Source organism: Ensifer canadensis (assembly GCF_017488845.2).
In the GTDB taxonomy this organism is placed as follows: domain Bacteria; phylum Pseudomonadota; class Alphaproteobacteria; order Rhizobiales; family Rhizobiaceae; genus Ensifer; species Ensifer canadensis.
In genome coordinates this window covers 1,128,442-1,576,798 of the sequence record NZ_CP083370.1, presented here as the reverse complement: position 1 = coordinate 1,576,798, position 448,357 = coordinate 1,128,442, and the positions used below count along the sequence as shown (strand labels likewise).

Annotated in this window: 443 protein-coding genes, 12 tRNA genes, 7 pseudogenes and 1 riboswitch (2 of these 463 running past the window's edge); of the genes and pseudogenes, 200 read left to right on the top strand and 262 right to left on the bottom strand. The window is 60.5% G+C overall.

Annotation, left to right across the window (positions count from 1 at the left end; translation table 11 throughout):
- The 4 genes from J3R84_RS07755 to purC all read right to left on the bottom strand — a co-directional run.
- Positions 1 to 13, bottom strand: the 5' portion of a protein-coding gene (locus tag J3R84_RS07755) for a hypothetical protein (protein WP_025427154.1). 395 nt of this gene lie to the left of the window's left edge; only the first 13 of its 408 coding nucleotides appear in the window; the start codon lies at positions 11 to 13; the stop codon falls past the left edge of the window.
- Between the two features lie 55 nt (positions 14 to 68).
- Positions 69 to 740 (bottom strand): phosphoribosylformylglycinamidine synthase subunit PurQ, encoded by a 672-nt coding sequence (purQ, locus tag J3R84_RS07750; protein ID WP_025427153.1) that lies wholly within the window; start codon positions 738 to 740, stop codon positions 69 to 71.
- Between the two features lie 269 nt (positions 741 to 1,009).
- Positions 1,010 to 1,252 (bottom strand): phosphoribosylformylglycinamidine synthase subunit PurS, encoded by a 243-nt coding sequence (gene purS / locus J3R84_RS07745; RefSeq protein WP_025427152.1) that lies wholly within the window; start codon positions 1,250 to 1,252, stop codon positions 1,010 to 1,012.
- A gap of 32 nt (positions 1,253 to 1,284) precedes the next feature.
- A complete protein-coding gene (purC, locus tag J3R84_RS07740) occupies positions 1,285 to 2,049 on the bottom strand; it encodes a phosphoribosylaminoimidazolesuccinocarboxamide synthase (protein ID WP_025427151.1) in 765 nt (254 codons plus the stop codon).
- A 335-nt stretch (positions 2,050 to 2,384) separates the two neighbouring features.
- On the opposite strand from purC, the gene J3R84_RS07735 reads away from it, so the two are divergent.
- Positions 2,385 to 2,699, top strand: a complete 315-nt coding sequence (locus J3R84_RS07735; protein WP_025427150.1) for a DUF1476 domain-containing protein — start codon at positions 2,385 to 2,387, stop codon at positions 2,697 to 2,699.
- 57 nt (positions 2,700 to 2,756) lie between these two features.
- Here J3R84_RS07735 and J3R84_RS07730 read toward each other — a convergent pair whose 3' ends face one another.
- On the bottom strand, positions 2,757 to 5,309 hold the full coding sequence (locus J3R84_RS07730; RefSeq protein ID WP_051509167.1) for a sensor domain-containing protein: 2,553 nt from the start codon (positions 5,307 to 5,309) through the stop codon (positions 2,757 to 2,759).
- Between the two features lie 91 nt (positions 5,310 to 5,400).
- Positions 5,401 to 5,955, bottom strand: a complete 555-nt coding sequence (locus J3R84_RS07725; protein ID WP_025427148.1) for an RBBP9/YdeN family alpha/beta hydrolase — start codon at positions 5,953 to 5,955, stop codon at positions 5,401 to 5,403.
- A gap of 161 nt (positions 5,956 to 6,116) precedes the next feature.
- On the opposite strand from J3R84_RS07725, the gene J3R84_RS07720 reads away from it, so the two are divergent.
- On the top strand, positions 6,117 to 6,935 hold the full coding sequence (locus tag J3R84_RS07720) for a DUF2189 domain-containing protein (RefSeq protein WP_057208670.1): 819 nt from the start codon (positions 6,117 to 6,119) through the stop codon (positions 6,933 to 6,935).
- A 58-nt stretch (positions 6,936 to 6,993) separates the two neighbouring features.
- On the opposite strand, the gene J3R84_RS07715 is transcribed toward J3R84_RS07720, so the two are convergent.
- The 7 genes from J3R84_RS07715 to J3R84_RS07685 all read right to left on the bottom strand — a co-directional run bounded on the left by J3R84_RS07715 (position 6,994) and on the right by J3R84_RS07685 (position 13,035).
- The gene (locus J3R84_RS07715) at positions 6,994 to 7,299 is read right to left on the bottom strand and encodes a PilZ domain-containing protein (RefSeq protein ID WP_025427146.1); all 306 of its coding nucleotides are present in this window, start codon (positions 7,297 to 7,299) and stop codon (positions 6,994 to 6,996) included.
- A gap of 229 nt (positions 7,300 to 7,528) precedes the next feature.
- Complete coding sequence (gene purB / locus J3R84_RS07710; RefSeq protein ID WP_025427145.1) at positions 7,529 to 8,830, bottom strand: adenylosuccinate lyase; 1,302 nt, start codon at positions 8,828 to 8,830, stop codon at positions 7,529 to 7,531.
- Between the two features lie 69 nt (positions 8,831 to 8,899).
- Positions 8,900 to 9,454: a hypothetical protein gene (locus J3R84_RS07705; protein WP_051509166.1), complete on the bottom strand. Its 555-nt coding sequence runs from the start codon at positions 9,452 to 9,454 to the stop codon at positions 8,900 to 8,902.
- Positions 9,451 to 10,194 (bottom strand): DUF2259 domain-containing protein, encoded by a 744-nt coding sequence (locus J3R84_RS07700; protein WP_025427143.1) that lies wholly within the window; start codon positions 10,192 to 10,194, stop codon positions 9,451 to 9,453. The genes J3R84_RS07705 and J3R84_RS07700 overlap by 4 nt, the downstream gene beginning before the upstream one ends.
- On the bottom strand, positions 10,194 to 10,868 hold the full coding sequence (rpe, locus tag J3R84_RS07695) for a ribulose-phosphate 3-epimerase (protein WP_025427142.1): 675 nt from the start codon (positions 10,866 to 10,868) through the stop codon (positions 10,194 to 10,196). The genes J3R84_RS07700 and rpe overlap by 1 nt, the downstream gene beginning before the upstream one ends.
- A 74-nt stretch (positions 10,869 to 10,942) precedes the next feature.
- Entirely contained in the window at positions 10,943 to 11,950 is a 1,008-nt protein-coding gene (locus J3R84_RS07690) for a P1 family peptidase (RefSeq protein ID WP_084814276.1), read from the bottom strand.
- Positions 11,947 to 13,035 carry a branched-chain amino acid ABC transporter substrate-binding protein gene (locus J3R84_RS07685; protein ID WP_057208667.1) on the bottom strand — a complete coding sequence of 363 codons (1,089 nt, stop codon included), beginning with the start codon at positions 13,033 to 13,035 and terminating at the stop codon, positions 11,947 to 11,949. The genes J3R84_RS07690 and J3R84_RS07685 overlap by 4 nt, the downstream gene beginning before the upstream one ends.
- 339 nt (positions 13,036 to 13,374) lie before the next feature.
- Here J3R84_RS07685 and J3R84_RS07680 point away from each other — a divergent pair, with 339 nt between their 5' ends.
- From J3R84_RS07680 to J3R84_RS07650, 7 genes are all read left to right on the top strand, one after another.
- Positions 13,375 to 13,824 (top strand): flavin reductase family protein, encoded by a 450-nt coding sequence (locus J3R84_RS07680; protein WP_082523666.1) that lies wholly within the window; start codon positions 13,375 to 13,377, stop codon positions 13,822 to 13,824.
- A 122-nt stretch (positions 13,825 to 13,946) separates the two neighbouring features.
- Positions 13,947 to 14,876, top strand: a complete 930-nt coding sequence (locus tag J3R84_RS07675; RefSeq protein ID WP_057208662.1) for an AAA family ATPase — start codon at positions 13,947 to 13,949, stop codon at positions 14,874 to 14,876.
- Between the two features lie 2 nt (positions 14,877 to 14,878).
- Positions 14,879 to 16,156, top strand: coding sequence for a vWA domain-containing protein (locus tag J3R84_RS07670; RefSeq protein WP_057208659.1), 1,278 nt, complete (start codon positions 14,879 to 14,881; stop codon positions 16,154 to 16,156).
- 1 nt (position 16,157) lies between these two features.
- Positions 16,158 to 16,490 carry an XdhC family protein gene (locus J3R84_RS07665; RefSeq protein WP_057208657.1) on the top strand — a complete coding sequence of 111 codons (333 nt, stop codon included), beginning with the start codon at positions 16,158 to 16,160 and terminating at the stop codon, positions 16,488 to 16,490.
- A 3-nt stretch (positions 16,491 to 16,493) separates the two neighbouring features.
- On the top strand, positions 16,494 to 17,201 hold the full coding sequence (locus J3R84_RS07660; RefSeq protein ID WP_057208654.1) for an XdhC family protein: 708 nt from the start codon (positions 16,494 to 16,496) through the stop codon (positions 17,199 to 17,201).
- Positions 17,198 to 18,814 carry an NTP transferase domain-containing protein gene (locus tag J3R84_RS07655; RefSeq protein ID WP_057208650.1) on the top strand — a complete coding sequence of 539 codons (1,617 nt, stop codon included), beginning with the start codon at positions 17,198 to 17,200 and terminating at the stop codon, positions 18,812 to 18,814. The genes J3R84_RS07660 and J3R84_RS07655 overlap by 4 nt, the downstream gene beginning before the upstream one ends.
- 4 nt (positions 18,815 to 18,818) lie before the next feature.
- Entirely contained in the window at positions 18,819 to 19,136 is a 318-nt protein-coding gene (locus tag J3R84_RS07650; RefSeq protein WP_025427133.1) for a TfoX/Sxy family protein, read from the top strand.
- Positions 19,137 to 19,151: 15 nt separating this feature from the next.
- On the opposite strand, the gene J3R84_RS07645 is transcribed toward J3R84_RS07650, so the two are convergent.
- The 5 genes from J3R84_RS07645 to J3R84_RS07625 form a co-directional block, all read right to left on the bottom strand.
- A complete protein-coding gene (locus tag J3R84_RS07645; RefSeq protein ID WP_025427132.1) occupies positions 19,152 to 19,589 on the bottom strand; it encodes an NUDIX hydrolase in 438 nt (145 codons plus the stop codon).
- Between the two features lie 8 nt (positions 19,590 to 19,597).
- Entirely contained in the window at positions 19,598 to 21,109 is a 1,512-nt protein-coding gene (locus J3R84_RS07640) for a DEAD/DEAH box helicase (RefSeq protein ID WP_025427131.1), read from the bottom strand.
- 198 nt (positions 21,110 to 21,307) lie between these two features.
- Complete coding sequence (locus J3R84_RS07635; protein WP_025427130.1) at positions 21,308 to 22,639, bottom strand: M23 family metallopeptidase; 1,332 nt, start codon at positions 22,637 to 22,639, stop codon at positions 21,308 to 21,310.
- Between the two features lie 48 nt (positions 22,640 to 22,687).
- Positions 22,688 to 23,557: a ferritin-like domain-containing protein gene (locus J3R84_RS07630; protein ID WP_057208648.1), complete on the bottom strand. Its 870-nt coding sequence runs from the start codon at positions 23,555 to 23,557 to the stop codon at positions 22,688 to 22,690.
- A 20-nt stretch (positions 23,558 to 23,577) separates the two neighbouring features.
- Positions 23,578 to 24,045, bottom strand: coding sequence for a peroxiredoxin (locus J3R84_RS07625; protein ID WP_025427128.1), 468 nt, complete (start codon positions 24,043 to 24,045; stop codon positions 23,578 to 23,580).
- A gap of 320 nt (positions 24,046 to 24,365) precedes the next feature.
- Here J3R84_RS07625 and J3R84_RS07620 point away from each other — a divergent pair, with 320 nt between their 5' ends.
- On the top strand, positions 24,366 to 27,761 hold the full coding sequence (locus tag J3R84_RS07620; protein ID WP_084814275.1) for a YhdP family protein: 3,396 nt from the start codon (positions 24,366 to 24,368) through the stop codon (positions 27,759 to 27,761).
- Between the two features lie 50 nt (positions 27,762 to 27,811).
- Here J3R84_RS07620 and tyrS read toward each other — a convergent pair whose 3' ends face one another.
- On the bottom strand, positions 27,812 to 29,065 hold the full coding sequence (gene tyrS / locus J3R84_RS07615) for a tyrosine--tRNA ligase (protein ID WP_057208646.1): 1,254 nt from the start codon (positions 29,063 to 29,065) through the stop codon (positions 27,812 to 27,814).
- A 124-nt stretch (positions 29,066 to 29,189) separates the two neighbouring features.
- Here tyrS and J3R84_RS07610 point away from each other — a divergent pair, with 124 nt between their 5' ends.
- Together J3R84_RS07610 and J3R84_RS07605 are read left to right on the top strand one after the other, a co-directional pair.
- Positions 29,190 to 30,326, top strand: coding sequence for an anhydro-N-acetylmuramic acid kinase (locus J3R84_RS07610; RefSeq protein ID WP_057208644.1), 1,137 nt, complete (start codon positions 29,190 to 29,192; stop codon positions 30,324 to 30,326).
- A gap of 137 nt (positions 30,327 to 30,463) precedes the next feature.
- On the top strand, positions 30,464 to 31,663 hold the full coding sequence (locus J3R84_RS07605; RefSeq protein WP_057208642.1) for a GGDEF domain-containing protein: 1,200 nt from the start codon (positions 30,464 to 30,466) through the stop codon (positions 31,661 to 31,663).
- A gap of 18 nt (positions 31,664 to 31,681) precedes the next feature.
- Here J3R84_RS07605 and J3R84_RS07600 read toward each other — a convergent pair whose 3' ends face one another.
- Positions 31,682 to 32,359: an alpha/beta hydrolase gene (locus J3R84_RS07600; protein ID WP_025427123.1), complete on the bottom strand. Its 678-nt coding sequence runs from the start codon at positions 32,357 to 32,359 to the stop codon at positions 31,682 to 31,684.
- A 224-nt stretch (positions 32,360 to 32,583) separates the two neighbouring features.
- Between J3R84_RS07600 and J3R84_RS07595 the strand changes: the two genes are divergently transcribed.
- The 9 genes from J3R84_RS07595 (at position 32,584) to J3R84_RS07555 (ending at position 41,754) form a co-directional block, all read left to right on the top strand.
- Positions 32,584 to 33,750 carry a cysteine desulfurase family protein gene (locus tag J3R84_RS07595; RefSeq protein ID WP_025427122.1) on the top strand — a complete coding sequence of 389 codons (1,167 nt, stop codon included), beginning with the start codon at positions 32,584 to 32,586 and terminating at the stop codon, positions 33,748 to 33,750.
- A gap of 152 nt (positions 33,751 to 33,902) precedes the next feature.
- Entirely contained in the window at positions 33,903 to 35,372 is a 1,470-nt protein-coding gene (gene sufB, locus J3R84_RS07590; RefSeq protein WP_025427121.1) for a Fe-S cluster assembly protein SufB, read from the top strand.
- A 77-nt stretch (positions 35,373 to 35,449) separates the two neighbouring features.
- Entirely contained in the window at positions 35,450 to 36,205 is a 756-nt protein-coding gene (sufC, locus tag J3R84_RS07585; RefSeq protein ID WP_025427120.1) for a Fe-S cluster assembly ATPase SufC, read from the top strand.
- Between the two features lie 22 nt (positions 36,206 to 36,227).
- Positions 36,228 to 37,505, top strand: coding sequence for a Fe-S cluster assembly protein SufD (gene sufD, locus J3R84_RS07580; protein WP_025427119.1), 1,278 nt, complete (start codon positions 36,228 to 36,230; stop codon positions 37,503 to 37,505).
- 27 nt (positions 37,506 to 37,532) lie between these two features.
- On the top strand, positions 37,533 to 38,774 hold the full coding sequence (locus J3R84_RS07575; RefSeq protein ID WP_057208634.1) for a cysteine desulfurase: 1,242 nt from the start codon (positions 37,533 to 37,535) through the stop codon (positions 38,772 to 38,774).
- Between the two features lie 71 nt (positions 38,775 to 38,845).
- Positions 38,846 to 39,226: an SUF system Fe-S cluster assembly protein gene (locus J3R84_RS07570; RefSeq protein WP_025427117.1), complete on the top strand. Its 381-nt coding sequence runs from the start codon at positions 38,846 to 38,848 to the stop codon at positions 39,224 to 39,226.
- A gap of 98 nt (positions 39,227 to 39,324) precedes the next feature.
- Positions 39,325 to 39,717 carry a Fe-S cluster assembly scaffold SufA gene (sufA, locus tag J3R84_RS07565; protein WP_025427116.1) on the top strand — a complete coding sequence of 131 codons (393 nt, stop codon included), beginning with the start codon at positions 39,325 to 39,327 and terminating at the stop codon, positions 39,715 to 39,717.
- 92 nt (positions 39,718 to 39,809) lie between these two features.
- On the top strand, positions 39,810 to 41,315 hold the full coding sequence (locus tag J3R84_RS07560) for a sensor histidine kinase (RefSeq protein WP_158071672.1): 1,506 nt from the start codon (positions 39,810 to 39,812) through the stop codon (positions 41,313 to 41,315).
- Between the two features lie 10 nt (positions 41,316 to 41,325).
- Positions 41,326 to 41,754: a response regulator gene (locus J3R84_RS07555; protein ID WP_025427114.1), complete on the top strand. Its 429-nt coding sequence runs from the start codon at positions 41,326 to 41,328 to the stop codon at positions 41,752 to 41,754.
- A gap of 46 nt (positions 41,755 to 41,800) precedes the next feature.
- On the opposite strand, the gene gcvP is transcribed toward J3R84_RS07555, so the two are convergent.
- Genes gcvP through gcvT form a run of 3 tightly spaced genes read right to left on the bottom strand, consistent with a single transcriptional unit; the run spans position 41,801 to position 46,183 of the window.
- Positions 41,801 to 44,665 (bottom strand): aminomethyl-transferring glycine dehydrogenase, encoded by a 2,865-nt coding sequence (gene gcvP / locus J3R84_RS07550; RefSeq protein ID WP_025427113.1) that lies wholly within the window; start codon positions 44,663 to 44,665, stop codon positions 41,801 to 41,803.
- Positions 44,665 to 45,027 carry a glycine cleavage system protein GcvH gene (gene gcvH, locus J3R84_RS07545; protein ID WP_025427112.1) on the bottom strand — a complete coding sequence of 121 codons (363 nt, stop codon included), beginning with the start codon at positions 45,025 to 45,027 and terminating at the stop codon, positions 44,665 to 44,667. Before gcvH ends, gcvP begins: the two co-directional genes overlap by 1 nt.
- Before the next feature lie 16 nt (positions 45,028 to 45,043).
- Positions 45,044 to 46,183 (bottom strand): glycine cleavage system aminomethyltransferase GcvT, encoded by a 1,140-nt coding sequence (gene gcvT / locus J3R84_RS07540; protein WP_203528607.1) that lies wholly within the window; start codon positions 46,181 to 46,183, stop codon positions 45,044 to 45,046.
- A 146-nt stretch (positions 46,184 to 46,329) separates the two neighbouring features.
- A riboswitch (glycine riboswitch) is annotated at positions 46,330 to 46,417 on the bottom strand.
- Positions 46,418 to 46,578: 161 nt separating this feature from the next.
- Between gcvT and J3R84_RS07535 the strand changes: the two genes are divergently transcribed.
- A complete protein-coding gene (locus tag J3R84_RS07535; RefSeq protein WP_057208627.1) occupies positions 46,579 to 46,962 on the top strand; it encodes a hypothetical protein in 384 nt (127 codons plus the stop codon).
- Between the two features lie 95 nt (positions 46,963 to 47,057).
- Complete coding sequence (locus J3R84_RS07530) at positions 47,058 to 48,044, top strand: copper chaperone PCu(A)C domain-containing protein (protein ID WP_025427109.1); 987 nt, start codon at positions 47,058 to 47,060, stop codon at positions 48,042 to 48,044.
- A gap of 28 nt (positions 48,045 to 48,072) precedes the next feature.
- Here J3R84_RS07530 and J3R84_RS07525 read toward each other — a convergent pair whose 3' ends face one another.
- Complete coding sequence (locus tag J3R84_RS07525) at positions 48,073 to 48,429, bottom strand: hypothetical protein (RefSeq protein WP_025427108.1); 357 nt, start codon at positions 48,427 to 48,429, stop codon at positions 48,073 to 48,075.
- Between the two features lie 432 nt (positions 48,430 to 48,861).
- Here J3R84_RS07525 and J3R84_RS07520 point away from each other — a divergent pair, with 432 nt between their 5' ends.
- A complete protein-coding gene (locus J3R84_RS07520) occupies positions 48,862 to 49,329 on the top strand; it encodes a nuclear transport factor 2 family protein (RefSeq protein ID WP_025427107.1) in 468 nt (155 codons plus the stop codon).
- Here the strand turns inward: J3R84_RS07520 and J3R84_RS07515 are convergent.
- A complete protein-coding gene (locus tag J3R84_RS07515) occupies positions 49,293 to 49,607 on the bottom strand; it encodes a chaperone modulator CbpM (protein ID WP_057208621.1) in 315 nt (104 codons plus the stop codon). The two genes, J3R84_RS07520 and J3R84_RS07515, sit on opposite strands and share 37 nt — an antisense overlap.
- Positions 49,604 to 50,524, bottom strand: coding sequence for a DnaJ C-terminal domain-containing protein (locus tag J3R84_RS07510; RefSeq protein ID WP_025427106.1), 921 nt, complete (start codon positions 50,522 to 50,524; stop codon positions 49,604 to 49,606). Before J3R84_RS07510 ends, J3R84_RS07515 begins: the two co-directional genes overlap by 4 nt.
- A 253-nt stretch (positions 50,525 to 50,777) precedes the next feature.
- Between J3R84_RS07510 and J3R84_RS07505 the strand changes: the two genes are divergently transcribed.
- Both J3R84_RS07505 and J3R84_RS38465 read left to right on the top strand, forming a co-directional pair.
- A complete protein-coding gene (locus tag J3R84_RS07505; RefSeq protein WP_025427105.1) occupies positions 50,778 to 51,020 on the top strand; it encodes a hypothetical protein in 243 nt (80 codons plus the stop codon).
- A gap of 393 nt (positions 51,021 to 51,413) precedes the next feature.
- Positions 51,414 to 51,542, top strand: coding sequence for a hypothetical protein (locus tag J3R84_RS38465; RefSeq protein WP_255569869.1), 129 nt, complete (start codon positions 51,414 to 51,416; stop codon positions 51,540 to 51,542).
- 225 nt (positions 51,543 to 51,767) lie between these two features.
- On the opposite strand, the gene J3R84_RS07500 is transcribed toward J3R84_RS38465, so the two are convergent.
- The 5 genes from J3R84_RS07500 to uvrA form a co-directional block, all read right to left on the bottom strand.
- The gene (locus J3R84_RS07500) at positions 51,768 to 52,202 is read right to left on the bottom strand and encodes a GNAT family N-acetyltransferase (RefSeq protein ID WP_025427104.1); all 435 of its coding nucleotides are present in this window, start codon (positions 52,200 to 52,202) and stop codon (positions 51,768 to 51,770) included.
- A gap of 716 nt (positions 52,203 to 52,918) precedes the next feature.
- Entirely contained in the window at positions 52,919 to 56,722 is a 3,804-nt protein-coding gene (locus J3R84_RS07495) for a vitamin B12-dependent ribonucleotide reductase (RefSeq protein ID WP_203528608.1), read from the bottom strand.
- A gap of 684 nt (positions 56,723 to 57,406) precedes the next feature.
- The gene (locus J3R84_RS07490; RefSeq protein ID WP_025427102.1) at positions 57,407 to 58,210 is read right to left on the bottom strand and encodes a DUF72 domain-containing protein; all 804 of its coding nucleotides are present in this window, start codon (positions 58,208 to 58,210) and stop codon (positions 57,407 to 57,409) included.
- Between the two features lie 35 nt (positions 58,211 to 58,245).
- Positions 58,246 to 58,719 carry a GNAT family N-acetyltransferase gene (locus tag J3R84_RS07485; RefSeq protein WP_057208748.1) on the bottom strand — a complete coding sequence of 158 codons (474 nt, stop codon included), beginning with the start codon at positions 58,717 to 58,719 and terminating at the stop codon, positions 58,246 to 58,248.
- A 44-nt stretch (positions 58,720 to 58,763) separates the two neighbouring features.
- Positions 58,764 to 61,685 carry an excinuclease ABC subunit UvrA gene (uvrA, locus tag J3R84_RS07480; protein ID WP_203528609.1) on the bottom strand — a complete coding sequence of 974 codons (2,922 nt, stop codon included), beginning with the start codon at positions 61,683 to 61,685 and terminating at the stop codon, positions 58,764 to 58,766.
- A gap of 280 nt (positions 61,686 to 61,965) precedes the next feature.
- Here uvrA and J3R84_RS07475 point away from each other — a divergent pair, with 280 nt between their 5' ends.
- On the top strand, positions 61,966 to 62,514 hold the full coding sequence (locus J3R84_RS07475; protein ID WP_025427099.1) for a single-stranded DNA-binding protein: 549 nt from the start codon (positions 61,966 to 61,968) through the stop codon (positions 62,512 to 62,514).
- Between the two features lie 264 nt (positions 62,515 to 62,778).
- Here J3R84_RS07475 and J3R84_RS07470 read toward each other — a convergent pair whose 3' ends face one another.
- The gene (locus J3R84_RS07470) at positions 62,779 to 63,408 is read right to left on the bottom strand and encodes a MarC family protein (protein WP_025427098.1); all 630 of its coding nucleotides are present in this window, start codon (positions 63,406 to 63,408) and stop codon (positions 62,779 to 62,781) included.
- A 334-nt stretch (positions 63,409 to 63,742) separates the two neighbouring features.
- On the opposite strand from J3R84_RS07470, the gene gyrA reads away from it, so the two are divergent.
- Positions 63,743 to 66,517, top strand: coding sequence for a DNA gyrase subunit A (gyrA, locus tag J3R84_RS07465; protein ID WP_025427097.1), 2,775 nt, complete (start codon positions 63,743 to 63,745; stop codon positions 66,515 to 66,517).
- A gap of 46 nt (positions 66,518 to 66,563) precedes the next feature.
- On the opposite strand, the gene J3R84_RS07460 is transcribed toward gyrA, so the two are convergent.
- Positions 66,564 to 67,478: a LysR family transcriptional regulator gene (locus tag J3R84_RS07460; RefSeq protein ID WP_025427096.1), complete on the bottom strand. Its 915-nt coding sequence runs from the start codon at positions 67,476 to 67,478 to the stop codon at positions 66,564 to 66,566.
- Positions 67,479 to 67,572: 94 nt separating this feature from the next.
- Here J3R84_RS07460 and J3R84_RS07455 point away from each other — a divergent pair, with 94 nt between their 5' ends.
- Complete coding sequence (locus J3R84_RS07455) at positions 67,573 to 68,607, top strand: NAD-dependent epimerase/dehydratase family protein (RefSeq protein ID WP_025427095.1); 1,035 nt, start codon at positions 67,573 to 67,575, stop codon at positions 68,605 to 68,607.
- Here the strand turns inward: J3R84_RS07455 and J3R84_RS07450 are convergent.
- Both J3R84_RS07450 and J3R84_RS07445 read right to left on the bottom strand, forming a co-directional pair.
- On the bottom strand, positions 68,597 to 69,478 hold the full coding sequence (locus J3R84_RS07450) for a lytic transglycosylase domain-containing protein (protein ID WP_225906374.1): 882 nt from the start codon (positions 69,476 to 69,478) through the stop codon (positions 68,597 to 68,599). The two genes, J3R84_RS07455 and J3R84_RS07450, sit on opposite strands and share 11 nt — an antisense overlap.
- A gap of 151 nt (positions 69,479 to 69,629) precedes the next feature.
- A complete protein-coding gene (locus tag J3R84_RS07445) occupies positions 69,630 to 70,139 on the bottom strand; it encodes a GNAT family N-acetyltransferase (RefSeq protein WP_025427093.1) in 510 nt (169 codons plus the stop codon).
- A gap of 36 nt (positions 70,140 to 70,175) precedes the next feature.
- Between J3R84_RS07445 and J3R84_RS07440 the strand changes: the two genes are divergently transcribed.
- A complete protein-coding gene (locus tag J3R84_RS07440; protein WP_025427092.1) occupies positions 70,176 to 70,745 on the top strand; it encodes a helix-turn-helix domain-containing protein in 570 nt (189 codons plus the stop codon).
- Between the two features lie 2 nt (positions 70,746 to 70,747).
- Here the strand turns inward: J3R84_RS07440 and J3R84_RS07435 are convergent, their stop codons facing one another.
- The 5 genes from J3R84_RS07435 to trxB form a co-directional block, all read right to left on the bottom strand.
- Positions 70,748 to 71,548 (bottom strand): aminoglycoside phosphotransferase family protein, encoded by an 801-nt coding sequence (locus J3R84_RS07435; RefSeq protein WP_203528611.1) that lies wholly within the window; start codon positions 71,546 to 71,548, stop codon positions 70,748 to 70,750.
- Positions 71,549 to 71,615: 67 nt separating this feature from the next.
- A complete protein-coding gene (locus J3R84_RS07430) occupies positions 71,616 to 72,737 on the bottom strand; it encodes an alkene reductase (protein ID WP_025427090.1) in 1,122 nt (373 codons plus the stop codon).
- Positions 72,738 to 72,778: 41 nt separating this feature from the next.
- Positions 72,779 to 73,069: an ArsR/SmtB family transcription factor gene (locus J3R84_RS07425; protein ID WP_025427089.1), complete on the bottom strand. Its 291-nt coding sequence runs from the start codon at positions 73,067 to 73,069 to the stop codon at positions 72,779 to 72,781.
- Positions 73,070 to 73,684: 615 nt separating this feature from the next.
- Positions 73,685 to 74,581 (bottom strand): LysR family transcriptional regulator VtlR, encoded by an 897-nt coding sequence (locus tag J3R84_RS07420; RefSeq protein WP_038577011.1) that lies wholly within the window; start codon positions 74,579 to 74,581, stop codon positions 73,685 to 73,687.
- A 115-nt stretch (positions 74,582 to 74,696) separates the two neighbouring features.
- The gene (gene trxB / locus J3R84_RS07415) at positions 74,697 to 75,671 is read right to left on the bottom strand and encodes a thioredoxin-disulfide reductase (RefSeq protein WP_203528612.1); all 975 of its coding nucleotides are present in this window, start codon (positions 75,669 to 75,671) and stop codon (positions 74,697 to 74,699) included.
- An 847-nt stretch (positions 75,672 to 76,518) separates the two neighbouring features.
- Between trxB and J3R84_RS07410 the strand changes: the two genes are divergently transcribed.
- The 4 genes from J3R84_RS07410 to J3R84_RS07395 all read left to right on the top strand — a co-directional run bounded on the left by J3R84_RS07410 (position 76,519) and on the right by J3R84_RS07395 (position 79,951).
- Positions 76,519 to 76,989 (top strand): Lrp/AsnC family transcriptional regulator, encoded by a 471-nt coding sequence (locus J3R84_RS07410; protein ID WP_025427086.1) that lies wholly within the window; start codon positions 76,519 to 76,521, stop codon positions 76,987 to 76,989.
- 83 nt (positions 76,990 to 77,072) lie between these two features.
- Entirely contained in the window at positions 77,073 to 77,882 is an 810-nt protein-coding gene (locus tag J3R84_RS07405) for a glycosyltransferase family 2 protein (RefSeq protein ID WP_025427085.1), read from the top strand.
- A gap of 18 nt (positions 77,883 to 77,900) precedes the next feature.
- Complete coding sequence (locus J3R84_RS07400; RefSeq protein WP_025427084.1) at positions 77,901 to 78,932, top strand: glycosyltransferase; 1,032 nt, start codon at positions 77,901 to 77,903, stop codon at positions 78,930 to 78,932.
- Positions 78,929 to 79,951, top strand: coding sequence for a glycosyltransferase (locus tag J3R84_RS07395; RefSeq protein WP_057214353.1), 1,023 nt, complete (start codon positions 78,929 to 78,931; stop codon positions 79,949 to 79,951). Before J3R84_RS07400 ends, J3R84_RS07395 begins: the two co-directional genes overlap by 4 nt.
- Before the next feature lie 23 nt (positions 79,952 to 79,974).
- Here the strand turns inward: J3R84_RS07395 and J3R84_RS07390 are convergent, their stop codons facing one another.
- Together J3R84_RS07390 and greA are read right to left on the bottom strand one after the other, a co-directional pair.
- On the bottom strand, positions 79,975 to 81,030 hold the full coding sequence (locus J3R84_RS07390; protein WP_025427082.1) for a glycosyltransferase family 4 protein: 1,056 nt from the start codon (positions 81,028 to 81,030) through the stop codon (positions 79,975 to 79,977).
- A gap of 87 nt (positions 81,031 to 81,117) precedes the next feature.
- Positions 81,118 to 81,594: a transcription elongation factor GreA gene (gene greA, locus J3R84_RS07385; protein ID WP_025427081.1), complete on the bottom strand. Its 477-nt coding sequence runs from the start codon at positions 81,592 to 81,594 to the stop codon at positions 81,118 to 81,120.
- Between the two features lie 295 nt (positions 81,595 to 81,889).
- Here greA and J3R84_RS07380 point away from each other — a divergent pair, with 295 nt between their 5' ends.
- A complete protein-coding gene (locus tag J3R84_RS07380; protein ID WP_025427080.1) occupies positions 81,890 to 83,380 on the top strand; it encodes an MFS transporter in 1,491 nt (496 codons plus the stop codon).
- On the opposite strand, the gene J3R84_RS07375 is transcribed toward J3R84_RS07380, so the two are convergent.
- The 3 genes from J3R84_RS07375 to J3R84_RS07365 form a co-directional block, all read right to left on the bottom strand.
- On the bottom strand, positions 83,381 to 83,701 hold the full coding sequence (locus J3R84_RS07375) for a DUF6894 family protein (protein ID WP_038576103.1): 321 nt from the start codon (positions 83,699 to 83,701) through the stop codon (positions 83,381 to 83,383). It abuts the gene before it with no gap.
- A 209-nt stretch (positions 83,702 to 83,910) separates the two neighbouring features.
- Positions 83,911 to 87,402 carry a carbamoyl-phosphate synthase large subunit gene (carB, locus tag J3R84_RS07370; protein ID WP_025427078.1) on the bottom strand — a complete coding sequence of 1,164 codons (3,492 nt, stop codon included), beginning with the start codon at positions 87,400 to 87,402 and terminating at the stop codon, positions 83,911 to 83,913.
- A gap of 521 nt (positions 87,403 to 87,923) precedes the next feature.
- Positions 87,924 to 88,787 carry a LytTR family DNA-binding domain-containing protein gene (locus tag J3R84_RS07365; RefSeq protein WP_203528614.1) on the bottom strand — a complete coding sequence of 288 codons (864 nt, stop codon included), beginning with the start codon at positions 88,785 to 88,787 and terminating at the stop codon, positions 87,924 to 87,926.
- 90 nt (positions 88,788 to 88,877) lie between these two features.
- On the opposite strand from J3R84_RS07365, the gene J3R84_RS07360 reads away from it, so the two are divergent.
- Together J3R84_RS07360 and ypfJ are read left to right on the top strand one after the other, a co-directional pair.
- Complete coding sequence (locus J3R84_RS07360; protein WP_057208611.1) at positions 88,878 to 89,399, top strand: DUF2306 domain-containing protein; 522 nt, start codon at positions 88,878 to 88,880, stop codon at positions 89,397 to 89,399.
- Positions 89,400 to 89,501: 102 nt separating this feature from the next.
- Positions 89,502 to 90,449, top strand: a complete 948-nt coding sequence (ypfJ, locus tag J3R84_RS07355; protein WP_203528616.1) for a KPN_02809 family neutral zinc metallopeptidase — start codon at positions 89,502 to 89,504, stop codon at positions 90,447 to 90,449.
- A gap of 221 nt (positions 90,450 to 90,670) precedes the next feature.
- Here the strand turns inward: ypfJ and J3R84_RS07350 are convergent, their stop codons facing one another.
- Positions 90,671 to 91,666: an aldo/keto reductase gene (locus J3R84_RS07350; protein WP_025427074.1), complete on the bottom strand. Its 996-nt coding sequence runs from the start codon at positions 91,664 to 91,666 to the stop codon at positions 90,671 to 90,673.
- A gap of 115 nt (positions 91,667 to 91,781) precedes the next feature.
- On the opposite strand from J3R84_RS07350, the pseudogene J3R84_RS07345 reads away from it, so the two are divergent.
- The 3 genes and pseudogenes from J3R84_RS07345 to J3R84_RS07335 all read left to right on the top strand — a co-directional run bounded on the left by J3R84_RS07345 (position 91,782) and on the right by J3R84_RS07335 (position 95,698).
- Positions 91,782 to 92,691: pseudogene (locus tag J3R84_RS07345) on the top strand (LysR family transcriptional regulator).
- A gap of 167 nt (positions 92,692 to 92,858) precedes the next feature.
- Positions 92,859 to 94,151: a TCR/Tet family MFS transporter gene (locus tag J3R84_RS07340; protein WP_025427073.1), complete on the top strand. Its 1,293-nt coding sequence runs from the start codon at positions 92,859 to 92,861 to the stop codon at positions 94,149 to 94,151.
- 149 nt (positions 94,152 to 94,300) lie between these two features.
- The gene (locus tag J3R84_RS07335; protein ID WP_025427072.1) at positions 94,301 to 95,698 is read left to right on the top strand and encodes an MATE family efflux transporter; all 1,398 of its coding nucleotides are present in this window, start codon (positions 94,301 to 94,303) and stop codon (positions 95,696 to 95,698) included.
- 122 nt (positions 95,699 to 95,820) lie between these two features.
- On the opposite strand, the gene J3R84_RS38460 is transcribed toward J3R84_RS07335, so the two are convergent.
- A complete protein-coding gene (locus tag J3R84_RS38460; protein WP_255569870.1) occupies positions 95,821 to 95,949 on the bottom strand; it encodes a hypothetical protein in 129 nt (42 codons plus the stop codon).
- 362 nt (positions 95,950 to 96,311) lie between these two features.
- Here J3R84_RS38460 and coaD point away from each other — a divergent pair, with 362 nt between their 5' ends.
- From coaD to tgt, 5 genes are all read left to right on the top strand, one after another.
- Positions 96,312 to 96,806, top strand: coding sequence for a pantetheine-phosphate adenylyltransferase (gene coaD, locus J3R84_RS07330; RefSeq protein WP_025427070.1), 495 nt, complete (start codon positions 96,312 to 96,314; stop codon positions 96,804 to 96,806).
- 35 nt (positions 96,807 to 96,841) lie between these two features.
- Positions 96,842 to 97,414 (top strand): peptidylprolyl isomerase, encoded by a 573-nt coding sequence (locus J3R84_RS07325; RefSeq protein WP_025427069.1) that lies wholly within the window; start codon positions 96,842 to 96,844, stop codon positions 97,412 to 97,414.
- Positions 97,415 to 97,436: 22 nt separating this feature from the next.
- Positions 97,437 to 97,946: a peptidylprolyl isomerase gene (locus tag J3R84_RS07320; protein ID WP_025427068.1), complete on the top strand. Its 510-nt coding sequence runs from the start codon at positions 97,437 to 97,439 to the stop codon at positions 97,944 to 97,946.
- Between the two features lie 78 nt (positions 97,947 to 98,024).
- Positions 98,025 to 99,107 carry a tRNA preQ1(34) S-adenosylmethionine ribosyltransferase-isomerase QueA gene (gene queA, locus J3R84_RS07315; RefSeq protein ID WP_025427067.1) on the top strand — a complete coding sequence of 361 codons (1,083 nt, stop codon included), beginning with the start codon at positions 98,025 to 98,027 and terminating at the stop codon, positions 99,105 to 99,107.
- The gene (gene tgt, locus J3R84_RS07310; protein ID WP_025427066.1) at positions 99,108 to 100,238 is read left to right on the top strand and encodes a tRNA guanosine(34) transglycosylase Tgt; all 1,131 of its coding nucleotides are present in this window, start codon (positions 99,108 to 99,110) and stop codon (positions 100,236 to 100,238) included. It begins immediately after the preceding gene.
- 13 nt (positions 100,239 to 100,251) lie between these two features.
- Here tgt and J3R84_RS07305 read toward each other — a convergent pair whose 3' ends face one another.
- Both J3R84_RS07305 and J3R84_RS07300 read right to left on the bottom strand, forming a co-directional pair.
- Positions 100,252 to 100,674: a DUF4864 domain-containing protein gene (locus tag J3R84_RS07305; RefSeq protein WP_057208602.1), complete on the bottom strand. Its 423-nt coding sequence runs from the start codon at positions 100,672 to 100,674 to the stop codon at positions 100,252 to 100,254.
- Positions 100,675 to 100,875: 201 nt separating this feature from the next.
- Positions 100,876 to 101,434, bottom strand: a pseudogene (locus tag J3R84_RS07300) (IS30 family transposase); the annotation flags it as partial.
- A 338-nt stretch (positions 101,435 to 101,772) separates the two neighbouring features.
- On the opposite strand from J3R84_RS07300, the gene J3R84_RS07295 reads away from it, so the two are divergent.
- Positions 101,773 to 102,510 carry a hypothetical protein gene (locus tag J3R84_RS07295; RefSeq protein ID WP_207932893.1) on the top strand — a complete coding sequence of 246 codons (738 nt, stop codon included), beginning with the start codon at positions 101,773 to 101,775 and terminating at the stop codon, positions 102,508 to 102,510.
- On the opposite strand, the pseudogene J3R84_RS07290 reads toward J3R84_RS07295, so the two are convergent.
- Positions 102,497 to 103,462 (bottom strand): annotated as a pseudogene (locus J3R84_RS07290) (ISNCY family transposase); the annotation flags it as partial. The gene J3R84_RS07295 and the pseudogene J3R84_RS07290 overlap by 14 nt on opposite strands.
- Before the next feature lie 109 nt (positions 103,463 to 103,571).
- Between J3R84_RS07290 and J3R84_RS07285 the strand changes: the two are divergent.
- Positions 103,572 to 104,603: an IS110 family RNA-guided transposase gene (locus tag J3R84_RS07285; RefSeq protein ID WP_113569836.1), complete on the top strand. Its 1,032-nt coding sequence runs from the start codon at positions 103,572 to 103,574 to the stop codon at positions 104,601 to 104,603.
- Between the two features lie 298 nt (positions 104,604 to 104,901).
- Here the strand turns inward: J3R84_RS07285 and J3R84_RS07280 are convergent.
- Both J3R84_RS07280 and J3R84_RS07275 read right to left on the bottom strand, forming a co-directional pair.
- Positions 104,902 to 105,390, bottom strand: a pseudogene (locus J3R84_RS07280) (helix-turn-helix domain-containing protein); the annotation flags it as partial.
- Positions 105,391 to 105,515: 125 nt separating this feature from the next.
- A complete protein-coding gene (locus J3R84_RS07275) occupies positions 105,516 to 106,517 on the bottom strand; it encodes an IS30 family transposase (protein WP_025428792.1) in 1,002 nt (333 codons plus the stop codon).
- Between the two features lie 231 nt (positions 106,518 to 106,748).
- On the opposite strand from J3R84_RS07275, the gene J3R84_RS07270 reads away from it, so the two are divergent.
- A complete protein-coding gene (locus J3R84_RS07270; RefSeq protein WP_025427063.1) occupies positions 106,749 to 107,696 on the top strand; it encodes a phosphoribosylaminoimidazolesuccinocarboxamide synthase in 948 nt (315 codons plus the stop codon).
- Between the two features lie 33 nt (positions 107,697 to 107,729).
- Here J3R84_RS07270 and J3R84_RS07265 read toward each other — a convergent pair whose 3' ends face one another.
- Genes J3R84_RS07265 through metG form a run of 3 tightly spaced genes read right to left on the bottom strand, consistent with a single transcriptional unit; the run spans position 107,730 to position 110,913 of the window.
- Positions 107,730 to 108,566, bottom strand: coding sequence for an MBL fold metallo-hydrolase (locus J3R84_RS07265; protein WP_057210388.1), 837 nt, complete (start codon positions 108,564 to 108,566; stop codon positions 107,730 to 107,732).
- Between the two features lies 1 nt (position 108,567).
- A complete protein-coding gene (locus J3R84_RS07260; protein WP_025427061.1) occupies positions 108,568 to 109,347 on the bottom strand; it encodes a TatD family hydrolase in 780 nt (259 codons plus the stop codon).
- A gap of 15 nt (positions 109,348 to 109,362) precedes the next feature.
- Positions 109,363 to 110,913 carry a methionine--tRNA ligase gene (gene metG, locus J3R84_RS07255; protein ID WP_025427060.1) on the bottom strand — a complete coding sequence of 517 codons (1,551 nt, stop codon included), beginning with the start codon at positions 110,911 to 110,913 and terminating at the stop codon, positions 109,363 to 109,365.
- 179 nt (positions 110,914 to 111,092) lie between these two features.
- Here metG and J3R84_RS07250 point away from each other — a divergent pair, with 179 nt between their 5' ends.
- Complete coding sequence (locus J3R84_RS07250) at positions 111,093 to 111,398, top strand: pyrophosphohydrolase domain-containing protein (protein ID WP_057214155.1); 306 nt, start codon at positions 111,093 to 111,095, stop codon at positions 111,396 to 111,398.
- On the opposite strand, the gene J3R84_RS07245 is transcribed toward J3R84_RS07250, so the two are convergent.
- The 4 genes from J3R84_RS07245 to J3R84_RS07230 all read right to left on the bottom strand — a co-directional run bounded on the left by J3R84_RS07245 (position 111,393) and on the right by J3R84_RS07230 (position 115,434).
- Complete coding sequence (locus J3R84_RS07245; protein WP_025427058.1) at positions 111,393 to 112,424, bottom strand: DNA polymerase III subunit delta'; 1,032 nt, start codon at positions 112,422 to 112,424, stop codon at positions 111,393 to 111,395. The two genes, J3R84_RS07250 and J3R84_RS07245, sit on opposite strands and share 6 nt — an antisense overlap.
- Positions 112,421 to 113,101 (bottom strand): dTMP kinase, encoded by a 681-nt coding sequence (gene tmk / locus J3R84_RS07240; RefSeq protein ID WP_038576098.1) that lies wholly within the window; start codon positions 113,099 to 113,101, stop codon positions 112,421 to 112,423. The genes J3R84_RS07245 and tmk overlap by 4 nt, the downstream gene beginning before the upstream one ends.
- Before the next feature lie 80 nt (positions 113,102 to 113,181).
- The gene (locus tag J3R84_RS07235) at positions 113,182 to 114,342 is read right to left on the bottom strand and encodes a D-alanyl-D-alanine carboxypeptidase family protein (protein WP_025427057.1); all 1,161 of its coding nucleotides are present in this window, start codon (positions 114,340 to 114,342) and stop codon (positions 113,182 to 113,184) included.
- A 60-nt stretch (positions 114,343 to 114,402) separates the two neighbouring features.
- Entirely contained in the window at positions 114,403 to 115,434 is a 1,032-nt protein-coding gene (locus J3R84_RS07230; protein ID WP_025427056.1) for a septal ring lytic transglycosylase RlpA family protein, read from the bottom strand.
- Positions 115,435 to 115,710: 276 nt separating this feature from the next.
- Between J3R84_RS07230 and J3R84_RS07225 the strand changes: the two genes are divergently transcribed.
- The 5 genes from J3R84_RS07225 (at position 115,711) to J3R84_RS07205 (ending at position 119,336) form a co-directional block, all read left to right on the top strand.
- Positions 115,711 to 115,800: transfer RNA gene (locus J3R84_RS07225), tRNA-Ser, on the top strand.
- Positions 115,801 to 116,473: 673 nt separating this feature from the next.
- Positions 116,474 to 116,764, top strand: a complete 291-nt coding sequence (locus J3R84_RS07220) for a DUF4242 domain-containing protein (RefSeq protein ID WP_025427055.1) — start codon at positions 116,474 to 116,476, stop codon at positions 116,762 to 116,764.
- A 306-nt stretch (positions 116,765 to 117,070) separates the two neighbouring features.
- Positions 117,071 to 118,138 (top strand): IS110 family RNA-guided transposase, encoded by a 1,068-nt coding sequence (locus J3R84_RS07215; protein WP_025428410.1) that lies wholly within the window; start codon positions 117,071 to 117,073, stop codon positions 118,136 to 118,138.
- A gap of 269 nt (positions 118,139 to 118,407) precedes the next feature.
- Positions 118,408 to 118,551, top strand: coding sequence for a hypothetical protein (locus tag J3R84_RS07210; protein ID WP_164474927.1), 144 nt, complete (start codon positions 118,408 to 118,410; stop codon positions 118,549 to 118,551).
- A gap of 497 nt (positions 118,552 to 119,048) precedes the next feature.
- Positions 119,049 to 119,336, top strand: coding sequence for a hypothetical protein (locus J3R84_RS07205; protein WP_025427054.1), 288 nt, complete (start codon positions 119,049 to 119,051; stop codon positions 119,334 to 119,336).
- Positions 119,337 to 119,394: 58 nt separating this feature from the next.
- Here J3R84_RS07205 and J3R84_RS07200 read toward each other — a convergent pair whose 3' ends face one another.
- Complete coding sequence (locus J3R84_RS07200) at positions 119,395 to 119,634, bottom strand: hypothetical protein (RefSeq protein WP_025427053.1); 240 nt, start codon at positions 119,632 to 119,634, stop codon at positions 119,395 to 119,397.
- A gap of 180 nt (positions 119,635 to 119,814) precedes the next feature.
- Here J3R84_RS07200 and lexA point away from each other — a divergent pair, with 180 nt between their 5' ends.
- On the top strand, positions 119,815 to 120,531 hold the full coding sequence (gene lexA, locus J3R84_RS07195; protein ID WP_025427052.1) for a transcriptional repressor LexA: 717 nt from the start codon (positions 119,815 to 119,817) through the stop codon (positions 120,529 to 120,531).
- Between the two features lie 219 nt (positions 120,532 to 120,750).
- On the opposite strand, the gene J3R84_RS07190 is transcribed toward lexA, so the two are convergent.
- On the bottom strand, positions 120,751 to 121,083 hold the full coding sequence (locus J3R84_RS07190) for a hypothetical protein (RefSeq protein ID WP_025427051.1): 333 nt from the start codon (positions 121,081 to 121,083) through the stop codon (positions 120,751 to 120,753).
- A gap of 642 nt (positions 121,084 to 121,725) precedes the next feature.
- Positions 121,726 to 121,872 carry a hypothetical protein gene (locus tag J3R84_RS07185; RefSeq protein ID WP_025427050.1) on the bottom strand — a complete coding sequence of 49 codons (147 nt, stop codon included), beginning with the start codon at positions 121,870 to 121,872 and terminating at the stop codon, positions 121,726 to 121,728.
- A gap of 435 nt (positions 121,873 to 122,307) precedes the next feature.
- On the opposite strand from J3R84_RS07185, the gene J3R84_RS07180 reads away from it, so the two are divergent.
- A complete protein-coding gene (locus J3R84_RS07180) occupies positions 122,308 to 122,739 on the top strand; it encodes a GFA family protein (protein WP_025427049.1) in 432 nt (143 codons plus the stop codon).
- 301 nt (positions 122,740 to 123,040) lie between these two features.
- Here the strand turns inward: J3R84_RS07180 and J3R84_RS07175 are convergent.
- The 3 genes from J3R84_RS07175 to J3R84_RS07165 all read right to left on the bottom strand — a co-directional run bounded on the left by J3R84_RS07175 (position 123,041) and on the right by J3R84_RS07165 (position 125,021).
- Positions 123,041 to 123,114: transfer RNA gene (locus J3R84_RS07175), tRNA-Cys, on the bottom strand.
- Positions 123,115 to 123,784: 670 nt separating this feature from the next.
- Positions 123,785 to 124,486, bottom strand: coding sequence for a thermonuclease family protein (locus J3R84_RS07170; protein ID WP_025427047.1), 702 nt, complete (start codon positions 124,484 to 124,486; stop codon positions 123,785 to 123,787).
- A 241-nt stretch (positions 124,487 to 124,727) separates the two neighbouring features.
- Positions 124,728 to 125,021 (bottom strand): hypothetical protein, encoded by a 294-nt coding sequence (locus tag J3R84_RS07165; protein ID WP_025427046.1) that lies wholly within the window; start codon positions 125,019 to 125,021, stop codon positions 124,728 to 124,730.
- Between the two features lie 150 nt (positions 125,022 to 125,171).
- Between J3R84_RS07165 and J3R84_RS07160 the strand changes: the two genes are divergently transcribed.
- From J3R84_RS07160 to J3R84_RS07140, 5 genes are all read left to right on the top strand, one after another.
- Positions 125,172 to 125,246 (top strand) — tRNA-Asn (locus J3R84_RS07160).
- Between the two features lie 101 nt (positions 125,247 to 125,347).
- Positions 125,348 to 126,790, top strand: a complete 1,443-nt coding sequence (locus J3R84_RS07155; protein WP_025427045.1) for a cryptochrome/photolyase family protein — start codon at positions 125,348 to 125,350, stop codon at positions 126,788 to 126,790.
- A gap of 106 nt (positions 126,791 to 126,896) precedes the next feature.
- Positions 126,897 to 128,150, top strand: coding sequence for an SAM-dependent methyltransferase (locus tag J3R84_RS07150; protein ID WP_203530070.1), 1,254 nt, complete (start codon positions 126,897 to 126,899; stop codon positions 128,148 to 128,150).
- Between the two features lie 184 nt (positions 128,151 to 128,334).
- Entirely contained in the window at positions 128,335 to 128,706 is a 372-nt protein-coding gene (locus J3R84_RS07145; protein WP_203530071.1) for an SMR family transporter, read from the top strand.
- Positions 128,693 to 129,019 (top strand): SMR family transporter, encoded by a 327-nt coding sequence (locus J3R84_RS07140; RefSeq protein ID WP_025427042.1) that lies wholly within the window; start codon positions 128,693 to 128,695, stop codon positions 129,017 to 129,019. Before J3R84_RS07145 ends, J3R84_RS07140 begins: the two co-directional genes overlap by 14 nt.
- Here J3R84_RS07140 and J3R84_RS07135 read toward each other — a convergent pair.
- Positions 129,007 to 129,849, bottom strand: coding sequence for an SDR family NAD(P)-dependent oxidoreductase (locus tag J3R84_RS07135; protein WP_025427041.1), 843 nt, complete (start codon positions 129,847 to 129,849; stop codon positions 129,007 to 129,009). The genes J3R84_RS07140 and J3R84_RS07135 overlap by 13 nt on opposite strands.
- A gap of 324 nt (positions 129,850 to 130,173) precedes the next feature.
- Between J3R84_RS07135 and J3R84_RS07130 the strand changes: the two genes are divergently transcribed.
- From J3R84_RS07130 to J3R84_RS07110, 5 genes are all read left to right on the top strand, one after another.
- Positions 130,174 to 131,214 (top strand): cysteine synthase A, encoded by a 1,041-nt coding sequence (locus J3R84_RS07130; protein ID WP_025427040.1) that lies wholly within the window; start codon positions 130,174 to 130,176, stop codon positions 131,212 to 131,214.
- 8 nt (positions 131,215 to 131,222) lie between these two features.
- Positions 131,223 to 131,972 (top strand): alanyl-tRNA editing protein, encoded by a 750-nt coding sequence (locus J3R84_RS07125; protein WP_025427039.1) that lies wholly within the window; start codon positions 131,223 to 131,225, stop codon positions 131,970 to 131,972.
- 15 nt (positions 131,973 to 131,987) lie between these two features.
- Positions 131,988 to 132,842 (top strand): 3-mercaptopyruvate sulfurtransferase, encoded by an 855-nt coding sequence (gene sseA, locus J3R84_RS07120; RefSeq protein WP_025427038.1) that lies wholly within the window; start codon positions 131,988 to 131,990, stop codon positions 132,840 to 132,842.
- Between the two features lie 4 nt (positions 132,843 to 132,846).
- Positions 132,847 to 133,410: a GNAT family N-acetyltransferase gene (locus tag J3R84_RS07115; RefSeq protein WP_025427037.1), complete on the top strand. Its 564-nt coding sequence runs from the start codon at positions 132,847 to 132,849 to the stop codon at positions 133,408 to 133,410.
- 91 nt (positions 133,411 to 133,501) lie between these two features.
- The gene (locus J3R84_RS07110; protein ID WP_025427036.1) at positions 133,502 to 133,969 is read left to right on the top strand and encodes a DUF1203 domain-containing protein; all 468 of its coding nucleotides are present in this window, start codon (positions 133,502 to 133,504) and stop codon (positions 133,967 to 133,969) included.
- Positions 133,970 to 134,009: 40 nt separating this feature from the next.
- Here J3R84_RS07110 and ald read toward each other — a convergent pair whose 3' ends face one another.
- Positions 134,010 to 135,128 (bottom strand): alanine dehydrogenase, encoded by a 1,119-nt coding sequence (ald, locus tag J3R84_RS07105; protein ID WP_025427035.1) that lies wholly within the window; start codon positions 135,126 to 135,128, stop codon positions 134,010 to 134,012.
- Between the two features lie 155 nt (positions 135,129 to 135,283).
- Between ald and J3R84_RS07100 the strand changes: the two genes are divergently transcribed.
- Positions 135,284 to 135,745, top strand: coding sequence for an Lrp/AsnC family transcriptional regulator (locus J3R84_RS07100; protein ID WP_025427034.1), 462 nt, complete (start codon positions 135,284 to 135,286; stop codon positions 135,743 to 135,745).
- 15 nt (positions 135,746 to 135,760) lie between these two features.
- Here J3R84_RS07100 and J3R84_RS07095 read toward each other — a convergent pair whose 3' ends face one another.
- Complete coding sequence (locus J3R84_RS07095) at positions 135,761 to 136,384, bottom strand: GGDEF domain-containing protein (protein ID WP_207932892.1); 624 nt, start codon at positions 136,382 to 136,384, stop codon at positions 135,761 to 135,763.
- A 74-nt stretch (positions 136,385 to 136,458) separates the two neighbouring features.
- Here J3R84_RS07095 and J3R84_RS07090 point away from each other — a divergent pair, with 74 nt between their 5' ends.
- Positions 136,459 to 137,637, top strand: a complete 1,179-nt coding sequence (locus tag J3R84_RS07090) for an IS110 family RNA-guided transposase (protein ID WP_025429639.1) — start codon at positions 136,459 to 136,461, stop codon at positions 137,635 to 137,637.
- 314 nt (positions 137,638 to 137,951) lie between these two features.
- On the opposite strand, the pseudogene J3R84_RS07085 reads toward J3R84_RS07090, so the two are convergent.
- Positions 137,952 to 138,578 (bottom strand): annotated as a pseudogene (locus tag J3R84_RS07085) (GGDEF domain-containing protein); the annotation flags it as partial.
- A 221-nt stretch (positions 138,579 to 138,799) separates the two neighbouring features.
- Between J3R84_RS07085 and J3R84_RS07080 the strand changes: the two are divergent.
- Positions 138,800 to 140,782: a bifunctional 2',3'-cyclic-nucleotide 2'-phosphodiesterase/3'-nucleotidase gene (locus J3R84_RS07080; protein ID WP_025427032.1), complete on the top strand. Its 1,983-nt coding sequence runs from the start codon at positions 138,800 to 138,802 to the stop codon at positions 140,780 to 140,782.
- Positions 140,783 to 140,994: 212 nt separating this feature from the next.
- Here the strand turns inward: J3R84_RS07080 and J3R84_RS07075 are convergent, their stop codons facing one another.
- Positions 140,995 to 141,315: an HlyU family transcriptional regulator gene (locus tag J3R84_RS07075; protein ID WP_025427031.1), complete on the bottom strand. Its 321-nt coding sequence runs from the start codon at positions 141,313 to 141,315 to the stop codon at positions 140,995 to 140,997.
- Between the two features lie 87 nt (positions 141,316 to 141,402).
- Positions 141,403 to 142,617, bottom strand: coding sequence for a threonine ammonia-lyase (gene ilvA, locus J3R84_RS07070; RefSeq protein ID WP_107028030.1), 1,215 nt, complete (start codon positions 142,615 to 142,617; stop codon positions 141,403 to 141,405).
- A gap of 189 nt (positions 142,618 to 142,806) precedes the next feature.
- Here ilvA and J3R84_RS07065 point away from each other — a divergent pair, with 189 nt between their 5' ends.
- The 10 genes from J3R84_RS07065 to J3R84_RS07025 all read left to right on the top strand — a co-directional run bounded on the left by J3R84_RS07065 (position 142,807) and on the right by J3R84_RS07025 (position 149,516).
- Positions 142,807 to 144,261, top strand: a complete 1,455-nt coding sequence (locus J3R84_RS07065; protein WP_025427029.1) for a TrkH family potassium uptake protein — start codon at positions 142,807 to 142,809, stop codon at positions 144,259 to 144,261.
- An 80-nt stretch (positions 144,262 to 144,341) separates the two neighbouring features.
- Positions 144,342 to 144,932, top strand: a complete 591-nt coding sequence (locus J3R84_RS07060; RefSeq protein WP_025427028.1) for a hypothetical protein — start codon at positions 144,342 to 144,344, stop codon at positions 144,930 to 144,932.
- 4 nt (positions 144,933 to 144,936) lie between these two features.
- Positions 144,937 to 145,671 (top strand): HAD family hydrolase, encoded by a 735-nt coding sequence (locus J3R84_RS07055; protein ID WP_057210396.1) that lies wholly within the window; start codon positions 144,937 to 144,939, stop codon positions 145,669 to 145,671.
- 228 nt (positions 145,672 to 145,899) lie between these two features.
- A complete protein-coding gene (locus tag J3R84_RS07050) occupies positions 145,900 to 146,157 on the top strand; it encodes a hypothetical protein (protein ID WP_025427026.1) in 258 nt (85 codons plus the stop codon).
- A gap of 209 nt (positions 146,158 to 146,366) precedes the next feature.
- Entirely contained in the window at positions 146,367 to 146,612 is a 246-nt protein-coding gene (locus J3R84_RS07045) for a DUF982 domain-containing protein (RefSeq protein WP_025427025.1), read from the top strand.
- A gap of 299 nt (positions 146,613 to 146,911) precedes the next feature.
- The gene (locus tag J3R84_RS07040; protein ID WP_128090372.1) at positions 146,912 to 147,115 is read left to right on the top strand and encodes a hypothetical protein; all 204 of its coding nucleotides are present in this window, start codon (positions 146,912 to 146,914) and stop codon (positions 147,113 to 147,115) included.
- A 48-nt stretch (positions 147,116 to 147,163) separates the two neighbouring features.
- Entirely contained in the window at positions 147,164 to 147,286 is a 123-nt protein-coding gene (locus J3R84_RS38455; protein WP_255569942.1) for a hypothetical protein, read from the top strand.
- A gap of 322 nt (positions 147,287 to 147,608) precedes the next feature.
- Entirely contained in the window at positions 147,609 to 148,676 is a 1,068-nt protein-coding gene (locus J3R84_RS07035) for an IS110 family RNA-guided transposase (protein WP_025428410.1), read from the top strand.
- Positions 148,677 to 148,946: 270 nt separating this feature from the next.
- Positions 148,947 to 149,189, top strand: coding sequence for a hypothetical protein (locus J3R84_RS07030; RefSeq protein ID WP_025427023.1), 243 nt, complete (start codon positions 148,947 to 148,949; stop codon positions 149,187 to 149,189).
- A 242-nt stretch (positions 149,190 to 149,431) separates the two neighbouring features.
- Positions 149,432 to 149,516, top strand: a tRNA-Leu gene (locus tag J3R84_RS07025).
- Positions 149,517 to 149,611: 95 nt separating this feature from the next.
- Here J3R84_RS07025 and J3R84_RS07020 read toward each other — a convergent pair.
- The 3 genes from J3R84_RS07020 to wrbA form a co-directional block, all read right to left on the bottom strand.
- Positions 149,612 to 149,830: a hypothetical protein gene (locus J3R84_RS07020; RefSeq protein ID WP_025427022.1), complete on the bottom strand. Its 219-nt coding sequence runs from the start codon at positions 149,828 to 149,830 to the stop codon at positions 149,612 to 149,614.
- A 90-nt stretch (positions 149,831 to 149,920) separates the two neighbouring features.
- The gene (locus J3R84_RS07015) at positions 149,921 to 150,163 is read right to left on the bottom strand and encodes a DUF2188 domain-containing protein (protein WP_025427021.1); all 243 of its coding nucleotides are present in this window, start codon (positions 150,161 to 150,163) and stop codon (positions 149,921 to 149,923) included.
- A gap of 232 nt (positions 150,164 to 150,395) precedes the next feature.
- Entirely contained in the window at positions 150,396 to 150,995 is a 600-nt protein-coding gene (gene wrbA / locus J3R84_RS07010) for an NAD(P)H:quinone oxidoreductase (RefSeq protein WP_025427020.1), read from the bottom strand.
- Between the two features lie 164 nt (positions 150,996 to 151,159).
- Here wrbA and J3R84_RS07005 point away from each other — a divergent pair, with 164 nt between their 5' ends.
- Positions 151,160 to 151,915 carry a competence/damage-inducible protein A gene (locus J3R84_RS07005; protein ID WP_025427019.1) on the top strand — a complete coding sequence of 252 codons (756 nt, stop codon included), beginning with the start codon at positions 151,160 to 151,162 and terminating at the stop codon, positions 151,913 to 151,915.
- Between the two features lie 163 nt (positions 151,916 to 152,078).
- Positions 152,079 to 152,576 (top strand): xanthine phosphoribosyltransferase, encoded by a 498-nt coding sequence (gpt, locus tag J3R84_RS07000; protein WP_025427018.1) that lies wholly within the window; start codon positions 152,079 to 152,081, stop codon positions 152,574 to 152,576.
- A gap of 76 nt (positions 152,577 to 152,652) precedes the next feature.
- Here gpt and J3R84_RS06995 read toward each other — a convergent pair whose 3' ends face one another.
- A complete protein-coding gene (locus tag J3R84_RS06995) occupies positions 152,653 to 154,131 on the bottom strand; it encodes an NAD(P)H-hydrate dehydratase (RefSeq protein ID WP_203527188.1) in 1,479 nt (492 codons plus the stop codon).
- A 343-nt stretch (positions 154,132 to 154,474) separates the two neighbouring features.
- On the opposite strand from J3R84_RS06995, the gene J3R84_RS06990 reads away from it, so the two are divergent.
- The 3 genes from J3R84_RS06990 (at position 154,475) to hspQ (ending at position 156,830) form a co-directional block, all read left to right on the top strand.
- Entirely contained in the window at positions 154,475 to 154,813 is a 339-nt protein-coding gene (locus J3R84_RS06990) for a P-II family nitrogen regulator (protein WP_025427016.1), read from the top strand.
- Between the two features lie 65 nt (positions 154,814 to 154,878).
- Complete coding sequence (glnA, locus tag J3R84_RS06985) at positions 154,879 to 156,288, top strand: type I glutamate--ammonia ligase (protein ID WP_025427015.1); 1,410 nt, start codon at positions 154,879 to 154,881, stop codon at positions 156,286 to 156,288.
- A gap of 212 nt (positions 156,289 to 156,500) precedes the next feature.
- Positions 156,501 to 156,830, top strand: coding sequence for a heat shock protein HspQ (hspQ, locus tag J3R84_RS06980; protein ID WP_025427014.1), 330 nt, complete (start codon positions 156,501 to 156,503; stop codon positions 156,828 to 156,830).
- An 84-nt stretch (positions 156,831 to 156,914) separates the two neighbouring features.
- Here the strand turns inward: hspQ and J3R84_RS06975 are convergent, their stop codons facing one another.
- Positions 156,915 to 157,544: an invasion associated locus B family protein gene (locus J3R84_RS06975; RefSeq protein WP_203527190.1), complete on the bottom strand. Its 630-nt coding sequence runs from the start codon at positions 157,542 to 157,544 to the stop codon at positions 156,915 to 156,917.
- 271 nt (positions 157,545 to 157,815) lie between these two features.
- Between J3R84_RS06975 and J3R84_RS06970 the strand changes: the two genes are divergently transcribed.
- Both J3R84_RS06970 and J3R84_RS06965 read left to right on the top strand, forming a co-directional pair.
- Positions 157,816 to 159,630 (top strand): extracellular solute-binding protein, encoded by a 1,815-nt coding sequence (locus J3R84_RS06970; protein ID WP_025427012.1) that lies wholly within the window; start codon positions 157,816 to 157,818, stop codon positions 159,628 to 159,630.
- A 194-nt stretch (positions 159,631 to 159,824) separates the two neighbouring features.
- Entirely contained in the window at positions 159,825 to 160,481 is a 657-nt protein-coding gene (locus J3R84_RS06965; protein ID WP_025427011.1) for a DsbA family oxidoreductase, read from the top strand.
- Positions 160,482 to 160,578: 97 nt separating this feature from the next.
- Here J3R84_RS06965 and mfd read toward each other — a convergent pair whose 3' ends face one another.
- Complete coding sequence (gene mfd / locus J3R84_RS06960; RefSeq protein ID WP_203527192.1) at positions 160,579 to 164,088, bottom strand: transcription-repair coupling factor; 3,510 nt, start codon at positions 164,086 to 164,088, stop codon at positions 160,579 to 160,581.
- Positions 164,089 to 164,092: 4 nt separating this feature from the next.
- Positions 164,093 to 164,398 carry an FAD assembly factor SdhE gene (locus J3R84_RS06955; protein WP_025427009.1) on the bottom strand — a complete coding sequence of 102 codons (306 nt, stop codon included), beginning with the start codon at positions 164,396 to 164,398 and terminating at the stop codon, positions 164,093 to 164,095.
- A gap of 117 nt (positions 164,399 to 164,515) precedes the next feature.
- On the opposite strand from J3R84_RS06955, the gene recG reads away from it, so the two are divergent.
- Entirely contained in the window at positions 164,516 to 166,621 is a 2,106-nt protein-coding gene (gene recG, locus J3R84_RS06950) for an ATP-dependent DNA helicase RecG (protein ID WP_025427008.1), read from the top strand.
- A 4-nt stretch (positions 166,622 to 166,625) separates the two neighbouring features.
- On the opposite strand, the gene J3R84_RS06945 is transcribed toward recG, so the two are convergent.
- From J3R84_RS06945 to glmU, 4 genes are all read right to left on the bottom strand, one after another.
- Positions 166,626 to 167,318 (bottom strand): DUF502 domain-containing protein, encoded by a 693-nt coding sequence (locus J3R84_RS06945; protein ID WP_025427007.1) that lies wholly within the window; start codon positions 167,316 to 167,318, stop codon positions 166,626 to 166,628.
- A gap of 18 nt (positions 167,319 to 167,336) precedes the next feature.
- On the bottom strand, positions 167,337 to 167,834 hold the full coding sequence (locus tag J3R84_RS06940) for a GNAT family N-acetyltransferase (protein ID WP_025427006.1): 498 nt from the start codon (positions 167,832 to 167,834) through the stop codon (positions 167,337 to 167,339).
- Positions 167,834 to 169,660 carry a glutamine--fructose-6-phosphate transaminase (isomerizing) gene (gene glmS / locus J3R84_RS06935; protein WP_025427005.1) on the bottom strand — a complete coding sequence of 609 codons (1,827 nt, stop codon included), beginning with the start codon at positions 169,658 to 169,660 and terminating at the stop codon, positions 167,834 to 167,836. Before glmS ends, J3R84_RS06940 begins: the two co-directional genes overlap by 1 nt.
- Positions 169,661 to 169,806: 146 nt before the next feature.
- Entirely contained in the window at positions 169,807 to 171,177 is a 1,371-nt protein-coding gene (gene glmU / locus J3R84_RS06930) for a bifunctional UDP-N-acetylglucosamine diphosphorylase/glucosamine-1-phosphate N-acetyltransferase GlmU (protein WP_025427004.1), read from the bottom strand.
- A gap of 205 nt (positions 171,178 to 171,382) precedes the next feature.
- Between glmU and J3R84_RS06925 the strand changes: the two genes are divergently transcribed.
- On the top strand, positions 171,383 to 173,146 hold the full coding sequence (locus tag J3R84_RS06925) for a hypothetical protein (protein WP_025427003.1): 1,764 nt from the start codon (positions 171,383 to 171,385) through the stop codon (positions 173,144 to 173,146).
- Between the two features lie 3 nt (positions 173,147 to 173,149).
- Here J3R84_RS06925 and J3R84_RS06920 read toward each other — a convergent pair whose 3' ends face one another.
- The gene (locus J3R84_RS06920; RefSeq protein WP_203527194.1) at positions 173,150 to 174,796 is read right to left on the bottom strand and encodes a Na/Pi cotransporter family protein; all 1,647 of its coding nucleotides are present in this window, start codon (positions 174,794 to 174,796) and stop codon (positions 173,150 to 173,152) included.
- A gap of 23 nt (positions 174,797 to 174,819) precedes the next feature.
- On the opposite strand from J3R84_RS06920, the gene J3R84_RS06915 reads away from it, so the two are divergent.
- The 6 genes from J3R84_RS06915 to J3R84_RS06890 are packed head-to-tail and all read left to right on the top strand — an operon-like array spanning position 174,820 to position 180,648.
- The gene (locus tag J3R84_RS06915; RefSeq protein WP_057209401.1) at positions 174,820 to 175,116 is read left to right on the top strand and encodes a hypothetical protein; all 297 of its coding nucleotides are present in this window, start codon (positions 174,820 to 174,822) and stop codon (positions 175,114 to 175,116) included.
- Positions 175,117 to 175,169: 53 nt separating this feature from the next.
- Positions 175,170 to 177,062 carry a peptidylprolyl isomerase gene (locus tag J3R84_RS06910; RefSeq protein ID WP_025427000.1) on the top strand — a complete coding sequence of 631 codons (1,893 nt, stop codon included), beginning with the start codon at positions 175,170 to 175,172 and terminating at the stop codon, positions 177,060 to 177,062.
- A 19-nt stretch (positions 177,063 to 177,081) separates the two neighbouring features.
- The gene (gene trpD / locus J3R84_RS06905) at positions 177,082 to 178,095 is read left to right on the top strand and encodes an anthranilate phosphoribosyltransferase (protein WP_025426999.1); all 1,014 of its coding nucleotides are present in this window, start codon (positions 177,082 to 177,084) and stop codon (positions 178,093 to 178,095) included.
- A gap of 31 nt (positions 178,096 to 178,126) precedes the next feature.
- Positions 178,127 to 178,942 carry an indole-3-glycerol phosphate synthase TrpC gene (gene trpC, locus J3R84_RS06900; protein ID WP_203527196.1) on the top strand — a complete coding sequence of 272 codons (816 nt, stop codon included), beginning with the start codon at positions 178,127 to 178,129 and terminating at the stop codon, positions 178,940 to 178,942.
- Positions 178,942 to 179,430: a cyclic pyranopterin monophosphate synthase MoaC gene (gene moaC, locus J3R84_RS06895; protein ID WP_025426997.1), complete on the top strand. Its 489-nt coding sequence runs from the start codon at positions 178,942 to 178,944 to the stop codon at positions 179,428 to 179,430. The genes trpC and moaC overlap by 1 nt, the downstream gene beginning before the upstream one ends.
- Positions 179,431 to 179,436: 6 nt before the next feature.
- A complete protein-coding gene (locus J3R84_RS06890) occupies positions 179,437 to 180,648 on the top strand; it encodes a molybdopterin molybdotransferase MoeA (RefSeq protein WP_057209404.1) in 1,212 nt (403 codons plus the stop codon).
- 428 nt (positions 180,649 to 181,076) lie between these two features.
- Here the strand turns inward: J3R84_RS06890 and J3R84_RS06885 are convergent, their stop codons facing one another.
- From J3R84_RS06885 to pcsA, 8 genes are all read right to left on the bottom strand, one after another.
- Complete coding sequence (locus tag J3R84_RS06885; RefSeq protein WP_025426996.1) at positions 181,077 to 182,369, bottom strand: hemolysin family protein; 1,293 nt, start codon at positions 182,367 to 182,369, stop codon at positions 181,077 to 181,079.
- A gap of 177 nt (positions 182,370 to 182,546) precedes the next feature.
- The gene (locus tag J3R84_RS06880) at positions 182,547 to 183,293 is read right to left on the bottom strand and encodes a FadR/GntR family transcriptional regulator (RefSeq protein WP_025426995.1); all 747 of its coding nucleotides are present in this window, start codon (positions 183,291 to 183,293) and stop codon (positions 182,547 to 182,549) included.
- Between the two features lie 318 nt (positions 183,294 to 183,611).
- Positions 183,612 to 184,682: a BMP family ABC transporter substrate-binding protein gene (locus J3R84_RS06875; RefSeq protein WP_203527198.1), complete on the bottom strand. Its 1,071-nt coding sequence runs from the start codon at positions 184,680 to 184,682 to the stop codon at positions 183,612 to 183,614.
- A gap of 48 nt (positions 184,683 to 184,730) precedes the next feature.
- Positions 184,731 to 185,651 (bottom strand): ABC transporter permease, encoded by a 921-nt coding sequence (locus J3R84_RS06870; protein ID WP_025426993.1) that lies wholly within the window; start codon positions 185,649 to 185,651, stop codon positions 184,731 to 184,733.
- Positions 185,651 to 186,745, bottom strand: coding sequence for an ABC transporter permease (locus J3R84_RS06865; RefSeq protein WP_057209407.1), 1,095 nt, complete (start codon positions 186,743 to 186,745; stop codon positions 185,651 to 185,653). The genes J3R84_RS06870 and J3R84_RS06865 overlap by 1 nt, the downstream gene beginning before the upstream one ends.
- Positions 186,735 to 188,309: an ABC transporter ATP-binding protein gene (locus tag J3R84_RS06860; protein WP_057209410.1), complete on the bottom strand. Its 1,575-nt coding sequence runs from the start codon at positions 188,307 to 188,309 to the stop codon at positions 186,735 to 186,737. Before J3R84_RS06860 ends, J3R84_RS06865 begins: the two co-directional genes overlap by 11 nt.
- Positions 188,310 to 188,358: 49 nt before the next feature.
- The gene (locus J3R84_RS06855) at positions 188,359 to 189,336 is read right to left on the bottom strand and encodes a quinone oxidoreductase family protein (protein ID WP_025426990.1); all 978 of its coding nucleotides are present in this window, start codon (positions 189,334 to 189,336) and stop codon (positions 188,359 to 188,361) included.
- Positions 189,337 to 189,346: 10 nt separating this feature from the next.
- The gene (pcsA, locus tag J3R84_RS06850; protein WP_025426989.1) at positions 189,347 to 190,072 is read right to left on the bottom strand and encodes a phosphatidylcholine synthase; all 726 of its coding nucleotides are present in this window, start codon (positions 190,070 to 190,072) and stop codon (positions 189,347 to 189,349) included.
- A gap of 279 nt (positions 190,073 to 190,351) precedes the next feature.
- Here pcsA and J3R84_RS06845 point away from each other — a divergent pair, with 279 nt between their 5' ends.
- Complete coding sequence (locus J3R84_RS06845) at positions 190,352 to 191,563, top strand: UbiH/UbiF family hydroxylase (protein WP_025426988.1); 1,212 nt, start codon at positions 190,352 to 190,354, stop codon at positions 191,561 to 191,563.
- Here J3R84_RS06845 and J3R84_RS06840 read toward each other — a convergent pair.
- Together J3R84_RS06840 and J3R84_RS06835 are read right to left on the bottom strand one after the other, a co-directional pair.
- Positions 191,531 to 192,493, bottom strand: coding sequence for an AEC family transporter (locus J3R84_RS06840; protein WP_025426987.1), 963 nt, complete (start codon positions 192,491 to 192,493; stop codon positions 191,531 to 191,533). The genes J3R84_RS06845 and J3R84_RS06840 overlap by 33 nt on opposite strands.
- Before the next feature lie 213 nt (positions 192,494 to 192,706).
- Complete coding sequence (locus J3R84_RS06835; RefSeq protein ID WP_025426986.1) at positions 192,707 to 193,453, bottom strand: cytochrome c biogenesis CcdA family protein; 747 nt, start codon at positions 193,451 to 193,453, stop codon at positions 192,707 to 192,709.
- 191 nt (positions 193,454 to 193,644) lie between these two features.
- On the opposite strand from J3R84_RS06835, the gene J3R84_RS06830 reads away from it, so the two are divergent.
- Together J3R84_RS06830 and J3R84_RS06825 are read left to right on the top strand one after the other, a co-directional pair.
- Positions 193,645 to 193,720, top strand: a tRNA-Lys gene (locus J3R84_RS06830).
- A gap of 500 nt (positions 193,721 to 194,220) precedes the next feature.
- Positions 194,221 to 194,475 carry a YMGG-like glycine zipper-containing protein gene (locus J3R84_RS06825; RefSeq protein WP_025426985.1) on the top strand — a complete coding sequence of 85 codons (255 nt, stop codon included), beginning with the start codon at positions 194,221 to 194,223 and terminating at the stop codon, positions 194,473 to 194,475.
- A gap of 75 nt (positions 194,476 to 194,550) precedes the next feature.
- Here J3R84_RS06825 and J3R84_RS06820 read toward each other — a convergent pair whose 3' ends face one another.
- A complete protein-coding gene (locus J3R84_RS06820) occupies positions 194,551 to 195,555 on the bottom strand; it encodes a GlxA family transcriptional regulator (RefSeq protein ID WP_025426984.1) in 1,005 nt (334 codons plus the stop codon).
- A 280-nt stretch (positions 195,556 to 195,835) separates the two neighbouring features.
- Positions 195,836 to 197,017 (bottom strand): GGDEF domain-containing protein, encoded by a 1,182-nt coding sequence (locus J3R84_RS06815; RefSeq protein WP_057209414.1) that lies wholly within the window; start codon positions 197,015 to 197,017, stop codon positions 195,836 to 195,838.
- Between the two features lie 219 nt (positions 197,018 to 197,236).
- Between J3R84_RS06815 and J3R84_RS06810 the strand changes: the two genes are divergently transcribed.
- From J3R84_RS06810 to J3R84_RS06705, 22 genes are all read left to right on the top strand, one after another.
- Positions 197,237 to 197,313: transfer RNA gene (locus J3R84_RS06810), tRNA-Pro, on the top strand.
- Positions 197,314 to 197,415: 102 nt separating this feature from the next.
- Entirely contained in the window at positions 197,416 to 199,014 is a 1,599-nt protein-coding gene (locus J3R84_RS06805) for a site-specific integrase (RefSeq protein ID WP_203527200.1), read from the top strand.
- A 92-nt stretch (positions 199,015 to 199,106) separates the two neighbouring features.
- Complete coding sequence (locus J3R84_RS06800) at positions 199,107 to 200,336, top strand: phage portal protein (RefSeq protein WP_203527202.1); 1,230 nt, start codon at positions 199,107 to 199,109, stop codon at positions 200,334 to 200,336.
- On the top strand, positions 200,333 to 200,629 hold the full coding sequence (locus J3R84_RS06795) for a hypothetical protein (protein WP_203527204.1): 297 nt from the start codon (positions 200,333 to 200,335) through the stop codon (positions 200,627 to 200,629). The genes J3R84_RS06800 and J3R84_RS06795 overlap by 4 nt, the downstream gene beginning before the upstream one ends.
- Positions 200,626 to 200,964 (top strand): gene transfer agent family protein, encoded by a 339-nt coding sequence (locus J3R84_RS06790; RefSeq protein WP_203527206.1) that lies wholly within the window; start codon positions 200,626 to 200,628, stop codon positions 200,962 to 200,964. Before J3R84_RS06795 ends, J3R84_RS06790 begins: the two co-directional genes overlap by 4 nt.
- Positions 200,961 to 202,490 (top strand): phage major capsid protein, encoded by a 1,530-nt coding sequence (locus J3R84_RS06785; protein WP_203527208.1) that lies wholly within the window; start codon positions 200,961 to 200,963, stop codon positions 202,488 to 202,490. The genes J3R84_RS06790 and J3R84_RS06785 overlap by 4 nt, the downstream gene beginning before the upstream one ends.
- Positions 202,491 to 202,493: 3 nt before the next feature.
- Entirely contained in the window at positions 202,494 to 203,120 is a 627-nt protein-coding gene (locus J3R84_RS06780; RefSeq protein WP_203527210.1) for a hypothetical protein, read from the top strand.
- Complete coding sequence (locus tag J3R84_RS06775) at positions 203,117 to 203,470, top strand: HNH endonuclease signature motif containing protein (protein ID WP_203527212.1); 354 nt, start codon at positions 203,117 to 203,119, stop codon at positions 203,468 to 203,470. Before J3R84_RS06780 ends, J3R84_RS06775 begins: the two co-directional genes overlap by 4 nt.
- Positions 203,467 to 203,919, top strand: a complete 453-nt coding sequence (locus tag J3R84_RS06770) for a hypothetical protein (protein ID WP_203527214.1) — start codon at positions 203,467 to 203,469, stop codon at positions 203,917 to 203,919. The genes J3R84_RS06775 and J3R84_RS06770 overlap by 4 nt, the downstream gene beginning before the upstream one ends.
- Entirely contained in the window at positions 203,916 to 204,221 is a 306-nt protein-coding gene (locus tag J3R84_RS06765; RefSeq protein ID WP_203527216.1) for a head-tail connector protein, read from the top strand. The genes J3R84_RS06770 and J3R84_RS06765 overlap by 4 nt, the downstream gene beginning before the upstream one ends.
- Positions 204,208 to 204,645 carry an HK97-gp10 family putative phage morphogenesis protein gene (locus J3R84_RS06760; protein ID WP_203527218.1) on the top strand — a complete coding sequence of 146 codons (438 nt, stop codon included), beginning with the start codon at positions 204,208 to 204,210 and terminating at the stop codon, positions 204,643 to 204,645. The genes J3R84_RS06765 and J3R84_RS06760 overlap by 14 nt, the downstream gene beginning before the upstream one ends.
- Complete coding sequence (locus J3R84_RS06755; protein WP_203527220.1) at positions 204,638 to 205,057, top strand: DUF3168 domain-containing protein; 420 nt, start codon at positions 204,638 to 204,640, stop codon at positions 205,055 to 205,057. The genes J3R84_RS06760 and J3R84_RS06755 overlap by 8 nt, the downstream gene beginning before the upstream one ends.
- Positions 205,057 to 205,371 (top strand): phage head closure protein, encoded by a 315-nt coding sequence (locus tag J3R84_RS06750; RefSeq protein WP_203527221.1) that lies wholly within the window; start codon positions 205,057 to 205,059, stop codon positions 205,369 to 205,371. The genes J3R84_RS06755 and J3R84_RS06750 overlap by 1 nt, the downstream gene beginning before the upstream one ends.
- Positions 205,368 to 205,754, top strand: coding sequence for a P27 family phage terminase small subunit (locus J3R84_RS06745; protein WP_203527222.1), 387 nt, complete (start codon positions 205,368 to 205,370; stop codon positions 205,752 to 205,754). The genes J3R84_RS06750 and J3R84_RS06745 overlap by 4 nt, the downstream gene beginning before the upstream one ends.
- The gene (locus tag J3R84_RS06740) at positions 205,754 to 207,391 is read left to right on the top strand and encodes a terminase large subunit (RefSeq protein ID WP_203527223.1); all 1,638 of its coding nucleotides are present in this window, start codon (positions 205,754 to 205,756) and stop codon (positions 207,389 to 207,391) included. Before J3R84_RS06745 ends, J3R84_RS06740 begins: the two co-directional genes overlap by 1 nt.
- 10 nt (positions 207,392 to 207,401) lie before the next feature.
- Positions 207,402 to 210,062, top strand: a complete 2,661-nt coding sequence (locus tag J3R84_RS06735) for a phage tail tape measure protein (RefSeq protein ID WP_203527224.1) — start codon at positions 207,402 to 207,404, stop codon at positions 210,060 to 210,062.
- A 763-nt stretch (positions 210,063 to 210,825) separates the two neighbouring features.
- Positions 210,826 to 211,299 carry a hypothetical protein gene (locus J3R84_RS06730; RefSeq protein WP_203527225.1) on the top strand — a complete coding sequence of 158 codons (474 nt, stop codon included), beginning with the start codon at positions 210,826 to 210,828 and terminating at the stop codon, positions 211,297 to 211,299.
- Between the two features lie 259 nt (positions 211,300 to 211,558).
- A complete protein-coding gene (locus tag J3R84_RS06725) occupies positions 211,559 to 211,744 on the top strand; it encodes a hypothetical protein (RefSeq protein WP_203527227.1) in 186 nt (61 codons plus the stop codon).
- Positions 211,744 to 211,932, top strand: coding sequence for a hypothetical protein (locus J3R84_RS06720; RefSeq protein ID WP_203527229.1), 189 nt, complete (start codon positions 211,744 to 211,746; stop codon positions 211,930 to 211,932). The genes J3R84_RS06725 and J3R84_RS06720 overlap by 1 nt, the downstream gene beginning before the upstream one ends.
- Positions 211,933 to 211,980: 48 nt before the next feature.
- A complete protein-coding gene (locus J3R84_RS06715; protein ID WP_203527231.1) occupies positions 211,981 to 212,187 on the top strand; it encodes a hypothetical protein in 207 nt (68 codons plus the stop codon).
- Positions 212,184 to 212,507 (top strand): DUF2293 domain-containing protein, encoded by a 324-nt coding sequence (locus J3R84_RS06710; RefSeq protein ID WP_239637569.1) that lies wholly within the window; start codon positions 212,184 to 212,186, stop codon positions 212,505 to 212,507. The genes J3R84_RS06715 and J3R84_RS06710 overlap by 4 nt, the downstream gene beginning before the upstream one ends.
- A 22-nt stretch (positions 212,508 to 212,529) precedes the next feature.
- A complete protein-coding gene (locus J3R84_RS06705; protein ID WP_203527235.1) occupies positions 212,530 to 213,324 on the top strand; it encodes a hypothetical protein in 795 nt (264 codons plus the stop codon).
- 80 nt (positions 213,325 to 213,404) lie between these two features.
- On the opposite strand, the gene J3R84_RS06700 is transcribed toward J3R84_RS06705, so the two are convergent.
- Both J3R84_RS06700 and J3R84_RS06695 read right to left on the bottom strand, forming a co-directional pair.
- Entirely contained in the window at positions 213,405 to 213,851 is a 447-nt protein-coding gene (locus tag J3R84_RS06700) for a hypothetical protein (RefSeq protein ID WP_203527237.1), read from the bottom strand.
- Positions 213,852 to 213,879: 28 nt separating this feature from the next.
- On the bottom strand, positions 213,880 to 214,056 hold the full coding sequence (locus J3R84_RS06695) for a hypothetical protein (protein WP_203527239.1): 177 nt from the start codon (positions 214,054 to 214,056) through the stop codon (positions 213,880 to 213,882).
- A gap of 127 nt (positions 214,057 to 214,183) precedes the next feature.
- Here J3R84_RS06695 and J3R84_RS06690 point away from each other — a divergent pair, with 127 nt between their 5' ends.
- The 4 genes and pseudogenes from J3R84_RS06690 to J3R84_RS06675 form a co-directional block, all read left to right on the top strand.
- Positions 214,184 to 215,071, top strand: a complete 888-nt coding sequence (locus tag J3R84_RS06690; RefSeq protein WP_203527241.1) for an Abi-alpha family protein — start codon at positions 214,184 to 214,186, stop codon at positions 215,069 to 215,071.
- A 386-nt stretch (positions 215,072 to 215,457) separates the two neighbouring features.
- Positions 215,458 to 215,763 (top strand): ETC complex I subunit, encoded by a 306-nt coding sequence (locus J3R84_RS06685; protein WP_025426983.1) that lies wholly within the window; start codon positions 215,458 to 215,460, stop codon positions 215,761 to 215,763.
- A 34-nt stretch (positions 215,764 to 215,797) separates the two neighbouring features.
- Positions 215,798 to 215,874: transfer RNA gene (locus J3R84_RS06680), tRNA-Arg, on the top strand.
- Positions 215,875 to 216,029: 155 nt separating this feature from the next.
- A pseudogene (locus J3R84_RS06675) lies at positions 216,030 to 216,113 on the top strand (flavin-dependent oxidoreductase); the annotation flags it as partial.
- 40 nt (positions 216,114 to 216,153) lie between these two features.
- Here the strand turns inward: J3R84_RS06675 and J3R84_RS06670 are convergent.
- From J3R84_RS06670 to J3R84_RS06655, 4 genes are all read right to left on the bottom strand, one after another.
- Complete coding sequence (locus J3R84_RS06670; protein WP_025426897.1) at positions 216,154 to 216,450, bottom strand: hypothetical protein; 297 nt, start codon at positions 216,448 to 216,450, stop codon at positions 216,154 to 216,156.
- A gap of 404 nt (positions 216,451 to 216,854) precedes the next feature.
- Positions 216,855 to 218,063 (bottom strand): arsenite efflux MFS transporter ArsK, encoded by a 1,209-nt coding sequence (arsK, locus tag J3R84_RS06665; protein WP_057204995.1) that lies wholly within the window; start codon positions 218,061 to 218,063, stop codon positions 216,855 to 216,857.
- 2 nt (positions 218,064 to 218,065) lie between these two features.
- Positions 218,066 to 219,463 (bottom strand): FAD-dependent oxidoreductase, encoded by a 1,398-nt coding sequence (locus J3R84_RS06660; RefSeq protein ID WP_025426895.1) that lies wholly within the window; start codon positions 219,461 to 219,463, stop codon positions 218,066 to 218,068.
- A 56-nt stretch (positions 219,464 to 219,519) separates the two neighbouring features.
- Positions 219,520 to 219,840, bottom strand: coding sequence for an ArsR/SmtB family transcription factor (locus J3R84_RS06655; protein ID WP_025426894.1), 321 nt, complete (start codon positions 219,838 to 219,840; stop codon positions 219,520 to 219,522).
- Between the two features lie 190 nt (positions 219,841 to 220,030).
- Here J3R84_RS06655 and J3R84_RS06650 point away from each other — a divergent pair, with 190 nt between their 5' ends.
- Positions 220,031 to 220,255 carry a GDCCVxC domain-containing (seleno)protein gene (locus J3R84_RS06650; RefSeq protein WP_239637575.1) on the top strand — a complete coding sequence of 75 codons (225 nt, stop codon included), beginning with the start codon at positions 220,031 to 220,033 and terminating at the stop codon, positions 220,253 to 220,255.
- A 42-nt stretch (positions 220,256 to 220,297) separates the two neighbouring features.
- Here J3R84_RS06650 and arsH read toward each other — a convergent pair whose 3' ends face one another.
- From arsH to J3R84_RS06625, 5 genes are read right to left on the bottom strand one after another with little or no spacing between them, the layout of a single operon-like run.
- On the bottom strand, positions 220,298 to 221,026 hold the full coding sequence (gene arsH / locus J3R84_RS06645) for an arsenical resistance protein ArsH (protein ID WP_025426893.1): 729 nt from the start codon (positions 221,024 to 221,026) through the stop codon (positions 220,298 to 220,300).
- Positions 221,001 to 221,429: an arsenate reductase (glutaredoxin) gene (gene arsC, locus J3R84_RS06640; protein ID WP_225906175.1), complete on the bottom strand. Its 429-nt coding sequence runs from the start codon at positions 221,427 to 221,429 to the stop codon at positions 221,001 to 221,003. Before arsC ends, arsH begins: the two co-directional genes overlap by 26 nt.
- Positions 221,426 to 222,499 carry an ACR3 family arsenite efflux transporter gene (gene arsB, locus J3R84_RS06635; protein ID WP_057205006.1) on the bottom strand — a complete coding sequence of 358 codons (1,074 nt, stop codon included), beginning with the start codon at positions 222,497 to 222,499 and terminating at the stop codon, positions 221,426 to 221,428. The genes arsC and arsB overlap by 4 nt, the downstream gene beginning before the upstream one ends.
- The gene (locus J3R84_RS06630) at positions 222,499 to 223,026 is read right to left on the bottom strand and encodes an arsenate reductase ArsC (RefSeq protein WP_025426890.1); all 528 of its coding nucleotides are present in this window, start codon (positions 223,024 to 223,026) and stop codon (positions 222,499 to 222,501) included. Before J3R84_RS06630 ends, arsB begins: the two co-directional genes overlap by 1 nt.
- A 49-nt stretch (positions 223,027 to 223,075) precedes the next feature.
- Positions 223,076 to 223,429 (bottom strand): ArsR/SmtB family transcription factor, encoded by a 354-nt coding sequence (locus J3R84_RS06625; RefSeq protein ID WP_025426889.1) that lies wholly within the window; start codon positions 223,427 to 223,429, stop codon positions 223,076 to 223,078.
- Positions 223,430 to 223,964: 535 nt separating this feature from the next.
- On the opposite strand from J3R84_RS06625, the gene J3R84_RS06620 reads away from it, so the two are divergent.
- Positions 223,965 to 224,591 carry a DUF1062 domain-containing protein gene (locus J3R84_RS06620; protein WP_057205010.1) on the top strand — a complete coding sequence of 209 codons (627 nt, stop codon included), beginning with the start codon at positions 223,965 to 223,967 and terminating at the stop codon, positions 224,589 to 224,591.
- 106 nt (positions 224,592 to 224,697) lie between these two features.
- Here J3R84_RS06620 and J3R84_RS06615 read toward each other — a convergent pair whose 3' ends face one another.
- The 3 genes from J3R84_RS06615 to J3R84_RS06605 form a co-directional block, all read right to left on the bottom strand.
- On the bottom strand, positions 224,698 to 225,345 hold the full coding sequence (locus J3R84_RS06615) for an outer membrane protein (RefSeq protein WP_025426887.1): 648 nt from the start codon (positions 225,343 to 225,345) through the stop codon (positions 224,698 to 224,700).
- A gap of 159 nt (positions 225,346 to 225,504) precedes the next feature.
- Positions 225,505 to 225,987, bottom strand: a complete 483-nt coding sequence (locus J3R84_RS06610) for a DUF192 domain-containing protein (protein ID WP_025426886.1) — start codon at positions 225,985 to 225,987, stop codon at positions 225,505 to 225,507.
- On the bottom strand, positions 225,987 to 226,565 hold the full coding sequence (locus J3R84_RS06605; protein ID WP_025426885.1) for a cold-shock protein: 579 nt from the start codon (positions 226,563 to 226,565) through the stop codon (positions 225,987 to 225,989). Before J3R84_RS06605 ends, J3R84_RS06610 begins: the two co-directional genes overlap by 1 nt.
- A 197-nt stretch (positions 226,566 to 226,762) precedes the next feature.
- Here J3R84_RS06605 and J3R84_RS06600 point away from each other — a divergent pair, with 197 nt between their 5' ends.
- The 5 genes from J3R84_RS06600 (at position 226,763) to J3R84_RS06580 (ending at position 229,774) form a co-directional block, all read left to right on the top strand.
- The gene (locus J3R84_RS06600) at positions 226,763 to 227,203 is read left to right on the top strand and encodes a VOC family protein (protein WP_025426884.1); all 441 of its coding nucleotides are present in this window, start codon (positions 226,763 to 226,765) and stop codon (positions 227,201 to 227,203) included.
- Between the two features lie 400 nt (positions 227,204 to 227,603).
- The gene (locus J3R84_RS06595) at positions 227,604 to 229,007 is read left to right on the top strand and encodes a YcbK family protein (protein WP_057205016.1); all 1,404 of its coding nucleotides are present in this window, start codon (positions 227,604 to 227,606) and stop codon (positions 229,005 to 229,007) included.
- Between the two features lie 136 nt (positions 229,008 to 229,143).
- Positions 229,144 to 229,218: transfer RNA gene (locus tag J3R84_RS06590), tRNA-Glu, on the top strand.
- A gap of 209 nt (positions 229,219 to 229,427) precedes the next feature.
- Positions 229,428 to 229,502 (top strand) — tRNA-Glu (locus J3R84_RS06585).
- Positions 229,503 to 229,699: 197 nt separating this feature from the next.
- Positions 229,700 to 229,774, top strand: a tRNA-Glu gene (locus tag J3R84_RS06580).
- A gap of 207 nt (positions 229,775 to 229,981) precedes the next feature.
- Here J3R84_RS06580 and recJ read toward each other — a convergent pair.
- The 4 genes from recJ to J3R84_RS06560 all read right to left on the bottom strand — a co-directional run bounded on the left by recJ (position 229,982) and on the right by J3R84_RS06560 (position 234,967).
- Positions 229,982 to 231,784 carry a single-stranded-DNA-specific exonuclease RecJ gene (gene recJ, locus J3R84_RS06575; RefSeq protein ID WP_057205021.1) on the bottom strand — a complete coding sequence of 601 codons (1,803 nt, stop codon included), beginning with the start codon at positions 231,782 to 231,784 and terminating at the stop codon, positions 229,982 to 229,984.
- A gap of 126 nt (positions 231,785 to 231,910) precedes the next feature.
- Positions 231,911 to 233,233, bottom strand: a complete 1,323-nt coding sequence (locus J3R84_RS06570) for a homoserine dehydrogenase (protein ID WP_025426881.1) — start codon at positions 233,231 to 233,233, stop codon at positions 231,911 to 231,913.
- 83 nt (positions 233,234 to 233,316) lie between these two features.
- Positions 233,317 to 234,534, bottom strand: a complete 1,218-nt coding sequence (locus J3R84_RS06565; protein WP_025426880.1) for an LL-diaminopimelate aminotransferase — start codon at positions 234,532 to 234,534, stop codon at positions 233,317 to 233,319.
- 124 nt (positions 234,535 to 234,658) lie between these two features.
- The gene (locus tag J3R84_RS06560) at positions 234,659 to 234,967 is read right to left on the bottom strand and encodes a hypothetical protein (RefSeq protein WP_025426879.1); all 309 of its coding nucleotides are present in this window, start codon (positions 234,965 to 234,967) and stop codon (positions 234,659 to 234,661) included.
- A 109-nt stretch (positions 234,968 to 235,076) separates the two neighbouring features.
- On the opposite strand from J3R84_RS06560, the gene phaC reads away from it, so the two are divergent.
- The 4 genes from phaC (at position 235,077) to radC (ending at position 239,525) form a co-directional block, all read left to right on the top strand.
- Positions 235,077 to 236,918: a poly(3-hydroxyalkanoate) polymerase subunit PhaC gene (gene phaC / locus J3R84_RS06555; protein WP_203527242.1), complete on the top strand. Its 1,842-nt coding sequence runs from the start codon at positions 235,077 to 235,079 to the stop codon at positions 236,916 to 236,918.
- Positions 236,919 to 236,936: 18 nt separating this feature from the next.
- A complete protein-coding gene (sfsA, locus tag J3R84_RS06550) occupies positions 236,937 to 237,668 on the top strand; it encodes a DNA/RNA nuclease SfsA (protein ID WP_025426877.1) in 732 nt (243 codons plus the stop codon).
- 229 nt (positions 237,669 to 237,897) lie between these two features.
- The gene (map, locus tag J3R84_RS06545; RefSeq protein ID WP_057205024.1) at positions 237,898 to 238,737 is read left to right on the top strand and encodes a type I methionyl aminopeptidase; all 840 of its coding nucleotides are present in this window, start codon (positions 237,898 to 237,900) and stop codon (positions 238,735 to 238,737) included.
- Positions 238,734 to 239,525, top strand: coding sequence for a RadC family protein (gene radC / locus J3R84_RS06540; protein ID WP_203527243.1), 792 nt, complete (start codon positions 238,734 to 238,736; stop codon positions 239,523 to 239,525). The genes map and radC overlap by 4 nt, the downstream gene beginning before the upstream one ends.
- Before the next feature lie 107 nt (positions 239,526 to 239,632).
- Here radC and J3R84_RS06535 read toward each other — a convergent pair whose 3' ends face one another.
- Complete coding sequence (locus J3R84_RS06535) at positions 239,633 to 240,661, bottom strand: magnesium and cobalt transport protein CorA (protein WP_038576918.1); 1,029 nt, start codon at positions 240,659 to 240,661, stop codon at positions 239,633 to 239,635.
- A gap of 217 nt (positions 240,662 to 240,878) precedes the next feature.
- Between J3R84_RS06535 and sthA the strand changes: the two genes are divergently transcribed.
- Together sthA and J3R84_RS06525 are read left to right on the top strand one after the other, a co-directional pair.
- Positions 240,879 to 242,285, top strand: a complete 1,407-nt coding sequence (gene sthA / locus J3R84_RS06530; protein WP_025426873.1) for a Si-specific NAD(P)(+) transhydrogenase — start codon at positions 240,879 to 240,881, stop codon at positions 242,283 to 242,285.
- 186 nt (positions 242,286 to 242,471) lie between these two features.
- On the top strand, positions 242,472 to 243,281 hold the full coding sequence (locus tag J3R84_RS06525; protein WP_203527244.1) for an endonuclease/exonuclease/phosphatase family protein: 810 nt from the start codon (positions 242,472 to 242,474) through the stop codon (positions 243,279 to 243,281).
- Between the two features lie 106 nt (positions 243,282 to 243,387).
- On the opposite strand, the gene tig is transcribed toward J3R84_RS06525, so the two are convergent.
- The 4 genes from tig to J3R84_RS06505 all read right to left on the bottom strand — a co-directional run bounded on the left by tig (position 243,388) and on the right by J3R84_RS06505 (position 247,016).
- Positions 243,388 to 244,866 (bottom strand): trigger factor, encoded by a 1,479-nt coding sequence (gene tig, locus J3R84_RS06520; protein ID WP_025426871.1) that lies wholly within the window; start codon positions 244,864 to 244,866, stop codon positions 243,388 to 243,390.
- A gap of 179 nt (positions 244,867 to 245,045) precedes the next feature.
- A tRNA-Leu gene (locus J3R84_RS06515) sits at positions 245,046 to 245,130 on the bottom strand.
- Between the two features lie 186 nt (positions 245,131 to 245,316).
- Positions 245,317 to 245,910 (bottom strand): GDYXXLXY domain-containing protein, encoded by a 594-nt coding sequence (locus J3R84_RS06510; RefSeq protein WP_025426870.1) that lies wholly within the window; start codon positions 245,908 to 245,910, stop codon positions 245,317 to 245,319.
- Positions 245,907 to 247,016 (bottom strand): DUF2157 domain-containing protein, encoded by a 1,110-nt coding sequence (locus J3R84_RS06505; RefSeq protein WP_057205027.1) that lies wholly within the window; start codon positions 247,014 to 247,016, stop codon positions 245,907 to 245,909. Before J3R84_RS06505 ends, J3R84_RS06510 begins: the two co-directional genes overlap by 4 nt.
- 940 nt (positions 247,017 to 247,956) lie before the next feature.
- Here J3R84_RS06505 and J3R84_RS06500 point away from each other — a divergent pair.
- The 3 genes from J3R84_RS06500 (at position 247,957) to trmFO (ending at position 250,214) form a co-directional block, all read left to right on the top strand.
- Entirely contained in the window at positions 247,957 to 248,100 is a 144-nt protein-coding gene (locus J3R84_RS06500; RefSeq protein WP_203527245.1) for a DUF1127 domain-containing protein, read from the top strand.
- A 442-nt stretch (positions 248,101 to 248,542) separates the two neighbouring features.
- Positions 248,543 to 248,686 carry a DUF1127 domain-containing protein gene (locus tag J3R84_RS38690; protein WP_065781539.1) on the top strand — a complete coding sequence of 48 codons (144 nt, stop codon included), beginning with the start codon at positions 248,543 to 248,545 and terminating at the stop codon, positions 248,684 to 248,686.
- Between the two features lie 109 nt (positions 248,687 to 248,795).
- On the top strand, positions 248,796 to 250,214 hold the full coding sequence (gene trmFO, locus J3R84_RS06490; protein WP_025426868.1) for a methylenetetrahydrofolate--tRNA-(uracil(54)-C(5))-methyltransferase (FADH(2)-oxidizing) TrmFO: 1,419 nt from the start codon (positions 248,796 to 248,798) through the stop codon (positions 250,212 to 250,214).
- Positions 250,215 to 250,325: 111 nt separating this feature from the next.
- Here the strand turns inward: trmFO and J3R84_RS06485 are convergent, their stop codons facing one another.
- The 5 genes from J3R84_RS06485 to yajC form a co-directional block, all read right to left on the bottom strand.
- Complete coding sequence (locus tag J3R84_RS06485) at positions 250,326 to 250,793, bottom strand: hypothetical protein (protein WP_025426867.1); 468 nt, start codon at positions 250,791 to 250,793, stop codon at positions 250,326 to 250,328.
- A gap of 230 nt (positions 250,794 to 251,023) precedes the next feature.
- The gene (locus tag J3R84_RS06480; protein WP_025426866.1) at positions 251,024 to 251,866 is read right to left on the bottom strand and encodes a phytoene/squalene synthase family protein; all 843 of its coding nucleotides are present in this window, start codon (positions 251,864 to 251,866) and stop codon (positions 251,024 to 251,026) included.
- 22 nt (positions 251,867 to 251,888) lie between these two features.
- The gene (locus J3R84_RS06475) at positions 251,889 to 252,275 is read right to left on the bottom strand and encodes an Mth938-like domain-containing protein (RefSeq protein ID WP_025426865.1); all 387 of its coding nucleotides are present in this window, start codon (positions 252,273 to 252,275) and stop codon (positions 251,889 to 251,891) included.
- Position 252,276: 1 nt separating this feature from the next.
- Positions 252,277 to 254,847 carry a protein translocase subunit SecDF gene (gene secDF / locus J3R84_RS06470; protein WP_057214180.1) on the bottom strand — a complete coding sequence of 857 codons (2,571 nt, stop codon included), beginning with the start codon at positions 254,845 to 254,847 and terminating at the stop codon, positions 252,277 to 252,279.
- 50 nt (positions 254,848 to 254,897) lie between these two features.
- Positions 254,898 to 255,233, bottom strand: a complete 336-nt coding sequence (gene yajC, locus J3R84_RS06465; RefSeq protein WP_025426863.1) for a preprotein translocase subunit YajC — start codon at positions 255,231 to 255,233, stop codon at positions 254,898 to 254,900.
- Between the two features lie 239 nt (positions 255,234 to 255,472).
- Between yajC and J3R84_RS06460 the strand changes: the two genes are divergently transcribed.
- Positions 255,473 to 256,342, top strand: coding sequence for an ATP-binding protein (locus tag J3R84_RS06460; protein ID WP_025426862.1), 870 nt, complete (start codon positions 255,473 to 255,475; stop codon positions 256,340 to 256,342).
- Between the two features lie 5 nt (positions 256,343 to 256,347).
- Here the strand turns inward: J3R84_RS06460 and J3R84_RS06455 are convergent, their stop codons facing one another.
- The 15 genes from J3R84_RS06455 to J3R84_RS06385 all read right to left on the bottom strand — a co-directional run bounded on the left by J3R84_RS06455 (position 256,348) and on the right by J3R84_RS06385 (position 273,993).
- Positions 256,348 to 257,895: a peptidoglycan DD-metalloendopeptidase family protein gene (locus tag J3R84_RS06455; RefSeq protein ID WP_025426861.1), complete on the bottom strand. Its 1,548-nt coding sequence runs from the start codon at positions 257,893 to 257,895 to the stop codon at positions 256,348 to 256,350.
- 151 nt (positions 257,896 to 258,046) lie between these two features.
- Positions 258,047 to 258,691 (bottom strand): hypothetical protein, encoded by a 645-nt coding sequence (locus tag J3R84_RS06450; RefSeq protein WP_025426860.1) that lies wholly within the window; start codon positions 258,689 to 258,691, stop codon positions 258,047 to 258,049.
- A gap of 474 nt (positions 258,692 to 259,165) precedes the next feature.
- Entirely contained in the window at positions 259,166 to 259,780 is a 615-nt protein-coding gene (locus J3R84_RS06445) for a protein-L-isoaspartate(D-aspartate) O-methyltransferase (RefSeq protein ID WP_435526089.1), read from the bottom strand.
- 35 nt (positions 259,781 to 259,815) lie between these two features.
- Positions 259,816 to 260,586: a 5'/3'-nucleotidase SurE gene (gene surE, locus J3R84_RS06440; protein WP_057205034.1), complete on the bottom strand. Its 771-nt coding sequence runs from the start codon at positions 260,584 to 260,586 to the stop codon at positions 259,816 to 259,818.
- 16 nt (positions 260,587 to 260,602) lie between these two features.
- A complete protein-coding gene (gene serS, locus J3R84_RS06435; protein WP_025426857.1) occupies positions 260,603 to 261,886 on the bottom strand; it encodes a serine--tRNA ligase in 1,284 nt (427 codons plus the stop codon).
- A 47-nt stretch (positions 261,887 to 261,933) separates the two neighbouring features.
- Positions 261,934 to 262,776: a twin-arginine translocase subunit TatC gene (gene tatC / locus J3R84_RS06430; protein ID WP_025426856.1), complete on the bottom strand. Its 843-nt coding sequence runs from the start codon at positions 262,774 to 262,776 to the stop codon at positions 261,934 to 261,936.
- Entirely contained in the window at positions 262,773 to 263,432 is a 660-nt protein-coding gene (gene tatB, locus J3R84_RS06425) for a Sec-independent protein translocase protein TatB (protein WP_025426855.1), read from the bottom strand. The genes tatC and tatB overlap by 4 nt, the downstream gene beginning before the upstream one ends.
- Before the next feature lie 74 nt (positions 263,433 to 263,506).
- Positions 263,507 to 263,713 (bottom strand): twin-arginine translocase TatA/TatE family subunit, encoded by a 207-nt coding sequence (locus tag J3R84_RS06420; protein ID WP_025426854.1) that lies wholly within the window; start codon positions 263,711 to 263,713, stop codon positions 263,507 to 263,509.
- Positions 263,714 to 263,807: 94 nt separating this feature from the next.
- Positions 263,808 to 264,920, bottom strand: a complete 1,113-nt coding sequence (locus J3R84_RS06415; RefSeq protein WP_203527247.1) for an ABC transporter ATP-binding protein — start codon at positions 264,918 to 264,920, stop codon at positions 263,808 to 263,810.
- A gap of 88 nt (positions 264,921 to 265,008) precedes the next feature.
- On the bottom strand, positions 265,009 to 265,737 hold the full coding sequence (gene scpB, locus J3R84_RS06410) for an SMC-Scp complex subunit ScpB (RefSeq protein WP_025426852.1): 729 nt from the start codon (positions 265,735 to 265,737) through the stop codon (positions 265,009 to 265,011).
- Complete coding sequence (locus J3R84_RS06405; RefSeq protein ID WP_051509162.1) at positions 265,730 to 266,548, bottom strand: segregation and condensation protein A; 819 nt, start codon at positions 266,546 to 266,548, stop codon at positions 265,730 to 265,732. The genes scpB and J3R84_RS06405 overlap by 8 nt, the downstream gene beginning before the upstream one ends.
- A gap of 84 nt (positions 266,549 to 266,632) precedes the next feature.
- Complete coding sequence (nagZ, locus tag J3R84_RS06400) at positions 266,633 to 267,649, bottom strand: beta-N-acetylhexosaminidase (protein ID WP_025426850.1); 1,017 nt, start codon at positions 267,647 to 267,649, stop codon at positions 266,633 to 266,635.
- A gap of 141 nt (positions 267,650 to 267,790) precedes the next feature.
- Positions 267,791 to 270,856: an SPOR domain-containing protein gene (locus J3R84_RS06395; RefSeq protein ID WP_203527248.1), complete on the bottom strand. Its 3,066-nt coding sequence runs from the start codon at positions 270,854 to 270,856 to the stop codon at positions 267,791 to 267,793.
- A 63-nt stretch (positions 270,857 to 270,919) separates the two neighbouring features.
- Entirely contained in the window at positions 270,920 to 272,680 is a 1,761-nt protein-coding gene (gene argS, locus J3R84_RS06390; protein ID WP_057205041.1) for an arginine--tRNA ligase, read from the bottom strand.
- 95 nt (positions 272,681 to 272,775) lie between these two features.
- On the bottom strand, positions 272,776 to 273,993 hold the full coding sequence (locus J3R84_RS06385; protein ID WP_057205045.1) for a deoxyguanosinetriphosphate triphosphohydrolase: 1,218 nt from the start codon (positions 273,991 to 273,993) through the stop codon (positions 272,776 to 272,778).
- A 213-nt stretch (positions 273,994 to 274,206) separates the two neighbouring features.
- Here J3R84_RS06385 and erpA point away from each other — a divergent pair, with 213 nt between their 5' ends.
- Positions 274,207 to 274,539: an iron-sulfur cluster insertion protein ErpA gene (gene erpA / locus J3R84_RS06380; protein ID WP_025426846.1), complete on the top strand. Its 333-nt coding sequence runs from the start codon at positions 274,207 to 274,209 to the stop codon at positions 274,537 to 274,539.
- Between the two features lie 34 nt (positions 274,540 to 274,573).
- On the opposite strand, the gene J3R84_RS06375 is transcribed toward erpA, so the two are convergent.
- Positions 274,574 to 276,037 carry a phospholipase D-like domain-containing protein gene (locus J3R84_RS06375; protein ID WP_025426845.1) on the bottom strand — a complete coding sequence of 488 codons (1,464 nt, stop codon included), beginning with the start codon at positions 276,035 to 276,037 and terminating at the stop codon, positions 274,574 to 274,576.
- Positions 276,038 to 276,242: 205 nt separating this feature from the next.
- Between J3R84_RS06375 and xth the strand changes: the two genes are divergently transcribed.
- Positions 276,243 to 277,037: an exodeoxyribonuclease III gene (xth, locus tag J3R84_RS06370; protein ID WP_025426844.1), complete on the top strand. Its 795-nt coding sequence runs from the start codon at positions 276,243 to 276,245 to the stop codon at positions 277,035 to 277,037.
- Between the two features lie 26 nt (positions 277,038 to 277,063).
- Here xth and exoR read toward each other — a convergent pair whose 3' ends face one another.
- The 9 genes from exoR to J3R84_RS06325 all read right to left on the bottom strand — a co-directional run bounded on the left by exoR (position 277,064) and on the right by J3R84_RS06325 (position 290,718).
- A complete protein-coding gene (exoR, locus tag J3R84_RS06365) occupies positions 277,064 to 277,870 on the bottom strand; it encodes an exopolysaccharide production regulator ExoR (RefSeq protein WP_025426843.1) in 807 nt (268 codons plus the stop codon).
- Between the two features lie 457 nt (positions 277,871 to 278,327).
- Entirely contained in the window at positions 278,328 to 279,608 is a 1,281-nt protein-coding gene (locus tag J3R84_RS06360; protein WP_203527249.1) for an OmpP1/FadL family transporter, read from the bottom strand.
- A 453-nt stretch (positions 279,609 to 280,061) separates the two neighbouring features.
- Positions 280,062 to 282,902, bottom strand: a complete 2,841-nt coding sequence (locus J3R84_RS06355; protein WP_057205048.1) for a valine--tRNA ligase — start codon at positions 282,900 to 282,902, stop codon at positions 280,062 to 280,064.
- 122 nt (positions 282,903 to 283,024) lie between these two features.
- Entirely contained in the window at positions 283,025 to 283,843 is an 819-nt protein-coding gene (locus tag J3R84_RS06350) for a PopZ family protein (protein ID WP_025426840.1), read from the bottom strand.
- Between the two features lie 184 nt (positions 283,844 to 284,027).
- Positions 284,028 to 285,398, bottom strand: a complete 1,371-nt coding sequence (tolC, locus tag J3R84_RS06345) for an outer membrane channel protein TolC (protein ID WP_203527251.1) — start codon at positions 285,396 to 285,398, stop codon at positions 284,028 to 284,030.
- 287 nt (positions 285,399 to 285,685) lie between these two features.
- Positions 285,686 to 286,351: a protein-L-isoaspartate O-methyltransferase family protein gene (locus J3R84_RS06340; protein WP_025426838.1), complete on the bottom strand. Its 666-nt coding sequence runs from the start codon at positions 286,349 to 286,351 to the stop codon at positions 285,686 to 285,688.
- A 234-nt stretch (positions 286,352 to 286,585) separates the two neighbouring features.
- Positions 286,586 to 287,011: a TonB system transport protein ExbD gene (gene exbD / locus J3R84_RS06335; RefSeq protein ID WP_025426837.1), complete on the bottom strand. Its 426-nt coding sequence runs from the start codon at positions 287,009 to 287,011 to the stop codon at positions 286,586 to 286,588.
- 3 nt (positions 287,012 to 287,014) lie between these two features.
- Positions 287,015 to 288,064, bottom strand: a complete 1,050-nt coding sequence (gene exbB / locus J3R84_RS06330; RefSeq protein WP_057205051.1) for a tonB-system energizer ExbB — start codon at positions 288,062 to 288,064, stop codon at positions 287,015 to 287,017.
- A gap of 173 nt (positions 288,065 to 288,237) precedes the next feature.
- Entirely contained in the window at positions 288,238 to 290,718 is a 2,481-nt protein-coding gene (locus J3R84_RS06325; RefSeq protein ID WP_203527253.1) for a ComEC/Rec2 family competence protein, read from the bottom strand.
- Between the two features lie 317 nt (positions 290,719 to 291,035).
- Here J3R84_RS06325 and gltA point away from each other — a divergent pair, with 317 nt between their 5' ends.
- On the top strand, positions 291,036 to 292,325 hold the full coding sequence (gltA, locus tag J3R84_RS06320) for a citrate synthase (RefSeq protein WP_025426831.1): 1,290 nt from the start codon (positions 291,036 to 291,038) through the stop codon (positions 292,323 to 292,325).
- A gap of 35 nt (positions 292,326 to 292,360) precedes the next feature.
- On the opposite strand, the gene lpxB is transcribed toward gltA, so the two are convergent.
- The 14 genes from lpxB to J3R84_RS06250 all read right to left on the bottom strand — a co-directional run bounded on the left by lpxB (position 292,361) and on the right by J3R84_RS06250 (position 306,659).
- Positions 292,361 to 293,545 (bottom strand): lipid-A-disaccharide synthase, encoded by a 1,185-nt coding sequence (gene lpxB / locus J3R84_RS06315; protein WP_057205058.1) that lies wholly within the window; start codon positions 293,543 to 293,545, stop codon positions 292,361 to 292,363.
- Complete coding sequence (locus J3R84_RS06310; protein WP_025426829.1) at positions 293,542 to 294,429, bottom strand: LpxI family protein; 888 nt, start codon at positions 294,427 to 294,429, stop codon at positions 293,542 to 293,544. The genes lpxB and J3R84_RS06310 overlap by 4 nt, the downstream gene beginning before the upstream one ends.
- A gap of 5 nt (positions 294,430 to 294,434) precedes the next feature.
- Positions 294,435 to 295,244 carry an acyl-ACP--UDP-N-acetylglucosamine O-acyltransferase gene (gene lpxA / locus J3R84_RS06305; RefSeq protein WP_025426828.1) on the bottom strand — a complete coding sequence of 270 codons (810 nt, stop codon included), beginning with the start codon at positions 295,242 to 295,244 and terminating at the stop codon, positions 294,435 to 294,437.
- Between the two features lie 2 nt (positions 295,245 to 295,246).
- Positions 295,247 to 295,711 carry a 3-hydroxyacyl-ACP dehydratase FabZ gene (gene fabZ / locus J3R84_RS06300; RefSeq protein WP_025426827.1) on the bottom strand — a complete coding sequence of 155 codons (465 nt, stop codon included), beginning with the start codon at positions 295,709 to 295,711 and terminating at the stop codon, positions 295,247 to 295,249.
- Positions 295,704 to 296,768 (bottom strand): UDP-3-O-(3-hydroxymyristoyl)glucosamine N-acyltransferase, encoded by a 1,065-nt coding sequence (gene lpxD / locus J3R84_RS06295; RefSeq protein ID WP_025426826.1) that lies wholly within the window; start codon positions 296,766 to 296,768, stop codon positions 295,704 to 295,706. Before lpxD ends, fabZ begins: the two co-directional genes overlap by 8 nt.
- A gap of 48 nt (positions 296,769 to 296,816) precedes the next feature.
- On the bottom strand, positions 296,817 to 299,150 hold the full coding sequence (gene bamA, locus J3R84_RS06290) for an outer membrane protein assembly factor BamA (protein WP_025426825.1): 2,334 nt from the start codon (positions 299,148 to 299,150) through the stop codon (positions 296,817 to 296,819).
- Between the two features lie 250 nt (positions 299,151 to 299,400).
- On the bottom strand, positions 299,401 to 300,534 hold the full coding sequence (gene rseP, locus J3R84_RS06285) for an RIP metalloprotease RseP (RefSeq protein WP_203527255.1): 1,134 nt from the start codon (positions 300,532 to 300,534) through the stop codon (positions 299,401 to 299,403).
- Positions 300,535 to 300,561: 27 nt separating this feature from the next.
- Positions 300,562 to 301,395: a phosphatidate cytidylyltransferase gene (locus J3R84_RS06280; RefSeq protein WP_025426823.1), complete on the bottom strand. Its 834-nt coding sequence runs from the start codon at positions 301,393 to 301,395 to the stop codon at positions 300,562 to 300,564.
- Positions 301,396 to 302,139: an isoprenyl transferase gene (locus tag J3R84_RS06275; RefSeq protein WP_025426822.1), complete on the bottom strand. Its 744-nt coding sequence runs from the start codon at positions 302,137 to 302,139 to the stop codon at positions 301,396 to 301,398.
- Between the two features lie 37 nt (positions 302,140 to 302,176).
- Positions 302,177 to 302,737: a ribosome recycling factor gene (frr, locus tag J3R84_RS06270; RefSeq protein WP_025426821.1), complete on the bottom strand. Its 561-nt coding sequence runs from the start codon at positions 302,735 to 302,737 to the stop codon at positions 302,177 to 302,179.
- A 52-nt stretch (positions 302,738 to 302,789) separates the two neighbouring features.
- Positions 302,790 to 303,512, bottom strand: a complete 723-nt coding sequence (pyrH, locus tag J3R84_RS06265; RefSeq protein ID WP_025426820.1) for a UMP kinase — start codon at positions 303,510 to 303,512, stop codon at positions 302,790 to 302,792.
- A 191-nt stretch (positions 303,513 to 303,703) separates the two neighbouring features.
- Positions 303,704 to 304,627: a translation elongation factor Ts gene (gene tsf / locus J3R84_RS06260; protein ID WP_025426819.1), complete on the bottom strand. Its 924-nt coding sequence runs from the start codon at positions 304,625 to 304,627 to the stop codon at positions 303,704 to 303,706.
- A gap of 256 nt (positions 304,628 to 304,883) precedes the next feature.
- Complete coding sequence (rpsB, locus tag J3R84_RS06255) at positions 304,884 to 305,651, bottom strand: 30S ribosomal protein S2 (protein ID WP_038576045.1); 768 nt, start codon at positions 305,649 to 305,651, stop codon at positions 304,884 to 304,886.
- Between the two features lie 180 nt (positions 305,652 to 305,831).
- Complete coding sequence (locus J3R84_RS06250) at positions 305,832 to 306,659, bottom strand: cell envelope integrity EipB family protein (RefSeq protein WP_025426817.1); 828 nt, start codon at positions 306,657 to 306,659, stop codon at positions 305,832 to 305,834.
- 144 nt (positions 306,660 to 306,803) lie between these two features.
- On the opposite strand from J3R84_RS06250, the gene J3R84_RS06245 reads away from it, so the two are divergent.
- The 4 genes from J3R84_RS06245 to J3R84_RS06230 are packed head-to-tail and all read left to right on the top strand — an operon-like array spanning position 306,804 to position 309,665.
- Complete coding sequence (locus J3R84_RS06245; protein ID WP_025426816.1) at positions 306,804 to 307,271, top strand: RidA family protein; 468 nt, start codon at positions 306,804 to 306,806, stop codon at positions 307,269 to 307,271.
- Between the two features lie 13 nt (positions 307,272 to 307,284).
- Positions 307,285 to 308,010: a glycerophosphodiester phosphodiesterase gene (locus tag J3R84_RS06240; protein WP_057205061.1), complete on the top strand. Its 726-nt coding sequence runs from the start codon at positions 307,285 to 307,287 to the stop codon at positions 308,008 to 308,010.
- 4 nt (positions 308,011 to 308,014) lie between these two features.
- Positions 308,015 to 309,202: a GNAT family N-acetyltransferase gene (locus J3R84_RS06235; RefSeq protein ID WP_057205064.1), complete on the top strand. Its 1,188-nt coding sequence runs from the start codon at positions 308,015 to 308,017 to the stop codon at positions 309,200 to 309,202.
- 43 nt (positions 309,203 to 309,245) lie between these two features.
- Positions 309,246 to 309,665 (top strand): HIT family protein, encoded by a 420-nt coding sequence (locus tag J3R84_RS06230; protein WP_025426813.1) that lies wholly within the window; start codon positions 309,246 to 309,248, stop codon positions 309,663 to 309,665.
- A gap of 156 nt (positions 309,666 to 309,821) precedes the next feature.
- On the opposite strand, the gene J3R84_RS06225 is transcribed toward J3R84_RS06230, so the two are convergent.
- The 8 genes from J3R84_RS06225 to J3R84_RS06190 all read right to left on the bottom strand — a co-directional run bounded on the left by J3R84_RS06225 (position 309,822) and on the right by J3R84_RS06190 (position 316,712).
- Positions 309,822 to 310,166, bottom strand: coding sequence for an AzlD domain-containing protein (locus J3R84_RS06225; protein WP_038576042.1), 345 nt, complete (start codon positions 310,164 to 310,166; stop codon positions 309,822 to 309,824).
- Positions 310,163 to 310,900 (bottom strand): AzlC family ABC transporter permease, encoded by a 738-nt coding sequence (locus J3R84_RS06220; protein WP_025426811.1) that lies wholly within the window; start codon positions 310,898 to 310,900, stop codon positions 310,163 to 310,165. The genes J3R84_RS06225 and J3R84_RS06220 overlap by 4 nt, the downstream gene beginning before the upstream one ends.
- 83 nt (positions 310,901 to 310,983) lie before the next feature.
- A complete protein-coding gene (gene clpA / locus J3R84_RS06215; RefSeq protein WP_025426810.1) occupies positions 310,984 to 313,503 on the bottom strand; it encodes an ATP-dependent Clp protease ATP-binding subunit ClpA in 2,520 nt (839 codons plus the stop codon).
- A gap of 9 nt (positions 313,504 to 313,512) precedes the next feature.
- A complete protein-coding gene (clpS, locus tag J3R84_RS06210) occupies positions 313,513 to 313,866 on the bottom strand; it encodes an ATP-dependent Clp protease adapter ClpS (protein ID WP_025426809.1) in 354 nt (117 codons plus the stop codon).
- 241 nt (positions 313,867 to 314,107) lie between these two features.
- Positions 314,108 to 314,461 carry a phasin family protein gene (locus tag J3R84_RS06205; RefSeq protein WP_025426808.1) on the bottom strand — a complete coding sequence of 118 codons (354 nt, stop codon included), beginning with the start codon at positions 314,459 to 314,461 and terminating at the stop codon, positions 314,108 to 314,110.
- 233 nt (positions 314,462 to 314,694) lie between these two features.
- Positions 314,695 to 314,898: a DUF3126 family protein gene (locus J3R84_RS06200; protein WP_003535016.1), complete on the bottom strand. Its 204-nt coding sequence runs from the start codon at positions 314,896 to 314,898 to the stop codon at positions 314,695 to 314,697.
- Between the two features lie 100 nt (positions 314,899 to 314,998).
- Entirely contained in the window at positions 314,999 to 315,826 is an 828-nt protein-coding gene (cysE, locus tag J3R84_RS06195) for a serine O-acetyltransferase (RefSeq protein WP_025426807.1), read from the bottom strand.
- Between the two features lie 100 nt (positions 315,827 to 315,926).
- Positions 315,927 to 316,712 carry an alpha/beta fold hydrolase gene (locus J3R84_RS06190; protein WP_025426806.1) on the bottom strand — a complete coding sequence of 262 codons (786 nt, stop codon included), beginning with the start codon at positions 316,710 to 316,712 and terminating at the stop codon, positions 315,927 to 315,929.
- Positions 316,713 to 316,891: 179 nt separating this feature from the next.
- On the opposite strand from J3R84_RS06190, the gene J3R84_RS06185 reads away from it, so the two are divergent.
- Together J3R84_RS06185 and J3R84_RS06180 are read left to right on the top strand one after the other, a co-directional pair.
- Positions 316,892 to 317,137: a zinc-finger domain-containing protein gene (locus tag J3R84_RS06185; protein WP_025426805.1), complete on the top strand. Its 246-nt coding sequence runs from the start codon at positions 316,892 to 316,894 to the stop codon at positions 317,135 to 317,137.
- Between the two features lie 11 nt (positions 317,138 to 317,148).
- On the top strand, positions 317,149 to 318,315 hold the full coding sequence (locus tag J3R84_RS06180; RefSeq protein WP_025426804.1) for an FAD-dependent monooxygenase: 1,167 nt from the start codon (positions 317,149 to 317,151) through the stop codon (positions 318,313 to 318,315).
- Positions 318,316 to 318,321: 6 nt separating this feature from the next.
- Here the strand turns inward: J3R84_RS06180 and J3R84_RS06175 are convergent, their stop codons facing one another.
- Positions 318,322 to 319,512 (bottom strand): cystathionine beta-lyase, encoded by a 1,191-nt coding sequence (locus J3R84_RS06175; RefSeq protein WP_025426803.1) that lies wholly within the window; start codon positions 319,510 to 319,512, stop codon positions 318,322 to 318,324.
- A 340-nt stretch (positions 319,513 to 319,852) separates the two neighbouring features.
- Between J3R84_RS06175 and J3R84_RS06170 the strand changes: the two genes are divergently transcribed.
- The 4 genes from J3R84_RS06170 to J3R84_RS06155 all read left to right on the top strand — a co-directional run bounded on the left by J3R84_RS06170 (position 319,853) and on the right by J3R84_RS06155 (position 324,118).
- A complete protein-coding gene (locus J3R84_RS06170) occupies positions 319,853 to 320,878 on the top strand; it encodes an amino acid ABC transporter substrate-binding protein (RefSeq protein WP_025426802.1) in 1,026 nt (341 codons plus the stop codon).
- A gap of 93 nt (positions 320,879 to 320,971) precedes the next feature.
- Positions 320,972 to 322,165, top strand: a complete 1,194-nt coding sequence (locus tag J3R84_RS06165) for an amino acid ABC transporter permease (protein WP_025426801.1) — start codon at positions 320,972 to 320,974, stop codon at positions 322,163 to 322,165.
- A 4-nt stretch (positions 322,166 to 322,169) separates the two neighbouring features.
- Positions 322,170 to 323,327, top strand: a complete 1,158-nt coding sequence (locus tag J3R84_RS06160) for an amino acid ABC transporter permease (RefSeq protein WP_203527257.1) — start codon at positions 322,170 to 322,172, stop codon at positions 323,325 to 323,327.
- Between the two features lie 14 nt (positions 323,328 to 323,341).
- A complete protein-coding gene (locus J3R84_RS06155) occupies positions 323,342 to 324,118 on the top strand; it encodes an amino acid ABC transporter ATP-binding protein (protein WP_025426799.1) in 777 nt (258 codons plus the stop codon).
- A gap of 77 nt (positions 324,119 to 324,195) precedes the next feature.
- Here the strand turns inward: J3R84_RS06155 and J3R84_RS06150 are convergent, their stop codons facing one another.
- Genes J3R84_RS06150 through J3R84_RS06130 form a run of 5 tightly spaced genes read right to left on the bottom strand, consistent with a single transcriptional unit; the run spans position 324,196 to position 332,703 of the window.
- Positions 324,196 to 325,716, bottom strand: coding sequence for a caspase family protein (locus tag J3R84_RS06150; RefSeq protein WP_203527259.1), 1,521 nt, complete (start codon positions 325,714 to 325,716; stop codon positions 324,196 to 324,198).
- Positions 325,713 to 327,266 (bottom strand): caspase family protein, encoded by a 1,554-nt coding sequence (locus J3R84_RS06145; protein ID WP_025426797.1) that lies wholly within the window; start codon positions 327,264 to 327,266, stop codon positions 325,713 to 325,715. The genes J3R84_RS06150 and J3R84_RS06145 overlap by 4 nt, the downstream gene beginning before the upstream one ends.
- 3 nt (positions 327,267 to 327,269) lie before the next feature.
- A complete protein-coding gene (locus J3R84_RS06140; protein ID WP_158071682.1) occupies positions 327,270 to 328,160 on the bottom strand; it encodes an OmpA family protein in 891 nt (296 codons plus the stop codon).
- A gap of 22 nt (positions 328,161 to 328,182) precedes the next feature.
- Positions 328,183 to 331,410, bottom strand: coding sequence for a c-type cytochrome (locus J3R84_RS06135; RefSeq protein ID WP_203527261.1), 3,228 nt, complete (start codon positions 331,408 to 331,410; stop codon positions 328,183 to 328,185).
- Positions 331,411 to 331,449: 39 nt separating this feature from the next.
- Positions 331,450 to 332,703, bottom strand: a complete 1,254-nt coding sequence (locus J3R84_RS06130) for a ferredoxin reductase family protein (RefSeq protein ID WP_025426794.1) — start codon at positions 332,701 to 332,703, stop codon at positions 331,450 to 331,452.
- Positions 332,704 to 332,964: 261 nt separating this feature from the next.
- Between J3R84_RS06130 and J3R84_RS06125 the strand changes: the two genes are divergently transcribed.
- Positions 332,965 to 333,582: a GntR family transcriptional regulator gene (locus J3R84_RS06125; RefSeq protein WP_025426793.1), complete on the top strand. Its 618-nt coding sequence runs from the start codon at positions 332,965 to 332,967 to the stop codon at positions 333,580 to 333,582.
- Between the two features lie 4 nt (positions 333,583 to 333,586).
- Here J3R84_RS06125 and scpC read toward each other — a convergent pair whose 3' ends face one another.
- From scpC to cysG, 6 genes are all read right to left on the bottom strand, one after another.
- Complete coding sequence (gene scpC / locus J3R84_RS06120) at positions 333,587 to 335,089, bottom strand: succinyl-CoA:acetate CoA-transferase ScpC (RefSeq protein ID WP_025426792.1); 1,503 nt, start codon at positions 335,087 to 335,089, stop codon at positions 333,587 to 333,589.
- 275 nt (positions 335,090 to 335,364) lie between these two features.
- A complete protein-coding gene (locus J3R84_RS06115; protein WP_025426791.1) occupies positions 335,365 to 336,177 on the bottom strand; it encodes a ferredoxin--NADP reductase in 813 nt (270 codons plus the stop codon).
- Between the two features lie 147 nt (positions 336,178 to 336,324).
- The gene (locus tag J3R84_RS06110; RefSeq protein WP_025426790.1) at positions 336,325 to 336,825 is read right to left on the bottom strand and encodes a DUF934 domain-containing protein; all 501 of its coding nucleotides are present in this window, start codon (positions 336,823 to 336,825) and stop codon (positions 336,325 to 336,327) included.
- A 16-nt stretch (positions 336,826 to 336,841) separates the two neighbouring features.
- Positions 336,842 to 338,515, bottom strand: coding sequence for a nitrite/sulfite reductase (locus J3R84_RS06105; protein WP_025426789.1), 1,674 nt, complete (start codon positions 338,513 to 338,515; stop codon positions 336,842 to 336,844).
- Positions 338,516 to 338,529: 14 nt separating this feature from the next.
- Positions 338,530 to 338,844 (bottom strand): DUF2849 domain-containing protein, encoded by a 315-nt coding sequence (locus J3R84_RS06100; RefSeq protein ID WP_025426788.1) that lies wholly within the window; start codon positions 338,842 to 338,844, stop codon positions 338,530 to 338,532.
- 10 nt (positions 338,845 to 338,854) lie between these two features.
- Complete coding sequence (gene cysG, locus J3R84_RS06095; RefSeq protein ID WP_025426787.1) at positions 338,855 to 340,312, bottom strand: siroheme synthase CysG; 1,458 nt, start codon at positions 340,310 to 340,312, stop codon at positions 338,855 to 338,857.
- 231 nt (positions 340,313 to 340,543) lie between these two features.
- On the opposite strand from cysG, the gene J3R84_RS06090 reads away from it, so the two are divergent.
- Positions 340,544 to 341,131 carry a nucleoside deaminase gene (locus J3R84_RS06090; protein WP_025426786.1) on the top strand — a complete coding sequence of 196 codons (588 nt, stop codon included), beginning with the start codon at positions 340,544 to 340,546 and terminating at the stop codon, positions 341,129 to 341,131.
- Positions 341,132 to 341,135: 4 nt separating this feature from the next.
- Entirely contained in the window at positions 341,136 to 341,969 is an 834-nt protein-coding gene (gene mazG, locus J3R84_RS06085) for a nucleoside triphosphate pyrophosphohydrolase (protein WP_025426785.1), read from the top strand.
- A gap of 26 nt (positions 341,970 to 341,995) precedes the next feature.
- On the opposite strand, the gene hflX is transcribed toward mazG, so the two are convergent.
- From hflX to dusB, 9 genes are all read right to left on the bottom strand, one after another.
- On the bottom strand, positions 341,996 to 343,321 hold the full coding sequence (gene hflX, locus J3R84_RS06080; protein WP_057205085.1) for a GTPase HflX: 1,326 nt from the start codon (positions 343,319 to 343,321) through the stop codon (positions 341,996 to 341,998).
- A 78-nt stretch (positions 343,322 to 343,399) separates the two neighbouring features.
- A complete protein-coding gene (hfq, locus tag J3R84_RS06075; RefSeq protein ID WP_003535434.1) occupies positions 343,400 to 343,642 on the bottom strand; it encodes an RNA chaperone Hfq in 243 nt (80 codons plus the stop codon).
- Between the two features lie 110 nt (positions 343,643 to 343,752).
- Positions 343,753 to 344,616, bottom strand: coding sequence for a D-amino-acid transaminase (locus J3R84_RS06070; RefSeq protein ID WP_025426783.1), 864 nt, complete (start codon positions 344,614 to 344,616; stop codon positions 343,753 to 343,755).
- Positions 344,617 to 344,631: 15 nt separating this feature from the next.
- Positions 344,632 to 346,008 (bottom strand): Trk system potassium transporter TrkA, encoded by a 1,377-nt coding sequence (gene trkA, locus J3R84_RS06065; RefSeq protein ID WP_025426782.1) that lies wholly within the window; start codon positions 346,006 to 346,008, stop codon positions 344,632 to 344,634.
- 52 nt (positions 346,009 to 346,060) lie between these two features.
- Positions 346,061 to 347,425 carry a two-component system response regulator NtrX gene (gene ntrX, locus J3R84_RS06060; protein ID WP_025426781.1) on the bottom strand — a complete coding sequence of 455 codons (1,365 nt, stop codon included), beginning with the start codon at positions 347,423 to 347,425 and terminating at the stop codon, positions 346,061 to 346,063.
- Positions 347,415 to 349,685: a sensor histidine kinase NtrY-like gene (locus J3R84_RS06055; protein ID WP_203527263.1), complete on the bottom strand. Its 2,271-nt coding sequence runs from the start codon at positions 349,683 to 349,685 to the stop codon at positions 347,415 to 347,417. The genes ntrX and J3R84_RS06055 overlap by 11 nt, the downstream gene beginning before the upstream one ends.
- Before the next feature lie 212 nt (positions 349,686 to 349,897).
- Entirely contained in the window at positions 349,898 to 351,352 is a 1,455-nt protein-coding gene (ntrC, locus tag J3R84_RS06050) for a nitrogen regulation protein NR(I) (RefSeq protein WP_025426779.1), read from the bottom strand.
- Entirely contained in the window at positions 351,349 to 352,503 is a 1,155-nt protein-coding gene (locus J3R84_RS06045) for a two-component system sensor histidine kinase NtrB (RefSeq protein WP_025426778.1), read from the bottom strand. The genes ntrC and J3R84_RS06045 overlap by 4 nt, the downstream gene beginning before the upstream one ends.
- Positions 352,500 to 353,528 carry a tRNA dihydrouridine synthase DusB gene (gene dusB / locus J3R84_RS06040; protein WP_025426777.1) on the bottom strand — a complete coding sequence of 343 codons (1,029 nt, stop codon included), beginning with the start codon at positions 353,526 to 353,528 and terminating at the stop codon, positions 352,500 to 352,502. Before dusB ends, J3R84_RS06045 begins: the two co-directional genes overlap by 4 nt.
- A 149-nt stretch (positions 353,529 to 353,677) precedes the next feature.
- Here dusB and J3R84_RS06035 point away from each other — a divergent pair, with 149 nt between their 5' ends.
- Entirely contained in the window at positions 353,678 to 354,901 is a 1,224-nt protein-coding gene (locus J3R84_RS06035; RefSeq protein ID WP_107027692.1) for a bifunctional 2-C-methyl-D-erythritol 4-phosphate cytidylyltransferase/2-C-methyl-D-erythritol 2,4-cyclodiphosphate synthase, read from the top strand.
- On the top strand, positions 354,888 to 355,385 hold the full coding sequence (locus J3R84_RS06030) for a CinA family protein (protein WP_203527301.1): 498 nt from the start codon (positions 354,888 to 354,890) through the stop codon (positions 355,383 to 355,385). Before J3R84_RS06035 ends, J3R84_RS06030 begins: the two co-directional genes overlap by 14 nt.
- On the opposite strand, the gene J3R84_RS06025 is transcribed toward J3R84_RS06030, so the two are convergent.
- The 14 genes from J3R84_RS06025 to J3R84_RS05960 form a co-directional block, all read right to left on the bottom strand.
- Complete coding sequence (locus J3R84_RS06025) at positions 355,373 to 355,822, bottom strand: type II toxin-antitoxin system RatA family toxin (RefSeq protein WP_025426774.1); 450 nt, start codon at positions 355,820 to 355,822, stop codon at positions 355,373 to 355,375. The genes J3R84_RS06030 and J3R84_RS06025 overlap by 13 nt on opposite strands.
- Before the next feature lie 9 nt (positions 355,823 to 355,831).
- Entirely contained in the window at positions 355,832 to 356,422 is a 591-nt protein-coding gene (locus J3R84_RS06020) for a P-loop NTPase family protein (RefSeq protein ID WP_025426773.1), read from the bottom strand.
- A gap of 316 nt (positions 356,423 to 356,738) precedes the next feature.
- Positions 356,739 to 357,710, bottom strand: coding sequence for a lipoyl synthase (lipA, locus tag J3R84_RS06015; RefSeq protein ID WP_203527265.1), 972 nt, complete (start codon positions 357,708 to 357,710; stop codon positions 356,739 to 356,741).
- Between the two features lie 134 nt (positions 357,711 to 357,844).
- On the bottom strand, positions 357,845 to 358,096 hold the full coding sequence (locus J3R84_RS06010; RefSeq protein WP_025426771.1) for a GlsB/YeaQ/YmgE family stress response membrane protein: 252 nt from the start codon (positions 358,094 to 358,096) through the stop codon (positions 357,845 to 357,847).
- Positions 358,097 to 358,174: 78 nt separating this feature from the next.
- On the bottom strand, positions 358,175 to 359,620 hold the full coding sequence (gene lpdA, locus J3R84_RS06005; protein ID WP_025426770.1) for a dihydrolipoyl dehydrogenase: 1,446 nt from the start codon (positions 359,618 to 359,620) through the stop codon (positions 358,175 to 358,177).
- A gap of 18 nt (positions 359,621 to 359,638) precedes the next feature.
- Positions 359,639 to 360,220, bottom strand: a complete 582-nt coding sequence (locus J3R84_RS06000) for a GNAT family N-acetyltransferase (RefSeq protein ID WP_025426769.1) — start codon at positions 360,218 to 360,220, stop codon at positions 359,639 to 359,641.
- A gap of 1 nt (position 360,221) precedes the next feature.
- Positions 360,222 to 360,863 (bottom strand): SGNH/GDSL hydrolase family protein, encoded by a 642-nt coding sequence (locus J3R84_RS05995; RefSeq protein ID WP_025426768.1) that lies wholly within the window; start codon positions 360,861 to 360,863, stop codon positions 360,222 to 360,224.
- A 67-nt stretch (positions 360,864 to 360,930) separates the two neighbouring features.
- The gene (locus J3R84_RS05990; RefSeq protein ID WP_025426767.1) at positions 360,931 to 362,271 is read right to left on the bottom strand and encodes a pyruvate dehydrogenase complex dihydrolipoamide acetyltransferase; all 1,341 of its coding nucleotides are present in this window, start codon (positions 362,269 to 362,271) and stop codon (positions 360,931 to 360,933) included.
- Positions 362,272 to 362,286: 15 nt separating this feature from the next.
- A complete protein-coding gene (locus tag J3R84_RS05985; protein WP_025426766.1) occupies positions 362,287 to 363,660 on the bottom strand; it encodes a pyruvate dehydrogenase complex E1 component subunit beta in 1,374 nt (457 codons plus the stop codon).
- A 17-nt stretch (positions 363,661 to 363,677) separates the two neighbouring features.
- A complete protein-coding gene (gene pdhA, locus J3R84_RS05980) occupies positions 363,678 to 364,724 on the bottom strand; it encodes a pyruvate dehydrogenase (acetyl-transferring) E1 component subunit alpha (RefSeq protein ID WP_025426765.1) in 1,047 nt (348 codons plus the stop codon).
- Between the two features lie 136 nt (positions 364,725 to 364,860).
- Complete coding sequence (locus tag J3R84_RS05975) at positions 364,861 to 365,181, bottom strand: FtsB family cell division protein (RefSeq protein ID WP_025426764.1); 321 nt, start codon at positions 365,179 to 365,181, stop codon at positions 364,861 to 364,863.
- Positions 365,182 to 365,324: 143 nt separating this feature from the next.
- Entirely contained in the window at positions 365,325 to 366,599 is a 1,275-nt protein-coding gene (eno, locus tag J3R84_RS05970) for a phosphopyruvate hydratase (protein ID WP_203527266.1), read from the bottom strand.
- 129 nt (positions 366,600 to 366,728) lie between these two features.
- The gene (gene kdsA, locus J3R84_RS05965) at positions 366,729 to 367,571 is read right to left on the bottom strand and encodes a 3-deoxy-8-phosphooctulonate synthase (RefSeq protein ID WP_025426762.1); all 843 of its coding nucleotides are present in this window, start codon (positions 367,569 to 367,571) and stop codon (positions 366,729 to 366,731) included.
- Positions 367,571 to 368,461, bottom strand: a complete 891-nt coding sequence (locus J3R84_RS05960; protein WP_025426761.1) for a VOC family protein — start codon at positions 368,459 to 368,461, stop codon at positions 367,571 to 367,573. Before J3R84_RS05960 ends, kdsA begins: the two co-directional genes overlap by 1 nt.
- A gap of 990 nt (positions 368,462 to 369,451) precedes the next feature.
- Between J3R84_RS05960 and J3R84_RS05955 the strand changes: the two genes are divergently transcribed.
- The 5 genes from J3R84_RS05955 to J3R84_RS05935 all read left to right on the top strand — a co-directional run bounded on the left by J3R84_RS05955 (position 369,452) and on the right by J3R84_RS05935 (position 373,560).
- Complete coding sequence (locus J3R84_RS05955) at positions 369,452 to 370,099, top strand: lysophospholipid acyltransferase family protein (RefSeq protein WP_207207487.1); 648 nt, start codon at positions 369,452 to 369,454, stop codon at positions 370,097 to 370,099.
- Positions 370,096 to 371,046, top strand: coding sequence for a phosphatidate cytidylyltransferase (locus J3R84_RS05950; RefSeq protein ID WP_025426759.1), 951 nt, complete (start codon positions 370,096 to 370,098; stop codon positions 371,044 to 371,046). The genes J3R84_RS05955 and J3R84_RS05950 overlap by 4 nt, the downstream gene beginning before the upstream one ends.
- Positions 371,043 to 371,429, top strand: a complete 387-nt coding sequence (locus J3R84_RS05945) for a hypothetical protein (RefSeq protein WP_025426758.1) — start codon at positions 371,043 to 371,045, stop codon at positions 371,427 to 371,429. Before J3R84_RS05950 ends, J3R84_RS05945 begins: the two co-directional genes overlap by 4 nt.
- Positions 371,430 to 371,432: 3 nt before the next feature.
- The gene (locus J3R84_RS05940) at positions 371,433 to 372,086 is read left to right on the top strand and encodes a CDP-alcohol phosphatidyltransferase family protein (protein WP_025426757.1); all 654 of its coding nucleotides are present in this window, start codon (positions 371,433 to 371,435) and stop codon (positions 372,084 to 372,086) included.
- Between the two features lie 280 nt (positions 372,087 to 372,366).
- Entirely contained in the window at positions 372,367 to 373,560 is a 1,194-nt protein-coding gene (locus J3R84_RS05935; protein WP_225906176.1) for a DUF418 domain-containing protein, read from the top strand.
- A gap of 141 nt (positions 373,561 to 373,701) precedes the next feature.
- On the opposite strand, the gene pyrG is transcribed toward J3R84_RS05935, so the two are convergent.
- From pyrG to J3R84_RS05910, 5 genes are all read right to left on the bottom strand, one after another.
- Positions 373,702 to 375,330, bottom strand: a complete 1,629-nt coding sequence (pyrG, locus tag J3R84_RS05930) for a CTP synthase (protein ID WP_025426755.1) — start codon at positions 375,328 to 375,330, stop codon at positions 373,702 to 373,704.
- Positions 375,331 to 375,479: 149 nt separating this feature from the next.
- The gene (gene secG, locus J3R84_RS05925) at positions 375,480 to 375,950 is read right to left on the bottom strand and encodes a preprotein translocase subunit SecG (RefSeq protein WP_025426754.1); all 471 of its coding nucleotides are present in this window, start codon (positions 375,948 to 375,950) and stop codon (positions 375,480 to 375,482) included.
- A gap of 134 nt (positions 375,951 to 376,084) precedes the next feature.
- Positions 376,085 to 376,855, bottom strand: a complete 771-nt coding sequence (tpiA, locus tag J3R84_RS05920; RefSeq protein ID WP_025426753.1) for a triose-phosphate isomerase — start codon at positions 376,853 to 376,855, stop codon at positions 376,085 to 376,087.
- A gap of 225 nt (positions 376,856 to 377,080) precedes the next feature.
- Positions 377,081 to 377,563 (bottom strand): GNAT family N-acetyltransferase, encoded by a 483-nt coding sequence (locus J3R84_RS05915; protein ID WP_025426752.1) that lies wholly within the window; start codon positions 377,561 to 377,563, stop codon positions 377,081 to 377,083.
- A 59-nt stretch (positions 377,564 to 377,622) separates the two neighbouring features.
- A complete protein-coding gene (locus J3R84_RS05910) occupies positions 377,623 to 378,114 on the bottom strand; it encodes a GNAT family N-acetyltransferase (protein WP_057214222.1) in 492 nt (163 codons plus the stop codon).
- A gap of 155 nt (positions 378,115 to 378,269) precedes the next feature.
- Here J3R84_RS05910 and J3R84_RS05905 point away from each other — a divergent pair, with 155 nt between their 5' ends.
- Entirely contained in the window at positions 378,270 to 378,881 is a 612-nt protein-coding gene (locus J3R84_RS05905) for a TetR family transcriptional regulator C-terminal domain-containing protein (protein ID WP_025426750.1), read from the top strand.
- 271 nt (positions 378,882 to 379,152) lie between these two features.
- Here J3R84_RS05905 and J3R84_RS05900 read toward each other — a convergent pair whose 3' ends face one another.
- On the bottom strand, positions 379,153 to 379,533 hold the full coding sequence (locus J3R84_RS05900; protein WP_025426749.1) for a hypothetical protein: 381 nt from the start codon (positions 379,531 to 379,533) through the stop codon (positions 379,153 to 379,155).
- Between the two features lie 264 nt (positions 379,534 to 379,797).
- On the opposite strand from J3R84_RS05900, the gene J3R84_RS05895 reads away from it, so the two are divergent.
- The gene (locus tag J3R84_RS05895) at positions 379,798 to 380,412 is read left to right on the top strand and encodes a cytochrome b (RefSeq protein WP_025426748.1); all 615 of its coding nucleotides are present in this window, start codon (positions 379,798 to 379,800) and stop codon (positions 380,410 to 380,412) included.
- Between the two features lie 3 nt (positions 380,413 to 380,415).
- Positions 380,416 to 381,018 carry a YceI family protein gene (locus tag J3R84_RS05890; RefSeq protein ID WP_025426747.1) on the top strand — a complete coding sequence of 201 codons (603 nt, stop codon included), beginning with the start codon at positions 380,416 to 380,418 and terminating at the stop codon, positions 381,016 to 381,018.
- A gap of 34 nt (positions 381,019 to 381,052) precedes the next feature.
- On the opposite strand, the gene J3R84_RS05885 is transcribed toward J3R84_RS05890, so the two are convergent.
- The 6 genes from J3R84_RS05885 to J3R84_RS05860 all read right to left on the bottom strand — a co-directional run bounded on the left by J3R84_RS05885 (position 381,053) and on the right by J3R84_RS05860 (position 387,883).
- Complete coding sequence (locus J3R84_RS05885) at positions 381,053 to 382,507, bottom strand: aspartate aminotransferase family protein (protein WP_373688495.1); 1,455 nt, start codon at positions 382,505 to 382,507, stop codon at positions 381,053 to 381,055.
- 11 nt (positions 382,508 to 382,518) lie between these two features.
- Entirely contained in the window at positions 382,519 to 383,529 is a 1,011-nt protein-coding gene (locus J3R84_RS05880) for an NAD-dependent epimerase/dehydratase family protein (RefSeq protein ID WP_025426745.1), read from the bottom strand.
- A complete protein-coding gene (locus tag J3R84_RS05875; RefSeq protein WP_025426744.1) occupies positions 383,526 to 383,966 on the bottom strand; it encodes an EamA family transporter in 441 nt (146 codons plus the stop codon). The genes J3R84_RS05880 and J3R84_RS05875 overlap by 4 nt, the downstream gene beginning before the upstream one ends.
- A 93-nt stretch (positions 383,967 to 384,059) precedes the next feature.
- Positions 384,060 to 385,382, bottom strand: coding sequence for an FAD-binding oxidoreductase (locus tag J3R84_RS05870; protein WP_025426743.1), 1,323 nt, complete (start codon positions 385,380 to 385,382; stop codon positions 384,060 to 384,062).
- Entirely contained in the window at positions 385,379 to 386,821 is a 1,443-nt protein-coding gene (locus J3R84_RS05865) for a UbiA family prenyltransferase (protein ID WP_025426742.1), read from the bottom strand. The genes J3R84_RS05870 and J3R84_RS05865 overlap by 4 nt, the downstream gene beginning before the upstream one ends.
- A 129-nt stretch (positions 386,822 to 386,950) precedes the next feature.
- Positions 386,951 to 387,883, bottom strand: coding sequence for an alpha/beta hydrolase (locus tag J3R84_RS05860; RefSeq protein WP_051509160.1), 933 nt, complete (start codon positions 387,881 to 387,883; stop codon positions 386,951 to 386,953).
- Between the two features lie 210 nt (positions 387,884 to 388,093).
- Here J3R84_RS05860 and parE point away from each other — a divergent pair, with 210 nt between their 5' ends.
- Positions 388,094 to 390,157, top strand: coding sequence for a DNA topoisomerase IV subunit B (gene parE / locus J3R84_RS05855; protein WP_025426740.1), 2,064 nt, complete (start codon positions 388,094 to 388,096; stop codon positions 390,155 to 390,157).
- Between the two features lie 127 nt (positions 390,158 to 390,284).
- Here parE and J3R84_RS05850 read toward each other — a convergent pair whose 3' ends face one another.
- The gene (locus J3R84_RS05850) at positions 390,285 to 390,767 is read right to left on the bottom strand and encodes a GNAT family N-acetyltransferase (RefSeq protein WP_057214225.1); all 483 of its coding nucleotides are present in this window, start codon (positions 390,765 to 390,767) and stop codon (positions 390,285 to 390,287) included.
- A gap of 227 nt (positions 390,768 to 390,994) precedes the next feature.
- Here J3R84_RS05850 and J3R84_RS05845 point away from each other — a divergent pair, with 227 nt between their 5' ends.
- Positions 390,995 to 391,411 (top strand): hypothetical protein, encoded by a 417-nt coding sequence (locus tag J3R84_RS05845; protein ID WP_025426738.1) that lies wholly within the window; start codon positions 390,995 to 390,997, stop codon positions 391,409 to 391,411.
- Between the two features lie 86 nt (positions 391,412 to 391,497).
- Here the strand turns inward: J3R84_RS05845 and J3R84_RS05840 are convergent, their stop codons facing one another.
- The gene (locus J3R84_RS05840; protein WP_057205100.1) at positions 391,498 to 392,637 is read right to left on the bottom strand and encodes a DUF2336 domain-containing protein; all 1,140 of its coding nucleotides are present in this window, start codon (positions 392,635 to 392,637) and stop codon (positions 391,498 to 391,500) included.
- Between the two features lie 73 nt (positions 392,638 to 392,710).
- On the opposite strand from J3R84_RS05840, the gene J3R84_RS05835 reads away from it, so the two are divergent.
- A complete protein-coding gene (locus J3R84_RS05835) occupies positions 392,711 to 393,415 on the top strand; it encodes an aldolase/citrate lyase family protein (RefSeq protein ID WP_025426736.1) in 705 nt (234 codons plus the stop codon).
- A 23-nt stretch (positions 393,416 to 393,438) separates the two neighbouring features.
- Here the strand turns inward: J3R84_RS05835 and J3R84_RS05830 are convergent, their stop codons facing one another.
- Positions 393,439 to 394,041 (bottom strand): flavin reductase family protein, encoded by a 603-nt coding sequence (locus tag J3R84_RS05830; RefSeq protein WP_025426735.1) that lies wholly within the window; start codon positions 394,039 to 394,041, stop codon positions 393,439 to 393,441.
- Positions 394,041 to 394,625, bottom strand: coding sequence for a nitroreductase family protein (locus J3R84_RS05825; protein ID WP_025426734.1), 585 nt, complete (start codon positions 394,623 to 394,625; stop codon positions 394,041 to 394,043). Before J3R84_RS05825 ends, J3R84_RS05830 begins: the two co-directional genes overlap by 1 nt.
- A 99-nt stretch (positions 394,626 to 394,724) precedes the next feature.
- On the opposite strand from J3R84_RS05825, the gene J3R84_RS05820 reads away from it, so the two are divergent.
- On the top strand, positions 394,725 to 395,729 hold the full coding sequence (locus tag J3R84_RS05820; protein WP_057205104.1) for an RgsD C-terminal domain-containing protein: 1,005 nt from the start codon (positions 394,725 to 394,727) through the stop codon (positions 395,727 to 395,729).
- A 47-nt stretch (positions 395,730 to 395,776) separates the two neighbouring features.
- On the opposite strand, the gene J3R84_RS05815 is transcribed toward J3R84_RS05820, so the two are convergent.
- From J3R84_RS05815 to J3R84_RS05790, 6 genes are all read right to left on the bottom strand, one after another.
- Complete coding sequence (locus J3R84_RS05815) at positions 395,777 to 396,616, bottom strand: lysophospholipid acyltransferase family protein (RefSeq protein WP_025426732.1); 840 nt, start codon at positions 396,614 to 396,616, stop codon at positions 395,777 to 395,779.
- Between the two features lie 183 nt (positions 396,617 to 396,799).
- Positions 396,800 to 398,782 (bottom strand): threonine--tRNA ligase, encoded by a 1,983-nt coding sequence (thrS, locus tag J3R84_RS05810; RefSeq protein WP_025426731.1) that lies wholly within the window; start codon positions 398,780 to 398,782, stop codon positions 396,800 to 396,802.
- A 216-nt stretch (positions 398,783 to 398,998) separates the two neighbouring features.
- Positions 398,999 to 399,553, bottom strand: a complete 555-nt coding sequence (locus tag J3R84_RS05805; RefSeq protein ID WP_057205107.1) for a DUF1697 domain-containing protein — start codon at positions 399,551 to 399,553, stop codon at positions 398,999 to 399,001.
- Positions 399,554 to 399,570: 17 nt separating this feature from the next.
- Entirely contained in the window at positions 399,571 to 399,999 is a 429-nt protein-coding gene (locus tag J3R84_RS05800; RefSeq protein ID WP_025426729.1) for a DUF2267 domain-containing protein, read from the bottom strand.
- Positions 399,996 to 400,370 carry a membrane protein insertion efficiency factor YidD gene (gene yidD / locus J3R84_RS05795; protein WP_025426728.1) on the bottom strand — a complete coding sequence of 125 codons (375 nt, stop codon included), beginning with the start codon at positions 400,368 to 400,370 and terminating at the stop codon, positions 399,996 to 399,998. Before yidD ends, J3R84_RS05800 begins: the two co-directional genes overlap by 4 nt.
- Before the next feature lie 3 nt (positions 400,371 to 400,373).
- A complete protein-coding gene (locus J3R84_RS05790) occupies positions 400,374 to 400,820 on the bottom strand; it encodes an iron-sulfur cluster assembly scaffold protein (protein WP_025426727.1) in 447 nt (148 codons plus the stop codon).
- Between the two features lie 343 nt (positions 400,821 to 401,163).
- On the opposite strand from J3R84_RS05790, the gene folE reads away from it, so the two are divergent.
- The 4 genes from folE (at position 401,164) to J3R84_RS05770 (ending at position 403,628) form a co-directional block, all read left to right on the top strand.
- Positions 401,164 to 401,781 carry a GTP cyclohydrolase I FolE gene (gene folE, locus J3R84_RS05785; protein ID WP_025426726.1) on the top strand — a complete coding sequence of 206 codons (618 nt, stop codon included), beginning with the start codon at positions 401,164 to 401,166 and terminating at the stop codon, positions 401,779 to 401,781.
- 23 nt (positions 401,782 to 401,804) lie between these two features.
- Positions 401,805 to 402,257, top strand: coding sequence for a phosphoribosyl-AMP cyclohydrolase (hisI, locus tag J3R84_RS05780; RefSeq protein ID WP_025426725.1), 453 nt, complete (start codon positions 401,805 to 401,807; stop codon positions 402,255 to 402,257).
- Between the two features lie 134 nt (positions 402,258 to 402,391).
- Complete coding sequence (locus J3R84_RS05775; protein ID WP_146160899.1) at positions 402,392 to 402,616, top strand: hypothetical protein; 225 nt, start codon at positions 402,392 to 402,394, stop codon at positions 402,614 to 402,616.
- A 46-nt stretch (positions 402,617 to 402,662) separates the two neighbouring features.
- Positions 402,663 to 403,628, top strand: a complete 966-nt coding sequence (locus tag J3R84_RS05770) for a patatin-like phospholipase family protein (RefSeq protein ID WP_025426724.1) — start codon at positions 402,663 to 402,665, stop codon at positions 403,626 to 403,628.
- Between the two features lie 158 nt (positions 403,629 to 403,786).
- On the opposite strand, the gene J3R84_RS05765 is transcribed toward J3R84_RS05770, so the two are convergent.
- Together J3R84_RS05765 and J3R84_RS05760 are read right to left on the bottom strand one after the other, a co-directional pair.
- Positions 403,787 to 404,215: a CBS domain-containing protein gene (locus J3R84_RS05765; protein ID WP_025426723.1), complete on the bottom strand. Its 429-nt coding sequence runs from the start codon at positions 404,213 to 404,215 to the stop codon at positions 403,787 to 403,789.
- Between the two features lie 265 nt (positions 404,216 to 404,480).
- A complete protein-coding gene (locus tag J3R84_RS05760; RefSeq protein ID WP_025426722.1) occupies positions 404,481 to 405,212 on the bottom strand; it encodes a rhomboid family intramembrane serine protease in 732 nt (243 codons plus the stop codon).
- A 344-nt stretch (positions 405,213 to 405,556) separates the two neighbouring features.
- Between J3R84_RS05760 and J3R84_RS05755 the strand changes: the two genes are divergently transcribed.
- From J3R84_RS05755 to J3R84_RS05730, 6 genes are all read left to right on the top strand, one after another.
- On the top strand, positions 405,557 to 406,165 hold the full coding sequence (locus tag J3R84_RS05755; RefSeq protein WP_051509159.1) for a PAS domain-containing protein: 609 nt from the start codon (positions 405,557 to 405,559) through the stop codon (positions 406,163 to 406,165).
- Positions 406,166 to 406,271: 106 nt separating this feature from the next.
- Positions 406,272 to 406,880: a PilZ domain-containing protein gene (locus tag J3R84_RS05750; protein WP_025426720.1), complete on the top strand. Its 609-nt coding sequence runs from the start codon at positions 406,272 to 406,274 to the stop codon at positions 406,878 to 406,880.
- Positions 406,881 to 407,717: 837 nt separating this feature from the next.
- Positions 407,718 to 408,326, top strand: a complete 609-nt coding sequence (locus tag J3R84_RS05745) for a transglutaminase-like cysteine peptidase (protein ID WP_203527270.1) — start codon at positions 407,718 to 407,720, stop codon at positions 408,324 to 408,326.
- 325 nt (positions 408,327 to 408,651) lie between these two features.
- Positions 408,652 to 409,386: a hypothetical protein gene (locus J3R84_RS05740; RefSeq protein WP_025426718.1), complete on the top strand. Its 735-nt coding sequence runs from the start codon at positions 408,652 to 408,654 to the stop codon at positions 409,384 to 409,386.
- Between the two features lie 184 nt (positions 409,387 to 409,570).
- On the top strand, positions 409,571 to 411,088 hold the full coding sequence (locus tag J3R84_RS05735; RefSeq protein ID WP_057205111.1) for a D-alanyl-D-alanine carboxypeptidase: 1,518 nt from the start codon (positions 409,571 to 409,573) through the stop codon (positions 411,086 to 411,088).
- A gap of 75 nt (positions 411,089 to 411,163) precedes the next feature.
- On the top strand, positions 411,164 to 411,433 hold the full coding sequence (locus tag J3R84_RS05730; protein WP_025426716.1) for a hypothetical protein: 270 nt from the start codon (positions 411,164 to 411,166) through the stop codon (positions 411,431 to 411,433).
- A gap of 250 nt (positions 411,434 to 411,683) precedes the next feature.
- Here J3R84_RS05730 and J3R84_RS05725 read toward each other — a convergent pair whose 3' ends face one another.
- Both J3R84_RS05725 and J3R84_RS05720 read right to left on the bottom strand, forming a co-directional pair.
- The gene (locus tag J3R84_RS05725) at positions 411,684 to 412,121 is read right to left on the bottom strand and encodes a DUF1489 family protein (RefSeq protein WP_025426715.1); all 438 of its coding nucleotides are present in this window, start codon (positions 412,119 to 412,121) and stop codon (positions 411,684 to 411,686) included.
- A gap of 77 nt (positions 412,122 to 412,198) precedes the next feature.
- Entirely contained in the window at positions 412,199 to 413,599 is a 1,401-nt protein-coding gene (locus J3R84_RS05720; RefSeq protein ID WP_203527272.1) for an L-serine ammonia-lyase, read from the bottom strand.
- Between the two features lie 692 nt (positions 413,600 to 414,291).
- On the opposite strand from J3R84_RS05720, the gene J3R84_RS05715 reads away from it, so the two are divergent.
- From J3R84_RS05715 to J3R84_RS05705, 3 genes are all read left to right on the top strand, one after another.
- Entirely contained in the window at positions 414,292 to 414,984 is a 693-nt protein-coding gene (locus tag J3R84_RS05715) for a DUF599 domain-containing protein (RefSeq protein ID WP_025426713.1), read from the top strand.
- A gap of 132 nt (positions 414,985 to 415,116) precedes the next feature.
- Positions 415,117 to 416,124: an acetyltransferase domain-containing protein gene (locus J3R84_RS05710; RefSeq protein ID WP_057205114.1), complete on the top strand. Its 1,008-nt coding sequence runs from the start codon at positions 415,117 to 415,119 to the stop codon at positions 416,122 to 416,124.
- Positions 416,125 to 416,127: 3 nt separating this feature from the next.
- Entirely contained in the window at positions 416,128 to 416,601 is a 474-nt protein-coding gene (locus J3R84_RS05705) for a methyltransferase family protein (RefSeq protein ID WP_025426711.1), read from the top strand.
- 73 nt (positions 416,602 to 416,674) lie between these two features.
- Here J3R84_RS05705 and J3R84_RS05700 read toward each other — a convergent pair whose 3' ends face one another.
- On the bottom strand, positions 416,675 to 417,061 hold the full coding sequence (locus J3R84_RS05700) for a MerR family transcriptional regulator (RefSeq protein WP_025426710.1): 387 nt from the start codon (positions 417,059 to 417,061) through the stop codon (positions 416,675 to 416,677).
- A 70-nt stretch (positions 417,062 to 417,131) separates the two neighbouring features.
- Positions 417,132 to 418,553, bottom strand: coding sequence for a magnesium transporter (gene mgtE, locus J3R84_RS05695; protein WP_025426709.1), 1,422 nt, complete (start codon positions 418,551 to 418,553; stop codon positions 417,132 to 417,134).
- A gap of 288 nt (positions 418,554 to 418,841) precedes the next feature.
- Here mgtE and J3R84_RS05690 point away from each other — a divergent pair.
- The 4 genes and pseudogenes from J3R84_RS05690 to J3R84_RS05675 all read left to right on the top strand — a co-directional run.
- Positions 418,842 to 419,324, top strand: a pseudogene (locus J3R84_RS05690) (peptide deformylase); the annotation flags it as partial.
- 148 nt (positions 419,325 to 419,472) lie between these two features.
- A complete protein-coding gene (locus tag J3R84_RS05685) occupies positions 419,473 to 419,733 on the top strand; it encodes a hypothetical protein (protein ID WP_025426707.1) in 261 nt (86 codons plus the stop codon).
- 160 nt (positions 419,734 to 419,893) lie between these two features.
- Positions 419,894 to 420,256 carry a hypothetical protein gene (locus J3R84_RS05680; protein ID WP_025426706.1) on the top strand — a complete coding sequence of 121 codons (363 nt, stop codon included), beginning with the start codon at positions 419,894 to 419,896 and terminating at the stop codon, positions 420,254 to 420,256.
- A 448-nt stretch (positions 420,257 to 420,704) separates the two neighbouring features.
- Complete coding sequence (locus J3R84_RS05675; RefSeq protein ID WP_025426705.1) at positions 420,705 to 421,475, top strand: adenylate/guanylate cyclase domain-containing protein; 771 nt, start codon at positions 420,705 to 420,707, stop codon at positions 421,473 to 421,475.
- A gap of 97 nt (positions 421,476 to 421,572) precedes the next feature.
- Here J3R84_RS05675 and J3R84_RS05670 read toward each other — a convergent pair whose 3' ends face one another.
- Positions 421,573 to 421,779, bottom strand: coding sequence for a hypothetical protein (locus J3R84_RS05670; protein WP_057205117.1), 207 nt, complete (start codon positions 421,777 to 421,779; stop codon positions 421,573 to 421,575).
- Positions 421,780 to 421,905: 126 nt separating this feature from the next.
- Between J3R84_RS05670 and J3R84_RS05665 the strand changes: the two genes are divergently transcribed.
- Positions 421,906 to 422,487, top strand: a complete 582-nt coding sequence (locus tag J3R84_RS05665; RefSeq protein WP_025426703.1) for a cation efflux transmembrane domain-containing protein — start codon at positions 421,906 to 421,908, stop codon at positions 422,485 to 422,487.
- A 137-nt stretch (positions 422,488 to 422,624) separates the two neighbouring features.
- Here J3R84_RS05665 and J3R84_RS05660 read toward each other — a convergent pair.
- Positions 422,625 to 422,709 (bottom strand) — tRNA-Leu (locus tag J3R84_RS05660).
- 194 nt (positions 422,710 to 422,903) lie between these two features.
- Between J3R84_RS05660 and lipB the strand changes: the two genes are divergently transcribed.
- Positions 422,904 to 423,623 (top strand): lipoyl(octanoyl) transferase LipB, encoded by a 720-nt coding sequence (gene lipB, locus J3R84_RS05655; protein ID WP_038576894.1) that lies wholly within the window; start codon positions 422,904 to 422,906, stop codon positions 423,621 to 423,623.
- Between the two features lie 28 nt (positions 423,624 to 423,651).
- Here lipB and J3R84_RS05650 read toward each other — a convergent pair whose 3' ends face one another.
- Positions 423,652 to 424,596, bottom strand: a complete 945-nt coding sequence (locus J3R84_RS05650) for a DMT family transporter (protein ID WP_082523756.1) — start codon at positions 424,594 to 424,596, stop codon at positions 423,652 to 423,654.
- A 250-nt stretch (positions 424,597 to 424,846) separates the two neighbouring features.
- Here J3R84_RS05650 and J3R84_RS05645 point away from each other — a divergent pair, with 250 nt between their 5' ends.
- The 9 genes from J3R84_RS05645 to J3R84_RS05605 all read left to right on the top strand — a co-directional run bounded on the left by J3R84_RS05645 (position 424,847) and on the right by J3R84_RS05605 (position 431,398).
- Complete coding sequence (locus tag J3R84_RS05645; RefSeq protein ID WP_025426701.1) at positions 424,847 to 425,245, top strand: helix-turn-helix domain-containing protein; 399 nt, start codon at positions 424,847 to 424,849, stop codon at positions 425,243 to 425,245.
- A gap of 80 nt (positions 425,246 to 425,325) precedes the next feature.
- Entirely contained in the window at positions 425,326 to 426,453 is a 1,128-nt protein-coding gene (locus J3R84_RS05640; RefSeq protein WP_025426700.1) for an S-(hydroxymethyl)glutathione dehydrogenase/class III alcohol dehydrogenase, read from the top strand.
- Positions 426,454 to 426,533: 80 nt separating this feature from the next.
- On the top strand, positions 426,534 to 426,974 hold the full coding sequence (locus tag J3R84_RS05635) for a YaiI/YqxD family protein (RefSeq protein ID WP_025426699.1): 441 nt from the start codon (positions 426,534 to 426,536) through the stop codon (positions 426,972 to 426,974).
- Between the two features lie 40 nt (positions 426,975 to 427,014).
- The gene (locus J3R84_RS05630) at positions 427,015 to 427,662 is read left to right on the top strand and encodes a DUF1345 domain-containing protein (protein WP_025426698.1); all 648 of its coding nucleotides are present in this window, start codon (positions 427,015 to 427,017) and stop codon (positions 427,660 to 427,662) included.
- Positions 427,663 to 427,687: 25 nt separating this feature from the next.
- Positions 427,688 to 428,521, top strand: coding sequence for an S-formylglutathione hydrolase (gene fghA, locus J3R84_RS05625; RefSeq protein WP_025426697.1), 834 nt, complete (start codon positions 427,688 to 427,690; stop codon positions 428,519 to 428,521).
- 26 nt (positions 428,522 to 428,547) lie between these two features.
- Positions 428,548 to 428,925, top strand: a complete 378-nt coding sequence (gene crcB, locus J3R84_RS05620; RefSeq protein ID WP_057210904.1) for a fluoride efflux transporter CrcB — start codon at positions 428,548 to 428,550, stop codon at positions 428,923 to 428,925.
- A 37-nt stretch (positions 428,926 to 428,962) separates the two neighbouring features.
- Positions 428,963 to 429,955 (top strand): RluA family pseudouridine synthase, encoded by a 993-nt coding sequence (locus J3R84_RS05615; protein ID WP_025426695.1) that lies wholly within the window; start codon positions 428,963 to 428,965, stop codon positions 429,953 to 429,955.
- Positions 429,955 to 430,620: an HAD-IA family hydrolase gene (locus J3R84_RS05610; protein WP_025426694.1), complete on the top strand. Its 666-nt coding sequence runs from the start codon at positions 429,955 to 429,957 to the stop codon at positions 430,618 to 430,620. Before J3R84_RS05615 ends, J3R84_RS05610 begins: the two co-directional genes overlap by 1 nt.
- A complete protein-coding gene (locus J3R84_RS05605) occupies positions 430,613 to 431,398 on the top strand; it encodes an ATP12 family chaperone protein (RefSeq protein WP_057210902.1) in 786 nt (261 codons plus the stop codon). The genes J3R84_RS05610 and J3R84_RS05605 overlap by 8 nt, the downstream gene beginning before the upstream one ends.
- A gap of 60 nt (positions 431,399 to 431,458) precedes the next feature.
- Here J3R84_RS05605 and sugE read toward each other — a convergent pair whose 3' ends face one another.
- The 3 genes from sugE to J3R84_RS05590 form a co-directional block, all read right to left on the bottom strand.
- The gene (sugE, locus tag J3R84_RS05600) at positions 431,459 to 431,773 is read right to left on the bottom strand and encodes a quaternary ammonium compound efflux SMR transporter SugE (protein ID WP_025426692.1); all 315 of its coding nucleotides are present in this window, start codon (positions 431,771 to 431,773) and stop codon (positions 431,459 to 431,461) included.
- A 227-nt stretch (positions 431,774 to 432,000) separates the two neighbouring features.
- Entirely contained in the window at positions 432,001 to 433,308 is a 1,308-nt protein-coding gene (locus tag J3R84_RS05595) for a replication-associated recombination protein A (protein WP_057210900.1), read from the bottom strand.
- The gene (locus tag J3R84_RS05590) at positions 433,305 to 434,702 is read right to left on the bottom strand and encodes a DegQ family serine endoprotease (RefSeq protein ID WP_025426690.1); all 1,398 of its coding nucleotides are present in this window, start codon (positions 434,700 to 434,702) and stop codon (positions 433,305 to 433,307) included. Before J3R84_RS05590 ends, J3R84_RS05595 begins: the two co-directional genes overlap by 4 nt.
- Positions 434,703 to 434,900: 198 nt before the next feature.
- Here J3R84_RS05590 and msrP point away from each other — a divergent pair, with 198 nt between their 5' ends.
- Complete coding sequence (gene msrP / locus J3R84_RS05585) at positions 434,901 to 435,848, top strand: protein-methionine-sulfoxide reductase catalytic subunit MsrP (RefSeq protein ID WP_025426689.1); 948 nt, start codon at positions 434,901 to 434,903, stop codon at positions 435,846 to 435,848.
- Between the two features lie 2 nt (positions 435,849 to 435,850).
- The gene (msrQ, locus tag J3R84_RS05580; protein ID WP_025426688.1) at positions 435,851 to 436,513 is read left to right on the top strand and encodes a protein-methionine-sulfoxide reductase heme-binding subunit MsrQ; all 663 of its coding nucleotides are present in this window, start codon (positions 435,851 to 435,853) and stop codon (positions 436,511 to 436,513) included.
- A 40-nt stretch (positions 436,514 to 436,553) separates the two neighbouring features.
- On the opposite strand, the gene rplQ is transcribed toward msrQ, so the two are convergent.
- The 23 genes from rplQ to rplB all read right to left on the bottom strand — a co-directional run.
- The gene (gene rplQ / locus J3R84_RS05575; protein WP_025426687.1) at positions 436,554 to 436,979 is read right to left on the bottom strand and encodes a 50S ribosomal protein L17; all 426 of its coding nucleotides are present in this window, start codon (positions 436,977 to 436,979) and stop codon (positions 436,554 to 436,556) included.
- Positions 436,980 to 437,023: 44 nt separating this feature from the next.
- The gene (locus J3R84_RS05570) at positions 437,024 to 438,034 is read right to left on the bottom strand and encodes a DNA-directed RNA polymerase subunit alpha (RefSeq protein ID WP_203527274.1); all 1,011 of its coding nucleotides are present in this window, start codon (positions 438,032 to 438,034) and stop codon (positions 437,024 to 437,026) included.
- Between the two features lie 103 nt (positions 438,035 to 438,137).
- Complete coding sequence (gene rpsK / locus J3R84_RS05565; protein ID WP_003536496.1) at positions 438,138 to 438,527, bottom strand: 30S ribosomal protein S11; 390 nt, start codon at positions 438,525 to 438,527, stop codon at positions 438,138 to 438,140.
- 228 nt (positions 438,528 to 438,755) lie between these two features.
- Positions 438,756 to 439,124 carry a 30S ribosomal protein S13 gene (rpsM, locus tag J3R84_RS05560; RefSeq protein ID WP_025426685.1) on the bottom strand — a complete coding sequence of 123 codons (369 nt, stop codon included), beginning with the start codon at positions 439,122 to 439,124 and terminating at the stop codon, positions 438,756 to 438,758.
- A gap of 231 nt (positions 439,125 to 439,355) precedes the next feature.
- Complete coding sequence (locus tag J3R84_RS05555) at positions 439,356 to 439,934, bottom strand: adenylate kinase (RefSeq protein WP_025426684.1); 579 nt, start codon at positions 439,932 to 439,934, stop codon at positions 439,356 to 439,358.
- Entirely contained in the window at positions 439,931 to 441,271 is a 1,341-nt protein-coding gene (secY, locus tag J3R84_RS05550; RefSeq protein WP_025426683.1) for a preprotein translocase subunit SecY, read from the bottom strand. The genes J3R84_RS05555 and secY overlap by 4 nt, the downstream gene beginning before the upstream one ends.
- A 233-nt stretch (positions 441,272 to 441,504) precedes the next feature.
- On the bottom strand, positions 441,505 to 441,975 hold the full coding sequence (gene rplO, locus J3R84_RS05545) for a 50S ribosomal protein L15 (protein ID WP_025426682.1): 471 nt from the start codon (positions 441,973 to 441,975) through the stop codon (positions 441,505 to 441,507).
- Positions 441,976 to 441,988: 13 nt separating this feature from the next.
- The gene (rpmD, locus tag J3R84_RS05540; RefSeq protein ID WP_025426681.1) at positions 441,989 to 442,192 is read right to left on the bottom strand and encodes a 50S ribosomal protein L30; all 204 of its coding nucleotides are present in this window, start codon (positions 442,190 to 442,192) and stop codon (positions 441,989 to 441,991) included.
- Between the two features lie 12 nt (positions 442,193 to 442,204).
- Positions 442,205 to 442,774, bottom strand: coding sequence for a 30S ribosomal protein S5 (gene rpsE, locus J3R84_RS05535; protein WP_025426680.1), 570 nt, complete (start codon positions 442,772 to 442,774; stop codon positions 442,205 to 442,207).
- 128 nt (positions 442,775 to 442,902) lie between these two features.
- Positions 442,903 to 443,265 carry a 50S ribosomal protein L18 gene (gene rplR / locus J3R84_RS05530; RefSeq protein ID WP_025426679.1) on the bottom strand — a complete coding sequence of 121 codons (363 nt, stop codon included), beginning with the start codon at positions 443,263 to 443,265 and terminating at the stop codon, positions 442,903 to 442,905.
- A gap of 12 nt (positions 443,266 to 443,277) precedes the next feature.
- Positions 443,278 to 443,811 (bottom strand): 50S ribosomal protein L6, encoded by a 534-nt coding sequence (rplF, locus tag J3R84_RS05525; protein WP_025426678.1) that lies wholly within the window; start codon positions 443,809 to 443,811, stop codon positions 443,278 to 443,280.
- A gap of 40 nt (positions 443,812 to 443,851) precedes the next feature.
- On the bottom strand, positions 443,852 to 444,250 hold the full coding sequence (gene rpsH / locus J3R84_RS05520) for a 30S ribosomal protein S8 (protein WP_025426677.1): 399 nt from the start codon (positions 444,248 to 444,250) through the stop codon (positions 443,852 to 443,854).
- A 12-nt stretch (positions 444,251 to 444,262) separates the two neighbouring features.
- A complete protein-coding gene (rpsN, locus tag J3R84_RS05515) occupies positions 444,263 to 444,568 on the bottom strand; it encodes a 30S ribosomal protein S14 (RefSeq protein WP_025426676.1) in 306 nt (101 codons plus the stop codon).
- Positions 444,569 to 444,602: 34 nt separating this feature from the next.
- A complete protein-coding gene (gene rplE, locus J3R84_RS05510) occupies positions 444,603 to 445,160 on the bottom strand; it encodes a 50S ribosomal protein L5 (protein WP_025426675.1) in 558 nt (185 codons plus the stop codon).
- Entirely contained in the window at positions 445,153 to 445,464 is a 312-nt protein-coding gene (gene rplX / locus J3R84_RS05505) for a 50S ribosomal protein L24 (RefSeq protein WP_025426674.1), read from the bottom strand. Before rplX ends, rplE begins: the two co-directional genes overlap by 8 nt.
- Positions 445,465 to 445,478: 14 nt before the next feature.
- Positions 445,479 to 445,847, bottom strand: coding sequence for a 50S ribosomal protein L14 (gene rplN / locus J3R84_RS05500; protein ID WP_003536525.1), 369 nt, complete (start codon positions 445,845 to 445,847; stop codon positions 445,479 to 445,481).
- 178 nt (positions 445,848 to 446,025) lie between these two features.
- A complete protein-coding gene (gene rpsQ, locus J3R84_RS05495; RefSeq protein WP_025426673.1) occupies positions 446,026 to 446,262 on the bottom strand; it encodes a 30S ribosomal protein S17 in 237 nt (78 codons plus the stop codon).
- A 12-nt stretch (positions 446,263 to 446,274) separates the two neighbouring features.
- A complete protein-coding gene (gene rpmC, locus J3R84_RS05490; RefSeq protein ID WP_025426672.1) occupies positions 446,275 to 446,475 on the bottom strand; it encodes a 50S ribosomal protein L29 in 201 nt (66 codons plus the stop codon).
- Between the two features lie 12 nt (positions 446,476 to 446,487).
- Entirely contained in the window at positions 446,488 to 446,901 is a 414-nt protein-coding gene (gene rplP / locus J3R84_RS05485) for a 50S ribosomal protein L16 (protein WP_025426671.1), read from the bottom strand.
- Positions 446,902 to 446,939: 38 nt separating this feature from the next.
- Positions 446,940 to 447,653, bottom strand: a complete 714-nt coding sequence (gene rpsC / locus J3R84_RS05480; RefSeq protein ID WP_025426670.1) for a 30S ribosomal protein S3 — start codon at positions 447,651 to 447,653, stop codon at positions 446,940 to 446,942.
- Positions 447,653 to 448,042, bottom strand: coding sequence for a 50S ribosomal protein L22 (gene rplV / locus J3R84_RS05475; RefSeq protein ID WP_025426669.1), 390 nt, complete (start codon positions 448,040 to 448,042; stop codon positions 447,653 to 447,655). The genes rpsC and rplV overlap by 1 nt, the downstream gene beginning before the upstream one ends.
- A 2-nt stretch (positions 448,043 to 448,044) precedes the next feature.
- On the bottom strand, positions 448,045 to 448,323 hold the full coding sequence (gene rpsS, locus J3R84_RS05470) for a 30S ribosomal protein S19 (RefSeq protein ID WP_025426668.1): 279 nt from the start codon (positions 448,321 to 448,323) through the stop codon (positions 448,045 to 448,047).
- Positions 448,324 to 448,338: 15 nt separating this feature from the next.
- Positions 448,339 to 448,357, bottom strand: partial view of a 50S ribosomal protein L2 gene (rplB, locus tag J3R84_RS05465; RefSeq protein WP_025426667.1) — the 3' portion only. 821 nt of this gene lie beyond the right edge of the window; the window shows 19 of its 840 coding nt (coding positions 822–840); its start codon lies beyond the right edge, outside the window; its stop codon occupies positions 448,339 to 448,341.

Here is a 448,357-nt window from a genome sequence, read left to right as displayed (position 1 = left end):
ACATGGAAGGCATCGACGGTCTCGCTTGCGTTACGGGGATGGTCGGATGCCTTCTATCAGCGCGACGGTTAAGCGGCGATTACTTCGAGAGCCGAAGCGAAGATGCCGCGACCATCGGCGCCGCCATGAGCCGCCTCGATCAGGTTTTCCGGATGCGGCATCATGCCGAGCACGTTGCCGGCCGTGTTCATCACGCCGGCAATATCGCCCATCGAGCCATTCGGATTGGTGCCTTCGGCGTAGCGGAACACGACCTGGCCGTTGCCTTCGATCGTCTTCAGGGTCTCCGCGTCGGCGAAGTAGTTGCCGTCGTGGTGCGCAACCGGGCTGCGGATGATCTGTCCCTTGGAATAGGCGCGGGTAAAGTCGGTGTCGGCGTTGACGACTTCGAGCTTGACCTCGCGGCAGACGAACTTGAGCGATGCGTTGCGCATCAGCGCGCCCGGGAGCAGACCGGCCTCGACCAGGATCTGGAAACCGTTGCAGACGCCGAGGACCTTCACGCCCTTTTCGGCCTTCGCCTTGATCGCCTGCATGACCGGCATGCGCGCGGCAATCGCGCCGCAGCGCAGATAGTCACCGTAGGAGAAACCGCCGGGGATGACGATCAGGTCGACATCAGGGATCTCCGTTTCGGTCTGCCAGACGGTTACGGGCGCCTTGCCGGAGATCTTGGTGAGGGCAGCGATCATGTCGCGATCGCGGTTGAGGCCTGGAAGCTGGACGACGGCTGACTTCATGGTGCGGTTCAAACCCTGCCTGCGCCTCTTGAAGCTCATGCAATTCGAGGCGGTTTCCGATGCGGCCGAAGCGCAATTTGACGCGCTCGGGCCGATATTGGATGCACTGCGCATCCTGCTATTTCGAAACCATCGAGCCGCGGACAGTATGCCCCTTCGATGTCGTTTCGGCTGATCTGCGTGAGGATGGCCCATGTCAGATGGGCCTCCTCATTATTTCCAGATCACGCCGGCCTTCACGTCAGGCCATCCGCGGCACTCCGCCGCCATCAGGCGAGGGAGATGGTGTAGTTTTCAATCACTGTGTTGGCGAGCAGCTTTTCGCACATCGCCTTGAGGTCGGCCTCGGCCTTGGCTTTGTCGCCGGTTTCGATCTGTAGATCGAAGACCTTGCCCTGGCGGACCTGGCCGATGCCGTCGAAGCCGAGTGCGCCGAGCGCACCTTCAATTGCCTTGCCCTGCGGATCGAGAACGCCATTCTTCAGCGTCACGGTTACACGTGCCTTGATCACTTTCACTTTCCCCGAACTAACTTGACCAGAAATTACTTGACCAGAACGGGGCCGGTGCCGCGCACAGGCTCGTTCTCGTTCATGATGCCGAGACGGCGAGCCACTTCCTGATAGGCCTCGACCAGCCCGCCCAAATCACGGCGGAAGCGGTCCTTGTCGAGCTTTTCCTTGGTCTCGATGTCCCACAGACGGCAGCTATCCGGCGAAATCTCGTCCGCCAGGATGATGCGCATCATGTCGCCTTCGAACAGGCGGCCACACTCGATCTTGAAATCGACGAGCTGGATGCCGACGCCGAGGAACAGGCCGGTCAGGAAGTCGTTGATGCGGATGGCAAGCGCCATGACGTCATCGAGTTCCTGCGGGCTTGCCCAACCGAATGCGGTGATGTGCTCTTCGGAGACCATCGGGTCATCAAGAGCATCGGCCTTGTAGTAGAATTCGATGATCGAGCGGGGGAGGACGGTGCCTTCCTCGATGCCGAGGCGCTTTGCCAGCGAGCCGGCAGCAACGTTGCGCACTACGATCTCAAGGGGGATGATCTCGACTTCCTTGATCAACTGCTCGCGCATGTTCAGGCGGCGAATGAAGTGCGTCGGAATGCCGATACGGTTCAGATGCGTGAAGATATACTCGGAAATCCGGTTGTTCAGCACACCCTTGCCGTCGATGACGTCATGCTTTTTCTTGTTGAAGGCGGTCGCGTCGTCCTTGAAAAACTGGATCAGCGTGCCCGGCTCGGGACCCTCATAGAGGATCTTTGCCTTGCCCTCGTAGATACGGCGGCGACGATTCATGGATATTGTCTCTGTGGTTGTTGGCGCACTTGGGTCGCGCTAGTGGAGTCTTCTCACGGCGTCCATAGCTGAAAAGAACGCGTTTCACAATCGGCGTATCTTCCCTTCCCCTGATTTACCTAAAGCGTGTCGCAACCTTTCAGATTCGCTCCTTGCGCATCCGTTCTTTGGTTTTTCGCATGCCGTTGTCGCAAAACCGCTGCGCACTTTTGCGCGACATGCTTACGGTACCACGAAAGTCACGAAACGAGAAAACTTCGCATTGCACTTTGACCACTGTTTTGGTTTATGGCCATAACTATTTCCGGCATGGAATTCTCACGGGAGATCAATTGATGACGACGATGCAGGATCGCGAAAAGGCCTTCGAAGCAAAGTTTGCGCTGGACGAGGAACTGAGGTTCAAGTCTGAGGCGCGCCGCAACAAGCTTCTTGGTCTCTGGGCTGCCGGCTTGCTCGGCAAGAGCGACCCAGAGGCCTATGCGAAGGAAGTCGTTGTGGCCGATTTCGAAGAGGCCGGCCACGAGGACGTTGTGCGCAAGATCAAGGCCGATTTCGACGCTGCCGGCGTTGCCCAGAGCGAAGAGCAGATCCGTGTGCGCATGCTCGAGCTTCTCGGCGTCGCCATCGAGCAAGTCCAGAGCAGCTGATCTTCGAGGCTATCATACGCCCATGATATCGCCGCTCGGCCTCAGGTCGGGCGGTTTTTATTTGACCGCCTTGTAGCGACGCCCTTTTTCCGGCGGCGCATCCGCGTTCGGTGACAGTTTCCAGCCGCTCTTGATGCGCTGTTCGAAATCGAGGCGGCTCATCGGCTTTGCCAGGGCGTAGCCCTGCAGAATATCACAGCCAAGCTCCCTCAGTATCGCCGCGTGCTCCCACGTTTCCACACCTTCGGCCACCACCTTGATATTGAGCGAATGCCCGATGTCGATGATGGCACGAACGAGCTTTGCCTGCTTGGCGCTTTCGTTGATCGGCCCCACCAGCGCCCGGTCGATCTTCAGGCGGGCCGGGTTCAGGTTGAGCAGGCCGATAATCGAGGCATGGCCGGTGCCGAAGTCGTCAATTTCGATCTCGATACCGAGCGTGTTGAGCGCGGCGATCGTCGCGGCAATCTCGTCTTCGAGATCGTCAAGAAAGATGGATTCCAAGAGCTCGAAAGACATGACACCAGGCGGGATGTTCATGGCGCGAAGGTCTGAAATCAGGCTCGGGTCCCGCAGTCTGCGCGAGGAGACATTGACCGAGATCTTGGGGACGGTCAGACCGGCACGCCCCCAGGCCGCAAAATCGGCATAGGCCATCTCGACGATGTTCCTGTCGATCGCGGGCAGGGCGTTGATCTCTTCAGCTACCTTCAGAAAGTGGCTCGGAGGAAGAATTCCGCGTTCCGGGTGGTCCCATCGCACCAGAGTTTCGACGCCGGTGAGCTCCAGCGAGTGGGCGTCGAACTGCGGCTGATAGTAGGGCACGAACTGGCCTTCTTCGATCGCCTGACGGATATCGTCGCCGGTGCGTTTGGCGCTGAGGATCTGGTTCTGGATCTGCTCGGAAAACACCTCGAAGCGATCGCGGCCGAGGCTCTTGGCCCGGTAGAGCGCGATATCTGCATTCATCAGCAGTTGCTTGGGATCCGTCTCGACCTCGCCCCTCCAGGCAATGCCGATGCTGGCCCCGAGCCGGCAAAGCTGGCCGTCATAGGGAATGGGCCGGCGGAAGGCATGGACGATGCGGGCGGCCAGATCTCCAAGCTCGTCCATCCCGCGGCCGCGCCGACAGAGAATCACGAATTCGTCGCCGCCGATGCGGGCGATGAAATCGTCCTGGTCGGCATGAGACCGCAGGATTGCGGCTGCATGGGTCAGCATCGCATCGCCGGCCTGATGCCCGAGCGTGTCGTTGATCTGCTTGAAGCGATCAAGATCGAGGTGGAGGATAGCGTTGAGCGTCGGATCGTCCGCCAGTATCTGGTCGAGATAGCGCCTGTTCGGCAGGTCCGTCAGGTAGTCGTGCAACGCGTTGTATTCGATACGGATGCGCGCTTCCTCAAGCTCGCGGTTGCGGGCCTCGGTTGCGGCCTTGGCCTTGCGCAGTTCCTCCTGCAGCGCGATGTCTTCGGTTACGTCCCAGTTCGCGCCGATCAGTTTGCGGGTGCCATCGCGGTCGACATAGAACGCCGTGTTGGCGCGAATGTGCCGGATTTCTCCATTCGCCAGGACGATGCGGAACGCATTGGTGAAGGGTGCACCCGCGGCGACGCCGTCATTGACGCGGGCGATCGCCTTTTCGCGGTCGTCGGGGTGGAGCATATCTTCCCAACTGCGGCCGCTGGGCGCGCCGGCTTTGGGGTCAAGCCCATAAATACCGAGGATACGTTCGTCCCAAAGCGTCTCCTGGGTTTCAAGGTTATGGTCGAAGACCCCGATCTTCGATACGTCGAGGGCAAGTCTCAGGCGCCGCGAGATTTCCTCCAGCCGCGCCTCGGCCTCCTTGCGCGGCGTAATGTCGGTGTCGGTGCCGATGATGCGAGTGGGCTTGCCGTCCGGCCCATAGGCGACGGATGCGCCGCGGCTTTCGATCCAGACCCAGTGTCCGTCCGCATGGCGTTCGCGGTACTGGAAGGTGTTGTACGTGACCTCTCCAGAATCCTGGCGTCCGATCGAGGCCATGACATGCGCGCGGTCGTCCGGATGCACATTCTCGATCCAGCGATCGAGCGCGCCATCGACCTCGGCGTCATCAGCCAGACCACGCAGGCGCTTCCAGGTGGCGGAATAGAAGAGGTTTCCGGTCGAAAAATCGTGATCCCAGACGCCTTCAAGTGCGCTTTCCAGCGCATACTTCCACCGCGTCTCGTCGTTGCGAAGCCCCGCGATCTCGGCGATCAAGTGGTCGACCGGCAGCATCAGCAGCATGCGACCGTCCGCCATTGCATAGGAAGTGCAGACCACCGAAACGATATCGGCTGCTCCATGCAAGCGGATCGTCTGGGCGGACGCGGAAGATCGCACCGTCCCGGTCGGCCTCAGCAGGTGATGGTCGTCGGGGTGAACAAGGTCACGAAGAGAACGGTTGAGCAACTCTGCCGGCGGAAGACGCAGAAGCTCGCTGGCATAGGGGTTTACCGAAACGATTGACGCTTGTTCATTGAAAACGAGCGCCGCCACCGGCAGCTGGTCCAGCGCCGCTTGCGTCACGATATTCAGCTTCGCCGGCGCGCGGCGTTCGCTCCTGATGGGATCTTTCGGTCCGGTCACGTATCCCACGATCCAGCATTTGTTGCCGGCAGATGATGATCGCGGACCATGAACTTCGGATTAATGCCGAGTCGTCTTATTCGCAGTGCGATCAGGGTTGGAGGCGGCTGAGGAACTGCGCAAAGACCATCGTGCCTTCCGGCCAGGGGCCATGCCCGGACTCGGTGTTGAGGTGGCCGGATTCCCCCGCATCCACCAACAGCGAGCCCCAGGACTTGGCGATTTCGTCGGCATGCTCATAGGAGCCGAACGGATCGTTGCGGCTTGCGATCAACAGCGACGGGAACGGCAGCGGATCGCGGGGATAGGGGCCGAATGTCATGAGATGCTTCGGACGGATCGCGGCATTGGCCACGTCAGGCGGAGCCACCAGGAAGGCGCCGGCGATCTTCTTTTCGATGTGGGGCAGGGCATGGACCGCGGTCGCGACGCCGAGGGAGTGGGCGACGATGACCACCGGCTTTTCAGCGGCATTGACCTCCTCGACCATGCGCGCCACCCAATCCTCGCGCACGGGCTTGGCCCATTCGGCCTGCTCCACGCGGCGGGCGGTGGACATTTTTCTCTCCCAGCGTGACTGCCAATGGTCAGGGCCGGAGTTGGTGTAGCCGGGAACGATGAGGATATGGGCGTCGGAAAGTTTCATAATGGCCGCGATGTGGCGTCGAAAATCGTCGAAGTCAAGGCGTAGGCGACAGAGGCATCATTTTATGTATAATCGACACTGCAGGTCGCGGTCGATGCGGCTCGAGTTTTGCCGTTGTCGCTGGTCCGGGACCGCTCTGTAGTGGTTGAGGAGTGTGAGCCATGACAACATTCCATGTTCTGTCGGGACCGGACGCCAGCGTCGCCCATCCCGGAATAAAAAAGATCGGCCTGGCTGACGTGATGGACGCGTTGCGCCTCGGGTTCAACGACTTTCGCGAAAAGCCGTCTCACTATGTTTTTCTCTGCTTGATCTACCCCATCGCCGGTGCCGTGCTCATGACGTGGAGCGCGGGCGCCAACATGCTGCCGCTGCTCTATCCGCTCGCGTCCGGCTTTGCCCTTATCGGGCCGGTCGCCGCCATCGGACTCTATGAAATCAGCAGGCGCCGCGAACTTGGCATGGACACGTCCTGGCCTCACGCCTTCCGCCTGCATCGATCTCCGGCACTGCCCTCGATCGTGGCTGTCGCAGCGATGCTATTCGTCATCTTCATTGCCTGGCTCCTGGTGGCACAGGCGCTCTATATCAGGATCTTCGGCGCCGAACCGCCGGCATCGATCGCCGCCTTCTGGAACGGCATCGTCAACACGGAGCAGGGCTGGAACCTGATCCTGGTCGGCAACGCCGTCGGGTTCGTCTTCGCCGCGATCGTGCTGTCGATCAGCGTAGTGTCGTTCCCGTTGCTGATCGATCGTGACGTCGGTGCTGTGGCTGCCGTCGAAACCTCGATACGCGCAACTCTCGTCAATCCCATCCCGGTTGCCTTCTGGGGGCTGATCGTTGCGGCCGGCCTGCTGATCGGGTCGATCCCGGTCTTCGTCGGCCTTGCCGTCATCATGCCGATCCTCGGTCACGCGACATGGCACATGTATCGCAAGATGGTTGAGCCCGGTGCTCGCAGCAGCCGTATGCGATAACGACAAAACGGCCAGCCTCCCGGAGGCTGGCCGCTTCCTCCTGTGAGGATCGTCCGACCTACTTGAAAAATTTGTAGTAGGACGAAATCTGGGCGGCGGTGTTGGACGAAAGATTGAGCTTGATGCCGATCTTGTCACCGCGATACCAGCGGACCATGCCGGTCAGAAATCCGAGTTCTTCGCTGCGGATCGTCACTTCCTGTCCGGTGCGTGCATTGATGTCGAAATAGAGCTGAAAGCAGATGCCTTCTGCGGAAAGATCCGTAACGATGCCGTTGCTCGCACCCGTCTTGCAGGTCACCGTTCCGGTAATCTTCGTCTGCGTGCGCGCTGCCGTGCGCTGAACACTGTCCTTGTAGGCCATGTGAACCCTCGATCTGAATTGATCAGCCTCGATCATCTCACGCAAAGATTGAATTCCTCGCTAACAAAAATGCCCGCATTCGAGCAAACTGCATCAAATGCGGGCATAATAGCGCAATACCACAGAAACGTGCTTCGCTCTGACACGAACCGGGCGGCTATCGCGCCCGGCCCTTATTGCTTGCGCATGTCGTTATCGCAAAAGCGCTACGCACTTTTGCGCGGCGGCGTCAGCCAAAGACCCGGCCGAAAATCGTGTCGACGTGCTTGGTGTGGTAGCCGAGATCGAACTTTTCGCGGATGTCAGCTTCCGACAGGGCCGCGCGAACCTCCGTGTCGGCAAGCAACTCCTCAAGGAAGTCCTTGCCCTCTTCCCAGACCTTCATCGCATTGCGCTGAACGAGGCGATAGGCGTCCTCACGCGAAACACCGGCCTGCGTCAGAGCGAGCAGGACACGCTGCGAGTGAACGAGACCGCGGAACTTGTTCATGTTCTTGGTCATGTTGTCGGGATAGACGAGCAACTTGTCGATCACGTTGGTCAGGCGGGCAAGCGCGAAGTCGAGCGTCACCGTCGCATCAGGGCCGATCATGCGCTCGACCGAGGAATGCGAGATATCGCGCTCGTGCCAGAGGGCTACGTTCTCCATCGCCGGAATGGCGAAGGCGCGAACCATGCGGGCAAGACCCGTGAGGTTCTCCGTCAGCACCGGGTTGCGCTTGTGCGGCATGGCCGACGAGCCCTTCTGTCCCGGCGAGAAGTATTCTTCCGCTTCCAGGACTTCGGTGCGCTGTAGGTGGCGGATTTCGGTTGCCAGCCGCTCGATCGACGAGGCGACGACGCCAAGAGTGGCGAAATACATCGCATGGCGGTCGCGCGGAATGACCTGGGTGGAAACCGGCTCCGGCTTCAGGCCAAGCGCCTTGGCGACGTGTTCCTCGACGCGCGGGTCGATATTGGCGAAGGTGCCGACGGCGCCGGAGATGGCGCAGGTCGCGACTTCTTCACGGGCCGCGATAAGGCGCTGCTTGCAGCGATCGAACTCGGCATAGGCAAGCGCCAGCTTGACGCCGAAGGTCGTCGGTTCGGCATGAATGCCGTGCGAGCGGCCGATCGTCACCGTATCCTTGTGCTCAAAGGCGCGGCGCTTCAGTGCTTCGAGCAGCTTGTCGATATCAGCAAGCAAAAGGTCGGTTGCGCGCACGAGCTGTACGTTGAAGCAGGTGTCGAGCACGTCGGAGGATGTCATGCCCTGGTGGATGAAGCGGCTGTCGGGGCCGACGAACTCTGCCAGATGCGTCAGGAACGCGATGACGTCATGCTTTGTGACGGCCTCGATTTCGTCGATCCGGTCGACGTCGAATTTGGCGGCGCCGCCTTTTTCCCAGATCGTCTTTGCGGCATCCTTCGGGATCACGCCGATTTCGGCCAGCGCATCGCAGGCATGGGCCTCGATCTCGAACCAGATGCGGAACTTGGTTTCCGGCGACCAGATGGCCACCATTTCCGGTCGGGAATAACGGGGGATCATGGGCTCTCAGCTTTCGTCATCAGTGGAGGATGGCTGTGCCTCTAGCAAAGATGCCCGACAAGCTCAACGTTATTGACGGCCTCGCGAACCTGCAAGCCACAGGCTGGCGGCCAGAAGTGCGGCGCCGCCAACCGGAAGATAGAGCCGAACGCCCAGCACAAGGAACTGGTAGAAGGCGACAAGCGAGGTAAAGGCGAACTGGTAGAACCAGGTCCGGGTACCGGTATTGGCATGCCAGCGGGCGTAAAAGACGCGATAGTCGAGTGCGAAGAGCATTGCCGTCACGGCGATCGTGCCGAGCGAAAGGCAGAGCAGATAGGCCGCAAACCGCGTCTCGGCAGGGCGGCCAAGCGTAGAAAACCGTGCGAGGAACAGGGCAGCTGGCCAGGCCAGCATGCCGCCCAGACCATACATCACCAGCAGTTCCACCAGGTGGAAGGTCAGGGCGCCCTCGCGCAGCCAGAGCGCGACCCAGGCGGAAGCGACCATCACCAGCCCCCAGGCTGGCGTGCCGAAGACAAGTTCCGCCGCGGACGGAAACGCCCGCAGGAATCGCGAGCGCTTGAGGGAGGGCGCGGAAGCATATGCTGATTTCACTTCCGCCCCGGCGCCCGTTTCGTTCATTTTGCGATCCGCGTCGGAACCGCAATCCATCGTCCGTCAGTCGTGCCCTCGAACCCGAGCGATTTGACGAGCACCATCACAACGTGGGTTTGCGTGCCGTCGTCATTCATGTGCGTTACCGCACCGCCGATGCGATAGCCCGTCGGGCAACGGCGGCTTTCCGGCACACGGGTATCGTCCTGCAGCACGTCGCTTGCAGGCTTGCCCGCCTTCATCGTCATCGACAGGCGGAAGCCTTTGACCTCCTTCAGGAAGTCCTTGCAGAGCCCACCTGGTTCGAAGCTCTTTTCTTCGAGCGTCAGGCCGTAGGTCTGGCGGAAGGCATCGTCGGCGGCAAAGGCATCGTAAGTGAGGGCCAATGGCGTTGCATTGGCTTCGGTAATCGGATTGTAGGCCGCCAGCAATCCCGGCGCCTCGGCAAGCCTGTAGGCGTCGATCAGCGGAGCGGCGCGCCGATGCGCCTCATGTCTCATCCGGTGCAGGGGGGCGCCATCTTCGCGACCGACTGCGCGCACCGGCGCACCCGGCAGAAAAGTGTCGTTGCGGGTATCGATGACGTAGATCGTGGAATAGGGAAAACCCGAGCCGTCCTGGACACCGTATTCCTCGAACGCAAAGACATATCCATCGGAGGAAAAGCCGATCGGCTGGAATGCGGCATAGTCACCCGCCGATGCCTGCGAGGCGACAAATGTCACCGCCAGGAGGAGGAGCCCTGGCGCTGCCGGGCGCGAGATCATCAGCGGGCCTGTTCGGCAGGCGCTCGGATCGCCTGGATGGCGGAGCGATAGGCATCGACCCAACCACCCTTGAAGATCGCCGAACCGGCGACCAGCACGTTTGCGCCGGCGCCGGCTGCAATCGCCGCCGTTTCAGGCGCAATGCCGCCGTCGACTTCGATCTCGATCGGCCGGTCGCCGATCATCGCCTTGATCCGGCGGATCTTTTCCGCGGTCGCGTCGATGAACTTCTGGCCGCCGAAGCCCGGGTTGACCGTCATCACCAGCACCAGATCGACGGTGTCGAGCACATATTCGATGGCGCTTTCGGGTGTTGCCGGGTTGAGCGAGACGCCGGCCTTCTTGCCGAGCGACCGGACAGTCTGCAGCGAGCGGTGCAGGTGCGGCCCGGCTTCGGCGTGAACCGTCAGGATATCGCAGCCGGCCTTTGCGAAGGCTTCGAGAAAGCCGTCGGCGGGCGAGATCATCAGATGGCAGTCGAAGGTCGCTTCGGTGTAGGGGCGCAGCGACTTGATCACGTCGGGCCCAAACGTGATGTTCGGGACGAAATGGCCGTCCATGACATCGAGATGGATCCAATCCGCGCCGGCATCGACGACATCGCGGACTTCCTGTCCGAGCTTCGAGAAATCGGCCGCCAGGATCGACGGGGCAATGCGGATGGGATGGGTCATGAGAGGCTCCGGCTGTTTCCCGCGCAATAGCACTCCGCAGCCGCGCAAACAACATGCGCGGTGCTAATCGCGCTTTAGTCGCGGCTCGACCATGACGGCACGGGATCGTTTTCGGCAGGTGTGGCGTCGTGGACGCCGCGGGCGATCGCGCGCGCCATCGTCGCGGCGGCGGCAGCACCCAGCTCGAGGAAGTCTGCGAGCTCCAGCGTCCGGCCGCTTGCGCCGGTGGCAAGGGCGAAAATGAGGTCGCCGTCGAGCGGCGTGTGCGCCGGCCATATTGCCCGCGAGAAGCCATCATGCGCGGCGATCGCCAGGCGCTTGGCCTCGGCCTTGGTCAACACCGCATCTGTGGCGATGACCGCAATCGTGGTGTTGGCGGCGGCCGACAAGTTTGCGCCCATTTTCGTGCGGACCTCGGATGCATTCGCCGGCATGGGGTGGGGAAGGCCGAGCCCACCGAACTCGTCCTGTTTCTCGTGAGGGGCGGCCCAGAAGTGCCGGGTGCTGCCGACAGTCGCAGAACCCAAAGCATTGACGGCCACGAGCGCGCCGACGGTAATGCCGTTCGGCAGCACGATTGAGGCGGAGCCAAGGCCACCCTTGAAGGTCGCGGTCAAGGCGCCAGTGCCGGCACCGACCGAGCCGGTGGCAAAATCAGCGTCAGCCTTTTGTACAGCCTCATACCCAAGTTCGCGGTAGGGCGGAAACTGCCCCCAATCCTTGTCGCCGCCATTGATCAGGTCGAACAGGATGGCGGTCGGGACGATCGGCACACGGTGCGGGCCGATCACAAACCCACGTCCCATTTCCCTGAGCGCCGCCTGCGCCCCGGAGGCGGCATCCAGCCCAAACGCTGACCCGCCGGACAGAATGATACCATCGACTGTCTGCACGGTGTTGTGCGGTTCGAGAAGATCCGTTTCGCGCGTGCCGGGCGCGCCGCCGAGCACCTGGACGGCGGCCGTTGCCGGCGGATCGCAGACGATGGCAGTCACGCCCGATTTCAAGCGATGATCTTCGGCATTGCCGACGGAAAGGCCGGCGACGTCGGTGATAAGGTTGCGTGGACCAGGCAGCATCATTGCACTCCGGCGGCGTCGGCAACCGGCACGAAGCGGCCGCTCTGCCATTGCATCAAGCGATAGGGGTTGTCGGCGCGTTCATGCCCCGCATTGAAAGCAATCGGCCCAAGAACCGTCTGGTATGGCCCCTTGAGCAGGGCCTCTGTCAACGGCTTTTCATCCTTCTCGGCCTGGTCCTTGGCCTGCTCGAGAACAGACATGGCGCCGAAGGCCTGAAGCACATAGCCATCGGGCTCGATGCCGGCGGCACGCATCGCCTCGGCTATGGGCTTTCCTTCGGGCGACCGCGCCGCATCGGGCAACGTCAGCGCCAGGACACCATCGGTGAGCGGCTCGGCCACGTCGGCTGCATTCAGCGTGTCACCGCCGAGCAAGGTGAGGTTCGCGCCTTCCTCCTGCGCGTCGCGCGCGATCACGGCAGTATCCTGCCGGTCGCCGCCGGTGAAAACGTGGGTGGCGCCGCTCTTGACGAGCCGCCGTACAAGATTGATCTGCTGTTCCTGGGCCGGCCGATAGGTGTCGGTAAAGACCGGGGTCAATCCGATTTCGCCGAGCGCTGCGCGCACGCTCTCGACCAGTTCGCGGCTATGGATCGTGCCGTCGTCGATCAAGGCGATCGGCTTGTCCTTCCAACGCGCGGTGATCGCAGCAACGACGGCTGCCGATTCGGCCTTGCCACTCGGCGCCAGGCGGAACAGCGGCCAATGCTTCTTGAGTACGTCTTCCATCAGGATGTCGGACCGTACGCTCAACGTCACCGCCGGTATATTGGCCTCGGCGAGGGCGGGCAGTGTCGCGTCGAGGCTCTCGACGCAGAGGAAGCCGATGGCCGCCTCTGCAGCTGCTGCCACAAGCGCCTTGGTCAGCGCTTCTGCACCGGCCGCGTCGCATGTTTCCGGGATGACGACGATTTCGCTGCCGCGATCGCCGGCCTGGAAAGAGGCGCCATCGATGATCTGTTTGCCGAGAAGGGCAAATGGCCCTTCAACGGGGGCAACGACCGCGACCTTGACGCCGGCAGCGGCGGCAGGTGCGGCTTGCGCCATTCCCGCTACGATGAGGCTCAAAACGATCGATCGAAGCATGCAATTCCCCGCTACTGCATAATTCCCAAGCTCGGATTGGTTTCAAGGAAAGATTATGCAGCGAGTCCAAAAATGCTACCGCAATCCTTGGCATGAACTCAATCACCCGCAGCGCTGTAGTGGCCGCATGTTTTAAGGATGTGGCCACCGGCGTCAAAGGAAAAGATGCGAGTGGAAACAACGGGCATCCGATCCGCGCCATGGCCATGTCGCGGATCTGCAAGAATCTCCAGCCGGCGGGTTTCATAATTTACGCCAGCGTCTATATGTGCCTGACCTCGCCCGGAGAGAGATGTGTTGGAGAGAACCCGACTGGACCCGATAAGTTATCGCGACGCCATGAGCCGCCTGGCCGGCCACGTGCAGCTCATCACCGCTGCCAGTGGCGGCGAGCGCCGCGGCGTCACGGTCACTGCTTCCTGCTCGGTTTCCGACAGTCCGCCGACCGTTCTCGTTTGCCTGAACGGCGCCAACCCGCGCAACGACATCTTCGTGCGCGGCGACAGCTTTGCGCTGAACCTGCTCGGTGACGAACACCGTGCGCTCGCCCACGCCTTTTCCGGCCGTGACCAGCTCGACATGGATCGTCGCTTTGCGCTTGGCCAATGGAGGCAGCTGGCAACCGGTTCGCCGATCCTCGTCAATGCGACGGCCGCGTTCGATTGCCGGCTGATCGAGGTCAAGACCATTGCGACCCATCTGGTGCTGTTCGGCGAGGTCGTGGACGTCGCGCTTGGCCCGCCGCGCCCGCCGCTCATTTATGTAGACCGCGGATATCACTCGCTGTAGGTTTTCACGAGGCGTAATTCACTCTCTGCGCTTGATTGAGAAAACGCCTGCAACTTGCTGATATAAAGGCATTACTTCAACCGAAATAGCTTACAACTGAAACTGGCCGTGGCGGAGGATGCATGACGGCACCGGCGACAGGCGTATTGCCCCAATCCATCGATGAAACGATGGCGATGCTGGAGGCACAGGATTATCTCGCCGGCACGGCGCTTGCGACCGTGCTGTTTCTCGCGTTGCGGATGAAACGCCCGCTCTTTCTCGAGGGCGAGGCCGGTGTCGGCAAGACCGAGATTGCCAAGGTGCTGGCTCGTGCCCTCGATCGGCCTTTGATCCGCCTGCAGTGCTACGAGGGGCTCGACGTCGCCTCCGCCGTCTATGAGTGGAACTACCCTGCGCAGATGCTGGAGATCCGGTTGTCGGAAGCGGCCGGAGCGGTCGACCGACGCAGGGTCGAAAGCGACATCTTCTCCGAACGATTTCTCATTCGACGCCCGGTACTTCAGGCGATTTCCGCTGAGAACGGGCGGGCGCCGGTGTTCCTGATCGACGAACTCGATCGCACGGATGAAGCCTTCGAAGCGTTCCTGCTCGAAGTCCTCTCGGATTTCCAGGTCACCATTCCTGAACTCGGCACCATCCGTGCCATTGAGCCGCCTATCGTCATCATCACCACCAATCGCACGCGCGAGATCCACGACGCCTTGAAGCGGCGCTGCCTCTATCATTGGGTCGACTATCCGAAGGCAACACAGGAACTCGAAATCATCCGCCGCAAGGTTCCGGGCTGCAACGCCGCCCTGTCGCGCGAAATCATCGCCTATGTGCAGCGGCTTCGCACCATCGCTCTCTTCAAGAACCCGGGTGTCGCCGAGACGATTGACTGGGCAACGGCCCTGACCGAGCTCGACCGGCTCGCGCTCGACCCCGAAACGATCGCCGATACGCTCGGCACCTTGCTCAAATACCAGGACGACATCGCCAGGATCGACGGAGCCGAGGGGCGCAAGCTGCTCGCCGAGGTCAAGGCCGAATTGCTGGCGGCCGGTTGACGATGGAGCCGGGAGAACATTCGCCTGACGGTGCCATTCTCCCGCCGATCCCGCCCGGTGACGGAAAGCTCGCCGACAACATCGTGTACTTTGCCCGCGCCCTGCGACGCGCCGGGATAAAGATCGGACCCGGGGCGGTGGCCGACGCCATCGACGCGGTGACCCTGATCGGCATCGGCGCCCGCGAGGAATTCTACGCCGCCCTTCAGTGCATCTTCGTCAAGCGCCACGAGGACCAGCCCGTGTTCGACGAGGCGTTTCGCCTGTTCTGGCGCTCGCGCGGCCTCGTCGAGAAAATGATTGCGATGATGTCTCCGCTCGCGCCGCAACGCGAGAGCGAGCGCCAGCGCCGACAGGCCGGCGAGACGCGCGTCAGCGACGCACTGATGTCCGGCCACGATGACACCCGGCCGCCACGTGACGAACCCGAGATCGAGGTCGATGCGCGCTATACGGTTTCGGGGCGGGAGCTGTTCCGCAAAGCCGATTTCGCCCAGATGACGGCTGCCGAGATTACCGAAGCAAGGCGGGCGCTATCGTCTTTGGTGCTGCCGCTCGATCGGGTTCGTACGCGTCGGTACCGCGCTTCGGCGCGGCAAATCCGGATCGACCCGCGCGCGACGATGCGCGATGCGATGCGCTTCGGCGGCGAACTGATCTTGCCGCGCTTTCGCGAACGGCGTCTCGTTCATCCGCCGCTGGTCGTGCTTGCCGATATTTCCGGCTCGATGAGCCAATACACCCGCATCTTCCTACACTTTCTCCATGCCCTGAGCGAAAAGCGCCAGCGCGTTCACACCTTCCTCTTCGGCACGCGGCTGACCAATGTTTCGCGACCGATGCGAAACCGCGACCCGGATGTCGCGCTCGACGAATGCATCTCCGCGGTCAAGGACTGGTCGGGTGGCACGCGCATCGGCGAAACCCTGCATGAGTTCAACCGACGCTGGTCGCGGCGCGTCCTGGGGCAGGGCGCCATCGTGCTCTTGATTACTGACGGGCTCGAGCGGGACGATACAACTGAGCTTGAGCAGGAGATCGATCGCCTGCATCGATCCTGCCGTCGGTTGATCTGGCTTAATCCGCTGTTGCGGTTCGACGGCTTCGAGGCGCGGGCGCGCGGCGTCAAGGCGATGCTGCCGCATGTTGACGAATTCCGTGCCGTGCACAATCTTGAGTCCGTGGGCGAGCTGGTCAGATCGCTGTCGGGTCAAAGGTCCGGAGAGGCCGACCCTCGACGGTTCATGAGCGAGCATCGCGCCTTGCTGGGAGGCAAGTAAAATGCAGGTATCAGCTGACGTCCTCGATCCGCTCGCCGTCGCCGAAGTCTGGGCTGGCGAGGGCCGCCAAGTAGCGATTGCAACGGTGATCGAAACCTGGGGGTCTGCGCCGCGGCCGGTCGGCAGTCATCTGGTGATTGACGGTGCCGGCAATTTCGAAGGTTCCGTTTCCGGCGGATGCGTCGAAGGTGCTGTCATCAGCGAAGCCGCTGATATCATTGAGACGGGAAATCCGAGGATCCTGGAATTCGGCGTAGCCGACGAGACGGCATGGCGTGTCGGTCTTTCCTGTGGCGGCCGGATCCGGGTGCTTGTCGAGCGGGTTGACGGCTGAGCCATGGACCTCACAACCCTTCAGGCATTGAATGCAGCCCGGACGCGGCGGCAAGCGGCTGTTGTCTTCAGCGATCTCGAGACCGGCCAAAGCGTGCTCTGCGTCGCAGGCGAGCGCTGTCCGGCCGAATGGACCGAGGCGATGGCGGCAGCACTTCGCTCCGGCAAGCCCGGAATGATCGTCGTAGGTGAGCGGTCCTTTTTCCTCAATGTCTACCTGCCGCCACCGCGCATCCTGGTTGTCGGCGCCGTCCATATCTCCCAGGCGCTCGCGCGCATGGCGCCCATCGCAGGCTTCGACCTTACTATCATCGATCCACGCACGGCCTTTGCGACGGCCGAGCGCTTTGCTGGCGTAGAGCTGATAGCGGAGTGGCCCGAAGATGTTCTCAACGTCCGGCCGCTTGATCGGTTCACGGCCATGGTCGCCCTCACGCATGATCCGAAGATCGATGACGAACCGATCCGGGCGGCCCTTGATGCCGGCTGTTTCTATGTCGGTGCGCTTGGCAGCAGAAAGACCCATGCAGGCCGCGTCGAACGCCTGCGTCGCCTGGGGCTAACCGACGATGCGATCGCGCGGATCAGGGCGCCAATCGGCCTCGACATCGGCGCGGCGAGCCCAGCGGAGATCGCCCTTGCTATCCTTGCCGAAATCATCGAAGCGCTCAGGCGCCGGGATATCATGCCCGGCAGCGAGGAGCATCGATGAGATTTGGGAGCCTCAGTGTTTCAGCGGCCGAAGGCACCGTGCTTGCGCACGCGGTCAAGATTGGCGATCTTCGATTGCCGAAGGGGCACGTCCTGACCTCAGCCGATATTGCTGCATTGGTTCAGGCGGGCACCGACGAAGTTATCGTCGCCCAGCCGGATCGGGGCGATCTGCTGGAGGATGAAGCGGCGGCCCGGATCGCTGCGGCGATCGCGCCCGACCATCTGCGGTTCTCGGCAGCGGCAACCGGCCGCGTAAACATCTATTCCCGCGTACACGGACTGTTCGTCGCCACCCGCGACACCGTCGACCGGTTGAACCGCATCGACCCGGCCATCACGCTCGCCTGTCTTGCAGATCATGTGCCGGTGCAGCCCGGCGACATGGTGGCGACGATCAAGATCATCCCGCTTGCGGTGGCAGGCTCGCTCGTGGCGAAGGCGGAAACGCTGCTACGCCAACACACAACCTTCGAGGTCAAACCCTTCGCCCCGCGCGACGCGGCACTAATAGCAACCGAGTTGCCATCGCTGAAGCGCCAGGTCATGGACAAGACCCATGCCGTGCTGGCTGCGCGCCTGCGGCAATCCGCAAGCCGGCTAACGACCGAGCGGCGCGTCGCCCATACGGAAGACGCCGTGGCTGCAGCCATCGGCGATTTGAAGGCAGACCACGACCTCATCGTCGTCTTCGGCGCGTCGGCGGTTGCCGATTCGGATGATGTCATTCCGGCCGCCATCCGCCTTGCGGGCGGCACTGTCGATCATGTCGGCATGCCCGTTGATCCCGGCAATCTCATCGTGCTCGGCCGCGTCGGCACGGTGCCGGTGGTCGGAGCGCCCGGCTGTGCGCGGAGCCCGCGTGAAAACGGCTTCGATTGGGTGCTCGATCGCATCCTCGCCGGCGAATGGCCAAGCCCGCATGACATTACCGGGCTCGGCGTCGGCGGCCTGCTGAAGGAGATACCCACCCGCCCGCAGCCGCGAGAGCCCGTTGCCTCCAAAGCTCTGGGCCCGGTGGAAACCGTCGTGCTGGCAGCGGGTCGTGCAAGCCGCATGGGGCCGGAGGGCGGCCACAAGCTGCTCGCGACCTTCGGTGGCGTGCCCCTCATCCGTCGCACCGTCGTCAGCGCGCTTGCAGCCGATATCGGCCGGGTGATCGTTGTCACCGGCCATCGGGAGGCCGAAATCCGCGCTGCACTCGGCGATTTGCCGGTGACGCTCGTTTCCAATCCCGATTACATGTCCGGTATGGCATCGTCGCTGACATCAGGGCTTTCGGCACTCGATCAAGGAGCGGGCGGCATGCTGGTGATGCTCGCCGACATGCCCGGGATAACGGCAGGCGATCTGCGCCGGCTCGTCGATACATTTACCGCTGAAGGCGGGCGGGCAGTGATTCGAGCAACGGCCGATGGCCAGCGCGGCAACCCGGTTATCCTGCCGCGCCAGACATTTGCTGCCATCAGCCAGCTGGTTGGCGATGTCGGCGCAAGGCATATCGTCGAGAGATGTGGCCTGCCGGTGGTCGACGTCGAGCTTGGAGCAGCTGCGCGTCTCGACCTCGACACACCGGAGCAGATCATCGCTGCCGGCGGCATATTGGAGGAGTGACAGCATGGACAATGCGGCAATCGAAGAGATGTTCGAAACGCTTGGGGCCGTGACCATCAAACGCATGTTCGGCGGCAAGGGCGTCTATTTCGAAGGCATCATCTTCGCGCTTGAAGTCGATGGCGAAATATTGCTGAAGGGCGACGACAGGACAGGCCCGACCTTCGAAGCGGCCGGATCCAGACAATGGGCCTATGACGGCAAGGGGAAAACGGTGAAGATGCCCTATTGGAGCATCCCGGAAGAAGCGTACGACGATCCGGACGAAATGGCGCGGTGGGTCAGGCTTGCCTATGAGGCGTCGCTGCGGGCCAAAAAATAGAATCGACGACGGAGTTTAATTGGCGTCAACCAGCGCCTTCGTCTGCACGCGAATGGCACGGACGGCGTCGGCGGCAAACCGCGAAAGCGGCTGGGGCAGGGCATCGAGATCGTACCAGCCGATGTCGGAAAGCTTGTCCGGTTCGGTCAGTTGCGGTTCGCCCGAAAAGTCGTCGGTCACGTAGATCATCGAGATCCAGTGCTGACGATCTGCTTCGATCAGTTGTTCGCTGAGGCAGAGAAAGCGGGTCGAGCGGATAGACAGGCCGCTTTCCTCTTCCGCCTCACGGCGCGCAGCAAGCTCGCTGCGCTCCATGTGATCGACCTTGCCGCCCACGATATTCCAGTGGCCGGCCTCGGGCGCCTTCAAACGCTTGCACAACAACAGCTTGCCATCGCGCATGATCGCTAGTCCGCAACCGAAGCCCGGAAAGTCGATGCCTGGCCGACCCATTGATAGGATCAGGCCTTGCCGGCGATCAGCATGAATGCGGGGATTTCGTCGCCGAAACCGACAGGTGTCGGGCCGTCGTCGTGATCGCGACGGTGGCGGCTGCGGCGATCGCGGTTGTCGTCATTGGCAGGGTTTGCCGCGCGGACCGGACGTTCCGGACGGTGGCCGTTGCTCTGCTTCGTCTCTGCGTTGCGTGCCGGTTTCACCGATTCTACCCTTTCCACGACTGCTTCAATTTCGGCCTCACTATCGGCACGAACCGTATCGGTTTTGTGATCGGAACGGCCACGTGGCGCCCGGTCCCCATCTTTTTTATTACGGTCCCTGCGACCGTCACGACCGCGTTCACGGCGACCGGTGTCGTGGCTTTCCATCGGCTCGGGAAGGTTCGACAGATCACCGTTCAGCCACTCGACCTTCTGGCCGATCAGCTTCTCGATGGCGTCGGAGAACTTCGTGTCGCGCTTGGTCACCAGCGTGAAGGACGCGCCGGAGCGGCCAGCACGGCCGGTACGGCCGATGCGGTGAACATAGTCTTCCGCATGGATCGGCACGTCGAAATTGAAGACATGGCTGACATCGGGGATGTCGAGGCCGCGGGCAGCAACATCGGATGCGACCAGCAATGTGATGTTGTTGTCCTTGAAGCCGGCAAGCATGGCCATGCGCGAGCGCTGGTCCATGTCGCCATGCAGAGCACCAACCGAGAAGCCATGACGCTCGAGCGACCGGAAGAGGTCGGCGACATCCTTCTTGCGATTGCAAAAGATGATGGCGTTCTTCAGCTCGTCCTGGGCGCGGATCAGATCGCGCAGCACGGCGCGCTTCTCGTAATCCTTCGCGTGCGTCGCGACGAAGCGCTGCGTCACCGTCTGTGCCGTCGATGCCGGACGGGCAACTTCGACCCGTTCCGGGTTCTGCAGGAAGCGGTCGGCAAGCTTCTGGATCTCCGGCGGCATGGTTGCCGAGAAGAACAGCGTCTGGCGCGTGAACGGGATCATCTTGGCGATGCGCTCGATATCAGGAATGAAGCCCATGTCGAGCATGCGGTCAGCTTCGTCGATGACCAGGATTTCGACGCCGCTCATCAAAAGCTTGCCACGCTCGAAATGGTCGAGCAGGCGGCCGGGCGTGCAGATCAGCACATCGGCGCCGCGCTCCAGCTTGCGGTCCTGTTCGTCGAACGAGACGCCGCCGATCAGAAGTGCGATGTTGAGCTTGTGGTTCTTGCCGTACTTGTCGAAGTTCTCTGCAACCTGGGCCGCCAGTTCGCGCGTCGGCTCCAGAATCAGCGTGCGCGGCATGCGCGCACGTGCACGACCCTTTTCGAGCAGGGTCAGCATCGGCAACACGAAGGATGCCGTCTTGCCTGTTCCCGTCTGCGCGATGCCGAGGATATCACGGCGCTGCAGTGCCGGGGGAATGGCACCAGCCTGGATCGGGGTCGGGATTGTGTAGCCCGCATCGGTAACTGCGGAGAGAACTTTTTGGCTAAGGCCAAGGTCAGCAAAATTGGTCAAAGGGAAATCTGTTTCCGTTCCGGTTCGGGAAGAACACTGCTCGATCGGTGGAAAACACACCACCGCGTGGCCGGGCTCTTAAGCCGAATGCCGTCGAAAGTCAAGAAATCCAGCACGTTGAAGCTGGAAAAGGTTGATGGCAACGAATCTGTTGCGTTTCTTGTCAAGTAGCACGGGCCGAGCGGGTCGGCATGATGCTCATTTCATGTAGCTCGCGAGCTTGCTGCTGGCGTTGAGAAACCGCATGGGGTCGACTGCCTGACCGTTCAGCCTGACCTCATAGTGCAGGTGCGGGCCTGTCGAACGACCGGTGTTGCCGGACTTGGCAACGACATCACCGGCCTTGATCCGGTCGCCGACCTTGACGAGCACCGTCGAGAGATGGGCATAGCGACTGGAAACGCCATTGCCATGATCGATCTCGACCATGTTTCCATAGCCACCCGTCAGCCCGGCAGTCGTCACGGTGCCCGGAGCCGTCGCGCGGATGCGGGTGCCGACGGTGGCGCGAAAGTCTATGCCCGCATGCAGCGCCAACCGCCCGAGAAAGGGATCGAGCCTGTTGCCGAAGTCGCTGGTGATATCACTTGCGGGCGACGGGTTGCCGAATGGCAACTCCCGGACCTGTGCGCGCGTCCGCTCGAGCTCGACAAGCGCCGAGTCAAGCGCGGCAAGCGATCGACCGAAGCCATCGTCATTGACGGGCTCTACGAAAGGTCCGCCGATCGCGCTATCTATGGAACCGGTGGTTTCATCTGAGGGCGGCAATTCGGCGACGTCATTTTCTGGTAGGGCAACACCTGTGCGACCGACGATCTTGCGGATCGCCTCGGACGTTTTGGCGGCTCCGTCGGTCAGTTGCTCAAGCCGCAACATCTGGTCGCGCTCAACATCCTTCAGCGAGAGCGTCACTTTCGAAAAAAGCCGATCGGCGCGATCGGAGGTGCTTTCAACCGTGGCAGGCCGGGCATAGGCGAGGGCCGCAACTCGGGCGGGCGCGGCACCCTGTGTGCCGCTCAGCCCCATCAGTTTTTCGATTGCCTGCACACCGCCCGTGGCATCGGCACGTTCTTCGTAGGCGAGGGGTTCGACCGGTGCAGGTTGGGTGAAATCGGTCGACAGACCAGAATTTTCAGCCCGTTCGATCAGCGCGCCGAGTTTGCCGTTTCGAGAAGAAAGCGCCTGCTGCTGCTGAAGCAGCTTTTCGACTTTCTCTTCGACCACCTGTTGATCGAGTAACTGCCGGCTCGTAACGCGATCGACCTGCGCTCGCAACGCGGTGATTCGATCTTCGTATTCGTGCTGCATGCGCGCTTGGCGGGCGATCGTGCCACCGATGAGGTCGTCGCGAAGAACAAGGTAGGATGTGGCGGCGAGGTAACCGATGCTGAACACACCGGCTGCAGAAACGGCAAGGGCCGCCATCCAAGGACGCACGGTCATGTGACGAACCTTGTCGCCGCTCGCCAGGATCAGGACGTGATTCTGCGCGCGATTTCCGAAGGTGCGATTTGCCGAACGTTCAGACACTCCACCGCTCCCGCCATGTGCGAATTGTCTCGCATTGCTTGACGGGCATTACACTTCGTTAGGGTTAATATTTGGTTGAGTGCTCGCGCTACGAGAGGTTGTGGAAGCCGTCATCGAGCGATAGAACGATGGCGTCAACCCGGCTTCGGCGCGGGCGATATCGTTGAATGGCGCCTTGAGGGGACCTCGAAAATTGGCGCGAACGAGCTGCTGGAAAGTCGCTGCCGGATCTTTCCGCTCCCGCGCGCACAGGAAACGAAACCATTTGGCACCGACGGCCACATGGCCTTTCTCGTCTTCGTAGATGACGTCGAGTACCGCGGCAGTCTCGAAGTCTCCGGTCTCGCGCATGCGCGCCTGCAGCGCCGGCGTCACGTCGAGCCCGCGCGCCTCGAGGATAAGCGGGACGACGGCCAGCCTGGCGGTCAGATCGTTGCGGGTGTCGTGCGCCGCCTGCCAGAGCCCGTCATGCGCGGGCAGGTCGCCATAGTCGGCGCCAAGGTCGTTCAGGCGCTGCCGAACCATGCGGAAATGCTTGGCCTCCTCGAATGCAACCTTCATCCAGCCGTCGAAAAACGAATTCGGCACCGATTCGGACGCAAAGCGGGCGACGATATCGAGCGCGAGATCGACGGCGTTGAGTTCGATATGGGCGATCGAATGCAAGAGCGCGATCCGGCCCTTGAGCGAGCCGAGCGAGCGCTTCTTCACCTGCGTGGGTGGCGTCAGAACAGGCCTTTCCGGCCGACCCGGACGCAGAGGAACGGGGCGATCCAGCGGCGAACGCAGCGACAGCGCACGGCGCTGCCAGCGCCGTGCCGCTTCCTGGGCCAGTTCCGTCTTGACGGTCAGGTCGGCAGCACTGATCGCCTCAACGGCAGCGCCGCGTAGACTGTGAAAGTTGGGAAGCGTCTTCATTGCGGCCTCGTCGTTTTGACTTAGAGCGCCTTGGCGGCCTCGAGCACTTCATTGGCGTGGCCATTGACCTTGACCTTCTCCCAAACGCGCGCAATCCGGCCGTCGGCGGCAATCAGGAAGGTGGTGCGTTCGACGCCCATATATTTGCGCCCGTAGAGGCTCTTTTCCACCCATAGACCATAGGCGTTGACGACGGATCTTTCCTCGTCGGCAGCAAGCGTGACTGCCAGATCATATTTCTTCGCAAAGCGATCGTGACGTTTCACCGAATCGGGCGAGAGCCCGATCAACTCAACGCCTGCAGCGGCAAACTCGGAGGCGAGTTCGGTGAAGGAAATCGCTTCCAAGGTGCAACTTTTCGTGTCGTCCTTGGGGTAGAAGAACAAGACGACCGGACGCCCGCGCAAGGCAGAAAGCGAAATCGTGCCGCCGCCGTCACGGGGAAGCGTGAAGTCGGGAGCGAGATCTCCGGGGGTGAGGCTTGCCATGAATAAACCTTCCTTGCGCCAAGTTTTGTGAACAATCGCCGGCTAGGGCATATCGAGAATCGGCGACCGCAGTCCAGCGGATTTGTGCTAGATTTGACAGGTTCCGGACGGGTTGCGTCGATAAGACCCTTTGCCCGGCATTCGCGCACACGAAACCCACGGATGTGTGAATGCTTTCCACAGCATGGTCGGCCAGACGTGATGACACCGTCCGGCCAGATGTGGTCTACGTGACGGCAATGATCCGTCGACCCGCTGCCGCATGATGCGTCGACGGGAGAGGCGGGCTTTCCCGTATGAACTGGAGGGCGTCCGCGCCGATGAGTGAGATCCGCGGCGAAAAAGTCGGCTTTCGCAAGAAAGACATCGTCGCGTTGCATGCGTTGCCCTCGGCGCAGGCACACGAACCCGTCATCGTGCATGCCCCGCACAAACGCGGGCTCTTGCGCTTTCTCAGCAAGATTGCCCTTTGCGGCTTACTGCTCGCCTTCATCACTGCGGCCAGCCTCATCGCCGTCGTCGAGAGCGGGGCGATCGACAGCACACTGAACGCGCGCGCCCGCACGGCGCTGAACGCGGCACTCGGCGGCGCCTATCGCGCTGAGGTCGGTAGCACCGTCGTTCGCATGACCTCGAACGGCGCGCTGGCGCTCAAGGCGCGGGAAGTGGCGCTGAGCGAAGCCACGTCCGGCCAACCTGTCGCAAAGTTGAGTTCGATATCCATTGCCCTCGACCCTCTGGCGCTGTTGACGGGCAGGATTTCGGTTTCACGTCTTGAAGCCGAAGGTGGCGACTTCGACACCGGCCTCCTGCCACGCGGCGAGCCGGTCGATCTGACGAAGATCAAGATCGCCGATGTCGGCGACGCACTGGAGCAGCTTTTTGCCCATGTCGACCGCATGTCGAAGATGGCGGCAGGGCGTGGCGACCAGACGGTGTTGCTTTCCAACTTTTCTTTCACAGTCGCCGGTGCACGTAACCGTGTCGTGCCGGTCGATGCCAAGGAGCTGGAGTTCAATCGTGATGCCGATGGCTCCATGCACGTCAAAGGCAGCGTGACCGTCGATGGAGTCGATGTCGATCTCAGCGCCAACGCTCTTGGTGCAAAGGGTCATATGTCCGGCTTCGAAGCGGCAATCTCGAACATTCCGCTGAAGCCCTTCTTCTATCACGGCCCCTTCGGCAAGGAGGCCGCCTTCGGCATCGATGCGACCGCGGGGCTGACCCTCACGGCGACACGCGCCGCCGAAGGCGCCAAGCCCGACCTTCGCGTGGCCGTCAGGACGTCGGAAGGTGCATTCCACGCCGGTGGGCTGGTTTCGACGATCAATCCCTCCCAGATGGATATCGCCTATGACTTTGAGCGGGCTGCCGTCGAGGTGCTGCCGTCGACGGTCAATATCGGTCGCTCGATCTTCCCGTTTACTGGTGCAGTGAAAGACCTCGACAGAACAGCAGGCGCAACCGATCAGGGTTTTGCCATCGATCTTTTGTTCAGGAATGCAAGTTCCGCGCCGGAGGACATTACCGAACGTCCCTTGATCTTCGATGCGAAGGCAAGCGGCCGCTTCACCTCGGATGCGCGCCACCGCCTGATCTTCGATCAGCTCGCCGTTTCCAGCCCGCTCGGCTCGATGTTCGGTTCGCTTTCGGTCGCCTTCGGCAAGACTTCGCCGCAGGTCAGCTTTGCCGCCGTCAGCGACCAGATGCAACCGACGGCCGTCAAGCAGCTTTGGCCCTGGTGGATCGCCAAGGGCGCGCGCCGCTGGGCGATCCGCAATCTCTTCGGCGGCACGGTCACTGATGCGCGCATCGAGGTTTCGGTGGCAGAGGGGCGGATCGCCCAGAACGAAGGCGAGCTGAAGCTCGACGAGAAAGAACTGAACATCACGTTCAACATCGACGAAACGCGGATCAACATTGCTGGTGAGATACCGCCGTTGCGCGACACATCGGGCACGTTCAAGCTGAGCGGCCAGCGCATGGAAGTGGGCGTAAAGCAGGGGGCGGCCTTTTTTCCCTCCGGCCGGTCCGTCGCGCTCAATGGCGGCGATTTCATCATTCCCGATGTCTACACCAAGCCGTTGATCGCGGAAATGAAGATCGAAGTTGGCGGCGAGGCAGACGCGATCGCCGAGCTCGTCACCTACAAGCCGATTCAGGCGCTGCAAAAGACACCGTTTGTCCCAGGCGACTTTACCGGCCCGCTAACCGCACAGGTCGGAGCGCGGTTTGGCCTTGTCACCGACCAGCACCCGCCACCGCCGCTCTGGCAAGTGGAGATGCAGCTTGAGGACGTCACCGTCACGCGCCCGATCGCCGGACGCGGCGTCTCCAATCTTTCCGGCACGTTCCGGGTCGACAACGAGCAAGCGGTTCTCGATGCCGATGCGGTTGTTGAAGGCGCAAAGGTCAAGATCGCGCTCACCGAACCGGTCGACAGCAAATCGAAGGTCAAACGCAAACGCGAAATCAGCGGCACACTCGATGCGGCAGCCCGGGAGAAGCTGACCCCCGGCCTGTCGAAGATCATCTTCGGGCCGATGGACGTCGATCTGGTGATCGACGAGGCTGATGTTCAGCACGTTACCGTCGATCTGACCAAGGCCAGGCTCTCGCTTCCCTGGATCGGCTGGAACAAAGGTGCAGGCATACCAGCCGAGGTGCGCTTCACATCCGACATCAACGACAGCGTTACAACCATCAAGGACTTTGCAATCGCCGGTGACGGTTTCGGCGCACGCGGTAATCTGCAGGTCGATGGCGCCGGCATCGTTAATGCAAAGCTCAGCAATGTCCGTCTGGCGCAGGGCGACGATTTCAACGTTGCCATCGATCGCCGCAAAGGCATCCATGTCGTGACGCTGAGCGGTGCCGCGGCAGACATTCGTCCGATCCTTGCCCAGATGAAGAGCGGCTCGAACGGCGACGGTGGCGCCGGTGACGACATCACCATCCAGGGTCAGCTCGGTCGCGTCGCCGGCTTCAACGGCGAAGTGCTTTCGAATGTGAACCTGGTCTATTCGGAGCGTGGCCAACAGATCGAAGACATCAATCTGTCGGCAGTCACCGGAAGCGGCCAGGCAGTAGTGGCGCGGCTCGCCAAATCCGGTGCCGACAACATTCTTGAACTGACCACCGGCGACGCCGGCTCGCTTGCTCGGTTCGCCGACATCTATAGCAACATGCGCGGTGGTCTGTTGAACATGAAGTTGCGTGATCGTGGCGGCCGGTCATGGCGCGGCTCGATCGACATCCGCAAGTTCCAGCTGGTCGGCGAGCAACGGCTGCAGTCGATGGTGTCGACGCCGGCTGGACAGGACGGACGGAGCCTCAACCAGGCGGTAAAGCGCGACATCGATGTCAGCACGGCGCGATTCGAGCGCGGTTTTGCCCAGCTTGCCCTCGACCGCAGCGCCATTCGGGTCGATGGCGGCGTCCTCAGGGGAACCGATGTCGGCGCGACTTTCCAGGGAACAGTGCGTGACGGCAACGGCATCATGGATATGACGGGTACCTTCATGCCCGCCTACGGTTTGAACCGAATTTTTGGCGAACTGCCGTTGATCGGCGTCTTGCTCGGCAATGGCCGCGACCGTGGCCTGCTCGGTATCACCTTCAAACTCAATGGCCCATTCAACCAGCCGAAGCTGACGATCAACCCGCTTTCGATCATCGCGCCCGGCGTCTTCCGCAGCATCTTCGAGTTTCAATAATAAGGCCGGCACAATGGCCGGCCTTCGAGATTCTCTAGGAGTGCACCGGCTTATGCGGGGCGAACGAGGATATGCTTCTTCTTGCCGAGCGACAGCTTGACGATGCCATCCGAGGTCACATCGCCACTGCCGATCAGGCGGCGCTCATCGCTGACGGCCTCGTCATTGATGCGCACGGCGCCGCCCTGAACGTGACGGCGGGCTTCGCCGTTGGACGAGGCAAGCCCCGCACGTACGACAAGCGTCAGCAGGCCGATGCCGGCTTCGAGTTCCGACGCAGGCACGTCGACCGACGGCAGGTTTTCGGAGACTGCCCCTTCCTCGAAGGTCTTGCGGGCGGTCTCAGCAGCTTCCTCCGCTGCCTGCCGTCCGTGCAAGATTGCGGTCACTTCCGTTGCCAGAATCTTCTTGGCATCGTTGATCTCCGATCCGCCTAAGGCAGCGAGACGATTTATTTCGGCCATGGGAAGAGTGGTGAACAATTTCATGAAGCGGATGACATCGGCATCCTCGGTATTGCGCCAATACTGCCAGAAGTCATAGATCGGCAGCAGGTCCTTGTTGAGCCAAACAGCGCCATTGACCGACTTGCCCATCTTCGCACCGGACGACGTCGTCAGAAGCGGCGAGGTGAGGGCGTAAAGCTGGGTCGTTCCCATGCGGTGGCCCAGGTCGATACCATTGATGATGTTGCCCCACTGATCCGAGCCGCCCATCTGCAATCGGCAGCCGGTGCGCTTGTGCAGTTCGACGAAGTCGTAGGCCTGCAGGATCATGTAGTTGAACTCGAGAAACGACAGCGACTGCTCGCGATCAAGCCGGGTCTTGACGCTGTCGAACGACAGCATGCGGTTGACCGAGAAATGGCGGCCAACGTCACGCAGGAATTCAAGGTAGTTAAGCCCGCGCAACCACTCAGCATTGTTGATCATCAGTGCCGGGGTCTCGGACTTGTCGTAGTCGAGGTAGTTGGCGAAGACATGCTTGAGAGAGGCAATATTGTCCTCAATTATCTCAACGGTCATCAGCTTGCGCGCCTCTTCCTTAAAGGAAGGGTCGCCAACCATGCCTGTACCGCCGCCCATCAGCGAAATCGGCTGATGGCCGGTTGCCTGGAACCAGTGCAGCAACATGATCTGTGTCAGGTGGCCAACATGCAGGCTCGAAGCGGTCGGATCGTAGCCGATATAGGCAGTCACGGTTTCCTTGCGCAGCAGTTCGTCCAAACCAGATTCGTCGGAAATCTGATGAATGAAACCGCGCTCGCTGAGGGTGTGGAGGAAATCGGACTTGAACTCGGACATGACCTGTCTCTTTCGGCTGGGTAGAACGTCTGCGCGCGGCGTTTAGCACTGTTTGGGCAAAAGTGCACGTCTTTGCTTGGCCGATGTTTTTGCTATGTAGATGGGCAACGCCTTGGAGGAATGCATGGGCAAGATCATGACCGCGATCGGCTTGATGAGCGGGACAAGCATGGACGGGATCGACGTGGCGCTGCTGCGCACCGACGGCGATGCGATCGTCGAGCAGGGACCTTCGGCGGGATACGCCTATGAGGCACGCTTCCGCGACCGGCTGAAACAGGGTCTCGAAGACGCAAAGTCGATCGCCAGCCGCGAGCAACGGCCAGGAATTTTGGCCGATCTCGAGCGGGAACTGACGCTCAGGCATGTCGAAGCGGTTCAGGCATTTCTCCGGCAGAACAACATCTTGCGCGAAAGTGTTGATGTTATCGGGTTTCACGGCCAGACCGTGCTTCACCGGCCAGACGATGCCCTGACCGTCCAGATCGGCGACGGGGCGCTGCTTGCCCGCGAAACGGGCATCGATGTCGTCTATGACATGCGCGCCAACGACATGGAGCATGGTGGCCAGGGCGCACCGCTCATTCCGGCCTATCATGCAGCACTCGCCCGGAACGCCGCAGCGAATGGCGAACTGGTTCAGCCGGTCGTTTTCGTCAACATCGGCGGCATCTCCAATCTGACATTCATCGGCGCCGACGTCGGACTGGTTGCCTACGACAGCGGGCCCGGCAACACGCTGATCGATCAATGGGTGGAGGCACATGCCGGCATTCCCTTTGACCAGGGCGGCATGATTGCCAGCGAAGGCAGCGTGCTGCCGGATCTTGCCGAACGCTATCTGCTCAATCCCTTCTTCTCCTCGGACAGGCGCCGTTCGCTCGATCGCAACGATTTCGCACCGCCAAAGGGAAAGGACGCCAATCTCGAAGACGGAGCGCGAACGCTCGCCTATGTGACGGCGGCTGCGATCATCAAATCGGCCAGTCATCTGCCAGCAGCGCCCCGAACCTACATCGTGTGCGGCGGCGGCCGGCTCAATCCGGTGATCATGCGGGATCTGGCATCGGAGGCGACAGCCCATGGTGCAAACGTGCTTGCGGCCGAAGCGGTCGGCTTCAACGGTGATTCGATGGAGGCAGAGGCCTGGGCCTATCTCGCGGTGCGTGCGCAGCGGGGGTTGCCGCTCACCTATCCCGGCACAACCGGGGTGCGCCAACCGGTCACCGGCGGCAAATTCGCATCCCGCACCGCAGGCTGACGGCAGGTACCGCCTGCCGCGATTCCCTTTGCCCGATTAATCAAATTTTCGCCTGCCACCGATAGTATCGTCCGGTGCTGCCACATGAGGTGGCACAAAGCGGCCCTGCCGTGGCAACAGACAATTCGGGTTCGTCGATGGGTGGTGCGATTTCTCTGCTGGCTGTGAACTTCGTTATCGCCCAGATATTCACTGCAGCATTTCTTGTCATTGCCGCCAAGAGCCGGTCCAGAAGGGCCGCGCTCTTTTGCGCCGGCGGCTTTGCCGTTGCCTCGCTCGCGGCGGTATTCGAAACCGTCGTGCCCTTCACATCCTTTCCCCGTTTTTTTGCCATCGGTGCATTTGCGAGCGTGCTTGCCGGTTTCTGTCTGCTGCGCTTCGGCCTTGGTCTGTTCTATCGCGTGCCAGCCAACTGGCAGGTGCTTGTCGCCTTCTTCCTGGCCTCGGTGACGCTCGACCTCGCGATCTATGATCTTCCTAGGGGAACGCTGCAGCATGCCGCCCCCTACCAGTTGCCATTCTTTGTCATCCAGGCGTGGTCGGCCTCCGTCGTCATCCGCTCCAAACGGCGCTCGGCGGCGGACTGGATCCTGCTCTCGCTGCTGGTACTGACCTCTGGCTACTATCTCCTGAAAATCTACGCGGCCGTCGCGGCCGGTTCCGGGGCAACCGCGCAGGATTATGTATCGAGCCCGTTCGCGCTGATTTCCCAGGCGCTTGGCGCCGTGCTGATCGTCAGCACCGGTCTTGCGATGCTCGGCGTCATGGTCAAGGAGATCGTCGATGATGCCCGCGCACGCTCGGAAATAGACCTCTTGTCCGGGCTCTATAACAGGCGTGGCTTCACCGAACGCGTCATCCCTATGCTCCAGCTGCGCGAGGGCCGTCAGCCGGGCACCTTGATTCTGGCCGACCTCGACCGTTTCAAACTGGTGAATGACAGCTACGGACACCACACAGGTGACGAGGTGATCCGCCAGTTTGCGCGCGTCCTGAAAGATGTCATGCCCAACCGCGCAGTTGCCGGTCGTCTTGGCGGCGAGGAGTTTGTGGTTTTCCTGCCCTCCACAGATCTGGAGGAGGCGCGGGTGGTGGCGCACGGAATGCGCGCTGCGATGATGTCGCAAAAGATCGACGGTCTTGCGGAGCAGGCGAGAGTGACGTCAAGCTTCGGCGTTGCGGCGATTGCCAAGGGTGAACCGCTCGAACAGGCGATGCAGCGGGCCGACAAGGCTCTCTATGCGGCAAAAGAAAACGGGCGCAATCGTGTGGAATGCGCCGAGGCGCTACAAAATGTGGTCAACCCATTGCCCCCACAATGGATCGGGCGGCCTTAAGAGCCGCCCGCATCGGTATCAGCGGATGCGCTTGGCAGCCGGCTCCGGCGTCAGTTCGCCGTTGAGGCGGCGGTCGAGATAATCCTCGCATTCCGCCATCAGGCCTTCGACCTGGCCGTTGAAGAAGTGGTTGGCTCCCGGCACGGTCTTGTGGGTGATGAGAATACCCTTCTGCGCCTTCAGCTTTTCGACAAGTCCGTTCACGTCCTTCTCGGGTGCCACCTTGTCCGAATCACCATTGATGATGAGGCCGGAGGACGGGCAGGGCGCCAGGAACGAGAAGTCATAGGTGTTCGGCTGCGGGGCGACGGCCATGAAGCCTTCGATTTCCGGACGGCGCATCAGGAGCTGCATGCCGATCCAGGCGCCGAAGGAATAACCGGCAACCCAACAGCTCTTCGAATCGGGATGCAGGCTCTGCACCCAGTCGAGCGCAGATGCGGCATCCGAAAGCTCGCCGGCGCCATGGTCGAACTCGCCCTGGCTACGGCCGATGCCCCGGAAGTTGAAACGCAGCGTCGTAAAGCCGCGCTTCTGGAACATGTAGAAAAGCTGGTAGACGATCTGGTTGTTCATCGTGCCGCCGAACTGTGGGTGCGGGTGCAGGATGATGGCGATCGGGGCGCTCTTCTGCTTCGAAGGCTGATAGCGGCCTTCGAGGCGGCCGGCAGGTCCGTTGAAGATAATTTCGGGCATTGGCTCTCCGGGGGTGTTCCTGGTTCGAATCTTGGTTTCGGATCGCGATGAGTCTTGACGAAAGCACTCAGCTTTTCTAAAACCTAGTTTAGAACCGTTCAAAACTTCTGTGCGGGCATTCCGCCGTGTGCTTCGTCTCATAAGGCAAGCGGTGCGGAAAATTCAAGGAAAATGCATCGTCGGTGGTTGTCGGCGGTGAGCCTATTGTTCTAGCGAAGGAAATTATGTCGACCTCGCGCATCTATATGGACTGGAACGCCACGGCGCCGCTTCTTGCCGAAGCGCGCGACGCGTGCCTGTCTGCGCTCGATCTGGTCGGCAATCCTTCCTCCGTCCATGGCGAGGGCCGGACGATCCGCACGCTGATCGAAAATGCCCGCCGCGACGTGGGCGCGCTTTGCGGCGCCAAGGCGGCAAGCGTGATCTTCACCAGCGGCGCGACCGAAGCGGCCAACATGGTGCTGACGCCCGATTTCCGCATGGGCCGCACGCCGCTGAAGATTGGCCGACTCTATGCCTCGGCGATCGAGCATCCTGCATTGCGCGAAGGCGGGCGGTTTGCGCGCGAGAACGTTTCGGAAATCCCGGTGACGACCGCCGGTGTCGTCGATCTCGAGGCCCTGCGTGCGCTTCTCGACACCCACGACCGCGAAAGCGGCCTGCCGATGGTCGCGGTGATGCTGGTCAACAACGAAACCGGCATCATTCAGCCGATCTCCGAGATTGCCGCGATCGTTCGCACCCATGGCGGTATTCTCCTCGTCGACGCCGTACAGGCGGCCGGTCGGCTGCCGCTATCTATCGAAGAACTGGGTGCGGATTTTCTCATCATCTCCTCGCACAAGATCGGCGGCCCCAAGGGCGCTGGCGCGCTTGTCGCCCGGGGTGAGATCATGATGCCGGCACCGTTGATCCGGGGCGGCGGCCAGGAAAAGGGCCATCGCTCAGGTACCGAGAACGCGGTTGCGATCGCAGGCTTTGCTGCAGCGGCGCGCAAGGCTGCCGACAACCTCGATGATCGCATGGCATCGGTCGCAGCGCTTCGCGATCGGCTGGAACAGGATATGCAGACCTCGGCGCCGGATGTGGTGATCCATGGCCGCGACGTTTCGCGCGTTGGCAACACCATCTTCTTCACGCTTCCTGGCATGAAAGCGGAAACCGGACAGATCGCCTTCGACCTCGAGGGTGTCGCACTTTCGGCGGGTTCCGCCTGCTCATCCGGCAAGGTCGGTCAGAGCCACGTGCTGACTGCAATGGGTTACGACCCCCGTCAGGGGGCACTGCGCATCTCGATCGGCCCGGCCACCACGGAGGCCGAGATCGAGCGTTGCGCGGCGGTGTTCGCCAAGGTCGCCGCAAGGCGCCGAACGACAGGTCAGGCCGCGTGAGAACGCGCGGTTGAACGAAATTGCGGAAAAGCAATTTTCCGCTTGGCAAACGGGGTGAAAAGCGCCTTTTAGCCATTACATAAGCGGTGCGCCAAGTTCGCATCGTGTTGACAAGCTACCGGACCTTGGATCCGGCAAGATTGGAGAACGACATGCCTGCCGTGCAGGAGACCATTGATCAGGTCCGTCAGATCGACGTGGACCAGTACAAATACGGGTTTGAAACCACCATCGAAGTCGAAAAGGCGCCGAAGGGCCTTTCCGAAGATATCATCCGTTTCATCTCTGCCAAGAAGAGCGAGCCGGAATGGATGCTGGAATGGCGTCTTGAGGCCTATCGCCGTTGGCTGACGATGGACGAGCCGACTTGGGCGCGCGTCAACTATCCGAAAATCGACTTCAACGACATCTATTACTACGCCGCGCCGAAGGGCACGACGGGTCCGAAGTCGCTCGACGAAGTCGACCCGGAAATTCTGAAGGTTTACGAAAAGCTCGGCATCCCGCTGAAGGAACAGGAAATCCTCGCCGGCGTGCAGAAGTCCAAGATCGCCGTCGACGCCGTCTTTGACAGCGTTTCGGTGGTGACGACCTTCAAGGAAGAGCTGAAGAAGGCCGGCGTGATCTTCATGTCGATCTCCGAGGCGATCCGCGAGCATCCCGATCTGATCAAGAAGTATCTCGGAACTGTCGTTCCGCCGACCGACAACTACTATGCGACGCTCAACTCCGCCGTCTTCACCGATGGTTCGTTCGTCTACGTGCCGAAGGGCGTTCGCTGCCCGATGGAGCTGTCGACCTACTTCCGCATCAACGAGAAGAACACCGGCCAGTTCGAGCGCACGCTGATCATCGCCGAAGAAAGCGCCTACGTTTCCTACCTCGAAGGCTGCACGGCGCCGCAGCGCGACGAAAACCAGCTGCACGCAGCTGTCGTCGAACTCGTGGCCCTCGATGAAGCCGAGATCAAGTATTCGACGGTCCAGAACTGGTACCCTGGCGACAAGCACGGCAAGGGCGGTATCTACAACTTCGTCACCAAGCGTGGCGATTGCCGCGGCAAGAACTCCAAGATCTCCTGGACCCAGGTGGAAACCGGCTCAGCGATCACCTGGAAGTATCCATCCTGCATCCTGCGCGGCGACGGTTCGCGCGGCGAGTTCTATTCGATCGCCGTATCGAACGGCCATCAGCAGATCGACAGTGGCACCAAGATGATCCACCTCGGCAAGAACACGTCGAGCCGCATCGTCTCCAAGGGCATCGCTGCCGGCGTTTCGGAAAACACCTATCGCGGCCAGGTTTCGGCCCACCGCAAGGCCGAGAACGCCCGCAACTTCACCCAGTGCGATTCGCTTTTGATCGGCGACAAATGCGGCGCGCACACCGTGCCCTACATCGAGGCAAAGAACTCGACGGCACAGTTCGAGCACGAAGCGACGACCTCGAAGATCTCCGAGGACCAGTTGTTCTACTGCCTGCAGCGCGGCATCCCGACTGAAGCGGCGATCGCGCTGATCGTCAACGGCTTCGTCAAGGAAGTGATCCAGGAACTGCCGATGGAGTTTGCCGTCGAAGCGCAGAAGCTGATCGGCATCTCGCTCGAAGGCTCGGTCGGCTGAGGCCTTGAACTGATTATTGAATGGCGCGCATCCGCTTTGCGCGCAAACAGACGTTCGTTTCCCAAGAGGACGATATAATGCTTGAAATCAAGAACCTGCACGCCCGCATCGCCGAAGACGGCACTGAAATCATCCGTGGCCTGAACCTGACGGTGAAGGCCGGCGAAGTCGCCGCCATCATGGGGCCGAACGGCTCCGGCAAGTCGACGCTGTCCTACATCCTGTCGGGCCGCGAAGACTACGAAGTGACCGAAGGCGAGATCCTTTACAACGGCGAGAACATCCTTGAGCTGGAGGCTTCCGAGCGCGCCGCCAAGGGCATCTTCCTTGCCTTCCAGTACCCGGTCGAAATCCCGGGTGTTGCCACCATGCAGTTCCTGAAGGTGGCGATGAACGAGCAGCGCAAGTATCGCGGCGAAGACGAGCTGACGACACCGGAATTCATGCGCCGTGTCAAGGAAGCCGCTGCCGAGCTCAAGATCGCTCCGGAAATGCTGCGTCGCCCGCTCAACGTCGGCTTCTCCGGCGGTGAGAAGAAGCGCGCCGAGATCCTGCAGATGGCGTTGCTCGAGCCGAAGCTGTGCGTGCTTGATGAAACCGACTCCGGCCTCGACATCGATGCGCTGAAGATCGTCGCCGACGGCGTCAACGCACTGCGTTCGCCCGACCGCGCCGTCATCGTCATCACCCACTACCAGCGCCTGCTCGACTACATCGTTCCGGACACGGTGCACGTGCTCTACAAGGGCCAGGTCATCAAGTCGGGCGACAAGGCGCTTGCACACGAACTCGAAGCCAACGGCTACGCTGATATCATCGAGGCTGCAGCCTAGGGCCTGTTGAAGGAGTGTTCGAATGAATATGCAACAGGCAATCAAGATGACGGCAGCCGAAACGGCGCTCGTCGATGCCTATACCGCGCAGATCGGCGATCTACCCGGCGACGGCTCGGTGCTGTCGGTTCGTGACACCTTGGTGCACGAACTGCGGACATCAGGCCTGCCGACGCGCCGCGTCGAGTCCTGGCACTATACCGATCTTCGCACGCTGCTGCGTGCGGTACCTGCCGCCGACCCGACGGCTTTTGCTGATCGCGTCGAGGCGCTTGTCGCCGGCTCGACAGTACTTGCGGTGCGCAACGGCCATGCCGACCTCAAGGGCAATGCGCCCGAGGGCGTGACGATGCGCTCCTACACCGACAGCCTGCTCGACGGGTCGGCTGCTGCCGGCCTTGCGGTGCTCGGCTCGGACGACGCAATCGGCCGCATCAACGGCGGCCTCGTGCGCGGTGGTATCGAGCTTGCGATCGCAGACGGAACCGAGCTGGAAGACCCGCTTGAAATTCAGTTGGTGCAGAGCATCGGCCAGTCGCACACGCGCTTCCCGGTTTCCTTCGGTGCGAACACCAAGGCGACTGTGATCGAACGTCACCTGTCAACCGATGCCGGCGAGAGCCTGGTCTCAACGGTCAGCGACGTTGCGGTTGGCGAGGGTGCCGACATCATCTGGATCATCCTGCAGCAGCAGGGAGCCGCAGACACCCATCTCGGGCAGATGCGCTTCGATCTCGCCAAGGACGCCAAGCTGTATCTTTTCGTCATCAATGCCGGCGGCAAGCTGGTGCGACAGGAGATCCACGGCAAGACGAGCGGCGAAGGCGCTGATTTCAAGCTACGCGGCATCAACCTGCTCGGCGGCGAAAGCCACACGGACGTCACCTTCACGCTTGGCCATAACGTGCCGCACACCACATCGACGGAAATCATCCGCAACGTGGTCTTCGATCGCGCCAAAGGCGTCTTCCAGGGCAAGATCCTGGTTGCCAAGGACGCGCAGAAGACTGACGCGCGGATGGCGTGCAACACGCTGCTTCTTTCGGACGATGCCGACCTTTCGTCCAAGCCCGAGTTGGAGATCTTTGCGGACGACGTGCAGTGCGGTCACGGCGCGACGGTTACTGACATCGACCACACGCAGCTCTTCTATCTGCTTGCGCGCGGTATTCCGGAAAACAAGGCGCGGGCGATGCTCGTCAACGCCTTCGTCGCCGAAATCGTCGAGGAACTCGACGACGAGCCGCTGGTCGAGGCGCTGGAAGGCGTAATCTCGGCCTGGCTCGTGAAGCATGCCTGACAGGCGCGACTGATTGGATTGAAAGACATGGAACACACTGTGCCGGTGCCAGCCTATGACGTCGAAGCGATCCGCAAGGATTTTCCGATCCTGTCCCGGACTGTCTATGGCAAACCGCTTGTCTATCTCGACAACGGCGCATCGGCGCAGAAGCCGCAGTCAGTCATCGACGCGGTGAGCCATGCCTACGCCAACGAATACGCCAACGTGCATCGGGGCCTGCATTTCCTCTCGAATGCCGCCACCGAGGCCTATGAAGCGTCGCGCGAGAAAGTGCGCCGCTTCCTGAACGCGCCATCGGCCGACAACATCATCTTCACAAAATCCTCCACCGAGGCGATCAATACAGTCGCCTATGGCTACGGTATGCCGAAGCTTAGCGAGGGCGACGAGATCGTGCTGTCGATCATGGAGCACCACTCTAACATCGTGCCTTGGCATTTCATCCGCGAACGCCAGGGCGCCAAGCTGGTCTGGGCGCCGATCGACGACGATGGCGTGTTCCACATCGAAGATTTCGTCAAGTGCCTGACGGAGCGCACCAAGCTCATCGCCATTACCCACATGTCGAATGCTCTGGGCACCGTTGTACCGGTCAAGGAGATCTGCCGGATTGCCCGCGAGCGCGGCATTCCGGTGCTGGTCGACGGCAGCCAGGGCGCAGTCCACATGCCTGTCGACGTGCAGGACATCGACTGCGACTGGTACGTGATGACCGGCCACAAGCTCTACGGTCCCTCGGGGATCGGCGTGCTTTACGGCAAGATGGACCGCCTGAAGGAAATGCGCCCGTTCATGGGTGGCGGTGAAATGATCGAGGAAGTGACCGAAGACCGCGTCACCTACAACGATCCGCCGCATCGTTTCGAAGCCGGAACGCCGCCGATCGTCCAGGCGATCGGGCTTGGCTACGCGCTCGACTACATGGAAAAGATCGGCCGGGCGGCGATCACCAGGCACGAAGCCGACCTGACCGCCTATGCGCGCGAGCGCCTGTCGAGGATCAACTCGCTGAAAGTGTTCGGCAATGCGCCTGATAAGGGCAGCATCTTTTCCTTCGAGATCGCAGGCGTTCACGCCCATGACATCTCGACGGTGATCGACCGCGCCGGCGTCGCAGTTCGCGCGGGCACCCATTGTGCGCAGCCGCTCTTGAAACGCTTCGGCGTCACCTCCACATGCCGCGCATCCTTCGGCCTCTACAATACGCGGGCTGAAGTGGACGCATTGGCTGACGCGCTTGAGTACGCGCGCAAGTTCTTCGCCTGATCGGGTTTGGAAAATGGTTCAGAGTTTCAACTCAAGCATCTGAACTGAAAGAGAAAGTCTAGGAGGCCGACATGAGCCTGGATGCAACGGAAGACAAGATCGACGTGCGCGAGGGCATCGTGCATTCGGAAATCCCGTCCGAAGAACTGGCACGTCTGAGCGACGATATCATCAGCGCGCTGAAGACCGTCTACGACCCGGAAATCCCCGCCGACATCTTCGAGCTCGGCCTGATCTACAAGATCGACATCGAAGATGACCGCATGGTCAAGATCGACATGACGTTGACCGCGCCGGGCTGCCCCGTCGCCGGCGAGATGCCCGGCTGGGTCGAAAATGCGGTGGGCGCCGTCGAAGGCGTGTCGGGAGTCGAGGTCTCTATGACCTTCGATCCGCCGTGGACGCCTGACCGCATGTCGGAAGAGGCACAGGTGGCCATCGGTTGGTACTGACCGCAAGGCGCCATATTGATCCGTTAAGCTGCGGACACTACATTTGATTCTGGAAGGCGCCGGGCCTTTACCCCGGTGACGACAAGGAGAAAAGGCCGATGGGCTTTGCCGTGATGAGCTTGACCGATGCAGCCGCCGGGCGCGTCAAGTCGATCGTTGAAAATGCAGGTGGCGATGCCCTGGGCATCCGCGTCGGCATCAAGAAGGGCGGCTGTGCCGGCATGGAGTATGCCGTGGATCTCGTCACCGAGCCCAATCCAAAGGACGATCTGATCGAGCACGCTGGTGCCAAGGTCTGGGTTGCGCCGGAGGCGGTGCTTTACCTGCTCGGCACCCAGATGGATTTCGAGGTGACGACGCTTCGCTCCGGCTTCACCTTCCACAACCCCAACCAGACGTCAGCTTGCGGATGCGGCGAATCGGTCGAGCTGAAGCCGGCCGATCTGGCAGCGCTTGCGGAGCGCGGCGACGCCGTGGTGCGCGCGAACTGATACGCTCCTTGTGTTTCGAGAGATGGCAGGCCCGGGTTTTCGCCGGGCCTTTTTTCTGCTGATATGCGGTCGCGTAACTGGGGGAGATGGGCGTGACGGCGTTCGACGAGGAACTTGTCTTCAATGCGCTCTATGAGACCTTTCCGGATCCGGTGATCATCCTCGACGCTGAGCGCATCATTCGCTCCGCCAACCCAGCTGCACTCACGCAATTCGGCTATGCGGCCGACGCGTTCATCGGCCAACCGGCGCGCCTTATCTATGCTGACGACGACGAATACTTGAGGCGGCTGCGCAATCGCGCGGCAAGGGTCGACGAGACGATCGCGCGCACCTCGACCTACAGCTATATCCGGCGCGACGGCTCGACATTCTCGGGCCATCTGCGCACCACGCCGCTGATCGATGCCGCCGGACGGGAACTGGCCCTGATCGGCATCATCCGCGACGTCTCAGATCTCGCCAAGGCCGTGCTTGAGAGACAGCGGGCGTCCGACATGCTCGACGCAGCATTCGACGTTATGCCGGAAGGTTTCGCAATCTTCGATGCCGAGGAAAGGTTGCTGGTCTACAATCGCGCCTATGTGACGATCTGCGGCCCAGCCGGCCCCTTGCTTCACCCTGGCATGACCGCCGAAGAGATCCTTCTGCTTGCGCAGAAGGAGGGGCACTATCCCGAAGCCTTGCCCGGTAACCCGGATTGGCCCGCCTGGGTGGCGCATCGGCTGCAGGACTTTCGTCAACCGGACAACAGGGCGAAGATCTACCGCTACGCCGGCGACCGCTGGCTGAGGGTTGAAAATATCAAGACCAAGGACGGAAACACCGTCGTCCTGCGCGTCGATGTGACCGAACTGAAGCGCGCGGAACTGACGCTCGAGCGCCAGCGACAGGAGCTCGAGCACAAGAACGAGGCCCTCGATCAGTTCACGGCAACGGTCTCCCATGACCTGAAGGCACCCTTGCGGCACATTTCGATGTTCTCCGAGATGATCGAGGATGAATTGGCCGCCGGCAATCAGGATGAGGTTTCGGCCAGCGCCCGCCATCTGCGCGACAGCGCAAGGCGGATGAACCGGGTGATCGACAGCCTGCTCGATTATTCGCAGATTGCCTATCAGATCAGCACATGGTCCGATGTCGACCTCGGCGACATCGTCGCCGATACTCTGGGCGTTCTCGGCGGTCACGCGCGCGAGGCGAATGTGGCCTTCGAGATCGGTCCGCTGCCGAAGGTCCAGGGCGATCCGGAACTGTTGCGCCGGCTGGTGCAAAACCTTGTTGGCAATGCCATCAAGTATCGACATCCGGATCGCGGGCCTATCGTGCGCGTCAACGGCCGCGCCGTCGGCCAGCAGGTGGAGCTTGCGGTCGAGGACAATGGCATCGGCATCGACCCGCGATTCGCCACGCGCATCTTCGAAGTGTTCCAGCGCTTGCACCACGACGAAAGCACCTATGGCGGCACGGGCATCGGCCTTGCGCTTGCCAAGCGGATCGCCGAAAGCCACAACGGATCGATCCATCTTGACACGAGCTTCACCGAAGGCGCACGATTTGTGGTGACGCTTCCCAAGCGCATGCGGAAGACCAAGTAAGGCGACAAGATTGGCCAAGTCACCGAAGCGATTGCTTGTGGTGGAGGACAACGTGCACGACGCGCGTTTCGTCACGCGTGCCCTTTCACAGACCGACGACACGCTCGACATCGTCCATGTCACCCACGCCGACGAGGCCGTGGCGCGCCTCGGGCACGAGCACTTCGACTATGTGCTTCTGGATATCAAGATGCCCGGTGTCGACGGGATGGAACTCTTGGAGCGCATTCGCAGCAATGAGGGCACATCGGTGGTGCCGGTCATCGTGCTGACGTCGTCCACCAATCCGAGCGACGTTTTCCGGTCCTACAAGGCCGGTGCAAACGCCTATGCGGCCAAGCCGTCGTCGCTTTCGGGCTACAGGCAATTCGCCGAGGCCTTCGTCCGCTTCTGGATAGAAAACACCCTGCCGCCGCGCGGCGTCGTGCTTGATCAGTAGGGTAAGATCGGGGCGCACCATCGGGCGCGCCCCGCTTGTCATCGGTTTATTCCGCTGCTTCCGCGTAGCTTTCCAGCGGCGGGCAGGTGCAGACCAGGTTTCGGTCACCGAAGACGTTGTCGACCCGGTTGACCGGCGACCAGTACTTGTCGACCCGGAAAGCGCCTGGCGGGTAGCAGGCCTGTTCGCGCGAGTAGGGACGATCCCAATCGCCGACCAGGTCTTCGACCGTGTGCGGAGCGTTCTTCAGCGGGTTGTTGACCTTGTCCATCCGGCCTTCCTCGATGGCGCGGGCTTCCTCGCGGATTGCCAGCATTGCCTCGCAGAAGCGGTCGATCTCAGCCTTGGTCTCCGATTCCGTCGGCTCGATCATCAGCGTGCCGGCAACCGGCCAGCTCATGGTCGGAGCGTGGAAACCGCAGTCGATCAGGCGCTTGGCCACGTCGTCGACGGTCACGCCGGCGCTTTCGACCAGCGGGCGGGTGTCGATGATGCACTCATGCGCGACACGACCCTTGGACGACTTGTAGAGCACTTCGTAGGCGCCCTTCAGCCGAGCAGCGATGTAGTTGGCGCTGAGGATCGCCACCTTCGTCGCCTGGGTCAGGCCTTCTCCGCCCATCATCAGGCAGTAGCTCCAGGAGATCGGCAGGATCGAGGCCGAGCCGAAAGGAGCAGCCGAAACCGCACCGTCATTGCCATCCGTTTCCGGGTGACCCGGCAGGTAGGGTGCCAGATGCGCCTTGACGCCGATCGGGCCCATGCCAGGACCGCCGCCGCCATGCGGGATGCAGAAGGTCTTGTGCAGGTTCAGGTGGCTGACGTCGGAGCCGATGTCGCCGGGGCGGGCAAGGCCGACCATGGCGTTCATGTTTGCACCGTCCATGTAGACCTGGCCGCCGTGCTTGTGCACGATCTCGCAGACCTCACGGACGTTCTCTTCGAACACGCCGTGCGTCGAGGGATAGGTGATCATGCAGCACGAGAGGTTTTCCGCGTACTGCTCGGCTTTTGCACGGAAATCATCCATATCGATGTCGCCGTTGTCGCTCACCTTGATGACGACGACCTTCATGCCGGCCATCTGGGCGGACGCCGGGTTCGTGCCGTGCGCCGAAGTCGGGATCAGGCAGACGTCGCGATGGTCGTTGCCCTGTGCCAGGTGGTATGCGCGGATCGTCAACAGACCGGCATATTCGCCCTGTGCGCCGGAGTTCGGCTGCATGGAAATCGCGTCATAGCCAGTGACGGCGCAGAGCTTATCCGACAGGTCTTCGATCATGTGCTGGTAGCCGGCCGCCTGATCCTTCGGAACGAAAGGATGGATTTCGGCGAATTCGGGCCAGGTGATCGGCAGCATTTCCGCCGTAGCGTTGAGCTTCATCGTGCAGGAACCGAGCGGAATCATCGCCCGGTCGAGCGCCAGGTCGCGGTCCGAAAGACGGCGGATGTAACGCGTCATTTCGCTTTCGGCGCGGTTCATGTGGAAGATCGGATGCGTCAGGTATTCGCTGGTGCGCAGCAGCGGCTGCGGCAGGCGATAGCCCGGCTCGAACTCTTCTACCTTGAAGTCACCACCAAAGGCGCGCCAGACGGCTTCGAGCGTGACGGGGCGCGAGCGCTCGTCGAGGCTGATGCCGATCTTGGTTTCGCCGATCTTACGCAAGTTCACTTCCTCGGCGACGGCAGTCTTGAGGATGATGCCCTGCAGCTTGCCGACATCGACGGTGATCGTGTCGAAAAACACGTCCGGTTCGACAGTGTAGCCAAGCTTTTCGAGGCCCATGGCGAGGCGAACGGTCTTCTGGTGAACGCTCTGAGCGATCGCCTTGATGCCCTTCGGTCCATGGAAAACAGCGTACATCGAGGCCATGACGGCCAGCAGCACCTGCGCGGTGCAGATGTTCGACGTCGCCTTTTCGCGGCGGATATGCTGTTCGCGGGTCTGCAGCGAAAGGCGATAGGCGCGGTTGCCGCGTGCATCGACCGAGACGCCGACGAGACGGCCGGGCATCGAGCGCTTGTGCGCGTCCTTGACGGCCATGTAGGCAGCGTGCGGACCACCGTAGCCGACCGGAACGCCAAAGCGCTGGGTGCAGCCGATGGCGATATCGGCACCCATTTCGCCGGGCGACTTCAAGAGGGCAAGCGCCAGCGGGTCGGCCGCGACCGTCGCGATCGCGCCGGCCTGGTGCAGGCGGGCGATCAGGCCGGTAAAGTCATGCACGTGGCCGTAGGTGCCCGGATACTGGAAGATGGCGCCGAAGACGTCGACCGGATCGAGATCGGTGAACGGATTGCCGATGACGATCTGCCAGCCGAGCGGCTCGGCACGGGTCTTCAACAGAGCAATCGTCTGCGGGTGGCAGCTCTCGTCGACGAAGAAGGCCTTCGCCTTGGACTTCGACACACGTTCGGCCATCGCCATGGCTTCGGCGGCAGCCGTCGCTTCGTCAAGCAGCGAAGCGTTGGCAACGTCGAGGCCGGTCAGGTCGCAGACCATCGTCTGGTAGTTGAGCAGCGCCTCGAGACGACCCTGGCTGATTTCCGGCTGATAGGGCGTATAGGCCGTGTACCAGGCCGGATTTTCCAGGATGTTGCGCTGGATGACCGGCGGCGTGATCGTGCCGTAATAGCCCTGGCCGATTAGCGACACGAGCTTCTGGTTGCGGTTGGCCGTTTCGCGCATCTTGTCGAGCGCTTCACGCTCGGTCATCGGCGCGCCCCAGGCCAAAGGCGTCTTCTGACGGATCGACGGCGGCACGGTGTCATCGATGAGCGCGTCGAGCGACGGATAACCGACGACCTTCAGCATCTCATCCATTTCCGCCGGCGACGGGCCGATATGACGCCGGTTGGCAAAGTCATACGGCTTGTAGTCGGTAAAGGTGAAGTCCTTGGGCATGCTCATCAGGCGACGAGCTCCTTGTAGGCCGCTTCGTCGAGAAGGGCGTCGGCTGCGTTCGGATCGGCGAGTTTCAGCTTGAAGAACCAGGCAGCGCCCTGCGGATCGCTGTTGACCAGCGACGGGTCGTCGACGATCGCCTGGTTGACTTCGACGATTTCGCCATCAAGTGGACAATAGACGTCGGATGCCGCCTTGACGGATTCAACCGTTGCCGCCGTGTCGCCCTTGGCAAAGGTGGAGCCAGTTTCCGGCAGTTCCACAAAAACGAGGTCGCCGAGCTGGCCGGCCGCGTGTTCGGTGATGCCGACCGTTGCTACGCCAGCTTCGACCTTCAGCCACTCGTGTTCGTCGGTGAACTTCAACATTTGCGCTCTCTCCTGATCAGCGTTTGTAGGTTTGTTTGACAAAGGGCAGGGCGGCGACGACGACCGGCAGATATTTGCCGCGCACCTCCGCATAAACCGTCGTGCCGTTGTCGGTATGGGTGGCGTCGACATAGCCCATGGCAATCGGGCCATCGACGGTGGGGCCGAAGCCGCCCGAAGTCACCTTGCCGACGAGCGTCTTGCCCTCGGTGTCGGCAAAAAGATTGGCACCACCGCGCACGGGCGCGCGGCCCTCTGGCTTCAGGCCGACGCGACGGCGCTTGGCGCCGTCTGCGAACTGGCCAAGAATCCGGTCCGCACCGGGAAAGCCGCCCTCGCGGGCACCGCCGGCGCGCCGCGCCTTCTGCATCGCCCACTCGATCGCGCCCTCGACCGGTGTGGTCGAAGTATCGATATCGTTGCCATAGAGACAAAGTCCGGCTTCGAGACGCAGCGAATCGCGCGCGCCAAGGCCAATCGGCTTGACATCAGGGTGTTCGAGCAACCGCTGCGTGACGTCGGCGGCCGATACCGAGGGAATGGAAATCTCGAAACCGTCTTCGCCGGTATAGCCGGACCGGGAGATGATGCAGGCTACATCGTGCAGGTCGGCTTCGGCGACATCCATGAAGCGCATGGCCGAAACATCGGCCCACAATTCGCCAAGAACTGCTTCTGCGTGGGGGCCCTGCAGCGCGATCAACGCACGGTCGTCGAGCATCGTGACTTCACAGGTGTCGGCGAGGCCCTTCTTCAGGTGCTCGAAATCGGCATCCTTGCAAGCGGCGTTGACCACCAGGAAGAGGTGGTCGCCGCGGTTGGCGATCATCAGGTCGTCGAGAATGCCGCCTTCGGCATTGGTGAAGATCGCATAGCGCTGCCGGCCTTCACCAAGGCCGAGCACATCGACGGGCACCAGCTTTTCCAGCGCCAGCGCTGCGTCCTCAATCTTGCCGGACTTTGGCCGAACGATGACCTGGCCCATGTGAGAAACGTCGAACAGACCTGCCGCGGTGCGCGTATGCAGGTGCTCCTTCATCACGCCGTCAGGGTACTGGACCGGCATGTCGTAGCCGGCAAAGGGCACCATGCGGGCACCCAGCGACAGATGCAACGCATGCAGCGGCGTATGTTTCAAATGGGAAATCTCTTTCAACTCCGGCCTCCAGGTCTGGCGCGCACGCGCGCCGGCTCACACTTCCGGCGTCAAACGCCGTCAAATTCGAGCCCCCTCTGTCCCTTTGCCTGAGATTGTTATCCCTTCGGCGAGCGCAAAAAAACGCTTCTCTCCAGAGTCCTACCGGCACCTTGCTGGTCCTTTGGCCTGAGAGTTTCCGGGGCGGTTGCTCCTTCGGCACCGGAACGAACCGGTTTCTCCCAACAAGATCGCCTCCAAATAACGGCGAACCTGTGAACTTGGCAAGGGGGCGGTGTCGCGGTCAAACACATTTTTGTCGCAGCACTTCCCATCGCCGGACTGGGGGTGCGTCAATTCTGTCTTTGCATTCTCCTCCGCTTGAGGATAACTCAGGATCGATACCGGGGACGACAATGACTAGGTGTAAGGGACATTTGCGGATCGCTGTGCGCATCGTCGCCGCTTTCGCGCTTGTTTTCCTGTCCTTCGCCCACAAGCCGGCGATGGCAAAAAGCCTGACGCCTGCAGAGATCGCAGCCTATCAGCTACCCGATGGCACCATCGCCGATATCTGCTTCGGCATGGATGGCATCGACAACGGCAAATCGCCATCGATGGCGCCGGTCTGCGAGGCCTGCCGGCTTGCGGTGGCTGCCCTGCTGCCGACGCCGCCGCAACATAGCGAACGCGCCGAGACCGGCAACTGGCTTGCCGATTTGCACCGCGCGCAAGACGAAATTACCGTCCGGCATCTGCGCCTTCTGCCGCCGCCGCGCGGACCTCCCCACCAGTCGTAACGCTTCCCCACGCATTCAATTTCAATGCGCCGCGATGGCGGCATCGACCACGACAGAACCGGGCTCTGACCGGCACGTGGTCAGGAGTGTACGACATGAACAAGACCGCACTGACTATATTTTCCCTCGGCCTGGCGCTTTCAACCGCTGGCGTCGCCCACGCCCATGCGACGTTCGAAACCGACAGCGCGCAATCCGAAAAGAGCTTCAAGGCGGTGCTGCAGGTTCCGCACGGTTGCGATGGCAAGGCAACGACCGAGGTGCAGATGAAGCTGCCGGAAGGCTTCGTCTTCGCCAAGCCGCAGCCGAAACCGGGTTGGGAGCTGGAGATCATCAAGGGCGACTACCAGAAGACCTATGACAATCACGGCGAGAAGGTCTCTTCCGGCCCAATCGAGATCCGCTGGAAGGGCGGCAATCTGCCCGAAGAGTTCTACGATACCTTCGTCGTCAAAGGTAAGATCTCGGGCTTCGACAAGGAAACCGTGCTTGCCTTCCCGACGGTTCAGCTGTGCGGCACGGACGGCAAGGTGGTGTGGGACGAGGTAGCAGCCGAGGGGCAGAGCGCCCATGACCTGAAGAGCCCGGCGCCCACGGTGACGGTGACGCTTGCCGCCGGTGGCGACGAGCATGCCGGACACGGCGGGCAGATGGCCACGGACGGCCCGGTCAAGCTGGGCGACCTTGAAATCTTTGGCGGCGCGGCCAAGGCGATGCTGCCGGGCGCCAAGGTTGGCGGCGGCTTCCTGACGATCAAGAACGGCGGCAGCGCCGACGATCGCCTGGTCGCAGTCGAGAGCCCGGTCGCGGGTCGCGTCGAGATCCACGAAATGGCGATGCAAAACGACGTGATGAAGATGCGCAAGCTCGATGACGGCGTTGCCATCCCGGCCGGCGAGACCGTCGAGCTCAAGTCCGGCGGCCTGCATCTGATGTTCATGCAGGTGTCGAAGCCGTTTGCCGAGGGTGAAACCGTGCCGGTTACGCTGGTCTTCGAGAAGGCTGGCAAGGTCGATGCCACGCTTGCCGTGGGAACGGCGGCCGGCGGCGCTGCGGCAACCGGCGGGCACAAGCACCACTGAAGGACCTGATGAGACGAAGGGCTTTGCCTCAGGCGGCGCCGTTCTCATCCTCTTGGCCGGCGGGATCTTCCTGCCGGCTTTCGTTTTCGCGCCATTCTGGCATGTCCCCGTCGTCGCGCATGTATTCGAGATATCGGCGTAGCGTTTCCGCCTCGCTCTGCTGCGGCAGGCGGCCATCGGCGCTCATCAGCATCAACGACAGGGGCAGGGCGCCCTTCATCTTGGGAATAGATGCCTGGGTGATCGTCGGCTCGCTGGAACGGCGGGTCGAAAGCAAGGTGATCGCCTCATCGGCCGGGCCATCGCCGGACACGCGCGCCTTCGGCTTGACGGCTTCCGCCGCATAAGCCGCTGTGGTCGCGGATACCGTGACGACCTGTACCACCTTGTTCCCCTGCCTTCCTTGCTATTAATCCTTTCCTTTTTGCGCTGTTTCGCTTGAAGCTGGGTGAAAATTGGCGGTCGCCTTTTAGTCGAATCCTAACGATTGCTTCTAAGGGCGGTGCGGATCGGTTTTCGAAGAGTCTATGTCGGGATGCGCCCATGCGATCCATCCCTCGGGCATGAAGGCCGGACACTTCGGGCATCCCCGACGGGGGAACGCACAGGTTGAAGACCACCCTGATTGCTCTCTTTGCCTCGACGCTTGGGTCAGTCGCCCGGGCGACGGCAGGCGTTGCCACCACAGGCCAGCAAAGACGAACGCCAGGCTGAGGTTGTACTGCAGCCTTCGCATATACTTGCGACATGCCTTAAATACGCGCACACTCACCCCGGATACAAAAGGCGTGCCCAGATTTCACAAGGGAGCAATTTGATGCCAGATCGCACCGCGCTCGAGCAAACCGTGCACTCGCTCTATGCAGCGCGCGATGCCAACGACCTTGAGGCCATGCTGGCCTGTCTGCATCCAACCTTCAGCTTCCGTATCGTCGGTAGCGGCCGTCTTGGGGCCATGACCCAGAAGGTCAGCAATCCGGAAGCAGTGCGCTCCGCTTTTCGCGGCCTGGTCGACGCCTGGGATTTGAGCCAGATGAAGACGGTTCAGCTCGACGTCGACGGTAACACGGTTTACGCCCATCGGGTTGGGCCCATCCGCTTCGTTCCTTCCGACACATGGTTCGATACGGAAATCCTGGACAGGTTCAGCTTCAGCGACGACCGGATGGCTGACCTGACGGAATTCGTCGACACCTTGCTTGTTGCCGAAACCGTCGGTCTTGTCGCGATGCCGGCGATCGCGGTGGATTATTCGTCGTCCACACGAGACAGTATCAGCCTCTGAATATCCGGATCCTGGCTGCGGATTGCCGTCATCAACGCACTCAACCGGCCGCGTAGGCCGTGAATCTGATCGAGCAGTTGCATGGCGACGTCGACGCCGTCGTCGTTGACGCCCATGGGGCCAGTCAGGTCCTGGATCAGGCGGGCGCGGGCAAGATCATCGTCTTCGAATATCCAACCTCTGTCGGCATGGCGCGGCACAAGCCAGCGCTGCTCGACCCAGACCCGTAGCACCGTGACCTCGATTTCGAGGTGTTCGCAAAACTCGCTGTCGTTCATGCGTTGCCTCCCAGGTTCTTGCGTGGATCCTCCGCCTTTCCGGCTGCCCAGCCCTCGACGAAGGCGGCGAGCGCCGGATCGGCCTGCGGCGCAAGCGTGATCTTCAGCGTCACATAGGCATCGCCGTGGCCACCGCCCGGCTTGCGCATGCCCTTACCCTTCAACCGCAAGACCTTGCCGGTGTTGGAGTTCGGCGGGATCGTGACGTTGACGGCGCCATCCATGGTCGGAACGCGGATCTTGCCGCCAAGCACGGCTTCGCTCAGCGAAATCGGGATCTCATAGCGCACATCCTCACCATCCACCTGGAACAGCGGATGCGGCCGCACACGGATGTCGATCAGCGCGTCACCGGCAGCCGCGCCGTTGGAGCCGGGCTCTCCCTTGCCGCGCAGGCGCAACGTCTGGCCGTCGCGTGTGCCCGGCGGAATCGTCAGATCAAGGGCCGGCCCGCCCCCCGGCAGGCTGATCTGCTTCTTGGCACCATTGACCGCCTCGAGCAGACTGATCTCCATCGAGAAATGTGCATCGCGCCCGCGCATCGATTGTTGGCCCCGACCACGACGAGAAAAGAAGTTGGAGAAAATATCGTCCGAATCGCCGAAATCCGAAAAGCCGTGAGCGCTTTCGTAGCGACCGGCGGTGTCGTTGGCGCCGGCATAATCGCGGTAGAAGTTCCGAGGCGCCGTTTCCGCGCCGGTTTCGTCGATCTCGCCGCGATCGTATTTGCCGCGCTTCTCCTCGTCGCTTAAGAGCGCATAAGCGGCCGAAACTGACTTGAAGCGATCCTCGGCTCCCTTGTCCCCGGGGTTGAGATCGGGATGTAGTTTCTTGGCAAGCTTGCGGTAGGCGCTCTGAATATCTTTCTGCTTGGCGTCCCGGCTGACGCCCAGGGTTTCGTATGGACTGCTCGGCATGGGTCTCCCTCAAACTGAAGCGATCGGCAGTGGATCGGGCTGTGCGGTACAGCTCACATATCCCAATCCAATCGGGTGATCGGTCGCTTGACTACAAGCATAGGGCACCCGTGCGGAAACGACAGGGAGAAAACGAACCGCGGCCGGTTTGTGCTCTCATTTCGCGAGTAGGCCGTTTCTGCTACAATCGGGATTTCGGAACCATTCGAAAAAGGCAGCGTTCCCATTGGGTGGTTTTTCAACGGAGGCCGACATGTCCGTGCGCCTGCAACTTGCCATCATGGTTGGACTGATGATCAACGCCGTGCTCTTCGGCATCGGTGCGGTGATCGTGCTTTCCATCCCGGTGCTCGCCGACAACGCCAAGTATTCTCTGCCAGTCGTGGTCGTCACATGTTTCATCCTCACGCCTTTCATCGCCTGGCTGATGGCTCCACGCCTCAGGCTGCGTTACTGGCGGGAGCGCGAGCAGCCGGGCAAACACCTGTCGACGTGAACCTTCGCCTCGGCTTTTCCCAGGGGCAGGCGGCTGAGTTCTACTGCATGTTTCCTTAAATCCTATTCGTTTTAAGGATAAAAACCTGCAGCAATTCAAAGTGCTACAGCGACCTTTGCGCGTCTAAGACGCGCGGCGCTGTAGAAGCTGAAAGAAGCGTGCTGCTGTTTGCCCCGCTCACCCTTGTGAGTGCAAAAGCGCCAACGATTTGCCGCGCCCAATATGCGCGCAGACGTTGAACACATCACAGGCAAGCACAAATTAGCTTTAAACAATCAATGCCCTTGATAGATGCCCGGTTGAGTATCATAGAATTGGCGGGTCAAATCGTCATGCGTCGCTTCGGCGTAGCGCACGGCCGAAGATCAAACGACGCTGAAGGAGCAAATGCCTATGAAAACTGCGATGTTGCTACTCGTTCTCTCCACCTTGGCGGCCTGTGCGCAAACCACGGGCGGCGGTGGTGTGAATTATGTCAGCGGCGACGGCGACTATTACCAGGGCATCGTTACACCGAAATAATCCGGTGAAGGCAGCCTGAAATCCCATGGAAGTGGGCTTTTCACCAAAAAGGCTTCGGTTGCACGGTTGCGCTCTCCCACGCACCGATCAACCGAAGCAACACTCGCACCAAGAACGGCAGAACTCTTGTCGACGCGCCACAACTCTGCGGCGCTCTCCGTAACTGATCCATCCCGCATTGATCATACGCAGCGAAGCTGCATGCCACCTGTCTTTGGCTGTCGGCTAATTCTCAAACCGCTTCTTCAGGAAGTAACGCGCTATTGCGCCCGGCGCGCCCTCCAGCTGGCCGAAAACCACAAAACCCAGCTTTTCGTAAAAAGGCCGCGCCTGGAATTCGAACGTATCGAGCCATAGGCCGATGTAGCCGCGATCCCGCGCGATCTTCTCCGCCTCGGCGATCAGTCGCTGTCCCAGACCTTGGCCGCGAAGGTTTTCCGGTATGGCGAGATAGCGGATGAAAGCCCAGCCATAGCCATCGGTCGCATAGAGCCCGCCGATTGCCGCCTTCGTTTCGGGATCCCGAATGAAGACGGCAAAACCGGGCTGATCGACCATGCCGCTATGCGCATCGTTATAGGCGTCAAGCGTCGTGACGATCGCACGCAGATCATCCTTGCTCGGATCTTCGAGGGTGATGTCGATGATGGGGGCTGTCATTTGGAACGAGCCAGATAAGCGGGGCGAATGGGTAAAGACTGCGGATGCACAATTGCGACGGTCGGCGGTGCCTCTCTAGCCGCAACAGATACATAATCTGTGCTGGCTGCCAAGTGTTTCATCCCGACGGCTCTGGCGCCTTACACGGTTGCGATACGCCTTCTCGTAGGACGATCGGCGATTTGGTGCTGAGCCACTCATCGTAACTGAGATGGCGCGTCTCGTAGCCGGGTTTGGCGACACACCACCGCCAAGAGAACACGTCGTAGCCATGCACGACCAGCGCCTCAACACGCCATTCACCTTCTTATGAAAGCGTGCGATTCCTGATGCGTCCGTCTCCGTCACCTCGGCAAGTCCGCGGCGATTATGAGGATGAACAATTGTCCAAAGATGCACCTTCGCGCCCGCAATCGGGACCTCGCTGGTGTCGTGGACGGAGACACGAGCTGCCGGCTTCAGTTGCTTGCAAATCGGGTAGGCGCAGCTAGCCGGCAAGACAAGCGGCAGCAGTAGCAATAGACGGAATGCACTCATTACACCTGCCTCTCCTGTCAGAGAGAAACCAAATCCGTAACGTTTCAAATGCGGGAAGCAAGGTCAGGCAGAAATCCGGAGCCTGCCCCAACACAAAAGGCGCTCTAAGGAGCGCCTTTTGTTTCTTCAATGTCTCACTGCACGCATCTTACACCACGTGGCTTCAGTGTCGTAGCTGATCAGCTGCAGCCGCTGGTGGCGCCGCAGGTGTCGCACTTCTCGCAGGTGCCGTTGCGCACCATTGTGAAGTTCTGGCACTCGGAGCACATGTTGCCGGTGTAACCCTGCATGATCGAGCGGGCGCGGCGTTCGGCTTCGAGCTTCTTGGCGTCCGACTTGGCCGATGCCGCTTCTGCGGCCGCCTTGTCGGAGAACAGAGCCGTCACTTCCGTTACCGTCTCGAATGTTTCCTCGGGGATCTCTTCGGCAAGTTCGGCGGCGCGCTCTTCGTAGTCGCGCTTGAAGGCAACGATTTCAGAAGTTGCGATCGACGTTGTCTGTTCGATCTTGCGGACGGTGTTGCCGGCAATCGAGGTTACCGTTGCACTGGAGGAGGCGCGGGCAGGGGCTGCTGTCGCCGAACCCTTCGGCTCACTGGTGCGATCAGCCGTGCCGCCGACGATGGTCGGCTTGTAGCCGCGGGTCCAGCCGGTGGAGATCAGGTTCGTCTTGCCTTCCTGGATACCCTTGCCGAGCGCCGTGTTGCTGAAGTCGGACGTGTCGACATGGGCCAGATCGTGACGGCCGAGGTAGGACACGGCCAGTTCGCGGAAGACGTAGTCTAGGATCGACGTCGCGTTCTTGATCGCGTCGTTGCCCTGCACCATGCCGGCCGGCTCGAACTTGGTGAAGGTGAAGGCCTCCACATATTCTTCGAGCGGCACGCCATATTGTAGGCCGAGCGAGATGGCGATGGCGAAGTTGTTCATCATCGCCCGGAAGGCAGCGCCTTCCTTGTGCATGTCGATGAAGATCTCGCCGATGCGGCCATCGCCGAATTCGCCGGTGCGCAGGTAGACCTTGTGACCGCCGACGACAGCCTTCTGGGTGTAACCCTGGCGGCGGTTCGGCAGCTTTTCGCGGGCGCGGATCACCTTCTCGATGACGCGCTCGACGATCTTCTCCGTGATGGTCACGGCCTGGGCAGCGGCCGGCGCCTGGATCAGATCCTCCAGCGCATCCTCGTCATTCTCGTCTTCGATCAGCGAGGCATTGAGCGGCTGCGACAGCTTGGAACCATCGCGATAGAGCGCATTGGCCTTCAGCGCCAGCTTCCACGACAGCATGTAGGCGTTCTTGCAATCCTCGACGGTCGCCTCGTTCGGCATGTTGATCGTCTTGGAGATGGCGCCCGAGATGAACGGCTGGGCGGCAGCCATCATGCGGATGTGGCTTTCGACCGAGAGGTAACGCTTGCCGATCTTGCCGCAGGGGTTGGCGCAATCGAAGACAGGCAGGTGTTCGTTCTTGAGGAACGGCGCACCTTCGAGCGTCATCGCACCGCAGACGTGGATGTTGGCCGCTTCTATGTCCTTCTTCGAGAAGCCCATGTGCTCCAGGAGGTTGAAGTCCATCTGGGCGAGCTGCTCGTCGGTAACCTTCAGCGCACCCTTGAGGAAGTCCGCACCGAGCGTCCACTGGTTGAAGACGAACTTGATATCGAAGGCCGACTTCAGGGCAGCGTTGACGGCCTCGACCTTCTCATCGGTGAAGCCCTTGGCCTTCAGCGTCGAGGGGTTGATGGCAGGCGCCTGGTTGAGGTTGCCATGGCCGACGGCATAGGCCTCCATCTCGGCAAGCTGGCTCTCGGAGTAACCGAGCGAACGCAGAGCCTCGGGAACGGCGCGGTTGATGATCTTGAAGTAGCCGCCACCGGCGAGCTTCTTGAACTTCACCAGCGCGAAATCGGGCTCGATTCCAGTCGTGTCGCAGTCCATGACAAGACCGATCGTGCCGGTCGGCGCGATGACGGTTGCCTGGGCATTGCGGTAGCCGTGCTTCTCGCCGAGTTCCAGCGCCTTGTCCCAGGCGCTCATGGCGTGAATGACGAGGTCCTGGTCGGGGTTTTCGCCATGGATCAGCGCAACCGGGTTGACCGAGAGGCCTTCATAGCCCGTCGTCTCGCCGTAAGCGGCGCGGCGGTGGTTGCGGATGACGCGCAGCATGTTGTCGCGGTTCGGCGCGAAGCCCGGGAACGGACCGAGCTTGGCCGCCATTTCCGCCGACGTGGCGTAGGAAACGCCGGTCATGATCGCCGTCAACGCACCGGCAATGGCGCGGCCCTCGGTCGAGTCATAGGGAATGCCCGACGACATCAGAAGGCCGCCGATATTGGCATAGCCAAGGCCGAGCGTGCGGTATTCGTAGGACAGTTCGGCAATCTCGCGGGACGGGAACTGCGCCATCATCACCGAAACTTCGAGAACGACGGTCCACAGACGCACGGCGTGCTCGTAATCGGCGATGTTGATGCGCTTCGTCGCCGCGTCCTTGAACATCATCAGGTTCAGCGAGGCGAGGTTGCAGGCGGTGTCGTCGAGGAACATGTATTCCGAGCACGGGTTCGACGCGCGGATCGGACCGGCGGCGGGGCTGGTGTGCCAGTCGTTCATCGTCGTGTTGAAGTGCAGGCCCGGATCGGCCGACGCCCATGCGGCGTAGGAAATCGACTCCCAGAGGTCGCGTGCCTTCAGCGTCTTCATCACCCGGCCGTCCTTGCGGGCGGTCAGGTGCCAGTCGCCATCAGCTTCGACGGCGCGCAGGAAGTCGTCCTTGATCGAGACGGAGTTGTTCGAGTTCTGGCCCGAAACCGTGAGATAGGCTTCCGAATCCCAGTCGGTGTCGTAGGTCTTGAACTCAAGGTCCTTGTAACCCTGCTTGGCGAACTGGATGACGCGCTGGACGTAGTTTTCAGGCACCAGCGACTGCTTGGCAGCGCGGATCTCGCGCTTGAGCGCCGGGTTCTGCTTCGGGTCGTAGCAGGCGTCGTCCGTGCCGTCGCAGTTGACGCAGGCCTTCATGATCGCCTTCAGATGCTTGGCGACGACCTTCGAGCCGGTGACGAGCGCTGCAACCTTCTGCTCTTCCTTGACCTTCCAGTTGATGTATTCCTCGATATCCGGGTGATCGATATCGACAACGACCATCTTGGCGGCGCGACGGGTGGTGCCGCCCGACTTGATGGCGCCGGCTGCGCGGTCGCCGATCTTCAGGAAGGACATCAGGCCCGAGGACTTGCCGCCGCCCGAGAGCTTTTCGCCTTCGCTGCGCAGATGCGAGAAGTTGGAGCCGGTGCCGGAGCCATACTTGAACAGGCGCGCTTCACGCACCCACAGGTCCATGATGCCGCCCTCGTTGACGAGGTCGTCGGCAACCGACTGGATGAAGCAGGCGTGCGGCTGCGGGTGTTCGTAAGCCGACTTGGACTTGGTCAGCTTGCCGGTAAAGGGATCGACATAGAAGTGGCCCTGGCCGGGGCCGTCGATGCCATAGGCCCAATGCAGGCCGGTGTTGAACCATTGCGGGGAGTTCGGCGCAACGCGCTGGGTGGCGAGCATATAAGCAAGTTCGTCACGGAAGGCGGAGGCGTCTTCTTCGCTGGCGAAATAGCCGCCCTTCCAGCCCCAGTAGGCCCAGGTACCGGCCAGGCGATCGAAAACCTGACGGGCATCGGTTTCGGAACCGTACTGTTCGTCCTTCGGCAGCGCCTTCAGCGCATCCGTGTCGGGAACCGAGCGCCAGAGGAAGGAGGGGACATCATTCTCCTCGACGCGCTTCAGCTTCGCCGGCACGCCGGCCTTGCGGAAATACTTCTGGGCAAGGATATCGGCGGCAACCTGGCTGAACTGGGCCGGCACGTCGATATCGGCCAGACGGAACACGATCGAGCCGTCGGGATTCTTGATTTCACTCGTAGCCTTGCGGAATTCGATCTCCGCATAGGCGGATTGCCCAGCCTTGGTGAAACGACGTTCGATCAGCATTATCCCGTGTCCTTCGTGTTGCGAGCGCCCGCCACAGGCGCAAGTGTCCCCGCCCGACCGCGGAGGCATTCCGCAGCCAGTCTCAGCTTCCATCCATGAAGGGAAACCCAGATCTGGGTGACCCTGTATCTTGTGAGATAGGCTGCCTGCAAACACTAAATATAGTATCAACAGCTTCTTTATGCCAGCCAAAAGTTGCTCAAGCGGGCCCGAAAAAGCGCACAGGATTCCTCACTGCGGCTCAAGCGGGGAACCCGCGTTTGCCGCATGTCAGAACCGACGATTTCGTGAAATGAACCGGGCTCAAAACAATCCGGTCCGCCGCCGTCGCAACGTGAAATCCATTAACCGTGAATCGTCCCAAGGCGTCAAGGGGTGGTTTGTGACGGAAGTTTGAGCGCTAGATGTTGTGTGGATCGGCTGTGGAAAACGGGGACAGCGGCCAATGCCTTGTAAATCAGGCACTTCGGCAGGTTGCCTGTGACACTGCCGCAGCGGCAGGCGAAAAATCAAATTTTTGAAGGGTAAAAAAGCACATAAATAGCATCCCCAGGGGCAACCGCGATTGCACAACCAACGCCGATGTGAGGGGCACTACAAATTGATTCGTTTTCAGGTTTTGGGGGTGAGCAATTAGGGTCGCGTGGAGAGGCGCGGGAAGGTCCCCCGCGCCTGAACTTGACATCAATCAACGCGCTTTTGCAGCTCACGCGCGCCATTCGGCGCGTTCACCTTGCCCTCGGTGATGAAGAAGGCAAAGACATCGCGCGGCTCCTTCTTTGCCTTGCGATCGGGCGCGTTCTTGGCGAGATCACCCGGCTCCCCGCCGGCGGCAAAGGTTTTCGCGCGATCCGCCCAGAGATCAAGCTTGTCGGCGGCATAGCAGGTCTTGATATCGTCGCTGCCCTTCTGCAGGCGCAGATAGACGAAATCGGCAGTGACATCGGCGATCATCGGATAGTCCGCATGTTCTGCCAGAACGATGGCCACCTTGTATTTTTCCAGCAGGTCGACGAACTCGGGCGCCTGGAACGTTGGATTGCGCACTTCGACGACGTGGCGCAGCGGCAGACCGTCCTGCTTTTCCGGCAAAAGTTTGAGGAAGCCTTCGAAATCTTCCGGCTCGAACTTCTTCGTCGGCGCGAACTGCCACAGGATCGGCCCGAGATGGGGTCCTAATTCTGTCAGCCCCTGCGTCAGGAATTTCTGCATGGATTCACCAGCTTCGGCCAGAACCTTGCGATTGGTGACGAAGCGGCTGGCCTTCAGCGAGAAGATGAAATCATCAGGGACTTCGGCTGCCCACCTGGCGAAAGTTTCCGGCTTCTGCGATGAATAATAGGTGCCGTTGACCTCGATCGCTCGCAACTCCTTGCCGGCAAATTCGAGCTGGCGCTTCTTCGACAGGCTGTCGGGATAAAACGTGCCCTCCCAAGGCTCGAAGGTCCAACCGCCGATACCAACGCGGATCTTTCCGGATTTCGTCATCCCATCCTCCTCATGGCGGCGAATTCAAGCCGCAACTAGTTTCGTTCGGACGCCATCTGCCCCGCGGGCTTGGCCATATCCACCAGCGTCCACCCTGGCCGATAGGGGTTCGGGCGGCGACCCGTTTCTTGAAAACCATAGGCACGATAAAGCGCGATGTTTCGCTCCATCCGCGCATTGGTATAGAGCCGCACGTCTGCCACGCCGCATTCCTCCGCCTGTGCATCAACAAACCGCAACAGCTCGCTCCCTAGCCCCTGACGCTGGAAGGAGGGCGCAACGGCAATGCTGAAGATCAAAAGATGATCCGCATGCCGTTCGAAAACGGCAATCGCAGAAACCGCATCGCCATCGTCACGGATCCAGACCTCTTCGCGGGCGATGCGAGGCACGTAATCTTCGGTAACCGGCAAAGGCAGTCCACCGAGCAGGTCGGTATAAGGCGCGTAGGCGGCAACGGTGATATCCCGCACGGCGGGCAGGTCATCTAGCGTCGCCGGCCGCATCATCGCGAAGCCGGCGACGGTGTCGCTCCGCCTATTGCCCGAGACGCTCACTCGGCCGCCTCAACCTTTTTCATCGGACGACGCTCCAAAAGCTCCTTCAGGAACTGGCCGGTATAGGAACGCGGCTCCTTGACGACATCCTCCGGCGTGCCCTTGGCGATGACTTCGCCGCCGCTGTCGCCACCTTCGGGACCGAAGTCGATGACCCAATCGGCCGTCTTGATCACCTCGAGATTGTGCTCGATGACCACGACCGAATTGCCCTGGTTGACGAGTTCATGCAGAACTTCAAGAAGCTTTGCCACATCGTGGAAATGCAAGCCGGTTGTCGGTTCGTCGAGAATATAGAGCGTGCGTCCGGTGGAGCGCTTCGACAGTTCCTTGGCGAGCTTGACGCGCTGGGCTTCGCCGCCCGAGAGCGTGTTTGCCTGCTGACCGACCTTGATATAGCCAAGCCCCACCTGGTTCAGCGTCACCAGCTTGTCGCGCACTGCGGGAACGGCAGCAAAGAACTCCACGCCTTCCTCGACGGTCATGTCGAGCACATCGGCGATCGACTTGCCCTTGAAATGCACGTCCAGCGTTTCGCGGTTGTAGCGCTTGCCGTGGCAGACGTCGCAGGTGACGTAGACATCCGGCAGGAAGTGCATCTCGATCTTGATGACGCCGTCGCCCTGGCAGGCTTCGCAGCGCCCACCCTTGACGTTGAACGAGAAGCGACCGGGCTGGTAACCGCGGGCCTTGGCTTCCGGCAAACCGGCAAACCAGTCGCGGATCGGGGTGAAGGCACCGGTGTAGGTCGCCGGGTTTGAGCGCGGCGTGCGGCCAATCGGCGACTGGTCGATGTCGATCACCTTGTCGATGTGCTCGAAGCCGTCGATGCGATCGTGTTCGGCCGGGTTTTCGCGCGCGCCCATGATACGGCGGGCGGCGGCCTTGTAGAGCGTCTCGATCAGGAAGGTGGACTTGCCGCCACCGGACACGCCCGTAACCGCGGTGAAAATGCCGAGCGGAATGGACGCCGTGACGTTCTTCAGGTTGTTGGCGCGTGCACCGACGACGGTGATTTCCTTTTTCTTTTTCGCCTTGCGGCGTTCGCTCGGGACGGCAACCGACAGTTCACCGGAGAGATACTTGCCGGTCAGCGACTTCGGATTGGACATCACGTCGGCAGGCGAACCCTGGGCGATGACCTCGCCGCCATGGATGCCGGCGGCCGGGCCGATGTCGACGACATAGTCGGCCGTCAGGATAGCGTCCTCGTCATGCTCGACGACGATGACCGTGTTGCCGATGTCGCGCAAATGGCGCAGCGTCTCGAGCAGGCGGGCGTTGTCGCGCTGGTGCAGGCCGATCGACGGTTCGTCGAGCACGTAGAGCACGCCCGTCAGACCAGAGCCGATCTGCGATGCCAAGCGAATACGCTGGCTTTCACCACCCGACAGCGTGCCGGAGTTGCGCGACAGGCTGAGATATTCGAGACCGACATCGTTGAGGAACCGCAGGCGGTCGCGGATCTCCTTGAGGATGCGAACGGCGATCTCGTTCTGCTTGGTGTTGAGATGTCCCGGCAATGCCTCGAACCAGTCCCGTGCGATGCGGATCGACATCTCGGTGACCTGGCCGATATGCAGCGTGTCGATCTTGACGGCGAGCGCCTCCGGCTTCAGGCGGAAGCCAGCGCAGGCCGGGCAGGGGGCAGCCGACATATAGCGCTCGATCTCCTCGCGCGCCCAGGCGCTGTCGGTTTCCTTCCAGCGGCGCTCGAGGTTGGGCACGATGCCTTCGAAATTCTTGGTGGTGTTGTAGGAGCGAGCGCCGTCTTCATAATGAAAGACGATCTTCTCTTCGGTGCCGTGCAGGATGGCTTTCTGCGCGTCGACGGACAGTTCGCTCCAGCGATTGCCGAGCTTGAATCCGAAAACCTTGCCGAGCGCTTCCAGCGTCTGGTTGTAATAGGGCGACGACGATTTGGCCCAAGGCGCGATCGCGCCATCACGCAGCGTCCTGTTATGCTCTGGTACGATCAGCGCCTCGTCGATCTTCTGCTGGCTGCCGAGGCCATCGCAGGTCGGGCAGGCACCGAAGGGATTGTTGAATGAGAACAGGCGCGGCTCGATCTCGGAAATCGTAAAGCCGGAGACCGGGCAGGCGAACTTTTCCGAAAACAGCACGCGCTCATGGGTTTCGTTGAGCGACTTGTTGGCCGAGCCACCGGCCGCGGTTTCTTCCGGCGGCAGCGGCTTGTCGGCGAATTCGGCAACGGCGAGACCGTCGGCCAGCGTCAGGCATGTTTCCAAGCTGTCAGCAAGCCGCGAGGCGAGATCGGGCCGCACGACGACACGGTCGACGACGACGTCGATGTCATGCTTGTACTTCTTGTCGAGGGCAGGAACCTCGGCGATCTCGTAGAAGGTGCCGTCGACCTTAACGCGCTGAAAGCCCTTCTTCATCAGTTCGGCGAGTTCCTTCTTGTACTCGCCCTTACGGCCGCGCACGAGCGGCGCAAGAATATAAAGACGCGTGCCTTCGCCGAAGGCGAGCACACGGTCGACCATCTGGCTGACTGTCTGGCTTTCGATCGGCAGGCCGGTCGCCGGCGAATAGGGCACACCGACGCGCGCAAACAGCAGGCGCATGTAGTCGTAGATCTCGGTCACGGTGCCGACCGTCGAGCGCGGGTTGCGCGAGGTCGTCTTCTGCTCGATCGAGATTGCCGGCGACAGGCCGTCGATCTGGTCGACATCCGGCTTCTGCATCATCTCGAGGAACTGGCGCGCATAGGCAGACAGGCTCTCAACGTAGCGACGCTGGCCTTCGGCATAGATCGTATCGAAGGCGAGCGACGACTTGCCGGAGCCGGAAAGCCCTGTCATCACGATCAGCTTGTTGCGCGGCAGATCGAGATCGATGCCCTTGAGATTGTGCTCGCGCGCGCCACGAATGGAGATGGTCTTGAGTTCGCTCATCGGAAGCCAGCTTTTGCATGTCGGTTGAAAGCCCCCTATGTAATGACGCTAACGCCCATGTCGAGGCGCAATCGGCAAAACTGGTGGCCATTTCGATTCGGTTGACAGGATCATAGGGAAATATTAGAACAAAGAAAGAACAAACAACACGCAAATCGACTAAATCTGTTGTGGATTATGTATGATGCGGGGCGTATCCGCGGCAGCGGACCGCTAAGATACGCGTTCTTGAAATTCGAAAGCCGTGCCGGCGGCGCGGCAAAACCACGGGAAAAGCAATATGGCTGGTAGCGTCAACAAGGTGATCTTGGTCGGAAACGTCGGGGCGGACCCGGAAATCCGGCGCACGCAGGACGGCCGGCCGATCGCCAACCTGCGCATTGCCACATCGGAAACCTGGCGTGACCGCAACAGCGGCGAGCGCAAGGAAAAGACCGAATGGCACACCGTCGTCGTCTTCAACGAAGGCCTGTGCAAGGTCGTCGAGCAATACGTCAAGAAGGGCGCGAAGCTCTATATCGAAGGCGCGCTGCAGACCCGCAAATGGCAGGACCAGACGGGCAATGATCGTTACTCGACCGAAATCGTGCTGCAGGGCTTCAACTCGACGCTGACCATGCTTGATGGTCGCGGCGAGGGCGGCGGCTCCGGCGCCGGCCGTGGCGGCTCCAGCGATTTCGGTGGCGGCGCTGGCGGCGGCTACGACGACTACGATCAGCAGCCGCGCCAGTCCTCCGGCGGCGGTCGCTCCGGCGGCGGCCAGGGTGGTCAGGGCAGCCAGAGTGGCGGCAACTTCTCGCGCGATCTCGACGACGACATCCCGTTCTGAGCCACGCGAACACGGCGATTTTCAGTTGCGGACGCCCTTTGGTGAGCAGACTGGAACGGCACGGGCCTTTAATGGCAATATCGTGACATTGAAAAAGGGCCGGGAAACCGGCCCTTTTTGCGTTCGAATGAACGTTTCTGTCGGTTGGAGCATTTCCAGGAAAAGTGCGAAGCGGTTTTCCGTCCGGAAGTGCGTATGACCAGGAGACGGGACGCTTCCGCAACTCTATCCAAAGCGGAAGCGCTCAAACGTCCCGATGGCCCCTCAGACCGCCATTGCCGATTTCACGCCGTCGACGACGAACTGGACTGCAAGTGCCGCCAGGATGACCCCAAGCAGGCGCGTGAGGATTGCCCGGCCGGTGACGCCGAGAAAACGGTCGATGCGTTCGGCGATGACAAGCGCCAGGAAAAGACTGACCATCGACAGCGCGATGACGATCAACAGCTGCGTGCGCTCGACCGCCGTCGGGAACGAGCCGGCAAGCAGGATCGTCGCGGAGATCGCGCCCGGCCCGGCAATCAGCGGCAGGGCAAGCGGGAACACCGCGATATTGTGGATGTGGTCCTTGGTGGTGGCGTTTTCGCCGGTCTTTTCCTTTCGCTCCTGACGCTTCTCGAAGATCATCTCGAAGGAAATCCAGAACAGCAGCAGACCGCCGGCGATGCGGAAGGCACCGATGGATATGCCGAGCAGGCCGAGAATGCCGTTACCGAAGACGGCGAAGGCGGCAAGGATGAAGAAGGCGATCAGCGAGCCGCGTGTGGCGACCTGAAAGCGTTCCTGCCGGCTGAGGCCGACGGTGAGGCTCAGGAAGATCGGGGCGAGCCCCGGCGGATCGAGCGTGACGAGCAGGGTGGTGAGTGCGTTGACCAGGAGGTCGACATTGAACATCCGTTTCCCCTTCCGGATTGTCGCGTGCGTGCGCGCGCGCCCCGAGTTTTCCCGGTGGCAGATCGGCATTGTTAGGCAAGCGGAGGGGGCTTGGGAAGGGGTCGGTGGCCAAAGCTTGAGCAATAGCTTAATGAGGATGTGACGGAACCTTCTCACAGCCGTTCAGGCCGGGCAGCCGACTTTGTCGCCAGCACTTCCGATTTCCGCTGCAATGCCCTAGAAAAGCCTGTTCCGACGGCAAAAGACTGTTCACAACCACGGGCCAAAATTGGCGCTTCCAGGCGCATTCGGCTATAAATATCCGACTGATTCTGAACAAAGATCGTGATCACAATTGACTGAGCAAAGCACTCCCGGCGGCGGAAAGACTCCGCCAGGCATCGAGCCGATTTCCATCATCGAGGAAATGCAGCGGTCCTATCTCGATTACGCCATGAGCGTCATCGTCAGCCGCGCGCTTCCAGACGTGCGTGACGGCCTGAAACCCGTTCATCGCCGCATCCTCTACGGGATGAGCGAACTCGGCATCGACTGGAACAAGAAGTACGTCAAATGCGCCCGTGTCACCGGGGACGTGATGGGCAAATACCACCCGCACGGCAATTCGGCGATCTACGATGCGCTGGCACGTATGGCCCAGGATTGGTCGCTGCGGCTGCCGCTGATCGACGGCCAGGGCAACTTCGGCTCGGTCGACGGCGACCCGCCGGCGGCAGAACGCTACACCGAGTGCCGCCTGCAGAAGGCAGCGCACTCGCTGCTCGACGACCTCGACAAGGAAACGGTCGATTTCCGCGACAACTACGACGGCACGATGAGCGAGCCGGTGGTGGTGCCCGCGAAGTTCCCGAACCTGCTCGTCAACGGCGCCGGCGGCATCGCGGTCGGCATGGCGACCAACATTCCGCCGCACAACCTCGTCGAAGTCATCAACGGCTGTATGGCGCTGATCGACAACCCGGCGATCGAATTGCCGGAGCTGATGGAAATCATCCCGGGGCCGGACTTCCCGACCGGTGCGCTCATCCTCGGCCGCTCGGGTATCCGCTCGGCCTACGAGACCGGCCGCGGTTCGGTCATCATGCGCGGTCGTGCCCATATCGAACCGATGCGCGGTGACCGCGAGCAGATCATCATCACCGAGATTCCCTTCCAGGTGAACAAGGCGACGATGATCGAGAAGATGGCCGAACTGGTGCGCGATAAGCGCATCGAAGGCATCTCGGATCTGCGCGACGAATCGGACCGTCAGGGCTACCGCGTCGTCGTCGAACTCAAGCGCGACGCCAATGCCGACGTCATCCTGAACCAGCTTTACCGTTACACGCCGCTGCAGTCGTCTTTCGGCTGCAACATGGTGGCGCTCAACGGCGGCAAGCCGGAGCAGATGACGCTGCTCGACATGCTGCGCGCCTTCGTCTCGTTCCGCGAGGAAGTCGTTAGCCGGAGAACGAAGTACCTGCTGCGCAAGGCGCGCGACCGTGCGCATGTCCTGGTCGGTCTCGCCATCGCGGTTGCCAACATCGACGAAGTGATCAAGCTGATCCGGCATGCGCCCGATCCGCAGACCGCGCGCGAACAGTTGATGGAGCGCCGTTGGCCGGCGCATGACGTCGACAGCCTCATCCGGCTGATCGACGACCCGCGTCACCGGATCAACGAAGACAATACCTACAACCTGTCGGAAGAGCAGGCGCGCGCCATTCTCGACCTGCGCCTGCAGCGCCTGACTGCGCTTGGTCGTGACGAAATCGGCGACGAACTCAACAAGATCGGCGAGGAAATCAAGGATTACCTCGATATCCTGTCGTCGCGTCTCCGCATCATGACCATCGTCAAGGACGAACTCACCGCCGTTCGCGAGGAGTTCGGCACGCCGCGTCGCAGCGAGATCGCCGAAGGCGGTCCCGACATGGACGACGAGGACCTGATCGCCCGCGAAGACATGGTCGTGACCGTCTCGCATCTCGGCTACATCAAGCGCGTGCCGCTGACCACCTATCGCGCGCAGCGCCGCGGCGGCAAGGGCCGCTCCGGCATGGCAACCAGGGACGAGGATTTCGTTACCCGGCTATTTGTTGCCAACACTCATACGCCGGTTCTGTTCTTCTCCTCCCGTGGCATCGTCTACAAGGAGAAGGTCTGGCGCCTGCCTATCGGCACGCCGCAATCGCGCGGCAAGGCACTGATCAACATGCTGCCGCTTGAACCCGGCGAACGCATCACGACGATCATGCCGCTGCCCGAGGACGAAACGACGTGGGAAAACCTCGACGTCATGTTCTCGACGACGCGCGGCACGGTGCGCCGTAACAAACTGTCCGACTTCGTCCAGGTCAACCGCAACGGCAAGATCGCGATGAAACTGGAGGAGGATGGCGACGAGATCCTCTCGGTCGACACCTGCACCGAGCATGACGACGTCATGCTGACGACGGCGCTCGGCCAGTGCATTCGCTTCCCGGTCGACGACGTGCGCGTTTTTGCCGGCCGCAACTCGATCGGCGTCCGCGGCATCAACCTTGGTGACGGCGACCGCATCATCTCGATGGCGATCCTCGGCCATGTGGATGCTGAGCCATGGGAACGGGCGGCCTACCTGAAGCGCGCAGCCGCCGAGCGGCGCACGAACGGCGAGGAAGAAGAAATCGCTCTGGTCGGCGAGGAAGTCACCGAAGGTGGCGAACTCACCAACGAGCGCTACGAAGAGCTGAAGGCGCGCGAACAGTTCGTTCTGACGGTTTCGGAGAAGGGCTTTGGCAAACGTTCGTCGTCCTACGATTTCCGCACCTCGGGTCGTGGCGGCAAGGGCATCCGCGCCACCGACACCTCGAAGACGACGGAGATCGGCGTACTCGTCGCGGCCTTCCCAATCGAAGACAACGATCAGATCATGCTCGTTTCCGATGGCGGCCAGTTGATCCGCGTGCCGATCAATGGCGTCCGGCTTGCCAGCCGCGCCACCAAGGGCGTGACGATCTTCTCGACGGCCAAGGACGAAAAGGTCGTCTCGGTCGAGCGCATCAGCGAACCGGAAGGTGACGAAGAAGGCGAGGACCTGGTGGCAGCCGAAAACGGCGCACCGGAAACGCCGGAAGCCGAAGCCTGATAGGCGGCTCCAACCGACTGAAAAGCCCGCCGATCGGCGGGCTTTTTTATTGGGCAGCCATGATTTCCGGCGGGCGAATGTAGGTTCTCAGGCCCTTGGCCAGCGCATCGAAGACCACCCGGCAACGCGGCGCCGCCTTCAGGTTTTCGTGCATGACGAGCCATGTCTCGAGCTTCATTACGAACCCGTCCGCCAGTACCGGGAGAATATCGGGGTCGCGGGCAGCAAGCGCATTCTGACAGATACCGATGCCGAAACCGGCGCGAATGGCGGCAAGCTGCGCGAGGTTGCTGTCTGCCTTCAGCGCAAAGCGCACGTCCGGCAGGCCGGGTGTGCGGGCGATGATTGCCCGGATCGCCGCCGTCTCGCGGTCATAGCCGATCAGGCTGTGGCGGCTCAGATCGGCAAGCGTGGCCGGGGTGCCGCGCCGGTCGAGGTATCGCCGGTGGGCGTGAAAACCGAGCGGCACCGCGCCGATATGAAGCGCCACCAGCGCATCCTGACTGGGCACCGCCATGCGCACGGCGATGTCCGCCTCCTGCCGCAGGATGTCCTCGATCGCATCGGAAGCCGACAGCTCGATGGTCAGATCCGGATATTGCACATGCAGCTCGGCAAGGATCGGCGGCAACACCTCGATACCGATCACTTCGCTGGCACTGATGCGCACCGTTCCGCTGACCGTATCCTGCTGGCCGGAGGCAGCGCGAAGCAGGGCCGCTGATGTTGCTGCGAGCGCTTCGGCATAGGGTTGAAGCGCGCGGGCGGCATCGGTCGGCAACAGTCCCTGCGGCGAGCGAGTGAAGAGCGGAAAGCCGAGCATCTCCTCCATTGCATCGACATGGCGCCCGACCGTCGGTTGCGTCAGGCCGAGCTCGCGCGCCGCCGCCGACAGCGAGCCTTCTTTCAGCACCTTCAGGAAAGTCCGGTAGTAGTCCCAGCTCGGCTCGATCTTGCTCATACATAAAAGTATAGCAATGAAACAGAAAACGACAATTCCGTTTATCCCGGAATTGCACGACATTTCCTCCATCAGAACCGATGGAGCAGACGCAATGACCGACAATCTGGAAAAGGCAAGAACAGTCCTGGTATTGGGCGCGACCGGCGGCATCGGTGGTGCCGTCGCCCGCGGCCTCAGCCAGCGGGGATGGAAAGTGCGCGCACTCAATCGCAATATCGCCAAGGCCGCGCAGAAGGCGCCCGCGTACGAATGGGTGGAGGGCGATGCGATGAAGCGGCTGGACGTTCGCGCCGCCGCAGAAGGCGTCGAACTGATCGTTCATGCCGTCAATCCGCCCGGTTACCGCAACTGGGGCAAGCTGGTACTGCCGATGCTCGACAACACCATTGCCGCCGCGAAAGCGGAAGGCGCGCGCATTTTGCTGCCGGGCACGATCTACAATTTCGGTCAGGATGCCTTCCCGCTTCTGACCGAAGACAGCCCGCAGAACCCGCATACGGACAAGGGCATGATCCGCAAGGAGATGGAACTTCGATTGAAAGCTGCGTCAGACGCCGGTGTCGGCGTGATCATCCTGCGGGCTGGAGATTTCTTCGGCCCCGATGCCGCCAACAACTGGTTTTCGCAAGGGCTGGTCAAGCCGGGCAAGCCGCTGACCGCGATCAGCTATCCCGGAAAGAAGGGCGTCGCCCACCAATGGGCCTATCTGCCCGATGTGGCCGAGACGATGATCCGTCTGGTCGAGCGTGCCGAGGATCTGCCGGCCTTTGCCGTCTACCATATGGGCGGTTTCGTCGATGATGACGGCACGAAGATGATCGCCGCCATCCGGCGCGCAGCGGGACAGCAAAGGCTTCCGGCACGTGCCTTTCCATGGTGGCTGGTGACGCTGGCTTCCCCCTTCGTCCCGCTCTTTCGGGAGTTGCGCAAGATGCGCTACCTCTGGCGCCAACCGCTACGGATGCCGAACAATCGATTGCTGGACTTGCTCGGCGAGGAGCCGCGTACACCGATCGATGAAGCGGTGGCCAAAACCCTCAAGGCGCTCGGCTGCTTGCCGCAGAGTGCCGGACAAATCGGCGCCGGCGAGGGACTCACCCCAGCCAAAATGGCGATCAGTTCCTGAAGACCAAGCAAGCGCCACCATTTTTCCGAATGGTGGCGCAAAGCGCATTGGCTTCCACCTGGCTATCGCGGCCGATTCGGGCGGCATAACGAATGCGGCGGCCGAAGCTGGCATTGCGTTCGCGCAGGAGCAGGGCCTTCTCGCTACGGATCGGGGCCGGCAGACGTTTGACAGCGTTGACGAAGAGCCGCTGCGCCACCGATTTCTGAAAATGCGCCGCAAGCTGTACGCCCCAGGGCGCCCACTCCGCCTCATCGATCACGTCGATCTCGCGCAGTTGGCGGGTGCTGGCCAGCGCCACGCAGCCGTCGAGAAAATTCTTGCTCTTGTCGAGCGTCAGATCGAGTGTCTTTGGCGGATTGTCCCGCCAGTCCTCGACGCTGTAGGCGGTGATCGCCAGCACATAGCTGCGTGTCTCCGTCGGCAGCCAGTCCACTTCGAGGAAACGCTCCAGCCCATTTTCACCGGCATTGTAGGCGGCGGCGGCAAAACCGAGATTGCCGTAGCGCGACTTCAGCTCACCAAGATATTCGGCTGATTTTCCCAGAGCGGCAACGACATCGAAACTGTTGGAAAGGCCACGCATTTTCGCCGTTCCCGGCATGAACTGCGCGATGCCTTCCGCCCCTTTCGGGCTGACCGCATTCGGCCGAAACAGGCTTTCGCGCCAGATAAGGCGCGCAAAGAAGGCTGAAGGCAAGTCATTGGCGGCGGCATAATGATCGATGACGCCGCAAACATCGCGCTCGAAGCTTTCCTTGCTGATGCACAGCGATTTAACCGGGTCCGTCACCGACCGGCCGACATAGATGCACTTGGCGCGCACCGGCAGCTCGTCGATGCGAGCCTGAGCGATATCCGGCGACCCCATGCTCACGGCCATCAAAAGCGCCAGCAGCCCTCTGGCGGCAAACGCAAGACCTTTTGAGCTGCCGTTCCCCATGCCGTACCGCCCGCAATGCCTCATCGAAACAGACCGGCTTTATACATAGCATCTCGCGAGGTCAGGAAAAACAGGTCCTTCAGGCGGGTGAGCCGGTGGAGAGCACCAGTTGCATGAAGGTCAAGTCGAGCCAACGGCCGAACTTCGTTCCAACTTCGCGCATTCGACCGGTCTCTGTGAAACCCAGCCGTTGGTGAAGCCGGATCGAGGCGGCATTCTCCGACTCGATCCCCGCCACCATCACATGCTTGTTGAGACGTTCGGCCTCGGCGATCAAGGCAACCATCAGCTCGCGGCCGATGCCGCCGCCACGGCTTTTGCGGTGGACATACACGGAATGCTCGACCGTGTGCCGGTAACCGTCAAACGCACGCCAGTCGCCGAAGGAGGCATAGCCGACGATATCGCCGCTGTCTGCCACCGCGACCAGGACCGGGTATCCGGCATCGCTTCGCGCCCTGAGCCAGGCAGCTCGATTGGCGACATCGACGATCGTGTCGTTCCAGATGGCGGTCGTATTGGCCACCGCGTCGTTGTAGATGTCGCAGATGACCGGCAGGTCATCTTTCGTTGCTTGCCTGGTCAGCATGTTGCCCCGCATGTTCGTACACTATATGACTACGTCATGGATACTAAAGTGTACAGCCTTGATCAACGCATCAGTGATCGCATTCGTCTCGAGCGGGAAATCCGCGGCTGGTCACTGAGCGAGCTTGCGGAACGCTCCGGCGTCTCCCGCACGATGATCCACAAGATCGAGCGCGCAGATAGCAGTCCGACGGCAACATTGCTTGCGCGGCTTTCCGGTGCCTTCGGCCTGACCATGTCGACGCTGATCGCCCGCGCGGAAATTCAGGAGGGTCGCCTGTCGCGGCGCGAGCACCAGCCGGTCTGGCGCGATCCGCAAAGCGGATATCTCAGGCGGCATGTCTCACCGAACTCCGAGCTGCCGCTGGAACTGATCGAGGTCGAACTGCCAGCGGGTGCGGACGTGCCTATGCCGGCGGCCGCCTATGCAATGTTTCGCCAGTTGATCTGGGTGAAGCAGGGCGCCTTGACCTTCACGGAAGGCGAGGAGACGCATGCGCTGGCAGCAGGCGATTGCCTTGAGCTCGGACCACCCACGGACTGCATCTTCCGCAATGGCAACGATACGTTATGTGTCTATGCGGTGATCCTCTTAAGCAGCCGCTGACGCTACCTGTCGATTTCGGCTGCAGCGATCCGCGCGACCAGCATTTCGCCCTCGACATCGAAGTCGTCATCATCCTCCAGAAACCATGCGGCAGAGAGACCCGCATAGGCCAGAATCCAGGAAACGATACGGCGCGGCGCCAGTCGAGTCGCCTCTGCGACAATAGCGAGATGGCGTTGCAGGCGACCGGGCTCGCTCACCACAGCCAGTTCCGGATTGCAGAAGAGATTGGCATAGTCGTAACCCGGATCGCCATAGACCGGCTTCGGGTCGATCGCCAACCAGCCACGGGCACTGAAGTCGAGAATGTTGCCGTGGTGAACATCGCCATGCAGCACGACCGGCGGATGCGGATCGGAAAACAAGGCCTCGGCCGCCGCAAGCGAACGCGCCAGCACGCCGCCATGGGTTCGTGCTGCCGGCGCCAGTGCCGCAAACCATCTCTCAAGCGGGACGAGATCGGGAATGGCCGCATCGCGGGGCGCATGGAGCGCCGCCACCGTCCCGCAGATGATCCGTGTCGCCACCTCGTCGCTTCCCGTCATCGCCATATGAAACAGCGATCGCCGGCTGTCGGTACGCTCCATCACAAGCGCATCCTCGTCGTCGGCATAGACTTCGGCAGCACCCTGGCCGGCCCACCAGAGCATCGGCAACCGGCCGAGCTTCTCTTCCACCTCGTGAGCGACCTTCAGCATTGCCGGCAGGCCGCGCCAGCGCACCGGCAGCAGTTGGCTCGATCGCGTTGAGACCCGGTCACCGTCCGGCTGCAGCGACCATTTTTCGAGGTAGGGAGCAAACATACAAGGAGGGATGGTCCGTTGACGATCAAGCCCCGCCGACCGGCGGGGCTTGAGGGATGTGGTGGTATCAGGCGACCTGTTCAAGAGACGGGTAGTCGGTATAGCCCTTTGCGCCGCCGCCATAGAACGTCGCTTGATCCGGCGCATTCAACGGAGCGTTCTCCTGCAGGCGCTCGACAAGGTCAGGATTGGCAATGAACGGCTTACCGAAGGCGACCAGATCGGCCTCGCGACTTTCAACTGTCTTTGCCGCCAGATCGCGATCATATCCGTTGTTGGTCATCCAGGCAGCCTTGCCGCCGGCAGCGGCATAGACGGCGCGTAGAGCGTGGTAGTCGAACGGACGCTCGCCCTGTTGGTGATCGCGCGGACCGCCGGTCGCACCCTCGATGATGTGGAGATAGGCGAGGGGATAACGGGCCAGGTTCTTGACGACATAGCTGAACAGCGCCTGCGGCTCCGGATCGAAGGCGTCGTTGGCGGGCGTCACCGGCGAGAGACGGATGCCGACACGGCCGGCGCCGATCTCCGAGGTGATGGCATCAACTACCTGGAACAGGAAGCGGGCGCGGTTCTCGATCGAACCGCCATAGGCGTCGGTGCGCTGGTTCGAACCGGAGCGCAGGAACTGATCGATGAGATAGCCATTGGCGGCGTGGATCTCGACACCGTCGAAGCCGGCATCGATCGCGGCGCGGGCAGCCTTGCGATAGTCCTCAACGATCCCGTCGAGTTCGCTGATGTCGAGCGCACGCGGTTCGGAGGTTTCGGCAAACGAACCCGTGCCATCGGGATTGATCAGATAGGTCTTGGACTTTGCCCTTATCGCTGAAGGTGCAACCGGCTTGCCACCGTCCGGCTGCAGCGAATCATGTGAGATCCGGCCGACATGCCACATCTGTACGACAATCCGGCCACCCCTGGCATGCACGGCATCGGTGACCTTGCGCCAGCCCTCGAGGGCTTCGGATGTGTAGAGCCCGGGCACATCGGCATAACCCTGGCCCTGCTGGGTGATCGCAGTTGCCTCGGTGATCAGCAGGCCAGCCGATGCGCGCTGTTCGTAATAGGTGGCGTTGAGTGTGTTCGGCACGGCCTTCGGCGAACGATTGCGCGTCAACGGCGCCATGACGATGCGGTTCTTCAGGGTGATGTCACCAATGGTGATGGGATCGAATAGGGTAGCCATTGCAGGTCCTTTCGGTTTCAGTTTGGTCTTGGGGGGGGGTGTCAGAGACTGCCGATGTCCTTCAGGAACGCGGCAATCGTCTCTTCGTTGCGCCTGTAGAAAACCCATTGGCCGAGACGGCGGGTTGTCACCAGGCCAGCGCGCTGGAGAATGGCGAGATGGGAGGATACGGTCGATTGCGACAGGCCGCAGCGCTCGAACTGCCCCGCGCAAACGCCCATCTCAAACGGATGCTCCTGGGTCGGAAAGTGCACCTCGGGCTCCTTCAACCAAGCAAGGATGCTCACTCTTGCCGGGTGTGCCAGGGCCTTGAAGATTTCGTCTCGATCCATCGTCTATCGCCATATCGTGTTTTATCGATAGATGTATCGGCTACACTCGATATTCAAATCACAAGAGCGTGAGGAGGAAATGAGCAAAAAAAGAGGGCCGCAAGAAAACTTGGGCCCTTGTAGTTGTGAAGGTAATTAGAACCTCCAGAGGGGAACAGCTGCTGCGGTGGCGGGGAGGAGAAAGCCACCAAGAATGCATCAGCTACATTTTGATATGGGAAGCGAAGTACCAGCTTTCAATAGCCGGCTGTGAATTTCGTCACGGCTTGCCCGTGTCCACACAGTAGACAAAAAAAGAGGGCCACAAGATGACTTGGGCCCTTATAGTTGTGAAGGTAATTAAACCTCCAGAGGGGAACAGCTGCTGCGGTGGCACTGGGAGGAGAAGCCACCAAAGATGCATCAGCTGAGGGTGGTATGCTGCTTTTTTGGGCGAGCAGCAATCATTTAATATGCATGTCAGCCATGCCATGTGCGCATCACTGCTCATTTTTGCACCGCACAAACAAAATGCGGCGCACCAAATGCGCCGCACGATCTAAATACGATTATAAAACAACGAGCTAATCAGCCATCCGGCAAATGCTCACAAATCGAGCAATGGCGCCTTTGGCGTCAGAAGCTCCAGTTCCTGGCCTTGGCGACGATGTAATCGCGGAAGACCTTGAGCTTGGCAGCATTCTTCATCTCGTCGGGATAGCAGAAGTAGGTGTCGAACGACGGAATGTCGGCACTGATCGGAAGTTGTATCAGGCCTGGATCGCGGCCGACGATATAGTCAGGCAGCATCGCTATGCCGATGCCGAGCAGGCAGGCGCGCTTGATCGAGGTCTGGCTGTTGATCTGCAGATGCGAGGTCCGCGGGTTGTCGGAATCGCGGCCGGCGATTTCGAGCCAGTTGACGTCGAGCAGGTAGTTTGGCGCAGGTTCGCCGAAGGTAATGATGCGGTGGTTGTCGAGATCGTCGAGCGACTGCGGTTCGCCGTGCTTGTTGATGTAGGAGGGCGCCGCATAGACGTGCATATGCACGGTGAAGAGCTTGCGCTGGATCAGGTCGGATTGCTGCGGCTGGCGCAGGCGAATGGCGCAGTCGGCATGGCGCATGTTCACGTCGAGCTCCTCGTTATCGAGGATCAACTGTACCTGGACATCAGGGTGCAGCGACATGAACTCCTGGATCTTGTCGGTCAGCCAGCCCTGGCCAAGGCCTACGGTCGTCGTGATGCGCAGCTTGCCGCTCGGCTTGTCGGTCGTCTCGCTCAGCTGAACCTTGACGCTTTCGAGCTTCATCAGCACTTCGTGCGCAGTCCGGTAGAGGATCTCGCCCTGCTCGGTCAGGATCAGGCCGCGCGCGTGGCGGTGGAACAGCTTGATGCCGACATCCTGCTCAAGCGAGCTCACCTGACGGCTGATCGCCGACTGAGAGAGATGGAGCTTGTCTGCCGCATGCGTGAACGACCCAGCCTCGGCCGCCGCGTGAAAAATGCGCAGTTTGTCCCAATCCAGCGACATGAAGTCCCCCATATGAAACCACCCCGGGGGACGGGATCATGTCCTCCGCGTGCGGCTGATGCATCTGTTCCCATACGGGAAGGCTCCTTGCCTGGAGCTTCCCGATTCGCAGCTTCTATTCGGCTGCAATTGCGACGGGCATATGACCCGCCAGGTATTTCTCGGCCTCGAGCGCCGCCATGCATCCCATGCCTGCAGCCGTCACGGCCTGGCGGTAGATGTCGTCGGTGACGTCACCTGCGGCAAAAACGCCGGGTATATCGGTCGCCGTCGAATCAGCGGCCGTCCAGAGATAGCCATTGGACTTCTGCCGGAGCTTGCCCTTGAACAGTTCGACAGCCGGCGCATGACCGATTGCGACGAAGACGCCGTCGATCACCATGTCGCTCGTTTCGCCCGTCTTGGTGTTGCGCAGCTTCACGCCATTGACCGATGCAGGCATCGGCGGCTTGGGGGCGGCACCAAGATATTCGACGACCTCGTGGTCCCAGATGATCTTGACGTTGGGCTTGGCGAACAGGCGCTCCTGCAGGATCTTTTCGGCGCGGAACGAATCGCGGCGATGAACGACGGTGACGGTCTTTGCGAGATTGGAGAGGTAAAGAGCCTCTTCAACGGCCGAATTGCCGCCGCCGACGACGATGACGTCCTTGTTGCGATAGAAGAACCCGTCGCAGGTGGCGCAGGCCGAAACGCCGAAGCCCATGAAAGTCGGCTCGGTTTCGATGCCGAGCCACTTTGCCTTGGCGCCGGTGGCAATGATCAAGGCGTCAGCCGTCCAATCGTTGCCGCTGTCGGTCTTGACGCGGAAGGGGCGAACGGAAAGGTCAACATCCGTGACCAGATCATTGACGATCTCGGCGCCAACATGCGTCGCCTGCTTCAGCATCTGCTCCATCATCCACGGACCCTGAACCGGATCGGCATAGCCCGGATAGTTCTCCACATCGGTGGTGATCATCAACTGGCCGCCTTGTTCCATGCCGGCGATCAGGACCGGTTCCAGCATCGCGCGCGCCGTGTAGATGGCGGCGGTATAACCGGCCGGGCCGGAGCCGATGATCAGCGCTTTTACGTGGCGGGCAGTCATGGTCTTGTCCTTCGCTCACCGAATGGCCGAAGGGCCCTGTCCGGTTCCGTTACATCACAGGCAAATATTGCCATACTTTAGGTATTCCCCCCCGGGACTTTCAAGGGCGGTCGCGGTGATACACACAAGTGCTTGAGCCCAAGGCGCCGATTTGACACCAGATCAGGCATTTTTGCACCGCTTGCGTCCCCCTTCTTCACGTCACAAGCCCGTGATGACATCGCATGAGAACCGGATCCAGCGAACGGAACATGAGATACAGGGATCGAGGGCAACACGACATTGCCCCCTTACACGCCTGACGGAAGACCTAGGACGGGCGCGAAGGCGTGGATCGCCACAGGTTTTTCGACGAACGCCCCCAAAAGAATCGATGTCAACCGGGCGCGACCGCCTCTGAACGCCGGTTTTCCCGCGAATAGTCGGCGCAGATGCTTGTTGTCGGATCGGTTTGGCGATATTTCACGCGGATTCACTTTGCTGGAGAGGCATATGGGGTTGAATGCAAGCCGCGTTTGGCTCGACCGCGAACTCGCCGCGTTCGGCAATTCACGACCGGAGAGTAGCCTCGCCTTCAGTGCGGGAACCGGATCGCAAACATACGCCTCCACGCCTCCAAGATCGCCCGCCGATAACACAAGGCTCACGCGCTACGAGCGAGAACTGCACACGCAGGGTCCGTCACTACGTGCAGGTCGAACGGACGGTCGACTGTCGATCAATTCTCTATGGCCAACCTGATAAAATCGGCTCGGTGACGACAACCTACCGGGCAATCCAAGCAAAGATACTCCTCTTCGGCTTTGCCCCATGCATCAAAGTCGCTTTGTGAAAAGGACGAACCTTCATGACGAAACAAGTCGAGCTCGACGCAATCGATCTCAAGATCCTTCGCGAGCTCCAGCGTGACGGCAGGATGACCAATGTGGATCTCGCCCAGCGTGTTGGCATTTCGGCGCCCCCCTGTCTGCGACGGGTGCGCAAACTCGAGGAAACCGGCGTTATCAAGGGCTACCACGCGCTGCTGAACGCACCGGCGCTCGGCTTCGATCTGGTGGGTTTCTGCATGGTGGGTCTCAAGCGGCAGTCGGAGGCGGATCTCAAGGCATTCGCCGCGGCAACCGCGGAATGGCAGATCGTGCGCCAGGCATGGACAGTCTCGGGCGAAAGCGACTTTCTGCTTCATTGCGTCGCCGAGAACCTGACCGCGTTCCAGGATTTCGTCATCGAGGTTTTGACCGCCAACGAGCGCGTCGATACGGTTCGCACGATGTTGACCATTCGTCAGGTCAAGGATATCGGGCTGGTCCAGATCTAGGAACCGGAACACTTGCGGATCCGCAACGGCAGCGAGGCTCCCTTGGAGAACGCAGACACGACCGAAGTTGAGTGGCGTCATCCATGAGCAAACTTCCGCTTTCCGCCTTCATCATTTGCCAGAATGAAGAGGCCTACCTCGGCAACTGCATCGAGAGCCTCGAGCAGTGCGCCGAGATCGTCATCGTCGATTCGGGATCGACGGATGGCACTGCCGCGCTCGTGCAATCCTTCATCGATAATGGATGGCCGATCCGCTTCATGCACGAGCCCTGGCGGGGCTATGCGGGCCAGAAACAGTTCGCGCTGGACCAGTGCACGCAACCCTGGTGCTTCAACATCGACTCCGACGAACGCCTTGATGAACCGCTGAAGGCGCTTCTGCCGTCGCTGCTTGACGGGCCGGCCGAGACGGTCGGCTGGCGCGTGGCGCGCCGCCCCTATTTGATCGGTTACGGTTATACGCCGGTGCGCGTGCATGAGAGGCGAAATCTGCGCCTGATCCGCAAGGGCAGGGGACGCTACGACCTCAGTCAGAAAGTGCACGAGGGTATCGTACCCGATGGTCATGTTGGCGCCGCCAGCAAAGGCAGCCTGCTTCATTATCGTCCGCTTGTTATCGACGAACAGATCCTGAAGGAAAACAAGTACTCCACGCTGAAGGCGGATCAGCAGGCAGCGGCCGGAAAACCACCGCGGCCATACAAGATGCTGTTCAGCCCACCGCTTTACTTTTATCGTCTCTATTTCCGAAACGGGCTTTGGCGCTGTGGCTTTCCGGGCTTCATCGAAGCCATGACGGGCGCCGTATACGCATTCTTGACCGCCGCAAAAATCTATCAGAGGCACGCACTCAGTAAGCGTCCCAACAACGATGATGCCGCTCTGCATTGAAAGCATCCAGGTGATTTTATGAAAGTGATGCATATCCATTTTGGCAAGGACGGTGGAGCGGAACGGTTCTTCGTCAATCTCGTCAACGCATTGCATGATCGTGGTGTCGAGCAGCGCATGCTGATCAGGCCCGACAGAAGCTGGCGTCAAGAGCTGGAGCATTGCGGCAAGATCTACGAAGGCGTCTTTCGCCGAATTTCGCTCTCGCGCTTTGTCCTTCAGGCACGCATGCAGCGGATATTGCGGGAGTTCCAACCCGACGTGATCATGGCCTGGCAGCTTCGCGCAAGCCGTTTCATGCCTGTCTACAACAAGGCCTTCCGCATTTCCCGACTTGGCGATTATCCGGAGCACCTCGGTTACTACACGAATGTCGAGACGCTCGTCTGCATAACACCCGATATCGCCGATCGCGTCAGAAAGCTCGGCTGGAAGCGTGGGGTCGAAGTGATCGCCAACTTCACACGGGCAACGCCGGCGGCCGCGATAGAGCGCCGAGACCTCGAAACGCCGGAGGATGCCTTTGTCGTCGTCGGCATGGGGCGGTTCGTGCCGCGAAAGGGCTTCGATCATCTGCTGCGCGCCGTCGCCAAGGTCAATGGCGCCTATCTTTGGCTGCTGGGCGATGGTCCCGAACGCGCCAACCTCGAACGGCTTGCAGAAGAACTCGGCATAAGGGACCGTGTGCGCTTTCCTGGCTGGAAGACGAACGCCTATGGCTACCTGTCGGCGGGCGATGCCTTCGCGATCACATCATTGCATGAGCCTTTGGGCAACGTCTGCTTTGAGGGGTGGGGTGCGGGAGTAGCCACTATTGCGTCTCGCGCCGAGGGGCCGTCCTGGGTCATGACGGATGGCCAGGACGCACTGATGGTTGATTGTGCCGATGCGGAGGGTCTGGCAATCGCTATCGAACGGCTGCGCGACGACCCGGCGCTTCGCACGCGCCTCTGCGAAGGTGGGCGCGATACGCTTGCCAAGCGTTTTTCGGAGCAGGTGATCTCAGAGACCTACCTCGAGCTGTTTGCCCGGGGTTCGAAGCAAACATGAAACTCGTCCATTTTCACTTCGGCAAGGATGGTGGCGCCGAGCGTTTCTTCGTCCATCTCGTCAATGCCTTTGCCGAGCGCGGCGTTGAACAGAAGGCGATCATTCGACCGGATCGGATCTGGCGCAAGGACATCAGCCCTTCCGTCGGAATCAAAGAGAGCCATTTCCGGAACCTGTCGGTCGACCGCATCCTTCTTCCATGGAAGACAGCACGGCTCGCCAAGACGTGGAAGCCGGATGCTCTTATGGCATGGGCGCCCCGTGCCAGCGAATTGATGCCGAACTACAAGGGTTGCATCAAGATCTCGCGGCTCGGCGACTACCCGCCGCGGCTCGACTACTTCCGCAACACCGACTGCCTCGTCTGCAACACTCCTGGCATCGCCGCGCATGTGCGCGAAATCGGTTGGAAGCGCGACGTCGAGGTTATCTCCAATTTCACCAATACCGAACGCGTCGCTGCCGTCAGCCGCGCCACGCTGGATACGCCGAACGACGCGCCGGTCGTCATGTCGATGGGCCGCTTCGTTGAGCGCAAGGGCTTCCATACGCTGATCGAAGCGATCGCCAAGGTGCCGGGTGCGTATCTCTGGCTTGTCGGAGATGGGGAAGAGCGCGAAAACCTCGAAAAGCTTGCCATCGATCTCGGTGTTTCGGGCCGGGTGCGATTTGCCGGCTGGCAAAAGGACACGCGTGCGTTCCTGGCCGCCGCAGACATCTTCGTCATGGCGTCAAGCCATGAACCACTCGGCAACGTTATTCTCGAATCCTGGGCGCAGGGCACGCCAGTCGTTTCAAGCCGCTCTGAAGGACCGCAATGGTTCATGCGCGACGGTGAAAACGGCCTGATGGTCGATATCGGCGATGCCGAGGGTTTCGGCCACGCCATCGAGCGCATAGCAAACGACCGACAGATCGGGTCGCGTTTGGCAGAACGCGGCTACGAAACGCTGATGAACCAGTTTTCCAAACAGGCCATCACCAACGCCTATTTGAAGCTGTTCGCCTCGAAGAAATAGGCGGCAGTCGGCCACTAGGCCGGTCAGCGCATCAGCCGTTCGTACACTGAATTGATGGCGGCCGCTTCGCCTTCGATCGCAAACGAAGTGGCGGTGCGGACAAGGCCATTCGCACCCGCTGCTGTGCGCCGCCGGTCACCATCCATGAACGCGGCCGTCGCCTCGACCATGGCTTGAAGGTTATCGGCCGGGACGATCGTCCCGGTTTCGCCTGCACCGCTCACAACCAGTTCGGAAAATGCGCCGACATCGGTCGCCACGACGGGAACGCCCGTTGCCATGGCTTCGAGCGGTGTCAGACCGAATCCTTCCCAGCGCTGCGGCGCGACGAAAAGATCGAGCGCCCGGTACCAGTCGGGAATGTTGGTGTGTTCACCGACAAACAGGATACGCTCGGCAAGCCCGGCTTTGGCGACGCGCTCCTTGAGCTCGTTTTCAAATGCCACATGCGGACCCGTCGCCCGACCGGCAACGATCGCGCTCCAGCTTGGACGGCAGGGCAGGAGGGCGATCATGCTATCAACGAAGAGATCGGTGCCCTTCTGACGGCGGACCCGCCCGAAGCAGCCGACGAATTTCTGGGCCGGATCGACGCCAAGTGCGGCCTTCGCCTGATGCTGATCGACGGGCGGCTGGAACCGTATGGTATCGATCCCGTGCAGGATGACGTCGTTCGGCACTTCGAGATAGGCGGCTGTCTTGCCGCTTGTCGCGATCACCGCATCCATACGGCCGATCAGAAATTTACTCCAGCCCGTATGGCGGCGCTGGGATGCCGAGGTGAAGGCAATCTTCAACTTCATGCGCAGGAGATCGCGCAGGATGATCGCCGGCAACATCTCGACGTTGCGCCGAGCGTGCCAGACGCGGCAGCGCCGGCCGTCGGGCGCTTTCCAGAGATGCAGGAGATCGAGAAACCTGATCGAAGGCAGACTGTCGGGAAGACCCGGACCGAGCACCGCGATCTTCTGACCCAGCGCGCGCTGGATCGGGATGAGTTGGATGATTGTCGAGGTAACGCCCGAGAGGCGCCGCTTGAAATTGGGAGCGATCACCTCGACGTCCCGGATGTCAGCCACGGAATCGCTCTCCTTGCGCATGCGACAGTCAATGTCTTGGAGGCAGGGGGATCGGGGCGAAGCGGAACCGTCGCCCCAAAGGGGCGATCAGCCCCAGTTTACCGCGAGGATTTCGTAGGCCTTGGAACCGCCGGGTGCGTTCACTTCGATGGAATCGCCGACTTCCTTGCCGATCAGCGCGCGGGCGATCGGCGACGAGATGGAGATGCGTCCAGCCTTAACGTCCGCTTCCTGATCGCCAACGATCTGGTAGGTTTTTTCTTCCTCGGTGTCCTCGTCGACGAGCTTCACCTTGGCACCGAACTTGATCTTGGAGCCGGACATCTTCGACAGGTCGATGACTTCGGCGCGCGCGATCAGGTCTTCGAGTTCGCCGACGCGACCCTCGTTGTGGCTCTGAGCCTCTTTGGCGGCATGGTACTCGGCATTTTCCGACAAGTCGCCATGCGCGCGTGCTTCGGCGATGGCCTCGATGATTCGTGGTCGCTCTTCCTGCTGGCGCCAGCGCAGCTCCTCCTGCAGGTTGACGAATCCACCCTGTGTCATCGGCACTTTGTCGACCATTTCAATGTCCTTCATCAAGCACGAGGCGCCGCTGGGGGGCGGCGCCAACGCAAAAGAAAACGGTCTCCGGCGCGCAAGCACCGGAACCGTCCGAAATATCCGAACCGTTCTTATAGCAGAAAGGAAACTGCCAATGCCAGATTTTTCGCCATGATCCACCGCGTCCTTCACTTGGGGGGCGCAACTTGCAGACGCTCCTACCAATTTGACATCCTCGATAATGGGCTTTACCTCAACCGCGGTTGAGGTCGTAACAGTTCTGTTTCCGAAACGACGAACACACGGAAATGACAGGATGAGCACGACAAAAGACGACCGCGACGCAGGGAAAGCCGAGGGCCATTCAGAAGCGGAAGGGCGTTGGGCCGAGTTGTTGCAACCCAACCATCTGGCGGCGACCGTGACGCTTTGCCTCGGTGTCGCGCTCTTTGCCTTCAACGAGTTCTTCATCTCGACCGCGCTCCCGACGGCAGTCGAGGAATTTGGCGGTGCGGCACTGCTCTCCTGGGCCTTCACCCTCTATCTCGTCTTTGCAATCATCGGCGGGGCATTGGCTGCCAATCTCAAGGCGCGCTTCGGCGCCCGCAATGCGTTGATCGCAGCAGCGCTTGTCTTCGTCACCGGCACAGTGATTGCGACGTTGGCGACGAGCATGCCGCAGGTCCTGGTCGGAAGGCTGTTTCAAGGGCTGGGCGAGGGCATCATTGCCGCTATTTGCTATGCACTGATCCCGGAGCTTTTCCCGCCTCGGCTCGTGCCGAAGGTCTTCGGTGCAGAGGCCATCGTCTGGGCAAGTGCTGCCTTTGCCGGTCCGCTCATTTCAGGATTTCTCACCGAACACTGGTCATGGCGTGCGGCCTTCTTCGTCAACATTCCCGCCGCCGCCATCTTTATTGCGCTGGTCCTTGCCATCGTACCCAGACGGTCGGCTTCGGCGCAGATCGTGCAACCCATTCCGCTTTTTCGCCTGATCGCATTTGGCCTGGGCATACTGCTGATCTCGGTTTCGAATATGCTCCAGAACGGATTTGCCATGGCGGCGCTCGTGGTCGTAGCGATCGCCGTTCTCGTCAACACTGTGCATCTCGACCGTCGCTCCAGGCACTCAATTCTCCCGCTTGGCGCATTTTCGATCGGGCGCCCGCTCGGCACCGGCCTCTGGATCATTCTGCTGATGCCGTTGGCGCAGGCTTCCGGCTCCGTCTATCTCGTCTACGGCTTGCAACACCTCTGGAATTTCGGCCCGACGGCCGCCGGATTCTCGAGCGCGCTGATGGCGATGTCGTGGAGCTTGACCGCCATTCTGGTGGCGAGCCTGCGCTCGCATGATCTGCGTGTACGATTGATCTGGGTCGGGCCACTGCTGCTTTGCCTCGGGCTCATCGGCCTGACGGTCGCGATCGCGACAGCGGAGTTTCGGTTGGTTTTCGCAGGTCAAATTGCCATTGGTGCCGGCTTCGGCGTCTGCTGGGGCACGCTCAGCCAATTGCTGATGGATGTGTCGCCGCCCCCTGAGCGAGACAAGACTTCGGCACTGCTGCCGACGCTGCAATCCGCAGGTTACGCAGTCGGCGCAGCCGTCTTCGGGCTGACCGCCAACATACGCGGCTTCGATGAAGGCGCACGGTTGGCCGTCATGCGCGACGCGCTGTTAGCGGTGTTTGCCTTGAGTTGCGTGATCTCGGTTGCGTCGTTGTTCTTCGGCATCAGGACTGTCCGGCTTGCGCGCAGCCGAAGGCCAACACGCAGCGAGGCTCGGGCACAGCGGCCCGTGACGGTCGATTGATCACCAGGCCGTGGGCAGGGCGGCGGCGGTTTCGGTGGGGCGGCGGAATACGCCAAGGCTGCCTCGACCGATCAAAGCGTCCTGTTCACGGCCACGACCGTCTGACGGCGCAATCGTCGCCAGAATCTCGCCGCTGCCCGAGCGCACATGGACCCTCAGCGATCCATAGTCGGCATCGCGGCCAATCTTGTCGGCAATTCGCTGGCCGTAATACAGGGCGGAACCTTCGTCGAAGTGGCTGATGCCGTCCTCGTCGACAAAGCGCTCGTCGCCCCAATACAAATCGAAGAAATAGACCTGCACGATGTTGCCCCATCCCATGCGCAGTGCCGGATCTTTCCGACTTGGGAGCGCATGTGGGCATGTAAGCACCCGGCGACCGAACCTAGGCTGAACCCGGCGTTCAGGTGGCGTTCACAACAATGAGGGGGAGATTGCGCACTCGTAGAGCGATTTCGGCTGAGCATCGAGCCGCCGCTCGTCAGCGGCCCAACTGCGCGCACCCAAAGATGCGCGCAGCCGTCGTTCGATCAGGCCTTGAAGTAGCTCTGGAGCGGGCGAACCTCGAGGTTGCCGGCCTTGAGCGCCTTGATCGCGCGCGCTGCCGCCTCTGCACCTGCCATGGTGGTGTAGTAGGGCACCTTCTGCATCAATGTCGCGCGGCGAAGCGACTTGGAATCCGAGATCGCTTTGTTGCCATCCGTCGTGTTGATGACAAGCTGGACCTGCCGGTTGCGGATCGCGTCCTCGACATGCGGACGACCTTCCTGGACCTTGTTGACCTTGACGGCGGCAATGCCGTTTTCACCGAGGAAGCGGGCGGTGCCGCCGGTCGCCATCACCTTGAAGCCGATGTCGACGAGAATGCGGATCGCCGGTAGGACGCGGGTTTTGTCTTCGTCGCGGACGGATACGAACACCGTTCCGTCGCGCGGCAGATCGACGCCGGCACCGAGCTGCGACTTGGCAAAAGCAAGCGCGTAGTCGGTATCAAGGCCGATGACTTCGCCAGTCGAGCGCATTTCCGGGCCGAGCAGCGTGTCGACACCGGGGAAGCGGGCGAACGGGAACACGGCTTCCTTGACGGCGATGTGCTTCAGGTTGCGCGGGTCGGGCTTTTCGCCGTAGGCGGCGATCGCCACATCCAGCGCTTCACCGGCCATCACGCGGGCAGCGATCTTGGCGATCGGCGCACCGATGGTCTTGGCGACGAAGGGCACGGTGCGCGAGGCGCGCGGGTTGACTTCGAGCACGTAGATCGTGCCGTCCTTGATTGCGAACTGGACGTTCATCAGACCACCGACATTGAGTGCTTTGGCCAGCGCCGTCGTCTGGCGTTCCAGCTCGTCGACCATCGCGTTGTCGAGCGTGTGAACCGGCAGCGAGCAGGCACTGTCGCCGGAGTGAATGCCGGCCTCCTCGATGTGCTCCATGATACCCGAGACGAACACATCCTTGCCGTCACAGAGGCAGTCGACGTCGACTTCCGTGGCGTTGCTCAGGTAGCTGTCGAACAGCAGCGGGTTCTTGCCGAGAAGCGTGTTGATCTGGCCGGTCTTGTCGTTCGGGTAACGCTGCTTGATGTCTTCCGGAACGAGGCCCGGAACTGTATCGAGCAGATATGTCTGCAGCATGCTTTCCGAATGGATGATCTGCATGGCCCGGCCACCGAGAACGTAGGACGGACGCACGACCAGCGGGAAGCCGATTTCGGCGGCAACGAGGCGTGCCTGTTCGACCGAATAGGCGATGCCGTTGTTCGGCTGGTTGAGATCGAGCTTCATCAGCAGCTTCTGGAAGCGGTCGCGGTCTTCGGCAAGGTCGATCATGTCGGGTGCGGTGCCGAGGATCGGGATGCCGTTCTTTTCCAGTGCTTCCGCCAGCTTCAGCGGCGTCTGGCCGCCGAACTGCACGATGACGCCGACCAGTTCGCCCTTTTCCTGCTCGGCGCGCATGATCTCGATCACGTCTTCAGCGGTCAGCGACTCGAAGTAGAGCCGGTCCGACGTGTCGTAGTCGGTCGAAACGGTCTCGGGGTTGCAGTTGATCATGATCGCTTCATAGCCAGCGTCCTTCAAAGCGAAGGCGGCATGGCAGCAGCAATAGTCGAACTCGATGCCCTGGCCGATCCGGTTCGGACCACCGCCGAGGATGACGACCTTCTTGCGGTCGGAGACATCAGCCTCAGAGCGGGCCGCACCAACGAAAGGCGTCTCGTAGGTCGAGTACATGTAGGCGGTCGGCGAGGCGAATTCGGCGGCGCAGGTGTCGATGCGCTTATAGACCGGGCGGACGTTGAGCGCGTTTCGAAGTTCTGCCACTTCCTTCGGGCGCTTGCCGCCGAGCGTTGCCAGCCGGGCATCGGAGAAGCCCATGGCCTTCAGCATGCGCAGGTTCTCAGCATCCTGAGGCAGGCCGTGCTCGCGGACGCGCGCTTCCATGTCGACGATCGCCTTGAACTGGGCGATGAACCACGGGTCGATCTTGCTTGCCTCGTGAACTTCGGCCTCGCTCATGCCGAGACGCAGCGCCTGGGCAACCATGCGCAGACGGTCCGGCGTCGGCGTACCGATCGCGGCACGGATAGCGTTACGGCCATCGCCGTTCTCGTCCATGTCAGGGATTTCGATTTCATCGAGACCGGTGAGCCCGGTCTCAAGGCCACGCAGCGCTTTCTGCAGCGATTCGGCAAAGGTACGGCCGATCGCCATGACTTCACCGACCGACTTCATCGCAGTGGTCAGGACCGGCGAGGCGCCTGGGAATTTCTCGAAGGCAAAGCGCGGGATCTTGGTGACGACGTAGTCGATCGACGGCTCGAAGGATGCCGGCGTCGCGCCGCCGGTGATGTCGTTCTCGAGTTCGTCGAGCGTGTAGCCGATGGCGAGCTTGGCCGCGATCTTGGCGATCGGGAAGCCGGTTGCCTTGGAAGCGAGAGCCGAGGAGCGCGAAACGCGCGGGTTCATCTCGATGACGACGAGACGACCATCCTTGGGGTTGACGGCGAACTGCACATTCGAGCCCCCGGTCTCGACGCCGATCTCGCGCAGCACCGCGATCGAGGCGTTGCGCATGATCTGGTATTCCTTGTCCGTCAGCGTCAGCGCCGGAGCAACGGTGATCGAATCGCCGGTGTGCACGCCCATCGGGTCGATGTTTTCGATCGAGCAGATGATGATGCAGTTGTCCGCCGTGTCGCGGACGACTTCCATCTCGTATTCCTTCCAGCCGAGAACCGATTCTTCGATCAGCACTTCGGTGGTCGGCGATGCGTCGAGGCCGCTGCCGACGATGTCGAAGAATTCGGTGCGGTTATAGGCGATGCCGCCGCCGGTGCCGCCGAGTGTGAACGACGGGCGGATGATCGCCGGCAGGCCGACATCGTCGAGCGCCTGCGCGGCGATGGCCATCGCATGGTTCATGTAGCGCTGCTTGCGATCGCCTTCGCCGAGGTTCCACTGGTTTTCCAGTTCGTCGAGCGCCGTGTCGAGTTCCGGCCCGGAAAGGCGGCCCTTCAGTTCGGCGCGTTCGGCCTCATGCACCTTGCGGTCGTGGTCCTTGATGTCGGTGGCGTTCGCCAGGCGCGACTTCGGCGTCTCCAGGCCGATCTTGGCCATCGCCTCGCGGAAGAGCGCGCGGTCTTCTGCCTTGTCGATCGCGTCCGGCTTGGCGCCGATCATCTCGACATTGTAGCGGTCGAGAACGCCCATGCGGCGCAGCGACAGCGCGGTGTTGAGCGCGGTCTGGCCGCCCATGGTCGGCAGCAGTGCGTCTGGGCGCTCCTTGGCAATGATCTTGGCAACGACTTCCGGGGTGATCGGCTCGACGTATGTTGCGTCCGCCAGACCCGGGTCGGTCATGATCGTTGCCGGGTTGGAGTTGACGAGGATGACGCGGTAGCCTTCCTCCTTCAGCGCCTTGCAGGCCTGGGTGCCGGAATAGTCGAATTCGCATGCCTGACCGATGACGATCGGCCCCGCGCCGATGATGAGGATCGATTTGATATCTTGGCGCTTCGGCATGGTCGGTCATCCGTTTCTAGCTGCGCGAAAAACCGGCCAAAGTGGGAGGTCACCGGCCGGGCACGCATTGATGGTCTTTTCAGGCTAGAAGCGGCTTATAGGCAAATGTATCTGCAAGCGAAACCCCGAAAATTCCGGAATCGACAGGAAAGCCGACATATTTCGGCATGGGCTTTTGCAACGTGTCGGACGGCGGTCCCAAAGCCGCATGCGGGCCGTCAAATCACGCCCGGTACCACCAGAACCTCGACCTCGCCGGCAGCAGGCGGATGGGCAATCACGCTGGCGGCTTCATCGAGCGAAACGTGCCGCGCGATCCTCCGTGCAAGAGGTGCCTGTCGGTGCCACACGCCTCGACGCGCACCAGCAGGTCACCAGGGCCGGGAGCAGGCGTCCACCTTACGCAGGAAGTTCACTTCACCCAGGAACAGGTCGTCAATCGCCTCGAGCCGCAACGCCTTCATGACCATGCCTCCCTCCACAATTTCCCTGGTGCCAATAGGATTGTCAAAGCGGGACGGTCAAGGACGCGATCGAGGAAGGCGATAACCCCAGCGCTGCCGCACGGCCGCAGCATAGGTGCGGCTCACCGGCACTTCGGTTCCATCGCAAAGCAGGATCGTCATGCGACCGTTATCACGGACGAGGCGTGCACCATGCGCGTCCGCCACCCAATGGGAACGATGGACCTGCAGGCCCGCCACCGGGCCGAGTTCACCGAGCGCATCGGCGAAGCGCAACAGGACGAGTTCACGGCCGAGAGTGGTCGTCACTTCCGTGTAGTGATCGCTAACCGTCACGTGCAGCGGCAGGCCGCGATTGGCGGGTTTCAGGCGCAGAAGCAGCGGTACCCGGCCCGTCTCCTTGAGAAGAGCCGGGTTGCGGGACGTCTGTTGCCCGGCCTCGTCGGACGCGATTGCGGTGGTGCCGGCGTCATTCAGCTCCAAGGCGAATTCAGTGTTCATCGTCATCCAGGTCAAGGTGCAGAACAAGAGCGACAGGAACAGGCCGGTCGCGATGTCCGTCATGACGTCAGCGACTGTTGGAATGGCCGAAAAGGTCGCCGAGCCGATCGCGGTGGTCACGAGGCCGATCGGTATGCTGGCAACGGCTGCACCGATCATCATGCGAACGAAACCGGAGGCAACCTTTTCGCGCAGCAGGCCATTGGCAAGCACGGCCGAAACGATTGCGATCGCCCAGGTGACGGCGTGCAGCACGAGCCAGAACCCGAGCCGCGGCACGACAGCCAGGCGTTCGGCAGTGCCATAGGGCCCCGTGACCCAAAAGATCAGCACGACTGCAGCAAAGGTTGCCCAGAGGCGTGGCGCCTTGACGACAAGATGCAGCTCACGAAGCGTGGATTGCAGAAATGGGCGTTTCACGAAGTTTTCCGTCCGTTCCAGTCAAAGCGTTTGAGCGCAGCCCGGAGCCTGCCGCAAGTTCGGGGAAAATCAACAGCATAGAAATTTTTCATGACATTTTCACCTCTTCTCCATGCATCGTTCGCAGTGCAGCTGCACGTCGCGACCGTCATCCCGGCTGCCATCCTTGGTGCTTTCCTGCTTGCCCGTCCGAAGGGCACACGCCTGCATAGGCTGCTCGGCAAAATCTGGCTCGCACTCATGGTCGTGACCGCATTCTCCACGTTCTTCATCCATGAAATCAAGCTGGTCGGCGGTTTCAGCCCCATTCACCTGTTGTCGATCTATGTGCTCTTCGGCAGCTGGCAGACGATTGCGGCCGCCCGGCGGCACGACATCCCCGCGCATCGCGGGCATGTGGCTGGCATGTATCTCGGCGGCATTGTCGTTGCCGGCCTCTTCACACTGCTGCCCGGAAGGCTGCTGCATGCGAGCCTGTTCTCCGAGCTTTCGATCTGGCAGTCAGCGGTGATGGCGGCTCTGCTGGCTGCGCTGCTCATTTCCGCAGCCGTCCTGTCGATCCGACAGGGTCGTCTCTTCGGTCGCCGCAAGTCCTCGAAAAGATTAGCTTGATCGCAACCTTACGGGCCTGATTGCGTTTTACAACGGCATTCGGCCCGGCATATAAAAGGTCTGACCGATATTGCGTATCGATCCATGCCGGGAGGACAGATCATGGAATGGAAAGGCCGCCGCCAATCCGGAAACGTTGAGGACCAGCGCGGGGCGAGCCCCGGCGGCGGTCTGGGCGGTAATCCATTCGGCCGCGGTGGTGGCTTCCGCATGCCCGGCGGTGGCGGAGGCATGCGTGGCGCCGGCGGCGGCATGAGCTTCGGCACCATCATCTTTCTGGTCGTGCTCTATTTCTTCCTGAAGGCCTTGGGCATCGACATGCTGCAGGTGCTGAACGGCGGCGGCGGTCCGGTCGCGCAGCCGGGCTTCGAGCAGAGCGATGGCTCGCCGGTACCCCGCGGATCGGCGCAGGAAGAAGAGATGAAAGCCTTCATGTCGACGGTGCTGGCCGAAACCGAAGACACCTGGAACGGCATCTTCCAGGCGAGCGGCGAACAATATCAAGAGCCGAAGATGGTGCTGTTCAGCGGCTCCGTGCGCTCCGCCTGCGGCTTTGCCTCGGCAGCGTCCGGCCCGTTCTACTGCCCTGGTGACCGCAAGGTCTATCTCGACATGGGTTTCTTCGACGAGCTTGAGCAGAAGTTCGGCGCATCTGGCGACTTCGCGCAGGCCTATGTCGTTGCGCATGAAGTTGGCCACCATGTTCAGAACCTGATCGGCGTGCTGCCGAAGTTCAACCAGATGCGCCAGTCGATGGGTGAAGCCGAAGCCAACCAGATGTCGGTTCGCGTCGAACTGCAGGCTGATTGCTTCGCCGGCGTCTGGGGCAAGTATACCCAGCAGAAGGGCCTGTTGGAGCAGGGCGATCTGGAAGAGGCGCTGAACGCCGCCACCCAGATCGGCGACGACACGCTGCAGAAACGCATGCAGGGCTACGTCGTCCCGGAAAGCTTCAACCACGGCACATCGGAGCAGCGCATGCGCTGGTTCAAGCGCGGCTTCGACAGCGGCAAGATGGCGGCCTGCGACACCTTCTCCGGCCAGGTCTGATTCCAGACCGTCCAGGGAAAAAGCAAAGGGGCCGGCGAGAACTGTCGGCCCCTTTCGTTACCCGGGATTAGAGCGCTCTGGGTTAGACAAAGTTGCAGAGAACACTCTACAGCGCTGCGCGTCTTATTCGACGCGCAAAGATCGCTGTAGCACTTTGAATTGCTGCATGTTTTCACGCATTTCCTGACGGAAAACCGCTTCGCACTTTTCCTGGAAATGCTCTAATGGCGCTCGCTGTCCATATGGGCGAGCTGCGCCTCGGGATAGCGCGCGCCTGCGGCCGCATCCCTCGGCACCGCCCGCTCGATCGCGGCCAGATCTTCCGGTGTCAGATGTACCGCTTGCGATGCCAGCGCTTCGGCCAGCCGGTCGCGACGACGTGCACCGATGAGCGGCACGATATCCTTGCCTTGGGCTGCGACCCAGGCGATCGCAATCTGTGCCACGGTGGCGCCCTTCGCATCCGCCACGCGCTTCAGCGCGTCGACAAGGGCCAGATTTGTGTCGACATTGCCCGCCTGAAAACGTGGGCTGGCCGCGCGGAAGTCGCCACGTGCGACCGCATCCTTCTGCCAATGGCCGCTGATCAGGCCGCGCGACAGCACGCCATAGGCGGTAATGCCGATACCGAGCGCACGGCACGTGGGCAGGATATCGTCCTCGATGCCGCGCGAGATCAGCGAATATTCGATCTGCAGATCCGCGATGGGATGGACGGCCGCTGCCCTTCGGATGGTCTCGGATCCGACTTCCGAAAGCCCGATATGCCTGACATAACCTGCCTGCACCAGATCAGCGATTGCGCCCACTGTTTCTTCGATCGGCACGTCCGGGTCGAGACGGGCAGGGCGGTAGATGTCGATATGGTCGACGCCCAACCGCTGCAGGGTATAGGCGAGAAAGTTGCGCACCGCCTTCGGTCGGCAATCATAGCCCACCCAACTGCCACCAGCGTCTCTCAAGGCACCGAACTTCACGCTGAGAACGACCCGATCGCGGTCCTGGCCCTTGAGCGCTTCGCCAATCAGCATCTCGTTGTGGCCCATGCCATAGAAGTCGCCGGTATCGATGAGCGTAATTCCCGCATCGAGCGCCGCATGGAACGTGGCGATGCTTTCCGTACGATCCGACGGGCCATACATGCCCGACATGCCCATGCAGCCAAGGCCGATGTTGGAAACCATAGGGCCGACTTTTCCGAGCGAAACCTGATCCATTCTCGTTCTCCTTCGGCGGCGCGCCTTTGCGCCCTTCTTCGTCCCCATTGTTACGCCCGGTCCTATCGTGCGATAATCCCGTACAGTCAGAACAAGCCGTACGGCATTTCGCACAATGAACGATCTTCCTCTCGCCGACCTCGATGCCTTCACCGCCGTTGCGCGCGAGCGCAGCTTTCGCGCTGCCGCCGAGAAGCGGGGCGTTTCCGCTTCGTCGCTGAGCGAAGCGCTGCGGCGGCTCGAAGCCAAACTCGATGTGCGGCTCCTCAACCGCACGACCCGCAGTGTAACACCGACGGAAGCCGGCATGCGGCTACTCGAGCGCCTGCAGCCGGCACTCGGGGAGATTGCCGGCGCGCTCGACCAGGTGAGCGAATTGCGCGACAGTCCCGCAGGAACCCTGAAACTGAACGTGCCCACGGTCGTCGCGCGCGTGATCCTGCCCTCGATCATTGGGCGCTTTCTGAAGGTAAATCCTGCCATTTCGCTGGAGGTGACGGCAGACGACGGCTTCATCGACGTCCTTGCCGCCGGCTTCGACGCCGGCATCCGCTACGAAGAGCGGGTCGAGCGCGACATGATCGCCATTCCGATCGGACCGCGGCAGCAACGCTACATCACTGCCGCGTCGCCGGACTATCTCGCGCGACACGGCCTTGCCGCAACACCCGCACGATCTTCTGGAGCATGCCTGCATCCGGCATCGCTTCGCAAGCGGCGTCAGCCTAGCCTGGGAGTTCGGTGACGGAGACGCAGCAATCTCGATCGCCCCTCCGACTGTCGTCATCGCGAACTCGGTCGATCTTGAAATTGCCGCTGTAGTCGAAGGTCTCGGCGTCATCCGGACGTTCGAGGAGTTCCTGGCGCCGCATCTCAAATCCGGCGCCGTCGTGACGATCCTCGACGAATGGGTGACGCCCTTTCCAGGGCCGTTTCTCTACTATGCCAGCCGCCGCCACATGCCGGCGCCGCTTCGAGCCTTCGTCGACTTTCTCAAGGCCGAGCAATGGTCAGGGGTGCGCTGAATGGCGGCCATTTTGGGGAGCAATGGATCAACAAACGCGATTGTTCTCATAAAAAACTTTGAGATGTTCACGTATTGTTTCGACTAAAATCATGCGTTACACCTAAATTGGTAACGTCGTTCACGTTCTGTCTCCGCGCTGGCGACGGATGGCGCAGGGAGAGTTTCATGCTCGACGAAAAGTTCGTGCGGCGCGGCCTGTTCCTCGTCTTTCTCATCCTGCTTCTCGACATCATCGGCATCGCCATCATCGTGCCGGTGCTGCCCACCTATCTGGAGGAGCTGACCGGCGCCAATGTCAGCGACGCGGCGATCGACGGCGGCTGGCTGCTGCTCGTCTATGCCGCGATGCAGTTCCTGTTCGCGCCCCTCATCGGCAACCTCAGCGACCGTTTCGGACGCCGGCCGATCCTGCTTGCCTCCGTGCTCACCTTCGCCATCGACAATCTGATCTGCGCTCTCGCGACCAGCTACTGGATGCTCTTCGTCGGCCGTGTGCTCGCCGGCATCAGCGGCGCCAGCTTCGGCACCGCTTCGGCCTATATCGCCGACATCAGCCATGACGGAAACCGGGCGAAGAATTTCGGCCTGATCGGAATCGCGTTCGGATCCGGCTTTGCACTGGGGCCGGTCATTGGCGGGCTGCTTGGCGAACTGGGTCCGCGTGTGCCGTTCTATGGTGCCGCGGCACTTTCCTTCATCAACTTCCTGCTCGGCGTTTTTCTGCTGCCGGAGACATTGGACAAGGCGCATCGTCGCCGCTTCGAATGGCGGCGCGCCAATCCACTCGGCGCGCTCAGGCAGATGCGCAACTATCCCGGCATCGGCTGGGTCGGGCTGGTGTTCTTCCTGTTCTGGATGGCGCATTCGGTTTATCCGTCCGTCTGGTCGTTCGTATCGTCTTACCGGTACGGCTGGAGCGAGGGGGAAATCGGCCTGTCGCTCGGCATCTTCGGCATCGGCGGTGCCATGGTGATGGCGTTCGTACTGCCGCGCGTCGTGCCGCGGCTTGGCGAGTGGCGGACGGCCGTCCTCGGCCTGATTTTCACGGCACTCGGTGCCGCGGGCTACGCTGCTGCCTGGCAGGGCTGGATGATCTATGCCGTGATTATCGCCACCGCGCTCGAAAGCCTCGCCGATCCGCCGCTGCGCAGCATCGCCGCCGGCCATGTGCCGCCGTCGGCGCAGGGAGAGTTGCAAGGGGCGCTCACCAGTATCGGCAGCATCACGACGATCATCGGCCCGCTGATCTTCACCCAGATCTTCGGCTACTTCACGAGCCCGACGACCACGGTCTCCTTCTCAGGCGCCCCCTATGCACTCGCCAGTTGCTTCGTCGTCGGTGCGCTCGCGGTGTTCTGGCTCAAGGCACCAAAACGGCTCGCGGTCGCGGCTGAACATATCGAGCCCGCAGTGTCCATGGCCGAACCGCGCTACTCCGATCGCAGTGCCATGCACTGAAATTGATCAATATTCGTGATCTTTGGATGAAAAATTGAGCAGTCGGAGCTTTGTTACTGGTTCTTTTGCCGGCCGTGATCTATTTCGGTCATCCTTGCCTTCGTTCTGACCTGCCGCATTTCGGCCGCGTCGACATCCAGGAATCCGTCATGCTGACCGCCACTGCGAGCCCGACCCCGGTGCAAACCGACAATTCATGGCGCACTCATTATCGTGCAAGCCTCTATCTCGGGGTGCCCTTCATCGGCGCACAGCTGGCGCAGCTTGCGATCAACACAACCGACGTCTTGATGGTGGGCAAGCTTGGCGCAACGCAGCTTGCGGCAATCATCCTGGCGACGCAGATGTACTTTACCATCTACATCTTCGGCAGCGGCTTCGCCAACGCGGTCGTACCGATGGCCGCGCAAGCCCAGGGCAGGGGCGACAAGGTCTCCGTGCGTCGCTCCGTGCGCATGGGTCTCTGGGTGGTGCTGTGCTATGGCGTGCTGACGGCGCCGGTGCTCTGGCTGGCGGAACCGATCCTGCTACTTGCCGGCCAGCAGCCGGAGGTCGCGGCACTCGCGGCCGAGTATCTGCACATTGCGCAATGGGCGATCTTTCCCGGCCTCATCTTCATGGTGCTGCGGGCGTTCCTGAGCGGTCTGGAGCGGGCGGGGATCATTCTCTATGTCACACTGGCAACGCTGGTTCTCAATGCAGCGCTTTGCTACGTGCTGATCTACGGCCACTACGGCTTTCCGCAGCTGGGCATCTTCGGCGCGGCCGTCGCCGCCCTTGGCGTGGCCGTGCTCGGCACGGTGCTGACCATCGCCTATATCAAGAGCAAACCGGAACTGAACCAGTATGAGCTGTTCGTGCGTTTCTGGCGCCCGGATTGGCCCGCCTTCAGGGAAGTCGTCTATCTCGGCATACCGATCTCGCTGACCATTCTTGCCGAAGTCAGCCTGTTCACCGTCGCCTCGTTGCTGATGGGAACCATCGGCACGATCGAGCTTGCCGCACACGGCATCGCGCTGCAGTTCGCCTCGCTCGCCTTCATGATCCCGCTCGGAATTGCGCAGGCGGCAACCGTGCGCGTCGGCCTTGCCTACGGCCGTGGCGACATGCTCGGCGTCCGGCGTGCCGCGATCTCGGCACTGGTGCTCGGAGCCATCTTTGCGATCATTGGCAGCGCCATCTTCGCTCTCTTCCCGAGCCAGCTCGCCGCCCTTTATCTTGACACCAACCGGCCGGATGCCGCGCAAGTGCTCGCCTTTGCCGCTCCGCTCATCGTGATCGCCGGCGCGTTCCAGCTGGTGGACGGATTGCAGGCAATCGCCGCCGGCATGCTTCGCGGGCTCAAGGACACAAAGGTGCCGATGATCCTGGCGATGATCTCCTATTGGCCGATCGGGTTCCTTTGCGCCTGGGCCTTCGCGTTCCCGCTCAAGTTCGGCGGCATCGGCGTGTGGTTCGGCTTCGTGCTGGGACTTGCCGCTGCAGCATTGTTCCTGAACTGGCGGTTCTTCCGGATGATCCGCGACCACAAGGTGACGGCGGCTTAAGCATCGACCAAAGAAAAAGCCGGACGGGCAGGGGATGCCGTCCGGCTTACAAAAGGCGACCACATCAGGGGAGAATGTCGGTCGCTTATTCCGAAACTCCTGGAGGAAGTTTCTCAAGGTCTCTAAACGTTGAACCCGCCGGTCTCATTGGAGCCCAGTCGATCGCGCTGGAGGTCGCGTATCGTGCGGGCAAAATCGACGAGAAAGACGAAACTGATTACCGCCGCGGCGGTCATGAAGACTGTCGCCATGACATGATACCTTTAGCCGAAGATCTTACGGTTGCTTGAACGGTCACGTTGCTCACGGGACTCGTCGCGGAGTGCATGTATCGTCGCAAATATCATTGCGAAAAACATCGTCATCGAAAACAGAGCAAGTCCCATAGCCGTCATCCTTTCAGGTTCCTAAACGGCAGTATCTTCAAAAAGGTTCCGTTCTTTCTTGCTTCACATTACCGATTGCAACGTGAAACACTCTTGAACATGGCATTCATCTAGCATTCATTTCTTTGGTGCCACTGTTTCCCAGGGAACAGGCCCGCGCTCCTGCACAACTCTTGCGATCTGTCGCCGTCCATGACAAAAGGCTTCACCAAACGGAAACAGGTGCGATGACGACGGCATTCTACCCCGGCTCCTTCGATCCGATGACGAACGGGCATCTCGACGTACTTGTTCAGGCGCTGAACGTGGCGCGCAAAGTCATCGTGGCAATTGGCATCCATCCGGGCAAGGCGCCGCTTTTCTCGTTCGACGAGCGCTCGGACCTCATTCGCCAGTCGCTGCTCGAGTTTCTGCCCGAGCGTGCCGCCGACATCGACGTCGTCTCCTTCGACAATCTCGTGGTCGACGCTGCGCGGCAAAGCGGCGCAAAGCTGCTTGTGCGCGGCTTGCGCGATGGCACTGACCTCGATTACGAGATGCAGATGGCTGGCATGAACCGGCAGATGGCGCCGGATGTCCAGACCTTGTTTTTGCCGGCTGGCACGGCATCGCGGCCCATTACAGCCACATTGGTCCGCCAGATCGCGGCCATGGGCGGCGACGTCAGTGCCTTCGTGCCCAAGGCTGTTCACGCGGCGCTGCAGGCCAAACGCAAGGCCTGAGCCGCCACACTCCATTCACCACTCAGGGAGAAACCATGAAAATCCTCCACCTCGCTTTCGCCGGTGCGGTCACGCTTGCGTCCTGGACGGGAACGGCGCTTGCGCAGTCGGCCGACAACTTCCTCACAATCACGCTGAAGGATGGCCCTGTTGTCGTCGAGCTTCGCCCTGATATCGCGCCGAAGCACGTCGAGCAGATCAAGGCGCTTGCAACAGCCGGCGAATACGACAACGTCGCCTTCCACCGCGTCATCAAGGGCTTCATGGCCCAGACAGGCGACGTCCAGTACGGCGACATGGAAAACGGCTTCCAGCCCCAGGCTGCGGGCACGGGCGGTTCGTCCAAGCCGGACCTGCCGGCCGAATTTTCCGACGTACCGTTCGAGCGCGGCACGGTCGGCATGGCCCGTTCGCAGGATCCCAACAGCGCCAATTCGCAGTTCTTCATCATGTTTGCCCCGGGCGACTTCCTCAACGGCCAGTACACGGTCGTCGGCAAGGTCGTCTCCGGCATGGAGAACGTCGATAAGATCAAACTCGGTGACGACGCCAACAACGGCTCCGTCGCCGATCCCGACCGCATGATCAGCGTCAAGGTCGGCAAGTAAAGTCAACAGAAGGAGAAAACCCATGGCCGAGATCAAAGATCCGGAAAACACGATCATCATGGAGACCACCAAGGGCAAGGTCGTCATCGAGCTTATGCCGAACGTGGCTCCGGGTCATGTCGCCCGAATCAAGGAACTGGCACGCGAAGGCGCCTATGACGGCGTGGTGTTTCACCGCGTGATCGAGGACTTCATGGCACAGACCGGCGACGTCCAGTACGGCAAGACCGGCGGCGAGCACTTCAACCCGTCGCGTGCCGGCATGGGCGGCTCATCCAAGCCGGACCTGAACGCTGAATTCTCGAACGTCAGCCACATTCGTGGCACGTGCTCGATGGCGCGCAGCCAGATGCCGAACTCGGCCAATTCGCAGTTCTTCATCTGCTTCACCGATGCTCCGTGGCTGAACAAGCAGTACTCGGTCTGGGGCCAGGTCATCGAAGGCATGGACAACATCGACAAGATCAAGCGCGGCGAACCGGTGCGTGATCCCGACACCATCGTGTCCATGCGGGTTGCCGCCGACGCCTGATTTGCGCTAATGCACAAACCCGCCCCGGTCGCGCCGAAAGGCCCTGGGGCGGGTTTGCTTTTTTTTCAGAAACGATCCATGCGCGTAGACCTGTTCGACTTCGACCTTCCGGAAACCTCGATTGCGTTGCGGCCCGTAAATCCGCGCGACAGCGCCCGCATGCTCGTCGTCGACCCGCAGGCGCCGGAACTCCTGACGGATCACGGCGTGCTCGACCTGCCGTCCTTCCTGCGTCCCGGCGACGCACTGGTGTTCAACGACACCAAGGTCATTCCGGCGCAGCTCGAAGGCATTCGTCGACGCGGCGAAGAGATTACCACGCCCGTCTCGCTGACCCTGCATATGCGGGTCGCGCCGGATCGCTGGAAGGCGTTTGCCCGGCCGGCACGCCGCCTCAAGGTCGGCGACCGCATTGCCTTTGGCCACGGCGGCAACAGCTGCATGCTCGGCACACTCGACGCAACTGTCGAGGAAAAGGGCGACGCCGGTGAGGTGACGCTGCGCTTCGATCTCGCCGGACCGCTGCTCGACGAAGCGATCATGGCCGTCGGGCACATTCCATTGCCGCCATATATCGCCTCCAAACGCGCAGAGGATGCTCAGGACCGCGTCGACTACCAAACGGTCTACGCCCGTGAGGAGGGCGCCGTAGCCGCCCCTACCGCTGGCCTGCATTTCACCGAGCGGCTGTTTTCCAGGCTGAACGAACTCGGCATCGAACGTCATTTCGTCACCCTGCATGTCGGCGCCGGGACATTCCTGCCGGTCAAGGCCGATGATACCGACGACCACGTGATGCACCTGGAGATTGGCCAGGTCGATGCCGCAACCGCCGAACGCCTCAATGCCGTCAAGGCGAGGGGCGGCCGGATGGTCTGCGTCGGTACGACGTCGCTACGGCTGATCGAAAGTGCGGCGGACGAACACGGTATCATCCATCCCTGGTCAGGCCCGACCGGCATCTTCATCACGCCCGGCTACCGCTTCCGCGCCGTCGACATGCTGATGACCAATTTTCACTTGCCGAAATCGACGCTGTTCATGCTGGTTTCGGCCTTCTGTGGCCTCGAGACGATGCGCGCGGCGTATACCTACGCGATCGAGAGCGGCTACCGCTTCTATTCCTATGGCGATTCCAGCCTGCTTTTTCGGAAAGACTAGATGACCGAAACCTTCCAGTTCAAGCTGCACGCAACCGACGGCAAGGCGCGCCTCGGTGAGGTTTCCATGCCGCGCGGCACCATCCGTACGCCTGCCTTCATGCCAGTCGGAACCGTCGGCACGGTCAAGGCGATGTATCTCGATCAGGTCAAGGATCTCGGCGCCGACATCATCCTCGGCAACACCTACCATCTGATGCTGCGCCCTGGTGCTGAACGCGTGGCGCGGCTCGGCGGTCTGCACAACCTTATCCGCTGGCAGGGTCCGATCCTCACCGACAGCGGCGGCTTCCAGGTGATGTCGCTTGCCGGGCTGCGCAAGCTCGACGAGCAGGGCGTCACCTTCAAGAGCCATGTCGACGGCGCGCTGTTCCACATGTCGCCGGAACGGTCGATCGAAATTCAAGGCTTGCTCGGCAGCGATATCCAGATGCAGCTGGACGAGTGCGTGGCTTTGCCGGCCGAGCCCAAGGAGATCGAGCGGGCAATGGAAATGTCATTGCGCTGGGCGGAACGCTGCAAGGTGGCGTTTGGTGACCAACCGGGCAAGGCGATGTTCGGCATCGTCCAGGGCGGCGACATTCCGGCACTGCGCGTGCGCTCGGCGGAAGCCCTGAAGGGGCTGGATCTCAAGGGCTACGCCGTCGGTGGACTTGCGGTCGGCGAGCCGCAGGAGGTGATGCTCAGAATGCTCGACATCACATGCCCCGAGCTACCTGCCGAAAAGCCGCGCTATCTCATGGGCGTCGGCACGCCCGACGATATCCTAAGGTCGGTCGCACACGGCATCGACATGTTCGACTGCGTCATGCCGACCCGCTCCGGACGACATGGTTTGGCCTTCACCCGCCATGGCCGCATCAACCTGCGCAATGCGCGCCATGCCGAAGACCTGCGGCCGCTAGACGAACAATCCTCGTGCCCGGCGACGCGCGACTATTCGCGCGCCTATTTGCACCACCTGATCCGCTCGAATGAGTCACTCGGGGGCATGCTGCTCAGTTGGAACAACCTTGCCTATTACCAGGAACTGATGGCGGGCATTCGCCTGGCAATCGAAGAGGGCCGCTTTGCCGACTTCATGGCCGAAACCCAGGAAACCTGGCGGCGAGGGGATCTGGCGCCACTCTGAGGACCAGACCTGCTCAGATCTCCGGACCTGGGGCCGACTGGAGCATCATGACGCCGTTGATCTTGTAGCTGCCGTCGGGCTGCTTCATCAGCTGGTAGACCGCCGTCCAGTCCTTACCATCGGGAGCCGAGATCAGCACCTCCTGAATGACCTGATCGCCCACCACCTTGGAGCGGCCAAAGGCAAAATTTCCGGGCCGATAGACCGGCTGGTAGCCGCGCCTGACCATGTCGAAGAAGGCCGTCTTGTCGGGAAACTTGCCGCGTATCGCCGGCGAAGCGAAGGAGTAGGCGGCGTCCGCATCGTCATTGAGGAAAGCCGCGATCTGATCCTGGATGATCGAGCGTGCCGTATCGACCGGTTCTTCCGCCCGACAAAGGCCCGCGCCTGCGAGTTGCGCTGCGATACCGAAGGCAATGGCAAATGTCCTGATCATCACCGATCTCCACCAGACGTTTCTGCCTGCTCCTGAAAGCATAGGTCGTTTGCACGTTCTGGAAATGGCGCGGACAGCGCCGTGCGCTTCTTCACACCAAGCACATATATACAATATCGTTCATATTCAATGCCTTAAACGGAACTTCTAAATTAATCTTTCAAACATCATAACTTAGTGATATTCGCAATTGTCACCTGAGCGCACCCAATCGCATTCCCAATGGCCGAACTGTTTGCGCTCGGCGACGGTGTCGGGACGGTAGAGAATGTTGACATCCGGGCTGAACCGCCTGCCATGACGACGCCTGGCATGCCGCGGCCGACGTCTGGCGCGGTGCTCCGGCAGATGCCGCCAGAGCTTGATCGCGTGCCCATCCGCGGAATAGGCGTACTTGTAGATCGTCTCATGGCTGACAGAAACTGGATCGCGCTCCAGCCGCATGCGGCCGGCGTTCTGCTGCGGCGACCAGCCATGCATGATGCGCTCGATCACCGATTGGCGGCAGATGCGAGAAACGAGCAAGCTTGCGTAGCTTGGCTCTGCGCTCACGCGCCATGTCGTTGGCGGTGACGCAATAGTAGCCGCTAAGGTCTGGCATCTGCGGATCAACAAAAGTATTGCGCCTGAGTTCGCGGAAAATCGTCGAACGATGTCCGTGCAGTTTCTCAGCGATTACGTCAACGCTGATGCCAGCCGATCGCCAGCGGGCAATCTTGCGGCGTTCATCCATATCGATCTGGGAGTAGGTGCGTCTCATGAGCCATTCCTTGCGCGTGACAACCCATTGGTATCTATCGCAAGTCGCACTTCGAATTAGAATGTACCCGGCTACACGAGATGTGGCAGCCAAGTTGAACTGTCCACGTTGGCGCAAAGTAGAAATGTCACTTTGGGCGCGGCGTCAGCCATTTAGACATGCGACACTCGACATCTCCGCTTGCGCTGAGGCAAGCCCCCGACCGGACCGGCTGGGCCGGGTTGCAAGGGAAGGGAGGGGGCGGTAGAAGGGCACCCCTTCGGCTTTAGCTTTCTCAGTTCCAATTATTGCGTTCCTGGTAGATGTTGCAGGCAGCTGAACAGGGCCAGGATCTCGCGATGCTTCCGGAAATCAGGCTGATGGGTGACGTCGATGTCGCCGCGCTGTCGCCGCTGCTTCGCGGCATGGCCATGACTGTCTCCTACGCCGAGACCCAGGGAGGGATCGGTCTTACCACGTCGGGAGCGATGAACCGCAAGTTCGTGCACTGGGCCGCCGTTCATTTCGATTGGCCCGGGTACACGTCCGAAGACCTGTACAGGATGAATAAGGTCCTCAATGAAGCCGACATGCCGCCGCTCTGGGTGGTGCGGGATATGGTCCGACATCTAAAGCTTCTTCGCCGGAAAAAAGACGTCCTGCTGCCCACAAAACGTGGCCAGGATTTTTTGGCGAGACCGCAGGCCTTCTTCGATCTGATCGCGACGGATTACCTTTATGCTTATATCCACCACGGGCAGACGCAGGAGGCTGTCCACAATCGGATGCGTTGGTGGCATGTCTTTCTCAATCTTATCAATATGAAAGCAGAAAGAGGCTGTTCGTTCGACGAACTGGCGAACGAGCTATACCCGAGTGAATCGTACCCGGAGCCAGCAGAAATGACTGTCGAAACCTGGAAGGAAAGGTCGGCGCTCCGCTACGATATCATTCGCCCGCTGTGCTGGCTGGGATTGCTGCACGAAGAGCGCCAGGGACTGACCATTTGGCAGCACGGAACCTACCACAAGACACCCTTGTGGGCTGCCTGTTTAAAGCTGGAATCGGACATGCAGTCCGAGTTTATTCTCCATTGAACTGTGCCGGGTAGGGTTGCCCTTGCTCCAGCGCACTTTGCTGGGAAAGCGCCTGTCGCCGCCGAGCAATGACCGCAGGATCGTTCATGAAATCCTTCCGACGTCCCGGGCCGCGCGCGCGTCGAACGTAGCCGTTCTTCTCGCTGTTCGTCTTCACGGCCGGCTTCGTCTGCTGCTCCTGACGTTCCTTGATGTAGGTCAGGAGTTCACCGAGCCGCTTGTTCTCGGTGATCGCCGCATGCGTCACCCGCTGGTCCTTATCGAACACCCTGTACGGTAGGGAATGCCCCTTCCAGCGCACATCCAGCCTGCCGTCGGCAAGCGCGTAGGTCTCGACATAACGACCGACCAGCCCGCGCGTCACCTCGTTCTCTTCCAGCATGATCCGCTGGCGCTCGAACGAAAACGTCAACTGGGCACCGACATAACGCTGCTCACGTTTGCATAGCACGTCGCGCAGCCGATCCGGGGCAAGGTTCAGCGGCCGATGCAGATCATCAGATCTGGCAGGGGTAATGGCAAACTGGCGGTTATAGCGCTCCATGAACCGAGGCAGGAAAGCGTTGCCGTCGTCCATGCCGCAGACGCCCTCCAGGCGCAGATCCTTAATCAACCGGTCCTGTAGCGTCCGGTTCATCCGCTCGACGCGGCCCTTGGCCTGGCTCGAGTTTGCGCAAAGAATCTCGATGTTTAACTCGCAAAGTGCACGCCCGAACTGGGTCATGCCCTGGCCGCCCTTGGCATCCTTCTTCGCAACCCGGAACACCGAATGCTTGTCGGAATAGAAGGCGACTGGAGCACCATGCGCCTTCAGATAGAGTTCCAGCGCCTCGAAGTAGCTGAACGCACTTTCCGATCGTACAAACCGCAACTGCATCAGCTTGCCGGTCGCATCATCGATGAACACCAGTAATGAACATGGATCACCGCGATCTTCGAACATGGAGTAATCGCGGCGCGACCGTCTCTGGCTTTTTGGCTGGCGAGGGTGGTTGCCCCCGATAGGATGAAAAAACGGGCTCTCGATTGGAACCGGGCCCAAACATCGGATGGAGGCAACCATGAACCAATATATTGGGCTTGATGTTTCATTGAAAGACACCGCAATCTCGATCCGGGAAGACGGGAAGCGGATCTGGCGGGGGAAATGTCCTTCGGATCCCAATCTTCTCGCACAGATGATCCGCAAAAAAGCTCCGCGCGCCCAGCGCGTGGTATTCGAAACGGGACCGCTGTCGACGTGGTTCTATCACGCGCTGACGAGCGAGGGGTTGCCGGCGATCTGCATTGAAGCGCGACACGCGCAAAAGGTACTGAACGAGACGCTCAACAAAACTGATGCCAACGATGCGGATGGTTTAGCGCAACTCGCTGAAGCGGGCTTTTACAAAGCGGTTCGCGTCAAGTCGTTTGACGCTATGATGACCCGCACATTGGTGGCTGCCCGCGAACAACTCCTGAACATCTCGACACAACTTGGCAATCAAATCCGCGGCCTGATGAAGACCTTCGGTCTGATCATCCCGAAAACGAAGGGGCGAGTGTTTGATGGCGATGTGCGGAAGCTTTTGGATGGGAACAACGAGCTTGCGAAGATTATCTTGCCTCTTTTGGAGGCGTGGCACGATATCCGCAAGCGCGCAGCCGATCTTGGTCGCCAGTTGCTGATAGTGGCACGTGAGAGCGAAGCCACGAAGCTGTTGATGACAATCCCGGGCATCGGCGCAGTCACGGCGGTATCCTACGTTACGGCAATTGAAGACCCAGGAAACTTTCGAACGTCGCGGTCGGTTGGCGCCTGGCTTGGGTTGACAACCCGGCGCTACCAATCAGGCGAAGTCGATTGTGACGGCCATATCTCGCGAAGGGGTGACAATCGTTTACGTGGGCTGCTTTATGAAGCGGCGACAGCGCTGCTGACGAGAACCAGTGCCAGGACCGAGAGCAGTCTCAAGAGTTGGGGACTTAAGCTGCGGGAGCGACTTGGCTTCAAGCGGGCCGCTGTGGCCGTCGCCCGGAAACTCGCGGTCATCATGCACAGCATGCTCAAGACGGGAGAAGTGTTCAACGCATCGGCTGGCGCGACCATATAGGAGACGCTCAGCCTTCGTCCCTCAGCGCGCCATGTAACTTTGCGTGCTGAGCGTCCCTGCTGCGGACGTGGGCAGGATCATTCCGCTATCGCTGGCTGCAGCTCGTTGAGACTGCGTTTCGAACATTAGGAAGATCCCACCTGCGAAGACCATTGTGCGGCGACATTTGTCGACCGCGGAGACAACCCTGCTCCCAGCACTGGATAGCTCTGAAGGACATGGCCGGTGAGGGCAGTCCATTCAATCCGTTCCAGCCGTGTTGCCTCTCTCGCAAGCCGGCAAGGGAATTGCGTGCTCAAACCAGCTTGACGGATGGAGTGCGATTAGACAACCAGCGATGCTCGGAACCGTCGATCTGAACCAGCTCGCCGTAGGCCTCGCGCCGCAGCCGCGGCTGATGGAACGTCCGTCGCTGCTTGCGCGACAGCCACAGGCCGGCCTCCGACATCCATTGGCGCAAGGTCTCGCGCGACACCGTCAGACCATCACGCTCCGCAAGCTTCTCGGCCGCCAGCGTCGGACCAAAGTCCGCATAGCGCTCGCGCACGATCGCCATGGCGTAATCGCGTACGCCGTCGCAGATCCGGTTGTTCGATGGCCGGCCGATCGCCTGGTGCCGGATCGACGCCGCACCGCCAGCGCCGATCCGGTCCAACAGACGACGCACCTGGCGGGTACTCAAGCCAAGCACATGCGCCGCCGACACCAGCGTCATCCGCCCGGCAATCACTTTCGACAAGACCTCAATCCGCTGCAGGTCACGCTCGCTCATCGCAATCAATCCCATCCGCAATCTCCCAGGTCATCAAAACCCGGGGAGAGTGACATTCTTACTTTGCAGGATCAGGACACTTCAACTTTGCGGTGGAGAATCTAATCCAAGTGCAACAATGACGTGTGAAGCGTAGAGGGTTAGCCACTTTCGCGCAAATGGGCCATGAAGACTTCGGCGGGCGTGCGGTAACCAAGGCACTTCCTCGGCAGTGAATTGAGATGGTGGGCGAGGGCGACCAGTTGCGGCTGGTTGACGGCAGACAGGTCCGTATCGCTCGGCACAAAGCGACGGATGCGCTTGTTGGTGTTCTCGACCGCGCCTTTCTGCCACGGTGAATTCGGATCGCAAAACCAGCTCCTGGCGCCGAGTCCATCTTCCAAAGCCTTGAAACCGCGAAACTCGGTACCACGGTCGAAGGTGAAGCTCTGCCGGGCAAAGGCGGGTAGCGGTGAGAAGGCATCGATGATCTTGTCGATGAGCGGACGAGAGTGACGGCTGCCATTCTTGATCATCACCGTGTAGCGGCTCTTGCGCTCGACCAGCGAGGTGACATTGGCTTCACCGAGGTCGCGCCGGAAGATCAGCAGATCACCCTCCCAGTGGCCGAACTGAGACCGATCGGCAATGAAATCAGGGCGTTGGCTGATCCTGCAGTCCAACGGGATCGAGCCGTCGCGGGGTTTGCGGGAGCGGCGCGGGCGGCGCTTGCGACGGCCTTCTGGCAGATGCTGATAGAGCTCCAGCGCCTGATCTTCCTTGCCATAGATGAAGCGATAGATCGTCTCGGTGCAGACGCGGACGGCGCTCACGCCATCGGCGAACAGGCGACCGGCGATCTGTTCCGGTGACCACAGCGCCTCCAGCTGCTCGATGACCAGTGCGCGCAATTGCGGGTGCCGCATCAGCTTCCTCAAACGCCGCCGCCGCTCTTTGCGGATGTCGTCGGCAACCGTTGGGAAGTAGCCGCTGTATTCGGGCAGTTCGCGATCGTGGAATGTATTGCGCCTGATCTCGCGATAGATGGTGGAACGGTGACGACCGAGTTGGCGCGCCATTTCATTGATCGGCACCTTGCGTTCGACAAAGTGATAGAGGCGGCGGCGATCCGCCAGATTCAGCTGCGAATAGCTTCGTGACATCCCAAAATCTCCAAGGGGAAACCATTGAAATCATTGGCATGTCGCACTTGAAAATAGAATGTACCCGGCTACACGAGAAAATCAGATAAGATAGATTATGGAACATATAGATGTGCCGAAATGCCCGTTTCCGGGCGTATTGCACCTACTCTTGGCTTGACCCAGCCGTTCGCGGCTGCTTATTCGTTCGCCACGAAACCTCGTTTTGCAAGGCCCGATGCGATGAGCGAATTGCGCGTTCTTTCAGATGCTTTCATTCCAGAACTGCCAAACCGCTACAATGGCAAAGTGCGCGAAAACTATGATCTGCCCGGCGGCGAACGCATCATCATCGCGACCGACCGGCTGAGCGCCTTCGACATCATCCTGACGTCCATTCCGCACAAGGGTCACGTGCTGACGCAGACGGCGCGCTACTGGTTCGAGGAAACCGCCGACATCTGCCCGAACCATGTGATCAGTTATCCCGACCCGAATGTCGTCATCGGCAAGCGGCTCGACATCCTGCCGGTCGAAATCGTCGTCCGCGGCTATCTCGCCGGCACCACCAGCACGTCGATCCTGACGAAATATCGCAACGGCGAGCGCGACATGTATGGCATTCGTTTGCCCGACGGTCTGCGCGACAATCAAAAGCTTCCGCAAGCAATCATCACGCCCACCAGCAAGGCCTTCGACGGAGGCCATGATGAACCGCTGTCGGAAGACGAAATTCTAGAGCAAGGCCTCCTGACGAAGCAACAGCTCGATACCGTGTGGAGCTATGCGCTGGCGCTGTTTGCGCGGGGCCAGGCGCGAGCCGCCGAACGTGGCCTGATCCTTGTCGATACGAAGTACGAGTTCGGCACCGACAAGGATGGAACCATCATCCTTGCCGACGAGATCCACACGCCCGACAGCAGTCGATACTGGATCGCCGACAGCTATCAGCAGAGCTTTGAAAACGGCGAGCGGCCGAAAAGCTTCGACAAGGATTTCGTGCGCGCCTGGGTCACCGAGCGCTGCGATCCCTACAGGGATCCGGTCCCGGAAATCCCGAGAGAACTGGTCGAGCAAACGTCAGCTGTCTATATCGAAGCCTATGAGAAGATCACCGGGCGCACCTTCGTTCCGAATCTTTCGGGTGGCACCGTGCTGGAGCGCATCCGCAAGAACCTGGCGCCGTATTTTTCGAAATAGGCCTGAATATTAGATATTTCGAACACGTGAAGTTCAGGCGTCTCCGAGCACGGGGACGTCGACTTCGAATTCGAGACGCATCAGGTCATAAGCCGGCTCGACATGATCAGGCGTTTCACCTTGGACGGTGTCGTAGTCGAGCGGCACATGCATATGCGTCAGAACGGCTTTCTTCGGACGAAGCCGATCGATCCAGCCAAGTGACTGCACCAGCGACAGATGGCTCGGATGAAATTTGTACTGGAGGGTATCGAGCACCAGAAGCTCGAGACCATAAAGGTTTGCGATCGTTTCCGGCGGAAAGTCGCTGACATCGCTGCAATAGGCGAAATCGCCGACGCGAAATCCGAGCGAGTGGATATTGCCGTGAAACTGCATCAAGGGCTGGAAGGTGATCGGGCCACCTGCCCCTGTTATGATCACGGATGAAAGATCGTCGGCGATGATATGTGCGTCGACGATGGGCGGATAGCCGCTTCCGGGCGGCGATTCCAGGCAGTAATGAAACCCTTCGCGAATCCGGCCCATAGTGAAAGCGTCCGCCCAGATCGGTACTCTCTTCTTATTTTCAATGACATAGCCGCGCAAGTCATCGATGCCATGCAGATGGTCCGCATGGGCATGGGTATAGAGCACCGCGTCGATGTGGCGGACATTTGCCGCCACCATCTGGGCGCGAAAATCCGGACCGGTATCGATGACCACAGTCGTCTTGCCGCCATCCGGCGCGATCTGCTCCACCAGCAGAGCGGCGCGCATGCGGCGGTTCTTCGGATTTTTGGGATCGCAGGCGCCCCAGTCCCCGGTGATACGCGGCACGCCAGGCGACGAACCACAGCCGAGAATGGTGAAAGCGCGCCTGAATGCCACGTTAGAGCCTCGGCATCTTGGAGAAGATGCGGAAAGCGTTTTCCGTCGTATGCGTTGCAATCTCGTCCTTCGTCACACCGATCGTATCGGCCAGAACATCGGCCGTGTGCGCCACATAGGCAGGCTCGTTGCGCTTGCCGCGAAACGGCTTGGGCGCAAGATAAGGTGCGTCGGTCTCAACAATCATGCGATCATGCGGAACCGTCTTCGCGATCTCGCGCAGTTCTTCCGATTTCGGGAAGGTCAGGATGCCGGAGAACGACACGTAGCCGCCGAGCTCGACGCCAATTCGCGCCAGATCCGGACCCGACGAGAAGCAATGCAGAAGGAAGGGGAAGGCGCCCTTCCCTGTCTCTTCGGTCAGGATCGCCGCCATGTCGTCGTCTGCCGAACGGCTATGAATGACGAGCGGCAAACCGGTTTCGCGCGCCGCAGCGATATGCCGGCGCAGACCCTCGGCCTGAGCGTCGCGCGGCGCGTTGTCGTAGAAATAATCGAGACCCGCCTCGCCGATCGCCACCACCTTCGGGTGGGCCGAAAGCCGGATGAGATCGTCTGCAGTGATATCAAGCTCTTCATCCGCGTTGTGCGGATGGGTGCCGACGGAACAGAAGACGTTCGGATAAGCTTCCGCAATCGCAAGGATCGTGTCGAACCGCTTCACGCGTGTCGAGATCGTGATCATCTGGCCGACGCCTGCTGCGCGCGCGCGCTCGATGATAGCGTCGCGCTCAGCCTCGAAGTCGGGAAAATCCAGATGGCAATGCGTATCGATAAGCATGCTGATCGTGCCTTATTACGCTTCCGGGGCGACATAGCGTGGGAAGACCGGCTTCGGCGCTTCAAGCGGCGTTCCGGAGACAAGACGGCCGGTCTCGCCGAGTGCCGCAAAGTCGCGCTTGTCGGCTGGGGCTGCCACCAGGTCGAGCAGTTTTCCTGACGATTCCGGCATGAAGGGCTGCAACAGGACGGCAATCTGGCGAACGACCTCGGCGGTGACGTAGAGCACGGTTGCCATACGCGCCGGATCGGTCTTTTTCAGGGCCCAAGGCTCCTGGCCGGCGAAATAGCGATCGGTCTCCGAAACGACCGCAATGATCGCCGCAAGCGCGCGGTGGATCATCTGCTTGCCCATCTCGTCGCGGGTGATCTCGAGCAGCGCATCGGCGGCCGCCAACATCGCCTTGTCTTCGTCGGTCAACGCACCGCAGACAGGAATATGGCCATCGCAATTCTTGACGATCATCGACAACGAACGGCTCGCCAAGTTGCCGATGCCATTGGCAAGGTCGGAGTTGATGCGGGTTGCAATCCCCTCCTCGCTGTAGCTTCCGTCCTGGCCGAAGGAAACCTCGCGCAGGAAGAAGTAGCGGATCTGGTCGAGACCGAAATGCTCGACGAGATTGAACGGATCGACGACGTTGCCGAGCGACTTCGACATCTTCTCGCCCTTGTTGAGCAGGAAGCCGTGGGCGAAGACGCGCTTGGGCAGCGGCAGGCCGGCCGACATCAGGAAAGCGGGCCAGTAGACCGCGTGAAAGCGGATGATGTCCTTGCCGATGATATGGATGTTCGCCGGCCAGAATTTCGCCCGCGGTCCCTGCGGATTGTCGAGATAGCCGGTCGCGGTGATGTAGTTGGTGAGCGCGTCGACCCAGACATACATGACATGACCAGGATCGTTCGGCACCTTGATGCCCCAATCGAAGGTGGTGCGCGAAACAGACAGGTCCTTGAGGCCTGACTTCACGAAGGAGATCACTTCGTTGCGGCGCTCAGCCGGGCCGATGAAGTCAGGGTTCTCTTCGTAGTGCTTCAGCAGCTTGTCCTGATACTCCGACAGCTTGAAGAAGTAGCTCTGCTCCTCGACCCATTCGACCGGCGTGCCCTGCGGACCGTAACGCACGCCGTCGGCGCGCAGCTCGGTCTCGTTCTCCTGGTAATAGGCTTCGTCGCGCACGGAGTACCAGCCGGCGTAGGAATCCTTGTAGAGGTCGCCCGCCTCGCCCATGCGGTTCCAGATGTCCTGCGACGCCTCGTGGTGGCGCTTCTCGGTGGTGCGGATGAAGTCGTCATTCGACGCGTTCAGGAGAACCGCCATCTTCTGGAATTCCGAGGAGTTCCGGTCGGCGAGTTCCTGAGGCGTCACGCCTTCGCGGCGCGCCGTCTGCTGCATCTTCTGGCCGTGTTCGTCCGTGCCCGTCAGGAAGAATACGTCGCGTCCGTCCAGGCGCTGGTAGCGCGCCATTGCATCCGTTGCGATCAACTCATACGCGTGGCCGATATGCGGCTTGCCGTTCGGGTAGGAAATCGCGGTGGTGATGTAAAAGGGGGACGTGTCTCTCATAAGCGGATTCAATCTATCTCGGATAAAGCTACCGACGCTCTTAGCGCATACGCCGCGCGGAAGGAACCGGGAGATGGCAGAAAAGCCCGCACCGAAGCCGCTGATCGACATCCATTCCCGCTTGTGTGGACGCAAACGAAACAATAGAACAAATAGGAAACAAACGCGAAGGGATCGTCATGTTGCGCCAGCTTGAACGTCAATTCGAAGCGGCATCGGCCCACTACGCCGAAGACAACGGCATCGAGCGGGATGCAGATTGGTTCATGCTCAAGATGCAGGAGGAAATCGGCGAACTGACCCAGGCCTGGAACAAGCACACCGGCCGCGGCAGGCGGCATGGAAAATCAGAGGACGAGATCCAGACCGATATGGCGGACGAGGCCGCAGATCTGCTGGGTCACGTGCTGCTTTTCGCCCACCATCACGACCTGGATCTGGTCGCTGCGATCAAGCGCAAATGGAAGTTTCAGGTCCAGCTATAGCGCCGCCTTGACGTCGTCCAGCAGCGAAAGAATGGTTTGCTTGCGATCGAGATTATAGGCGTCGCTGATGGTGAGGCGTTCCCCGGTCGTGGCCGAAAGCCGGGCGAAACGCTCGGCGCGCATGATGTCGCCGGCAACGGCCGCATCGCGGGCTTCGCGCATCAGCCGGCCTGTCAGCAGCGACGTGAAGAAATCGAAGATCGTTTCGCTGTCCTTGGCCGAAAGCACGTCGGCAAGTTTGTGCATGTCCTTGCGGATCCCCGGCCCTTGCCCCGCGAGGATCGCCTCGAAGGTCGCGGTGATTTCCAGACCGCCGTAGTTGATGAGCTTCAGCGCCTCCGCCACGCTGCCATTGGCAGCGGCCAGAACGCGCGCGGCATTTTCGCTCTCAAGATCGAAGCCGAGATGACCGAGCGCCTGGCGCAGCGCCAAAGGCTCCAACGGCTTCAGCCGCAGCGGCAGGCAGCGCGAACGGATGGTTGGTAATAGCTTACCCGGCGCGTGGGTCAGCACCAGGAACAGCGACCGACGCGGCGGTTCCTCGAGAATTTTCAGGATGGCGTTGGCGGCGTTCCGGTTGAGATCGTCGGCCGGGTCGATGATGACGATGCGCCAGTTGCCGGTGCCGGATGTCTGCGAAAAGAACTTGCCGGCCCTTCGCACCTCGTCGACGGTGATGGCACCCTTGACCCTGCCCGTCTTCTCGTCGACCGGCCGCGTCAGATGCAGAAGATTGTGCGATGCGCCGGAGGCCAATTGCCGGCCGACGATCGAGGCCGGGTCGGGATCCTCAAGCCTTTCGGGCGCAGTCGCGGGATCCGGGTGATTGAGGATGTGGCTGGCGAAGCGAAACGCAAGCGTCGCCTTACCGATACCCTCCGGCCCTTCGATCAGAATGGCGTGGTGTCCCTTGCCCGAACGGTAGCTCTGGGCCAGAAACGCTTCCGCCTGCTCATGACCAAACAGCCGGTCGTTCTGGACCGGCGCGATTGCCCCTTCAAGTACACCTGGCGCTTCCGACGTCATGGTGCGGACCCCGCATTCGAAGGCCCGGAGACTTCAGCGTTCGCAAGCAAGCTCTCTAGCAGGCCGAGCACCTCTGCGGCAATCGCCTCGGCGGATTGCGTCGCATCGATAACCCGGCACCTGTCCGGATCCGCCCGTGCGATATCGAGGAAGGCCTCGCGGCGCTTTTCATGCGTCTCAAGCTCTTCCTTCTCGAAACGATCCGGGCTGTCATCGCCGGCGCGGCGTTGGGCGCGCTCGAGACCGATAGTCGCCGGCAGATCGAAAATCACGGTCCGGTCCGGGACTACGCCATTGATGGCAACCCGCTCCAGCGTCTCGACAAAGGCCGGCTCCAGATTGCCGGTGATGCCCTGGTAGACGCGCGACGAGTCCATGAAACGGTCGCAAAGCACGATCGTTCCCCCAGTCAGCGCCGGCCGGATGACCTCTTCGACATGATCGCTGCGCGCCGCAGCAAACAGAATGGCTTCCATTCGGACGCCGAAGGCTTCGGCCGCCCCCGAAAGCAGCACATGGCGCACCGCTTCGGCCCCGACCGATCCGCCCGGCTCGCGCGTCGTCAGCACCTTGTGGCCGAGCGCGCGCAGAGAATCGGCGAGCAGGCGCAACTGGGTCGATTTGCCGGCCCCTTCCCCGCCCTCGAATGTTACAAACAGACCTTTTGCCAGCGGCACAATGCTTTCCTATATCGGCATGCGATTTGGCTCTGTTTAGCCGATTGGCCCACCCGATGAAACCGCCAGAACCGGTTTTGTTACAGCCAGAAGAAGAAGAGTTCCTGCAGAGCGTCGAGCGCGCGGCTCGCCAGTGTCCCTTGGCCCACTGCTCCCGCCGTCTTGACCGGAACCTCGCGTAGCAGCTTTTCGCCGTTCCACAGTCGGACGACACCGACCTCGGCGCCGGCTTCCACGGGAGCGCGCAACGGCCATTTGTAGACGACACGGGCCGTCAGGCGTTCCGGGTTGTTGACCGGCAGCAGCACATCAACCGGCCCACCAGCGACAAGCGCGACATGGGAGGCCGCACCGCCGTAGATACTGGCCTCGCCGATCGCCTCGCCATCAGCAAAAATTCGCCGCTTTTCGAACGCCGTCATCGCCCAGTCAAGCACCTTGCGGCTTTCCTCCGTACGCTCCTTATCGGTATCGAGCCCGCCCATCGCGAGATAGACACGCCGGTCGCCACGCTGCATCGATGCGGCCAGCGAAAAACCGTAGCCTTCGGCAAAACCCGTGGCGACACCATCGACCCCGAGTTTGGCCGCGATCAACGGGTTCTTGTTGCGCTGAAGGATCTTGTTCCACTCGAACTCAGGCTGGGCGTAGAGCCGATAGAGATCGGGGTGCGCCTCGTGCAGATGACGGGTCAGCGTCACCAGTTCGGTCATAGTGATCCGGTTCTGGGGATCCGGCAGACCTGTGGCGTTACCGAACGTGGCGATAGGCATGCCGAGTTCGCGAGCGCGGGCCGTCATCTTTTCGGCAAAGGCGGTTTCGCTACCGGCCATCCCCTCTCCGAGGATGATGCAGGCATCATTGGCAAGCTGAACGGCCACCCCTTGCAACAGATCGGCCACGCGAATGCGCGACTTCAGCGCAGCAAACATCGTCGAAGTGCCGGATGGGGCGCCGCCCGTGCGCCACGCGTGTTCGGAAACGTCGAAGGCCGTTTCGGCCGAAAGCTCACCCTTGGCGATGGCCTCGGCCACCACTTCCATCGTCATCAACTTGGCAAGAGAGGCGGGCGGAACCGGTTCGTTCTCGGCGCGGGAAAACAGAACGGTGCCGGTTTCGGCATCCACCAGCAGGATCTGCTTTGCCTTGGTGTCAAACGCCACCGGCGGCGTCTGAGCCGCTGCCGCACTCGCGAGCAACGCCGCAAGGCCGAACGTGACCGTAAGCATCATCAAGCGCATGGGAAACTCCGGTTTCCCATTGGGCATAGCAGCGTCATCAGAATGGTACAACGCCCCAGGTTACCTGAGCGAACCGGTTCTGCCTTGGCGCTTCGCATGGGCAACGATGGATTCAGGCGTAAGCGGATTGGTCTCGACCATGATCGCTTCAAACGGCGATTCCGCATCGCTTACCCGCACTTCCACATAGGCGGCCGCATAGGCCATGTTGCCGTCAGGCATCGGAATGTATTCCGGTCGCTCGCGCGGGATCGGCCCGATTTCCGGAAGCATGACGAACTCGCTCAGCGACGGCGGTGCTGCAAATTGCGGGACAGGTGCAGCCAACGCCGTTACCGTACCGGCGGTATCAAGGGACGATTTCGGCGGAATGACCAGCGTTCCCAACTGGTTGCGCATCGGCTCATTCGAGGCGACCATCACGCCGGTTGCGATCTGGCCCTCCGGCATGACGCCCGGACTGCGGTCGCCCTTCGTGACATAGGACGCCATGAGATAGGGCATGTCGTTGCCTTCAAGCGGTGCGCGGCCGACATATTGCACCCGAACCTTGGCACTGCCCTTCTGCTTGATATCGAGCAAATCGGCTGTCTTCGACGAAACGTCGATGATGCGGCCATATTCATAGGGACCGCGATCGTTCACACGAACGATGACGGAAGTGCCGTTTTCGGTGTTGGTGACACGCGCATAGCTCGGCAGCGGAAAGGTCGGATGCGCGGCGGACAGATGAAGCTTGTCGTAGACTTCGCCATTGGCCGTCAGGCGACCATGAAAGGCCGAGCCGTACCAGGACGCGACACCGGTCTTGTTGTAACCGAAATCTTCCTTCGGCTGGTACCACTTGCCCTTGACCTGATAGGCTTTGCCGACCTGAAAGCGGCCGCCGCCCTTCGGAATATTCTTGCCGGTAGCGACACGGGGGCTCGCCTTCACGCCATAAACGGACTCAGCAAAGTATTCTTTGCTTCTCGACTTGCTCTTCTTGATACTGGACGTCGATCCGCAAGCCGCAAGCGTTGCGCAAAGCACAGGGACCGCCGCAAGGCGCAGTCCCTTGATCAGATATGCCGCATTTTTACTGGATGTCATCTGTCCCACAACATCATTCGAATAAGCCGTACTCGAAACCTTCCACTCGTGCCCCCAGCGGAAATCTCGGCGTCCCGAAACGGAACAGTCGATTAATCATGACAGCAACAAGGCAAAATTGCGAACCGACGAATGGCTGACGGCTCGAAATCTCCAGTTATGGTTTACGAATGGTTACCCGGACAAAATGGGCAGCGGATGCGCCAAGAAAATCTTTCCGCCCACGCATGTTAAATCTTGCAAAGCAGCAAGGCTTCGCGCAATAACGCCCTGCCCGGAGGAGTGGCCGAGCGGTTTAAGGCACCGGTCTTGAAAACCGGCGTGCGTGAAAGCGCACCGTGGGTTCGAATCCCACCTCCTCCGCCATGGCTGTCTCATTTTTCGCCACCCATTATTGCGCTCGGTCGCCAAGTGAATGCTTTGGCGGCGAACGCATACAAGTTTTGCGAGTATTCCCCGATCATAGCCGCAGCATTGACGGCGCTTGCAAGGCGGTGGCTCGACCCGCTTGCCATCCCAGATAATTTGAGGGAAAGTCTGATTCCGGCCCATCGAGCCCTGGGCGATCTCCCAGAACTAGAGAAAACCATGCCTCTTAAATATTTGACGACAGCCGCTTTTCTCGCGCTTCTTGCGCTTGCCGGATGCGCAAGCACCGGCGGCAGCAACACGACCTATGCGCAGTGGCAAGGTCCAACACCTGTACCCGATCCGTCTGCGGCGAGTCCCGGCGGTTTCCGGCTCAGCTACTAACTTGCGCTAGTATACGCGTGTCGGACGGAGCGCATCGCGCGCTCCCATCCCCGGCCGCGCGATTTCAGTCGCATAGAGCTATTGGCCGCGAGATATTGTGATCGCGGGGCGATACAGGCGCCCATCGTTTGATCGGACGCCAGTCCCGGTGGAGCCCCTTCCGCTGCTTGATCCTATACTTCCAGGGAAATCGTCGTGAATCGCCGCATCACCGGTGGAAAGTATTGACTTCAATTATATTAGATATTCTTGATATTCAGTCCTCCAACAACCGAGGAACTGAACGATGCCCACCTACATCATTGAACGCGACGTCCCAGGGGCCGACAAGCTCAACCAGGACGACCTTTGCGCATTATCGGCAAAATCCAATGCTGTCGTCGCCGATCTTGGCGTACCATATACATGGATCACCAGTTATGTCGCCGGCGACAAGATTTACTGCGTCCACGAGGCATCAAGCGCCGACGTCATTCGCGAACATTCGGAACGCGCCGGATTTCCGGCGAACAAGATAACCGAAGTTGCTGCCGTCATAGGGCCTGCGACAGCATCCCAGGGGCGCAACGGTAAGTGACCGAAGCGACGTTATCATCGCAGTGCCCGGACACCGGGCACGAATGCGCGACGCAACGCCGGCAAAACAGTGATCCACCGGCACCGTCATTGACTTACGGCGGTATCAATGCAGGCTGGTTTGCCGGCATTCGGCGCCCATGCAGGGTTCCCCGGCACACCTTCCAAGGAGGTGGCATGAAAGCAGCCGCGTCCCAGGAGAGAACGGACCATTGAGATGCAGGTGATGATCGAGGGACAGTCACGCTTCCGGCCTTTCGGCTTACCTTATTGGGGTTTCGAAGATCTCAACAAGGGAGTTGGAAGCATGACTGCCTCTTATGATTACCATATCGGCGTCGACTACCACAAATCCTATAGTCATCTGGTGGTGCAGGACAGCAGCGGCAAGACGCTCAGATCGGGCCGGGTGAAGAACGATCGCCAGTCGCTCGGTGGGTTTCTCGAACGCTACCGCGAGAACTCGCATGCCGTGGTCGAGGCGACGCGCAACTGGATGGTGATGTACGACTGGCTCGACGACATTTGCGATGATGTCGTTCTCGCCCATCCTTTGAAGGTCAAGGCGATTGCCGACGCCAAGATCAAGACCGACAAGATCGATGCGACGGTGCTCGCGCATCTGCTCAGGGCCGACCTGGTGCCGGAGGCCTGGGCGCCCAGCGAACGAGCAAGAGACCTGCGCGTCGCCCTGCGCGAGCGGATGTTTTACGTGCGGCTGCGCACGATGACGAAGAACCGCATTGTCACGGTGTTTGATCGCTATCCGGAGCAGACGGCACAGCTGAAGAAGCTCGGGGATCTGTTTGGCAAGGCCGGCCGCGTCCAGCTGGCGCAAGTCAACGTCTCGGAGATCGACCGCATCCAGATCGACCGTGGCCTCGCCTTCATCGGCGACATTGACGTGCGGATCAAGCAGTCGGAAGCAACGATCCGGGCGATGACCAAGGCCAATGCCAACGTCAAGCTGTTGAAGACGATCCCCGGCATCGGCGAGTTCTTCGCCCGGCTGATCGACGCGGAGATTGACGATGTATCCCGCTTTCGCAATCCGAAGAAGCTCGCCGCCTATGCCGGACTGGTGCCCTCGACCTATTCCTCCGGCGGCAAGACCTTTCACGGCAAGATCATCAAGCAGGGCAACAAGTGGCTGCGCTGGGCTTTCGTCGAAGCCGTCACCCCCGCCATCGCCAGCGATGCGCAACTTCATGACCAGTACGAGCATCTGAAGATCAGAGGAACCAACAAGGCGCGTGTGGCGATCGCGCGCAAGCTTTTGACGATCGCCTTCCAGATCCTGCGTGACCAGCGCGCTTACGAGCCGCGCGGCACCAGCACCACGGAAGGCGCGTCGACGATATCCCGGCTGTCCTGATTGTCGTCTAGCGAGCCCGGCAGGACTGGGCTGCGCTCCTCAAGGAGAATGGGAAGCCGGGAGCCGAACGCCACTCTGTGACCGAAGCCAGCACGGCATCAGGGTCACGCATTGGAGACTGGTTCAAGAACCGAACGGCAGATGCCTGTCGCGCGGAAGGAAGAGATTTAGCCGATCGGCGAAAATGCCGATCAATAACCAACCGAACCCAAGGAAAAGCCGCCAATCGAAGGCGTTTCGCCCCTTGTGTTCTTTCATTGGAGACGATCATGGCAAAAGGTCAAGTGCGAAGTAACCGCGAGGTTAGAAAGCCAAAGAAGGACAAGACTGTCAAAGCCGCCGTTGTGACGGAAGGCTCACAGGTGAAGCTGGCCGGCAGCAGTTTCTCCCTGGGCAAGAAAGACAAGAAGTAAGACGGTCGGCTTTAACCTCTCGAACTAACGACACGAGAGAGATATCCGTCAGTGGCCAGTCGAACTGGGGTGCGCAACGTCTCCGCGACATCCCGGCGCGACTGGTCGAGCACCCGCGGTCAGATGCCGGTTTCGTAGCGCGTTTGAACGTCGTATGTATTTGGCTGGAGATGCGAAGATCGCTACAGGCGGATGCCGCTGGCCACTCGCACTCCATTACGGCGTCCAACATCATCGGAAGCATTTGCGGCGGGTATTGTTGATCAGCTGCCAGCGCCACGCTTTGAGGCGGGCGCCGGAAAATCGAAAACGCCAACGCACCTCACGCCAATCTTTGTGCCTTCATTGCCACAGCTTGAGCACCAGTGCTCGCCTTTCGCAAAGAACTGTTGAACACGGCACAGTGCCCGGCATGCTTGCTGGACTTCGGAACGAAAGCACGGTTCACATCGTTAACCAAACCATCGCCGCCACCTCTGATCTAGTGGACGTTCACCGTGCTTGCAGCCTTGCTTATCGCCTCGATTATCGCATCGCCTAACATCGCCCTCAGCGCTGCCACGGTCGACGACCTGCAAGCCGACTTCGAAACGGCCGTGCCCTGCCAGCAGATAGACGGCCGGAACGTTTGGAAGGGAACGATCGCCTACTACATCCAGTCCTTCGTCTATCAAGGCGACACGCCGGTCGCGACCGAAGCGGCCGACGCTGTGCTGCCGGAGGACAACTCCGCGGAAACCGTCAAGGAATTCGAGGACGCCTGCTCCGCGACGCAGCCGGCCTGATTCAGGCCTCCTCTAGCAGATCGCCCATCGATATTTCTGCTGATCCCTTGATGGCAGGCTATTTCCACTGCGTCCCATCGGCCGCGGCGCAACCGTGCGGCGGGTGTCCGTTGCCAAATGTCAGCTTCAGCCGGTCACAACCCCATTGATTGAGCGGCCCGGGCATCGCCGCATTCAACGCGATACCAACTTCGTCAAACGGGCTCTGCTTGTTATCCACGTATTGATACCAGCGAAACCCAAGGATCGCGGTCGCGGCGACAACGATGGTCAGCAAGATTTGAATCAGCTTCGTCATTAAACCCTCATTCCATAAACGGAAGGAGGCATATCAGCCTCGCGCGGCGCGTGCAGCGACGAGTTGGTCAATCTGCGCTTGATTGAACCAACATTCACAGAATTTTAGGCACTTGCGGAACACATATGGAACAGATAGTGTCTGTTCTTGATTTGTTTCACGCCTCTGGAGCGACTTGCCATGCTGACCCGCAAGCAACAGGAATTGCTTCTTTTCATCCATGAACGAATGAAGGAGTCCGGTGTACCGCCGTCCTTCGACGAGATGAAGGATGCACTCGACCTGGCATCCAAGTCGGGCATTCACCGGCTGATCACAGCGCTCGAGGAACGCGGCTTCATACGCCGGCTTCCCAACCGCGCCCGAGCGCTCGAAGTCATCAAACTGCCGGAAGCCTATGCTGCGAGCGCGCAGCCCCGTCGCGGGTTTTCGCCGAGCGTCATCGAGGGTAGCCTTGGCAAACCGCCCGCCCCTGCCCCCGCGGCGAAAACGCTGCCGGTTGCCGACAACAGCTCCGTGTCGGTTCCAGTGATGGGCCGCATTGCCGCCGGCGTGCCGATCTCGGCGATACAGAACAACACCCACGACATTACCGTGCCGCTCGATATGATCGGCAGCGGCGAGCACTACGCCCTTGAAGTGAAGGGTGATTCGATGATCGAGGCCGGCATTTTCGATGGCGATACGGTGATCATCCGCAATGCCACCACGGCCAATCCCGGCGATATCATCGTGGCACTAGTCGATGACGAGGAAGCAACGTTGAAACGCTTCCGGCGCAAGGGCGCTTCAATTGCTCTAGAGGCCGCCAACCCGGCCTATGAGACGCGCATCTTCGGGCCTGACCGGGTCAAGATTCAGGGCAAGCTCGTCGGCTTGATCCGCCGCTACCACTAAGCCCGTCTCACGCCAGCGCAATTCGAGGAAAAGTGCGGAGCGGTTTTCCGCCAGGAAATGCGTAAAAACAAATAGATAGAGCGCCTAGTGACTCCGTTTAAACCGGAAACGCTCTAGCCGCCTTCATGCCGGCCAGCCGCTCTCTTACTTCAACGTCTCGCCACATAGGGTAGCGAGACGGAGATTTTCGGATCGAGTGTTTTTCACGCTCGACGGATTTTACTCGTGAATCGAGTACTCGCCCAACTCGCAGAGATCCTGCTTGTCTTCAGTCGTGTCGAGACCGGAACCTTCTTCGAATTCAAAGCGCATGTCGTATTTGCAGACATCACGTCCGTCGGCGATGGTAATTTCCATGCTTTCGCCCGGATTAAGCACCTGCCGCCCGAAGACGTCGTCTTCCCACTGATCAACACCGACCGGCGATGTGTAGAAGTTCGTCAAAACGGCATTCGTCTTGTTCTTAAGCTGAAAGACGAGATCCTCAGCGCTTGCGGTGGCCGTCGTTACGGCAAGAATGGCAAGAGCAGTCAGGGCGATCTTATATTTCATTTTATGTCTTTTCCTCCATTGTTGGCTTTGTTTGACACTACCTATACGGGTCGCGCTGTTGGGATATTCATTCCCAGTTCTGTCTAGAGACAATATTTTCAGCACTGACAATAGTGACCGAATCACCATTTCGGGGCGCGTCCTCGCAAGGCCATGTCGTTGGCGACTGCGGACGTTCGCAAACTGGCGGGCAAGCGCAGCCCGGTCGAATTGCGCTTTGAAAACAGTGGTTGGCTGCGATGCGGGCAGCCTCGCTGCGCGTGTTGGACGCGCCGCATTGGCCCATGTTCCTTGCCCCCCGAAAACCGTACCTGCGTGCCGGCAGCATGTCCTTTGCGCAGGCACGCACAGCGTTTCACATTCGACAATCGGGCTGCTATTGACGGAGAACCGCTTTAGCCAATCGCGCAGGCGCTGGGTGACTTGTTGCTTTCATCGTGCGAGGGGCTGAATCACGCGCTCGCCGCCCTATCTACGTCACACTTTCGTTGACGCTCGCAACGAGCACGCGGCCGCTTACGCCACCGATGGCCGGTATTTCGACCGCCTTCGGATCTGCGTTCGCCTTGAACCTCGCGTGGGGCGTCGACCGCCAGCGGCATTCGCCGCTGCCAAACCTGTTGAGCGTGTGGCCGATGGCGCTCAATTCTCCTGAACGGAAACCCCGTCCTGGCCAATCTTGATCTCTACGCCGGTCGGTTTTGTTTCCTCGCGGTAGACATAGGCGCCGAGACCAATGACGGCGACGGCGAGCATGGCAATGATCAGATAGAGCCCATTACGGTTCATTCAGCAATTCCTCGCTTGGGTACGGTATGGGTAACTAGGTTCGTACCCAAGAAAGGCAACGGTGCGACGCGGACTGTTCGCTCCTCGCGCGGATGATGCAGGACGGATGCGAACGGCCGTAGGCTTTTTCTCCGCACGATCCGTTGGCCGAGCGCTCTTGCGACGCATCGGCTCGGGCCGCGGAACGTCCCCGACGTGGAGCACGAAAGCGTGCTGGCGCACGTATCGGGCACTTGGTCTGAATATGTGCCCGATGCGCGACGAGACGCCTCGTACCCCGCGCCTGAGCCCAATCGGCTGATGGCCCTACAACGAACGGCCTCAACGGGAGTGCGGTCCTCTGGATTGAGACTGCCCCCGAATGCGCTTGAGCACAAGCAACCCACCTCATAAGAAAGCTCATCAAATGCGCTTCAAAATCAGATGGATGATTGGATGAATCTCGATGTTCAGAACCTTGACGGAGCCTGCCACTGCGGAACGGTTCGCTTCAATGTGAAACTGAAGAGCGGCCTCCGCACCGCCCGCCGTTGCACTTGCTCCTATTGCCAGTTGAAGGGCGCGGTTGCCGTCTCTGCCGCCAAGGACGGGGTCACGGTTCTCTCCGGCGGCGAGGCACTCACCAAATATCAGTTCAACACGAAGGCTGCAGAGCATTACTTCTGCTCGAAGTGCGGCATCTACACATTCCACAAGCCGCGCGCGAACCCGGATTTCTACGGCGTCAACGCCGCGTGCCTTGAAGGCATAAGCCCATTCGATTTCGAGGAGCTACCGGTGAACGACGGCATCAACCACCCGATGGACACGAAGGGATCGACCGGCCCAAGGCTCGCAGGAACGCTCAAGTTTATCCCGGCGGAGTGACGACAGGCGCGGCTGGCAGGACGCCGGCCGCAGCCGTTCAAACTGCTGCACCCTGAATGAGGGGGGCGTTCGTTGCGCCGCCAAGACGTCGAAGATCTACTCGCGGAACGCGAACGGGCGCGCTTGACGAGGCAGAGTGTTGCCAGAAGCAATGGGGATGGAATCGGCAATCTGCTGCTTGGATCGAACGTCGAAGAGGGAGATAACGGGAACCAATTGCCACACCAAGAGGAATGTGTGGCAGCAGATGAAATCCTGCAGTCCAAATAGCGAAACTAATTCAACTACTTAGGGGTGGCTTTGGAGGCCTCGCCCGGAATTGAACCGGGGTACAAGGATTTGCAGTCCTCTGCGTCACCACTCCGCCACGAGGCCTCATCGACTGAGATTATCAAGTCGTGGCGAGCGTTTAGAATGAATATAGAAAGAGCGCAAGAGGGGATTTCTGAAAAACGTCCTCAGGCATTTCTGAAATTCCATCTTTCTCCAACTCTTCCACAGGCTTACCGATCCGGCCCCATAACGGATCGCCGCGAACCCCTTCGACGACAGGCGGCGGGCGCTATACGGCAGCGTCCGACACGAGGCAATTGGATGGATTTACCATTTCGACAGACGGCCCGAATCTTCCGTCCAACCCTTCTTCCGACGTCGCGGGGCGCTGCTACCTTGTACACCGTTTCACGGTAAAGCTACCTTGCACCAAGATTCTTCAGGGAATTGGACGTTGAATCCAGAGTTGATCATCTACCCAAGCTCATACTGACGGTAGTTTTCTGTGGAATGTGCATTGCGGTCGCAATCTGGCGTCTATTCCAGCTCGCGGTGACCGGCCGATTGGACATGTCGCCAATTTTCCCGAACCTTAAGGCAGATTTCCGAGCCAATCCCATCAAGCTGCTTCTAGCAAGCTCTCTTGTTGTGTTCTTTCTGGCACTATCGGCTCTGGGGTTGATAATCGGTATTGATATCGCGCTCGGTGGATAACTTAGACGGCTACACGCTTCCGGCCCTCATCATTCTCTCTGATGACGCCGAGCACCGTCTAACACCAGGGCTTGGGCTGTCCCTTCCAGGGCCGAACCAAGCCCTCCGATACGAGCACGGCGCCGAGAGAGCGGCCGTCGCGCATCACCACGCGCAGCTTTTCGCTGTTCTTGTCGTCGCTCCTGCCGATGGCCTCGATCAGCCTGAACTCGCCGGCGTTCAGCAACTCGCGCAATCGCTGCTTGGCGTAGAAGCCGCGGGCACGTTCGCTATCGCAACTCGCCTGCTTGATTCGCGGTGCATCGACGTCGGCGACACGGATCTCCTCGCCCTGGTAGCGGAATGTTCCGCCGTCGACGACGCAATTGTCGTTGCGGGTACCGCAGAAATAGAACTGATTCGCCTGGGGCTCGACGGCCGTGGGCTGCGCGATCGGGCGCTCGACGGGTGTCGGTGCGGCCAACCCGACATTGACTGCGGGTATCGGTCCGTCGACAGGCTTCGTCTTGTGCGTAGCCGAGGGCATGGCGACACGGGCCTGCGCCTTCGGCCGATCGTCCGACCTGGATGTGGATGTCGACTTGGGCGCCGATGCGAACACATCCGAAACGCCCGGCAGATCCCGCAACTGTCCACGGTGGTCGTACGCAACAACGCCGCCGACTGTCAGCACCGCGGCGAGATACCAGGGCAGCATTCCGCCCTTTTTCTTTGTCCGGCTGCCGCGGCGACGCCCGCGGCTTGTCGTGGTCTTAGCCATTCCGCCCCATCCTTAATCCGGGCGGCATTATGCTGCCGATCCGTTGCCGAATGGTTTTCAACGACAGCCCGAATGCGGGAGTTTGCGCACAAGTCGGTCGGGAGGACGCGGCGGTCCATGACTTTTATTCGATTGGAGCCGCCGCCACATCGTCGCCGACGAAGGAGCCGAATAGGCTCGGCTTCCGTGTAGCGTGAGCTTGTGGCGCCCTGTCGAAGCGAGGATCGCCCTCGCGAAAGAATCATCGTTCCTTCGAAGACCCCGTCCCGTTGCGTCGGCGCGCCCACCAGACTGCGAACCTTCGGCGGCGGCGGCGTACTGAAGGAATATCGTGCGAGAGGATGAGTAAGCCCAAGGGCACCATCCAGAATCCGAGCACGGGCAGAAAGCCGAGAAAGCCGCCGAATATCAGCAGCCCGCCAACCAGCATGCGCAGCAGTGGTGATTCCGGCAGCCTCAGGCGCCATTTGCCAAGCACGATCTGCCGTGTGTGCGGGTCTATGCCGAAATGCGTCTGTTTTCTGTTTTTATGCATCATTCCCTATCCGGCTGCCTTTCCCACAATTGGGGGCTTCTCCACAGGCTCGCAACAAAACTTCTCACTTTTTTTAAAAAAACAGCTTGGCAAATCGGAAAAGCATTTGTATTAGCAGCCTCACTTCTGCAGGACACGCCGCGCAGATGATCCCTGGTAGCTCAGCGGTAGAGCATTCGACTGTTAATCGACAGGTCGCCGGTTCGAATCCGGCCCGGGGAGCCAGTTTTTAAAGAGCCATTCGCGGTAACGCCCGAATGGCTCTTTTTCATTTTGCGGCTATGGTGCCGGCGACGCCTTCCTCCTTCCTCGCCCCCGGGAATGTCATGAGCGCAAATCCCACAACGCCGATTCTGGTCTGGTTTCGTCGAGATTTGCGCCTTCAAGACAATCAGGCACTTGCCACCGCGGCGCAGACGGGTGGACCGGTGATTCCGATCTACATCAATGAACCGGAGGAAAGCGGCAATGGGCCGCTTGGTGGCGCGCAGCGTTGGTGGCTGCACCATTCGCTCCAGGCATTGCGGGCATCGCTGCGGGCACACGGCTCCGACTTTATCCTGCGGACCGGTGCGCCGTTGGATGTGATCGCCGAGATAGCGCGGGAATCGGGCGCGACGACCGTGTTCTGGAATCGCCGCTACGACCCGAGCGGAATAGGAACCGATGCGCCGTTGAAGAAAGCGCTCGTTGAACGCGGCTTCACCGTCAGCAGCTTTGCAGGGCAACTGTTGCATGAGCCGACACGGCTCCTCACGAAGGGTGGCGGCCCTTATCGCGTGTTCACGCCGTTCTGGCGTGCGCTTGAGGCCAGCGGCGAGCCGGCGGCGCCGATTGAGACGCCGGAAATGATCAGAGCGCCTGTGAGGTGGCCGGCATCCGAGGAGCTTGAACGGTGGAAGCTCTTGCCGACGCGGCCGGACTGGGCATCGACGTTCGCCGAAATCTGGACGCCGGGCGAGCAGGCCGCTGCCGAACGCCTGCACAAATTCGTTGAACATGCCCTTGCCGGCTACAAGGCTGAGCGGGACGTCCCTGCAGCGCAAGGTACGTCCATGCTCTCTGCGCATCTTGCCTTCGGCGAAATCTCTCCGGCGCAGATCTGGCAGGTCACGCGTGGCCTGACGGAAACGCCGGTGGACGATGTCGTCACTTTCCGCAAGGAACTCGCCTGGCGCGAGTTCTCCTACAATCTGCTGTTTCACAATCCGGATCTCGGCCGTCAAAACCTCGATCGTCGTTTTGATGGCTTTCGCTGGCTGGACAATGACGAACAGTTCCACCGCTGGACAAGGGGCCTGACCGGCTATCCGATTGTCGACGCCGGCATGCGGCAGCTCTGGCGCCACGGCTACATGCACAATCGCGTCAGGATGATCGTCGCCTCCTTCCTGATCAAGGACCTGCTGATCGACTGGCGACGCGGAGAGGCGTGGTTCCGCGACACGCTGGTCGATGCAGATCCGGCCTCGAACGCAGCAAGCTGGCAATGGGTGGCGGGGTCCGGCGCCGATGCCTCGCCTTTCTTCCGCATTTTCAACCCGGTGCTCCAGGGCGAGAAATTCGATCCGGAGGGGCTTTATGTGAAGCGTTTCGTTCCGGAGCTCGCTGATCTCGAGGCGCGTTATATCCATCGACCATTCTCGGCCCCCTCGGCAGTACTGGCTGCCGCCGGCATCGAGCTTGGAGTCTCCTACCCCACCCCCATCGTCGACCACGCCTTCGCGCGCGACCGCGCGTTGGCCGCGTTTCAGGAAATCAGAACCTAAAAAATCGCTACAACCGCGCCGCCACCGGTACAAATCCATGGTTGGCCTCTCGCAGGATTATCGCTAGGCTCACGTTACGGATGCAACGATTGCCGGAGGGTGGTTTATGCATGATACAGAAGCCTGCTTTGCCGAATTCGACAACGCCGAGCACCTTTCGACTGAAAATCTCTCGCAGGTGCTGAAGGACTTTCCGCTCAAGGCCCAGATGGTCCTGCGCGGCCTCGTTCACCTTGAGGCCGGCGCGCTGGCGCTCGCTTTGCCCAACGGTCAGCGGCTGCTGGTCAAGGGAAAGGTGCCGGGGCCATGCGCCGCCGTGACACTTCACAACTGGAATCTTCCGCACCGGGCAATCACCGGTGGCACCATCGGCGCCGCGGAAAGTTATATAGACGGCGATTGGGACAGCCCCGATGTCGGCGCCTTTCTCGAGCTTTTCCTTGTCAACGCAGACATCGGCAACAGATTCCCTAACCGGGCGCGCGGGTTGATGCGGCTGGTGGAAAAAATCCTCCACTGGCGCAATGCCAACACCAGGACGGGCGCACAGCGCAATATCTCTGCCCACTACGACCTCGGCAACGCCTTCTACCGTGAATGGCTCGATCCGAGCATGACCTATTCGTCGGCACTTTACGCTAGCGGCGCCAACGATCTGCAGTCGGCCCAGACTGCCAAATACCGGGCACTGGCCGAGGCGACGAATCTACGGCCCGGTGACCATGTGCTTGAGATCGGCTGCGGCTGGGGCGGTTTTGCAGAATTTGCGGCGACCGAGATCGGCTGCAAGGTCACCGGCCTGACCATCAGTCGCGAACAACTCGCGTTTGCCCGGGAACGCATGCACAGGGCCGGCGTCGCCGACCGCGTCGAGCTGAAATTCCAGGACTATCGCGAGGAGAAGGGCCTCTATGACCGAATCGTCTCGATCGAAATGTTCGAGGCGGTCGGGGAAAAATTCTGGTCGACCTATTTCTCGCAGCTGAAGCGCTGCCTGAAACCCGGCGGCAAGGCCGGCCTGCAGATCATCACGATCAAGCCGGAAGCCTACGAGGAGTACCGCTCCAATCCGGACTTCATCCAAAAGTACGTTTTCCCCGGCGGCATGCTGCCGACGCGCGAGCATCTGGTCGATCTCGGGCGCAACGTCGGTCTGCGAATGATCAACGATTTCGGCTTCGGTGGCGACTACGCCCGAACGCTCGGCGAGTGGCGGCAGCGCTTCTGGTCGGTGTGGAGCCGGATCGAGCCGCTCGGTTTCGATCTGCGCTTCAAGCGCCTGTGGGAGTTCTATTTCTACTACTGCGAAGCCGGTTTCCGCGCCCGCAACATCGATGTCCGTCAGATCGTCTTCGAATGAGGCTCGCCGCCGCTACAGCGCCGCGCGTCTTATTAGACGCGCAAAGGTCGCTGTAGCACTTTGAATGGCTGCAAGTTTTTATCCTTAAATCGAATAGGATTTAAGGAAACATGCAGTAGGCTTTACCGATCGTCCGACAACGCCTATGAGGCAACCGATCCAGATCTTTTCTTGAAGGTTCCTCATGCGGCTTGCATGGTTTTTCCTGGCGCTCGCCATCGCGACTGAGGTGGCGGGCCTGACGGCGATGAAGGCCGCATCCGCCAAGGGCTCCTATCTCGGCCACGTAGTGATGTATGTCTCCATTGCGCTTTCCTACGTCTTCCTGGCAAAGGCCGTGAAGACCATTTCCGTCGGCGTTGCCTATGCCATCTGGGAGGGGTCCGGGGTCGCGATCATTACGCTCGTTTCGGTGTTCGTGTTCGGCCATGTGCTGACCGGCCGGGAAATGCTGGGCCTGTCGATGGCGGTGGCCGGTATCCTGCTCGTCAATGCAGGCGAACACCGCGAAGAGGACGCTCCGGCCACGGAGGGAGCCATCGATGAGCGCACCTAGTCTCTATTTCGTCTTTGCCGTCATCGCCGGCATCCTCGACATCGCTGCCAATCTCGCTTCGACCAAATCGAATGGCTTCGCGCGCCGCGGCTGGGGCGCGCTTTCCATCGTTCTCGTGCTCGCCGCCTTTGCCTTCCTTGCCGAAGCGGTCAAGGGCATGGAACTTGCGATCGCCTACGCGGTTCTCGGCGCGACCGGGATTTTCGGCACGGCCATTTGCGGCCGCCTGCTCTTCGGCCAGAAGCTCAAGCCGATCGGCTGGGTCGGCCTCGCCCTGATCTTCGGCGCAGTACTGGTGCTTCACACGGCCTGATGTGGCCGCCCCTTGGCGCTCGTGCGGGTGTTCGTCGCTTTTGGCGGCGTCGCGCCTTGCCGGGTCAGCCGGTCAACGAGCGCGAAGTAGGCACCATATGGCAGCAGGCGTGACAACTTTGCGATAGTGATAGAGCGCTTCGGGAAGCTGACTTCGAAATGCTTCGACTTCAGGCCCTCGACGACGTGCTGAGCGGCCTCGTCTGCACTGACCATGCCGGACCTTGCAAATCCAAGCCGCGGCGAACCGGTCGTGTCGACAGGCCCCGGATTGATCAACTGCAGGCGAATGCCGATCCGGTCCAGATCGAGCTTCAAGCTCTCGGCCAGATTGATCAGGGCCGCCTTCGTGGCGCCATGGGCGGCGTTGCCCGGCAAACCGCCATAACCTGCAGCCCCCGACACGATGGCGATGTGGCCCTGCCCCCTTGCCTTCATGTGGGCCACTGCCGGCAGCAGACAATTGACGACACCGTTCACATTGACCGCAAAGCTCCGCTCAAAAGCGTCGCGATGCAGATCGTCGCCCCTCACCGGGATTGTCACCCCCGCATTGAACACGGCCAGAGACAGGTCGCCGTGATCATATTCGATCGATGCCAACACACGTTCCATATCCTGAGGGTCGGTGACATCGCCATCGAGAACGATGATGCGGCCGTCGGCGGCAGCTTCCTGTTGCAGGGCCACCAGTTTTTCGTGATTTCTGGAGGTGACGACCACCGAATAGCCGTCTCGCACCAGCCGCAATGCCAGCGCTCGGCCTATTCCCGAACTCGCTCCCGTTACCCATGCCAACCCATGCTCGGAATTCGTCTTGTGCATACTCATTGCCCATACCTCGGCACGCACCCGCCCGGTGCACGCTCAACTCAAGGGGCCGGCGAATGACACGCCCGGCCCAGACCAATCCCCCTCCAATATCCGGCGCGCACCCAGAGCGGCCTCGACCCTAAGCTTTCCCCTCGAAGACGTTTTTTGTTCGGGACAGGGCAGCGGTGAAACGCTATTTCTTGCCTGGGAAACAGGCTGAGCCGAAAACACGCCAATATTTCGGCGATCCGGTGTCGTTCTCAACGTTCGCCGGCCACTCGGCGTTTTTCTTCGGTAACGCGGCTCGCTTCAGCGGCCGTTCTCAAGCACGAGGTTCTGCAAATGGCCATTCTTCCGTCCGTTCTTGAAGCAATCGGCAACACGCCCCTGATCCGGCTGAAATCCGTATCCGAGGCAACCGGCTGCACGATCCTCGGCAAGGCGGAGTTTCTCAATCCGGGACAGTCGGTGAAGGATCGCGCCGCGCTCTGGATCATCCGGGAGGCGGAGAAGGCCGGGCAGTTGAAGCCGGGGGGCGTGATCGTCGAAGGGACTGCCGGCAATACCGGCATTGGCCTTGCCCTCGTCGGGCAGGCACTCGGCTATCGGACCGTCATCGTCATTCCGGAAACCCAGAGCCAGGAAAAGAAGGATGCGCTGCGTCTTCTTGGAGCAGAGCTCGTCGAAGTGCCGGCTGTGCCGTACAAGAACCCGAACAACTACGTGAAGATCTCCGGTCGCCTGGCCGCTGAACTCGCAAAGACCGAACCGAACGGCGCCATCTGGGCAAACCAGTTCGACAATGTCGCCAATCGTGACGCCCATGTCGCCACCACGGCGCCTGAAATCTGGCGCGATACGGACGGCAAGGTCGACGGCTTCATCTGCTCTGTCGGCTCCGGCGGTACGCTTGCGGGCGTTGCAGAGGGCCTGCGCGCCAAGAACCCTGCGATCAAGATCGGCCTTGCCGACCCTGATGGTGCGGCGCTCTACAATTACTACGCGCACGGGGAGTTGAAGGCGAGCGGAAGCTCCATCACCGAGGGCATCGGCCAGGGCCGCATCACCGCCAACCTCGAAGGCTTCAGTCCAGACTTTTCCTACCAGATCTCCGATGCCGAGGCCGTGCCGCTGGTCTTCGACCTGATCGAACGCGAAGGCATTTGCGTCGGCGGATCAACGGGCATCAATATTGCCGGCGCCGTCCGGCTCGCCAAGGAGCTCGGTCCGGGACATACGATCGTGACGATCCTTTGCGACTATGGTAACCGCTATCAATCGAAACTCTTCAACCCGGACTTCCTGGCCTCGAAGGGCCTGCCTGTTCCGGCCTGGTTGAAGGGCCCCTCAAGCATCACCGTTCCATACGAATCAGTCGGATAAGATTTGCGATGACAAAGACCGTGACTGCCCTCTTCCGCGAAGATTTCTATCTCTCGACTTGCGAAGCAAGTGTCACCGGAATTCTGGAGGATGGCGGGATCGAGCTTGATCAGACCTGCTTCTACGCCACGTCAGGCGGACAGCCGGGCGATAGCGGCTTCCTGGAGCGCAGCGACGGCAGCCGCATCGACGTTGCCGTTGCCCGTCATGGCGCGACGAAGGACATCATCATCCATGTCCCGGCGGAAGGACAGCCAGCGCCTGATATCGGCGAGAAGCTGGTCGTGCATATCGACTGGCCGCGCCGCTACCGGCTGATGCGCATGCACACGGCTTGCCATCTGCTCTCCGTCGTTTGTCCCTTCCCGATCACGGGCGCAGCCGTAGGCGAAGATGAAAGCCGGGTCGATTTCGACATGAGCGAAACGATCGATAAGGACGAGGTGACGGCAGCGCTGAGGAAGCTCGTCGACGAGAACCACCCGGTCTATCTGCAGTGGATCACCGACGAGGAACTCGCAGCCAACCCCGGTATCGTCAAATCCAAGAATGTACGCCCGCCCGTCGGGCTTGGTCGCGTCAGCCTTGTCTGCATCGGTGAAAACTCGGCGATCGACAGCCAGCCCTGCGGCGGTACACATGTGTCGGAAACCCAGGAAGTCGGCGCGATCCACATCGCCAAGATCGAGAAGAAGGGCAAGGAAAACCGCCGTTTCCGCATCCGCTTCGGCACGGCAGACGACCGCCAGACAATCTGAACAGGAGATACGACCATGACCAACAACAAAAGCGCTTACGTCGTTTCTCCGGACTGGTTGCAGCAGCGGCTCAACAATCCCACCATTCGCATTCTCGATGCCGCCTGGTATCTGCCAGCCCAGAACAGAGACCCGAAAGCGGAGTACGACGTGGGCCACATTCCCGGTGCCGTGTTCTTCGACCAGGATGCGATCGCCGATCACACGAGCGGACTGCCGCATACGCTGCCGACGCCGGAAGCCTTCGCCACGGCCGTTGGTGCGCTCGGTGTCAGCGAGACCGATACGATCGTCGTCTATGACGGCCCGGGCATCATGACCGCGCCGCGCGTGTGGTGGATGCTGCGCATCATGGGCGCAAAGGACGTCTATGTGCTCGATGGCGGCATGGACGGCTGGAAGAAGGACGGACGCCCGGTGACGACGGACGTTCCCTCGCCCACGCCCGTCACGTTCAACGTTACTTTCACGCCTTCGGCGGTAACCTCGCTTGAGCGCATGAAGGACATCGTGCAATCAGGCAAGGTCCAAATTGCCGATGCGCGGGGCGCCGGGCGCTTCCTCGGCGAAGAGCCAGAGCCGCGTGCCGGAATGCGCTCCGGCCACATGCCGGGCGCGCACAGCCTGCCTTCCACCACCTTTTCCGAGAACGGCAAGTTCAAAGATCTCGACACGCTGCGCAAGACATTTGCCGAGGCGGGCGTCGACCTTTCCAAGCCCGTGGTGACAACCTGCGGCTCAGGCGTCACGGCAGCCATCATCACGCTGGCGCTGCAATCCCTCGGCCACACCGACAATACGCTTTACGACGGCTCCTGGTCCGAATGGGGTGGCCGCGCGGATACCTCCGTTGTGACCGGCAGCGAGTGACATCATGCGCCCTCCCAAGCTCGCCTCACTGACTGCCCACGTCACCGAACTGGAAATGACGGCACCGCCCAAGCAGAGCTTGCCGATGCCGGTCAACATCCAGACGGCAATCCTGCGCGTGTCCGACATCCCGCTGAATTACTATCGGTTCCTCTATCTGCGGGTTGGCAAACGCTGGCACTGGGCCGATCGCATCCGCATGAGCGACGAAAAGCTGGCTGCGCTACTCGCCGACAAACGCACGAGCGTTACCGTGCTCTATGTCAACGGCGCACCTGCCGGCTTCTTCGAGCTTCACCAGGCCGATGACAACGTCGTCGAGCTGACGCATTTCGGCTTGATGGAGCACGCGCTCGGGCTTGGCCTCGGCAAATGGTTCCTGCTGCAAACGCTGTTTGCTGCGTGGACCTTGAACCCGAGCAAGGTTACGGTCACGACCAACAATCTCGACCACCCACGGGCGCTCCAGCTCTATCAGCAATTCGGCTTCTCGCCCGTCGCCACCCGCGAAGCGACCATCGAGCCGCTGACGGACGAAGAACTGCTGGCCTTCGCTAAGAATCTCTGACGTCCGCACGGCCGCAAGTTTCGGGTGTCGCCGCCGCACCAGGCGGGGCACAGTGCGCATCAAATGATCCCTATTGATCTGGAGATGCACGATGGCCCTGCGCTACATACCGATGTCCACCGATCAGGCCGAGCGCCTAAGACAGGGTGGCAACGATGCTTATGGCAACCCGCCGGAACGCCAGATATCCGATGGCGACGGCGTTCCCTGTCGGCATTGCCTTGGCAACGTCGATGCCGGCGACACCTATCTGATCTTCGCGCTGCGGCCTTTTACGTCGCTGCAGCCCTATGCCGAGACCGGTCCGGTTTTCATGCATGCCGACGAATGCCCGGCATATAGCGACGAAGTTCGGCCGCCCATCCTGACGTCGAGCAAAGACTATCTGCTGCGCGGCTACGGCAGCAATGAGCGCATCATCTATGGGACCGGCGGCGTGGTTCCCGCCGAGCAGCTCGAATCTCGCGCTGAAGCTCTGCTCTCCATGCCTGAGGTCGCAAGTGTGCATGTCCGATCGGCCAAGAACAATTGTTATCAATGCAGGATAGAGCGCCCCTGAAGCGTCGGTCCGGCCATGGCCGGACCGACTTCGTTAGGGTTCAGGCGACGTTGAGCACCGCTTCCGGCGCGTAGGCGTCGTAACCGAGTGCCTCGGCAACGGGGGCGTTGGTCACCCGTCCGCGGTGAACGTTGAGACCGGCACGCAGGTGCCGATCTTCCGCGACTGCCTTCAGACCACGATCAGCCAGTTGCAGACCGTAGTGCAGCGTGGCGTTGTTGAGCGCATGGGCTGAAGTCACCGGGACGGCGCCAGGCATATTCGCGACGCAATAGTGGACGATCCCGTCGACCTCGTAAGTCGGGTCCGAATGGGTGGTCGCGTGCGATGTCTCGAAGCAGCCGCCCTGGTCGATGGCGACATCGACGATGACGGCACCCTTCTTCATCCCGGTCAGCATTTCCCGCGTCACAAGCTTAGGTGCGGCAGCGCCTGGAATGAGAACGGCTCCGATGACCAGATCGGCAGAGAAAACCTCATCCTCGAGGGCATCGATGGTGGAGTAGCGCGTGTGTATACGACCCCCGAAGATGTCGTCGAGCTGGCGCAGACGAGGAATAGAGCGATCGAGGATGCTGACATCAGCGCCAAGTCCAGCTGCCATTCTGGCGGCATGGAGGCCGACGACGCCGCCGCCGATAATCGCGACCTTGGCGGGAAGCACACCGGGCACACCGCCGAGCAGAATGCCGCGGCCACCGTTGGCCTTCTGCAGCGATGTCGCACCGGCCTGAATGGCCAGGCGACCCGCGACTTCCGACATCGGCGCCAGAAGCGGCAAGCCGCCGCGCTCGTCCGTGACGGTTTCATAGGCGATGGCCGTGACGCCCGAATTGAGCAGACCCTTGGTCTGTTCCGGATCCGGCGCGAGATGCAGGTAGGTATAGAGAATTTGGCCCTCGCGCAGCTGTGCCCATTCGGAAGGCTGCGGCTCCTTGACCTTGACGATCATGTCCGATTTTTCGAACACATCCTTTGCCGTCGCGACTATCTTCGCGCCAGCGGCACGGTAGGTATCGTCATCCGCGCCGATCCCCGCTCCTGCCTTGGTTTCAATGATAACCTCGTGGCCGTGAGCGACATATTCACGTACCGACCCGGGGGTCAGGCCGACTCGGTATTCATGGTTTTTGATTTCCTTCGGGCAACCGACACGCATCGCGCGTTCCTCTCCTGTTGTGGGCAATTTTGCCTCATTGACACGCCCTCAGCAAAACACGCGGCGAAACGAATGTCCTTGCAAAGATGTCTCCGCGGAGGCATCAATTTCGAAGAATATTGCGTCATTGTCCGAGCTATTGGTGGAAATCGCGAATGAGTGAACTTGATGCCATCGATCATGCGATTCTGCGCATTCTTCAGCAGAACGGCAGGATTTCGAACGCCGATCTGGCGGCCAAGGTAGGGCTGTCGCCATCGGCCTGTTCGCGCCGGGTCGATATCCTGGAGAAATCAGGCACCATCAGCGGCTACCACGCCCGCCTCGCCCACAAGGCGCTCGACTACCAGATCATGGTGATCGTGCATATTTCCCTGTCCGGGCAGTTCGCCAAGACGCTGGCCGAGTTCGAGGCAGCGGTAAAGCTCTGCCCCAATGTTCTCGTCTGTTACCTGATGTCGGGCGAATACGACTACATTCTGCGGGTCGCGGCCAAGGACCTGCAGGACTACGAACGCATCCACCGAGACTGGCTTTCCGCCCTGCCCCATGTGGTCAAGATCAACTCGAGCTTTTCCTTGCGGGAAGTGATCGACCGGCCGAACGTCGGCATATAACGAGCTGCGATAGCGTTAGCGGCCGACGACGCAATCGCGACCACGCGCTTTCGCTGAATAGAGCCTGAGATCAGCCTCAGACAGCAGATGCGCAATCGCGACACCATCGTCAGGCGTGGACGACAATCCGATGCTGACGGTCACGGCTTTGCCATCGGGGGTGAAAACACCAGCGGACACCGCTAGCCGGATGGTCTCGGCATGCCTCAGCGCATCGGCATGCGACAATCCCGGGCACAGCACGACGAACTCTTCACCGCCATAACGAAAGAGCCGATCTCCCTGGCGCAAGCGTGCTTTCATCACTTCCACAAGCTTCTGCAGGATGCGGTCACCCTCCTGGTGGCCGAAGCGATCGTTGACGCCCTTGAAGTGATCGACGTCGATGATCAACAGACTGACCGCAGCTTTTGAGGCTACGGCAGCGCGCAGCATCTGCGGCCCTTCGATATCGAAGCGGCTGCGGTCGAGACATCCCGTCAGCGTGTCCTGGCCGGACCGTGAAAGCAGGTCTTCATAGCGTTCGCGGAAAGTCAGATCGTTGAAGATGTCGCCGAGAGGCCGGTCCGACATCGCCAGGAACGGATGGCGCGAAACATTGAGATAGAGGCCGATAGCGATGGCGTAGAAAGATTCCATGGGGAGTGAATAGCGGCCGGCGCTCTGGCAGAGTGAGGCTGCAATAACGCACTCACCTCATAGGAGACGCCGTCATGGAAGCTGGAACTTCCCAACCGCATTCGCCGACCGCTATCCGCACTGATCTTGCCGCAATTTTCGTGTCGTTGGAACTCTCTCGCTCAACCTGGCTGATCACATCGTTGTCGCCGGGAAACGGCGAGAAGATGTCGAAGCACTCTGTGGTTGGCGGCGATGTGACGGCATTGCTGGGTCGTTTTACTCAGCTCCAGGAGAAGGTGCGATCTCGTACGGGCAATCAGGTTCCGATCGTGAGCATTCAGGAAGCCGGGCTTGACGGCTTCTGGATCGATCGTGTGCTGAAGGCGAACGGGATAGAAAGTTACGTCGTCGATCCAGCCTCGATAGCAACCTCGCGCAGGCGCCGGCGAGCGAAGACGGACAAATTGGATGGTGAGGCGCTGGTCCGAGCGCTGTTGGCCTTCAAACGCGGAGAGCCACGGGTGTGCGCCATGGTCAATGCGCCAAGCCCCGAGGAAGAAGATCGCCGTCGCCTTTGCCGGGAGCGCAAGGTTCTGATCGCCGAGCGCGTCAAACATGTCAATCGCATTAAAGGCCTGCTCTTCGGTCAGGGCATAAGTGGTTACGAGCCGCTGCGCAAGAACCGGCGCAAGCAACTGGACGAGCTTCACACGGGTGATGGCCGTCCTTTGCCGACCCACCTCAAAACTCAAATAAGCCGTGAACTTGATCGCCTTGAATTGTTGCTAGAGCAAATTACAGCGGTGGAGAACGAGCGCGATACGCTCCTGGCGGCGCAAAAGAACAGCGTGGCGGCAACGCTGATCCCAACTGGGGCGATGTTGTGCGAAGTCAAAGGCATTGGTCTGGAATTCGCGGCTGTTCTCTGGACCGAAGGGCTGTTTCGCCATTTTGACAACCGGCGACAGGTTGCTGCGTACGCGGGGCTGGCACCGACACCCTGGCAGAGTGGAACCATCGATCACGAGCAAGGCGTCTCGAAGGCGGGCAACCCGCGCCTGCGTACCACGATGATCCAACTGTCGTGGTTGTGGTTGCGCCATCAGCCGCAATCAGCGTTGAGCCAGTGGTTTACGGCCCGCGTGCAATCCAGCGGTGGGCGCGCGAAGAAGAGCGCGATCGTGGCGCTGGCACGCAAATTGTTGGTTGCTCTATGGAAATATGTGATCGCCGGCGTTGTCATCGAGGGCGCGGTGTTAAAGACGGCCTGACAATGCACACAAGCCACATTCTCTAATCTTCCAGGAGCGATCAATCCTGGCGGATCCAGGGGGACGAACCGATCCGCGACATGGCTTCAAACGCCGCTACTAAGAATGGTCTCGTCCTCCTGAGCCTTTGCCGCAACGCAAGCGGAATGATGGTGCAGCCGCTCGGCGCGGCGACCGAATGTGAGTTTGAACCGGCAATGGAAACAGGCCCGTTCACGCGAACAGGCTCAGCCTTGGATGCCGAAAGAGCGACCGAAGGAAACATGCGATGGACCTTTAAAAGTTCTTGACCCGAAGTTCCCCATGTGAGTCGCGGCCAGCATTTTCGCGATCCATCCGCCCCACAGCACCTCCATAGGCGCATCGTTCAGCCAGTGCAGAGCCGCGTAAAATGCCAATTGATCGAAGCTCAGGATCACGACACCGCAGATCAGGAAGCGGACGGTTACGAAGCGGCGCAACCATTTGCCGAGACGCTCGTAGAGCAGGATGATCAGGAGCGTATCGAGGTAGAGAACCAACGTCCCCCACACCATCAGCCCGCCCATTTCATCGATGAAGGCGATGTCGGCCGAACGGCCCGGAACAATCGAAACAGTCTCGTGCTGGCGCAGCAGCAGGCTGAGGATGACCGTGAGCAAGTTTCCCGCGAGCAGACCATAGATCGGCTGACGGACGGTCGCGGCATCCTCCTTCACGTAAAGCAAGAGGATGATCATCAGCTTGCCGGAGAAAAGCACGACCGATCCCGGAGAGACGATCCCGAACGGCAATTGCACGTAAAAGACCGCCGCCAGATAGGTTTCGATGAAATGCATCACGCCCAGGGCCGCGACAAAAACGCCGAGACCCAGCCGGGCACGAAGCTGCAACAACCAGATCATCGCCGTGACGTAGACCAGTGCTTCGCCGACGAAAATAATGAGATTGGCGTTGGGCATGCTGTTGAAAAGGTTCCGGTTTCGCCAGACAAACCGTTAGGTGGAAAGCTTAAAGAAAACTTTAGCTCGGTTGCAGACGGACCGGAATTGCAATGCGAGAATCAACTGCTTTGCGAAGTGTTGCCTTTCCGGCATAGTCGCGACCAACCCACCGTGGTTCGCATGTCAAATCAGAAACCGCGGATTGCACACGCAATGGCATTCATCAATGGAGGGCAAGCATGCAATCGACGACATCCCCGTTCCACCTCTCGCGCCGCTCGCTTCTGTCCGGCGTCGCCGCCGCCTCGGCGCTGGTAATGCTTCACCCCTTCTCCGCACGTGCTGCCGCCAACCAGGCGCATCTGCGCATCATGGAAACGACCGACCTGCACGTTCACGTCTTTCCCTACGACTACTACGGCGACAAGCCGAACGACACGCTGGGGCTAGCACGCACGGCCTCGATCGTCGACGCCATCCGGGCGGAGGCAACCAACTCGATCCTCGTCGATAACGGCGACTTCCTGCAGGGAAACCCGATGGGCGACTACATCGCCTATCAGCGTGGCATGAAGGATGGTGACATCCATCCTGTTATCGCCGCAATGAACGTGCTTGGCTACGATTGCGGCACGCTCGGCAACCACGAATTCAACTATGGCCTTGATTTCATGTTCAAGGTGCTGAACGGCGCCAACTTCCCGCTGGTCTGCGCCAACCTGACCAAGGGCGCGCTCGCCGCCGATGCCCGACAGGACCAGCTGTTCCTCAAGCCCTACGTCATTCTCGACCGCAAGGTGAAGGACGGTGCCGGCGCCGAGCATGCGATCCGGGTCGGGCTCATCGGTTTCGTGCCTCCGCAGATCATGTCCTGGGACGCAAAGCACCTTGAGGGCAAGGCCAATGCCCGCGATATCGTCACGGCGGCCCAAGCCTGGGTTCCGCAGATGCGCGAGGAAGGTGCCGATATCGTCATCGCGCTTTCCCACTCCGGCATCGGTCAGCAGGACTACGCCGAAAACCTCGAAAACGCATCGGTTCCGCTGGCCGCGGTCGAAGGCATCGACGCCATCGTGACCGGGCATAGCCATCTCGATTTCCCCGGTCCGAAGTTCGCCAAAATCGCCGGCGTCGACAATGCCAAGGGGCTGATTTCGGGCAAGCCCGGCGTCATGGGCGGGTTCTGGGGTTCGCATCTCGGCCTGATCGATCTGCTGATCGAACGCGAAGGCGGCGCCTGGCGCGTCATCAGCTCCACCAGCGAAGCGCGGCCGATCTACCGGCGCGAGGACAAGAAGGTGATCGCCGAGGTCGCCGAAAAGCCGGAAGTGCTGGCGGCGGCACAAAAGGAACACGAGGCAACACTTGCCTATGTTCGCACGCCGGTCGGCAAAAGCGCGGTGCCGCTCTATTCCTACTTCGCCCTGGTCGCCGACGATCCGTCTGTCCAGATCGTCAGCCAGGCGCAGACCTGGTACATCAAGGACATGCTGAAGGATACGGAGCACAAGGATCTGCCTGTGCTCTCCGCTGCGGCTCCATTCAAGGCCGGCGGTCGCGGCGGCGCCGACTACTACACCGACGTTCCGGCCGGCGACATCGCCATCAAGAACGTCGCCGATCTCTATCTCTACCCCAACACGGTCCAGGCCGTCGTCATCACCGGCGAGCAGGTGCGCAACTGGCTGGAAATGTCCGCAGGCATCTTCAACCAGGTGAAGGCTGGAGCCTCGGATGCAGCCCTGATCAACGGTGACTTTCCGTCCTACAACTTCGATGTCATCGACGGCGTCACTTACCAGATCGACCTGTCCGAGCCGCCGAAGTTCGACAAGGACGGCAATGCCATCAACCCGTCAGCCAATCGTATCAAGAACCTGAACTTCAATGGACAACCGATTGACCCGGCGCAGAAATTTGTCGTCGCGACGAACAACTACCGCGCCGGTGGCGGCGGCCATTTCCCTGATATCGCTGCCGACAAGGTGGTCTTCGTGGCACCCGACACCAACCGCGACGTAGTGGTTCGCTACATCATTGACCAGGGAACCATAAATCCGGCGGCCGATGCCAACTGGACCTTCGCGCCACTCGCGAACACCAGCGTCACGTTCGACAGCGGCCCGAAGGCAAGGCAGTTCCTGTCGCAGGTCAAAGGCGTGACGATCGAGGATGCGGGTGAAGCCGCAGAAGGATTCGCCCGTTTCCGCATCAAGCTGTGATGCCGAGTGCCCCCGCAAGGCGGGGGTACGTCCCCTGGCGTGGAGAACGGAAGTGCCGCTACCAGCAAATGCCAAAAGCGGCAATGCGGATGCTGAAGCAGCCATCAATCTGGACGTGAGTGAGCCGCTTGCGCTTACGATGGACACGAGCTCTTGACGCCAAGTCACTGCAATATTTTTATAAATCGGACGTCGCGGCTTGCCGCCAACAATCAGACTTGCCGCGACGGGGCGTCGTCAGAAAACAACGACGGTCCGGTCTGGTCGATGATCTGGCGGCCCTTGCGGAAAGCGGCATCGATCGCGTCTTGTTCGGACGTGAACAGATCGGCCCGGATGAAGCTGCGCACCCGCACGTCGCCTTCGGCGATCGTCTTCTCGATGCTGCCAGCCAGACGGAACTGCGAGCCTTCGCGCATCGGTGTCGCGCGGATCGTGCACTCTGCATAGGCTTCGGTTTTTCCCGATGCGCCTTGAGCCTCGTTTTCGGTGGAGCCGGAGCGGCCGAACAGTTTTGAGAAAAATGATGCCATGAGCAAGACTTAGACGCGACGGCGAAAGCTGTCAAAGCCAAAGTGTCGATGTCGACCCTCTGCCATTACGTCTCCGCCCACCAGCCGTCAGATGATCAGATTGGACAGGATCTCGTTCTCGGTGATGTCCTGATACCGCAGGCCGGCAGCGTCGAACCGCGACTTCAGGATCGGGAAATTCTCCGCGTGCTTGGTCTCTATGCCGATGAGGATCGAACCGAAATTGCGCGCGGACTTCTTCAAATATTCGAAGCGCGAGATATCGTCCTCGTCGCCGAGCAGGTTGAGGAAGTCGCGCAAGGCACCAGGGCGCTGCGCCATGCGCAGGATGAAATACTTCTTGAGCCCCGCATGCCGCATCGCCCGCTCCTTGACGTCAGGAAGACGCTCGAAGTCGAAGTTGCCGCCGGAGACGACGGCGATGACGGTCTTGCCTTCAAGCTTTTCGCGACCGATCGCGTCCAGCGCCGTGATCGACAATGCGCCTGCGGGCTCGAGCACAACGCCCTCGACATTCAACATGTCGATGATCGTCATGCAGATCGCGTTTTCCGGAAGCAGCATGACCTGGTCGGCAGAGAAGCGGCGAAGAGCCGCAAAATTCAGATCGCCGATCCGCCCGACAGCTGCGCCATCGACGAAGTTGTCGACTTGGTCGAGCGTGACAAGACTGCCGGTCTCGAGGCTCTGCCGGAGGCTCGGCGCGCCTGATGGTTCGCAGAAGACGAAATGGTCGGCGGCGACATCATCCTTCAGATAGCCGGTGACGCCGGCCGACAGGCCACCGCCACCGACCGGAAGCACGACGAGATCGGGCCTGACGCCCTCGGGCAATTGCTCGGCGATTTCAGCGGCAACAGTCGCCTGCCCTTCGATGATGTCGAGATGATCGAACGGCGGCACCATGACGCCATCGATCGTTTCCACATGCTCGCGCGCAGCCTTGTAGCATTGGTCGAAGATGTCGCCGACAAGGCGGATCGTGATGAACTCGCCGCCGAACATGCGGGTCTTGTCAATCTTCTGCTGCGGCGTGGTCACCGGCATGAAGACGACGCCAGGAACACTGAAATGCCGGCAGACGAAGGCGAAGCCCTGCGCGTGGTTGCCTGCCGAGGCGCACACGAAGGTCTTGCCCGTCGCGCCGGCACCAAGCACCTTGCGGAAGAAATTGAACGCGCCTCTGATCTTGTAGGAGCGAACCGGCGAAAGGTCCTCGCGCTTGAGGAAGATGTTGGCGCCGTACCTGGCGCTCAGATGTTCGTTCAATTGCAGCGGCGTGGCCGGAAAAATATCACGCATCGCCGTGGTTGCGTTGTCAACATCCTGCTTCGTCACGTGAGGTCATCCATTGAGTTTGCCGATGGCAGCCGCTATTGCACATTGCAGCGCTCGAGGCCATCGCTTTGACTCGAATCGACCGGCGGTGGACAATGTAACCGCTTCGCGCCTCGCCAGATCACGTAGTTTCATTTCCAGGAAATCGAACGTTTGAACGCAACCCTGATCCGGCATGCTGTGCACATCGCAGCGATCCTCGGCCTCTACCTGTCGGTGGCGATGCTCGTGCCGGCGATGGTCGACCTCTATTACGGCCATCGCGATTGGCAGATCTTTGCTGTATCCGCCTTCATGATCGGCGGCCTTTCGGCAGCGACGTTCATGGCGACGCGCATGGGACCGCCGCCGTTTTCGAAGAAGTTCGGCTTTCTGCTGGTCAACCTGCTCTGGGCGGTATTTTCAGTCGTCGGCGCCATCCCGCTGTGGCTGTCTTCATTGAAGCTCGACTTCGCGCAGGCGCTGTTCGAATCCGTCTCCGCCATCACGACAACCGGATCGACCGTCATCGTCGGGCTCGACGATGCGCCGCCGGGACTGCTCGTCTGGCGCTCGCTCTTGTGCTGGCTCGGCGGCATCGGCATCGTCGTCCTTGGCCTGTTCATCATCCCCTATCTCCGGGTTGGCGGCATGTCGTTCTTCAAGATGGAATCCTCCGATACGAGCGACAAGCCGTTCGCTCGCGTCGCAAGCTTCAGCCGCGCATTCCTTCTCATCTATATCTCGATCACGGTTCTCTGCACGATCGGGTACAACATGACGGGCATGAACCGGTTCGACGCGATCAATCATGCGATGTCGACGGTGGCGACGGGCGGTTTCTCGACGCATGATGCGTCATTCGGCTATTTCGGCAGTATCCCGCTGCTCTGGACGGCGACCTTCTTCATGGCGCTCTGCAGCCTGCCGTTCTCGATCCTGATCGTGCTTGTCGTGCGCGGCCGCCTCGACGCGCTTCGCGACCCGCAGATCATCGTCTTCCTCGGCTATCTCTCGGCCTTCTCGATCGCCGTGGCGATCTATCATCGCCTCGTCAGTGGCGTCGAGTTTCACCTGGCGCTTGCACATTCCTTCTTCAACATCACCTCGATCCTTTCGACCAGCGGCTATGCGAGCGAGGACTACAGCCTGTGGGGTCCCTTCGTGGTGATGGTCGCTTTCATCGCAACCTTCATGGGCGGCTGTTCCGGATCGACTGCCGGCGGCATCAAGGCCTATCGCTTCGTGGTGCTCTTCAACGCCATCCGCTCGGGCCTCAACAAGCTCATCTACCCCAATGCGATCTATGCCGTACGTTACGGTAACAACACTGTTGATGCCGATACGCAGCGCGCGATCTTCCTGTTCTTCACCACCTATATCCTGCTGTGGGTGCTGGGCAGCCTCGGCATGGGCGCGCTCGGCTATGATTTCATAACCGCGACCTCAGCGGTCATCACCTGCCTTTCCAATGTCGGTCCCGGCCTCGGCAGTCTCATTGGCCCGGCGGGCAACTTCTCGACACTCCAGGACCCGGAGCTTTATCTCCTGTCGCTGATGATGTTGCTGGGTCGTCTGGAAGTGCTGACCGTTCTGGTGATTCTGACGCCGATCTTCTGGAAACATTGACCATTGCCGCGCCGGCCCTATCGTCTTGACTCGATGCGGCAAATGCCGAAAGTCGCATCCAAGGGACAAAGGGGAACGTCATGGCGAAACATCGGTCACTGCTGGCGGTGCTAACCGCCGCAAGCATGCTCTGCATAAGCGTCGAGGCAAAGGCCGGGCCGCTCGTCGACGCCGCGACCAAGGCGGAACAATTGGCGACCTCCGGCGACCCGGCCAAAGCACGGGAACTCCTGCGGCAAGCGGTCGGTGATTTTTCGCAAACCCTGCCGTTCTCCATCGGCAAGGCCGTCTTCATCACCAAGGAACCGGCTGGCTATGCCATGTACGAGCCCAAGGACGGGACCGTCTTCAAGACCGGGGAAGCGCTCGTATCCTACGTCGAACCGGTCGGCCTCACCTGGAAGGACGCGGCCACCAAGGGCAAGTTGGAAACGCACTTCACCGTCGATTTCGACATCCTCAATCCCAAGGGCGATATCCTTGCCGGGCAGAAGGCATTTGGCGACTTCACCTTCACCGGTTACCTCAAGAACCAGGAGATCTATTCGACCCTGACGATCGACGTTTCCGGGGCTCCGGTCGGTGACTACGTGCTGCGCTTCCATTTCAACGATATCAACAGCGGCAAGACAGCGACGATCGATCAGCCGTTCAAGATAGCCGGACCGTGAGACAATGCCTGACATGATTACGACGATCGGCTTCGATGCCGATGATACGCTTTGGCAAAACGAACAGTTCTATCGCCTGACCGAGGCGCGCTTCGCCGAACTGCTCAAGGACCATGCCGACACGGAAAGCCTGCCCGCACGGCTGCTGGCCGCCGAAAAGCGCAACCTCGGCCTGTACGGTTTTGGCATCAAGGGCTTCGTGCTGTCGATGGTGGAGACCGCTGTCGACGTGACGGACGGGCGCGTCCCGTCATCGGTGATCGCAGAAATCCTTGCGGCCGGACGCGAGATGCTGGTCCACCCGGTCGAGCCGCTGCCACATGTCAAGGAAACGCTCGAGACGCTTCATGGCACCTTCCGGTTGGTGATGATTACCAAGGGCGACCTCTTCGACCAGGAGCGCAAGCTCGCCGCCTCTGGATTGGGCGATTACTTCAACGCCGTCGAAATCGTCAGCGACAAAACGGCCGCCACATACGATCGCATCTTCACACGCCACGGCGACGGCCCGGCGAAAAGCCTGATGGTCGGCAACTCGTTGAAGTCCGACATCGTCCCTGCCCTCGAGGCCGGCAGTTGGGGCATCTATGTGCCGCATGCCCTCACCTGGGCATTCGAGCATCACGACAAACCCGACAGCCATCCGCGCTTCCGCGAGATCGCCGATCTCGGTGGTCTGTCGGATGCACTGCAAACGTTGCCCGACGACAGCGCCGCGCGTCTAAATAAGACGCGCTAAGGTCGCTGTAGCCCTTTGAATTGCTGCCTGTTTTTATCCTTAAATCGAATAGGATTTAAGGAACCATGCAGTAGGGCTCTCGCCTGGACCAGAGCGGCTTTGACATCGTAAGTTGCGATGACGAGGCTTGTGGTCCTGCGCTTTAGGGCGACCCGAAAAGAGCTATGAAATCCGAACGAATCGGAGAAAGCTGCGGGAAACCGAAAGGCACGTTGAGGGAGAAACAGTTTGGCGGAGCTATTCGGGGCCACTGTCGCCATGGCGTTCACCAGCATGCTGATCGGGTGGATTGTCAGGAAGCTTTCCTCCACGGGCGTCTTTGCATCTCGCCTTGTCGGCTTGGCAATAATGCTATTCATCGCACCGCCGATCTACATTTTCGCGTCAGGCGGCCCGTATTTCCAGGCATTCTTCGCCTATAGCCTTGGAGCACTGCTTGCTGGCGCGATCTTCTATTGTCTGCGCCAGAAGGAAAAGGACGCATAAACTCCGCCCGATCCAAAGCGCCTTCCGCTTTGCGGCCGTCGAAATAGCCCGATCCACGGCCCGGCAGCGGGCCCGAAATTGCAATGCAGAGCGTATGTGCGCGTGCAGACGACCGGGTATCGCAGAGACGCTGGCAGCCATCGCACCGCTCGCGGAATCGGCCAGATCTGTGTTATGTGCCGCCATCAATCGAAATCGAGGTGATCGACATGGCCGAAAATTGGGAAAAGCCCGTAGCTTTGGCCCTGGAGGGACCGGAGAAATACACGACCATTACGAACACGACCGAAGCGTCCTGGGCGATGATCGAGGACTGGCCGCTCGAAGACAGCGCGCTGCTGACACTGGCACTCGATACGTGTGCTGCCGTGATCGAGGGCAAGCAACCGGCAGAGGCCGCCCGCAAAGCCTTCATCGATGCTGCGCGCGAAGCGGGCATTCCCGTCCGGGAGTAACCTTGCGCCCCGGCATAGAGCCCGGCTTACCCCTGTTACAAATGTACCTAAAGCGACGCGCGTCTTATTAGACGCGCAAGGTCGCTGTAGCACTTTGAATTACTGCAGGTTTCCTTAAATCGAATACGATTTAAGGAAAGTAGGTCGCCCTCCGGTGGATCGGCACTACCGGCTTCAAAGGCAAATTGGTCGCGCCCAATATAAAGCGACGCCTAAAACATGCCGAACGAGGCGCGAACATCCACAGTACGAACCCGGCCTACCCTTCCCCAATAACCCATTTGAGGGAGGAACAATTGGTGAAAGCGCCGGCAGCGGCTGAGGTCGTCCGGCTGCTCCAAACTCACCGTGAGGCTCACGCTATCGGCCAGCAAGAACGCGACAATCAAGTTTGGATGCAGAACCGCTTCGCCTTCGGACGATCCGCAACAATAAAGACTTCTGAAGACGCCATTTTTCGTTTCTCGACAGCCATTCGACAGCTGCCGTTCAGCTTCAATTAAGCCTAACTCCCAAATAGTGGGGACGATCATAAATCGAGGAAATCTGTGGTGGCGCTTCCCGGACCGGCTTTCATTCTCGCTCTCGTCGCCTTCATCGTCGTGGTACCTCTTGCGGCCAAGAAGGCTGAAGAGGGCCGGATTTACAGCCACAGCATCGCCACGAACTTCTAAACTGACGCCGCAGGTCTGCAACACGCCCCGGCGCACATCTCCTAAAGCTTGCCGTAACCATTCCTAGGTTTCGCCACCTCGACCGCGGTCGAAATACGGCATCTGCCGTATGTCACTGATCTCCCTGCCGATCTACGCCAAGGTTCCCCGTTTGCTAACCGTAGTGCGCCGGGTTCGAACCAAGGAGGTGGCATGAAAGCAGCCGCGTCCCAGGAGAGAACGGACCATTGAGATGCAGGTGATGATCGAGGGACAGTCACGCTTCCGGCCTTTCGGCTTACCTTATTGGGGTTTCGAAGATCTCAACAAGGGAGTTGGAAGCATGACTGCCTCTTATGATTACCATATCGGCGTCGACTACCACAAATCCTATAGTCATCTGGTGGTGCAGGACAGCAGCGGCAAGACGCTCAGATCGGGCCGGGTGAAGAACGATCGCCAGTCGCTCGGTGGGTTTCTCGAACGCTACCGCGAGAACTCGCATGCCGTGGTCGAGGCGACGCGCAACTGGATGGTGATGTACGACTGGCTCGACGACATTTGCGATGATGTCGTTCTCGCCCATCCTTTGAAGGTCAAGGCGATTGCCGACGCCAAGATCAAGACCGACAAGATCGATGCGACGGTGCTCGCGCATCTGCTCAGGGCCGACCTGGTGCCGGAGGCCTGGGCGCCCAGCGAACGAGCAAGAGACCTGCGCGTCGCCCTGCGCGAGCGGATGTTTTACGTGCGGCTGCGCACGATGACGAAGAACCGCATTGTCACGGTGTTTGATCGCTATCCGGAGCAGACGGCACAGCTGAAGAAGCTCGGGGATCTGTTTGGCAAGGCCGGCCGCGTCCAGCTGGCGCAAGTCAACGTCTCGGAGATCGACCGCATCCAGATCGACCGTGGCCTCGCCTTCATCGGCGACATTGACGTGCGGATCAAGCAGTCGGAAGCAACGATCCGGGCGATGACCAAGGCCAATGCCAACGTCAAGCTGTTGAAGACGATCCCCGGCATCGGCGAGTTCTTCGCCCGGCTGATCGACGCGGAGATTGACGATGTATCCCGCTTTCGCAATCCGAAGAAGCTCGCCGCCTATGCCGGACTGGTGCCCTCGACCTATTCCTCCGGCGGCAAGACCTTTCACGGCAAGATCATCAAGCAGGGCAACAAGTGGCTGCGCTGGGCTTTCGTCGAAGCCGTCACCCCCGCCATCGCCAGCGATGCGCAACTTCATGACCAGTACGAGCATCTGAAGATCAGAGGAACCAACAAGGCGCGTGTGGCGATCGCGCGCAAGCTTTTGACGATCGCCTTCCAGATCCTGCGTGACCAGCGCGCTTACGAGCCGCGCGGCACCAGCACCACGGAAGGCGCGTCGACGATATCCCGGCTGTCCTGATTGTCGTCTAGCGAGCCCGGCAGGACTGGGCTGCGCTCCTCAAGGAGAATGGGAAGCCGGGAGCCGAACGCCACTCTGTGACCGAAGCCAGCACGGCATCAGGGTCACGCATTGGAGACTGGTTCAAGAACCGAACGGCAGATGCCTGTCGCGCGGAAGGAAGAGATTTAGCCGATCGGCGAAAATGCCGATCAATAACCAACCGAACCCAAGGAAAAGCCGCCAATCGAAGGCGTTTCGCCCCTTGTGTTCTTTCATTGGAGACTATCAATGAAGATCATCATTGCCGCAGTGGCATCGCTCGCGTTTGCCGGCTCGGCCTTCGCCGCTGTGTCGTCCGCGCCTGTCGAAAAGCAGACAGCCGTCAAGACCCACATCGGTCTTGAACTGGCCTATGGCCGGAATCGCATGAACGCTATAAGTCGTGATGGACCTCCAGCCTCGGAAAAAAAGGCACAGGATAAACGTGGGGCTGCATCGAGTAACGGTAAGTCTTTTTACAACGGCAACTGAATTTTAGGAAAGGGCGGCCTCGGTCGCCCTGATTTCCGGATATTTTCACCCATGGTCGGGCGCACGCCCTTGGCGTATTTGCCCTGGCCCGAAACCCTATGTAGCGCATCGAACACCGGCGCGCGTTCCGCGGGCGTTGTTTCAAACCAGTGAGGGCAACACGGGCACATGAACTGGGCAACGAAAAATCCGCTGTTAGCCCTTCCAAAACGATAACGCCCAAGGTACTGAAAACGCCCAGTGCGGGCGTGGCGAAACTGGTAGACGCAAGAGACTTAAAATCTCTCGGCCTCGGCTGTGCGGGTTCGATCCCCGCCGCCCGCACCAGATGGCTGTTGCGGAAAGTGCTTCACGCGCAACACAGCGCGCCTACCCGCTCACCGGATGGCCCTACGTAAGTCCGCCTTTAGTTGGTGTGCCGCTTAGTGGTAGTAGAAGCAATCGCATTCGGCCCGCTGAGCATCATCGTGCCAGACCCTGACCGCCAGTTTCGTGCAGGCTCCCTTGTCCTCTAACCGCAGGCCAAGCAGGGAAACCGCTGCCGCCTTAGGGTTGAGTGCATCGACTTCAATTGCCGACCCTACCTGTTGCACGCCATTGCGGGCGGTCCAGGTGAAGATCTGAACGCTGTAGTGTTGCATTGAAAATCCTCCGCTATGCAGATGCAGTGGACGCAATACTCTTGCAGAAGCTTACGTGGAACGGACCGATCAAATTGTCCGAAAAGTCTGTCAACCGTCTTCGACGGTTGCCTCGGGTCGGTCACCGCCATCGGTATGCTCGAAGTGCCAGTCGCCTTTTTCGTCCTGGAAACTGATATCCTCGTCGTCGCCGCCGACCTGCTGTTCAGCCGCTGCGGCCTTGGCGGCCGCCAGCGCCATTTCTCGGCTGGGAAAGGGTTCCGAAAAAGCGTCGGCTGCCTTGTAGGCCCAACCGCCGTCGTGGGGAACGATGGAGTACGTGATGCGCGCCATGCTTCTCTCCCTGCACTCCGAAAGGCAATCCCGCCTTTCGCGGGCCGTTACCGCCCGGCCCAATATTCCTCCTCGTCAATGGCATTCTCATGCCGAACGGGGCGGATATTAACACAGGAATAGGCCGATAGGCCACTTTCGCGAATCAGAATGTGACAGGCCGTGCAACAACGAAAAAGCGGCCCTTTGCGGGGGCCGCTTTCCTTGTGATCTTTCAAGTCTTTTCCGTGGCTTAGGCTGACAGCTTCGTCGCAATCTTGGCGACATGCGCACCCTGATAGCGAGCGGCATCGAGCTCGACCGCCGAAGGCTGGCGCGCGCCGTCAGCGCCGGTGATGGTCGAAGCGCCGTAGGGCGAACCGCCCTTGATCTCTTCAAGACCCATCTGTCCCTGGAAGGCATAGGGAAGGCCGACGACGACCATGCCGTGGTGCATCAGGGTCGGAATGAAGCCGAGAATGGTTGTTTCCTGGCCGCCATGCTGCGTTGCCGATGACGTGAAGGCCGAGCCTACCTTGCCGACCAGCTTGCCCTGCGCCCAGAGAGACCCGGTCTGGTCGATGAAGTTGCGCATCTGCGAGGCAACGGTGCCGTAGCGTGTGCCGGCGCCAAAGATGATGGCGTCATAGTCCGCCAGTTCGTCGATAGTTGCGATCGGTGCGGCCTGATCCACCTTGTAGTACGATGCCTTGGCAACGTCTTCCGAGACCAGTTCGGGAACGCGCTTGACGACGACGTCGGCACCTGCCGATTTGGCGCCTTCCGCAACCGCGTTGGCCATCGTTTCGATGTGTCCATATGCCGAATAGTAGAGAACGAGAACCTTGGCCATAAATGCTCCTTTGGATTCAGGCAATTCCGCTTGATTACCGTCGCCTGCAGGATTTATCAAAATGCATCCGGTTGCCAGGAGCCGTACGGTCAACAGAGCGTCCTCAATTCTCGAACAATCACCTGATGCTACTGAACAATCATCTCACATAAGCAGGATCGCCAATGAGCAGCCCTAAGATCGTTACTGCCGCCATGGTCGCCATTGGCGACGAGCTGCTGTCCGGCAGGACCAAGGACAAGAACATCGGCCATCTCGCCGACATGATGACGATGGTCGGGATCGATCTGCGCGAGGTCCGCATCGTTCCCGACGAGGAAGCCTCGATCGTCGACGCCATCAACGCCGTGCGCGAGCGCTATGACTACGTCTTTACGTCTGGTGGGATCGGGCCGACCCATGACGACATCACGGCCGACGCGGTCTCGAAGGCTTTCGCTGTAGACTGCATCTATGACGAACGAGCCATGACACTGCTCGGCGCGATGTACGAACGCCGCGGCATGGAATTCTCGGACGCGCGCAAGCGCATGGCGCGCATGCCGGAGGGTTCCCGATTGATCCCCAACCCGGTCTCCACCGCACCGGGCTTTGCCATTGGCAACGTGCACGTGATGGCCGGCGTGCCACAGGTGTTCCAGGCGATGCTCGACGCGATCATGCCGGATCTGCAGACCGGTACGCCGTTGCTCTCGCAATCGGTCCGCTCGCCCTATGGGGAAGGCGACATCGGCACGCCGCTGACCGAAGTGCAGAAGAACCATCCGGAGACGAGCATCGGCTCCTACCCCAAATTCGACGGCAAGGTCTTCTCCACCGACATCGTCGTGCGGGCGCGCGATCCGCAGGCTTTGTCGGCGGCCGCTGCCGATGTGCAGGCAATGATCGATACGATCACCGCCTCCCGCGCCAAAGTCTGACGGCCGGCGGGAGGAGCCGGCAGATGTGGAAGGATGCGAAGCTCTTGCGCACCGGCCGTCATTGCCGCTATTGCATGTCGGCAAATCAGGATGAAGCGTCAGCGCCTGCCCGATCTGCCGGATGCTTCGCCTTTACCTCGTCCAGACAAGCCGGAGCCCAGAAATGTCCCTGCCCGATAAAGCCTTCCCCGTTTCCTGGGATCAGTTCCACCGCGACGCGCGCGCGCTTGCCTGGCGGCTGGCCGACCAGGGGCAGGAATGGCGTGCCATGGTCTGCATCACGCGCGGCGGACTCGTGCCGGCGGCCATTATCTGCCGTGAGCTCAATATCCGCATGATCGAGACGGTGTGCATCGCTTCCTACCACGACTACGACACGCAGGGACAGATGAAGGTGCTGAAGGGCATCGCGCCTGAGATTGCCAAGGATGGCGGCGAAGGCGTGCTGATCATCGACGACCTGACCGATACCGGCAAGACGGCAGCCGAAGTTCGAGCCATGCTGCCGAAGGCACATTTTGCCGCCGTTTACGCCAAGCCCAAGGGCCGGCCGATGGTTGACACGTTCGTGACCGAAGTGAGCCAGGACACCTGGATCTACTTTCCGTGGGATCTGGGCTTCACCTATCAGGAGCCGATCGCCAAGGGAACGCGCGGCTAATAATCAGCTAATGCCAACATGTACGCCCTCGGCTCGCGCCAGCGAACCGAGGGCTTTTTTTACAACGCCGAACGCTTCAGCCAAGCGGCGGGATCGACGTCACCAAGGTTTCGGCCGTCAACCCCGGTCCGGCACGCGCACCGGCAGCACCATGGCGCCAGACACCGGCCGCGGCAGCCTCGAAGGCCGGCATGCCCTGCGCCAGATGCGCACCGACAATGCCTGCGAGAACATCGCCGGATCCCGCCGTTGCCAGTGACGGCGGGGCGTTGGCGTTCACGGCAACCTTCCCATCCGCCCCCGCGATGACGGTATCGGCTCCCTTGTAGACAATTGTGGCGTGGCTGATCCGCGCCGCCGCCTGGGCCTTCTCGATCTTCGACAGCTTTTCGTCGCGAGCGATCTCGGGGAAGAGCCTGGCAAACTCGCCCTCATGCGGAGTCATCACCACCCTGCCGGCCGCAACCGCCAGCCGCTCGAACAATTCTGACCTGCGCTCCTGAAACGACGTGATGCCGTCCGCATCGAGAACCAGCGCGCGGTCGCAAAGTTGTAGCGCAAAGTCGCACGCTCGGTCGCCAACGCCGAACCCGGGCCCGAGAACAAAAGCGCCGAGCCTTGTGTCCCGCAACCAATGCTCCAGGTCCTGCCGATCATCGATCTCCCTCAGCATCACCGCCGTCAGTTGTGCCGCATTGATATCAAGAGCCGATTTCGGTGACGCCACCGTCACCAGACCGGCCCCGGCGGCAAGACCGGCCGCTGCCGACAGCCGCGCGGCACCAGTCGCCTGAGCTCCTCCCGAGAAGACAACCAGATGGCCACGGCGGAACTTGTGGGTCGACGCGTCAAGCCTTGACGCCTGATCTGACCAGAGCGCCGGCGTGTTGAGGCGCCAGCCGCCGCCTTGCGCCTGCACGATGCGAGCCGGTATGCCGATATCGACTACGTCAAGCGCGCCGGACAGGGAGCGGCCGGGAAGCAGCAGATGACCCGGCTTCCTCGCCATGAAGGTGATCGTGTGGCTTGCCGCGAATGCCGCCCTCCGGATTTGCCCGGTTCGACCGTCAACGCCGCTCGGCAGGTCGACGGCAATGACGGGCACGCCCTTAGCGTTGATCCTTTCAATTACTTGCACCACCTGTTCCGGCAGATCGCGCGAGAGCCCTGCGCCGAAGAGTGCATCGACGACAACATCTCCAAGATGCGGCACGAGCGAAGCAAGCGGATCTATCGCGCCATCCCACAGTTGCCGTGCACGGTCCGCATCGCCAGAAAGGGCGGCGGCCGGGTCGCCGAAGGCGAAAACGGCAACGTTCGCACCGCACTCGGCAAGCGCTGATGCCGCGACATAGCCGTCGCCACCATTGTTGCCGGGGCCGCACAGCACGACATAGCGTTGTGCCTGCGGAAACAACCTGAGCACTGCGGCAGCCACTGCCAACCCGGCGCGGCGCATCAGCAGGAAGCTGTCGATCCCCGATTGCGCGGCTGCCAGGTCTATAGCCGCCATTTCGGCCGGCGTAATCAACACGTCATGAAGCGAAGAGTGCATGCCTCAGACTTAACGCTCTGCGCCGGCCAACGGCAAGTGGCACGCACAAAATGCTATCTGCTCATCTTTGATGCATCTGCACATATTTATTGCTTAAATAACGTGCTTTGATGCCTTCCACGACCAGACCATCGTCGCAAATCCGAGGACACCGGTGGAAAACTTATAAAAAATAGGCAGACCTCCTGGCGGCAAAGGCATGGAAAGCAGCCACCGCTCGTCACCCAAAAGAAATTTTGCCACTCGGCAATCATTTTGCAGAAAAACTGGCATGCAACGTGCATATTGAGCGGCGAGCGGGCATGATCCTGCTTTAAAGGGAGAAGCGGAGAGACATTTTCTCATGAAAAAGATCGAAGCGATCATAAAACCCTTCAAGCTCGACGAAGTGAAGGAAGCCCTTCAGGAAGTCGGCCTGCAGGGCATTACCGTCACGGAAGCAAAGGGCTTCGGTCGACAGAAGGGTCACACGGAGCTGTATCGCGGCGCCGAATACGTCGTGGACTTCCTGCCGAAGGTAAAGGTCGAAGTGGTGCTGGCGGACGAAAACGCGGAGGCTGTCATCGAGGCAATCCGCAATGCTGCACAAACCGGCCGGATTGGCGACGGAAAGATTTTCGTTTCCAACATTGAGGAAGTCATCCGAATTCGTACCGGCGAAACCGGCCTCGACGCCATCTGATCCTCAGGGGCCACTCGGCCCTGCACTTTTCAAACCTCGTCATCTCACACAGGGAATTACTGACAATGACGACTGCAAGCGATATTCTGAAGCAAATCAAGGACAACGACGTCAAGTTCGTCGACCTGCGCTTTACCGACCCCAAGGGCAAGCTGCAGCATGTAACGATGGATGTCGTCTGCGTCGACGAAGACATGTTCGCCGACGGCGTCATGTTCGACGGTTCCTCGATTGGCGGCTGGAAGGCCATCAACGAGTCCGACATGGTGCTGATGCCCGATCCGGAAACAGCGCATATGGACCCGTTCTTCGCGCAGTCGACGATGGTCATCATCTGCGACATTCTCGATCCGGTTTCGGGCGAAGCCTACAACCGCGACCCGCGCGGCACGGCAAAGAAGGCCGAAGCCTACCTGAAGGCCTCCGGTATCGGCGACACCGTCTTCGTTGGCCCGGAAGCCGAATTCTTCGTCTTCGACGACGTCAAGTACAAGGCCGATCCTTATAACACCGGCTTCAAGCTCGACTCCTCGGAACTGCCGTCCAACGACGACACCGACTACGAGACCGGCAACCTCGGCCACCGTCCGCGCGTCAAGGGCGGCTATTTCCCGGTCCCGCCGATCGACAGCTGCCAGGACATGCGCTCCGAAATGCTGACGGTTCTGTCCGAAATGGGCGTCACCGTCGAAAAGCATCACCATGAGGTGGCCGCTGCGCAGCACGAACTCGGCGTCAAGTTCGATGCTCTGGTTCGCAACGCCGACAAGATGCAGATCTACAAGTACGTCGTGCATCAGGTCGCAAACGCCTATGGCAAGACCGCAACCTTCATGCCGAAGCCGATCTTCGGCGACAACGGCTCGGGCATGCACGTGCACCTGTCGATCTGGAAGGACGGCAAGCCGACCTTCGCAGGCGACGAATATGCCGGCCTGTCGGAAAGCTGCCTCTACTTCATCGGCGGCATCATCAAGCATGCAAAATCGCTGAACGCCTTCACCAACCCGTCGACGAATTCCTACAAGCGTCTCGTCCCCGGCTACGAAGCCCCGGTTCTGCTTGCCTATTCCGCCCGCAACCGCTCGGCATCGTGCCGCATTCCGTTCGGCACCAACCCGAAGGCCAAGCGCGTCGAAGTCCGCTTCCCGGATCCGACCGCCAACCCCTACCTCGCCTTCGCAGCGATGCTGATGGCCGGCCTCGACGGCATCAAGAACAAGCTGCATCCGGGCAAGGCCATGGACAAGGACCTCTATGACCTGCCGCCGAAGGAACTGAAGAAGATCCCGACCGTTTGCGGCTCGCTGCGCGAAGCGCTCGAAAGCCTCGACAAGGATCGCAAGTACCTGACCGCCGGCGGCGTCTTCGACGACGATCAGATCGATTCCTTCATCGAACTGAAGATGCAGGAAGTCATGCGTTACGAAATGACCCCGCACCCGGTTGAGTACGACATGTACTACTCGGTCTAAGACCGACGGGTCGGACGGCGGATGCCGCACCCGGCCCGAAACGACGTGGCAAGCCGGCGGGGTTCAAGGGACCCCGTCGGCTTGTTTTTTAGGGGCAACCTGCCGCGGAGGTGTAAGAAGGCAGGGAAGACGTACACGAAGCCGTGCATGGCACCCTATTGATGTTTTGGGTTTGGCAACCCAGATAATCCCTTGAAAGGATGTGTTGCGTCATGAAACAGAGAAACGCGAAATTCGAGATCGGACAGGTGGTTCGCCATCGGGTTTTCCCGTTCCGCGGCGTCGTCTTCGACGTCGACCCGGAATACGCAAACACCGAGGAATGGTGGAATGCCATCCCGCAGGAGATCCGCCCAAGCAAGGATCAACCCTTCTACCACCTGTTCGCCGAAAACGACGACAGCGAGTATGTCGCCTACGTGTCCGAACAGAACCTGGTTTCCGACGAGAGCGATCGGCCGATACGCCACGCTCAGGTCGACGCCCTGTTCGAGAAGGATGACATCGGGCATTACAAGCCCAAGGTGACGTTCCGCCACTAGCGGCCGATACTGCCGCCTCGCCCAAATGAAAAACGCCCGGATTTCGTCCGGGCGTTTCTTTATTCCTGGCGTGCGCCGAAGCGCTTAGTTCTGCTTGGCCGCCTTCTGGGCGTCTTCAAGCTTCTTGCGCGCGTCTTCAGCCTTCTTCTGCATTTCTTCCTGCAGCAGGCGCTGGCGCTCTTCGAGCTGCGACTGTTCGATCGGCTCGCCGTCGAAAATGCCGGTAAAGCCTTCGAGACCCATCTTGATCGGGTTCGGTGCGCGCTGGAAGTTGACGGAGGTGAAGACCACCTCGTTGCCCTTCTTCAGGCTTGCGATCAGCTGGTCGGACAGCGGGGCTTCAGCCACGCACTTGTCGGGCATGCAGATGGCGTAGTCGAGCTTCACCGGCTTGCCGCCGTCGATCTGCATCTGGACGCCGGTCGGGATCAGTCGCGCTGACGGCACCGAAATCTGCAGGACCTTGCGGTTGACCTTGCCGGTTACGGTGATGATGCCAACTGCGGTGACGAGCTGACCGTTGTTTGCTGTCAGCAGATTCTGAACGATGCAGACATCGTTGTCTTCCTGCTTGGTGCAGACCTTGAACCAACCCTGCGGGGGCTTGCCACCTGCCTGCTGGGCAGATGCAACGCCCGGAACGCCCGCAGCTGCTACAGAAAGCGCCAGCGTTGCCAGTCCCGCACGTTTGGTGAAGTTCGACTTGAAGATCATTGTGATTCCGTCTCCTGAAATCCGGTAACGGAACAATTCGTTCCGCAGGTGAGTATCGTCAGCCGCCGTTGTCCTGTTGGCCAAATAAGGCAAATGCATGACCCCGTTTCCGGAAACACCTGTTACATTGGCTCGTGCGGTTTATCCAGTGTTTCTTGCTTTTTTTTGACCTCTTGCCCGCCGGAATTTGCGTATAGCTTCGGTTGGAATTGTCGACCGGCATTGGTAACGTGCCGGGAATCGGCCTAATGCCACTTCACTGGAGATAACGTTGCGCACAATTCTTTCCGGTCTGGCCATCCTGCTGGCCGCAACCGCATTCGGTGGCGCCGCGACGGCCGCTCCCGTGCATGCCATCTCAATGCACGGCGAGCCTGCCCTGCCCGCGGACTTCAAAAGTTTCCCCTACGTCAACCCCGATGTAAAGAAGGGCGGCAAGATTTCCTACGGCGTGGTCGGGACCTTCGACAGCGTCAATCCCTTCATCCTGAAGAGCATGCGCACGACAGCGCGCGGCATGTGGGATCCAGAATACGGCAATCTCGTCTACGAATCGCTGATGCAACGCTCCCGCGACGAGCCGTTCACGATGTACGGCTTGCTCGCCCAGACGGTGGAATGGGACGACGACCGGACGTTCATTCAATTTAACATCAACCCGGATGCCCGCTGGGCGGACGGGCAGCCCGTAACGGCTGATGATGTCATCTTCACCTTCGAACTGATGCGCGACAAGGGCCGCGTTCCCTTCAGCAACCGAATGGCGAAGGTGGCGAAACTAGAGAAGGTCGGCGACCTCAGCGTCCGCTTCACCTTCACCGAAGATGCTGACCGCGAGCTGCCGCTGCTGCTCGGGCTTTCTCCGGTTCTGCCGAAACATGCAACCGATGTGGCGACCTTCGACCAGACAACGCTCAAGGCCCCGCTTGGCTCGGGCCCCTATCGCGTTGCTGAAGTCAAGCCGGGCGAACGGATCGTCTATCGCCGCAACCCGGATTATTGGGCCAAGAACCTTCCTTCCAAGGTCGGATTCGACAATTACGACGAGATCTCCGTCGAGTATTTCCTGCAGGAAAATTCCCTCTTCGAAGCCTTCAAGAAGGGCGAAATCGACATCTACCCGGAAGGCAGCGCCACAAAATGGGCGCGCGGCTACGATTTTCCGGCCGTGCGCTCTGGCGATGTCGTCAAGGAGACGTTCACACCGAAGACGCCTTCGGGCATGCTGGGCATCGTCTTCAACACCCGCAAGCCGATGTTCGACAACCTCAAGCTCCGCCAAGGCTTGGCGCTCGTCTTCGACTTCGAGTGGGTCAACAAGAACCTGTTCGACAGCGCATACACCCGCACCCAGAGCTACTGGCAGAACTCGACGCTTTCGTTCCTAGGCGCGGCAGCCGATGACCGCGAACTCGGGCTGATCGGCGATGCGCGCGAACAGATCAACCCGGCGATCCTCGACGGCACCTACCGCCTGCCGGTGACGGATGCCTCCGGCCGCGACCGCAATGTGCTGCGCGTTGCCGTCTCGCTGTTGCGCGAGGCCGGCTATCAGATCAAGGACGGCAAGATGGTCGACGCCAAGGGCGCACCGCTTGCCTTCGAAATCATGAGCCAGAATGCCGGCCAGGAGAAGATCGCCCTTGCCTACCAGCGCTTCCTGGCGCCGCTCGGCATCAAGGCCTCCGTGCGCACGGTCGACGATTCGCAGTATCAGCAACGCAGCCAGTCGTTCGACTACGACGTCATTATCAAGTCCTTCCCGTCCACGCTCTCGCCGGGCATCGAGCAGGTGGGGCGCTGGACCTCGCAGTCGCGCGATCGCCAAGGAAGCGACAACTTTGCCGGCGTTGCCGACAAGGACGTCGACCGGATGGTCGAGAACATCCTGCAGGCCAGAACGACAGAAGATTTCACCGCGGCCGTTCGTGCCCATGACAGGTTGCTGGTCAACAATTCCTACCTCGTGCCGCTCTACCACTTGGATGCCCAGTGGGTTGCACGGCGCAAGCATATTGCCCGGCCGGCCACCGTGCCGCTCTATGGCTACCAGTTGCCCGCCTGGTGGGACGCGAACGCCCAATAAAAGGGTCGCTTCCCTCTACAGCGCCGCGCGTCTTCTCAGACGCGCCAGGGTCGCTGCGGCACTTTGAATTGCTGCATGTTTTATCCTTAAATCGAATGCGATTTAAGGATAAAACATGCAGCAGGAACGCATTGAAAGCCCGATGGAACCGGCTTATCTCGCAGCTTTGTCCAAGAGGAAAGGCATCTCACATCATGCAAACCGTCAGCATCGATATCGTCTCCGACGTCGTCTGCCCGTGGTGCTATCTCGGCAAGGCTAGGCTCGACCAGGCGATCGCCGATGTCGCCTCGGAGTTGCAGGTCGCAGTGCAGTGGCGTCCCTATCAGCTCAATCCCGACCTTCCGCCTGAAGGCGTCGATCACAAGCAGCATCTTGCCGCCAAGCTCGGTGGCCAGGCAGCGGTCGACAAGGCGCATGAGACGTTGAAAGCACTCGGCAATGCCGATGGCATCGCCTTCGATTTCGATGCGGTGAAGATCAGCCCCAATACGCTCGACGCGCACCGGCTCATTCGCTGGGCGGCGACCAATGGCGAAGTGGCGCAATCGGCCGTCGTCAGCCTGCTCTTCAAGGCGAACTTCGAGGACGGCCGCAATGTCGGCGATCAGGCTGTTCTGCTCGATATCGCCGCTGAGGCCGGCCTCGACCGGCCCGTTATCGCAGCGCTCCTCAACTCGGATGCCGACAAGGATGCAGTCAAAGAAGAGATCGGCATGGCACGCGAGATGGGCGTCACCGGCGTCCCCTGCTTCATCCTCGACGGGCAATATGCCGTCATGGGTGCGCAATCGGTCGAAGTGCTCAGCAACGCGCTTCGCGAAATCGCGCAGATGAAGGCTACCGCTTGATTCCCTTAAATCGGAAGCGATTCAAGGAAGTACGCAGAAAAGCTAAAGCAATGGCAAGTCCTCTCGCGCCGCCAAAGGAACAGCGGCGCGAAGGCGATTAAACCTGTTTCGCCAACCCTGCGAGCTGCGTCATCACCATCGCCGCGCCCGAGAGGCGCTTTTCCGGCGTAACCAGCTCGCGCTGGAAGAAGATGCTGTGATCCGGCCTGATCTTCGCCAGCGTGCCCTGCTTGGCGATGTAGCCGACCAGCGCTGCCGGGTTCGGGAATTCCTTGTTGCGGAGCTGCACGACGACGCCCTTCGGGCCGGCATCGAGCTTTTCGACATTGGCCGTGCGGCAGAGCGACTTGATATAGACGATCTTCAGGAGGTGCTGCACCTCGATCGGCAGCGGGCCGAAGCGGTCGATCATCTCCGCGCCGAAACCGTCGATCTCCTTGAGGTCCGTCAGCTCGCCAAGGCGGCGGTAAAGGCCAAGCCGCAGATGCAGATCCGGCACATAATGTTCCGGGATCATCACCGGCGTGCCAACAGAGATTTGCGGCGACCAGCCGGTATCGTGGACCTCTTCCTCACCCTTGAGCTCAGCGACCGCTTCCTCGAGCATCTGCTGATAGAGTTCGAAGCCAACTTCCTTGATATGGCCGGACTGTTCTTCGCCGAGCAGGTTGCCGGCGCCGCGAATGTCGAGGTCGTGGCTTGCCAGCTGGAAGCCGGCGCCGAGCGTGTCCAGCGACTGCAACACCTTCAACCGCCGCTCGGCCGTTGCCGTCAGCGTCTTGTTGACCGGTAGCGTGAACAGCGCGAAGGCGCGCACCTTCGAACGACCGACGCGGCCGCGAAGCTGGTAGAGCTGCGCCAGGCCGAACATGTCGGCACGATGCACGATCAAGGTATTGGCCGTTGGCACATCGAGGCCGGATTCGACGATGGTCGTCGACAGCAGAACGTCATACTGCCCTTCATAGAAGGCGTTCATGATGTCTTCGAGTTCGGTTGCCGGCATCTGGCCGTGGGCGACGGCGACCTTCAGCTCCGGTACATCGGATTTCAGGAAGTCATGGATCTCCGAGAGATCGCTGAGGCGTGGGCAGACATAGAAGCTCTGGCCGCCGCGATAATGCTCGCGCATCAAGGTCTCACGGATCACCAGCGCGTCGAACGGCGAAATGAAGGTGCGCACCGCCATGCGGTCGACAGGCGCCGTGGTAATGAGCGACAGTTCGCGCACCCCGGTCAATGCCAGTTGCAGCGTGCGCGGGATCGGTGTCGCCGACAGCGTCAGCACATGCACGTCCGACTTCAGCTCCTTCAGCCGTTCCTTGTGCTTGACGCCGAAATGCTGCTCCTCGTCGATGATCAGCAAGCCAAGGTTGGCGAAATTGACCGTCGTTCCGAGCAGGGCATGGGTGCCGACCACGACATCGGTCTTGCCATCAGCTACTTCCTTCTTGGTCAGCGCCAGTTCCTTGGAGCCAACAAGGCGCGACGCCTGCTGGATGCGGATCGGCAGGCCGCGAAAACGTTCGGTGAATGTCTTGAAATGCTGCCGCGCAAGCAGCGTCGTCGGCACGACGACAGCAACTTGAACCCCATTCATTGCCGCGATGAAGGCCGCCCGCAGCGCAACCTCCGTCTTGCCAAAGCCGACGTCGCCGCAGACAAGGCGGTCCATCGGCCGCCCGCTGCCAAGATCCTCGCGCACGGCATCGATCGAACTCAGCTGGTCCTCGGTTTCGTCATAGGGGAAGCGCGCGACGAATTCGTCATAGGCTCCATCCTGGGCCACCAGCACGTGCGCATGCCGGGTGTGGCGCTCGGCGGCGATGCGGATGAGACCGCCCGCCATATCGAGCAGACGCTTCTTGAGCTTCGCCTTGCGAGCCTGCCAAGCGACGCCACCGAGCTTGTCGAGAATCGCATCGGTCCCTTCGGACCCGTAGCGGGACAGGAGCTCGATGTTTTCGACCGGGAGAAAGAGCTTGGCGTTGTCGGCATAGACGAGTTCGAGGCAATCGTGCGGCGCGCCGACCGCTTCGATCGTGCGCAGTCCGACGAAACGGCCGATACCGTGTTCGGCGTGCACCACGTAGCTGCCTTCATCAAGGCCCGCGACCTCGGCAATGAAGTCGGCACCGCGCTTGCGCCGCTTGGAGCGGCGGACCATGCGATCGCCGAGAATGTCCTGCTCGCCGATAACAACGAGATCACCCGTTTCAAAACCCGCTTCAAGGCTGAGGACCGCCGCTGCGGCTTCGCCTGACTTCAGCGCGTTGACGTCGGCCAGCGCCTTGATCTGGCGAATATTGCCAAGGCCATGTTCCACGAGAACCTGCAGCAGGCGGTCGAGAGACCCCTCGCTCCAGCCTGATACGACGACCTTGAAGCCTTTGGAGCGCTTCTCAGCGATGTATTTCACCGCCTGGTCGAAGACGTTGACGCGATCGCTCTCCGCCTCGCCTTCGCCGGCGCTCTTTGCCCAGCGCGCACCTTGCCGCGCATCGACGGTGACGACCTGGCGGACCTCGCCTTCCTGCTCGTTGAAGGGCGTGAGCCGGACGGCGCTGCGCTCGACTAGCGCCGCCGTAAATCCTTCCGCGTTCAGATAGAGGAACTCAGGCGGCACCGGCTTGTAGGGCGTGCCCTGAGTGGCCAGCGACCTGCCCGGCGACGCTGCCGTGTGGCGGGCATCGTAGTAGTCGAGAATGAGCTTCGACCGTTCGGCTGCGGCTTCCCGCGCCACATGGTCGGTGACGATGCGAAAGCCTTCGAGATAATCGAAGACGGTCTCGAGGCGATCGTAGAAGAGCGGCAGCCAATGCTCCATGCCGGCGTAACGACGCCCCTCGGAAACGGCCTGGTAGAGCGCATCATCGCGGGTCGTGGCACCGAAGAGCGACAGATATTGCTTGCGGAAATGGCTGATGGTTTCCGGCGTCAGCGACACCTCGCTCATCGGGTTGAGGTCGAGGGAGCGGACCTGGCCGGTCGTGCGCTGGCTGGCCGGATCGAAGGAGCGGATGGTTTCGAGCGTGTCGCCGAAGAAATCGAGCCGCAGCGGATCGCCACTGCCGGGAACGAAGACGTCGAGAATGCCGCCGCGCACGGCATATTCGCCGACTTCGCGAACGGTCGCCACGCGCTCGAAGCCGTTGCGTTCCAGACGCGCCGCGACATCGTCCATGCGCACCTGGTTGCCGGGACGCGCGGAGAAAGCGAGGCTTTCGATCACATCCTGCGGCGAAATCTTCTGCAGCGCGGCATTGACCGTCACCAGCACGATCGCCGCATGCGGCTTCTTGCGGTGGGCGATCAGAGCGCTGAGGGCCGCAAGCCTGCGCGCCGAGGTATCGGCACTCGGAGATACCCGGTCATAGGGAAGGCAGTCCCACCCAGGCAGGGTCAGGACCGGTATATCGGGGGCAACGAACCCGAGGACCTGCTCCAGGTCGGCTATGCGCTGGCCATCGGAAAGAATGTAGGCGATCGGCGCACCGGCGCGGGCCAGATCGGCAAGCACCAGCGCTTCGGCGCCGGATGGAACCGGGCCAATCGTGACTTCACGGGTCGCGGCGACAATCTTCTTCGGGTCAAGGCCAGCCAGCATCGATCTACTTCATCTCTTCGGGGAGCCGCTCGAAATTGGGGCGGTAGGCCGCGATGCGCGTAAACATCGGCGTCTGGTAGCGTTCGGGCACCGGCTTTTCGCCGATGATCCACCTAACGAGATCGTTGTCTTCCTCGCCCATGATGATCTCAAGCTCGTCCAGTTCAATGTCGGACAAGGCGGAAAGCTCGGCTTCTGCAAACTGCCCGAGGATCAGGTCCATTTCGCGTATGCCGCGATGCCAGGCACGAAACAGGATCCGGCGGCGACGCGGATCGAGATCGGCGCTGGTGCGTGAAATGCCAGTCATGGAGATTCCTTCCTGCCGTCCGCGGAGGTACGGTTTGTCGTCATTGGGCTCTATAAACGCTGAATAGATGATTGTCAGCCTTGCAAAACCCCGAATTGTCGTCGCAATTTCATTGCCATGCGCCCTGCCCTGCTCGACCCGCTCTTTTCACCGCTCAACACCCTACCCGGCATCGGCCCGAAGATCGGCGAGCTATATGCCCGACTTCTCGGCCGCGAAAGCATCGAAGACTGCCGCGTCGTCGACCTGGTTTTCCATGCGCCGCATTCGCTGATCGATCGACGGCAGCAGCCAGGAATCGCCAATGCGCCGCAAGGCGTCGTCGTCACGATCACCGGCCGCGTCGATCGCCATCAGCCTCCACCGCCGGGCAAGCAAAACCTGCCCTACCGTATCTTCCTGCATGACGACACCGGTGAACTGGCGCTCACCTTTTTCCGCGTCAAAGGCAACTGGCTGGAAAAATCGCTGCCGGTCGACGAAACCGTGATTGTCAGCGGCAAGGTCGACTGGTTCAATGGGCGGCCGTCGATGGTTCACCCGGACTATATGGTAAAGGCCAGCGAGGCGGACAACCTGCCGCTGGTCGAACCGGTTTATGGCCTGACGGCCGGTCTCTCCGCCCGCATCTTGCGCAAGTCGATCGAGGCGGCCGTCGCCCGCGTGCCTGACATGCCCGAGTGGATCGACGGTGCGCTTGCGGACAAGCAGGGCTTTCAAAGTGCCGCCGACAGCTTCCGCGCTCTGCATGAACCTCGCGACGCCACCGATATCGACCCGCAGGCGCCGGCGCGCCGACGGCTCGCCTATGACGAATTCCTGGCCGGCCAACTCTCCCTGGCCCTTGTTCGCCAGCGCCTGCGCAAGGTTACCGGGACGCCGGTGCATGCGACAGGCAAGCTGTCAGGCCCTGTCACCGCCGCACTGCCCTTCTCGCTGACCACGAGCCAATCGACTGCGATTGACGATATCCTCAAGGACATGGCCGGAAACGACCGGATGTTGCGGCTGCTGCAGGGCGACGTCGGCTCCGGCAAGACCATGGTTGCACTGATGGCGATGCTGGCGGCGGTCGAATCGGGCGGCCAGGCCGTGTTGATGGCTCCGACGGAAATCCTCGCCCGGCAGCATTTCGCTACGCTGTCGAAAATGGCTGCACCCGCAGGCATTACGATGGATGTTCTGACGGGACGCACCAAAGGCAAGGAGCGCGACGCGATCCTGGAGCGCATTGCCTCCGGCGAGACGCGGATCGTGGTCGGCACACACGCCCTGTTCCAGGATACGGTCAACTACGACCGGCTGACGCTTGCGGTCGTCGACGAACAGCACCGCTTCGGCGTCCACCAGCGCCTGCGCCTGACCGCCAAAGGCATCTCACCCCATATGCTGGTGATGACGGCCACGCCGATCCCCCGCACGTTGGTGCTAGCGGCCTTCGGCGACATGGATGTCTCCAAGCTGACGGAGAAGCCGGCGGGTCGAAAACCCATTCAGACGGTTACCATCCCGACCGAGCGGACCGACGAAATCGTCGACCGCCTCGCTGCAGCCCTCAAGGAGGGCAAGAAAGCCTATTGGATCTGCCCACTCGTCGAAGAATCCGAAGCGATCGACGTCATGTCAGCGGATGAACGTTATCAGGGTCTCTCCAAGCGCTTCGGCCGGGATGTCGGTCTCGTGCACGGCCGGATGAACGGCGCGGAAAAAGACACCGTCATGCTCGCCTTCAAGAACGGTGAAATCCGCCTGCTCGTGGCCACGACCGTCGTTGAAGTCGGCGTCGACGTGCCGGATGCCACCATCATGGTGATTGAACATGCGGAACGCTTCGGCCTGGCGCAATTGCATCAGTTGCGCGGCCGCGTCGGCCGTGGCGACGAAGCATCGACCTGTATCCTGCTCTACAAGAGCCCGCTGGGTGAAACCGGCCGGGCAAGGCTTTCGATCCTGCGCGACAGCGAAGATGGCTTTCTGATCGCCGAGGAAGATCTGAAGCTGCGCGGCGAAGGCGAACTGCTGGGAACGCGCCAATCCGGCACGCCCGGCTTTCGTATCGCCAGCCTCGAAGCGCATGGCGATCTGCTCGAAATCGCCCGCAAGGACGCGGCCTATCTGATCGAGCGGGATCCTGATCTTACATCGCCCCGTGGGGAGGCGCTTCGAACCCTGCTCTATCTCCACCGCCGCGACGAAGCGATCCGCTTCCTGCGCGCCGGCTGAAGCCTCAGGCGCTCTTCTGCTGGGCGATCTGGAGCGGTGGAGCGTTGGCGAGCGGCTTGTAGTCCGGTGCGACGAGACCGCCAGAAATCAAGAGCTTGGCCGCATCCTCGGCGCTCATTTCAAGCGGAATGATCTTGTCGCGGGGTACGAACAAAAGGAAGCCAGCGGTCGGGATCGGTGTCGGTGGCAGGAACACGGTCACCATATCCATGCCACGCTCGGAGAATTTGGCGGCGACTTCGCCTTTGACATCCGTGGCGATGAAGACCAGCGACCAGAGGCCGGGGCTCGGATATTCGATCAAGCCCGCCTTCTTGAACGAGGACGACTGCTCCTGCAGCACCGTCTGGAAGATCTGCTTCAACGACTTGTAGATGGTGCGAACGAGCGGCGTCCGGCTGACGAGCGATTCGCCGAAGGCAACGATCGAGCGACCGACCAGATTGGCTGTGAGGAAGCCCACCAAGGTGATGACGATGAGTGCGACCAGAAGCCCGAATCCGGGAATAGCCACAGGCGAATAGGTATCCGGATTATAGAAATTCGGCAGGTAGGGCTTCACCCATCCATCGGCCCACTCGATGAAGGTGCGCACCAACCAGACGGTGATGGCCAGCGGCGCGCAGATAATCAGCCCCGTCAGGAAATAGTTCCGCAACCGGGTCGCAATATAGCCGCTCTTCGAATTTTCGCCCATGCCTCTTCCGTTTAAACCTCACTCAGTGCCGAAAGCCGGATGATAGGCAACCGTACCTGTCGGTACCGCGCCGGAGAAGGCCAGCGCCATGAAGTATTGCGGCGCACAACCTGGGAATACAAGTGAAGATTCGTGTCGGAATCTGAACTTTTGGTAATAGTCGGGATCGCCCACGACCACACAGCCCAAGGCGCCGTCAGCGGCAAGCATCGCTAGCCCTTCGCGGATGAGCCGACTGCCAATCCCGTTTGCCTGGCGCTCCCGCATGACGGCCACCGGGCCAAGCCCAAACCAGCCTGCTGCCGGCGGCGTAAGGGTCACCGGCGAGAAGGCAACGTGGCCGACGATCTGACCTTCCTCTTCGGCGACGAGCGAGAGCATCAACGCGCCCTCGCCCCGAAGGCGTTCGATGATGAAGGGTTCGCTCTGGTCGCTGTGCGGGTGCCCCTCGAATGCGGCGGCCGTCACGTCGTGGATCGCCTGTTCGTCGCCCGCTCGCTCCGGCCGTATGATGATCATTCGACCGTCACCGATTTTGCCAGGTTGCGCGGCTGGTCGACGTCGGTGCCCATGAACACGGCCGTGTGATAGGCGAGCAGCTGGATCGGCAGCGAGAAGATCATCGGCGCAATGATCTCGTCGACATTCGGCAGAACGATCGTCGCCATCGTCTCGAGCTTCGAGGCGGCCGCCCCCTTTTCGTCGGTGATCAGGATGATGCGTCCACCGCGGGCTGCCACCTCCTGCATGTTCGACACGGTTTTTTCATAGAAGCGGTCGTGCGGGGCGATGACGATAACAGGCATGTTTTCGTCGATGAGCGCGATCGGACCATGCTTCAATTCACCGGCGGCATACCCCTCGGCGTGGATATAGGAGATTTCCTTGAGCTTCAGCGCGCCTTCCATCGCCAGCGGGAAGCTGGTGCCGCGACCGAGATAGAGCACGTCGCGGCACTTCGACAGTTCGCGCGACAGCATCTCGATCTTTGGCTGGATGGCGTTCAGCACCTGGCCCATGATGCGCGGCATTTCCGCGAGGTGGCGAACGAGTGTCTGTTCTTCATCGGCCGAGACAGTGCCACGGGCGCGGCCGGCGCCGATCGAAAGGGCGGCGAGCACCGCCAGCTGGCAGGTAAAGGCCTTGGTCGAGGCAACACCGATCTCAGGACCGGCCAGGATCGGGAACACGGCATCGGATTCGCGCGCAATGGTCGATTCGCGGGTGTTGACGACCGCGCCGATCGTCAGGCCATGGTCCTTGCAGTACCGAAGCGATGCCAACGTATCGGCGGTTTCGCCGGACTGCGAGATGAACAGCGCGGCCGACTGCGGCGACAGCGGGATTTCCCGGTAGCGGAACTCGGAGGCGACGTCGATTTCGACCGGCAGGCGGGCGTAACGCTCGAACCAGTATTTGCCGACGAGGCCGGCGAGATAGGCGGTGCCACAGGCGGAGATCGCCAAACTTGGTACACCGGCAAAATCGATTGAAGCCGTTGTGGCCTTCACCCGGTTTGCGGCAAAATCGATATAGTGGCCGAGCGCATGCGAGATCACCTCCGGCTGCTCATAGATTTCCTTTTCCATGAAGTGCCGGTGGTTGCCCTTGTCGATCATGTAGGCGGCAGCCATCGAGACCTGCCGCGGGCGGTCGACGGCATTGCCGGCGAGATCGAAGATATGGGCGCCGTTGGCGCCGATCACGGCCCAGTCGCCATCGATCAGATAGGTGATCTCATTGGTAAACGGCGAGAGCGCGATGGCGTCGGAACCCAGGAACATCTCGCCCTTGCCGTGGCCGATCGCCAGCGGCGGGCCGTTGCGGGCCGCCATGATGGTAGACGGGTCGTCCTGAAACAGAATGGCAAGCGCATAGGCACCTGTTACACGCTTTAGCATCGCATGCATGGCTTCACGCCGGCCGAGGCCGTCGCGACGGAACTTTGCCAGAAGATGCGCCACGACTTCCGTGTCGGTCTGCGTCTCGAATGTCGCACCGTCGGCGATCAGTTCGTCCTTCAGCTCGGAGAAGTTCTCGATGATGCCGTTGTGGACCACGGCAACGCCATCGGTGAAATGCGGATGGGCATTGCGCTCGGTCGGGGCGCCGTGCGTCGCCCAGCGGGTGTGGGCGATGCCGATCATGCCGGCCAGCGGCTCCTCGCGCAGCCGGGCCTCCAGATTGACCAGCTTGCCTTCCGCCCGGCGGCGCTCAAGCGTACCGGCATTGATGGTCGCAACGCCGGCCGAATCGTAGCCACGGTACTCCAGGCGCTTCAACGCATCGACAAGTCGCTCCGAGACCGGCTGGTTTCCAACGATGCCAACAATTCCGCACATAGTCGTCTCCAAATTCGTCCCGCGCCGTTTCGACGCCCCAATCGACAGCGCGGAAGTCCCGCCCGGCGCGTTGCCTTGGTAACGCATTTGCCGGACGAGGCAATCCGCCCCCGATTTCACTTTCGGTTTCAGTATTTAACGCGAACCTACTCGGCTGCCTTGGCCGCCTTTTTCGCGGCCTTCTGTGCCTCGTAGCGTTCGCGCAGGATACGCGCCCTGCCCGGCTTGATCTCCTGTCGTGCGCGGCCGAAGGCCACGGCATCGGCCGGCACATCCTCGGTGATGACACTGCCGGAAGCAACCAGCGCTCCGTCACCGATCGTCACCGGTGCAACCAGCGAGGAATTCGAGCCGACGAAGGCATTCTCGCCGATGCGGGTCTCGTGCTTGTTCACGCCATCATAATTGCAGGTGATCGTGCCTGCACCGATGTTGGACCCGGCCCCGACGAAGGCATCGCCGATATAGGTCAGATGGTTGACCTTGGCGCCGGCGCCGATTTCCGCCTTCTTGACCTCGCAGAAATTGCCGACCTTCGACTTTTCGCCGAGATCAGCCCCGGGGCGCAGACGTGCATAGGGTCCGACCGTTGCGCCGGCGCGCACCGTCGCTCCCTCGATATGCGAGAACGCATGGATGATGGCGCCGCTCTCGACGCGAACGCCCGGGCCAAACACGACATTCGGCTCGATCAGCACGTCCTGCTGCAGTTCCGTGTCCCAGGCGAGGAAAACGGTCTCCGGCGCGATCATCGACACACCGGACAGCATCAGCTCATGCCGGCGGCGCTGCTGCCAGAGCCGCTCGATATAGGCGAGTTCCGCCCGGGTGTTGCAGCCGGTCAGCTCTTCCTCTGGCGCCTCGACGGCGATGGCGCGGCCGCCGATCGCCCGCACGATCTCGACGAGGTCGGTCAGGTAGTACTCGCCCTTGACGTTGGCATTGCCAATACGATCGAGCAGATCGAGCGCCTTGTGCCCATCGATCGCCATCAGGCCGCCATTGCAATAGGTGATGCGGCGTTCTTCTTCGGTTGCGTCCTTGTGCTCGCGGATCGCGATCAGCGCGCCGTCCTCGACGATCAGCCGGCCATAGCCCGAAGGATCGGCGGCCTCAAAGCCGATGACCACCACATCGTTGCCGGCGGCCAGGCCGTCGCGCGCCGCCTTGAGAGGCTCAGGCGTGATCAGCGGCGTATCGCCAAAAACCACCAGGATGTCATCAAACCCCTTTGATATCGCCTCGCGCGCCGCCAAAACCGCATGTCCCGTTCCGAGCCGCTCCTTTTGCAGGAACGAAGCGATCGATACGCCGTCGATGCCGGCAGCACCTGAAACAGTTTCGGCGTCGCGCCCGACGACGAGAGCGACGTCGGAGATCGATGCACTCGACAGGGCGGCAACCACATGGGCGATCATCGGCCGGCCGGCCACCGGATGCAGCACCTTCGACATCGACGATTTCATCCGCGTGCTTTCACCCGCAGCCAGAACAATCGCCAGGCAACTCCGTTCCATCCAATGATCTCCTTGGTCTTTTTCTTGAGAACCAGATCCGGTCGCCCGATTCGGCCCCTTCCTATCAGCAACATATTGCGGGAAGCATAATTCACACAATCACGTCACGTTAACCCGCTTAAAACCCGATGATGGCATAAGGAGAAGCGGAGCCTGCCTCGGCAACCCATGCGCGTGCCTCGCTCCCCCGGGGAGAGAAGCAGTAATGCATGCCAGCACCGATCTCGACGCAGCGGCAAAGCCGTTCAACATTGCTCGGGCTGCAATCCGGTCGCCGCTTGCAGCGCTCGTTCTGGCGCTCATCCTCCTGTCGCTGCTTCTCACGGTCACGATCCCGCAGCCGATCGGCCCGATGTTCTGGGATCATTATCTTTATCTCGACGCCGCCAATCGCCTTGCTGACGCGCAGATCCCCTCGGTCGACTTCTTCGCACCGGTCGGGGCGCTCGGCTACTATCTCTTTGCAATCTTGCTGTCGGTTTTCCCGAACGGCCATCCCTTGCTGCTGGCCAGCTGGTGCCTTCTCATCGTCACCGGGCCATTGATCGGCCTGGTGGTGCTCGACATCCAAAAGCGTTCGCGCGCGCTGGCCTACACCATCCTGTTGCCGTTCCTTCTCTTTTCCATTCTCCCGTTCAACACCGGCGACTTCTACCCCTATCCGGGATCCGACGGCTTCGGCATCTACAACCGTCAGGTCTGCCAACTGCTTTACGTGCTCGCAGCGGCGCTGATCTATGTCCGCAATCCACGTACCCTCGCTGTTGTTGCCGCGGGAGCGATGATCGCACTTTTTTTCGTGAAGATCACCGGCGCAATCGCCGGTGTCATCCTGTGCTTGATGGCATTCGCGGCCGGACGGCTCGGCCTGCGCTCGGCGGTCACCGCGGCCCTGATCTTCTTCGGCATTCTTGCCGCTATCGAACTGTCGCTCGGCGCGGTATCGGCCTATGTCGCCGACATTCTGGCTTTGGTCGACGTCAATGACGGGATCCTGTTGGCGCGCCTGCTTCAGGCTGCATCGCTCAACGCCGGACTGCTTCTGCCCGCAGGCATTCTCTGCCTCGCCCTCTTCTTTTCCGCGTTGCCGGCCTATTCCATGTCAATGCGGGACGCTTGCCGACGGCCTTCGATCGCTGCCATTCGCAAAGTCTTCGATCAGAATTTCTTGTGGCTCGGTGCCTTTGTCGTTGCCGGCATCCTGTTTGAGAGCCAGAACACCGGCAGCCAGGCCTTCATCTTCCTCTACCCGCTGCTTCTCAAGATCACACTCGATTGTGTCGCGAATGGCTCATCCAGGCGGCAGACCATTGCGGTTTTTATCCTCGCCATCGCGGCGGCGCTGCCACCTATGACAACTGTCGTCCAGAAGAGCGCGCGCGCGTGGATCGGCGCCGTCAACAATATCCGGATCGAGAGCCGCAATCTGAAAACCATGGGGGCTGTCAATGTCCGCCCGATCCTCTCGCTGCGGGCCGAACGGATGCGAGACACCTATCTTGCCGAGCCAGGCGCCTTTGAGGCACTGGCCGACATGGGCGAATTGCCGTCATTCCTGCTTTACAGCGATTTCGACTTCCAGACCGGCTGGCTGACGAATGTCGATGATGCCATCGATGCATTGCGTACCTATGAGCACGCCAATGGCGTTCGCTTCGACACGATCCTCAATATCGATTTCGCCAATCCGTTTCCGTGGCTGATGGATCGCCACGCGCCGAAACGCGTCGCCATCGGCGCAGATCCGTTCCGCGCAATCCCGCCACCGGACTTGGAGGTGCGCGCGGCAGTCGCTGCCGTGGACATCGCACTCGTGCCGACCTGCCCGAGCACAAACGTCAACAGGACGCTGCTGTCGCTCTACCTGCCGAGCCTCGAGGCTGGCCACACGCGCATCACGCTGACGCCCTGCTACGACGCATTCGTCCGCAACGGCCTGCGCCCCGGCGAAACGGCCGCCGGTTCATAACGATCACGCCTGCGGCCTCAGTCTGCTCTCGGTCAGAAGCCCGCTTTCCTCCAGGATGGGATAGGCGACCGAGGCTATATGGGCGTTGATGCGCTTCAAATCACGCAGCATGTCGAGATGCAGCGAGCTGGTCTGAAGACTTTCCAGCAGTCCGTCCCGCAGCCGCTCGATATGCCGTTCGGCCGACCGCTTCTCCATGTGGCGGACATTGACCTTTACCTCGATCAATTGCCGGGCGAGATCGGCGTTGCGGGTGACGAAAATGGTCTGAGCAACCCTGAGATTGTCGATCGTCAGGTTGAAGAGGCTCTTCAGCTCCTGATAGCCGTCCTCGGAGAATTTCAGGCCGTTGTTGACCTTCTTGCCGATTTGCTCACAGAGCCCCTTCTCGATGATATCGCCCATATGCTCGAGGTTGATGGCGTAGTCGATGATAACGATCGAGCGGCGGCCATCTTCCGGGCTCAGGCCATCGCGCCCCAGGCGCGATAGGAAAATCTTCACTTCCTGCTGCAGCAGATCGACCTGCTTTTCGAACTTGCCGACATCGCGGATCTCGGACAGATCGTTGTTGTTGAAGGCGGTCTGGGCGCGGATCAGCATCATCTCGATCAGGTCGCCGACCCGCAGCACTTCACGCGTCGCGCCTGAAAGCGCCATGACCGGCGTATGGAGCACGTTCTCGTCGAGGTAGCGCGGCCCGGTTTCGTCCGTTTCGTTATCGGGGATGAAGCGGATCATCAGCCGCGACAGCAGGCCGGCAAACGGCCAGGCAAGGATCGCCACGGCTAGATTGAATGCCAGGTGGATGTCCACCGGCAGGTTCTGCTTCGGCAAAGGCAGGCTTTGCAAGAGCTCGACGCTGACACCGGTCAGAGGCAGCGCGATCAGACATCCGATGGCGCGGACCACGAGATTGCCGAGCGTGACCCGTCGTGCTGACGGCGCCGAAGACAGCGTCGCCATGACAGGCGGGATCGCCCCGCCAAGATTGGCGCCGAGCACCAGCGCAACCGTCAAGCCGACGGAGAGAATGCCGGCCGTAGAAAGGGAAAGCACCAGCATCACCACGGCAAGGCTGGAGGATGAGGCGAAGGCAAGGCCCGCGGAGATGATCAATGCCACAGGCCAGGCGCTATCGAGCATGCCGAGAAACGCGGCCAGCGCCTCGGATTCGCGCATCGGCTCGGTCGCCAGGCCAAGCAGATGCAGCGACAGCAACATCAGGCCAATCCCGACAAAGGCCGCACCAAGACCCTGCCGGGCGTTCGAGCGGCTGACGCGATGCAGCACGACGCCCACCAGAATGATCATCGGCGACAGCCATTCGATGCCGGTGGCGACAATCCAGGCGGTGATCGCCGTGCCGACATTGGCGCCAAGCAACACGATCTGCGCCATGCGCGAGCGAATGAGCCCCTTTTCCACGAAGGATGAGGTCATCAATGCCGTCGCAGTCGAGCTTTGCAGAGCAATCGTGGCGACGAGACCGGTCATGAACGATCGGGTCGGGCCGCTCGTTCCCTGTGCGAGGCCAGCCCGCAGCTTCGCCCCGAAGGCGCGCGTGACCCCTTCCTTGACCAGGGAAAGGCCGAACAGCAGCAGTGCTACCGCTCCGAACAGGTTGACCATCACGATTGTCGATTGCATGGCATGTCTTTCCGCAGGGCCGCATGAATCGCCTCGCCCCGATACGCGCAACCATAGTTCCTAAGTGTTTTCGATCTCAATCCAACACCGGCAAATTCGTCGTTTTTTCGGTCAAATTTCTGTTGCCGGCTAATAAATCCGACATCCGTTTTGTCAGCAACGTCTTCCCGTCGATGGCCATCGACGTCGCAGACAGCGATCTCGGCTCTCAAATTCGTCAGCGGCCCGAAGTCCCTGCGAATCACATGATTGCCCGCGATCTTCGGCTGGCGCGCAATTTGCGGCATTGCGCCCTTCATTTCCTGTTTCGTTTGTTTTAAGGAACGAACTCGTTTGGCTCACAGCCACCGCACTGCAACGAGGTTTCTGCCCCATGCTCGAATTCCTGAGAAAAGCCGCCCAGACCTGGGTCGTCAAAGGCCTGCTCGTCATTCTCGTGCTGTCTTTCATGGTGTGGGGCGCATCGACATCGATGATCGCGAACCAGTCGGATGCCGTGGTCGTCGTCGGTGACGTCAAGGTCAAGGCTCCGGACTTCCGGCTCGCCTACGAGCGCCAACTTGCGCTCGTTTCCCGCCAGCTCGGCACGCGCCTGACGCCGCAGCAGGCCAAGGCATTCGGCATCGAGCAGCAGGTTTATTCCCAGCTCGTCGCGGGTGCTGCCCTCGATCAGCTAGCCGGCGATATGAACCTTGGCCTTTCGGAAGACCGGCTGGCCAAGCTCATCGCCGAAGACCCGGCTTTCCACAGCGTCAACGGTCAGTTCGACCGCCTGACGTTCTCGAGCGTGCTGCGCAATGCCGGCCTTCGCGAACAGGATTACATCAACAACCGCAGCCAGGTCGCCGTGCGCTCGCAGATCGTCGATGCCCTGTCTGACGGTTATATCGCGCCAAAGGTGCTGAGCGACGCGATCGGCTCCTATCGCCACGAAAAGCGCTCGATCGACTACGTCCTGCTGTCGAACGCCAACATCGATCCGGTAAAGGCACCGGGCGACGACGTTCTCGCCCCCTGGTACGACAGCCGCAAGGCAAACTACCGCGCGCCGGAATACCGCAAGATCACCTACCTGAAGCTTGCACCCGAGGATCTTGCCGATGCGACGGCGGTGGTCGATGCGGACGTTCGTGCCGACTACGACAAGCGCAAGGACAGCTTCCGCACCGAGGCGACGCGCACGATCGAACAGCTCGCCTTCTCCTCGCGTGAGGCGGCAGACGCCGCGGCAGCCAAGCTCGCAGCCGGCACGTCCTACGACGACATCGTGAAAGCCGAAGGCAAGACGTCTGCCGACGTTCTGCTGGGTGACTTCACCACCGCAAGCGCTCCGGACGCAAAGATCGGCGAAGCCGCGTTTGCGATTGCTGCCGATGGCGGCACGTCGCCCGTTATCGATGGTGCCTTCGGACCGGTGATCCTGCGCGTGACGAACATCCGCCCGGAGACGGTTCGCAGCTTCGACGAGGTCAAGGAAGAACTCCGCAAGGAGATTGCCCTCTCCAACGCGCAGAACGAGATCATCGGCCTTCATGACAAGATCGAGGACGAGCGCGCGACCGGTGCTTCGCTCAAGGACATCGCCGAACTGCTCAAGCTGAAGGTCGCGACCGTCGACGGCATCGATGCGACCGGCAAGGACATGAATGGCGATGAAGTCGCCGGCCTGCCGGAGCCGAAGGCTCTGCTGCCGGACGCCTTCAAGGCTGAAGTAGGCGGAGAAACCCTGCCTGTTAACATCGGCCGCGACGGCTACGTCTGGTTCGACCTCGACGAAGTGGTTCCGGCTCGCGACCGCACGCTCGACGAAGCACGTGACGAAGTCGCCGCAGACTGGACTGCAGAACAGCAGCGCACGGCTCTCGCCACCAAGGCGACCGAACTGAAGCAGCGGATCGAAAAAGGCGCGACGCTCGCCGATATCGCAACCGAGCTTGGCCTTGCCGTCGAAACAAAGACGGGATTGACCCGGTCGACGTCTGATGCGGCGCTGAGCCCGGCCGCCGTCGCTGCTGCCTTCAGCGGCCCGGACGGCCACGTCGCCAATGCCGCCGGTATCGGTGGCGATGGTCAGATCCTGCTGCGGGTCACCTCGATCGAGAACAACGGCCCGACCGATGCCCTGGAAGACGACAGCCGTCAGATCCAGGCCATGGCCCGTGCCAGCGGCGACGACATTCTCGACCAAATGGTATCGACCCTGCAGTCGGCCTACGGTGTTTCGATCAATCAGACGCTTGCCGAAACGGCTTTGGCACAGAGATAAGCGGCAAGGAAAGCAACCGATGAGTGATCTGAAACCGTTCGTCGCCAAAGTCGCCGCCGGCGAGGCTCTCAACCGCGAAGACGCACGAGCGGCTTTCGAGATCATCATGTCGGGTGCGGCCACGCCATCGCAGATCGGCGGCTTCCTGATGGCCCTGCGCGTCCGTGGCGAAACTGTCGACGAGATCGTCGGCGCCGTTGCCGCCATGCGCGGCCGCATGCTCCCCGTCGACGCGCCGGCCGATGCTGTCGACATCGTCGGGACCGGCGGTGATGGCGCCGGTACCTACAATATCTCGACACTCGCCTCGCTGATCGTTGCGGGCGCGGGTGTCCCGGTCGCCAAGCATGGCAACCGTGCGCTGAGCTCCAAGTCCGGCACGGCCGATGCCCTGTCCTGCCTCGGCGTCAAGCTCGATATCGGCCCCGAGGCGATTTCACGCTGCATCAGGGAAGCCGGTGTCGGCTTCATGTTCGCCCAGCAGCACCATTCCGCCATGCGCCACGTCGGCCCGACGCGTGTCGAGCTCGGCACCCGCACGATCTTCAACCTGCTCGGCCCGCTATCCAATCCTGCCGGCGTCAAGCGGCAACTTGTCGGCGTCTACGCACCGCAGTGGGTCCAGCCGCTGGCGGAAGTATTGCGCGACCTCGGCTCCGAGAATGTCTGGGTCGTGCATGGCGAAGGCCTCGACGAGATCACGACGACCGGCACGACGCAGGTCGCCGCTCTCGATAACGGCAAGATCACCGCTTTCACCTTGACGCCTGAAGATTTCGGCCTGCCAACGGTCACCCTCGACGCCCTGAAGGGCGGCGATGGCGCACACAATGCCGTTGCGCTCTTGGCCGTCCTCGACGGTGCAGAAAACGCCTACCGGGACATTTCGCTTGCCAATGCGGCTGCATCGCTGATGATTGCCGGCAAGGCCGCAGATCTTGGTCAGGGCATGACGCTCGCCCGCCAGTCGCTTTCCAGCGGTGGCGCCAAGGCGGCACTGCAGCGCCTGATCAGCGTTTCGAACGCTGCCTGAGACAACGCTGCTTGAGACAAGGAACCGCGCCATGACCGATATCCTGCGCAAGATCGAAGCCTACAAGCGCGACGAGATCGCTGCGGCCAAATCGCAAACGTCAATCGATGAGCTGAAGGCTCGCATCGCCGATCAATCCGCTCCGCGCGGTTTCCATGCGGCGTTGGCAGCGCGCCAACAGCAAGGCCGCTTCGGCCTGATCGCCGAGATCAAGAAGGCGAGCCCGTCGAAAGGCCTGATTCGACCCGGCTTCGATCCACCGGCGCTGGCCAAGGCCTACGAGGCCGGCGGTGCGGCCTGTCTTTCCGTGCTGACGGATGGACCGAGCTTCCAGGGCGCGCCGGCGTTTCTTGAGGCGGCCCGCGCAGCCTGCGTGCTTCCGGCTTTGCGCAAGGACTTCATGTTCGACACCTACCAGGTGTTCGAGGCCCGCGCCTGGGGTGCAGACTGCATCCTGCTGATCATGGCATCGCTCAGCGACGACGATGCCCGGCGTCTGGAAGATTCTGCCTTTTCTCTCGGAATGGATGTACTGATCGAAGTGCATGACGCTGAAGAGATGGAGCGGGCGCTCAAGCTTGCCTCGCCACTTGTTGGCATCAACAATCGCAACCTGAGAACATTCGACGTCGATCTCGCCGTATCCGAGCAACTGGCGTCGATGGTTCCGTCTGATCGGCTGCTCGTCGGCGAGAGCGGTATCTTTACCCATGACGATTGCCAGCGTCTGGAAAGGAGCGGCATCACCACTTTCCTGGTCGGCGAGAGCCTGATGCGCAAGAGCGATGTCGAGACGGCAACACGTGTGCTCCTCACCGGCTCCGAAAGCGTGCTGGCGGCCGAGTGATGGGCAAGACCACACTCACGCATCTCGACAACAGCGGCGAAGCGAACATGGTCGACGTCGGCGCCAAGACCGAAACCGTCCGCATCGCCACTGCGGAGGGTCATGTCCGCATGCGTCCGGAGACACTTGCGCTGATCCTGGAGGGCGATGCCAAGAAGGGCGACGTTATCGGTACGGCGCGGCTGGCCGGCATCATGGCCGCCAAGCAGACGTCGAATCTGATCCCCCTTTGTCATCCGTTGATGCTGACCAAGGTGTCGGTCGACATCACACCCGATCCAGCATTGCCGGGCTTGCGGGTCGAAGCGCTTGCCAAACTGACCGGCAAGACCGGCGTCGAGATGGAAGCGCTGACGGCCGTCAGCATCGCCTGCCTGACGATCTACGACATGGCGAAGGCTGCGGATCGAGAAATGGAAATCGGCGGCATCCAGCTCGTCAGCAAATCCGGTGGACGCTCCGGCGATTATCGGCGCCAGGGAGACTGACCGACGATGTCGTTGCTTTCCGTTGAAGACGCGCTCAACAGGATCCTCGGCAGCGCCAGACCCCGCCACGCAATCGAACATGTGAGCCTGCATGAAGGCCTCGACCGTGTGCTGGCGCAAGATGTAACTGCACGCGTCACCCATCCCGCCTTCGACAATTCAGCGATGGATGGCTATGCGGTTCGCCATGAGGATGTCCACGCCATCGGTGCCGAACTTACGGTCATCGGCCAGTCCGCGGCCGGGCATGGCTTCGATGGCGAGGTAAAGTCCGGGCAGGCTGTCCGCATCTTTACCGGAGCCCCGCTTCCCGCGGGCGCCGATACCGTCATCATCCAAGAAGACACCGAACGGCTTGCCGACAACAAGATCCGCACCTCGTTCGCGCCGGGCAAAGGGCGGCATATCAGACTTTCCGGCCAGGATTTTGCAGCCGGCGAAACGGTGCTGCGCGCGGGAGACGTTCTGGATGCCGGTCGCCTGACGGTCGCCGCCGGCATGAACCATGCGGTGCTGCCAGTGTTCAAGAAACCGACGGTCGCGATCCTTGCAACCGGCGATGAACTGCTGACACCCGGAAGCATACCCGGTGCTGACCAGATCATTGCCTCCAACACATTCGGTGTTGCTGCCATTGCGCGTGACAACGGTGCCGACATCCTCGACCTCGGCATCGTCCCGGACAACCGCCAGGCGATCTCGGCGGCCGTCGAGCGTGCAAGGGCAGCGAGAGCCGATGTGCTCGTGACGCTCGGTGGCGCCTCGGTCGGCGATCATGACCTTGTGCAGTCGACATTGCTTGCGAGCGGGATGACGCTCGATTTCTGGCGGATCGCCATGCGGCCCGGAAAACCACTCATGGTCGGACAGCTCGGCGACATGGCGGTGCTCGGCCTGCCTGGCAATCCTGTATCGAGCCTCGTCTGTGCACTCTTGTTCCTTGAGCCGCTGGTCCGCAAACTGGCGAGACTACCTGATAGAGATCGGCTGACGACGGCCTGCCTCGCCTCGCCGCTGCCTGCCAACGACAAGCGCCAGGATTATGTGCGTGCACGGCTTTCGAGCGATGCGGACGGTTCGCTCGTCGCCCACCCCTTCCCGCGGCAGGACTCGTCGATGATGAAGGTGTTCGCGCAGTCCGATTGTCTGATCGTTCGCGCGCCGAACGCTGAAGAGGCGCCCGCCGGTACACCCTGCGAAATCGTCCGGCTCAGATAGCTTCCGGCGAAATCATCGGGATAAAACAGGCACCCCTTTTGGTCGACCGGACCCGGCGTCAGCAGAAACAAAGAATATTTGCTGTTCCATTGTCATATGCCCGACATGGAGACCCATTAATAACAGGATCATTCAATCATCGCTCAAGGCGGATGACTACGGATGTACTAGCAGGCGCCGTGATGATTTGAGGGAAAGGTCGGGTATTGCCCGACCTTTTGCTTTTCTACGGTTATTTGCTTTCCGGAACGATCATCGTTGCTGCTGCGACGGTGGCAGAGGGGGCGATCAGCGACGCCTACTGCATGTTTCCTAAATCGTATTCGATTTAAGGATAAAACATGACGCAATTCAAAGTGCTACAGCGACCTTTGCGCGCCTAGTAAGACGCGCGGCCCTGTAGGCAGCGTCGCGTCCCCAGCAAGGTTTCAGGCGGCAGTGTTCTCGCAACGGCTGACGAGGATCTTGTCGATGCGGCGGGAATCCATATCGATGACCTCGAAACGGTAACCGTGGGCGATCGCGATGTCGCCCTCTTCCGGCGTCTTGCGCAACTGCTGAACGAGAAAGCCCGCGATCGTTTCAAAATTTCCGTCGGCATCGATGCCTTCGATACCGATGGTCAGGTGGATCTCATCGATCGGCGTGCGTCCGTCGACCAGGTAGGTTCCATCCTCGCGCTGGCGGATCAGTGCGTGCTCGAGATCGTCATAGTTCGACGGCAGCACGCCGACGATCGCCTCTAGAATATCGGCGATGGTGATGATGCCTTCGGTGCTGCCGTATTCGTCGACGATCATCGCCATGTTGATACTCGACGACTTGAAAGCATCGAGCGCCTTCAGGCAGGACGCGGTTTCCGGCAAGGTATGGATCTCGCGCACATACTTGCGAACGTCGAGCGGAACGGACGTCGGGGCATTGAGGATTTCCTTCGCCAGAACCGCGCCAAGCACATCGCCGCTCGGCCCGTCGACCACGGGATAACGGGAGTGGCCGTATTGGCGGATCTTCTCGCCGATGGTCTCCAGGCTGTCGTTGATATCGATGAAGCTCATTTCGGTACGATGCGTCATGATCGATTTCACGTTGCGGTCACCGAGGCGGATGATGCGACGAAGCATCTCGTGCTCCGACTTTTCGATCGCGCCGCTCTCGACGCCTTCCGCCATGATCGCGTGCACTTCCTCTTCGGTAACATGGTCCGGATCATCCGGACGTATGCCCAGCAGCCGCATCATCAACGCGGCCGAGGTCTCGAAGAGATAGACGACCGGCGCCACGATGCGCGAAAGAAGCGTCATCGGCCGCGCCACGAACATCGCGAAGCCCTCGGAGTTCTTCAACGCCAGCTGCTTGGGGATCAACTCGCCGATAACGACGGAGAGGAAGGTGATGAGCGTTACCACGATCGCCACCGCCACCGGATGACCGTAGGGGCTGATCCAGGCGATGCTGTCGAAGAAGGGGGCGAACTTGGCCGCGATCGTCGCGCCACCATAGGCGCCGGCGAGCGTGCCGACCAGCGTGATGCCAACCTGAACGGTGGAAAGAAACTTGCCGGGGTCTTCCGCCAGCTTCAGTGCCGCTTCGGCGCGGAGATTTCCCTGTCTTGCCATCTGGCGAAGCAATGGCTTGCTTGCCGAGACGATTGCCATTTCCGAAAGAGCAAAAAATGCGTTGATCAAAAGCAGGACGAAAATGACAAAAAATTCGGACATGGTCTCCAAGTCACCGTTGACGAAAAGTCGCCCAATCGAGAGCGACCGTTCACCAGATAAGGCCAGCAGGCGATCCGAGCAAGCGCAGTTCTCGAAATCCGTGTCACCAAATGCGCTTCGCCCGTATTTCGCGAGGCGAGAGCGGACCGAAACTCGGACACGTCCGACGAAGGTGGCTCAGTTTTCGCCCGACCTGAGGGCGCCGCGCACGCGCTCGCGCCCGATCTTGATGACATTTTCCATCGCTGCGCGCGCGCCCGCTTCGTCGCGCCTGCCGATTTCCTCGACGATGCGGATGTGATTGCGGGCGACCTCGTCGACGCCGCCCTTTTCTTCGACGGGTGAACTCAGTTTGAAAATGCCGACCAGCGCCGCCTCGATCAGCCCACCGACCGTCCGCATGAACGGGTTGCCCGAAGCTTCCGCAATCGACAGATGGAATTTCAGATCGGCAAAGGCGAGGCTCTCGGCAGTATGGCCGGCCTCACCCATGGCGACCGCGAGGCGCATCATGCGGCTGATCTCGGCCTCAGAAGCGTTGCGCGCAGCAAGAGCCGCAGCGTGCGGCTCGAAGGCGAGACGCACTTCGGAGAGGTGGTAGAGGAACTCCTCGTCCACACCACATTCAAAATGCCAGGTCAGGATGTCGTTGTCGAAGAGGTTCCAATCATTTCTGGGCGTGACGCGCGTGCCAATGCGAGCCCGTGGCACGACCAGACCCTTTGCGGCAAGCGTCTTCATCGCTTCGCGAAGAACCGTGCGCGACACCTTAAAGCGCGCTGCAAGCTCCGGATCGCCGGGCAGGATCGACCCGATCGGGAACTCGCCTGAAACGATCGCCTTGCCAAGCTGGTCGACCACATGCGCATGACTGGTGCGCTTCCGCGTCCCGGAAAGGACAGTCTCCAGCAAGCTCCTGTTCAACCCACCTCCTCCAGGCACTCCCTTGCCTGACAGCGCCAAATGCAGCGCCTCAAAATGCTATATCTCGCCGGTCCACCCATCCCCACGAACAGGATGAGCAGGCCCAGGAATGGCCAACCGATTCCTCAAGCATTACACGAAATGCAGCCAAGCTGCACTATGGCTGAAACCGGCCCGCACGACCGTTGATTGCATCAATCTCGGCTGATTGGGTCATGCCGCAATAATGCGCCACCAAGCCTCGGCCCAATATATCGATAACGACAAACCCCGCCGTAACGGCGGGGTTTGAACATTTTCTGCGTTCTTCCGTTGTGCTTACTTCGGCAGCTGGTCGTCGACGCCTTCGACGTAGAAGTTCATGCCGAGCAGTGTGCCGTCATCCGACGATGCGCCTGCGGCCAGCCACTCGCTGCCATCCTGCTTCTTCAGCGGACCGGTGAACGGCTTCAGCTCGCCCGACTCGATCTTGGCTTCCGCTTCTTCGGCCAGCTTCTTCACGTCGTCAGGCATGTTGGTGTAGGGCGCCATAGTCAGGATGCCGTCCTTCAGGCCGTCCCAGCTCGACGTTGTTTCCCATTTGCCGTCGAGGAAAGCCTCGGTGCGCTTGATGTAGTAGGCGCCCCAGGTGTCGACGATCGCGGTCAGCTGGGTCTTCGGGCCGGCAGCGATCATGTCGGATGCCTGGCCAAAGGCCTTGATGCCGCGTTCTGCGGCCACCTGCATCGGCGCCGTCGTATCGGTGTGCTGGGTCAGAATATCGACGCCCTGGTCGACGAGCGCCTTGGCGGCATCGGCTTCCTTGCCCGGGTCAAACCAGGTGTTGGCCCATACGACCTTGATCTTGAAGTCCGGGTTGACCGAGCGCGCGCCGACGACGAAAGCGTTGATGCCCATCACCACTTCGGGGATCGGGAACGAGGCGATGTAACCGGCAACCCCCTTCTCGGACATCTTGGCAGCGATCACGCCCTGGATGTAGCGGCCCTCGTAGAAGCGGCTGTTATAGGTCGCCACATTCGGGGCGGTCTTGTAGCCGGTGGCGTGCTCGAACTTCACGTCCGGGAACTTCTGGGCGATCTTGATCGTCGCATCCATAAAGCCGAAGGACGTCGTGAAAATCAGGCCGCAGCCGGAACGTGCCATGCGCTCGATCGCGCGCTCGGCATCCGGGCCTTCCGGCACACTTTCGAGGAATTGCGTCTCGATCTTGTCACCGAGCTTCTTTTCCAGTTCCAGGCGACCGATATCGTGTGCCTGGGTCCAGCCGCCGTCGGTCTTGGAACCGACATAGACGAAGCAGACCTTCGCCTTGTCCCGAGCGGCAGCGGCGCTGGCAAAGCCGATGACGGCAGCGGTACTTGCGAGAGCGAGCAGTAGTTTTTTCATTTTCTTGACCTCTGTCGGTTTGAGAAACGTCCGTCTGGGTTGTTATTGTCACCGATCTGGCACAAACGGCTTACCGAGCGATGCCGGCGTATTGATCAGGGTCGTGCGCCGGTTATGTGAAATGAGGATGAGCACGACGATCGTCGCGAGATAGGGAAGCGACGACAGGAATTGCGACGGAATGCCGATGCCGAAGGCCTGCGCATGAAGCTGGCTGATGGAAACGGCACCGAACAGATAGCCGCCGGCAACGAGACGCCACGGACGCCAGGACGAAAACACCACCAGCGCAAGCGCGATCCAGCCACGGCCGGCAGACATGTTTTCCACCCATTGCGGAGTGTAGACCAGCGACAACTGCGCGCCGGCAAGGCCCGCGCAGGCACCGCCGAACATCACCGCGAGATAGCGCGTCCTGATGACGTTGACGCCAAGGGCATGGGCGGAGGCATGGCTGTCGCCGACCGCGCGCAGCTTCAAACCCGCGCGGCTCCTGAACAGGAACCAGTGAACGCCCGCGACCAGGGCAATCGACAGATAGAAGATGATGTCCTGCCGGAACAACAGCGGCCCGAGGACCGGAATATCAGCCAGCACCGGGATGACGATGGGTTGCAGCTTGATGCCCTGCATGCCGAGAAAGCTCTCTCCGAGCATACCGGAAACGCCAAGACCAAGCAGCGTCAACGCCAGGCCGGTCGCCACCTGGTTGGCAACCAGCGTCAACGTCAGGAATGCGAAGAGCTGTGAGAACACAGCGCCGCAGACGACCCCGGCCAGAATCCCGAGGTAGGGCGACCCGGTGATCCGGGTTGCGGCAAAGGCGCAGACGGCGCCCATGACCAGCATGCCCTCAACACCGAGATTGAGCACGCCAGAGCGCTCCGTCACCAGTTCGCCGAGGGCGGCAATGACAAGCGGTGTTGCGGCGGTGATGACGCTCAACAGTATGGCTTCGACGATCCCCATCAACGGCTCCCGTCCGTGTTTGTCTCGGCAAACCGATACCAGACCAGCCGGATGCGATAATGAATGAGCGTGTCGCAGGAGAGCACGAAGAACAGCAGCAGGCCCTGGAAGACGCGCGTGACCTTGTCCGACACGCCAATCGAGAGCTGCGCCGCTTCGCCGCCGAGATAGGTCAGCGCCAGAACGAGGCCGGCGGCGATGATGCCGAGCGGATTGAGCCGCCCGAGAAACGCGACGATGATCGCGGTGAAGCCATAGCCGGGCGAAATCACCGGGCGCAGCTGCTGGATCGCGCCGCTGACCTCGGAGATCCCGGCCAGACCGGCAAGCGCACCCGAGAGCAGCATCGAAAACCAGATCATCCGCCGCGACGAGAAACCGGCAAAGCGTCCTGCCCGCTCCGACTGACCGAGAACCGCGATCTCGAAGCCCTTCAGCGTATAACGCATCATGAACCAGACGAGGATCGCCGCGATGATGGCGAAGGCAAAACCCCAGTGGGTGCGCCCCGACGCGATCAGTTCCGGCAGGATGGCGTCAGCCGCAAAGCTGCGCGTCTCCGGGAAGTTCATGCCCTGCGGATTGCGCCAGGGGCCGCGCACGATCCAGTCGAGAAAGAGCTGGGCGACGTAGACCAGCATCAAGCTCGTCAGGATCTCGTTGGTGTTCATGTGCGCCTTGAGGAAGGCGGGAATGGCGGCAAACAGCGCGCCACCGAGCATGCCCATCAGCATCATCAGCGGCAGCACGAGCGGCGACTGCCACTCGTAAAAGACCACCGGCAGGATCGAGCCGGCGATCGCTCCCATGATGAACTGCCCCTCGGCGCCGATGTTCCAGTTGTTCGAGCGGAAACAGACCGAAAGGCCGACGGCGATCAGGATCAGCGGCGCGGCCTTGATCGCCAGTTCGTGCAGCGACCAGACCTCGCTCAGCGGCTCGACGAAGAAGCTGTAGAGCGCCATGACCGGGTTCTTGCCCAGTAGTGCAAACATGATGCCGCCGAAGATGATCGTCAGTAGAAAGGCGATGAATGGGGACAGGATCGAGAACAGCGCCGATATCTTGGCGCGCTTTTCCAGTTCAATGCGCATGCACAGCCCCCGTGTCTTCCGTCTTGCCGTACATGCCACCCATCAGCAGGCCGATCTTCTCGCGCGAAAGCTCGCGCGCCGGATATGGATCGGAAAGCCGTCCTTCACTGATCACCGCGATCTCGGTCGCCACCTCGAAGATCTCGTCAAGGTCCTGGCTGATCACCAGCACCGCGGAGCCCGCCTTGGCGAGATCGACAAGCGCTTGACGGATCCGGCTCGCAGCGCCCGCGTCGACGCCCCAGGTCGGCTGGTTGACGACCAGGACGGCGGGCTGGCGGTCGAGCTCGCGACCGACGATGAATTTCTGCAAATTTCCGCCGGAAAGCGATCCGGCCGGAGGATCTTCCCCGCTCTTGCGCACGTCCATCGCTTCGGAGATGCGCTTGGTCGCCGTGGTCACCGCGTCCCGGCGGATGATCTTGAGAAAGCCGCCGCCGAGGAAGGCCCTGGCGTCGGACCGGCTTCTGGCCAGCACGAGATTGTCCGAGAGCGGCATCGCCGAAACCGCAGCGTGGCCATGGCGCTCTTCCGGAACGAAGCCGGCGCCCATCAGCCGTCGCGCGTTGATGTTCCTGTTGCCGACCGGCCTTTGCCTGATCTGCACCGCAGCATCGTCTGCAACCGGATACTCGCCGGACAGCGCGTCGAAGAGTTCGCCCTGGCCGTTGCCGGCCACACCGGCGATCGCCAGCACTTCGCCGGCACGCACCTTGAGACAGATGTTCTTCAGCGAAACGGCAAACGGCGTGCGTGCGGAAACGGAAAGGTGGCGCGCTTCCAGCTGCACCTCGCCCTTGGTGCTGGTGCCCTCGGCGGTCACCGCCGCAACGTCGCTTCCGACCATCATACGCGCCAGCGACGCCGGCGTTTCCACCTTGGGGTCACAGGCGCCCGTGACCTTGCCGTGGCGCAGCACGGTGGCGCGGTCGCAGATGCGCTGCACTTCCTCCAGCCGGTGGCTGATATAGAGAACCGAACGTCCCTCCGCCTTGAGCTTGTTGAGCGTCTCGAACAGTCGATCGGCCTCCTGCGGCGTCAGCACCGATGTCGGTTCGTCAAGAATGATCAGACGCGGGTTCTGCAAGAGGGCGCGGACGATCTCGATGCGCTGGCGTTCGCCGACGGAAAGGTCGGCCACATGCGCCTTCGGATCGAGCGGCAGGCCATAGGCGTGCGACAGGCGTGAAGCTTCCTCCGCGACCTCGGCCAGCGAAATGTTGCCGTCCATCGACAGCGCTATGTTTTCCGCTACCGTCAGCGCCTCGAACAGCGAAAAGTGCTGGAAAACCATGCCGATGCCGAGCTTGCGGGCCGCGGCCGGGCTGGCGATGCGCACGCTGCGCCCTTGCCACACGATCTCGCCTACCGTCGGCGCGAGAACGCCGAACAGCATTTTCACCAGCGTCGATTTTCCGGCACCGTTTTCGCCGAGAAGGGCGTGGATTTCGCCCTGGTCTATCTGCAGGTTGATTTCATTGCAGGCCGCAAACGAGCCAAACAATTTCGTCAGGTTGCTCACAGTCAACAACGGACCGTTCGCAGTTGCTCCCTCAACAGGCACGCTGCCCTCTTTTCCCCTCTGTCGATCCCCGTCCGCCTTAAGGCTTCGATCAAGGAATCAGCAGTGTTGTTCCACTCGTTTTTCTTGTCTCAAGATCCGTATGCGCGCGACCGGCGTCGGCAAGCGGATAAGTCTGATTGATATTGATACGCACTTTGTTGCTTTGCACAATATCAAAGAGGGAATTTGCACACGCTTCAAGCGCAGGCCGCGTCTGCACATACCCGAAGAGTGTCGGACGCGTCGCAAACAGCGAACCCTTCTGTGCCAGAATGCCGATGCTGAAGGCATCGACAGGACCGGACGAATTGCCGAAGCTCACCCAGAGGCCGCGCGATTTCAGGCAATCGAGCGAGGCCGGATAGGTGTCCTTGCCGACCGAATCATAAACGACATCAACACCCTTGCCGTCGGTCAGTTCCTTGACCCGGGCAACGAAATCGTCCGTGCGGTAGTTGATGACGTGGTCATAGCCATGGGCAAGCGCCAGATCGATCTTGTCCTGCGATCCGGCCGTACCAATGACGGTTGCACCCAGAGCCTTTGCCCATTGGCCGGCAATCAAGCCGACGCCGCCGGCAGCAGCATGGAAGAGCAGCGTCGTTTCAGGCCCAACCTGGAATGTCTGATTGAGCAGATATTGCGCGGTCATACCTTTCAGCATCATCGCCGCCGCCGTCTCAAGCGAGATGCCGTCCGGCACCTTGACCAGTTGCGAGGCTTCGACGTTTCGCTCGCTGGCATAGGCGCCATCCGACGAGGCGTAGGCCACCCGGTCGCCAACACCGAAGAGGCTGACGCCATCACCGACAGCCGTCACGATCCCCGCACCTTCCTTGCCCGGGACAAAGGGCAGGCCCGAGGCGGACTTGTAGAGCCCGGTGCGGAAATAGACGTCGATGAAATTCAACCCGACAGCCACCTGGCGGATCTGCACCTCACCCGGCCCCGGCGGCGAGAGCGTAACGCCCTCCAGCTTCAGGACTTCAGGTCCACCGAGTTCGCGTACGACAATTGCCTGTGCCATCGAAGAGCTCCTAGGTCCGGCCGAGCTTGGGGAGGATCTGCAGGACGAAACCAATCACGTAGAGATAGATGCCTGTTGCAAGAACACCGGTCACCACCCAGGCCGGTGTCACGAAATGCAGAAGCAGGGCGTACATGCTGAGCGCCGACCAGAGGAAAAAGACACCGAGGTTGAGCGGTCTTAACCGCTGGACGCGCACCGGATGCAGGAAGTTGATCGGCAGGAAGGTCAACACTACCGATACGAAGACGACGATCGAGGCGGTCAGCTCGCTCGCCTGGATGACGAACAGCGTAAAGACGACCATGTTCCAGACGACGGGAAAGCCCGAGAAAAAGTATTCGTCGGTCTTCATGCCCATGTCGGCATAGTAGATCGCGCTTGAGACAACGATGGCGCCGGCCGCAACGAAGGACCATGGCTCGCCGATCATGCCGCTCTGGTAGAGCGCAAACGCCGGCAGGAGCACGTAAGTCACATAGTCGATGACGTTGTCGAGCGTGTCGCCCGACCAATTGGGAAGCACTTCCTTGACCCGCACCTTGCGGGCGATCGGACCATCGATGCCATCCACCAGCAAGGCCAGGCCGAGCCACCAGAACATATCGACGAAGCGGTGTTCGGCCGCGGCGACGACGCCAAGAAAAGCGAGGAATGACCCGGAGGCGGTCAATATGTGCACGGAGAAGGCGCGGATCTCGGCGTAGGGGACTCGTTTGTAGTTGAAAAACTTCATCTGCGGACGCCGCCTATCCCCTTCTGCATTTCCCCAGACAGAGTTTTACTCTCTGCCTCAACCGCTGTGGCGGCGCATTGCGCGTAATATGCACCCTTTGCAACGCATCGCCAGCAAAATTCAAGCACGACTTTGTCCGGCGAAGATTGTTCTGTGGACACTTTCAAATTGCTTCTGCGCTGATTCAACCCATTTATTTCGCCTCTGCCCAAGACTAGAAGTAAGATGAGATGAAAGCAGCAGGCGCTTGATGGCGCGAGCGAAAGGGTTCTTTCCATCATGGATCATTACGACATCGCCGTCGTCGGCGCTGGCCTCGCGGGTTCTCTGGCAGCGATCGCTCTCGCGGAGAGCGGCTACCGCGTCGCGCTGATCGGACCGGAACCGGCATCATCAGACGGACGGACGACCGCGTTGATGGACCAGTCGATCGACTATCTGAAGAAATTGAACCTCTGGGAGAAGGTGCAGCCGCTGACGGCGCCGCTATCAACGATGCGCATTCTGGATGGGACAAACCGCCTGCTGCGCGCGCCGACAGTGAACTTCCGCGCGTCGGAAGTCGGCCTTGCGGCCTTCGGCTACAACATTCCGAACGCCCCCTTCCTCGACATTCTGCGGGAGCGGGCATCCGAGACGGAGACGCTCGATCGCATGACGATGTCAGCGTCCGATTTCGACCTCTCCGGCGACAAGGTGCGGATCTCGCTCGATGACGGGCGCGACATCACCGCCGATCTGGTCGTCGGTGCCGACGGCCGTCGGTCGCCGGTGCGGGAAGCCGCCAAGATTTCGGTCAGCACCTGGTCCTATCCGCAGACGGCCGTCGTCCTCAACTTTTCGCACGAGCTTTCCCACCAGGACACCTCGACGGAGTTTCACACCGAGAGCGGGCCCTTCACCCAGGTGCCCCTGCCCGGCAACCGCTCGAGCCTCGTCTGGGTGCGCAAGCCCGACGATGCCGCAGCCACGCTGGCGCTCGATCTCGCCGCACTCTCGCGCGCCGTCGAAGACCGGATGCAGTCGATCCTCGGCAAGGTCACGGTCGAAGGCAGCCCACAGTCCTTCCCGCTGTCGGGCATGAGCGCTCATCGCTTCGGCAAGGGCCGGGTCGCGCTCGTCGGCGAAGCGGCGCACGCCTTTCCGCCAATCGGCGCCCAGGGTCTCAACTTGAGCCTTCGCGACGCGATGACGCTGGTCGATCTGATCGGCGCAAAGACGGACGACAATCTCGCGGGCGACATCGGCGACCGGTTCGACAGTCGGCGCCGCCTCGATATCGTTAGCCGCACGGCGAGCGTCGATCTGTTGAACCGATCGCTGCTGTCGAGTTTCCTGCCGGTTCAGGCGCTGCGCGCCGTCGGCCTGCACATCCTCTCGGCTGCCGGACCGCTGCGCAGCCTGCTGATGCGCGAAGGCGTGCACCCCGGCAGCGCGTTTCACGCGTTGAAGGACAGCTTACGGGAAAAGATCGGCCGGAAGAGCGCCTGAGCGGATCAGATAGAGCAGCCCGGTCACGGTTGCGACCGAAAGCAGCGTCGTGATCAGGATCGTCGCAGAGGCCCGCTCCTGCCAGACGCCATATTGGTGGCCGATGACAAAGACATTGGTCGCTGTCGGCAGCGCCGCCAGCAGCACGGCCGTCTGCACCCACACCGGATCATAGTTGCCCGTCAGGCCGAGCGCCGTGAACACCAGCACCGGATGCAGGATAAGCTTGGCCGGCACGATATAGCCGATCTCGACCGGGATGCGTTTGATCGGCCGGAGCGCCAGCGTCACACCCATCGCAAACAACGCGCAAGGAGCGGCGGCCTGCGCCAGATAGTCGATCAACCGCTGCGCCGGCAGCGGAGGCTGGACCGCGAAAAACGCCGCGATGACGCCGGCAAGGGTCGACAGAATGAACGGATGCAGGATGATCTTGCGGGCGATGCCAAGGGCCAGAACCGCAGGCTTTTCCTTTCGCCCACCGGAAAGCGCCATCATCGCCGGCGCCACGGTAAAGTGCGCCGCATTCTCGAAGCAGAAAATCAGTGCGACCGGCACCGCCGCCGCGTCACCCAGCGCCAGCAAGGCGAGGCCCGGCCCCATATAGCCGATATTGCCATAGGCCGCGGCAAAACCCTGGATCGTCGCTTCGCCAACGGTATTGCGCCGGACGTAGAGCCCGATGATGAAGATCAGCGAAAAGACCACATAGGTCGCACCGACGCTCGTCAGGATAAAATCTGCTCGTGTCAGTTGCTCGATCGGCGTTCGCGACACCAGCTTGAAGAACAGCGCCGGCAAGGCGAGATAGATGATGAAGGTGTTCAGCCACCCCATCGCTTCGCCTGGATGCTCGACGAAGCGGGCGGTGAGATAGCCGAGAAAGATCAACCCGAAGAACGGCAATACCAGGCCAGCAATTTCCGTCATGCCTCTCCCCGACCATGCTCATGCGACACATTGAGCGGGCACGTAATCCCCGCTCATAACCCGGTCGCTGTCGCGGTACCCACGCGTTGGGCACGATGCACACGCCCCTCACGCAATCGGGCCTGTTCAACCCAATATCATCAACCCGATCGATTCCAATAGGTTGAGGCGCACTTGGCTAGGGCCAACCCCGTCCATTGACCCGCTGATGACCTAGCCGATTTTCATCAGAATCGGGAAGGTCTGCTGGAACCAGATGGCGACGGAGCTGATGAAGCCGAAGAGGAAGGCAAGGCCGGCCAGCACCAGAAGCGCGCCCATCAGCTTTTCGACGAGACCGAGATGGCGACGGAACCGCAGGAGAAAGCGCATGAACGCACCGGAAAAACCGGCGGCGATCCAGAACGGGATCGCAAGCCCGAGCGAATAGACGGCCAGAAGCATGGCGCCGTCCGTGACCGTATCGCGCGCAGCTGCAACGCCGAGAATCGTGCCGAGCACCGGACCAATACACGGCGTCCAGCCAAAGGCGAAGGCAAGGCCCATGATATAGGCGCCCGACAGCGTCGCCGGCTTGCCGCCGCCTTGAAACCGCGCCTCGCGGGCAAGCAGGCCGATCTTGAACACGCCAAGGAAATGCAGGCCCATGATGATGATCACCACGCCGCCGATACGCGACAGGAGATCCATGTGCTGGCGCAACAGCAGGCCGATCGAGGATGCGCCGGCACCGAGCGACACGAACACGGTCGCAAAGCCGAGCGTAAACAGAAGCGCCGCCGGCAGAACGGCGCGCCGGGTGCTGCGGGCAGAAACCACCTCGCCGCTGCGGAACTGGTCGACCGACACCCCGGCCATATAGCAGAGATAGGGCGGGACAAGCGGCAGAACACAGGGCGAAAGAAAGGACAGAGCGCCAGCGAGAATGGCGGTCCAGATCGAAATATCGGCAATCGACAACGGCAAGAACTCCGGCATGCGGTATTTGGGCCATTCCTTAGCCGCATGACCGTGACGATACCAATCACCTTTTGGCGATCATTGCGCCATGCACCATTTCTTCACGAAAGCCGTAATTTTTGGGTTGACCGGCGGGAAGCTCAAGTGCATATGTCCGCCCACTTCCGCCGGGCTTCACCGCCGCGGCCAGGGAGCGCGTAGCTCAGCCGGTAGAGCAACTGACTTTTAATCAGTAGGTCCAGGGTTCGAATCCCTGCGCGCTCACCACTTAAATTCAAGCGCTTAGCTAAAAATCACTTGATCGCTGCTCCTTAGTGAGTCGCCACCGTACATCGAAATCCCTCAAAATCGCCGTGCCCTAACTGGAACGCCCTTGCCTTCCGCGTTGCTAAGATATGGGAATGCTTCGCCAGAAACACAGGTCACCGTACCGGCCGGCGCTGCTTGTACAGACGCAGGTGGTGACCGTGCCAGCCATTGGCATTCGGTAGCGGGCAGGAAAGTCGACAACCTCGTGGATCTTCTGAACTGGCTGTACGTCCGCCGACAGGCGGGATCGGTGCATTGGTCAGAAATGCAACTTTCTTGCCGGCGTAGTTGGAGCTTTCCCAGCGGCCGCGCGGATGAGAGGCCAAGCAGCGCGCCGGCCGCCTTTGAGAATCGGCACTATCGACAATTGCAAGCATTGCGTAGATGCTGAACCTCACGCCGTGGATGCAAAGACGTGCACCAGGCCCCGGGTTGATATCGAGCAAAGGGATGAAAGCATGAGAAAGCTTGTCATTGCGGTTGGAATGATTGGTACCCTCGCGTCCTGCACTCAGACAGAGCGAGGGACTGCAATCGGTGCAGGAACCGGCGCAATCATCGGAGGCGTGGTGAGCGACAGCTGGGGCGGCGCGGCTATCGGCGCTGTGGCCGGCGGCATTATGGGCAACCTGATTGGTCGTTCCCGGGAGCGTGACGGCTATTGTATCTATCGGGATCGCTATGGCCGCCGCTTCGAAGCACGCTGCCAATAGCAGCAGCCCAGGCGTCCGATAGCGCGACCGCCAAACATAATAATGGCTGGCAAAGGTTCGGTGCGCTCACAACCTTCAGATCCCCTCGCCACCTTCCGACGTCGCACCCGCGCCGCGGTGCCTGCTACGCATCTTCAGCGGGCTCGTCCCATATTCGCGGCTATAGGCGCGGGAAAAAGCCGACAGGCTGTCGAAGCCACAGCGCAGCGCGATCTCGCGGATCGGGCTGCCCGAATCGCGCACCAGTCGATGCGCCACCTGCAGGCGCAGGCGCAGGTAATAGGCGCCGGGGCTGGTCGATAATCCCTTTGTAAACAGCAGTTCCAGCTTCCGCTGCGAAATGGACAGCCGGCGTGCAAGCGCCGACACCGTCAGCGGCCGTTCGAGCGTTCGCTCCATCAGGCGGATCGCCTCAGCCAAACCGGGATCGCGGGTCTCGATCCGCCCGAGAGACACCACGGGCTGGATGTCCGTCGCGCTGTGGGTCTGGTCGTAGACGAAGATGCTGGCGACATCGAGCGCCAGCGCCGAGCCGAGGCGCTGGGTGATGAGGTGCAGCATCATGTCGAAGGTCGGTGACGCACCACCGGAGGTCCAGAACTTTCCATCGGTGACGAACCGATCCCCCAGCACCGTCAATGCTGGAAATGCCTGGCTGAAATCCTCCAGCTCCTCCCAGTGGGCGGTTGCCTTGCGGCCGTTGAGCAGACCGCTGCGGCCGAGCAGCCAGCAGCCCGATTCGATGCCGGCCACGATGCCAAAATGGCGGGCGCATTCCTGAAGCGTGGCGATGAACCGGCGCCCGACATGCCGATCGAGATTGAAGCCACCGATCGCCAGCAGGACATCGCCTTCAAGCGGCAGCGAGAACGTGCCGTCGACCGCGATCGGTATACCGCATGTCAGGATGACCGGCTCACCGTCGGCCGAAAGCAACCGCCAACGAAAGACCTGGCGGCCCGAGACGCGGTTGGCAGCGCGCATCGGATCCAGCACGGAGGCCAGCGACATGATCGACGATTCCGGCAGCACGACCACCACGACATCGATCATAGATTGTATTTTCTCAGTGCCAGACATGCGAGAAATGTCAAATTTCTGGCGTAAAATGTCAATTGGGCGGACCGCATTCAGGCATTATCAGGTGGCAATCGATCTCCCTTCGCGCGGTGCTGCAGCCCCGCGCAGAGACGTTCCCCTTTCCGCGATATTGCCGGAACGGGCCGGCCGGACCTAGATCCGACCGGCCCGTTTTTTTATCCAAGGTTCTTAAGGAGACAAAAGGCCAGCGATGTGCCGGCTCCCGAAATAGCGACGCGCAAGGGCGGACAGCCGGATCATCGACTGCCTCGCGTCAAACTCAACCTGTCCGTGCGATTGGTATGCCAATTGCGAACGAAGCCGGTGGCGGGGCATAGGCGACTATGCAGTTACGGCCAGCATCCTTGGCCTGATAGAGTGCGGCATCTGCCATACTGAAGAGCTCTTCCCAGCTGCTTTTCGCATCCTGTCCGACGACAAACCCGATGCTGACACTGACGGCAATGCGCTGGCCGTCGCAATGGATGTGCAATTGTTCGGTGGCAAGCCGCAACCGCTCGACGATCGCTCGCGCCTGCACCTCGTTCGTTTTCGGAAGGTAGAGCCCGAACTCCTCGCCGCCGAGCCTTGCGAAACAATCGGTCGCGCGCAGGTTTGCCCGCACCAGTTCGGCAAAGGCGATCAGCACCTGGTCGCCCGCCTGATGGCCGTAGCGATCATTGATGCGTTTGAAGAAATCGAGATCCATGACTGCAAGGGCGTCGCCCTTCCAGCCGAAACGCGGCAGTTGCGACAGGAACCACCGACGGTTTCCCACACCGGTCAGCATGTCCGTGTCGGCCGTTCGCCGCAATGCCGCCTCCGCCCGCTCCTTGACCAGCACCAGTGCAAAGAGCGCAATGGCGAAGTGGCTGATGATCAGCAGGAAGAAGGCGTAGGTCGTGGTGATCGGCAGGATATCCGGCTTGAGCAGGCCAACCACGACGGCAAGGCAGAGCGTGGCGCCGATTGCGAGTGAAGCCGCGAAGATGGTCCTGACCGGCAGCGGCTCGCTTTTCCGATCTGCGACGACTGCAAAGGCGGACGCGGCGAGAAACAGGAAGGCACCGGTATTGAATGCACTTGCGCGTATAGAATTGATGACGTGGAAGTGCGTGATCAGGCCGGCAATCGCGCCGGTCAAAGGAATGGCAAGCGCCAACCAATCCGCCCGGTGGCGCCTTTGGCCGCTCAGCCGGCGCAAACCGATCCAGAACAGGGCGTAGCCGCCAAGACCAAGTGTAAAACTGGAAAGCGTCCATAGAATAGCGGGTAGCAGCTTCTGCTCGCCATACCCTGAGAGCGTCGAGGCCAGAGCGAGAAAAAGAAACCCGGCTGCCAGAATGCCGAGCCCCTCGTTCCGGGGTGACTGCCACCGGAGATAAAGAAAGCACAACGCACCGACCAGAAACGACGATTTGTGAAGCAGCAGCACAGTTGCGAGGTCAAGTTGGGCGGTCATCGATCCGGCTCGGCGTGTTTGTTTGTCGCTGCGCCTCTATCGCATGGAGTTTAGGGAGTACTAAATGAAAATGAGAAATCGGCACCAGAGCCTGAAATTCCGGCATATTGGCCGCCAAGGCGCCCTCTCATCGCATCACATTTGGCCTCCCGTGTCGGTCAACGTGAAATTTCATGTTGCAGGGCGTGGGTGAAGCGTGTATCTCCGGCGCCGTTGGCACGGAGTGTAGCGCAGCCTGGTAGCGCATCTGGTTTGGGACCAGAGGGTCGGGAGTTCGAATCTCTCCACTCCGACCACTTTTTTCGCTTGTAAGTCATTGAACTTCTATAAAGTTATTGATTTTCAAGCACCTTTGTCCGAACTACCCTTACAAAACTCGTTACAAACGGGCTTCGGACATGGCTAAAACTAAGCGTAGAAAACTCCCGCTATATCTGCAGGAACTCGACGGGCGCTATTTCGCCCGCGTCCCGGTCAAACCGGAACTTCGGCCCTACATCGGCCAGACACAGCTTCGTGAACCGCTCGGCCCTGATTTACGGATCGCTAAAGAGAATCTTCATTATCACGTCGCGGTTTTCAAGGATCAGCTCCGCAAGGCGGCGGAAGCCTATGCACGCGACACCGGCCAGCGAATCACGCTCACGACGAATCCGATAGACCCGGCGAAGCTTATGGTCCGTCACTATCGCGATATGGTCTCGTTCGATGACAGCGCCCGGACTGCCGATCACAGATATTCCAGCGTCGGCTACATCGATGAGGATTTAGTGGCGAAGCTTCGCGACGGAATGGCAGGGCGTCTCTCAGATCGAGAATATCTTGAAATCATCGGCGCTAGCCTTCGCGACCTTCATGTCTCTAACGCCGATGCCGCGCCCGGAACTGTCGAGTTTCGAGCTCTCGCACGTGCGGTCTGCGTTGCCGAATACGAAGGCTTGTCGCGAATCGCCGAACGGGATGAAGGCGACTTCGCCGGCAAACCTGAACACCCGGCGTTAATCGAGGCGATCCAGCAAGAGGAAGCCGAACAACAAGCTGAAGCTCAGATCAACGTGTTCGATGATTGGACCTTCGACCGCGTGATTGAGGAACAGGAACGGCAGGCCGCGCTAGGTCTAGGTCGGGCCAAGTCCGAAGCCACGTTGGATAAGTATCGCGTTGCTCAGTATGATTTCGAGCACTTCCGCAAGAATAAGAAGGTCGCAACGATCACGCTTGCCGATGGCAAACTGTGGCGCGATCACTTGCTGGCGGGCGGCAAACTCTCCCGTAAAACCATCCATGATAAGCTCACCATCATTCGAACCTTGATGAATTGGGCAAACACCCAATCGGAACTGCAGATGTTTCCCCAGGGCGACCCGTGGGCAGCGCTGGAAATGCCGCACGTCGAAAAGGGCGACAGCGCCGACCGCACCTATTCCCTCAAGGAAGCCCGACACTTTCTTGAGTTCACGCGGACGGCGACCCGTGCCAGCTTCCGCTGGATCCCGTGGATCATCGCCCATACTGGCGCGCGTGTGAATGAAATCACGCCGCTAGAGAAAGCCGACGTGTTCGAGATCGAAGGGCATTGGTTCATTCATATCCGTGTCGGCAATGGCCGCACGACGAAGACCCACAAAGGCCGAAAAGTGCCGGTGCATCGCGCCTTGATCAAAGAAGGCTTCATCGAATTTGTGAAAGGACAACCGGACGGCAGGTTGTTTCCGGGCGGGAAGAACGAAGATCAGCGCATCCGCGAATGGATACATGAAAAGGTCTTTCCGAACCGGACGGACATGCCACCTCCTAACCACGGCTTCCGGCACCTATTTGAGGACGCCCTGTTCGGTGGCGTCAGCCATAAGGCGGCGCTCTACATCACAGGCCGTTCGTCCGGCTCGTCATCCGACGACTACGGCGGCAGCGACCTGAGATTGATCGAGATCGCAAACCAGATGGATAAGGTTCGTAACATAATCAAAGATGACATCCCTCCGGAAGTGGATTAATTCCTATTTGTTAGGAATTTTTTCTTTTAAGGGATTCACACCGGATTCCGAGCATGAGAGAATAGTTTCCAGATTAATTTTGGGAACTAAGAATGAAATTCGCTTCTGCTATTTCGAACGTTAAGAAAGCCATCGGCTTTCCGATAGAACAGAAGGCGTATTCTCCTAATAGCCCTGAAGCATTCGAGCTTTTCGGCGTCAGGCAGACTTATTCAGGCGTCAATGTCGGTGGACAATCGGCACTTTATGTCTCAGCAGTTCTTCAGGCCGTCCGTCTGATCTCGGAGACAATCGGATCGCTTCCTTGCAAGGTCTATCGGGAAACGGCAGATGGCAAGGAAGCGGCTAAGGATCATTCCGCCTATCGGATCGTCCACCGCCGCGCTAACGAATACACGGGCGCGAGCGAGCTTCGAACCCGCCTGACTGCCGACGCGCTCATTCATGGCAACGGCTTTGCCCGCGTCATCTCCTATGATGACGGGCGGCCTTACGCGCTGGACTATCTTGAGCCGCGCTCCGTGACAATTCTGAAGGATAAGCTAACCGGTGCGCCGGTCTACCGCGTGGCTGAAGGAGCCGGCACCCGCGATTATCACTTCTCCGAAATCCTTCACATTCCGTCCTTCCTCGGCACGTCGCCGATTGCCTTCGGCAAGGAGGCTATCGGCCTCGCCGCGATCCTTGAGCGGGACGCCGCCGAACTCTTCAGCGGTGGACGCCGACCGTCTGTTATTATCACGTCCGACGAGCGTATCCCCGAAAACGATGCGGGCGCGAATAGGTTCTTGAATATCCTCAAGGACTACAGGCGCTGGCAAATCAATCCCAAAGAACCGCTTATCCTGCCCCCTAAGATGGGCGTGCAAACGCCGGCCATGACCTCGACGGACGCGCAGTTCATTGAAAACCGCGCGTTCCAGCTTGCCGAAATTGCGCGCATCTTCGGCGTGCCGCCGCACATGATTTTCGACCTCGGTCGCGCAACCTGGGGCAATGCCGAGACGATGGGCGCGACCTTCCTTCAGCTTTGCCTTCGGCCATGGCTGGATCGCTGGCAGGACGCCATGACGACCGTGCTTCTCAACGAAGAAGAGCAGGACAGCCATTATTTCGAGTTTGTCACTGACGACCTCATGCGCGCCGACGCGGCGAACCGCACCGCGAACATGACCGCGCTTGTGACGAACCGCATCATGACCCCGAACGAAGTCCGGGCGATCCTTAATCTTCAGCCGCTTCCCGGCGGCGATGAACTTATCAACCCTCACACGACCAGCAACGCCGCACCGACCACGGCCCCGGCGAAGGAGAACGCATGAACTCTGAAATCACGAAGGCGATGGGTGAAATCTATACACTTGCGCGTCTCATGAAGGATGACCCGGCTTTTGATGAAGGCCAGCGCGCCGCAGCCGCCCGTATCGTTGATCAATTCAACGAAGTTATTGCCCGCCTCACCGTTATTTCCGATGAAGCCGCCGACCTTGAGCAAAGCACCTATGGGAAGGGTCTTCGCCTCGAAGAGTGGCAGATCACCGCCATCAAGCGAATTTACGGCGACGACGCCATGACGGTTCCGGTGAAGTTCGTCGCCGGGAAGTTCGTGCGATGATCGAACACCGCGCTTTCTTCGGCGACGGCGAAAAGACCTTCGCCTTCCCGACCCGCGAACTTATCGAAGAACTTGAGCGCAAGACGGGCCACGGCGTCGGCGCACTATTTCGTCGCTTCAGCACTCGCGAATATTCGCTTTCCGACGTGCTTCAGGTGATCCGGCTTGGCCTTGTCGGCGGTGGCACCACGCCCGCCGAAGCTGATCAGCTTGTTTCTATCTACGGCGTTGGGCGTCCGCTCGGCGAAGTCTTCGCCGTCGCCGATGGCGTTATCACTGCTCTGTTCCTCGGCGTCGAAGCAATCAATGACGCGCTTGAACAGGTCGCCGCATGACCGAACGGCTCGAATACAAAAGCGCGCTCACCGTCGATGAGACCGGCACCATTACCGGAATTGCATGGCCGTTTGGCTCGCCGGATGGCGTCGGCGACATGATTGAAACGGGCGCGTTCAACTTCACTGACAAGTTGCCGATGCTATTCGCACATAATCAGGCGCAGCCTATCGGCGTCTGGGATGAAATCACCGAAACGGCGCAGGGGCTTTCCGTAAAAGGCCGCTTGCTGATCGATGAAATTCCGAAGGCCCGCGAAGTTTACGCACTCATTCGCGAACGGGCCATATCGGGCTTGTCCATTGGCTACCGCACGAAGTCGGCAATGCCTCGCCGGCGCGGGCGCACGATTACCGCCCTGGACCTCCGCGAAATTTCTGTTGTTACCGTCCCGAGTCATCCGGGCGCGCAAATTACGTCAATCAAGGCCGCAGATGACACGGCACCGAAGGAAATGAACTTGGAAAACGATGAAATTGAAGTGAAGAATGATCCGGTTGTTAGCCCGGAGGAACTGCTTGAAATCAAGTCTCTCCGCAGCGACGTGGATAAGCTCAAGGCAAGGCTCAACCGCCCGACCGCCGCGAACAACAATCACCCTACCGGCACGAACGACAACGACCTTAAGTCGCTCAACCTCGAACTGAAAAGCACCCTTCTCGAACAGAAGGCGCTGACCATCGCCGCACCCGGCACCGGCAGCAATCTCGTCACCGATACTTTTATGGCGCAGATTTTGGAAAAGCTCGGCAAGAGCAATCCTATTCGCCAGCTTGCAAGTTCTATTCAGCTTGACACCGGCCTTTTGAAGATTCCGCGTCTTGTCGACAGCGTGGCACCCGGCAGCGTCACCGAAACCGGCACGAAGCCGGAAAGCACCCCGACCTTCGAACAGATCAGCATTGAGCCGTTCATGATGGGCGCTCAGGTGCTTGTTTCTCGCTCTCAGCTTGAAGACAGCGCAGTTAATCTGTTCGCATGGATTTCCAGCCACATCGCCACGCGCTTCGCGGAACTTGAATCTGCATGGTTTGTGAAGGGCAACGGCACCACCCAGGCCGAAGGCGTTATGACCTCGACCGAAGTCCAGCAGATCACTTCGGCCACGACGGCGCTTGAAGTCGATGACCTGCTGGACCTTCTGTATTCGGTCAAAGCCAGCTACGCCAATGCGGGCGCATGGGTGATGAACCGCAAGACGGCTCGCATCATTCGCGGCCTGAAGGATAGCGACGGCAACCTTATCTGGGAACGCAGCCTTCAGGCCGGCGAGCCGGGGCGCATTCTGGGTCAGCCGGTTTACATGGCCGATGACATGCCCGACCCGGTTGCAGGCAACACGCCGATCATTTTCGGTGACTTCCAGCGTGGCTATCTGATCACCGACCGCATCGCGTTCGAGCCTTCTACTGACTACGCCAAGTTCTCCGAGAACGACATTGTTCAGTTCACCGGTCGCCGTCGCGTTGGTGGCAAGGTTGTCATGGGCGAAGCTCTCACGAAGCTGAAGCTCAAGGCCGCTTAATCCATGACCTACCAGCGGCCCGCATATGAACAGGTGACGATTGCTCACGGCGACCATACTGTGACGCTCCGTCCGACGTTGCGGGTCGCTGCAACCCTTGTTGAACGTCACGGCTTCCCGGCGCTGTTCCGCGCGGTGGACGATTCCAACCTTTCCATTATTTCTGAAATCATCCTGACGGCAGCCACCAACCGGCAGGATGCGGCTCGTTTCCTTTTCTTCCAAGCGAGAGAGCCGCTTCTCCTCTTCTTTATCGCGGTGCGTCAGTCGCTCGCCGAACTCATTTCCATGTTCCAGCCAGCGACCGATCCAAAGGCCTCGCCCTCGACAGGTAAGGGTAAGCCGGCAACATGGCAGGAAGCCTATGCGGCGCTCTATGGCTACGGCACCGGGTGGCTTGGCTGGACGCAAGAAGCGACGTGGACCGCCACGCCCACCGAGATTGACCGCGCATATAGCGCTCATATTGACCGGCTCGTGATGACAGGCGTTATCACCCGCGACGAGAAGACCGAAAAGGCACCGGATCCCGAACAGGTAGCGCGCAACGTCGCCGCTGGCCTCGACCCCGAATTTGACCGCGCTGGCATCGAAGCATTGAGGGGCAGCATCATGAGGGCGGGCCGATGAGCAAACCGCCCCGTATCTGTTCTTGCGGCAATATCGTGCCGCACGGCGAGCTTTGCACTTGCCAGCAGAACGCACGCCGCGAACGCAACGCCCGCCATGATGCGCGCCGCCCTTCGGCCCGTGCACGCGGCTATGACCATGAATGGCGCAAGGCCCGCCTCGAATACCTGGCCCTTCATCCCTATTGCCGCGAGTGCAGCAAGAGCAGCATCACGCGCCTTGCATCCGTCGTTGATCACATCATCCCGCACCGTGGCGACAAGCGCCTGTTCTGGCACCGCGCCAACTGGCAGCCGCTTTGTGCGCCTTGCCACAACTCACTCAAGCAGCAGCAGGAGCGCAACCCATGACGCCCGCCGAACGCGCCCGCCAGATCGATCAGCAAGAGTTCGCAGCCGAATGCAAAGCAGCCCGTGACCGTGCGTTTGCTTACGTCAAGCAGTGCCGAAAGCTTGAGAAAGACAGCGTTGGAAGTTGGATCGCTGAAGAAAGGACCGTCGTCAACAAGGTCAATCAACTGCAAATCTCAGACCGTGCGCATCGTCATACCGTCAATGGCCAGACACGAACGCTGATCGAATGGGCAAGCATCGTCGGAATTACACCGCAGGCCTTGCTTCACCGTCGGCGCAAACTCGGCTCCATGGCAGCAGCCATCGCCTTTCAGCCGACCGGCAGGTGGGCGAAGCCCGCCCCGGGGGTGGTCTCCAATTTGCCAACCTCAAAGGGGACCGGCGCCGGGAGCACCGCGCAAGAGAGTCCCGAAATAACTTTTTCTGAGATGGACGAAAACGCATGAGCATTGTCACCCTTCCGTTGCTGAAGTCGCAGTTGAATATCGACCATGACGCCGACGACGCGCTGCTTGAGCACAAGATTGCGGCCGCTGAAGACTGGACTGCCGGCTATCTCGGCAAGCCGCTCGCCGACTTCAATCCTGTCCCGGCTGGCATCGTGGAAGCTGTCCTTCAGCTTGCCGCGCACCTCTATGAGAACCGAGAAGCCGTGCTTATCGGCGTGAATGCCTATGAATTGCCCTATGGTGTGATCGATTTCTTGCGCCCGCACAGTGTCGTAGTGACCGGCCATGTCGCGGAATAAGACCCTTTCGCAGCAGTCGGCGGCACTTTCACATCGCCTCTCTGCGATCCCGAAGGAGGTTCTTGACGCCTTGCGCCCGGCGCTCATCCGTTCCGGCGAGGAAGTCGCCACGAACATGCGCGCCCTTGCCGAAGCTTCGCGTGACACCGGCGCGCTAGTCGACAGCATCACGGTGACCGGACCCGGCGAAACCACGCCTGCCTATGCGGCAGGCGGCGGGAAGCGCACGGCCAACGCCAATCAGGTTCTCGTTACCGTAGGGAATGAGGAAGTCCGGCACGGCCATCTTGTCGAGTTCGGCACCGTCAAGACCGAAGCGCAACCGTTCATGCTGCCGGGTTTCCGGCTGGGAAAGCCGCGTATCGAGCGCCGGATTAGCCGCGCAATCACTAACGCCCTGAAGCAGAAGCCCACCAATGATTGAACCGACCGTCGCACTCCGCACCGCAATTCGCGCCGCGCTCATCGCATCCCCGGAAGTGTCCGCCCTTGTGCCTGCCGCCCATATCCGGGCCGGTTCCACGCGCCCGGACAACTTCCCCATGATCATCATGAGCGACGGGCAGACCGAATTTCTCGGCAACGCTTCCGGTTCTCAGTATGTCGCCCGCGTGTTTCTGGATCTCCATATCTGGTCCGTGGATGACGGCGCGGACACTGCCAAGGCTATCGGCTTCGCAGTCTGTAACGCCCTGAAGGAAGTCCCGGCAGCGTCCGGCTTCGCTATTGATGAATTCAGCTTGCCTGCCGTCCATTGGATGCGCGACCCTGACCCGGCACTGTCATATGCGCACGGCGTTATCAACGTCGAAGCCGTCATCCGGTGGAGCATCTAATGCGCGCCGGGAAGCTTGACCGCACGATCACCATTGAACGCCAGACCGAAACCATCGCGCCGTCCGGCAGCGTGTCCAACGGTTGGACGCCCGTCGCCACAATCCGCGCGGAAGTCGTGCAGCAATCGGCGAACGAATTCCTGTCGGGCTTCGGTGAGGCAGAGAACAGCACCATCATCTTCCGTCTGCGGTATGTGCCAGGCATCACGACCGCCGACCGCGTGACCTACAATGGCACCGCCTACGACCTTGAGGAAATCAAGGAAATCGGCAGGCGGCGCGGCCTTGAGCTTAGGGCGGTTGCCACGGCATGACCCATCTTCGCGGCGTCAAGCCAGCGCTTTCCCCAGATCGCGAACCGCTCACGAAGGCACCGCCCGCGCCGAAGTGGATGACGGATGAGGCACGCGCCGAATGGAGGCGCATCATTCCGCGCTTGGTCGCAGATCGCATCATCACGAAGGCCGATCTGACCGGCGTCGAAAACTATTGCGTGGCGACGGGCCGCGTCCGTGAAATCGAAACGCTGTTCCGCGTGTCCGGTTTGGACAAGACGCTTTTCGGCATGCAGAACCGCGCCATGCAGACGGCACGCCAGCTTGCGGCCGAATATGGCCTGTCGCCGGTATCGCGCGCGCGCGTTGGCACCGTTGCCAGCGACACCGCCGACGAGTTCGACCCGTTGGGAGCTTTCTGATGGCAAGCACCTTCCCGGCATGGGTCTACGACAAGTCCCCGATTGACGATCCGGACGGCCACGGCGAACGCGCGGTGAAGTGGTTGCGCCGCCTTCGGCACCCGGCAGCGAACAGCACCGCGCCGAAGGCCGCGAACGACAATCCGCACCCGCAGGCGTTCCAGCTTCACGAATGGCAGGAACGTATCGTCCGGCGCATCTATGGACCCCGGCACCCGGACGGCAGGCGCATTGTCGAAACCGTCTTTTGGATGATTCCCCGCGGCAATCGCAAAACCAGTTTAGCCGCGGCGCTTGCCTTGTTGCACACCATTGGGCCGGAACGTGTCCGCGCCGGACAGGTAATCTTTGCCGCCTCTGATCGTGAGCAAGCCGGACTTGGCTTCAAGGAAGCCGCGAACATCATCCGCATGGACAAGCGACTTGTCGCCGCGACCCGCATTTATGACGCCCACAACAGCGCAAAGAAGATCGTCTTCAAGGCCGAAGATGTCGAGCTTCAGGCCATTTCGAGCGACGGCGCGGCACAGCACGGCAAGACGCCCGCGTTCGTGCTTGTCGATGAAATCCATGTTTGGAAGGGCCGTGACCTTTGGGAAGCGCTGAAGTCCGGCATGGTGAAGACGAGCGGCACGCTCATGGTGATCGCCACGACTGCCGGACGTGGCAACGAAAACCTCGGCTTTGCGGAATATGACTATGCCCGCAAGGTCGCGGCCGGTGAAATCGACAATCCGGCTTATCTGCCGATCATCTTCGAAGCAGATCCTGCCGACGATTGGCAGGACGAAGCCGTTTGGCATCGCGTCAATCCCGGCCTTGCGCACGGCTTCCCGAACCTGAATGCCCTTCGGACGGCAGCGAAGGAAGCCGAACACCGCCCGGCAGATCGGCACGCCTTTAAGCAGTTCAACCTGAATATCTGGCAGGCGCATTCCCGCGACCCGCTGTTCCACATGACGACCTATGACGCGGGCCGTTTCGCCTTCGATCTTCCCGACCTCCAGGACGTGCCGTGTTATCTCGGCGTCGATATGTCCGTAAACGGCGACCTGACTGCTGTTGTCGGCGCGTGGCGTCATGACGATGGCCGGATCACCGTGCATCCGTGGTTCTTTGTTCCCGGCGACGACCTGAAGGGCCGCGCCGAACGCGACGGCGTTCCCTATGAGCAATGGCGCGACGATTCCCTGATCACCGTCATTGACGGGCCGGTGATCGAACCGCAGGCCGTCGAAGATCATATCCGGGAGCTTTGCGCCGACTTCGAGGTGCAGGAAGTCGCCTTCGACCCGCACCTTGCCCGCATGACCATGCAGCGCCTTTTTGATGACGGCATCCCGGCAATCGAGATGCGACAGGGACCGCTCACGATGGCCCCGGCCATCGGCGATCTTGAGCGCACCGTGAACGGGCGCATGATCCGGCACAACGGCCATGCCGTGCTTCGCCATCACTTCGACAGCGTGGTCGCCAGCCGAAACGACACCGGCCTTGTGCGCATGCACAAGGGTAAGAAGACCGACCGGATCGATGGCGCTGTTGCCGCCGCGATGGCCGTGTCACGTGCCGTCGCCGGTCAATCCAATCTCAGCCGATACAACAATCCTGATGCCGATGGCATCTTCACCTTTTGAGGAATGACGAATGAACACTCCGCTTCCCGGCCTTGTGGTCGATATTGAGGGCCGCGTCGATAAGCTGGAAAAGGCCATGGCGAAGGCGAACGCTATCCAGCGGCGCGGCACCAACTCGCTTGAAGCCCGCGCCCGGCAGTCGGCGCGCAACATGGAACAGACCTACACGAAGTCGGCGGAAAGCATCGGCAGCAAGCTCGAGAAGATGTTTGCGCCGTTCGCTCGAGGCGGCGCTATGGTCGCGGCAGTCGGCGGCGCGGCGATTGCCGTCCGCGAAATTGCAGGCTCGATTGCCGAAGTGGACCGGGAAGCCCGCAAGGCTGGCGTCACGGCGAAGATTTGGAGTCAGTGGACTTATGTCGCTACGGCAACCGGCATGTCGATCGATGGCGTCACCGACGCCCTGAAGGAATTGAACATTCGCGGCGATGAGTTCGCCAAGACCGGCAACGGTAGCGCGCAAGAGGCATTCACCCGGCTCGGCTATTCCGCGACCGACGTTGCAGCCCGGTTGAAAGACCCGAACCGCTTCCTTGATGAGATCATCGGCAAGCTTCAGAAGCTCGACAGCGCGGCACAGACGCGCATCCTTGATGAGGTATTTGGCGGCACCGGCGCGGAAGAGATGGCGAAGGTGCTTGGCTTGTCCATCGCGCAAATCCAGAAGATGCGCAGCGAGGCCGCGACCTTCACCGACGAACAGATTGAGGCTGCGAAAAAGATCGACGCGGAATTTGCGACAATGTGGCGGAACTTCAGCGTCTACGCAAAGTCGGCAGCTATCGACGGCGTGAACATCGCGTCGAAGATCATCGGCGCTTTGCATGATCCCGGGGGCGATGTTCGCGATGCGGCCATCGCCCGCTACAATTCCCCGGAAGAACAGTTGAAGCGCTTGCAGCGCCAGCGCCAGGGCATCCTTGCCGACATCGAGCGCGAGAAGGCGAACACCGGCAACGTGCTTCAGAACGCCGAACTTCGGAACCTCGAATCCGCCTTGAAGGCAGTGGACGATCAGATTCTTGAGGTGACGGGCGGCAGCAACGACTTCAAGGCTTCGCTGAAGGAATTGTCGGCAGCAAGCAACAGCCTGTCCGGCAGCTTCAATGGTAACGTCGCCAGCGCTGCCAACTTCAAGAGCGCGCTCACCGAACTGAAGAACCTTGTGCCGGACCTGAAGGCCGAACTGGATAGCCTTGCGACAAATACCGGCATCGATACGGCCTATCAGAACGCGGTGAAGAACGCCCGCACCATGGGCGAGATTATGCAGGCGACCGACCTTGCGAACCGCGCCAAGAGCATCGCAACGTTCGGCAAGCACGACAATATGCTTGATCTGATCGCAGCCGTTGAAAGCGGCGGCGACTACAATGCCACGCTTGATCATGGTCGCTGGACGAACGGTGCACAGAACCTCACTGGCATGACGCTCAATCAGGTCCGCGCGCTGCAGCGCAAGATGCTCGCCGACCCGGCAAACCGCGCGCTCTATGGCGACGGCAGGGGTTCTTCGGCACTTGGTCGCTACCAGATCACGGGCGCGACCCTCGAAGGGCTGATGAAGGAGCTCGGCCTGTCTGGTGATCGGCTCTATGATCAAGACACCCAGGACGAACTTGCGCGTGCGCTGCTCCGCCGTCGCGGCGGTGATCCGGCATCCCTTCGGCAGGAATGGACCGGCCTGAAGCGCGTGGACGATGGCACGATCCGCAACGCCTATGCCGGAACGCCGACCGCAGCCCAGCCGCTCGCCCCGACGACCGGGCAGCAGCAGGCCATTGACCTTGCCAAGCAGCAGGACGAAACCCGCAAGAGCTTGAACCGCACGGTGCAGGAAGGGCTTGACCTTGCCCGTTTCGAACAGTCGATTTCGGGCATGTCGGCAAGTCAGCAGCGTGTCGAGCTTCAGCTTTACCAGCAGCAACAGGATGCCAAGCGTGCAGGCATCGTGTTGTCCGACGCCGAACTTGCCAAGATGCGTGAACAGTTGACGCTTACCGGGCAGTTGACCGCGAAGAACGAACAGGTCGCGAACTCTGCCGAAGGCTTGAAGAACGCTCAGATGTATTTCGCGGAAAGCTTCACGTCGTCGTTGTCCGGCCTGTTGACTGGCACGCAGACGCTTGAGGGAGCGGTGCAGAGCCTGCTTAGCTCGCTCATCGATGCGACGTTGCAGGCCGCGCTTCTCGGCAAGGGTCCGCTTGCCGGGCTCATGGGCGGCGCGACCGGCAGCGGCATTCTCGGCGCGATCTTCGGCTTCTCTAAGGGCGGATACACCGGCAACGGGGGCAAGTATCAGCCTGCCGGTATCGTGCACCGTGGCGAGTTCGTCATGAGCAAGGCCGCCACGGCCCGGCTCGGCGTGGACAACCTGTCCGCGCTTCACGAAGGTGCGCTTCGCGGATACGCGGCAGGCGGCTACGTCGGCACCGCGCCTGCCATCCGCAAGCCGCCCCTTCAGGCCGCGAACAGCAACGCCGCGCCGGTGCAGCAGATCACGATTTCCGCACCTGTCACCGTCAACGGATCTTCAGGCACTGAAACTCAGAACCAGGACCTTGCCGCGAAGATGGCGAAGCAGATGGAGGCTACTATGCGCGGCGTTGTGGCGGCAGAAATCCAGCGACAGGCACGCCCGGGCAATATGCTGAACAGCAGGAGCCGCTAGTTACCTCTAGTGCTCCTCTGTCTTAGCAGTTCGCTTAGAGGCGCGCCACTTGCGCAATTCTTCGGACAAGAGCCGCGCAGCGGCCACTAGGCCGGCAAGAGCGGTGACCAATGTAGCGAGTGACGCCGCAATGGTTGTGATGTCGTATTCCACATGCGCCTCCGATTTCCGAGAAGCGCAGGATAGAGGCAAACACTAAATCAACTATTAACAATCCGTAAACGCGATTTACGGAAAATCAATGGGTTAGCTTTCTCGTCATTTTGACTCATGGCTGGTCACTGGTGGGCTGCGACGCCCGGCAGGCGCCTTTCCCTGTCCGGCACCCGGAACGCCTCTCAGTGACCCGCCATGGCGGAAACGTGGAACGTTCCCCATGTGACCGAAGATAGGTTCCGCGTCCGGGAGCGAAGCGACCGGGCCGGAACCCTCTCGCATCTGCATGGGATACTTCCTTCCGATTGCCGGGACGGCGGGCTACCGGAGGGTGCCTGAAAAGCGTGACCGAAAAACCGTTTCGTCTATTATATAGATATTACTTAAACAATATAAGGATTTAGCTAGAACGGTTTCCGCGTCACGCCTTATCAGCCCTCCGGCAACCCTGGAACGGTTTCCACGTCACGGCTTACCTTCCGATCCTAGGACGCAATTTTCGTCACGCCGAACATCCACGGCTAATTGTGCGCTCGCACACGGCATCCCGCTATAACGTAGTTATCAACAACAGCAGGAGGCCCCGATGCCGCGACCAAGGCTGAATATGACCCCGGAGGAGCGCAACGCTTACAACCGGGAACTTGCGAAGGCACGCAAGCGCAAGCAACGCGCCGAAGAGAAGAAGACAAGGATTATTGCCATGACGCCGGAACTCGATGAATTCGTTGATGAGCTTCTTTCGTTGCCGTTGCAGACCGCATCAATGGCGCTGGCGATCTGGCAGAAGGAGAGCCGGCAGCACTTTCCCCGGTGGCCGCAGCCGAAATATGTTACCGGCGAGGCGCAATCATCCTTCACGGCACGCTGGCATCGGTGGCAGCGCTTTCAGCTCATTCGCATGTTCGCGACTGATGCCATTGAGCGGGACAAGGCGCGCGCACGAAAGAAGCGCTTTGAGCGCACCGAAGTGCAGGAGGCCACAAAGCTCAGCATGACCACAGATGCGTTCCGAAGGCTCAAGCGCGGCCAGAAGCTGGCGCAACAGATGGCGCAGATCGCCGCGAACAGGGCCGCGTGAGTCCGCTCACGACTTGCGTCATTCCATCCCGGACCCGGCTATAAAGTAAATATCGGCGGCAAGGGTCTCGCCGCCGATCTGTGGGAGAAAGCCCGTCACCACCTGCCGGTGACGGGCTTCTTGATTATCATATAAGTAATTGCTTACTTAAGATTAGCCATTTCTAATCAATTAGTTAGCGCAATTTTTTCTCTTGCCAAATCATTCGCAATGACTCATCACAACGATGCAAACACGCATCGCATGGGAGTTAATTGCAGTGCAGACCTACGTTCATTCCGGCCTTTACCACCACACCATTGATCAGCTTGAGACTATCGCCCGGACGTTCGACCCCGCCGCGCCGGACATTTTGCGCACCCGGATCATTGAAGCGCTCGGCGACCTCGGCATCTGGCCGGCTTCTGTGTTCGAAGTTAGCGACGAGCGAAAGGCGGCTGCATAATGCCGATGCCGAAGAACACGCCCGCCATCTTTGATGAAATCCTCGCCGACTACCGCCATGGCACTATCGACGCCGATGAGGTTCGCAAGCGCATCGCGTCCGCGATCGAGGCCGATTCGGCTTTGAAGGCCTTCAAGGATCAACATCTTTCATGGACCGACTATGACGACTCCGTAGACTGGCTCTAATTCATCGGCCCGCCATCATGGCGGGCCTTTCTCGTTTTAGGAGTTACCATGTCCAGCAGATACGAGGGACTGTCCGCCAAGGAAGCTGATGACCTGATGATTGGCATTATCAACCTTCTCGTCAGCGACGCGATGGATGAAGCTAGGTCAATGACGCAGGAGGAATGGGACGAGCGCGATGCAGCCCATTTGCCACATTACTTCGCAAGCGCGATCTTCTACGCCGTCAAAAACCGCCTTCGGGAAGCGCCGTGAAGACACGTGCTGAAAGAAGGCGCGAACGAAAGAAGCAGTGGTATAGCCAGCCTGAAGTCGAAGAATTCATTCGCCGCGAGTATCCGGGATGCCCGGATTTTGCGGTTGTCTATTTCGCGACCCGCATTTGCACCGTGCCGAAGAACTGGCGTGGTGCACCGGTCGCCACGGCAGTTGATGTAACGATGCAGAACGAACTGCGACACCAACTCACTGATTACGATCAGCTGATGCTAGTCGGCGTCCAGCGAAAAGAAGCCCGGCGAAGGGTGCAACCGAAGATCAACGCCATGATTGCGATCTGGAGAAAGCAACGCTAGGTTCCGCTCGGGGGACCTAACCATGCGAAAATATAGACTTAAACAGATTACATTTCTTGACGGCTTCGCGCTCGGCGTCTTTTGCGCGACGGAAGTTTTCTTAGTCGTTTTCATGCAACTGGATTTGGGGATTAAGAACGACGCATGGGTAGGATTTGTGGGCACTATGGTTGTCGCCGGGTTCTCGATCGGCGCGGCTTACATAGCGCTCCGCGGAAATCGGCTGCAAATCAGCCAGGCAAACGACATAGAAGACGAGCGTCGGCACAACGCGCTAATAGCGGCGCGCGCTGTGCTGCCGGCCATCCTCGCTGAAATGTCCCTTGTCGCGAGGAACAATCTGATGTTGCGATTTCAGCCTGGACATGCGCCGCTTGGCTTCCACGCTCCACCCCCTACCGCCTTCCAACCTCTCCCCGAGACCGCAATTCCTGGCTTGAAAGAGTGCATCGAACATGCAGACGAAGTTTCGCAGGATCGATTGGCAAACATCTTGCGGCATTTCCAAGTCCAGCAATCTCGTTTGCAGCATGTTGGTGTCGCTGTGCTACAGCCAAACGTCACTCAGATGACGGTTGACCTACATCAGGCGATTTCGGATGCTATTGGATGGGCGGTAATCTATGCCCTAATTTCTGAGGCGTTTGCTTTCGCCCGCGGCTCCTCAGTAGCGATCCCGGCGAACTTAAATCCTGATAGCGTGCAAAGCGCGTTCGCCGCAGCCGGCGTTGTGCCCGCGATGTATCCGCTCCTAGAGCAAGTATTACAAGTTAGGATCGATGGAAACCGTCTGGAAAGGGAGTGGAGTGATCCATGACGGGCTGCGCCTGCGGTTGAGCGCTTTCGTTGAACCGCAGTAATGGGCTAGCCTTGAGCTACTCGGTGCACGCAAGCAGCTCAAGCAACAGCGCGAAAGGGAGCCTTCACCCCTCGCAAGTGGACCTCAACCTCGATTCTCTCACCGGGCTGCCAATCCGTGAAGAACTGCAAATCGTAAACCTTACACTTCGCGGGCTCTAGGTGGTGTTCCGGTTTCCATGGTGTCGCGTCGTCGAACACCGCTTGGTTGACGGTGGTCCACCTAAACGTGCCGCTCTTCTTCTTGGTAGACAGCCTCAACTTGTAAATATTCGCGGCCACGTCCCCGTCGTTTGTTACCGCGATCGAGATTAGTCGATCCGTCGCTTTTTTACTCTTTCTGTTGTCGAGCGGGTTCACCACTTCAATCGTCAGACGTGGTCCACGTCTGAAGTAGAACCATACGCCCGCGAGCGTTCCCGCTGTCGCGAGCAGAGCGGTCCACAGGCTTGCGATATCGGAAAGGCTCATTTGCTCACCAGTCATTACCGCACCTCCGCTTAAGTATTCGCAATCAGAGAATCCATATGGCTTTAAGATGATCGACGCTTCTAAGTTCGCCAATGTGCTTGGCAATAAACTCCATCGCCATCGCCATCGCCATCCTCATCCTCTCATCTGGAGATGCACCTTCCGATGCCTTTAGAAATACGAAAGGGTCACGCTCCGGCGTGTCGTTAGTTTCCGTCATCGAATCATCCTTTCATCAGCGAACACGATGATGCACGCCGATGGATTGACGACAATGGAGCGTTGAGAGCTTCTTGCATTTGCAATCGCTGACGTGGAACATCTTCGCTTAGTTGAGGGATTCGAACATGGGCAACGAAATACAGAGAGCGCCAGAAGTAACGCTTCTAAAAAGCGAGATGGAGGCCGCAGCGGCGCGTGTTGCAGAACGCGCGATGAATACCACTTTCGACGGCGTTGCTGGCGTGGTCGGCGATGTATTTGGCGGGTTATTAGGCGACGGAATTAAACAATGGCGCACGCGCCGCCTCGTGACCACCCTTGTCAAAACCAAAGATCATCTCGAATCGGCAGGCATCCCAATTGAAAACGCGAAGGCGCTTCCCATGGGCGAGCTCTACGCAATTTTTGAGGGCGCTTCGAAACAGGAAGACCCTACGCTCACCGAAATGTGGGCTGCCCTGCTCGCCAACGCGATGAACCCCAATGATCCGACCCCACTGGATCCGGCATTCCCCAAGCTACTGGAACGTATGAGTGGCTTGGACGCGCTCATTCTCAATTTTTACAACGATTGCGCCCGGAAAAAGTCTGAACTCGGATTGGATGTAGTCAAACCTTCTTTGGCCGTAACCGCCTACGAGGATAAGCGATCTGTGCTTATGAGCTTCGTCGGGGAACACAGCCTTGCAATCGAGAACGACTTTGGCGGTAAAAATATATCTCACTCCGTCAGTAATCTTCTACGTTTAGGGCTACTATTTGTTGAAACTTCATATGAGCGTTCAAGAGATTTGGTAAAAGCACAATTCAATCGCGAATACTCCATCCGCATTGACACGTCTGATCTTAATGACGAACTTTCCAATATTTACTACCACCTCAATCTCATGTCAGATAATGTCTCAGACCACAGCATTGCCGTTGAATACTCTGGCTATAACTCAGAACGGCGCTGGAGCCTGCCCTACGATCTTACGAACGTAGCTAGACGATTGCTCAGCGCTTGCAGATAGATACTTATCCAAACAAAAATGCACCCGTCTCAACGTTACAAAAACCGAAATTAATCGTTGTTTTTCAACGCTGTATACGATTTCGAATCTCTCCACTCCGACCAACGAAATCCCTTGAAAATCTTATGTTATTAGTTGCCCTCGATGTTGGTTGCCGCCAATATGTGGGCATATCGGGCATTTTGTGCCCCGGATCGCAGGATGCGGTGATGCCATTGCCACCTCATGGTAAATCGACCACTCACCTTGCACTGACAAAATACGGACGAAAAGCCAGATTTATCCGTCTGAAAGTCATTCCGTTTTAAATCATTCTGCGCTATGGGAAGACGCATGTTGGGGCCGCAAAATGCTCCACCAGCGAAATAACGGAGCCGTTCGAGACAATGTCCGCAAAGATCTATCGTCCAGCAAAGACCGCCATGCAGTCTGGTAAAGCCAAGACGAATCTGTGGTTGCTGGAGTTCGATCAGGAAAAGCCGCGCACCATCGATCCGATCATGGGCTACACCAGCTCCGGCGACACGTTGCAGCAACTGCGACTGACTTTCGAAAGTGCGGAACAGGCAATCGCCTACGCTGAACGCAACGGCATCGAATACCGCGTGATCGCGCCGAAAGAGGCGACGCGCAAGACTGTGTCCTACCCGGACAATTTCCGTTTCAGCCGGATGCAGCCCTGGACCCATTGAGGTCCTGCCGTTTTCGACGGGCCCTGCCCGGAACGGCCCCTTAGCTCAGTTGGATAGAGCACCTGCCTTCTAAGCAGGTTGTCGCAGGTTCGAATCCTGCAGGGGTCGCCACCACTTTTCCATCTAGTTGATACTCTTGGTCTTACCTGAAATTGGGTGCGACCAAAGACTGTGCGCCAACTGTTCTCACCTCGCCGCATGCTGTCGGCATAGGGCTAAGCTGGCGCGCCGCCAGGCGAGACAATCGATGAGGCCGACACGGCCGTCCCAATCAGCTGGGCGTCGACTACAGCGCACACGTTATCGAGGCGACCCTACATCGCGTCGCACCGACTCTCGGCTGGCGCTGAGCCGCAGCTGCTCGTTTCCTCATGCTGAACGATCGGGCGCTCAGGGAACTGGTGGCGGGTGCGCGATCCCCTGGTAGTAATCACCTTCACCGGGCCCCATGAACTCATTCGTATAGCGTTCGCGTTCGTCACCCAACGTCCGGGCCGGCGGACGGTAGTAACCGTAAGCGCCGTACATCGGCATCGGCTCCACATACACATTGCCCGTCGGCATGGGATCAACATAGACGCCGCCGGGTGCAGGCTCGTAATAGTAGTTGTCGGCAAAAGCCGGTGCGGTGTTCCCGGCCAAGGTGACGACAAATGCGACGCATGACATTTTCGTAGAAATTCTCATGGCGCTGCTCCTATCTCCGGTCGGGATTCAGTCCCACCTGACGAGATACCAGGCAGCCTCTGCCTGCGGGCTTACGCTGCCTGGTAAGAATAACGCTTGATCGCTGCAACCGTTCCACCAGGCAGTCGGTTTCGACACGCAGTCGGTCGACTTGAAGCCTGGATCGGCGATCCTAGAGCGTTTCCGATTTATGCGGAACCGCACAAACGCTCTATCTCTTTGTTTTTACGCATATCCTGACGGAAAACCCGCTTCGCACTTTTCCTGGAAATGCTCTAGACGAAGCGGCCGAATAAAGGCGACCGACGCACGACCCAATTGCTCCCTGGACGACCTTAGGCTGACTGGGCATGAGGTCGTCCAGTATCAGCGGCAAACCGTGACGAAAGAACGAACGTGAAGCGTTAAGCCGGTCGGGGCAGTCCGGCAGGACCCTGCACGACTGCAACGATGGCTAAGAATGCCACCACCCCGGCTATGCCAATAGCCACAGTCATCCAGATGGACGGCACGACGCCGATCCCGGCCATCGACATGGACATGGCGAGCGGCGCAATCGCCGACATCATCTGTTTGGCCGACGTGGCCCAGCCGAGACGACTGCCGTATCCCTTTGGTCCGAACAGTTCGAGCGGCAATGTCCCGCCGACAATGCTTGTCAGACCGGAGCCTAATCCGAAGCAGATAGCGAACATTACCGCTCCGGCCACCCACGGTGTCGTCATCAGGAGGATCGTCAAACCGATTGGCAGGAGCCCGGTCGCGATAACAGCCAGCCATTTCTGCGACAGTTCACGGCCGAAGAGCAGGTTGATCAAGCGACTTGCGACCTGAGCCGGACCGAACAGCGAGGCTACCAGGAGACCTGCGGCACCAAACCCGAGCGCCTGTGTGAGCGGAACCATATGAACCAGGATCGCCGACAGCGCATAGCCTTCGATGGCAAAGCCAAGCAGCATGAGGGAGAATACAAGCGTTCCGTTCGCAAGTGGCCGGTGTTCGCCAACGGCCGCGACGGTACCCCTGGAAGCGAACACCGCAGTCGTCGTCAGCCGCGCCAGCGCCAAATGCACTGGAAGACAGACGAGGAGGTTCAACGCGGCAAAGAGCAGGTAGACTTCTCTCCAAGACAGAAAACCATGCAGCCAGGATGTCAGCGGCCAGAACAGCGAAGAGGCGAAACCAGCGATCAGTGTCAGGTGAACAATCGACTTCTGGGCTTTGTGTCCTCCAGTCTGAACGATAGCCGTGAAGGCAGTGGCATAGAGGACAGCGACAGAGACGATTTCGGTCAGCGCCAGTGCGACAGCGAAGGTGATTGGCCCGGTGGATACCGCCATCAAGACGAGTGTCGCGGAGGCTAACAGCGATCCTGCCGCCATCAATCGCCCCGCACCGATCCGGTCGGCAAGGTAGCCTGAGAGGGGTGCGGCAAGGCTGCCAACGAGCAGAGCCACCGAAAAGGCTCCGAAGACCCATTGCTGCGATTTGCCGATGTCTTCGGCGATTTCTGGCACCAGGATGCTGAAGGCATAATAGAGCGTGCCGTATCCGATAATTTGTGATGCGCCGAGGCCCGCCAGCGCCCATGTAGGAAGCTTCCGTCCTTCCATGATCACGCTCGCTCTTCTTCAACGACCGACGCCGAGCAACCACATCCGGACTTTCCCTCGGATTTGGCGGTCGCGTCGGCGACACAACAGGCATCCGTTTCTAAGGGCGCAGGTCCCCCACAGCATCCGGATGATGTGGCATTCACTGCGAGGTCGACAGAGCACACTCCTGTCTCGGGAAGGACAAGTTCGACCCGTCTGGCGGCGAGATGATCCCCTGCAAGCTCGGCGACCACGGAACGAACCTGTTCGTAGCCGGTCTTCATCAGGAATGTTGGAGCGCGGCCATAGGACTTCGAGCCGACGATGTAGAAATCCTTCTCCGGATGGGCCAATTCATCGACGCTGTGGGGCGGGACGGTACCGCAGGAATGAAGGTTCGGATCGATCAGTGGAGCCAGGGCTGGCGGGGCCTCCACGGCAGGATCGAGATCAATGCGGAGTTCTCGAAGAAACGATAGGTCAGGCCGGAAACCAGTCGTGACCACCACATGGTCGAGCGCCAGTGTGATAGGCTCTCCATTTGACACGGCTTCGACCACCACCCCTTCGCCTTCTGATTTCACACTTCTGGCAGCAAAGGACGTCAGCATTTTGAGGCGACCCTCGTCCATGGCCTTCTTCGCAGCCAACCCGAGGGCACCGCGCTCGGGTAGCTGGTCATTGAGACCGCCGCCAAGAAGGCGAGCTACACCATGGTGACGGAGCGCCCAGAAGATTTCAGTCGCAGGATCACTTTCCTGAAGTTCCAATAAGGCCAAGGCGACATTGATTGCGGAGTGACCACTTCCGACGACCAATGTTCGCTTGCCAACGAAGTCAGCCCGCCTGGTCCCGGCAACATCTGGAATGCCATAGGAGAGCCTGCCGGAGGCAATTTCACCAACAACAGGCAGCCCGTTGATCCCCATCGGGTTCGGTTGCGTCCATGTGCCGGATGCGTCGATAACGGCCTGTGCCTGGACGTCGTGCTCACCCGTTGCATCGTTGTAGCGGACCACGAAGGGCGCAGCCTCACGACCATTTGATGAGACCTTGTCAAACCCCGCACGCGTAATCGCCTTGACCGTAGCACTGAGTTTCAGGTTGTCAGCGATCTGAGGGATAGCAGATAGTGGAAGCAGATAGTTTTGAACGATCTCCCGACCCGTCGGCACACCATCTGCTCGTGGAGCGCTCCAGCCGTGGTCATCGAGCAATCGCCGCGCGGCATCGTCGATGTTGTATTTCCAGGGTGAGAACACGCGGACATGGCCCCAGTCAACAAGTGCTGAGCCGACGGAAGCCCCCCGTTCCAGGATAAGCGGTGTGATGCCTGCCTCGACCAGTCTCGCGGCAGCTGCGAGGCCAACAGGACCAGCACCAATCACTGCCACAGGAAGGTTACTATCTAAAGCCATCTGCATATCCTTTCGTATTTCTGGAAGTTTCGAAATTAGAGTGCGAAAAAAAGCCCTCAGGCTACGGTTTCGTCGGTCTGCTTTGAGCAAGCTGCGTCGGCGCAGCACTCATCGGCAAGGTAGCCAATCAGAGCGTTCATGTGCTTGTAGTTCGCGGTACAAATCAGTGTCGTCGCCTGACGATCCTGGATAACAAGGCCTGTATCGACGAGCCGCTTGAGGTGGTGTGAAAGGGTCGATGCCGGAATTTCCAGCTTCTCCTGCAGCTTCCCGACCGGCAGGCCATCTTCACCGGCACGCACAAGCGCACGGTAAATCTGAAGGCGGGTAACGTTGCCAATCGCTTCGAGCTGCGATGCTGCTTTTTCGATAATCATGGAAATAAGCTATGGCGAAAACCGCCTCCGGTCAAAGAGTATTTCGGCATTTGTGGAAATACGGTGCGCGTAGAAGTATACCGTCAATCTGGGTGCTCGTACCGCCCGCACCGGGCATGATGTTTTTAGTTGTTGGGCTCACGTGCCGTGCCAAGTAGAATCACCCTGTCTACTAAAGCAAGGAACGATGGTGCAGCTTCAATCGACCCTTACCTGTCCGCACTGCGGGCAAACGGCAACGGAAACGATGCCCGTCGACGCTTGCCAGTTTTTCTATGAATGTATCGGATGTGGCACGATGCTCCGGCCAAAAGCTGGTGACTGTTGTGTGTTCTGCTCCTACGGTGACGTACCTTGCCCGCCGGTCCAAGAAGACAGGCAAAATAGAACAGGATCGTGTTGCTCCGCCTCCTGATAGGTCTTCATCCCCTGGTGGAGCTTCGAACAAGGCGTTTGTTCAGATGGCCTTGAGCTGAACCCGCTTCTCCAGCTTCTCCGCATCCTCTTTCCGCTCACTGTAGCGGTCAGTGAGGTACGACGACGCATCTCGGGTAAGCCACGTAAACTTCACCAGCTCTTCGCAGACGTCGACGACGCGGTCGTAGTAGGACGACGGCCTCATCCGGCCATCGCCGTCAAACTCCTGGTAGGCCTTGGCAAATGAAGACTGGTTCGGGATCGTGATCATCCGCATCCAGCGACCGAGAATGCGCATCTGGTTGACCGCATTGAACGACTGGCTGCCGCCGGACACTTCCATGACCGCCAGCGTCTTGCCCTGAGTCGGTCGAACGGAGCCGAGGGAAAGCGGGATCCAGTCAATCTGGGCCTTCATGATGCCGGTCATCGCGCCATGTCGCTCCGGGCTGACCCAGACCTGGCCCTCGGACCACTCGGAAAGGTCGCGCAGTTCTTTCACCTTGGGATGGCTGATCGGCGCTTCATCGGGGAGTGGTAAGCCCTTGGGATCGAACACCTGTACCTCGCAGCCGAAGCGCTCCAGCAGGCGGCGAGCTTCGTGTGCCAGAAGACGGCTGTAGGAGATTTCCCGGAGTGAACCGTACAGGATCAGGATGCGCGGCTTGCGTGTCGAGAACGCGGGATGCAGCGCATCGAGATCGAGCATACACAAGTGTTCACTGGCGGCGGCAGGAAGTGTTTCAGACAATGCGCCGTCCCTTCTCATCGAGGACGCGCTCGCCATCCTCCTTCGTGAACGCACCCTTGTGAGTGTCTGGAAGGATATCGAGGACGAGTTCGGACGGACGGGAAAGACGGGTACCCATCGGCGTGATGACGAACGGACGGTTGATCAGGATCGGGTCCTTCAGCATGGCATCGAGCAACTGATCATCGGTCAGCTCCGGATTATCGAGGCCCAGTTCCGCATAGGGCGTGCCTTTCTCGCGGATCGCCTCACGGACCGTAAGCCCCGCATCGGTGATCGTCTGCGCGAGCCGGTCGCGTGTTGGAGGCGTGTTCACGTAGTCGATGACAGTCGGCTCGATACCCGCGTTGCGGATCATTTCCAGCGTGTTGCGCGACGTGCCGCAGGCCGGGTTGTGATAGATAGTGACGTCCATGATCATGCCCTTTCGGCAACGGCTTTTTCGACGATGGTGTTCTTGGCGACGGCAGTGCCTGCTTCGTACCAGCCCTTCGAGCGGTTCACGATCCAGACGACGGACAGCATCACCGGGACCTCGATGAGGACCCCAACGACGGTTGCCAGCGCAGCACCCGACTGGAAGCCGAACAGGCTGATGGCCGCCGCGACCGCGAGTTCGAAGAAGTTTGATGCCCCAATCAGTGCGGACGGTCCCGCAACGCAATGCTGTTCGCCAGTCATCCGGTTCAAAAGGTATGCCAGGCCGGAATTGAAGTAGACCTGAATCAGGATCGGAACTGCAAGCAGTGCGATAATCGTCGGCTGGGCGGTAATCTGTTCACCCTGGAAGCCGAACAGCAGGACCAAGGTTGCCAGAAGCGCCAAGAGCGACAGAGGCTGCAGCTTGGTGAGAAGCCCATCGAGAGCCCTCGTCGTGCCGTCGGCCATCAACATCTTGCGAAGGACCTGCGAGATCGCCACAGGGATCAGGATGTAGAGCGCGACCGAGATCGTCAGCGTGTCCCAAGGGACCGTGATTGCCGACAGTCCGAGGAGTAGGCCGACAATCGGCGCGAACGCGACAATCATGATGGCGTCGTTGAGTGCGACCTGGGAAAGCGTGAAATGCGGCTCACCCTTTGTCAGGTTCGACCAGACGAAGACCATGGCCGTGCACGGCGCTGCGGCGAGAATGATCAGGCCCGCGATATAGGAGTCGATCTGGTCTTCGGGCAGCCACGAACGAAACAGGTAGCCTACGAACAGCCAACCGAGCAGCGCCATTGAGAACGGCTTGACCGCCCAGTTGATGAACAGGGTGACGCCGATCCCGCGCCAGTAGCTGCCGACCTTAGACAATGATCCGAAGTCGATCCTCAGCAGCATGGGGATAACCATCAACCATATCAGGACGGCGACGGGGATGTTCACCTTGGCGATTTCCGCTGCCCCGACGACCAGGAAGACGCCTGGCATCAGATGACCAAGCGCGATGCCGACAACAATGCAGAGAAACACCCAGACGGTAAGGTAACGTTCAAACGTCGACATCAGCTTGCCTTTTCCTGAGGCTGCGTGGAGCCTTCCATCCTGCCGATCTGGCGCAGGTGCTGTTCGAGGGCGAGCTTGTCGATGGAGGAATGCGGCAGGCTGAGAAACGCCGATATGCGGTTCTTGACGAACCTTGCAGCTTGAGCGAAGGCCTTTTGCACCTCGACTTCTGTCCCTTCGACGACTGCCGGGTCTTCGACACCCCAATGTGCGGTCATGGGATGGCCAATCCACACAGGGCACGCTTCGCCTGCTGCGCTGTCGCAGACGGTGAAGATGAAGTCCATCTGCGGTGCGCCTGGCTCAGCGAAGACGTCCCAGCTTTTCGAGGAAAACCCCGTGGACGGATAACCGAGTGCGTCTAGCTCCCTGATGGCGTGAGGATTGACCTCGCCCTTTGGATTGCTGCCCGCGGAGTAGGCGCGGAAGCTGCCCTTGCCCTCGGCGTTGAGGATGGACTCGGCAAGAATAGAGCGAGCGGAATTGCCCGTGCACAAGAAGAGCACGTTATAAACACGTTCAGACATTGGAGTTGTCCCTAGTGGTGTTGGTCCGACTTTAGAAAAATAAAGCCAGTCATGCGCTCACTCCCACGGGTGGGCAGCACGGCATGAGTTCGGCAATCAAAGGGGTGCAAATCTCCGCATTGCCGCCACAGCAGTCCTTGATCAGGAACAGTGTCAGTTCGCGGAACACATCGAGCTTTGCACGGTAGATGATTGAACGGCTGTGGCGCTCACCGGAGATCAAGCCAGCCTGTGTCAGCGTTTTGAGATGCGCAGACATGGTGTTTTGCGGCACGTCGACGATCTTCGCCAACTCGCCAACGGGCAGCCCGTCAGGCTCATGTTTGACGAGCAGCCGGAACGTGTCCAGACGAGTGCTCTGTGCGAGTGCGCCCAGCGCAGTGATGGCTTCCAAGTTATCCATATATCCAACCTATTGGATATATGGATACGAGTCAACGCGTTCTTCGAACTTTGAGCGCCTAGTACCTCTTAACAAGAATTTCTATGCCGGCACGACAGCCCGGCCTTCCCGACTGGGTCATCCGGTGTCCGACGGCACATAGAAAAACTCAATCAGAGAAACTCGTCCTCACACGCCCACGACAAATCCAAAAACGCGACTATCACAAATACTACTACTTCCCGTAGCAACAATATTCGGCTAGGACTGTTGCGCAACAAATTGCGCTGCCTTTTCCTGGAGTTCCGCTTTGCCTTTGTAAACCCCGGTCTCGCTTGTTTCACCACGTACGCCCGATAGCGATCGTCGCTGTCGGATCGCAACTCAATGCGTTCGTCGAGGTGACGGTTCGAGACCGGAATGGCATTGCCGACCTGTCGCCGCACAATTGCTTGTGCGGATCGAACCATCACCAACAACGCTGCCAGACCGCGTCCCCTGAACGGGTGCTCAAACCGTCGTCTTGATGGACTTCCAATCGGAAGAACCAGACGACATGTCTCACACATACCTGGTCCAGTGGACCATCAAACCCAAAATCGCGCCGCGTCCCTGGCTCGCCTGCAACCGTTGCCGAGCAGCACGTCCATTCGAGCCGAGCGGCAAGACACGGCTCAATGCCAATGGTCGGCGGCTGGATGCCTGGCTGATCTATCGCTGCTGCAGTTGCGACAGCACCTGGAACCGCCCCATCTTCGAACGCCGCCACATCCGCGATATCGATCCGCACACGCTCAACGCGCTTCAGACCAATGACGAAGCCTGGATCGAGAAGGTCTCTTTCGATCTCGACGGGTTGCGCCGGGATGCGGGGCAGATCGAGGAGTTTTCCGAGGTTCATGTGCAAAAGACGATTCTGAACCCGGCCGCCGAATCATCCCCGCCTCTGGAGATCGTTCTTGACCTGGCGATGAAAACATCGCTGCGAACGGAGCGGTTGCTATCCATGGAACTCGGCCTATCACGCAAGCGTATCGCCATACTTGAAGAGGCAGGCCGCCTCTCCACAGCACCATCGGGCAAGAACGCTCTACGGCGACCGGTGAAGGATGAAATGCGCATTACCATCGATCTTGCCGGCGAAGCCGATCGTAATGCAATCCTCAGCCGCGCCGGGCCTTAGCCGAAGATTGGCTGGGGTCTCGGCCCCGATCAAAGCGTGAAGAGCACGATGACGACAGCAAAGAGGGCTCCGTGCCATCGGCGCCCTCTCCTCGCATTCACAATCTTTAGAACTTTACGCCGATGCCGACGGTGAATTGATGCTGGTCGAAATCGACGTTGTAGCCGCCGACATCCTTGTCGCCATAGTCGTTGTAGCGATATTCGGCCCGACCGAACAGGCTGTCGGTGAAGGCGTAGTCGACACCGGCACCGATCGTCCAGCCATTGAAGGTTTCCTTTTCCTTGGAAGCCCCAGGCACATCGACAAAGCCGCGCGTAATCGCCCAGCCGCTGGTCGCATAGACAAGTGCCTTGTCGTTGACGACGTAACCCAGACGGCCGCGGACGGAACCGGATACATCGGTTCCGGCTTCCGGAGAGGCGCCGAAGATATCGAAGGTCTTGTCGTTCCAGTTATAGCTGACATCGCCTTCGATACCGTAGACCCAATCGCCTTGTTGGTAGTTGAAGCCGGCGAAGGCACCGAGAAGGCCGCCATTGAAATCCTGTGAAGCGCTTCCGCCCGGCGTACTGAAATCGCCATTAAGCCAGCCGCCACCACCCTGTAGACCGACATAACCGCCGGTCCAGACAAAGGTAGGCGCTGCTTCCACGAGGGGCGCCGGCTCGAGGTTTTCGGTCAGATCGGCGGCCGATGCCGCGGGCGCGAAGGCGGCCGCAGCAATGATTGCAACAAGCACATGCCTGATCATCACAGATGCCTCCTGTTGGTCCGATAGAAAGACTACCAACTTATGTAGGGCGCGTCTGCCGAAAAGGCTCGCTGCAGTGCAAGAATAATGAATTGCGCTTTTAAATCAGCTGGTTGGAAACCGTTAACCGGGCCACGTCGGACACCGTGCCCTGCATCATCAGTTACCGACGATACGAGCGCCTTCCAGCCGATCACCCGGCTTGATGCCGAGCCGTTTGACGGTTCCGGCATTGAGTTCCAGCACATAGGCCACCGGCTCACGCGAATCGATGATCGCCTCGGAAAACGGCACGGCATCCTGATGGATCGTCCGCACAGTACCGCTCTTGTCGATGAACAGCATGTCGAGCGCCAGATAGGTGTTCTTCATCCACATCATCACCCGACGGGTATCACCGAAATCGAACAACATTCCGTGATCGGGTGCCATTGAGCGCCGAAACATCAGCCCCTGCTCCCGCTGATCGGCATCGATGGCAAGCTCGACCGTGAACTCATGGATCTTGTTGTCGGCCGTCACCAGCCGCATCCGGTCGCTGGTGAATTGCGCTTCCGCTAGCGCAAAGGCTGCAAACAGTAGCGCCGACAAAAAAAGCGCCGTGGCGGCGCTTCTTGCAGAAAAGGTTCGAGCCATCGACATCAGTGCGAACGGCTTGTCGGTGTTGGGCCATCGGGATGGATCTCGGCCGCCATCAAGCCCTTTTCACCGTCGCCGAAGCGCACGAGAACCACTTGGCCGGGGCGCAGTTCCGTCAGACCGAAACGGCGCAACGTTTCCATATGAACGAAGATATCCTCCGTGCCCTCGCCGCGCGTCAAGAAGCCGAAGCCCTTGGTCCGGTTGAACCACTTGACCAAGACACGTTCGAGGCCGCTCGTCGGCGTTACCTGCACGTGGGTTCTGATCGGCGGCAGTTGCGAGGGATGAATGGCCGTCGACTGATCCATCGACAGAATGCGGAAGGCCTGGTAGCCACGGTCGCGCTTCTGGATGAGAGCCACGACGCGGGCCCCTTCGAGCACCGTCTGATAGCCGTCGCGCCGCAGGCAGGTCACGTGCACCAGCACATCCTGCATGCCGTTATCAGGCACGATGAAGCCAAACCCCTTGGCGACATCGAACCATTTGATCACGCCGGTGATTTCGACGAGGTCGAGGGCGTCGCTGCCAAAGTCGTCATCATGCATGACGTCTTTTGAAGATGTCCTATCCGCCATTCTCTCCCAGCCCCTCGTTTACGCGCGACTACCGACTACGGTTAACTGATTCTTATTGACCAGAATAACATCGTCCCGCCGCTGGTGCGCAAGACCCTCGGCGTATTTTGGCCTGGATCCAATGTAGGGACGCAGCCTTGCCTCTGGCTTGCTGGCAGATAAGTATACGCCATCTTCTTCGAAACAGGGACATTGCAATGCGTTATCTGCACACGATGGTTCGCGTCAAAAATCTGGACGAGGCCTTGAACTTCTATTGCACGCTTTTCGGCCTCAGCGAAATCCGTCGCTACGAGAACGAGAAGGGCCGCTTCACGCTTGTCTTCCTGGCCGCCCCAGGCGATCTCGACCGGGCAAAGGGCGAACTCTCGCCGTGCCTCGAACTCACCTACAATTGGGACAGCGAAGATTATACAGGCGGTCGCAACTTCGGTCACCTGGCCTATGAGGTGGATGACATTTATGGCTTCTGCCAGCACCTGATGGACAACGGCGTAACCATTAACCGCCCGCCACGCGATGGGCACATGGCCTTTGTGCGCTCACCCGACGGTATTTCGATCGAGATCCTGCAGAAGGGCGAGAACCTGGCGGCGCAGGAGCCCTGGGCGTCCATGGCCAACACCGGCGCCTGGTAAGCCTCGCGCAATTCTGGCCGCCGATGATTGACGTCTGCAGCCGGGAGTTTCGGCTTGGCACAGTCGAGTCGCGGATCCGTTGAATTGACGAATGATCCGGGGCCCGGCATCGACACCGGGCCTTCGCATGCTTGGCGCATGTGGGCTCAAGGTTAGCGCCAGTTTACAAATCACGTATCGTTCAGTAACTTTCCGCGCGAAACGTTGATACGGGGTTCTATCCGCGATGTCTCGTGGCGACGCCCCTAACTGTATTTGGCCTAATCCTTCCCGCGGCGATCCGATTGGTCGCCGCGCGAAATTCGTGTTTGTTTGTTCTGGGCGATGTTTCGGAACTGAGACTTAATGCATGGAAAGGCGACGATCTCGCCGATCATGCACGGAGAGCGGGGATAGGACGTTGCAACATCGGGAAACAAGGGGAGCGCTGCTGGCAACTTTCAGCCGCGCAGCCGCGATATCCGTTTCGCTGTTCGCGTTGAGCGGCTGCGTGTCTGCCGTCGCTGATAGCGAAGCAGCAAATGCGTTGAAGGTAGAGGAAGCGCAAGACGCTCTGCAGGTCGCCGATTCGCCCCAGACCGGCGCGACCGTTCGCGACGCTCAAGTGTCGGCGGTTGGCAGCAACCCGCAGGCAGCCCAAGGCAATAGCGCTCTCGCGCCGGGTCAGGCCCCCGCGCAACAGGGTGGGCCGCTGACCATGCAGAGCACGGGCCTGCGTGCGGCCTCATCGAGCATCTATGGCCAGGCTCCGGCCGCGGCCGGTCAAGCGGCGATGGCGGGCGCACAGCCGCAGGCGACGGGCTCCGTCCCGGCCACAGGCGCTGCCCAGCCGAGCATGAACGCAACGACGAACAGCCTCTTCAGCGGCAGCCAAGGACAGGGGCAAATCCAGCCTCAGCCTCAGCCTCAGCCGCAACCCCAGCCGATCATCCAGCCGCAGCAAGGCGCATCGAATGAGACTTCCGGCGCCCCGTCCGATACAGCAGTGATGGCCTATGCCGCCCCGGAAGGCGCTACTCTTCCCGCCTCGGTACCGCTGCCCTTGAGCGCGCAAGCCGCCCTCGGCGGCAAGACATCGCGCGTGCTTCAGCCCGTACAAGCTGTTGAGCAGGCGCAGGCGGCAACAGACGTGGCGACCCAGGCCGCCACGGCCACGCCGAACGCCAAGGCCAGCGAAAGCGGCTCCAAGGAAGTACCGAAGACCTGGACGCTTGCGAGCCTGTTTGCGGGAAAACGCAAGGAGAAACAGCAGCAGGAAACGGCGCGCGCAGCGCAGCCGGCTGAGAAAAAAACCATCACCACCAGCAACGCCAGCCAGCCGCAGATGGCCTCGCTCGCCTATCAGGGCCTGCCCGGCGTCAAGATGAGCCCGCTGTTCAGCGTGGCGCATGAAGACCACGCGGCGGACGAAGAGGACGCACCGGTTCAGGTCGCCTCCCTTTCCGGCTTGGCCCGTCTGGCACCAAGCGGCCTTATCCTGCAGACCGAAAAGGTCGAGGCCGGCTGCTTCAAGCCGGAGCTGATGCAGATGCTCAAACAGGTTGAAACGCATTACGGCCGCCAAGTGATGGTGACTTCGGGCCTGCGCCCGATCAAGGTCAACCGCGCAAAGCAATCCCTCCATACGCGCTGCGAGGCGGCAGACATCCAGGTGAAGGGCGTCAGCAAGTGGGAGTTGGCAGATTTCCTGCGCAGCATTCCCGGGCGCGGTGGCGTTGGAACCTACTGCCACACGGAATCGGTTCATATCGACATCGGCGCCCAGCGCGATTGGAACTGGCGCTGCCGCCGCGGCAAGGGCTGAAGGCAAGCCCTTGTTTCCATGAGCTAATCCGCAGGATCCGTCCATCTTTTCCGGCTTTTGCATTTTTTACAGAAAAATGAAAATTGCCGCTTGCGGTAATCAAATCGCCTGACTATAAGACGCCCACACAGCAAGTGCGCCCTTCGTCTATCGGTTAGGACACCAGATTTTCATTCTGGGAAGAGGGGTTCGACTCCCCTAGGGCGTGCCACTGTGACCCTCCCCTTCAGATGATTTTGTTATTGGTGATCGGCAGTTTCTTGCCGAGAATTCAGCGTGCGCTCGAATATGCGATGCGCACATGCACGCCGAACGGGTGCAGATTTTTCCGTTTCTTTTTCACGGGAAAAGCACACGAATTTTCAGATTCACGCTTGCAGTCTGCAAAGGCGCTGCCTATAAGGCGCCCACACAGCAAGTGCGCCCTTCGTCTATCGGTTAGGACACCAGATTTTCATTCTGGGAAGAGGGGTTCGACTCCCCTAGGGCGTGCCACTGTGATCCCCTCCCCAGCACATTCGTTTCCGTTTTGGCGCCGATTGCATCGACCCATGCCCCTCGGCTTCAGGCATCTGCGCCATGTTCTTAGCCGTTGATTTTTCCTGCATTTTCCCCAGAAAAACCTCAAAAATCCTGACATTAGCGCTTGCAGCCGGCAAAAGCGCTGACTATAAGACGCCCACACAGCAAGTGCGCCCTTCGTCTATCGGTTAGGACACCAGATTTTCATTCTGGGAAGAGGGGTTCGACTCCCCTAGGGCGTGCCACTGTGACCTTCCCCTCGACATTGTTGATGTTCGGCCTGCACGTCTTCGCAGGACCAAAAATAGTCATGCTCCGTCCCGTGGCGCGGAGTACTTCTGCCCCGTCTCTGACGCAGGTTCACAGGAGATGACTGGACTCGATCCCGGCAGATAGTCATGCATTCCAAGCGGCACCGCAGAGCTTGACGGAATATAGATTCAGGCTGCCGGCTACATTGCCTTGGCAGCGTCGCTTACACGCAACTGCACGCGCCGCTGGCCTTGCCAAAGATCGGCCGAAACCGAACCCGCAACATGAATGGATGCGCCACGGCTGGCGAACAGGAAGTCGCCGAGCGGCGTCTCCACGGCCCGAAAGGCGATACCTTCGAGGCGGCTGCCGTCTTGCCCTTCGAGGGTCACCTTGATGTGGTTGGCTCCAACCTGGCGGCAGTCGCGCAGCCGATGCAGGGGGAAGGCGAAGACCGGCTGCGGATGGGCGGAGCCGTAGGGGCCGGCCTGCTCCAGCAGATCGATCAGTTCCAGCGTTGCGCCAGACGCGCCGAGCGCGCCGTCCACCTTCAGCGTCTGCACCGCAACGAGGTCCCGCACGGCTGCTTCAGCCTTCTCCTCAAAGAATTGGCGCAACCGGCCGAGCTTTGCCCGCTCGACCGTCAGGCCTGCGGCCATGGCGTGGCCGCCGCCTTTCACCAACAATCCGCCGTCGACGGCGGCACGAACCATCTTTCCCATGTCGAAACCAGCAATCGACCGACCCGATCCGGTGCCGCGACCATTCGGATCGAAGGCAATGGCAAAGGTCGGGCGACGGAATTTCTCTTTTATTCTCGCCGCGATCAGCCCGACGATACCGGGGTGCCAGTTCTCCCGCGCCGTCACAATGACGGAGGCGCCCTCGCCCGTGCCGTACTCAGCCAGAACCTCGGCCTCGGCCTCGGCCAACATCGCCGCTTCCATCGCCTGCCGCTCGCGGTTGAGCTCGTCGAGCCGTGCCGCAATCGTTTCAGCCGCAGCACTATCGTCCATCGTCAACAGGCGGCTGCCAAGCGCCGCGTCCCCGATGCGCCCGCCCGCATTGATGCGTGGCCCGACCAGAAAGCCGAGATGATATGGCGTCACGGGACCGCCGATCGCCGCCTTGCGCAACAGCGCGGCCAGCCCGACATTGCCCATATGCCGGGCTGCAATCAGCCCCTTGACCACATAGGCGCGATTGAGCCCCTTCAGCGGCACCACATCACAAACGGTTGCGAGTGCCACGAGATCGAGTTGCGCCAGTAGATCGAAAGTCCCAACGCGCGCATCACCAGCGGCGCGCAGCACCCGCACGGCATTGACGAGAACGAGATAGACGACGCCGGCAGCGCAAAGGTGCCCCTGGCCGGAGAGATCGTCCTCGCGGTTGGGATTGACCAGTGCATGGCATGGCGGCAACGTCGAGCCGACCTGGTGATGGTCGATGACGACGACGTCGATACCGCGTTGGGCCGCGACAGCGAGCGATTCATGGCTGGTCGAGCCACAGTCGACGGTGACGATGAGCCTGGCCCCGTTATCGATCAACTGTTCGATCGCCTGTGGGTTGGGGCCATAGCCTTCAAAGATGCGATCGGGGATGTAGATCTCGACCTCGAGCCCGAAATGTTCGAGGAAGCGCGCCATCAGCGCCGAGGATGCAGCGCCATCGACGTCGTAGTCGCCGAAGACCACTACCTTCTCGCGCCTGGATATTGCCAGCGACAGGCGCTCTGCCGCTTTGCGGCAGTCGGTCAAGGTGTCGGGGTCCGGCATCAGCGAGCGAAGCGTCGGGTCGAGGAAGGTCGCGGCATCGTCGAGCGAAACGCCACGGCCGGCCAGCACGCGTCCAATGAGATCGGAATAGCCATGAACCTGGCTGATCGCCAGCGCGCGGTTCTGCCCGGCCTGGTCGAGACGAGAGACCCAGCGCTGACCGCTGATCGATCGCTCGACGCCCAGAAAAGCTCGCTGTATCGGGTCTACCGGTTCTTCCATGCTGTCCACCTGCCTCAATCTCTTCGTTATTAGCGAACAATGCGCGCACGCAAAACCCGGCATGAAAAAGGCCCCACCGACGCCAATGGTCGATGGGGCCCGTTCTCAACAGCTTTGCACCTTGAGCTAGGCTGCCTTCGGCCGCTCGATGCGGATCACCTGCGGCTCGCCGACCAGATAGCCCTCGCTCTTGATCGCGACGATCGCATCGCGCACCGAATGCTCGGCGGTCGCGTGCGTCACCAAAATGATCGTCTGCGGCTCGTCCGATTCCTTCGGGTGCTTGGAATGCTGCATGATCGATTCCAGCGAAATGCCGTTTTCGGCCATGCGCGAAGCAATGCTCGCAAAGACGCCTGTGCGATCGACGACCTTCAGGCGGATGAAGTAGCCGCCTTCGTGGCTCTGGATCTGCGCGCGCTTGTAAGGCAGCAGCGCATTGGTCGGACGACCAAATGCGGGCACATGCTGGGCGCCAGGGCGGCTCTTGGCGATATCGGCGACGTCGCCGAGAACGGCCGACGCCGTCGCGTTGCCGCCGGCACCCGGACCGACCATCAGCAGCTCGCCGAGAATATCGGATTCGATCGCGACCGCATTGGTGACGCCATCGACCTGAGCGATCACCGAATCATAGGGAACCATCGTTGGATGTACGCGCTGCTCGATGCCGCTTTCGGTGCGCTGGGCGACCCCGAGAAGCTTGATCCGGTATCCGAGATCGGCCGCGGCATTGATATCGTCGATGGAGATATTGGTGATGCCTTCGAGATAGATGTCGTCGGCCGCAATCGCCGTGCCGAAGGCAAGGCTCGTCAGGATCGATAGCTTGTGGGCGGTATCGTTGCCTTCGATGTCGAAGGCCGGGTCGGCCTCAGCATAGCCGAGCCTCTGGGCTTCCTTCAGGCAGGCCTCGAAGGACAGACCCTCCTTCTCCATCTTCGTCAGGATGTAGTTGCAGGTGCCGTTCATGATCCCGTAGACGCGCGAGATCGTGTTGCCGGTCATGGATTCGCGCAGCGCCTTGATGACGGGAATGCCGCCAGCAACGGCAGCTTCGTAGTTGAGCAGCGCGCCGTTGTTCTCGGCAATGGCCGCAAGCTCGATGCCATGTGCTGCCAGCAACGCCTTGTTGGCGGTGACGACATGGATACCACGGCCGAGCGCCGTCTTGACCGCAGCATAGGCCGGGTCGCCGGAACCGCCCATCAATTCGATGAAGACATCGATATCGGCATTGGCAGCGAGCGAGACGGCATCGTCGAACCAGGTGGTCTTCGACAGATCGACTCCACGATCCCTGGAGCGGTCACGCGCCGTTACGGCTGTAATTTCGATTGCCCTGCCACATGTCGTTGCCAGCATCTCGTGACGATCCTGGAGGATTCGCACGAGCGAGGCACCGACGGTACCCAAGCCCGCAATGCCAATTTTGAGGGCATCTGCCATAGCCATTTCCTAACATGTGAGGGTCCCCGCCAGAACGGCGGGGCCGTTGCGGTAGGGGCGCGCGCCTGGCACGCCCCCGTCTTTTACCGATGCGCGTTGAGCGAGATGACGTTGTGCATCGTCTCGTCAGCCGTGGACAGGAACTTCTTGATATTGCGTGCCGCCTGACGAATGCGGTGCTCGTTTTCGACGAGCGCCAGACGCACATAGTCGTCACCCTGCTCGCCGAAGCCGATGCCCGGCGCTACGGCCACATCGGCCTTCTCTACAAGCAGCTTTGAGAATTCGAGCGATCCGAGATGACGGAACTTCTCCGGGATCTTGGCCCAGGCAAACATCGTGGCTGCCGGCGGCGGCACGTCGAAGCCGGCCTTGCCGAAGCTTTCGACCATCACGTCGCGACGGCGCTTGTAGATGTTGCGGACCTCGGCGATGTCGCTGCCGTCACCGTTAAGTGCCTGGGTGGCGGCAACCTGGATCGGCGTGAACGCACCATAGTCGAGATAAGACTTCACGCGCGTCAGCGCCGCGATCAACCGCTCGTTGCCGACGGCAAAGCCCATGCGCCAACCGGGCATGGAAAACGTCTTCGACATCGAGGTGAACTCGACCGCGATGTCGATCGCGCCCGGCACCTCGAGCACGGATGGTGGCGGCGCATCGTTGAAGTAGATTTCCGAATAGGCCAGATCCGACAAGACGATGATGTCGTGCTTCTTCGCGAATGCCACGACTTCCTTATAGAAATCGAGCGTCGCAACCTGCGCCGTCGGGTTCGACGGGTAATTGAGGATCAGCGCCAGCGGCTTCGGGATCGAATGGCGAACGGCGCGCTCCAGCGGCCCGAAGAATGTGTCGTCCGGCTCGACCGAGATCGAGCGGATGACGCCACCGGCCATCAGAAAGCCGAAGGCATGGATCGGATAGGTCGGATTAGGGCACAGGATCACGTCGCCCGGCGCGGTGATCGCCTGAGCCATGTTGGCAAAGCCTTCCTTGGAGCCAAGGGTGGCGACGACCTGCGTGTCCGGGTTCAGTTTGACGCCGAAGCGGCGGGCGTAATAGGCGGCCTGGGCACGACGCAGCCCGGGAATGCCCTTCGACGACGAATAACGATGCGTGCGCGGGTCCTGAACGGCCTCGCAGAGCTTGTCGACAATCGACTGCGGAGTGGGAAGATCCGGATTGCCCATGCCGAGGTCGATGATGTCAGCACCGGCCGCTCGCGCGCTTGCTTTCAAACGGTTGACCTGTTCGAAAACATAAGGCGGCAAACGCCGGACTTTGTGAAACTCTTCCATCTCCAAACCTCGTTTGGCGCACGTATCCGCCAGCGGTTGGCCGTCGCGAAAACATGCGCTTTGGTGAACGGCCGTCATTGCGGCCATTGAACGCTTTGCGTCCAAATCACCTGAAACGCAAGTGCTAATTCGTGATCTGTTTCAACGTGTCGGAGCCGTGGTCTTCGGCAAGCTTTCGCATTTCCTTCATGCGACGCTGATACTCCGCTTCGGAGATGGAGCCGGATTTGCGCGCGGCACCGAGCGCGGACAGCCGCGCCTGCATATCGGCGGCTTCCTGATTGGTCATCTGCTGCGTTGCCGCAGGCTTCTGACCGTAGACGGAGGGATAATTTTCGAAATCGGTCTTCTGGCTGTTGCAGCCCGCAAGCGTGCCGAGGAGAATGATCCCGGCAACCCAGGTGATGGAGCGCTGTTTTCCGACGGCGAGCATACTGGCAAAGACCTCTGTTTTCGTGGCGCGACGATGCGCTAGCCCTTGTAATCATTTTCGGGCAGAATGTAAAAATACAAAACAAACAAGATGCTGTGGAGGAAACCGGGTGACAGCAGACAGGAATGCCGAAGGCAAGGACGGCTTTGCTGGCTTCGACCCGAAGTCCGTTGAACCCTACATCGTCAAGGATCCCGAAGGCCTCGCGGTCAACCTTGCCCGCGCAATGGAGCAGCTCGGCAAGGCGGCCTCAGCCTGGCTTGCGCCGCGCGAAACCGGCGAAAAATCCGACGTCTTCTCCGAACCTGTCACCGACATGGTCAAAACCCTCTCCAGGGTTTCCGAGTATTGGCTTTCCGATCCACGCCGGACGCTCGAAGCCCAGACCCATCTGATGGGCAGTTTCTTCGAGATGTGGTCTCGAACCTTGCATCGCATGTCCGGTGATGTTGTCGCCACCGATCCCGTGAGCTTGCAGCGCACCGACAAGCGCTTCGCCGACGAGGACTGGGTAAAAAACCCGTTCTTCGATTTCGTCCGGCAGGCCTATTTCATCACGTCGGACTGGGCTGACAAGATGGTGCGCGACGCGGAAGGGCTGGACGACCACACCAAACAGAAGGCTGCCTTTTACGTCAGGCAGATTTCGAGTGCGCTCTCTCCGACCAATTTCGTCACCACCAACCCTCAGCTCTACCGGGAAACGGTTGCGACGAGCGGCGCCAATCTCGTCAAGGGCATGCAAATGTTTGCCGAGGACGTGGTGGCCGGTCGCGGCGATCTCAGGATGCGCCAGACCGATACCAGCAAATTCGCGATCGGCGAAAACATCGCGATCACCCCCGGCAAGGTGGTCGCGCAGAGCGACGTCTGCCAGGTGATCCAGTACGAGGCCTCGACGGAAACGGTGCTCAAGCGTCCGCTGTTGATCTGCCCGCCCTGGATCAACAAGTTCTACGTGCTCGACCTCAACCCGCAGAAATCCTACATCAAGTGGGCGGTCGATCAGGGACACACGGTGTTCGTCATCTCCTGGGTCAATCCGGACGAGCGGCATGCGGCCAAGGATTGGGAAGCCTATGCCCGCGAAGGCATCGGCTTTGCGCTCGACACCGTCGAACAGGCGACCGGCGAACGGGACGTGAATGCCATCGGCTATTGCGTCGGTGGAACGCTATTGGCCGCAACACTGGCGCTCCATGCCGCAGAGGGCGACGAGCGCATCCGCTCGGCAACGCTGTTTACCACCCAGGTCGACTTCACTCACGCCGGTGATCTCAAGGTCTTCGTCGACGAAGACCAGATCAGCCAGATGGAAGCCAACATGCGGGTGGCCGGCTATCTCGACGGCTCGAAAATGGCGACCGCGTTCAACATGCTGCGCGCCTCCGAACTGATCTGGCCCTACTTCGTCAACAACTACCTCAAGGGGCAGGAGCCCCTGCCCTTCGACCTGCTCTACTGGAATTCCGATTCGACCCGGATGCCGGCGGCCAACCATTCGTTCTACCTGCGCAACTGCTACCTGGAAAACCGTCTGTCGAAGGGCGAGATGATGCTGGCCGGCAAGCAGGTATCGCTGGGTGACGTCAAGATCCCGATCTACAACCTGGCAACCAAGGAAGACCATATCGCTCCGCCGCGCTCCGTTTTCCTCGGCAGTTCCTCCTTCGGTGGCAAGGTCACATACGTGCTTTCCGGCTCGGGCCACATCGCCGGCGTCGTGAACCCACCGGACAAGGGCAAGTACCAGTTCTGGACCGGCGGTCCTCCCAAGGGAGAGTTCGACGATTGGGTCAAAACGGCCACGGAGACCCCCGGGTCCTGGTGGCCGCACTGGCATCAGTGGATCGAAAAGCTGGACAAGAAGCGCGTGCCCGCGCGCAAGCCCGGCGGCACGCTCAACACGCTGGAAGAGGCGCCCGGCTCCTATGTGCGCGCCCGCGCCTGACCAAGGTGTGAACAGATCTTGATTTTCGATCGGCCACTCGTGCCCGCCACGCTCGTGCAGCGCTACAAACGCTTTCTATTCGACGCTCTCCTCGCCGATGGTACGGCATTGACCGGCTCATGCCCCAACACCGGGTCGATGCGCGGACTGACGACGCCGGGTTCGCGCATCTGGATGTCGGAGCATGATAGCCCGACGCGCAAGTACCGGCAGATGCTCGAAATCGTCGAGGCGGATGGTACGCTGGTCGGCATCAACACCGGCCTGCCCAACCGTCTGGCGGAAGAGGCCATTCGGCTCGGACTTGTCGCCGACCTTCATCTCTACGAGAACCTCGCCCGCGAGCAGAAATACGGGCGCAATTCGCGAATCGACATTCTCTTGAGCGACAGCCTGCGCGGTCTTGCCTATGTCGAGGTGAAGAATGTGCATTTCAGTCGCAACCCTGGCGTGGCCGAGTTTCCCGACAGCCCGACTGCACGTGGCGCCAAGCACCTCGAAGAACTGGGAGACATGGTCGAAGCCGGCCATCGCGCGATCATGGTCTACCTAGTGCAGCGCAGCGATTGCGATCACCTGCAGATCTGCCGCGACTACGACCCTGTATATGCCGCTGCCTTCGATCGTGCCATGACCAGAGGTGTCGAGGCCTATGCGGTGAAATGCCTGGTATCGCCCTCCGAGATAGCACCGATCGGCTTGATCGCAATCGATGAGGCAGGTGCCAGCGCTATTCGCAACTTCGCCTGAGTTACCGATTTGGCACGCACGGCATCGCCAACCCTTAGCAACCTGCAACATTCTACGGATAGGCGCAGGCATTGATCCGCGTTAGGCTTGCCGATCTGCTTAGCGGAAGATCGCGGCTGCGAAATACTGTGCGCTGCGCCCTATATCAGTCCCTCAAGGTGCACGGCAGTGGACGAGGCTGCCCCTGCTGGATTATGAAATTCGACAGGAAACAACTGAAAGTTCTGGAATGGTGACTTACATCGAGGCAGGGTCCGCGCCCTATAAGAACACCGGCGTCATCCGCCTCTACGGACCGGAGGGGTTCGAAGGTATGCGCAAGGCCTGTCAGGTGACGGCGCGTTGCCTCGACGAACTGGTGTCGCGCGTTCGGCCCGGGGTGACGACCGAGGAGATCGACCGCTTCGTCTTCGAGTTCGGCATGGACAACGGCGCGCTTCCGGCAACGCTGAACTACCGCGGCTATACCAAGTCGTCCTGCACCTCGATCAACCACGTTGTCTGCCACGGTATTCCGAACGACAAGCCGCTTCGCGACGGCGATATCGTCAATATCGACGTGACCTATGTGATCGATGGCTGGCACGGCGATTCCAGCCGCATGTATCCGGTCGGCGAGATCAAACGTGCCGCCGAGCGGCTTCTCGACGTGACGCATGAGTGCCTGATGCGCGGCATTGCCGCCGTGCGTCCTGGCGCCCGCACCGGCGCGATCGGCGAAGCCATCCAGGCCTATGCCGAAGCCGAACGGTGCTCGGTCGTACGCGACTTCTGCGGACACGGCGTCGGCCGGCTTTTCCACGACGCTCCCAACATCCTGCATTACGGCCGCGCCAACGAGGGGCCGGAACTGCGCGAAGGCATGATCTTCACCATCGAGCCGATGATCAATCTCGGTCGCCCGCACGTGAAGGTACTTGCCGATGGCTGGACGGCGGTAACACGCGACCGTTCTCTCTCGGCGCAGTACGAGCATACGGTCGGCGTCACGGCTGATGGCTGCGAGATCTTCACGCTCTCGCCGGCCGGCCTCTTCAAGCCTGACATGGCCGCCATGGGCGCCGCATGAAGAAAAACTCCCGCTCATCCGCAGGCGATGCGACGCAGCCGGCGGACGAACGGTCGTTTTTTGCGGATCTGCAGCCGCAGGACGCGCATGTCTCAGACGCGGCAGCTCAGGCGGTCGAGGCGCACTATCTTGGCCACCGTGATCGGCTGCGAACACGGTATCGCGAGCACGGCGACGCCGCGCTTGCCGACTACGAACTCCTCGAAATGCTGCTGTTCCGGCTTATCCCGCGCAAGGATACCAAGCCGATTGCCAAGGCGCTGCTGACGCGCTTTGGCACGCTTGCCGGTGTATTCGGCGCACCGCTCCCGTTGCTGCAGGAGGTCGAGGGTGTTGGCGAATCGGTCGCGCTCGACCTGAAGCTCGTCTCGACGATCGGGCACCGAACGCTGAAGAGTGACCTGCGCAAGAAGCACATTCTCTCGTCCTGGTCGGCGGTGATCGAATATTGCCACGCGGCTATGGCCTATGAGACCAAGGAGCAATTCCGGATATTATTCCTCGACAAGCGTAATGCGTTGATTGCCGACGAGGTCCAGCAGACGGGCACGATCGACCACACGCCTGTCTATCCGCGCGAGGTCGTCAAGCGCGCACTCGAATTGTCGGCAACCGCGATCATCCTTGCGCATAATCACCCCTCAGGCGACCCCACGCCGTCGCGGGCGGATATCGACATGACCAAGCTGATCGTCGAGACAGCCAAGCCGCTCGGCATTGCGGTGCACGATCACATCATCATCGGCAAGGACGGCCATGTAAGCCTGAAGGGGCTGCGCCTCTTCTAGAGCGTTTCCGATTTGGACGGAATCGCACAAACGCTTTTTTACGCATTTCCTGATGGAAAACCGCTTCGCACTTTTCCTGGAAATGCTCTAGCCGCCGGGCTTTGCAATCAAAGCCATCGGGCGCGGCGGAAGAAGCGATACAGCGTCAGGCAGAGCCCGATGATCACGGCCAGCACCACGAAATAACCGTAGCGGAATTTAAGCTCCGGCATGTCGTCGAAGTTCATCCCGTAGATACCGGCAATTGCCGTCGGCACTGCAAGGATAGCTGCCCAGGAGGCAAGCTTGCGGGAGATCTCCGTCTGCTCGGATTGGCCGATCATCAAGCTGGCTTCAAAGGTGAAGGCCAGAACCTCGCGCAACGCATCGATATCTTCCTGCACGCGGCGGACATGGTCGGTCACATCGCGAAACAGCGGTTGCAGTGCCGCCTCCATGCCGGGCAGATCGATATGCTCGTGCCGCCGGCAGACATCGACCAGCGGCACGGCGGCATTGCGAAGCCTGAGCAGGTTGCGCCGGAGCAGATAGAGCCGTTCGATATCCGCCTTCTCCAGCCGTTGGCGAAGCAGACGATCCTCGAGCCGTTCGACTTCCTCGTGAATGGCCTCGATTACCGGCATGTAATTGTCGACGATGAAATCGAGGATCGAATACAGGATATAGTTCTCACCATGAGCAAGGGCAGCGGGTGACGCTTCGCATCGCTGCCGCACGGCCATATAGGAGGTCGAGGCGCCGTGGCGAACCGAGACGACGTAGCCGCGCCCGACGAAGAGATGCGTTTCGCCGAACGCGATTTCGACTCCGACCATATGAGCGGTGCGGGCAACGACGAAAATCGAATCGCCATAGATCTCAAGTTTAGGACGTTGATGCGCCTTGCAGGCGTCTTCGATCGCCAGGTCATGCAGATCGAACTCGCGCTGCACCTGGCGAAGCAACGCAGCATCCGGTTCATGGAGACCGATCCAGATGACGGCATTCGGGCGGTTTCGCCATTTGCTCGCATCTTCCACCTGAATGTCCTGGATGCGCACGCCGTTTTCGTAGACCGCAGCGGCGATCACGCCCTGCCTGTCCTCCCCATGCGGCGGTTCCGTGGTGCGCGAATAGTCCGAGCTTGGCTCGTTCATCAGGTCGAACGCCATAGAAGACCTCCCATGCCCGCATGAATTCCATGCACCGGTATGCTATTGGGTCATCGAGCATACGCGTATTTCGTCATATTCGCACCCAACAGGTTTCAAAGACGAAAACCACTTCATCAAACTGTGCGATTGACGATATAGACGCATGCGAGCGAGACTTTTCGCAGCGCACAACGATTCTTCCTTTTTTACGGAAATGCCCATGAACCAGTTCGATCTCATCGTCGTCGGAAGCGGACCCGCCGGCCGCCGTGGCGCCATCCAGGCCGCCAAGCTCGGCAAGAAGGTTCTCGTCATCGAACAGGGCAAACGCGTCGGCGGCGTTTCCGTGCACACGGGCACGATCCCGTCGAAGACCCTGCGCGAAACGGCGCTCAATCTCTCGGGTTGGCGCGAACGCGGCTTTTACGGCCGCTCTTACCGCGTCAAGGAGGAGATCAGCGCCGAGGATCTGCGCCAGCGACTGATCATCACCCTCAATCATGAGGTTGAGGTTCTCGAACACCAGTTTGCCCGCAACCGCGTGCAGCAGATGCGCGGCAAGGCAAGTTTCGTCGATCAGACCACGCTTGAAGTGGTCAAGGACGACGGCGAGACTTTGCTCGTTTCGGCGACCAGCATCATGCTTGCCGTCGGCACGAAGCCATTCCGTCCGGACTACATGCCCTTCGACGGCAAGACCGTGCTCGACAGCGACGAGCTGCTCGATATCTCGCAGTTGCCGCGCTCGCTCGTGGTGATCGGCGCCGGCGTCGTCGGCATCGAATATGCGACGATATTCAGTGCGCTAGACACGCAAGTGACGGTGATCGACCCGAAGACGACGATGCTCGACTTCATCGACAAGGAGATTGTCGAGGACTTCACCTATCAATTGCGCGACCGCAACATGAAACTCCATCTCGGGCAGAAGGCGGAAAAGGTCGAACGGCTCGACGATGGTAAGGTTCTGCTGACGCTCGACAACGGCCGCAGGATCGTGACCGACATGGTGCTCTTTGCCGCCGGCCGCATGGGCGCGACCGACACGCTCAATCTTCCGGCCGCCGGGCTCGAAGCCGACAGCCGCGGTCGGCTCAAGGTCAATCCCGAAACCTTCCAGACCTCAGTGCCCAACATCTACGCCGCCGGCGACGTGGTCGGCTTCCCGAGCCTTGCCTCGACTTCGATGGAACAGGGACGCATTGCTGCTCGCGTCGCAGTCGGCGCCATCGCCATGGAGCCGCAAAAATACTTCCCTTACGGCATCTATGCCGTTCCGGAAATCTCCACCTGCGGCCTTTCAGAAGAGGAGGTCAAGGAGCGCGGCATTGCCTATGAATGCGGCATTGCGCGCTTTCGCGAAACCTCGCGCGGCCACATCATGGGGCTCGACTCCGGTCTTTTGAAGATGATCTTTTCGCTAAAGACGCGCCGCCTGCTCGGCGTGCACATCCTCGGTGAAGGCGCGACCGAGCTGGTTCATATCGGCCAGGCCGTGCTGAACCTCAAGGGCACCGTCGAGTACTTTGTCGAGAACACGTTCAACTATCCGACGCTTGCCGAAGCCTACAAGATTGCCGGCCTCGACGCCTGGAACCGCATGGGCGAGATCAAGCCGACGGCTTAAAATGCCGCGAGGCCGGCCAGGTCGGCCCCGAACAAACCGCCGCGAATCAGATAGCCTCGCCGCCCTGACGTCGCCAAATCCGGCCACTTGAGAACGGCATCAAGTGATCGGCCTGGGCTTCGTTTTCACGCATACGGCCCGAATATGCTGCGCATCGTCGGGCCGTGTTTTGGCGAGCGATTGAGCATGGCACTACGCATCCTCTCCCTGAATGCCTGGGGCGGCAAGCTGCATGCGCCGCTGATACCGTATCTTGTCGAAGTCAACGCAGACATCCTGTGTCTGCAGGAGGTCGTGCGCTCTCCGGAGACGAGGTCAGAGTGGCTCCTTTACCGCGATCGCGATGCCGAGCTGCCGCAGCGCGCCAATCTCTTCGACGAGATCTGCGCAGCCCTGCCTGATCATGACGGGTATTTCTGCCCGACGTCGAGAGGCGAGCTTTCCGATGGCGATCGTATGGTCCATTCCGAATTCGGATTGGCGACATTCGTGCGCAAATCCTTTCCCGTCATCGGCCAGGCGCTCGATTTCGTCCATGGCGAGTTTTCGCCCGACGGTTGGGGCGAACATCCGCGCGCCCGAAATGCCCACTGCCTCCGCCTCTTCAACTATGAGCATGGCTTTTCCATAACCATCGCGCAGATGCACGGCCTGCGGACCACGAACGGCAAGGGCGACACGCCGGAGCGGCAGGCGCAGGCGGATGCGCTGGTACAACTTATCGGCCGCATTTGGCCCGGAAACGAAAGGCTCGTCGTCTGCGGCGATTTCAATGTCCTGCCTGAAAGCGCAACCTTTGCGGCGCTCGGCAGTCTCGGCCTGTCCGATCTCGTCACCGGTCGAGGTCACACGGATACACGCACATCGCACTACGGCAAATCAGGGCGTTACGCCGATTACATGCTGGCCACGCCGGATGTCGATGTCATCAGCTTCGACGTTGTCGAACAACCGGAAGTCTCGGATCACCGGGCGTTGCTGCTCGATCTTCGGTAAAGCAAAACGTCTCTGTGCACCCACCACGCACGACAAACATTTCCCCAACAGAAAAGGCCCCGCCGTAAACGGCAGGGCCTCAATTTGTAAGCAATCGAAGAAGTGATTACTCGGCGCTGTCGTCAGCAGCCTTTTTCTTGGCCGGAGCCTTCTTCTTCGGAGCAGCGGCTTCTTCGCCTTCAGCGGCGTCAGCCTTGGCAGCGGCCTTCTTCTTGGCCGGAGCCTTCTTGGCAGCCTTGCCTTCGGTTTCTTCGTCGTCAGCCGTCAGCTCTTCCTTGGAAACCGTCTTGTCGGTTACCGAGATCTCGGAGAGCAGGTGATCGACAACCTTTTCTTCGAACAGCGGAGCGCGCAGCGAAGCGGCGGCACCAGGCGTGTTCTTGAAGTAGTCGAGGATCTGCTTTTCCTGGCCCGGGAACTGGCGGAGCTGTTCGAACAGCGAACGCTGCAGTTCGTCGTCGCTGACCTGAACGCCGGCCTTTTCGCCGATTTCCGAGAGAACGAGGCCGAGGCGAACGCGACGCTCAGCGAGCTTGCGGTATTCGGCGCGTGCTTCTTCTTCGGTGGTTTCTTCGTCAGCGAAGGTCTTGCCGGCCTGCTGCAGATCGGTGTTGATCTGACGCCAGATGTTTTCGAATTCGGCTTCGACGAGGCGCTCCGGCGTATCGAACTGGTAGAGTTCGTCGAGCTGGTCGAGGATCTGACGCTTCACCTTCTGGCGGGTCAGCGAGCCGTACTGGCTCTCGATCTGGCCGCGAACGATTTCCTTCAGCTTGTCAGCCGATTCGAGGCCGAGCTTGGTGGCCAGTTCGTCGTTGATTTCGATGTCCTGGGCCGAAGCAACGTCCTTGACGGTGATGTCGAAGGTGGCTTCCTTGCCAGCGAGGTTCGCTGCCGGGTAATCGGCCGGGAACGTCACGGTGATGGTCTTCTCGTCGCCAGCCTTGACGCCGACGAGCTGCTCTTCGAAGCCCGGGATGAAGCGGTTGGAGCCGAGAACGAGTTCTGCGTCTTCGTCCTTGCCGCCGTCGAAGGCTTCGCCGTCAACCTTGCCGAGGTAGTCGATGGTGACGCGGTCGCCGTTGGCGGCCTTGCCCTTCTTCGATTCGTAGGTGCGAGCGCTTTCAGCGATACGCAGGATCTGCTCGTTGACTTCGTCTTCGGCGATCTCGACGACTTCGCGCGTCACCTTGATGCCGCTGACGTCCTTGAGTTCGATCGCCGGGATGATTTCGTAAGCGACGGTGAACTCGAGGTCAGCCTCAGCGTTGAGGATCTTGTCGGCTTCGGACTCGTCCTCGGTCATCGCGATTTCCGGCTGGGTCGCCGACTTCTCGCCACGGCCCGAAAGGATCTCGGTCGGCTTTTCGCGGACGATCTCGTTGACGAGATCTGCCATGATCGACTTGCCATAGACCTTCTTCAGATGCGCGAACGGCACCTTGCCCGGCCGGAAGCCGTTGATCTTCACACGGTCCTTCACTTCGGCCAGACGCTCGTTCATCCGAGCTTCCATGTCCTTGGCCGGGATAACGACCTTGAGTTCGCGCTTCAGCCCTTGAGCGAGCGTTTCGATAACCTGCATGTTCAAACCTTCATTTCACGTTGACTGTGCTCTTCCCCTTAGAAAGGTCTGGCGAGCACGTGAGCCGATCCATTTGCCGGGAGTGGCTTTACGCAGTTCCGTAACCGTTTTGCAAGCAAAATGGCACTCCAGCCCCCTTCATCATAGCAGAATCCGGACTTTTGGCGCGATGCTTGTCTTGGTGCGGGTAGAGAGACTTGAACTCCCACGCCTTGCGGCACCAGAACCTAAATCTGGCGTGTCTACCAATTTCACCATACCCGCGTTCAGACAATCGCACCGCCTGATCGTATTCCCGCAAGACCAACCAACGGAAATACCGCAGATAGAATGGGCATGCTGAGGTTCAGGGCTTTCCCGAGCGCGGCGTCTCTATATCACTCGTTTTCGCGGGATCAAAGGGAAAATGCGGTTACCCACGACAGATCGATCCGATCCCGCAGCAAGCGGTCAATAGAGCGTCTCTTCGTAGACAGGCGTGCCTTCGACGGCGATCTGCCTTATCTGTGCGCGCCCCGCATTATTGACGCGAACATTGACCGAAAGCGCCTCGGCATTGCGCGCTTGCTCCAGCACCCGGCCCTCGCCCTCCGGAACATAGAATCGCTCGATGCCATATGCGACGTTTATCGATGACGGGTTTTCACTCGACGAAGGGTAATAGGTGAACGGTTGCGATTGAAGCACGACACTGTCATCCGTCGGCGCAAGGGGCTTGAAGGACGCTTGCGCCGCACCCCAGAAGCCGTCCGGTTGTTTTGCCAGACGCACGAAAACCGTCGCTTCCGCCGGCGCCGTCGGCAATCCGTCCTTGAAAAGTGCCGGCGGCAGCCAGGAAATGTCATAGCTCAGGATGACGTAGTCGCCGCGCAGCAGATCCCTCGGATCAACCGGCACGGTCTTCAGCAGGACTTCCTTGCCGTTGCGCAGGATCGAAGCCCGGCTTTCGACCATGTAGCCAAGCGCTGCCGTCTGAAGGACGGCGGCAATCAGCGCGGCGATGAGCGGCGGCAACCAGCGACGCTTTGGCGAGAGACCAGTCATGGCGAAACCTCCTCGCGTCGCGTCCGCATCAGGCGCCCTTCGATCCGGATCACCAGCCAGGCGATCGCCGCCACCAGCAGGCCGGAAATCAGGAAGAAGCCCGAGGTTCCGAGCATTGAGCCCAGCGTCTCGAATGCGAGATAGAGAAGTTCACCAGCAAACGCCGCATAACCGAGGTAACGCACTGCCCCGTTCTGCGCGCCGGCAAGTGCGATCCCAAGCAGAGCGACGATGAGCACGGCCGCGCCGGCGGCCACTTCACTGGTCAAACCGTCAGCTTCAAACTGCAGCACCGAGAAACCGATGAGTGCCAAGGCGAAGGAATAGAATGCGGGCGCGGAGCCGGCTTCAAGCGCGATGGGGCGAAGCGGCGAGCCCGGCATGGCTGCCGCAAGGAAGGCGACAATGCCGCCGCCTGCCAGCGTGCCGGCAAAACCCAAGGACGAGTTCTCGATATAGAGCCAAATCAGCCATCCCGTGACGAGAAGATAGGCGAGGTGCCGCGCGCGACCTGCATCCGTCACACGCACCAGAATGACCACGAGGATGGCGAGCGCCGGGACGAGCCAGGTCTGCCATTCGACGATATCGCCAAGACCGCCCTCCGACAGCAACGTCAGGAAATAGGCCCAGGCCAGCCCGCCGCACACTGTTGTGACAGCCGCCGATCGAAAGGCGAGCGCCGTCACGCAAGCGCCGGCGATCCAGAGCAGGATCGCATCGGCTGCATCACCCGAGAGATGATACATCTGCCCGACCAGGGCAATGCCGGCACCAAACGACATCGCCGCCAGCACCAGAGCCGCCGCGGCCAGGCCGCCATTGCCTCGCCGGAGAAGCAACGCACCGGCAAGATGAAAGCCCCAGATCAAGGCGACAATACCGATCAGGCGGGCAAGACGCGGCAGTGCTTCCCAATTGGCCGCGACAAGCAGCAGGACGGAGGCCGACAGCAGCAGGGCGGCGAGCACCAGCAGAACACGCCCCGCCCGAAAGGTGGATTCGCGACCATCATACTCCGCAAGCATCTGTCGCGCGGAAGCCTCCGGCAGAAGCCCCATGCCAACCCAATGCTTGAAGTCCTTTTCCAGACGACCGCGATACATGCTGCCCCACCTCCTTCGGCGGCCCTGCCCTTGAAGACAAAAACCGAGGCGCTTACCTAATCACGCAATGGCGGAAAAACACAACCATTCGATCGCTCGGACCAGACGTTGGTCCGCCAGGATCTGACGGCTTGCGCAATGCGCATATCTTCCATGCGGATATTGCACTGCACAAATCGATTTAAGCACCCTATATTCAAATCATCAGAAGCGAACGAAGGCAAACAGCCAAGCGGACGCTAGCGGCAATGGTCAACCGCCCCGGAGTGCCGGGAAAGACCCGGACGAAAATTCGATGGAATTCGGAGCGGCGCACTCCTCCTCCCAGCGCCCCTCCGATACGATTGGCAACACTCCTCCTCCCAGTTGCCAATCACCTTCAATGACGCTCGCTGGACCTCCTCCCCCAGCGGGCGTTATTTCTTTTCAGCCCCCCCGTTTTTCATCCATCGCGACCAAGCGAAGCAATTGCACAATATTTGCGCAGATATCTGTCGACTTCACATCGAGGTATGCGCCGCATGCATAGGTGCCATGAGGCAACTGATCTACCCAAATTCGGCAGACTGAAGTACCTTCAACTCATCGATCGGGGCGGCGCACTCCTCCTCCCAGCGCCCCTCGATTTGGATTGGCAGCACTCCTCCTCCCAGTTGCCGATCAGAATAAAACGACGCTCGCTGGATCTCCTCCCCCAGCGGGCGTTGTTTGATTCAGCCATCCTCTTCTCTCTGCAGTCTCTTACGGTTCTGTCGGCATCCGGCAGCACATTGGTGGTATGGCGTCGACATCCCGGCCACAATGAGACTTGCAATAGCTGCATGGGTGCGATGCAGCATTATCTCTGTAACTTCTGCTAAAATCGATTATATTTCGGGTCATCAGATGACGGCCAGCCGAGAGATAAGCGCTGGCACACGACCCTAGAAAGGATAGGATCATGAACATCGCACGCTCTTTCAACAATTGGCGCAAGTATCGTCAGACCTGCAACGAACTCGGCCGCATGAGCGACCGGGAACTGAGCGACCTCGGCATCGGCCGCGGCGACATCCAGTACGTTGCACGTCAGGCCATCAAGTAATTCCAGGAGCGCTGCTTCGCGCAGCGCGCCGGACATTACCAACGCCCTCCGGTTCATTCCGGGGGGCGTTTTTCGTTGTCGAATTGCTGCCGCAAAATCACCTTCGCAATTGCGAAAGCGCGTCACCGATCGAGTTCTGCTTATAGCCAAGCAATCGTGCCTGGATTGAAGCTGGGAACCGCGGCGACACCGTCGGGCATCCGCGCAGAAAATAGCGCGATTACAAATCCTTAACGGGCCGCGCACGCACTTTAATCAATCTTTAAGTGATGGCGCGTTTTCGAGCGGGTGCAAATGTTGCCCAGCAATTTGGCGATGCACTGCACAAATGCATAGCAGCTGCATTTTCTTTGCACTCCACCTTCCAATTAGACAAGCGTATAAGAACCTCAACGACGCAGACAGATGGTTGTCGCGACAAACCGATCTTGAGGAAAAAGTCATGAACCCGATTCGTATCGCAAAAAGCTGGATTAACTACCGCCGCACCGTTAGCGAGCTCGGCAACCTGTCGAACCACGCTCTCAATGACATCGGCATCACCCGCTACGATATCCGCAACATCGCATCGCGTTCCTTCCGTTAATCGGAACGAACGACCAGACTTCCAAGACGGCGCCTTCAGGCGCCGTTTTCGTTTGTTCCCGGCGCAACGACGGTTGGAACGACAGGACGAGCATGGTAGGAAGCCGACCATGAGCAAAGACACCTCCTCCCACTCTCCCATTCATGTCATCGGCGGCGGCCTTGCCGGCTCCGAAGCGGCCTGGCAGATCGCCGAGGCCGGCGTTCCGGTCGTGCTGCACGAGATGCGCGGCGTCCGCGGCACCGATGCACATAAGACGGACGGCCTTGCCGAACTCGTCTGTTCCAACTCGTTCCGCTCCGATGATGCGACCAGCAATGCCGTCGGCGTACTCCACGCCGAAATGCGCCTTGCAGGCTCGCTGATCATGAAGGCGGCCGATGCCAACCAGGTTCCGGCCGGCGGCGCGCTTGCCGTCGACCGCGACGGCTTCTCCGACGCCGTCACCGCGGCGATCGACGGCCATCCGCTGATCACCGTGGTACGCGAAGAAATCCGCGGCCTGCCGCCGAAGGAATGGGACCTTGCAGTAATTGCAACCGGTCCGCTGACAGCGCCTGATCTCGCCGAATCGATCCGCCAGGAAACGGGCGCTGATGCGCTTGCCTTCTTCGACGCCATCGCGCCGATCGTCTATACCGAGACGATCGACATGGACATCTGCTGGTACCAATCACGCTATGACAAGGTCGGCCCCGGCGGTACGGGCAAGGACTATATCAACTGCCCGATGAACGAAGAGCAGTACAACGCCTTCATCGACGCACTCGTGGCCGGCGACAAGACCGGCTTCAAGGAGTGGGAAGGCACGCCTTACTTCGATGGCTGCCTGCCGATCGAGGTGATGGCGGAGCGCGGACGCGAGACGCTTCGCTACGGACCGATGAAACCGATGGGGCTCACCAACGCCCACAATCCGACGGTCAAGGCCTATGCCGTCGTCCAGCTTCGTCAGGACAATGCGCTCGGCACGCTCTACAACATGGTCGGTTTCCAGACGAAGCTGAAGTATGGCGCGCAGGCGGAAGTCTTCCGGATGATCCCCGGTCTCGAGAACGCCGAGTTCGCGCGCCTCGGCGGCCTGCACCGCAACACCTATATCAACTCGCCGACCCTGCTCGACGGCACACTAACTCTCAAGTCGCGGCCAGGCCTGCGCTTTGCCGGTCAGATCACTGGCTGCGAGGGTTATGTCGAGAGCGCAAGCATCGGCTTGCTGGCCGGCAGGTTCGCCGCGGCGGAACGCAAGGGTGAAACTTTGGCTGCACCGCCGGCAACGACGGCCTTCGGCGCGCTGCTCAACCACATCACCGGCGGTCACATCGTTTCCGACGACGAGCCGGGCAAACGTTCGTTCCAGCCAATGAACGTCAACTTCGGCCTGTTCCCGCCGCTGGAACCCGGCGCCATCATCAAGCCCGAAGGCGCCAAGCGCTTCCGCGGCAAGGAAAAGGCCGCAGCGAAGAAACAGGCCACGGCCGCCCGAGCGCTCGGCGACTGCGCCGCCTGGCTGAACGGATGCGCCTGAGAGCCAAACATTTCCTCGCAAACCGGATCCACTCCGGTTTGCGAGGGCTTTCCTTTTACAGAACTAAACTGATGTCATGAATGCCCGCAGCGTTTGCTAGCGGAGCGCCGGCTATTCGCTCGCCTGCGCCGAAGACGGCACATTTGCCTCGTCTGCCGTAAACTCGGACTTCGGGCTGAAACTGCCCAACAGCCACAACGATACCTCGGCCGCCTCGGCAGCGTTGTGAAATTCGAACGCGTTGTCGAGATAGGCGAAATCAGGGAAATGGACAATCAGACCGCGGCCGCTGTCCGAACTGTTGACCCGGACTTTTCCCGGCTGAATGACGTGGCAGACATAATGCGTGCCGTGCGACTGGATGAAACCAGCCTTGCCGTCATGCAGCCGCAGAAAAATTGCCTTGCGGTCCGCCGTCGAATGAAGTGCACGGATCGCTTCGTCCGGAAAGGCGCGCCCGAACTCGACCATTGCCGAGCCAGCATCCGGATCGTCCCAATCCCGCTCGGCCCGTGCGTTCATCCACATGTAGAAGGCGCCGGCGAGAATGGCGATGATGATGAAAAGCAGCCAGAGCATCAGACAGGCCCCCTAAGTCGGTAATGAGTCGATAGGGTGTGTTTATACGATGCGAGCCTTGCGCCAATTTGACCAGCCTCGTGCCGTGGCTAGCTGGCCTACAACATGCCGCGCAGGTCTCGGCACCAAAGCGCGCCGCCATCTTTCGCTAACGTTTGACTTCGCTTCAAGCTCTGGTTTTTGTGCAGGTCGTTATAGCAAAGCCATTGAACACATTTGCGCGGCCGGCTTCAAAACCGCTTGCGCCTGCTCGCCCACCACATCCACCACTGCCGCCGCCATTGCGCCGGCCTTATCGGATTGCGCAGCAACTCTGCGCCGACAGCATCCGCGCGATTGAAGATCGGCTCGGCGAGGGCCAGGGGAACGAAGGCGGCGAAATTGTCGGGTGAGATCGTGTCGAGCCGGGCGCGCGCCTTGGCCAGATGATCGCGGCCGAAACCGGCGAAGGCCCGGATCGCCCGCCCGATTGCTTGCCCGTCTTCTCCGGCGAGCAGCGCTTCGCGGTCAAGCCCGGTTGCTCGCAGAAGCTCGGCCGGCAGATAGACCTGGCCGCGGCGGGAATGTTGCGGCAGGAGCAGAAGCAGGCCTGCGACGGTCTGCGCGACGCCGGCATGACCGGCTGCCTCCGCAGACCTTGCGGCGTTCTGCGGATCGAGGACGAGCGACGACAGCTGAATGAGCGCCGAGGCGGTCTCGCCGGCGTAACCTTCGAACGCCGCCCTGTCCTCCATCGGATCATCGTAGAGGTCGAAGATCCGTGCATCGATCATGTTCTGAAATACAGCGATCGGAAGCCGATGCTTACGAATGCACGCGAGCAACGCCCGCGCGAGCGGATGCCCCTCGCCCGTCGCCGCTTCGTTCTCCAACAGCTCCCGCCACCATTGCATTCGGATTTCACCGGGGATGGGCTCGTGCACGAGTTCGCGAATGCGGGCGAGCTCGGCGTTGAAGGCATAGAGCGGAGCGAGTGACGGCTGGCTGGCCACCGGCGCCAGCAGACAGGCGAGGTAACGGTCGCGATCCGTGTCCCTGAGGTCGGTCAGGATCTGGGCATCAATGTCTTGCACGCAAGTCTTCCCCTGGCCGCGATCAGACGGCAATCAGCGCGACGGCGACCGCACGCGCTTCGGCCAGCATCACGTTGTAGGTTCTGACAGCTGCTCCCGTGCTCATCGGATCGGACGAGATGTTCAATGCACGCAGGGCCGTTTTCAGCTCGGCCGGCAGTTGCCGGATATCGAGGCCGGTGCCGACCAACAGCACCTCGATGTCACTCGCTTCGTCCAGCACGCGCTGGAACTTCTCGACCAACAACGGATCGCCTTCAACAACGTCCCACGCATAGACGCCCGATGGCAGCATCAGCACGGAGCCGCGGTGCGACATATCGGCAAAGCGGAAGCCGCCATTGCCATAGGCATCGATCGGGGCGCGCCCCGGAAAATGCGCTTCGCGGATCTCGATACCCTTGGGCATTTCAGACTGAACCCTTTGCCGTTTGCGCCGCTCCGGCGCCCGGGCCGGAGGAATTCTCCCCGCCCTGGAAATGGTCCGTCCGCTTGCGGAAGAGAATGAGGATCGGACCAGCGATATAGATCGAAGAGATCGTGCCGACGATGACGCCAAACAAGAGGGTAACGCTGAAAGAGCGGATAAGACCGCCACCGAAGAGGTAGAGCGCCGCCAGCGCCAGCACCGTCGTCAGCGCCGTCAGGATCGTGCGCGACAGCGTCTGGTTGATCGAGGCGTCGATCAACACCGACAGCGGCATCTTCTTGTAGCGGCCGAGGTTCTCCCGGATACGATCATAGATGACGACCGTATCGTTCAGGGAGTAACCGACGATGGTCAGAACGGCGGCGATGCTGCCGAGATTGAACTCGATGCCGGTTATCACCAGGAAGCCGATCGTCAGCAGCACGTCGTGCAGGGTTGCGATGATGGCGCCGAGCGCGAAACGCCATTCGAAGCGCAGCCACACGTAAAGCAGGATCGCAGCAAAGGAGACCGCAAGCCCAATAGTGCCGGCGCGCGTCAATTCGCCCGAGACAACCGGACCGACGACTTCGACGCGCTTGAACGCATATTCGTCGCTGAGCTCTGCCCGGATGACGCCGATCGCGGTCTGCTCGGCGTTGTCGCCGGCTTCCTGTGACGGCACGCGCACCAGGACATCGTTACCAGAACCCAGATGCTGTACCTGAACTTCGCCGAGGTTCAACTCATCGAGCCGCACGCGCAGATCGGCGATATCGACATTGCCGGCCTTGCTTTCGAGTTCGATGATCGAGCCACCCTTGAAGTCGACCCCCAGATTGAGACCGAGACTTGCGAGCAGCAGTACGGAAGCAACCGACAAGGCGGCCATGACGATGAAGACCGGGTTGCGGATCGCCATGAAGCGGATGTCGAGATCGCTGAAGCGTCCCGTACGAATACCCTTCGGCAGATGCTGCGCCTTCCAGCCGCGCAGCCAGGCCTTGGCGATCCTGCGGGTGATCGTGTAGGCGGTAAACAAGGTCGTGAAGCTGCCGATCGCAAGCGTGACGGCGAAGCCGCGCACGGGACCAGACCCAAGGTAGAAAAGGATCGCACCGGCAATCAGCATCGTTAGATTGGCATCGAAAAGGCTGCTGAACGCGCGCGCAAAGCCCTTGTTGACCGATTGGACCAGCGGTTGACCACCGCGCGCTTCCTCGCGGATGCGCTCATAGATCAAAACGTTGGAATCGACAGCCACGCCGATGGTCAGAATGATTGCGGCAATACCCGGCAATGTCAGCGTCGCACCGGTGAGTGAAAGTGCGGCGATGATCAAAATGAGATTCACGGCCAGAGCCGCGACGGCGAAGATGCCGAAGACGCCGTAGAAGAAAATCATCGAAACAGCGACTGCAACGGCAGCGATGAAGCCGGCCTTGAGGCCGTCACCGATCGCGTCATCGCCCACGCCCGGCCCGACGGTCCGCTCCTCGACGACAGTCAACGTCGCCGGTAGTGGCCCGGTTCTGACGAGGGCTGCGAGATCGGTGGCACCCTCCTCCGGCAGATCGGCGGTAATGATTGCCGTATCGCCCTTGACGGCAGCCGCAAGTGTCGGCGCAGCGACGACCTGGTCGTCGAGAATGATCGCGACTTTCTGGTCGGCGCCCTTTGCCTGAAGTGCGGCAACACGGCCGGTTGCCGCCGGTGTCAGCTTGATCGCGACCGACGCCTCGGCACTTGTCGCGTCGATATCCGGCTGCGCGGCGGTGAAGTCTTCGCCCGACAGCAGCCGGGTCTTCTCGACGAGATAGGGTATCGGCGGATCGTCGAAGGAATAAAGAACTTCGCTGCCGGCCGGCGGCTGCGCTTCAACAGCCTGCTCAACGGGCACGGCGACATTCAGCATCTGGAAGGAAACGCGGGCGCGCTGGCTAAGCAGGTCCTTCAGGCGCTGCGGATCCGCCAGACCCGGCACCTGGACGATAAGCCGATCATCACCCCGGCGCTGGATCAGGGGGTCTGCCACCCCGACTTCGGCAATCCGGCGCCGAACGACGTCCATGGTCTGTGCCAGAGCCTGCGACATCCTGTAGTCGATGCCTTCGTCGCTCAGGCGAAGGCGGATCAAGTCGTCTGCCTCGGCGCTGTCGAAGGCAAGTTCGGTAACTTCGTCGCTGACCAGACCACCAGTTTCCACCGGTGCCATGAGCGGAGCAAGCGCCGCACGCGCTGTCGGCAACTTGGCTCGGTCACGAACCCGCAGCGAGATCAACTGACCTTCGCCCGACAGGCCGAAATAGGCAATGTCGGCATCGCGCAGCGCTTTGCCGACATCATTTGTCACCGCTTCAAGCCGCTCGGCGAGAATGTCCTCGCGCGAGGCCTGCAGCATGAAATGCGAGCCACCCTGGAGGTCGAGCCCCAACGCCACCTGACGGTGCGGAAGCCACGAAGGCAGCGCATCCGCCTGTTCCTTCGTCAGGAAGTTCGGCATCGCGAGCGCGACACCCAAAAGCACTGCCAGCCAAACAAGAGCGCTCTTCAACGGCTTCAGATTGGACATGCCTCAAACGCTCCGTTTCCCGGACACATCCGGTTGTGGCTGGACTTCGATTATTCCTTTACGGGTTCGCCCTTGACGCGAACTTCCGATACGCCGCTGCGAACGACGCGAATCTTGATGCCTTCGGCAATTTCGACTTCCAGCTCGCTATCGTCGACCACCTTCGTCACCTTGCCGACGATGCCGCCGCCGGTCACGACCTGGTCACCGCGACGGATGTTCTTCAGCAGCTCGTCGCGGCGCTTCATCTGTGCACGCTGCGGGCGAATGATGAGGAAATACATAACAACAAAGATCAGCAGGAAGGGCAGAATGGACATAAGGATGTCCGCGCCGCCGGTCGACGGGGCGCCGGCTGTCTGCGCAAAAGCTTCGGTAATGAACATCGATCACTCCTTGAGTTCAAAATATGCGGCGGTTCCTCCGCGCCAAATCGGCCGGAATATAAGGGCGCGCAGCCGCAATGCAAAGCGACGGCACCCGTATCCGTTCCAGTGCCTCTGACATAATTTGGGCAAGAGGAGAACCCCCTCTCCCACCCAGTGCGGCCTTTTCCAGCGCAAACCTGCGTGCTACCCGGTTAAACCGAAGCCAAGTGACTGATTCAGCAAGCGGAGATGGACCGATGAGTGAAACAAAGATCGACGTTCTCATCAAGGAAATGCAGAAGCTTTCCGCGGCGATCGAACGCATCGCCGGCCCCGCTGCCGCTGCCAACGATTGGGACGCGGCAGAGTGCTTCGTCTGGGCGCCGGCAAGCCACCACTTGCAGCCGGTCAAAAGACCGAACCGGATCGAACTGTCGCTGATCACCGGCGTCGACCACGTGCGTGATATCCTGGTCGACAACACGTTGCGCTTTACCGAAGGTTATCCGGCAAACAACGTGCTTCTGTGGGGCGCGCGCGGCATGGGGAAATCCTCGCTGGTCAAATCGGTTCACGCACAGGTCGCACGCGATACGGGCATCGCCGTGAAGCTGGTGGAGGTTCACCGCGAGGATATCGCGACGCTACCGGCGCTGATGGAAATCCTGAAATCCGCGCCGGTGCCGGTGATCGTTTTCTGCGACGACCTTTCCTTCGACCATGACGACACGTCCTACAAGTCGCTCAAAGCCGTGCTCGACGGTGGCGTCGAGGGGCGTCCGACCAACGTATTGCTCTACGCCACGTCCAACCGGCGTCATCTTCTGCCGCGGCACATGATGGAAAACGAGCAATCGACCGCCATCAACCCATCGGAAGCAGTCGAAGAGAAAGTATCATTGTCGGATCGCTTCGGACTGTGGCTCGGCTTCCACAAATGCAGCCAGGAAGATTATCTGGCGATGATCGACGGCTATGCGGCTCACTACGGCCTTGCGGTGGACAAGGATATTCTGCACGCCGATGCGCTGGAATGGTCGACGACGCGGGGAGCAAGGTCCGGCCGCGTCGCCTGGCAGTTCATTCAGGATCTGGCCGGTCGCCTGCGCCACCGGCTGGAAGGCTAAGCCGCCTATTCCAGGAACGTGGCCGGGTTCACGGCGCTGGCGTTCTTGCGCACTTCGAAGTGGACTTGCGGCTGGCTTGCGCGGCCGGTCATACCGGATGCCGCGAGCGTCTGGCCGCGCTGCACCTTCTGGCCGCGCTGGACTTTCAGTTCGGAAGCATTGCCGTAGACGGTGACCGTGCCGTCGTCGTGACGGATGAGAACGGCGTTGCCCAGTTCCTTCAGGCTGCTGCCGGAGTAGATGACCACACCATTTTCAGCTGCCTTGATCGGCGTGCCCTCGGGCACGGAGATGTTGATGCCGTCGTTGCGGTTGCCATCGACATTGGCGCCGTAGCCGGCAACGACCGCGCCGCGTACCGGCCAGCGATACTTGCTGATACCCGTCGACTTCGGCGATTCCTCGTCAACGTCAGGGGTCTTGCTGGCGACTTCGGACACGCTCTGCTTGGCAACGGGAGGCTGGTACTCGGCGGGCTTGCTCTTGTCGAGCGCGGCGACCTGACCTTCGGCTTTCTTGGGCGGAACCGATGCCGTCTTCACCTGGTCGGTCGCTGCGCCCGGCACCTTCAACGTCTGGCCGACACGGATCGATTCTGCCGTCAGGCCGTTGGCCTGCTTGAGGGCGCCGACCGAAACACCCGTTGCCTTGGCGATACGATTGAGGGAATCACCCGGCTTGACGGTGTACGAGCCGTTGCCGCTGCCCTCGCCCGTCGAAGCGACCTTGCCTGCAGCAACATCCGTCTTGCCTGCACTCTTATCGCGGGACTGCGACTGACCGGGCAGGATTGCGACATCGCGCTGATCGGTCGGCAAGGGCGATGGCTGGCGCTTGCTGCCATCCAGATCGGTCATCGTGTTGGACGCGGCAGCCTTCGCGGCACTGCTCGCAACACCGAAGGTCGGGATCACCAGGCGCTGACCGGGCTCGACCTGTCCAGCGGTCTTCAATCCGTTGGCCTTCAGGATTTCCTTTTCAGGAACACCGAAACGCTTGGAGAGAATGGACACACTGTCGCCCTGGCGAACCATGATCGAGGGAGCATTCTGCGTCGTCCAGCCGCTCTTGCTCGCAGTATCGTTGACGGCAGCGGGCAATGCCTGACGCGTGGCCGTGGAGACCTGCTCGACCTGGCGTGCGGCTGGGAACGGTTGCGGATCAATACGCTGGCTGGAGGCCGCCGTCGGATCGGCGAGGGTCGAACGCTGCACGCTCATCGGCGTCGAGGCGGCGCGGGCGCTGGAGACCGGCGTCGACGCCGTATTGACCGGATCGTAGCCACCGTTCGCCGCGGGATAAGGCTGCCCGAGAGCCGAGTTGCGCGTATCGGCCGGAGAGACAACAGCCATCTGGCCGCTGTCGACATCGCCGCGCGGCACCGGCGTGGTATTTCTCTGAATTGAGCTGGTCGTCAGCGTGTCCGATCGCGAAAACAAGCCGTCGAAACGGCTGGCGTCGGAGCTGCACCCTGTGGCAACGCCTGCCAGCAAAACTGCTGCACACAGGCGGATCGTGGACTTTCCAACCTTGGGAGATACAAACTGACGCATGACGCTTACCCACTCCGAACGCAACTCGATGTGGGATGATTAAAGCGTATTAGAGTTACCGCACGGTTAAGGGCGACACCACCAAAGACCTAGTTTGACAGAATGCTAACCATAGACCGGTGCAAAGGCTCGCCTTAGCGGCGCTGCAAACTTAGATCAGTTCGGAATAGAGGCGTTCGATCTCGGAGACGGCACGCCGCTCGGTTGGCTCGCCCTCATAGCTAATGCTTGTCAGATCCCAGGCAAAAATCTGGCGTCCAGCCGGCGCTGCGGGAGCTTCCGACTGCGCAGTCTTGTCTTCCTCGAGAAGCACGCTCACCAGCGTCTGGAACGTCGTCTCTCCATCAAGGCCGCTTGCCTGATCGTATTCGAGCGAGCGTAGCCCGGCGACAGCCGCCTCACGCGTCCCGAAATAGCGCAGGCTATGCTGGTCCTCGGACCGCAGGCCATCATAGTACTCGATGAAGCCCTTGTAGTAGCCACTGTGATCACCGGTCTCCAGGAACTTTCCGAACGCCTGGTATTCCCGCAAGGCCAATTGCGGCGACAGGCGGTTGTTCCACTCGTCGCGCGTCAGGGCCGGTTGGCCGTCGGAGGATCTTCTGTTCTGACTGAGATAAAGCAGCGCATCGGCGGAAAGCGAAATCCGCGGCGTCGGATCGAAGAACGTGGCCTGCATCGCCTGAGCGGCATTTTCATCCTTACCGCCTGCGCCGGATTGCCCCGCCGCACGGCCGGCAAGGTTGCCCAGTCCATCGCCTGATGCCGCGGCCGTCAGCCTGTTCGCAATCTGCATGTGCCGTCTCCGTCAACCGCACGACCAGATCGCCTTTCCGAACCGCATAGAAATTCAGCGACTCGCAAGGCCAAACCTTTCGTGCAGCCGAAGGCGTATGGCGCGAAGCTTGCGCGAAACTGGAGAGATTAGGATTTTGTTAACCAATAGACGGTCGTCGGGGCGATCCGCCCGCCCTCATCACGTGGCCACGACGAGGATCTCTGCGTCGCACTTTTAAAAGAGCCGCCATGCCTACTGCATGTTTTCTTAAATCGCATTCGATTTAAGGATAAAAACATGCAGCAATTCAAAGTGCTACAGCGACCTTTGCGCGTCTAATAAGACGCGCGGCGCTGTAGTGTCCTGAGACGTCACGATCCGTGAGCACGGCTCTGACGAGCCGCGCCATGCTCCAATTCCCCCACATGAATGTGCATGGTTGGGCTCCAAGCCGTAGCGGGACAGCACAGATCACGCAAGTGGGTTGCTAACCTAGAGGTAAGACGCCAGTTGCGGAACGATCGGAAGGTAAGGCGCGTCGAACAGATCCTCACGATCGAAGCGGCTGCCGGTGCGGCTGACACGAACGATGCGACAATGCGTTTCGCTCATCATGATCGGAACGACCAGCGTTCCGCCGGACACGAGATGGTCGGAGAACATGCGCGGCAGGCTGTTGAACGCAGCGGTAATCAAGATGCGATCGAACGTGCCCTCGCCCGGTACTCCGGCACTGCCATCGGCATGGCGGACGATGACATTGCGCACACCCGACTTTTCCAGGCTTTTCTGCGCAGTGGAGACGAGTGTCTGGTAGCGGTCGATTGTCAGCACGCGCTCGGCGATGCGGCCCATCACTGCAGCGGTAAAGCCGCTGCCGGTTCCCACCTCGAGGATGCGCTGCCCGGACTTGAGGTTAAGGCAGTGCAACAGCCGGACGGCGAAGTCATAGCCTTCCATGAACGAGCCGCAGTCGAGTGGGATCGTCCGCTGCGAATGAGCGTCCGCCTGGAACTGCGGCGGCGCGAAATGGCCGCGCTGCGTCTGCTCGACCGCGTTCAGCAGGCCCTGGTTGCTGATGCCTTCGGCGCGCAGCCGCAAGACCATCGCCGCAAAGCCTTCCTGTTCCGAAACACGTCCGCTCAAGCGACGGTCCCTTCGCTCAAGGCCCGTGCCAGACGGTCCTGCACTGAATAGTCGGTCAGGTCGAGCTTGAGCGGCGTCACCGAGATCCGGTTTTCACGAAGCGCGTGGATATCGGTACCGGCGCGAAAATCACCGAAGCGCTCGCCAAAACGCAGCCAGAAGTAGGGAAAGCCGCGACCGTCGGCACGCTCGTCGATGGAAAGACCGAAGTCGAGCTTGCCTTGCGAAGTCACTTCGGTGCCGGCGACGGCATCGGCGGAGCACTTCGGGAAGTTGAGGTTGAGCAACGTACCATCAGGAAGATCAACTGCCAGCAGGCTGCGGATCAACGCAGGCGCGTGACGCTCGACCACGTCCCAGGCCACCGCCTCGCCGACGACGTGGCTGTAGGCCTGGCTCAACGCCATGGAGCGGATGCCCTGCAGCGTTCCCTCGATCGCACCGGCGACGGTGCCGGAATAGGTGACGTCGTCAGCCATGTTGGCGCCGATATTGACGCCCGATAGGACGAGATCCGGCTTGCTGTCCAGCACCTTGCGCACAGCCATGATCACGCAATCAGTCGGCGTGCCCCTGAGCGCAAAACGCTTCTCGGAGATCTGACGCAAGCGCAGCGGTTCCGACAACGTCAGCGAATGGGCAAGACCGCTCTGATCGGCCTCGGGCGCCACCACCCAGACATCCTCGGAAAGCGTCTTGGCTATCCGCTCGAGGACCGCAAGGCCTTCGGCGTGGATGCCATCGTCGTTTGTCAGCAGGATCCGCATTGCGATTTCTTTCCCGTCAGGCAGCTTTTTCGATACGTTTCTGGCCGCCCATATAGGGAAGCAATACATCCGGCACCGAAACCGAGCCGTCGGCGTTCAGGTAATTTTCGATAACGGCGATCAGGGCGCGGCCGACGGCGACGCCGGAACCGTTCAGCGAGTGAACGAACCTTGTGCCCTTGTCTTCCTTGTTGCGGTAACGCGCATTCATGCGCCGCGCCTGGAAATCGCCGCAGACCGAGCAGGACGAAATCTCGCGATATGTGTCCTGTCCCGGCAACCAGACCTCGAGATCGTAGGTCTTGCGGGCGCCAAAGCCCATGTCGCCGGTGCAAAGCGTCATCACGCGGTAGTGCAGACCCAGACGCTTCAGCACTTCTTCGGCGCAGGCAGTCATGCGCTCATGCTCGGCAACGGACGTCTCGGCATCGGTGATCGACACGAGTTCGACCTTGTTGAACTGGTGCTGGCGCAGCATGCCACGCGTGTCGCGGCCCGAAGAACCGGCCTCCGAACGAAAGGACGGGGTCAACGCGGTAAAGCGCAACGGCAGCTTTTCGCCATCGAGGATCTGCTCGCGCACGATGTTGGTCAATGGCACTTCCGCCGTCGGGATCAACCAGCGATCGTCGGTTGTGCGGAACAGGTCTTCGGCAAATTTCGGCAGTTGGCCGGTGCCGTACATCGCATCGTCACGCACCAATAGCGGCGGCTGTACTTCGGTATAGCCGTGCTCTTGGGTGTGCAGGTCGAGCATGAACTGGCCGAGCGCGCGTTCGAGCCGGGCGAGCTGGCCCTTCAGGATGGTGAAGCGGGATCCGGCAATGCGCGCGGCTCCCTCAAAATCCATCAGCCCGAGCGCCTCGCCGACTTCGAAATGCTCGCGCGGCTGGTGGTTCCAGGTGGGTTTGGCACCGATAACCCGTGTCACGACATTGCCCGCCTCGTCCGAACCAACAGGGACGTCGTCGAGCGGAATATTAGGAAGACGCGACAGGGCGTCGTTCAGTTCGGCTTCGACCTGGCGGCTCTCTTCCTCGAGCGCCGGCATTGAATTCTTCAGTTCGGCAACTTCGGCCTTGAGCTTTTCGGCGAGCTCATTGTTCTTCTGTGCCATGGCCGCGCCGATATCCTTCGACGCCGCGTTGCGGCGCGACTGCATGTCCTGCAGCGACTGAAGGATTGTGCGGCGACGTTCGTCGATGGCGATCAGCGACGCAGACGATGGTTCCGCGCCCCGCTTCGCCAGGGCGGCATCCAGCACATCGGCATTCTCACGGATCCATTTGATATCAAGCATTGTCGTTCCACGCGTTTTGCAGGTCACGGCGCGGAACCGTCGAATGCTCAGCCCTTTGCGGGGCCAACCTCTTCGGAAGTTTCTTCCTGCGACTGGGCAGCCTCACGCTTGAGCGCATCCGCTGCCCGCTGTCTCTCGACGAGTCGCGCCGTATAGATCGAAATTTCGTAGAGAAGGATGGCGGGCAGTGCAAGGCCGATCTGGGAGACTGGGTCCGGCGGTGTCAGGACGGCCGCGACAATGAAGGCAATCACGATCGCGTATTTGCGCTTCTCGGCAAGTCCCTGTGCGCTGACGAAGCCAACGCGGGCCAGAAGCGTGGTGACCACCGGCAGCTGGAACACGAGGCCGAAAGCAAAGACCAGCGACATGATCAGGCTCAGATATTCCGAGACCTTGGGCAGAAGCTGGATTGCAACATGCCCCTCGTCACCGCCCTGCTCCATCGCCAGGAAGAACCACATGACCATCGGCGTGAAGAAGAAATAGACGAGCGCGCCACCGAGCAGGAACAGGAGCGGCGAGGCAATCAGGAACGGCAGGAATGCCGCACGCTCGTTCTTGTAGAGGCCGGGGGCGACGAACTTGTAGATCTGCGACGCGATCACCGGAAAGGCGATCACGAGAGCGCCGAACATCGCCACCTTGATCTGGGTGAAAAAGAACTCCTGCGGAGCAGTGTAGATCAGCTCGACATTGCGTTGATCCATCCCGGCCCAACCGACCGCCCATTTGAACGGCAGCACCAGAAGGTTGAAGAGACCCTTGGCAAAGTAGAAGCAGACGAGAAAGGCGATGAAGAACGCGCCAACGGCCCACATCAGCCGCTTTCTGAGCTCGATCAGATGTTCGATCAGCGGCTGCGGCCGGTCCTCGATATCGCCGCTCATACGTCACCTTTCTTGCGCGTTGCCGCGCGTGTCTTTTGTGTTTTTTCTTTCGGCTGCTCTGCCTCGACCTTGGAAGGCCTCTTTGCAGCCGTCTTGGCGGGTGCAGATTTGGCGGTTGCCGCCTTCGCCGGTGAGGCCTTCTTGGGCGCGGGCGTAGCGTCTGCCTTGGCCTTCGTTACCCGTTTCGGCTTTGCCGCAGGCTCAGAAGCTTCGGCACGCTGCATTTGCCGGCTGGCAGAACCAATCGCCGCGGCCGCAATGCTGTTGGCTGGCTTTGCCTCGGCCGCGCCAACGGCAACCGGTTCCACGGAGGAAACTGGCGGCTCTGCAGCGGATACGGGCGCCTTGTCTGGTGATGCGGCCTTCTGGAGATCGGATTTGATCTCGTTGCCGATCTGGCGCAACGGGTTCATCGCGTCACGTAGCGCATTTGCCGGATTGAGGCTTTGCGCGTCGCTGATCGTTTTACGGACGTCTTCGAGATCCGCCTCACGCAACGCCTCATCGAATTGCTGGCGGAAATCCGACGCCATGCCGCGCAGCTTCGACGTCATGCGGCCAAAGGCGCGCAACATCGGCGGCAAATCCTTCGGTCCGACAACAACGATCAGTACGATGGCAATGACGACTAGCTCGGTCCAGCCGATATCAAGCATTCGATATGTCCTGCAAACCCGTGGTGCGGCCGGCCGGGAGGTAATCCCAGCCTGGCCCTATCGGTGCTCGATCGTTAGCGAACTTCGTCAGACTTGTGATCAACAGTCTTGCCGTCGAGCGGCTTGTCGGCGGAAGCGACGTCGTCGTCGTTCATGCCCTTCTTGAAACTCTTGATGCCCTTGGCAACGTCGCCCATCAGTTCCGGAATCTTGCCGCGACCGAACAACAACAGCACCACGACCAGAACGATCAGCCAGTGCCAGATACTAAAGGAACCCATGCGTTTACTCCCTCTGAGCCTTCCCCGATTTAGGCCCTATTCGCGTGTCAATTTTCAGGCGCGCCACCAGCACAGCCTCTTTTCGCCACAGACCCTAAGATGTCGGAACATCTTTTTCAAACAGCAATATATCCCGCTCGTTAACTGAAAGCATTACATCGCGCAATCCTTGCGGCAATTGGTCCGCGCGGATACGGGCGCGCACGGTTCCATCGCAGCCCGCCACAGCCAGTTCGAGCAGTTCGACAACGCCGATGAAACGGCGCGAGACGATCCGCGCCTGTATGTCGCCTTCGTCCTTGCCGACACGCAGCCCCGAAAGCCGCACGGCCACGGAAAGGCGCTGGCCATCGCGGTACTTGCTGGCATCCACGCCGCCGAGCGGCGTATCGACGCGACCGTTGCGCACCTGGGCGTCGAACACGTTGATTTCCGAAAAGAAACCGGCGGCAAACAGGTCCCGTGGCTCTCGATAAAGCTCGTCGGCGGTGCCGACCTGGACCAGGCGCCCATCCTTGAGCAGAGCGATCCGGTCGGCCATGCGCATCGCTTCCTCGGCATCATGCGTGACGACGATCGCGGTGGCACGCGTCTCTCTGAGGATGGCGAGCGTATCGGCGCGGATCGAATCCTTGAGCCGCGAGTCGAGCCCGGAGAACGGTTCGTCCATCAACAGCACAGCAGGCCGCGGCGCGAGCGCACGGGCGAGCGCCACACGCTGCTGCTCGCCACCCGAAAGCACATGGGGATAACGATCTCCGTAATGCGAAAGACCGACCCGTTCCAGGGCTGCGTCGGCCTGGATCAGCGCTTCTTTCTTCGGAAGCGCCGTCAGCCCAAAGCGAACATTGTCGCGGATCGTCATGTGCGGAAACAGCGCAAAGTCCTGGAACATCAGACCGACACCGCGCTTTTCCGGCGGCAAGAAGACCGACGGGCCAGAAATCTCCTGGCCGTTAAGCAGGAGGCGGCCGGCTCTTTGCATCTCGATGCCGGCGGCGATCCGCAGCAGCGTCGTCTTGCCGGAACCGGAGGGGCCGAGCAGGCAAAGGACCTCGCCGGCCTTGGCCGCCAGGCTGACGCCCTTGATAGTCTCCTTGGAATGGTAGTTGTGGTGGATATCCTCGAATGTCAGGCTCGCCGCGAAAGATACGCCCGCCGTCCGTCGCGTTGCCATGACGGGCCCGTCCTGCGTATCTGAAACCATGCTGCGTATTCCTTGACACCGGTGGCACCGCGGCGACCATGCCGGGTGCAGGCTCGATGGAGAAAGCCGATATCTCCAATCAGGTTTTTTAATCGGCCTCTTCGCCCTTCGGAGTCAAGAGCCCCAGTTCTTCCAGATCGAGCTGGGTGATCGGATCCTCGTTTTCCGCCAGGTCATCTTCGCCGACGGGCACGGGAATATGCAGGTTGGACGGAACGCGGCCGGAGAGAAGCCCCGCTCCCTTCAACTCCTCGATGCCAGGCAGGTCGCGCAGTTCCTCCAGGCCGAAGTGGTCGAGAAAATCGCGTGTCGTTCCGAAGGTGACCGGACGCCCGGGCGTGCGGCGGCGGCCACGGAAGCGGACCCAGCCCGCCTCCATCAGCACATCCAGCGTGCCCTTGGATGTCTGCACACCGCGAATGTCTTCAATTTCGGCGCGGGTAACCGGCTGGTGGTAGGCGATGATCGCCAGAACCTCTAGCGCGGCGCGCGACAACTTGCGAACCTCCTTCTCATCCGTCTGCACGACGAAGGACAGGTCGGCGGCCGTGCGGAACGCCCAGTGATCGGCCACCTGCACCAGATTGACGCCACGGCCTGCATAAAGCGCCTTCAATCGCGCCATGATGCGCGGGACATCGGCACCGCGCGGCAGGCGGGTGGCGATGTAAGCCTCGGAGATTGGCTGCGCGGAGGCAAACACCAGCGCTTCGGCAATTCGCTCGGTTTCCTGCTCCATGCGCGGATCGAACACAAGGCCGTCGTTCTCGCCGTCTTCGTCTGTCACGTCCGGGAGGTATTTCTGCGGCTCAGCCACGGGCTGCCTCCATATCGGCGAGCGTCGCCGCATCGATCGGGTTCGGCCCACGCCGCAGATATATCGGCGCGAACGCTTCTTCCTGGCGGATTTCCAGGCGCCCCTCACGTACCATTTCCAGCGAGGCGGCAAAGGAACTGGCGATGGCCGTCGCCCGCTCCTTCGGCGTCGTCATGTAACGCAACAGGAAGTGATCGAGCGCGGTCCAATCGTCCAGATGGCCGATCATGCGTGCCAGGATCAATCGCGCATCGGCGAGCGACCAGACGTGGCGCTTTTCGATCGTCACTTGCGTGATCGCTGTCCGTTGCCGCAAGCTCGCATACGCGGTCAGCAGATCGTAAAGCGAAGCGTCATAGTCCGACTTCCGCTCGGTGACGATATGCTCCGGCGCACCACGCACGAAAACATCGCGGCCGAGGCGGTTTCGGTTGATCAGCCGGGTGGCGGCCTCGCGCATGGCTTCGAGGCGCTTCAGCCGGAACGCCAGCGCCGATGCCATTTCCTCACCGGAGGGACCATCATCCTTCGCCTGCTGCGGGATCAGCAGCCGCGACTTGAGATAGGCAAGCCAAGCCGCCATGACGAGATAGTCGGCGGCCAGTTCGATGCGGATGCTGCGCGCCCGCTCGACAAAGGCGATGTATTGTTCGGCCAATGCCAGCACCGAGATGCGAGCAAGATCGACCCGCTGGCTGCGAGCAAGATGGAGGAGCAGATCGAGCGGGCCCTCGAAGCCGGCGATGTCGATGACCAGCGCCTCTTCGTGCAATCCGCGCTCCGCAGTCTCGTCCTGCCACAAGGGATCCATCGGCGCTTTCGCCCCGGACCTGCCTTGCTTTTCACCCGCGTTGCTCACGACAGCCTGATCCTTTCCCACCGGCCGTACCCGTCCTCAAACCGTCGCGAACAGGCTGTTGAATTCGGCACGTAGTTCCTGCTCGTTCGCATTATCAGGCTTGCGGAAGGCGGCCTCTGCGGCCCTTGCCCTGCGCAATGTCTCTCCGGCCAGAACCGGGACGACATCCGCTACAGCCTTCATCTCGTCCATTATGCCATGACAATGCAAGACGAGATCAAGTCCGGCGTCGATGATGTTGCGCGCGCGGGTGGACATGTCGCCGGCCAGCGCATTCATCGAAACGTCGTCGGACATCAACAACCCGTCGAAACCGATATGGCCGCGGATGATCTCACGCACAACCTTGGCCGAGGTCGTTGCCGGATTGTCCGGATCGATCGCCGTGAAGACCATGTGCGCCGACATCGCCATGACCTCGTCCTTCATGGCGATGAAGGGCAGGAAATCGCTCTTGGCAAGCTCGTCGAAGGTTTCGCTGACCACCGGCAGGCTGTGGTGGGAATCGACGAAAGTGCGGCCATGGCCGGGCATATGTTTCATTACCGGCAGCATGCCACCGGACTTAAGGCCTTCCGCCATCGCCCGACCGATCGCCGTGACACTCTGCGGATCGTGTCCATAGGCGCGATTGCCGATCACATCGTGACTGCCGGGAACCGGCACGTCGAGCACCGGCAGGCAATCGACGGTGATGCCGAACCGCATCAGATCGAACGCATGCAGCCGCCCCATCAACCAGGCCGCACGCAAACCGCCCTCGGCATCGCGGCGGTAGATCTCGCCGATCGCCGCACCATTCGGATACTGCTGAACAAGCGGCGGCCGGATGCGCTGAACACGTCCGCCTTCCTGGTCGATCAGCACGGGTGCCGCGGGATTGCCGATACTGTCACGTAGCGCCGCGACCAGATCGGAAATCTGCTGTTCCTCGCCAATGTTGCGGCCAAAGAGGATGAAGCCCCAGGGCCGCTCGCCATCAAAGAAGCTGCGCTCTTCGCTCGAAAGAGAAAGACCCTTGCAGCCGGAGATAAATGCTTTTGATTCGCTCATGCCAAAAGCATAATGCGCGGCTTGCCCACAGCGAAGCGAGAATAGCTATCGGTGCGCGTCATGCACAGACTACTGTCACTGAAACGTGAAAGGGCGCGGCATCTCTGCCGCGCCCCTCTGGGGATAATATTGCTGCTGTGACTACTTGGTCACGAGGCAGCTGCCACCAGCGCCCTTGTAGCGCGAGCAAAGCGCATTGGCCTCTTCGCGCGAACCGGCCGGGATGCGGACACGATAGTAGGTGCCCTTACCCGCGATCTCCGCCTTGCGGATATCCACGCCGCGACCACCGATAACGCTTCCGAACTTGTTCGAAAGGCTGTTGTAGGACTTCTTCGCTTCGGCCTCGGAGGGCAGCGACGCCACCTGGATGAAGTAGGTGCCAGCCGGCACTGATGCCGTCGAAACCTGCTGGGTATCCGTTGCAGGGTTGGCGGCGGCCTGCGTTTCCGCCGGACGTGCGCTTGCGCTTTCAGGTACGGCGCCAGCCACGTTGCCAGCCTGCCCGGTCGGGCGGGTCCGAGGCAGCGGTGCCTCAACGCCAGCGGCGTTTACCGTGGCGTCGCTCGCGGCAGCAAGTGCGACCTGGTCGGCACCTGCAAGTGCCTCGCCGGCTGCGCGAAGTTCGGAACCGGCGCCCGTGGCTGTCGCCTGGCCCTCAGTGCCCGACGCCGCAACCTGACCCGAAGCCGTTGCCGGAACCGGCTGGGTGTTGCCAGCAACTTCCGTCGCCGGTTCAGCAACCGGCTCTTCGCGGGCGACGAGCGTGCCGTCCGGCTTGACGATCATCGTGCGTACTTTTCGCGGCGCGACTGCGGGAGCCTTGTCCTCTTCCTGATCAGCCGGCACGGCAGCACCGTCACCAGGCAGAAGGCGGGCAGACTCCTCGTCCGCATTCGGTGAAGCACCCAGAGCATCCGCTTCATCGCTGCCGTCATTCGGCAGGTTTTCCGGTGTCAGCGTCCGCTGGACGACGTCCATCGGTTCCTCGGTCGAGGAGACGAGTGCCTCCTGCCGAGGACCCGTGCCCTGAGCACCGGCAACGCGGTCATAGACGGCCTTGTCCTGGTTCGGCACGGTCTTCCCGCCCTTTTCCTCGGGCACGACCTTTACCGGGGACTTGTCGGCGAGAATGATCTTCGGACCCTCGCCGGACGAAACGGCATCGCTGCCACCCATCCAGGCGTAGACGCCTGCACCACCGAGAATGATGATGCCGGCGACGCTTGCAGCGAGCAGCATTGTGCGCTGCGAGCGGCGACCGGAGCCGTATTCGTTATAAACACCGGCGTCGGCCTGGCCGGACATAGGCTGAGCGCGCTCGGATTCGCGCGGCGTGTTCTGACGTTCGACCATCGAGCGACGGAAGTCTTCTTCCATTGCCTTCTCGAACTCGTCGAAATCATCCATCGGTGCTGCGCCGAGCGATGCGGCCGGCTTGGCTGCCGGCGCGGAGCGTGCAGGTTCACGAGCCTCGACGGGGCGAGCCTGCGTCTCCCTGACGGATGGTGCCGGCGTCCCGAAGAGCTGGGCCATTTCCGCGTCGATATCGAGATCGTAGTCGGCGGGATAAGCGACCGGCTTTTCTGTCTCGATGACCGGCAGTTGCGGTACATCCATATCGGCGATCGGTGCGACGCCGGTATCGGCTTCAGCGATCATCGACGGATCGAACGGCAGAACGCTTTCAACCGGCGGCTCTTCGATTTCTAAGGGCGCAGCTGCGACCGACGGTGCTACGAAGGGCTCTTCATGCTGTACCGGCTCCTGCTCGATAGCGGCGAAAACCGGCTGCTGCACTGCGGCGGCGATATCCTCAGAAGCGTCGAATTCCGGAAGCTCCATTTCCATCGCCACATCCGAGAGCTCCATTTCGAAGTTCTCGATGTCGAAGCTCGGCTCGTTCTCCGGCTCGGTAGCCGGAAGAGCGGGCTCGACGACAGCCTCTGGCGCAACCGCTGCGGCCACCGGTGCGGCGGCTACAGGTGCTGCGGCAGCAGGGATCGACGAGACGATCGGACCAGCAAAGGCGCGCTGCTGGCCGGCACCCGAGGGCGAAGCGACCGGGGTGGCGCGACTGAACGTCGGCGTGAAGGGATAGGGGCTCTTCTTGACAGGTGGCGCAGCCACGACAGCCGGCTCGGCCCGCGCATGAATCGCAGGATGAGTGTGAACTGCAGCGGCGACCAGGCCGGTCGCAGCCGGTACCGGAAACCGCTCGATATCGGCAAGAAGCTCATCGACGGCGTTATCTGTTGTCGGCTCTGCCGCAACCGCAGCGACCTGCTCGATCACTGCCGGTTCGTACGAGTAGGCATTGTCCGACGCATAGGCGTTGCTGCCCTCGGCAGCCGGAGCCGGTTCGAAAGCCGGCTCTACGGCAACCGGAGCGACCTGCTCGATCACTGTCGGTTCGTACGAATAGGCATTGTCCGACGCATAGGCGTTGCTGGCCTCGGCGGCCGGAGCCACTTCGAAGGCTGGCTCGACGGACAGCGAGGCCTGCTCTGTTGCCAGTTGATCGGCGAAATCGGAAACGTCGAACGAAATGTCCTCGACCGGCGCATGCCATTCTTCAGGTGCACCAACGTGCTGTTTGATCGGCGCAATCTCGGCCGTCGGAGAAAGATCGACGTCACCGAGCGAGAGCTCGAGTTCGCGTTCCAGATCGAAGGTCGGCTCGACCGCTTCCGAAACCACGTCGTATCCCGTTACGTCAGTGATCGAAGTGGACGTCGCCTCGGGAACCGCAACGAATTCGGCGTGGCCGCGGTCGACTTCTTCAAGAGCGGCCTCTGGCCATGTCTCTGCGAGTTCGACCGGCTGATACTCCGGTTTAATCGCCGGCGCATCTTCGATTGGCGCCGATTCGGCCACAGCAAACTCGGCTGGCGCAAATTCAAGCACCGGCTCGACCTGCTGAAGCTCTTCTGCGGGCGCAGCTACAGTTTCAACTGGATCGTTGTCCGGCTGAACATCTGCCGCGCGCGGCGCATCATAGGTATCGAACTCTCGAAGGAGCTCTTCCTCGAGATCGAACGTCGGATCTTGCCGGACGGCTTCCTGGTGGCGTTGCAATTCCTGCAACTGCTGGACAGCCGGCCGGGCATCGTAGCCGACGATCCGGGCGAGTTCGGCCAACGGATCATCGTCTGCCAATACATCGAATTCAGCCGGCCCGCTTCGTGCGAATTGTTTGTCTGCCATGCTCTCCACTCACAATTGCCTGCATTCACTTGCCAGTGCATTGTGGGAAAATGGTGACAATACTTATCGCATTTCTTCCGGTGCAGAGGTGCCTGTAATGGACAGGCCCGACTTCAGTACGGAAGCGACAGCATGCACCAGCCCGAGTCTGGCAGTACTTAATTCTCTATTTTTATCGTTAACAAAACGTAATTCCGGATTCTCTTTACCTTTGTTCCAGTGTCCATGGAAGGCAGCGGCAAGATCGTAAAGGTAAAACGCGATGCGATGCGGCTCTTGCGCCAGTGCCGCAGCCTCCACGACGCGCGGATATTCTGCGAGCTTGGCGACCAGCTGCAGCTCCGCCGGATCGACGATCAGGCCATTGATTGCGCCGGCAAAATCGACGGTGGACAGGTCGAGTTCGGGGAAAGCGTCCGCAGCCTGACGGAAGACAGACCGGCAACGCGCATGTGCGTACTGCACGTAGAAGACCGGGTTGTCCTTGGACTGCTCTGTCACCTTCGCAAAATCGAAATCCAACGGCTCGGAGTTCTTCCGGTAGATCATCATGAACCGGACCGGATCGCGTCCGACTTCATCAACGACGTCGCGCAACGTCACGAAGTCACCGGAACGCTTGGACATCTTGACCGGCTCACCCTCGCGATAGAGCTTGACCAACTGGCAAAGCAGTACAGTCAGCTTCGACGCACCGCCAGACACCGCGCGTGCCAGCGCCTCAAGCCGCTTGACGTAACCACCGTGGTCGGCGCCGAGCACATAGATCATTTCGTCGAAGCCGCGGTCAAACTTGTCCTTGAAGTAAGCAACGTCGGCAGCGAAGTAGGTATAACTGCCATCCGACTTGATCAAAGGCCGGTCGATATCGTCGCCGACCTCGGTCGAGCGGAACAGCGTTTGCTCCCGGTCTTCCCAGTCCTCCGGCAGCTGGCCCTTCGGCGGTGGCAGCGTGCCCTTGTAGACGTGGCCCTTGAAGGTCAGGTCGTTGATCGCGGTGCGGATCTTGGCAGCGCCATTGGCATGCAGGGTCCGCTCCGAGAAGAAGACATCATGGGTGACGTTCAGGGCGGCAAGATCCTCGCGGATCATGACCATCATCGCATCAATAGTGCGCTCCTTGACCAGCGGCATCCACTTGTCCTCGGGCATCAGCCGCAGGCTCGTGCCGAACTCGTCGGCCAGCGCCTCGCCGACGGGTACGAGATAATCGCCGGGATAGAGGCCCGACGGGATCTCGCCGATCTCCTCGCCAAGCGCCTGCCGGTAGCGAAGGAAGGCCGAACGCGCCAACACATCGATCTGCGAGCCGGCGTCGTTGATGTAATATTCCTTGGTCACCTCGTAGCCGGCAAAGGCTAGCAGGTTCGCAAGCGCGTCGCCGACGACGGCACCGCGGCAATGGCCGACATGCATTGGCCCGGTCGGATTGGCCGACACGTATTCGACGTTGACCTTGCGGCCGGCACCGGTCGTGCTGCGGCCGTAGTCCGCACCGGTGCGAACCATCGCGGTCAACAGCTTCTGCCAGTAGGAGACGGAAAGCCGCACGTTGATGAAGCCTGGACCGGCAACGGAAACATCGGTGACCTCAGGGTCCTGCTTGAGCTTCTCGACGATCAGATCGGCAAGCGCGCGCGGATTCATGCCCAGCGGTTTGGCAAGCACCATCGCGGCATTGGTCGCGACATCGCCATGGCTGGGGTCGCGCGGCGGCTCGACATTGATACGGGCGAAGTCAAGTTCGGATCGCTTTTCTCGAACGACATCAAGCGTTTCGAGAATATCCTTAATTCTTGATTCGAAGTCCGTGAAGAGATTCATCTGATCCGTCCGCTTTTCCCGACAGAATATGGTCGGTGCAAAACTCAAAAGGAGGCCCGGTTCGGTTGAACCAAAAGCCTCCGGGCGGGGCGTCCCTACCGCAAATCGGGCGTATGGTCAAACAAACGGCGGTGGACACTGATGGCGAAGGTATCCGTCATTCCGGCCAGATAGTCGCCGACATGACGCGCCCGCGCCGGCTCGGCCATACCAGGGATCTGGTCGATCCAATAATGTTCGCGCATCAGCAAAGGGTCGGCCATGAAGGCGCGATAGAGATCGCAAACGATCGACGCAGCTCCTTCGCGCACCCGCATCACCTCGGGATGGCGATAGATCCGCGTCATCAGCAGTCTCTTGATCTGTTTGTCGGTCTCGCCCATCTCGTCCGAGAATGTCGCTATGACCCTACCAGCCTGCCTGACATCCATGGCACTTTCGGGCCTGATATCCCGGAGGCGCGTCTGCGCGACCGCAATCACGTCCTCGACCATCGCCGTGATCTGGCGGCGCATAATCTCATGGGTGAAGCGGCTCGCTTCAAGGCCGGGATAACGATCGCTGACCTCGCGCATCAGGCGGGCGAGAAACGGCACGTCCTCCAGCATCTCGAAGGTCAGGTAGCCGGACCTCAGACCGTCATCGATATCATGGGTGTTGTAGGCGATATCATCGGCGATCGCCGCCACCTGTGCTTCGAGGCTCGCAAAGCTTGCAAGCTCAAGGTCGTGAATAGCGCAATAGTCCAGGATCGGCTGCGGCACCGGGCCGTGGGTGCCCTGCCCGTCAAGGCTCAGAAGCGGCCCATTGTGTTTTACCAGCCCCTCCAGGCTTTCCCAGGTGAGGTTCAGGCCGTCAAACTCGGCGTAGCGCCGCTCGAGTTTGGTGACGATACGCAACGATTGGGCGTTGTGATCGAAGCCGCCATAGGGCTTGAGCATCTCATGCAGCGCATCCTCGCCCGTATGCCCGAACGGCGTGTGGCCGAAATCATGGACGAGCGCCACGCCTTCGGCGAGGTCCTCGTCCAGCTTCAGCGCTCGCGCCAGCGCGCGTGCAATCTGCGCCACCTCGATCGTGTGGGTCAGGCGGGTGCGATAGTGGTCGCCGTCGGCGGCGATGAAGACCTGCGTCTTGTGTTTTAGCCGGCGAAAGGCGGTCGTATGCACGATGCGGTCGCGGTCACGTTGAAAATCGGACCGCGTCGGGCTTGTCGCTTCCGGGTAGAGCCTGCCGCGCGTCGCCCAGGGATTCGACGCGAATGGCGCATGTTCACCGTAACCGAAGCCGAGCGCATTTTTGTCGAACGTCATTTCACACCTGCGTGGTCGCCCCATTGACGGGACATTCAAGCCTTCATACCTATAGTGAAAGCTACGGGAAAGCGTCGACCAAACATCGACCGATTCCGGAAGTCAAAGCAACGGTTTGGCGCTCGACATTAAAAGACTTGTCGAAACCGGCCAAGTGCCGAATATGCAATGAAAACGAATCTCTCCGGTTCTTGACCCCGGCAGGAGGCAAATATGACACAGGAAACAGTGACCCTTTCCGACGCGGCCGCCAAGCGGATCGCCACCATTCTGCATTCGGACGGCCATAAGAATGCCATGCGGGTTTCCGTCGAGGGCGGTGGCTGCTCGGGCTTCTCGTACAAATTTGATCTGGTCGACGATGCGAACGACGACGACCTCGTGCTTGAAAAGGACGATGCCAAGGTCCTGATCGACAGCTTGTCGCTCGTCTATATGGGTGGCTCGGAGATCGACTTCATCGACAACCTGCTCGGCCAGTCCTTTCAGATAAAGAATCCGAATGCTGTCGCAAGCTGCGGATGCGGAACGAGTTTTTCCATCTGACCCAAGCGGGCGCATTCCCGTGCGCCGCTCATTGCTACAGATATGGCGATCCCAGCCAGAGCAGGCGGTTTGCCAAGCGCGCAGCTAAAGGCTGGGCATTCAAATCCTTTAGCGTCACCTCTTCCGCAGACTCCGCGATTGCGGCGATGCGGCTGCTGACATCGCGTGCGAAGCCGTCATCGAGCACTTCGAGATCGAATTCGAAGTTGAGGCGTAGCGACCGCGGATCGAGGTTCGTCGAGCCGACATAGGCCCAAGTCTCATCAACGGCGAGCAGCTTGGAGTGATTGAAGGCACCCTTTGCGCGCCAGACGCGGCAATGCCCCTTCAACACCTGATCGAACTGCGCTGTCATGGCGCGGTCGACCAGCAGCAGATTGTTGACCGCGGGCACGACAATATCCACCTCTACGCCACGGCGGGCGGCCGTCACAAGCGCGCTGATCAACTCCCGGTCAGGAAGAAAATAGGGCGACATCAGTCGAATGTTCTTTCGCGCCACCGAGAACGCACCCATCAGCATCTTGTGATTGGTTTCATTCGTTTTGTCGGGCCCCGACGGTACAGCGCGCATCAGAATGCCGGGCGCCTTTGCCGCCGGCGAGGTCGGCTCGATTTTCCACGTGTCACTTGCCAGAAGTTCACCCGTCGAAAACTGCCAATCCTCGGCAGAAACCTGGAAGATGTCGGCAACGACAGGCCCGGTGATGCGGAAATGGGTGTCATAGGCCGCTTCGGGACCGGCGATTTCGGTGGTGAAGCCGGCGCGGATGTTCATGCCGCCGGCAAAGGCGACCTTGCCATCGACGACCAGGATCTTCCGGTGCGTGCGCAGATTGGCATAGGGCAATCTGAGCCCCATGATGATGTTGCCGTTGAAGACGGCCGTGGGCACGCTCGCAGCCTTGAGATAACCGACGATGCTCGGTACGGAGTAGCGTGCGCCCACCGCATCGATCAGCACCCGTACCTCGACCCCTCGCCCACGCGCCGCTATCAATGCATCGGCGAAGCGCAAGCCGAGCGCGTCTCGATCGAAGATGTAACTTTCAAGCAGGATGCTGCGGCGCGCGTGGGTGATCTCATGCAGCATGGCGGTATAGGCCGCATCCCCGCCCTCGAGCATGCTTATGCGGTTGCCTGTGGACATCGCATGCCGCGACACCCGGTCACCGAGGATTTTCATTGCCGAGAATCGTTGGCCGAAACGCGTGCCAATCTCGGCATCGGATACATCGAAGCGCCCGAACTGATCGGGGCCGCGGCCGCGCAGCAACGAGCGTTGCATGCCGATGGACGAGCGGCGGATGCGGTTAATGCCGGCAACACCATAGACGACCGCCCCAACAATCGGTGACAGCAGCACGACGCCGACCCAACCGGCTGCCGCCCGAACATCGTCCTTGGTCATGGCGGCATGGATGGCCGCCGGCACGCCCAAGACGAAAGACAGGAAAACGAGGAAATGCGGCCAATAGTTCTGGATGAGGTCGATCATGTGGGGGACTATAGCCTTCGGCGGGTGGGAATCAATTCAACGGCATGCCCGCATACGGCAAGTGCGTGAAAAGCGCTGCCCGTTATTGATGTACGGGGCCTTTCTCCGCGAAAAGACCGCAGGTATCGGATTTGTCAAACGAATCCCGAGTCGTTACAAGAAGCCGTCCGGAAGGATTCACTGACATGGAAGGGCGTTTCGAGCCATGAAGATTGCCACCTGGAACATCAATGGCGTCAAGGCGCGAATCGACGGCCTGCTGGCGTGGTTGAAAGAATCGAACCCGGACATCGTCTGCCTGCAGGAGATCAAGTCGGTCGATGAAAACTTCCCGCGCCTTGAGATCGAAGCGCTCGGCTATCACGTCGAAACGCACGGCCAGAAAGGCTTCAACGGCGTTGCGCTGCTTTCCAAGCTGAAACCTGACGAAGTCAACCGCGGTCTGCCGGGCGACGACGCGGACGAGCAGGCTCGATTTATCGAAGGCGTCTTCTCCGTCTCCGGCGGCGTCATCCGCGTCTGCTCGCTCTACCTGCCAAATGGCAACCCGGTCGATAGCGAGAAGTACCCTTACAAACTGCGCTGGATGGAGCGCCTTTCCGCCTACGCGCAACGTCGGCTGGAACTGGAAGAGCCGCTCATTCTTGCCGGCGACTACAATGTCATCCCCGAGGAACACGACTGCTGGGACGTCAAGGTCTGGCAGAACGATGCGCTGTTCCTGCCTGAGACACGCCAGGCTTTTCGCCAGTTGCGGAATCTCGGCCTGACTGACGCAGTGCGCTCGACCACGGATGACGTTCCGCTCTACTCATTCTGGGACTATCAGGCCGGATGCTGGCCGAAGAATTTCGGGATACGGATCGATCACCTGATGCTATCGCCGGAAGCGGCGGACAGGCTGGTCTCGACGTCGATCGAGAAGCACGTGCGGGCCTGGGAAAAACCATCCGACCACGTACCGGTCGCGGGCTATTTCGCGTTCGAACGTCCGCTTTGAAGCGGAGGTGACGCCAAGGGCAGCGCCTAGTCGTCGTCGCCCTGCGTGTGCATGTTCTGCGACAGGTTGATCGCCTTACGGCGATCATCTTCGGTTGCCAGAGAAAATGCCTGTTCCTGCATCGACTGCAGCCATGGCCGATCCTTCGGCGAACATTGATCGAGTGCCGCGGTCATGTAGGCGAGACCGCGGATGGTCTGACCTTCCTGGAAAATGACATTGCCGAAAACGCCCATGGCGCCGGCATGACCGTTCTTGCGTGCGCGGTTCAGCCACTTCTTGGCCTGCTGGACGTTGACGTTGCCGCCCTCGCCCGAAAGCAACATGCGCGCCAACTGGAACTGCGCCTCCGATACGCCGAAGGTCGATGCAGCCTGAAAGTAAAGCTGACGTGCCTGCGACATGTCGGACTTGATGGGGCTGTCCGGAATACCGCGACGATAGTAGCCGGCAAGCGAGATCAGCGCGTTGACAAAGTAGCCCGTATCCTCGGAGCCAGGTTCGACACCCTGCTGGGCAATCTCGCTGTAAATCTTGAAGGCTTCGAGGTCGTTTTCGGCGACGCCGTCGCCGTAGGCATACATATTGGCAAGCGCCCAGCGGGAGCCGGTATGCCCCTTTTCGGCGGCATAGCGGTAGGCTTCGACCGCTTCGTCCTTGCGGCCGTTCTTGTAGGCGGAGAAGCCGAATTTGAACAGGGCAAACGGACCGGATTCCTTGCTGACACCGGTGCCCGGATCAAAGGCACGTGCCGGACCAGCCGTAGCGCCGCCGACCACCAGCGACACGCCGAGCATCGCAACCTTCAGAGACTTCAGTTCACCCGCAAGCATCACAGTCTAATTCTTCCGTTCCAGCCGGCCACGCCGAACTCATCACCGCTGCAAACACAAACGCCTGAATGACTCTTTGCCATTCACTTGTTCACCGAAACCGCCGAAAACACCGGCTCACTCAGTCCAGAATGAAACTCCATTGTGTGTAGCCTTACCGAACCATTTCCGCGGAAGTGCGGCAGTTCGTTCAAGACGACACATGACGTCATTTCGTTACAAACATTGCGGGCCCGATCCTCAAGTCGCACGTTTGTCCTTAACATCGCTGCTCCCTGTTTGTGGCGGGAAATGGACATACTGACCTTGAGTCCGACCCTAGCAAACTCTAGCATTAAATGTGTTGCTGAATCGTCACATTGGCGTCGAGCGGAACAGTCACCAACAGATGTCGCTCAAGGCAAAAAGAAAGGCCCGGTGATGAAACCGGGCCTTGCGCGTCCTGATCAATGGAGGATCAGAATTTTACTTTGATCGCTGTCGAAATCGCACCGAAGAAGTCGTTGCCATAGTCGTAGGAAACATCGTCTCCGATGACCTGGCCGTCGAAGTTGACGGCGCCAGAACTGCCGCTCGTCAGGATACCGACAGCACCTGCAAGGCGGAACTCAACATTCTTCGTGGGCGAATAGGCAACACCGGTGCCCAGCGCCCAAGTGTCGGACTGTGTGCCATAGCCATGGCTCGTGCCACGATCCCACGTTAGGCTGACGGCACCGCTCCACTGTTCATTGAACTTGTGACCAACGCCGCCAGAGATCGTCCAGCCGTCGCGATAGAGCAGGTCGAGCGAGGTGCAAGGCTGCTCCAGGGTACCGCCGGAAGGCGGGCAGAACTTGAGAACCTGAAGCTGGCTCCAGTCCGTCCACTTGACCGAACCGAACGCGACCCAGCCAGGTGCAATACCGGATTGAACTTTGAGCTCGAGCGAGTCCGGCATGGAGGCGAACCCGGCCACATCGTAGAAGTTGACCGGCGCCGGTCCGCGCACATTGCGCAGATCGATCGTACCCGCCAGATTATCCAGATCAACGGCACTGTTATAGACCAAGCTTGCGCGTACCGCGTACTCCGGTATTTCGTAGCCGACGCCGGCGCGCCAACCCCAACCGTCACCTTGGAGATCCAGCCTGCCGATGCCGGATTGCAACCCGCCGAATGCCGGCGGCACACCCGTGAAATCCTGTACCAATCTCTCCTTGAAGCCGCCGACCTCTTGGTAAAAGACGCCGCCGATGACGCGGAACTGGCCCTGCCCCATGTCAAACTTGTATGAGCAAGTCGCGGCGTAGTTGTCGCTCTCGACCTTCGTCTCAATGTTGTTGTTGGCGCCGGCCCAATTTACGCCCGGATTTGTATGAGCTCCCCATGGCTGCGAATAGTCAGCCATGCAGTCGACGTCCTCTCCGAAGCGGGCCTTGATGCCCACACGCGGCACCCAATAGCTCTCCGTGTCTTCGACAGAATTGGGACGGGAGTTCAGATTGCCACCGCCAGTACCGGGTCCGGTTCCGTTGAATGGGAAGGCTGCAGACGTCGTATTCGTATCCCTGACGTTCTTCAGTTCGCGCTGCGGGTGGACATAGGTTGTCGTCGCTTCCGCTGCATAGTCCGACGGGTCGAACAGCAGGTCGATATTGTAACCGCCGCGTTCAAGACCGCCAGCGTGCGCCGCCGATGCAACCAGAATTCCGGCCGCCAACGCAAAGACGCCCCGCTTCAAATTCTCATGAGCCATTAAGCTCCTCCCCCTGCATTTCAATCTGCGACAATCCACCTCACGTCGCCTGTGCGAAAAGTATTCTCACGATCGTGTGAAATCGCAAATGCCGCTTTCCAGGGGTATTGTGCTCATGTGCGCCATAAAATTTACGTAAGATTCTCATCATCTGAACACAATCCAAACAATTTGAAATATTTTTGCGCAATACGGGTATTTATCGACTAATGTTAGGATATTTTACCAGCATAACCCGAAAGTGTTACTCAACAACAACAGCATTGGTTTTTGCAGGAAAAAACGCGAATTTGGGTTTGAAAGCGGGGCTCTAACTCCCAGGTCGGTGCGTCAGAAAGCCACTGTTTTGGCCGAACGAATCGGCTTGGCGACACCTCTAGCGATCTCGCCAGAAAATGCGAAATCCGCGACGTTTCCGCCGCGGATGACACAAGATCAGAGCTTGCAGTACCCTCAGCCGGCTTCTGCAACCCGCGCCAAGGCGATGCCGAGGGAGTCCTTCTGCAGATCCAGTTCAACGAGACGTTCACGCTCGGCTTCGACCAGCTCCGGCTTTGCATTGGCGACGAACTTCTCGTTGGCCAGCTTGCTGAGGATACGTTCCCGCTCGACTTCGACCTTGGAGATCGCTTTTTCCAGACGCGATTTTTCGGCCGAGAGATCGATCAGGTTGCCAAGCGGCAGGCAGAACGTTGCCTCCGCAACGACGATCTGCGCGCTGCCGCCCGGCGCCACCGCCACATGGTCGATATGCTCGACGCGCGCCAGGCGACCGATGGCCGAAGCATGCCGCTCTAGCCGCTCGCGCGTCAGTGCGTTGGCTGCGACCACGATGAGTGGTGCGGTCGCTGCCGGCGGGACGTTCATTTCCGAACGGACCGAACGGATGCCGGAAACCAGATCGATCAGCCAGTTGATCTCGTCAGCTGCGGCATCGTCGGCGTAGGAGGCAGACGGCCATTCCGCGTGGCAGAGCAGGCCCGCGCGCTCACGCCCCTCGCCCGCCGTCTGATCCCAGAGCTCTTCGGTCATGAAGGGCATGAAGGGGTGCAGCAGCTTGTAGATCTCATCGAGAACATAGGCGACACAAGCTTGGGATTCGCGTTTTGCCGCTTCATCCTCGCCGCTGAAGACCGGCTTCAGCAGTTCGAGGTACCAGTCGCAGAACTGGTTCCAGACGAACCGATAGAGACTGCCAGCGGCCTCGTTGAACCGGAAGCCTTCGAGCGCTTCGGTGACATCGCGGATCGTCCGTGAGAGCTCGGTCAGGATCCAGCGATTGATCGTCAGCGACGATGCCTCGGGGATGAAGCCGTCACTATTGGTGACGCCGTTCATCTGGGCAAAACGCGTGGCGTTCCAGAGCTTCGTTCCGAAATTGCGGTAGCCGGCAATGCGAGCGGTGTCGAGCTTCACGTCGCGCCCCTGGGCGGCCATGATCGCCAGGGTAAAGCGCAGCGCGTCGGCACCGTATTCGTCCATCAGTTCCAAGGGGTCGATGACGTTGCCCTTGGACTTCGACATCTTCTGCCCATTCTTGTCGCGAACGAGCGCGTGGACATAGACGGTGTGGAACGGCTCGACCGGCGTACCGTCCGCATCCTTCATGAAATGCAGACCCATCATCATCATGCGGGCGACCCAGAAGAAGATGATGTCGAAGCCGGTGACCAAAACATCGGTCTGATAGTATTTTTCGAGTTCCGGCGTTTCGTTCGGCCAGCCGAGCGTCGAGAACGGCCAGAGCGCCGACGAGAACCAGGTGTCCAGCACGTCTTCGTCACGGGTCAGGATCTCGCCCGGCTTGAAGTTTTCAAGCAGGTCTTCGACATAGGCCTTCATTGGACCTTCGTGCGCCAGATAGTGCTGGATCGCGGCGTGCAGCGCCTCTTCCTCGGTCTTCTCTACGAAGACCTGGCCGTCCGGGCCATACCAGGCCGGGATCTGGTGTCCCCACCAGAGTTGGCGCGAGACGCACCAGGGCTGGATGTTCTCCATCCATTCGTAATAGGTCTTCTCCCAGTTCTTCGGGACGAAGTTGGTACGACCTTCCTTGACCGATGCGATCGCGGGCTTCGCCAGCGTCTTCGCATCGACATACCATTGCTCGGTCAGGCGCGGCTCGATCGGCACCCCGCCACGGTCGCCGTGCGGGACCATGTGCTTGTGCGGCTCAATCTTGTCGAGCAGGCCGCCTTCCTCGAAGATCCGAACGATGATCTTGCGCGCTTCGAAACGGTCCTTGCCCTCAAGCTCATCCCAGGCGCCATGCAGGGCCGCGGGGTCGCTGAGGCCCTCGAGGAACTCCTCATTGTCCTTGATGGTGATCCGACCTTCGATGGTCAGGATGTTGATGGCTGCGAGGCCTGCACGTTTGCCGACGTCGAAATCGTTGAAATCGTGCGCGGGCGTAATCTTGACGGCGCCCGTTCCAGCGGTCGGATCGGCATAGTCGTCACCGACAACGGGGATACGGCGGCCGACAATCGGCAGAATGACGTGTTTGCCGATGAGCGGCTTGTAGCGCGCGTCTTCCGGATTGACGGCAATACCGCTGTCGCCAAGCATCGTTTCCGGCCGCGTGGTGGCAACGACCAGGTAGTCGCGAGTTTCCCATTCCGTCGCCTTGCCGTCTTCGTCGAAGGCGACCGGATGCTGATAGGTGACACCCGGCTCGAGTGGATAGCGCAGGTACCAGAGGTTTCCGTTGATTTCGTGCTGCTCGACCTCCAGGTCGGAAATCGCCGTCAGCAGCTTCGGGTCCCAATTGACCAGACGCTTGTCCTTATAGATCAAGCCTTCCTTGTAGAGCGAGACGAACACTTCGAGGACGGCCTCCGACAGACCATCGTCCATGGTGAAGCGCTCGCGCGACCAGTCGCAGGAAGCGCCAAGCCGCTTCAGCTGGTTGAAAATCAACCCGCCGGATTCGGCCTTCCACTCCCAGACCTTCTCGATGAAGGCTTCACGGCCCATCTGGCGGCGGTGCTGCTGTTGTTCCATCAGCTTGCGCTCGACGACCATCTGCGTGGCGATACCGGCATGGTCCATGCCCGGCTGCCACAGCACGTCCTTGCCGCGCATGCGCTCGAACCGTACCAGCACGTCCTGCAGCGTGTTGTTCAGCGCATGGCCCATGTGCAGCGAGCCCGTCACGTTCGGTGGCGGGATCACGATACAGAAGCTGTCGGCGCCGGGCTTTGCTCCCGCACCCGCACGAAACGCGTTTTCTTCGTCCCACTTCTTGGCGATACGTGGGTCGACGGATGCGGAATCGTAGGTCTTATCAAGCATTTTGAAGCCAATTTTGGAGATTGATGTCTATGTCTTGTAAACCGGAACGACCGGTGCAAGTCAACACGAACGCAAAAAGGCCGCGACTGTTCCGCGGCCTCTGTATCGGAAAGGTTCAGATCCTAGCGCCGGGGGCCGCGCGCGACGCGTTCGATCTCTTCACGCACCAGCCGTTCAACCAAGGTCGGTAGGTTGTCGTCCAGCCATTCCTGCAGCATCGGGCGCAGCATTTCTTCGGCAATTTCGTCGAACGACCGCCGCGTGCTGAGGTCGACCGCCTGGGCAAGATTGTCGAAGGACTGAGCGACCTGACGACCAACCTCGGGTGAAAGGATCGCAGGCGCGGCCTTTTCGGTCACGGGCTCTTCGGCAATAACAGCCACCGGTCCGGCCGAAACGGCTACGGGTGCCGGGTCTGCTACCTTCAGCGCTTCAACAGCTACCGCCCGATTGACGGGCTCTTGTACGGCGCTCACCGAGAGACGATCAACCGGCGCCGGCGGCGCGGACACTGCTGCCATACGTGACGTGATGACCGGACTATCCTGAACGCTGCGCGAAGGCACATCCTTGACCGGCTCTTTGGCGGTATAGCTCATGGTGTGGCGCTCGGAGGCCGCCCTTACTCGGGCTGCAACGTCCGCCAGCGAAAGCGGCGGCTGCGCGATGCTCGAATGCGGCTCCGAAGGAATGACGGCCACCTCGATCTCCGGCGAAGGTGTAGCGAGCTTGGACGCCTCGCCATGGTCCTCCCGCCTGCCGAAAGCGGCAGCCTCGATTTCGCTGTCGATCGTCAGTTCAATCTCATCCGAGCCGTCGTCCTCGTATTGGTCACGCGAGGAGAAATCGGTCTGCCCCGGCTCATTGCTCTCGATGATCTTGCGAATGGATGCGAGAATCTCATCCATCGAAGGTTCACGCGCGACATTGAGCTGTGCCATTTCTATCCCCGTTTGACGCGGCAGAGCATGTGTCCCGAAACGACGCATGTGCCGATAACAAACAAACCTTAAGTGAGTCCGCGGACGAAACATACGCCACGAATCAGACACTTGGATTGTTGCACAGATTTGTTTCGATCGGCAGAAGCAGAAACGCCCCGGTTTCCCGAGGCGTTTTCTTTGATCAGCGGCCGTCGACGGTTCGAAGTCCGAACCATTTGTCCTTGACGGCTTCGTAATGCTCTTCGGCGCGATATTCCGCGACCTGCAGGCCCTGGCTCTTGACGCTCAGTGTCGCGGTGGCAGCGAGCAGACCGTAGCTTGCGACGACGGCGTCGCGCTGGGCGATAGCCAGCTGTTCCTGCGCATTCAGAACGGTCTGCTGCGAATCGAGCACGTCGAGCGTAGTGCGCTGACCAACATTGCGCTCTTCGATGACGCCGGCAAGCGCCATGTTAGCCGCCGAGATCTGCGTCTTGTTGGCGCCGATGCGCGCAATTGCCGCCTCAAGTTGGGCGTGTGCGCTCACGACGTTCTGCTGAACGGCGGCGCGCTGCGAATCGACGAGGATGCGCTGCTGGCCCAAGGTCTCCTTCGCTTGGCGAATCTGACCGTATTCCGCGCCACCCTGGTAGATCGGCACCGTCAGGCGGGCAGTAACGCTCGACGCGTTGCTGTCAAGACCGTCGCCGGAGTTGCCGGTCACGCGTCCAACCTGCCCCTGAATGCTCACGCCGGGCAGCATGGTGCCTTCAGCAGACTTCACCTGGAAGCCGGCCGTATCGACCTTGTACTGGGCGGCGAGAATGGTCGGGTGCTGACGCAATCCCAGGGCAACAGCCTGATCGAGCGAACGCGGAAGCCCCTTGGTGGCCGGCCCCGGCTGCTTGATACCCGTCGGCGCAACGCCGACGATCTGCACGTAGACTGATTCGCTCTGCTTCAACTGCGCAATGGCGGTAATCAGAAGCGACTGCGCGTCGGCAAGCGATGCCTCGGAAAGGCTGACGTCCGTGCGGGTGCCTTCACCCACGTCAAGGCGAGCCTGGGATGCGTTCAGCTGTTCCCTGAGGAAGGCGAGGTTCTGCCGGCGAATAACAACGATCTGCTGGTCGCGCGCGATGTTGGCGTAGGACGTGGCTGCTGCGAGCAGAATCTGGATCTCGTTTGCGCGAAGCGATTCGCGGTTGGCGAAGACATTCGATTCAGCGGCGCGAACATTGTTCAGCGTCTGAAAGCCATCAAAAATCATCTGGGTTACGGTGATACCGATCTGCCCCTGATGAAAGTCCCGGCTTCCGGTAAGCTCGTTGTCGACGTTTGAAAGCGTTCCGTTTGCAAAAGCCGAAACCTGTGGACGAAACCCGGACTTCGCGATCGGCACCCCTTCGTCGGTCGCCCTAAGACCAGCGCGCGCGGCGTTCAGATCCGGGTTATTTTCATAGGCTTTGGCCATTGCGCCGAAGATCGTCTCCGCCAGCACGGCCTGCGGCGCAAGCAGTACACTCGTCGAGACGGCAGCCCAAAAGGCTGCTTTGCGGACAATCGACACCATACTTCCCTCTCCGATCGGGGCGGCAAAGCCAGCCCACTATTTCCTGCGGCACCATTCCGACGTCGAAACCGGGCCGCCCTAAATACGGCGATGAAGCGCTCACACCGCCCACCGGTGAGCAAATCACTACCTCAGCACTCTTTGAAACCCGGATTCGGCCTGATCACAACTGTACACCGATACTGCGCACGATCATTTCAAAAAGAAACAGGTGGTTCGTTGCCAATTGGCAACATTGCTATTTTAGCAGCACAATCAAATGTTGAGATACCTCAATAAGTGGCACCTCAAAAAACAAAAGTCTGCTCGCGGCGGAAGCCGGGAAGCGGCTTGACCGCAGTGTTGAAATCCGCCCTTTCGGACGTCTTCCCATGCTCATGGACATAAAGCTTAGCACGCGAAGCGTTACCGAAGCCTTCAACGGCAATAAGCCGGCCGCCGTCGCGCAACTGCTCGAACAAGGCCGGAGGAAGCACTTCTACCGAACCATGAACGAAAATGACATCATAGGGTGCCTCGCCGGCATATCCCTTGCCAAGATCGCCGGTGACCACGGCAACGTTGTCATAGCCCAGCCGTGCCAAGGTTTCCGTCGCAGTTGCGGCAAGCGCTTCATCGCTTTCGAGTGCGACGACCGAACCGGCGATCAACGAAAGCAGCGCCGAGGCGTAACCGGTGCCACAGCCGATCTCCAGCACCACGTCTGACTTCGAGATTTCGGCGAGTTGCAGCAGCTTGGCGAGCGGCGACGGCTCCATCAGGTACCGCGGGCTTGCGCCCTTAGCGCCGTCGAGTTCGATGTCGGCATCGATATAGGCGAGTTCCTTCATCCGCGAAGGCACGAATTCTTCGCGCGGTACGGAGAGGAAAGCGGACAGGATCGCATGGGACGTCACATCCGTCGTCCGGATCTGGTTGTCCACCATCTTGGTGCGCGCCGCTTCGAAATTCATCATACTGCCCTCGTGTCCGGATGGCACGGCACCGGTATCCCGGATGACCGCGCAGTCGTCTTCTGGCTGCCAAATATGGCGCCTTTATATAAGCTCATAAATCGCCCTCCCGCTGGTTTCAAGCGACAGCGACATCTTGCAGCGGAAAAAGGAACGAGAAACACCGAAGCGACGTTTGCACGGCCCGGCACGGGCGGCGGCGCTGGCTGCCGCCAGAACAGAGAGAGCCTGACGTCAGCGGCCAGGCGCCCCTTCGAGCCCAACGAGGGCAATCTTCGTATAACCGGCGTTCTGGATGAGGTTCATGACCGTCATCAGCTCGCCGTAGTCGACGGCCTTGTCCGCACGCAGCAGAACGCGCGTCTCGGTGTTACCCTCCGTCAGGCGCTGAAGCTCCACCGCAAATTCCTCACGGGCTGTTTCTTCGTTGCCAATCGCCAGACCGAGGTCGGCGTTGAGCGTGACGAAGACCGGCTTATCGTCGCGCGGCGTCGGCTTGGAGGCCGATTGCGGCAGATCGACCTTCATGTCCACGGTCGCAAGTGGTGCCGCGACCATGAAGATGATCAGCAAAACGAGCATGACATCGATGAATGGGGTGACGTTGATCTCGCTGTTCTCGTCGAGATCGCCGCCGCTGTCGGTAACCTTGCCGGCCATGTCTCACCCGATCCTTGCGATCGACGCGTCTGCCGGATGGGCAAAGCCATCCTGGCGACGCGGTTGCGCCTTGCGGACCAGGCGATGATCGAGATCGCGGCTGACAAGCCGTTCGACGGCGGCTGCCGCGTCGGCGAGGATCACCTTGTAGCCACCCACCGCGCGGGCAAAGTAGTTGTAGATGATAACGGCGGGGATAGCGGCAACGAGACCGATTGCGGTCGCCAGCAGCGCTTCGGCAATACCGGGAGCAACGATCGCCAGGTTGGTCGTCTGCGCTTTGCTGATGCCAATGAAGGAGTTCATGATCCCCCAGACGGTTCCGAACAGACCGACGAACGGGCCGACGGAGCCGATCGAGGCAAGGATGCCCGTTCCGCTCGTCATGCGCTTGCCGGCGCGAACCTCGATACGCGTCAGCAGCGATGCGACGCGTTCCTTGAGACCAGCTGCCGGTGCGTGATCGAGCACAGCCTCCGAACGCACCATCTCATCGATCGCAGCGGCAACCATTTCCGCGGCAGGGCCCGCCTTGCCGTTGAATGTGGACTTAAGCTCTGCCAACCCGTTTGCAGCGGAGAGCTGACGGACGGCGCGGCTGAGGCGCGCCTTTGCGGCGAAGAGTTCAAACGTCTTGGCCACGAAAATCGCCCAGGTGATGACCGAGGCGAGCGCCAGCCCGATCATCACTGCCTTCACCACCATGTCGGCGGCAAGGAACATGCCGATAGGCGAAAGGTCGTGTGGCAGGACTGGGTTGGCCGCCGCTTCTGCTGCGGGCGTCTCAATCGACACAGCCGGTGTTTGTGCGCCGGCTTCAGACCCGGTGGCCGGAAGACCGTCGACAGTCGGCTGCTCGCCACGGGCCGCTGCATTGGCATTGGCCCGTGCCGTTCCCGCAGGTCCCGCGTCTTGAGCCTGGCTGACCGCAGGAGCGGTCGTTTCGGTTGAGGTTGTCGCCTGTGCAAACACGACCGTCGAGGGAAGACCAGAAGCCAGCACCAATGTCGCTGCGGCCAACAAATTCAGCTTCGATCGTGTTCGATTGGGCATCTTGTTCCTCGCGTACTGGTCCGTTTCGCCATCACAAAAATCACAGGGCAGCCGGAATTTCGGCCACCTCAACGTGCATTGGCCGCTCTTTACGACAAACTATGAACGAAACACAAGGATTTGTGGAGTATAAAGATCAAGAATAATTTCATGCCTGCGTTTCAATCGAGATCTCAAAGGGCGGGAGAGTTATCGACGAAGCCGTCACTTCTCCAGTCATATGCGCGGTGCCGCTCCCAAGGGCGTTGCAGCGACGTGAACGACGTCTTGAAGCGCATTTTCGGAAGCTCATCGCCCGCAACCGGCTCGGCGAAAATCTCGATCGCACCTACCAATCGCAGCAGGCGTCCACTCAGGATCCGCGCCCGGCCGGATGAACAGGTCCGCTCGGTGCTTCCCGGCACGATCAGCAGATCGACCTGATTGCACAGCACCTCAAACAGGTAGGGGTTTTCGACGAGAGCAACGGTCCAGCCGGCATCGCTTCGAGCGATGCACCATTCTTTCTCGCGGCACGAAAAAGCATTCGGCGAAACTTGGCCGAGCGCGGAGTTGATATCGTGACGGATGGCGGCGGCTGTCGCGGCATCGATGGTCCTCGTTTGCGCCTTCGCGGGCCGTAGCTTCGCCTCGGGATAAAGACCATCAGCGACCGCCCCTTGCGCGGGCATCGGAGCGACGTGGGCGTCGACCGCCAATGCCCGCTGCCATTGAGAGAAAAGGAAGTCGGAGGGACGATCCCGGTTCGTCGCAATGGCGGCGTCGGTGACCAATCCGACGAGGCGCCCATCTTCCGATACCACGATCGCCGGCAATTGCCTGTCTTCGAACGCGAGGCACACGAGTCCGGAAAACAGCAGCACGGCTCCGAGCCCTGCCAGCCAAGTGCGCAACACACACAGAATAACGCCGCCGGCAGCGATAAGAACGAATGCCAGCGGCCCGACGCGGCCGGTCAGAAACTCGCCGTCGAGCGACGTGACGAAGCGGGCGATCACCAGCATACCGTCAAGGCCCCAAGCCATGACGGCGAGCGGGTACTGCTCGAGACCGAAAGGCGTCAACACCATGGCGAAGAGGCCGAACGGCATGATCACAATGCTGATCAGTGGCGCTGCGAGAATATTGGCGAGCAACCCATAGGCCGGCAGTCGCTGGAAATAGGCGGCAGAGTAAACCGCGGTTGCAAGTCCGCCGATCAATGAGGTCGCAACCACGCCGATAACGAAACCCGTGACGAGCCGCCTGCCCCACCAACGCCCGGCGACTGCCGGCTCTTCTGCTTCCGCACGCTGGCGCCAGCGCGCATAGCCAGCAACCAACGCCAGCGTGGCGGCGAACGACATCTGGAAGCCCGGCCCCGCAACGGCAGATGGCGTGATCACGATGATGACAATCGCAGCCAGCGCGATATTTCTCAGGCTGATCGACATGCGGTCGAAGAAGACCGCAACCAGCATGTTCGAAATCATGATCCAGGCGCGGACGGCGGATACGGCTCCACCGGAAATCAAGATGTAAAGGAAGACCATTGCCAGAGCGCCCGCAGCGGCAACCTTCTTGATCGCCACGCGCTGCGCCAACCCGGGAACCGCACTCAAGACGGTACGCGCTCCGATTAGAAACGTACCTGCCGCAAGCACCATCTTGAGACCGGAGATCGCCAAAACGTGCGCCAAGCCCGCCTGTCGCAGCATCTCGACGGTGTCGCGACCAATCGCCCTTTCTTCCGCCGTCACCAGGGCTGCAGCGAGCGCACCAGTGTCGCCACCGACTGCCGTGCGGATCCGCTCGCCGACCGTTTCGCGTAGCGCGGCCAGATACTCCGCCATCCGCATCCAAAACGAGCGGTCCGCCACCGTCGCAGCACCGTCGGCTATCGGGCTAAGTGGCGCACCATAGAAGTAACCGACGGCGCCGATCTGCCGGAAATAAGAATCGAATGCGAAGTCGTTGAGGCCTGGCAACGCAGGGCCGGAAGGCGGCGAAAGACGCGCCCTGCCCTCGATCGTTGCCCCGATCGCCAACGGCGCGTGCGGGCTGCGCGACAGCACCATGGCCTTCAACGGCGCACGGCGCAACGTCGGCTTCGTGGTTTGCTCGATGACAATTCCGTAGCGCCAGTGGTCCCGATCATTCTTCTCGCGCGAAAATACCTTGCCGCGCAGGTTCGTCGTTACCGGTCCATCGAGAACGATCGTGTCGATGCGCGATGCCTCGATCGCCGCAAGCATCATTCCCGCCGTGAACAGCCCCGCTGCGATCCTCGGCGCACGCAGGGCGCGCACACGGAGGTTGCACAGCAAGGCGGCTATTCCGAAAACGCAAAGCAGCAGTGCAAGTTTGATGAGTCCGAGGTCATAGGGCAGCGAGAGCCACGTCAGCACGCCGGCGGCTAACAGGACGGGGACAAGCACCAATCCGTGGCCGAAGGCCGATTCTTCTTCGACCGCTTCGCGCCAGTGTGCGGCAATCGCCTCTGGTCGGAGGCGTGCGTGCGCGAGCGCGGCGCAAGATTTGACAAGGCGAAAAACGAGGTTGCCGCGTGCATTCGCAGGCGTTGCAGACATGCTCCCGATCGAAACCGAAGCGGGTGGTGCCGGAGCGACACGATCTGCGTCCTGCATCAAAGACCGGACTTCGATCTCGCTCATCGTACGGTACCACTCCCCTAAGACGGTAGAGGTCGATCATGCAACCAACATCACCCAACCGCAACCTGAACGTCATCTGCCGAAAAAAGCGGCAAACCTATATGGAATGGTACCGCATCATTATCCTGACAGTTATTGATCCGGTTGGACATATTACTCTAACGTGCGATTATTGCGTCGCCATATGCACATTTTCGCATCGCACAATTTGCCTTTCGTACAGCTTGGCAGCCGAAAATAAATCATATAGCAAATTCGCAACGTTCATTTTCGTGGCATGGTCTCTGTGCCACGTTGCCATAAGACGGAGGGTCCCCATGACAGAAAAAAGCGCGGTCGTAACATTCGATGGAAAGTCGGCGGAGCTACCAGTGCGATCGGGGTCCATCGGTCCTGATGTGGTCGATATCGGCTCGCTCTACAAGCAGACCAAGATGTTCACCTACGACCCGGGCTTTACGTCGACGGCGTCGTGCGAATCCAAGATCACCTATATCGACGGTGACGAAGGCGTGCTCCTGCACCGCGGCTACCCGATCGAACAGCTCGCAGAACATGGCGACTTCCTCGAAGTCTGCTATCTCCTGCTTTACGGCGAACTGCCGACGAAGGCGCAGAAGGCTGACTTCGACTACCGCGTCACACACCACACCATGGTGCATGAGCAGATGTCGCGCTTCTTCACCGGCTTCCGTCGCGATGCCCACCCGATGGCCGTCATGTGCGGTTGCGTCGGCGCCCTGTCGGCCTTCTATCACGACTCGACCGACATCACCGATCCGCACCAGCGCATGGTCGCTTCGCTGCGCATGATCGCCAAGATGCCGACGATCGCCGCGATGGCCTACAAGTACCATATCGGCCAGCCGTTCGTTTATCCGAAGAACGATCTAGACTACGCCTCGAACTTCCTGCGCATGTGCTTTGCCGTGCCTTGCGAGGAATATGTAGTGAACCCGGTGTTGTCGCGCGCCATGGATCGCATCTTCATCCTGCATGCCGACCACGAGCAGAATGCTTCGACCTCGACCGTGCGCCTTGCCGGTTCGTCAGGTGCCAATCCCTTTGCCTGCATCGCCGCTGGCATCGCCTGCCTCTGGGGCCCGGCCCACGGCGGCGCGAACGAAGCTGCGCTCAACATGCTGGCCGAAATCGGCACGGCTGACCGCATTCCGGAATACATCGCCAAGGCCAAGGACAAGAATGATCCGTTCCGCCTGATGGGCTTCGGCCACCGCGTCTACAAGAACTACGATCCGCGCGCCAAGATCATGCAGAAGACCACGCATGAAGTGCTTGCAGAACTCGGCCACAAGGACGATCCCCTCCTCGAAGTGGCGATGGAACTCGAACGTATCGCGCTCACCGACGAGTACTTCGTCGAGAAGAAGCTCTACCCGAACATCGACTTCTACTCCGGCATCACGCTGAAGGCGCTGGGCTTCCCCACCACCATGTTCACCGTGCTGTTCGCGCTTGCGCGCACCGTCGGCTGGATCGCCCAGTGGAACGAAATGATCGAAGATCCGGAACAGCGCATCGGCCGCCCGCGCCAGCTCTATGTCGGCGCTCCGCAGCGTGACTACGTGCCGGTCTCCAAGCGTTAACGCCAAACGGAAATCAGGAAATGAGAAAAGCCCGGTCAGAGATGACCGGGCTTTCGATTTTGCAGATAGGAGAGGACGATCTCGGCGCCCAATTCGCCCGGCGGTCTGCTTGTCGCCATGCGCTGCTGTACCAGCGCGTAGCCGTCGAGCATCGACGCGCGCTGGGCCGTCGGCCCGGACAGCCGCTCGACCCAGCGGGTCAAGGCGCCCGGACGAATGCTCTGGTTGAAATACTCCGGCACGATCGGGAAATCGGCGATGAGATTGGGAAGCGCCCCGCTCCAGATGCGGATGCGGTTGTGCAGCAACCGCACAAGCCAGTCGGCATCATAGGTAGAAACGACGGGAACGCCGGCTAGCGCAAGCTCTAGGATGACCGTTCCCGACGCGGCGATTGCCGCATCCGCCTTGTCGAAGGCAGCCCATTTCTCGGTGGCTCCCACCAATATTTCCGGCTGAACCGTCCAACCGGCCGTGATCTCGCGCACCAGTTTTTCCTGGCGCGGAACCGTCGGCAACAGCAAGCGGACGCCGGAATGCCGGCGAGCGAGTTCCTCGGTCATCTGCCTGAAGATCGGTAGCAGCCGCTTGATTTCGCTTGAACGCGATCCCGGCAGAAGCAGGCAGGTGGAAACCGCGCTACCATTGACGTCGTTCAGTCTTTCGCGTCGGCTGGCGCGGACGGCAAGCACATTGGCATCCGAGGCAAGCCGATGGCCGATATAGGTCGTCGGCGGCCCCTCAAGCTTGCGCATGGTCTCGGGCTCGAACGGCAGCACCGCCAGAACATGATCGACATAGCTGCGCATGCGCGGCGCGCGTTCCGGCTTCCAGGCCCATACGCTCGGGCAGACATAGTTGATGACAGGCAGATCCGGCAGCGCGTCGCGAACGCGACGCGCGACACGATGGGTGAAATCCGGACTATCGATGATCAGCAAGGCATCGGGGCGCGCAGCAATAATGGCATTCGCCGTCTGGCGGATGCGCAGAATCAACTTTGGCAGACGCGCGAGCACTTGCGAGAAGCCCATGATCGAAAGTTCGGAATAATCGAACAGCGATTCCAGGCCTTCGCCCTCAAGACCGTCGCCGCCAACGCCGACAAGCTCGACATCACGCCCGCATTGTGCACGCAGTGCCCGCACCAGATCTGCGCCAAGAAGATCGCCCGATACCTCGCCGGCAATGACCGCCAGCTTGTAGCCTTGTCCGCTCATGCTTTTCCCCGGTGACCGCTCCGCTCGACACCAATGACAAACAGCCCCGCGCGGTTGGCAGCTTCGATCACCTCCGCGCGCTCGAGCACCAGGGCGCGACCGGCCTCGACAGCAATTCCGGCAAGCCCGGCCGCGACAGCGCCAGCGACGGTCGATGGTCCGATCGATGGCAGATCCGCACGCAAGTCCTGCCCCGGCTTACAAAGCTTGACCAGAACGCCACGCCGACGCGCCGAGACGCGTCCTTCCGTCTTGAGTGTCGCCACCCGCTCGAGCATCGCATCGGTGCCCTCGGCGCCCTCCAGGGCAACCACGCGACCACCGACAGCGATGGCGCCCTGCCCCACGTCGAGTTCGCCAAGCGCGTTGGCGGCAGCGATGCCGGCCTCAACGTCGCGTCTGTCATCGTCCGATGGGGCGATAGCGCCAATCGGCCCTGGATCCGCCAGAAGGTTCGGAACCACCTCATGCACGCCGATCACGTGGGCGCCGCTTGCTTCGATGAGTTGCATCGCCATGCGCAAGACAGCGTCATCGCCGCCAGACACCAGCGTCTTCAAAACGCTCGGTATTCTGGCAAGCGTTTTCAGCGTCGGGCGAATGTCGCGCCATTCCGGTCTACGACGGACCCAGCCCGAAAGCACAACGCGGTCGATGCGTTGTTCTTTGAATGTGCGGCTGATGCCGGAGAAATCGCCGATGGCGAGCACGGAGTGATCGAAACCGACCCAATCGCTCTCTTCCGCTTCGCGCGAGAGCGCGATCACAAATGGATCTTCTCCACGGGCACGAACGGCCTCGGCCACATGATGCGGCAGCGCTCCGCCGCCGGCGATGATCGCGAGCCGGCCGCCAGTTGCTGCGCGGCTCGCCGTGGCCGACATCACGGTCAGGCCTTGCCGCGACTTGGTGAAGACAGTGCCCTGTCGCTTTCGGCTGCGATGAAATCGAGGATTTCGACAACAGGCGCACAGTCGGCATAATCAGCGCGAATGGCGGCGGCATTGGCGCGAACTGATTCTGGGCCCTCGAAGATCTGCTTGTAGGCGCGGCGAACCACGTGGATCGTTGCACGCTCAATGCCCGCCCGGGTCATGCCCACAACGTTCAGCCCGCTCAGGACACCGGGATTGCCGTTGAGCATGCCATAGGGAATGACGTCGTAGCTTACGGCGGAGAGGCCGCCGATGAACGCCTGACGACCGATGCGCGTGAATTGGTGCACGGCACAGCCGCCGCCAAGGATAGCGCGGTCCTCGATCGTCACATGGCCGGCCAACAACACGTTGTTCGACATGATGATGTTGCTGCCGAGGCGGCAATCATGCGCCACATGCGAATAGGCGAGGAACAGATTGTTATTGCCGACGATCGTCGCACCGCCATATTCGACGGTTCCCGCATTCATCGTGACACCTTCGCGGATCGTGCAGTTGTCGCCGATCTGCAAAATGGTGTCGACAGTGCTGTGATGCACGCTTTGCGAATCTCCGCCAATGACGGCATTCGGGAAAATCTTGGTGCCCTTGCCGACCGTCGTGCGGCCGGCGACAACGACGTGGCTCATCAGTTCCATGTCGTCTCCGAGAACGACTTTCGGCCCGATGTAGCAAAACGGGCCGATTTTGACGTTCTCACCGATGACCGCGCCATCTTCGATGATCGAGGACGGGTGGATCTTCGCTGTTGATGCAATCATGTTTAAGCGTCTTCCGTGCTGACTATCATCGCGCCGATATCAGCTTCCGCGACAAGTTGCCCGTCAACTTTTGCGTCACAATGAAACTTCCAGATATTGCCGCGCTGTTTCTGCTTCACGACATGAAACTCAACACGATCACCCGGAACAACCGGCTTGCGGAAGCGCGCATTGTCGATGGTCATGAAGTAGACGAGGTTGGTACCCGAAGCAGTCTTGCGCGCGCAGATCGCGCCCGCCGTCTGCGCCATGCCCTCGATCAGCAGGACGCCCGGCATGATCGGCTTCTCCGGAAAATGGCCGGTAAAGTGCGGCTCATTTGCCGAGACGTTCTTGATGCCGATCGCCGAATTGTCGCCGTCGATCTCGATGATCCGGTCGACGAGCAGGAAGGGATAACGATGCGGAAGAAGCTTCAGGATCTCCTGAATATCAGCCGTACCCAGAACCGTTGCCGCCTCACTCATTCGTGCCATCCTTCTTTTTCTGTCTGTCACTTGCGCGCAAGGCCATTTCGGCGACATCGCGCAGGAAATCGCGCATGGGGCGCGCTGGAATACCGCCATAGCGTTCGCCCGCAGGGACGTCGCTTGCAACGCCGCTCATGGCAGCGATCTGAACGCCGTCACCCACAGTGATGTGGCCGTTGACGCCGCTACCGCCGCCGATCATCACGCCGTCACCAATCCTGGTGCTGCCGGCGATGCCGACCTGACTGACGATGCCGCAATAACGGCCGATGCGGACGTTGTGGCCGATCTGTACAAGGTTGTCGATCTTCGTGCCTTCGCCGATGACGGTGTCGTCCATGGTGCCACGATCGATCGTCGTGTTCGCGCCGATCTCGACATGATCCTGAATGATCACACGTCCGACCTGAACGATCTTGATCATTCCACCCTTGGGGCCCGGCGCGTAGCCGAACCCATCCTGGCCGATCCGGGCACCTGGGTGAATGATGACACTGTTGCCGACAAGAGCGCAGAGAACGCTTGCGCCCGCCGCGATCGTGCAGTCTCGGCCAATGCGAACGCCCGGCCCTATGACGACACCTGCGGCAATTCTCGTTCCGCTACCAATTTCGGCGCCGGCCCCAACGACTGCCATCGGCTCGATCTCCACGCCCTCTTCAAGGCGTGCCGTCGGGTCAACGAAGGCGGCCGGCGACACACCGGCAAGGCTGGTATTGCGCGCCGGGCGCATGGCAGCCTCGTGCAAGAGTGTACCTGCCAGCGCGAAGGCCGTATGCGGCCGCGCAGTCAAGAGAACGGGAATGTGAGACGGTACGAGTGGGGCGATCGTCTTGTCGCAGATAATCGCGGAAGCCTGGCAGCTTTCCAGCTCAGCACGGTACTTGCGCGAAAGCATGTAACAGACGTCACCGGGCTTTGCCCGATTGACAGGTGCTACCGAGTGGATAGCGCGATCTGCCACCGCGCCATCCGTCAGATCCGCCCCAATTTGGTTCGCCAGGTCACCCAGACGAATCCCTTGATGGGGCGGAAAAAACCAATTCTGTTCCATGGACACTCCAGAACGATCTACTTTTGGCAGTTCTGGACTGCTTCTTTATCAGAACGACGAGGAAATACCGAACTTCAGATTCTGAACCCGGTCAAAATCTTCCTTCGCGATCGGCCAAGCGTAGTCGACACGCAGCGGACCGAACGGCGACGCCCAGATCAGGCCGAGACCGACCGATGCACGCAGCGAGGAGTCGTTACCCAGTACCGTTTCACTGGGCAGCGTAGCGACCTTATTGCTGTAGAGCGTACCTGCATCGGCGAAGATTGCGCCGCGGAAGCCGCTGTCACGCGGGATGCCAGGCAGCGGAAACGTTGCTTCGGCCGACGCCGTGAAATAGGTGGTGCCACCAAGCGCATCGCCTGTTGCCTGATCACGCGGGCCGACCCCGTTGCGCTCGAAGCCACGAATATCGTTGCTGCCCAGTTGGAACTGGTCAAAGACCTGAAGATCGCTACCGGTCTCGAAGATATGACCCGCACCGCCGGCAAGCGAAGCAATAATATCCGCCTCATCGTTCACCGTGTAATACCACTTGGCCTTACCGGTGATCTTGTAGAAATCAGAGTCGCCACCGAGGCCGGCGAACTCCTGCGTAAACGTCGCCAGAATGCCATCGTGCGGCAGTTGCGCATCATCGAGCGTGTTGTAAGTGATCGATTGCGATACCGACGAACGGACCCAGTTTCCGCCTTCAACCGCTCGGACGTAAGGCGAAGACAGATCTGCAATATTACCGCTATAGTCAAACGTCGTGAAGTTATACCGCAGCGTGGTCGACAGGTTCTCTGTGATCGGCGCCGCTATGCGCAGGCTGAAACCCTGGTCTTCATAGCTGTAGTCTTCGTCGTCGAAGTCGTTTTCGTTCTTGAAGACGTCGAAGCCGGCAGCCAGACGATAGCCAAGGAAATACGGCTCGGTGAACGAAACGTTGTAGGTCCGACTCTCTTCGCCGCGACCTGCCGCGACGCGAATGTACTGACCGCGACCCAGGAAGTTCTTTTCCTCGATCGAGGCTTCGACGAGGAAGCCGCCACCGCTGCCAGCGGAGTAGCCGGCACCGATACCGAACGAACCGGTCGACTGATCCTGTACGTCAACGATAACCACGACGCGGTCTGCCGCACTGCCAGGTGCCGTCGAGATATTGACGGTCGAGAAGTAACCGAGAGCCTCAAGGCGACGCTTGGCGCGCGCAACCATTTCCTGATTGAAGGCATCGCCTTCACCCATATCGAACTCGCGGCGAATGACGTAGTCGCGAGTTCGGGTGTTGCCGCGAATTTCGATACGCTCGACGTAGGCGCGCTCGCCCTGATCGACGAGATAGTCGACGGCAATCGTATGATTGCTGAGGTCGCGGTTACCGCGCGGCGTCACGCGGGCAAACGGGTAGCCAGCCGAAGCGACGCGCCTCGAGATCTCGCTCATCGTTTCCTGAATGTCCCTGGCCTTGTAGACCGAGCCTTCGCGGCTAAGCACGACGCCCTTCAGCGATTCGGCATCCACACCTTCAACCGTCGATTCGACAGTCACTGCACCAAAGTCGTAGCGCGGACCTTCTTCAACGGTGATCGTCACGGTGTATTCGTTGGTCGCCTCATTAAGAGAAGACTCGGACGAAACGACCTGGAAGTCGGCATAACCGCGGTTGTAGTAGAACTGACGCAGCAACTCTTCGTCAGCGCGCAGCTTGTCCGGGTTGTAGACGTCCTTGCGGGTCAGGAACGAGAAGATACCTGATTCCTTCGTCGCAATGATGGATTGCAGACGACCATCGCTATAGGCTTCGTTGCCGACAAAATTGATCTGCGCAATCTTGGTGCGCTCGCCTTCGTTGATGACGAAAGCAAGATTGACGCGACCTTCAGCGATCGGGACGACCTGGGTCGTCACAGTGACATCACTGCGACCGATCGCAGCATAGGCGTCCTTGATCGACTGGATATCCGTTTCGACCGTCGCCTGGCTGTAGGGTCCGAGCGGCTGCGTGCGGACGGCGAGCTGAAGCTTGTCGTCCTTGATCTTGCGGTTGCCGTTGAAGACGACCTGGTTGACCAGTTGGTTCTCGCTGACGGTGACGACAAGCGTGCCGCCAGCGACATTGATGCTGACATCGGAGAAATAGCCTGTCGCGTAAAGGCGCTTCACGGAAGCATCGATATCGGCGTTGCTGAAGCTCTTGCCAGGGACAATCGTGATGTTCGCACGAACCGTTTCAGCGCTGACGCGCGTGGCTCCGCGGACTTCAACACGACTAATGGTCGCGGCCTCTGCGACGGAAGCGCCTGCGAGCAATCCAACACCAGCGCCAGAAACCACCATACTCGTGGACAGCGCAAACGCCGACACCGCGTTCAAAAACCTTGAACCAGCTTTCATGTTCAAATCTTACCTTTTCCCAACGTCGCGCGGCAATTTCGTGCCGACTCCGGTCACGGTTGCCGTTTTACCCGCTTTTCCCATACAAGCAAGTCAGCTCGTTAATTTCTGTTTACTTCAATTCGAACCGTGGCTTAACGGCCACTACAGATTCGAGTTATCGTAAACAAATCCTTGCTGGACAAGCCATTGAAATCCAATCGTTCACAGTATCGGTCGTCGTCCGCCTCAGATGCTCGCCGGCCGAACGCTAGCCGAAGAACATCGAAATGTCGTTCCAGGTCGCAAAAACCATGAGCATCAGCACCATGGCAAAGCCGATCCGATAAGCGACGTCCTGCGCAGCAGCTCCAACCGGCTTTCCGCGCAAGGCCTCAACCGCATAGAACATCAGGTGGCCGCCATCAAGCACCGGAACCGGCATGAGGTTAAGCAATCCTATGGAAACTGACAGGACGGCTGCAAGCTGCAGCACGGCAGCCACACCCAGTGTCGCCATTTGGCCCGAGGCCTGAGCGACACGGATCGGACCACCAAGCTGATCCGCCTTCATACGTCCCGTAACGAGGTTCGCCAGATAGTCGAACGTGCCGGTGACAATGTGCCAGCTCTGAAGCGCCCCCTGCCCTATGGCTTCGATCGGACCGTAAGTCACCAGTCGGAAATTGCCCGCATCCTGATCGGTGACGATACCGATGATTCCGACCTCCATCTTGTTGCCGAACTGGTCCGATATCTCGGTTCGCTCAGGCACCATCGGAAGATCCAGGAATGAACCGTCCCGCTGGATCCGGATCTTGATTTCCAGTTCAGGTCGCACGCTGACATAGCGGCGAACGTCGTCGAAGGTCGCGACCGGCGTTCCGTCGATGGCGATCAACCTATCGCGCGGAAGAATGCCTGCCTTGGCGGCAGCACTGTTCTCTTTCACCTGGGCAACGATCGGGTCCGCAACCGAACGCCCATAAACGGCGAAGAGAACGGCAAAAATGGCGATGGCAAGGATGAAGTTGGCGATCGGACCGGCCGCAACGGTCGCGGCACGCTTCCACAGCTTGGCGCCCAGGAAGGTTCGTGACCGTTCCTCAGGCGAGATCGCCTCCAGCCGCTTGTAATCGGGCGTACTGGCCGCATCCTCGTCGCCATAGAACTTGACGTAGCCGCCCAGCGGTATTGCACAGAACTTCCACCTCGTGCCGTGTTTATCGGTCCACCCGAGCAGTTCCGGCCCGAAGCCGACCGAAAAAGCCAGGATACGAATGCCCGACCACCGGCCGACGAGGTAGTGTCCCATTTCATGCACGAAGACCAAAAGGGTCAGCACCAACAGGAAGGGTACGATGTAGCCGGTCACGAATTGCAGGCCAACAAGCAGATATGTCATGAACTTTCCTTAAGCCTGCCACCAGCATCACAGGCCGAGCAAGACCGAACCAAAGGCGATCTGACGCCCATCGCTGAGGACATACTGTATCAGCACCAGGACCAGCGTAGCGATGCAGGCAAAGACCAATCCGTCGACCCGATCCATGACCCCGCCATGCCCAGGAATGAGATGGCTCGAATCCTTGACGCCGAATCGGCGCTTTATGAAGGATTCGAAGAGGTCTCCGATCTGGCTCGCGACGGAGAGAACCAGCGCCACAGCCGGGACACGCAGATCTTGCAGCGGAAAATATGCCATAAAAACGGCAATGCCGGCCACAACGCCGGAAATCGTCCCGCCAATGGCGCCCGACCAGGTCTTGCCGGGCGAAATGCGCGGCGCGAGCTTGGGGCCTCCGATCGCCCGACCGACGAAATAGGCAAGAATATCGGTTCCCCAAACGACGGCGAAGACGAACAAGGTCGCGATCAGGCCGGGTTGGTCAACCCCGCGCAGGGCCGCCAGCGAGATGCCGGTCAATCCTGCGTAGACGATGCCGCCGGGCAACCACCAGCTGCCTTTCTTGAGCGATACCCAAAGCACTGCGATAACGACAGCAATGAGCAAGGCCGGCAGACTGTAGCCGATATATCCGAGAAGAATGAGAGCGGCGATTATCGCCAGCGACAGCCAACCGAAGGCATTGCCTTGAAAATCGCGCTCCGGCAGCCCGGTAATCGTCGACCACTCGTAGTAAACGAGCAGTGCGATCAGGACCGAAAGAAGCTGGAAGGCCAAGCCGCCGAACCAGGTCGCACCGAGTGCGACCGCCGCGAGCACCACTCCCGAGGCGATGCGAAGCTTGAGTTCTGTTTGCATTTACGAACCAACCGCTAACGTCGGCTGCGCCAGACCGCCGAAGCGACGCTCGCGGCAGGCGAATTTCTCGAGCGCAGACAGAAACGTCTCACGCGTGAAGTCTGGCCAAAGCTCCGGAACGAACAGCAGTTCGGAATAGGCTCCCTGCCAAAGAAGAAAGTTTGAAAGCCGTTCTTCGCCGCTGGTGCGAATAATGAGATCCGGATCGGGAATGCCGGCCGTATCGAGCGAAGCGGCGATGCGCTCAGGCGTTATGTCCTCTGGCCGCAGACGGCCTTCGGCAACTTCAGTTGCCAGGCGGCGCATGGCGCGCGTCATCTCGTCACGCGCACCATAGTTGAAGGCGATCACCAGCGTAATGCCGGTATTCCCGCTCGTCGTCTCCTCAGCCTCGATCAGCAGGGGCAGGATGTCGCCGCGCAGGTTCGATCGCTCCCCGATGACGCGGATGCGAACGTTCTCGCGGTGCAGGTCGGCAAGGTCGCGACGAATGAAGGCCTTGAGCAAGCCCATCAGATCCGTCACTTCGGCCTGCGGCCTGTTCCAGTTTTCGGACGAGAAGGCAAACAGCGTGAGGTAACGGATCCCCGCTTCAGCCGCCGTCTTCACCGCGTCACGAACCGCTTCAACACCCTTGCGGTGTCCCATCGTGCGCGGCAGACCGCGCGCATTCGCCCAGCGCCCGTTGCCATCCATGATGATGGCAACGTGTTCCGGAACGGTGATCGGGATGAGATTTTGCATAAGGCGTCCGCGAAAGGAGACTCAGATCAAGAGCAGATCAGACCTGCATAATTTCCTTTTCCTTATCGACGAGCAAGCGGTCGATATCGGAAATCGTTTCATCGGTCATCTTTTGCACCCGCTCAGACTGAGCACGGCTAATATCCTGTCCGATGTCGCCATCCTTTTCGGCTTTTTTCAGGTCGTCCATACCATCGCGCCGAACATGGCGGACCGCGACCTTGGCCTTCTCGGCATAGTCGTGCGCCACCTTGACCAGCGACTTGCGGCGCTCCTCGTTGAGTTCAGGCAGCGGGATGCGCAGGTTCTGGCCGTCGATGATCGGGTTCAGGCCGAGGTTCGATTCGCGGATGCCACGGTCGACAGCGCCGACCATCTGCTTGTCCCATACCGAAACGGACAGCATGCGCGGTTCCGGCACGGTGATGTTTGCCACCTGATTGAGCGGAACACGCGAGCCGTAGGCTTCAACGGTTACCGGATCGAGAACATTCGCCGACGCGCGGCCGGTGCGCAGCGACGCGATATCGCTCTTGAATGCGGAGATAGCGCCGTCCATGCGACGCTTCAGTTCCTTCAGGTCTACACCTTCACTCATGGCTGGAAACTCCCGTTCTGTCTTTCATCGGCCGATAGCCGTCTTGCAGCTCTTAATTGTCGGTAACGATGGTGGCGCGGCCGCCACCCGTCAATATTTCAGCGAAGCCACCCTTCTCGTGGATCGAGAAGACGACGATCGGAATGGCGTTCTCGCGTGCGAGCGCCACCGCTGCCACGTCCATGACCGCGAGGCCCTTTTCCAGGACTGCGCTGTGGGTCAGGCGGTCGAAGCGTGTGGCCGTCGGATCCTTCTTCGGATCAGCGGAATAAATGCCGTCGACCTGCGTGCCCTTGAAGATCGCCTGTGCGCCCATTTCGGCGGCGCGCAAGGCAGCGGCAGAATCGGTCGTGAAGAACGGATTGCCCGTGCCGCCTGCAAAGATCACAACGCGTCCGAGCGACAGATGATAAAGCGTTGCGCGCTGCGAGAAGCTCTCGCAGATTTCCGGCATTGCGATTGCCGAGAGCACCACCGTGTCGATGTCGAGCTTGCGCAGAGACGTCGCCAGCGCCAGCGCGTTGATGACGGTCGCCAGCATGCCCATATGGTCGCCAGTTACCCGGTCGCCGCCCTTGGAGGCAACGGCCACGCCGCGGAAGATGTTGCCGCCGCCAACGACGACGCCCACTTCGACGCCCATGGCGCGTGCTTCGGCAATGTCGGCGGCAATGCGGTCGGCAACCGCCACATCGATACCGAAGCCCTGGCTTCCCATCAGGGCTTCACCGGAGGCTTTGAGTAGAACACGCTTGTAGATTGGCTCGGCCGACATCATCGCTCCTGAACAGATCGGTACGCGGGCGCACAAAACGGCGCGCTGCGTATAAGGACATATTGCGCTACCCGGTTTCAACCGCTGCGGAGCTTTTTCCGGCGGGTCCGGCGCATTGACGAAGCCGGATACACGAAGGGCACCGCGTTGTCACGCGATGCCCCAAGGTTTTCCAAACAAGGGTGAAGAAATCAGCCCTTGGCGACAGCCGCAACTTCGGCTGCGAAGTCCGATTCTTCCTTCTCGACGCCTTCGCCGAGCAGAAGGCGCGCCATGCCGGTCACTTCGATCGGTGCGCCAGCGAGCTTTTCAGCGTCCTTGACGGCCTGACCGACGGTGATTTCCGGGTTCATGACGAAGGCCTGCGACAGCAGGGCGACTTCTTCGAAGAACTTGCGCATACGGCCTTCGACCATCTTTTCGATGATGTTGTCCGGCTTGCCCGAAGCGCGCGACTGTTCGATGAACACGTTGCGCTCGCGCTCGGCGACAGCGGCGTCGACTTCGTCGGCGCGGATTGCCAGCGGGTTGGTGGCAGCAATGTGCATGGCGACCTGACGACCGACCGAGAACAGAACTTCCTTGTCGCCAACCGACTTCAGCGCAACGAGAACGCCGAGCTTGCCGATGCCGTCGCCGGCAGCGTTGTGGATGTAGGTGGCAACGACGCCATCTTCGACCTTGAGCAAGGCTGCGCGGCGAAGCGTCATGTTCTCGCCGATCGTGGCAATCGCGTCCTTGATCGTCTCGTCGACCGACTTGCCGGTTGCCGGGTAGTTGGCATTGGCAATGGCTTCGACAGAACCGTCGGTGCCGAGCGCGACGTTGGCAACGCCACGAACGAGTTCCTGGAAGGCTTCGTTGCGGGCAACGAAGTCGGTCTCCGAGTTGACTTCGACGACAACGGCCTTGACGCCGCCGCTGACAATACCGATGAGGCCTTCAGCAGCCGTGCGGCCCGACTTCTTGTCGGCCTTGGCGATGCCCTTGGCACGCAGCCAGTCGATCGCAGCTTCCATGTCGCCGTTGGTTTCGGCGAGCGCCTTCTTGCAATCCATCATGCCTGCGCCGGTCTTTTCGCGCAGTTCCTTCACCATTGCTGCAGTTACACTCATCTTTTTGCCTCTTTGTCTGTTTGGCTGGCGCGCTGCCCGCAAGTGGCGCGGCACCAGGAGGTGTGGCAGGGGAATGGCTTGCGTATGTGACACCGTGATGAACGCGCCCACCGCGATGATATCCGGGGCGCGGATCGCCGGCCCAAGCCGCTTCATCCCTCGCTGAAAAGAACAAGGCCGTTCAGACTTTTCATCACAAACGGCCTCGCCCCGACATTAGATTGGTGCGGCGGTTCATGCCCGCCGCGCCTTCCGATCAGGCTTCGGAGGCTTCGTCGAGCGCCGGCTCGATCATAGCTTCAGCCGATGCGCCGAGATCGCGGCCCGATGCGCCCTGCTGACGGGCAATGCCGTCGATGGCTGCACGAGCGATGAGATCGCAGTAAAGAGCGATCGCACGCGAGGCGTCGTCATTGCCCGGGATCGGGTAGTCGATCTGGTCCGGATCGCAGTTGGAGTCGATAACGGCAACAACCGGGATGCCAAGACGCTTGGCTTCGTCGATTGCAATCGATTCCTTGTTGGTGTCGATGATGAACATCAGGTCCGGCGTGCCGCCCATGTCGCGGATACCGCCGAGAGCGCGGTTGAGCTTTTCGCGTTCGCGCTCGAGGTTCAGGCGCTCCTTCTTCGTGAAGCCCGAAGCTTCCGAAGCGAGGATTTCGTCGAGCTTGCGCAGGCGCTGGATCGAGTTCGAAATCGTCTTCCAGTTGGTCATCATGCCGCCGAGCCAGCGAGCATTGACGTAGTACTGGGCCGAACGCTTGGCGGCGTCAGCAATGATTTCCGAAGCCTGGCGCTTGGTGCCGACGAACAGAACGCGGCCGCCGTTGGCGACGGTGTCGCTTACGATCTGCAGGGCGCGCGACAGCATCGGAACCGTCTGTGCGAGGTCGATGATGTGAACGTTGTTACGATCGCCGAAGATGTAGGGCTTCATCTTCGGGTTCCAGCGATGCGTCTGGTGGCCGAAGTGAACACCAGCTTCAAGCAGCTGGCGCATGCTAAAATCAGGCAATGCCATGCCTTTTCTCCTTTTCCGGTTGAACCTCCGCGAGACGTCGAGCTCATCTTTCGAAAAGCCCACCGGCGGAACGATCCGGATTTCTCCCGGAACATCCCATGCCTCACGTGTGGAATGGGCAGCCCCTTAGCGGCTACTGCCCGACAAATCAAGACTTGAAGTCTGTTTTTGTCATATCGACTACTTGCATTCCTCCGATTTGAAGACTTCGAGGTCGGCAAGCTTGCCGCTCAGCACGAAGTCGCCGTAATCCATCGTCAGGTCGCGGGTGATGCCGTTTTCGTAGAGTTTGAACGACATGCGGTAGATCGGCAGCGCGTCGCTGCTGTTGTCGTCGTTGAAATAGGAAATGGTGACCGGCCAATAATTCTCGGCGCCGAGCTTGCCGGCCTTGCCTGCATCCGGCTCATCGGGCGCCGGTTTACGCGACTTGCCGACGAAGGTCGAGGTGATCAGCGTCTTGTCGCCCGAATCGGAACCATCGAAGATCCGTGCCTCGAAAAAGCTCTCGCCCTTCTTGGCACGATCGATGACTTCGACCATGTGCTGGGTCGGAAACCGGCTTGCAGCCAGCTCGACCTCGCGCTTGTCCGGCGCGGTCAGCTCGACCTTGACGCCGGTCTTGTCGTCATGGGCCGTGCCGCGCACCTCCTTGTCGAGCTTTTCGTCGGTGAAGGAGCGGGTCAGAAAGCGGAAGTTGCCCGACTTCAGATCCTCATAGGTGGTCGTCTGCTGGTCGGTCATGCGCGTTTCTTCGCCGGTATTCACCTGCGTCACGAAACGGAAGCTGACCGTATACCCCTCGCAGGCCGATCCGTTGAACTCGTAGACCATGCGGCCGTACATGCCGGAGATACCCGAGCGGTCGGAAGCGTCTTTGAGTTCGAGATCGTAGACCGCCCGATGTGGCACGAGGACACTGGCGCTTGCCGTACCGACGCCCGAAACCGTCATCACCGCGAAGCAGGCGCTGCCTAAACTGGCGAGACCGAAGCCTTTACGAAACATCCGTTTCCTCCTGTTGGACTCGCCGGCAATGCTATAAACAAGCTTTCGGCAGAAGCGAGGCGTCACCACATTTAAATGCCGCATCCCGCTGCGATCCGGTCTGAATGCCGGATTTTAACACAAAAGACAACAACGGAGCTTTCCATGTCCGCAGAGATCGAAACGCGCCTCAAGGACCTCGGCGTCACCCTTCCCCAGGCTGCAGCCCCGGCGGCGAACTATGTGCCCTACGTCATCAGCGGCTCGATGCTCTACATCTCCGGACAGCTGCCAATGGAAGGCGGAAAGATCGCCGTTACCGGCCATGTGGGCAAGGACGTTGACGTCGCGGGCGCCCAGCGCGCCGCCGAACTCTGCGCGATCAACATTCTGGCACAAGCCAAATCCGCACTTGGCGGCGACCTCGGCCGCATCCGCCGGCTGGTCAAGATCAACGGCTTCGTTGCCTCGACACCAGAGTTCATCGAACAGCATCTCGTCCTCAACGGCGCATCCAACCTGCTTGCAAACGTCCTTGGCGACGCCGGCAAGCACGCGCGCGCTGCCGTCGGCATGGCCGCCCTGCCCTTCAATGCCGCCGTCGAGATCGACGCGGTCATCGAGATCGCGTGATCGGGTGCCGGGCATGACAGATATTTCCTGGCTGAAAGCTCAACCGATCGCCCATCGCGGCTATCACGACATGAACAAGCAAGTCTGGGAAAACACGCTTTCGGCGTTTTCCCGCGCTGTTGATGCCGGCTTTGCGATCGAATGCGACCTGCAATACACCGCCGACAGCGTGCCGGTCGTCTTCCACGACGACGACACCGAGCGGCTGTGCGGCATCAAGGGTGACGTGCGATCGAGGACGGCCGGCGAGCTCGGCCTGATGTCCATCGGCGGAACGAAGGACAGGGTGCCAACGCTGTCGCAAATGCTTCGGCTCGTCAAAGGGCGCGTGCCGCTCATCATCGAGCTCAAGGGACGCAAGGACGACGACGAGGGGTTTGCCGCCGCCGTCCTGGAAACGCTCGAAGGCTACAAAGGCCATGTCGCCCTCATGAGCTTCGACCATTGGTTGCTCAAGGATCTGAAAGCGCTCGATGCACCCTATCCGCTCGGGTTGACCGCCGAGGGGGCAAGGCCGGAGACCTTCTTCGTGCATGAAGAGGCCATGCAACTCGGCCTCGACTTCATCTCCTACCACTACGGCCATCTGCCGAACTCGTTCATCACCAAGGAACGTACGCTAGGCCGAACGATCATCACCTGGACCGTCCGCGACAGGCAGGCTGAAGAATATACCTACGCCAACGCCGATCAGATGACCTTCGAGGGTTTCGACCCGCGGGAGGCATTGATTTCCTGAGCTCATGTCCGACGCCGTCACCATCCGCATAGAGCAATCCTTCTCCGAGATACCGGCGGCGCGCTGGAACATGCTTTCCGGCGCGGCGAAGGGACGAGACGGGGCGGTCTACAACCCGTTCGTCTCGCACGCCTATCTCTCGGCGCTGGAGGAATCGGGCTCGGCCACGGCCAAAAGCGGCTGGCTCGGCCAACACCTGCTGATGGAGGGCGCTGACGGAGAGCTTCTTGGGGCGCTCGTCTGCTATCTGAAAAACCATAGCCAGGGCGAATATGTCTTCGACCACGGCTGGGCGGATGCGTTCGAGCGCGCCGGCGGTCGTTATTACCCCAAACTTCAAGGCTCCATTCCCTTCACGCCCGCAACCGGACCGAGGCTCCTGACGGTTTCGGGCCAAGACGGCTCGCCCGTACAGGACGGGCTTGCGGCAGGTCTGAAGGAGCTTGCACGGCGGCATGACGCCTCATCGGCGCATGTGACCTTCGTCCCGGATGCCGAGATGCCGGTATTCGAACGGGCAGGTTTCCTGCATCGAACCGACCAGCAGTTCCATTTCCTGAACGAAGGCTATGGCACGCACGGCGAATTCCTGGAAACGCTGGCATCCAGAAAGCGCAAGGCCCTGAAGAAGGAGCGTCGCGCCGCACTCGAAAACGGCATCACGATCGACTGGTTGACCGGCAGCGATCTGACGGAAGCAATCTGGGACCAGTTCTTCACGTTCTACATGGACACCGGCGACCGCAAATGGGGGCGCCCCTATCTCACCCGCGCCTTCTATTCGCTGATCGGCGAGCGCATGGCGGACGACATTGTGCTGGTGATGGCACGGCGCAACGGCCGCTATATCGCAGGCGCGATCAACTTCATCGGCGGCGACGCGCTCTATGGCCGCCACTGGGGCTGCATCGAGGAGCACCCCTTCCTGCATTTCGAAGTCTGCTATCACCAGGCCATCGATTTCGCCATCGCAAAGTGCCTCAAACGCGTGGAAGCCGGCGCGCAGGGCGAGCACAAGCTCGCCCGCGGCTACATGCCGGTCACGACGCATTCAGCGCACTACATCAGCCATCCCGGCCTCGCCCGGGCGGTCTCGGACTATCTCGTTCGCGAACGAAGGGATGTGGAAGAGACGGCTGAGTTTCTTGCCGAACACGGCCCTTTCCGCAAAGGTGAGCGCCAGGACGATTGAACCGCTCTCGGCGCTGGCCGGATCCAATCTACGAGGAAATACAATGAGCGTTTACGACACCAACAACATCTTCGCGAAGATCCTGCGGGGCGAGATCCCGTCGCACCGGGTCTACGAGGACGATGCGACGATCGCCTTCATGGATGTGATGCCGCAGGCTGAAGGCCACATACTGGTCGTCCCCAAAGCCGCTTCCCGCAATCTGCTGGATGCCGACGCTACGAGCCTGCCGGCACTGATCACCGCCGTTCAGAAAATCGCCGTCGCAGCCAAGGAAGCCTTCGACGCCGACGGCGTGACGATCATGCAGTTCAACGAGGCTCCTGCCGGCCAGTCCGTCTTCCACCTGCACTTCCACGTTATCCCGCGGCGCGACGGAATTCCGCTGAAGCCGCATTCCGGCACGATGGAAGATGGCGCGGTATTGGCCGCCAACGCCGAGAAAGTGCGCCAGGCACTTTAAATGCGAATCTGACGGTCGCACCAGCGGCCGTCACCGGCTGCGTATTGAGCCCCTAAAGTATGTCCCGCAAAAGTGTTCAGCGGTTTTGCGATAACGACATACGCAAAAACAAAAGCTTAAAGCGCATCAAGTGAATCTGAAAGATCGCGACGCACTTTAGAAGCCCAGCCACCATAGGCCTGCAGCCAACGTTGCGATCGTTGTTGCTATGCCGATTGCCGGTTTGCGGCCAAGCAGGAAGAATGCCGTTGCCCCTATCGCGACGGCTCCCAGACGCAGCCATAACGGCGATTGCTCAAGAACGCCTGTCGGATAGAGTATGAGCTTGGCAATGACGGCTGCGACGAGCGCAGTCGCCACCGCCCTCACCCAGTTCAATGCCTCGGAATCGTCGCGCAGCCGGTTTCCGGCGATAACACCCAGCCAGCGCCAGATGTCGGTCGCGAGCCAGCCGGCGATCGCGATGAAGGCGTAGGCCCACCAACCGTCCTGCCAGGTCATGCGCCGATCTCCCGGCGACGGCGCCAGAGCCCTTCCACCGCCCAGGCCAGCGTGCCGCCGCCAACGCCTGCGAGCAGGATGTCAAATTCAGGGGCGAGCCAATAGAACAGCGGACTGGCGATAAGACCGAAGAGCAGCGCGATGTAGACCACCGGATGACGTGCCGAATGCCAGATCGAAGCCAGGAAGTAGATCGGCGTCAGGAAGAACAGGCAGCCGGCGACAATCGGCGGAAAATCGGCGACAAAGTGATAGACGATGGCGACCAACACCATGTTGGCGACGACGAGCGTGATGCCAAAGCCGGCGAAGAAGGCAACGCGCTTCTCGCGTGGCACCGCCTGCACCTTTTCCATGGCAAAGACCCAGGCGGTGATCGCGACAAAGTGCGACAAGAACAGCAGTAGCCATGTCGGCGTTTTCGCTGTGCGCAGCTCCGGAATGAGTGCTGCAACCATCGGCATCAACCGGACAGACGAAAGCGACACAGCGAGGAAAGCAGCCGCGAGACTGGCACCGCTCATCATCGAACTGACGAGAATGACCTTGGCCGGCAGTGCCCACACCATGCCGGTCATGAAAACGACCTGCTCCGGCGGAATTCCAGCCTGAGCCGTCAGGGAACAGAAGCCGACGAAGGACAGCATCAGGATAAAGGCCGGAAGGCTGAACAGGCCACGCATCCCAGTCAGAAACCAGACGACCGACGACTGGTCGTTTTCATCACTCTTCATCAGTCATTCCGGGATTGTTTTCATTCAGAGAAACGCTGCCGGATGAGACCATCCGGCAGCGCCAAACATCATGCCCGATCGGGCTACTTCTTGCGTGGCACCTTCGGCACCGTCTTGCCCTTTCGTGGGCTCGCCTCGCCGGCAGCCTTACCGTCGTCGTCCGAAGACGACTTGGTTGCTACCTTCTTCGGCTTGGCCTTCGGTGCCGGTTCAGCGCCGACGGCTTCCTTTTCCTCGGCCTTCTTCGGTTTGGCGCTCTTCATCGCGGGGCGGGTCACTTCCGCCTTCGGCCTGATTGGCGCCGTTTCCGGAACGGCATCAAGCAGCAACCCCTTGGTTCCGTCGGCCTTCGTGCCGATCGTCACGCGCAGTACGCCGCCCTTCTTCAACTTGCCGAACAGAATCTCGTCGGCGAGCGGTTTCTTGATGTGCTCCTGGATGACGCGGGCGAGCGGCCGCGCACCCATCTTCTCGTCGTAGCCCTTCTCGGCAAGCCACGCGATGGCATCGGGCGCCAGATCGAACGTGACGTTGCGTTCGGCCAACTGGGTTTCCAGCTGCATGACGAACTTCTGCACGACCTGATGGATAACCGGCGTCGGCAGCGATGCGAACGGGATGACCGCATCGAGACGGTTGCGGAACTCGGGCGTGAACAGGCGGTTCAACGCTTCTTCGTCCTCGCCGGTGCGCTTGGACGACCCGAAGCCGATAGCGGCCCGTGCCATTTCCGAAGCGCCCGCATTGGTCGTCATGATCAGGATGACGTTACGGAAGTCGATCTTCTTGCCGTTGTGATCCGTGAGCGAGCCATGGTCCATGACCTGCAGCAGGATGTTGAACAGGTCTGGATGCGCCTTCTCGATTTCGTCAAGCAGCAGCACGCAATGCGGATGCTGGTCGACGCCATCGGTCAGAAGGCCGCCCTGGTCGAAGCCGACATAGCCGGGAGGTGCACCGAGCAGACGCGATACGGTGTGCCGCTCCATGTATTCCGACATATCGAAACGTAGGAGCTCGACGCCGAGCGACGTCGCAAGCTGCTTGGCGACTTCGGTCTTGCCGACGCCGGTCGGACCGGAGAAGACGTAGCAGCCGATCGGCTTGTTCGGTTCACGCAGGCCCGCGCGGGCGAGCTTGATCGACGAGGCAAGCGCCTCGATCGCCAGATCCTGGCCGTAGACGACGGAACGCAGTTCCTTCTCGAGGTTGGCCAGCACCGCCTCGTCGTCCTTGGAGACGGTCTTCGGCGGAATGCGGGCCATTGTCGCGACGGTGGCTTCGATCTCCCGCTCGGTGATCAGCTTGCGGCGCTTGCTGACCGGCAGCAACATCTGGGCTGCACCGGATTCGTCGATCACGTCGATCGCCTTGTCCGGCAGCTTGCGGTCGTTGATGTAGCGGGCCGAAAGCTCGACCGCCGCCTTGATCGCCTCGTTCGAGTATTTCAGATGATGATAATCCTCGAAGTAGGGCTTCAGGCCTTTCATGATCTCGATGGTATCGGCGATCGTCGGCTCGTTGACGTCGATCTTCTGGAAGCGGCGCACCAGCGCGCGGTCCTTTTCGAAGAACTGCCGGTATTCCTTGTAGGTGGTCGACCCGATGCAGCGGATCGCGCCCGACGAAAGCGCAGGCTTCAACAGGTTCGACGCATCCATAGCGCCGCCTGAGGTGGCGCCGGCACCGATGACCGTATGGATTTCATCGATGAACAGCACCGCACCCGGGTAGTCCTCGAGTTCCTTGACGACCTGCTTCAGGCGCTCTTCGAAATCGCCGCGATAGCGCGTTCCGGCCAGCAGCGTGCCCATGTCGAGCGAAAAGATCGTCGCGTCCTGGAGCGCCTCCGGCACCTTCTTTTCGATGATGCGCTTGGCAAGGCCCTCGGCGATCGCCGTCTTGCCGACGCCGGGGTCGCCGACATAGAGCGGGTTGTTCTTCGAACGGCGGCAGAGAACCTGGATCGTGCGGTTGACCTCGGCGTGGCGGCCGATCAGAGGATCGATCTTGCCGGACTTCGCCTTTTCGTTGAGATTGACGCAATAGGCCGTCAGGGCATCCTGCTGCTTTTTGGCGCTTGCCTCTTCGTTTTCGCGTGCAGGCTTCTGCTCGGATTCGTGTTCCTCAGCTCCGCGCACCGGACGTGCCTCGGAGCTTCCCGGCCGTTTGCCGATACCGTGCGAGATGAAGTTGACCGCGTCGTAGCGCGTCATCTCCTGCTCCTGCAGGAAATAGGCGGCATGGCTCTCGCGCTCGGCGAAGATGGCAACGAGAACGTTCGCCCCCGTCACTTCCTCGCGTCCGGACGATTGGACATGAATGACGGCGCGCTGGATGACGCGCTGGAAACCGGCGGTCGGCTTCGAATCCTCGTCATAGCCGGTGATCAGGTTCGACAATTCGTTGTCGACATAATCTGTCACGGTCTTGCGCAGCGTCTCGAGATTGACGTTGCACGCGCCCATCACGGCCGCTGCGTCGGCATCGTCGATCAATGCCAGAAGCAGATGCTCAAGCGTCGCATATTCGTGGTGGCGCTCGTTGGCAAAAGTCAGTGCCTGGTGCAGCGCCTTTTCGAGGCTGGGCGAAAATGTTGGCACGTTAGTTCCTCATTTCTTTTCCATGACGCATTGCAACGGATGCTGATGCTGGCGGGCGAAATCCATCACCTGCGTCACCTTCGTTTCGGCGACTTCGTACGTAAAGACGCCGCACTCCCCCACACCGTGATTGTGGACGTGGAGCATAATGCGAGTCGCCTCTTCCGGGTTCTTCTGAAAAAAACGTTCCAGAATGTGGATGACAAACTCCATTGGCGTGTAATCGTCATTCAAAAGCAGAACGCGATACAAACTCGGCTTCTTGGTCTTCGGCTTGGTGCGCGTGATGACGGAGGTGCTGCGATTGCTTCCGCCTCCTTCGTCGTCGCTTCCTTGCTGCATCCGGACCGGCATGGCGATCATTCGTGTCTTTTCCTTAGTACAAGCCGCGGATCCATCTGATGTGGCCGCAGCGTGCTTGCCCTTTATCTAATGGTTCGTTTCTAGATTTTAAGACCGAACCAACGCACTGCAATCATAATCGCACGGAGAGGCAGAAGATTGATCAACTTTCTTCGATCCACCGCGAAGTGCGCGAAACAGCAAAAAGGCCGGTCGCTGTATCGGCGACCGGCCTTCCAAATGACGGCAATGATCCGTTGCGTTACGCGGCAGCAGCAGCCTTGACCGCTGCGGTTGCCTTGGCAACCGGCGCTTCGTACGGCTTGTAGGCGTCCTTGGCGAGGTCGGCATACATCTCGCCGATCTTGGTTGCCTCGGCAAAGAAGCCTTCATAGCTCGACTTCAGGAAATTGGTCTGCAGTTCGAAGGCCGTCTCGACGCTCTTGACGCTGGAGAGCTTCTCCACATGGGCAACGCTGTCTTCGAAGGACTTCTTGGAAAAATCGGCAGCCTCGGTCGCAATGGCCTGAAGGCCCTTGGTCCAGGCGGAATAGCTTTTCACAGCCACGTCAATGGCTTCTTTGCTTTTCTTGTTTGCATCATCGAAGTTGAACATCGGGTGTCTCCTTAGTGACGGCCTGATCTGAAGGCTTTAGTTTATGTGCACTGCACAAAAAGTCAAGTCCAGCGTGCAGTGCAATAAAACACAATACTTGCAACAGCTTGATGAAAAAACGCAGCCGACGTTCAAAATTCTTCGACTTTACGCCCTGAAAAAACATGAAGCATTGAAAAACCCGGCGCGATCGCTCGCCACCGGGTCATTTCCTGAAACCATCGATCAGCGACTTAGAGGTCGATGTCAAGGATCGCCATGGAGAAGTTGTAGGACAGTTCGCCATCTTCTTCGTCGCGGAAGACGACGCCGAGGAATTCGTCACCGAGATAGACTTCAGCCGACTCGTCCTTCTTCGGGCGAGCCTTGACGACCATCGACTGGTTGAACGTGCGCTTGAGGTAGGCTTCAAGCTTGCGGATTTCTTCGGGCTTCAAATGTCTTCTCCGTAGCCGTTTTTGATGTGCGGCGCTTCTCGCACGCTGCATTGGCGGGTGTAAACCCCTCGAAAGCAGCTACGCACCGGTTCCCGATGGTTCAAATTTCGAAGCTGCTCAGGATCTGGTCCATCTGGCGCGACGGTTCGGAACACCCGGCTTCGCCGACGACCTTGGCGGGAACGCCCGCAACCGTCGTTTTCGGCGGCACCGGTTTGAGGACGACCGAGCCGGCAGCAATGCGCGAGCAGTGGCCGATGTGGATATTGCCGAGGATCTTGGCGCCTGCACCGATCAGCACGCCGTCGGCGATCTTCGGATGACGGTCGCTGCCTTCCTTGCCGGTGCCGCCAAGCGTGACCCCATGCAGGATTGAAACGTTGTCGCCGATGACAGCGGTTTCGCCGACCACCAGCCCGGTGGCGTGATCGAGGAAGATACCGCGGCCGATCCGGGCAGCCGGATTGATGTCGGTCTGGTAGACGCTGGATGCCCTGCTCTGCAGATAGAACGCGAAATCCCGGCGCCCGCGCTTCAGGAGCCAATGGGCGAGACGGTGCGTCTGGATCGCGTGAAAGCCTTTGAAGTAAAGCACGGGCTCAAGGAAGCGGGTGCAGGCCGGGTCTCGATCGTAGACGGCCTGGATGTCGACGCGCAGGATCGCGCCCCATTCCGGCCAATCCTCCAGCATTTCGGCAAATGTCTGCCGCAGCAGGTTCGCCTGCAGATCGGGATGATCGAGGCGCTCGCAGATACGGTAGATGACGCTTTCTTCCAGCGAATGCTGGTTGACGACCGTCGAATAGAGGAACGCTGCCAGCATCGGATCCTGCTCGGCGGCAAGACGGGCCTCCTCGCGCAGGCTGCTCCAGATCGGGTCCATCAACTTGAGGGATTCCGTCTGACGAAGTTCGGTCGTCGCGACCATCGTCGCACTCCTTCTTAATCGGTCGATGCCTTCAATATAGGGGAAATCCGGCAGGACATAAATGGCCGGGCCACAGTTCGACCAGAGGTCGTAGACACACCTAAGCTCGCCCCACCTCTTCGAGAAATTCGAGTACCGCCTTCTTGAACACCCGATCACCGACCGCAAGCATATGGTCCCTGCCCGGAATATCAAGCGCACAGGCATTCGGCATCAGGTCTGCAAGTTCCTGCGGCGAGCCGGCGATATCGTCCGTTGTGCCGACGCCGATCAAGGTCGGAGCGTCGATGCGGCCCATATCCTCGGCGGTCAGAAGGTCACGCGACGTCGATATGCAGGCGGCCAGTGCCTGACGATCGCTCTTGGTCTGGTCGGCAAACGCGCGGAACATGCGGCCGCGTGCATGCGTCACCACATCGAGCGACGGCGCAACCAGCGCGTCGGCGATCGGGTCCCAATCGCCGACCCCGGTGACCATGCCCATACCGAGGCCACCGAACACCAGAGAGCGCACGCGGTCGGGATGGGCAAGCGCCAGGAATGCGGAGATGCGCGCGCCCATCGAATAGCCCATCACATGCGCCTCTGCGATGCCGAGATGCCCGAGCAGTGCGACCGCATCGCCGGCCATCTGCTGGGGATGGTAGAGGGCTGGATCGTATGGCTTGCTACTTTTGCCATGGCCACGGTTGTCGAACGCGATTACCCGGTAACCGGCATCGCCAAGCGTCTTCAGCCAGCCGGGAAAAACCCAGTTGACGTTGGCGCTCGAAGCAAAGCCGTGAACGAGCAGGATCGGCGCACCGGAAGGATCGCCCTCGTCGAAGAAGGCGATATCCAGCCCTTCATGCGTGAAGTGCGAAAATGGCGGCGGATTGAGATCCATCATTCTGGTCCTTGAGGCGGCATCGGTTTGGCGCAACCTAATTTGTCGTCCCGTAGAGGGGAACCCCGGCCCGGCAAAAACCACAGGTGCGGCGTGTTTGCCGCTACACTTTTGCAACAAAGCTCACTATGGTGCCGGCAAATTCGACCCTCAAAGACTTGCATACATCGGAGCATGACATGGCCGGCCACAGCATCCCCCATTTCCAGAATGACGGCGGACATCAGGCAATCGAGATCGGCGTCAAGGAATTCATGTGCACCGGCGCGTCCGTTCCCTACGACCACCCGCACATCTTCATCGACATGGGCGACGACAATGAAAAGGTCTGCTCCTACTGCTCGACGCTCTATCGCTACAATCCGAAGCTGAAGGCGACCGAAACCAACCCGCCGGGCTGTCTCTTCACCTTCCAGGCGACCTGATACCCGCGCGGATGTCAACCGCGGTCGCGATCGTCGGTGCCGGCATCGGCGGGCTCACGGCGGCCCTGTGCCTCGCGCATCGCGGCTTCGACGTCGACATTATCGAACAGGCGGCCGTTCTGACCGAAGTCGGCGCCGGGCTTCAGCTTTCCCCGAATGCATCGCGCATCCTCAGCGAACTCGGCTTGCTCGACGCGCTCGAATCCGTCTGGACCGAGCCGGATGCGATCACGCTCGTCGATGGAAAGTCGCTTCGCGCGCTTGCACGCGTTCCCTCGGGGCGTTTTGCCCGTGACCGCTGGAGCGCGCCCTACGGCGTGTTACACCGGGCAAGCCTTCAACGAATCCTGATTGCCGCCGTGACGGCCGAGCCGCGCTGCCGTCTCCACCTGGGACACCGCATCGAAGGCGATGCCGAACAGGCGATTGCCTCCACTACCGGGCGGACGCCGGCGCTGATCATCGGTGCCGATGGCATCTGGTCGCGCCTGCGCAATGCGATTGCGGGTGCTGGCACCGTCCAGTTTTCGGGCAATGTCGCCTGGCGCTTGACGGTCACGCGCGCTGCCGCCGACAACCTTCTGCAGCCGGATCGCGTTACCGCCTTTCTTGGCGCACGGGCGCATCTTGTCGCCTATCCCCTGCGAGAAATTGGCGGCTTCAACCTGGTTGCGATCATCGAAGGCAAGGAAACCGACGGCGTCTGGGTCGGCAAGGATTCCGAAGTCAGGCGTCGCGACTACCTTGACGCCTTCTCAACCTGGAACAACGGCCTGCAAACATTGCTGAAAAACGCCGACGCGCCGACCTATTGGCCACTTTGCACAGTGACTGACGGCGCTTGGCAGGATGGGCGAAAGATCGTTCTGATCGGGGACGCTGCCCATGCGATGACGCCGTTTGCGGCGCAAGGCGCTGCCATGGCGATCGAAGATGCAGACGCACTTGCAGCCTGCCTCAGCAGCGCAAACGACATCAGCGAAGCGCTGAGGGCCTTCGAGGCCACACGCCGGCCACGCATCGCCCAAGTGCGCCGCCGCGCCGCTTTCAACCGCTTCGCCTACCACGCCCGCGGCCCGTTCCGGCTCGGGCGAGATATCGTCCTGTCGATGAAGGGTCCGGAAGCGCTCGCAGCCGATTTCGATTGGCTCTACGGCTACGGCGCTCCCGAACGCTAAAAACGGTCAGACTGCCCTTGCTGCGGCAAGTCCCGCCTCGATATCCCGGCGAATATCGGCAACATCCTCAAGACCGATCTGCAGGCGAAGGACCGGCCCCTCGGTCGGCGCCAACGCCACCTTTCGATCCGACAGGCCAACGTGAAGCGCCAGACTTTCGAAGCCGCCCCAGGAATATCCAAGGCCGAACAGCGACAGCGCATCGAGGAACGCGTGCGCCTTCGCCTTGAAGCGCTCGGGGCTTTCAGCTTTCAGCACGAAGGAAAAGATGCCGCTCGCCCCGGTAAAATCGCGCTTCCAGAGGTCGTGGCCGGGGAAGCTCGGAAGCGCCGGATGCAGAACGCGGGCAACCTCATCACGGCCTTCCAGCCACGTGGCGAGCGACAGCGCGCTTTCCTGGTGCCGCTCGAGGCGGATGCCCATGGTGCGCAGCCCGCGCAGGATCTGGTAGCTGTCATCCGGAGACACGCAGACGCCGAGCGTGACCATGGCTTCCGTCAGCGCCGGCCAATGGGCGGCGTTGGCGGAGACCGTGCCGAGCAGCACGTCGGAATGGCCTGAGGGATATTTGGTGGAAGCATGGATCGACACGTCGACGCCATGGTCGAGCGGTTTGAAATAGACCGGTGTCGCCCAGGTGTTGTCCATGGTGACAACGCAGCCGTGGCGGTGCGCGACGTCGGCTATCGCCCGGATATCCTGCATCTCGAACGTATTGGAGCCTGGCGCCTCCGTATGAACCAGGCGCGTGTTCGGGCGAACCAGGCTTTCGATCGCAGCGCCAATCATCGGGTCGTAATATTCGACGGTAACGCCGAGACGCTTCAGCATCGTGTCGCAGAAATGCCGGGTCGGGAAATAGACCGAATCGACGATGAGCGCATGGTCGCCGGACGAGAGATAGGCGAGGAACGGCACGGTGACGGCAGCAAGGCCCGAGGGAACGAGGATCGTGCCTGCAGCTCCCTCGAGCTCGTTGATCGCGTCACAGAGCGCATCCGTCGTCGGTGTGCCACGGGTGCCGTAGGTGTATTTCTGCTCGCGCGTCTCCATCGCCCTGGCGTTCGGGAACAGCACCGTGGACGCGTGAACGACCGGTGGATTGACGAAACCGAAATAGTCGGAAGGTTTGTTTCCGGTATGGGCCAGTCGGGTGTTGATACCCATCTTGCCATTCACATTGCCGCTGTCTGCCATTGAATATTCCGATGTTGAAAAACCGATCCGGAACTCTTCGAACGCCCTACAACCGCGGTCAAGTGGCAAAATCCGACAAAGGCGCTTTGCGACCGAAAGCAGCAGCCATTGACGAATTTTCGCCCAGCAATTGCCCGTTCTCTGCAAAACCTGCCTAAACTTCTGGCTTATTTCAGGTTTTTTACTCGCAAGTTCAGAAAATCGGCGACGTCTCTTGACCCTCATTGATTTTGAGCATGAGATAGATTGCACTCGCGCCATGAGGGTGGCGGAGGCTGCACGCGCAGGGAGACGCGCTGGTGCAGACGGGAACGAACGACAACAGAAAAAGGTTCTAAAAATGGCAAGAAGAATTCTGACAGCCCTCGTTGGCGCTGCTGTCATGGGGATTGGCGCACATGCGGCTTCGGCTGCGACACTCGATGACGTGAAGGCCAAGGGCTTTGTCCAATGCGGCGTGAATACCGGCCTCGCCGGCTTCGCTGCCCCGGACGCTTCGGGCAACTGGAGCGGATTCGACATTGATTATTGCAAGGCGATCGCTGCCGCGATCTTCGCGGATGGCTCCAAGGTAAAATACACACCCACTTCGGCCAAGGAACGTTTCCCGGCCCTGCAGTCCGGTGAAGTCGACGTGCTTGCCCGTAACACCACGTGGACGATCAACCGCGACACCGCTCTCGGCTTCAACTTCCGCCCGGTCAACTATTACGACGGCCAGGGCTTCATGGTCCGCAAGGGCCTGAACGTTAAGTCGGCCCTCGAACTCTCCGGCGCCGCCGTCTGCGTACAGACCGGCACCACCACCGAGCTCAACCTTGCCGACTATTTCAAGTCCAACAACCTGCAGTACAACCCGGTCGTCTTCGAAAAGCTCGACGAAGTGAACGCGGCCTATGACGCCGGTCGTTGCGACGTCTACACCACCGACCAGTCGGGCCTCTATTCGCTGCGCCTGACGCTTTCCAAGCCCGACGATCACATGATCCTGCCGGAAATCATCTCGAAGGAGCCGCTTGGTCCGGCCGTCCGCCAGGGTGACGACCAGTGGTTCGATATCGTCAGCTGGGTTCACTACGCGCTGATCCAGGCCGAAGAGTTCGGCGTCACGCAGGCAAACGTCGAAGAAATGAAGAAGTCCACCAACCCGGACGTTCAGCGCTTCCTCGGCGTCGAAGCTGACAGCAAGATCGGCACCGACCTCGGCCTCACCAACGAATGGGCCGTCAACGTCATCAAGGCAGTCGGCAACTACGGCGAAGTCTTCGACCGTAACATTGGCGCCGGCAGCCCGCTGAAGATCGAACGCGGCCTCAACGCGCTGTGGAGCAAGGGCGGAATTCAGTACGCTCCTCCGGTCCGTTAAGACGGCCCGACACGAAAGGGGGAAGCGGCACGCCGCTTCCCCATCCCAACGATAAAAACACCCAAAAGGGTGACAAGGGGAAAGAGGCATTGCATGGCGATTGGCGTCACAACTACGCCTGAGAAGAGCAAACCTTCGGGCTCGTTCATCAACGACCCGCAAGTGCGCGGGATATTTTACCAGGTCATAACCGTCGTTATCCTCGTTGCCGTCGTCTATTGGATAGCGGACAACACGATCGAAAACCTCAAGCGTGCGAACATCGCGTCCGGCTACGGCTTCCTCAAGGGGCGTGCCGGTTTCGACGTCGGACAGTCCTTGATCGCCTATACCAGCGATTCCACCTACGGGCGCGCGCTCGTCGTCGGTTTCGTCAATACGCTGCTGGTTGCCGTGACCGGCATCATCACCGCAACGATCATCGGCTTCATTGTCGGCATCGGGCGGCTCTCGCACAATTGGCTGATCGCGAAACTGTCACTCGCCTATGTCGAAGTGTTCCGCAACATCCCGCCGCTGCTGGTCATCTTCTTCTGGTACAGCGGCGTTCTGGCCGTGCTTCCGCAACCGCGGGAATCGGCAGCGCTGCCGCTCAACATCTTCCTCAACAACCGCGGCATTGCCTTTCCGAAGCCGGTCTTCGGCGACGGCTCGCAGTATGTCTTCTACGCGTTCGTGATCGCCGTCATCGCCAGCTTCTTCGTGGCCCGCTATGCGCGCATCAAGCAGGAAGCAACCGGACAGCGCCTCCCGGTTCTGTGGATAGTGCTAGGCCTCGTCGTCGGCCTCCCGCTCCTTGTCTTCCTTGCAACGGGTTCGCCGATCACCTTCGACGTGCCGGTCGCCGGCAAGTTCAACCTCACCGGCGGCTCGGTCATCGGACCGGAGTTCCTGTCGCTGTTCCTGGCGCTTTCCTTCTATACCGCAGCCTTTATCGCCGAAATCGTTCGGGCAGGTATCCGTGGCGTGTCAACGGGACAGACCGAGGCAGCCCACGCGCTGGGCGTCCGGCCCGGTCTCACGACCCGCCTCGTCGTCGTGCCGCAGGCGATGCGGATCATCATTCCGCCACTCACCAGCCAGTATCTCAACCTGACCAAGAACTCGTCGCTGGCGATCGCCATCGGCTACGCAGACTTGGTTGCCGTCGGCGGAACGATCCTCAACCAGACTGGTCAAGCGGTCGAGATCGTGTCGATCTGGATCATCGTCTACCTGTCGTTGAGCCTGTCGACGTCCTTGCTGATGAACTGGTTCAATGCCCGCATGGCCCTGGTGGAAAGGTAAGATCATGAACACGCACCAGGGAAATTTCGTCCGCACTTCGATGATCGAGGCTGCACCCGCTCCCATACTGACGGGCGGCCTTGCCTACTGGCTTCGCAAGAACCTCTTTGCGACGCCGAAGGATTCGATTCTTACGATCATAAGCCTGCTCGTGCTCGCCTGGCTCGTACCGCCGGCAGTGCAATGGCTCTTCATCGATGCCGCCTGGACGGGCGGCGGGCGTGGGGTCTGCGCCACCGTCGCACAGGGCGGCTCGCAGCCGGACGGCTGGAGCGGCGCGTGCTGGGCCTTCGTCAATGCCAAGTTCGACCAATTCCTCTTCGGGCGTTACCCGATCGAGGAGCGCTGGCGGCCGGCCCTCATCGGCATCCTGTTCATCCTGTTCCTGACGCCGATGCTGATCCCGAAGGTCCCCTACAAGAACATTAATGCGATCCTGCTTCTCGTCGTGCTACCGATCCTGTCGCTTATCCTTTTGCCAGGCGGTTGGTTTGGTCTGACCTTCGTCGAAACCCCACTGTGGGGCGGCCTGATGGTGACGCTGGTGCTGTCGTTCGTCGGCATCGCGGTATCGCTGCCCCTAGGCATCCTGCTTGCGCTTGGCCGAAAATCGACCATGCCGGTGATCAAGATGCTGTGCACGTTCTTCATCGAAGTTGTGCGCGGCATCCCGCTCATCACCGTTCTGTTCATGGCCAGTGTCATGCTGCCGCTGTTCCTGCCGCAGGGTGTGACCTTCGACAAGTTCCTGCGCGCGCTGATCGGCGTGTCGTTCTTCGCCTCCGCCTATATGGCCGAGGTGGTGCGCGGCGGTCTGCAGGCGATCGGCAAGGGGCAGTATGAGGGTGCCGATTCGCTCGGCCTCAGCTACTGGCAGAAGATGAACCTCATCGTGCTGCCGCAGGCGCTGAAGCTGGTGATCCCCGGCATCGTCAACACCTTCATCGGACTGTTCAAGGATACGTCGCTGGTTTCGATCATCGGCATGTTCGATCTGCTCGGCATCGTCCGGCTGAACTTCTCGGATGCCAACTGGGTCTCGGCGGTCACGCCGATCTCCGGGCTAATTTTCGCAGGCTTCATATTCTGGCTTTTCTGCTTTGGTATGTCGCGCTATTCAGGCTTCATGGAACGTGTGCTCGACACGGCCCATAAACGATAAAAGGGGGGAACCGCATGGCAAATACAGCCACTGCTTCCAAGATGACCGTATCCGCGACCGACGTTGCGGTCGAAATCAACGGAATGAACAAATGGTACGGGGACTTCCACGTTCTCCGTGACATCAACCTGAAGGTCATGAAGGGCGAGCGTATCGTCATCGCCGGCCCGTCGGGCTCCGGCAAATCGACGATGATCCGCTGCATCAACCGACTGGAAGAGCACCAGAAGGGCAAGATCGTCGTCGACGGCATCGAGCTCACCAACGACCTGAAGAAGATCGATGAAGTGCGCCGCGAAGTCGGCATGGTGTTCCAGCACTTCAACCTGTTCCCGCACCTGACTATCCTGGAAAACTGCACGCTTGCACCGATCTGGGTTCGCAAGATGCCGAAGAAGCAGGCCGAAGAAATCGCGATGCACTTCCTGAAGCGCGTCAAGATCCCAGAGCAGGCCCTCAAATATCCAGGCCAGCTTTCGGGCGGTCAGCAGCAGCGCGTGGCGATCGCCCGCTCGCTGTGCATGAAGCCAAAAATCCTGCTGTTTGATGAGCCCACTTCGGCGCTCGACCCGGAAATGGTCAAGGAAGTGCTCGATACGATGGTCGGCCTTGCTGAAGAAGGCATGACCATGCTGTGCGTGACCCACGAAATGGGCTTTGCCCGCCAGGTCGCCAACCGCGTGATCTTCATGGACCAGGGCCAGATCGTCGAACAGAACTCGCCTGCCGAGTTCTTCGACAATCCGCAGCATGAGCGCACCAAGCTCTTCCTCAGCCAGATCCTGCACTAGGCATCCGAGCTAGACTTCAAACAGAAAGCCCGCCTTTCCGGCGGGCTTTTTTGCTATCTGGCCGTCGTGAAATGCGGTCACTCGACGTGATAGCGCAGCATACCGACCGACCAGCGGATGCCGCGCTTATCCAGGTCCTCGGTCCAGGTCTTCTGCAACCGCGAGACTATTTCGCTCAAGGTCTCGCGCGCGCGGAGCTCGACCTTGAGTCCCCGTGCCTTCGGCGCGACCGCCGCCAGATCAACGGGATCGTTGACCACCAGGGCAACGAACGCACTCTCACCTTCGCCCGATGCTTCGAAGTCGAAGCCGTAATATTCGTCCGGCAGTGTCAAAGGCACGTTGGCGCTGAGTGGGGTAATCTTCTGCGCGAACTCGTTGGGAAAGATCTGGGTTGCTGCGCCCTCTGCATTGACGTCGAGCAGGATGAGGCTCCCGGCAATCTTGCTTGCGACCGTCAGCTTGAACACGTCACCGGCCTTCATCGACGTTGGCCTGTCGATGCCGAGGGTCACGTCACCAGCGTCGGCCTTGCCGACGATATCGCCGACCGCATCGATTGCATTCGCATCCTGATAGCTTACCTGGCCGGTACTGCTGCCGGTAACGGGCTGATACCGAGCCTTCGCATCCGCACGCGCCTGTACCGGCACTATGGCACTGGCACCGAGGTTCTGCGCCTTCGTCTCCAGTTGCGGGTCGAGGGTCTCGCATTTTTTCTGCGAGGCGCAGTAAGCGGCAGATTGCACCGTGACATATTCGAAAAGCTCGGCGTTGCTGGTCAGGCCATTGGCGTTCGCGTCCGCCGCCGCCCCCATCTGCCCGGCGACATAGGCCGCGGTGAAGACACCGTGACGGCTTTCGACGGGCAGCCGCACATCGTCCCAGGCCACCTGATAGGGCGCGCTTGCGCTCCAGGCAACGGTACCGCTTTCGTTGACGTGGGCCGGCTTGTCGACGACGCCGAGATCGATCCGCAGCCCGCGCGTCAGTGCCTGCTCCACCGGTTTCGCCACGGGGCGCGGTAGGAAACGCGCGCCGTCGATGCCTGCGGACACATCGTTGGAGAGCGACCGCGAGATCGTGCCAGAGTGACAGGCGTCGATCACCAGGGTCACCGCCCTGCCCTTCAAGCGTTCGAGGATGGCATCGAGCTCGTCATCAGTGATGGCGCCATCCCAATCCTTGTTCTTGGCGACCAGATCGAATGGCGCCAGCGCCTCATCCATGCCGTCGTCCTCGTCGTCATCGAGATCCGTCACCTGAAGACCGTGACCCGAATAATAGAGATAGGCCCGGTCACCGGGCTGCGTGCCCGCGACCAGCCATTCTTCGATCGACGACAGGATGGCCGCGCCCGTCGCCTGCTCATCCTTCAGTACTCGGATCGCGGAACGATCGAAGCCGAGTGTGCCTGACAGCAATCCTTCCATGGCAACGAGGTCGTTTTTCGGGCCGTGCAGGAACAGCTTCGGCGGCAGGTTCTGATAGTTTCCTATCCCGATGAGCAAGGCCCGGTCCGCAGCCAAGACAGGCGAACAGGTCCCCAGCGCCATGAGCGGCAGCAGGAAACGCCAGACACCGATGTCCGCGGTCATTGCCCGCGCTCCCGCGTGTAGAGCGGTTGGATAGCGACGGCACTGTCGGTGCCGTCCAGCCGCTCTTCCAGAAGGCGCAGAAACTCGGATGCCTCGACGCCTGGGCTGGATAAAGCAGCAACCACCGCATCGATCGGGGCGTTTGTCGAGACGACCACAAGATGATCGGCGCCAAAAGGTTTGACCACCTCCAGGTCCCTGAGCTTGAACACATGGCTGCCGGAGCCCGAGACCTGGGCATCGAGAAGCTGGACTTCCCCGGTATTAGCCAGATTGAACACCAGCATGTTCGCGTATCCGGACTGCGGAGCGTCGAAGTTCAGGCGGTCGCCTGATGAATAGATGTCCTTGACCGGCGTCAGCGAGACTTTGCCCGGGTTCTGCGCGGCAAGCACCTTCAGGAAATCAAGAAGGATGAATTTATCGACCACACCCTGCACCATGTCGGCAGCGACATGTTCGCCGGCAACGTCGCCGTTCGGCGTGTAGAATGTGCCGCTCGTGGCATCCCATCGATAGGGAACACCGCTGCCACCGACATTTTCAAGCGTCGGCGCTGTGCCGTTGACGCTGAGCGCCAGCGTTCCTGTCCAACCCATGTCTCGGGCGGGCTTCAGCTTTGACGACCGGCCTGTTGCTGCTGCACCATTGCCGTCTGCCAGCGCCGCACTTCTCGGCAGCGACAGGACGATCTCCCTGTCCGATCGCGGCACCTGTGGTGTGAAGTTCGGCACCTGCAGCGCCTCGGACTGGAGCTTGACGTTGGAGAAGACGTAATCCTCGAGTTCGACCCGCGAAATCAGCCCGTCGCCATCGCGATCGGCGGCCCCCTCAAGCGCGCGGGCGAAACTCCAACTGAGCGCGCCGCGCGGCTCGCCTTCAATCACCACCTCCGGTGTCAGCTGGCTCTCAAGCGATGCGGCAAGGATAGTCACCTGCGACAGGTCCGCATCCTTCACCGCCGCGCCGGAAACCGCCTCTTGCGACGGCGGCGGCAACTGCGCCCGCACCGTCGGTGCGAGCCGCGTCTTGCCGGAGATCGATCGGTTCATGCCGCCGGAATAACAGCTGTCGGAGACAAACAGCACCTGGACACCCTTGGCCTCAGCTTCCGCGAACCAGGCATTGAGTTCATTGTCGACGATGATCTCCTTTGCCGTCTCCTCGGCCCGGCTACGATCGAATCCCGGCAACTCCAGAAACTCATCAAGCCCATCCGGCTCGCTGCCGGCGACAAGTTCCGGCATCTGGGCGCCGTGACCGGCATAAGTGAAGATGATCATGTCGCCTTTTGTCGCGGCACCGACAAGTTCCAGCCAGCCGGCGCGGATCGCGTCCTTCGTCGCCTTTTCGTTGATGAATTCGCGGATGGTGCCGACGTCCGCCGTCTTCAGTGCCTGGGCAACGTCGCGCGCATCCTTGACCGCGCCATCGAGGCTGACCTCATGCGGATAGACGTCGACGCCGACGACAAGCGCCGACGTGGCCGCCAGCGCCGGCAGACCCGCTAGACTAAAGAAAGCGCACGAAATCAGAGCCTTGCGCAGCACAGCCTATTTCTCCACATCAACTTCGACGCGGCGATCCAACTGATGTAGCATCGCTTCGTCGTAGGCACCCGGATCATCCGGTTTGAACGGCTCCTCCTCGCCCTTGCCAATCGTCGTCCAGGTGCCCTTGTAGCCAGCACCGACAAGATAGTTGGCAAGCGCCTCGGCCCTTGCCAACGACAGTTTCAGGTTCGCCTCAGCGCTGCCGATCGGATCAGTATGGCCGATCAAGGTAATTGCATCCGCCTTTGCCGATTTCAGGCACTCGAACAAATCCTTTGCCGACTGCAACCCTTCAGGCGTGAACTCGGCTGTTCCGAAGACATAGCGAACCGGCGTCGCCTTCTTTCTGATCGAGACACCGCGATAGGAGAACTTGCAGGCGCCGCGCATCGCAAGCTTCACCGGCTTGATTGCTGCAAGCCGCATCTCGGAGGCGAGCCGATCGAGGCGCAGAATGTAAGCCTTGTCCGGCGCCATCCACTCGGGCGTCAGTTCCTCGTTGGCCGCATCCTCAAGTGCCTGCTGGTAATAGGTTGCCGCACGTTCATAGTTCTTTCGCTCCCGGTCGATGTCGCCGAGCGCGTCGAGGATCTGCCAAGGCCCACCGACGTCGCTCAGCACAGCTTCAAGCTCACCCTCGAAAGTATCGAGCCTGGCACCGGCCCCGACTGCGTTGGCGATGCGATTGAACGTTGCTAGCGCCGCTACACGCCGGGTAAGCGCTGCCTCGGTACTCGAACATGCATTCGTGCGCTCCGGCGCGGCCGCTGCCCGCGCCCCGACCTCGTCGCCCCTGTTGAGAGCCTCCGAGGTTTTCACTAACGCGTCGCAGGCGCGCGCCGGGTAAGCGAGCGGCAAAAGCATTGCGGATGCGACGATCAACCCTTTCATCAATTCATCCATCGCGCATCCGCTATTCTCTAATCTCGAAAGTTACCATCTGCACGCTGCTGGCGCCGTTGTCGGCCTGCGCCTTCTTCGCGAGATTGACCGCCAATCCGCGCGTCGGCGGCAACTTCGATTGGACGACGAATGCGCGCGCTTTCTCCACCGTGAGCCTTTGATCGGCCAGACCGCCAACCCGGCAGAAGGCCAGCATGGTTTCGGCGGGCGCTGCCGTATCGAAGGTCAGCGTGCCGGTTCCCGGCTGCGGGATCAGCCTGCTTTCGCCGGGCTGCAGCGTCGTGTGGCCGATCATCTCATCTGGGATGATTTCGACATTGCCGTTTTCCTCGACATAGAGGATCTGCAGTTCGCAGGCCTGATTGACGCTGAGTTCGAACGACAGCTGGTCACCGACCTTGGCCGTCGTCGTCGGCACCTTCAAGGCAAGCTCAAGCTTGGTGCCGCCAGCCTTCTCCTGCTTGCGATAGTCAGGCGCGGCTGCGGCTACGGATTGCGGTTTTTCCTCCGACTGCTGCTCGGTGCCGGCAACGACGATCGTGCTGGTATCGAGCGGGCGCCGCTGGGCGAGCGGCTCCAGCAACAGGGCATATTGCTGTTCGACCTCGTTGCGCGGAACAGTCCCGCCAGCTTCGAGCGTCGTGACCCAATCAAGCCCGAGACGCAGGACATCCACTTCCGCTACTCGCTTGATCGCCTCAGAAAACTGCTGCGGCGTCATGTCGAACTCCGCCGCCAGAGCATCGAAGTCGAGCTCATCTTCATACTTGTCGGCAAAGTAGGTGACGATCTCGGCGTCGCCGGGTGCGTGCTTGCTCTGAAGCCCGCCATCCGGCGTCGGTTCGGTTACGTCGAGTTTTTGCAGAGCCTCGACGAAGCGTTCGCGGTCCTTGCGGTAGGCCTCGTCCAGCTCCTCCTGCTTCACGTACATGGCCAACAGCACGCCCTGCTGGTCCTTGCTGAACAGCGTCGACGTGGCGATATGCTCGCGCAACTGATCACGTTTCGACAGAATGCCATCGGCGTGGCAATCGAAGCAGGAGCGGGCATTGACGATCTCCACGCCCTTGCCGATCGGCCGGTCACGGAACGAAACGATGGTCGTCGGCCCGACATCGAGCTGTTTTCCTGCCGCGGTCGACAGATAATAACCCTGCATGCCGTTGGGCAGTGAAAAGATCATCTCGCCACCGTCGTGCTCGAACGGCACAAGGCCGGCATCGAGCGCACCCAACTCCTTGGGTCCATGCGGAAAACGCTTGAGCACCTGTTTGCCGACATCGCCGGCGAAATCGTAGGATTTCCAATAGTAGCCGCCAAACGGCATGTCGTGACGCTCGAGCATGCGATTGTGGTCCGATACGCCGGACGAACCGTCAGCAAAGCCGGCACGCAGAACGTTACGCCGCCTTATGTCGTCGTCGACATCGATCTTGAAGCGCGTTTCCAGCTCGCGAATATGCGTCGGCAGCTTCATCAGTCTGTTATAGACCTCCGGCCGGGCGCCATTGCTCATGAACCAGTCGATCCGCATGATCGGCAGTTGCGTATGCGTCTCGGTGGAAAGCGCCTGAAGCGACGCATCGCTCGTCGGATCAACGCCGTAGAAATAGCGCTTGATCAGGAAATCGTAATCAGCGTTATCCCACTGCAGCTCGCGCAGATCGACCCGGACGAGCAGACCATTGGTGCCGTCCACCTCCGCCGGCACCACCAGCTTCGGGCCATAGGACAAGGAATTCAGCAGCTTCTTGAAGCCACCGGCCAGCACGTCCATGCGCTTCATGAACGTGGCGTCGTCTTCGCAACCCATCATGCCGTTATACTGGTCACGGTAGGAGAAATAGCGCATGTGCTGACGATCAAGCGCACTGACCTTGGAAATGTCCTTGAGCGCCGCCTCGACGAACTGGTCATGGGACAGCATCGGGCGCGATCGGGCGGGTTTGGTGGCTGCCGTCTGCGGCAGGTTCTTTTCGCTGAGCGAATTGATCCAGTCCTCGAGCACCTTGACCTCTTCGTCCGTCGGGCGCTTGCCAAGCGGCATGCGGCCGCTGGTGACCGAGGTGAAGAGGCGCGATTTCGCAGCATTGCCCGGCGTGACGAAATTGGCATCGGCGGCGATCGACGTCAGCTCACCGGCGGGGTAGCTGCCTTGAGAGCTTTCACCCGGCCCATGGCAGTTGCGGCAATACTTGCCGATGAAGGCATCGGCCTGTTGGGCGAGTTCGGCATTGTCGCCGGTCAGCGCCGTCGAGGCCGTGGTCTCCTTGCACACTGCCGTCACAGACTGCGCCACCGGCGCCGGTGCTTTCACCTCGCGATCGGACAGGAACGCGTAGATCGCGCGACGATCGTCGTCGCTGAGTATCGAAAGTCCCTTGGCGATCCGTCGCATGACCGGGTCGCTGATCGGTGCGCCCGAAAGCTTCTTGCCTTCGTCTATAAGGCCCGTGGTAAACACTTCCGGCGCAGTGAGCCCCGCCATCTTCGCCTTGCCGATATCCGGTGCGACCGCACCGGTCAGCCCCTTCTCGCCGTGAAAAGCTCTTTCCAGGTCGAGCCCATAAGTCGTCGTGCGCGGCGTGTGACAGTCGCCACAGCCACCGACATTTTCGACCAGGTAACGGCCACGCTCCATCTGCGACGCTTCGCGCGGCTGGTAGGCTTGAACTGTGAAATTGCTGCGTTTCCAGAGAGTTATGGTCGTTTGCCGACTAAAAGGAAAAGCGATCTCATGTTCCTTCGAGACGGCGTCTGATTGCGGCAAGGTCTCGACGTAAGCCTTGATATCGAGCACGTCCTCCGGCTTCATACCGCCATAGGATGTGTAGGGCATGACCGGGTAGAGATTGTTGCCGTCACGATCAAGCCCGACCATGACAGCGTTGAGGAACTGGGCGTTGCTCCAGCCACCGATGCCGTTGGCATGGGGCGAAATGTTCGGCGCGTAGAAAGTGCCGATCGCCGTGTTCATCTCCATGCCGCCGGACAGCAGTCCAGTTTCGTCGCCCGACCCGTGGCAGGCGCCACAACCAGCGGCGTTGAACATGTACTTGCCGTTCTCGACATTCGCCTTGTAGGTCGAGAAGGCGTCCTCGGCGAAAGCGTCGCGCACCGATGCGACGCCGGGACAGAGCATGGCGGCCAGCAGACCGGCGGCCAGAGCCAGTGCGTGCCTATTGCGGATGCCGGCACCTGACGAGACGTTCGCTCGCATTTCACGCAGACTGCGCATGGCCGTACTCCCTTAATCCAAAAATCTTCAATAAAACTGCTATCGAAACTGAAACTGTTCGAACTCTACGCGACGCGGCTTCTTTCCAAGCTCTTTCAACCCTTTGACGATCGCCTCCCGCAGCGGCGCAGGACCGCAGAACCAAAGATCGGCCTCGCCCGGATCGATGACGCTGCCCGCCGCCAGTTTGGCCGCGTCCAGCCGCCCGTCTGTGGCCGAATCGTGCAGCACGAAGCTGAAGTTGCCGAGCTTTTCCGCCTGCGCCTCGAAGGTTTCAAGGCCGATGGCTTCCTTTCGGTCGCGCACGCAATAGACCATGTGGATGTCCTGGTCCTCATCGCCCTTCAAATGGCTGGCCATGGCGAGAAACGGCGTGACCCCGATACCTCCGGCAAGCCAGATCTGCTTCTTCGCCCCGCGTCGGTGATTGAACTGGCCGTATCCGCCTTCGAGCTTCAACCGGTCGCCGACAGCAATCTGATCGCGCAACGCCTGCGTATAGTCGCCGAGCGGCTTGATGGCGAAGCGCACCGTGCCGTTGCCATCGATGTCGGCGATTGTGAAGGGGTGCGGCTCGCGCAGACCAGCCTTCAGGACACGCAGGAAACCGAACTGCCCCGGTTTGGCCCTCAGCGCGCGCCCCTTTGAACGCGCCGAAATGATCGTCGCACCATCGTGCTTTTCGACCTCGGAAACCTCGTAGCATCGCGTCCTCAGCCACGGCAGAAGCTGCGTATAGGCGTAGCTGAGGATCCCGAGTGCTGCGAACGCATTGAGATAGACCGCCAGCAGCGCCGTGCTGTCATAGGGGCGCTTGATGAACATCTGGTGGAACGCGACAAGCGCGAACAAGAGCCCGATGAACCGATGGGTATAACGCCACAGGTGATAGGGTATCTCGATTCTGGTCTTCGGGATGATCTTGACGATGCTGAGAACAAGCAGCGCCGTCAGCCCGTAGAAGCCATACTTGCCGGCGGAGGCAGCAAGCTGGTTCAAACCGCTGGTGAACGACAGCCCCTTGAAATCAGGCGTCAGGAAATAATGGACGAGAATGAGCATCAGCACGGAGATGCCGATCCGGCGATGAAGGTGATAGATGCGGTCGAGCCCGCCGAACAGCGGTTCGATGACGGGCGGACGTGCCGCCATGAACTGCGCAATCGCCATTCCGACGAAAGCCATCGAGGACGCCATCAGCGAGAACGTCGTCTGCGCGTTCGTATGGCTGACCGCCGGGACGGCAAGCAGCCCCGCAAACACAATCAGCGACCAGACCAGAAACGCACCCACCTTCAGCCCAAGCCCCTCAACGTCGATGTCCGACGTTCTTTTTAGAGAAGACTGACAAGCAGTTTCCTCTTCGTCAACACCATTCAAGGCTGGAACGGCCGAACGAGCACTTTTATTCAGGCCATTGAAATCTGAAGCTTTTACCGACTCATAATGATTACTTCGACCAGCATAATCCTTCCTGATTAGTGGTCATCAGTTCGTTTGCCATCGAAACGAAACTGTGCCACGTTCTGATATATCAGAAACTGTGGGATGCGTATGTCGGTTCACTCCCAGGCCCACCTCGCCTATCTCGCCCTCGAGCGACTGATCGTCACGCTCAAGCTTGTGCCCGGCATGCTGCTGACGGAAAAGCAGCTGATCGAGCTTGCCGGTCATGGCCGTACGCCCGTGCGTGAAGCCATTCAGAAACTCGCCTGGCAGGAACTGATGGAGGTTCGCCCGCGTGTCGGCCTGCAGATAACGACAATCGGGCCGGACGATCGAGCGCATGTGATGCAAACCCGTCAAAAGCTGGAACCGCTGGCGGCAAGCCTGGTGGCGGAGCATGCCGACGCGGATGCACGACGAGCCATGAAGGGATGCGCCGCAGAGATGAGCCGATGCGCGGATGCCGGCGATCTCGAAGGCTTCCTCGTGGCCGACAAGGTCTTCGATGAACTGATGGAGGAGGCCTGCCCCAATACGTTCCTGACGGCCGCCCTCGCCCCGCTGCAGACGCACGCTCGACGCATCTGGTTTGCCGACGCAACCGTTGAGCGAATGCGCGGATCGGTCGACCGCCACATCGAGGCGATCGACGCCATCGTGCTTGCCGACGCCGAGGGTGCCGCGGCGGCGATGTCAGCCTTGATGGACTACCTGGCTCGGGATTGAGGCATCAGGCGCCCGGCAACATGCTGCCCGTCTTCAGCCGACGTACATGCCAGTCGAAGGCTTCCTCGAGGATATGCGGCGTCTGCCCCGCACGCGCTGCAACAGCCCGCTTGAAGTAATCCCCCAGCAACTCGCGGTAAGCGGGATGGCAACAGTTGCGGATGATGATCGGCGCGCGCTCGCGCGGCGCCAGCCCGCGGAGATCCGCAAGCCCGTGCTCGGTGACCAGAATATCGACGTCATGCTCCGTGTGGTCCACATGGGAAACCATCGGCACCACGGACGAGATCGCCCCACCCTTGGCCACCGATTTGGCGACGAAGATCGACAGGAAGGCGTTGCGGGCAAAATCGCCGGAACCGCCGATGCCGTTCATCATGTCGGTGCCGCCGACATGGGTCGAATTGACGTTGCCGTAGATATCGAACTCGAGCGCGGTGTTGATGCCGATGACGCCCAGGCGCCGGATGATTTCCGGGTGGTTGCTGACCTCCTGCGGCCGCAGGATCACCCTGTCCTTGTAGGCGCGGATGTTGCGAAAGACGCGATCGGCCCAGGCGCTGCTCAGCGTCATCGATGCCGCCGAGGCGAAGCTGAGCTTGCCGGCCTCAAAGAGCTCGAAGGTGCTGTCCTGCAGCACTTCGCTGTACATGCGCAGATCATGAAAGGGGCTGTCGACGAGGCCGCTCAGAACCGAATTCGCAATAACGCCAATACCCGCCTGCAACGGGTTCAACGTCATGTCGAGCCTACCCTTGCGCACCTCGTCCTGAAGAAAGCCGATCAGGTGGCCCGCGATCGAATTGGTCTCGGCATCGGGCGGCGAAATGCGCGCGGCACTGTCCTGCTTTTCGGTGATGACGATCGCGGCAATCTTGTCCGGATCAACAGGGATATAGGGCGAGCCGACGCGAATGTCGCAGGCAACGACCGGGATCGGCGTGCGCGATGGGCGTTTCGCCGGGATGTAGATGTCGTGCAGCCCCTCAAGCTCCGGGCTGTGGCTGAGATTGAGCTCGACAATCACTTTCTTGGCGAGGATCGCAAAACTTGCGGAGTTGCCGACCGATGTCGAAGGAACGATGCCGCCATCCTCGGTGATCGCCACGGCCTCGACGACGGCATAGTCGATCGGGCTGATCTGGCCGGAGCGGAGTTGCTCGACGGTCTCAGACAGATGCTGGTCGATGAACATGACCTCGCCGCGGTTGATCGCCGCGCGAAGGGCCGGATCGGACTGGAAGGGAAGCCGGCGTGCGAGAACACCCGCTTCCGTCAGGATCTTGTCGATGTCGTGCCCAAGCGAGGCCCCGGTCATCAAGGTGATGCGAAACTTCTCCTGCGCCGCACGCTGCGCCATGGCCAACGGCACCGCCTTGGCGTCGCCTGCCTTGGTAAAGCCGCTCATGCCGATCGTCATGCCATCCTCGATGAGCGCCGCCGCCGCCTCCGGCGTGACGATCCGGTCATGCAACGATTTGCGGCGAATTCTGGTCTCAAGGCTCATGGGCCACTCCCTGCAAGATCCGCTGTCGCCGGCGATCTCCGGCGGGGACTCCTTCTTGGCCGTTCGTTCCGCATGGACGCGGTCGAGCGACATATGAAAATGCTGGGGAACGATAGTGTCTGCGAAAGGCTGCCGGTACGCTGATTGCTCAGATCGGGGCTGCCGGAAACGCATAGCTCATGCTCCGGTCGCGACTGTCGCACAGATGCGAAAAAGGGCGCACCCGATGATGCGCCCTCCAAATGCTGCGACGATGTTTCGTATCTTGTCGTCAGTTAGCCGACAAAGGCGCGCTCGATGACGAACTCGGCCGGCTTGTTGTTGGACCCCTCGGTCAGGCCTGCGGCCTCGAGGATTTCCTTGGTGTCCTTCAACATTGCCGTCGAGCCGCAGATCATTCCGCGATCGATGGCTGGGTCGAGCGGCGGCAGACCGAGATCGGCAAAGAATTTGCCGTTGACCATCAGGTCGGTCACACGGCCCTTGAAGGGATAGTCCTCGCGGGTCACCGTCGCATAATGGCGAAGCTTGTCGCCGACGATCTCGTTCAGGAATTCGTGATTGCGAATTTCCTCGACGAGGTCGAAACCGTATTTCAGCTCGGCCACATCGCGGCAGGTGTGCGTGAGGATGACTTCCTCAAACTTCTCGTAGGTCTCGGGGTCGCGGATCAGGCTGGCGAAAGGCGCAATGCCGGTGCCGGTCGAGAACATGTAGAGCCTGCGGCCGGGAACCAGCGCGTCGAGCACCAGCGTGCCGGTCGGCTTCTTGCGCATCAGCACCTTGTCGCCTGGCTTGATCGCCTGCAGGTGAGATGTCAGCGGGCCATCAGGAACCTTGATCGAGAAGAATTCGAGTTCCTCGTCCCAGGCCGGGCTTGCGATCGAGTAGGCGCGGTAGACGGGTTTGTCGCCGACCATCAAACCAATCATCGCAAACTCGCCGGAGCGGAAGCGGAACTCCGCAGGACGGGTCATGCGGAAGCGGAAGAGCCGATCCGTATAGTGGGTGACGCTCGTCACCGTTTCAACGAAGACACCGGCGGGTGCCTGGATCGCGAAATCTTCCGTTTTTGCCGGAGCATTCATCGTGGCTACAGTCCTGTAAATGATGACCCTGTCTATCAACAATACGCGGATATTCCAAGCCGCACTCAACGGGAAGGAATTCCCTTCTAAATATAGTCGCTTTCGCGCATTTCGGCGTGCTTCACACTGTCGCGGTCAGCACTGCCTTCAAGAAACGCGCCGCCAGCTATAGGACCTGGCGTCAGCAGAGGGTCTCGCGGTCGGCTGATAGTGGTTGGCGATACCGGGCAACCGGCCTTCCGTCAGACGCTTCAGGGCCGTGGCATTGGTTACCGCGAAACTGTCGACGCCGCAACGCAGCATCAACGGGATCTGATCGATCAGAACGTCGCCGACAGCCCTCACCTCACCGGCAAAACCAAGCCGCGCGCGCAGCAGCGACGCATGGCTGAAAGCCCGCCCGTCATTGAAGGCCGGGAACGCGACCGCGACCAGCGCAATACGATCGAGATAGGGTTGTAGCTTGGCAACGTCATCTGCAGGAGCGACGACTACGCCTAAACCCACCTCGTCCGTCTCAGCCACCTTGGCGAGAAACGTCTCGAAGCCGAGTATCGCCTTCTCGTTGGAACCCGCTTTGGTCTCGTCGTTTTCGATGATCCAGGGATCGTCGCTCACAAAGCCGGTTTCTTTCCAGATTTTTGTCATGTCCGTTCCTTGCGCCTCAAGCGGCTTCCTGTGCGCTGCCGCCGTAGAGCGCGTCCTTGAAGGGTTGCGGGCCGACGCGACGGTACGCTTCGAGGAACGTCTCCGACTTGTCATTGCGCAGCCCGAGATAGGTATCGACGATCGTTTCGATCGCGTCGGTCACCTTTTCCGGTTCGAAACCGCGACCGATGATCTCGCCGATCGACGTGTTCTCGTCGCCGGAGCCGCCGAGCGTGATCTGATAGAGTTCCGCCCCCTTCTTCTCTACGCCGAGCAGGCCGATATGGCCAACGTGGTGATGGCCGCAGGCATTGATGCAGCCGGAGATCTTGATCTTCAGTTCGCCGATCTCAGCCTGACGTTCAGGCGCGCCGAAGCGCGTCGAGATCTCCTGCGCCACCGGGATGGAGCGCGCATTTGCAAGCGCGCAGTAGTCGAGCCCGGGACAGGCAATGATATCGGTGATCAGTCCGGCATTGGCTGTCGCCAGGCCGGCAACGACGAGCGCCCGGTAGATCGGCTCCAGATCAGCCAGAGCCACATGCGGCAGGATCAGGTTCTGCTCGTGGCTGACACGGATCTCGTCGAAGGCATACTCCTCGGCGATGTCTGCAACAGCCTCCATCTGCGCGTCGGTCGCGTCCCCCGGAATGCCGCCGATCGGCTTCAGCGAGATCGTCACCATGCCGTAGTCCGGATGCTTGTGCGGCTGCACGTTCTGGTGAACCCAGCGTGAGAATTCCGGATCGGTCTTCTTCCAGCGCGCCAGACTTTCCCAGCCCTCGGCACGCGGCTCCAGCGCTGGCGGCGCGAAATAGGTGGAGATGGCCTGAATATCAGCTTCTGGAAGCTTCAGCTCCGTATCCTTCAGCGCCGCGAACTCGACCTCGACCTGACGGGAAAGCTCTTCGGCACCGGTTTCGTGGACGAGGATCTTGATGCGCGCCTTGTACTTGTTGTCGCGACGGCCATGCAGGTTGTACACGCGCATGATCGCCGTCGTGTAGGACAGCAGGTCCTCTTCCGGCAGGAAGTCCCGGATCTTCTTGGCAATCATCGGCGTGCGGCCCTGTCCGCCACCGACATAAACGGCAAAGCCGATGCGGCCGTCCTCATCCTTTTTCAGGTGCAGGCCGATGTCGTGCACCTGGATCGCGGCGCGGTCGCGCTCAGCACCTGTGACAGCAATCTTGAACTTGCGCGGCAGGAACGAGAATTCCGGGTGAACGCTCGACCATTGTCTGAGGATTTCGGCATAAGGCCTTGGATCAGCGACTTCATCGGCAGCAGCGCCGGCGAAATGATCGGCCGTCACATTGCGAATGCAATTGCCCGACGTCTGCAACGCGTGCATCTCGACGCTTGCCAGCTCATCCAGGATATCCGGCGTGTCGGAAAGGCGCGGCCAGTTGTACTGGATGTTCTGACGGGTGGTGAAGTGGCCATAGCCGCGGTCATACTTGCGGGCGATGTGGGCGAGCATACGCATCTGGCGGCTGGACAGCGTGCCATAGGGGATCGCAACGCGCAGCATGTAGGCGTGCAACTGCAGGTATACGCCATTCATCAGGCGCAGCGGCTTGAATGCGTCTTCGGCCAACTCGCCACTCAGGCGGCGCTCGACCTGATCGCGGAACTGGTCGACGCGCGAGGAGACGAAGGCATGATCGAATTCATCGTAACGGTACATGTTGTATCGGTTCCTCAGGCAGCAAAGTTCGGGCCGGCAAGGCCATTGTATCCGGCGGCATAGGGGATCGAAGGGCCTTCGGCCCGGATACGCTCGCGCATGCGCAAGGGCCGCAGGGTGCCGTTGACTTCCTCGACGTCGACGACATTGGCATCGACCACCTTGTTGTCGTCGAAGGCAACCTTGCCTGTCGCTTCCAGTGCGGTGACCGCCTCGGCATGGCGGGCGATGAAGGCCTGCTGGAGCGATTCGACCCAGTTGCCCGAGGCATCCAGCCAGACGGATATGCCATCCGAAAGCCGATTTGCCGTCAAAACCTTGTTCACCATGACGTTTCCCTTAGTTCAGAATCTGTTCGCTGCGCTCCGCAGCTTCGATCTTCGTTTGCTTGTTGGTGCGTTTGCCCGCCACCAGAGGCTCGGAACGCTCGAAATTCGCGCCGGCGACAGCGTCACCGATAATGACCATCACCGGGCCGGAAAGTTCCGTGCGGCCCTCTAGGTCCGGCAAGTCCTTCAGCGTGCCATGCATCAGCCGGCGATCGGCACGGCTGGCGTTCTCGATCACAGCCACGGTGGTTTCTGCGGGCAAGCCCGCCTGCATCAAGCGACCGGCAACCGACGCAGCGACAGTGCGGCCCATATAGACGGCGATCGTGGCGCCGGAGACGGCAAGCCGCGCCCAGTCGGGCAGCACTTCACCGGTCAGATCATGGCCGGTTGTAAAGACCAGTGACGACGCGACGCCGCGCAGGGTCAGCGGCAGTTCGAAATCGGCAGCAGCGGCAAAGGCGGAAGTGATGCCCGGCACGATCTCATAGGTAATGCCCGCATCGCGCAATGCTGCCATCTCTTCGCCAGCACGGCCGTAGACAAGCGGATCGCCGGATTTCAGGCGAACGACGCGCTTGCCCTCACCCGCGAGCTCCACCAGCAGCTGGTTGATCTCGTCCTGCGACTTCGTGTGGCAACCCTTGCGCTTGCCGACGGAGAGCCTTTCCGCATCGCGGCGACCCATATCGACGATCGCCTGCGGCACCAGCGCATCATAGACGATCGCATCGGCTTCCATCATCACGCGCTGCGCCCTGAGCGTCAGCAGGTCTTCGGCGCCCGGACCGGCGCCGACGAGCCAGACGTGGCCCGCGGTGGCATGCGCGGCATCAAGCAGGCGAGAAGCCTCGCGGCGCGCGGCGGCGACATCACCCAGCGCAACCTTGTCCGCAACCGGCCCCTGGAAGAAACGGCGCCAGTACAGGCGGCGCGCAACGCCGCGCGGCACCAGTCGATCGACGGCATCACGATAGCTGGCTGCGAGCGACGCAACGAGCCCCAGCGACGGCGACAGCAGCTGGTCGATCTGTGCCCGGATCATCTGGGCAAGCACCGGGCCGGCGCCTTCGGTGCCGATCGCAACGGCAACTGGTGCGCGATTGACGAGCGCCGGCGTGAAGAAATCGCAGTAGTCGGGCTGGTCGACGGCATTTGCCGGGATTTTCTGTTCGCGTGCAGCAATGACGATCTGGCGATCCTTGGCCGCATTGCCAGTCGCGGCAAACACAAGGATGACGCCTTCAAGCTGGTGCGGAGCGAAGGTATCGCGCACGGTTTCAATCACGCGCTCGCCGAGGTATGCCGCGAAGTCTGCCTCGGGCGCGTCCGCGTAGACGACGATCGAAGCTTCGGTGTTGAGCAGCAACCGCACCTTTGCAAAGGCCTCGTCGCCATTGCCGAACACCGCCACGCGCTTTTGCGCGACGCGAAAGAATGCGGGAAAGACGGAGAGCTGCTGCACCATGTTCTTGCAATCGGTTCCTACTACAGGCTCCGCTGAATATCCCGCATAGCCCACGGCAATTGAAGAAACAGAAATTTCAATGGCTTTCGGGTCACGTATTGTTTTGCTCGGCCATGCAGCATTTTGAGCAAATATCTCCGGAAGGGCCGGCCGGTGGCGCTGTCGGTGGCCATTGCGCCAAAGGGGCAACCTCCGTTAAATGCCGCAACACATCTGCCGGAGACTGAAGACATGACACAATCCGAACTGGCCGAACGGCTGCTCAACGTGATCGAGCAGGACATCCTGCCCCTGACGGAAAAGGGTGTCGCCGCAGGCAACAAGGTGTTCGGCGCCGCGATCCTGCGCAAAACAGACCTTTCTCTCGTTCTCGCCGAGACCAACAACGAGACCGAAAACCCGCTCTGGCACGGTGAAGTGCACACGCTCAAGCGCTTCTACGAGATGGCAGAAAAGCCTGACACGCGCGATCTGATCTTCCTTTCCACGCACGAGCCTTGCTCGATGTGCCTGTCGGCGATCACCTGGGCGGGCTTTGACAATTTCTACTATTTCTTCAGCCACGAAGATTCGCGCGACAGCTTCTCCATTCCGCACGACCTGAAGATCCTGAAGGAAGTGTTCCTGCTTGAACCCGGCGGCTACGCGCAGAACAACGCCTTCTGGACGTCGTCGTCGATCGCAGCGGTCGCAAAGGACGCCGACCAGTCAACGCGAGAGAAGCTTGCGGCCCAGGACGCGCGCATCCGCGAGCGCTATCAGCACCTGTCCGACAGCTACCAGTCGGGCAAAAACGACAACGCCATTCCGTTGAACTGATCCCATGGAACCATCACGCGACATCAAGGGCCTTCTCGACATCATGCAGGCGCTCAGGCAGCCGGAGACCGGCTGCCCCTGGGACGTCGTCCAGACGTTCGAAACGATCAAGCCCTATACGATCGAGGAAGCCTACGAAGTTGCCGACGCAATCGAGCGCGGCGACATGCATGACCTTTGCGACGAGCTGGGCGACCTGCTGCTGCAGGTGGTTTTTCACGCCCGCATGGCCGAAGAGGCCGGCGAATTCGCCTTCGGCGATGTCGTCGAGGCCGTTACGCGCAAGATGATCCGCCGCCACCCGCATGTTTTCGCCCGTTCGGACGCCGACACGCCGGAAACGGTCAAGACCCAGTGGGACAAGATCAAGCAGGCTGAAAAGGCCGAGCGCCAGGCGCGGCGCGCCACACGCGGCCTGCCATCCGACGGCGCTGCCAGTCATCTGGGCTCGATCCAGCGCAGCTTCCCGGCCCTTATCGAGGCGCTGAAGCTTCAGGAGCGCGCCGCCAAAGTCGGTTTCGACTGGTCGGAGCCGGAACCGATCCTCGACAAGATCGAGGAAGAGATCGGCGAGCTGCGCCAAGCGCTGCGGGAAAAGGACCGTGCGAAGGTAGCCGATGAACTCGGCGACCTGATCTTTGCGGTGGTGAATATCGGCCGGCATGTCGGCGCCGACCCTGAAATGGCGCTGCGCGGCACCAACACCAAGTTCCGCCGCCGTTTTGCCCATATCGAGCATGAGCTTGAAGCTCACGGAGAAACGCTCGAGGCGGCAACGCTGGAACGGATGGAAGAACTCTGGCAAGCGGCCAAGGCGATCGAACGGCAATTGGCCTGAGGCGATAGCGCCTCAGGCAGAAGATCTTACCAGTCTTCGGCGACCGGCTTCGGCCCGTTGCCGAGACGCCGCTCCAGGTCCACAGCCTCGTTTTCGGTCAGGCGCAGATCGAGGCTGACCGTGCCGTCCTCGAGATCTTCGCGACCATCGACGATCGCGTGTTCGTAGACCCAGGGCAGAAGCTGCAACTGATCGACGCCGAGAACGACGGTGCACTCTGTCAAGACGCCGGACAGACGACGACCGATCTCGGCAAGCAGCACGTCGACGCCCTCGCCTGTAATCGCCGAGACCGCCACGGTGTTATCAGTGCTTGCAGCCTTGTTCGTCAGGGCTTCGCGCGCTTCCGGCTCAAGCCGGTCGATCTTGTTCCAGACTTCGACAAGCCTCGCTGCCGCTTCCTTCTCGTCGATACCGAGATCAGCAAGGATGCGCAGAACGTCACTTGCCTGCGCCTGATTGTCCGGATCGGAAAGATCGCGCACATGCAGGATCAGGTCGGCTTCGAGCACCTCTTCGAGCGTCGCACGGAAGGCGGCGACAAGATGCGTCGGCAGGTCGGAGATGAAGCCGACTGTGTCGGACAGGATCACCATGCGGCCATGCGGCAGTTTCAACCGCCGCAGCGTCGGGTCGAGCGTTGCAAACAGCATGTCCTCGGCCAGCACGCCGGCTCCGGTCATTCTGTTGAACAGCGTCGATTTGCCGGCGTTGGTGTAGCCGACAAGCGCCACGATCGGGTGCGGAACCTTCTTGCGCTTGGAGCGATGCAATTGCCGGGTGCGGCGAACCTGCTCCAGCTCGCGCTCGAGCTTGACGATGCGGTCCTGCAGCAGGCGCCGGTCGGCCTCGATCTGAGTTTCGCCGGGGCCGCCCATGAAGCCGCCACCACCGCGCTGACGCTCAAGGTGGGTCCAGCTGCGCACGAGCCGGCCCTTCTGATAATTGAGATGCGCCAGATCGACCTGCAGCGTGCCTTCCTTGGTGGAAGCGCGTCGCCCGAAGATTTCAAGGATCAGGCCCGTCCGGTCGATGACCTTGGCGTTCCATTCCTTTTCCAGGTTGCGCTGCTGCACGGGCGTCAGCGGATGGTCAACGATGACGAGGCCGGCATCCTGTTCGACGAGGATGTGGCCAATCTCTTCGATCTTGCCGGTGCCCAACAGCGTCCCCGGCTTTGGCTGAGCCACTGAAACGATGGCGCCATGAACGACGTTCAGGTCGATCGCCCGAGCCAGGCCAGTCGCCTCCTCCAGCCGACTTTCGTCGGTGCGGGTGCTGGTTGCAGAGAGAGTTTCAGCCGCCTGCCTGCCGGTCTTTTTCAGAACCGGCACGATCACGACCGCGCGCATGTCGTCGCGGAGCGTTTCAAGCTCCGGAATGATCGACGACGACTTTGAATCCCGTTTGGTAATGTGCCTAACGTCCCGTCAGGATGCGGCTTCTTCGTTCTCGAACATCTGCAGCGGCTGGCCCGGCATGATGGTCGAGATCGCGTGCTTGTAGACGAGCTGCGAATGACCATCGCGGCGCAACAACACACAGAAATTGTCAAAAGACGTGACGACGCCCGTCAATTTGACGCCATTGATAAGAAAAATTGTCAGAGAAATCTTCTGTTTGCGGACCGTATTGAGAAAAAGATCCTGCAAGTTCTGAGAACGTTCCGCCATCGCGCCGATTCTTTCTTATTTGCCGACGTCTCGCGCCGGTGCATTTTGTCTATTTTTTCAATCAGAGGCGTCACAAGTACGCTTCCCCCGACACCTCTGTCAGTTTGGTATCAAATCAATGTCTTTTCCGCAACGCCGAAAAAGGCTTCACGAATATTCTGTGCTATGCTTCCCGGATGACCGTTGCCGATCGGTTTGCCGTCGATGGAAACGACCGGAAAACAGATGCTCGTGGCGGCAGTGATGAAGACTTCGCGGGCTGCGAGCATGTCGTCGACGGTGAATGCTCTTTCCTCGATCCTGATGCCAAGAGGTGCTGCGACGTCCATCAGGGTCGTGCGGGTGATGCCTCTCAGGATACCGTGATCGGCCGGGCGCGTGCGCAGCACGCCGTCGCGATCGACGATCCAGACGTTGGTGGCGGCGCCCTCTTTCACCGTACCATCGGGGTCGACGAAGATCGCCTCGTGGGCGCCCTCCTCCTTGGCCCTCTGGCGGGCAAGCACGTTCGGCAACAAGCCGACCGACTTGATGTCGACGCGATCCCAGCGGTTCTCCGGAACCGTGATCGCGGAGATGCCTTCGGCATTTTTCCTGGCGATCACTGCGGCATCGGTGCGTTTCGCCGTCACCACGATGGTCGGCACAGTACCCTTTGCCGGAAACACGTGATCGCGGCGCGCGGTACCACGCGTCACCTGCATGTAGAACAGGCCGTTTCGCACCCGGTTGCGGCGCAGCACCTCGCGGATAACGTGGATCAGCGCGGCTCGGCTCATCGGCCAATCGATGCGAAGTTCGCTTAAGGATCTGCTGAGGCGGTCGAGATGCCGGGTCAGATCGACGATGAAGCCATGACGGATCTCGCAGACTTCGTAGACCCCGTCGGCGAACTGGTAGCCGCGGTCTTCGATGTGGATGGCAGCATCGGCGTGCGGCACGTAGGCGCCGTTGACATAGGCAATTCTCGGCATGGCTTTTGTTTGACCTCAGAAGAACTGGATGCTGACGCGGAAAAGCTGCTCGACATGGCGCACCGAATCGGCAGACGCAAAGAGCACCACGCGGTCCTTGGCCTTGATCTTGGTGTCACCGTGCGGGCGAATGAATGTCTGGTCCCGGTAGAGGGCGCCGATGCGGATGCCGTCGGGCAGATCCAGCTCGCGTAGCGCCTTGCCGACCAGCGGCGACGTCTCCAGCGCTTCTGCTTCGATCACTTCCGCCATCCCCTTCTGGACGGCATAGACCGAGCGGATGCGCCCCTTGCGCACATGCTGGAGAACGCGCGAGATCGTGACCGCACGCGGGTTGATATAGGCATCAACGCCGGCGGTTCCCGCGAAGTCCTGGTAGGACGGCTCGTTGATCAGGACGAGTGTCGATTTGGCACCGAGGCGTTTTGCCATCATGCTGCCGAGGATATTGATCTGGTCGTTGTTGGTCAGCGCCACGACCAGGTCTGCGTCCTGCACGTCGGCCTGCATCAGGATGCGCTGATCCATCGCCGAACCGTTGAGGACGACCGTGTTGCTGAGCTTGTCAGCCATCATCACGGCTCGGTCGCGGTCGCTTTCGATCAGCTTGACGCGGGTTCTCGGCTGGTTTTCCTCGATCGCCTTGGCGACGAAATAGCCGATATTGCCGCCGCCGAGGATGACGATACGACGCGCTTCCTGTTCTTCGTGGCCGAACAGAGACAGTGTCCGGCGCGCATGATCCCGGTCGCAGACAACATAGGCAAGGTCGCCGGTCTGCAATTGATCCGTCGAATGCGGCACGATCAGCTTGCCGTTGCGGAAGATGCCGGTCACGGTTGCCTGCAGATCGGGAAACAGCTCGCTCAGCTGCTGCAGCGGCGTGTCGACGACCGGGCAGTCTTCCATGCACTCGATCGCCACCATGGCAATACGGTCGTCGGCAAAGCGCACAACATCCGTAGCGCCGGGGAACGAAATGCGCCGAAGCACCAATCGCCCGACTTCGACCTCGGGCGAAATGGTCACATCGATCGGGACGTTCTCGCGGGAGAACAGGTTGGCGTATTCCGGCGCCAGATAATTCTGCGCTCTGATACGGGCGACCTTGGTCGGCACGCTGAAGATCGCATGCGCCACTTCGCAGGCGACGATGTTGACTTCGTCGAACAGCGTGACCGCAATCAGCATGTCGGCCTGGTCGGCACCGGCTTTTGCCAGCACATCCGGATGGGCGCCGTGTCCAACATAGCCGCGCACATCGAGGCTTTCGGTAATGTTGGCAATCAACGCCGCCGAGGTGTCGATCACCGAGACGTCATTGTCTTCCTGAGCAAGCCGTTCGGCGATGCCGTAGCCGACCTGCCCCGCACCACAAATGATCACCTTCATGTCGTTCTTTCACCCAGGAACAGGCGGCCACCAGCCGGAAGAAGTTTACCGCTCAAACGCCCAGCGACTTTAGCTTGCGATGAAGCGCCGACCGCTCCATTCCAACGAATTCGGCGGTGCGGGAAATATTGCCGCCGAATCGGTTGATCTGAGCGATCAGATAATCGCGCTCGAACATTTCGCGAGCCTCGCGCAGCGGCAGCGTCATGATGTGCTGGTCGCCCTGCGCGGAGATCTTCGGCAAGGTATCGCCAACCTCGGTCGGCAGCATGTCGGCCGAGATCGGCGTGTCAGGACCGTCGCTGCGGGCAAGGATCATCAGGCGCTCGATATTGTTGCGCAGCTGGCGAATGTTGCCCGGCCAGTCGTGGGCCTGCAGCACGGCAAGCGCATCGTCGCCGATCTTGCGCGGGCGAATGCCCGCCTGCTCGCTGACCTGGCGCATGAACATATCGACGAGAAACGGAATGTCCTCACGGCGCTCGGCCAGCGCCGGCACCCGCACGGGGATGACCGCGAGCCGGTGGAAGAGATCTTCGCGGAAAAGACCTTCGGAGATCATATTTTCGAGGTTGTAGGCTGTCGAGGAGATGATGCGGACATCGACCTTGACGCGCTTGGTGCCGCCGACCCGTTCGAACTGCTGATCGACGAGAACACGCAGGATCTTGTTTTGCGTTTCACGCGGCATTTCGCCGACCTCGTCGAGATAGAGGATGCCGCCATGTGCCTCTTCGAGCGCACCCGTTCTGCGCGGCTGCCCCGGCGTTCCCTCGGTTCCGAAAAGCGCGATCTCCATCCTGTCGGGTGTGATCGCCGCAGCGTTCAACGCCACGAACGGCCCGGTCGAGCGTGTCGACTTGCGGTGGATCATGCGCGCCACCAGCTCCTTGCCGGAGCCGGACGGTCCCTGGATCATGATGCGGCTGTTGGTCGGCGCGACCTTTTCGACGGTCTGCCGGAGTTGCGAAACGGCAACGGAGGTACCGATCAGCTCGACCGGGTCGCCCGACTTCTTCTTCAGCTCCGAGACTTCGCGCTTCAGCTTGGAGTTCTCGAGCGCGCGCTCGGCGATCAGGATCAGACGGTCGGCCTTGAACGGCTTCTCGATGAAATCATAGGCGCCGCGCTTGATGGCGTTGACGGCCGTCTCGATGTTGCCGTGACCCGAGATCATGACAACAGGCAAATCGGGATGGCGTCCCTTGATCTCGTCGAGCAAAGCGAGGCCGTCGAGGCGGCTGCCCTGCATCCAGATATCGAGAAAGACGAGCCGCGGCACGCGGTCGCTGATCGCTGCGAGCGCACTGTCGCTGTCGAAAGCCGTTCGGGTCTCGTGCCCCTCGTCGGACAAGATGCCGGATACGATCTCGCGAATGTCTTCCTCATCGTCCACAACCAGAATGTCAGCGGCCATCGCTCGTACCCTTACCCTTCAAAGTGTCTTCGCCCCCGGCTTCTCCGGCGGGCGGCAGGATCACGCGGATCATTGCTCCGACGCCGCCATCGAAATCGGCCGGTGCGTCGTGCAATTCCAGTTGTCCGTCATGGTCCTCAATGATCTTCTTGACGATGGCGAGGCCAAGGCCCGTGCCCTTCTCGCGCATCGTCATATACGGTTCTAAAATTCTATGCCGGTTCTCGGTCGGCAGGCCTTTGCCATTGTCGATGACATCGACGACAAACCGGCCGCTGGTTCCGTCCCGTTGGCTCCGTACGTGCACTTTCGGCTCGCCACGGACAGCGTCCGTCGGCACCGCTTCGATCGACTCCACGGCATTCTTGACGATATTGCCGAAAGCCTGGCCGAGCATGCGGCCATCGAACATGCCCTCAAGCGGCTCGTTGCCAAAATCGCGAATGAAGCTGATGTGGTTGTTGCCCATTTCGCGCAGGAAGACCGCGTCCTTCAGGATGGCGCGCAGATCCACCTTCTCCTTCGTCGGCTTCGGCATGCGGGCAAAGGCAGAAAACTCGTCGACCATTCGGCCGATATCCTCGACCTGCCTGACAATCGTGTCGGTGCATTGATCGAAGACGACCCTGTCTTCCTGGTCGATCTGCTTGCCGTAGCGACGCTTCAGACGTTCGGCAGAAAGCTGGATCGGCGTCAGCGGGTTCTTGATTTCATGTGCGATGCGGCGCGCGACATCGGCCCAGGCGGTCGAGCGCTGTGCGATTACGAGATCTGTGATGTCGTCGATGGTGATGACGTAGGATTCGTTTGCCTCGCCGCCCTCTTCACGCGTCACCTGGACGTTCAGCGTGCGCTCGGTTCCGCCGCGCATGATGTTGATCTGCTTGCGGAAGTTGTTGCGGTACCGGCTTTCAGCTTCGACCAGCACTTCCTCGATCTCAGGCGCAACCGCGCGCAGATCGGCACCGAGCAGATCCGGCGCTGTCTTTTTCAGAAACTCTTCTGAAGAAGAGTTGGCAATGGTGATCTGCCGATCGCGGCCGACGCCGATGACAGCTGCCGTCACGCCTGAAAGCACGGCCTCGATGAACCGCCGCCGATGATCGACCTCATCCTTGGCCTCCAGAATCTGCTCCTGCTGGGTGCGGATTTCGGAGACCATCTTGTTGAACGTGCGCGAAAGATTGCCGACGTCGCCGTCGACGGCACGCACCGGCACCACGACGTCGAGATTGCCCGAGGCAACGCTGTCGGCGGCGCCGATCAGTTGCCGGATCGGCCGAACGATACGGTCGGCAACCGCGATTGCCGTCCAGATCGCCGCCAGCAGCACGATCAGCGCAAAGCCGATGTAGAGAACGCCGAAGGCGATCTGCGTGAAGGCGCGGCCCGCCTCTAGGGTCTTATATTCGGCGGTGTTTTCTTCCATCAGCCGCAGCGAACGCATCACTTCCGGATCGACGTTACGAACGGTGTAGAGATAGGTGCCGGGAATGTCGTCAAGCGGGATCACCGCCCCCACCAGGTTGGTAATCCCTGGTGGTATCAATGTCGGCTGGCCGGAAACCGAGCTTTTCAGCGCGTCCGGCGGGATGGCCGGCAAGGGCTTCTCCGTCGAGATATTGGCCTGGAGAATGGCGCTACCATCGGCACGGACGAGGAAGGCGCCAAGCATGCCGCGGCCCCTCGCCTGGCGCGTCACCAGCTCGGTAAAGCCGGTTCGGTCGAGGCTGTAGAGTTGCCGATTGCGCTCCAGATCGTTCGCCATCGACACGGTCTGGCCCTGCAGATAGCTGGCATTTTCCAGCACATAGGCTTGGGCGACGCTGATCGACGAGCGAACGATCGCTTGCGTCCGCAGCGAGAACCAGCGGTCAAGGCCGACATCCAGCGTTATGCTGGCGAAGATCGCGACCAGAATGGCAGGCGTGATGGCGACGATCGAAAACAGCGCGACGATGCGCACGTGAAGCCGTGCGGCAGCGCGGCCCTTGCGACGCGCGCGAAGCAATCTGAGGATCTCGCGAACGATGAGGTAGATCAGGCCGATCACGAACAGGCCGTTGATCGCCGCGCAGGCGATGAAGACGTTGCGCTCCAGTCTGATCGGCGTCAGCCCAAGCAAAACGAGCAGCGATAGGGTTGCGCAGACCAGGGCACCGATCGCCAGCATGAGGCCCGGCAGGGCAAAGGACGCGCGGCGGTCCTGCGCCGCGACTCCGTCATCTGTCCCCAGCGGCAAGGCCATTGCGTCCACCATATAAAGACATTCCCCCAACCGACGCCCGTGGGCACCGGCAATTCTCACTCACATTCCGGGTCAAGGTATTGACCGGACCGTCAATCGGGGCTGTTGCGCATGAGCCACAGCTCCAACGGCCAGGCAAAGCAGCGCAACACCGCTCGACTCGGCGGTCATAACACGTTCAAGCAACGTATTGTGTCGAAAATGCAACGGTGGCTGTGACCAAGTCAAGCCGTGCGTGAACTGCGATAGACTGACACGCCGAGTTCGCGGATCTTCTTGCGCAGCGTGTTGCGGTTGAGCCCGAGCAGATCGGCCGCCTTGATCTGGTTTCCGCGCGTCGCCGTCAAAGCCGCAAGAATCAGCGGATACTCCATCTCGGCAAGCACACGCTCGTAAAGACCGCTCGGTGGAAGCGCGTCACCGAAGCCGGCGAAATATTGCCGCATGTTCTCCTCGACCGCCTGCGAGATCGAAAGGGAACCGCTGCGCGCCTGTGTTTTTCCAATCGGACTGTCGGGGATCTCCGAGCGCAACTCGTTTTCGATGATTTCCCGCGTGATGACGTCCTGCGGGTAAAGCGCAGTCAGTCGGCGCACGAGGTTTTCGAGCTCGCGCACGTTGCCCGGCCACGGATGCGCCTTCATCAGTTCGAGCGCTTCCTGATCGAAACGCTTGACGTCCAGACCTTCCTTCTCGGCCTGCTGCACGAAGTGGCGCACAAGATCGGGAATGTCTTCCGCGCGGTCGCGCAGCGGCGGCAGGCGCAGCGGCACCACATTCAACCGATAGTACAGGTCCTCGCGGAAGAGACCTTGGTTGATCGACTGCTTCAGGTCCTTGTTGGTTGCCGCGACGATGCGCACATCGGAGCGGATCGGCGTGCGACCGCCAACCGTCGTGTACTCGCCCTGTTGCAGCACACGCAGCAACCGCGTCTGTGCGTCCATCGGCATGTCACCGATTTCGTCGAGGAACAGCGTGCCGCCTTCGGCCTGCTCGAAACGACCGGTCGAACGCGTCTGGGCGCCGGTGAAGGCGCCCTTTTCGTGACCGAACAATTCCGATTCGATCAGATCGCGCGGGATTGCCGCCATATTGATCGCAACGAAGGGGCCGTTGCGGCGCTTGCCGTAGTCATGCAGTGCGCGTGCCACCAGTTCCTTGCCCGTGCCGGATTCGCCGGTGATCATCAGCGTCAGATCGGTCTGCATCAGGCGGGCGAGAACCCGGTAGATTTCCTGCATCGCTGCCGAGCGACCGACGAGCGGCATGCCATCCTGCGAATCGTCGTCGACCTTGGACGGGCGGCGCTTCGGTTCGGCCAGCGCCCGACCGATGATGCCGATCAGCTCGGTCAGGTCAAAGGGCTTCGGCAGATAATCATAGGCGCCTTTTTCGGAGGCCTTGATCGCCGTCATGAACGTGTTCTGCGCGCTCATGACAAGAACCGGCAGATCGGGACGCGCCTTCTTGATGCGCGGCAGCAGATCGAATGCATTCTCGTCGGGCATGACAACGTCGGTGACGACAAGATCACCATCGCCGGCGGAAATCCAGCGCCAGAGCGTGGCCGCATTCGACGTGATCCGGACATCGTAGCCGGCGCGGCTCAGCGCCTGATTGAGCACGGTGCGAATGGCTGCGTCGTCATCCGCGACGAGGATGGTGGCACCCGTCATGCAATGTTTCCTTTTGTCATAGGCAGTTCGTCTTCGTCCGCCGCCTGCCCCTTGGAGGCCGGCATCAGGACGCGGAAAGTCGTGCGGTTCTGCTGGCTGTCGCATTCGACGATGCCGCCATGGCCGCCGATGATTTTGGCGACGAGCGCCAGTCCGAGGCCCGAACCATTGGTCTTGGTCGTAATGAACGGATCGAACAGATGCGGCAGCAAGTCAGAAGGAACGCCGGGACCATTGTCATGCACGCAGAATTCGAGCGGCAGCGAGATTTTTTCTCGGGTGCCCGCGACCGAAAGCCGGATACCGGGCCTGTAGGCGGTCGTCAGCATGATCTCGCCTTCGTGGCGATCACCGATCGCTTCCGCTGCGTTCTTGACGAGATTGAGAAACACCTGCACGAGCTGGTCGCGGTTGGCAAAGACCGACGGAAGCGATGGATCGTAATTCTCCGTCACCTTGATCCGGCGCGCAAAGCCCGCCTTGGCGATCGCCTTCACATGATCGAGCACCGAGTGAATGTTGAGCGGCACGCGATCGACGGGTCTCTCGTCGGAAAACACTTCCATCCGATCGACCAGCGAGACGATCCGGTCGGTCTCGTCGCAGATCAACCGCGTCAGCGCCCGATCCTCGTCGTTGACGGAAGTCTCAAGCAATTGCGCGGCCCCTCGAATGCCGGAAAGCGGGTTCTTGATCTCGTGCGCTAACATCGAGGCAAGGCCGGTGACCGACCGCGCCGCCGTCCGATGTGTCAGCTGGCGATCGATCTTGTCGGCCATCGACCGCTCCTGGAAGACGACCACGACGGAGCCGGGCTCCGAAATGACTGGCGCCACATAGAGATCAACCAGCTTGTCGGCGCCCAGCCGCGGCGAACTGAGATCGACGCGATACTCGTTGACCGGGGCCCTGCGCTCGCGCACCTGCTCGATCAACGTCAGAAGTGGGCTGCCAAACGGAATGAAGGCGCTGATATCGTGCCGGGCCAGATGATTGGCGCTGGCACCGAAAAAGGACTCCGCTTCCCAGTTGGCGAAGGCGACGAGACCGTTCTCATCGACAAGGATCACCGGATTTTGAATGGCATTCAGCACCGCCATCGACAGCCCGTTGGCAGCAGCCAAGGCTTCCGGATTGGGTTTTTCGGTCATGCGGCGATCCCTTCGCCAGAGAAGGTCGCAAGCGAACTTTGAATTGCATCGGATGCGCGCGCGGCGACTGATCTGGCATCGGTCGATGTCAGGATCGCCCCCTTCTCTGCCCCGGCAAGATCAGGTGCGAAACGGTCGAGATACCAGCCGACATGCTTGCGTGCATGCCTCAGGCCCGTGTCGGCACCGTAAAATTCGAGCATCATCTCATAGTGCTCCACGAAAATGTCGGCGATCTCAGCCTGGTCGGGATGGCTTGACGCGCCAGCGAGAACGCCGACATGCCAAGGACGGCCCTGCGAAGACCGCCCGGCCATGACGGCGTCGGCGCCGGAGCGCCTGAGGATCTCTTCGGCATCCGCCACCGTATCGACGTCGCCATTGGCAACCAGCGGCACGGAAATGACCTCGCGCACGGCGCGGATCGCATCCCAATCGGCCCTGCCGGTGTAGAACTGCATCCGGGTGCGGCCGTGCACGGTAATCGCCTGGACACCGGCCTCCTGCGCCCTTCTTGCAATCAGCGGCGCATTGATCGAGTTTTCGTCCCAGCCAAGCCGCATCTTCAGCGTGACCGGTACATCCACGGCGTTGACCGTTGCCTCGACCAGGGACAGAGCATGGTCAGGATCGCGCATCAGCGCCGAGCCGGAATAGCCACCCGTCACCTTCTTTGCCGGGCAGCCCATGTTGATATCGATGACGTCGGCGCCATTAGCGGCAGCGATTTTTGCCGCCTCGGCCATCCAATGGGCCTCACGTCCGGCAAGCTGAACAATATGCGGCTTGATGCCGGAGTTCTTCAGCCTGGCCCAGGATTCCGACGCGTTGCCGACCAGTTCGCGGCTCGCCACCATTTCCGTCACGACGAACCCTGCGCCGAAGCGCCAGGCAAAGGTGCGGAATGGCAGGTCCGTGACGCCAGACATCGGGGCGAGCGCCACCCGGTTGCGGATTTCGATATTCCCGATCCGAAGCGGTGTTGACAGAGCCGGAGCTGGCAAATGCATATCTTTCAGGCACATGTTGTTCTTGCACTATTTTTAGACATTGTTCTTTGGCTTGCCAAGCGATTTCGATGCGTCGGGCAAATTTCCCTGCTCGGCTGGCAAAGCACGGACCTTCGCGGTACATCACGGCGAAGATTGGCGAAATCCGGGACCACATACAGAAGATGCAGCCTGAAGAACAGCTTTCCTGCGGCGTCGTGATTGTTGCAGCAGGGCGCGGCGAGCGCGCGGGACAGTCGGCCGAAGGGCCGAAGCAGTACCGCACCATCGGCGACAAGCCCGTTATCGCCCATACGCTTGACACTTTCGCGACATGGCCGGGGACCGGCCCGATCGTGGTTGTCATCCACCCCGATGACGAGGATCTGCTGGCAGCGGCACGCAGGCGATCGCTGGCGCGCGAGTTGATCGTGGTCCACGGCGGCGCAACGCGACAGCAATCGGTTCTCGCAGGCCTTGAAGCCGTAGCGGCAACCGGCTCACGCAACGTGATGATTCACGACGCCGTGCGCCCCTTTGCCGACCACGCCCTGCTGTCGCGCTGTGCCGATGCGCTGACAAGGGGAGCGCGTGCCGTGCTGCCGGCGCTTGCCGTTTCCGATACGCTCAAGCGCGCCGATGCCGCCGGCATGGTGACCGAAACCGTTCCGCGCAATCACCTTCATGCGGCACAGACACCGCAGACCTTCGACCTCAAGACCATCCTCGACGCCCACCGAGCCGCAGCGACAAGCGGCCGCACAGATTTCACCGACGACGCGTCAATCGCCGAATGGGCGGGGATCCCTGTTACCCTCGTCGAAGGCACGGTCGACAACGTCAAGCTCACACTGAAAAGGGACATCGCCATGGCCGACGAAAAACTCAAGCGACATCTGATTCCGGACGTTCGCACCGGCAATGGCTATGACGTACACCAGCTGGTCGAAGGTGATGGCGTTACGCTTTGTGGCGTCCTTATTCCGCACACCAAGAAGCTCTCCGGCCATTCCGATGCCGACGTTGCCTTGCACGCGCTCACAGATGCGCTGCTTGCTACCTGCGGTGCCGGTGATATTGGCGATCACTTCCCGCCGTCCGACCCGCAGTGGAAGGGTGCCGCATCGCGCATCTTCCTCGAACATGCGGCAAACATTGTGCGTCAGCGCGGCGGCACGATCACCAATGCCGATATTTCGCTGATTGCCGAGGCCCCGAAAGTCGGGCCGCATCGCCAGGCGATGCGGGAGAACCTTGCCGACATGCTCGGCATCGATCTTGACCGCTGCTCGGTCAAGGCGACGACGAACGAGCGGCTCGGTTTCATCGGCCGCGACGAGGGTATCGCCGCAATCGCGACCGCAACCGTTGTCTACACCGGAGGGGGAGCCCATGATGTGGCCGAATGACATTCAGGCGACGGCCGGCAAAATCATTGCCGATTTCACCGCGCGCGGTCTCAAGGTGGCAACCGCCGAATCCTGCACGGGAGGCCTGATTGCCGGGGCACTGACGGAAATTTCCGGATCATCCGCCGTCGTCGACCGCGGTTTCGTCACCTACTCCAACGACGCCAAGATCCAGATGCTCGGTGTCGATCCGGCAACGCTCGCAGCGCACGGCGCAGTTTCAAGGCAGACCGCCATCGAAATGGCGCGCGGCGCGGTTGCGCGCTCCGAGGCAGACTTTGCCGTTGCCGTGACCGGCATTGCCGGCCCGGGCGGCGGATCGATGGAAAAGCCTGTTGGCCTGGTCCATCTGTCAGCAACCGGCCGCAACGGCGCAGCCCTCCACCGCGATATGCGCTACGGCGATATCGGCCGCGACGCCGTGCGGTTGGCAACCATCCGAACGGCGCTCGAGATGCTGACCGAGGTCGCTCAGACGGCGTAGATCTTGTCGGCGCGCTTCTCGAAGGCGTCGGAGAACATGCGGAAGGCACGGTCGAACATCGAGCCCATCAAGGCGCCGAGAATGCGGCTCTTGAACTCATAGTCGATGTAGAAATGCACGATCGACTGCCCCTCACCCGCTGGCTCGAAGCGCCAGCGATTGTCGAGATATTTGAACGGACCGTCGATATATTTGACCTCGATCTGGCGCTCGGCCTTGTTGAGCAGCACCTGCGTCGTAAAGGTCTCGCGGATCGCCTTGTAGCCGACGGTCATGTCAGCCAGCAGCAGGATTTTGCCATCCCTTTCCTTGCGTGAGCGCACGGTCAGCGCCTCACAGAGCGGCAGGAATTCCGGATAGTGTTCGACATCAGCGACGAGATCGAACATCTGGTCGGCCGTGTGCTTGACGACATGGTTTGTTTCAAAGTGCGGCATAGAAGGGAGTTAAGCGGGCACGCCGAGAAGATCAAGGAGCCTCTGCATCTGGCGCCGCGATTTCAACTGCAGAACCGGCACATGCGGGCCGTGCTGGGCAAGGCCTGCGACGATACGCGGCGAGAATTTGTCCTCGAAGGTCCAGATGAATTCGAGGAACTGCCAATCGACCTTCTCGATGCAGCCCGGCGCCATTTCCGGGCGGGCGCGGCCGAGATATTTCAGCCAGCGGGTGACGACGCCCCAGACACAGAGAAGCCGCGGCATCCGCACCCAGACCACGATATCGCTTCTCGGCACGCGGACATCGAAGGTCGAAGGATTGGTGCCATCCATGATCCAGCGATCGTCGGCGATCCTCTCGACGATGCGTCGGCGCTGTTCGGCCCGATCGCGTTGGACCCAGCCAGGCAACCACAGAATATCGCGATCAATGGAGATGTAGGTAAGGTCGAAATGCCGAGCCAGCTTCTGCGAAAGCGTCGACTTGCCACCACCGGAGCATCCGACCACGAGGATACGCCTGGCATTGCGGATATGACCGGCAGCAACGGCATCGTCGACGTCGTTCACGTTCCCAGGCGCTACTGGCTGATCCATCGACAAACTCCGCCAAACAATCCCGGTCTAGGGTCGGTTGGAAAATCATCGTTGTCACGATCGAAACCTGACGATCGATCAGATGATCGGCACCCGGCATAGGCTCTTCAAAAGAAAAGCGGCGTCTTGGTTCGACAAATATCGAACCATCAGCATTCCAATCAAGGAAGAGAGAACAGCCGATACGCGATCGGCCAAAAATTCGCAAGTTTCGCGCGCAATCGGGAAATTATGCACATCGCCCGAGATGAGTAACCGTCAAACGAAAACTCCGGCACTGGGGCCGGAGTTCCTGTTGTTTCGAAGTGCCTCGGTTCTACCCGGCAGCAGCCACCAACTTCTTTTCGCGCGCTGCCCGCAGGCGGGCGAAGTCGTCGCCGGCATGGTGCGACGAGCGGGTCAGCGGGCTCGAGGCGACCATGAGGAAGCCCTTGGTATAGGCGACCGTCTCGTAGGACTTGAATTCCTCCGGGGTGACGAACTTCTCGACCTTGTGGTGCTTGCGGGTCGGCTGCAGGTATTGGCCGATGGTCATGAAATCGACGTCGGCGGTGCGCAGGTCGTCCATCAGCTGCAGCACTTCGTTGCGCTCTTCGCCGAGGCCGACCATGATGCCGGACTTGGTGAACATCGTTGGATCGAGCTCCTTGACGCGCTGAAGCAAGCGGATGGAGTGGAAGTATCGGGCGCCCGGACGGACGGTGAGATAGTTGCCCGGTACGGTTTCCATGTTGTGGTTGAACACATCAGGCTTGGCGGCGACGACGCGCTCCAGTGCGCCAGGCTTCTTCAGGAAGTCGGGCGTCAGGATTTCGATGGTGGTCTGCGGCGAAGCGGCGCGGATCGCCCAGATCACCTTCTCGAAATGTTCGGCGCCACCGTCGGCCAGGTCGTCGCGGTCGACGGAGGTAATGACGACGTGGGAGAGGCCCATCTGCTTGACGGCCTTGGCGACGTTCTCGGGTTCGGCCATGTCGAGCGCATTCGGCTTGCCGGTCGAGACATTGCAGAAAGCGCAGGCGCGGGTACAGATCTCGCCCATGATCATGAAGGTGGCGTGCTTCTTGTCCCAGCACTCGCCGATGTTGGGGCAGCCGGCTTCTTCACAGACCGTGACGAGATTGTGCGAACGCACCAGCTCGCGCGTCTCCTGATAGCCCTTGGAGGTCGGCGCCTTGACGCGGATCCATTCCGGCTTGCGCAGCATTTCGGTATCGGGCTTGTGGGCCTTTTCCGGATGGCGGACGCGTTGCGCCCCTTCAGAGACGGCATCGAATACCGTTACCATACTGTCTTCCTCGTCGCGGCGGCTGCGGCTTGGTGCCGGCAGACCCTTTTTCGATCTATATAGATGGCTCGACGAGAAATGTCAGGCCACCTTTTTCTGGATAGCCCGATCGCTGACGCAGGAAGCGTCGCAGGCTATCGTTTGACAGCGCGGCCGACGGCAATCAGCAGGCAGGCGCCGATAAAGCCGAAGACCAGATAGGCAAGCCAGCCGGAAAAAGCCATGCCGAAGGCTGCCAGAATGATATTCGACACCACCGCGCCGATGATGCCGAGCGCTATGTTCATGAACAGCCCGACATCGCTGTTCATGAACTTCTCCGCAAGCCATCCGGCAAAACCGCCGATGATGATCGCAGCCAGGATGCCGACGCCGTTTACAGCCATGGTGATCTCCGTGCATTGAGGACAAGGTCGCGTCATCAATGCGGGATCGCGCCAAAAGTTCCGGCGACGGCCGGTCCATCAGGCGTTCAGCGCACGCCCATAGGCATCGAGCACGCTTTCCTTCATCGTCTCCGAAATCGTCGGATGCGGGAAGATCGTGTGCATCAGGTCTTCTTCTGTCGTCTCCAGGTTCATCGCGACGACGAAACCCTGGATGAGTTCGGTCACCTCGGCGCCGACCATGTGCGCGCCCAGCAACTCGCCGGTCTTCTTGTCAAAGATGGTCTTGACCATGCCCTGATCTTCGCCAAGGGCAATCGCCTTGCCGTTGGCGACGAAGGGAAAGCGACCGACGCGGATATCGCGGCCCTCGGCCTTTGCCTTGGCTTCGGTGAGACCGACCGAGGCGACCTGCGGGTGGCAATAGGTGCAGCCCGGGATCTTCAGCTTGTCCATCGGGTGGACATTCGGCAAGCCTGCGATCTTCTCCACGCAGATGACGGCCTCGTGCTCGGCCTTGTGGGCGAGCATCGGCGGGCCGGCAACGTCGCCGATCGCGTAGACGCCGGGAACATTGGTCCTGCCGTAGCCATCGATGACGATGCAGCTGCGGTCGGTCTTGATACCAAGCGTTTCGAGACCAAGGTTCTCGATATTGCCCTGAACGCCGACGGCGGAGATCATCCGGTCGGCGGTGATCTTTTCGACCTTGCCGTCCTTCATCTCGACATGGGCGGTGACCGAGTTCGCGCCCTTATCGACCTTCGTCACCTTGGCCTCAAGGTGGATCTTCATGCCCTGCTTTTCGAACTGCTTCTTGGCGATGGCGGAGATCTCGGCGTCTTCGACCGGCATCACGGTCGGCATGACCTCGACCACGGTCACGTCGACACCCATGGTGCGGTAGAACGAAGCGAATTCGATGCCGATCGCGCCCGAGCCCATGACAAGCAGCGACTTCGGCATTTCCTCCGGCTTCATCGCCTCGAAATAGGTCCAGACCAGCTTACCATCGGGCTCGATGCCCGGCAGGGCCCGCGGGCGGGCGCCGGTGGCGATGATGATGTGCTTGGCAGTATAGGTGCCCTCGCCCTTGGTGTTCTTCGGCAGCGGCGCCTGCGGCTGAACGATCGCCTTCGTCGTCTTGCCGACGACGATCTCGCCGGGCTTGGTCAGCTTGGCCTCGCCCCAGATGACGTCAACCTTGTTCTTCTTCATGAGGAAGCCGACGCCGCCGTTCATGCGCTCGGCAATGCCGCGCGAGCGGGCAACGATCGCCTTCAGATCGGGCGTCACCGCACCTTCGATCTTGATGCCGTAGCTGCCCGGATGCTGGGCATAGTGCAGCACTTCGGCCGAGCGAAGCAGCGCCTTGGTCGGAATGCAGCCCCAGTTGGAGCAGATGCCAGCCAAATGCTCGCGCTCGACGACCGCAGTCTTGAGGCCCAACTGCGCCGCACGAATAGCGGCGATATAGCCTCCCGGACCCGAACCGATGACGATGACGTCGTAATTCTCAGCCATGTGTTTCCTGCCTTTGTCTCAAGCGACCTTGCGGGTGAAGAGCACCCAGTCGTGTTTTCTGCTACCTTCGAAGAGCGGCACGGCCTCGGTCCGAGCCGCCTCCTCGAAGCCGTTTGCCCTGTAGAGTGCCTGCGCCCTGTCATTGTGGCTTTCGGTGATCAGGCTCACCGGCGCCGAGCCGGCGCGTGCAATTTCATGTGCAAGCAGTCTGCGTCCGATGCCGCGGCCGCGCCGATGGCGGTAAACGCCGAGGCTATCGATGAACCAGTGGCCGACCACAGGCCGCTGCAGCGCCAGCAGGGGTTCGAGCACAGCATGCTTCGCTTCGATTTCCGCCACCGAAGCGTCGATACCGTAGCCGATCGATACCCCCGCGATTTCATCATCGAGGTCGGCAACGACCGCATCCCGCCAGTTTCCAGGGCCGACATCCTCGCGCAGCTTGTTGCGCCCGCGCTCGAAAGCCGTATCGGTCGCCCCGCCAAGAACCGCGCCAGACCAGAGCCAGGCGGCAAAGCCTTGCGAGGCGATGTCGACGAGAACGGCGAGTTCTGCCGCCTCGTTTCGTTCCGCCGGTCTGATGGTGACGTCGTCCGTCATCTCAGACACCGAGCATCATCCGGACGACCGGCTCGAGGCCCCGGCCGATCGCGTGGGTGTTTTCAGCGTCCAGATGCACGCCATCGAGCGGCGTTGTCCTTGCAACCGATCCCGCATCGAAGAACCCGCAATCGAGTTCGTCTGCAAGGTCGCGGTAGAGCGGCGCCAGCATCGCCGACTGCTCGATGCCGTCGGCGAACATCGCCGCGAACGCACTGTTTGCCGTCTCGCAAAGCTGCGGCGGCGAAACGATCAGGATTTCGGGGCCTTCCGCCGTTTCGACCGGCCAATCGTGACGACGCACGAGATTGACCAGGCGCTCGATACCCTTGACCGCGCCGAAAGCCGTGCCGTGAATGATCGGCTTCATATCGTTGGAGCCGAGCAGAATGACCATCAGATCGAGCGGCGCATGACTGTGAAGGACGGTAGGCAGCATCCGCGCGCCGTTGCGGTCGCAATCGGCGAGGTGATCGTCATAGGCGGTCGTGCGTCCATTCAACCCTTCGGCAACAACATGAACGTCCGGCCCGAGCGCCTTCTGCAGCACGTTCGGCCAACGGTCTGCGAGTGCATGACGGCCCGGGCCGGACGCGTCATAGCCCCATGTCAGACTGTCACCGTAGCAGAGAAGTGTTTTCATCGTCCGGGCCCGCCTTCGGCGTTGCGATCAAGGAACGGACCGGCCCGAGGGCCGGTCCTTGTCCACATCAGACCAGCATGCCCATCGGGTTTTCGATGTAGCGCTTGAAGGCTCCGAGCAGTTCGGCGCCGAGCGCGCCATCGACGCAACGATGGTCGGTCGAAAGCGTGACCGTCATCACAGTGGCGATGACCATCTGCTTGTTCTTGACGACGACGCGTTCCTCGCCCGCACCGACCGCAAGGATCGTGGCGTGCGGCGGGTTGACGACGGCGGCGAAGTCCTTGACGCCCATCATGCCCATGTTGGAGACCGCCGTCGTGCCGCCCTGATATTCCTCGGGCTTCAGCTTGCGGTCCTTGGCGCGCTTGCCGAGGTCCTTCATCTCGTTGGAGATGGCAGACAGGCTCTTCAGCTCCGCCTGGCGAACGATCGGCGTGATCAGGCCGCCCGGGATGGACACGGCGACGCCGACGTCGGCATGCTTGTGCTTGACCATGTTGCTGTCGGTCCAGGACACGTTGGCATCCGGAACGTCACGCAGAGCCAGCGCCAGCGCCTTGATCACCATGTCGTTGACCGAGAGCTTGTAGACCGGCTTGCCGTCCTTTTCCGGAGCGGCAGCATTGAGCTGGGCCCTGAGCGCCAGAAGCGTATCCAGTTCGCAATCGAGCGAGACGTAGAAGTGCGGGATCGTCTGCTTGGATTCGACGAGCCGCTTGGCGATCGTCTTGCGCATGCCGTCATGTGGCACGAGCTCGTAGGAGCCGGGCTCGAACAGTTTGAGTACGGCGTCTTCCGACATGCCCTTGGCAAGCGGCGCGGCAGCGGGAGCTGCAGCACCTGCTGCTGGTGCAGCGGCCGGCTTCGCGCCGCCACCGGCAACAGCAGTCTCGACGTCCTTCTTGATCACGCGGCCATGCGGGCCGGAGCCGGCGATCGCCGAGAGATCGATGCCGGCATCCTTGGCAAGACGACGCGCTAGCGGCGACGAGAACACGCGACTGCCGGATTCCGTCTTGGCCGCCTGCGGCGCTGCCGCCACCGGCTGAGTTGCAGCGGGCGCCGGAGCGCTGGCCGCTGCCGGCGCGGGCGCTTCCTTCGTTTCGGCCGCGACCGGTGCCGCTGCACCGTTGCCGCCCTTGGCGGCCGCGGCGACATCTTCGCCGTCGGCTGCAAGGACCGCAATCAGCGCATTGACCTTGACGCCTTCGGTGCCGGCGGGAACGACGATCTTGGCAACGGTGCCTTCATCGACGGCCTCGACTTCCATCGTCGCCTTGTCCGTCTCGATCTCGGCGATCACGTCGCCGGACTTGACCTTATCGCCTTCCTTGACCAGCCACTTGGCCAGATTGCCTTCTTCCATCGTCGGAGAGAGGGCAGGCATTGTGATGTTGATAGGCATCGAAGGGCCCTCCCCTTATTTGTAGCAAACGGCTTTCACCGCATCGACGACCTCTGCGACGTTCGGAAGCGCGAGCTTCTCGAGGTTCGCGGCGTAAGGCATCGGCACATCCTTGCCGGCGATCGTCAGGATCGGGGCATCGAGATAGTCGAAGGCCTGCTGCATGACGCGGGTCGCAATCTCGGTACCGACGGAAGACTGCGGATAGCCTTCTTCGACTGTCACCAGACGACCGGTCTTCCTGACGGATTCGATCACCGTCGGCAGATCCATCGGACGGATGGTGCGAAGGTCGATCAGCTCGACGTCGATGCCCTGCGCTTCCAGTTCGGCGACCGCCTTGATCGCATAGGTCATGCCGATACCGAAGGAAACGATGGTTGCGTCCTTGCCGACCTTGTGGATACGGGCCTTGCCGATCGGCAGCACGAAATCGTCGAGCTTCGGCACTTCGAAGGACTGACCGTAGAGGATTTCGTTTTCGAGGAAGATGACCGGGTTCGGATCGCGGATGGCCGCCTTCAGCAGGCCCTTCGCATCAGCTGCCGTATAGGGCATGACAACCTTGAGACCTGGAATGTGGCTGTACCAGGCGGCATAGCACTGCGAGTGCTGCGCCGCTACGCGGGCCGCAGCACCGCTCGGGCCACGGAACACGATCGGCGCGCCCATCTGGCCGCCGGACATGTAGAGCGTCTTGGCGGCGGAGTTGATGATCTGGTCAATCGCCTGCATGGCGAAGTTGAAGGTCATGAACTCGACGATCGGGCGCAGGCCGGTCATGGCAGCGCCAACGCCGACGCCGGCAAAGCCGTGTTCGGTGATCGGCGTGTCGATGACACGACGGGCGCCGAATTCCTGAAGCAGGCCTTGCGTGATCTTGTAGGCGCCCTGGTATTCGGCGACTTCTTCGCCCATGACGAAGACGTCGTCGCTGGCGCGCATTTCCTCGGCCATGGCGTCGCGCAGAGCTTCACGCACGGTCATCGTCACCATTTCGGTGCCGGCCGGGATTGCCGGATCGGCGGCAACTTCGACCTTCGGCTGGGCCGCAACCGGTGCCGGCGCCGAAGCTGCGGGTGCTTCGCTGGCGGTGGCAGCCTTGGGCGCATCCACCTTCGGTGCGGCGATATCGCCAGCGCCTTCGCCATCCTGCAGCAGGACTGCGATCGGCGTATTGACCTTGACGCCTTCGGTGCCGGCGGCGATCAGCAGCTTGCCGATCGTGCCTTCATCGACGGCTTCCACTTCCATGGTGGCCTTGTCAGTCTCGATCTCGGCGATGACGTCGCCGGAGGAGACCTTGTCGCCTTCGTTCTTCAGCCATTTCGAGAGCGTGCCTTCCTCCATCGTCGGGGAAAGGGCGGGCATGAGAATTTCTACTGGCATATTTGAGCCTCCCCGGATCAAAGCAGGATATCGGTGTAGAGCTCGGATACATCCGGCTCCGGATCAGCCTGGGCAAAATCGGCGCTGTCGGCGACGATGTCGCGGACGTCCTTGTCGATCTGCTTCAGCTCGTCCTCGCTCGCCCATCCCTTTTCGGTCAGACGTGCCTTCACCTGTTCGATCGGATCGTGTTCCGACCGCATCTTCTGCACTTCATCCTTCGAGCGGTACTTCGCCGGGTCGGACATGGAGTGGCCGCGGTAGCGATAGGTCTGCATTTCGAGAATGATCGGGCCCTTGCCCGAACGGCAATACTCGACAGCCTCGTCGCCCGCCGCCTTGACCGCACGAACATCCATGGCATCGACCTGGAAGCCCGGGATGCCGAAGGAGACACCGCGCTTCGAAAAATCGGTCTGCGCCGATGCGCGGGTGACCGACGTGCCCATGGCGTAGCGGTTGTTCTCGATCACGTAGATCACCGGAAGCTTCCACAGCTGCGCCATGTTGAAGCTTTCATAGACCTGGCCCTGGTTGGCCGCGCCATCCCCAAAATAGGCGACGCTGACATTGTCGTTGCCGCGATAGCGGTTGGCAAAGGCAAGGCCGGTGCCGAGCGACACCTGGGCACCGACGATGCCGTGACCGCCGTAAAAATGCTTTTCCTTGGAGAACATGTGCATCGAGCCGCCCTTCCCCTTGGAAAGACCGCTGCGACGACCCGTGAGTTCGGCCATGACGCCGCGGGCGCTCATGCCGCAGGCCAGCATGTGGCCGTGGTCACGGTAGGCGGTGATGACCTGGTCACCGTCTTTCAGCGCCATCTGCATGCCGACGACGACAGCTTCCTGGCCGATGTAGAGATGACAGAAGCCGCCGATGAAACCCATGCCATAGAGCTGGCCGGCCTTTTCCTCGAAACGCCGGATCAGCAGCATTTCGCGGTAGGCTTTCAGTTCGTCTTCTTTGGTGAATTCGGCGATATTACCGCCGCTCAGGTCCTTCTTGGCCGGCTTTGCTGCGGTCTTACGGCTGGAGACGGACGCGTTTTTTCGCGGAGCCATTCATTCCTCCCAATGGTTAGCCTTTGAGGGTTACCATAGGGAAAGAAAAGCGCCACAGCAATGCCATATTTGCATGGCTCGCATTCCGCGCAAGTTATTGAATTTAAATATGAAATGCCAATTAACCGAATTTCGGTTAATTCGTCATGCGGTGGAAAATAACAATTTCATCGCTGCGCGACATATTGAGCGCGAGGCGAGCCTTCTCATCCAGCATGTCACGCTCCAGCGAACCGTCGCTCATCAGCTGAACCTCCTTTTCGAGGGTCGTTCGCCGCTTTGTGAGCTCGTCCAGCCGTGCCTGCCGCTCAACGATCTGGCGATCGAATTGCTCCGTCGCCTTCAAGCCGTAGCCGCCGTGAATGGAATGATAGCCGAAATAAGACAGAAAGGCGACCGCGATCAGCGGCAGCACCAGTCGGCCCAGTTTCCGTTTCTTATGATGCCTTGTCCACATCCCGTTCACACCCTGATACGCAATACAGGGTGAGACTAACCGGCATTGATTAACCGACCGTTGACCATGAATGGCCGGATAAAGCAAAACCCGCCCACGGCAACCGTGAGCGGGTCAATTTTTTCAGCGATCGATCGAGGCTATCAGCCACGCAGGATCGAGCGGCCGGCGTAGTTGGCCTGCAGGCCGAGCTGCTCTTCGATGCGGATCAGCTGGTTGTACTTTGCGAGCCGGTCGGACCGGGCCAGCGAGCCGGTCTTGATCTGGCCGCAGTTGGTGGCAACGGCGAGGTCGGCGATCGTCGCGTCCTCGGTCTCGCCCGAACGGTGGGACATGACGGCGGTGTAGCGTGCCTTGTGTGCCGTTTCGACAGCGTCAAGTGTTTCCGACAGCGAGCCGATCTGGTTGACCTTAACGAGGATCGAGTTGGCAACACCCATCTTGATGCCATCGCGCAGGCGGGCGGAGTTGGTGACGAACAGGTCGTCGCCGACGAGCTGGCACTTGTTGCCGATGAGGTCAGTCACAGCCTTCCAGCCGTCCCAATCGTCTTCCGCCATACCATCTTCGATCGAGAAGATCGGGTACTTGGCAGCAAGTTCCGCCAGGTATTCGGCCATTGCACCCGGCTCAAGCGTGCGGCCTTCGCCTTCGAGGACGTACTTGCCGTCCTTGAAGAATTCGGTCGCGGCGCAATCGAGTGCGATGATCATGTCTTCGCCCGGCTTGTAGCCAGCCTTCTCGATCGACTTCATGATGAAGTCGAGTGCTGCCGGAGCGGACGCCAGACCCGGCGCGAAGCCGCCTTCGTCGCCGACATTGGTGTTGTGGCCGTCGGCGGAAAGCTGCTTCTTCAGCGTGTGGAACACTTCCGAACCCATGCGGACCGCGTCACGCATCGTATCGGCACCGACCGGAACGATCATGAACTCCTGGAAGTCGATCGGGTTGTCGGCATGAGCACCACCGTTGATGATGTTCATCATCGGAACCGGAAGCACGTGGGCGTTCGGGCCGCCGACGTAACGGTAGAGCGGCAGGCCGGAAGCTTCGGCGGCAGCCTTGGCGACGGCCAGCGACACGCCGAGGATGGCATTGGCACCGAGGCGCGACTTGTTGGCCGTGCCGTCAAGCTCGATCATCGTCTTGTCGATCTGGATTTGGTTTTCCGCATCGAGGCCACCGATCGCCTCGAAGATCTCGCCGTTGACGGCGTCGACGGCGCGCTCGACGCCCTTGCCGAGGTAACGCGTTCCACCATCGCGCAGTTCGACCGCTTCATGCGCACCGGTCGAGGCACCCGACGGCACGGCCGCGCGGCCGAAGCTTCCGTCTTCCAGATAGACGTCGACCTCGACGGTCGGGTTGCCGCGGCTGTCCAGAATTTCTCGGCCGATGATGTCGATGATTGCTGTCATGATCTCTTCCCTGCTTGAGGACGGTGGTGGGTCGGGCCTGTCATAAGCGAAGGCCCGGGATTTTCAATGGCGCGCAAGATGTAAAAACAACCGCGCCACCGGGGTTCATGAAAATTTCACGAGCCTGTCTCAGCCCTTTGCGACGGCGTCGAAGGCCAGCAGCTTTTCGAGCAGCCGCGGCATGTCCTTCAGATGCACCATGTTGGGGCCATCGGAAGGAGCGTTGTCCGGTTCCTCGTGGGTTTCGACGAACAGGCCGGCGATGCCGACAGCGACGGCTGCACGCGACAGCGTTTCAACGAACTCGCGTTGACCGCCGGTCGAACCGCCCTGCCCGCCCGGCTGCTGCACCGAGTGGGTGGCGTCAAAGACGACGGGCGCGCCGAGCGAGGCCATGATCGGCAGCGAGCGCATATCGGAAACCAGCGTGTTGTAGCCGAAGGACGCGCCACGCTCGCACAGAAGAATGTTGGGATTGCCGCTTTCGGTGAATTTGGCGAGCACGTTCTTCATGTCCCAAGGCGCCAGGAACTGGCCCTTCTTGACGTTGATGGTGCGGCCAGTCTTGGCAGCTGCCACCAGAAGGTCGGTCTGGCGCGACAGGAAGGCCGGGATCTGCAGGATGTCGACGGTCTCGGCGACGACGGCGCACTGCTCCTCGGTGTGCACATCGGTCAGGACCGGGAAACCGAACTCCTTCTTGAGATCGGCAAAGATTTCCATCGCCGTGTCGAGGCCGATGCCGCGCTTGCCAGAAAGCGATGTACGGTTGGCCTTGTCGAAGGACGATTTGTAGACCAGGCCGATATCCAGCGACTTGCATAGTTCGGCAAGCTTTCCCGCCATCATGAAGGCGTGCTCGCGGCTTTCCATCTGGCAGGGGCCGGCGATCAGCGACAGGCGCTCCCTCTGCGAGAAGGCGACCTGCTTGGCACCTTCACCGACGACTACTCTGGCATTCGTTTCCATCATCAAGCTCCAAACGCGAAGATCACCCCTTGCCCCGGCATTTCGGGGACAATGAGGCGTCCGCCCATTTCTGAAAATTCGATATCGTTGCGCGCGAAGAGCGCACGCGTCACTTCGAGGTCCGCGACGCGGAAGATCACGGCCCGGCCGCGCAAGCCGCGCTCGGCGCTGCGGACCGAACGGCCGAAGAAAGCCTCCATGCCGGCGGCGCTCAGCACAGAGATCTTGGCGTTCGTCGTCTCGATATCCATGCCGAAGGAGTGAGCCGCGACTTCGCGCTCATCGACCGCCTCTTGCAGCAGGTACTGGAAATCGGTCGGGTTCGTCTCCGAAAGCACGACCTCGGAAATGCCGAGCACGCTGTTGTCGTGCCGCTCGAGCGCGCCACGATCGATTGGAAGCGCGCGCACCCGCTGACAGCTGAACAGGAAGAAATCCGGCGAGCGCAGGTCGGCGGCAAAGGCCAGCCGGAAGGAGCCAAGCCCTTCCCGGCCATCCGGCAGCCGCATGGGCCGCGAGAACTCCAACATCTCGCCGCCCGAGATGCCACGGGCGCGAAACCGCATATGATCCGTCGCAGCGTCTTCAGTGCCGAGCACGATCGCTGACAGACCTTCCGGCCCCTGACGGAATCGGAAAGCCTGGTCGCGGGCGACGAAGGCGTTGCCGTCCAGGGCTGCCATTTCGCATTCTTCGCGCGAAGCGACGGCAAGCGGCTCAAGATAAGTGTTGTCGGAGAAGAAGACGCAGGCGTTTTCGGTGCCGAAGGGATGGCGAGCATCCTCGGCCACCGTGAAACCGAGATCATTGAGGCGACGCCGTGCCTGTTCAAGTGCGTCCACCGGTAGCACGAGATGATCGAGCGGGCGGGTGGTGCGCTTGGAGAGGCTCATGGCGGTTTCCCTGATGGTTTGCCGCTGTTTGCAACTTTTGTCCGGCGATTGCAAGCCGACTGGCGGCCATGGCACCGATTGCCCGTCTGGACCCAAACATCTGCAGAGAACAGAATCCATCCGCGCCGGGCACCGCCCGCCGCAGATTTATGGTTGCCACCAGGTGCCGAACTGCCCGAGCGTCAATAGTATCCCGGCGCCGCGGTGGCGTTGCCCGTATTCGAAGCCCCGAGACCGGGGGCGAATGTTTGCGGCTGCGCGTAGGTCGTATTGCTCGAGGACGTCGTGGCACAGCCCGAAAGCCCTAGCAGGGCGATCGTCAAAGGCACGAACAACAAAGTTATGAAGCGCATAGGTACTGACCCTTTCTTTAGCTGAAGAACAGAAAAGGCTGAAACCGGTGTTTTGGGGAGTACGTAACAGTAACACGACGTAACACGGCGACACGAGGGACTGGGAACCGCAGCGTCGCGTCGGCCGCTGCGGTTGTTCTCGTTACACCTGCGTTCAGCGCCCGAACAACGAGGTCGGGCCATTCGCGTCAAACACTAAGATCGCGTTTGATGGCGCAGGTCGCGATAAAGGTCGGCACAAACCTGTCGATCAGGAAACTGGCGCATTGAACGACGCTCCTCTTACAACACTCGAAAATTGGCGGCTGCGCTGCAAGCGGTCAACGTTCAGTAGAAGCCGCCTTTCGGTAAAAGACTGCGGTGTGACGTCGCATCGTTTTCAGCGTGTCAGCTAAAAACGTGCAGAGATCGAAGAATTTGCGGCGCCCACACGTCATCATCCCAGGAGCGACTTCGGCCGCTTGTGAAGCGGACGCAATCGCGTAAAGTCGGCCGATGCAGCCTGAGGTTACGATGGGCCTGCGCGTTTTTAGGGGCAACATTTGATCATTTCATTGCACGGCGGGGGACACATCCGGATACGCGGAGCAAGGCAACCTTCGATACCTGGATGCCTTCAACATGGAGTTGAGGCGGCATGATTCGCGATTTGATTGCCAAGCTCGCTTCGGTCGCCATCATGATGTTTGCCCGCGCACTGACAGCTGCCCGGGCACTCTGGCACGAAACCGGCCTGCCGCCGAGACAGAGCATCTATTTCGCCAACCACTCCAGCCATGGCGATTTCATCCTGATCTGGGCCGTGCTGCCGCCTTGGCTGCGCGACCGCGCCCGCCCGGTTGCCAGCGCCGAATACTGGCTGAAGTCGAAGCTGACATCGTTCATCGGCCGCGACGTCTTCAATGCGGTGCTGATCGAACGCGACCCCGCCGCGCGCACAAGCGACCCGGTCGAACAGATGGCGACGGCTCTGGACGAAGGTGCCTCGCTGATCGTGTTTCCCGAAGGCACGCGCAACCAGACCGAGGCCAAGCTGCTGCCATTCAAGAGCGGGCTCTATCACCTCGCACGCAAGCGGCCGGACGTGGCGCTTGTCCCTGTCTGGATCAACAATCTCAACCGCGTGATGCCGAAGGGCGAGTTCGTTCCGATCCCGCTGATCTGCACGATCAACTTCGGCGAGCCGTTGAAGGTTGGACCAGACGAGAGCAAGGAAGACTTCATCGCCAGGGCGCAAGCAGCACTGCTTTCCCTCGCCCCGGCACAGACGGATAACGACGCATGAGTACCACGACTTCCGATATGGTCACCCTGCTGCTCGGCGTCGGCGGCATCCTGCTGTTCGCCTCTTCGGTCGGTTACGTACTGCAGCGCAGGCTTTCGCCCGACGGCTCCAATGGAGCGATCGAGAACCTCAACGCCCGCATCAAGGCCTGGTGGGCAATGGTGTTCCTCATTGCCATCGCCTTCATCGCCGGACGTGTCGGGGTGCTGCTGCTTTTCGCCTTCTGCTCATTTGCGGCGCTACGTGAATTCATCACGCTGATCAATACGCGCCGCGCCGACCATTGGGCGATCGCTGCTGCCTTTTTCCTGGCCTTACCGATCAACTATTATCTGCTCTGGGCCGAAGAATACGGCATCTACGCGATCTTCATTCCTGTCTATGCCTTCCTGCTGATGCCGATCATTGCGGTCCTGCGGGGCGATACGCAAAACTTCCTGCTGCGGATTTCCGAAGTCCAATGGGCGTTGATGATCTGCGTGTTTTGCGCCTCGCACGTACCGGCCTTGCTGACGCTGCAGATACCCGGCTACGGGGGGCGCAACGTGTTGTTGATCGCCTTCCTGGTGATCGTCGTGCAATCGAGCGATGTGCTGCAATATGTCTGGGGCAAGCTCTTCGGGCGCACCAAGATCGCGCCGAAGCTCTCGCCGTCGAAGACAGTGGAGGGGTTCGTCGGCGGCGTTGCCAGCGCGACGCTGCTCGGCGCCTCGCTCTGGTGGATCACGCCGTTTACCCCGATCCAGGCCGGGGTGATGTCGTTCATCATCACGATGATGGGCTTCTTCGGCGGGCTGGTGATGTCGGCGATCAAGCGGGATCGCGGCGTCAAGGACTGGGGCCACCTGATCGAAGGCCATGGCGGCTTGATCGACCGGCTGGATTCGGTCGTATTCTCGGCACCGATCTTCTTTCATCTGACGCGATACTGGTGGTCGTTGACATGAGCGGCCACCTGCGCGCTTTTGCCCGCAGCAGCATCGTCCACGTGCTTTTTGCTTTCATAGCAATGGGCGGATGGGCGCTGTTTGCCAACAGGCACCACCCAATGCCGCGACCACTCGTAGCCGGCCTGGTGCAGGGCGCCCTTTCAGCCGCGCTGACACTGTGCCTGAAATCGGCCATCGACGCGCTGTCTCTTCGTTTCCGCGGCACTTCGCAGCTTTGGATGCCGCCGCTCCTCGCCTGCCTTGCTTCGACAAGCATCCTCGTCGCCGTGCACGCGGCAACCGGAACACCGGAAATTCTCAAAACCATTGCCGTGCCGCTGCTGGTATCGGGCAGTTATGCAGTGCTCTACAACTATTCGATCAGCCGCGGGGGAGCTTGACCAATGACAGAAACCGGCGACCGCAGGCCGTTGGCCAGCCGAAACACCCGCTGGGCGCAGGCAATCGCCCGACGCCTCGCCGCGATGTCGATCACGCCCAACCAGATATCGCAGGCAAGCATGGCGGCCGCGGCTCTGGCAGGCGTTGCTTTCTGGCTGACCAGCGAGACCCAGGACGGACTTCGCGCCCTGCTTTTCATCGCGGCGGCCCTGTTCTGCCAGATGCGTCTGCTCTGCAATCTATTTGACGGTATGGTTGCCGTCGAGGGCGGCAAGGGTGAACCGGACGGTCCGTTCTGGAATGAATTTCCCGATCGGGTCGCCGACCTCTTCATTTTCGCCGGCGCCGGCTATGGCGTCGGCCTGCCTGCGCTCGGCTTTGCCGCAGGCGCCTTCGCCGTGCTCACCGCCTATGTCCGCGAACTCGGCCGTGCCAATGGCGCACCGAGCGACTTTTCCGGCCCGTTGGCAAAACAGCACCGCATGGCGGTGATCACGTTGGCGGCCGTCGTTTCGGCTTTTGAAGGGTTGTGGCTCGGCGATGGCGAAGTACTGCTCGTCGCCCTTGTTGTCGTCTCGGTCGGGGCAGCCGTTACGGCATTGCGCCGCGCGCGACGCCAGACCGCCTGGCTGAAGGCCAAAGCCGCAGCAAACTAGCCTCCGCGGACCGCACCCCCCAACCTCAATCCGTTGAACGCCGTCGCCTGCATCGGCTCGGCGAACCCCTTGACGTCCTCGAAACTTATTATTAGATAGATTACTCTATTTATTATAGCGCCACTGAGCCGCCCTTGAACGTTTTGCGCCACCCACTGCCGACCCCCCGGTTGGCGGAGCTACGTCGACCGTTCGCCCAACCATGCCCGTTCGGCGATAGGCGTTTTGAATCAGATGGATCCGGCCGGCCGCCACATCGCCTGCCGTTACGGAGATGACCATGACCACCCAAGACCGCATAAACGGGGTCGATGCGCTGCGCGGCTTCGCGCTGCTCGGCATTCTGCTCGTCAACATCATGGCCTTCGCTTCGGCATTTTACGGCCTCGAATTGCCTGACCCATCGTTCGATACCGGCCTAGACCGCGCGGTGCACTTCGCTGTCGCACTGTTCTTCGAAATGAAGTTCTACCTGCTCTTTTCCTTTCTCTTCGGCTACAGCTTCACCTTGCAGATGCGCTCCGCCGAAAAGGCAGGCGACGCCTTCGTGCCGCGACTCTTGCGGCGGCAGGCGGGGCTCTGGCTGATTGGCCTGACGCATGCGGTGCTTTTGTTTCATGGCGACATCCTGACGACCTACGCCGTCCTTGGCATCGCCCTGATGATGTTGCGCACGCGAAGCGATGCCAGCCTCTGGCGTCTCGCTCGCCTGCTGGTGATCAGTACGGCGCTTGCCTGGTTCGCCCTTGGCGTCGCCGCCGTCCTGGAGCCTCCAGTCCTTGAGCGGTACGCCATCATCGCCGCGGCTGCAGCGACGGAAGCGGCCTTTCGGGGCGATTGGCAATCCATCATCGGCCAGCACCTGACGGAACTGTCATCGGTCTGGGTCATCCTCGGCCTGTTGCAGGCGCCATCGGCGCTGGCCATGTTTCTTGTCGGCCTGATTGCCGGACGTCGGCAGATCCTGTCTCGGCCGCAGGAGAACCGCGCCCTGTTCCGTTGGCTTGTTCGCCTCGGCCTTTTCGTCGGCCTGCCTGGCGCCGTCATCTATGCCTATACCAGCGTCCAAATGGCCGATTCGCCTCAGGCGATCACCGGACTTGCCGTCGGGCTGTTGACCGCGCCGTTTCTGACGGGAGCCTATGTCGGCGCGATGATGCTGTTCCTCGATAGTGCCGCTGGACGGTGGCTGCGCAACCTGTTGGCGCCGGCCGGCCGGACCGCGCTTTCCAACTACCTGCTACAGTCGCTCATCTGCGCGCTTATCTTTCATGGCTACGGTTTCGGCTTGATCGGCCATATCTCGCCGCTCGAAACCGTATCGATGGCCCTTGTCGTCTACGCCGCCCAGCTTGTTCTTAGCCGCTGGTGGCTGCAACGCTTCGCCTATGGACCGCTGGAATGGCTGCTGCGCCTCATCACCATTTGGCGCGTGCCGCAATGGCGCAACCTTGCAAGCGCCGATCGGCGGTAGACCATTCTTTTCGGCGAGATCGAGATCGCACCCGGCGACCCTGCTCGCCGGGCGCTTCGGTGTCGATGCGGCATATGAAGCCAAAACGAAAACGGCCGGTCACGTAGGACCGGCCGCAATTTTCAGAACCGTGCTGACGGATCAAACGAAGCGCGACTGTTCCAGCGCCGCTTCGACGAAGCTCGCAAACAGCGGGTGCGGATCAAGGGGGCGCGATTTCAGCTCCGGGTGATACTGCACGCCGATGAACCACGGATGGTCAGGGTACTCGACGGTCTCAGGCAGAATGCCATCAGGCGACATGCCCGAGAAGACCAGGCCGCAGGATTCAAGCTGCGGCTTGTAATCGACGTTGACCTCGTAGCGGTGGCGATGACGCTCCGAAATATCGGCCGTGCCGTAGATGTCGGCAATCTTCGTGCCGGTCTTCAGCGACGCACGATAGGCGCCAAGGCGCATGGTTCCGCCGAGATCGCCGGAAGCCGAGCGCTTCTGAAGTTCGTTGCCCTTAACCCATTCGGTCATGAGGCCGACGACCGGCTCCTTGGTCGGGCCGAACTCGGTCGAGGATGCCTTGTCGATGCCGGCAAGGTTGCGCGCCGCTTCGACGACTGCCATCTGCATGCCGAAGCAGATGCCGAAATACGGCACCTTGCGTTCGCGGGCGAAACGCGCCGCGTTGATCTTGCCCTCGGAGCCACGCTCGCCGAAGCCGCCGGGAACCAGGATGCCGTGTACCTTTTCGAGATACGGCGCCGGATCTTCCTTTTCGAAGACCTCCGACTCGATCCACTCGAGCTTGACCTTGACCCGGTTGGCGATGCCGCCGTGATAGAGCGCTTCGGTCAGCGACTTGTAGGCGTCCTTGAGGCCGGTGTACTTGCCGACGATCGCAATGGTGACTTCGCCTTCCGGCGTACGGATGCGATCGGCAACTTCTTCCCACGCTTCCATGCGCGGCTTCGGTGCCGGCTCGATGCCGAAGGCGGCAAGCACTTCGTTGTCGAGGCCTTCCTTGTGGTAGGCGATCGGCACGTCGTAGATCGAAGCGACATCGAGCGCCTGGATAACCGCCGACTGGCGGACGTTGCAGAACAGCGAAAGCTTGCGACGTTCGGCCTCGGGAATTTCGCGATCGGCACGGACGAGCAGGATGTCGGGATGAATGCCGAGCGCCTGCAGTTCCTTGACCGAATGCTGGGTCGGCTTGGTCTTCAGTTCACCAGCCGCCGGAATGTAGGGCATCAGCGTCAGGTGGACATAAACGGCGGTGCCGCGCGGCAGATCGTTGCCGAGCTGGCGGATCGCCTCCATGAACGGCATCGCTTCGATGTCGCCGACGGTGCCGCCGATCTCGCACAGCACGAAATCATAGTCATCGTTGCCTTCGGTAACGAAGTTCTTGATCTCGTTAGTAACGTGCGGGATCACCTGAACGGTTGCGCCGAGATAGTCGCCGCGACGTTCCTTGTCGATGATGTTCTTGTAGATCCGGCCGGTGGTGATGTTGTCGGTCTTCGTCGCCGAACGCCCCGTGAAGCGTTCATAGTGGCCGAGATCCAGATCGGTCTCGGCGCCGTCGTCGGTGACGAACACCTCGCCGTGCTGGGTCGGGCTCATGGTGCCCGGATCAACGTTGAGGTAGGGGTCGAGCTTGCGCAGTCTCACCCGGTAGCCACGCGCCTGCAGCAACGCTCCAAGAGCAGCCGCAGCTATGCCTTTTCCGAGGGAGGAAACCACGCCGCCAGTGATGAATACATATCGCGCCATGGGAGTCACCGGTTACCTTTTAACAAACGATTCCGCCACCGAAAAATTCGCCTATCCGAATTTTTCCGTCTTCGAAGGGAATCAGATTTCACACAAAATAAAACCGGCGGATGGTGCCATCCGCCGGTGGGTTCATTTAAATTGCGACCTTATTGGCCGCTGGGAACTTGCGATCCCGTGTTGCCGTTGGCGCCGCCTGCAGGCGTTTGCGTTGTCGTGGCACCGCTAGCCGGAGCCTCGCCTGTGGTCGCCGGAGCCGGTGCTGTTGCACCGTTGCCGGTCGCAGGCTGCTGGGTCGCGCCGCCGGCCGGAGCCTGAGTGTTGCCACCGCCAAGCGAATCGAGGACGCCGCCGCCCGAGCTGGTGCCCGGAATACGGTCGAGGATGTCGGTCGCCTGCGGCTGGTAACGGGCGAGGATACCCATCGCCAGGGCCAGAACGAAGAACAGTGCCGCGAGGATCGCCGTCGTGCGGGTCAGCGCATTGGCAGTGCCGCGTGCGGACATGAAGCCCGAGCCACCGCCGATGCCGAGGCCACCACCTTCGGAGCGCTGAATGAGAACGACGCCGATCAGGGCAACGACGACCATGAGATAGATGACGAGTAGTACGGTCTGCATCAGCTTCCAGTCCTGCCCTTTGGGCAAACGAATCAAATCTTGCGCGGAATCGGGGCTTCCCGGGCGCAATTTTCGCGCTTCTTTATACCAAGCCGTCCGCTATTCCAACCCCCTGCCCGGCCTGTGCCGGACAATCAGGCCGTCAAATCTTCATAAGCCCGGTAGATGGCGAGGAAGTCTTCGGCTTTCAAGCTCGCACCACCGATCAGCGCGCCATCGACGTTGGCAACGCCCATCAATTCGCGGGCATTGGACGGCTTGACCGAACCGCCGTAGAGAATGCGCATCTTGCCGCCGGCACCACCGAACCGCGACACCAGTTCCTGGCGCATGAAGGCATGCGCCTCTTCGACGTCGGCAGTCGTCGGCGTCAGACCCGTACCGATCGCCCAGACCGGCTCATAGGCAATGACAGTGTTTTCCGCCGTGGCGCTGTCGGGCAGGCTTTCGGCAAGCTGACGCTTGAGCACGTCGAGCGTCTTGCCCACCTGTCGCTCGTCACCGGTTTCGCCAATGCAGACGATGGCGACCAGTTCGGCGGCGTGGGCGGCGTCCGTCTTGGCGCGCACCAACCCGTCATGCTCGGCATGGTCGGTGCGTCGCTCGGAATGGCCGACGATCACATGGGTGCCGAAGCAATCGGCGATCATTTCGGCAGAAACTTCGCCGGTATGTGCGCCGGACTGCTTCTGATGGCAATCCTGGGCGCCGATCATCAGCGGGCTATCGTCGCAAAGCGCGGTCGCAACATAGAGTAACGTCGCGGGCGGGCAGATCAGCGTCTCGACCTTGCTCGACAGATCGCCCTTGACCCCTTCGGCCATCGCCTTGATCTGATCGAACGATGCGCGCGTTCCGTTCATCTTCCAGTTTCCGGCGACGAGCGGGCGGATGTCAGGCGTCATGAAATTTCCTCCGGGTCAGGTCATTTTCTCGGCAAGCGGCCTAGCAAATGCAGCCGGCAAAGGAAAGCATCCGTCGCTGAATATTCCGGAAGGACCAAAACGATCGGCCCGGCCGGTGGTCTCTCGCATTGCAGCGCCGCGCGTTAAGTATGACGCGCAAAGGATGCTGTAACGCTTTCAACCTGCTGAATAATATCGTCCTTGGATCGATTCCGAATTAAGGATCTATATGCGGGCGACGGTGCGAGCCATGTGGATCACCGCAAAAGGCAATCCTTCATCATCCCTCTCCTGTCGGCCCGTGACGACAAAGCCGCGACGGTGATAGAATTCGACCGCGCTCGCGTTGTCGGCGTAGACGCTGACGTCGAGATGACCGAGCCGCGTCGCGGCGTGTTCGATCAGTCCGCGGCCGATGCCGGCGCCATGGACTTCGGGATCGACGAACAACCCGCCGACAAAATTGTCGATCAGCCCGATGAAGCCCGCCGGATGCCCACCGACCTCTGCGACCCAATTGTCGGCCATCGGCAGGTACGTGTCGCGGACGATCTGCAGCTGGGTGACCAGCCGCTCTTCGCCGAGAAAGGGATGCCCGATGCGCGAGGCGGACAGCCAGATGGCCACCAGCCGGTCACGATCTTCCGCGCGGTAAGGCCGGATCACCGTTTCTGAGAGCCGATTGGCCTCGTGTTGGTCGTTTTGCATGTCTCTCTCATAAGATATTCTGAGCGGCAACCCGCCGAGCGCCGCCAGTGATGCCTCTTTCAGGCCGCAAACTTGAGCACGGCCTCCGGCTCTTCGCCGTAGCTATCGCCTGTCAGAACAAAGCCCAACCCCTTGTAGAAACCTTCTGGGCTCGCCTCACCCAGTCCGCAGCTGGTGTAGAGCTCGCGGATGCCACGCGCCTTGAGGTCGCGCACGACGAGTTCGATCGCCTTCTTGCCGATGCCCTTGCCCTGAAATGGACGGGCTATCATGAAGCGCCAGAGGTAGACGCCCGGGCAATCGATGCCGTCGTCCCAATCCGATCCCTGGTGCAGCATGATGAAACCGACGAGCGTCTCCTCGGCGTAGATCGCGCGGAACCAGGCATTCTCGGAGAAATGCGCTTCCGCAATCGAGGTGCCGTTGTCGGCGACCATATTGCGCTGTCCTTCGCTCAGCGTTTCGCTGAGCTCGCAGACCTCGCAAACGGTAAGCGCGGAGATACGGCGGAAGGTAATTTCTGCATCAGACGGCAATGCATGTTCGCTCATAAGCGACTCCTGAAAATCAAATGGATGAAAACGAGGACCAAGCCAAAAAGGCCGGCCGCGGTTTTAGATCGTCCGCCAACGATTTGAGCCAACGCTCAAATTGGACATATGATCAAATCTGCGCTATGTCAATCGCATACAACCGGAGACTGAATATGGTGTACATGACCCGCCTCGCCCGGCGCGAGGCGATCATTGCGGCGGCCATCGCCGTCATGCTGAAGGACGGCTTCGACGGGATGACGACACGTCGGGTTGCAGCCGAAATGGGAGCGGCCAACGGCATCATCCACCATCACTTCAAAACGGCAAGCGACCTCAAGTGTGCGGCCTTCCTGCATTACGAGGCTGCGGCCCGTGCCGAGTTCGTGGAGATGCGCCCTGCACTCAGTGCGACGGCAGCGCTCAAGCTCTTCGTCAGTGACCACACGGACGATACACGGGAAAGCGGTATGCGGTTCTGGGCGGAGGCATGGCGGGCAGCCCAGGCCGACCCAGAATTGGCCGGCGCTTACGCCCGGGCCGTTTCCGGCTGGCATCGTCTGCTTTGCGGCATCATTGCGGACGGTGTCGCGGCGGATGAATTCCGTGCAGGCGTGCTCGCAGAAACGATCTCCTGGCGGATCCTCGGTCTCGGAATTGGCCTTTCCAGCATGGCAGTGCTGCCTATGCCGCTGCTATCGCCGACAACCGTGCGCCGCCTGATGATGCAGGCCGTCGCGGACGATCTCGGCATCTCGTTTCAGGAGATAACCGGGGCATCCTGACCTATACCAAACCTGCGCTGATATTGACCTATTGCGTGGGACCGTGTGCGGTCATCCGGCGAGGAGCGGACCTGAGAGCGATGCCTTGGCATCGGTCGAGGATTGCGACGCTGCCAGTGGGCGACAGACGGCCCGCCCGAAGGGCCGGGCACTTTTGCCCCTTGATGGCGTTGACAATCCTCACCGGACCACGCGGTCCGGCTGCGGTTATCTCCTTGCCGGAAACCAAAATCGCTCCGGCGCAATCGGTCAATATCAGCGCAGGTTGGTATTACGCCTTTGCCGCAAGTGCCTTGCGGATATCAGCCACGTGCTGTCGGTCGAACAGGTCGAACACCTCGTCCCCCGTCAGCCGTTGGACGTCCTGGATATGGGGATAGGCATGCTCAGCCTCACCGAGCGCCAGATAGGAGCGGGCGATGGTCATCGACCCGAGCGGCTGGCGCAGTGAAAGCGTCCATTCGCGAACGAGTTTCGAAACAGCGATGCTCTCGCGGTGAAGCCTGACATCGTGGAGCGCGGCACCGTAACCGCCTTTGACCCAATAATAGAGGTCTTCCCCCTCGAAGTTCGCGTCCGCCAGTTGCGCCGCATTGCTCGAGCGATTCTGCGAACCGATGCTCCGCCCCCAGCGCGATGCCGGCGTTGGCATGTTTCAACACCACGTTTTCAAGTGGGATCATCTCGGTCGTCGCGCTATTCTGCGTCATGTCTCATGTTCCGCAATACGTTGGATCTGCAACCATCAGACCAGCCCGTCGACTGCCCTGCGCGGAGCAGATGAGATATCTTTCGACTGTATCAACAGGATCGGCCTGCGAATTTACGGTATCGTCGGAGAATAAAAGATGGGGCCAACGGGTCTTATCCGGGTGACGAAGGCGAATATTTCGTCCGAATGCCGCAGGAGCGTGCCATGCTGCAAAACAGCAAGTCTACATTCGGCTGGGTGACGATCATCCTCCATTGGCTGATCGCCATGTCGATCCTTGGCCTACTGGCACTCGGCTTTGTCATGCGCAGGCTATCCCTGGATCCAGCCCTGCAGTTCTCGCTCTACCAATGGCACAAATCCTTCGGCTTCACCGTGCTTGCCCTCGCCGCGCTACGCGCCGTCTGGCATGTGCTCGATAGGCAACCACAGGCGCCTTCAGGCCTTTCCGTGCTCGAACGACGCGCGGCCCGGACCACGCATGCAATCCTGATCGGCCTGACCATAGCCGTGCCCCTTGCCGGTTGGGCGGTTGCGTCGACCTCGACGCTGAACATTCCAAGCTTCTATTTCGACTGGTTCGTCATCTCGCATCTGCCGATGGCGAAATCGGAAGCAGCCGAGAGCTTCTGGACGTCGACCCACGCAATCCTCGCCTACGCGACGCTGGCTCTTGTCGCGCTCCACGCGATGGCCGCGCTCTACCATCACATGGTGCGCCGCGACGAAGTTCTGGTTCGCATGCTGCCGACGCGACTGCTGCGGCGCGGCGAGGTCGAAAAGACCAAGGGCAGTCAGGTCATTGCCAAGAGGAAGTGAACCATGATCAAGCAGCAATCGAAGGCAACGCCAACAGCATTGGCACTTGGCGTCGTGCTTGCCACGACGTTCGGACCAAGCGCCACAAGTGCCAGTGCGCCGCAACTCTCGGACGCTGCCGGCAGCTACGGCATCACCGGTGCGTCACGTGTGCATTTCTCCGTTGCGCAAGTCGGTGGCGGCGGCATCATCGGCGACTTCGGCAAGTTCTCCGGCAATTTCCGTATCGATGGCAATAACATCGCCCGTTCGTCGGTCGAGTTCACCCTCTACCCGGAAAGTGTCGAGACGGGAGAAAGCCGCGTCGAAGATTTCCTGAAGTCGAGTGCGGTCTTCGACAGCGCGACCTATCGCACCGTCACCTTCCGCTCGACCAGCGTCAAGCAGACCGGCCCGGACACGGCCGCCGTCGAAGGCACGTTGACGGCGCGCGGCAAAGCGCGGAAGGAACGGTTCTCCGTCAAGCTGATGGACTGGAACAGCCGGTCGATCTCCTTCATAATCCGCGGCAGCATCTTTCGCTCACCCTACGGCATGGACGTCGGCACGCCGATCTATTCCAATGTCGTCGAATTCGACATGAACATAAAAGGGCAGAAGCACTAAGCTCCTGCCCTTCGAGGTATTTTTGGGTTTCCGCTCAGCCGCCGATCTGGCTACCGAGGAAATCCTTGACGATATGCACGATGCCGCGGCCAAGAAGCTCATCCAGTGCCGCGATGAACTGGTCGACGTGCGCGCGCTCGCAGATCAGCGGCGGCTCGAGCCGGATGACATTGCGATTGTATTCGGTAAAGGCAACCAGCACGTCGTAGTCGCGCAGAAGCAACGCACCGATGAAGCCAGAGAGCGAGCCCTTCAGCTTGTCATCCAACACGGAAACGACCGGACGCAGAACCATCGGCAACGTCTGGCTGAAATCCTGGAACTCCAGGCCAACCATCAGTCCCTTGCCGCGTACGTCCTTGATGATCTTCGGATATTTTTCCTTCAGCGCCTGCAGGCGTTCAAGCAGATAGTCGCCGCTGTCAGCGGCGCGATCGATCAGATGATCGTCGTAGAGCACATTGATGCCCTCGATCGCGGTGACGCAGGCTTCGCCCATGCCACCGAAGGTCGCCATGGCGTGGATCATCGCCGTCTTCGATGTGCCATAAGCCTTCATGTAGACGTCGCGGCGGGCGATCATTGCGCCAACCGCCGCCTTGCCGGCACCGAGCGACTTGGCGAGCGCGGTGACGTCAGGAATGACGCCATAATGCTCGAAAGCATAGAAGCGACCCGAACGGCCATAACCGCACTGCACTTCATCAGCGACCCACAGGACGCCATAGCGATCGCAGAGCGCACGCAGCTGCTGCCAGTACTCGGCCGGCGCCTGGATGATGCCACCGCCGCCCTGGATCGTCTCGAGCACGATCACGCCGATTTCGGGATCGGACTTGAAGGCGTTCTCGACGGCTTGGATATCGGCGAAGGGAACGCGGACCGTGTTGTCGGCAACCCTAAACTCGGCGCGGTAAAGCTGGCCGTCGGTAATGGCAAGCACGCCCTTGGTTTTCCCATGGAAGGAATTTTCCGCGTAGACGACCTTCGGACGCTTCGGGCCGGCGGCGCGCTCGGCGAGCTTGACGGCTGCCTCCATCGCCTCGGAACCGGAGGAACCGAGGAAGACCATGTCGAGATCAGCAGGCGAGCAGGCGGCAATGTTCTTGGCGAGCGCCGATGCATATTGCGACATGAAGGCGATCGCAATTTCGTGGCGCTTCTCGTCCTGGAACTTCTGGCGTGCTTCGAGAATACGCGGATGGTTGTGGCCGAAGGCCAGCGAACCGAAGCCGCCGAAGAAGTCGAGAATCTTCCGACCGTTCTGATCGGTGTAGTACATGCCCTCGGCGCTTTCGATCTTCACCTTGTGAAAGCCGAGCAGCTTCATGAAGTGAAGCTGACCAGGGTTGAGATGGTCCTTGAAGGCGGTCGTGATGTCCCCGATCGACATGGCTTTCGCCTGCTCGACCGTGATCAGATTTGGCCTTGCGACCCCGCCTTCGATCGACGGCGCCGAGACGCCTGTGCGGTTCGGTCTATCCAGCATTGTCATTCCCCTCACTCGGCCGGTACGGCTGCGGCGTTTTGCATGGCAGCGCCGGATTTCTTGGCCCGATACTCGTCATAGGCGGCAATCAGCATGTCGCCATCGTTGAACTCCGGCCGCCAGCCGAGCTGATGCTTCAGCTTGCCCGTTTCACGGACGCAAAGTTCGTCGGCAATCAGGTACTGCTCCGGATCCATGATCGGCTTGTTGATCAGATCGAACAGCGCCAGTGTCTGCTTCACTGCGAAGCCAGGCGTCGGCAGCAGGAAGGACTTTGAATCGGCGTGCTTGATCAGGTTGCCGAGAAGCTCACGCACCGAAGGAGGACTATCCGAGCCGAGGTTGTAGGCCTCGTTGGGCACGCCACCCTTCCAGGCGAGCCGCGCCGCTTCGGCGCAGTCGAACACCGAGATGAACTGGTACGGTACCCTGCCCGAACCGATCATCGGCACCGGCAGGTTCATGTCGATCAGCTTGAACAGTTTTTCGAGGATACCGAGGCGGCCGGGTCCGATGATCAGGCGTGGGCGGAAGATCGAGATGTTCATGCCCTGCTTGCGCCATTGAGCGGCAAGTTGCTCCGTTGCCCACTTCGATTTTCCGTATTCGCCGAGCGGCTTTGCCGGATGGTCCTCGGTCTGCGGCGACTGCACCGTGTGGCCGTAGATCATGTCCGTGGTGAACTGAACGAGACGCGACGCATTGGCTGCGCCCATGGCCTTCATGATGTTCTCGGCACCGTAGTAGTTGACCGGCCAGAAGAAATCCCAGCGCTTCGAACGGATCTGCAACGGTGACAGCATCTTGGCCGCCATGTTGTAGACCATGTCGTCAGGGCCGATACCGACCTTCAGCACATCGCTCATCTGCGTCACATCGCAATGGACGAAGCGGGCACGGTTGTAGTGCGGCAGATCGGACTTGACGATATCGGCGACCACGACCTCCTCGCCATCCTGAACGAGGCGCTGCGCCAGATGCCGGCCGACGAAACCGTCGCCACCAAAGATAATATGCTTCATGACTTGCTCCCGAAATCTGCTGTTCTTGCACCAGCCGTATCGATCGACTTTTCGTCGCCATGGGATGACATGCCCGACTGGGCGATCAGAACCGTTCCAACGCAGATGAGCGCGATGCCGGCGATGCGCCAGGCATTGAGGTCCTCGCGGAAGACGAAGTAGGCGAAGATCGCAACCGCCACATAGGCCAGGCTCAGGAACGGATAGGCGAAGGAAAGCTCTACCTTCGACAGCACATAGAGATGCGATGCCATCGAGATGACAAAGGTCGCGAGACCCGCGAAGACCCATGGATTGAAAACGATCTGGAACAGGCGAACAATCGCCGTCTCTGCCGTCATCGAGATCGGCCCGAGTGACATCATGCCCTGTTTCAGCATCAACTGTGCCGCCGCATTGGTCAGCACAGTGAAGAGAATGAATGGAATATATTTCATAGTTTTACCCCCAGTCCCGGGGAAGTACCTACACGCGAGAGACGCATATTCAGTGAAGTTCGCGTGTTTAATTTAATAAAATTGTCGGCATTCTCACTTTGGCAAAGCCAGCGCCGTGCGGCGCCAGAAGTTCGACGTCAGCGCTGGATCGCGCAAAGCCTCAAGCTCCCTCCAGGAAGTGAAAGATTTTTCAAAGACTTGCGGGCTCATACGCGCATCCTTGTAAGGATTGATCGCGCCCCCGGCTTCGACAACGATTGCATCCAGCCTGTCCAGCAGCTTAACCGTCCGTTCACCTTGATTGGCGAAGTCGAGCGTCAAAGTAAAACCAGGCCGCGGAAACGATAGGAGCCCGCGGGAGGCGACGTCCCCGAAGCGCTTCAAGACGGTCAGGAACGATGCGTGTCCGGCACGGCGCGCGGTCTCCATCAGCGTCGCGGTGATCTCCCGCGCATTCTCGGCGGGATAGACGCTCTGGTGCTGATACAGACCTTTGGGGCCGTACAGCCTGTTCCACGCGCCGATGGCGTCGAGCGGATAGAAATAGGAAGTCCACGGCACCGTCGACACGGCCTCGCCCGGTTTCTGCTTGCGGAAATAGTATTCGTTGAAGGCCTTGAGCGTCGCTGAATTGAGCAGGTTGAACGGTGGCGAAAACGGCACCGAGAGCTTCATGCCTTTCGGCATATCGGGAAGCTCGCAAGAGCCATCGGCATGGTCGCCGGCCAGCAGAACCCCACGGCCCATACGCCGTCCCGTTGCAAGCTGGTCGATCCAGGCGACTGAGTATTCGTGTTCTTCGTCGACGCGATCGACGAGACCAAAGTATTCGTCGAGATTATCGAAGCGGATCGCGTGCTGCTGCACATGCGGCGACGGCACCTTGGTGAGGCGAAGACTGACGGTCAGGATCAAGCCGGTGAGCCCCATTCCGCCGATCGTGGCGGAAAACAGCTCCTGGTTCTCCGCCGGAGTGCAGGCCAGGTGCTCGCCATTGGAACGCAGGAGCGTAAAGCCAGTCACATGATTGCCGAAGGTACCGCGGGCATGGTGGTTCTTGCCGTGGACATCGTTGGCAAGCGCGCCGCCAACGGTGACAAAAGCCGTACCTGGTGTCACGGGAAGAAAGAAGCGGTGCGGAATGGCGCGGGCCAAAACGTCGCCAAGGGTAACGCCGGCTTCGCAGGTCATCATCCCTGTGCCCGGATCGAAGGCGATTATGCGCGCGTGTCGACGGTTGTCGATCAGCATGCCGCGATCGTTATGGCAGCTGTCGCCGTAGCTGCGGCCGTTGCCGAACGGCAGGAAGGCATCGGGCTCGATATTGCCGATGCGATCTTCGTAGTCGTCGGGTGAAATGCCCTGTCGTGGCCGACGGTCGAGCCGGCCCCAACTTTCGTAGTCTTGTGTGTTCATTGCGGCCCGACGGCTCCGAAAAGAATAAGTAACGCCCCGATCAGCATGGTCAGCTGGCTGCGCCAATCGCGCATGATGAAGACCACCGGATCCTCGTGCAGCATGCCACGGCGCGCCAGCATCCAGATCCGAAGGAGCATATAAAGCACCAGCGGGCAAAGCGGCCACAATGCCCACGGCGTCGTGTACATTTCCTGCAGTTCCTTGCTGTGCACGTAAAGCGCAAGCACCAGAGCGGAAGTGAAGGCTGAGGCCACGCCTGCCTGCCCGACCATCTCGAAATCGACCGCGAGATAGCCGCGCCCGGGAACGGCACCGCCGTCCTTGTTGTCGAATTCATGCAGTTCGACGTAGCGCTTCACCAGAGCCAGGCTGAGGAAAAAGAAGATCGCGAACGACACCAGCCAGAAGGAAAGTTCCGTTCCGGTCGCCGCCGCACCGGCAACGATACGGGTCGTGTAGAGGCCGGCAAGCGTGAACACGTCGACGAGAAGCTTGCGCTTGAGCACAAAGGTGTAGGCCGTCGTAGCACAGGCATAAAACGCCAGCACGCCAGCAAACTTCCACGGAAGGAGAAAGGTCAGCGAAACCGAGGCCAGGGTCAGGCAGACGACCAGCACCAATGCCGTCGGCACCGACATCTGGCCGCTGGCAAGCGGCCGGTTGCGCTTCTTCGCGTGGCGCCGGTCGTTCGCCAGATCGGAGAGGTCGTTGATGACGTAGACGGCGGAGGCCAGGAAGCTGAACGCAAAGAATGCGATGGCAACACTCACCAGCGCATCCAGATGCAGCACCTCATGATTGAGGATCATCGGCACGCCGATCAGCACGTTCTTCGCCCACTGATGGACGCGGATCGACTTCAGCGGCGCAAGCATGCTCACTTTGCCGGTGTCGAGTTTCTCGGCATCGTGACTACGACGCCATTTCTCAGCCGCCGCATCGGGTGCCACGACGATTGCCCGGCGCGACGCCTCGAAGACCGCGATGTCGTCGCGGCTGTTGCCCATATAGTCGAAGCCACCTTCGCCGAACCGTTCCACCAACGCATCACGCTTTCGGCTGCTGGTCAGATTGAGTGCCTCCGACGAATGCATGATCGAAGAAAAGAGCCCGATATGCGCTTCGACCTCTCGCGCGACGGAAGGTGCAGCACCGGTAACCAGCACGATGTCGCGTCCTTGGGCCTTTTCGGCGGCCAATCGAGCAAGGACGGCCTGGCGATACGGCCAGTCCGCCGCCATTCGTCCGGAGCGCAAGGCAACCTCATGTTTCAGACGCGCCTTGCCCTGCGATAGCCACATGAGCATCGGGAAGAGCATCAGCGGATTGCGCAAAACGATGATCGCAGCACCTTCCCACAGTGTGTCGGCAGCCAGTAAGGTGCCATCCAAGTCGACACACAACGGAATTTGCCGTGTTTCGATATGCGCATTCATGAAATCTACCCCAGCAATATCTGCCGGGGATAATCGCGCCGATCACTTTCAAAGGTGGAAATAAGCAGCGCGCCTACACCCGGAAATTGCCGTTCTGGTTAACAAATGCCGAGCCGCGAGCGATGTCCGTCAGCGGCTGCCGATCCAGTTCAAGGCGTCGCGCCAATCGGTCATACGGACCGGCGTTCCATGCGATCCGGTCTCAAAGAGCACGAAGCGGGCCGGATAGCCCTGCCCTTTCAACGCGCTGTACAGCGCCTTCTGGCTCGCTGCCGGATAGACACTATCTCGGCTGCCATGGCTGAAGAACATCGGCAATTTCGCCTTGTAGGCGGCGCTCTTGGTAAAATCAGGATCGGCAGCGCCGCCCATGATCATCATGCCGCCAAGCGCTGCCACAGCGCCCGCGTCACGAGACACACCCCAGCAAATGAAACTGCCCATGGAGGCACAGGCCAGCACGACAGGTCTCCCGCCGGAGCGCTCGGCGGCAAGTTTGACCAGGCCTGCAACGTCCGCGGCCCCGGCCGCATCGAAGGACCGCACGCTCGGCGCGTAATAAACGCCCCCATTGGCGACAGCGAGGTTCTTCAGGCGATTGAAGTTGCCGCCGAAGGAGAAATCATTGGCGCCGAGGCGCCGGTCTCCCCCGCGTCCATGGATGAAAATCACGGTGAATGCTGCGCCGCGCTCCCGACCGACGCGCGTCACGTCGAGCGAGCGCCCGCCAACATCGAGCGTCTCGTTGACCTGCTCGCCTTTGACACCCAACGAGACGAAGGCGCGTTTGACGCGCCGCTCCGGAATTTCGTCGCGTTCATTGATATCGCGCAGTTCCTGATAGTCGACGACGCGGTAGTCACCGCCCTCGCTCTCCTCCAGCACCTTGCCGTATGAAAACAGATCGTCCTTGTAGGGCTTAAGCACCTGCGCCTCGGCGCAAACGATCGAGCTTGCAAAAAGGCCGACGGACAGAAAAATGGCGGCAAGCCGGCGAAAGCAAAAATCAGCTGTGGACACGGACAACGAAGGGCTCCCTGGTTCGCGGCAAAGCCTTGCCATCGGCCCGACAGCAAAGCAACAGTTGGTAACAAACGCCGACGCAGAGGCTTTATTTTGCAGGCATCCGGCGCGGCCATTCTCCTTTTGTTCGCACAATCGGCAAGAGTCTGGCAGAATTCGGGTGATTCGAATGACTGGGGATGGCGACAAGACCGAGGTCTTGCTATGGCCTTCAGCACCTCCGCACGACAGGAATGATCTAGACGCCCCATGGACGACAACAGCGACCTCTTCTCCGCAATACCCGAACAACCGAAGCCCGTCGTGGCAGACGCCGCGCCTGTTGCGCGAACGGCGCCGGCTCCGCGTGAAGAACCGCGCCCTGCTCCCAAAGGCAGCGACAGCGGCGACTATGATGCTTCGGCGATCGAGGTGCTGGAGGGGCTGGAGCCTGTCCGTCGGCGTCCGGGCATGTATATCGGCGGCACCGATGAAAAGGCGTTGCACCATCTCTTCGCCGAAGTCATCGACAACTCGATGGACGAAGCGGTGGCGGGGCACGCCAACTTCATCGAAGTCCATCTCGACGCCGACGGCTATCTGTCGGTAACCGACAACGGCCGCGGCATTCCGGTCGAAAACCATCCCAAATTCCCGGGCAAATCGACGCTCGAAGTCGTCATGACGGTTCTGCATGCCGGCGGCAAGTTCGACGGCAAGGCCTATGAAACTTCCGGCGGTCTGCACGGCGTCGGCGTCTCCGTCGTCAACGCGCTGTCGGACGATCTCGAAGTCGAGGTTGCCAGAAATCGCAAGCTCTATCGCCAGCGCTTTTCGCGCGGCGTGCCGCAGGGTGGCCTGGAGGAGCTAGGTGACGTCCACAACCGACGCGGAACGCGGGTTCGGTTTCATCCCGATCCGCAGATTTTCGGACCGCATGCCCGCTTCGAGCCGGCGCGCCTGTTCCGCATGGCACGCTCGAAGGCCTATCTCTTCGGCGGCGTCGAAATCCGCTGGTCGTGTGATCCGTCGCTGCTGCCGGAAGGCTCCGAGATACCGGACCGGGCGGTGTTCCACTTCCCCGGCGGCCTGAAGGACTATCTTGCCGCAACGCTCGGAAAGGAGTTCACGGTTACCCGCGAGATCTTTGCCGGCAAGTCCGAGAAGTCGAACGGCCACGGATCGCTCGAATGGGCCGTCACCTGGTATGGTGGCGACCAGCAAGTCCATTCCTATTGCAACACCATTCCGACGCCTGAAGGCGGGACGCACGAGGCAGGTTTCCGCATCGCGCTCACAAAGGGTCTGAAGAATTACGCCGAGCTGACGCAGAACAAGCGCGCCGCCATTATCACCACCGATGACGTGATGATTTCAGCCGCTGGCATGCTCTCGGTCTTCATTCGCGAGCCGGAATTCGTCGGCCAGACGAAGGACAAGCTGGCAACCGTCGAAGCACAGCGCATCGTCGAAAACGCCCTGCGCGATCCTTTCGATCATTATCTTGCCGACAACCCGGCCGAGGCGGCAAAACTGCTTGAATGGGTGATCGAGCGCGCCGACGAGCGCGTCCGCCGCCGCAAGGAAAAGGAAGTCAACCGCAAGACCGCGGTGCGCAAGCTGCGCCTGCCCGGCAAGCTTGCCGACTGCTCGCAGAACACAGCCGAAGGTGCGGAACTTTTCATCGTCGAAGGGGATTCGGCTGGCGGCTCGGCCAAGCAGGCGCGTAACCGCGCGAACCAGGCCATCCTGCCGCTTCGCGGCAAGATCCTCAACGTCGCCAGCGCCGGTCGGGAAAAGCAGGGCGCCAACCAGCAGATCGGCGACCTGATCCAGGCGCTCGGCTGCGGTACTCGCAGCAAATACCGGGAAGAGGACCTGCGCTACGAACGCATCGTCGTCATGACCGACGCCGACGTCGACGGCGCGCACATCGCCTCGCTGCTGATCACCTTCTTCTACCAGGAGATGCCGGAGCTCATCCGCGGCGGCCACCTCTATCTCGCCGTACCCCCGCTCTACCGCCTGAGCCAGGGCTCGAAGACGCTCTATGCCCGCGACGACGCCCATCGCGAAGAGCTGATGCGCACCGAATTCAACGGCCGCGGCAAGGTCGAAGTCGGCCGGTTCAAAGGTCTCGGCGAGATGCTGCCGGCGCAGCTCAAGGAAACGACAATGGATCCGAAGTTCCGCACGCTGCTCAAGGTCCAAATCGACGACGTCGATTTCGAAGGCACGCGCGAAGCCGTCGACAGCCTGATGGGCACCAAGGCCGACGCACGCTTCCGGTTCATCCAGGAACGCGCCGTGTTCGCGGATAATCTCGATATCTGATCGACCGAGACGTCGCGGTGCCTATGTGTTTACAAGCAGATAGGCACCGTGGGTGAAGCCGATAATGGCACGCCCGAAACGACGGGCGTTGCCCATTTGCGAGGCGCCTTCAAAGACGCCGCTCCGACTATCGATCGAGATCTGCAGGTGTGCGCAGCGCCTTCTCCATGAACAGGCTCAGCGGATCCGGCTGGTAGTTGCCGAAAGGCGGGCGCTCGACATATCCGGCGCTCCTGTAGAGCCCGATTGCTTCCGGCTGGTGAATACCGGTTTCAAGCCGGATGATATCAAGACCGCAGTTCTCGCCGTGCCGCTCGACTGTCTGCAACAAACGCTTTCCGACCTTCAGTCCCCGCGCCTGCGGGTCGACGAACATGCGGTTGATCTCCGCCGAACCATCGCCGGCTTCGACCAGCGCGCAGCAACCGACGACAATTCCATCAAAACGCGCGACGAAGAAGGATACGCTTGGCTTCTCCAGCGTCGGCACATCGACAAGGTGGTTGCTTTCCGCAGGATAGAGCAATGCGGCATAGGCGTCCGACATTTCCAGAAGGCGCAGGATTTCCGGCTGGCGTGGTAACTCTTCGGCGATCGTGACGTCAGGCAATTTTTATCCTCGGCAATGGCTTGGTTCGTTTGCGGTTCTGAAGCGAAACTAACGGCCTGTAGGTCGGCACCCAATACGTCAAATTGCGCAAGGACCAGACCTGCCCATCAATCCGAATGACGCGGCGAAACAAATTGTTTCTGCGCGTTCAGGCCATTGCCCTAATTCCGGAAGAATCACACAGGCAGAAGTCGTGCAACCGGCGCCCAGATGGATACAGCCAGACCATGAAAGCCACCCTGATCGTTATGACCATCCTTGGCTGTGACCACGACGTCAGCCAGTGCCAATATATCTCGACGGTCGACGGGACATGGCCCTCGATCGCCCAATGCGATACGGATTCGCAGAAACAGTTGCCGCGCTTTTCCAATGCCAACTATCCCGTGGTCGTCGCCGTCTGCGAGAGTTCCGGCCCCGGCTTCGCCACCAATGATCCGCAGCCGGAGGTCGTCGCTCCGCTTCCGCAGCCCGAGACGCCGGCGCCGCAGGCAGCAGAGGTGCAACCGACCCTGCCAAAGCGCGCCCTTGCGTTTCTCTCCGGCGCCGTTCCCGACCGTGAGAAGCTGAAGACCCTGGTCAGCAAGCCGGTTCACTACATCGAGGACGGTTATTCCTGGGTGGCGCGGCGGTTCACCGACTGACGCAATCAGGCGGGGTCATTCATCAGGCTTTCGGCGCTCGTGGTTTGGCGGCCAGCACGGCTGGCTGACCTTTCGGCGAATTGACGTCAGGCGGCCTGGCGCGCGGCCAATTGGGCATAGTCGCGGGCAGACTGCCGTTGCTCGGCAAAGGCCAGACGCTCGAGAATTTCCGCCATTGCATTGCAGGCCGGCGAAGGCGCCCTTTGACCGTGCAAGCTTGCGAGCAGCGCGGCACAGACCGAGGCGCGACAATCGTCCGTGCCGGTCGTGCCGTCCTTGCGCCAGAGCAGGACCGCCTCAGCGAACGCTTCGCTGACGTCACGCCCAAGGCCGGCGCTCTCGAACAGGGCGCGAATGGAATGGATGCGGCCGCTCGAGAGGATCGAGCGAACGCGCTTTTCCGTGACGCCAGAGAGATCGACGATGGCTGCCGAGAAAAACTCCGCCCGACCGGTGACAAGTGCATGCAACAGGAACGCCGGCGTCAGGCGACCGGTCCCGCGCAGATGAGCGACGAGGTCAGGCAATTCATCCACAGCCAAAGCGCCGGCCATGCCGACCGCTGCGACGTCGCAGGCCTCGCGCGTGATCCGCTCTACCCGCGTCTTTCCGATCGCCATCTGAACCAGACCGAAGGCGGCGAGAGCTGCCCCCACCTCTTCGACGAGCGCGTGCCGGGCATCGCTTGGCAAGTCGGCGCGGTCCAGCAGCAGATCGCGGATGGCAGCGGAATAGCCGAGACGCTCAGCGATCCGCTTCAACGACCGGCGCGGCAGCTGGGCACCGCCATTTTCAAGCAGGATCAGCATTTCTTCTTCGCCGCCGATTTCAGCGATAGCGGCTGAGACGGAACGTGACACGAATGCGCGGGCCGCAATCAGCGCCCGTGTCTCGACCGAGCCCCGGGCTGCAAGATCGACAAGGTCCTCGTCGGTCAGAACAGGCGAGCGGGAAATGACGATGTAGGCGATTTCCGGCTGGTCTTCGGCAAGCCCGAGAATGATGGCACGAGGAATATCGGAGGATGGCGCGAGCACTTCGGCCAGAGCCGAACGTACCTTCGGAGAGGGATCGTCGAGCAGAAAGGTCATTGCCATTTCGGCAGCCTGACGATCAATACCGTTCATCTGCGCGTCGACATAGGCGCGACCGAGGGCCCGGGCAGCGCGGGCACGATCGCCCGTTCTCGCCGTCTCCACCCAGCGAAGAAATGCTTGTATGATCACCGACGCCCCACTAGACACCCAAAGCCACCTGATGTTGGAAGCCTAGCCGGCAAAGGTTTAAGATTGGTTCACCATGTCCGTTAACCGCTTCAAAACCATGAAACCACTGCTGTTTCAGAGCGCCGGCGCGCCGCTACCGACGTCCGTCGATCTCAACGCTTTCGATGGCATTATTGTCGATCTCGGTTTTGGTGACGATGCACTAGCTCAGCTGGTGGCAGTCGCGCGCGGTGCCTGCCGTGTCTTCGCACGGATCGCTCCAATAAACCGCCTGGCAGCGGAGGACATGGCCTCGCTTCTTCGCAACGACATTAGCGGCGTCCTGCTTTCCGGATGCCGGAGCCGCGCAGATGTGCAGAGGCTCGATGTCATGCTGCGCGTCGCGGAGGCGAACGTAGGCAATCGCCTGCAGCAGGTCGCTATCCTTGCCGAATATGGCTCGGTCCCCGAAAGCGTACTTTCGCCCTACTCCCTTGGCGAAAGCTCGCCGCGTCTCGAAGGAATTATTTTCGATGCCTCTGCGCTGGCGGCGGCTATCGGCTGCAGACCATCGAAGGAGCCGCAGGATGAGGTTCTGGTCGCACCAATCGCCGCCGGGCGCGCCGCTGCTGCTCTTCGCGCCCATGAAGCGGGTCTTGGCTGTTACGAAATGCTGCCGCAAACGGCAGTGACTGAAAAGGCCGTCCGGCGCGCCTTCGCTGCCAGCCGCGCCAATGGCTTTTCTTCCGTGGTCTGCCGCTCGCCGGAGCAAGCGGCATGGCTGGATACAGGCGGCTGACGCTTCCTCCGACTACCCACGCCTCAGCGCGTGGGACGCACCATCTGGAAGACGTCGCCGCCGTCGCAGTAATCCATGTAGCCGAGGCGGGCGAGCGGGCGGACCGTCGCCATGTCGAAACGACCGTCGCGGATCGCCTCGTCGCGAATGTGGATGCCGACCACCTGGCCGATGACGACGTAATTGTCCGAGGGCTCGCCATCGAGCCCCTTTGGCTGGAACATCTCGGTCATCCGGCACTCCAGCGCCGCATAGGCCTCGCCCACGAACGGCGCCTTGACCAACGTCCCGTCAACCGGCGTCAACCCGGCTATCGTAAACTCGCTCTCGCCATGGGGAGCTGCAATCGAGGTCTTGTTGACCGCCTCGCTCAGATTCCGGCTGGCGAAGCTGGCGGTGAATTCGCCGGTGGCCTCGATGTTGCGCACCGAATCCTTGTAGCCGCTCGACGAAAACATCACGAGTTTCGGCCGGTCGCTGATCGCATTGAAAAAGGAATAGGGCGCGATATTCAGCGAGCCGTCCGTGGCGCGCGTGCCGATCCAGCCGATCGGCCGCGGCGAGACGATGGCCTTGAACGGATCATGCGGCAGGCCATGCCTGTTTGCGGCCGTGTCGTAGAACATCAGGCGTCTTCTCCGACCCAGGTGACGATCTCGGCCAGTTCCGGGCGTGGACGCTCCGTTGGCGGGACCGTAGCGGTGCCGATGTGGATAAAGCCGGCGATCTTCTCGCCCGGCTCAACGCCGAGCAACGGATAGGCAGCTTCGTCGAAGGCGTACCATTCGGTCAGCCAATTGGAGGCATAGCCGAGCGCATTGGCCGCCATAAGCAGGTTGAGGCAAACGGCACCGGCCGACATCTGCTGCTCCCATTCCGGGATCTTGAAATGCGGGGCTGCCTTGCTGACGACCGCAACGACGACCGGAGCCCGCGTCATCCGCGTCTCCTCGACCTTGATCATCTCGTCAGACAGATCGGGCTTCTTGGCGAGTGCCATTGTCTTCAGTTCGGCGCTGATGCGCGCCCGCTCTTCGCCGCGGTAAACGATGAACCGCCACGGAGCGAGCTTGCCGTGATCCGGCACACGCGAGGCGAGCTTCAGCATTTCCTCGACTTCAGCTCTACCGGGTCCTGGTTCACCCATCTGAAAAGCGGGAATGGACCGGCGGGACGCGAGATAGTCAACGAGCTTTATTTCGGTTTTCATATTGGGTGAATTCCACTATTTTGCCGCCGACCGGCAGCCACGAAAATGCCATACCGGCGTCTCAAGTGGAGTCACCCAGTCAGGAAGTCAACTGCTCTCATGCGCACCTGCCCTCGTATTTTCATCAGAACCGGTTTGGCGGTCGCACTCGCAAGCATCACCGCCGGCAGCGTCCTGGCGCAGGACGCCACGGAGGCCTTCGAGAGCTTTCCCTCCATTTCCACCACCGGCAAGACGCAGAAGCTGACCGGCTTCAGTCCGCTGACCAGCGACCCGACACAGGGCGGCACACTGAAGGACGTGAAACTCGAGGCGCTTCTGACCGGCAAGGGTCAGCCCGTCGAGGCCGGCCTGACCTGGCGCGTGTTCAGCCCGATCCCCGGAAGCGACGGCAAGCTGCCGCTGCTGGCGACGTCCGAAGGCGGATCGACGGCCTTCAGCCTGGTGCCGGGCGAGTATTTCGTCAACGTCGCATTTGGCCGTGCGGCCGCGACGCGCAAGATCCGCATCCCGGAAGACGGCGTGCTCGACAAGCAGGTACTGGTCCTTGATGCTGGCGGCATGACGTTGAATGCGGTCTCAGGCAGCGATGTGCGCATCCCGCCGGGCGAACTCAGCTTCTCCATCTATTCGTCCGAAACGCAGAGCGATGGCGAACGGGCCTTGATTGCCGCCGACGTGAAGCCCAGCACCGTCCTTCGCCTCGGCGCCGGCACCTATCATGTCAGCTCCAACTACGGCACGACAAATGCGGTGATCACGGCCGACATCCAGGTGGAAGCCGGCAAGCTGACCGAAGCGACGATCCAGCACAAGGCTGCGAAGCTGACGCTGAAGCTGGTCTCCGAGCCGGGCGGCGAAGCCATCGCCGACACCGGCTGGTCGATCCTGACTTCGGCCGGCGACATCGTCGACCAGGAGGAAGGGGCGTTCCCGACGCTGGTTCTTCTCGAGGGCAACTATACGGCTGTCGCAAGAAACAAGAACAAGATCTACCAGCGCGATTTCACGGTGAAGGCCGGCGTCAACACCGATATCGAAGTGCTGCTGACCAATGGCGGCGCGGCCGCAAGCCCGGAAGCAGCCGCGGAAGCACAGGATTGATCTGACGCCGCCAGGCTGACCGTGCGGCAGGCACGCCTGACGCTACGTCAGCCGGCACGCTTGAGGAAACGGCGACGCGGCGGTGCCATCGAAAAGACCGCCTCGTAGATGCGACCGAGCAGATCCTTGCGGTCAGCATGCAAGCAAAGCTCTTCCCAGGTGAGGATATGCCCGATGCGGGCCGCGATCGTCGTGCCCGACAGCCTTCGGAATTCGCGGATCAGGAGAGAGATCCTGAGCGTCAGCGAGACCTTGCTGGCGAGATGGAAGATGCGGCCGTTCTGCCCCTCGAAATAGATCGGTATGACGTTCGCGCGCGCGGCCTGTATCAACTTGGCCGGAAAGATCTTCCACGGCAGATCCTCGGCCCTGCCCCAGCCCGAGCGCGCCGTTGCTACGCCGCCGGCCGGGAAGATCACGATCGTCACGCCGTCCTTCAGCAATCGCACCGCTTCGTGGCGCGTCGCCATGTTCAGCGCCAAGGCCTCCTTCGTCTCCTCGAAGGACACCGGCAGCGAATAGGGCGCCATCTCCGGCACCTTCAACAGCTCGTTGTTGATCAGCACCCGAAACGGCCTGCCGAGTTGCTCGGCAAGCGCCAGAACGGCAATGCCATCGCCGATGCCGAAGGGATGATTGGCAACGATAACCAGGGGGGTGTCCGGCAGGTGCCGAGGCGGCCATTCGCCCTGAAGCCGCAGGCGGACATCGATCAGCTTCAGCATCTCGCCGAAGATCCGGTCGCTCTTGCCGACGACGTCGGATTGCCAACGCGCGTAAAGCTTGACGTATCGGTTGCGACCCGCCAGGCCCTCCATGGAGCGGATGAACCAGCGCTTCAGGCGCCGGTCATTTTCATTTGCGTAAGACAGCTCTTTGAACTGCACGGAAGTCTCCGATGGATGGCCTCCTGCATGCTTCCTTAAATCGTACCCGGTTTAAGGATAGGAACATGCAGCAACTCGAAGTACGACGGCGACCTTTGCGCGTCTGATAAGACGCGCGGCGCTGTAGCATCCGGATATTCCGCTAATATGACAGTTTGCTGACAGAGCGAAGGTCCCGGGGTGTTAACCCCGGGCTTTCTTTTCAGCCTTGCGCTTGAGATCAGGCGCCGTGGCCTCAGCCGAGAGCGAAGCGATCGCCTCGTCGAGCGACATCGCCGTCTGGGCCTGCGAGCCGAGACGCCGGATGTTGACCGAACGCTCTTCCGCCTCGCGCTTGCCGCAAACGACGATGACCGGAACCTTGGTCACCGAATGCTCACGGACCTTGTAGTTGATCTTCTCGTTGCGGAAGTCGGTCTCGACCGTAAGTCCGGCATCACGCAGAAGCTCCGCGACCTCGCGACCATAGTCGTCTGCCTCGGAAGTAATTGTCGCGACGACGACCTGCAGCGGCGAGATCCACAGCGGCATGTGGCCGGCGAAGTTTTCGATCAGAATACCGAGGAAGCGTTCCATCGAACCGCAGATCGCCCGGTGGATCATCACCGGCTGACGCTTCTCGGAATCCTTGTCGATATAGAAGGCGCCAAAGCGCTCCGGCAGGTTGAAGTCGACCTGTGTCGTGCCGCACTGCCATTCGCGGCCGATCGCGTCCTTCAGTGTATATTCGAACTTCGGACCGTAGAAGGCGCCCTCGCCCGGCAGGATGCCGGTCCTGATGCGGCCTTCGGACTGCGCCTCGATCGTCTTCAGCACGTCGGTCATGACGCTTTCGGCGCGATCCCAGAGCTCGTCGGAACCGACGCGCTTATCCGGACGGGTCGACAGCTTGACGACGACTTCCTTGAAGCCGAAGTCCTCGTAGACCGAAAGGATCAGATCGTTGATGCGCAGGCACTCGGCCGCCATCTGCTCGTCGGTGCAGAAGACGTGGGCATCATCCTGGGTGAACCCGCGCACGCGCATCAGCCCGTGCAGCGCACCGGATGGCTCGTAACGATGGACGTTGCCGAATTCGGCCAACCGCACCGGCAGTTCGCGGTATGACTTCAGGCCATGCTTGAAGATCTGGATATGACCCGGGCAGTTCATCGGCTTCAGCGCGAAGACCCGCTCGTCATCGGTGTCGTCGCCGGCGACCGTCACCTTGAACATGTTGTCGCGGTACCAACCCCAGTGACCGGACGTTTCCCACAGCGACTTGTCGAGCACCTGCGGCGCGTTGACTTCCTGATAGGTGTTGGCGAGCCGGCGGCGCATATAGGCCGTCAGCGTCTGGAACAGACGCCAACCCTTGCCGTGCCAGAAGACGACGCCCGGACCCTCTTCCTGGAAATGGAAGAGATCCATCTCGCGTCCGAGGCGGCGATGGTCGCGCTTTTCCGCTTCGGCCAGGATATGCAGGTACTGGTCAAGCTCTTCCTGGGTATGCCAGGCCGTGCCGTAGATGCGGGTCAGCATCGGGTTGTTGCTGTCGCCGCGCCAATAGGCTCCGGCAACCTTCATCAGCTTGAATGCCGTACCGATCTGGCCGGTCGAGGCCATGTGCGGGCCGCGGCAAAGGTCGAACCAGTCGCCCTGATAGTAGATCTTGAGATCCTGGCCCTCCGGGATCGCATCGACCAGCTCTACCTTGTAGGCCTCGCCCTTGTCGGCGAAGACCTGGCGTGCCTTTTCGCGCGGCCAGACTTCCCTGGTGAACGGCTTGTTGCGAGCGATGATCTCCTTCATGCGCTTCTCGATGACCGGCAGGTCGTCGGGCGTGAAGGGCTCGTTCTTGGCAAAGTCGTAGTAGAAGCCGTTGTCGATCACCGGTCCGATGGTCACCTGCGTGCCCGGCCACAGCTCCTGCACGGCTTCCGCCATCACGTGCGCCGCATCGTGGCGGATCAGCTCAAGCGAACGCTTGTCGTCGCGGGTGACGATTTCGATGCGGCCATCGGCGATGGTATCGGACAAGTCGCGCAGCTCGCCATCGAGCGCGATGGCGACGGCCTTCTTGGCCAGCGACTTCGAAATCGACTCGGCGACATCGCGCCCGGTCGTGCCCGGGGCGTATTCGCGGACGGAGCCATCAGGAAATGTAAGGGAAACGGGATTCGACATCATGATCTCCTATCCAGTCCCGCCAACGAATGCGGGTGGTATGGTGTGGTATGACTGACCGGCTTCCGCCGGCTATTTGACGCAGGCCTGATAGAGGTTTTTCGAAACGGAGTAAAGGCAAGGACAGCCTACAGCGCCGCGCGTCTTATCAGACGCGCAAAGGTCGCTGTAGCACTTTGAATGGCTGCATGTTTTTATCCTTAAATCGAATAGGATTTAAGGAAACATGCAGGATGCACGAAGCATCGCGGCGAGGCCCTTAACCGTGTTCCAGTTGCGGAACGTGCCGATGCCGAGACGTTTTTTGGTCAAGGCGCCGAGCAGTTTCGATTCGCTTGCCTGGCCGGTGAAATGAACCCAAAGGTCGCCATCGACGACCGCCAGACGCTCGCCGGCAGTGCAATAGCGTTCGAAATCCGAAGGCACGGCGCCGGAAAGCGGCTCGCGCATCACGCGAACATGGACGCGGGTGCCGTCCTCCTCGCCTTCAACGCGAAACGGATTGGCTGCGGCAAGCCTCAGCCAATCGGAACCAGGACGAACGATGATGTCGACCTGCCGGCCGAACGTCTCGGCGAATGCCGTCTCGAGCGCCGCCTCCAGCTCTCCGACGGCAACCCTGTCCGTTTCGAACAACAGGTTGCCCGTGGCGGCGAGTGTGCGCGGTGACCGGTGACCGAGCCGCTCGGCCATGGCTTTCAGATCACCCATCACAACGCGCCGCCCTTCGCTGAGCACGATACTATAGAGCAGCGCGACGTAGCTGTTCACGCAGGGAACTCCTTGGCTCATGCACGCCAGTAGTCGGCGGCACCGGCCGGCAAATGGGCCAATACGCGATCGAGCTTCGCTTCGTCGACGTTCTTCCGCAAGGCTGCCGCCACATCGGCAATTGCCGTATCCGGCGAAATATTGTGGTCTCCACGCAGCGCTTGCACTTCGAGCGTCATAGCCGTCCTTCCCGAAAACGGGCTCGTGGGTTCTTCGAGATCCCACTCGGCGATAAAGATCGCTCTTAGAACCGGCGGCAGCACGTCGGCAAACAGGATCGCATCCTCGACATCCAGGCGACGACGAAAGGTCTGCAGCACGGCCTGAACCATCGTATAGGCCTGGTTCGTCGTCTGGAGCCCTGAGATATCGCGGGCATCGGTGATGAAGCGGTCGAAATCGACCGAAGCCTGCCGATATTCCATCGGGATCGTCATCGCGTTCATCCGCCCTTTGGCCGCGGCTGCCAGTAGCGCCACGGCGCATACCAATGATGCCTGCCCTTCAGGCGCTCCGGCACCGGGTCGAACCCATGGGTTCCGCCCGGGCCACAACGCGCGACGCGAAAAAGCGTCATCCAACCACCGGCCCACAGGCCGTGGCGTGCGACTGCCTCATAGCCATATTCCGAACAGGTCGGCAGATGCCGGCAGGCATTGCCGATGAAACTGGAAAGGGTCAACTGATAGGCACGGATGAAGGCCATGCCAAGCAGGCGCCCCGGCGTCCTGCGGAAAGGACCGGACCAGTTGCGCCCGCCGCCCGCAGACTCAGAGCCAGCCATGGGCGGATGTTCGCAATGCGGATCCCGGCACATGGCTCAGACGGCCGTCGCCAGACGCCTGGCCTCGATCTGGCCGATCGCATCGACGACAGCATCGAAAGTGAGCATGGTCGAGGCGTGCCGGGCCTTGTAGTCCTTCACCGGCTTCAGGAACCGCATGTCCTCGAAACGGCCAGAGGGACCTTCCCCGTCGGCCTTCAGCATCGCCAGCATCTCGTCGCGGGCCTTTCGGATTTCGCTCGCCTGCGCGCCGACGACATGACGAGCCATGATCGACGACGATGCCTGCCCGAGCGCGCAAGCCTTGACGTCATGGGCAAAATCCGTGACCACGTCGCCGTCCATCTTCAGCCAGATCCGGACCTTCGAGCCGCAAAGCTTCGAATGCGCAACCGCTTCGGCATCGGCATTTTCCAGAACCCCGATACGCGGGATATTGCCGGCGAAGTCGAGAATACGATTGTTGTAAATGTCATCCATCATTTGACGCGATCCGGCTGATTTTTCGCGGTTTTGGGTGATCGGCGCATGATTTTCTCCTATAGGCAGGAAAAAAGCACGACGCAGTCCCCTCGGCCTCTTTCATCTCTGTGGCACCATACTATATGCTATGTCGTGTTGGGGCGACAGTTCCGCAAGAGGATCAAAATGTCGCCTGTTGTTTGGGAAACCGTGCCGGACGGTCCATTGCACTGCTAAGCAAGGACCAGAAAGCCCCGGAGCCCGCCGACGGAACCCAAGCCTGCAGGGTTAGGCGAATGGCCAGTGGCGAGTTGTCCGAAAGATAAAACGTCAAGCAATCCCCGTATTGCGCAAAGAGGCCATTATGGATGCCATAGTGAAGAATTTCCCCGTGCTCGACAATGCGAGCGACCGGCCGACGCAAAAAGAGGCCGAGGACGCCGTGCGCGTTCTGCTGCGCTGGGCAGGTGATGATCCGAGTCGCGAGGGCCTGTTGGATACGCCGGCACGCGTAGCCAAGTCCTACCGCGAGCTTTTCAGTGGTTACGATCTCGCAGCCGAAGACGTGCTCGGCCGGACCTTCGAAGAGGTTGCCGGCTACGACGACATGGTGCTGGTCAAGGACATTCCGTTCTATTCCCATTGCGAACACCACATGGTGCCAATCATCGGAAGGGCGCACGTCGCCTATCTGCCGAATGGAAGGGTTCTTGGGCTTTCGAAGATCGCCCGCGTGGTCGATATCTATGGTCGCCGGCTGCAGACGCAGGAATCGATGACGGCCCAGATCGCCAAGGCGATCGACGAGTCGCTGGCGCCCCGCGGGGTCGCGGTGATGATCGAGGCTGAACATATGTGCATGGCGATGCGCGGCGTTCAGAAGCAAGGCTCGACAACGCTGACCACCACATTTACGGGTACTTTCCAGACCGAACCGGCCGAACAGGCCCGTTTCATGACGATGCTGCGGGGCTTCAAGTAAGGCTCCTACCAACGGAGCCTTTCATGACGCTCACATTCGAGACCCCCTCCTCCAACAATGCCGAACTGGAAAACGGTCCGGCCTTCACGCCCCGCTTCGATGAAAAGGGGCTGATCACCGCCGTCGTCACCGACGCACGCGACGGCGAGTTGCTGATGGTCGCGCACATGAACGCCGAAGCGCTGGCGCTGACGATCGAGACCGGCGTCGCCCACTATTACAGCCGCTCCCGAAAGAGCCTCTGGAAGAAGGGCGAGAGCTCCGGCAATCTTCAGACGGTGAAAGAGATTCGCACCGATTGCGACCAGGACGCCATCTGGCTCAAGGTGTCGGTCGCCGGACACGACGCAACCTGCCACACCGGCCGCCGCTCCTGCTTCTATCGAACGGTCGGCACCGATGGCGGCCGTGCTACCGTTACGATCACCGACGACATCAGGCATTTCGACCCGACCGAGGTTTATGACAAAAATTAAGCATTGCGCATCTTTTTGGGGCGGGTGCATACTGCGTTGATATTTTGGTAACCCAGCGGGCGCCTAATCCTTCGGCAAGGATGCAGTTTCCCTGGGAACGGCCGCAAGCCGGGTAACATTGCAAACTGTAGTGAATGTTTATCGGCCCCGCCGCACGCGGCGACAGGATCGATGGTAATCTGAATAACGGTGCCAGTCTTTCAGCGATGAATAAGGACAAGGCCGGCACCAGCGCCGGCTTGGCAGGTTTTCCTCCAGACAAGTGCGCTCAAAATTATTGCGTCGTTCCAGGATCGAATCTGGTCTTCGGAAGTTTGAGTCAATGCATGGAGCGCCACGACGCCCTTCGCGCATTCTGAAGGACGTGTTGCGCTGCCACGTGTTCGGCGGTGTTGGAGGTGCCGGATGTTGAACTGGACTTTTACGCGTAGCAGCCAGATTGCCGACCTGACCGACCCGGACGGGTCATCACTCTCGACAACACCATCTGAACCCGCCGTGCCGCCCAGACCGCCCAAGATCGCAATCGCGCTCGGCGGCGGCGCCGCTCGCGGCTGGGCCCATATCGGCGTGCTCAGAGCGCTCGACGAAGAAGGCATCGAGGTCGGCATGATCGCCGGTACCTCCATCGGCGCTCTTGTCGGTGGCTGTTATCTCGCCGGCAAGCTCGATGAACTGGAAGCATTTGCCCGGTCACTGACTGTACGACGCATTGCCGGCCTGCTCGATTTCGCCATCGGCGGCGGCGGCCTCTTCGGTGGGCTGCGCTTGACCAAGCGCATGCAGGAGCATCTCAAGGGCCTAAGCATCGAGAGCCTCGACCGACCGTTCATTGCGGTTGCAACCGAGGTGCATAGCGGCCACGAAGTCTGGCTGGAAAAGGGCTCTCTGATCACCGCCATCCGCGCGTCCTATGCCCTTCCCGGCATCTTCGAGCCGATCAATGCCAACGGCCGGACATTAATGGACGGCGCACTGGTCAACCCCGTACCGGTTTCGGTATGCCGTGCGCATGAACAGCAGCTCGTCGTTGCCGTGAACCTTAACTACGATCTCTATGGCCGCTCTGCCGTGGTCAAACACAGCGCCGGCACAGAGACCCTGGATATGCCGGCCATCAACGAGCCGACGCACCACTCGGCGCGCATGGGCATGACCAGCGTCATGGTTCAGGCCTTCAACATCATTCAGGATCGCATCTCGCGTGCGCGCCTTGCCGGCGATCCTCCGGATCTGGCCCTCCATCCGAAGCTCAACGACATCGGGCTCTCGGAATTCCACCGCGCCGGAGAGGCGATTGATCGCGGCTATCAGGAAGCGAAAGCCAAGCTCGCCGAAATCCGCCGGATGCAGGAAGTCCTGGTTCGCTGACAACGGGCGCAATGCCAGGTTTCCGCGTTGCTCCAAGGGATTGCTGTACCGGTCGCACATTTAGCGATGGCGGAAAGTGCCAGCGCGCGTTCAGCACGACTGTTCGAGATTGCGCCGCAGACGGACAACAAAAGGGCGGCGGAAACCGCCCCTTTCAATTATCCAGCTATATAGGCCTTGATGTGCTCGGCCTCTTGCTCCATCGCGCGAATGTGATGCTTGATCACGTCACCGATCGAAATAATGCCGGCCAGGTGCCCATTCGTTTCAACTGGCAGATGACGGGCTCGCAGCTTGCTCATCATTTCCATCAGCGTATCGACGGACATTTCCTCGGTGCAGCAATAGACGTTCTGCCACATCACGGCCGAGACCGGCTTCTCCAGACAGGCAGCGCCATGTTTGGCAATGGCGGCGACGATATCGCGCTCGGTCAGGATGCCGGTGATCTGATCATCCGCATCGATGATGATCACTGCGCCGATATGATTGTCACGCAGAAGGACTGCGGCCTGTTGAACCGTCATGCGAGGACCGACGGTCACGACGTTCCGGCCCTTTTCATTGAGTATCGCTTTTACTGACATGCACACTTCTCCCCGTTGCGACGACGCCGGGTCGGCGGGGAAGGTTCCAGCCTGTCGTGTGCGGCACAGTCGGGGAACGGAACCTATACCCACTCCGGTACCTGCAAGGCTGACGCGTCGCTCCTCAGAAACGCGCTATACCTTTGAGCACCCGGCCTTCACGGGCCGCACCGTCCATGGACAATATCGGCCGTTTCAAATGGTGCGCCAGCGTTCCCGGGAAATCAAGCGTTCTGACAATGATCGCAACAGGATCGGTGCGTTCTCAATCGCGTGGGTCGAACAACGCGAACAGGAGGAAGCCAAAGAGGAAACCGCCGATATGCGCTTCCCACGCCACGCTGTCGGCTCCGCCAGGCGTGAACATGCCGAACCCGACGAGGAAATTCGTCAGGAACCAGATGCCGCTGAAAACGACGACTGAGCGATTGGAGAGCGCCTCGCTGAAGGAAAGCCTGCGATTGAGGTGTGCGAACTGCCGACTGATGCGGCCGCTTGGCGAAAACACGAATCGCGCCGCGCCACCCATGAAGCCCGAAACGACCCCCGAGGCGCCGACCACGACGATCATCTCGCCCCAGTGAAATACTGTGTGAAGTGCTACGGCAGCGGCGGCCGAAAGAGCCCAGAAGAGAGCCAGCCGCGCCATGCCGATGCGCCGGGCCACCGGTGCCCCAAAGGCAACCATCCAGAAGATATTGAAGATCAGGTGCTCCCAGCTTCCGTGCAGGAACGAATACGTCACCGGGCTCCAGAGCCACGCAAGGCTCTGCTCGGCAAGCGGATGATCATAGCGCGCTGGAAGGAAGGCGAAGTTCAGGATGATATCCTGGTCGAGACTGCTCGAGAAGACATAGGTGCGAAGCGCATGAATAGCGACGAGGAACAACAGGATGCACGTCAGCCCCGCCGGCAGGTTGAATGCGGGCTCGTGCGTGCGCTGGACGGCGCCTTCCCGCTCCGCCTCCGGTGGCGTCGCTGCCTGATCTCGTTCCATGGCTGCTGCTCTCTTCCGTCCGCATGTCCGTTTCAATCCGACCCAGTCGGCCGGGCAATTGCGCATCGCCGGACAGCGCGCCCAGCCATAAGCAAACAAAAAAAGACCGTCCAGTAAAAACTGAACGGTCGGTGAGCTCCCAATACCCAGAGCTCAAAATCTGTGCCGAAGGCAATCCTTCGTGAAGTGATGTTCATTCAGGTGCCAGCCCGCTGCGGCCGAAGCAATCGAAACCGTTTGTTAACCTTAATTTCCAGGTGGCACGGAATTCGCTCTGTCATCAGGACAACCGGTATGAGCGGTCGAATTTGTGCCGGATCGGCACACAGATCGCGCGAAATGGAATGAACGACATCATGCGCAGCAAGACATCAACGCAGTTGTTCCAGTATTGGAACCTCATTCGTGGCGACCGTGAACTACCGCGTCGCGACGAAATCGAACCGTCGGCCATCCGGACACTCCTGCCTGAGCTCTTCATCCTCGAGAGGGACAGTTTCGCCAGTATAAAATTCCGCCTGGCTGGAACGCATGTCTGCGCCCTCTTCGGCCAGGAACTGCGCGGCCAGCAGTTCGGTACACTCTGGTTCGGGACCCAGGCTGGCAGAACGCTTCAAGTCAGCACGCAGGTGATGGCACGACACGTGCCCGTCATGCTGTCGGCGATTGCACTGACGGAAGACAGGAGAGAATTGGAGATCGAGGCTCTGCTCCTTCCCCTCGCCTCCAACGAAGGTCACAGTGACCGCATTCTCGGTTCTCTCTCACCATTGTCGCGCCCGTACTGGTTGCACGCCGCACCGGTCAGCGGTCTCGATGTTAGGGGCCTCAGAGTGCTCGATCCGGATCGGACGGCGGCGCTCCTAAGGGAACCGGCCATGGACGAGGCATTTTCTCCCGGAATCCGGCAGGTGCAACACTTGCGCGTCTTCGAGGGCGGCCGCGACGCCTGACAAACGCCTGTGCCAAGATCCGCGCAGCCACCAACCGCAGGGCGAACATTCTATTAACCGGACCGCACTATGCTTTGCCTGCCAAGATACGTCATGCAGAGTGATCATGTTCTCGTTCCAGCAAGCTCAAAATACCGGTCCGAAGCCGCACCAGGAAGGCGCATTTCAGCGCGTCTCGGTGAACCTTACCGGGCGACTGATGCTTGCCAACCACGACGAATTCGACTGCACCGCCGTCGACATGTCACCGGGTGACGTGCTTCTGTTATCGCCAGCCCGCCCACGTGCCGGCGAACGCATCATTGCCTACATCGATCACGTCGGCCGGCTCGAAGGCACCGTGTCTCGGCTCGCCGAAAACGCCTTCGTCATCCAGCTCAACGCCACGGAGCGCAAGCGCGAGAAGCTTGCGGCGCAATTGACGTGGATTGCCAACAAGCACGAACTCGGCCTTCCCGAAGATCGTCGCCACGATCGTCTTGCTCCGCGCAAGACGCTGACCGAGCTGACGCTCGATACCGGTGCCAAGTATCCCTGCCGCATCATCGACCTTTCGATGTCCGGCGCCGCGGTGGACATTGAAAACCGCCCCCCGATCGGCACGCAAATCAAGCTCGGCAACATGAAGGGCAAGATTGTCCGTCATTTCCAGGAAGGCGTTGCCATCGAATTCTCGGGCGTCCAGTCCCGCGAAGCCCTGACGGAATTCCTCTAAACCGCGTCGCGGCCTCTACGGCGCCGCGCGTCAACGCGCAAAGGACGCTGCAGCACTTTAAATCTGCTGCATGATTCTCTCCTTGAATCGATTCCGATTTAAGGATTTAAGCAGTCGTATCCGCGGACTGCGCCTCAAACTCTTGTGATGCGCATGACGTTATCGCAAAATCGCTGCGTTCGTTTGCGCGATAGCGCTTTGGGCGATTTCGGCCGCCGCCTCAACGGCATTGCCAGCCCTCAATCGTGACGCTTCGTCCTCGGCGGCATCCGTATGCGGCCGAGCATAATCGGCAACGCCGACGCGGTAGACCGCCCTGGATCGGGGCTATTCCGGCCCAACACTCTCGACGATCGAACCGATGTTTCCGCGCGTCCGTTCCGACCGCGGCGCCTTGTTGCTCCATTTCAGCACAGCCCGTGGCTCCCTTTGCCGATTTTCGGCACAACTTTTTTCAAATAATTTTTCTCCGTATTTTCGCTCGTCGCGTTGATTTCACGTTGAAATCAAGCATTGCGGCCAAACGCAAAGTGGCGAAATTGCCCCTCCCCGACACATCCAGCTGCCGCCATGCACCCGGGCATTGGCACGCTATCCGTCGATATGCGCTCACAAAACCCCACTCTTGCAACCATTTAGATGCTTAACAGATTCCACTTGCGTGCTCGACGGCCGTTCAAGATCGATAAAATTTGAATCAAATTCGACTAAAATATATCTCAAAATCTGTTCTTATTTTATTCTGATACGATTTTCATTTGTACTTTGTTTTACCTCGCATATTCGCCAGCGATAAAAATGTCCGTGCCATTGTCGAACCATAACGGGGAGACAATCATGCTCAAGACAATCACCAAGATGATCGCTGTCGCCGCACTTTTGACCGGCGGCCTGGTCGAAGGCGCAATGGCCCTTCCGGCGAACATGACCGTGACCGGTGCGACCAACCCGCCGATCGGCCACTATGAGTTCTGCAAGATCAATCCGGGCGAATGCCGCTCGAACGGCGCCGATCGCGGCCCGATGGTCCTGACGCGCGAAAGCTGGCAGAAAATTCTCGAGGTCAACTACGACGTCAACCAGGGGGTCACGCCGATGACCGACATGGAAATCCACGGCGTCGAGGAAAAGTGGTCCTACCCGGACAGCGTCGGCGACTGCGAAGACTACGTTTTGCTGAAGCGCCGCAAACTCATCGAAAGCGGCTTCGCCGGCTCTGACCTTTTGATCACTGTCGTCCTTCAGCCGAATGGCGATGGCCACGCGGTCCTGACCGTGCGCACCGATCGCGGCGACTTCATCCTCGACAACATGCGCAACAAAGTGCTGCTGTGGTCGGATACCGAATACACATACCTCAAGCGGCAGTCGACCGAACATGCTGGCCGCTGGGTCAAGCTGCAGGATGGCCGCACGGTCGCAGTCGGCAGCGTCCGCACCCAGTAACCCTCACAGAATGACCGCGGCGTGGTTGGGTGATTTCCCGCGCCGCGATCAGTTATCCGGGCTTCGGTCAGTCCCATCCCCGTTTCAGACCAGGCCCTGGCCGGTTCCGCTGTCCCTCGGAGCCGGCTTTCTTGTTCTCGGCCACCCCAGCGCGCCGAGATCAGGCGCGCACAAGCGGAAGACGCGCCTATTTAATCGAAAATTAACCACCTTCGACCAGCGTCAGGCAAGCCACCCCTGCCAGAGTCCAACTTGCGCTGCCGACCGACCAGCGGCAGCTGAACCGCCACATATCGCGCGGCTACCGCGACGGGACGCCCCATCGATGAGCACCTCTTCCAACGGGAACTCGGAGCCGGAACTCAGCCCGCTCCTTTCGAGGCGCTTCGTCTACAAGATCACCGCGGTCGTTGTCCTGCTTGCCGCGATCACCGCCGCACTTTCCCTGTCGGGGCGTTGGTTCGGGGAAAACCTCGCACTGGCCGGCCACACGTCAAGCCTCGTGCCCTACGATATCTTCATCGGTCAGGATCACCTACGCCTGCCCGCCAACGTCATTCGCTTTGAAAACCAGCGGGCGACGTCGATCGCCGAACGGGTCGACGTTTACGTGACATGGCCAGCGCTCGAGGGGTACAGCGACGACAACCGCAACCTCTTCAATGACGTCAGCCGTCCGGAGGCCCTGATCTTCCTGCAGATCGCGCAGAGCACGATGTCGCGCGACATGTCCGGTCGGCTCGACCCCATCTACACCCAGGTCTTCGAGGGCGCCACAGGCCCTGGCCCCAATGGGTTGACGCGGCACGGCGTCAAGGCGACGTCGAGCTATGCCGGCGAGGCCTTCTTCACAGCTGCGCGTGGAAAGGAGCCACCCTACGTCGTGCGCTGTCTGGAGCCTCGCGCGAACGAGGCCTCCACGAGTGCGGACTGCCAGCGCGATATTCATGCCGGCAAGGATCTCGTCGTCCTTTACCGCTTCTCCCGCAATCTGCTGCCGCAATGGCGCGAAATCGACAATGCTGTGGGTGGCTTCGTGAAAAGCCATCTCGTGCCCTGATTTTGTCCAAGTGGTGTGATGCTGGCTTGTGCGCCGCACCATTGCGCTACACCGGTATCACCTCTGTACAAATGCGTCCGATTCCGGAAACCAATCATTCATCATAAACCGATTGGTAACGCTATGCCGATACTGTCTCAGGAACGGTCGTTCCCGGAGGCGGCGTCCGGACAACACCCATGACATGAGAATGAAGAGCAGCGTAGTGTCCCAATCAGGTTTTCTTGATCTCGCGAAACGCCCGTTCGGCGCCTTTTCAAAGATGGTAGGACGGATCGTCCTTGCGGGCGCCGTCGCATCGGTTGCCTTCGCAGCACCCGCTTTGGCCAACCCGAAGTATTCGGGCATCGTCGTCGACGCGAAAACCGGCAAGGTTCTCTACGGCGAAGATGCCGACGAGTTGCGCTACCCCGCTTCGCTGACCAAGATGATGACGCTTTATCTGGCGTTCGAGGCGCTCGAAGCCGGTCGGATCAGCAAGTCAACGCCTGTTCCCTTCTCCAAGAACGCTTCCGCCGAACCGCCTTCGAAGCTCGGCGTGCGCGCGGGGCAATCGATCACGGTCGAGCAGGCGATCCTGTCGCTCGTCACCCGTTCCGCCAATGACGCCTCGACGGCGCTTGGCGAACTGCTGGGTGGCTCGGAGCAGCGTTTTGCCCGCATGATGACCAACAAGGCGCGTGCGCTCGGCATGACCCGCACCACCTATCGCAACGCCAACGGCCTGCCGAATACCGAACAGCGCACCACGGCCCGCGATCAGGCACGCCTCGGCCTCGCGCTTCGCCAGCATTTTCCACAGTATTACGATTACTTCTCCACGCGCAGCTTCCGCTTCGGCAAGCAGACGATCGGCAACCACAATCGCCTGCTTGGCAATGTGCGTGGCGTCGATGGCATCAAGACAGGCTACACCCGTGCCTCAGGCTTCAACCTGGTGACCTCTGCTCAACTCGAGGGTCGCAGCATCGTCGCCGTCGTCATGGGCGGCACCTCTGGCGCCAGCCGTGACGCCCAGATGCGTCGCCTGGTGGCAAAGTACATGCCGGCGGCATCGCGCCGCGGCGGTGGCAACCTGATCGCTGAAACCGCACCGACGCCGGTTGCGCCTGTCGCCGAAGAGCCTATCGCTGTCGCGCAGGTCGCGGAAACGCCGGTCTCCAGCCCGGTCGCAGCTGCCGCTGGCCTCGACCTGCCGAACACCGGACCGGTTCCGTCCGTGCGCTACAGTGGCGAAAATACCAACAGCGTGCAGATGGCCTATGCCGGCACCAAGCGCGCATCGGACAACCCGGTCCTGTCGCCGAAGATCGTCCCCAATACGCTTGACGCCCAGAGCATTAAGCTGTCGCGTCAGCCGGTTGCCGCAGGCATGGTCGACGGTCAGATCACCAACTCCGTTCCCAAGCGCGAGCCGGTCGCAGCCGAAGCCGAGCCGCAGGCTGTACCGCAGCCCCAGGGTTGGGTCATCCAGATCGGTGCGACGCCGGACAAGGAACAGGCCATGACCCTGCTCGGCAACGCCAAGGACAAGGGTGGCAAGGCGCTCAGCAAGGCAACGCCCTTTACGGTCGCCTTCAGCAATGGCGGTGCTCAGCTCTACCGCGCTCGTTTTGGCGGGTTCGACGACCAGAATGCAGCGGTAAACGCATGCAAGACGTTGAAGAAGAAAGGCATTTCCTGCTGGGCTGCCCAGCAGTAGACGGCATTTAGTTTCGGTGGCCGATCTGTTAGTCCGACCACCCTCCTCGGTTTTGTAAAGCGTACGAGGTTAGTTATGGCAATGAACGAGAATGTTCCGGGTGTCACTCCCTTGCCCGGGCGACGGGCGAAACCGTCGCGCATCAATCTGCATCCGCTGCATGAGGCAGCGATGCGCATTGCCGATCTCGGTCTGAACCGCCCGAAGGCGAAGACCAAGGATCTGGTAGGCATGCTCTTGACCCATGGTGCACGCGCCTGGCGCTCGACACAGCCACGCGCCGGCATCCATCTTCACGTGACGGCACCCGGTCGTCGCCACCCGCTGAAGATGCGCATCCTTTGAATAGACTGAGATTGAAAGGCGGCTTCGGCCGCCTTTTTCGTCTGGCCACAGCGCCGCGCGTCTTATTAGACGCGCAAAGGTCGCTGCAGCTCTTTGAATTGCTGCATGTTTTTATCCTTAAATCGAATAGGATTTAAGGAAACATGCAGTTGAGCGCTCCGTCCTAAACGGAGCCATTGAAGCGTTCTATTTCTTTGGTTCTTCGCGTTTCCTGGCGGAAAACCGCTTCGCACTCTTCCTGGAAAGGCTCTTAGAGCAGACCGAGTTCGGCAAGCTCGCGCCGGAGCTCGAGAGGCATTTCGGCCCCATCGCCCGAAAGCGACGCCAGATCTCGAGGCGCTTCGTTAGCCTTGAGATAGCGCCAGCCCTGGAAGGCCCGACGCGGCTGCAGCTCCGTTTCAACGACTTCGGGTCCGAGCAGCAGATTGCAGCGACCGATCCCCTCACCGTCCGTAAAGGTTTCGATACCGATCAGCGGTTGGCGCGCCTGAACCTGACCCTTGATGACCCAATAGAGCGAGCCGCCTTCCAGCAGCTCGTCCATGCGTTTCGGCACCATTCGGGTGGTGTGGTATGAATGCGGTTCAAGGCCGGCGGCAATTGCAGCCAGGGCCTTGCGCGAAACCCATTCGCGCAGATCATCGATCGATTCCGCTCCGACGCAGAGCTTTATGAGATGCAGAGACATGGCTGTTTTTGAACACCCGTCCGGCCGTCACGGTCAAGCGAATTGCGCAGCGTCATCCACAATCGTTCGTGCGCCGCTCAACATTCGACGACATTGACCGCCAGGCCGCCGGTGGACGTTTCCTTGTATTTCTCGTTCATGTCGACGCCGGTCTGGCGCATGGTTTCGATGCAGGCATCGAGCGGCACGAAATGCTGACCATCGCCCTTGAGCGCCAGCGACGCTGCAGTAACGGCCTTGACGGCGCCGAGTGCGTTTCGTTCGATGCAAGGCACCTGTACCAGGCCGGCGACCGGATCGCAGGTCATGCCGAGATGATGTTCGAGCGCGATCTCGGCGGCGTTTTCGATCTGCTCCGGAGAACCGCCCATGACAGCAGCAAGGCCCGCTGCCGCCATGGCCGAGGCCGAACCGACCTCGCCCTGACAGCCGACTTCGGCGCCTGAAATGGAGGCGTTGTGTTTGATGATACCGCCGATGGCAGCTGCCGTCAGCAGATAGTCGCGAACGCCGTCCTGATCGGCATCGTCGTGGAAATGCATGTAATAGCGGATGGTCGCCGGAACGACGCCGGCGGCACCGTTCGTCGGCGACGTCACAACGCGGCCGCCGGCGGCGTTTTCTTCGTTCACCGCCATGGCGTAGACGCTCAACCAGTCGTTGGCGAGCAGCGGGTTGATCTTGTTGGAGCGCCACTCTTCCTGCAGCTTGTCGTGAATGGAGCGGGCGCGCCGGCGCACCTTGAGACCACCGGGCATGATGCCGTCCTGGCTAAGGCCGCGGTCGATGCAGCTGCTCATTGCGCCCCAGATGCGGTCGAGCCCCTCATTCAGTTCCTGCGGCGACATGGTGGTTTCTTCGTTTGCCCGCTTCATCTGCGCGATGGTCATGCCGGAGCGGGCGGCCATGTCGAGCATTTCGTGGGCAGTGCTGAAGGGGAACGGGACCTTGACGCCAGCAGGCTTGTTCTTGGAAGCGCGCATCGCTTCGAGTTCCGTATCGGTCACGACGAAACCGCCACCGATCGAATAGTAGATGCGCTTGAGCAGAAGGCGGCCGTCCTTGTCGAAGGCCGAAAAGGACATGCCGTTGGCGTGGCCTGGCAAGGGCACCTTCTTGTCGAAGATCAGATCGGTCTTCGGCTGAAATTCGTAAGATGGATGGCCCGGCGGCGTTATGCGCCCGGTGCGCTCGACGTCGTCGATCAGTGCATCCATGCGGTCGGGGTCGACGCGATCGGGACGCTCGCCGACAAGCCCGAGCACAACCGCCCTGCCCGAACCATGGCCGATGCCGGTGTGGGCAAGCGAGCCGTGCAGGCTGACCTTGATGGCGGCGACGGAGGCATGCGACGGACGCGGCCATTCGTCGGACAGGATGAGTTCGAGAAAGCGATTGGCGGCCGACATCGGGCCCATCGTATGCGAACTCGAAGGACCAATGCCGATCTTGAAGACGTCGAAGACGGAAAGAAACATGAATTGCCTGCCCGGAGCCTGAACATATGCCGCCGGCCCATCGCCGGATGCGGTCATATGCATGATTGCACAGTCGATACAAACTCGATCCCTCCTCAGGACCGAAGCAATACCGTCACCCTTAGATATAGGATCAAACTCTAAGCCATCCTATCCCTGTCGATCAGGCGATCAACCGACATAAGTTCCCGTTGGTGCGACATTGCGCCGACGATTCGGTCCGCAGCCGCCCGAACCCGCGATACGACTGCCCGGAATCAAAACAGCGCGGCTTCCGGGAAGCCGCGCTGTCAATCAGAGGACTTTTGGGTATCAAAGGCCGCCGAAAAGATAAGCAAGAACAAGAACGCCAGCGAAACCGGCTACGGCGCGAGCAGTCACGCCCCAGCAAGACTTCTGTATTGTATTGTCCATGATGTCTCCGAAAAACTCTCAACGGCTGCGGGCCACACATCAAGGGCCCGTGCATGGCGCAATCCATACTGAAGAAAGTGTAAAGACGCAACGGTGAAATATGGCGAAAAGGTGACAGGGGCGCATCCGCACTCCGGTCAACACAGCAAACGTTGGGGTTCGCGCATTTTTGCGGGAAGAAATTCCGCCGCAATTTCATCACACTAGTTGATGCAGCGCCGATTCTCCACAGGCGCGCCCACCTTGCAATTTCCAAAAGCCATGCCAAAAACACGTGTATGACCTTCGAAGATTACATAGCACTTACCGTGTTCATCCTGCTGTGGGCCGGCTTCAGCTGGGCAACAGACGGTACCCGTGGCTTCAAACGCATCAGTCTCACGCGGCTGATGAACGAGCATCGTGGCCGGTGGATTCGCAATTCGCTCAACCGAGACCTGAAAATGATCGACACCCAGATCATCGCCGGGCTGCAGGCGGGCACCGCCTTCTTCGCTTCGACAACAATCTTTGCGCTCGGCGGCTGCTTCGCTCTCTTGGGCGCGACCGAGCAGGTGCAGATGATCTTCGCCGACATGCCCTATGTCTTCCACGGGGGCCGAACGGCCTTCGAGCTGAAGGTCGCCGGGCTCACCTGCCTCTTCGGCTATTCCTTCTTCAAGTTCGGCTGGTCCTATCGCCTGTTCAACTACTGCTCGATCCTCATGGGCGGCATACCGATGACGGCGGACATGATACGCGACCGGCACGCCGCCGAGATCGCGGCCGAACGCGCGGTGCGCATGAACGTGCTCGCCGCAAAGCACTTCAATGCCGGTCTCAGGGCGATCTTCCTGTCGATCGGCTATCTCGGCTGGTTCATCAGCCCCTACGCCTTCGTCGGCCTGACAATCTTCGTCATTTTCGTTCTGACCCGCCGGCAGTTCTTCTCGGAGGCGCGCGCGGCCCTGTTGGAAGACGCCGCCCGCTAACTGCTCGCGCCACGCGTCTCGGATATCTCAGGACGGGAATCCAGCCGTATATTCCATTTCCAAGCAATCAAAGCCGGTCTGGCGCAAGCCTGACCTGCCAATCTCATTGGCGCCAACAGGATGGCGAACACCATGTCCGATAGCAACATGACCTCAACCGCTGAACCGCAACCAACGACGAGCGCCCATCGCCGGCTCGTCTTTATCGATGTGCTGCGCGGCCTGGCACTGGTGGCCATGGCGCTTTACCATTTCGTCTGGGATCTGGAATTCTTTGGCTATGTCGCGGCTGGGACCGCCGGTACCGGCGGGTGGAAGATTTTTGCGCGCCTGATCGCCAGCAGCTTCCTGTTTCTGGCGGGCTACAGCCTCGTGCTCGGGCAACGGCCGAGGATACGTTTCGATGCCTTCATGCGTCGTTTTGCCAAGATTGCCGGCGCGGCCGCGGTTATCAGCATTGCGACCTGGTTCGCCTTCCCCAACACCTTCATATTTTTCGGGATCCTCCATTCGATTGCCGCGGCGAGCCTCGTCGGCCTTCTCTTCCTGCCGCTTCCGGCAATCGTTTCGTTCGTGGCTGCAGCCGCCGCCTTTGCCGCTCCGCTCTATCTCCGCTCTGCGATCTTCGACGCACCCTATCTCTGGTGGGTCGGCCTTTCCGAAACGATTCCGCGCTCGAACGACTACGTGCCGCTGCTGCCGTGGCTCGCACCGTTCCTCCTCGGTCTCGGCACCGCAAAGCTTGTGCATGCACGCCTGATGGCATGGCTTGCCAAGCGCCCGGTGAACGACGGAAAGAGACGGCTGTGGACGAAAGCGCTGATCTTCGGGGGGCGTCACAGTCTGGCCATATACCTCCTCCACCAGCCGCTGCTCATCGGATTGGTCTATCTCTTCTCACTGGTCTCGCCGCCGACACTGCCGGATCCCAAGCAGGCCTACCGCACCAACTGCGTCGAGGCCTGCGGCCGTGGCAATCCGGCCGTGCCTTGTGACGCCTTTTGCGGATGTACGCTCGACCGTCTGGTGGAACAGAACCTGTTCGACGACCTGAACAGGGGAAAGATCAACGTGAACACGGATGAACGCATTGCGCGAATCGCCGGCCAGTGCACAATGGACGTGCAATCAGGGGACTAGGACATGAATGCCTATCGTGCCAAGCCGCTGAGTTTCCCATGGCCGGCCCTGCTCTACGGGACCGCCACCCTCGCAGCCTTGCTGCTTGCACGATATTCGCCCATCCCGGTGGTTCATGGCCACGGCTGGGTGCCTTGGATTTCGGGCGCCATCCTTGTCGCGACAGCAATCTGGCTCGATCTCTGGGCCGTCAAGACGCTGCTGGATCGCCACACCGCCGTACTTCCGCAGCGGTGCGCCACGTGCCTTGTCACCTACGGACCGTTCCGCTTCACGCGCAATCCGATCTATCTCGGCTACACGCTGATGATGATCGGCTTTGGCCTGATCACACTCAATCCTTGGTTCTTCATCATGGCGATTGCGGCGGTGATGTTGACCACGATCTTCGCCATTCGCAACGAGGAGCGGCATCTGCTTTCGCGCTTCGGCTTCGAGTTCGAGCGCTACTGCCGGCATACGAGCCGCTGGATCTGATCGGCTGCTTATAGACAATAAAAAAGGCGGCCAAAGCCACCTTTTTAATCTTCATGCGCTGAATGGTACCCAATCAGGTGCCGACGCCGATCTCGGCGAGACGCGTCAGACATGCCTCCTCGACATTGTCTAGTTCGGTGAGCGTGTCCTCGATATCCTTGCGCTTCTGCCGGAGCTCTTCGCGCTTCGCCTCGACGCGGCTCATCAACAACTGCAGCTGACCAAGTTCGCCGGGCGGGTCCTTATAGACCTGAATGATCTCGCGGATCTCGGCGATCGTGAAACCGATGCGCCGACCCCGGAGAATCTCCTGTATCAACCGGCGATCCGCGGGGCGGAACATGCGGGTCCGTCCGCGACGCTCCGGATGAATGAGGCCCTCGTCCTCATAGAACCTCAGCGTTCGGGTCGAAATGCCGAATTCCCGCGTCAATTCGGTAATGCTATAGTACTTATTCACGCTGCCATTCCATGATTTCTTGACCATCACTATCGTTGACCTTGACGTAAAAGTCAAACAACCGGCAACGTCACGTGACGTGAAACCACCAGGTGGCGATACCGAGAAAACTGGAGAAGCCGGTGATATCGGTAATAGCCGTCACGAAGACGGCGGAGGAGACCGCCGGATCGGCGCCAAAGCGTTCCAAAAGGAGCGGAACCATGATGCCGGCAAGGGCCGCGGCCATCATGTTGATGAGCATCGCCGTGGCGATAATGCCGCCGATATTCGGATCCTGGAACCAGAGGCCGGCCAGAAGGCCGATCAGCGTGCCGAAGATCATGCCGTTCAAGAGACCCACCCCCGCTTCGCGCCGGATGATTCGTGGCGCGTTGTGAATGTCGAGGCCGCGGGTCGCAAGCGCGCGCACCGTCACGGTCATCGTCTGCGAGCCGGCATTGCCACCCATGCCCGCGACGATCGGCATGAGGATGGCAAGCGCCACGATCTGCTGGATCGTCGCATCGAAAAGGCCGATGACAGAGGCGGAGATACAGGCCGTCATCGAATTGATGAACAGCCACGGGACGCGTGAGCGGGAAGCGTCGGCGACCGAGTCCGACAACTCCTCATCGCCGACGCCGCTCAGACGCAGCAAGTCTTCCTCCGCCTCCTCCTGGATGACGTCGACGACATCGTCGATGGTCAAAACCCCGACGAGCCGGCCGTTGTCGTCCACCACAGCAGCCGAAAGAAGGTCGTATTGCTCGAAGAGCTGCGCCGCCTCTTCCTGATCCATCTCCGCTGGAATGGCATGGCTGGTATCGCGCATGATGGCGTCGACCTTGATCGAGCGCTTGGAGCGCAGAACCTTGTCTAGATCAACGGCACCCAGGAGCTTGAAGGTCGGATCGATGACGAAGATCTGCGTGAAACTTTCCGGAAGGTCCGCGTCCTCGCGCATATAGTCGATCGTCTGGCCGATGGTCCAGAACGGTGGCACCGCGACGAACTCCGTCTGCATGCGCCGGCCGGCTGTGCTCTCGGGATAATCAAGCGAACGACGCAAGCGAACGCGCTCGGTAAAGGGCAGCTTCGCCAGGATCTCGTCCTGGTCCTCTTGATCGAGATCCTCGAGAATGTAGACGGCATCATCCGAATCCATCTCGCCAAGCGCCTCGGCGATCTGCTCGTTGGGCAGATGCTCGACGATGTCGAGGCGAATGGCCTCGTCGACTTCGGTCAGCGACGAAAGATCGAAGTCCTTGCCAAGCAGCGAGACGAGCGCCAGGCGCTGTTCCGGCTGGATCGCCTCGAGCAGGTCGCCCATTTCGGACGAGTGCAGGCCGGCGACGTGTTGGCGGAGATAGATCGTGTCGCGGTCGGCAATCGCCGCGCCGACATGCATCAGGAAGTCGGAGCGCACCGAACCGTCTTCGGCATAGATGTCCGCCCCATCATAGGCGGGGATTTCTTCGGAATCGCGGTCGTCGTCGCCGGTATTGCTCATGAGCGCGCCCTCGAAACGATTGCCAACTTTCCAGCCCGCCAAGCGCGGTTCTGGAAAGGGTACATCACTGCCGGTTTTGCCGCCCAGATCTTCCTCTCAGAATTGGGCCTTACAGCCCTGCTAGCGCAAAGCCTTGCCGAGGTCCACATCGCAGACGCGGACGTCGCCACTGCGGCAACAGATTTATTCAAGCTGTTGCAAAGACATGGGAAACGCTCGTGCGCACGCGCAGTCGACATCGACGGGGCGATCGGATAGCACTATGCGGCCGCAGCCGAGGAGCTTCAGATGGCGATCCACCCCATCCTTCGTTTTCCAGATTCGTTGCTGAGCCGGGAAGCAAAGACCGTCGAAGAGTTCGACGCCGCCTTGCGTGCGCTTGCGGACGACCTCCTCGACACGATGCGCGCGGCACCGGGGATCGGTATCACCGCGCCGCACATAGGCATCCTGCAGCGATTGACAGTGATCGAACTCGACCGCGAAAGTGGTGTGCGTATCTTCGTCAATCCCGAGATCGTCTCGCACTCGACCAACATGGTCAAACATGCCGAAGGCAGCGTTTCGATGCCGGGAATTTCCGAAGACGTCGAGCGCCCCGGGATGGTGCGCGTTCGGTACCAGACACTCGACGGTACGCCTGTCGAGGAAGACGCTGACGGCCTGATGGCGGTCTGTCTCCAGCACGAGATCGACCAGCTCGACGGCATTTTCTGGATCCAGCGCCTGTCGCGACTGAAGCGGGAGCGCGCCGTCAAGAAGTTCGAGAAACCACAAGCGAGTTGGCGCGAAACTGACCTGGCGAGCGCCGTCCACCGAGGAGATCGAGCAGACTGCAGTATATCAATCGAACCCGAGCTTTTCGTCCCAGGACCAAATGTCTAGTGTCAAACACAGGTTTTCAATCAAGGATCAGCCTATGAGACCGACGCATGTCGCAATCCTCGCCCTTCTCGCTCTGGCGGGATGCAACACCGCCCCCCCCAACCTCGAGCCGTTACCGGGCAGCCTCACCTACGGCGAGACAGGTCCAATGCGAAAGACGCAGGCGGCGCCGGGTACGATGATTCAGAACCGCTTCTTGCACCAGGGCACCATGGTCTACGAAACCTACGAAGTTCAACCCGATCACAGCTACAAGCTCGTGCGTCGCAGTGTCGCCGACACCTGGTCGAACTGAACATCACGTTTCATGCTGAAATGACATATGAAGCCGGGCCGCCAATTCGTTGGCGTTCCGGCTTCTCTTATCCCTGGCCAATGACCGGGCGATTTGCCTCAAGACGGAACATTGTTGTTCTATGCCCGTTGTTTACGATGACAACAACGGAGGTCATCCGATGAGCAAATATCTGGATGAGCGAGGCGATCCTATCTCAGCAACACATGATCCCGACCGGGAGGACTTTACGGCGCGCGAAAGCCGTCAGGGTCCGCTGGGTGTGCGTGTTCTGGCAATCCTCGGTGCTGGCCTGTTTCTGGCGCTACTTGTGTGGGGAGGCACCGAAATCTGGAGCGAAAACAGCGATAGCGAACGGACCACGGCAGTCGACCAGATCCAACCGCAACCATCACCGGAGCACACCGGCAGCATCGACAACAAGCAGGGCCGGATACCGGCACCGACGAATACCGCGCCGACCGCAGGTTCAAGCACCGGCGACGAAACACAACAAGTTTCGCCCGACGGCACGGTTAAATGACAGCAGCTGCCGGTTCGGGCTTTCGCCGAGTAACGAAGGTGCCGCAAAGAGCGCCTATCCTCGAAAGAGAAGCTCGAAGACCGGTTGAAGCGCGATAGGCGAAAGCTTGGGGAAGCTGGACAATGAACAATCCAGCTTTCGAGGAGCGGAGCGCGCGCCAAGCATCTCCGCCGGTCACCCCTTGCGCGGATCGCAAAGCGCAAGCGTAACCGCGACTTCCGTTATTCCCCCCTCGCAATTCCCTCCCTCGCACTTTTCGGGTTACCAGCGAAGTCGGATGTTCTGGCGGGCGGCAGTCGGCTGACACTGCAGGGTGAGACGCGCAGCAGAATACGCCGCGCCTTTATTGTCGCCCGATCCAAACCACGAGTTGCCAAAAGCAACTGAATATTAGAAGTTTATTAACGCGCGACCAAAAGGTTTCTGCGGCCTGACGAGATTGCAGGGCATGACGACTGCCTCTTCCCCCGAGCCTGCCCATCACAGCAACGCCAACATATGCCGGGGCTGCTGGGATCAGATGCGCGTACCTATCCCGATCCGCGGCCCGCTTGCCCTTCCCTTCCGCGCATTCGGCATCACCCGAAGCAAGATGAATCCAAACATCTGCACGATCTGCGAACGCTCCTTCCGTTACGTCAAGAAGCAACGCCACATAACCACCCGCGCTACCATCCTGTTTGCAGATATGCGGGGGTTCACGCATCTGTCGGAGCGGATCGAAGCGCTTGAGCTGAGCGAAATTGTCAGCCTTTTCCAGGATCGCTGCGCGCAGGCGGTTTGGGCGCATGACGGCATCGTCAACAAGCAGATGGGCGACGGCCTGATGGCGATCTTCAACTTCCCGATCGAGATAAAGGATCATGCTCGTGCTGCGATCAAGGCGGCGATGGATATACAGCGACATCACGCAGCCCTGGACGGCTCGAACCTGGTCCTCGAAGGCACCCTTGGTCATACGCTCGGCGTTGGTGTCGGCATCCATACCGGCGATGTCGAGATTGGCGAATTCTCAAGCTTCCGCAGCGATTTCACCGCAATCGGCGGCACCGTCAATCAGGCTGCAAGGCTCGAATCCCAGGCCGGTGCCGGCGAGATCCTGGTATCAGCGGAGACGGCCGCCCAAGCGCCGGACTTCATCGATGGCTCCGAGACCCGTCTGCTTTCGCTGAAGGGCATCGAGCACCCGGTGCAGGCGAACGTACTCAAGACAAGGTGACTATAGACGGTCGGCTAAGCCGTTTCTCACTGTTGGCGCAACCAGCCAATTTTCTGCCGAATCGCTGCCGCAAGCTCCGGCGGCCGCTCGCCGTCGATCAAGCCTTCCACATCTTCACCCAAATGCGCCTTGCCTGTCGAAGGGAGCGCTCCATCTGACCTTCCGCACCGGTACCGATCTCGCGTTGCGCCAGACGCACCAGCAAGCGGTTCGCGATCAGCCGGACGACGGTGATCAGAGCACCTCCGTCTATGGCGACCGGTGCGCAGCCGGCATTGCTGGCTGCGTTGGCAGAGGCTTCCATGAGCAGTGCATATCTCGAAACCTAACGCTCAGGATAGCAATCTATTGCTGGCAAGTGCGTCAAAATTGTCGATGGTGTATTTCGGTAGCTCTGAAGGAAACCCTTAGTGGATGAAGGAAACCCTTAGTGGATAACAATTTACGCCGCGTCGTGCTCATCGTCGCCTTATTGAACCTAGGCTACTTCGGGGTTGAATTCTTCGTTGCGCTTGCCATCGGCTCCGTTTCCCTCTTGGCCGATAGTGTCGACTTTCTCGAAGACACGTCCGTGAACATCCTGATCTTCTTTGCGCTCACCTGGACAGCGCGGAGCCGTGCACGTGTCGGTATGGCGATGGCATTCATTCTTCTGGTCCCCGCGCTGGCCTTCTTATGGACGGCTTGGGCGAAGTTCATGGATCCAATCCCGCCTGAGCCCTTTGCACTATCCCTGACTGGCTTTGGCGCTCTCCTGATCAACCTGTTCTGTGCATACCTTCTCGCCGCGTACCGCCATGGAAGCGGCAGCCTCACGCGGGCGGCATTCCTGTCTGCCCGCAATGACGCCTTTGCCAATGTCGCCATCATCGGCGCGGGCCTGGCGACGGCTTACCTGTGGCAGTCGGCTTGGCCGGATTTAATTGTTGGGCTGGGGATCGCACTGATGAACCTGGATGCAGCGCGGGAAGTCTGGGAAGCTGCGCGCGAGGAACACGACGCCGTGGCGTAATTCGTACGAATTGAAGCCGGAAACTCGCGCTTGGTGCAATGGAACGAACAGATGTCCCACGCATGGTCCCGACGTGGGACACCGTTGCGCTAAGTATAGGGATAAAAACAAAAAAACCTGCCGAAGCAGGTTTTCTTTGGTGCGGTCGAGAAGACTCGAACTTCCACGGGTTGCCCCACAGCGACCTCAACGCTGCGCGTCTACCAATTCCGCCACGACCGCATCGTGGTAGGTGCCGAATTGCTCCGGCGGGGCTGCATGTAGCAAAAGCCTCTGGGGTGCACAAGGGCATGACGACAGAAATTTGACGGGAAAAGAAACTATTTCAACAGCCTCCCCGCGAAGCCCTGCAAACGCTGGACTCTTGTCGCGCGCCGTCCCATGTACAGGGGATCAAAACAGGAATGCAGACGGAAATGCAGCGCGAAAATCTGAGCCAGGACATGTTCGCCCCCCCGGAATCACCCCCGGTTCGCTGGCGGATCGCCCATCACCTCGTCGATTATCCACAGGCGGTTGAAACGATGGAGCGCGAAGCGGCCGCCATTGCCGCCGGCACCGCCGACGAGCTCGTCTGGCTGGTGGAACACCCGCCGCTCTATACCGCAGGCACCAGCGCCGACGCGGCAGACCTCGTGATGCCCGATCGGTTCCCAGTGTTTGCGACCGGCCGCGGCGGTGAATACACCTATCACGGCCCTGGCCAGCGGGTGGTCTATGTCATGCTGGATCTCAAGCGTCGGCGACAGGACGTGCGGGCGTTCGTCGCCGCGCTGGAAAGCGTTGTCATCTCGACGCTTGGTTCGATGAACGTCAAAGGCGAACGCCGAGAGGATCGCGTCGGCGTCTGGGTTCGCCGTCCGGAGAAACCGTCACTTCCGGACGGGTCTACGGCTGAAGACAAGATCGCGGCGATCGGCATTCGCCTGCGCCGCTGGGTGAGCTTTCACGGTTTCTCGCTCAACGTCGATCCGGATCTCGACCATTTCGGCGGCATCGTGCCCTGCGGCATCCGCGGCTACGGCGTCACCAGCCTCGTCGATCTCGGCCTGCCGGTGATGGTGCCGGATGTGGACATGCGCCTGCGCGAAGCCTTCGAAACGGTCTTCGGCCCGACCCGCAACGACCAAGCCTGAATTTGGGACTATTAGGAAGAGGGATGTTTCAGGGCGCTTCGATGAAGCGATCCCTGGCCCGTCGTTCGCGCCAGATCATGAAAAGTCCTGACACGACGATGATCGCAATCCCCAGCCATTTCGAGACCGATGGAAAATCTCCGAAGATGAGATAGCCAAGCGCTGTCGCGGTGACGATCTCGAAATAGGCAAACGGCGCCAGCAGGGAAACGGGTGCCGCCTGGAAGGCCTTGACCACCAGGAGGTGGCCATAGCCCGAAAGCGAGCCGAGGATGACGACGAGCGCCCAGCCGAGCGCGGTCTTTGGCAGAGACGGCTCGAAGTCCGCGACACCCATTTGATCGCCGATCGCAATCACCCCCACCATGAACAGCGTTCCGCCGATACCGGCAATCGTCTGCATCGTCAGCGGGCTGTCGGCCGTTCCGACGGCCCGGTTCAGCAGGAGATAACAGGCAAAGACCGAGGCACAGGCGACCGGCAGCAACGATGTTGCGCCGAAGACGGCGAAGCTGGGCTGAATGACGATCATTGCACCGGCAAAACCTACGGCAATTGCCAGCCAGCGGCGCCAGTCGACCTTCTCGCGCAGGATCAGCGCGGACAGGCAGGTCAGGATGAACGGCTCGACGAAATAGATCGCGAACACATCGGCGAGCGGCATGTATTTCACCGAAATGAAGAAGAACAAGGCCGCCGCCGCCAGAAGAACGCCGCGCAGCAGGTTGAGCCAGAGCCTTTTCGGGCGCAGCGCCCGCAGACCACCAACGGTAATGAGCAAGGGCAGCGTGGCGACAAGCTGGAAGAAGAATCGATAGAACGTCACCTGTGCCGGCGCCATGCCCTCGACGACAGCCATGTACTTGGCGATCACATCCATGCCTGGCAGGATGATCATGGCAAAGAGCATGATGGCGACGCCCTGCATTACCGTGTTCTGGGGATTGGCTGCTGTCGATGCAGACGCGGTCATGGGCTTGTTCCGATTGGGCTGCGCCACTTTAGAACGTTCGCAGCACTTTTCAACGCATACGGGTACGACACGGTAAGACATGTTTCATGGTCGGAGCCGCTTTTGACCGTGTTTTTGCCGCTGCGGGGTGGTCCCTGACGGGCCGAATGCCTATAAGCTCATTTCATCTTCCGCCCCGGAGGAGAAGCGCTCTTACTTCTCTGATCAGAAACCGGGACCTTTGAACGTGACCGTGGCAAAGGAGATATCCATGCGCTTGTCCACCGAAACGATGATTGCTCGCCTGCGCGACACCGGCGACGGAGATACGTTGGGCGGGCGCATCTGGCGCGCGCGCGACGCGGCCAACCTCTCGACCAAGGACCTTGCCGATCAGCTCGGCGTCAGAGTGGAAACGGTTGCCGCCTGGGAGCGCGACCGTGCGGAGCCGCGCACCACCCGCCTGTTCATGCTCGCCGGCGTGCTCGGTGTTACGCCCGCCTGGCTGATCGCCGGCATGGGCCGCGCGCCGGATGATGAGACGAAGACCGTTTCGAGCGAGAGCCTTCGAGAGCAGCTGGCTCTCGTCAAGAAATTGCACGAACAGACTGGCAGGGCCATTGCCGCTCTTGAGATAGAGCTCAATCGCGTTCAACAGACTATTCGTTAGTTCATTGCCGATTCCAACGGGCGACATTGGCCGTTCTGTCGATGCCACCCGAAATCATTGTTAGTTCAAGGAGAAAATAGATGGATGTACGCGCCGCCGTCGCCGTTCAGGCCGGCAAGCCGCTGGAAGTGATGACCGTTCAGCTCGAAGGCCCGCGGGCCGGCGAGGTTCTGATCGAGGTCAAGGCGACCGGCATCTGCCACACCGACGATTTCACGCTTTCCGGCGCCGACCCCGAAGGTCTGTTCCCGGCGATCCTCGGCCATGAGGGTGCCGGCGTCGTCGTTGATGTCGGCCCGGGCGTGACCTCGGTCAAGAAGGGCGACCATGTCATCCCGCTCTATACGCCGGAATGCCGGACCTGCCCGTCGTGTCTGTCGCGCAAGACCAACCTGTGCACGGCGATCCGCTCGACCCAGGGCCAGGGCCTGATGCCGGATGGCACCTCGCGCTTTTCGATCGGCAAGGACAAGATCCATCACTATATGGGCTGCTCCACCTTCGCCAATTACACCGTGCTGCCGGAGATCGCGCTGGCCAAGGTCAACCCCGACGCGCCGTTCGACAAGATCTGCTACATCGGCTGCGGCGTCACCACCGGCATCGGCGCGGTGATCAACACGGCCAAGGTCGAGATCGGCGCGACCGCGATCGTCTTCGGCCTCGGCGGCATCGGCCTCAATGTCATCCAGGGCCTGCGGCTTGCCGGCGCCGACATGATCATCGGCGTCGATCTCAACAACGACAAGAAGGCCTGGGGCGAACGCTTTGGCATGACCCACTTCGTCAATCCGAAGGAGGTTGGCGACGACATCGTGCCTTACCTCGTCAACATGACGAAGCGCGGGGCCGACCAGATCGGCGGCGCCGATTATACCTTCGATTGCACCGGCAACACCAAGGTGATGCGCCAGGCGCTCGAAGCCTCGCATCGCGGCTGGGGCAAGTCGGTGGTCATCGGCGTTGCCGGTGCGGGCCAGGAAATCTCCACCCGTCCGTTCCAGCTCGTCACCGGTCGCAGCTGGATGGGCACCGCCTTTGGCGGCGCCCGCGGCCGCACCGACGTGCCGAAGATTGTCGACTGGTACATGGAAGGCAAGATCGAGATCGATCCGATGATCACCCACACGATGCCGCTCGAAGACATCAACAAGGGCTTCGAGCTGATGCACTCCGGCGAGAGCATCCGCAGCGTGGTTCTCTACTAAGCTTAAAATCCGATTCAGGAAAGCGCCGGAATCGATTGTATTCCGGCGCTTTTTCGGTCCATTTGAGAAACGGATTCAGGATGATCTATGTCGATGCCGATGCCTGCCCGGTGAAGGCGGAAGTGCTGAAGGTGGCCGAGCGCCATGGCTTCAAGGTGACCTTCGTCGCCAACTCGGGCCTGCGACCGTCGCGCGACCCGATGGTCCACAACGTCATCGTGTCGGCAAGCTTCGACGCCGCCGACGACTGGATCGCCGAACGCGCGCATGAGGGCGATATCGTCGTGACTGCCGACGTGCCGCTTGCGGTTCGTTGCGTGGCCGCCGGCGCATTCGTCACCGGCCCGTCCGGGCGCGTCTTCGACAAGAGCAATATCGGCATGGCGTCTGCCATGCGCGACCTTGGCCAACACCTGCGCGAGACCGGCGAAAGCAAGGGCTACAATGCCGCCTTCACGCAACGCGACCGTTCGACCTTCCTCGAGACACTTGACCGACTCGCGCGCCAGACGAAAAAGTGAGGCGCGGCGTCAATCCGCAAGGGATCGCAGGGGCACTCCGATGACAGCGACGACAAGGCTCAGGCACTGGCCGTTCTACACCGCGCTCCCCTGTGCTCTTGCCAGCCTGCCCGTCATGTGGTTTGCCGCGCCGCGCTATAGTTTCGAAGTCTCAGCCGTCACTTTTTTCTGCGTCTACCTGATCATGAGCGCCCGGCGGCTGCGGATGATGACGGGCAAGCATCTCAAGACGCATGCGAGAAACACCGACGAACCCGAAGCGGTGATTTTCCTGGTCACTTTCGCAGCGGCCGCCACGGCGCTGGTCTCGCTGTTCTTCGCGTTGAACGGCGAAAGTAAGGGGCCAACGCTCGAACTGGCGCTAGCCTTTGCCTCGGTCGTTCTCGGCTGGGCGACCATCCACGTGATGGCGGCCATGCACTATGCCCATGTCTATTGGGTGCCTGACGACGGCGCGCAAACCCCTGCCCCGCAGCGCGGCCTCGATTTTCCCGAGACGCCGGAACCCGGCGGCTATGATTTCCTCTATTTTTCCTTCGTGATCGGCATGACCGCCCAGACTTCGGACGTCGCCATCACCACCACGGCGATGCGGCGCATCAACCTGATGCACGCCATCGTCTCCTTCTTCTTCAACACCGTGCTTGTCGCCGCTGCGGTCAACGCGGCCGTGCAACTCGCCGGTTGATCCCACGATATCCAAGGAGCATTTGATGAAAGTCCTTTCTCAGAACACCGCATTTGGCGGCATGCAGGGCGTCTTCTCGCACGAATCCGCGGCCTGCAAGGGCGAGATGACGTTTGCTGTCTTCGTCCCGCCACAGGCGATCAAGGAGCCGCGGCCGGTGCTCTGGTATCTCTCGGGCCTCACCTGCACCCATGCCAACGTGATGGAAAAGGGTGAGTACCGCCGTATGGCAGCCGAGCTCGGGCTGATCGTCGTCTGCCCCGACACCAGCCCGCGCGGCACGGAAGTTCCCGACGAACTCACCAACTGGCAGATGGGCAAGGGCGCAGGCTTCTACCTCGATGCCACGCAAACACCGTGGTCCGAGCACTATCAGATGTACAGCTACATCACCGAGGAGCTGCCGGCCTTCGTCAGCCAGCATTTTCGCATCGATATGAGCCGGCAGGGCATTTTCGGCCATTCGATGGGCGGTCACGGTGCAATGACCATCGCGCTCAAGCATCCGGACCGTTTCCGCAGCTGCTCGGCCTTTGCGCCGATCGTCGAGCCGTCGACGGCCGACTGGTCCATCGGCGCCTTCGAGAAATACCTCGGCGAGGACAGGGCCGCCTGGCGGCAATACGATGCCTGCGCGCTGGTCAAGGATGGTGCCCGCTTCCCGGAGTTCCTGATCGACCAGGGCAAGGCGGACAGTTTCCTCGACAACGGCCTGCGGCCATGGCTCTTCGAGGAAGCGATCAAGGGAACCGGCATCGACCTGACGCTGCGCATGCATGAGCGCTACGATCACTCCTATTACTTCATCTCGACCTTCATGGGCGATCATCTGAAGTGGCACGCCGAGCGGCTGGCCTGATCCCAGTGAAACGGCCGGAGGCTGCGATGTCCCAACTTCTTCTCGTCGGTGCCGGCGGCGCCATCGGATCGATGGCCCGCTATCTTGTCGGCCTTTGGACGGTTCAACGATGGGGCCCGGCCCTTCCATGGGGAACGCTCATGGTCAACGTCACCGGCTCGTTCCTGATCGGCTTGCTTGCGGAGCTGATCATGCGCAAGTTCGGCGCTTCGCCGGAGATGCGACTGTTCCTGATCACCGGCGTGCTGGGCGGTTACACCACCTTTTCGGCTTTTTCACTGGACGCCATTATGCTGCTCGAGCGTGGCGATGCTGCACTCGCGCTCGGCTACATCGCCGCCAGCATCGTGCTTTCGATACTGGCGGTGTTTGCCGGGCTGGCCCTGATGCGCGCAATGGTCTAAAGGCTGCCTCTAAAGAACAGGAAGCAGGTTCGCTGAGATGGCAGGCATAGAACACAAGCAGGTGGACGGCGACGAGGCAGGCATGCGCCTCGATCGCTGGTTCAAGGTGCATTTCCCCGGACTGGGTTTCGGTCCGCTGCAGAAGCTGCTGCGCTCGGGCCAGATCCGTGTCGACGGCGGCCGCGTCAAATCCGACACGCGCCTGCAGACGGGCCAGACGGTCCGCATCCCTCCGCTTAACGTCGACGCCAAGGAGATAAAGACTGGCCCGATCGCCGGACGCGACCTTCGCCACTCGCCCGACGGGGAATTGCTGTCGCGCATGGTGCTGCACGAGGACGCGAAGGTTATCGTGCTGAACAAGCCGGCTGGGCTTGCGGTACAGGGCGGCTCCGGCGTCAACCGACACATCGACAAGATGCTCGAGGCATGGACCAACCAGCGTGGCGAAAAACCCCGTCTGGTTCATCGCCTCGACCGCGACACCTCCGGCGTTCTGGTGATTGCCCGCACGCGTGGCGCCGCGCAGAAGCTGACGGCTGCCTTCCGCGAGCGCGACACCAAGAAGACCTATTGGGCACTGGTGAAGGGCGTCCCGCGCAAGCGCGAGGACCGCATCTCGACCTGGCTGGTCAAGGAACAGACGCCGGACGGCGACCGCATGCGCATCGCCAAGCACGGTGAAGATGGCGCCGACCACGCCATTTCCTACTACCGTGTGCGCGAGCAGGCAGCACAGAACCTCGCCTGGCTGGAGATGGAGCCCTATACCGGCCGTACCCATCAGCTACGCGTGCATGCGCTGCACATCGGCCATCCGATCCTCGGCGACCCGAAGTATTTCGACGCCGATTTCAACTGGAGCCTGCCCGGCGGCATGCAGAACCGGCTGCACCTGCACGCACGCCATATCGATATCCCGCACCCGGATGGCGGTCGCCTGCGGGTGACTGCGCCGCTGCCGCCGCACATGGTCCAGAGCTGGAACCTGCTAGGCTTCGAAGAGAACGAGCCCGGCGAGGACGACTGATGAAACTGGCGCTTTTCGATTGCGATGGCACGCTGGTCGACAGCGGCGGTCTGATCCACGAAGTGATGGCACGGACCTTCGAAGCCTTCGAACTCGATCGACCCGAACTTTCCGCGACCAAGGGCATCATCGGCCTGACCCTTGACATCGCCATTGCTCGCCTGCTCGGACACGAGCATGTCGACGACCAGGCGCTGGCAATGACGGCCCATTACAAGGCGATTTTTGCCGGCGTGCGCGGCGAATCCGGATTTCAGGAGCTGCTGTTTCCCGGCATCGCGGAGATGATGCAGACGCTGTCCGGCCGCGACGAGCTGCTGATTGGCGCGGTCACCGGCAAATCGCGCCGCGGTCTGACGCATATCGCCGAGACCCACGGCTTCGACCGGATATTCTTCGTCTCGCGCACGGCCGACGACTGCCCTTCAAAGCCGCATCCAGCAATGGTCTCGGAATGCTGCTCGGAAGCCGGGATTGATCCGAGCGATACTGTCGTCATCGGCGATGCGATTTATGATATGCAGATGGCGAAGGCCGCCGGCGCCGCCGCCATCGGTGTTGCGTGGGGTTATGCCGACGTACCGGATCTCGTCGAGGCGGGGGCCGACTACATTGCACGGACGCCGGCCGACATCATGGAGTGGATGGAACACTATCATGCCTGATATTCGCGATGAACTCAGCGGTGCGTTGAGCCACGAGGACCCGGTCCGGCGCGCACAGATCCAGATGCTGAAGCCGCTGCCCAAGCGCTTCTACAAGGACGTCAGCATCGGCACTTCGGAAGACGGCGGCCACAGCGTGCTGCTTGACGGCCGACCGGTGCGCACGCCGGCGAAAAATCTGCTTGCGGTCCCGACCCTGAAGCTTGCCGAAATGCTGGCAGCCGAATGGGATGCGCAGGTCGAGGTCATCGACCCCGCCAAGATGCCGGTCACCCGGATCGCCAACACGGCGCTCGACGGTGTGGCGAAGGACCAGCGCTCGGTTTTCGAGGACATCTTACGTTTCGCTGGAACCGACTTGCTCTGCTACCGCGCGTCCAGCCCGGAAGGGCTCGTCGGACGGCAGAACGCCGTCTGGAACCCGGTGCTCGAATGGGCTGCGCAGTCGCTCGGCGCCCGCTTCATTCTGGCCGAGGGCGTCATCCACCAGGAACAGACCGGTGAGGCAATCACCGCCTATGCAGAGGGCCTGCGCGCCTTTGCGACGCCGCTCGGCCTGACCTGCGTGCATACGATCACCACCTTGACCGGCTCGGCGCTGCTCGCGGTTGCGTTCGCGTCCGGCCGGCTGACCGCCGAACAGGCTTGGATTGCAGCCCATGTCGATGAGGACTGGCAGATCGAGCATTGGGGCACAGACGAGGAAGCGTTCAAGCGCCGCGAGGGCCGCTGGCAGGAGATGCAGGCGGCGACTGCCGTCCTCGACGCGCTGCGATAGCGGCGCGCCGGAACAGGCTGCGAAAGTCAGCTGCCCTTGCGAGAGATCTCTGACGTTGCGTTAGGCAGAAAGCTTCAGCCCGGCAATACCGGCAACGATCAGCGTGATGCAACCGAGGCGGACGAACGTCGCCGGCTCGGCAAAGAGGAAAATGCCGAGAATGACGGTACCGACCGTGCCGATGCCGGTCCAGACGGCATAGGCCGTGCCGAGCGGCAGCGTTCGGACCGCCAGACCAAGCAAGGCGATGCTAAGGATCATCGAACCGACGGTCAGGACCGTCGGCGTCAGCCGCGTGAAACCGTCGGTGTATTTGAGACCGATTGCCCAGCCGATTTCGAGGATACCGGCAAGCAGGAGGATTAACCAGGCCATTTCAAACTCCTAGAGTATGGAGCGAGGCCGTCCCCGCGGATGTTCGGTATCGAAAGTCTCAAAACCGTGCAGCCGTCTGCAACGCGGGTTCTATCTCACGGTTTTCTGACGGCAGCAAGATATGCCCGGGCAAATCAGCCCTGCACGCCCGGCAAGGCTTAAGCATTTCCAGCAAAAAGTGCGAAGCGGTTTCCCGCCAGGAAATGCGTCGCAACAGAGAGATGGAGTCAGCTCCGCTCACGCCGCAGCTTTGCCCACCATTCCAGCCGCTTGCGGATCTCTCGCTCGAAGCCGCGTTCCGGCGGGTCATAGAAGGTCTTGCGTCCCATCTTTTCCGGGAAATAGTCCTGGCCCGAAAACGCATCGGGCTCATCGTGGTCGTAACGATAGCCGTCGCCGTAGCCCTCGCCCTTCATCAACTTGGTCGGCGCGTTCAGAATATGCTTCGGCGGCAGAAGCGAACCGTTTTCCTTGGCCGCCCGCATGGCCGCTTTGTAAGCCATGTAGACACCATTCGATTTCGGTGCGGTCGCGAGATAGACGCAGGCCTGGGCCAACGCCAGTTCTCCTTCCGGCGAACCGAGATAATCATACGCATCCTTGGCGGCATTGCAGATCGCCAGTGCCTGAGGATCGGCAAGGCCGATATCCTCCACCGCCATGCGGACGAGGCGCCGTCCGAGATAGAGCGGATCCTCGCCGGCATCGAACATTCGGCAGAGATAATAAAGTGCCGCATCCGGGTCGGAGCCGCGCACCGATTTGTGCAGGGCCGAAATCAGGTTGTAGTGACCGTCCTGCCCCTTGTCGTAGACCGGCGCTCGTCGCTGCACGATCCTCTGCAGCGCGTCGACATCGAAGATCTCGTCCGCCCGCGCGGCGCGCCAGACCTCCTCGGCCAGCGTGAGCGCCGCCCGGCCGTCGCCATCGGCCATCCGGATCAGGCTTGCCCGGGCGTCCTCATCCAGCGGAAGAGGTTTGCCTTCCGTCTCTTCGGCGCGCTTCAGCAATTCTCGCAGGCTCTCTTCTCCATGCGGCTTGAACGTCAGCACACGGGCGCGTGACAAGAGAGCGGCGTTGAGTTCGAAAGACGGATTTTCTGTCGTCGCCCCGACCAAGATGACCGTGCCGTCTTCCATGACGGGCAAGAAGCTGTCCTGCTGGGCACGGTTGAAACGATGAATCTCATCGACGAAGAGCAAGGTCTGGCGGCCCGACATCCGCCGGGCCCTTGCCGATTCGAAAACCTTCTTGAGGTCGGCGACACCGGAAAAGATCGCCGAGATCTGCTCGAAGGCAAGCCCCGCCTCGCCCGACAGCAGCCGGGCGACCGTCGTCTTGCCCGTTCCAGGCGGTCCCCAGAAGATCATCGATCCGAGCGAGCCCGATGCGATCATGCGCGTCAACACGCCATCCACGCCCGTCAGGTGTTCCTGGCCGGTGACTTCGGACAGCGTGCGCGGCCGCAGACGATCGGCAAGCGGTCTTGCCGAGGTCATTTCCGGCGGCTCGGAGGACGAGAAGAGATCGCTCATCGGAAGAACTGACGAATGATCTGGCCATCGCGCTCGATTTCGACGCGCCAGAAGGAGGCACCCTCGGCCATCACGCTCTCCAATGTCTTCGAACTGTCGATCGACGCGCCGTTGACGGAGCGGATAATATCCTTCGGCGCCAGTCCGATGCGCGCGGCGGGCGAGCCACGGTTGATCTCGGTAACGACGACACCCTGCAGCGAGGTCGACATGCGCAGTTCGTCGGCCAATCGGGGAGAGAGATTGGCTACGACCGCACCGGCAAACGGATTGCGGCCCTCGATGAGGCGCTCGTCGCGGGGCGACGTCTCCGGTGCACGGTCGAGCTTCAGGCTGACATCGTGCGGTTTGCCGTTTTCGGAAACGGTGACGCGGGCCTCGTGGCCAATACCGACCGTGGTCAGGCGGTAGCCGAGGGCATCGGGATGTTCCACGGCGATGCCGTTGACCGCTGTGATCACCTGCCCCGGCTTGATGCCAGCTGAGGCTGCGGGCCCGTCGGTGACGACGGCGGTGACAAGCGCGCCGCGAGCGCGATCAAGGCCAAGAGCTTCCGCGACTTCTGAGGTCACGGGCTCGAAGGACGCGCCGATGAACGGACGCACGAAGGAGCCATTGCCGCCCTCGGCGGAGGCGACAAACACCTTTACCAGATTGGCAGGGATGGCAAAGCCGACGCCGTTCGAGCCGCCGCCCTTGGAGAAAATCGCGGTATTGATGCCGATCAGCGCACCGTTCATGTCGATCAGGCCACCGCCGGAATTGCCGGGGTTGATGGCGGCGTCCGTCTGGATGAAGAAGCCGAAATCGCCCGACGAAATCTGATTGCGGGCGAGCGCGGAAACGATGCCGCTCGTCACCGTCTGCCCGACGCCGAAGGGATTGCCGATCGCCAGAACGATATCGCCGACCTCGACCGCATCGGAATCGCCGATCGGGATGATGTCGAACGGACCATCGGACTGGATCTTCAGGACCGCAAGATCGAGGCGGTCATCCTTGAGCACGATCTTGCAGGGATATTCGCGGCCATCGGCAAGCGCCACCTTGATATCGTCGGCGCCTTCTATGACGTGGTTATTGGTAACGACGATGCCGTTCTTGCCGACGATCACGCCGGATCCGAGCGACGACTGCTTCTCGCTGCGGTTCGGCATGCGCTGCCCGAAGAACTCTTCGAAGAAGGGATCGCCCGAGAAGACCGACCGGCGCTCGACCACGCGCTCGGCATAGACGTTGACGACCGCATTCGCCGTCTGCTTGACCAGAGGCGAGAAGGAAAGCTGCATCTCGGTGCGCGACTGGGGCACGACCTTCGCATCCTGGGCCATTGCCGGACAGGCGAGAGAGACGGCGAGAACGAGCGTCGCAAGCGCCCTTGAACCAAAGATCATATGAAGCCTTCTCCTATTCGTCGCGGCTACGTTCAGATAGGATTTCGCAGGAAAAAAGGCAAACGTCACTGCGAGATACGCAAAGTCGGCGCCATCACGTAGAACGCACGAAAACGTGGTTATCCGCCTCTTTCTCAGTGATCGAAACTCTGGTCAGTTTGAGCAGACAAGACCCACACGTTGAAAGCGGAAAAGATCATGCCGGCCTATCGTCCACCGAGAATCGCATCGTCCGAAATCACGCCGGAGAGCTGCTTTCTCTCGCGCCGCGCCTTTCTAGCGACGACGGCAGGTGGTTTGCTGATTGCAGGCACTGGCGTCGGTTCGGTCCAAGCGGCTGCACTCGCCGCACCCAAGGGCAGATACACCGTCGAGGAGGATCTGACGCCGGAGGCCGACGTCACCGGCTACAACAATTTTTATGAGTTCGGGACCGGCAAGGCCGATCCTGCGGCCAACTCGGATACCTTCAAACCGACCCCATGGACCGTGAAGGTCGATGGTCTTGTCGGCAAGCCGAAGGAATTCGGGTTGGAGGAGCTTCTGGCGCTTCCAATCGAGGAGCGTGTCTACCGGATGCGTTGCGTCGAAGCCTGGTCGATGGTCATTCCCTGGACCGGGTTCCCGCTCGCAGCCCTGCTCGACAAAGTCGAGCCACTCGGCAATGCGAAATATGTCTCATTCGAGACCGTGGTGCGCCCCGAGGAGATGCCCGGCCAATCAGGCTTCTTTCAGGCTTTGCCCTGGCCTTACCGCGAGGGTCTGCGCCTCGACGAGGCGCGCCATCCGCTCACCATTCTCTCGGTCGGCGTCTATGGCAAGACCCTGCCAAATCAGAACGGTGCGCCGATCCGACTGGTCACTCCTTGGAAGTATGGCTTCAAGGGTATCAAGTCGATCGTGCGAATCTCGTTGACGGAAACGCCGCCGCCTTCGACATGGAACCTGTCGGCACCCAATGAGTACGGCTTCTATGCGAATGTTAACCCGACCGTCGACCATCCACGCTGGAGCCAGGCGACCGAAAACAGGATCGGTGGCGGTGGTTTCTTCGGCGCCAACCGACGCGATACCCTGCCCTTCAATGGCTATGCGGAAGAAGTCGCCGGTCTCTATGCCGGCATGGACCTGAGAGCGAACTTCTAAGAATGCCCAAGCTGCCCGCCCTGCCGAAACGCTTTCACTCCGCGTCCGTCTGGGGATTGTACGGGCTGGGCCTCTGTCCGGCCCTTGCCGCCTTTTACCTCGGCGCCACCGGACGCCTGCCTGGAAACCCCGTCAAGGAATTCGAGCACCTGCTCGGCATCTGGGCGCTGCGCTTTCTGGTCGCCACGCTGGCGATCACCCCCATCCGCGATATCTTCGGCGTCAACTGGCTGCGCTACCGGCGCGCACTCGGGCTGCTGGCGTTCTACTATGTGGTGATGCACTTCCTGGCCTATTTCCTGCTCGACCAGGTCCTGAACATCCCCGCCATCATCGCCGACATCGCCCGGCGCCCGTTCATCACCATCGGAATGGCCGGGCTGCTGATGCTCATCCCCCTGGCGCTGACATCCAACAATTGGTCGATCCGTAGGCTCGGCAGCAAATGGAACCAGTTGCACAAGCTTGCCTATGTGATCGCCGCGGCGGGAGCGCTGCATTTCGCCATGTCAGTCAAGGTGGTCGGCCTCGAGCAGATGACCTATCTGGCTTTGGTCACCTTGCTCCTTTGCTGGCGCCTGGTGCGCAAGCCCTATCTGAAGCGTAAACGGCAGGTCGCCAACCGACCGATCCGGACAGCGGAAACAGAAAAAGCGGCCGGGTGACGAACACCCGGCCGCTTTCAATTCAGCTTACCTGAAAAGATCAGGCTGCTTCTGCGGCGTCAGCTTCAGCTGCGACGCGAGCGCGATCCTTCGCACCCTTTGCATCGGTGTCGCGGTCAACGAATTCGATGACGGCGAGAGCAGCGTTGTCGCCCTGGCGGAAACCAGCCTTCATGATACGCAGGTAGCCGCCGTTGCGGGTGGCGTAACGCGATGCGATCGTGTCGAACAGCTTCGAAACGACAGCGGCGTCGCGGATCTGCGAGATCGCCTGACGACGAGCATGCAGGTCGCCGCGCTTGCCGAGAGTGACGAGCTTTTCAACGATCGGGCGGATTTCCTTAGCCTTCGGCAGGGTCGTAACGATCTGCTCGTGCTCGATCAGCGAAGCTGCCATGTTGGCAAACATCGCCTTGCGGTGGCTGGCGGTTCTATTCAGCTTGCGGCCGGCTTTACCGTGGCGCATTGCTATTCTCCTTCACTTGCAGGCATCTGCCCGCAGTCTAATGGTTAGTATTGGTCTTCGTAACGCTTGGCGAGATCTTCGATGTTCTCAGGCGGCCAGGACGGCACTTCCATGCCGAGGTGCAGGCCCATGGAAGCGAGAACTTCCTTGATTTCGTTCAGCGACTTGCGACCAAAATTCGGCGTGCGGAGCATTTCTGCTTCGGTCTTCTGAATGAGGTCGCCGATGTAGACGATGTTGTCGTTCTTCAGGCAGTTGGCCGAACGGACGGAAAGTTCCAGTTCGTCGACCTTCTTGAGAAGCGCCGGGTTGAAGGCGAGCTCGGTGACTGCCTCTTCCTCTGCTTCCTTCTGCGGCTCGTCGAAGTTGACGAAAACCGACAGCTGGTCCTGAAGGATGCGGGCCGCAAACGCGATCGCATCTTCACCGGTGACGGAGCCGTCCGTCTCGATGGACATCGTCAGCTTGTCATAATCAAGAACCTGGCCTTCGCGGGTGTTTTCCACCTTGTACGAGACCTTCTTGACCGGCGAGTACAGGCTGTCGACCGGGATGAGGCCGATCGGAGCATCTTCCGAACGGTTACGGTCAGCCGGAACGTAGCCCTTGCCGTTGTTGACGGTGAACTCCATGCGGATTTCAGCGCCCTCGTCGAGGGTGCAGATCACATGGTTCGGGTTGAGGATTTCGATGTCGCCAACCGTCTGGATGTCACCGGCGGTTACAACGCCCGGACCCTGCTTGCGCACAACCATGCGCTTTGCGTCGTCGCCATCCATCTTGATGGCGATTTCCTTGATGTTGAGCACGATGTCCGTCACGTCTTCCCGAACGCCCGGGATAGAGGAGAACTCGTGCAGGACGCCGTCGATCTGCACCGCGGTAACAGCACCACCGCGAAGCGACGACAGCAGCACGCGGCGAAGCGCGTTGCCGAGCGTCAGACCAAAGCCGCGTTCAAGCGGTTCCGCGACCAACGTTGCCTTGGTGCGGCCCGAGGAGATGAACTCCACCTTGTTCGGCTTGATCAGTTCCTGCCAATTTTTCTGGATCATGTTTTGTGCCTTCCGTTCGTTGTCACCATCCAATCGTGACAACCGAGCCCCGAAGTCCGGGAGCACGCCGAAGCGCCCTCACCGGCATTTTGAACGCAAATGATCAGACGCGGCGCTTCTTGCGCGGGCGGCAACCGTTGTGCGGGATCGGGGTCACATCGCGGATCGAGGTGATCATGAAGCCCGCAGCCTGCAGCGCGCGAAGTGCGGATTCACGGCCGGAACCCGGACCGCAAACTTCAACTTCAAGCGACTTCATGCCGTGTTCCTGGGCCTTCTTGGCGCAGTCTTCAGCGGCGATCTGAGCGGCAAACGGGGTCGACTTACGCGAGCCCTTGAAACCCTTGGCACCGGCAGACGACCAGGCAATTGCGTTGCCCTGTGCGTCGGTGATGGTGATCATGGTGTTGTTGAACGACGAATTGACGTGCGCGACGCCAGACGTGATGTTCTTGCGTTCGCGACGGCGAACGCGGGTGGCTTCCTTGGCCATAGGATCCCTTTCTTAGATCTCTGCACCGCCGTAATTCCAGCGGCTCCACCGGGAAAGGAATTTTCGTCCCCTGCCCTGCTTCTTCAGTTTCATCCAGGACCGGTGGAACCGGCCCTGCAGGCATTTCGCAAAACCGGTTAGGCAATGCGACGGTCGGGCAACGCCCTTCCCAAACTGCAAAAGGAGGCCGGCGCGTGCGCCAGCCTCCCAATCTCCCTATTCGGGAAATTACTTCTTCTTACCGGCGATCGCCTTTGCCGGACCCTTGCGGGTGCGGGCATTGGTGTGGGTACGCTGACCGCGCACCGGCAGGCTGCGGCGATGACGCAGGCCGCGGTAGCAGCCCAGGTCCATCAGACGCTTGATGTTCATCGACGTGTCGCGACGCAGGTCACCTTCAACCTGGTAGTCGCGGTCGATCGTTTCGCGGATCTGAAGAACTTCAGCGTCCGTCAACTGATGCACGCGGCGATCAGCCGGAATACCGACCTTCTCGACGATTTCCTGTGCGAATTTCGGTCCGATCCCGTGAATGTAGGTCAGCGCGATAACAACGCGCTTTGCCGTCGGGATGTTGACGCCAGCGATACGTGCCACGTCTATTCTCCTTGCGTTCCAGTTGCCATCCGGCAATAGGTGCTTCGTTACGCGACCTCAAGAGCCGCACGTTGATTGAGGTTCGAGACACGTCAAAACCGACCGTACCCGGACTTCGTTTCGTTGAAGACCGCGCCGATCGCTCCCATGTCGCGAGTTGGCGCTGTCTTTGGCGGAATCAGCCGGAAAAGTCAACTCCCCGGCGGTTCCTTTTCGGCAAAGACCCAGGGTCTAGGCCAGAATCTTCTCGATCTGTGCAGTCACGGCGTCTACATCGGCCATGCCGTCGACCGTCTTAAGCTCACCGGTGCCGGCATAGTGCTCCGACAAAGGTGCGGTCTTTTCCCGATATTCCGTCAGCCGACGCTTGAAGGCTTCCGGATTATCGTCCGATCTGACCGAGCCGCCCGCAGCGATAGTTTCCGCTACGCGATTCTCCATACGCTTTACAAGCGCCGTCTCGTCGACCTTGAGCTCGATCACGGCATCGAGCTTCAAGCCCTTGCCTTTAAGCATCTGGCCGAGAGCGACCGCCTGCGGGACCGTGCGCGGATATCCGTCGAGGATAAAGCCGTTGGCACAATCCGGGGCGTCGATCCGGTCCGACACGATCTCGTTGACGATCGCATCAGAAACGAGCTGTCCGGCGTCCATAACAGCCTTGGCGCGCTTGCCGACGTCGGTCGCCTGGGCGACGGCCGCCCGCAGCATGTCACCTGTGGAAAGCTGCGGAATACCGTACCTCTCCGTCAGAAGCTTGGCTTGTGTCCCCTTGCCAGCTCCGGGCGGTCCCAAAAAAATCAGTCTCATCGTCCCCTCTTTCCTCCGCGCAGCTTCGACTTCTTGATCAGCCCCTCATACTGCTGAGCGATGAGGTGACCCTGGATCTGTGCTACCGTATCAAGGGTAACGCTGACAACAATCAAAAGCGACGTACCACCAAGGTAGAACGGCACGCCAGTCTGGGCGATGAGGATTTCGGGCAGGATACAGACGAAGATCAGGTAGATCGCTCCAAGCACGGTGATGCGCGTCAGAACGTAGTCGATGTATTCAGCCGTACGCTCGCCCGGGCGGATGCCCGGAATGAAGCCGCCATGCTTCTTCAGATTGTCGGCTGTGTCCTTCGGATTGAAGACGATGGCCGTGTAGAAGAAGGCGAAGAACGCAATCATGCCGCCGTAGAGCACCATGTAGAGCGGCTGGCCGTGACCGAGCGCGCTGACGATAGATGTGGCCCAGCCGGGCAACGCCGCGGTGTTGGCAAAACCAGCAAGCGTCGCCGGCAGCAGCAGCAGCGACGATGCGAAGATCGCCGGGATAACACCCGCAGTGTTGAGCTTCAGCGGCAAGTGCGACGTGTCGCCCTGGAACATGCGGTTGCCGACCTGGCGCTTCGGATACTGGATCAGAAGACGACGCTGGGCGCGTTCGACGAAGACGATGAGCGCGATGACGGCAACGACCATGACGATGATCGCCAGGATCAACGGGGTCGAAAGCGCACCGGTGCGGCCAAGCTCGAGCGTTCCGGCAAGAGCCGTCGGCAGATGGGCGACGATGCCGGCGAAGATGATCAGTGAGATGCCGTTACCGATGCCCCGCGATGTGATCTGCTCGCCGAGCCACATCAGGAACATCGTGCCGCCGAGCAGCGAGATAACCGTGGAAATACGGAAGAACCAACCCGGATCGTTCACGAGGCCGTTGCCGCTCTCAAGGCCGACGGCAATGCCATAGGCCTGCATGACGCCGAGAAGCACCGTGCCGTAGCGGGTGTACTGATTGATGATCTTGCGACCCTGCTCGCCTTCTTTCTTCAGCTGTTCCAGCGCCGGAACGACGGAGGTCATCAGCTGAACGATGATCGAGGCAGAGATATAGGGCATGATGCCGAGCGCGAAGATCGCCATGCGCTCCACTGCGCCGCCCGAAAACATGTTGAAGAGCCCGAGAATGCCGCCGCTCTGGCCTTGGAAGGCCTGCGCAAACGCGTCCGGGTTGAGGCCGGGCAGCGGGATATAGGTGCCAAGACGGTAGACCAAAAGCGCACCAAGCGTGAACCACAGTCGTTTCTTCAGATCTTCCGCCTTGGCGAAAGTCGAGAAATTCAGGTTCGAGGCGAGCTGTTCCGCTGCAGAAGCCATGCAATTCTCCGCGTACCAAATCTCGGAATCAGCGGGAGTACCCTGTCCGTTCCGGAAGGACTAACTTTTCGTCTTGAAAACCGGACGCGAGGCGATTGTGTCTGCAATCGGATGCCTCACCGTGGTTTCCGCTATGTCCGCCGAGGCGAGCGATTCGCCATCGCGGACGTGAGGCTCACATATGGGAGCAAAACCGCCCGGAGTGAAGCACCCCGGGCGGTTGATCAGTAATATTATTCGGCAGCAGCCGAAAGCAGCTTGATGGAGCCGCCAGCCTTTTCGATCTTTTCGATCGCCGGCTTGGAAGCACCTGCAACTTCGAGCGAGATCTTCGCCTTCAGTTCGCCATCGGCCAGGACGCGAACGCCGTCCTTTTCGCGACGGATCACGCCGGCAGCCTTGAGAGCTGCTGCATCGACGGTCTTCGAAGCGTCAAGCTTCTTGGCGTCGATAGCCGTCTGGATGCGGCCGAGCGACACGACAACAAACTCCGAAGCGAAGATGTTGTTGAAGCCGCGCTTCGGCAGACGACGGTAGATTGGCATCTGGCCGCCTTCGAAGCCGTTGATGGCAACGCCCGAACGAGCCTTCTGACCCTTCACACCGCGACCGGCAGTCTTGCCGGAGCCGGAACCGATGCCACGGCCAAGACGCTTGCGGTTCTTGGTCGAGCCTTCGTTGTCCTTGATTTCATTCAGTTTCATGAGCTTATCCCCCTCACTTCTCGTCGACGACGCGAACGAGGTGCTGGACCGACCGGATCATGCCGCGAACAGCTGGGGTATCTTCCAGCGTGCGAACCCGGTGCATCTTGTTGAGGCCCAGGCCGATGAGCGTCTGACGCTGTACGGCCGGACGGCGAATGGGGCTACCGATCTGCTCGACGGTAACCGTCTTCGCAGCGTTTTCTTTCTTAGCCATCTGTCAGCTCCCTTATTCTTCGGAAGCAGCGCCGGAGGAAACACGACGAGCCTGGAGCGTGGCGTACTTCATGCCGCGCTGAGCTGCGATGTCCTTCGGGTGCATCTGGTTCTTGAGGGCGTCGAACGTTGCGCGAACCATGTTGTACGGGTTCGACGAACCGGTCGACTTAGCGACGACGTCGTGAACGCCGAGCGTTTCGAAAACGGCGCGCATCGGGCCACCAGCGATGATACCGGTACCGGCCTTGGCCGAACGCAGCAGCACCTTGCCGGCGCCGTGACGGCCGTGAACGTCGTGATGCAGGGTACGACCACCACGCAGCGGGACGAAGATCAGATCGCGCTTGGCGGCTTCCGTTGCCTTGCGGATGGCTTCCGGCACTTCGCGCGCCTTGCCATGACCGAAGCCAACGCGGCCCTTCTGGTCGCCAACGACGACGAGAGCTGCGAAACCGAAACGACGACCGCCCTTCACCACCTTGGCGACGCGGTTAATTGCTACGAGCTTATCGACAAATTCGCTGTCGCGCTCTTCGCGGTTCTGGCGATCTTCGCGAGAACCCCTTCTTTCCTGTGCCATTGTCCTTTTCCTTTTTCTTTTCCGGGTGCAATCGGCAGATTGACAAAAGTCGCCCCCGTCCTGTGGATCGGAAGCGACCGGAAACTTATGAGGGTTCCAGGCGGGCGCAAGGCCCGCCTGGCAACCGATCAGAAGTTCAGACCACCTTCACGTGCAGCTTCGGCCAAAGCCTTGATGCGACCATGATAGATGAAGGCGCCACGATCAAAGACAACGTCCTTGACGCCAGCCTTTACGGCGCGCTCAGCGATGAGCTTGCCGACGGCAGCAGCAGCTGCCGCGTCAGCGCCCGTCTTCAAAGACGAACGCAGATCGGTGTCGAGCGTGGAGGCAGACGCAAGCGTCTTGCCGGCCACGTCGTCGATAACCTGTACGTAGATGTTCTTCGACGAGCGATGAACCGACAGGCGCGGACGGCCATTCGCGACCGCCTTGATTTGACGGCGCACGCGGTTGGCGCGACGCACAAGAGTATCTTTCCTGCTAGCCATTTCGCGTGATCCTTACTTCTTCTTGCCTTCTTTGCGGACAATCCGCTCGCCGGCATACTTGACGCCCTTGCCCTTGTAGGGCTCGGGGCCGCGGTATTCGCGGATTTCCGCTGCAACCTGGCCGACCTGCTGCTTGTTGATGCCGGAGACGACGATTTCCGTCGGCTTCGGTACAGCGATCGTTATGCCTTCCGGCGTCTGGTAGACCACGTCGTGGCTGAAACCGAGTGCCAGCTGCAAGTTCTTGCCCTGCAGCGAAGCGCGGTAACCAACGCCGTTGATTTCGAGCTTGCGCTCGTAACCGTCCTTAACACCCTTCAGGATGTTCTCGATCATCGTGCGGGACATGCCCCACTTGGAACGAGCATCCTTGCTCTGGTTGAGCGGCTGTACAACAACCGCGTTGTCTTCGAGCGCTACCGATACTTCGTCGTTTGCAACAAAGAACAGTTCGCCCTTAGGGCCCTTCGCCGTTACCTTCTGGCCATCAACGCTTGCCGTGACGCCTGCAGGAACTTGAACGGGCTTTTTACCGATACGAGACATTTTTATACCTGTCTGTTCGCTATGGAGATCATGTTACGTCTTAGAAGACGGAGCAAAGAATCTCGCCACCAACATTCTGTTCGCGTGCCTGATGATCGGCCATCACACCCTTCGGAGTCGAAAGGATGGTGATGCCGAGGCCGTTCGCGACCTGCGGAATGGACTTAACCGAGACATAAACTCGGCGGCCCGGCTTGGAAACGCGTCCGATCTCACGGATTACGGAAGCGCCTTCGTAGTACTTCAGTTCGATGTTCAGCTCGGCCTTGCCGTTGCCAAATACGACTTCAGAGTATCCACGGATGTAGCCTTCAGCCTGAAGGACATCCAGAACACGTGCGCGGAGCTTCGAAGCCGGCGTGGAAACGCTCGACTTGCGGCGTGCCGCGCCGTTACGGATACGGGTGAGCATATCGCCCAGCGGATCAGTCATTGCCATGTGCCCGTCTCCTTACCAGCTCGACTTGACAATACCCGGCACGCGGCCGGAATTGCCCAGTTCGCGAAGCGCAATACGCGACATGCGAAGTTTACGATAGTAGGCGCGCGGACGGCCCGTAACTTCACAACGGTTGCGGATGCGGGTCTTGGATCCATCACGCGGCAGTTCAGCCAGCTTGATGGTTGCCTTGAACCGCTCTTCGATCGGCAGAGACTGGTTCATGATGATTGCCTTCAGAGCGGCGCGCTTAGAGGCTTGCCCGGCAACCAGTTTGCGGCGGCGCTTGTTCTTTTCAACTGCGCTCGTTTTCGCCATAACAGTTATCCTTCTTTACGCTTGTCGTTACGGATTACTGACGGAACGGGAAGTTGAACTCTGTGAGCAGAGCGCGTGCTTCGTCGTCGTTAGTAGCCGTCGTGCAAACGATGATGTCCATGCCCCACATCTGATCAACCTTGTCGTAGTTGATCTCAGGGAACACAATGTGCTCCTTGACGCCCATGGCGAAGTTGCCACGGCCATCGAAGGACTTCGGGTTGAGGCCACGGAAGTCGCGAACACGCGGAAGAGCGATGTTCACGAGACGATCCAGGAACTCATACATCCGAACGCCGCGCAGGGTAACCTTGGCACCAATCGGCATGCCTTCGCGCAGCTTGAAGCCAGCGATGGAGTTGCGAGCGCGGGTGATTACCGGCTTCTGACCAGCAATCGCAGCGAGGTCGGCAGCTGCGACGGTCGGCTTCTTGGAGTCGCCGGTCGATTCGCCAACACCCATGTTGATGACGATCTTGTCGAGGCGCGGGATCTGCATTTCGTTGGCGTAGGAGAACTTCTCCTGCATAGCCGCACGAATACGCTCGACATATTCCTTCTTGAGCCGGGGCTCATAAGCGGACTTAGCCATCGATCACTACTCCCGAACGCTTGGCCACGCGGACCTTCTTGTCACCGTCGATCTTGAAGCCGACGCGGGTCGGCTTGCCGTCCTTCGGATCGGCAATCGCGATGTTCGAAAGATGGATCGAGGCTTCCTTGTTGATGATGCCGGCTTCCTGGCTCTGGGTCTGGCGCTGGTGACGCTTCACCATGTTCACGCCACGCACTACAGCCCGATCTTCCTTCGGCATAACCTGTACGACTTCGCCGGTACGGCCCTTGTCCTTACCGGTGAGAACGACGACCTTGTCGCCTTTACGAATCTTTTGCATCTCTCAACGCTCCCTTAGAGTACTTCCGGAGCCAGCGAGATGATCTTCATGTGGTTCTTGGCGCGAAGTTCGCGCGGAACCGGTCCGAAGATACGGGTGCCGATCGGCTCTTTCTTGTTATCGATAAGAACGGCTGCGTTTGTGTCAAAACGAATGACGCTGCCATCCGCACGGCGGATGTCTTTCGCGGTGCGAACGACAACAGCCTTCATGACATCACCCTTCTTCACGCGGCCGCGCGGAATGGCTTCCTTGATCGAAACGACAATGATGTCGCCGATCGACGCGTACTTACGCTTGGAGCCGCCCAGCACCTTGATGCACATGACACGACGTGCGCCGGAATTATCCGCCACGTCGAGGTTTGTTTGCATCTGAATCATGTCAGGTCGCCTTCTTGTTGTTACCAGGCCGGTTGGGTCTAGACCCCCTCGCCCGGCTTATTGTGCCTATCTCAAAGCAAAAGAACGCCCGGACTCGAGCGTTCCTCTACTTCAATTGCGTGCTTCATACAGATATTTGCCCAAGACGCAAGGGTCTCGCGGTCAAATCCCGTAGAAATCAAGCCTGGGCGGCAACCACCGTCCAGCGCTTATCCTTGGAGATCGGCGCGCATTCCTCGATGGAAACAACGTCACCAACCTTGTACTGGTTGTTTTCGTCGTGCGCCTTGTACTTCTTCGAACGGCGGACGGTCTTCTGGAGAATCGGGTGCGCAAAGCGGCGCTCGACCCTGACGACGACGGTCTTGTCGTTCTTGTCGCTGACGACTGTGCCCTGCAGAATGCGTTTCGGCATATTTTGTGGTCCTTAGGCCTTGGCTTCTGCCGCCTTCTGGCGGGCAATTGTTTTGACGCGTGCGATGTCCTTACGGACTTCGTCAATACGCGACGACTTTTCGAGCTGGCCGGTTGCCTTCTGGAAACGCAGATTGAACTGCTCTTTCTTCAGCTTGGCAAGCTCTTCGTTGAGTTGATCGGCGCTCAGAGCGCGAACATCTGCGGCTTTCATGAGATTCACTCCTTACTCTGCGATACGCTGCACGAAGCGCGTCTTGACAGAGAGCTTGGCAGCACCAAGACGAAGTGCCTCACGGGCGAGTTCTTCGCTGACACCATCGATCTCGAACATCATACGACCAGGCTTGACCTTGCATGCCCAGTATTCAACCGAGCCCTTACCCTTACCCATGCGGACTTCGGTAGGCTTGGCGGTGACCGGAACGTCAGGGAACACACGGATCCAGACGCGGCCGGCACGCTTCATATGGCGGGTGATCGCGCGGCGGGCCGCTTCGATCTCGCGCGCATTGACGCGGTTTGGTTCTTGAGCCTTCAGGCCGAATTCACCAAAGGAAAGATCAGATCCGCCCTTGGCTACGCCCTTGATGCGGCCCTTGAATTGCTTGCGATACTTCGTACGCTTTGGCTGCAACATTTTTTTAATTCTCCGATATTGGCTGCCACGCGCGCATGTTACGCGTTTTCGCGACGACGGTCTCTGCTGCTGCCGCCCTGGTTGTCACTCTCGATCGCGCGACGCTCGGAAGCCATCGGATCGTGCTCAAGGATCTCGCCCTTGAAGATCCAGACCTTGATGCCGCAGATACCGAAAGCGGTTTGAGCTTCGGACGTACCGTAGTCGATGTCCGCACGCAGAGTGTGCAGCGGAACGCGACCTTCGCGGTACCATTCGGTACGAGCGATTTCGGCACCACCGAGACGACCGGCGCAGGTGATCTTAATGCCTTCGGCGCCAAGACGCATGGCCGACTGAACAGCGCGCTTCATCGCACGGCGGAAAGCCACGCGGCGCTCGAGCTGCTGAGCGATCGACTGGGCAACGAGCGTTGCGTCAACTTCCGGCTTGCGCACTTCAACGATGTTGAGGTGGGTTTCGGAGTTGGTCATCTCGGAAAGCTTCTTGCGGAGCTTTTCGATGTCTGCGCCCTTCTTGCCGATGATCAGGCCCGGACGAGCCGAGTGGATCGTTACGCGGCACTTCTTGTGCGGACGCTCGATCACGACCTTGGCAATGCCAGCGGCCTTCAGCTCTTCCATCAGGTAAGCGCGGATCTTCAGGTCTTCGTGAAGAAGCTGACCGTATTCCGCGTTATCAGCGAACCAACGGCTATCCCAGGTCCGGTTGATGCCGAGACGGAAACCGATCGGATTAATCTTCTGGCCCATTATGCGGCCTCCCCTTTGGCTTCCACTTCACGAACGACGATCGTCAAGTGAGAGAACGGCTTTTCAACACGCGATGCACGGCCGCGACCACGAGCGTGGAAGCGCTTCATCACAATCGACTTGCCAACATACGCCTCAGCGACGATGAGCGAATCAACGTCGAGGTCGTGGTTGTTCTCAGCGTTTGCGATCGCGGATTCAAGCGTCTTCTTGACCGTTTCCGAGATCCGCTTGCGCGAGAACTCGAGTTCGGCCAGAGCGCGCTCGACCTTCTTGCCGCGGATCATCGCTGCAACCAGGTTGAGCTTCTGGGGGCTGACGCGGATCGTGCGCGCAATTGCCTGCGCTTCATTATCCTTCAGCCGGCGTTCGGCTTTTGCCTTGCCCATTGTTACTTCCTCTTTGCCTTCTTGTCCGCACCATGACCGTAATAGGTCCGGGTCGGAGAGAATTCACCGAACTTGTGTCCGACCATTTCTTCTGACACCGAAACGGGAACATGCTTGTTGCCGTTGTAGACGCCGAAGGTGAGACCCACGAACTGCGGAAGGATCGTGGAGCGACGGCTCCACATTTTGATCACTTCGTTACGACCGCCGTCACGAACCTTCTCAGCCTTCTTGAGAAGATAGCCGTCAACAAACGGACCTTTCCATACTGAACGAGCCACTTGAGACTTCCTCTCTTACTTCTTGCGCTGGTGA

Excerpts from the sequence above, each read along its gene's own strand:
- purQ (WP_025427153.1), bottom strand. The coding sequence starts at position 740 with ATGAAGTCAGCCGTCGTCCAGCTTCCAGGCCTCAACCGCGATCGCGAC.
- purC (WP_025427151.1), bottom strand. The coding sequence starts at position 2,049 with ATGAATCGTCGCCGCCGTATCTACGAGGGCAAGGCAAAGATCCTCTAT.
- J3R84_RS07735 (WP_025427150.1), top strand. The coding sequence starts at position 2,385 with ATGACGACGATGCAGGATCGCGAAAAGGCCTTCGAAGCAAAGTTTGCG.
- J3R84_RS07725 (WP_025427148.1), bottom strand. The coding sequence starts at position 5,955 with ATGAAACTTTCCGACGCCCATATCCTCATCGTTCCCGGCTACACCAAC.
- J3R84_RS07720 (WP_057208670.1), top strand. The coding sequence starts at position 6,117 with ATGACAACATTCCATGTTCTGTCGGGACCGGACGCCAGCGTCGCCCAT.
- J3R84_RS07715 (WP_025427146.1), bottom strand. The coding sequence starts at position 7,299 with ATGGCCTACAAGGACAGTGTTCAGCGCACGGCAGCGCGCACGCAGACG.
- purB (WP_025427145.1), bottom strand. The coding sequence starts at position 8,830 with ATGATCCCCCGTTATTCCCGACCGGAAATGGTGGCCATCTGGTCGCCG.
- J3R84_RS07705 (WP_051509166.1), bottom strand. The coding sequence starts at position 9,454 with ATGAACGAAACGGGCGCCGGGGCGGAAGTGAAATCAGCATATGCTTCC.
- J3R84_RS07700 (WP_025427143.1), bottom strand. The coding sequence starts at position 10,194 with ATGATCTCGCGCCCGGCAGCGCCAGGGCTCCTCCTCCTGGCGGTGACA.
- rpe (WP_025427142.1), bottom strand. The coding sequence starts at position 10,868 with ATGACCCATCCCATCCGCATTGCCCCGTCGATCCTGGCGGCCGATTTC.
- J3R84_RS07690 (WP_084814276.1), bottom strand. The coding sequence starts at position 11,950 with ATGATGCTGCCTGGTCCACGCAACCTTATCACCGACGTCGCCGGCCTT.
- J3R84_RS07685 (WP_057208667.1), bottom strand. The coding sequence starts at position 13,035 with ATGCTTCGATCGATCGTTTTGAGCCTCATCGTAGCGGGAATGGCGCAA.
- J3R84_RS07680 (WP_082523666.1), top strand. The coding sequence starts at position 13,375 with ATGAGCCGCCTGGCCGGCCACGTGCAGCTCATCACCGCTGCCAGTGGC.
- J3R84_RS07675 (WP_057208662.1), top strand. The coding sequence starts at position 13,947 with ATGACGGCACCGGCGACAGGCGTATTGCCCCAATCCATCGATGAAACG.
- J3R84_RS07670 (WP_057208659.1), top strand. The coding sequence starts at position 14,879 with ATGGAGCCGGGAGAACATTCGCCTGACGGTGCCATTCTCCCGCCGATC.
- J3R84_RS07665 (WP_057208657.1), top strand. The coding sequence starts at position 16,158 with ATGCAGGTATCAGCTGACGTCCTCGATCCGCTCGCCGTCGCCGAAGTC.
- J3R84_RS07660 (WP_057208654.1), top strand. The coding sequence starts at position 16,494 with ATGGACCTCACAACCCTTCAGGCATTGAATGCAGCCCGGACGCGGCGG.
- J3R84_RS07655 (WP_057208650.1), top strand. The coding sequence starts at position 17,198 with ATGAGATTTGGGAGCCTCAGTGTTTCAGCGGCCGAAGGCACCGTGCTT.
- J3R84_RS07650 (WP_025427133.1), top strand. The coding sequence starts at position 18,819 with ATGGACAATGCGGCAATCGAAGAGATGTTCGAAACGCTTGGGGCCGTG.
- J3R84_RS07645 (WP_025427132.1), bottom strand. The coding sequence starts at position 19,589 with ATGGGTCGGCCAGGCATCGACTTTCCGGGCTTCGGTTGCGGACTAGCG.
- J3R84_RS07630 (WP_057208648.1), bottom strand. The coding sequence starts at position 23,557 with ATGAAGACGCTTCCCAACTTTCACAGTCTACGCGGCGCTGCCGTTGAG.
- J3R84_RS07625 (WP_025427128.1), bottom strand. The coding sequence starts at position 24,045 with ATGGCAAGCCTCACCCCCGGAGATCTCGCTCCCGACTTCACGCTTCCC.
- J3R84_RS07620 (WP_084814275.1), top strand. The coding sequence starts at position 24,366 with ATGAGTGAGATCCGCGGCGAAAAAGTCGGCTTTCGCAAGAAAGACATC.
- tyrS (WP_057208646.1), bottom strand. The coding sequence starts at position 29,065 with ATGTCCGAGTTCAAGTCCGATTTCCTCCACACCCTCAGCGAGCGCGGT.
- J3R84_RS07610 (WP_057208644.1), top strand. The coding sequence starts at position 29,190 with ATGGGCAAGATCATGACCGCGATCGGCTTGATGAGCGGGACAAGCATG.
- J3R84_RS07605 (WP_057208642.1), top strand. The coding sequence starts at position 30,464 with ATGGGTGGTGCGATTTCTCTGCTGGCTGTGAACTTCGTTATCGCCCAG.
- J3R84_RS07600 (WP_025427123.1), bottom strand. The coding sequence starts at position 32,359 with ATGCCCGAAATTATCTTCAACGGACCTGCCGGCCGCCTCGAAGGCCGC.
- J3R84_RS07595 (WP_025427122.1), top strand. The coding sequence starts at position 32,584 with ATGTCGACCTCGCGCATCTATATGGACTGGAACGCCACGGCGCCGCTT.
- sufB (WP_025427121.1), top strand. The coding sequence starts at position 33,903 with ATGCCTGCCGTGCAGGAGACCATTGATCAGGTCCGTCAGATCGACGTG.
- sufC (WP_025427120.1), top strand. The coding sequence starts at position 35,450 with ATGCTTGAAATCAAGAACCTGCACGCCCGCATCGCCGAAGACGGCACT.
- sufD (WP_025427119.1), top strand. The coding sequence starts at position 36,228 with ATGAATATGCAACAGGCAATCAAGATGACGGCAGCCGAAACGGCGCTC.
- J3R84_RS07575 (WP_057208634.1), top strand. The coding sequence starts at position 37,533 with ATGGAACACACTGTGCCGGTGCCAGCCTATGACGTCGAAGCGATCCGC.
- J3R84_RS07570 (WP_025427117.1), top strand. The coding sequence starts at position 38,846 with ATGAGCCTGGATGCAACGGAAGACAAGATCGACGTGCGCGAGGGCATC.
- sufA (WP_025427116.1), top strand. The coding sequence starts at position 39,325 with ATGGGCTTTGCCGTGATGAGCTTGACCGATGCAGCCGCCGGGCGCGTC.
- gcvP (WP_025427113.1), bottom strand. The coding sequence starts at position 44,665 with ATGAGCATGCCCAAGGACTTCACCTTTACCGACTACAAGCCGTATGAC.
- gcvH (WP_025427112.1), bottom strand. The coding sequence starts at position 45,027 with ATGTTGAAGTTCACCGACGAACACGAGTGGCTGAAGGTCGAAGCTGGC.
- J3R84_RS07535 (WP_057208627.1), top strand. The coding sequence starts at position 46,579 with ATGACTAGGTGTAAGGGACATTTGCGGATCGCTGTGCGCATCGTCGCC.
- J3R84_RS07530 (WP_025427109.1), top strand. The coding sequence starts at position 47,058 with ATGAACAAGACCGCACTGACTATATTTTCCCTCGGCCTGGCGCTTTCA.
- J3R84_RS07520 (WP_025427107.1), top strand. The coding sequence starts at position 48,862 with ATGCCAGATCGCACCGCGCTCGAGCAAACCGTGCACTCGCTCTATGCA.
- J3R84_RS07515 (WP_057208621.1), bottom strand. The coding sequence starts at position 49,607 with ATGAACGACAGCGAGTTTTGCGAACACCTCGAAATCGAGGTCACGGTG.
- J3R84_RS07510 (WP_025427106.1), bottom strand. The coding sequence starts at position 50,524 with ATGCCGAGCAGTCCATACGAAACCCTGGGCGTCAGCCGGGACGCCAAG.
- J3R84_RS07505 (WP_025427105.1), top strand. The coding sequence starts at position 50,778 with ATGTCCGTGCGCCTGCAACTTGCCATCATGGTTGGACTGATGATCAAC.
- J3R84_RS38465 (WP_255569869.1), top strand. The coding sequence starts at position 51,414 with ATGAAAACTGCGATGTTGCTACTCGTTCTCTCCACCTTGGCGGCCTGT.
- J3R84_RS07500 (WP_025427104.1), bottom strand. The coding sequence starts at position 52,202 with ATGACAGCCCCCATCATCGACATCACCCTCGAAGATCCGAGCAAGGAT.
- J3R84_RS07495 (WP_203528608.1), bottom strand. The coding sequence starts at position 56,722 with ATGCTGATCGAACGTCGTTTCACCAAGGCTGGGCAATCCGCCTATGCG.
- J3R84_RS07490 (WP_025427102.1), bottom strand. The coding sequence starts at position 58,210 with ATGACGAAATCCGGAAAGATCCGCGTTGGTATCGGCGGTTGGACCTTC.
- J3R84_RS07485 (WP_057208748.1), bottom strand. The coding sequence starts at position 58,719 with ATGATGCGGCCGGCGACGCTAGATGACCTGCCCGCCGTGCGGGATATC.
- uvrA (WP_203528609.1), bottom strand. The coding sequence starts at position 61,685 with ATGAGCGAACTCAAGACCATCTCCATTCGTGGCGCGCGCGAGCACAAT.
- J3R84_RS07475 (WP_025427099.1), top strand. The coding sequence starts at position 61,966 with ATGGCTGGTAGCGTCAACAAGGTGATCTTGGTCGGAAACGTCGGGGCG.
- J3R84_RS07470 (WP_025427098.1), bottom strand. The coding sequence starts at position 63,408 with ATGTTCAATGTCGACCTCCTGGTCAACGCACTCACCACCCTGCTCGTC.
- J3R84_RS07460 (WP_025427096.1), bottom strand. The coding sequence starts at position 67,478 with ATGAGCAAGATCGAGCCGAGCTGGGACTACTACCGGACTTTCCTGAAG.
- J3R84_RS07455 (WP_025427095.1), top strand. The coding sequence starts at position 67,573 with ATGACCGACAATCTGGAAAAGGCAAGAACAGTCCTGGTATTGGGCGCG.
- J3R84_RS07450 (WP_225906374.1), bottom strand. The coding sequence starts at position 69,478 with ATGGGGTCGCCGGATATCGCTCAGGCTCGCATCGACGAGCTGCCGGTG.
- J3R84_RS07445 (WP_025427093.1), bottom strand. The coding sequence starts at position 70,139 with ATGCTGACCAGGCAAGCAACGAAAGATGACCTGCCGGTCATCTGCGAC.
- J3R84_RS07440 (WP_025427092.1), top strand. The coding sequence starts at position 70,176 with ATGGATACTAAAGTGTACAGCCTTGATCAACGCATCAGTGATCGCATT.
- J3R84_RS07435 (WP_203528611.1), bottom strand. The coding sequence starts at position 71,548 with ATGTTTGCTCCCTACCTCGAAAAATGGTCGCTGCAGCCGGACGGTGAC.
- J3R84_RS07430 (WP_025427090.1), bottom strand. The coding sequence starts at position 72,737 with ATGGCTACCCTATTCGATCCCATCACCATTGGTGACATCACCCTGAAG.
- J3R84_RS07425 (WP_025427089.1), bottom strand. The coding sequence starts at position 73,069 with ATGGATCGAGACGAAATCTTCAAGGCCCTGGCACACCCGGCAAGAGTG.
- J3R84_RS07420 (WP_038577011.1), bottom strand. The coding sequence starts at position 74,581 with ATGTCGCTGGATTGGGACAAACTGCGCATTTTTCACGCGGCGGCCGAG.
- trxB (WP_203528612.1), bottom strand. The coding sequence starts at position 75,671 with ATGACTGCCCGCCACGTAAAAGCGCTGATCATCGGCTCCGGCCCGGCC.
- J3R84_RS07410 (WP_025427086.1), top strand. The coding sequence starts at position 76,519 with ATGACGAAACAAGTCGAGCTCGACGCAATCGATCTCAAGATCCTTCGC.
- J3R84_RS07405 (WP_025427085.1), top strand. The coding sequence starts at position 77,073 with ATGAGCAAACTTCCGCTTTCCGCCTTCATCATTTGCCAGAATGAAGAG.
- J3R84_RS07400 (WP_025427084.1), top strand. The coding sequence starts at position 77,901 with ATGAAAGTGATGCATATCCATTTTGGCAAGGACGGTGGAGCGGAACGG.
- J3R84_RS07395 (WP_057214353.1), top strand. The coding sequence starts at position 78,929 with ATGAAACTCGTCCATTTTCACTTCGGCAAGGATGGTGGCGCCGAGCGT.
- greA (WP_025427081.1), bottom strand. The coding sequence starts at position 81,594 with ATGGTCGACAAAGTGCCGATGACACAGGGTGGATTCGTCAACCTGCAG.
- J3R84_RS07380 (WP_025427080.1), top strand. The coding sequence starts at position 81,890 with ATGAGCACGACAAAAGACGACCGCGACGCAGGGAAAGCCGAGGGCCAT.
- J3R84_RS07375 (WP_038576103.1), bottom strand. The coding sequence starts at position 83,701 with ATGGGATGGGGCAACATCGTGCAGGTCTATTTCTTCGATTTGTATTGG.
- carB (WP_025427078.1), bottom strand. The coding sequence starts at position 87,402 with ATGCCGAAGCGCCAAGATATCAAATCGATCCTCATCATCGGCGCGGGG.
- J3R84_RS07360 (WP_057208611.1), top strand. The coding sequence starts at position 88,878 with ATGACATTTTCACCTCTTCTCCATGCATCGTTCGCAGTGCAGCTGCAC.
- ypfJ (WP_203528616.1), top strand. The coding sequence starts at position 89,502 with ATGGAATGGAAAGGCCGCCGCCAATCCGGAAACGTTGAGGACCAGCGC.
- J3R84_RS07350 (WP_025427074.1), bottom strand. The coding sequence starts at position 91,666 with ATGGATCAGGTTTCGCTCGGAAAAGTCGGCCCTATGGTTTCCAACATC.
- J3R84_RS07340 (WP_025427073.1), top strand. The coding sequence starts at position 92,859 with ATGCTCGACGAAAAGTTCGTGCGGCGCGGCCTGTTCCTCGTCTTTCTC.
- J3R84_RS07335 (WP_025427072.1), top strand. The coding sequence starts at position 94,301 with ATGCTGACCGCCACTGCGAGCCCGACCCCGGTGCAAACCGACAATTCA.
- J3R84_RS38460 (WP_255569870.1), bottom strand. The coding sequence starts at position 95,949 with ATGGCGACAGTCTTCATGACCGCCGCGGCGGTAATCAGTTTCGTCTTT.
- coaD (WP_025427070.1), top strand. The coding sequence starts at position 96,312 with ATGACGACGGCATTCTACCCCGGCTCCTTCGATCCGATGACGAACGGG.
- J3R84_RS07325 (WP_025427069.1), top strand. The coding sequence starts at position 96,842 with ATGAAAATCCTCCACCTCGCTTTCGCCGGTGCGGTCACGCTTGCGTCC.
- J3R84_RS07320 (WP_025427068.1), top strand. The coding sequence starts at position 97,437 with ATGGCCGAGATCAAAGATCCGGAAAACACGATCATCATGGAGACCACC.
- queA (WP_025427067.1), top strand. The coding sequence starts at position 98,025 with ATGCGCGTAGACCTGTTCGACTTCGACCTTCCGGAAACCTCGATTGCG.
- tgt (WP_025427066.1), top strand. The coding sequence starts at position 99,108 with ATGACCGAAACCTTCCAGTTCAAGCTGCACGCAACCGACGGCAAGGCG.
- J3R84_RS07305 (WP_057208602.1), bottom strand. The coding sequence starts at position 100,674 with ATGATCAGGACATTTGCCATTGCCTTCGGTATCGCAGCGCAACTCGCA.
- J3R84_RS07295 (WP_207932893.1), top strand. The coding sequence starts at position 101,773 with ATGCTTCCGGAAATCAGGCTGATGGGTGACGTCGATGTCGCCGCGCTG.
- J3R84_RS07285 (WP_113569836.1), top strand. The coding sequence starts at position 103,572 with ATGAACCAATATATTGGGCTTGATGTTTCATTGAAAGACACCGCAATC.
- J3R84_RS07275 (WP_025428792.1), bottom strand. The coding sequence starts at position 106,517 with ATGTCACGAAGCTATTCGCAGCTGAATCTGGCGGATCGCCGCCGCCTC.
- J3R84_RS07260 (WP_025427061.1), bottom strand. The coding sequence starts at position 109,347 with ATGCTTATCGATACGCATTGCCATCTGGATTTTCCCGACTTCGAGGCT.
- metG (WP_025427060.1), bottom strand. The coding sequence starts at position 110,913 with ATGAGAGACACGTCCCCCTTTTACATCACCACCGCGATTTCCTACCCG.
- J3R84_RS07250 (WP_057214155.1), top strand. The coding sequence starts at position 111,093 with ATGTTGCGCCAGCTTGAACGTCAATTCGAAGCGGCATCGGCCCACTAC.
- J3R84_RS07245 (WP_025427058.1), bottom strand. The coding sequence starts at position 112,424 with ATGACGTCGGAAGCGCCAGGTGTACTTGAAGGGGCAATCGCGCCGGTC.
- J3R84_RS07235 (WP_025427057.1), bottom strand. The coding sequence starts at position 114,342 with ATGCGCTTGATGATGCTTACGGTCACGTTCGGCCTTGCGGCGTTGCTC.
- J3R84_RS07230 (WP_025427056.1), bottom strand. The coding sequence starts at position 115,434 with ATGACATCCAGTAAAAATGCGGCATATCTGATCAAGGGACTGCGCCTT.
- J3R84_RS07220 (WP_025427055.1), top strand. The coding sequence starts at position 116,474 with ATGCCCACCTACATCATTGAACGCGACGTCCCAGGGGCCGACAAGCTC.
- J3R84_RS07215 (WP_025428410.1), top strand. The coding sequence starts at position 117,071 with ATGACTGCCTCTTATGATTACCATATCGGCGTCGACTACCACAAATCC.
- J3R84_RS07210 (WP_164474927.1), top strand. The coding sequence starts at position 118,408 with ATGGCAAAAGGTCAAGTGCGAAGTAACCGCGAGGTTAGAAAGCCAAAG.
- J3R84_RS07200 (WP_025427053.1), bottom strand. The coding sequence starts at position 119,634 with ATGACGAAGCTGATTCAAATCTTGCTGACCATCGTTGTCGCCGCGACC.
- lexA (WP_025427052.1), top strand. The coding sequence starts at position 119,815 with ATGCTGACCCGCAAGCAACAGGAATTGCTTCTTTTCATCCATGAACGA.
- J3R84_RS07190 (WP_025427051.1), bottom strand. The coding sequence starts at position 121,083 with ATGAAATATAAGATCGCCCTGACTGCTCTTGCCATTCTTGCCGTAACG.
- J3R84_RS07185 (WP_025427050.1), bottom strand. The coding sequence starts at position 121,872 with ATGAACCGTAATGGGCTCTATCTGATCATTGCCATGCTCGCCGTCGCC.
- J3R84_RS07180 (WP_025427049.1), top strand. The coding sequence starts at position 122,308 with ATGAATCTCGATGTTCAGAACCTTGACGGAGCCTGCCACTGCGGAACG.
- J3R84_RS07170 (WP_025427047.1), bottom strand. The coding sequence starts at position 124,486 with ATGGCTAAGACCACGACAAGCCGCGGGCGTCGCCGCGGCAGCCGGACA.
- J3R84_RS07165 (WP_025427046.1), bottom strand. The coding sequence starts at position 125,021 with ATGCATAAAAACAGAAAACAGACGCATTTCGGCATAGACCCGCACACA.
- J3R84_RS07155 (WP_025427045.1), top strand. The coding sequence starts at position 125,348 with ATGAGCGCAAATCCCACAACGCCGATTCTGGTCTGGTTTCGTCGAGAT.
- J3R84_RS07150 (WP_203530070.1), top strand. The coding sequence starts at position 126,897 with ATGCATGATACAGAAGCCTGCTTTGCCGAATTCGACAACGCCGAGCAC.
- J3R84_RS07145 (WP_203530071.1), top strand. The coding sequence starts at position 128,335 with ATGCGGCTTGCATGGTTTTTCCTGGCGCTCGCCATCGCGACTGAGGTG.
- J3R84_RS07140 (WP_025427042.1), top strand. The coding sequence starts at position 128,693 with ATGAGCGCACCTAGTCTCTATTTCGTCTTTGCCGTCATCGCCGGCATC.
- J3R84_RS07135 (WP_025427041.1), bottom strand. The coding sequence starts at position 129,849 with ATGAGTATGCACAAGACGAATTCCGAGCATGGGTTGGCATGGGTAACG.
- J3R84_RS07130 (WP_025427040.1), top strand. The coding sequence starts at position 130,174 with ATGGCCATTCTTCCGTCCGTTCTTGAAGCAATCGGCAACACGCCCCTG.
- J3R84_RS07125 (WP_025427039.1), top strand. The coding sequence starts at position 131,223 with ATGACAAAGACCGTGACTGCCCTCTTCCGCGAAGATTTCTATCTCTCG.
- sseA (WP_025427038.1), top strand. The coding sequence starts at position 131,988 with ATGACCAACAACAAAAGCGCTTACGTCGTTTCTCCGGACTGGTTGCAG.
- J3R84_RS07115 (WP_025427037.1), top strand. The coding sequence starts at position 132,847 with ATGCGCCCTCCCAAGCTCGCCTCACTGACTGCCCACGTCACCGAACTG.
- J3R84_RS07110 (WP_025427036.1), top strand. The coding sequence starts at position 133,502 with ATGGCCCTGCGCTACATACCGATGTCCACCGATCAGGCCGAGCGCCTA.
- ald (WP_025427035.1), bottom strand. The coding sequence starts at position 135,128 with ATGCGTGTCGGTTGCCCGAAGGAAATCAAAAACCATGAATACCGAGTC.
- J3R84_RS07100 (WP_025427034.1), top strand. The coding sequence starts at position 135,284 with ATGAGTGAACTTGATGCCATCGATCATGCGATTCTGCGCATTCTTCAG.
- J3R84_RS07095 (WP_207932892.1), bottom strand. The coding sequence starts at position 136,384 with ATGGAATCTTTCTACGCCATCGCTATCGGCCTCTATCTCAATGTTTCG.
- J3R84_RS07090 (WP_025429639.1), top strand. The coding sequence starts at position 136,459 with ATGGAAGCTGGAACTTCCCAACCGCATTCGCCGACCGCTATCCGCACT.
- J3R84_RS07080 (WP_025427032.1), top strand. The coding sequence starts at position 138,800 with ATGCAATCGACGACATCCCCGTTCCACCTCTCGCGCCGCTCGCTTCTG.
- J3R84_RS07075 (WP_025427031.1), bottom strand. The coding sequence starts at position 141,315 with ATGGCATCATTTTTCTCAAAACTGTTCGGCCGCTCCGGCTCCACCGAA.
- ilvA (WP_107028030.1), bottom strand. The coding sequence starts at position 142,617 with ATGCGTGATATTTTTCCGGCCACGCCGCTGCAATTGAACGAACATCTG.
- J3R84_RS07060 (WP_025427028.1), top strand. The coding sequence starts at position 144,342 with ATGGCGAAACATCGGTCACTGCTGGCGGTGCTAACCGCCGCAAGCATG.
- J3R84_RS07055 (WP_057210396.1), top strand. The coding sequence starts at position 144,937 with ATGCCTGACATGATTACGACGATCGGCTTCGATGCCGATGATACGCTT.
- J3R84_RS07045 (WP_025427025.1), top strand. The coding sequence starts at position 146,367 with ATGGCCGAAAATTGGGAAAAGCCCGTAGCTTTGGCCCTGGAGGGACCG.
- J3R84_RS07035 (WP_025428410.1), top strand. The coding sequence starts at position 147,609 with ATGACTGCCTCTTATGATTACCATATCGGCGTCGACTACCACAAATCC.
- J3R84_RS07030 (WP_025427023.1), top strand. The coding sequence starts at position 148,947 with ATGAAGATCATCATTGCCGCAGTGGCATCGCTCGCGTTTGCCGGCTCG.
- J3R84_RS07020 (WP_025427022.1), bottom strand. The coding sequence starts at position 149,830 with ATGCAACACTACAGCGTTCAGATCTTCACCTGGACCGCCCGCAATGGC.
- J3R84_RS07015 (WP_025427021.1), bottom strand. The coding sequence starts at position 150,163 with ATGGCGCGCATCACGTACTCCATCGTTCCCCACGACGGCGGTTGGGCC.
- wrbA (WP_025427020.1), bottom strand. The coding sequence starts at position 150,995 with ATGGCCAAGGTTCTCGTTCTCTACTATTCGGCATATGGACACATCGAA.
- J3R84_RS07005 (WP_025427019.1), top strand. The coding sequence starts at position 151,160 with ATGAGCAGCCCTAAGATCGTTACTGCCGCCATGGTCGCCATTGGCGAC.
- gpt (WP_025427018.1), top strand. The coding sequence starts at position 152,079 with ATGTCCCTGCCCGATAAAGCCTTCCCCGTTTCCTGGGATCAGTTCCAC.
- J3R84_RS06995 (WP_203527188.1), bottom strand. The coding sequence starts at position 154,131 with ATGCACTCTTCGCTTCATGACGTGTTGATTACGCCGGCCGAAATGGCG.
- J3R84_RS06990 (WP_025427016.1), top strand. The coding sequence starts at position 154,475 with ATGAAAAAGATCGAAGCGATCATAAAACCCTTCAAGCTCGACGAAGTG.
- glnA (WP_025427015.1), top strand. The coding sequence starts at position 154,879 with ATGACGACTGCAAGCGATATTCTGAAGCAAATCAAGGACAACGACGTC.
- hspQ (WP_025427014.1), top strand. The coding sequence starts at position 156,501 with ATGAAACAGAGAAACGCGAAATTCGAGATCGGACAGGTGGTTCGCCAT.
- J3R84_RS06975 (WP_203527190.1), bottom strand. The coding sequence starts at position 157,544 with ATGATCTTCAAGTCGAACTTCACCAAACGTGCGGGACTGGCAACGCTG.
- J3R84_RS06965 (WP_025427011.1), top strand. The coding sequence starts at position 159,825 with ATGCAAACCGTCAGCATCGATATCGTCTCCGACGTCGTCTGCCCGTGG.
- mfd (WP_203527192.1), bottom strand. The coding sequence starts at position 164,088 with ATGCTGGCTGGCCTTGACCCGAAGAAGATTGTCGCCGCGACCCGTGAA.
- J3R84_RS06955 (WP_025427009.1), bottom strand. The coding sequence starts at position 164,398 with ATGACTGGCATTTCACGCACCAGCGCCGATCTCGATCCGCGTCGCCGC.
- recG (WP_025427008.1), top strand. The coding sequence starts at position 164,516 with ATGCGCCCTGCCCTGCTCGACCCGCTCTTTTCACCGCTCAACACCCTA.
- J3R84_RS06945 (WP_025427007.1), bottom strand. The coding sequence starts at position 167,318 with ATGGGCGAAAATTCGAAGAGCGGCTATATTGCGACCCGGTTGCGGAAC.
- glmS (WP_025427005.1), bottom strand. The coding sequence starts at position 169,660 with ATGTGCGGAATTGTTGGCATCGTTGGAAACCAGCCGGTCTCGGAGCGA.
- glmU (WP_025427004.1), bottom strand. The coding sequence starts at position 171,177 with ATGGAACGGAGTTGCCTGGCGATTGTTCTGGCTGCGGGTGAAAGCACG.
- J3R84_RS06925 (WP_025427003.1), top strand. The coding sequence starts at position 171,383 with ATGCATGCCAGCACCGATCTCGACGCAGCGGCAAAGCCGTTCAACATT.
- J3R84_RS06920 (WP_203527194.1), bottom strand. The coding sequence starts at position 174,796 with ATGCAATCGACAATCGTGATGGTCAACCTGTTCGGAGCGGTAGCACTG.
- J3R84_RS06915 (WP_057209401.1), top strand. The coding sequence starts at position 174,820 with ATGAATCGCCTCGCCCCGATACGCGCAACCATAGTTCCTAAGTGTTTT.
- J3R84_RS06910 (WP_025427000.1), top strand. The coding sequence starts at position 175,170 with ATGCTCGAATTCCTGAGAAAAGCCGCCCAGACCTGGGTCGTCAAAGGC.
- trpD (WP_025426999.1), top strand. The coding sequence starts at position 177,082 with ATGAGTGATCTGAAACCGTTCGTCGCCAAAGTCGCCGCCGGCGAGGCT.
- trpC (WP_203527196.1), top strand. The coding sequence starts at position 178,127 with ATGACCGATATCCTGCGCAAGATCGAAGCCTACAAGCGCGACGAGATC.
- moaC (WP_025426997.1), top strand. The coding sequence starts at position 178,942 with ATGGGCAAGACCACACTCACGCATCTCGACAACAGCGGCGAAGCGAAC.
- J3R84_RS06890 (WP_057209404.1), top strand. The coding sequence starts at position 179,437 with ATGTCGTTGCTTTCCGTTGAAGACGCGCTCAACAGGATCCTCGGCAGC.
- J3R84_RS06885 (WP_025426996.1), bottom strand. The coding sequence starts at position 182,369 with ATGTCCGAATTTTTTGTCATTTTCGTCCTGCTTTTGATCAACGCATTT.
- J3R84_RS06875 (WP_203527198.1), bottom strand. The coding sequence starts at position 184,682 with ATGAAAAAACTACTGCTCGCTCTCGCAAGTACCGCTGCCGTCATCGGC.
- J3R84_RS06870 (WP_025426993.1), bottom strand. The coding sequence starts at position 185,651 with ATGGGGATCGTCGAAGCCATACTGTTGAGCGTCATCACCGCCGCAACA.
- J3R84_RS06865 (WP_057209407.1), bottom strand. The coding sequence starts at position 186,745 with ATGCGCATTGAACTGGAAAAGCGCGCCAAGATATCGGCGCTGTTCTCG.
- J3R84_RS06855 (WP_025426990.1), bottom strand. The coding sequence starts at position 189,336 with ATGGCACAGGCAATTGTCGTACGCGAACTCGGTGGACCTGAAGTCCTG.
- pcsA (WP_025426989.1), bottom strand. The coding sequence starts at position 190,072 with ATGAAGTTTTTCAACTACAAACGAGTCCCCTACGCCGAGATCCGCGCC.
- J3R84_RS06845 (WP_025426988.1), top strand. The coding sequence starts at position 190,352 with ATGGATCATTACGACATCGCCGTCGTCGGCGCTGGCCTCGCGGGTTCT.
- J3R84_RS06840 (WP_025426987.1), bottom strand. The coding sequence starts at position 192,493 with ATGACGGAAATTGCTGGCCTGGTATTGCCGTTCTTCGGGTTGATCTTT.
- J3R84_RS06825 (WP_025426985.1), top strand. The coding sequence starts at position 194,221 with ATGAGAAAGCTTGTCATTGCGGTTGGAATGATTGGTACCCTCGCGTCC.
- J3R84_RS06820 (WP_025426984.1), bottom strand. The coding sequence starts at position 195,555 with ATGTCTGGCACTGAGAAAATACAATCTATGATCGATGTCGTGGTGGTC.
- J3R84_RS06815 (WP_057209414.1), bottom strand. The coding sequence starts at position 197,017 with ATGACCGCCCAACTTGACCTCGCAACTGTGCTGCTGCTTCACAAATCG.
- J3R84_RS06805 (WP_203527200.1), top strand. The coding sequence starts at position 197,416 with ATGGCTAAAACTAAGCGTAGAAAACTCCCGCTATATCTGCAGGAACTC.
- J3R84_RS06800 (WP_203527202.1), top strand. The coding sequence starts at position 199,107 with ATGAAATTCGCTTCTGCTATTTCGAACGTTAAGAAAGCCATCGGCTTT.
- J3R84_RS06795 (WP_203527204.1), top strand. The coding sequence starts at position 200,333 with ATGAACTCTGAAATCACGAAGGCGATGGGTGAAATCTATACACTTGCG.
- J3R84_RS06790 (WP_203527206.1), top strand. The coding sequence starts at position 200,626 with ATGATCGAACACCGCGCTTTCTTCGGCGACGGCGAAAAGACCTTCGCC.
- J3R84_RS06785 (WP_203527208.1), top strand. The coding sequence starts at position 200,961 with ATGACCGAACGGCTCGAATACAAAAGCGCGCTCACCGTCGATGAGACC.
- J3R84_RS06780 (WP_203527210.1), top strand. The coding sequence starts at position 202,494 with ATGACCTACCAGCGGCCCGCATATGAACAGGTGACGATTGCTCACGGC.
- J3R84_RS06775 (WP_203527212.1), top strand. The coding sequence starts at position 203,117 with ATGAGCAAACCGCCCCGTATCTGTTCTTGCGGCAATATCGTGCCGCAC.
- J3R84_RS06770 (WP_203527214.1), top strand. The coding sequence starts at position 203,467 with ATGACGCCCGCCGAACGCGCCCGCCAGATCGATCAGCAAGAGTTCGCA.
- J3R84_RS06765 (WP_203527216.1), top strand. The coding sequence starts at position 203,916 with ATGAGCATTGTCACCCTTCCGTTGCTGAAGTCGCAGTTGAATATCGAC.
- J3R84_RS06760 (WP_203527218.1), top strand. The coding sequence starts at position 204,208 with ATGTCGCGGAATAAGACCCTTTCGCAGCAGTCGGCGGCACTTTCACAT.
- J3R84_RS06755 (WP_203527220.1), top strand. The coding sequence starts at position 204,638 with ATGATTGAACCGACCGTCGCACTCCGCACCGCAATTCGCGCCGCGCTC.
- J3R84_RS06750 (WP_203527221.1), top strand. The coding sequence starts at position 205,057 with ATGCGCGCCGGGAAGCTTGACCGCACGATCACCATTGAACGCCAGACC.
- J3R84_RS06745 (WP_203527222.1), top strand. The coding sequence starts at position 205,368 with ATGACCCATCTTCGCGGCGTCAAGCCAGCGCTTTCCCCAGATCGCGAA.
- J3R84_RS06740 (WP_203527223.1), top strand. The coding sequence starts at position 205,754 with ATGGCAAGCACCTTCCCGGCATGGGTCTACGACAAGTCCCCGATTGAC.
- J3R84_RS06735 (WP_203527224.1), top strand. The coding sequence starts at position 207,402 with ATGAACACTCCGCTTCCCGGCCTTGTGGTCGATATTGAGGGCCGCGTC.
- J3R84_RS06730 (WP_203527225.1), top strand. The coding sequence starts at position 210,826 with ATGACCCCGGAGGAGCGCAACGCTTACAACCGGGAACTTGCGAAGGCA.
- J3R84_RS06720 (WP_203527229.1), top strand. The coding sequence starts at position 211,744 with ATGCCGATGCCGAAGAACACGCCCGCCATCTTTGATGAAATCCTCGCC.
- J3R84_RS06715 (WP_203527231.1), top strand. The coding sequence starts at position 211,981 with ATGTCCAGCAGATACGAGGGACTGTCCGCCAAGGAAGCTGATGACCTG.
- J3R84_RS06705 (WP_203527235.1), top strand. The coding sequence starts at position 212,530 with ATGCGAAAATATAGACTTAAACAGATTACATTTCTTGACGGCTTCGCG.
- J3R84_RS06700 (WP_203527237.1), bottom strand. The coding sequence starts at position 213,851 with ATGACTGGTGAGCAAATGAGCCTTTCCGATATCGCAAGCCTGTGGACC.
- J3R84_RS06695 (WP_203527239.1), bottom strand. The coding sequence starts at position 214,056 with ATGACGGAAACTAACGACACGCCGGAGCGTGACCCTTTCGTATTTCTA.
- J3R84_RS06690 (WP_203527241.1), top strand. The coding sequence starts at position 214,184 with ATGGGCAACGAAATACAGAGAGCGCCAGAAGTAACGCTTCTAAAAAGC.
- J3R84_RS06685 (WP_025426983.1), top strand. The coding sequence starts at position 215,458 with ATGTCCGCAAAGATCTATCGTCCAGCAAAGACCGCCATGCAGTCTGGT.
- J3R84_RS06670 (WP_025426897.1), bottom strand. The coding sequence starts at position 216,450 with ATGAGAATTTCTACGAAAATGTCATGCGTCGCATTTGTCGTCACCTTG.
- arsK (WP_057204995.1), bottom strand. The coding sequence starts at position 218,063 with ATGGAAGGACGGAAGCTTCCTACATGGGCGCTGGCGGGCCTCGGCGCA.
- J3R84_RS06660 (WP_025426895.1), bottom strand. The coding sequence starts at position 219,463 with ATGGCTTTAGATAGTAACCTTCCTGTGGCAGTGATTGGTGCTGGTCCT.
- J3R84_RS06655 (WP_025426894.1), bottom strand. The coding sequence starts at position 219,840 with ATGATTATCGAAAAAGCAGCATCGCAGCTCGAAGCGATTGGCAACGTT.
- arsH (WP_025426893.1), bottom strand. The coding sequence starts at position 221,026 with ATGAGAAGGGACGGCGCATTGTCTGAAACACTTCCTGCCGCCGCCAGT.
- arsC (WP_225906175.1), bottom strand. The coding sequence starts at position 221,429 with ATGATCATGGACGTCACTATCTATCACAACCCGGCCTGCGGCACGTCG.
- arsB (WP_057205006.1), bottom strand. The coding sequence starts at position 222,499 with ATGTCGACGTTTGAACGTTACCTTACCGTCTGGGTGTTTCTCTGCATT.
- J3R84_RS06630 (WP_025426890.1), bottom strand. The coding sequence starts at position 223,026 with ATGTCTGAACGTGTTTATAACGTGCTCTTCTTGTGCACGGGCAATTCC.
- J3R84_RS06625 (WP_025426889.1), bottom strand. The coding sequence starts at position 223,429 with ATGGATAACTTGGAAGCCATCACTGCGCTGGGCGCACTCGCACAGAGC.
- J3R84_RS06620 (WP_057205010.1), top strand. The coding sequence starts at position 223,965 with ATGTCTCACACATACCTGGTCCAGTGGACCATCAAACCCAAAATCGCG.
- J3R84_RS06615 (WP_025426887.1), bottom strand. The coding sequence starts at position 225,345 with ATGATCAGGCATGTGCTTGTTGCAATCATTGCTGCGGCCGCCTTCGCG.
- J3R84_RS06610 (WP_025426886.1), bottom strand. The coding sequence starts at position 225,987 with ATGTCGATGGCTCGAACCTTTTCTGCAAGAAGCGCCGCCACGGCGCTT.
- J3R84_RS06605 (WP_025426885.1), bottom strand. The coding sequence starts at position 226,565 with ATGGCGGATAGGACATCTTCAAAAGACGTCATGCATGATGACGACTTT.
- J3R84_RS06600 (WP_025426884.1), top strand. The coding sequence starts at position 226,763 with ATGCGTTATCTGCACACGATGGTTCGCGTCAAAAATCTGGACGAGGCC.
- recJ (WP_057205021.1), bottom strand. The coding sequence starts at position 231,784 with ATGGAAGAACCGGTAGACCCGATACAGCGAGCTTTTCTGGGCGTCGAG.
- J3R84_RS06570 (WP_025426881.1), bottom strand. The coding sequence starts at position 233,233 with ATGGCAGATGCCCTCAAAATTGGCATTGCGGGCTTGGGTACCGTCGGT.
- J3R84_RS06565 (WP_025426880.1), bottom strand. The coding sequence starts at position 234,534 with ATGGAAGAGTTTCACAAAGTCCGGCGTTTGCCGCCTTATGTTTTCGAA.
- J3R84_RS06560 (WP_025426879.1), bottom strand. The coding sequence starts at position 234,967 with ATGCTCGCCGTCGGAAAACAGCGCTCCATCACCTGGGTTGCCGGGATC.
- map (WP_057205024.1), top strand. The coding sequence starts at position 237,898 with ATGGTGACTTACATCGAGGCAGGGTCCGCGCCCTATAAGAACACCGGC.
- radC (WP_203527243.1), top strand. The coding sequence starts at position 238,734 with ATGAAGAAAAACTCCCGCTCATCCGCAGGCGATGCGACGCAGCCGGCG.
- J3R84_RS06535 (WP_038576918.1), bottom strand. The coding sequence starts at position 240,661 with ATGAACGAGCCAAGCTCGGACTATTCGCGCACCACGGAACCGCCGCAT.
- sthA (WP_025426873.1), top strand. The coding sequence starts at position 240,879 with ATGAACCAGTTCGATCTCATCGTCGTCGGAAGCGGACCCGCCGGCCGC.
- J3R84_RS06525 (WP_203527244.1), top strand. The coding sequence starts at position 242,472 with ATGGCACTACGCATCCTCTCCCTGAATGCCTGGGGCGGCAAGCTGCAT.
- tig (WP_025426871.1), bottom strand. The coding sequence starts at position 244,866 with ATGCAGGTTATCGAAACGCTCGCTCAAGGGCTGAAGCGCGAACTCAAG.
- J3R84_RS06510 (WP_025426870.1), bottom strand. The coding sequence starts at position 245,910 with ATGACTGGTCTCTCGCCAAAGCGTCGCTGGTTGCCGCCGCTCATCGCC.
- J3R84_RS06505 (WP_057205027.1), bottom strand. The coding sequence starts at position 247,016 with ATGTATCGCGGTCGTCTGGAAAAGGACTTCAAGCATTGGGTTGGCATG.
- J3R84_RS06500 (WP_203527245.1), top strand. The coding sequence starts at position 247,957 with ATGAACATCGCACGCTCTTTCAACAATTGGCGCAAGTATCGTCAGACC.
- J3R84_RS38690 (WP_065781539.1), top strand. The coding sequence starts at position 248,543 with ATGAACCCGATTCGTATCGCAAAAAGCTGGATTAACTACCGCCGCACC.
- trmFO (WP_025426868.1), top strand. The coding sequence starts at position 248,796 with ATGAGCAAAGACACCTCCTCCCACTCTCCCATTCATGTCATCGGCGGC.
- J3R84_RS06485 (WP_025426867.1), bottom strand. The coding sequence starts at position 250,793 with ATGCTCTGGCTGCTTTTCATCATCATCGCCATTCTCGCCGGCGCCTTC.
- J3R84_RS06475 (WP_025426865.1), bottom strand. The coding sequence starts at position 252,275 with ATGCCCAAGGGTATCGAGATCCGCGAAGCGCATTTTCCGGGGCGCGCC.
- secDF (WP_057214180.1), bottom strand. The coding sequence starts at position 254,847 with ATGTCCAATCTGAAGCCGTTGAAGAGCGCTCTTGTTTGGCTGGCAGTG.
- yajC (WP_025426863.1), bottom strand. The coding sequence starts at position 255,233 with ATGTTCATTACCGAAGCTTTTGCGCAGACAGCCGGCGCCCCGTCGACC.
- J3R84_RS06460 (WP_025426862.1), top strand. The coding sequence starts at position 255,473 with ATGAGTGAAACAAAGATCGACGTTCTCATCAAGGAAATGCAGAAGCTT.
- J3R84_RS06455 (WP_025426861.1), bottom strand. The coding sequence starts at position 257,895 with ATGCGTCAGTTTGTATCTCCCAAGGTTGGAAAGTCCACGATCCGCCTG.
- J3R84_RS06450 (WP_025426860.1), bottom strand. The coding sequence starts at position 258,691 with ATGCAGATTGCGAACAGGCTGACGGCCGCGGCATCAGGCGATGGACTG.
- J3R84_RS06445 (WP_435526089.1), bottom strand. The coding sequence starts at position 259,780 with ATGGTCTTGCGGCTGCGCGCCGAAGGCATCAGCAACCAGGGCCTGCTG.
- surE (WP_057205034.1), bottom strand. The coding sequence starts at position 260,586 with ATGCGGATCCTGCTGACAAACGACGATGGCATCCACGCCGAAGGCCTT.
- serS (WP_025426857.1), bottom strand. The coding sequence starts at position 261,886 with ATGCTTGATATCAAATGGATCCGTGAGAATGCCGATGTGCTGGATGCC.
- tatC (WP_025426856.1), bottom strand. The coding sequence starts at position 262,776 with ATGAGCGGCGATATCGAGGACCGGCCGCAGCCGCTGATCGAACATCTG.
- tatB (WP_025426855.1), bottom strand. The coding sequence starts at position 263,432 with ATGCTTGATATCGGCTGGACCGAGCTAGTCGTCATTGCCATCGTACTG.
- J3R84_RS06420 (WP_025426854.1), bottom strand. The coding sequence starts at position 263,713 with ATGGGTTCCTTTAGTATCTGGCACTGGCTGATCGTTCTGGTCGTGGTG.
- J3R84_RS06415 (WP_203527247.1), bottom strand. The coding sequence starts at position 264,920 with ATGGTTTCAGATACGCAGGACGGGCCCGTCATGGCAACGCGACGGACG.
- J3R84_RS06405 (WP_051509162.1), bottom strand. The coding sequence starts at position 266,548 with ATGGATCCCTTGTGGCAGGACGAGACTGCGGAGCGCGGATTGCACGAA.
- nagZ (WP_025426850.1), bottom strand. The coding sequence starts at position 267,649 with ATGAGCGAATCAAAAGCATTTATCTCCGGCTGCAAGGGTCTTTCTCTT.
- J3R84_RS06395 (WP_203527248.1), bottom strand. The coding sequence starts at position 270,856 with ATGGCAGACAAACAATTCGCACGAAGCGGGCCGGCTGAATTCGATGTA.
- argS (WP_057205041.1), bottom strand. The coding sequence starts at position 272,680 with ATGAATCTCTTCACGGACTTCGAATCAAGAATTAAGGATATTCTCGAA.
- J3R84_RS06385 (WP_057205045.1), bottom strand. The coding sequence starts at position 273,993 with ATGACGTTCGACAAAAATGCGCTCGGCTTCGGTTACGGTGAACATGCG.
- erpA (WP_025426846.1), top strand. The coding sequence starts at position 274,207 with ATGACACAGGAAACAGTGACCCTTTCCGACGCGGCCGCCAAGCGGATC.
- J3R84_RS06375 (WP_025426845.1), bottom strand. The coding sequence starts at position 276,037 with ATGATCGACCTCATCCAGAACTATTGGCCGCATTTCCTCGTTTTCCTG.
- xth (WP_025426844.1), top strand. The coding sequence starts at position 276,243 with ATGAAGATTGCCACCTGGAACATCAATGGCGTCAAGGCGCGAATCGAC.
- exoR (WP_025426843.1), bottom strand. The coding sequence starts at position 277,870 with ATGCTTGCGGGTGAACTGAAGTCTCTGAAGGTTGCGATGCTCGGCGTG.
- J3R84_RS06360 (WP_203527249.1), bottom strand. The coding sequence starts at position 279,608 with ATGGCTCATGAGAATTTGAAGCGGGGCGTCTTTGCGTTGGCGGCCGGA.
- J3R84_RS06355 (WP_057205048.1), bottom strand. The coding sequence starts at position 282,902 with ATGCTTGATAAGACCTACGATTCCGCATCCGTCGACCCACGTATCGCC.
- J3R84_RS06350 (WP_025426840.1), bottom strand. The coding sequence starts at position 283,843 with ATGGCACAGCTCAATGTCGCGCGTGAACCTTCGATGGATGAGATTCTC.
- tolC (WP_203527251.1), bottom strand. The coding sequence starts at position 285,398 with ATGGTGTCGATTGTCCGCAAAGCAGCCTTTTGGGCTGCCGTCTCGACG.
- J3R84_RS06340 (WP_025426838.1), bottom strand. The coding sequence starts at position 286,351 with ATGAATTTCGAAGCGGCGCGCACCAAGATGGTGGACAACCAGATCCGG.
- exbD (WP_025426837.1), bottom strand. The coding sequence starts at position 287,011 with ATGGCCGGCAAGGTTACCGACAGCGGCGGCGATCTCGACGAGAACAGC.
- exbB (WP_057205051.1), bottom strand. The coding sequence starts at position 288,064 with ATGCCCAATCGAACACGATCGAAGCTGAATTTGTTGGCCGCAGCGACA.
- J3R84_RS06325 (WP_203527253.1), bottom strand. The coding sequence starts at position 290,718 with ATGAGCGAGATCGAAGTCCGGTCTTTGATGCAGGACGCAGATCGTGTC.
- gltA (WP_025426831.1), top strand. The coding sequence starts at position 291,036 with ATGACAGAAAAAAGCGCGGTCGTAACATTCGATGGAAAGTCGGCGGAG.
- lpxB (WP_057205058.1), bottom strand. The coding sequence starts at position 293,545 with ATGAGCGGACAAGGCTACAAGCTGGCGGTCATTGCCGGCGAGGTATCG.
- J3R84_RS06310 (WP_025426829.1), bottom strand. The coding sequence starts at position 294,429 with ATGTCGGCCACGGCGAGCCGCGCAGCAACTGGCGGCCGGCTCGCGATC.
- lpxA (WP_025426828.1), bottom strand. The coding sequence starts at position 295,244 with ATGATTGCATCAACAGCGAAGATCCACCCGTCCTCGATCATCGAAGAT.
- fabZ (WP_025426827.1), bottom strand. The coding sequence starts at position 295,711 with ATGAGTGAGGCGGCAACGGTTCTGGGTACGGCTGATATTCAGGAGATC.
- lpxD (WP_025426826.1), bottom strand. The coding sequence starts at position 296,768 with ATGGAACAGAATTGGTTTTTTCCGCCCCATCAAGGGATTCGTCTGGGT.
- bamA (WP_025426825.1), bottom strand. The coding sequence starts at position 299,150 with ATGAAAGCTGGTTCAAGGTTTTTGAACGCGGTGTCGGCGTTTGCGCTG.
- rseP (WP_203527255.1), bottom strand. The coding sequence starts at position 300,534 with ATGACATATCTGCTTGTTGGCCTGCAATTCGTGACCGGCTACATCGTA.
- J3R84_RS06280 (WP_025426823.1), bottom strand. The coding sequence starts at position 301,395 with ATGCAAACAGAACTCAAGCTTCGCATCGCCTCGGGAGTGGTGCTCGCG.
- J3R84_RS06275 (WP_025426822.1), bottom strand. The coding sequence starts at position 302,139 with ATGCAAAATCTCATCCCGATCACCGTTCCGGAACACGTTGCCATCATC.
- frr (WP_025426821.1), bottom strand. The coding sequence starts at position 302,737 with ATGAGTGAAGGTGTAGACCTGAAGGAACTGAAGCGTCGCATGGACGGC.
- pyrH (WP_025426820.1), bottom strand. The coding sequence starts at position 303,512 with ATGTCGGCCGAGCCAATCTACAAGCGTGTTCTACTCAAAGCCTCCGGT.
- tsf (WP_025426819.1), bottom strand. The coding sequence starts at position 304,627 with ATGAGTGTAACTGCAGCAATGGTGAAGGAACTGCGCGAAAAGACCGGC.
- rpsB (WP_038576045.1), bottom strand. The coding sequence starts at position 305,651 with ATGGCATTGCCTGATTTTAGCATGCGCCAGCTGCTTGAAGCTGGTGTT.
- J3R84_RS06250 (WP_025426817.1), bottom strand. The coding sequence starts at position 306,659 with ATGTTTCGTAAAGGCTTCGGTCTCGCCAGTTTAGGCAGCGCCTGCTTC.
- J3R84_RS06245 (WP_025426816.1), top strand. The coding sequence starts at position 306,804 with ATGTCCGCAGAGATCGAAACGCGCCTCAAGGACCTCGGCGTCACCCTT.
- J3R84_RS06240 (WP_057205061.1), top strand. The coding sequence starts at position 307,285 with ATGACAGATATTTCCTGGCTGAAAGCTCAACCGATCGCCCATCGCGGC.
- J3R84_RS06235 (WP_057205064.1), top strand. The coding sequence starts at position 308,015 with ATGTCCGACGCCGTCACCATCCGCATAGAGCAATCCTTCTCCGAGATA.
- J3R84_RS06230 (WP_025426813.1), top strand. The coding sequence starts at position 309,246 with ATGAGCGTTTACGACACCAACAACATCTTCGCGAAGATCCTGCGGGGC.
- J3R84_RS06225 (WP_038576042.1), bottom strand. The coding sequence starts at position 310,166 with ATGACCTGGCAGGACGGTTGGTGGGCCTACGCCTTCATCGCGATCGCC.
- J3R84_RS06220 (WP_025426811.1), bottom strand. The coding sequence starts at position 310,900 with ATGAAGAGTGATGAAAACGACCAGTCGTCGGTCGTCTGGTTTCTGACT.
- clpS (WP_025426809.1), bottom strand. The coding sequence starts at position 313,866 with ATGATCGCCATGCCGGTCCGGATGCAGCAAGGAAGCGACGACGAAGGA.
- J3R84_RS06205 (WP_025426808.1), bottom strand. The coding sequence starts at position 314,461 with ATGTTCAACTTCGATGATGCAAACAAGAAAAGCAAAGAAGCCATTGAC.
- cysE (WP_025426807.1), bottom strand. The coding sequence starts at position 315,826 with ATGGTCGCGACGACCGAACTTCGTCAGACGGAATCCCTCAAGTTGATG.
- J3R84_RS06190 (WP_025426806.1), bottom strand. The coding sequence starts at position 316,712 with ATGGATCTCAATCCGCCGCCATTTTCGCACTTCACGCATGAAGGGCTG.
- J3R84_RS06185 (WP_025426805.1), top strand. The coding sequence starts at position 316,892 with ATGGCCGGCCACAGCATCCCCCATTTCCAGAATGACGGCGGACATCAG.
- J3R84_RS06180 (WP_025426804.1), top strand. The coding sequence starts at position 317,149 with ATGTCAACCGCGGTCGCGATCGTCGGTGCCGGCATCGGCGGGCTCACG.
- J3R84_RS06175 (WP_025426803.1), bottom strand. The coding sequence starts at position 319,512 with ATGGCAGACAGCGGCAATGTGAATGGCAAGATGGGTATCAACACCCGA.
- J3R84_RS06170 (WP_025426802.1), top strand. The coding sequence starts at position 319,853 with ATGGCAAGAAGAATTCTGACAGCCCTCGTTGGCGCTGCTGTCATGGGG.
- J3R84_RS06165 (WP_025426801.1), top strand. The coding sequence starts at position 320,972 with ATGGCGATTGGCGTCACAACTACGCCTGAGAAGAGCAAACCTTCGGGC.
- J3R84_RS06160 (WP_203527257.1), top strand. The coding sequence starts at position 322,170 with ATGAACACGCACCAGGGAAATTTCGTCCGCACTTCGATGATCGAGGCT.
- J3R84_RS06155 (WP_025426799.1), top strand. The coding sequence starts at position 323,342 with ATGGCAAATACAGCCACTGCTTCCAAGATGACCGTATCCGCGACCGAC.
- J3R84_RS06150 (WP_203527259.1), bottom strand. The coding sequence starts at position 325,716 with ATGACCGCGGACATCGGTGTCTGGCGTTTCCTGCTGCCGCTCATGGCG.
- J3R84_RS06140 (WP_158071682.1), bottom strand. The coding sequence starts at position 328,160 with ATGAAAGGGTTGATCGTCGCATCCGCAATGCTTTTGCCGCTCGCTTAC.
- J3R84_RS06135 (WP_203527261.1), bottom strand. The coding sequence starts at position 331,410 with ATGCGCAGTCTGCGTGAAATGCGAGCGAACGTCTCGTCAGGTGCCGGC.
- J3R84_RS06125 (WP_025426793.1), top strand. The coding sequence starts at position 332,965 with ATGTCGGTTCACTCCCAGGCCCACCTCGCCTATCTCGCCCTCGAGCGA.
- scpC (WP_025426792.1), bottom strand. The coding sequence starts at position 335,089 with ATGAGCCTTGAGACCAGAATTCGCCGCAAATCGTTGCATGACCGGATC.
- J3R84_RS06115 (WP_025426791.1), bottom strand. The coding sequence starts at position 336,177 with ATGAATGCTCCGGCAAAAACGGAAGATTTCGCGATCCAGGCACCCGCC.
- J3R84_RS06110 (WP_025426790.1), bottom strand. The coding sequence starts at position 336,825 with ATGACAAAAATCTGGAAAGAAACCGGCTTTGTGAGCGACGATCCCTGG.
- J3R84_RS06105 (WP_025426789.1), bottom strand. The coding sequence starts at position 338,515 with ATGTACCGTTACGATGAATTCGATCATGCCTTCGTCTCCTCGCGCGTC.
- J3R84_RS06100 (WP_025426788.1), bottom strand. The coding sequence starts at position 338,844 with ATGGTGAACAAGGTTTTGACGGCAAATCGGCTTTCGGATGGCATATCC.
- cysG (WP_025426787.1), bottom strand. The coding sequence starts at position 340,312 with ATGGTGCAGCAGCTCTCCGTCTTTCCCGCATTCTTTCGCGTCGCGCAA.
- J3R84_RS06090 (WP_025426786.1), top strand. The coding sequence starts at position 340,544 with ATGACACAATCCGAACTGGCCGAACGGCTGCTCAACGTGATCGAGCAG.
- mazG (WP_025426785.1), top strand. The coding sequence starts at position 341,136 with ATGGAACCATCACGCGACATCAAGGGCCTTCTCGACATCATGCAGGCG.
- hflX (WP_057205085.1), bottom strand. The coding sequence starts at position 343,321 with ATGCGCGCGGTCGTGATCGTGCCGGTTCTGAAAAAGACCGGCAGGCAG.
- hfq (WP_003535434.1), bottom strand. The coding sequence starts at position 343,642 with ATGGCGGAACGTTCTCAGAACTTGCAGGATCTTTTTCTCAATACGGTC.
- J3R84_RS06070 (WP_025426783.1), bottom strand. The coding sequence starts at position 344,616 with ATGCCGAGAATTGCCTATGTCAACGGCGCCTACGTGCCGCACGCCGAT.
- trkA (WP_025426782.1), bottom strand. The coding sequence starts at position 346,008 with ATGAAGGTGATCATTTGTGGTGCGGGGCAGGTCGGCTACGGCATCGCC.
- ntrX (WP_025426781.1), bottom strand. The coding sequence starts at position 347,425 with ATGGCCGCTGACATTCTGGTTGTGGACGATGAGGAAGACATTCGCGAG.
- J3R84_RS06055 (WP_203527263.1), bottom strand. The coding sequence starts at position 349,685 with ATGGTGGACGCAATGGCCTTGCCGCTGGGGACAGATGACGGAGTCGCG.
- ntrC (WP_025426779.1), bottom strand. The coding sequence starts at position 351,352 with ATGACGGGTGCCACCATCCTCGTCGCGGATGACGACGCAGCCATTCGC.
- J3R84_RS06045 (WP_025426778.1), bottom strand. The coding sequence starts at position 352,503 with ATGACCGAAAAACCCAATCCGGAAGCCTTGGCTGCTGCCAACGGGCTG.
- dusB (WP_025426777.1), bottom strand. The coding sequence starts at position 353,528 with ATGTGCCTGAAAGATATGCATTTGCCAGCTCCGGCTCTGTCAACACCG.
- J3R84_RS06035 (WP_107027692.1), top strand. The coding sequence starts at position 353,678 with ATGCAGCCTGAAGAACAGCTTTCCTGCGGCGTCGTGATTGTTGCAGCA.
- J3R84_RS06030 (WP_203527301.1), top strand. The coding sequence starts at position 354,888 with ATGTGGCCGAATGACATTCAGGCGACGGCCGGCAAAATCATTGCCGAT.
- J3R84_RS06025 (WP_025426774.1), bottom strand. The coding sequence starts at position 355,822 with ATGCCGCACTTTGAAACAAACCATGTCGTCAAGCACACGGCCGACCAG.
- J3R84_RS06020 (WP_025426773.1), bottom strand. The coding sequence starts at position 356,422 with ATGGATCAGCCAGTAGCGCCTGGGAACGTGAACGACGTCGACGATGCC.
- lipA (WP_203527265.1), bottom strand. The coding sequence starts at position 357,710 with ATGGTAACGGTATTCGATGCCGTCTCTGAAGGGGCGCAACGCGTCCGC.
- J3R84_RS06010 (WP_025426771.1), bottom strand. The coding sequence starts at position 358,096 with ATGGCTGTAAACGGCGTCGGCATCCTGGCTGCGATCATCATCGGCGGT.
- lpdA (WP_025426770.1), bottom strand. The coding sequence starts at position 359,620 with ATGGCTGAGAATTACGACGTCATCGTCATCGGTTCGGGTCCGGGAGGC.
- J3R84_RS06000 (WP_025426769.1), bottom strand. The coding sequence starts at position 360,220 with ATGACGGACGACGTCACCATCAGACCGGCGGAACGAAACGAGGCGGCA.
- J3R84_RS05995 (WP_025426768.1), bottom strand. The coding sequence starts at position 360,863 with ATGAAAACACTTCTCTGCTACGGTGACAGTCTGACATGGGGCTATGAC.
- J3R84_RS05990 (WP_025426767.1), bottom strand. The coding sequence starts at position 362,271 with ATGCCTATCAACATCACAATGCCTGCCCTCTCTCCGACGATGGAAGAA.
- J3R84_RS05985 (WP_025426766.1), bottom strand. The coding sequence starts at position 363,660 with ATGCCAGTAGAAATTCTCATGCCCGCCCTTTCCCCGACGATGGAGGAA.
- pdhA (WP_025426765.1), bottom strand. The coding sequence starts at position 364,724 with ATGGCTCCGCGAAAAAACGCGTCCGTCTCCAGCCGTAAGACCGCAGCA.
- J3R84_RS05975 (WP_025426764.1), bottom strand. The coding sequence starts at position 365,181 with ATGTGGACAAGGCATCATAAGAAACGGAAACTGGGCCGACTGGTGCTG.
- eno (WP_203527266.1), bottom strand. The coding sequence starts at position 366,599 with ATGACAGCAATCATCGACATCATCGGCCGAGAAATTCTGGACAGCCGC.
- kdsA (WP_025426762.1), bottom strand. The coding sequence starts at position 367,571 with ATGATGGAAACGAATGCCAGAGTAGTCGTCGGTGAAGGTGCCAAGCAG.
- J3R84_RS05960 (WP_025426761.1), bottom strand. The coding sequence starts at position 368,461 with ATGAGCCTCTCCAAGCGCACCACCCGCCCGCTCGATCATCTCGTGCTA.
- J3R84_RS05955 (WP_207207487.1), top strand. The coding sequence starts at position 369,452 with ATGATTCGCGATTTGATTGCCAAGCTCGCTTCGGTCGCCATCATGATG.
- J3R84_RS05950 (WP_025426759.1), top strand. The coding sequence starts at position 370,096 with ATGAGTACCACGACTTCCGATATGGTCACCCTGCTGCTCGGCGTCGGC.
- J3R84_RS05945 (WP_025426758.1), top strand. The coding sequence starts at position 371,043 with ATGAGCGGCCACCTGCGCGCTTTTGCCCGCAGCAGCATCGTCCACGTG.
- J3R84_RS05940 (WP_025426757.1), top strand. The coding sequence starts at position 371,433 with ATGACAGAAACCGGCGACCGCAGGCCGTTGGCCAGCCGAAACACCCGC.
- J3R84_RS05935 (WP_225906176.1), top strand. The coding sequence starts at position 372,367 with ATGACCACCCAAGACCGCATAAACGGGGTCGATGCGCTGCGCGGCTTC.
- pyrG (WP_025426755.1), bottom strand. The coding sequence starts at position 375,330 with ATGGCGCGATATGTATTCATCACTGGCGGCGTGGTTTCCTCCCTCGGA.
- secG (WP_025426754.1), bottom strand. The coding sequence starts at position 375,950 with ATGCAGACCGTACTACTCGTCATCTATCTCATGGTCGTCGTTGCCCTG.
- tpiA (WP_025426753.1), bottom strand. The coding sequence starts at position 376,855 with ATGACGCCTGACATCCGCCCGCTCGTCGCCGGAAACTGGAAGATGAAC.
- J3R84_RS05915 (WP_025426752.1), bottom strand. The coding sequence starts at position 377,563 with ATGCAAAACGACCAACACGAGGCCAATCGGCTCTCAGAAACGGTGATC.
- J3R84_RS05910 (WP_057214222.1), bottom strand. The coding sequence starts at position 378,114 with ATGAGCGAACATGCATTGCCGTCTGATGCAGAAATTACCTTCCGCCGT.
- J3R84_RS05905 (WP_025426750.1), top strand. The coding sequence starts at position 378,270 with ATGGTGTACATGACCCGCCTCGCCCGGCGCGAGGCGATCATTGCGGCG.
- J3R84_RS05900 (WP_025426749.1), bottom strand. The coding sequence starts at position 379,533 with ATGCCAACGCCGGCATCGCGCTGGGGGCGGAGCATCGGTTCGCAGAAT.
- J3R84_RS05895 (WP_025426748.1), top strand. The coding sequence starts at position 379,798 with ATGCTGCAAAACAGCAAGTCTACATTCGGCTGGGTGACGATCATCCTC.
- J3R84_RS05890 (WP_025426747.1), top strand. The coding sequence starts at position 380,416 with ATGATCAAGCAGCAATCGAAGGCAACGCCAACAGCATTGGCACTTGGC.
- J3R84_RS05885 (WP_373688495.1), bottom strand. The coding sequence starts at position 382,507 with ATGCTGGATAGACCGAACCGCACAGGCGTCTCGGCGCCGTCGATCGAA.
- J3R84_RS05880 (WP_025426745.1), bottom strand. The coding sequence starts at position 383,529 with ATGAAGCATATTATCTTTGGTGGCGACGGTTTCGTCGGCCGGCATCTG.
- J3R84_RS05875 (WP_025426744.1), bottom strand. The coding sequence starts at position 383,966 with ATGAAATATATTCCATTCATTCTCTTCACTGTGCTGACCAATGCGGCG.
- J3R84_RS05870 (WP_025426743.1), bottom strand. The coding sequence starts at position 385,382 with ATGAACACACAAGACTACGAAAGTTGGGGCCGGCTCGACCGTCGGCCA.
- J3R84_RS05865 (WP_025426742.1), bottom strand. The coding sequence starts at position 386,821 with ATGAATGCGCATATCGAAACACGGCAAATTCCGTTGTGTGTCGACTTG.
- J3R84_RS05860 (WP_051509160.1), bottom strand. The coding sequence starts at position 387,883 with ATGGCAAGGCTTTGCCGCGAACCAGGGAGCCCTTCGTTGTCCGTGTCC.
- parE (WP_025426740.1), top strand. The coding sequence starts at position 388,094 with ATGGACGACAACAGCGACCTCTTCTCCGCAATACCCGAACAACCGAAG.
- J3R84_RS05845 (WP_025426738.1), top strand. The coding sequence starts at position 390,995 with ATGAAAGCCACCCTGATCGTTATGACCATCCTTGGCTGTGACCACGAC.
- J3R84_RS05835 (WP_025426736.1), top strand. The coding sequence starts at position 392,711 with ATGTCCGTTAACCGCTTCAAAACCATGAAACCACTGCTGTTTCAGAGC.
- J3R84_RS05830 (WP_025426735.1), bottom strand. The coding sequence starts at position 394,041 with ATGTTCTACGACACGGCCGCAAACAGGCATGGCCTGCCGCATGATCCG.
- J3R84_RS05825 (WP_025426734.1), bottom strand. The coding sequence starts at position 394,625 with ATGAAAACCGAAATAAAGCTCGTTGACTATCTCGCGTCCCGCCGGTCC.
- J3R84_RS05820 (WP_057205104.1), top strand. The coding sequence starts at position 394,725 with ATGCGCACCTGCCCTCGTATTTTCATCAGAACCGGTTTGGCGGTCGCA.
- thrS (WP_025426731.1), bottom strand. The coding sequence starts at position 398,782 with ATGTCGAATCCCGTTTCCCTTACATTTCCTGATGGCTCCGTCCGCGAA.
- J3R84_RS05800 (WP_025426729.1), bottom strand. The coding sequence starts at position 399,999 with ATGAACGCGATGACGATCCCGATGGAATATCGGCAGGCTTCGGTCGAT.
- yidD (WP_025426728.1), bottom strand. The coding sequence starts at position 400,370 with ATGTGCCGGGATCCGCATTGCGAACATCCGCCCATGGCTGGCTCTGAG.
- J3R84_RS05790 (WP_025426727.1), bottom strand. The coding sequence starts at position 400,820 with ATGATGGATGACATTTACAACAATCGTATTCTCGACTTCGCCGGCAAT.
- folE (WP_025426726.1), top strand. The coding sequence starts at position 401,164 with ATGGATGCCATAGTGAAGAATTTCCCCGTGCTCGACAATGCGAGCGAC.
- hisI (WP_025426725.1), top strand. The coding sequence starts at position 401,805 with ATGACGCTCACATTCGAGACCCCCTCCTCCAACAATGCCGAACTGGAA.
- J3R84_RS05775 (WP_146160899.1), top strand. The coding sequence starts at position 402,392 with ATGTTTATCGGCCCCGCCGCACGCGGCGACAGGATCGATGGTAATCTG.
- J3R84_RS05770 (WP_025426724.1), top strand. The coding sequence starts at position 402,663 with ATGTTGAACTGGACTTTTACGCGTAGCAGCCAGATTGCCGACCTGACC.
- J3R84_RS05765 (WP_025426723.1), bottom strand. The coding sequence starts at position 404,215 with ATGTCAGTAAAAGCGATACTCAATGAAAAGGGCCGGAACGTCGTGACC.
- J3R84_RS05760 (WP_025426722.1), bottom strand. The coding sequence starts at position 405,212 with ATGGAACGAGATCAGGCAGCGACGCCACCGGAGGCGGAGCGGGAAGGC.
- J3R84_RS05755 (WP_051509159.1), top strand. The coding sequence starts at position 405,557 with ATGAACGACATCATGCGCAGCAAGACATCAACGCAGTTGTTCCAGTAT.
- J3R84_RS05750 (WP_025426720.1), top strand. The coding sequence starts at position 406,272 with ATGTTCTCGTTCCAGCAAGCTCAAAATACCGGTCCGAAGCCGCACCAG.
- J3R84_RS05745 (WP_203527270.1), top strand. The coding sequence starts at position 407,718 with ATGCTCAAGACAATCACCAAGATGATCGCTGTCGCCGCACTTTTGACC.
- J3R84_RS05740 (WP_025426718.1), top strand. The coding sequence starts at position 408,652 with ATGAGCACCTCTTCCAACGGGAACTCGGAGCCGGAACTCAGCCCGCTC.
- J3R84_RS05735 (WP_057205111.1), top strand. The coding sequence starts at position 409,571 with ATGAGAATGAAGAGCAGCGTAGTGTCCCAATCAGGTTTTCTTGATCTC.
- J3R84_RS05730 (WP_025426716.1), top strand. The coding sequence starts at position 411,164 with ATGGCAATGAACGAGAATGTTCCGGGTGTCACTCCCTTGCCCGGGCGA.
- J3R84_RS05725 (WP_025426715.1), bottom strand. The coding sequence starts at position 412,121 with ATGTCTCTGCATCTCATAAAGCTCTGCGTCGGAGCGGAATCGATCGAT.
- J3R84_RS05720 (WP_203527272.1), bottom strand. The coding sequence starts at position 413,599 with ATGTTTCTTTCCGTCTTCGACGTCTTCAAGATCGGCATTGGTCCTTCG.
- J3R84_RS05715 (WP_025426713.1), top strand. The coding sequence starts at position 414,292 with ATGACCTTCGAAGATTACATAGCACTTACCGTGTTCATCCTGCTGTGG.
- J3R84_RS05710 (WP_057205114.1), top strand. The coding sequence starts at position 415,117 with ATGTCCGATAGCAACATGACCTCAACCGCTGAACCGCAACCAACGACG.
- J3R84_RS05705 (WP_025426711.1), top strand. The coding sequence starts at position 416,128 with ATGAATGCCTATCGTGCCAAGCCGCTGAGTTTCCCATGGCCGGCCCTG.
- mgtE (WP_025426709.1), bottom strand. The coding sequence starts at position 418,553 with ATGAGCAATACCGGCGACGACGACCGCGATTCCGAAGAAATCCCCGCC.
- J3R84_RS05685 (WP_025426707.1), top strand. The coding sequence starts at position 419,473 with ATGAGACCGACGCATGTCGCAATCCTCGCCCTTCTCGCTCTGGCGGGA.
- J3R84_RS05680 (WP_025426706.1), top strand. The coding sequence starts at position 419,894 with ATGAGCAAATATCTGGATGAGCGAGGCGATCCTATCTCAGCAACACAT.
- J3R84_RS05675 (WP_025426705.1), top strand. The coding sequence starts at position 420,705 with ATGACGACTGCCTCTTCCCCCGAGCCTGCCCATCACAGCAACGCCAAC.
- J3R84_RS05670 (WP_057205117.1), bottom strand. The coding sequence starts at position 421,779 with ATGGAAGCCTCTGCCAACGCAGCCAGCAATGCCGGCTGCGCACCGGTC.
- lipB (WP_038576894.1), top strand. The coding sequence starts at position 422,904 with ATGCAGCGCGAAAATCTGAGCCAGGACATGTTCGCCCCCCCGGAATCA.
- J3R84_RS05650 (WP_082523756.1), bottom strand. The coding sequence starts at position 424,596 with ATGACCGCGTCTGCATCGACAGCAGCCAATCCCCAGAACACGGTAATG.
- J3R84_RS05645 (WP_025426701.1), top strand. The coding sequence starts at position 424,847 with ATGCGCTTGTCCACCGAAACGATGATTGCTCGCCTGCGCGACACCGGC.
- J3R84_RS05640 (WP_025426700.1), top strand. The coding sequence starts at position 425,326 with ATGGATGTACGCGCCGCCGTCGCCGTTCAGGCCGGCAAGCCGCTGGAA.
- J3R84_RS05635 (WP_025426699.1), top strand. The coding sequence starts at position 426,534 with ATGATCTATGTCGATGCCGATGCCTGCCCGGTGAAGGCGGAAGTGCTG.
- J3R84_RS05630 (WP_025426698.1), top strand. The coding sequence starts at position 427,015 with ATGACAGCGACGACAAGGCTCAGGCACTGGCCGTTCTACACCGCGCTC.
- fghA (WP_025426697.1), top strand. The coding sequence starts at position 427,688 with ATGAAAGTCCTTTCTCAGAACACCGCATTTGGCGGCATGCAGGGCGTC.
- crcB (WP_057210904.1), top strand. The coding sequence starts at position 428,548 with ATGTCCCAACTTCTTCTCGTCGGTGCCGGCGGCGCCATCGGATCGATG.
- J3R84_RS05615 (WP_025426695.1), top strand. The coding sequence starts at position 428,963 with ATGGCAGGCATAGAACACAAGCAGGTGGACGGCGACGAGGCAGGCATG.
- J3R84_RS05610 (WP_025426694.1), top strand. The coding sequence starts at position 429,955 with ATGAAACTGGCGCTTTTCGATTGCGATGGCACGCTGGTCGACAGCGGC.
- J3R84_RS05605 (WP_057210902.1), top strand. The coding sequence starts at position 430,613 with ATGCCTGATATTCGCGATGAACTCAGCGGTGCGTTGAGCCACGAGGAC.
- sugE (WP_025426692.1), bottom strand. The coding sequence starts at position 431,773 with ATGGCCTGGTTAATCCTCCTGCTTGCCGGTATCCTCGAAATCGGCTGG.
- J3R84_RS05595 (WP_057210900.1), bottom strand. The coding sequence starts at position 433,308 with ATGAGCGATCTCTTCTCGTCCTCCGAGCCGCCGGAAATGACCTCGGCA.
- J3R84_RS05590 (WP_025426690.1), bottom strand. The coding sequence starts at position 434,702 with ATGATCTTTGGTTCAAGGGCGCTTGCGACGCTCGTTCTCGCCGTCTCT.
- msrP (WP_025426689.1), top strand. The coding sequence starts at position 434,901 with ATGCCGGCCTATCGTCCACCGAGAATCGCATCGTCCGAAATCACGCCG.
- msrQ (WP_025426688.1), top strand. The coding sequence starts at position 435,851 with ATGCCCAAGCTGCCCGCCCTGCCGAAACGCTTTCACTCCGCGTCCGTC.
- rplQ (WP_025426687.1), bottom strand. The coding sequence starts at position 436,979 with ATGCGCCACGGTAAAGCCGGCCGCAAGCTGAATAGAACCGCCAGCCAC.
- J3R84_RS05570 (WP_203527274.1), bottom strand. The coding sequence starts at position 438,034 with ATGATCCAGAAAAATTGGCAGGAACTGATCAAGCCGAACAAGGTGGAG.
- rpsK (WP_003536496.1), bottom strand. The coding sequence starts at position 438,527 with ATGGCCAAGGAAGCCACCCGCGTTCGCCGTCGCGAACGCAAGAACATC.
- J3R84_RS05555 (WP_025426684.1), bottom strand. The coding sequence starts at position 439,934 with ATGAGACTGATTTTTTTGGGACCGCCCGGAGCTGGCAAGGGGACACAA.
- secY (WP_025426683.1), bottom strand. The coding sequence starts at position 441,271 with ATGGCTTCTGCAGCGGAACAGCTCGCCTCGAACCTGAATTTCTCGACT.
- rplO (WP_025426682.1), bottom strand. The coding sequence starts at position 441,975 with ATGAAACTGAATGAAATCAAGGACAACGAAGGCTCGACCAAGAACCGC.
- rpmD (WP_025426681.1), bottom strand. The coding sequence starts at position 442,192 with ATGGCTAAGAAAGAAAACGCTGCGAAGACGGTTACCGTCGAGCAGATC.
- rpsE (WP_025426680.1), bottom strand. The coding sequence starts at position 442,774 with ATGGCACAGGAAAGAAGGGGTTCTCGCGAAGATCGCCAGAACCGCGAA.
- rplR (WP_025426679.1), bottom strand. The coding sequence starts at position 443,265 with ATGGCTAGCAGGAAAGATACTCTTGTGCGTCGCGCCAACCGCGTGCGC.
- rplF (WP_025426678.1), bottom strand. The coding sequence starts at position 443,811 with ATGTCTCGTATCGGTAAAAAGCCCGTTCAAGTTCCTGCAGGCGTCACG.
- rpsH (WP_025426677.1), bottom strand. The coding sequence starts at position 444,250 with ATGGCAATGACTGATCCGCTGGGCGATATGCTCACCCGTATCCGTAAC.
- rpsN (WP_025426676.1), bottom strand. The coding sequence starts at position 444,568 with ATGGCGAAAACGAGCGCAGTTGAAAAGAACAAGCGCCGCCGCAAACTG.
- rplE (WP_025426675.1), bottom strand. The coding sequence starts at position 445,160 with ATGGCTAAGTCCGCTTATGAGCCCCGGCTCAAGAAGGAATATGTCGAG.
- rplX (WP_025426674.1), bottom strand. The coding sequence starts at position 445,464 with ATGCAAAAGATTCGTAAAGGCGACAAGGTCGTCGTTCTCACCGGTAAG.
- rplN (WP_003536525.1), bottom strand. The coding sequence starts at position 445,847 with ATGATTCAGATGCAAACAAACCTCGACGTGGCGGATAATTCCGGCGCA.
- rpsQ (WP_025426673.1), bottom strand. The coding sequence starts at position 446,262 with ATGCCGAAACGCATTCTGCAGGGCACAGTCGTCAGCGACAAGAACGAC.
- rpmC (WP_025426672.1), bottom strand. The coding sequence starts at position 446,475 with ATGAAAGCCGCAGATGTTCGCGCTCTGAGCGCCGATCAACTCAACGAA.
- rplP (WP_025426671.1), bottom strand. The coding sequence starts at position 446,901 with ATGTTGCAGCCAAAGCGTACGAAGTATCGCAAGCAATTCAAGGGCCGC.
- rpsC (WP_025426670.1), bottom strand. The coding sequence starts at position 447,653 with ATGGGCCAGAAGATTAATCCGATCGGTTTCCGTCTCGGCATCAACCGG.
- rplV (WP_025426669.1), bottom strand. The coding sequence starts at position 448,042 with ATGGGCAAGGCAAAAGCCGAACGCCGGCTGAAGGATAATGAAGCGCAG.